The sequence below is a fragment of the Burkholderia gladioli genome (assembly GCF_000959725.1).
Classification (GTDB): Bacteria; Pseudomonadota; Gammaproteobacteria; order Burkholderiales; family Burkholderiaceae; genus Burkholderia; species Burkholderia gladioli.
On record NZ_CP009322.1, the window covers coordinates 2,694,518 to 3,151,772 of the forward strand.

At 66.7% G+C, this 457,255-nt stretch carries 395 protein-coding genes, 11 pseudogenes and 2 riboswitches (2 of these 408 cut by a window edge); of the genes and pseudogenes, 213 read left to right on the forward strand and 193 right to left on the reverse strand.

Translation table 11 applies throughout. The features are described 5' to 3' along the window. The 6 genes and pseudogenes from BM43_RS11850 to BM43_RS38715 all read right to left on the reverse strand — a co-directional run. A protein-coding gene (locus BM43_RS11850) for an SDR family NAD(P)-dependent oxidoreductase (RefSeq protein ID WP_052710568.1) crosses the window boundary here: on the reverse strand, positions 1–1,146 show its start. 8,607 nt of this gene lie to the left of the window's left edge; 1,146 of the gene's 9,753 nt are visible here — the first part of the coding sequence; it begins with the start codon at positions 1,144–1,146; its stop codon lies off the left edge, out of view. Beyond that, positions 1,139–3,136 (reverse strand): asparagine synthase (glutamine-hydrolyzing), encoded by a 1,998-nt coding sequence (gene asnB, locus BM43_RS11855; RefSeq protein WP_036055452.1) that lies wholly within the window; start codon positions 3,134–3,136, stop codon positions 1,139–1,141. Before asnB ends, BM43_RS11850 begins: the two co-directional genes overlap by 8 nt. A gap of 94 nt (positions 3,137–3,230) precedes the next feature. Then, a complete protein-coding gene (locus tag BM43_RS11860) occupies positions 3,231–3,473 on the reverse strand; it encodes a phosphopantetheine-binding protein (protein ID WP_036055451.1) in 243 nt (80 codons plus the stop codon). Between the two features lie 41 nt (positions 3,474–3,514). After that, entirely contained in the window at positions 3,515–6,874 is a 3,360-nt protein-coding gene (gene fabD, locus BM43_RS11865) for an ACP S-malonyltransferase (RefSeq protein WP_042287093.1), read from the reverse strand. Positions 6,875–6,949: 75 nt separating this feature from the next. After that, complete coding sequence (locus BM43_RS11870; RefSeq protein WP_036055450.1) at positions 6,950–7,651, reverse strand: histidine phosphatase family protein; 702 nt, start codon at positions 7,649–7,651, stop codon at positions 6,950–6,952. A gap of 967 nt (positions 7,652–8,618) precedes the next feature. After that, positions 8,619–9,232 (reverse strand): annotated as a pseudogene (locus tag BM43_RS38715) (IS5 family transposase); the annotation flags it as partial. 164 nt (positions 9,233–9,396) lie between these two features. On the opposite strand from BM43_RS38715, the gene BM43_RS11875 reads away from it, so the two are divergent. Continuing rightward, entirely contained in the window at positions 9,397–10,116 is a 720-nt protein-coding gene (locus BM43_RS11875; RefSeq protein WP_036055449.1) for a YceH family protein, read from the forward strand. 162 nt (positions 10,117–10,278) lie between these two features. Here the strand turns inward: BM43_RS11875 and BM43_RS11880 are convergent, their stop codons facing one another. Further along, positions 10,279–11,427 carry an MFS transporter gene (locus tag BM43_RS11880; RefSeq protein WP_230676464.1) on the reverse strand — a complete coding sequence of 383 codons (1,149 nt, stop codon included), beginning with the start codon at positions 11,425–11,427 and terminating at the stop codon, positions 10,279–10,281. A gap of 826 nt (positions 11,428–12,253) precedes the next feature. Here BM43_RS11880 and BM43_RS41705 point away from each other — a divergent pair. From BM43_RS41705 to BM43_RS11890, 3 genes are all read left to right on the forward strand, one after another. Then, entirely contained in the window at positions 12,254–12,391 is a 138-nt protein-coding gene (locus BM43_RS41705) for a hypothetical protein (protein WP_164720584.1), read from the forward strand. Positions 12,392–12,710: 319 nt separating this feature from the next. Next, on the forward strand, positions 12,711–14,921 hold the full coding sequence (locus tag BM43_RS11885) for a TonB-dependent siderophore receptor (protein ID WP_036055447.1): 2,211 nt from the start codon (positions 12,711–12,713) through the stop codon (positions 14,919–14,921). Positions 14,922–15,401: 480 nt separating this feature from the next. Further along, on the forward strand, positions 15,402–18,026 hold the full coding sequence (locus BM43_RS11890; RefSeq protein ID WP_036055446.1) for a GH92 family glycosyl hydrolase: 2,625 nt from the start codon (positions 15,402–15,404) through the stop codon (positions 18,024–18,026). 114 nt (positions 18,027–18,140) lie between these two features. On the opposite strand, the gene BM43_RS11895 is transcribed toward BM43_RS11890, so the two are convergent. The 7 genes from BM43_RS11895 to BM43_RS11925 all read right to left on the reverse strand — a co-directional run bounded on the left by BM43_RS11895 (position 18,141) and on the right by BM43_RS11925 (position 25,734). After that, complete coding sequence (locus BM43_RS11895; RefSeq protein ID WP_036040204.1) at positions 18,141–19,334, reverse strand: hypothetical protein; 1,194 nt, start codon at positions 19,332–19,334, stop codon at positions 18,141–18,143. A 114-nt stretch (positions 19,335–19,448) separates the two neighbouring features. Next, entirely contained in the window at positions 19,449–20,786 is a 1,338-nt protein-coding gene (locus tag BM43_RS11900) for an ATP-grasp domain-containing protein (RefSeq protein WP_036055445.1), read from the reverse strand. An 89-nt stretch (positions 20,787–20,875) separates the two neighbouring features. Further along, complete coding sequence (locus tag BM43_RS11905) at positions 20,876–21,640, reverse strand: SDR family NAD(P)-dependent oxidoreductase (RefSeq protein WP_157693249.1); 765 nt, start codon at positions 21,638–21,640, stop codon at positions 20,876–20,878. Continuing rightward, positions 21,612–22,523, reverse strand: a complete 912-nt coding sequence (locus tag BM43_RS11910) for a DapH/DapD/GlmU-related protein (protein WP_036040199.1) — start codon at positions 22,521–22,523, stop codon at positions 21,612–21,614. Before BM43_RS11910 ends, BM43_RS11905 begins: the two co-directional genes overlap by 29 nt. After that, positions 22,520–23,506: a phytanoyl-CoA dioxygenase family protein gene (locus tag BM43_RS11915; RefSeq protein ID WP_124083571.1), complete on the reverse strand. Its 987-nt coding sequence runs from the start codon at positions 23,504–23,506 to the stop codon at positions 22,520–22,522. The genes BM43_RS11910 and BM43_RS11915 overlap by 4 nt, the downstream gene beginning before the upstream one ends. A gap of 24 nt (positions 23,507–23,530) precedes the next feature. After that, positions 23,531–24,697 carry an NAD/NADP octopine/nopaline dehydrogenase family protein gene (locus BM43_RS11920; RefSeq protein WP_036040194.1) on the reverse strand — a complete coding sequence of 389 codons (1,167 nt, stop codon included), beginning with the start codon at positions 24,695–24,697 and terminating at the stop codon, positions 23,531–23,533. Positions 24,698–24,816: 119 nt separating this feature from the next. Then, on the reverse strand, positions 24,817–25,734 hold the full coding sequence (locus BM43_RS11925; RefSeq protein ID WP_036040192.1) for a TauD/TfdA family dioxygenase: 918 nt from the start codon (positions 25,732–25,734) through the stop codon (positions 24,817–24,819). Between the two features lie 565 nt (positions 25,735–26,299). On the opposite strand from BM43_RS11925, the pseudogene BM43_RS42670 reads away from it, so the two are divergent. The 3 genes and pseudogenes from BM43_RS42670 to BM43_RS11935 form a co-directional block, all read left to right on the forward strand. After that, positions 26,300–26,434 (forward strand): annotated as a pseudogene (locus BM43_RS42670) (LysR family transcriptional regulator); the annotation flags it as partial. 75 nt (positions 26,435–26,509) lie between these two features. Beyond that, on the forward strand, positions 26,510–27,223 hold the full coding sequence (locus BM43_RS11930; protein ID WP_230676400.1) for a LysR substrate-binding domain-containing protein: 714 nt from the start codon (positions 26,510–26,512) through the stop codon (positions 27,221–27,223). 94 nt (positions 27,224–27,317) lie between these two features. Continuing rightward, a complete protein-coding gene (locus BM43_RS11935; protein ID WP_036040190.1) occupies positions 27,318–28,574 on the forward strand; it encodes an MFS transporter in 1,257 nt (418 codons plus the stop codon). A gap of 57 nt (positions 28,575–28,631) precedes the next feature. On the opposite strand, the gene BM43_RS11940 is transcribed toward BM43_RS11935, so the two are convergent. The 5 genes from BM43_RS11940 to BM43_RS11960 form a co-directional block, all read right to left on the reverse strand. Further along, positions 28,632–29,549 carry an ABC transporter ATP-binding protein gene (locus BM43_RS11940; protein ID WP_036057126.1) on the reverse strand — a complete coding sequence of 306 codons (918 nt, stop codon included), beginning with the start codon at positions 29,547–29,549 and terminating at the stop codon, positions 28,632–28,634. 66 nt (positions 29,550–29,615) lie between these two features. After that, the gene (locus BM43_RS11945) at positions 29,616–30,617 is read right to left on the reverse strand and encodes an ABC transporter permease (protein WP_042286225.1); all 1,002 of its coding nucleotides are present in this window, start codon (positions 30,615–30,617) and stop codon (positions 29,616–29,618) included. A gap of 86 nt (positions 30,618–30,703) precedes the next feature. Further along, a complete protein-coding gene (uca, locus tag BM43_RS11950; protein ID WP_036055443.1) occupies positions 30,704–34,324 on the reverse strand; it encodes an urea carboxylase in 3,621 nt (1,206 codons plus the stop codon). Continuing rightward, positions 34,321–34,977, reverse strand: a complete 657-nt coding sequence (locus BM43_RS11955; protein WP_013691315.1) for an urea amidolyase associated protein UAAP2 — start codon at positions 34,975–34,977, stop codon at positions 34,321–34,323. The genes uca and BM43_RS11955 overlap by 4 nt, the downstream gene beginning before the upstream one ends. A gap of 11 nt (positions 34,978–34,988) precedes the next feature. Continuing rightward, the gene (locus BM43_RS11960; protein WP_036055442.1) at positions 34,989–35,735 is read right to left on the reverse strand and encodes an urea amidolyase associated protein UAAP1; all 747 of its coding nucleotides are present in this window, start codon (positions 35,733–35,735) and stop codon (positions 34,989–34,991) included. Positions 35,736–35,788: 53 nt separating this feature from the next. Next, positions 35,789–35,914, reverse strand: a riboswitch (guanidine-I (ykkC/yxkD leader). A gap of 403 nt (positions 35,915–36,317) precedes the next feature. Here BM43_RS11960 and BM43_RS42485 point away from each other — a divergent pair. Together BM43_RS42485 and BM43_RS11965 are read left to right on the forward strand one after the other, a co-directional pair. Next, complete coding sequence (locus BM43_RS42485) at positions 36,318–36,443, forward strand: hypothetical protein (protein WP_255222523.1); 126 nt, start codon at positions 36,318–36,320, stop codon at positions 36,441–36,443. A 66-nt stretch (positions 36,444–36,509) separates the two neighbouring features. Continuing rightward, positions 36,510–36,632, forward strand: a riboswitch (guanidine-I (ykkC/yxkD leader). A gap of 140 nt (positions 36,633–36,772) precedes the next feature. Continuing rightward, positions 36,773–37,849, forward strand: a complete 1,077-nt coding sequence (locus BM43_RS11965; protein WP_042286226.1) for an ABC transporter substrate-binding protein — start codon at positions 36,773–36,775, stop codon at positions 37,847–37,849. Positions 37,850–37,936: 87 nt separating this feature from the next. Here the strand turns inward: BM43_RS11965 and BM43_RS11970 are convergent, their stop codons facing one another. Continuing rightward, positions 37,937–38,917, reverse strand: coding sequence for a LysR substrate-binding domain-containing protein (locus tag BM43_RS11970; RefSeq protein ID WP_230676399.1), 981 nt, complete (start codon positions 38,915–38,917; stop codon positions 37,937–37,939). 969 nt (positions 38,918–39,886) lie between these two features. Next, positions 39,887–40,828, reverse strand: a complete 942-nt coding sequence (locus tag BM43_RS11975; RefSeq protein WP_254227054.1) for a fatty acid desaturase family protein — start codon at positions 40,826–40,828, stop codon at positions 39,887–39,889. A 433-nt stretch (positions 40,829–41,261) separates the two neighbouring features. Between BM43_RS11975 and BM43_RS11980 the strand changes: the two genes are divergently transcribed. Continuing rightward, entirely contained in the window at positions 41,262–41,477 is a 216-nt protein-coding gene (locus BM43_RS11980; RefSeq protein WP_036055440.1) for a hypothetical protein, read from the forward strand. A 43-nt stretch (positions 41,478–41,520) separates the two neighbouring features. Here the strand turns inward: BM43_RS11980 and BM43_RS11985 are convergent, their stop codons facing one another. The 3 genes from BM43_RS11985 to BM43_RS11995 all read right to left on the reverse strand — a co-directional run bounded on the left by BM43_RS11985 (position 41,521) and on the right by BM43_RS11995 (position 44,782). After that, positions 41,521–42,363 carry a DMT family transporter gene (locus BM43_RS11985; RefSeq protein ID WP_036055439.1) on the reverse strand — a complete coding sequence of 281 codons (843 nt, stop codon included), beginning with the start codon at positions 42,361–42,363 and terminating at the stop codon, positions 41,521–41,523. Between the two features lie 132 nt (positions 42,364–42,495). Continuing rightward, positions 42,496–43,419, reverse strand: a complete 924-nt coding sequence (locus BM43_RS11990) for an amidohydrolase family protein (protein WP_036055438.1) — start codon at positions 43,417–43,419, stop codon at positions 42,496–42,498. Positions 43,420–43,483: 64 nt separating this feature from the next. Beyond that, on the reverse strand, positions 43,484–44,782 hold the full coding sequence (locus tag BM43_RS11995) for an MFS transporter (RefSeq protein ID WP_025101077.1): 1,299 nt from the start codon (positions 44,780–44,782) through the stop codon (positions 43,484–43,486). A 139-nt stretch (positions 44,783–44,921) separates the two neighbouring features. On the opposite strand from BM43_RS11995, the gene BM43_RS12000 reads away from it, so the two are divergent. The 7 genes from BM43_RS12000 to BM43_RS12030 all read left to right on the forward strand — a co-directional run bounded on the left by BM43_RS12000 (position 44,922) and on the right by BM43_RS12030 (position 52,752). Then, entirely contained in the window at positions 44,922–45,863 is a 942-nt protein-coding gene (locus BM43_RS12000) for a LysR family transcriptional regulator (protein ID WP_036035852.1), read from the forward strand. Positions 45,864–45,937: 74 nt separating this feature from the next. Next, positions 45,938–46,792, forward strand: coding sequence for a lysozyme inhibitor LprI family protein (locus tag BM43_RS12005; RefSeq protein ID WP_042286227.1), 855 nt, complete (start codon positions 45,938–45,940; stop codon positions 46,790–46,792). A 100-nt stretch (positions 46,793–46,892) separates the two neighbouring features. Further along, positions 46,893–47,426: a DUF4142 domain-containing protein gene (locus tag BM43_RS12010; protein ID WP_036055437.1), complete on the forward strand. Its 534-nt coding sequence runs from the start codon at positions 46,893–46,895 to the stop codon at positions 47,424–47,426. A 388-nt stretch (positions 47,427–47,814) separates the two neighbouring features. Beyond that, the gene (locus tag BM43_RS12015) at positions 47,815–48,216 is read left to right on the forward strand and encodes a hypothetical protein (RefSeq protein ID WP_025101081.1); all 402 of its coding nucleotides are present in this window, start codon (positions 47,815–47,817) and stop codon (positions 48,214–48,216) included. Positions 48,217–48,292: 76 nt separating this feature from the next. Beyond that, on the forward strand, positions 48,293–50,608 hold the full coding sequence (gene bamA / locus BM43_RS12020; protein ID WP_172535058.1) for an outer membrane protein assembly factor BamA: 2,316 nt from the start codon (positions 48,293–48,295) through the stop codon (positions 50,606–50,608). Positions 50,609–50,722: 114 nt separating this feature from the next. Next, the gene (locus BM43_RS12025) at positions 50,723–51,766 is read left to right on the forward strand and encodes a lysozyme inhibitor LprI family protein (protein ID WP_036055436.1); all 1,044 of its coding nucleotides are present in this window, start codon (positions 50,723–50,725) and stop codon (positions 51,764–51,766) included. Positions 51,767–51,891: 125 nt separating this feature from the next. Continuing rightward, positions 51,892–52,752 carry a hypothetical protein gene (locus tag BM43_RS12030; protein WP_036055435.1) on the forward strand — a complete coding sequence of 287 codons (861 nt, stop codon included), beginning with the start codon at positions 51,892–51,894 and terminating at the stop codon, positions 52,750–52,752. A 434-nt stretch (positions 52,753–53,186) separates the two neighbouring features. On the opposite strand, the gene BM43_RS12035 is transcribed toward BM43_RS12030, so the two are convergent. Both BM43_RS12035 and BM43_RS12040 read right to left on the reverse strand, forming a co-directional pair. Beyond that, positions 53,187–53,522 (reverse strand): hypothetical protein, encoded by a 336-nt coding sequence (locus tag BM43_RS12035; RefSeq protein WP_036055434.1) that lies wholly within the window; start codon positions 53,520–53,522, stop codon positions 53,187–53,189. A 297-nt stretch (positions 53,523–53,819) separates the two neighbouring features. Beyond that, a complete protein-coding gene (locus tag BM43_RS12040) occupies positions 53,820–54,596 on the reverse strand; it encodes an SDR family oxidoreductase (protein WP_036055433.1) in 777 nt (258 codons plus the stop codon). Positions 54,597–54,809: 213 nt separating this feature from the next. On the opposite strand from BM43_RS12040, the gene BM43_RS12045 reads away from it, so the two are divergent. Beyond that, on the forward strand, positions 54,810–55,043 hold the full coding sequence (locus BM43_RS12045; RefSeq protein ID WP_025101610.1) for a hypothetical protein: 234 nt from the start codon (positions 54,810–54,812) through the stop codon (positions 55,041–55,043). A 260-nt stretch (positions 55,044–55,303) separates the two neighbouring features. On the opposite strand, the gene BM43_RS12050 is transcribed toward BM43_RS12045, so the two are convergent. Next, on the reverse strand, positions 55,304–56,455 hold the full coding sequence (locus tag BM43_RS12050; RefSeq protein WP_080941769.1) for a GGDEF domain-containing protein: 1,152 nt from the start codon (positions 56,453–56,455) through the stop codon (positions 55,304–55,306). A 501-nt stretch (positions 56,456–56,956) separates the two neighbouring features. Between BM43_RS12050 and BM43_RS12055 the strand changes: the two genes are divergently transcribed. Beyond that, positions 56,957–57,490, forward strand: coding sequence for an RrF2 family transcriptional regulator (locus BM43_RS12055; RefSeq protein WP_013691333.1), 534 nt, complete (start codon positions 56,957–56,959; stop codon positions 57,488–57,490). Positions 57,491–57,598: 108 nt separating this feature from the next. Here BM43_RS12055 and BM43_RS12060 read toward each other — a convergent pair whose 3' ends face one another. Continuing rightward, complete coding sequence (locus tag BM43_RS12060) at positions 57,599–58,810, reverse strand: NAD(P)/FAD-dependent oxidoreductase (protein WP_036055431.1); 1,212 nt, start codon at positions 58,808–58,810, stop codon at positions 57,599–57,601. Between the two features lie 275 nt (positions 58,811–59,085). Between BM43_RS12060 and pdxR (BM43_RS12065) the strand changes: the two genes are divergently transcribed. After that, the gene (gene pdxR, locus BM43_RS12065; RefSeq protein WP_036055430.1) at positions 59,086–60,558 is read left to right on the forward strand and encodes a MocR-like pyridoxine biosynthesis transcription factor PdxR; all 1,473 of its coding nucleotides are present in this window, start codon (positions 59,086–59,088) and stop codon (positions 60,556–60,558) included. A 26-nt stretch (positions 60,559–60,584) separates the two neighbouring features. Here pdxR (BM43_RS12065) and BM43_RS12070 read toward each other — a convergent pair whose 3' ends face one another. The 3 genes and pseudogenes from BM43_RS12070 to BM43_RS12080 form a co-directional block, all read right to left on the reverse strand. Then, entirely contained in the window at positions 60,585–61,253 is a 669-nt protein-coding gene (locus BM43_RS12070) for an FMN-dependent NADH-azoreductase (RefSeq protein WP_036055429.1), read from the reverse strand. Continuing rightward, positions 61,253–61,708, reverse strand: coding sequence for a GNAT family N-acetyltransferase (locus BM43_RS12075; RefSeq protein WP_036055428.1), 456 nt, complete (start codon positions 61,706–61,708; stop codon positions 61,253–61,255). The genes BM43_RS12070 and BM43_RS12075 overlap by 1 nt, the downstream gene beginning before the upstream one ends. A gap of 69 nt (positions 61,709–61,777) precedes the next feature. After that, positions 61,778–62,694, reverse strand: a pseudogene (locus BM43_RS12080) (LysR family transcriptional regulator). A gap of 435 nt (positions 62,695–63,129) precedes the next feature. Between BM43_RS12080 and BM43_RS12085 the strand changes: the two are divergent. Then, entirely contained in the window at positions 63,130–63,924 is a 795-nt protein-coding gene (locus BM43_RS12085; protein WP_025101618.1) for a polysaccharide lyase family 7 protein, read from the forward strand. Positions 63,925–63,972: 48 nt separating this feature from the next. On the opposite strand, the gene BM43_RS12090 is transcribed toward BM43_RS12085, so the two are convergent. Further along, on the reverse strand, positions 63,973–65,094 hold the full coding sequence (locus BM43_RS12090) for a hypothetical protein (RefSeq protein WP_036055427.1): 1,122 nt from the start codon (positions 65,092–65,094) through the stop codon (positions 63,973–63,975). A 421-nt stretch (positions 65,095–65,515) separates the two neighbouring features. Here BM43_RS12090 and BM43_RS12095 point away from each other — a divergent pair, with 421 nt between their 5' ends. The 12 genes from BM43_RS12095 to BM43_RS12145 all read left to right on the forward strand — a co-directional run bounded on the left by BM43_RS12095 (position 65,516) and on the right by BM43_RS12145 (position 80,076). Next, positions 65,516–65,815 carry a YXWGXW repeat-containing protein gene (locus BM43_RS12095; protein WP_036055426.1) on the forward strand — a complete coding sequence of 100 codons (300 nt, stop codon included), beginning with the start codon at positions 65,516–65,518 and terminating at the stop codon, positions 65,813–65,815. 203 nt (positions 65,816–66,018) lie between these two features. Beyond that, positions 66,019–66,807: an RNA polymerase sigma factor gene (locus BM43_RS12100; protein WP_080742240.1), complete on the forward strand. Its 789-nt coding sequence runs from the start codon at positions 66,019–66,021 to the stop codon at positions 66,805–66,807. Further along, positions 66,807–67,226: a hypothetical protein gene (locus tag BM43_RS12105; protein WP_036055425.1), complete on the forward strand. Its 420-nt coding sequence runs from the start codon at positions 66,807–66,809 to the stop codon at positions 67,224–67,226. Before BM43_RS12100 ends, BM43_RS12105 begins: the two co-directional genes overlap by 1 nt. Next, positions 67,223–67,708 carry a periplasmic heavy metal sensor gene (locus tag BM43_RS12110; protein ID WP_013691343.1) on the forward strand — a complete coding sequence of 162 codons (486 nt, stop codon included), beginning with the start codon at positions 67,223–67,225 and terminating at the stop codon, positions 67,706–67,708. The genes BM43_RS12105 and BM43_RS12110 overlap by 4 nt, the downstream gene beginning before the upstream one ends. Positions 67,709–68,252: 544 nt before the next feature. Then, positions 68,253–71,138: a GH92 family glycosyl hydrolase gene (locus BM43_RS12115; RefSeq protein ID WP_088555586.1), complete on the forward strand. Its 2,886-nt coding sequence runs from the start codon at positions 68,253–68,255 to the stop codon at positions 71,136–71,138. Between the two features lie 413 nt (positions 71,139–71,551). Then, on the forward strand, positions 71,552–73,762 hold the full coding sequence (locus BM43_RS12120) for a glycoside hydrolase family 3 C-terminal domain-containing protein (RefSeq protein ID WP_036055423.1): 2,211 nt from the start codon (positions 71,552–71,554) through the stop codon (positions 73,760–73,762). 280 nt (positions 73,763–74,042) lie between these two features. Next, the gene (locus tag BM43_RS12125; protein WP_013691346.1) at positions 74,043–74,372 is read left to right on the forward strand and encodes an H-NS histone family protein; all 330 of its coding nucleotides are present in this window, start codon (positions 74,043–74,045) and stop codon (positions 74,370–74,372) included. Positions 74,373–74,550: 178 nt separating this feature from the next. After that, positions 74,551–76,041: a DUF1800 domain-containing protein gene (locus tag BM43_RS12130; RefSeq protein ID WP_036055422.1), complete on the forward strand. Its 1,491-nt coding sequence runs from the start codon at positions 74,551–74,553 to the stop codon at positions 76,039–76,041. A gap of 2 nt (positions 76,042–76,043) precedes the next feature. After that, positions 76,044–77,195 carry a DUF1501 domain-containing protein gene (locus BM43_RS12135; RefSeq protein WP_036055421.1) on the forward strand — a complete coding sequence of 384 codons (1,152 nt, stop codon included), beginning with the start codon at positions 76,044–76,046 and terminating at the stop codon, positions 77,193–77,195. Positions 77,196–77,271: 76 nt separating this feature from the next. Next, positions 77,272–77,493 (forward strand): YXWGXW repeat-containing protein, encoded by a 222-nt coding sequence (locus BM43_RS38720; protein WP_013691349.1) that lies wholly within the window; start codon positions 77,272–77,274, stop codon positions 77,491–77,493. Between the two features lie 117 nt (positions 77,494–77,610). Next, the gene (locus tag BM43_RS12140) at positions 77,611–78,243 is read left to right on the forward strand and encodes an NAD(P)H-binding protein (RefSeq protein ID WP_013691350.1); all 633 of its coding nucleotides are present in this window, start codon (positions 77,611–77,613) and stop codon (positions 78,241–78,243) included. Positions 78,244–78,519: 276 nt separating this feature from the next. Further along, positions 78,520–80,076 carry an FAD-dependent monooxygenase gene (locus BM43_RS12145; protein ID WP_036057120.1) on the forward strand — a complete coding sequence of 519 codons (1,557 nt, stop codon included), beginning with the start codon at positions 78,520–78,522 and terminating at the stop codon, positions 80,074–80,076. Positions 80,077–80,112: 36 nt separating this feature from the next. Here BM43_RS12145 and BM43_RS12150 read toward each other — a convergent pair whose 3' ends face one another. Next, the gene (locus tag BM43_RS12150) at positions 80,113–80,928 is read right to left on the reverse strand and encodes an SDR family NAD(P)-dependent oxidoreductase (RefSeq protein ID WP_036055420.1); all 816 of its coding nucleotides are present in this window, start codon (positions 80,926–80,928) and stop codon (positions 80,113–80,115) included. Positions 80,929–80,979: 51 nt separating this feature from the next. Here BM43_RS12150 and BM43_RS12155 point away from each other — a divergent pair, with 51 nt between their 5' ends. The 7 genes from BM43_RS12155 to BM43_RS12180 all read left to right on the forward strand — a co-directional run bounded on the left by BM43_RS12155 (position 80,980) and on the right by BM43_RS12180 (position 88,176). Continuing rightward, on the forward strand, positions 80,980–81,369 hold the full coding sequence (locus BM43_RS12155; RefSeq protein WP_036055419.1) for a winged helix-turn-helix transcriptional regulator: 390 nt from the start codon (positions 80,980–80,982) through the stop codon (positions 81,367–81,369). 105 nt (positions 81,370–81,474) lie between these two features. Then, positions 81,475–82,292, forward strand: a protein-coding gene (locus BM43_RS38725; RefSeq protein ID WP_088555423.1) for an IS5 family transposase whose coding sequence is annotated in 2 segments (ribosomal slippage) — positions 81,475–81,823 and positions 81,823–82,292 — 819 coding nt in all. Because the reading frame shifts where the segments join, the coding sequence is not laid out codon by codon here. Between the two features lie 389 nt (positions 82,293–82,681). Next, positions 82,682–84,298, forward strand: coding sequence for a peptide ABC transporter substrate-binding protein (locus BM43_RS12160; RefSeq protein WP_036055418.1), 1,617 nt, complete (start codon positions 82,682–82,684; stop codon positions 84,296–84,298). Positions 84,299–84,311: 13 nt separating this feature from the next. Beyond that, on the forward strand, positions 84,312–85,250 hold the full coding sequence (locus BM43_RS12165; protein ID WP_036055417.1) for an ABC transporter permease subunit: 939 nt from the start codon (positions 84,312–84,314) through the stop codon (positions 85,248–85,250). Between the two features lie 13 nt (positions 85,251–85,263). Further along, a complete protein-coding gene (locus tag BM43_RS12170; RefSeq protein ID WP_013691354.1) occupies positions 85,264–86,163 on the forward strand; it encodes an ABC transporter permease in 900 nt (299 codons plus the stop codon). A gap of 1 nt (position 86,164) precedes the next feature. Continuing rightward, entirely contained in the window at positions 86,165–87,154 is a 990-nt protein-coding gene (locus BM43_RS12175) for an ABC transporter ATP-binding protein (RefSeq protein ID WP_036055416.1), read from the forward strand. Beyond that, positions 87,151–88,176, forward strand: a complete 1,026-nt coding sequence (locus BM43_RS12180) for an ABC transporter ATP-binding protein (protein WP_013691356.1) — start codon at positions 87,151–87,153, stop codon at positions 88,174–88,176. Before BM43_RS12175 ends, BM43_RS12180 begins: the two co-directional genes overlap by 4 nt. A gap of 37 nt (positions 88,177–88,213) precedes the next feature. Here the strand turns inward: BM43_RS12180 and BM43_RS12185 are convergent, their stop codons facing one another. Next, a complete protein-coding gene (locus BM43_RS12185; RefSeq protein WP_036055415.1) occupies positions 88,214–88,570 on the reverse strand; it encodes an antibiotic biosynthesis monooxygenase family protein in 357 nt (118 codons plus the stop codon). A 493-nt stretch (positions 88,571–89,063) separates the two neighbouring features. On the opposite strand from BM43_RS12185, the pseudogene BM43_RS12190 reads away from it, so the two are divergent. Continuing rightward, positions 89,064–89,327 (forward strand): annotated as a pseudogene (locus BM43_RS12190) (SDR family oxidoreductase); the annotation flags it as partial. A gap of 70 nt (positions 89,328–89,397) precedes the next feature. Here the strand turns inward: BM43_RS12190 and tnpC are convergent. From tnpC to BM43_RS12205, 3 genes are read right to left on the reverse strand one after another with little or no spacing between them, the layout of a single operon-like run. Then, positions 89,398–90,978, reverse strand: a complete 1,581-nt coding sequence (gene tnpC, locus BM43_RS12195; RefSeq protein ID WP_036047877.1) for an IS66 family transposase — start codon at positions 90,976–90,978, stop codon at positions 89,398–89,400. 32 nt (positions 90,979–91,010) lie between these two features. Then, on the reverse strand, positions 91,011–91,364 hold the full coding sequence (gene tnpB / locus BM43_RS12200; RefSeq protein WP_036047875.1) for an IS66 family insertion sequence element accessory protein TnpB: 354 nt from the start codon (positions 91,362–91,364) through the stop codon (positions 91,011–91,013). Further along, positions 91,340–91,822 carry a transposase gene (locus BM43_RS12205; protein ID WP_036047873.1) on the reverse strand — a complete coding sequence of 161 codons (483 nt, stop codon included), beginning with the start codon at positions 91,820–91,822 and terminating at the stop codon, positions 91,340–91,342. The genes tnpB and BM43_RS12205 overlap by 25 nt, the downstream gene beginning before the upstream one ends. A gap of 85 nt (positions 91,823–91,907) precedes the next feature. On the opposite strand from BM43_RS12205, the gene BM43_RS12210 reads away from it, so the two are divergent. Further along, positions 91,908–92,408, forward strand: a complete 501-nt coding sequence (locus BM43_RS12210) for an SDR family oxidoreductase (RefSeq protein ID WP_255222547.1) — start codon at positions 91,908–91,910, stop codon at positions 92,406–92,408. A gap of 124 nt (positions 92,409–92,532) precedes the next feature. Here BM43_RS12210 and BM43_RS12215 read toward each other — a convergent pair whose 3' ends face one another. Both BM43_RS12215 and BM43_RS12220 read right to left on the reverse strand, forming a co-directional pair. Then, entirely contained in the window at positions 92,533–93,450 is a 918-nt protein-coding gene (locus BM43_RS12215; RefSeq protein ID WP_036055413.1) for a LysR family transcriptional regulator, read from the reverse strand. 205 nt (positions 93,451–93,655) lie between these two features. Continuing rightward, complete coding sequence (locus BM43_RS12220) at positions 93,656–94,219, reverse strand: GlcG/HbpS family heme-binding protein (protein WP_198399551.1); 564 nt, start codon at positions 94,217–94,219, stop codon at positions 93,656–93,658. 408 nt (positions 94,220–94,627) lie between these two features. Here BM43_RS12220 and BM43_RS12225 point away from each other — a divergent pair, with 408 nt between their 5' ends. The 8 genes from BM43_RS12225 to BM43_RS12260 all read left to right on the forward strand — a co-directional run bounded on the left by BM43_RS12225 (position 94,628) and on the right by BM43_RS12260 (position 103,397). Continuing rightward, positions 94,628–95,113, forward strand: a complete 486-nt coding sequence (locus BM43_RS12225) for a MaoC/PaaZ C-terminal domain-containing protein (RefSeq protein WP_230676396.1) — start codon at positions 94,628–94,630, stop codon at positions 95,111–95,113. Positions 95,114–95,284: 171 nt separating this feature from the next. Next, positions 95,285–95,905: a TetR/AcrR family transcriptional regulator gene (locus tag BM43_RS12230; protein WP_036055410.1), complete on the forward strand. Its 621-nt coding sequence runs from the start codon at positions 95,285–95,287 to the stop codon at positions 95,903–95,905. 217 nt (positions 95,906–96,122) lie between these two features. After that, the gene (locus BM43_RS12235) at positions 96,123–97,727 is read left to right on the forward strand and encodes an acyl CoA:acetate/3-ketoacid CoA transferase (RefSeq protein WP_036055409.1); all 1,605 of its coding nucleotides are present in this window, start codon (positions 96,123–96,125) and stop codon (positions 97,725–97,727) included. Further along, positions 97,724–98,548 (forward strand): shikimate dehydrogenase family protein, encoded by an 825-nt coding sequence (locus tag BM43_RS12240; RefSeq protein WP_036055408.1) that lies wholly within the window; start codon positions 97,724–97,726, stop codon positions 98,546–98,548. Before BM43_RS12235 ends, BM43_RS12240 begins: the two co-directional genes overlap by 4 nt. 66 nt (positions 98,549–98,614) lie before the next feature. Continuing rightward, positions 98,615–99,808 carry a dihydrodipicolinate synthase family protein gene (locus tag BM43_RS12245; RefSeq protein WP_036055407.1) on the forward strand — a complete coding sequence of 398 codons (1,194 nt, stop codon included), beginning with the start codon at positions 98,615–98,617 and terminating at the stop codon, positions 99,806–99,808. Further along, positions 99,801–100,652 (forward strand): sugar phosphate isomerase/epimerase family protein, encoded by an 852-nt coding sequence (locus BM43_RS12250; protein ID WP_036055406.1) that lies wholly within the window; start codon positions 99,801–99,803, stop codon positions 100,650–100,652. Before BM43_RS12245 ends, BM43_RS12250 begins: the two co-directional genes overlap by 8 nt. A 59-nt stretch (positions 100,653–100,711) precedes the next feature. Then, on the forward strand, positions 100,712–101,983 hold the full coding sequence (locus tag BM43_RS12255) for an MFS transporter (RefSeq protein WP_013691363.1): 1,272 nt from the start codon (positions 100,712–100,714) through the stop codon (positions 101,981–101,983). A gap of 223 nt (positions 101,984–102,206) precedes the next feature. Beyond that, a complete protein-coding gene (locus BM43_RS12260; protein WP_036055405.1) occupies positions 102,207–103,397 on the forward strand; it encodes a porin in 1,191 nt (396 codons plus the stop codon). A gap of 336 nt (positions 103,398–103,733) precedes the next feature. Here BM43_RS12260 and BM43_RS41875 read toward each other — a convergent pair whose 3' ends face one another. Then, positions 103,734–103,949: a LysR family transcriptional regulator gene (locus BM43_RS41875; protein ID WP_080742305.1), complete on the reverse strand. Its 216-nt coding sequence runs from the start codon at positions 103,947–103,949 to the stop codon at positions 103,734–103,736. Between the two features lie 219 nt (positions 103,950–104,168). On the opposite strand from BM43_RS41875, the gene BM43_RS12265 reads away from it, so the two are divergent. The 12 genes and pseudogenes from BM43_RS12265 to BM43_RS12280 all read left to right on the forward strand — a co-directional run bounded on the left by BM43_RS12265 (position 104,169) and on the right by BM43_RS12280 (position 117,123). Continuing rightward, the gene (locus BM43_RS12265) at positions 104,169–105,338 is read left to right on the forward strand and encodes an MFS transporter (protein WP_052409309.1); all 1,170 of its coding nucleotides are present in this window, start codon (positions 104,169–104,171) and stop codon (positions 105,336–105,338) included. A 238-nt stretch (positions 105,339–105,576) separates the two neighbouring features. Next, complete coding sequence (locus BM43_RS12270) at positions 105,577–108,084, forward strand: type VI secretion system Vgr family protein (RefSeq protein ID WP_036055403.1); 2,508 nt, start codon at positions 105,577–105,579, stop codon at positions 108,082–108,084. A gap of 52 nt (positions 108,085–108,136) precedes the next feature. Then, on the forward strand, positions 108,137–110,827 hold the full coding sequence (locus BM43_RS12275) for a glucosaminidase domain-containing protein (RefSeq protein ID WP_036055402.1): 2,691 nt from the start codon (positions 108,137–108,139) through the stop codon (positions 110,825–110,827). Next, on the forward strand, positions 110,824–111,243 hold the full coding sequence (locus BM43_RS38735; RefSeq protein WP_080742306.1) for a hypothetical protein: 420 nt from the start codon (positions 110,824–110,826) through the stop codon (positions 111,241–111,243). The genes BM43_RS12275 and BM43_RS38735 overlap by 4 nt, the downstream gene beginning before the upstream one ends. Positions 111,244–111,773: 530 nt before the next feature. Next, positions 111,774–112,591, forward strand: a protein-coding gene (locus BM43_RS38745; RefSeq protein ID WP_088555423.1) for an IS5 family transposase whose coding sequence is annotated in 2 segments (ribosomal slippage) — positions 111,774–112,122 and positions 112,122–112,591 — 819 coding nt in all. Because the reading frame shifts where the segments join, the coding sequence is not laid out codon by codon here. Positions 112,592–112,780: 189 nt separating this feature from the next. Then, positions 112,781–113,029, forward strand: a pseudogene (locus BM43_RS42225) (PAAR domain-containing protein). Between the two features lie 54 nt (positions 113,030–113,083). Beyond that, positions 113,084–113,614: a hypothetical protein gene (locus BM43_RS38755; protein WP_198399569.1), complete on the forward strand. Its 531-nt coding sequence runs from the start codon at positions 113,084–113,086 to the stop codon at positions 113,612–113,614. A 15-nt stretch (positions 113,615–113,629) separates the two neighbouring features. Beyond that, positions 113,630–113,866: a PAAR domain-containing protein gene (locus BM43_RS38760; RefSeq protein WP_370448964.1), complete on the forward strand. Its 237-nt coding sequence runs from the start codon at positions 113,630–113,632 to the stop codon at positions 113,864–113,866. Positions 113,867–114,000: 134 nt separating this feature from the next. Further along, a complete protein-coding gene (locus BM43_RS41515; protein WP_162184476.1) occupies positions 114,001–114,189 on the forward strand; it encodes a hypothetical protein in 189 nt (62 codons plus the stop codon). A gap of 20 nt (positions 114,190–114,209) precedes the next feature. After that, complete coding sequence (locus BM43_RS38765) at positions 114,210–114,872, forward strand: hypothetical protein (protein WP_080742089.1); 663 nt, start codon at positions 114,210–114,212, stop codon at positions 114,870–114,872. Positions 114,873–114,884: 12 nt separating this feature from the next. Then, positions 114,885–115,127, forward strand: a pseudogene (locus tag BM43_RS38770) (PAAR domain-containing protein); the annotation flags it as partial. A 442-nt stretch (positions 115,128–115,569) separates the two neighbouring features. After that, positions 115,570–117,123, forward strand: a complete 1,554-nt coding sequence (locus BM43_RS12280) for an amidase (RefSeq protein WP_230676395.1) — start codon at positions 115,570–115,572, stop codon at positions 117,121–117,123. 91 nt (positions 117,124–117,214) lie between these two features. Here BM43_RS12280 and BM43_RS12285 read toward each other — a convergent pair whose 3' ends face one another. From BM43_RS12285 to BM43_RS12295, 3 genes are all read right to left on the reverse strand, one after another. Beyond that, positions 117,215–118,624, reverse strand: coding sequence for an amidase (locus BM43_RS12285; protein ID WP_036055401.1), 1,410 nt, complete (start codon positions 118,622–118,624; stop codon positions 117,215–117,217). Positions 118,625–119,102: 478 nt separating this feature from the next. Continuing rightward, a complete protein-coding gene (locus BM43_RS12290; RefSeq protein ID WP_036055400.1) occupies positions 119,103–119,732 on the reverse strand; it encodes a cysteine hydrolase family protein in 630 nt (209 codons plus the stop codon). 216 nt (positions 119,733–119,948) lie between these two features. Next, complete coding sequence (locus BM43_RS12295) at positions 119,949–121,001, reverse strand: alpha/beta fold hydrolase (protein WP_036055399.1); 1,053 nt, start codon at positions 120,999–121,001, stop codon at positions 119,949–119,951. Between the two features lie 248 nt (positions 121,002–121,249). Here BM43_RS12295 and BM43_RS12300 point away from each other — a divergent pair, with 248 nt between their 5' ends. The 5 genes from BM43_RS12300 (at position 121,250) to BM43_RS40340 (ending at position 125,352) form a co-directional block, all read left to right on the forward strand. Further along, positions 121,250–121,828: a TetR/AcrR family transcriptional regulator gene (locus BM43_RS12300; RefSeq protein WP_036055398.1), complete on the forward strand. Its 579-nt coding sequence runs from the start codon at positions 121,250–121,252 to the stop codon at positions 121,826–121,828. A gap of 313 nt (positions 121,829–122,141) precedes the next feature. Next, positions 122,142–122,315, forward strand: coding sequence for a hypothetical protein (locus tag BM43_RS41335; RefSeq protein WP_155296516.1), 174 nt, complete (start codon positions 122,142–122,144; stop codon positions 122,313–122,315). 80 nt (positions 122,316–122,395) lie between these two features. After that, the gene (locus tag BM43_RS40330) at positions 122,396–123,265 is read left to right on the forward strand and encodes a T6SS immunity protein Tli4 family protein (RefSeq protein ID WP_126241678.1); all 870 of its coding nucleotides are present in this window, start codon (positions 122,396–122,398) and stop codon (positions 123,263–123,265) included. Between the two features lie 405 nt (positions 123,266–123,670). After that, positions 123,671–124,444 carry a T6SS immunity protein Tli4 family protein gene (locus BM43_RS40335; RefSeq protein ID WP_126241679.1) on the forward strand — a complete coding sequence of 258 codons (774 nt, stop codon included), beginning with the start codon at positions 123,671–123,673 and terminating at the stop codon, positions 124,442–124,444. Positions 124,445–124,539: 95 nt separating this feature from the next. Next, positions 124,540–125,352, forward strand: a complete 813-nt coding sequence (locus BM43_RS40340; RefSeq protein WP_144417650.1) for a CBS domain-containing protein — start codon at positions 124,540–124,542, stop codon at positions 125,350–125,352. A gap of 343 nt (positions 125,353–125,695) precedes the next feature. Here the strand turns inward: BM43_RS40340 and BM43_RS42675 are convergent, their stop codons facing one another. Beyond that, complete coding sequence (locus BM43_RS42675; protein WP_080742084.1) at positions 125,696–126,670, reverse strand: bifunctional GNAT family N-acetyltransferase/NUDIX hydrolase; 975 nt, start codon at positions 126,668–126,670, stop codon at positions 125,696–125,698. 426 nt (positions 126,671–127,096) lie between these two features. Between BM43_RS42675 and BM43_RS38780 the strand changes: the two genes are divergently transcribed. Continuing rightward, entirely contained in the window at positions 127,097–127,444 is a 348-nt protein-coding gene (locus BM43_RS38780; RefSeq protein ID WP_080742083.1) for a SymE family type I addiction module toxin, read from the forward strand. Between the two features lie 139 nt (positions 127,445–127,583). Here BM43_RS38780 and BM43_RS12315 read toward each other — a convergent pair whose 3' ends face one another. Then, positions 127,584–127,982, reverse strand: coding sequence for an FKBP-type peptidyl-prolyl cis-trans isomerase (locus BM43_RS12315; RefSeq protein WP_013691373.1), 399 nt, complete (start codon positions 127,980–127,982; stop codon positions 127,584–127,586). Positions 127,983–128,340: 358 nt separating this feature from the next. Here BM43_RS12315 and BM43_RS12320 point away from each other — a divergent pair, with 358 nt between their 5' ends. Further along, positions 128,341–129,714, forward strand: coding sequence for a sigma-54-dependent transcriptional regulator (locus tag BM43_RS12320; RefSeq protein ID WP_036055396.1), 1,374 nt, complete (start codon positions 128,341–128,343; stop codon positions 129,712–129,714). Positions 129,715–129,753: 39 nt separating this feature from the next. Here the strand turns inward: BM43_RS12320 and BM43_RS12325 are convergent, their stop codons facing one another. From BM43_RS12325 to BM43_RS37500, 6 genes are all read right to left on the reverse strand, one after another. Further along, entirely contained in the window at positions 129,754–132,186 is a 2,433-nt protein-coding gene (locus BM43_RS12325) for a hybrid sensor histidine kinase/response regulator (protein ID WP_088555584.1), read from the reverse strand. A 12-nt stretch (positions 132,187–132,198) separates the two neighbouring features. Continuing rightward, positions 132,199–133,326: a hybrid sensor histidine kinase/response regulator gene (locus tag BM43_RS12330; RefSeq protein WP_080742082.1), complete on the reverse strand. Its 1,128-nt coding sequence runs from the start codon at positions 133,324–133,326 to the stop codon at positions 132,199–132,201. Then, positions 133,326–133,946 carry a chemotaxis protein CheB gene (locus BM43_RS12335; protein WP_036055395.1) on the reverse strand — a complete coding sequence of 207 codons (621 nt, stop codon included), beginning with the start codon at positions 133,944–133,946 and terminating at the stop codon, positions 133,326–133,328. The genes BM43_RS12330 and BM43_RS12335 overlap by 1 nt, the downstream gene beginning before the upstream one ends. Before the next feature lie 5 nt (positions 133,947–133,951). Then, positions 133,952–134,806 carry a CheR family methyltransferase gene (locus tag BM43_RS12340; protein WP_017919732.1) on the reverse strand — a complete coding sequence of 285 codons (855 nt, stop codon included), beginning with the start codon at positions 134,804–134,806 and terminating at the stop codon, positions 133,952–133,954. A gap of 16 nt (positions 134,807–134,822) precedes the next feature. After that, a complete protein-coding gene (locus BM43_RS12345) occupies positions 134,823–138,341 on the reverse strand; it encodes a response regulator (RefSeq protein ID WP_036055394.1) in 3,519 nt (1,172 codons plus the stop codon). A gap of 206 nt (positions 138,342–138,547) precedes the next feature. Then, positions 138,548–139,141 carry a DUF892 family protein gene (locus BM43_RS37500; RefSeq protein ID WP_158380923.1) on the reverse strand — a complete coding sequence of 198 codons (594 nt, stop codon included), beginning with the start codon at positions 139,139–139,141 and terminating at the stop codon, positions 138,548–138,550. Between the two features lie 166 nt (positions 139,142–139,307). Between BM43_RS37500 and BM43_RS37505 the strand changes: the two genes are divergently transcribed. From BM43_RS37505 to BM43_RS12375, 5 genes are all read left to right on the forward strand, one after another. Then, positions 139,308–140,021: a hypothetical protein gene (locus BM43_RS37505; protein ID WP_144417651.1), complete on the forward strand. Its 714-nt coding sequence runs from the start codon at positions 139,308–139,310 to the stop codon at positions 140,019–140,021. Positions 140,022–140,205: 184 nt separating this feature from the next. Further along, positions 140,206–142,461 carry a glycogen debranching protein GlgX gene (glgX, locus tag BM43_RS12360; protein WP_230676394.1) on the forward strand — a complete coding sequence of 752 codons (2,256 nt, stop codon included), beginning with the start codon at positions 140,206–140,208 and terminating at the stop codon, positions 142,459–142,461. A 107-nt stretch (positions 142,462–142,568) separates the two neighbouring features. Further along, the gene (locus tag BM43_RS12365; protein WP_036055393.1) at positions 142,569–143,465 is read left to right on the forward strand and encodes a LysR family transcriptional regulator; all 897 of its coding nucleotides are present in this window, start codon (positions 142,569–142,571) and stop codon (positions 143,463–143,465) included. A 104-nt stretch (positions 143,466–143,569) separates the two neighbouring features. Next, complete coding sequence (locus BM43_RS12370; protein WP_036057112.1) at positions 143,570–144,202, forward strand: LysE family translocator; 633 nt, start codon at positions 143,570–143,572, stop codon at positions 144,200–144,202. A 5-nt stretch (positions 144,203–144,207) separates the two neighbouring features. Then, positions 144,208–144,777 carry a nucleotidyltransferase family protein gene (locus BM43_RS12375; protein ID WP_036032496.1) on the forward strand — a complete coding sequence of 190 codons (570 nt, stop codon included), beginning with the start codon at positions 144,208–144,210 and terminating at the stop codon, positions 144,775–144,777. 22 nt (positions 144,778–144,799) lie between these two features. On the opposite strand, the gene BM43_RS12380 is transcribed toward BM43_RS12375, so the two are convergent. From BM43_RS12380 to BM43_RS12390, 3 genes are all read right to left on the reverse strand, one after another. Further along, complete coding sequence (locus tag BM43_RS12380) at positions 144,800–145,366, reverse strand: GNAT family N-acetyltransferase (RefSeq protein WP_036055392.1); 567 nt, start codon at positions 145,364–145,366, stop codon at positions 144,800–144,802. 131 nt (positions 145,367–145,497) lie between these two features. Further along, a complete protein-coding gene (locus tag BM43_RS12385) occupies positions 145,498–146,367 on the reverse strand; it encodes a type 1 glutamine amidotransferase domain-containing protein (protein ID WP_036055391.1) in 870 nt (289 codons plus the stop codon). A gap of 30 nt (positions 146,368–146,397) precedes the next feature. After that, positions 146,398–147,207, reverse strand: coding sequence for an SDR family NAD(P)-dependent oxidoreductase (locus BM43_RS12390; protein WP_036055390.1), 810 nt, complete (start codon positions 147,205–147,207; stop codon positions 146,398–146,400). Positions 147,208–147,466: 259 nt separating this feature from the next. Here BM43_RS12390 and BM43_RS12395 point away from each other — a divergent pair, with 259 nt between their 5' ends. After that, the gene (locus tag BM43_RS12395; protein ID WP_036055389.1) at positions 147,467–148,414 is read left to right on the forward strand and encodes a GlxA family transcriptional regulator; all 948 of its coding nucleotides are present in this window, start codon (positions 147,467–147,469) and stop codon (positions 148,412–148,414) included. A gap of 127 nt (positions 148,415–148,541) precedes the next feature. Here the strand turns inward: BM43_RS12395 and BM43_RS12400 are convergent, their stop codons facing one another. Next, positions 148,542–148,937 (reverse strand): tautomerase family protein, encoded by a 396-nt coding sequence (locus BM43_RS12400; protein WP_036032485.1) that lies wholly within the window; start codon positions 148,935–148,937, stop codon positions 148,542–148,544. A 467-nt stretch (positions 148,938–149,404) separates the two neighbouring features. Between BM43_RS12400 and BM43_RS12410 the strand changes: the two genes are divergently transcribed. Then, positions 149,405–150,292 carry a LysR substrate-binding domain-containing protein gene (locus BM43_RS12410; protein WP_036055388.1) on the forward strand — a complete coding sequence of 296 codons (888 nt, stop codon included), beginning with the start codon at positions 149,405–149,407 and terminating at the stop codon, positions 150,290–150,292. A 57-nt stretch (positions 150,293–150,349) separates the two neighbouring features. On the opposite strand, the gene BM43_RS12415 is transcribed toward BM43_RS12410, so the two are convergent. After that, complete coding sequence (locus BM43_RS12415; protein ID WP_036032480.1) at positions 150,350–151,051, reverse strand: SDR family NAD(P)-dependent oxidoreductase; 702 nt, start codon at positions 151,049–151,051, stop codon at positions 150,350–150,352. A gap of 294 nt (positions 151,052–151,345) precedes the next feature. On the opposite strand from BM43_RS12415, the gene BM43_RS12420 reads away from it, so the two are divergent. Together BM43_RS12420 and BM43_RS12425 are read left to right on the forward strand one after the other, a co-directional pair. Then, positions 151,346–151,978, forward strand: a complete 633-nt coding sequence (locus BM43_RS12420; RefSeq protein ID WP_036055387.1) for a glutathione S-transferase family protein — start codon at positions 151,346–151,348, stop codon at positions 151,976–151,978. Beyond that, a complete protein-coding gene (locus BM43_RS12425) occupies positions 151,975–152,610 on the forward strand; it encodes a cupin domain-containing protein (protein WP_036055386.1) in 636 nt (211 codons plus the stop codon). The genes BM43_RS12420 and BM43_RS12425 overlap by 4 nt, the downstream gene beginning before the upstream one ends. On the opposite strand, the gene BM43_RS12430 is transcribed toward BM43_RS12425, so the two are convergent. Further along, positions 152,601–153,506: a LysR family transcriptional regulator gene (locus tag BM43_RS12430; protein WP_013691389.1), complete on the reverse strand. Its 906-nt coding sequence runs from the start codon at positions 153,504–153,506 to the stop codon at positions 152,601–152,603. The genes BM43_RS12425 and BM43_RS12430 overlap by 10 nt on opposite strands. Positions 153,507–153,759: 253 nt before the next feature. On the opposite strand from BM43_RS12430, the gene lepB reads away from it, so the two are divergent. Genes lepB through BM43_RS12445 form a run of 3 tightly spaced genes read left to right on the forward strand, consistent with a single transcriptional unit; the run spans position 153,760 to position 155,689 of the window. Continuing rightward, a complete protein-coding gene (gene lepB, locus BM43_RS12435; protein WP_013691394.1) occupies positions 153,760–154,446 on the forward strand; it encodes a signal peptidase I in 687 nt (228 codons plus the stop codon). Further along, positions 154,430–155,089, forward strand: a complete 660-nt coding sequence (locus BM43_RS12440) for a hypothetical protein (RefSeq protein ID WP_036055385.1) — start codon at positions 154,430–154,432, stop codon at positions 155,087–155,089. The genes lepB and BM43_RS12440 overlap by 17 nt, the downstream gene beginning before the upstream one ends. Further along, positions 155,090–155,689, forward strand: a complete 600-nt coding sequence (locus BM43_RS12445; RefSeq protein WP_042285037.1) for a GNAT family N-acetyltransferase — start codon at positions 155,090–155,092, stop codon at positions 155,687–155,689. It begins immediately after the preceding gene. On the opposite strand, the gene BM43_RS12450 is transcribed toward BM43_RS12445, so the two are convergent. Next, on the reverse strand, positions 155,628–156,632 hold the full coding sequence (locus BM43_RS12450) for a LysR family transcriptional regulator (protein WP_080742080.1): 1,005 nt from the start codon (positions 156,630–156,632) through the stop codon (positions 155,628–155,630). The genes BM43_RS12445 and BM43_RS12450 overlap by 62 nt on opposite strands. A gap of 129 nt (positions 156,633–156,761) precedes the next feature. Here BM43_RS12450 and BM43_RS12455 point away from each other — a divergent pair, with 129 nt between their 5' ends. Genes BM43_RS12455 through BM43_RS12465 form a run of 3 tightly spaced genes read left to right on the forward strand, consistent with a single transcriptional unit; the run spans position 156,762 to position 159,449 of the window. Continuing rightward, positions 156,762–158,150, forward strand: coding sequence for an MFS transporter (locus BM43_RS12455; protein ID WP_036055384.1), 1,389 nt, complete (start codon positions 156,762–156,764; stop codon positions 158,148–158,150). 55 nt (positions 158,151–158,205) lie between these two features. Beyond that, positions 158,206–158,667, forward strand: a complete 462-nt coding sequence (locus BM43_RS12460; RefSeq protein ID WP_036032466.1) for a YaiI/YqxD family protein — start codon at positions 158,206–158,208, stop codon at positions 158,665–158,667. Next, entirely contained in the window at positions 158,667–159,449 is a 783-nt protein-coding gene (locus BM43_RS12465; RefSeq protein ID WP_172535083.1) for an AAA family ATPase, read from the forward strand. Before BM43_RS12460 ends, BM43_RS12465 begins: the two co-directional genes overlap by 1 nt. 25 nt (positions 159,450–159,474) lie before the next feature. Here the strand turns inward: BM43_RS12465 and BM43_RS12470 are convergent, their stop codons facing one another. Next, on the reverse strand, positions 159,475–160,236 hold the full coding sequence (locus tag BM43_RS12470) for a hypothetical protein (RefSeq protein ID WP_036055382.1): 762 nt from the start codon (positions 160,234–160,236) through the stop codon (positions 159,475–159,477). Positions 160,237–160,432: 196 nt separating this feature from the next. Here BM43_RS12470 and BM43_RS12475 point away from each other — a divergent pair, with 196 nt between their 5' ends. The 5 genes from BM43_RS12475 to BM43_RS12490 are packed head-to-tail and all read left to right on the forward strand — an operon-like array spanning position 160,433 to position 163,009. Next, positions 160,433–160,849 (forward strand): PAAR domain-containing protein, encoded by a 417-nt coding sequence (locus BM43_RS12475; protein ID WP_036055381.1) that lies wholly within the window; start codon positions 160,433–160,435, stop codon positions 160,847–160,849. Continuing rightward, positions 160,798–161,355: a DUF4123 domain-containing protein gene (locus tag BM43_RS12480; RefSeq protein WP_080742079.1), complete on the forward strand. Its 558-nt coding sequence runs from the start codon at positions 160,798–160,800 to the stop codon at positions 161,353–161,355. Before BM43_RS12475 ends, BM43_RS12480 begins: the two co-directional genes overlap by 52 nt. Further along, entirely contained in the window at positions 161,339–161,797 is a 459-nt protein-coding gene (locus BM43_RS38785) for a hypothetical protein (RefSeq protein WP_080742078.1), read from the forward strand. Before BM43_RS12480 ends, BM43_RS38785 begins: the two co-directional genes overlap by 17 nt. Further along, entirely contained in the window at positions 161,733–162,284 is a 552-nt protein-coding gene (locus tag BM43_RS12485; protein ID WP_227742692.1) for a restriction endonuclease fold toxin 5 domain-containing protein, read from the forward strand. Before BM43_RS38785 ends, BM43_RS12485 begins: the two co-directional genes overlap by 65 nt. 8 nt (positions 162,285–162,292) lie before the next feature. Further along, the gene (locus BM43_RS12490) at positions 162,293–163,009 is read left to right on the forward strand and encodes an immunity 52 family protein (RefSeq protein WP_036055379.1); all 717 of its coding nucleotides are present in this window, start codon (positions 162,293–162,295) and stop codon (positions 163,007–163,009) included. Positions 163,010–163,044: 35 nt separating this feature from the next. On the opposite strand, the gene BM43_RS12495 is transcribed toward BM43_RS12490, so the two are convergent. Both BM43_RS12495 and BM43_RS12500 read right to left on the reverse strand, forming a co-directional pair. Then, a complete protein-coding gene (locus tag BM43_RS12495; protein WP_036055378.1) occupies positions 163,045–163,527 on the reverse strand; it encodes a GNAT family N-acetyltransferase in 483 nt (160 codons plus the stop codon). 67 nt (positions 163,528–163,594) lie between these two features. Beyond that, positions 163,595–164,566 carry an AraC family transcriptional regulator gene (locus BM43_RS12500; protein WP_036055377.1) on the reverse strand — a complete coding sequence of 324 codons (972 nt, stop codon included), beginning with the start codon at positions 164,564–164,566 and terminating at the stop codon, positions 163,595–163,597. A gap of 94 nt (positions 164,567–164,660) precedes the next feature. Here BM43_RS12500 and BM43_RS12505 point away from each other — a divergent pair, with 94 nt between their 5' ends. Then, positions 164,661–165,494 carry an oxidoreductase gene (locus tag BM43_RS12505; RefSeq protein WP_036055376.1) on the forward strand — a complete coding sequence of 278 codons (834 nt, stop codon included), beginning with the start codon at positions 164,661–164,663 and terminating at the stop codon, positions 165,492–165,494. 38 nt (positions 165,495–165,532) lie between these two features. On the opposite strand, the gene BM43_RS12510 is transcribed toward BM43_RS12505, so the two are convergent. Further along, positions 165,533–165,901: a cupin domain-containing protein gene (locus BM43_RS12510; RefSeq protein WP_051078686.1), complete on the reverse strand. Its 369-nt coding sequence runs from the start codon at positions 165,899–165,901 to the stop codon at positions 165,533–165,535. A gap of 44 nt (positions 165,902–165,945) precedes the next feature. Continuing rightward, positions 165,946–167,112: a class C beta-lactamase gene (gene ampC / locus BM43_RS12515; protein ID WP_370448967.1), complete on the reverse strand. Its 1,167-nt coding sequence runs from the start codon at positions 167,110–167,112 to the stop codon at positions 165,946–165,948. 131 nt (positions 167,113–167,243) lie between these two features. Here ampC and gcvA point away from each other — a divergent pair, with 131 nt between their 5' ends. Then, a complete protein-coding gene (gcvA, locus tag BM43_RS12520) occupies positions 167,244–168,125 on the forward strand; it encodes a LysR family transcriptional regulator (RefSeq protein WP_013691410.1) in 882 nt (293 codons plus the stop codon). Positions 168,126–168,146: 21 nt separating this feature from the next. On the opposite strand, the gene BM43_RS12525 is transcribed toward gcvA, so the two are convergent. Beyond that, on the reverse strand, positions 168,147–169,034 hold the full coding sequence (locus BM43_RS12525) for an NmrA family NAD(P)-binding protein (protein ID WP_036055374.1): 888 nt from the start codon (positions 169,032–169,034) through the stop codon (positions 168,147–168,149). Positions 169,035–169,209: 175 nt separating this feature from the next. Here BM43_RS12525 and BM43_RS12530 point away from each other — a divergent pair, with 175 nt between their 5' ends. The 3 genes from BM43_RS12530 (at position 169,210) to BM43_RS12540 (ending at position 172,153) form a co-directional block, all read left to right on the forward strand. Beyond that, entirely contained in the window at positions 169,210–170,088 is an 879-nt protein-coding gene (locus BM43_RS12530; protein WP_036057105.1) for an AraC family transcriptional regulator, read from the forward strand. A 107-nt stretch (positions 170,089–170,195) separates the two neighbouring features. Then, the gene (locus BM43_RS12535) at positions 170,196–171,413 is read left to right on the forward strand and encodes an alpha-hydroxy acid oxidase (protein ID WP_036055373.1); all 1,218 of its coding nucleotides are present in this window, start codon (positions 170,196–170,198) and stop codon (positions 171,411–171,413) included. Then, the gene (locus BM43_RS12540) at positions 171,410–172,153 is read left to right on the forward strand and encodes an IclR family transcriptional regulator (RefSeq protein ID WP_036055372.1); all 744 of its coding nucleotides are present in this window, start codon (positions 171,410–171,412) and stop codon (positions 172,151–172,153) included. Before BM43_RS12535 ends, BM43_RS12540 begins: the two co-directional genes overlap by 4 nt. Before the next feature lie 2 nt (positions 172,154–172,155). Here the strand turns inward: BM43_RS12540 and BM43_RS12545 are convergent, their stop codons facing one another. Next, entirely contained in the window at positions 172,156–172,869 is a 714-nt protein-coding gene (locus BM43_RS12545; RefSeq protein WP_017918003.1) for an IclR family transcriptional regulator, read from the reverse strand. A 169-nt stretch (positions 172,870–173,038) separates the two neighbouring features. Between BM43_RS12545 and BM43_RS12550 the strand changes: the two genes are divergently transcribed. The 11 genes from BM43_RS12550 (at position 173,039) to BM43_RS12600 (ending at position 185,054) form a co-directional block, all read left to right on the forward strand. Further along, the gene (locus tag BM43_RS12550) at positions 173,039–173,737 is read left to right on the forward strand and encodes an RraA family protein (RefSeq protein ID WP_036055371.1); all 699 of its coding nucleotides are present in this window, start codon (positions 173,039–173,041) and stop codon (positions 173,735–173,737) included. After that, on the forward strand, positions 173,737–174,684 hold the full coding sequence (locus BM43_RS12555) for a hydroxyacid dehydrogenase (protein WP_036055370.1): 948 nt from the start codon (positions 173,737–173,739) through the stop codon (positions 174,682–174,684). The genes BM43_RS12550 and BM43_RS12555 overlap by 1 nt, the downstream gene beginning before the upstream one ends. 19 nt (positions 174,685–174,703) lie before the next feature. Then, positions 174,704–175,627, forward strand: coding sequence for an SMP-30/gluconolactonase/LRE family protein (locus BM43_RS12560; RefSeq protein ID WP_036055369.1), 924 nt, complete (start codon positions 174,704–174,706; stop codon positions 175,625–175,627). 89 nt (positions 175,628–175,716) lie between these two features. Continuing rightward, a complete protein-coding gene (locus tag BM43_RS12565; RefSeq protein WP_036055368.1) occupies positions 175,717–177,138 on the forward strand; it encodes an MFS transporter in 1,422 nt (473 codons plus the stop codon). A gap of 56 nt (positions 177,139–177,194) precedes the next feature. Continuing rightward, positions 177,195–178,334: a porin gene (locus BM43_RS12570; protein WP_042285029.1), complete on the forward strand. Its 1,140-nt coding sequence runs from the start codon at positions 177,195–177,197 to the stop codon at positions 178,332–178,334. 13 nt (positions 178,335–178,347) lie between these two features. Beyond that, entirely contained in the window at positions 178,348–179,394 is a 1,047-nt protein-coding gene (locus tag BM43_RS12575) for an amidohydrolase family protein (protein ID WP_036055367.1), read from the forward strand. Next, positions 179,391–180,677, forward strand: coding sequence for an MFS transporter (locus BM43_RS12580; protein WP_036055366.1), 1,287 nt, complete (start codon positions 179,391–179,393; stop codon positions 180,675–180,677). Before BM43_RS12575 ends, BM43_RS12580 begins: the two co-directional genes overlap by 4 nt. Beyond that, on the forward strand, positions 180,674–181,894 hold the full coding sequence (locus BM43_RS12585) for an MFS transporter (RefSeq protein WP_036055365.1): 1,221 nt from the start codon (positions 180,674–180,676) through the stop codon (positions 181,892–181,894). The genes BM43_RS12580 and BM43_RS12585 overlap by 4 nt, the downstream gene beginning before the upstream one ends. Before the next feature lie 18 nt (positions 181,895–181,912). Next, entirely contained in the window at positions 181,913–183,244 is a 1,332-nt protein-coding gene (locus BM43_RS12590) for an MFS transporter (protein WP_036055364.1), read from the forward strand. Between the two features lie 2 nt (positions 183,245–183,246). Further along, positions 183,247–184,179, forward strand: coding sequence for an amidohydrolase family protein (locus BM43_RS12595; protein ID WP_036055363.1), 933 nt, complete (start codon positions 183,247–183,249; stop codon positions 184,177–184,179). Positions 184,180–184,364: 185 nt separating this feature from the next. After that, positions 184,365–185,054 carry an isochorismatase family protein gene (locus BM43_RS12600; RefSeq protein ID WP_144417652.1) on the forward strand — a complete coding sequence of 230 codons (690 nt, stop codon included), beginning with the start codon at positions 184,365–184,367 and terminating at the stop codon, positions 185,052–185,054. 30 nt (positions 185,055–185,084) lie between these two features. Here BM43_RS12600 and BM43_RS12605 read toward each other — a convergent pair whose 3' ends face one another. Beyond that, on the reverse strand, positions 185,085–186,221 hold the full coding sequence (locus BM43_RS12605) for an FAD-dependent oxidoreductase (RefSeq protein ID WP_036055362.1): 1,137 nt from the start codon (positions 186,219–186,221) through the stop codon (positions 185,085–185,087). 105 nt (positions 186,222–186,326) lie between these two features. On the opposite strand from BM43_RS12605, the gene BM43_RS12610 reads away from it, so the two are divergent. Then, complete coding sequence (locus tag BM43_RS12610) at positions 186,327–187,007, forward strand: TetR/AcrR family transcriptional regulator (RefSeq protein ID WP_036055361.1); 681 nt, start codon at positions 186,327–186,329, stop codon at positions 187,005–187,007. A 72-nt stretch (positions 187,008–187,079) separates the two neighbouring features. Here the strand turns inward: BM43_RS12610 and BM43_RS12615 are convergent, their stop codons facing one another. Together BM43_RS12615 and BM43_RS12620 are read right to left on the reverse strand one after the other, a co-directional pair. Next, positions 187,080–188,438, reverse strand: a complete 1,359-nt coding sequence (locus BM43_RS12615) for an MFS transporter (protein WP_036055360.1) — start codon at positions 188,436–188,438, stop codon at positions 187,080–187,082. A 268-nt stretch (positions 188,439–188,706) separates the two neighbouring features. After that, positions 188,707–189,765 carry an SDR family oxidoreductase gene (locus tag BM43_RS12620; protein ID WP_036055359.1) on the reverse strand — a complete coding sequence of 353 codons (1,059 nt, stop codon included), beginning with the start codon at positions 189,763–189,765 and terminating at the stop codon, positions 188,707–188,709. 61 nt (positions 189,766–189,826) lie between these two features. Here BM43_RS12620 and BM43_RS12625 point away from each other — a divergent pair, with 61 nt between their 5' ends. Continuing rightward, positions 189,827–190,843 (forward strand): AraC family transcriptional regulator, encoded by a 1,017-nt coding sequence (locus tag BM43_RS12625; RefSeq protein WP_036055358.1) that lies wholly within the window; start codon positions 189,827–189,829, stop codon positions 190,841–190,843. 412 nt (positions 190,844–191,255) lie between these two features. Beyond that, on the forward strand, positions 191,256–191,489 hold the full coding sequence (locus BM43_RS12630; protein WP_014724550.1) for a hypothetical protein: 234 nt from the start codon (positions 191,256–191,258) through the stop codon (positions 191,487–191,489). A 31-nt stretch (positions 191,490–191,520) separates the two neighbouring features. Here BM43_RS12630 and BM43_RS38790 read toward each other — a convergent pair whose 3' ends face one another. Both BM43_RS38790 and BM43_RS40345 read right to left on the reverse strand, forming a co-directional pair. Continuing rightward, positions 191,521–192,321 (reverse strand): phosphodiesterase, encoded by an 801-nt coding sequence (locus tag BM43_RS38790; RefSeq protein ID WP_014724549.1) that lies wholly within the window; start codon positions 192,319–192,321, stop codon positions 191,521–191,523. A gap of 337 nt (positions 192,322–192,658) precedes the next feature. Continuing rightward, positions 192,659–193,138, reverse strand: coding sequence for a hypothetical protein (locus BM43_RS40345; RefSeq protein ID WP_144417653.1), 480 nt, complete (start codon positions 193,136–193,138; stop codon positions 192,659–192,661). A gap of 229 nt (positions 193,139–193,367) precedes the next feature. Here BM43_RS40345 and BM43_RS12635 point away from each other — a divergent pair, with 229 nt between their 5' ends. After that, complete coding sequence (locus tag BM43_RS12635; RefSeq protein WP_036055357.1) at positions 193,368–194,072, forward strand: hypothetical protein; 705 nt, start codon at positions 193,368–193,370, stop codon at positions 194,070–194,072. An 83-nt stretch (positions 194,073–194,155) separates the two neighbouring features. Here BM43_RS12635 and BM43_RS12640 read toward each other — a convergent pair whose 3' ends face one another. Continuing rightward, on the reverse strand, positions 194,156–194,467 hold the full coding sequence (locus BM43_RS12640; protein WP_036032839.1) for a tautomerase family protein: 312 nt from the start codon (positions 194,465–194,467) through the stop codon (positions 194,156–194,158). 50 nt (positions 194,468–194,517) lie between these two features. Beyond that, on the reverse strand, positions 194,518–195,225 hold the full coding sequence (locus BM43_RS12645; RefSeq protein ID WP_080742077.1) for an SDR family NAD(P)-dependent oxidoreductase: 708 nt from the start codon (positions 195,223–195,225) through the stop codon (positions 194,518–194,520). Positions 195,226–195,331: 106 nt separating this feature from the next. On the opposite strand from BM43_RS12645, the gene BM43_RS12650 reads away from it, so the two are divergent. The 7 genes from BM43_RS12650 to BM43_RS12675 all read left to right on the forward strand — a co-directional run bounded on the left by BM43_RS12650 (position 195,332) and on the right by BM43_RS12675 (position 203,716). Then, entirely contained in the window at positions 195,332–196,228 is an 897-nt protein-coding gene (locus tag BM43_RS12650) for a LysR family transcriptional regulator (RefSeq protein ID WP_036055355.1), read from the forward strand. A 183-nt stretch (positions 196,229–196,411) separates the two neighbouring features. Further along, positions 196,412–197,341 (forward strand): phosphotransferase enzyme family protein, encoded by a 930-nt coding sequence (locus BM43_RS38795; RefSeq protein WP_080742076.1) that lies wholly within the window; start codon positions 196,412–196,414, stop codon positions 197,339–197,341. 223 nt (positions 197,342–197,564) lie between these two features. Beyond that, positions 197,565–198,005 carry an NUDIX domain-containing protein gene (locus BM43_RS38800; protein WP_080742075.1) on the forward strand — a complete coding sequence of 147 codons (441 nt, stop codon included), beginning with the start codon at positions 197,565–197,567 and terminating at the stop codon, positions 198,003–198,005. 440 nt (positions 198,006–198,445) lie between these two features. Then, the gene (locus BM43_RS12660; protein ID WP_036057100.1) at positions 198,446–201,643 is read left to right on the forward strand and encodes an EAL domain-containing protein; all 3,198 of its coding nucleotides are present in this window, start codon (positions 198,446–198,448) and stop codon (positions 201,641–201,643) included. Positions 201,644–201,873: 230 nt separating this feature from the next. Further along, on the forward strand, positions 201,874–202,461 hold the full coding sequence (locus BM43_RS12665) for a TIGR00645 family protein (protein ID WP_230676393.1): 588 nt from the start codon (positions 201,874–201,876) through the stop codon (positions 202,459–202,461). A gap of 128 nt (positions 202,462–202,589) precedes the next feature. Continuing rightward, a complete protein-coding gene (locus BM43_RS12670) occupies positions 202,590–203,150 on the forward strand; it encodes a helix-turn-helix domain-containing protein (protein ID WP_036055352.1) in 561 nt (186 codons plus the stop codon). 11 nt (positions 203,151–203,161) lie between these two features. Next, entirely contained in the window at positions 203,162–203,716 is a 555-nt protein-coding gene (locus BM43_RS12675) for a GNAT family N-acetyltransferase (RefSeq protein WP_042285019.1), read from the forward strand. Between the two features lie 28 nt (positions 203,717–203,744). On the opposite strand, the gene BM43_RS12680 is transcribed toward BM43_RS12675, so the two are convergent. From BM43_RS12680 to BM43_RS12690, 3 genes are all read right to left on the reverse strand, one after another. Continuing rightward, positions 203,745–204,374 (reverse strand): VC0807 family protein, encoded by a 630-nt coding sequence (locus BM43_RS12680; RefSeq protein WP_025097407.1) that lies wholly within the window; start codon positions 204,372–204,374, stop codon positions 203,745–203,747. Positions 204,375–204,494: 120 nt separating this feature from the next. Then, positions 204,495–205,238: a CbtA family protein gene (locus tag BM43_RS12685; RefSeq protein WP_036055351.1), complete on the reverse strand. Its 744-nt coding sequence runs from the start codon at positions 205,236–205,238 to the stop codon at positions 204,495–204,497. A 10-nt stretch (positions 205,239–205,248) separates the two neighbouring features. Next, a complete protein-coding gene (locus tag BM43_RS12690; RefSeq protein ID WP_017918960.1) occupies positions 205,249–205,458 on the reverse strand; it encodes a CbtB domain-containing protein in 210 nt (69 codons plus the stop codon). Between the two features lie 237 nt (positions 205,459–205,695). On the opposite strand from BM43_RS12690, the gene BM43_RS12695 reads away from it, so the two are divergent. After that, positions 205,696–206,286: a histidine phosphatase family protein gene (locus BM43_RS12695; RefSeq protein WP_036057095.1), complete on the forward strand. Its 591-nt coding sequence runs from the start codon at positions 205,696–205,698 to the stop codon at positions 206,284–206,286. 46 nt (positions 206,287–206,332) lie between these two features. Here the strand turns inward: BM43_RS12695 and BM43_RS12700 are convergent, their stop codons facing one another. Then, positions 206,333–206,815 carry an Lrp/AsnC family transcriptional regulator gene (locus BM43_RS12700; RefSeq protein ID WP_013691463.1) on the reverse strand — a complete coding sequence of 161 codons (483 nt, stop codon included), beginning with the start codon at positions 206,813–206,815 and terminating at the stop codon, positions 206,333–206,335. Positions 206,816–206,997: 182 nt separating this feature from the next. On the opposite strand from BM43_RS12700, the gene BM43_RS12705 reads away from it, so the two are divergent. Then, the gene (locus tag BM43_RS12705; RefSeq protein WP_013691464.1) at positions 206,998–208,290 is read left to right on the forward strand and encodes a cystathionine gamma-synthase family protein; all 1,293 of its coding nucleotides are present in this window, start codon (positions 206,998–207,000) and stop codon (positions 208,288–208,290) included. A 120-nt stretch (positions 208,291–208,410) separates the two neighbouring features. On the opposite strand, the gene BM43_RS12710 is transcribed toward BM43_RS12705, so the two are convergent. The 3 genes from BM43_RS12710 to phnX are packed head-to-tail and all read right to left on the reverse strand — an operon-like array spanning position 208,411 to position 211,866. After that, the gene (locus BM43_RS12710; protein WP_036055350.1) at positions 208,411–209,865 is read right to left on the reverse strand and encodes an MFS transporter; all 1,455 of its coding nucleotides are present in this window, start codon (positions 209,863–209,865) and stop codon (positions 208,411–208,413) included. A 16-nt stretch (positions 209,866–209,881) separates the two neighbouring features. Continuing rightward, positions 209,882–211,012, reverse strand: a complete 1,131-nt coding sequence (gene psrA, locus BM43_RS12715; protein ID WP_036055349.1) for an iron-containing alcohol dehydrogenase PsrA — start codon at positions 211,010–211,012, stop codon at positions 209,882–209,884. Beyond that, complete coding sequence (phnX, locus tag BM43_RS12720; RefSeq protein WP_036055348.1) at positions 211,009–211,866, reverse strand: phosphonoacetaldehyde hydrolase; 858 nt, start codon at positions 211,864–211,866, stop codon at positions 211,009–211,011. The genes psrA and phnX overlap by 4 nt, the downstream gene beginning before the upstream one ends. Before the next feature lie 260 nt (positions 211,867–212,126). Between phnX and BM43_RS12725 the strand changes: the two genes are divergently transcribed. Both BM43_RS12725 and BM43_RS12730 read left to right on the forward strand, forming a co-directional pair. Continuing rightward, positions 212,127–213,035, forward strand: coding sequence for a LysR substrate-binding domain-containing protein (locus BM43_RS12725; RefSeq protein ID WP_036055347.1), 909 nt, complete (start codon positions 212,127–212,129; stop codon positions 213,033–213,035). A gap of 401 nt (positions 213,036–213,436) precedes the next feature. Beyond that, positions 213,437–216,085 carry a GH92 family glycosyl hydrolase gene (locus BM43_RS12730; protein WP_036055346.1) on the forward strand — a complete coding sequence of 883 codons (2,649 nt, stop codon included), beginning with the start codon at positions 213,437–213,439 and terminating at the stop codon, positions 216,083–216,085. Between the two features lie 57 nt (positions 216,086–216,142). Here the strand turns inward: BM43_RS12730 and BM43_RS12735 are convergent, their stop codons facing one another. Then, the gene (locus tag BM43_RS12735; protein ID WP_036055345.1) at positions 216,143–219,025 is read right to left on the reverse strand and encodes a glycoside hydrolase family 2 protein; all 2,883 of its coding nucleotides are present in this window, start codon (positions 219,023–219,025) and stop codon (positions 216,143–216,145) included. Positions 219,026–219,529: 504 nt separating this feature from the next. Between BM43_RS12735 and BM43_RS12740 the strand changes: the two genes are divergently transcribed. Next, entirely contained in the window at positions 219,530–220,462 is a 933-nt protein-coding gene (locus tag BM43_RS12740) for a haloacid dehalogenase type II (protein ID WP_230676392.1), read from the forward strand. Positions 220,463–220,499: 37 nt separating this feature from the next. Here the strand turns inward: BM43_RS12740 and BM43_RS12745 are convergent, their stop codons facing one another. Continuing rightward, the gene (locus tag BM43_RS12745) at positions 220,500–221,399 is read right to left on the reverse strand and encodes a DMT family transporter (RefSeq protein WP_017918952.1); all 900 of its coding nucleotides are present in this window, start codon (positions 221,397–221,399) and stop codon (positions 220,500–220,502) included. Between the two features lie 150 nt (positions 221,400–221,549). Between BM43_RS12745 and BM43_RS12750 the strand changes: the two genes are divergently transcribed. Next, the gene (locus BM43_RS12750) at positions 221,550–222,506 is read left to right on the forward strand and encodes a helix-turn-helix domain-containing protein (RefSeq protein WP_036055344.1); all 957 of its coding nucleotides are present in this window, start codon (positions 221,550–221,552) and stop codon (positions 222,504–222,506) included. A gap of 240 nt (positions 222,507–222,746) precedes the next feature. Beyond that, positions 222,747–223,379 (forward strand): trimeric intracellular cation channel family protein, encoded by a 633-nt coding sequence (locus BM43_RS12755; protein ID WP_036055343.1) that lies wholly within the window; start codon positions 222,747–222,749, stop codon positions 223,377–223,379. Between the two features lie 34 nt (positions 223,380–223,413). Here the strand turns inward: BM43_RS12755 and BM43_RS12760 are convergent, their stop codons facing one another. From BM43_RS12760 to BM43_RS42690, 8 genes and pseudogenes are all read right to left on the reverse strand, one after another. Next, on the reverse strand, positions 223,414–224,484 hold the full coding sequence (locus BM43_RS12760) for a DNA alkylation repair protein (RefSeq protein WP_036055342.1): 1,071 nt from the start codon (positions 224,482–224,484) through the stop codon (positions 223,414–223,416). A 131-nt stretch (positions 224,485–224,615) separates the two neighbouring features. Continuing rightward, positions 224,616–225,320 (reverse strand): helix-turn-helix transcriptional regulator, encoded by a 705-nt coding sequence (locus BM43_RS12765; RefSeq protein WP_036055341.1) that lies wholly within the window; start codon positions 225,318–225,320, stop codon positions 224,616–224,618. A 141-nt stretch (positions 225,321–225,461) separates the two neighbouring features. Next, positions 225,462–226,544, reverse strand: a complete 1,083-nt coding sequence (locus BM43_RS12770) for a DUF6708 domain-containing protein (protein ID WP_036055340.1) — start codon at positions 226,542–226,544, stop codon at positions 225,462–225,464. A gap of 3 nt (positions 226,545–226,547) precedes the next feature. After that, entirely contained in the window at positions 226,548–229,184 is a 2,637-nt protein-coding gene (locus BM43_RS12775; RefSeq protein ID WP_036055339.1) for a T6SS effector BTH_I2691 family protein, read from the reverse strand. Further along, on the reverse strand, positions 229,171–230,343 hold the full coding sequence (locus BM43_RS12780; RefSeq protein ID WP_036055338.1) for a histidine kinase: 1,173 nt from the start codon (positions 230,341–230,343) through the stop codon (positions 229,171–229,173). Before BM43_RS12780 ends, BM43_RS12775 begins: the two co-directional genes overlap by 14 nt. Before the next feature lie 334 nt (positions 230,344–230,677). Next, positions 230,678–231,887, reverse strand: a pseudogene (pdxR, locus tag BM43_RS42680) (MocR-like pyridoxine biosynthesis transcription factor PdxR); the annotation flags it as partial. Further along, positions 231,865–232,185, reverse strand: coding sequence for a hypothetical protein (locus tag BM43_RS42685; RefSeq protein ID WP_370448950.1), 321 nt, complete (start codon positions 232,183–232,185; stop codon positions 231,865–231,867). The pseudogene pdxR (BM43_RS42680) and the gene BM43_RS42685, both read right to left, overlap by 23 nt. A gap of 94 nt (positions 232,186–232,279) precedes the next feature. Then, a pseudogene (locus tag BM43_RS42690) lies at positions 232,280–232,567 on the reverse strand (GntR family transcriptional regulator); the annotation flags it as partial. 135 nt (positions 232,568–232,702) lie between these two features. On the opposite strand from BM43_RS42690, the gene BM43_RS12790 reads away from it, so the two are divergent. Next, on the forward strand, positions 232,703–233,344 hold the full coding sequence (locus BM43_RS12790; RefSeq protein ID WP_036055336.1) for an FMN-binding negative transcriptional regulator: 642 nt from the start codon (positions 232,703–232,705) through the stop codon (positions 233,342–233,344). Positions 233,345–233,598: 254 nt separating this feature from the next. Then, entirely contained in the window at positions 233,599–234,801 is a 1,203-nt protein-coding gene (fabV, locus tag BM43_RS12795) for an enoyl-ACP reductase FabV (RefSeq protein WP_036055335.1), read from the forward strand. 173 nt (positions 234,802–234,974) lie between these two features. On the opposite strand, the gene BM43_RS12800 is transcribed toward fabV, so the two are convergent. Both BM43_RS12800 and BM43_RS12805 read right to left on the reverse strand, forming a co-directional pair. Beyond that, positions 234,975–237,074 carry a catalase gene (locus BM43_RS12800; RefSeq protein ID WP_036055334.1) on the reverse strand — a complete coding sequence of 700 codons (2,100 nt, stop codon included), beginning with the start codon at positions 237,072–237,074 and terminating at the stop codon, positions 234,975–234,977. Positions 237,075–237,447: 373 nt separating this feature from the next. Further along, positions 237,448–238,056 (reverse strand): alpha/beta fold hydrolase, encoded by a 609-nt coding sequence (locus BM43_RS12805; RefSeq protein WP_036055333.1) that lies wholly within the window; start codon positions 238,054–238,056, stop codon positions 237,448–237,450. A gap of 77 nt (positions 238,057–238,133) precedes the next feature. Here BM43_RS12805 and BM43_RS12810 point away from each other — a divergent pair, with 77 nt between their 5' ends. After that, positions 238,134–238,949: a hypothetical protein gene (locus BM43_RS12810; RefSeq protein WP_036055332.1), complete on the forward strand. Its 816-nt coding sequence runs from the start codon at positions 238,134–238,136 to the stop codon at positions 238,947–238,949. A gap of 47 nt (positions 238,950–238,996) precedes the next feature. On the opposite strand, the gene BM43_RS12815 is transcribed toward BM43_RS12810, so the two are convergent. Then, entirely contained in the window at positions 238,997–239,605 is a 609-nt protein-coding gene (locus BM43_RS12815; RefSeq protein WP_036055331.1) for a hypothetical protein, read from the reverse strand. Between the two features lie 437 nt (positions 239,606–240,042). On the opposite strand from BM43_RS12815, the gene BM43_RS12820 reads away from it, so the two are divergent. The 6 genes from BM43_RS12820 (at position 240,043) to BM43_RS12845 (ending at position 248,199) form a co-directional block, all read left to right on the forward strand. Beyond that, positions 240,043–241,047, forward strand: coding sequence for a sugar ABC transporter substrate-binding protein (locus tag BM43_RS12820; protein ID WP_036055330.1), 1,005 nt, complete (start codon positions 240,043–240,045; stop codon positions 241,045–241,047). Next, positions 241,044–242,597, forward strand: coding sequence for a sugar ABC transporter ATP-binding protein (locus BM43_RS12825; RefSeq protein ID WP_036055329.1), 1,554 nt, complete (start codon positions 241,044–241,046; stop codon positions 242,595–242,597). The genes BM43_RS12820 and BM43_RS12825 overlap by 4 nt, the downstream gene beginning before the upstream one ends. Next, on the forward strand, positions 242,594–243,649 hold the full coding sequence (locus BM43_RS12830) for an ABC transporter permease (RefSeq protein WP_036030446.1): 1,056 nt from the start codon (positions 242,594–242,596) through the stop codon (positions 243,647–243,649). Before BM43_RS12825 ends, BM43_RS12830 begins: the two co-directional genes overlap by 4 nt. Further along, complete coding sequence (locus BM43_RS12835) at positions 243,642–244,622, forward strand: ABC transporter permease (RefSeq protein ID WP_036055328.1); 981 nt, start codon at positions 243,642–243,644, stop codon at positions 244,620–244,622. Before BM43_RS12830 ends, BM43_RS12835 begins: the two co-directional genes overlap by 8 nt. A 41-nt stretch (positions 244,623–244,663) precedes the next feature. Next, positions 244,664–245,947 (forward strand): acyl-CoA dehydrogenase family protein, encoded by a 1,284-nt coding sequence (locus BM43_RS12840; RefSeq protein WP_036055327.1) that lies wholly within the window; start codon positions 244,664–244,666, stop codon positions 245,945–245,947. A gap of 302 nt (positions 245,948–246,249) precedes the next feature. Continuing rightward, positions 246,250–248,199 carry a sensor histidine kinase gene (locus BM43_RS12845; protein ID WP_042286974.1) on the forward strand — a complete coding sequence of 650 codons (1,950 nt, stop codon included), beginning with the start codon at positions 246,250–246,252 and terminating at the stop codon, positions 248,197–248,199. Positions 248,200–248,687: 488 nt separating this feature from the next. On the opposite strand, the gene BM43_RS12850 is transcribed toward BM43_RS12845, so the two are convergent. Next, positions 248,688–249,413 (reverse strand): SDR family oxidoreductase, encoded by a 726-nt coding sequence (locus tag BM43_RS12850; protein WP_036055326.1) that lies wholly within the window; start codon positions 249,411–249,413, stop codon positions 248,688–248,690. 81 nt (positions 249,414–249,494) lie between these two features. Between BM43_RS12850 and BM43_RS12855 the strand changes: the two genes are divergently transcribed. Beyond that, positions 249,495–250,103, forward strand: a complete 609-nt coding sequence (locus BM43_RS12855) for a TetR/AcrR family transcriptional regulator (protein WP_080742292.1) — start codon at positions 249,495–249,497, stop codon at positions 250,101–250,103. Positions 250,104–250,543: 440 nt separating this feature from the next. Here BM43_RS12855 and BM43_RS12860 read toward each other — a convergent pair whose 3' ends face one another. The 6 genes and pseudogenes from BM43_RS12860 to BM43_RS40355 all read right to left on the reverse strand — a co-directional run. Continuing rightward, positions 250,544–252,208 carry an ABC-F family ATP-binding cassette domain-containing protein gene (locus BM43_RS12860; protein WP_036055324.1) on the reverse strand — a complete coding sequence of 555 codons (1,665 nt, stop codon included), beginning with the start codon at positions 252,206–252,208 and terminating at the stop codon, positions 250,544–250,546. Positions 252,209–252,460: 252 nt separating this feature from the next. Continuing rightward, complete coding sequence (locus BM43_RS12865; protein ID WP_036055323.1) at positions 252,461–253,258, reverse strand: IS5 family transposase; 798 nt, start codon at positions 253,256–253,258, stop codon at positions 252,461–252,463. A 132-nt stretch (positions 253,259–253,390) separates the two neighbouring features. Continuing rightward, the gene (locus tag BM43_RS38805; protein ID WP_080742293.1) at positions 253,391–254,650 is read right to left on the reverse strand and encodes a hypothetical protein; all 1,260 of its coding nucleotides are present in this window, start codon (positions 254,648–254,650) and stop codon (positions 253,391–253,393) included. Positions 254,651–255,652: 1,002 nt separating this feature from the next. After that, positions 255,653–256,027 (reverse strand): DUF5594 family protein, encoded by a 375-nt coding sequence (locus tag BM43_RS38810; RefSeq protein ID WP_080742294.1) that lies wholly within the window; start codon positions 256,025–256,027, stop codon positions 255,653–255,655. Between the two features lie 262 nt (positions 256,028–256,289). Then, positions 256,290–256,745, reverse strand: a complete 456-nt coding sequence (locus BM43_RS12870; RefSeq protein WP_036055322.1) for an antitoxin Xre/MbcA/ParS toxin-binding domain-containing protein — start codon at positions 256,743–256,745, stop codon at positions 256,290–256,292. A gap of 71 nt (positions 256,746–256,816) precedes the next feature. After that, positions 256,817–256,965, reverse strand: a pseudogene (locus tag BM43_RS40355) (IS481 family transposase); the annotation flags it as partial. A gap of 3 nt (positions 256,966–256,968) precedes the next feature. On the opposite strand from BM43_RS40355, the pseudogene BM43_RS42230 reads away from it, so the two are divergent. Further along, a pseudogene (locus BM43_RS42230) lies at positions 256,969–257,205 on the forward strand (hypothetical protein); the annotation flags it as partial. Between the two features lie 3 nt (positions 257,206–257,208). Here BM43_RS42230 and BM43_RS40360 read toward each other — a convergent pair. The 3 genes from BM43_RS40360 to BM43_RS12875 form a co-directional block, all read right to left on the reverse strand. Continuing rightward, on the reverse strand, positions 257,209–258,000 hold the full coding sequence (locus BM43_RS40360) for a hypothetical protein (RefSeq protein WP_127913884.1): 792 nt from the start codon (positions 257,998–258,000) through the stop codon (positions 257,209–257,211). 473 nt (positions 258,001–258,473) lie between these two features. Beyond that, positions 258,474–258,827: a Pycsar system effector family protein gene (locus BM43_RS42810; RefSeq protein WP_483073559.1), complete on the reverse strand. Its 354-nt coding sequence runs from the start codon at positions 258,825–258,827 to the stop codon at positions 258,474–258,476. Between the two features lie 199 nt (positions 258,828–259,026). Further along, positions 259,027–259,983, reverse strand: coding sequence for a hypothetical protein (locus tag BM43_RS12875; protein ID WP_036055321.1), 957 nt, complete (start codon positions 259,981–259,983; stop codon positions 259,027–259,029). Positions 259,984–260,148: 165 nt separating this feature from the next. Here BM43_RS12875 and BM43_RS12880 point away from each other — a divergent pair, with 165 nt between their 5' ends. From BM43_RS12880 to BM43_RS38830, 4 genes are all read left to right on the forward strand, one after another. Continuing rightward, entirely contained in the window at positions 260,149–260,739 is a 591-nt protein-coding gene (locus BM43_RS12880; protein WP_036055320.1) for a hypothetical protein, read from the forward strand. After that, positions 260,736–261,128 (forward strand): hypothetical protein, encoded by a 393-nt coding sequence (locus BM43_RS37510; RefSeq protein ID WP_036055319.1) that lies wholly within the window; start codon positions 260,736–260,738, stop codon positions 261,126–261,128. The genes BM43_RS12880 and BM43_RS37510 overlap by 4 nt, the downstream gene beginning before the upstream one ends. Continuing rightward, complete coding sequence (locus BM43_RS12885) at positions 261,125–261,958, forward strand: ImmA/IrrE family metallo-endopeptidase (protein WP_036055318.1); 834 nt, start codon at positions 261,125–261,127, stop codon at positions 261,956–261,958. Before BM43_RS37510 ends, BM43_RS12885 begins: the two co-directional genes overlap by 4 nt. 661 nt (positions 261,959–262,619) lie before the next feature. Beyond that, positions 262,620–264,599: a TIGR02391 family protein gene (locus BM43_RS38830; RefSeq protein ID WP_080742296.1), complete on the forward strand. Its 1,980-nt coding sequence runs from the start codon at positions 262,620–262,622 to the stop codon at positions 264,597–264,599. A 253-nt stretch (positions 264,600–264,852) separates the two neighbouring features. Here the strand turns inward: BM43_RS38830 and BM43_RS12890 are convergent, their stop codons facing one another. From BM43_RS12890 to BM43_RS40370, 8 genes are all read right to left on the reverse strand, one after another. Beyond that, a complete protein-coding gene (locus BM43_RS12890) occupies positions 264,853–265,338 on the reverse strand; it encodes an antitoxin Xre/MbcA/ParS toxin-binding domain-containing protein (protein ID WP_172535076.1) in 486 nt (161 codons plus the stop codon). A gap of 136 nt (positions 265,339–265,474) precedes the next feature. After that, complete coding sequence (locus BM43_RS40365) at positions 265,475–265,657, reverse strand: hypothetical protein (protein ID WP_144417655.1); 183 nt, start codon at positions 265,655–265,657, stop codon at positions 265,475–265,477. Positions 265,658–265,898: 241 nt separating this feature from the next. Then, the gene (locus BM43_RS38835) at positions 265,899–266,882 is read right to left on the reverse strand and encodes a TniQ family protein (RefSeq protein ID WP_080742297.1); all 984 of its coding nucleotides are present in this window, start codon (positions 266,880–266,882) and stop codon (positions 265,899–265,901) included. 69 nt (positions 266,883–266,951) lie between these two features. Continuing rightward, positions 266,952–267,769 (reverse strand): IS5 family transposase gene (locus BM43_RS38840; protein WP_088555423.1). Its coding sequence is split into 2 segments (ribosomal slippage): positions 266,952–267,421 and positions 267,421–267,769, totalling 819 coding nucleotides; the frame shifts between segments, so codons are not numbered across the junction. A gap of 31 nt (positions 267,770–267,800) precedes the next feature. After that, positions 267,801–268,703, reverse strand: a complete 903-nt coding sequence (locus BM43_RS38845) for a TniB family NTP-binding protein (RefSeq protein WP_045577453.1) — start codon at positions 268,701–268,703, stop codon at positions 267,801–267,803. Beyond that, entirely contained in the window at positions 268,700–270,673 is a 1,974-nt protein-coding gene (locus BM43_RS12905) for a DDE-type integrase/transposase/recombinase (RefSeq protein ID WP_045577454.1), read from the reverse strand. Before BM43_RS12905 ends, BM43_RS38845 begins: the two co-directional genes overlap by 4 nt. Next, the gene (locus BM43_RS12910; RefSeq protein WP_042286995.1) at positions 270,654–271,289 is read right to left on the reverse strand and encodes a TnsA endonuclease N-terminal domain-containing protein; all 636 of its coding nucleotides are present in this window, start codon (positions 271,287–271,289) and stop codon (positions 270,654–270,656) included. The genes BM43_RS12905 and BM43_RS12910 overlap by 20 nt, the downstream gene beginning before the upstream one ends. A 385-nt stretch (positions 271,290–271,674) precedes the next feature. Further along, on the reverse strand, positions 271,675–271,902 hold the full coding sequence (locus tag BM43_RS40370; RefSeq protein ID WP_123863851.1) for a helix-turn-helix transcriptional regulator: 228 nt from the start codon (positions 271,900–271,902) through the stop codon (positions 271,675–271,677). Positions 271,903–271,965: 63 nt separating this feature from the next. Here BM43_RS40370 and BM43_RS40375 point away from each other — a divergent pair, with 63 nt between their 5' ends. After that, positions 271,966–273,165: a helix-turn-helix domain-containing protein gene (locus BM43_RS40375; protein ID WP_144417656.1), complete on the forward strand. Its 1,200-nt coding sequence runs from the start codon at positions 271,966–271,968 to the stop codon at positions 273,163–273,165. Positions 273,166–273,290: 125 nt separating this feature from the next. Here BM43_RS40375 and BM43_RS12915 read toward each other — a convergent pair whose 3' ends face one another. Both BM43_RS12915 and BM43_RS12920 read right to left on the reverse strand, forming a co-directional pair. Further along, positions 273,291–275,039 (reverse strand): hypothetical protein, encoded by a 1,749-nt coding sequence (locus tag BM43_RS12915; protein WP_035983573.1) that lies wholly within the window; start codon positions 275,037–275,039, stop codon positions 273,291–273,293. A gap of 32 nt (positions 275,040–275,071) precedes the next feature. After that, positions 275,072–276,697, reverse strand: a complete 1,626-nt coding sequence (locus BM43_RS12920; RefSeq protein WP_230676391.1) for a hypothetical protein — start codon at positions 276,695–276,697, stop codon at positions 275,072–275,074. 889 nt (positions 276,698–277,586) lie between these two features. Between BM43_RS12920 and BM43_RS12925 the strand changes: the two genes are divergently transcribed. After that, positions 277,587–277,805, forward strand: coding sequence for a ParD-like family protein (locus BM43_RS12925; RefSeq protein ID WP_013691499.1), 219 nt, complete (start codon positions 277,587–277,589; stop codon positions 277,803–277,805). After that, positions 277,805–278,635, forward strand: coding sequence for a type I methionyl aminopeptidase (gene map, locus BM43_RS12930; RefSeq protein WP_013691500.1), 831 nt, complete (start codon positions 277,805–277,807; stop codon positions 278,633–278,635). The genes BM43_RS12925 and map overlap by 1 nt, the downstream gene beginning before the upstream one ends. Before the next feature lie 85 nt (positions 278,636–278,720). On the opposite strand, the gene BM43_RS12935 is transcribed toward map, so the two are convergent. From BM43_RS12935 to BM43_RS12945, 3 genes are all read right to left on the reverse strand, one after another. Next, positions 278,721–279,227, reverse strand: a complete 507-nt coding sequence (locus BM43_RS12935; RefSeq protein ID WP_036055314.1) for a GNAT family N-acetyltransferase — start codon at positions 279,225–279,227, stop codon at positions 278,721–278,723. Between the two features lie 168 nt (positions 279,228–279,395). After that, positions 279,396–280,718 (reverse strand): MFS transporter, encoded by a 1,323-nt coding sequence (locus tag BM43_RS12940; RefSeq protein ID WP_036055313.1) that lies wholly within the window; start codon positions 280,716–280,718, stop codon positions 279,396–279,398. 98 nt (positions 280,719–280,816) lie between these two features. After that, positions 280,817–282,016 carry a M20 aminoacylase family protein gene (locus BM43_RS12945; protein ID WP_036055312.1) on the reverse strand — a complete coding sequence of 400 codons (1,200 nt, stop codon included), beginning with the start codon at positions 282,014–282,016 and terminating at the stop codon, positions 280,817–280,819. A gap of 265 nt (positions 282,017–282,281) precedes the next feature. Here BM43_RS12945 and copM point away from each other — a divergent pair, with 265 nt between their 5' ends. Both copM and BM43_RS12955 read left to right on the forward strand, forming a co-directional pair. Further along, positions 282,282–282,686: a CopM family metallochaperone gene (gene copM, locus BM43_RS12950; protein WP_036030391.1), complete on the forward strand. Its 405-nt coding sequence runs from the start codon at positions 282,282–282,284 to the stop codon at positions 282,684–282,686. Positions 282,687–282,843: 157 nt separating this feature from the next. After that, entirely contained in the window at positions 282,844–283,839 is a 996-nt protein-coding gene (locus BM43_RS12955; RefSeq protein ID WP_036055311.1) for a malate dehydrogenase, read from the forward strand. A gap of 191 nt (positions 283,840–284,030) precedes the next feature. On the opposite strand, the gene BM43_RS12960 is transcribed toward BM43_RS12955, so the two are convergent. Further along, positions 284,031–284,312, reverse strand: coding sequence for a DUF1427 family protein (locus BM43_RS12960; RefSeq protein WP_036055310.1), 282 nt, complete (start codon positions 284,310–284,312; stop codon positions 284,031–284,033). A 284-nt stretch (positions 284,313–284,596) separates the two neighbouring features. Between BM43_RS12960 and BM43_RS12965 the strand changes: the two genes are divergently transcribed. Then, the gene (locus BM43_RS12965; RefSeq protein WP_025100739.1) at positions 284,597–285,283 is read left to right on the forward strand and encodes a hydrolase; all 687 of its coding nucleotides are present in this window, start codon (positions 284,597–284,599) and stop codon (positions 285,281–285,283) included. 57 nt (positions 285,284–285,340) lie between these two features. On the opposite strand, the gene BM43_RS12970 is transcribed toward BM43_RS12965, so the two are convergent. Continuing rightward, positions 285,341–286,264 carry a LysR family transcriptional regulator gene (locus BM43_RS12970; RefSeq protein ID WP_025100738.1) on the reverse strand — a complete coding sequence of 308 codons (924 nt, stop codon included), beginning with the start codon at positions 286,262–286,264 and terminating at the stop codon, positions 285,341–285,343. 141 nt (positions 286,265–286,405) lie between these two features. On the opposite strand from BM43_RS12970, the gene BM43_RS12975 reads away from it, so the two are divergent. From BM43_RS12975 to BM43_RS13005, 7 genes are all read left to right on the forward strand, one after another. Next, the gene (locus BM43_RS12975) at positions 286,406–286,573 is read left to right on the forward strand and encodes a DUF1427 family protein (protein ID WP_013691509.1); all 168 of its coding nucleotides are present in this window, start codon (positions 286,406–286,408) and stop codon (positions 286,571–286,573) included. Positions 286,574–286,608: 35 nt separating this feature from the next. Next, the gene (locus BM43_RS12980; protein WP_036055309.1) at positions 286,609–288,498 is read left to right on the forward strand and encodes an amidohydrolase; all 1,890 of its coding nucleotides are present in this window, start codon (positions 286,609–286,611) and stop codon (positions 288,496–288,498) included. Between the two features lies 1 nt (position 288,499). Continuing rightward, positions 288,500–288,946, forward strand: a complete 447-nt coding sequence (locus tag BM43_RS12985) for a DoxX family protein (protein ID WP_036055308.1) — start codon at positions 288,500–288,502, stop codon at positions 288,944–288,946. 69 nt (positions 288,947–289,015) lie between these two features. Further along, the gene (locus BM43_RS12990) at positions 289,016–289,951 is read left to right on the forward strand and encodes a VOC family protein (RefSeq protein ID WP_036055307.1); all 936 of its coding nucleotides are present in this window, start codon (positions 289,016–289,018) and stop codon (positions 289,949–289,951) included. Next, positions 289,948–290,640 (forward strand): YoaK family protein, encoded by a 693-nt coding sequence (locus tag BM43_RS12995; RefSeq protein WP_036055306.1) that lies wholly within the window; start codon positions 289,948–289,950, stop codon positions 290,638–290,640. The genes BM43_RS12990 and BM43_RS12995 overlap by 4 nt, the downstream gene beginning before the upstream one ends. Positions 290,641–290,695: 55 nt before the next feature. Next, positions 290,696–292,225, forward strand: a complete 1,530-nt coding sequence (locus BM43_RS13000; RefSeq protein ID WP_230676390.1) for an alginate export family protein — start codon at positions 290,696–290,698, stop codon at positions 292,223–292,225. Positions 292,226–292,569: 344 nt separating this feature from the next. Further along, complete coding sequence (locus BM43_RS13005) at positions 292,570–293,667, forward strand: catalase family peroxidase (RefSeq protein WP_036055304.1); 1,098 nt, start codon at positions 292,570–292,572, stop codon at positions 293,665–293,667. 37 nt (positions 293,668–293,704) lie between these two features. Here BM43_RS13005 and BM43_RS13010 read toward each other — a convergent pair whose 3' ends face one another. The 4 genes from BM43_RS13010 to BM43_RS13025 all read right to left on the reverse strand — a co-directional run bounded on the left by BM43_RS13010 (position 293,705) and on the right by BM43_RS13025 (position 296,964). Then, on the reverse strand, positions 293,705–294,997 hold the full coding sequence (locus BM43_RS13010) for an ATP-binding protein (protein ID WP_036055303.1): 1,293 nt from the start codon (positions 294,995–294,997) through the stop codon (positions 293,705–293,707). After that, a complete protein-coding gene (locus BM43_RS13015; protein WP_042286789.1) occupies positions 294,994–295,761 on the reverse strand; it encodes a response regulator in 768 nt (255 codons plus the stop codon). Before BM43_RS13015 ends, BM43_RS13010 begins: the two co-directional genes overlap by 4 nt. Then, positions 295,758–296,030: an EF-hand domain-containing protein gene (locus tag BM43_RS13020; protein WP_036055302.1), complete on the reverse strand. Its 273-nt coding sequence runs from the start codon at positions 296,028–296,030 to the stop codon at positions 295,758–295,760. The genes BM43_RS13015 and BM43_RS13020 overlap by 4 nt, the downstream gene beginning before the upstream one ends. A gap of 100 nt (positions 296,031–296,130) precedes the next feature. After that, positions 296,131–296,964 carry a MipA/OmpV family protein gene (locus tag BM43_RS13025; protein ID WP_036055301.1) on the reverse strand — a complete coding sequence of 278 codons (834 nt, stop codon included), beginning with the start codon at positions 296,962–296,964 and terminating at the stop codon, positions 296,131–296,133. Positions 296,965–297,310: 346 nt separating this feature from the next. Between BM43_RS13025 and BM43_RS13030 the strand changes: the two genes are divergently transcribed. Beyond that, the gene (locus BM43_RS13030; protein ID WP_036055300.1) at positions 297,311–297,622 is read left to right on the forward strand and encodes a hypothetical protein; all 312 of its coding nucleotides are present in this window, start codon (positions 297,311–297,313) and stop codon (positions 297,620–297,622) included. Between the two features lie 148 nt (positions 297,623–297,770). On the opposite strand, the gene BM43_RS13035 is transcribed toward BM43_RS13030, so the two are convergent. The 3 genes from BM43_RS13035 to BM43_RS13045 all read right to left on the reverse strand — a co-directional run bounded on the left by BM43_RS13035 (position 297,771) and on the right by BM43_RS13045 (position 300,097). Then, positions 297,771–298,079, reverse strand: coding sequence for a hypothetical protein (locus BM43_RS13035; protein WP_036055299.1), 309 nt, complete (start codon positions 298,077–298,079; stop codon positions 297,771–297,773). Positions 298,080–298,224: 145 nt separating this feature from the next. Further along, positions 298,225–299,436 (reverse strand): cytochrome P450, encoded by a 1,212-nt coding sequence (locus tag BM43_RS13040; protein ID WP_036055298.1) that lies wholly within the window; start codon positions 299,434–299,436, stop codon positions 298,225–298,227. Positions 299,437–299,503: 67 nt separating this feature from the next. Further along, positions 299,504–300,097 (reverse strand): TetR/AcrR family transcriptional regulator, encoded by a 594-nt coding sequence (locus tag BM43_RS13045; RefSeq protein WP_017920934.1) that lies wholly within the window; start codon positions 300,095–300,097, stop codon positions 299,504–299,506. Between the two features lie 130 nt (positions 300,098–300,227). On the opposite strand from BM43_RS13045, the pseudogene BM43_RS42235 reads away from it, so the two are divergent. Further along, positions 300,228–300,520, forward strand: a pseudogene (locus tag BM43_RS42235) (MFS transporter); the annotation flags it as partial. A gap of 236 nt (positions 300,521–300,756) precedes the next feature. Here BM43_RS42235 and BM43_RS13055 read toward each other — a convergent pair. The 3 genes from BM43_RS13055 to dld all read right to left on the reverse strand — a co-directional run bounded on the left by BM43_RS13055 (position 300,757) and on the right by dld (position 306,468). Further along, positions 300,757–304,059: an efflux RND transporter permease subunit gene (locus tag BM43_RS13055; RefSeq protein ID WP_036055296.1), complete on the reverse strand. Its 3,303-nt coding sequence runs from the start codon at positions 304,057–304,059 to the stop codon at positions 300,757–300,759. Continuing rightward, positions 304,056–304,367, reverse strand: coding sequence for a hypothetical protein (locus tag BM43_RS40380; RefSeq protein ID WP_144417657.1), 312 nt, complete (start codon positions 304,365–304,367; stop codon positions 304,056–304,058). The genes BM43_RS13055 and BM43_RS40380 overlap by 4 nt, the downstream gene beginning before the upstream one ends. Before the next feature lie 340 nt (positions 304,368–304,707). Then, complete coding sequence (dld, locus tag BM43_RS13065; protein ID WP_036055295.1) at positions 304,708–306,468, reverse strand: D-lactate dehydrogenase; 1,761 nt, start codon at positions 306,466–306,468, stop codon at positions 304,708–304,710. A 115-nt stretch (positions 306,469–306,583) separates the two neighbouring features. Here dld and BM43_RS13070 point away from each other — a divergent pair, with 115 nt between their 5' ends. Next, positions 306,584–307,495 (forward strand): LysR family transcriptional regulator, encoded by a 912-nt coding sequence (locus BM43_RS13070; protein WP_036028787.1) that lies wholly within the window; start codon positions 306,584–306,586, stop codon positions 307,493–307,495. A 9-nt stretch (positions 307,496–307,504) separates the two neighbouring features. On the opposite strand, the gene BM43_RS13075 is transcribed toward BM43_RS13070, so the two are convergent. Both BM43_RS13075 and BM43_RS13080 read right to left on the reverse strand, forming a co-directional pair. Then, positions 307,505–307,966, reverse strand: coding sequence for a carboxymuconolactone decarboxylase family protein (locus tag BM43_RS13075; protein ID WP_013691526.1), 462 nt, complete (start codon positions 307,964–307,966; stop codon positions 307,505–307,507). A 9-nt stretch (positions 307,967–307,975) separates the two neighbouring features. Beyond that, positions 307,976–308,419 carry a cupin domain-containing protein gene (locus BM43_RS13080; RefSeq protein WP_025099194.1) on the reverse strand — a complete coding sequence of 148 codons (444 nt, stop codon included), beginning with the start codon at positions 308,417–308,419 and terminating at the stop codon, positions 307,976–307,978. Between the two features lie 223 nt (positions 308,420–308,642). Here BM43_RS13080 and BM43_RS13085 point away from each other — a divergent pair, with 223 nt between their 5' ends. Continuing rightward, positions 308,643–309,959, forward strand: coding sequence for a serine hydrolase domain-containing protein (locus tag BM43_RS13085; protein ID WP_036055293.1), 1,317 nt, complete (start codon positions 308,643–308,645; stop codon positions 309,957–309,959). Positions 309,960–310,057: 98 nt separating this feature from the next. On the opposite strand, the gene BM43_RS13090 is transcribed toward BM43_RS13085, so the two are convergent. Next, positions 310,058–310,525: a hypothetical protein gene (locus tag BM43_RS13090; RefSeq protein WP_036055292.1), complete on the reverse strand. Its 468-nt coding sequence runs from the start codon at positions 310,523–310,525 to the stop codon at positions 310,058–310,060. Positions 310,526–310,890: 365 nt separating this feature from the next. On the opposite strand from BM43_RS13090, the gene BM43_RS13095 reads away from it, so the two are divergent. Further along, positions 310,891–311,553, forward strand: a complete 663-nt coding sequence (locus BM43_RS13095) for a flavin reductase family protein (RefSeq protein ID WP_025099191.1) — start codon at positions 310,891–310,893, stop codon at positions 311,551–311,553. Positions 311,554–311,646: 93 nt separating this feature from the next. On the opposite strand, the gene BM43_RS13100 is transcribed toward BM43_RS13095, so the two are convergent. Both BM43_RS13100 and BM43_RS13105 read right to left on the reverse strand, forming a co-directional pair. Next, entirely contained in the window at positions 311,647–313,197 is a 1,551-nt protein-coding gene (locus BM43_RS13100) for a heavy metal sensor histidine kinase (RefSeq protein ID WP_042286810.1), read from the reverse strand. Beyond that, positions 313,194–313,874, reverse strand: a complete 681-nt coding sequence (locus tag BM43_RS13105) for a heavy metal response regulator transcription factor (protein WP_013691532.1) — start codon at positions 313,872–313,874, stop codon at positions 313,194–313,196. Before BM43_RS13105 ends, BM43_RS13100 begins: the two co-directional genes overlap by 4 nt. A 262-nt stretch (positions 313,875–314,136) precedes the next feature. Between BM43_RS13105 and BM43_RS13110 the strand changes: the two genes are divergently transcribed. Further along, complete coding sequence (locus BM43_RS13110; protein WP_052409303.1) at positions 314,137–314,499, forward strand: DUF4148 domain-containing protein; 363 nt, start codon at positions 314,137–314,139, stop codon at positions 314,497–314,499. An 11-nt stretch (positions 314,500–314,510) separates the two neighbouring features. Then, the gene (locus BM43_RS13115; RefSeq protein ID WP_036055291.1) at positions 314,511–315,074 is read left to right on the forward strand and encodes a c-type cytochrome; all 564 of its coding nucleotides are present in this window, start codon (positions 314,511–314,513) and stop codon (positions 315,072–315,074) included. Positions 315,075–315,082: 8 nt separating this feature from the next. Here BM43_RS13115 and BM43_RS13120 read toward each other — a convergent pair whose 3' ends face one another. From BM43_RS13120 to BM43_RS13140, 7 genes are all read right to left on the reverse strand, one after another. Then, a complete protein-coding gene (locus BM43_RS13120) occupies positions 315,083–316,192 on the reverse strand; it encodes a porin (RefSeq protein WP_036055290.1) in 1,110 nt (369 codons plus the stop codon). Between the two features lie 343 nt (positions 316,193–316,535). Beyond that, complete coding sequence (locus BM43_RS13125) at positions 316,536–317,306, reverse strand: substrate-binding domain-containing protein (RefSeq protein WP_232484027.1); 771 nt, start codon at positions 317,304–317,306, stop codon at positions 316,536–316,538. Next, the gene (locus BM43_RS42240; RefSeq protein WP_232484026.1) at positions 317,303–317,467 is read right to left on the reverse strand and encodes a LysR family transcriptional regulator; all 165 of its coding nucleotides are present in this window, start codon (positions 317,465–317,467) and stop codon (positions 317,303–317,305) included. Before BM43_RS42240 ends, BM43_RS13125 begins: the two co-directional genes overlap by 4 nt. Positions 317,468–317,578: 111 nt before the next feature. After that, complete coding sequence (locus BM43_RS42490) at positions 317,579–317,701, reverse strand: hypothetical protein (protein WP_017920521.1); 123 nt, start codon at positions 317,699–317,701, stop codon at positions 317,579–317,581. Between the two features lie 105 nt (positions 317,702–317,806). Further along, a complete protein-coding gene (locus BM43_RS13130; protein ID WP_036055289.1) occupies positions 317,807–318,757 on the reverse strand; it encodes a DUF979 domain-containing protein in 951 nt (316 codons plus the stop codon). Next, complete coding sequence (locus BM43_RS13135; protein ID WP_036055288.1) at positions 318,754–319,500, reverse strand: DUF969 domain-containing protein; 747 nt, start codon at positions 319,498–319,500, stop codon at positions 318,754–318,756. The genes BM43_RS13130 and BM43_RS13135 overlap by 4 nt, the downstream gene beginning before the upstream one ends. A gap of 130 nt (positions 319,501–319,630) precedes the next feature. Continuing rightward, a complete protein-coding gene (locus tag BM43_RS13140) occupies positions 319,631–323,290 on the reverse strand; it encodes a hydantoinase B/oxoprolinase family protein (protein ID WP_036055287.1) in 3,660 nt (1,219 codons plus the stop codon). 684 nt (positions 323,291–323,974) lie between these two features. Between BM43_RS13140 and bcsD the strand changes: the two genes are divergently transcribed. The 7 genes from bcsD to BM43_RS13175 all read left to right on the forward strand — a co-directional run bounded on the left by bcsD (position 323,975) and on the right by BM43_RS13175 (position 337,540). Beyond that, positions 323,975–324,430 (forward strand): cellulose biosynthesis protein BcsD, encoded by a 456-nt coding sequence (bcsD, locus tag BM43_RS13145; RefSeq protein WP_013691540.1) that lies wholly within the window; start codon positions 323,975–323,977, stop codon positions 324,428–324,430. Between the two features lie 70 nt (positions 324,431–324,500). After that, positions 324,501–325,580, forward strand: coding sequence for a cellulose biosynthesis protein BcsP (gene bcsP / locus BM43_RS37515; protein WP_052710569.1), 1,080 nt, complete (start codon positions 324,501–324,503; stop codon positions 325,578–325,580). Next, complete coding sequence (gene bcsQ / locus BM43_RS13155) at positions 325,577–326,368, forward strand: cellulose biosynthesis protein BcsQ (RefSeq protein WP_036055286.1); 792 nt, start codon at positions 325,577–325,579, stop codon at positions 326,366–326,368. Before bcsP ends, bcsQ begins: the two co-directional genes overlap by 4 nt. Beyond that, a complete protein-coding gene (bcsA, locus tag BM43_RS13160; protein ID WP_036055285.1) occupies positions 326,365–328,647 on the forward strand; it encodes a UDP-forming cellulose synthase catalytic subunit in 2,283 nt (760 codons plus the stop codon). Before bcsQ ends, bcsA begins: the two co-directional genes overlap by 4 nt. A gap of 43 nt (positions 328,648–328,690) precedes the next feature. Further along, positions 328,691–331,390, forward strand: coding sequence for a cellulose biosynthesis cyclic di-GMP-binding regulatory protein BcsB (bcsB, locus tag BM43_RS13165; RefSeq protein WP_036055284.1), 2,700 nt, complete (start codon positions 328,691–328,693; stop codon positions 331,388–331,390). Between the two features lie 106 nt (positions 331,391–331,496). After that, positions 331,497–332,639, forward strand: coding sequence for a cellulose synthase complex periplasmic endoglucanase BcsZ (gene bcsZ, locus BM43_RS13170; protein ID WP_370448949.1), 1,143 nt, complete (start codon positions 331,497–331,499; stop codon positions 332,637–332,639). After that, positions 332,630–337,540 carry a cellulose biosynthesis protein BcsC gene (locus tag BM43_RS13175; protein ID WP_042284633.1) on the forward strand — a complete coding sequence of 1,637 codons (4,911 nt, stop codon included), beginning with the start codon at positions 332,630–332,632 and terminating at the stop codon, positions 337,538–337,540. The genes bcsZ and BM43_RS13175 overlap by 10 nt, the downstream gene beginning before the upstream one ends. A gap of 15 nt (positions 337,541–337,555) precedes the next feature. Here the strand turns inward: BM43_RS13175 and BM43_RS13180 are convergent, their stop codons facing one another. Further along, positions 337,556–338,503: a LysR family transcriptional regulator gene (locus tag BM43_RS13180; protein ID WP_036055282.1), complete on the reverse strand. Its 948-nt coding sequence runs from the start codon at positions 338,501–338,503 to the stop codon at positions 337,556–337,558. A 135-nt stretch (positions 338,504–338,638) separates the two neighbouring features. Between BM43_RS13180 and BM43_RS13185 the strand changes: the two genes are divergently transcribed. Next, positions 338,639–339,847, forward strand: a complete 1,209-nt coding sequence (locus BM43_RS13185; RefSeq protein WP_042284637.1) for an L-dopachrome tautomerase-related protein — start codon at positions 338,639–338,641, stop codon at positions 339,845–339,847. 42 nt (positions 339,848–339,889) lie between these two features. On the opposite strand, the gene BM43_RS13190 is transcribed toward BM43_RS13185, so the two are convergent. The 4 genes from BM43_RS13190 to BM43_RS13205 form a co-directional block, all read right to left on the reverse strand. Beyond that, positions 339,890–341,125, reverse strand: a complete 1,236-nt coding sequence (locus tag BM43_RS13190; protein ID WP_036055280.1) for an MFS transporter — start codon at positions 341,123–341,125, stop codon at positions 339,890–339,892. 382 nt (positions 341,126–341,507) lie between these two features. Beyond that, positions 341,508–342,638, reverse strand: coding sequence for a branched-chain amino acid ABC transporter substrate-binding protein (locus BM43_RS13195; protein WP_036057083.1), 1,131 nt, complete (start codon positions 342,636–342,638; stop codon positions 341,508–341,510). Positions 342,639–342,661: 23 nt separating this feature from the next. Then, positions 342,662–343,765, reverse strand: a complete 1,104-nt coding sequence (locus BM43_RS13200; RefSeq protein WP_036055279.1) for an ornithine cyclodeaminase — start codon at positions 343,763–343,765, stop codon at positions 342,662–342,664. 95 nt (positions 343,766–343,860) lie between these two features. After that, a complete protein-coding gene (locus tag BM43_RS13205) occupies positions 343,861–344,898 on the reverse strand; it encodes a histone deacetylase family protein (protein ID WP_036055278.1) in 1,038 nt (345 codons plus the stop codon). A 117-nt stretch (positions 344,899–345,015) separates the two neighbouring features. Between BM43_RS13205 and BM43_RS13210 the strand changes: the two genes are divergently transcribed. The 3 genes from BM43_RS13210 (at position 345,016) to BM43_RS41340 (ending at position 346,538) form a co-directional block, all read left to right on the forward strand. Beyond that, positions 345,016–345,504 carry an Lrp/AsnC family transcriptional regulator gene (locus tag BM43_RS13210; RefSeq protein ID WP_017918479.1) on the forward strand — a complete coding sequence of 163 codons (489 nt, stop codon included), beginning with the start codon at positions 345,016–345,018 and terminating at the stop codon, positions 345,502–345,504. A gap of 65 nt (positions 345,505–345,569) precedes the next feature. Then, entirely contained in the window at positions 345,570–346,115 is a 546-nt protein-coding gene (locus BM43_RS13215; RefSeq protein ID WP_036055277.1) for an ureidoglycolate lyase, read from the forward strand. Positions 346,116–346,157: 42 nt separating this feature from the next. Further along, a complete protein-coding gene (locus BM43_RS41340; protein ID WP_052409136.1) occupies positions 346,158–346,538 on the forward strand; it encodes a helix-turn-helix domain-containing protein in 381 nt (126 codons plus the stop codon). A 34-nt stretch (positions 346,539–346,572) separates the two neighbouring features. Here the strand turns inward: BM43_RS41340 and BM43_RS13225 are convergent, their stop codons facing one another. The 3 genes from BM43_RS13225 to BM43_RS13235 all read right to left on the reverse strand — a co-directional run bounded on the left by BM43_RS13225 (position 346,573) and on the right by BM43_RS13235 (position 348,213). Then, positions 346,573–346,953, reverse strand: coding sequence for a hypothetical protein (locus BM43_RS13225; protein ID WP_238541404.1), 381 nt, complete (start codon positions 346,951–346,953; stop codon positions 346,573–346,575). A 221-nt stretch (positions 346,954–347,174) separates the two neighbouring features. Beyond that, positions 347,175–347,474: an AzlD family protein gene (locus BM43_RS13230; protein ID WP_036055276.1), complete on the reverse strand. Its 300-nt coding sequence runs from the start codon at positions 347,472–347,474 to the stop codon at positions 347,175–347,177. After that, positions 347,467–348,213: an AzlC family ABC transporter permease gene (locus tag BM43_RS13235; RefSeq protein WP_036055275.1), complete on the reverse strand. Its 747-nt coding sequence runs from the start codon at positions 348,211–348,213 to the stop codon at positions 347,467–347,469. The genes BM43_RS13230 and BM43_RS13235 overlap by 8 nt, the downstream gene beginning before the upstream one ends. A 115-nt stretch (positions 348,214–348,328) precedes the next feature. Between BM43_RS13235 and BM43_RS13240 the strand changes: the two genes are divergently transcribed. Then, complete coding sequence (locus BM43_RS13240) at positions 348,329–348,799, forward strand: Lrp/AsnC family transcriptional regulator (protein ID WP_036055274.1); 471 nt, start codon at positions 348,329–348,331, stop codon at positions 348,797–348,799. A gap of 39 nt (positions 348,800–348,838) precedes the next feature. Here BM43_RS13240 and tam read toward each other — a convergent pair whose 3' ends face one another. Further along, positions 348,839–349,618: a trans-aconitate 2-methyltransferase gene (tam, locus tag BM43_RS13245; RefSeq protein WP_036055273.1), complete on the reverse strand. Its 780-nt coding sequence runs from the start codon at positions 349,616–349,618 to the stop codon at positions 348,839–348,841. A 258-nt stretch (positions 349,619–349,876) separates the two neighbouring features. On the opposite strand from tam, the gene BM43_RS13250 reads away from it, so the two are divergent. After that, entirely contained in the window at positions 349,877–350,776 is a 900-nt protein-coding gene (locus BM43_RS13250) for a LysR family transcriptional regulator (protein WP_025099341.1), read from the forward strand. 77 nt (positions 350,777–350,853) lie between these two features. On the opposite strand, the gene BM43_RS13255 is transcribed toward BM43_RS13250, so the two are convergent. Continuing rightward, positions 350,854–352,506: an NRAMP family divalent metal transporter gene (locus BM43_RS13255; RefSeq protein WP_036055272.1), complete on the reverse strand. Its 1,653-nt coding sequence runs from the start codon at positions 352,504–352,506 to the stop codon at positions 350,854–350,856. 1,030 nt (positions 352,507–353,536) lie between these two features. Between BM43_RS13255 and BM43_RS13260 the strand changes: the two genes are divergently transcribed. Then, positions 353,537–353,758: a hypothetical protein gene (locus BM43_RS13260; protein ID WP_036055271.1), complete on the forward strand. Its 222-nt coding sequence runs from the start codon at positions 353,537–353,539 to the stop codon at positions 353,756–353,758. A gap of 191 nt (positions 353,759–353,949) precedes the next feature. Further along, positions 353,950–355,338, forward strand: coding sequence for a carbohydrate porin (locus BM43_RS13265; RefSeq protein WP_167547492.1), 1,389 nt, complete (start codon positions 353,950–353,952; stop codon positions 355,336–355,338). A gap of 37 nt (positions 355,339–355,375) precedes the next feature. Here BM43_RS13265 and BM43_RS13270 read toward each other — a convergent pair whose 3' ends face one another. The 3 genes from BM43_RS13270 to BM43_RS40390 form a co-directional block, all read right to left on the reverse strand. Next, entirely contained in the window at positions 355,376–356,551 is a 1,176-nt protein-coding gene (locus BM43_RS13270) for a GDSL-type esterase/lipase family protein (RefSeq protein ID WP_036055269.1), read from the reverse strand. 133 nt (positions 356,552–356,684) lie between these two features. Continuing rightward, positions 356,685–358,823 (reverse strand): catalase/peroxidase HPI, encoded by a 2,139-nt coding sequence (gene katG, locus BM43_RS13275; RefSeq protein ID WP_036055268.1) that lies wholly within the window; start codon positions 358,821–358,823, stop codon positions 356,685–356,687. After that, on the reverse strand, positions 358,813–359,118 hold the full coding sequence (locus BM43_RS40390) for a hypothetical protein (RefSeq protein WP_133167981.1): 306 nt from the start codon (positions 359,116–359,118) through the stop codon (positions 358,813–358,815). The genes katG and BM43_RS40390 overlap by 11 nt, the downstream gene beginning before the upstream one ends. 257 nt (positions 359,119–359,375) lie before the next feature. Between BM43_RS40390 and BM43_RS13280 the strand changes: the two genes are divergently transcribed. The 3 genes from BM43_RS13280 to BM43_RS13290 all read left to right on the forward strand — a co-directional run bounded on the left by BM43_RS13280 (position 359,376) and on the right by BM43_RS13290 (position 362,696). Beyond that, positions 359,376–360,296, forward strand: a complete 921-nt coding sequence (locus BM43_RS13280) for a LysR family transcriptional regulator (RefSeq protein WP_036028691.1) — start codon at positions 359,376–359,378, stop codon at positions 360,294–360,296. A 301-nt stretch (positions 360,297–360,597) separates the two neighbouring features. Continuing rightward, positions 360,598–361,380, forward strand: a complete 783-nt coding sequence (locus BM43_RS13285; protein WP_013691573.1) for an ABC transporter substrate-binding protein — start codon at positions 360,598–360,600, stop codon at positions 361,378–361,380. A gap of 200 nt (positions 361,381–361,580) precedes the next feature. Beyond that, a complete protein-coding gene (locus tag BM43_RS13290) occupies positions 361,581–362,696 on the forward strand; it encodes a succinylglutamate desuccinylase/aspartoacylase family protein (protein ID WP_036055267.1) in 1,116 nt (371 codons plus the stop codon). Between the two features lie 176 nt (positions 362,697–362,872). On the opposite strand, the gene BM43_RS13295 is transcribed toward BM43_RS13290, so the two are convergent. Then, entirely contained in the window at positions 362,873–363,622 is a 750-nt protein-coding gene (locus tag BM43_RS13295) for a MetQ/NlpA family ABC transporter substrate-binding protein (RefSeq protein ID WP_042284660.1), read from the reverse strand. Between the two features lie 370 nt (positions 363,623–363,992). Between BM43_RS13295 and BM43_RS13300 the strand changes: the two genes are divergently transcribed. From BM43_RS13300 to BM43_RS13325, 6 genes are all read left to right on the forward strand, one after another. Further along, entirely contained in the window at positions 363,993–365,150 is a 1,158-nt protein-coding gene (locus BM43_RS13300; RefSeq protein WP_036028684.1) for a porin, read from the forward strand. Positions 365,151–365,355: 205 nt separating this feature from the next. Continuing rightward, the gene (locus BM43_RS13305) at positions 365,356–365,616 is read left to right on the forward strand and encodes a DUF2866 domain-containing protein (protein WP_013691577.1); all 261 of its coding nucleotides are present in this window, start codon (positions 365,356–365,358) and stop codon (positions 365,614–365,616) included. Positions 365,617–365,740: 124 nt separating this feature from the next. Then, complete coding sequence (locus tag BM43_RS13310; protein WP_036055266.1) at positions 365,741–366,142, forward strand: DUF6232 family protein; 402 nt, start codon at positions 365,741–365,743, stop codon at positions 366,140–366,142. Positions 366,143–366,555: 413 nt separating this feature from the next. After that, positions 366,556–366,780 (forward strand): hypothetical protein, encoded by a 225-nt coding sequence (locus tag BM43_RS13315; RefSeq protein WP_036055265.1) that lies wholly within the window; start codon positions 366,556–366,558, stop codon positions 366,778–366,780. Next, positions 366,780–367,868, forward strand: a complete 1,089-nt coding sequence (locus BM43_RS13320; protein ID WP_036055264.1) for a FecCD family ABC transporter permease — start codon at positions 366,780–366,782, stop codon at positions 367,866–367,868. Before BM43_RS13315 ends, BM43_RS13320 begins: the two co-directional genes overlap by 1 nt. A gap of 23 nt (positions 367,869–367,891) precedes the next feature. Continuing rightward, on the forward strand, positions 367,892–368,719 hold the full coding sequence (locus BM43_RS13325) for a heme ABC transporter ATP-binding protein (protein WP_036055263.1): 828 nt from the start codon (positions 367,892–367,894) through the stop codon (positions 368,717–368,719). A 93-nt stretch (positions 368,720–368,812) separates the two neighbouring features. Here BM43_RS13325 and ltaE read toward each other — a convergent pair whose 3' ends face one another. The 4 genes from ltaE to BM43_RS13345 all read right to left on the reverse strand — a co-directional run bounded on the left by ltaE (position 368,813) and on the right by BM43_RS13345 (position 372,403). Further along, positions 368,813–369,829 carry a low-specificity L-threonine aldolase gene (gene ltaE, locus BM43_RS13330; RefSeq protein WP_036055262.1) on the reverse strand — a complete coding sequence of 339 codons (1,017 nt, stop codon included), beginning with the start codon at positions 369,827–369,829 and terminating at the stop codon, positions 368,813–368,815. A 167-nt stretch (positions 369,830–369,996) separates the two neighbouring features. Beyond that, positions 369,997–370,455 (reverse strand): MarR family winged helix-turn-helix transcriptional regulator, encoded by a 459-nt coding sequence (locus BM43_RS13335; RefSeq protein WP_230676389.1) that lies wholly within the window; start codon positions 370,453–370,455, stop codon positions 369,997–369,999. A gap of 968 nt (positions 370,456–371,423) precedes the next feature. Further along, positions 371,424–372,020, reverse strand: a complete 597-nt coding sequence (locus BM43_RS13340; protein ID WP_036055261.1) for a YMGG-like glycine zipper-containing protein — start codon at positions 372,018–372,020, stop codon at positions 371,424–371,426. Between the two features lie 14 nt (positions 372,021–372,034). After that, positions 372,035–372,403: a hypothetical protein gene (locus BM43_RS13345; RefSeq protein WP_013691584.1), complete on the reverse strand. Its 369-nt coding sequence runs from the start codon at positions 372,401–372,403 to the stop codon at positions 372,035–372,037. Positions 372,404–372,985: 582 nt separating this feature from the next. On the opposite strand from BM43_RS13345, the gene BM43_RS13350 reads away from it, so the two are divergent. Genes BM43_RS13350 through BM43_RS13360 form a run of 3 tightly spaced genes read left to right on the forward strand, consistent with a single transcriptional unit; the run spans position 372,986 to position 375,607 of the window. Further along, entirely contained in the window at positions 372,986–374,410 is a 1,425-nt protein-coding gene (locus BM43_RS13350; protein ID WP_013691585.1) for a cytochrome ubiquinol oxidase subunit I, read from the forward strand. Between the two features lie 38 nt (positions 374,411–374,448). Beyond that, positions 374,449–375,456, forward strand: a complete 1,008-nt coding sequence (gene cydB, locus BM43_RS13355) for a cytochrome d ubiquinol oxidase subunit II (protein ID WP_013691586.1) — start codon at positions 374,449–374,451, stop codon at positions 375,454–375,456. Next, entirely contained in the window at positions 375,428–375,607 is a 180-nt protein-coding gene (locus BM43_RS13360) for a hypothetical protein (RefSeq protein WP_036055260.1), read from the forward strand. Before cydB ends, BM43_RS13360 begins: the two co-directional genes overlap by 29 nt. Before the next feature lie 37 nt (positions 375,608–375,644). Here BM43_RS13360 and BM43_RS13365 read toward each other — a convergent pair whose 3' ends face one another. From BM43_RS13365 to BM43_RS13390, 6 genes are all read right to left on the reverse strand, one after another. After that, the gene (locus BM43_RS13365; RefSeq protein ID WP_036055259.1) at positions 375,645–376,568 is read right to left on the reverse strand and encodes a LysR family transcriptional regulator; all 924 of its coding nucleotides are present in this window, start codon (positions 376,566–376,568) and stop codon (positions 375,645–375,647) included. 187 nt (positions 376,569–376,755) lie between these two features. After that, positions 376,756–377,466, reverse strand: a complete 711-nt coding sequence (locus tag BM43_RS13370) for an SDR family oxidoreductase (protein WP_029950627.1) — start codon at positions 377,464–377,466, stop codon at positions 376,756–376,758. A gap of 67 nt (positions 377,467–377,533) precedes the next feature. Further along, on the reverse strand, positions 377,534–378,112 hold the full coding sequence (locus tag BM43_RS13375) for an ester cyclase (protein WP_080742042.1): 579 nt from the start codon (positions 378,110–378,112) through the stop codon (positions 377,534–377,536). 54 nt (positions 378,113–378,166) lie between these two features. Further along, on the reverse strand, positions 378,167–379,267 hold the full coding sequence (locus tag BM43_RS13380) for an alkene reductase (protein ID WP_036055258.1): 1,101 nt from the start codon (positions 379,265–379,267) through the stop codon (positions 378,167–378,169). A 75-nt stretch (positions 379,268–379,342) separates the two neighbouring features. Next, entirely contained in the window at positions 379,343–379,729 is a 387-nt protein-coding gene (locus BM43_RS13385; protein WP_036055257.1) for a VOC family protein, read from the reverse strand. 278 nt (positions 379,730–380,007) lie between these two features. Continuing rightward, positions 380,008–381,078: a phytoene/squalene synthase family protein gene (locus BM43_RS13390; RefSeq protein ID WP_036055256.1), complete on the reverse strand. Its 1,071-nt coding sequence runs from the start codon at positions 381,076–381,078 to the stop codon at positions 380,008–380,010. 298 nt (positions 381,079–381,376) lie between these two features. On the opposite strand from BM43_RS13390, the gene BM43_RS13395 reads away from it, so the two are divergent. Next, positions 381,377–381,664 (forward strand): hypothetical protein, encoded by a 288-nt coding sequence (locus BM43_RS13395; RefSeq protein ID WP_025099366.1) that lies wholly within the window; start codon positions 381,377–381,379, stop codon positions 381,662–381,664. Between the two features lie 144 nt (positions 381,665–381,808). On the opposite strand, the gene BM43_RS13400 is transcribed toward BM43_RS13395, so the two are convergent. Next, entirely contained in the window at positions 381,809–382,345 is a 537-nt protein-coding gene (locus BM43_RS13400; protein ID WP_036028655.1) for a carboxymuconolactone decarboxylase family protein, read from the reverse strand. 217 nt (positions 382,346–382,562) lie between these two features. Between BM43_RS13400 and soxR the strand changes: the two genes are divergently transcribed. Continuing rightward, a complete protein-coding gene (gene soxR / locus BM43_RS13405; protein WP_036055255.1) occupies positions 382,563–383,078 on the forward strand; it encodes a redox-sensitive transcriptional activator SoxR in 516 nt (171 codons plus the stop codon). A gap of 2 nt (positions 383,079–383,080) precedes the next feature. On the opposite strand, the gene BM43_RS13410 is transcribed toward soxR, so the two are convergent. Continuing rightward, positions 383,081–384,013 carry a LysR family transcriptional regulator gene (locus BM43_RS13410; RefSeq protein ID WP_036028921.1) on the reverse strand — a complete coding sequence of 311 codons (933 nt, stop codon included), beginning with the start codon at positions 384,011–384,013 and terminating at the stop codon, positions 383,081–383,083. A 206-nt stretch (positions 384,014–384,219) separates the two neighbouring features. Here BM43_RS13410 and BM43_RS13415 point away from each other — a divergent pair, with 206 nt between their 5' ends. The 3 genes from BM43_RS13415 (at position 384,220) to BM43_RS13425 (ending at position 387,156) form a co-directional block, all read left to right on the forward strand. Continuing rightward, complete coding sequence (locus BM43_RS13415) at positions 384,220–385,434, forward strand: YbfB/YjiJ family MFS transporter (protein ID WP_036055254.1); 1,215 nt, start codon at positions 384,220–384,222, stop codon at positions 385,432–385,434. A 33-nt stretch (positions 385,435–385,467) separates the two neighbouring features. Then, the gene (locus tag BM43_RS13420; protein WP_036055253.1) at positions 385,468–386,778 is read left to right on the forward strand and encodes an MFS transporter; all 1,311 of its coding nucleotides are present in this window, start codon (positions 385,468–385,470) and stop codon (positions 386,776–386,778) included. Between the two features lie 159 nt (positions 386,779–386,937). Further along, on the forward strand, positions 386,938–387,156 hold the full coding sequence (locus tag BM43_RS13425; RefSeq protein WP_013691600.1) for a hypothetical protein: 219 nt from the start codon (positions 386,938–386,940) through the stop codon (positions 387,154–387,156). A 133-nt stretch (positions 387,157–387,289) separates the two neighbouring features. Here the strand turns inward: BM43_RS13425 and BM43_RS13430 are convergent, their stop codons facing one another. Further along, positions 387,290–391,303 carry a DUF748 domain-containing protein gene (locus BM43_RS13430; RefSeq protein ID WP_036055252.1) on the reverse strand — a complete coding sequence of 1,338 codons (4,014 nt, stop codon included), beginning with the start codon at positions 391,301–391,303 and terminating at the stop codon, positions 387,290–387,292. A gap of 365 nt (positions 391,304–391,668) precedes the next feature. After that, complete coding sequence (locus tag BM43_RS13435; protein ID WP_036055251.1) at positions 391,669–393,129, reverse strand: DUF1254 domain-containing protein; 1,461 nt, start codon at positions 393,127–393,129, stop codon at positions 391,669–391,671. 393 nt (positions 393,130–393,522) lie between these two features. On the opposite strand from BM43_RS13435, the gene BM43_RS13440 reads away from it, so the two are divergent. Further along, positions 393,523–393,876, forward strand: a complete 354-nt coding sequence (locus BM43_RS13440; RefSeq protein WP_025099378.1) for a DOPA 4,5-dioxygenase family protein — start codon at positions 393,523–393,525, stop codon at positions 393,874–393,876. 234 nt (positions 393,877–394,110) lie between these two features. Here the strand turns inward: BM43_RS13440 and BM43_RS40395 are convergent, their stop codons facing one another. Next, the gene (locus tag BM43_RS40395; RefSeq protein WP_124083588.1) at positions 394,111–394,311 is read right to left on the reverse strand and encodes a hypothetical protein; all 201 of its coding nucleotides are present in this window, start codon (positions 394,309–394,311) and stop codon (positions 394,111–394,113) included. On the opposite strand from BM43_RS40395, the gene BM43_RS13445 reads away from it, so the two are divergent. Further along, on the forward strand, positions 394,305–396,179 hold the full coding sequence (locus tag BM43_RS13445; protein WP_052409137.1) for an alkaline phosphatase family protein: 1,875 nt from the start codon (positions 394,305–394,307) through the stop codon (positions 396,177–396,179). The genes BM43_RS40395 and BM43_RS13445 overlap by 7 nt on opposite strands. Before the next feature lie 220 nt (positions 396,180–396,399). After that, complete coding sequence (locus tag BM43_RS13450; protein ID WP_080742043.1) at positions 396,400–399,795, forward strand: heavy metal translocating P-type ATPase; 3,396 nt, start codon at positions 396,400–396,402, stop codon at positions 399,793–399,795. On the opposite strand, the gene BM43_RS13455 is transcribed toward BM43_RS13450, so the two are convergent. From BM43_RS13455 to BM43_RS13465, 3 genes are read right to left on the reverse strand one after another with little or no spacing between them, the layout of a single operon-like run. After that, positions 399,792–400,250 (reverse strand): hypothetical protein, encoded by a 459-nt coding sequence (locus tag BM43_RS13455; RefSeq protein ID WP_144417659.1) that lies wholly within the window; start codon positions 400,248–400,250, stop codon positions 399,792–399,794. The genes BM43_RS13450 and BM43_RS13455 overlap by 4 nt on opposite strands. Positions 400,251–400,260: 10 nt before the next feature. Then, the gene (locus BM43_RS13460) at positions 400,261–400,800 is read right to left on the reverse strand and encodes a hypothetical protein (RefSeq protein WP_144417660.1); all 540 of its coding nucleotides are present in this window, start codon (positions 400,798–400,800) and stop codon (positions 400,261–400,263) included. Between the two features lie 23 nt (positions 400,801–400,823). Beyond that, positions 400,824–401,432, reverse strand: coding sequence for a trimeric intracellular cation channel family protein (locus BM43_RS13465; RefSeq protein WP_013691606.1), 609 nt, complete (start codon positions 401,430–401,432; stop codon positions 400,824–400,826). Between the two features lie 199 nt (positions 401,433–401,631). On the opposite strand from BM43_RS13465, the gene BM43_RS13470 reads away from it, so the two are divergent. Next, positions 401,632–402,549: an HTH-type transcriptional regulator ArgP gene (locus BM43_RS13470; protein ID WP_036055248.1), complete on the forward strand. Its 918-nt coding sequence runs from the start codon at positions 401,632–401,634 to the stop codon at positions 402,547–402,549. Positions 402,550–402,835: 286 nt separating this feature from the next. Here BM43_RS13470 and BM43_RS41715 read toward each other — a convergent pair whose 3' ends face one another. From BM43_RS41715 to BM43_RS13480, 3 genes are all read right to left on the reverse strand, one after another. Then, a complete protein-coding gene (locus tag BM43_RS41715) occupies positions 402,836–402,991 on the reverse strand; it encodes a hypothetical protein (RefSeq protein ID WP_013691608.1) in 156 nt (51 codons plus the stop codon). A gap of 239 nt (positions 402,992–403,230) precedes the next feature. Beyond that, complete coding sequence (locus BM43_RS37520; protein ID WP_052710570.1) at positions 403,231–404,445, reverse strand: hypothetical protein; 1,215 nt, start codon at positions 404,443–404,445, stop codon at positions 403,231–403,233. A 190-nt stretch (positions 404,446–404,635) separates the two neighbouring features. After that, on the reverse strand, positions 404,636–405,331 hold the full coding sequence (locus BM43_RS13480) for an MgtC/SapB family protein (RefSeq protein ID WP_036028634.1): 696 nt from the start codon (positions 405,329–405,331) through the stop codon (positions 404,636–404,638). A 129-nt stretch (positions 405,332–405,460) separates the two neighbouring features. Between BM43_RS13480 and BM43_RS13485 the strand changes: the two genes are divergently transcribed. Further along, a complete protein-coding gene (locus BM43_RS13485) occupies positions 405,461–406,570 on the forward strand; it encodes an AGE family epimerase/isomerase (protein WP_036057073.1) in 1,110 nt (369 codons plus the stop codon). Between the two features lie 250 nt (positions 406,571–406,820). Beyond that, a complete protein-coding gene (locus tag BM43_RS13490) occupies positions 406,821–407,267 on the forward strand; it encodes a PaaI family thioesterase (RefSeq protein ID WP_013691612.1) in 447 nt (148 codons plus the stop codon). Between the two features lie 71 nt (positions 407,268–407,338). On the opposite strand, the gene BM43_RS13495 is transcribed toward BM43_RS13490, so the two are convergent. The 5 genes from BM43_RS13495 to prpB all read right to left on the reverse strand — a co-directional run bounded on the left by BM43_RS13495 (position 407,339) and on the right by prpB (position 414,574). After that, on the reverse strand, positions 407,339–408,439 hold the full coding sequence (locus BM43_RS13495) for a CaiB/BaiF CoA transferase family protein (protein ID WP_036055247.1): 1,101 nt from the start codon (positions 408,437–408,439) through the stop codon (positions 407,339–407,341). Positions 408,440–408,479: 40 nt separating this feature from the next. After that, a complete protein-coding gene (gene prpF, locus BM43_RS13500; protein WP_036055246.1) occupies positions 408,480–409,670 on the reverse strand; it encodes a 2-methylaconitate cis-trans isomerase PrpF in 1,191 nt (396 codons plus the stop codon). Between the two features lie 137 nt (positions 409,671–409,807). After that, entirely contained in the window at positions 409,808–412,402 is a 2,595-nt protein-coding gene (gene acnD, locus BM43_RS13505) for a Fe/S-dependent 2-methylisocitrate dehydratase AcnD (protein ID WP_036057072.1), read from the reverse strand. Between the two features lie 66 nt (positions 412,403–412,468). Then, positions 412,469–413,638 (reverse strand): bifunctional 2-methylcitrate synthase/citrate synthase, encoded by a 1,170-nt coding sequence (gene prpC, locus BM43_RS41895; protein WP_013691616.1) that lies wholly within the window; start codon positions 413,636–413,638, stop codon positions 412,469–412,471. 42 nt (positions 413,639–413,680) lie between these two features. Then, the gene (prpB, locus tag BM43_RS13515; RefSeq protein WP_013691617.1) at positions 413,681–414,574 is read right to left on the reverse strand and encodes a methylisocitrate lyase; all 894 of its coding nucleotides are present in this window, start codon (positions 414,572–414,574) and stop codon (positions 413,681–413,683) included. A gap of 212 nt (positions 414,575–414,786) precedes the next feature. Here prpB and prpR point away from each other — a divergent pair, with 212 nt between their 5' ends. The 6 genes from prpR (at position 414,787) to BM43_RS13545 (ending at position 424,977) form a co-directional block, all read left to right on the forward strand. Next, positions 414,787–416,823 carry a propionate catabolism operon regulatory protein PrpR gene (prpR, locus tag BM43_RS13520; RefSeq protein WP_036055245.1) on the forward strand — a complete coding sequence of 679 codons (2,037 nt, stop codon included), beginning with the start codon at positions 414,787–414,789 and terminating at the stop codon, positions 416,821–416,823. Positions 416,824–416,970: 147 nt separating this feature from the next. Continuing rightward, positions 416,971–417,267, forward strand: a complete 297-nt coding sequence (locus BM43_RS13525; protein WP_017922015.1) for a DUF4148 domain-containing protein — start codon at positions 416,971–416,973, stop codon at positions 417,265–417,267. 85 nt (positions 417,268–417,352) lie between these two features. Further along, positions 417,353–417,916, forward strand: a complete 564-nt coding sequence (gene ahpC / locus BM43_RS13530; RefSeq protein ID WP_013691620.1) for an alkyl hydroperoxide reductase subunit C — start codon at positions 417,353–417,355, stop codon at positions 417,914–417,916. A gap of 106 nt (positions 417,917–418,022) precedes the next feature. Continuing rightward, positions 418,023–419,621, forward strand: a complete 1,599-nt coding sequence (gene ahpF / locus BM43_RS13535) for an alkyl hydroperoxide reductase subunit F (protein WP_036055244.1) — start codon at positions 418,023–418,025, stop codon at positions 419,619–419,621. A 538-nt stretch (positions 419,622–420,159) separates the two neighbouring features. After that, entirely contained in the window at positions 420,160–422,352 is a 2,193-nt protein-coding gene (locus BM43_RS13540; RefSeq protein ID WP_036055243.1) for a S46 family peptidase, read from the forward strand. 402 nt (positions 422,353–422,754) lie between these two features. Then, complete coding sequence (locus tag BM43_RS13545; protein WP_036055242.1) at positions 422,755–424,977, forward strand: TonB-dependent receptor; 2,223 nt, start codon at positions 422,755–422,757, stop codon at positions 424,975–424,977. Positions 424,978–425,133: 156 nt separating this feature from the next. Here the strand turns inward: BM43_RS13545 and BM43_RS13550 are convergent, their stop codons facing one another. From BM43_RS13550 to BM43_RS13560, 3 genes are all read right to left on the reverse strand, one after another. Next, positions 425,134–428,019, reverse strand: coding sequence for a putative bifunctional diguanylate cyclase/phosphodiesterase (locus BM43_RS13550; protein WP_230676388.1), 2,886 nt, complete (start codon positions 428,017–428,019; stop codon positions 425,134–425,136). A gap of 244 nt (positions 428,020–428,263) precedes the next feature. Continuing rightward, complete coding sequence (locus BM43_RS13555) at positions 428,264–428,860, reverse strand: N-acyl amino acid synthase FeeM domain-containing protein (RefSeq protein ID WP_230676387.1); 597 nt, start codon at positions 428,858–428,860, stop codon at positions 428,264–428,266. A 562-nt stretch (positions 428,861–429,422) separates the two neighbouring features. After that, positions 429,423–430,271 (reverse strand): ureidoglycolate lyase, encoded by an 849-nt coding sequence (locus BM43_RS13560; protein ID WP_036055240.1) that lies wholly within the window; start codon positions 430,269–430,271, stop codon positions 429,423–429,425. A 552-nt stretch (positions 430,272–430,823) separates the two neighbouring features. On the opposite strand from BM43_RS13560, the gene BM43_RS13565 reads away from it, so the two are divergent. Together BM43_RS13565 and BM43_RS13570 are read left to right on the forward strand one after the other, a co-directional pair. After that, the gene (locus BM43_RS13565) at positions 430,824–431,648 is read left to right on the forward strand and encodes an IclR family transcriptional regulator (RefSeq protein WP_036055239.1); all 825 of its coding nucleotides are present in this window, start codon (positions 430,824–430,826) and stop codon (positions 431,646–431,648) included. Positions 431,649–431,805: 157 nt separating this feature from the next. Beyond that, entirely contained in the window at positions 431,806–432,357 is a 552-nt protein-coding gene (locus tag BM43_RS13570; protein ID WP_036055238.1) for a hypothetical protein, read from the forward strand. Positions 432,358–432,565: 208 nt separating this feature from the next. On the opposite strand, the gene BM43_RS13575 is transcribed toward BM43_RS13570, so the two are convergent. The 4 genes from BM43_RS13575 to BM43_RS13590 form a co-directional block, all read right to left on the reverse strand. Next, entirely contained in the window at positions 432,566–434,932 is a 2,367-nt protein-coding gene (locus BM43_RS13575) for a bifunctional acetate--CoA ligase family protein/GNAT family N-acetyltransferase (protein WP_036055237.1), read from the reverse strand. A 532-nt stretch (positions 434,933–435,464) separates the two neighbouring features. Continuing rightward, complete coding sequence (locus tag BM43_RS13580) at positions 435,465–435,755, reverse strand: H-NS histone family protein (protein WP_036055236.1); 291 nt, start codon at positions 435,753–435,755, stop codon at positions 435,465–435,467. 102 nt (positions 435,756–435,857) lie between these two features. Next, on the reverse strand, positions 435,858–436,145 hold the full coding sequence (locus BM43_RS42250; protein ID WP_013691631.1) for a hypothetical protein: 288 nt from the start codon (positions 436,143–436,145) through the stop codon (positions 435,858–435,860). A gap of 634 nt (positions 436,146–436,779) precedes the next feature. Further along, positions 436,780–438,327 carry a sigma-54 interaction domain-containing protein gene (locus tag BM43_RS13590; RefSeq protein WP_036055235.1) on the reverse strand — a complete coding sequence of 516 codons (1,548 nt, stop codon included), beginning with the start codon at positions 438,325–438,327 and terminating at the stop codon, positions 436,780–436,782. A 325-nt stretch (positions 438,328–438,652) separates the two neighbouring features. On the opposite strand from BM43_RS13590, the gene BM43_RS13595 reads away from it, so the two are divergent. The 3 genes from BM43_RS13595 to BM43_RS13605 all read left to right on the forward strand — a co-directional run bounded on the left by BM43_RS13595 (position 438,653) and on the right by BM43_RS13605 (position 441,824). Next, the gene (locus tag BM43_RS13595; protein ID WP_013691633.1) at positions 438,653–440,056 is read left to right on the forward strand and encodes a GntP family permease; all 1,404 of its coding nucleotides are present in this window, start codon (positions 438,653–438,655) and stop codon (positions 440,054–440,056) included. Positions 440,057–440,385: 329 nt separating this feature from the next. After that, on the forward strand, positions 440,386–440,655 hold the full coding sequence (locus BM43_RS13600; RefSeq protein ID WP_025098459.1) for a hypothetical protein: 270 nt from the start codon (positions 440,386–440,388) through the stop codon (positions 440,653–440,655). 179 nt (positions 440,656–440,834) lie between these two features. After that, on the forward strand, positions 440,835–441,824 hold the full coding sequence (locus BM43_RS13605; RefSeq protein ID WP_036055234.1) for a DedA family protein/thiosulfate sulfurtransferase GlpE: 990 nt from the start codon (positions 440,835–440,837) through the stop codon (positions 441,822–441,824). A gap of 40 nt (positions 441,825–441,864) precedes the next feature. Here the strand turns inward: BM43_RS13605 and BM43_RS13610 are convergent, their stop codons facing one another. Continuing rightward, complete coding sequence (locus tag BM43_RS13610; RefSeq protein ID WP_036055233.1) at positions 441,865–443,331, reverse strand: OprD family outer membrane porin; 1,467 nt, start codon at positions 443,329–443,331, stop codon at positions 441,865–441,867. 320 nt (positions 443,332–443,651) lie between these two features. After that, the gene (locus BM43_RS13615; protein ID WP_036055232.1) at positions 443,652–444,233 is read right to left on the reverse strand and encodes a helix-turn-helix domain-containing protein; all 582 of its coding nucleotides are present in this window, start codon (positions 444,231–444,233) and stop codon (positions 443,652–443,654) included. A 650-nt stretch (positions 444,234–444,883) separates the two neighbouring features. Between BM43_RS13615 and BM43_RS13620 the strand changes: the two genes are divergently transcribed. Together BM43_RS13620 and BM43_RS13625 are read left to right on the forward strand one after the other, a co-directional pair. Beyond that, positions 444,884–446,410, forward strand: a complete 1,527-nt coding sequence (locus BM43_RS13620) for a peptide MFS transporter (RefSeq protein ID WP_036055231.1) — start codon at positions 444,884–444,886, stop codon at positions 446,408–446,410. A gap of 102 nt (positions 446,411–446,512) precedes the next feature. Continuing rightward, positions 446,513–446,713 carry a hypothetical protein gene (locus BM43_RS13625; RefSeq protein WP_013691640.1) on the forward strand — a complete coding sequence of 67 codons (201 nt, stop codon included), beginning with the start codon at positions 446,513–446,515 and terminating at the stop codon, positions 446,711–446,713. Positions 446,714–446,816: 103 nt separating this feature from the next. Here BM43_RS13625 and BM43_RS13630 read toward each other — a convergent pair whose 3' ends face one another. From BM43_RS13630 to BM43_RS13640, 3 genes are all read right to left on the reverse strand, one after another. Further along, a complete protein-coding gene (locus BM43_RS13630; RefSeq protein ID WP_036055230.1) occupies positions 446,817–447,938 on the reverse strand; it encodes an OpgC domain-containing protein in 1,122 nt (373 codons plus the stop codon). A 383-nt stretch (positions 447,939–448,321) separates the two neighbouring features. Continuing rightward, positions 448,322–449,221: an EamA family transporter RarD gene (rarD, locus tag BM43_RS13635; RefSeq protein ID WP_036055229.1), complete on the reverse strand. Its 900-nt coding sequence runs from the start codon at positions 449,219–449,221 to the stop codon at positions 448,322–448,324. A gap of 28 nt (positions 449,222–449,249) precedes the next feature. Next, positions 449,250–449,546: an acylphosphatase gene (locus tag BM43_RS13640; protein WP_013691643.1), complete on the reverse strand. Its 297-nt coding sequence runs from the start codon at positions 449,544–449,546 to the stop codon at positions 449,250–449,252. A 154-nt stretch (positions 449,547–449,700) separates the two neighbouring features. Here BM43_RS13640 and hpnA point away from each other — a divergent pair, with 154 nt between their 5' ends. Beyond that, positions 449,701–450,711 (forward strand): hopanoid-associated sugar epimerase, encoded by a 1,011-nt coding sequence (gene hpnA / locus BM43_RS13645; protein ID WP_036055228.1) that lies wholly within the window; start codon positions 449,701–449,703, stop codon positions 450,709–450,711. A 575-nt stretch (positions 450,712–451,286) separates the two neighbouring features. After that, on the forward strand, positions 451,287–452,459 hold the full coding sequence (locus tag BM43_RS42695; protein WP_445979249.1) for a hypothetical protein: 1,173 nt from the start codon (positions 451,287–451,289) through the stop codon (positions 452,457–452,459). A 96-nt stretch (positions 452,460–452,555) separates the two neighbouring features. Here BM43_RS42695 and BM43_RS13655 read toward each other — a convergent pair whose 3' ends face one another. After that, positions 452,556–453,734 (reverse strand): glycosyltransferase, encoded by a 1,179-nt coding sequence (locus tag BM43_RS13655; protein WP_013691646.1) that lies wholly within the window; start codon positions 453,732–453,734, stop codon positions 452,556–452,558. Positions 453,735–454,102: 368 nt separating this feature from the next. Here BM43_RS13655 and ispH point away from each other — a divergent pair, with 368 nt between their 5' ends. After that, positions 454,103–455,044 carry a 4-hydroxy-3-methylbut-2-enyl diphosphate reductase gene (gene ispH, locus BM43_RS13660; RefSeq protein WP_036028579.1) on the forward strand — a complete coding sequence of 314 codons (942 nt, stop codon included), beginning with the start codon at positions 454,103–454,105 and terminating at the stop codon, positions 455,042–455,044. A gap of 10 nt (positions 455,045–455,054) precedes the next feature. Continuing rightward, positions 455,055–456,215, forward strand: a complete 1,161-nt coding sequence (hpnH, locus tag BM43_RS13665; RefSeq protein WP_013691648.1) for an adenosyl-hopene transferase HpnH — start codon at positions 455,055–455,057, stop codon at positions 456,213–456,215. Between the two features lie 103 nt (positions 456,216–456,318). On the opposite strand, the gene BM43_RS13670 is transcribed toward hpnH, so the two are convergent. Further along, positions 456,319–457,255: the 3' portion of an MFS transporter gene (locus tag BM43_RS13670; RefSeq protein ID WP_036055226.1), read on the reverse strand. It continues 392 nt past the right edge of the window; 937 of the gene's 1,329 nt are visible here — the last part of the coding sequence; its start codon lies off the right edge, out of view; its stop codon occupies positions 456,319–456,321.

Here is a 457,255-nt window from a genome sequence, read left to right on the forward strand (position 1 = left end):
CGGCACCGGCTCCGAGCCGGCTTCCCGGTGCATGTCGCGAAACGCTTCCTTGAGGCCCAGCACTTCCACCGGATCGCCGACCGGCGTGCCCGGACCGTGCGCCTCGATGTAGCTGACGCTGTCCGGCGCGATGCCGGCGCGGGTGTAGACCTCGCGGATCAGGCGCGCCTGCGCCTTGGCGTTGGTCACCGTCAGCGAGGTGGTGCGCCCGCCGTGGTTGGTGCCGATCCCCTTGATCACCGCATACACCGAATCGCCGTCCGCCAGCGCGCGCTGCAGCGGCTTGAGCAGCAGCATCGCGCCGCCTTCGCCGCGCACGTAGCCGTCCGCCTCGTGGTCGAACGCCTGGCTGCGGCCGCGCTTCGAGAGCATGCCGTTCTTGCCGAACGCGATGAAGTGGTTCACCGACCAGGCGAGATTCACGCCGCCGGCCAGCGCCGTGTCGCATTCGCCGTTGCGGATCGCTCGCACGGCCTGATAGACCGACACCAGCGAGCTCGCGCAGGCGGTGTCGTTGACGATGCTCGGACCGGCCAGATCGTAGTAGTGCGAAACGCGATTGGCGATGATCGAATAGGCGGTGCCGGTGGGGAAATACGCATCCACCTTCTGCCCGGTCTTCTCGAACAGCTCGGCGTAGTCCCAGTGGCAGACGCCCATGTACACGCCGGTGTTGGTGCCAGCGAGCTGGCCCGGCCGATAGCCGGCGTCCTCGATCGCCTTCCAGGCCAGCTCCATCGCGAAGCGCTGCTGGGGGTCCATGTACTGCGCCTCGCGCGGCGAGATGTTGAAGAACTCCGCGTCGAAGCAGTCGGCATGCTCGATGAAGCCGCCCCAGATGCTGTTGGTCTTGTCCTCTTCCTTGCGCGGATCGCCGTAGTAGACGTTCTTGTCCCAGCGCTGCGGAGACACTTCGCTGATCAGCGAGCGTTGCGCCGCCAGCTCGGTCCAGAAGTCGTCGAGCGTCTCGGCGCGCGGCAGACGCAGCGCGAGGCCGATGATCGCGATGTCGTCGGGCTGCGGGGCCGGCCCTGCCGAGGCCGCTTCGGCGAGCGGCTGCGCGGCGGTGGCATGCTCGGCTGCATGGGCGTCGACCGGGGCCGGCGCCGAATCGGCCGGGCTGCGCTTGCGGAGAAACTCAAACATGTTCCACTCCCGAACAGATTGCGCTGCGGCGATCGACGACCCGGGACAGCACCCGGTCGACCCGATCCAGCGGCATGGGCGGCAGACCCTCGCGCCTTACGTACTGGCGATGCAGCATGGCGGTGGACAGCAGATAGATGAAGGTCTGGTTCTCGCGCGTGCTGATTCTGCCGGGCTCGCTGTCGAAGATCTTGCGGGTGAGCGCCTGCGCGAACCGGGCGTCCAGGTGAGGCACCTTCTTCAGCTCGTTCTCCGAGAGCAGCAGCTCGAGGTAGTCGGCGCGGTGATCGACGAACGCGGCGCTGTCGGGTGCGCGATACGGATGCTTCGACTTGGTGGTGATCGACCGCGGGATCACCGACTCGAACGCCTTCTTGACCAGGTACTTCTCGTTGCTGCCGTCGTCGAACCGCAGGTTGACGGCGGCCGACAGCGCGACCACCTCGGGATCGAGGAACGGGCAGCGGTTCTCGACGCTGTTGGCCATGCTCATGCGTTCGCCCTGCGTGGACAGCAGATAACCCGGCAGCAGCGTCTTGAATTCGAGCCATTGCGCCTTCTCGACCGGGCTCAGGCCCGCGAAGTGCGGATCCTCGGCGGTATAGGCGAGCAGTTCGGCGAACGGGTCGGCATCGCTATCGCGCTTGAGCAGGCGGTTGGCGAAGCGCCCGTTCTGGAAGCGGATCTCGTGCGAGAAGAGGCCCGGCAGGCGCTCCTCGCTGAACTGCTGGAACAGGCCGAGCAGGCGCGTGGACTCGTCGGCGCCGAAGTGGCGCAGATACGGATACATGCGCGAGAGCTGGCGCTTGCGCTCGGCGTTGTCGTACGCGTTCCAGTTGCTGCGCAGCAGCGTTTCCTTGAACAGGTCGTAGCCGAGAAACGCCTCGTCGGCGCCCTCGCCGCTCAGCACCACTTTGATGCCCCTGTCTCGCACCGCGCGCGAGAGCAGGAACATCGGCACGAACGCGGTGCGGAACGCCGGGATTTCGGCGTGATAGACCGCCTCCGGGAACGCCTGCACGATGTCGGCGTGGCCGATCGTGATCGCCGAGTGCCGTGTGCCGAGGAAGCGGCTGACCTCGTGCTGATGCTCCGATTCGTCGAAATACTTGTCCTCGAACGCCACCGAGAAGGTGTGCAGCGGATGATCGGACATGCCGCCCGCGAGCTGGGTGACCACCGTCGAATCGAGGCCGCCGCTCAGGTACACGCCCACCTCGACGTCGCTGCGCATGCGCAGGCGCACGCTCTCGGTGAGCGCGTGGCGCACCTGCTCGATCGCCTCCGCCTCCGAGCCCACCTCGTGGCGCGGCACGAAATCGAGCTGCTCGTAACGGCCCTCGTGCAGCTCACCATGTCGCACCCGCAGGAAGCCGGCCATCGGCAGTTGGCGGATGCCGCGAAAGCCGGTCTGGTGCGGCAACGGCGTCCACTGCGCGAAGATCGACGAGAGCTGCCCGACGTCCGGCTCGAACGAGAAGCCGTCGATTGCCAGGAACGCCTTCATCTCGGAGGCGAACATCAGCATGCCGTCATGCTCGGCGACGAACAGCGGGCGCTTGCCGAAGCGGTCGCGCGCGAGGAACAGGCTGTGTTCCTGGGTATCGTAGATGGCGAAGCCGAACGCGCCGTTGAAACGCCGCAGACAGCCCTCCCCCCACTGCAGCCAGGCCTGCAGCATCACCTCGGTATCCGACTGGGTGTGGAACACCCGGCCCTGCGCCTGCAGCTCGGTGCGCAGCTCGCGGTAGTTGTACAGCTCGCCGTTGAAACAGATCCAGTAGCGGCCGGACGCGTCGCCGAGCGGCTGGGTACCGGACGCGAGATCGATGATGCTCAGCCGCACCGTGCCCATCGCCACGTGGTCGTCCACGAAGTAGCCGACCTCGTCCGGGCCGCGATGATGGATTCGCGCCAGCATCGGCTTGATGAAATCAGCATTCGGAAGCGCCCCTGGGCGCATGGAGATGAATCCGGCGATGCCGCACATAGAATCGGTTCCTTGGCGAATTTTGGGCAAGCAGGCTCCCGCCCCCTTTCGCGAAGGGGGTTGGCGGGAAGCGGTTCGTGAGGGTGTGGTGCGGCTAGGCGAGCGCGACCTTGTCGCGCACGGATTCGACCAGGCTGTCGAAGCTCGTGAGGATCTGCGTGAGCATCTCCTCCTCGGTGTACTTGATGCTGAATTCGCGCTCGATGAAATGGATCAGTTGCACGTAGCCGAACGAGTCGATCACGCCGGCCTTGAAGAGATCGGTGTGCTCGTCGATGTCGGTGCCGAACTGGACGAGGAAGGTGGCTTCGATGAACTCGCGAATCTGGTTTTCCATGGAGATTTCCGGTGAAGAGAAGAGGAAACGATCGGTCCGGTTCAGACGACGGCCTCGGTCTCCGGAGCCGGAGCGGTGGCGGCCTGCCGGAGCAGTTGGGTGAAACGGGTGTTGAGCAGCGCGGCGGTGGACTCCATCAGCCGCACGCCGATCTCGTCGACGTGGCGGTTGCGCCAGCTCTCGAGCGGGGTGCCCTTCACCAGGCGGTTGAAGCCGCCGAGCGCGGGGCCGCAGTGGATCTGGAAGTCCACCTTGCCGCCCGACTCGCCCGCCAGCGCAAGCCGGTTGCTGTAGGCGAAATACCATTTGAAGACGAGCGCCATCTTCTTCTTCGGCGCCTGGTCGGCCGCGGCGATGATCTCGGCCGGATAGTGCTTGCGGCACTCTTCGTAGACCGCCTCGAAGCTGCGCTGGAAGTACTTGTCCTGGATCATGCGGGCCGTCTTCGCGTCGATCTGCTCGAGCGAATCCACGCTGCGGTAGACGTCGTAGAGCTTGTTGGCGCGCGCGGGAAAGAACACGCCGCGCTTGAGCACCTGCACGCGCGCTCCGATCTCGAACATGTCGCCGGCCGGCGCGTAGTCGGTGTCCTGTACCTCCACGTCCTGCAGCATGTCCTTCACCAGATCGCTGGTGCCGGCCTCGACGGTGCATTGGTTGATCGAGCCGGTGAGGATGAAGTCCGCGCCGAGAATGAAGGCGGAGGCCGCCGCCTCGGGCGTGCCGATGCCGCCGGCGCTGCCGATACGGATCGGCTTGGCGTAGCCGTGAGCGGCCATCGCCTCGTCGCGCTGCGCGATGATCACCGGTAGCAGCGCGGCGGCAACGCCGGAATCGGTATGGCCGCCGGAATCGGCTTCCACGCAGATATCGTCGGCCATCGGCAGCTCGCGCGCCCAGGCAGCCTGCTGCGCGGTGATCGCGCCGCTCTGCAACAGCTTGTCGACGATCGCGGCGGGCGCGGGCTTCAGGAAGCCCGCCGCCACCTCGGGCCGCGAGAGCTTGGCCATGATGCGGTTGCGCGCGACCGGCCGGCCGTCGGAGCCGGCCTGCAGGCCGCGCAGGCGATACAGCACGAGACCCGGCGAGACCTGCATGTAAGCCGAGGCCTCGACGTTGCGCACACCGTGCTCGAGCAGCAGCGCCACCATGGCTTCCTCGCGCGAGCCGTTCAACAGGTTCATGCCGAACGTCGCGTCGGGCCCGAGCGCAGCGCGGATCTCGAGGATCGCGCGCTCGACGTCGGCGGGCCGCAGCCCCCCCGTGCCGAAGAACGCCAGCATGCCGGCGCGCGCCATGCGCACCACCATCGCGACCGAGGCGATGCCGTGCACCATCGCGCCGCCCACGTAGGCGTACTTGAGCTTGTAGTCGGAACGGAACGCCGCGCTGCCGAGGCTGGTGGCATGGATCTGCGGGACCGCGGCACGACCGCCCGCGGCGGGAGCCGGGGCCGAGGCCGGGGATGCAGACCTGGCTGGAGCCTGAACGGCCCGCGACGCTGGCTCGGCATGCGCTGTCGGCTCGGCATGCGCTGTCGGGGCGGCCTCAACGAGCGGCGTGGCCTCGCTGCGGATCTTCGTCACCAGGTTGGTCAGCACGCGTCCGTGGCCGAGCTCGCGGAATGTCTCGACGCCCTGCCCCCACATGTAACGCACCGAATCCACCCAATTTACCGAATGCGTGATCTGAGTGGCCAGCAGCCGCTTTGCCTCGCCCGGCCCATAGGGCCGCGCGGTGACGTTCGAGATCACCGGGATGCGCGGCGCCGCCAGCTCGAAGCCCGCGAGGAATCGCTCGAACTCGCGCTGCGCGTCGAGCATCAGGCGCGAGTGGAACGCACCGCTTACCGCCAGCTGGATCACGCCACGGCAACCCGGCGCCTGTTCGAGCACCGGCTTGATCGCCAGCACCGCGTCGCGCGGACCGGAGATCACGATCTGCGAGGGCGTGTTCAGGTTCGCGATGTCGATCTCCTGTCCGCCGTTCGCGTCGAGCAGCACGCGCAGTGTCACCGCATCGAGTCCGAGTACCGCCGACATGGCACCCGCCGTCGCCTGCGACATCAGCGTGGCGCGCTTCTGCACCAGCCGCAAGCCGGTCTCGAAGTCCACCACGCCGGCCGCGAACAGCGCCGCATACTCGCCGAGGCTGTGACCTGCGACGAAGGCAGGCGGCACCGCCTCCTGCTCGCTCGCATCGAGATACGACAGCGCGTTGACCACGTACAGCGCCGGTTGCGTGTAGAGCGTCTGATCGAGCTGGCCGTTCGGATCCTCAAGGCACAGCGAGGCAATCGAGTAACCGAGGATGCGATCGGCACTGGCTACCCGCTCCGGGTACTTCTCGAACAGTGCCGCGCCCATGCCCTTTTTCTGCGCGCCCTGACCAGGAAAAACGAATGCGTACATGTTCTTTGGATCTCCAACGGTGGTGGCCCGGGCGTCGGAACGCGGCGCGAGCGCGTGCAGGCCGTCCAGCTCGCCGGCGAACGGCGACAGAAGGGCGCGGATTGAATGGGGATGCCCGGCGGGCAACAGGCGTTTGAGCAAGCCCGACAGCGTCGCGCCGGGCCCGACGTCGATGAACTCGACGCCGCCCGGTTCGGCGCTCAGCAAGGCGGCCACCGCCTCGCGGAACAGGATTGGACGGCGGCCGATCTGCCAGAAATAGTCCTTGTCCGGCGCGGCGGTGAGCTGGTCGCCGAGCAGGCACGAGATCAGCGGAATGCGCGGCGCGGCCAAGGTTTGTGGTGCGGTGTCGAGCAGCGCCGGCAGGCACGGATCCATTGCCGACGAGTGGAAGCCGTGCGAGATCGGCAGCATCAGGCAGACCACCTGCTGCGCCTGCAGGTGCGCATGCACGCGCTTCAGTGCCTCGCGCTCGCCCGACAGCACGAAGTGCTGATCATGGTTCACGCCGGCCAGCGCGCTGTTGCGATGAAGCACCGGGTCGCGCTCATAGCGTGCGGGGTCGTCGAGCACCGCGAGCATCGCGCCCGGGCCGCAATGCTGCTCGGCGAGCTGCGCCTTGTGCAGCAGGATGCGCAGCACCTGCTCGGGCGACCCGACGCCCGCCAGGGCGGCAGCGACGTATTCGCCGAGGCTGGTGCCGAGCAGGTAGTCGGGCTCGATGCCACGTGCGAGCAGGGTCTGCGCAAGCGAGTACTGCAGCATGAACAACGCGGGATGCGTGTGCAGCGTTCGATCGAACGGCGTGGTGCGCTTGACGTTTTCGCCGTAGAGAACGGCCAGGAGCGAGAATCCGGCCGCCTCGCCGACCACTGCGTCGAGCGCTTCCATCGAGCGGCGGAAAACAGGCTCCGCCGCATGGAGATCGATCCCCATGTGGTAGTACTGCGAGCCCTGGCCAGACATCAGAAACACGGTCTTTCGCTGCATGATCGGACCTGACGAACGAGTGACACGCATCCACCGCGCGGCTGCAGACACAATGCGCCGTGCGGAGGTGCCGGATTACCGATAAGTGAGGAAGCGCCCGTCCGACGTATCGAGATGGGCAATGCAATTCAGGTAGCCAAGCTTGAAGTGCCCGTCGTCGTCGACCATCAGACGCGTGAGCCCAGCGTTTTGGAGGCTCCAGGTCAAATCGAAGATGCGCTCGTCGGGAATGCCGAGCAAGCGCTGGCAGATCGCGCCGATCACGCCGCCCGACGTGAATACCATCACGGGCTGCGTCGCGCCGTGGCGCGCCGGCAGGCCCCTGAGGGTGGCCCAGCATCGATCGGCGAATGCCGACCATGATTGCGTGTACTCGCCGTCGAACTTCCCTGACACCCAGCGGGCCGCCGCGTCGGCGAACATCCGCTGAAACGCGCGCGGCGGATCGTCCTGCTGCGCGACGTGGGCCGACAAGGCCCGCAGATCCTGGAATTGCGGCGTGGCCTGCAACAGGATCTCGGTGTGATCGTATTCATCGAAGCCGGCATCGACCCCGTACTCCGTCTCGAGCACCGGGCCCCATGCTTCGGCGCACGCCAGCGCGCTTTGCAGATGACGTCGATGGCTGCCGCCCACGAGCACCGGCCGTTGCGGTTGCAACGAGTTCAGCCGCTCGCCGAGCAGCGTGCACTGACGGGTGCCGACATCCGTCAGGCGATCGTAATCGTCGGAGCCGAAAGAGGCTTGTCCATGTCTTGCCAGATAAAGACTTTGCATGCATTCGATCCGACTATCAAATGGAATACTTCGTTAATTGATGAATCGCATTATAGGTCAAACAATTAATTCAATTCAACATAACACAAAGGCAACTAAATGAAATCAATTTGACTTTCAATTTAATATTATTTTGTCGATGTGGAACCGTTTCCCCGATCCATCCCTTCCAAACAGCACCACAGTCATACTGCGACGCACGATAAGCCAAGCCAAGCAAGGACAAGGGAATTGTCAAGCGATGGGTCGGTCTCGCTGCATCGCAACCGCGGGCGCCCATCGGACGATTTTCTCAAGAATAATCAAACGAAGCGATATCAAAATCATGGCAGGGACGAATCGATAAAATTATGAAAATTCTATTTTCTATTGAAAGTATTTTCATGTTTTTGAAAGAATTTCGAGTCATTTTTTTACGACAGAATTTCGAAATCTGATATTCGATGCCGCGCATTATTTCGAAATTGAGCCTGAGCCAGGAAATGGTCCGGCTCGAACGTAGAGGAATTCGGCAGGATGTGTCCGACTGGACAGGAAGGCCATGCCACGAAGACGTGGACAGCCCAAAACACGCCAGACAACCCCGAGCCTCACGCCGCGTCGCGGCTACGCGGCGAGAACTGGCCGACGAACGGCCGCCAGGCCGTGGAAACCTCTCGATCTGGTTGCGCCCGATCCAGCGCACGGCGGGCTGTGGATCCGCCAGGAACTGCTTCAGGTATTCCGCCGCGTCGAGCGTGTTCAGCGAGGACAGGGGTTTGCGCTTCGCGACGATCGTCCACGGCAGCCACGGCTCGGCCTCGCGGCGGTACGTGCGGCGTGTGGCTTCGCAGCGCGCGCATCGGATCTCGATCCAGGCGCGCCTCGCCTGCAGGCGAGAGCGACGGCGTCAGCATCGAGCGCACGTACAGGTGCGCGAGCGCCTCGGTCGACGCCTAGAACGACGGATCGAGTTCCTCGATCACGTGATAGGTGTTGATATGTCGCGCTCGTGAAGGATGCATCGATATTTATCGTGGTCGTAACCACGGTCGGCGTAGACGCGGCCAGGACGGCTCAGCGGCCGTCCAAGCACGCCGCCGATCGGCCCGATGACCTCGATCAGCGGAACCAGTTGGGTGACGTCGTTGCGATTGGCGCCGGTCAGGATTGCCGCGACCGGCGTTCCGTCGGCGTCGGTTGCGATGTGGTGCCTCGAACCGGGGCGCGCTCGATCGGTGGGGTTCGGGCCAGTTTTTCGCCCGCCCCAAGAATCGACGATGAGTCGACGACCACGCGGCAGAAGTCGATCTTCCCGGCCGCTCGCAGTTTCGCCAGCAGCACGGCGTGCAGTCGATCCCACACGCCGGCTTGCTGCCAATCGCGCAGCCTGCGCCAACAACTTACGCCTGAGCCACATCCCATTTCGGACGGTAAATCGCGCCAACGAATGTCCGTCTTCAGCACAAATAGGATGCCCGTCAAGGCCGCACGGTCCGCTATTGGCTTGCGACCGGGATACTTGACGCGGCGCGGCTGTGACGGAGGTAGCAGTGGTTCGATCAGTGCCCAAAGTTCGTCATCAATGATTGGCTTACCCATCTCCTTGGCCCGTCTGTCACGACGGCCACGGTTAACAGGATGCTGAAAAAGTTAACAGCCCTTGGGCTCTTTTTGAAACCATATCTTAGTGGAACCCCCGCGAGCGTATATCATCGCGGCAACGCTTTCATCCGCCTTCCTTCGATTCCCATCCCTCCCGCACGATGAACACGTCCAACGACACTCCCGCCCCGCGCACCCTGCGTGCGCTCACCGCCCTCGAAGCCCGCATCGTCGGCGTGCTGATCGAGAAGCAGCACACCGTGCCCGATACCTACCCGCTCTCGCTGAACGCGCTGACGGCCGGCTGCAACCAGAAGACCGCGCGCGTGCCCGTGATGAACGCGAGCGAGGCCGAGGTGCTCAGCGCGATCGAGGAGCTGAAGCTGGTCAGCCTGGTGTTCGAGGGCAGCAGCAGCCGCGTGCCGCGCTTCGAGCACAACCTGAACCGCGTGCTCGGCATCCCGAGCCAGGCCGTCGCGCTGCTGACCGTGCTGCTGCTGCGCGGCCCGCAGACGCCGGCCGAGCTGCGCCTGAATTCGGCGCGCCTGCACGGCTTCGCCGACGTGTCGTCGGTGGAGGGTTTCCTGGAGGAACTCGCCGAGCGCGCCACGCCGCTGGTCGTCAAGCTGCCGCGCGCGCCCGGCGCGCGCGAAAGCCGCTGGATGCACCTGCTTTGCGGGGAAGTGGACGTCGGCGCGTATGCCGCGCCGCGCGCGGTCAGCGAGGGCGGCGCCGTGGAGGGGTTGTCGACGGCCGAGTTCGAGGCCCTGCGCGAGGATCACGACCGGCTCGCCGAGGAAGTCGCGCGGCTGCGCGCGCTGGTCGAGCGGATGGCCGGCGAACTCGGCATCGACGCCGGCTCGCCCGAGGCGGATGCCTGAGGGGGGCGATTGGCGCTTGAGGTGCTTGACGCTTGAGGCGCTTGACGCCAGAGGTGGTAGACGCCTGAGGTGCTGGCCGCCTGAAGCGCCCGATGCTTGAGCCAGCGAATACCTGAAGCGCTGAATGCCTGAAGCACCGGCGCCGAACGACGGACGCGCGACTCAGTCGAGCGCGCGTCCCTTCAGCTCCGGAATCAGCACCAGCGTGGCGACGATGTCGAGCACATAGAGCGCGGCCAGCGCCGCGATCGCCACCGTGAACGAATAGCGCGCCGCCAGCGCGCCCACCGCCAGCGGCCCGAAGCCGCCGATCGCGCGGCCCAGGTTCCACAGCACGTTCTGCGCGGTGGCGCGCGCGGCGGTCGGATAGGCTTCCGACATCAGCGTGCCGTAGCCGCCCACCATGCCGTTCACGAACATCCCCATCAGCGCGCCGGCCCACAGCATCACGGCCGGGTCGCTCAGCCGCGCATAGACGCAGACCATCACCACCGCGCCCGCCTGGTAGAGCAGGAAGGTCGGCTTGCGGCCGATGCGGTCGGCCAGTTGCCCGAAGGCCCAGACGCCCGCCATCATGCCGAGCACCGTCACCGCGGTCCACATGCCCGACTTCGTCAGCGAGAACCCCAGCCGCTTCGACAGGAAGGTCGGCAACCAGATCATGATCCCGTAGTAGCCGAAGTTCTGCACCGCGCAGAGGATCACGATGCCGAGGCTGGTGCGTGCCGTGCGCGCATCGGCAAACAGCATGCGCAAACGCGCGCCGAAGCCCGGCGCCCGCCCCGGCTGCCGCGTGCGCACGAAGGGCTCGGGCTCGTGCAGGCGATTGCGCAACTGCCAGGCCACCAGCGCCGGCAGCATGCCGACCGCGAACATGCCGCGCCAGCCGATCCATTGCAGCAGGGTGGGCGTGAGCAGCGCGGCCAGCAGCACCCCGCATTGCCAGCCCAGGGCGACATAGGACGACACGCGCGCCCGCTTGTCGGCCGGCCAGGCCTCGGCGGCCAACGCCATGCCGATGCCGAATTCGCCGCCCAGCCCGACGCCGGCGATGGTGCGATAGATCAGCAGGTCGGCGAAACCCTGGGCCAGCGCGCACAAGCCGGTGAATACCGCGAACAGAGCGATGGTCCAGGTCAGCACGCGCACGCGGCCATGACGGTCGGCCAGCGCGCCGAAGATCAGGCCGCCCGCCACCGCGCCCACCAGGGTCCAGGTCACCAGCGCGCCGGCCTGGCCGGCGTCGAGTTTCAGCGCGGCCGAGATCGCCGGCAGCATGAAGCCGAGGATCAGCAGGTCGAAGCCGTCCATCGCGTAGCCGATCGCCGAGCCGGCGAGCGCCTTCCAGGCATAGCGCGAGACGGGCTCCGGCGAGGCGGTGGAGGCGACGGCGCCGCGGGCGGCAGGTGAGGGATTCGGTGGCATGGCTGGTCTGGCGAAGAGGGAGCCGCGGCGCAAGGGAGCGGCCGCCGGGCCCGGTGAAGGCCGCCGACGGCCGGGTGCTTCCGGCGGCGGCCCGAAGCATACCGCGTCGGCGCGGGCGGCTGCACGGCGCGCCGCCCGCGCCGTCGGCGAACCTCGCCAGCATGCCCTGCACAAAAATCCACAGGAAGCCCGGCCGGCCGGGCTTGACGCGGCTTCGCCGGGCTCTCTAGAATCGCGAATCCTCACTTTCGGAGCCGACGTCTTGGACGCCAGCAGTTGTCGACCTTCCCACGACATGTCCGCCTGATCGACCGACGCCAGCCCCGTCTCACGCTGCCGTTCGCCGACCAGGCAAACGGTGCGCGCGGCAGTATCCGCAGTCCCCTCCTCGTGCATCGCTGAAGCGCCGGAACGCGCCACGCCCTCCTTGCGTGCGCGATCCGGTCCCGCCGTCCGGCGGCCCGTGCCAGCGCGCGCCCTTTCCAGGGCAGGCGCCGGCGCCGCCCACCGCGATGGCCAACCGACCAGGAGCCCGCCATGAACAGCGACAGTTGCCCCAGTTGCCCCTTATGCCGCAAGACCCTTTACCCATCTGGGCGCGGCGAGCATCCGGCCGTCTGACCCGGCATCCCCGGGATCGCCATCAGGCGGCGGCAGAGGCCCGCGCCCGCTGAAGCGGCGAGACCGAGCGTCCGCCGCACGGAGCCTCATCATGAATTTCGGCCTTCTGCTGTCGCAACTCCCGCACGTCGACGAATCGCGCACGCATTACGAAGCGATGCTCGACCTCGACGACCGCAAGCCGCTGCTGGTGCGCTGCTTGCAGCGCATCCGGGCGATCTTCGCCTGACCGGCCCGGCGTTGCCGGCGCGCCCCGCCCCCAAGGACGGGCGCGCCGGCAACAGGCTGGACCGGCACCCGAACCCCTGTCGGGCCCCACGAACCGCCCCACCCACGCTTTTCTCCCCGCCGTCTCCAATCTCCTCGCGGCCGCAGCCCAGCCTTGTCGCACGGGCCCGCGCACTCGCTTCCCCCGATTCCGTTGCGGCCTCGCGCACGCCGACCGTCACTATTTCAAGATTGATAACCATTCTCATTACCGTTACTATCCGCATCCGGCCATGCGTGCGATCGCACCATGCCGACCGACCCACCGCGATTTCGACACGATGCCAACCAATAGACCATCCCGGCGCCGCATGGCGGCGCGCCAGCCGCTGCACGCGACCGCCCTGACGCTCGCGCTCGCGGGCGCCGCCCACACGTCGGCCGCCTCGGCCGCCGACGCCAGCGGCACGGCCGCGCCCGCCGCGCCGGCGATTGCCGCGAGCAGCGCCGCGCCGGCCACCGAAGCCGCGGCGGCCCACACGCTGCCGACCGTCAGCGTGCGCGGCGCGGCCGCCGCCGAGCCGACCGTCGGCTACCAGCCGCGCACCACCTCGATCACCGGCTTCCCGAACCAGTCGGTGATGAAGGTGCCGCAGGCGGTGGCGGTGGTCAGCAGCACGGTGATCGAGGACCAGCACGCGCGCTCGCTCGACGACGTGCTCTCCAACGTCAGCGGCATCGTGCAGACCAATACGCTGGGCGGCACGCGCGACGCCTTCATCAAGCGCGGCTTCGGCAACAACGACGACGGCTCGATCCTGGTGGACGGCATGCGCTCGCCGGTGCTGCACAACTACCTGGCCGCGATCGACCGCGTCGAGGTGTTGAAGGGGCCGACCTCGCTGCTGTACGGCGTGCAGGAGCCGGGCGGCGTGATCAACCTGATCACGCGCAAGCCGGAGGACGAATACAGCGGCTCGATCTCGGCCTCGAAGACCAACCACGGCGGCGCCGGCGGCAGCTTCGACCTGACCGGCCCGATCGGCGGGGTGGGCCAAGTGGCGGGCGGCACGCTGGCCTTCCGCCTGACCGGCGAGGACAACACCAGCCAGTACTGGCGCAGCTTCGGCCGCGAACGCGACTCGCTGATCGCGCCGGCGCTGTCCTGGCACGACGCGCGCACCTCGATCGAGATCCGCTACCAGTACGCCGACTACACCACGCCCTTTGATCGCGGCACGGTGCTGGTCAACGGCCGGCTCGACGATGCGCTGGCCTCGCGCCGCTACGAGGAAGCCTGGGCGCAGAGCAGCGGCATCCAGGAGATGTTCCAGGCCAAGGTCGAGCACCAGCTCAGCGACAACTGGCGCGTGCGCGCCGCCTACAGCTGGGGCCGCGATCGCTACGGCCAGTACATCACGCGCGCCACCGCCTTCAACAGCGCCACCGGCGCGCTCACGCGCACCGCCGATGCCAACCTCGGCCGCAACGATTCGAACCAGATCGCCTCGATCGGCCTGCTCGGCAACCTGACGCTGGGCGGCATCCGCAACGATCTCTACTTCGGTACGGAGTACGAACGTCGCCGCGAATTCCGCGGCGACACGATCCGAGGTATCGCCACCAAGGGCTTCACGATCTTCGATCCGGTCTATGGCCTGCTGCCGCCGGGCGTGGTGCCGAGCGCCACGCAGAGCGACAACCTGTGGAAGACCCACACCTACTCGTTCATGGCGCAGGACAACGTGCACCTGAGCGAGCGGCTCACCGCGGTGGCCGGGATCCGCCTGGAGAACTGGCAGCAGTTCGCGGGACAGGGCCGCCCCTTCGTGGTGGCCGACGATTCGCACGGCCATGTCTGGCTGCCCACGCTGGGCCTGGTCTACGCGCTCACGCCGGGCCTGTCGGCCTATGTGAACACCAGCCGCTCCTTCGTGCCGAACTCCTCGGTGGACGGCCTCGCGCCGCTGCCGCCCACCACCGGCCGCTCGGTGGAGACGGGCCTGAAGTTCGAGCTGAACCACAGCGTGACGGGCACGCTGGCGCTCTACCAGATCGACAAGCGCAACGTGGCGGTGACCGTCAACGGCGTCTCGCAGACGATCGGCGCGGCGCGCTCGCGCGGTGTCGAGCTCGACCTGGCCGGCCAGATCACGCGCCACTGGAGCGTGATCGGCAGCTACGCCTACACCGACGCGATCGACCGCCAGGCCAACGTGCCGCTGGTCAACGCGGCGCGCCATACCGGCAGCCTGTTCGCGGTCTACGACACCAGCATCGCCTCGCTGCCGGGCCAATGGCGCTTCGGCGCCGGCGCGCACTTCGTCGGCCGCCGCGCGGGCGATACCGCCAACAGCTTCACGCTGCCCGGTTATGCGCTGGTGGATGCGTTCGCCGCCTACGAGACCAGGATCGGCAAGTTCCCGACCAAGGTCCAGCTCAACGTCAACAACCTGTTCAACAAGGTCTACTACCCGTCGAGCAACAGCAACCTGATCATCGCCGTGGGCGAGCCGCGCCTCGTCACCTTGACCACCACCGTGTCGTTCTGATCGCACCGGGCCCGCCCGGGCCCGGCCACTGACTCCCCTCGCTCATCAATGCGGCATCGTTCGATGCCGCCCCTTTCCATTTCCGATTCAATTTCCCCAGGCAATTTCCACCGCATTTCCGGAAATGAACTTCGGCCAGCAGGAAGCGGCATTTCCAATCGCTCTCGAAAACCGGGATATTGCATCGCATCCCGATCACAACGGGGGCAATTGGAGGAAGGCTTCCCCGGCAAGCGATAGCGAAATTATTTCCATTTCCAATTCAATCTCGGGTCAGAATTACAGCTTATCCACCGCATCGATCGAGATTTTATAAACAGCCATTTTGTTTACCTAAATTTCGAAAAAATCAGGGAATTTTCCAATTAGCCGCTAAAGCCGCTCCCGAGGCACACTCCACGTGATTCCAAAGAGCGCGAGCGTCACGCGTCGCATCGCGCCTCGACACGCACAAGAATCGATAACACCTGGAGGCAAAGCATGCGCAAAACCCTGACACTCGCGGCGGCGATAGGCATCGCCCTGCTCGCCGGCTGCAACGGCGACCTCGATTCCTCACCCGCCTCGGTGGCCAGCCAGAGCCGGCCGACCAGCATCGGCGGCCCGTCCGGCGAAGCCGGCGCCACCACGCCGGCCGACAACGGCGCGCGGCAGGTCGCGCGCACCGACATCGCCGGCCTGACGAAATTCGTCAACGTCTTCATCGGCACCGGCGCGCCCGATGCCGGCGGCCTCTATCCCGGCAACCTGAATCCGGCCGCGCAGACGCCGTTCGGCATGGTCAGCTTCGGCCCCGACACGCCGGGCAGCGGGCAACCCTGGGGCAACGGCTCGGGCGGCTACTACTACCAGGACAAGACCATCAACTTCTTCAGCCTCACGCACCTGAACGGCCCCGGCTGTCGCGGCCAGGGCGCGGTGGCGATGATCCCGGGCGGGGGCACGCTGAACTTCTCGCACAGCGACGAAAGCGCCTCGCCCGGCTACTACCGCGTCAAGACCGGCAACGGCATCGTCAACGAATTCACCGCCACCACGCGCACCGGCATGGCGCGCCTCACCTTCCCGGCCGGCACCACGCCCAAGCTGGTGGTCAACGCACGGCTCAGCAACGGCATGAAGTCCGGCGTCTCGACCTCGCTCGTCAACATCGCGGCGGACACGCAGGCCAATACCGTCTCGGGCCAGACCGTGGTGGGCGCGTTCTGCGGCGGCACCTGGTACAAGCCCGTGTATTTCTACATGGCCTTCGACGCGCCGCTCGACGCCAGGACCACCAGCACCGCCAACGGCGTGACCACCGCCGGCTTCGCGGCGAAGCCGGGCAGCGCGACGGTGGTGCAGGTGAAGATCGGCATCTCCTCGGTCAGCGTCGCGAACGCCAAGCTGAACCTGCAGACGGAAAACCCGGGCTGGTCCTTCGACACGGTCAGGTCCGACCAGGATGCCGTCTGGAACCACCGGCTCAACACCATCCAGCTCGACCTCGCGCAAGGCGGCACGATCGATGCGCTGGGCAGCAAGGCGAGCGCGGCGCGCAACTACGTCACGCAGTTCTACACGGCGCTCTACCACACCATGGCCGGGCCGACCGTCTACAGCGACGTGAACGGCGAATACCGCAGCATGCGCCAGGGCAATCTCAACGCGCCGGGCAACACGGCGCCGGCGCGCGACGTGGCCAACGTCGCGCAATATCCGGTGCCGGGCAACCCGAACGCCTATCGCACGCATTATTCGGGCTTCTCGCTGTGGGACACCTATCGCTCGGAAACGCAGTTGCAGGCGCTGCTGTTCCCCGGTGAAACCAGCGACATGATGCAGTCGCTGGTGGCCGACGCGAAGCAATGCGGAGCCTTTCCGCACTGGGTGGACGGCTCGGACGACACCAAGCCGATGGAAGGCGACCACGCGCCCAACGTGATCGCGGCCGCCTATGCCTTCGGCGCGCGCGGTTTCGATATCGGCACGGCGCGCGGCTACATGCTGCAATCGGCCTTCGGCACCGGCGGGCCCGGCAGCGCCTTCGTCGAGGGCGCCTGCAACAACATGGCGGCGGTGGACGACACGGTGGGCGTGAGCAGCATCGGCAGCTTCTACCAGAAGAACGGCTATGTCTCGACCAACGCGGCGGCCAGCCATCACGCGGGCTCGATGACGCTGGAGCTGACCGCCACCGACGAATCGGTCGCCAACTTCCTGGCCGCGCTGGGCCGCGCCGAGGACGCCAGCAGCGTGGCCACCCTGCATGGCCGCGCGCGCAACTGGACCCACATCTTCAACGCCAGCATCCCGCCGGGCCAGAACTACAACGGCGGCGAAACCAGGGGGCTGGTGCCGAAGGACGCCAGCGGCAACTGGGTCTACAGCGGCCTGGACAACGGCGGCTTCCACGAATCGACCGAACCCAACTACACCTGGACCATCGGCCACGACTACACGGAGCTGATCAATCGCCTGGGCGGCAAGCAGGCCGCCATCGCGCGCCTGAACACCTTGTTCGGCCTGAGCCAGAGCGACCCGTTCAACGGCCCGCTGCCGAGCGCCGCCACGCTCAACAGCGGCCAGGACGGCACCACGCTCTACATCGGCAACGAGCCCTCGCTGCAGACACCCTGGGCCTACAACTGGACCGGCAAGCCGCAGCTCACGCAGTTCGTGATCCCGCTGGTGATGAACAAGACCTTCTTCAACACGCCCGGCGGGCTGCCCGGCAACGACGACCTCGGCGCGACCTCGGGCTTCTATCTGTGGGCGAGCCTGGGCCTCTATCCGGTGGTGCCGTCCGCGCCGGGGCTGGCGATGTCCACGCCGCAGTTCAAGGGCATGACGGTCTGGCTCGACGACGGCCGCAAGAAGCTGCGCATCGAGGCCGACGACGAGGCGCTGGTCAACAACAAGCCCTACATCAAGTCGGTGGAGCTGAACGGCAAGACCTACCAGGGCTCGTGGCTGCCGATCGCGGCGATCGCCGACGGCGGCACGCTGCGCTACACGCTGTCGTCGACGCCGACCGACTGGGCCAGCGATCCGTCGCTGGCGCCGCCCTCGGGCCCGGCCGCCGACTACACCAAGGCGGTGGCGGTGGCGCAGCCGGCGCGCTGAGCGTCGATCGCCGCCCAGACATGAAACCGCGGACATCGCCTTGCCGAGGCTGGGCATGGAGAGAGATCGGTTGCCTGTCACGGGTGGCGCAGGCGGCGGCCCGCGAAGCACCGATCACTTGCGTCGACGATACAAGACAGCCTGGTCCGACGACGACTTGGGGCGGACCAGCACGACCGCGGCGGCGAGACCGACCGACGCCAGAGCGGCCACGGCCGAGGCGGACTCCAATCCAGCTCGCTGCGCGACGAAGCCCAGTACCGGCGCGCACAGCAGCAGGGCCGCCTGCATGCTGCCGGTCCTCACCGGGACGAGCGTGCTGGCCGCTGAGGCATGAGCATCGGCGATCATGAGGCTGCTGACCGCGGTGTAGCAGACCTGAAACACGAACAGATAGGCGCCGTAGATCAGAAGGCATGCCGCGGGATCACGCACGAGTGGCGTCGCCATCATCAGGGCCGCGGAAATGATGTCGAGCGTCACGTAGGCCCGTTGGTCATATTTTTTCAGAACCGGCATCGCGAATGAGGTGAACCATGCCCCTACCGTCACGGCAACGGTATTCACCAGCACCACGATCGCAACGCCGTTGACACCGAGATGGAGGTAGTCGACCGCGAGCGGCGTGCGAGCCGCGTGATGATAGGCCTGCAGGGGCGCGGTGCTCAGCAGGAGAAACAACAAGGGCAGGCTCGGCGCGAGTAACCGGTATCCGTTGCTGCCCCTCCCGCCTGACGGTGGCGATTGGAATCCCTCCACCCTGACGCCGGGCCGCCAAGTCAGAGCGAGGCAGGCGCCAGTCGCGGATGTGCAAGCCGCCAACAAGCTGATAACCGGGAAATCGATGCGATCCAAGATCAGCCAGCCGAGCACCGCGGAAACCATCGAACCGGCCAGCCGGCTTGCCTCGGCCGCACTGATTTCCCTGCGAACCGCCCCGGGCTCGGCCACGCACTTGATATACAGCGTCGCCGCGGTGTTCGCAAGCGCCCCGAAAAAACCACGCACGCACAACAGGCTCAGCGAAAGCGAGGCATGGGAATCGAATAACGCCGCAGCGCCCCCCAAGACGCCGGCCCCCGACAATTCACAAAATACATATAGCTGTCGAAGTGCGAATCTCGACAGGATCCACCGTGAACACGGAATCGTCAGCAAGGCTGGAAGCCAGACGGTCGCGAAGGCGACCGACGCAAGCGTTGCAGACCGATACTTGATGAAAAGCGCGGGCGACAGCGCCAACAGCACGATAGCCTGGCCGAGCATGCCGACGGCCAACGCCAGATAGACATTGACGAGTCTGTTCATTGCATTCGATGAAGGTGCGAAACGTGGCGGGAGCCGATACACCTTGTGGTGCGACCCGGCCTGTCGAATTCCGGGGCGAATCGCCTGATACGCGGCCGGCGGCGACTGTTCGCCTCAAGCAAGATGGCGGAGCTCGCCTTGATGCATTGCCGCCGGCGCGGACAAGTACGGGAGAGCGGATCGGGTCACGGGAGCGGCGTCCAGCGTCTCGACGCCGATCGATCCGGCGACATGGCGGGCAATTTCCACGACGATCGTTTCCGCGCGGCGGCCATCGTCCGCCGCTGCCTGCAAACGTGCGAGCACCATTGGTGCGGTAATGGCCTGCCCCGGCACGACATAGCAATCGCAACGCGTCAGCGCGTCGCTCAGCGGGGCCGGCAACGCGGTGCTGAAATCGGGCGCCACGACGCCGCCTTCGACCGTCTTCAGCGCGAACGAACTGACGGAGCGCGCCGGGTCGATTTCCGGGACGGCAACGGGGTTGCCGAGCACCAGGTCGATCAGCATGTCGTGAATGAATTTACCGCTCAGGGAGTCGTAGAGAAACGGCAGCATGCCGCCCATCAGGCGCGCGTTCGCCTCCACCAGGACGGGACCGGCGGGCGTGACCATCATCTCAAGATGAAAGATCCCGAGATCGAGGCCGATGGCCTCGAGTACGCGCCGGGCATAGGCGAAGCAGGACTGTCGTTCGAGCACCGATACATCTGCGGGAAGGAAACTGCCCAATTCGATGGCTTCGTTGGCGGCCGCCTGAATCCGGCCCGAGATCATGAATTCGTAGTATTCGTCCCGCCGTCGTCCGATTTCCACGGAAACCAGCGTACCCGACAGGTAGTCCTCGATCATGAAGCCGCGATCGATGTATCCACGCAGCGATGCCGGCAAACCCAGCCATTCGCTCCTCAGGTCGTCCGCGATCGACGCGAGATCGTCTTGCAAATCGACGACGCGAACCAGGCTGCTGAACACGCCGCTGATCGGCTTGATGACGAACGGGCGTGGCGTGGTCGAGGCCTGCTCCAGCATCGCCTCGAGACTCCCCACCGCCCGGCAACGCGCCGTCGCCAGGCCGGCCCGCTCCAAGGCCGCGCGTGTCTCGTTCTTGTGACGCGCGACATGCACCGCTTCGATCGGCGCGAACGGCACGCCGATCGAAGCAGCGGCAAGGGCGGCGGCCTCGATCGATCGTTCGAAGACACAGAAGATCGCCTCCACCGGATCCCGCTCATGGATGCCCTCGACGATTCGAGCAATCTCCCTCGGATCGCGGCTGCCGCCCGTATCCGCGATCCTGTCGAGCGCGGCCAGGATGTCCCGCGCCTGCGCATCGGTGTGAAAGAAATCATCGTCGCAGCGCAGAAAAGTGATGCGGTGACCACGTTTCAATAATCGACCGAGCAGGCGGATGCCGGCGAAGTTGGCGTCGATGACGAGGCAATGGGCCATTTTCTTCGAGATCTCCGGGTTGAGCGAGGCGAGCGTATGGCACGAACACGGCCAGCCGCCGAGCTTGCATATTCGTTGAGAACACCGAACTACTGGAACGTCGCGCCGCCGCCCGCCTCGACGGTCAATTCGCGTATTCTCACCCGCGGGTTCGACGAAACGAGCCAGGCAATCAGAGACGATATGTCCTGCGGCTGCAGCAAGTCTTCCGGCTTTTTTTCGCACCCGCCCGCCGTCGCCATCGGCGTGTTGATCCAGCCGGGGCAAATGGACGTCACGCGCACGCCCGAATCGAGATACTTGGCGTAGACCGCATCGAAAAATCGGATCGCCGCCGCTTTCGACGCGCCATAGATGCCTTTGTCCGAGAAGCCCACCAGGCCGGCTCGCGAGGCAATATTGATGATGTAGCCTCGGTTCGCGTTTTCCATCATGGCGATGATGCCGCGCGCCAACTGGATCGGCGCCAATGCGTTCAATGCCATCGCCTCGTCCAGTTCCGCATCGGTGAAGCGATCGGTCCTGGTACTGGTCATACCCGCGGCGGAGATGAAGACCTCCGGCACCCCCAGGGTCGCGATTCGAGCCAGCAGGCCTCGAATCGCCTCCCGGTCCTTCAGGTCGGCCGCCAGCGCGATGCAGGGCATGGCGCGCGGCAGCGCCTCGATCTCGCCGACAAGCGCGGCAAGCCTGTCCGGGTCGCGGCCCACCACGATCGTCGCGTAACCGATATCGGCAAGCGCCTTGGCACAGCAGCGCCCCACCCCGCCGCTTGCGCCGGTGATCAATGCCAGGCGCGGCGGACATGCCGGCGCTGGCGACAATTCATTCGTCGCTGGTGTGAAGAACGGCATTGATCCCTCCCCAGCCGCCCTTGCCGGTCGGGAGCACCTCGACCACGCCGGTCTGGCTATTGCGCCTGAACAGCAAGCCATCGCGGCCAGACAGGTTGCGCGCGTAGTCGACGGTGCCATCCGGGAGCCGCACCTTCGTGCCGGCCGTGACGTACAGTCCGGCTTCCACGATGCAGTTGTCGCCCAGGGAGATGCCGATACCGGCGTTCGCGCCCAGCAGCGAGCCGCGGCCGATGGCATTGGTTCGCTTCCCGCCGCCGGAAAGGGTGCCCATGATCGACGAGCCCGCGCCCACATCGCTGCCCTCGCCGACCGTCACGCCCGGCGTCACCCGTCCCTCGATCATCGATTTGCCGAGCGTACCGGCATTGAAATTGATGAACCCTTCGTGCATCACGGTGGTGCCCTCGGCCAGATGTGCGCCGAGGCGAACGCGATCGGCGTCGCCGATGCGCACCCCCGCCGGGATGACGTAGTCCACCATGCGAGGGAACTTGTCCACCGACAACACGATCAGGTGATGGTATTCGGCCGCCACCAGGCTGCGCAGCTTAGCGACCCACTGCGGGAACACCGGCCCCGACGTGGTCCATGCCACGATGGGTAGCTTTTCGAAGAGACCGTCGAGCCGCATGCTGTTGGGCTTCATCACACCGGCCGACAGCAGATGCAAACGCAGATAGGCATCCTCGGTGCTCCGAATCGCGTCGTTCACGACATCGACCTCGATCTCGAACGACTCGTTTCGAACCAGCCCGTATTTCTGCGCCAGACATCCACGACGCGCGTCTTCGTCATCAGGGTAGTCGGCATCGACGGTCTTGCCGCTCGCAACATCGACATATCGCTGGCCGCGCCTTTTGACGATTGCCTCACTGCTCATGCTGTTTTCTCCGCTGGTTCAGGTACGTTGATGACCGTCGCGCCGGTCAAATCGAAACGCTCGCCTTCGCTGAGCCCTTGCGTCATCCGCTCCACCAGACGCGCGTCGTCGCCACCGGCCTTGGAGGCGTTGGTTGCAGCGAATCGCGCATCCGCCTCGATGAAGCGCAATACAAATGCCCGGCGGGTCGCCATCACCCCCGGCAGCAATGCATTGCTGCGGTGGAACACATTTTTGTCGAAGAGGATGGCATCGCCAGGCGCGAGCGAGAAGGATACGCCTTCGCTGTCGAACAGGTTTTTCGCGAATCCCGAGATATAGATGGAATCGCTGAACAAATGCGGGAACTTGCTCTGTATGTACGGAAAGAGCTTCTTGAATTTCTTTTGCTCGTCATTCCGGTACTTGGGGCCGAGCAGCGTTTTGTACAAGGCGGGAATCTTGTAGCGCCCCTCGACCAGCGAGCGGGTGACGGTAGCCTGGAGATTGAAGAACTCGCTGCCGGAAAACGACGACGTGGACAGCAGCGTCAGTCCGCCATCCTGGACGTCAGGATCGATCGGATCCAGGGTGATCCAGATGGAGAAGGCTCGATCCTTCGGAAAGATATATTTGAAACTGGTGATGTCGAGATGCCAGTCGAAGCCCCCCAGTTCCGCATCCGTCTCGAAGATGACCCCGTCGGTAAACACGCTGTCGCGATACCCGAGCGATCCGATCAGGGCGGCGAAGGTGCGCTGGCCGAGGAAGCCGTGGATGGCGGGGTCGTCGATAGCAGTATTGTAGGTGTTCTTCTTGATCGTATCGAAAGTGGTGCCGTTTGCCGTTCCCGCTATCACGCGCTTCAGGTGCTCGATCATCTCGTTTGAAATCAGGTTCCTGATCGCACAGAACCCATGCTGCCTGAAAAAGACGGCATCGGCTTCAGGGGCGCAATCATGGGATTCGACTCGATCCCCGAGATAGGCATTTTCCAGTGACATGCGTGCCTCCAGTTGAATATACGCTCAGGCCGTCAACAGTTCGACAAGCTCGCGTTTGGAGAAGTCGAGCCTGTCGAGCTGGTGTCTGTAGCCGCTGAAGGACTCGATGTCCAGGTTCAAGGCCCGTACTTTCCGGACGATGTCCGCCGCATGTCTGCGCGTCGCCGGCAAGTCGATATCGGCTTTGCTCGCCAGCCATTCGATCGTGAGCAGCGCCGGGATATCTTCCTGCAACACGCGCCCCTCCTTGAGATCGACGATCGATTCCGCCGACCGGGAACGATAGATCGACTTGGTGTCCTGCATCGTTTCGAGGAAACTTTGCCGTGCCTTCAGGCCATATTGCTCCTCGAGCATCGAGGTGAACAGCCGGGTCCTGGCGCCATACTGGCCCGCCAATGCCACCCTCTCCTGGTCGAGTTCGCCCAACCTTTGGGCGTTGCCGGCGTGCACGCCCTCGCCGTAATGCAGGTACTGCAGCCCCTGTTCGGTCTTCTCCAGGTTGCGATCGTCCAGCGCGACGCCTAGATGAATGATGTACCCCAATGGATCGAACTGCAGATCGAGCGCGCGAACCACGTCGAAGCGGTGCCAATCCGCTCCGACCGTCGGCCCGGTGAACGCTCGTCTGAGCAGCGCCAGCGCCTCCTCGGAACGGTTGCCCGCCAGGGCGACGTTGGTTTTTTTCTTTCTCTTGAATTCGATCTTGTCCAGGATGTAACGCGTCCCGTAGAAACTATCCTCGACCAGCACCATCGAGGCGTGGCGCAGATTCCGGTCCGACCGATGGCGTGACAGCAGCGAAATCAGCCCGCCTTGCCCGCCCCGCACGAACACGAGATTGAGGGGCAGGCCGCCGGCGTTGCGACCCAGCCATTCGAACACCTGTTCTCGCAGCGGTAGGATGTCGGGCACCGTCACGATCACCAATGCGGCGCCATCCAGCAGCGCGGCGGCGTGGTCGTCGATCGCATGAACCTGCTCGGCGGGAAAATCGCTGGACTCCCGCTCGCCGGATATGATGTTTTCAAGGCGAATCCGGTGTGCGTCGTTCCGGTGGAAAAACGGATGATTGCTTCCACGCAGCAACACGAGGTGCGGGGTGAACTGCGTTTCGGCGCGGCGCCGATGGAGATCCACGGCCAGAGTCAACCCCACATGCCCGCCGCCAACGATAACGATCTTGTCCATGCTGATTGCCGTCCTTGCTCTGCAGTTGAAAAACGGATGAGAAAAGGAAGTCGCGCCATGCCCCTGGATCCCGGCCCCGCGTCGTGGGTCGGCCGCGAGAGGCCGCCACGGACGCCCCGTCACAGCCGAAGCGAAATCATGGTGTTGCCGTGCTGATGCCTCGCCATGTCCCGAGTGATGACGTACGAGCGAAACAGGAGCCGATCGAAATCTTCGTCTTCGAAGAGATCGCGGCCGTGCAGGGCATAGTCGTTGGGGATCAGGAGCGCCTCGCCCTTGCGGATGATGTGGCCGTTTTTTCGTCCAGCGACCAGCGCAAGCTCCGTGACGCGCTTCAATGCGGCCTCTGCTTCCCGAGAGGTGTCTTCGTCGAGCCCTGCAATCGGGCGAATATTGTCGAAGCTCATGCGAATCCTCAGTCGGTCTGCCGGATCACGGTCAAGGATGCTGATCCGTCTGATTTGCTCGCAGGGCCACCGCAATTTGCCGCCGGCTCGTATTTCATAAATGTCGCGATGCAGTAAGCCCAATTCCCGCTCCGTCAGCGAAGCCGCGATTTCCGTGGCCTCGGCCAGCAGGGTTTTCGGAACCTTGCCCTCAGCGGTGTGAGCGACCAGCGCCAGCGCTGCCGGCCTGCAACGGTCGGACGCAAAGGTGAGGTCGTTGTGCATCGTCAGCAACTCCAGCCCACTGCTGGACTCGTGCGATAGCGAGGTCGGACGGATGTCCGTGATGTAACTCTGGTTGTACTCGGAATATCCTGCGCATTTCCCGATTGCCTCGCCAATTGCCAGAACCAGGATTTTTGAATCCTCGACGTCGGAGAATGCGGGCAGGTTCGTGATCAGCAGCGGCCGCGGCGCATCCCAGAAAATATCGCCCAATCGAACCGGGAACTCATTCTCGTATACTGCCAACCGCGCCAAATAGCGGCTTTGTATTTGTCCCGGACAGTCCCGGCGCACCTTGAGAACCAGCGACTTCAATTCATCAGACTGAGGATTCGAAAGATGGATCGTTTTCAAGACTTCGCTCATTTGAGTGCCTCGGTTTTGAAGGCGATATCGCTTGTCGACTCCGTCCGATCAGGACGGGTTGCCCGATGTCAGCCGGCCCGGCACGGCCGGACGCACGGCGAGCCGCCAGCCGACGAGTGGACCGCGTCAGTGCCTGGAATGCTGATGTCGATTCGCCCCGAGACGCGGCGAATCGGGAAGTAAGGGGCGCAATTCCAACATGTCGGCCGCTCGTTTTCGAGGGTGTGGCTCAGGGAATACCTGAAAGTGATGTGAATGCCATGGTCGCATCGCCTCGTCATGTGGCCATTATGGAATCCGCATATTGAAATATGCGAGATAGATTGCATTTCTCTTTCAGCGTCGCTGATTCACGCACAAATTCATGCTAATGGCGTTGCTGCTGGCGGGAAAGCGAAAAATACGCTACCGTGGTGGCGCGTTTAAGTATCCATGTCGATTCCTCGACAATGAAGTCACCGCTGAAAACAGCAAGCTTTAATCCATCCCGGCTCGACAAAAACAGCCTTGTTGTTATCGCATCAGAATTGTCAATCCATCGACCACCACGGGTGATTCGACCGATATGAGACTGCCTTCCTTGCGAAATCTTCAGGTATTCGAAGCAGCCGCCAGACATCAGAGCTTTCGCGAGGCCGCCGATGCGTTGTTTCTGACGCACGGCGCCGTCGGCAAGCAGATCAAGGCGCTCGAAACCGAGTTGGGGGTGGAACTCTTTGCCCGCATAGGACGACGTGTCGTATTGACCAGTCATGGACGGCGCCTGCTGATTGCGATGTCCGAGGCGCTCGAGCGGATCAGCGAGACGGTCGGCGAGTTGCAACAGGAGTCACGGCATCCGGCGGACCGCCTGCCGGTAACAGTCGTGCCGTCGTTCGCGACACGCTGGCTGTTGCCAAGGTTGAAGGATTTTCACGAGCGTCATCCCGAAGTCACAGTGGAATTGGTCCCGACCGTGGCGACGCTCGATCTGTCGGCCAAGCATATTCCGCTCGGCATCAGGATGGGGCAGGGAAGCTGGAGCGGCCTCGAAGCGGAGCGTCTGACGACCGAGGAGCTGTTTCCCGTCGCCGCGCCAGACGGCATCGAGGGCTTCGCTACCTTGCCCGGCTCCGTCCACGACATGCTTAGCTATCCGCTTCTGAATCCCTACGACGAGTGGGAACGATGGTTCAAACGTGCCGGCATCAAGACGCCGGTGTGCGCGCGCGGACCGACCTATCAAGACGCCTCGCAGTTGCTACGGGCGGCCGAGGAACGCAAGGGCGTCGCGCTCGGCAGGAGATGGCTGGCCATGGACGCGATTCGGGAAGGACGGCTGGTACGCTTGCAGGGACCGGCAATGCCAACGACCCATGCCTATTTCCTGGTGCGTCCCAAGGCACATCCGTTGCCGGCCGCGGCCCAGGCTTTCGTCTCCTGGATCAGGCATCAAATACTGCAGTGTCAGGTCGAATTTCCCGAGTCCGAATCCTCATCGAGCAGTTGACGCCCTCCCCAAGACGCCTTGCCGCGAGTTCTGGGTTGCGCCAGGCGACAAGGCAAGCGCAGCGGCATTGGCACGACCAACCTGGGCAGAAGTCATGAAAGCATTCGCATGGTTGCAAATGTTGTCGTTAAGGGAACGACGCGCGCTGTATGCCGGATTCGGCGGCTATGCGGTCGACGCATTCGACTTCATGATCTATCCGTTCCTGATTCCAACACTGATTTCAAGCTTGGGCATGTCGCAAGGCGAGGCCGGGATGATCGCGACCGGCTCCCTCGTCTCGTCCGCGCTGGGCGGTTGGTTGGCTGGCATACTCGCCGACCGCTACGGTCGCGTGTTCATCCTGCAATGGACCATCGCCACGTTCGCGGTATTCACCTGTCTTTCCGGATTCGCGCAGTCGTTCTGGCAGCTTCTTGCCACGCGCACGCTGCAAGGCCTGGGTTTCGGCGGAGAATGGTCGGTCGTGACGATCATGATGGCGGAAACCATCCGAATTCCCGAGCTTCGGGCGCGCGCGGTCGGTACCGTGCAGAGCAGCTGGTCGCTCGGCTGGGCCGTCGCCGCCTTGGTGTATTGGGCATCGTTTACGCTGCTGCCGGAATCGCTGGCATGGCGCGCATGCTTCGGCGTCGGCATCATTCCCGCGCTATGGATCGTCTATATTCGCCGCCATGTCGCCGAGCCCGACATCTACCTGGAGACGCGGCGCAAGACGCCGCCGGGCATGCATTTCGTGCGGATCTTCAGTCGCGCGCAGCTGCCCAGGACGGTTCTAGGCAGCCTGCTGTGCAGCGGCATGCTGGGGGGCTATTTCGCGATCACCATGTGGTTGCCGACGTACCTGAAGACCTTCCGGCATCTTTCTGTCTTCAATACCGGGGGCTACCTGATCGTGCTGATCGTGGGCTCGTTCGTCGGCTATCTTGTCGGTGCCTCGCTGTCCGACCGGATCGGGCGGCGCGCCTCGTTCATCGCGTTCGCATTGGGTTCGTTCGCCCTGGCGATGACATACACGATGCTGCCCGTGACCAACACCATGATGCTCTTGCTCGGCTTCCCGCTGGGCATCGCCATGCAGGGAATCTTCGCGGGCATCGGCGCATACCTTTCGGAACTCTACCCGGGAGCCATTCGCGGTTCCGGACAGGGCTTCTGCTACAACTTCGGCCGTGGCACGGGTTCGCTGTTTCCCGTCACGGTTGGGATGCTGTCGCGGCATCTTTCCCTCGTCAGCGCCATCGGGCTGGTGGCCGGAAGCGCGTATTTGCTGGTGATCGTCTCCGCCCTGCTGCTGCCTGAAACCCGCGGCAAATCCTTCGCGGATCCAGAACCGCTCATACCCGAGTGATATGCGGCCCGGCGGGTTGCCGGGATGACGGCGGCGCTCGAACCGCTCACTCGACGCTCATTCCACGTTATCGGCCACGTCGGTCAGCCGGATCAGATGCGGCCGGACCTCGTCCTCGGCCGCCGCCTCGCCGGCCGGCTCGGGCGGATGGATCAACGCCTCGAGCCGCGCCTTGGTGGCGAGGAACTCCGGCGTATTCATCTGCCCCGCGCCGCGCGGGCGCGGCACCGGCACCTCGATCAGCTCCTGCACCGCACCCGGGTTCGCCTTGAGCACCAGGATCCGGTCCGCCAGCAGGATCGCCTCGTCCAGATCGTGGGTGATGAACAGGATCGTGATGTCGATGTTGCGCCAGATGTCGAGCAGGTGCGACTGCATCTTCGCGCGCGTCTGCGCATCCAGCGCGCCGAAGGGCTCGTCCATCAGCAGGATGCGCGGCCGGTTCGCCAGCGCCCGCGCGATCGCCACGCGCTGCTTCATGCCGCCCGAGAGCTGGTGCGGATAGACCTCGGCGAACTTCGTCAGTCCCACCAGATCGAGCCATTGCAGCGCCTCGCGCTCGGCCTCGCCGCGGCTGCTGCCGTTCATGCGCAGTCCGAACATCACGTTCTTCTTCACGCTCAGCCAGGGAAACAGCGTATAGCCCTGGAACACCATGCCGCGATCCGCGCCGGGGCCATGCACCGGCTTGCCGTCGAGCAGCACCTCGCCGCTGGTCTGCGTATCGAGCCCGGCCAGGATCCGGATCAGGGTGGACTTGCCGCAGCCCGACGGCCCGATCACGCAGACGAACTCGCGCCGGTGCGTGCGAAAGCGGATGCCGTCGAGCGCGACGCACTCGCCCTGCGGGCTGCGGTAGCGCTTGCCGAGGTCGTTGACCTCGAGGATCACCTCGCGCGCCTTGAGCTTGTCGAAACGCTCGCGCACGGCATCGGACTGGATCAGGTAGGACGGAACGGCTTGGGGGTTCTGCATGGTCGCCTCGGCATCTGGCAGGGTCGGTCGGTCGATCGGATTCATCGGGCAAGGCACGCGCTCGCCTCAGGCGCGCTGCGCGCGGTCCCACGGAAACAGCTTGCGGCCCAGCAGGCCGAGCACGATGTCGGTGCCCAGGCCGATGATCCCGATCATCAGGATCGCCGCGTAGACATTGTCGAAATGCTGGTAGCGCGCCTGCTGGCTGATGTACCAGGTGATGCCCGAGCTGGTGCCCACCAGCTCCGCGACGATCAGGTAGGTCCAGGCCCAGCCCAGCAGGATGCGCTGGTCGCGATAGAGGTCGGGCAGGATGCCGGGGATCGCCACGTGCGCGACCAGCCCCGGCTTCTTCGCGCCCAGCGTCATGGCCGCCTCGAACAACGCGTAGTCGAGCTTGCGCGTGGTGTTGGCGACGATCAGCACCTGCTGGAAGAAGGTGCCGATCACGATGATGGCGATCTTCGGCGCGTCGTAGATGCCGAGCACCGCCACCATCAGCGCGCCGAAGGCGGGCGCGGGCAGGTAGCGGAAGAACTCGAGGAAGGGTTCGTTCAGGCGCGCCACCGCGCCGAACACGCCGCACAGGATGCCGATCGGCACGCCCAGCGCCGAGGAGATCACGAAGCCCCAGAAGATCACCTGGATGCTGTGCCAGAGGCTCTGGTGCAGCCACACGCCCTCGCGCGAGGCCGGCGGCGTCGTGAAGGCCGTGTAGAAGGCGCGCAGCACCTCGTGCGGCGCCGGCAGGTAGACCGGGTTCGCGCGAATGCCGGCCGGCGGCGCGGCATGCGCCTCGCGCGCGTGGGCGAGTTCGTCGTCGAACACGGCGCGATCGACGCGCATGCCGGGCTGGAAATAATCGACGCTGCCGGGGTTGGTGATCAGCATCTGCGGATGCCAGACGAAGGGCACGTAGCTGATCACGCACCACACCAGCAGCGGCAGCAGGAAGGAGCCCAGGCCTAGCGTCCAGCGGGCGTGGGGGGACAGCTCGCGACGCACCGAGAGCCAGTCGGTGCGAGGGGCGCGATTGCTGCGGTCGGTACGTCGGGGGACGGTGTTCATTCCGTTCTCCAGGTTGACCGCGCCGCCTTCCCGGGCGGCGCGGTACGTTGATCGGGCAGCGGATTCGGGCACGGCGGCCAGCGCCTTCAGGCGCTCACCGCCTCGCCGGTGCGGATCACCATCAGGCGCTGCCCCGCCGCCACCGGCGCGCCCACCGCGCAATCGATCGTGTCGATCACGCCCGCCTCAGCGGCCTGCACCGTCACCTCCATCTTCATCGATTCGAGGATCGCGATCGGCTCGCCCTCGGCCACCGTCGCGCCCACCTCCACCAGCAGCTTCCAGACCGAGCCCGAGACGTCGGCCGTCACCGCGCGGCGGGCCGGGTCCAGCGCGTCGGCCGCCGCCGGGTTCGTGCTCCCCTCCCCGCCGCCGGCCGAGGTTTCGTCGACGTAATCGGCCTGGCCCGTCAGCCGCCAGCGTTCGCGCTCGGCATCGAAGGCGGCCTGCTGGCGCGTCTTGAAGGCGGCGATCGAATCGGCCTGGTCGCGCAGGAAGCGCCGGTATTCGCCAAGATCGAAGCTCGATGGCTCGATGCGCAGGCTCGCGCGGCCCGCCGTGAAATCCTCGCGCAAGGCGGCCAGCTCGGCCTCGCTGACCTCATAAAAGCGGATCTCGTCGAAGAAGCGCAGCAGCCAGGGCTTGCCGGGCTCGAACTCGCGCGTGCTGCGATAGCGGTTCCACATCTGCACGGTGCGCCCGACGAACTGGTAGCCGCCCGGCCCTTCCATGCCGTAGACGCACAGATACGCCCCGCCGATGCCGACCGCGTTTTCCGGCGTCCAGGTGCGCGCCGGGTTGTACTTGGTGGTCACCAGCCGGTGGCGCGGATCGAGCGGCGTGGCCACCGGCGCGCCGAGGTAGACGTCGCCGAGCCCCATCACGAGATAGCGCGCGTCGAACACGATGCGCTTGACGTCCTCGATCGAATCGAGCCCGTTGATGCGGCGGATGAATTCGATATTGCTGGGGCACCAGGGCGCGTCGGGGCGCACCGACTGCATGTAGCGCTCGATCGCGATGCGCGTCGAGGGATCGTCCCAGGACAGCGGCAGGTGCACGATGCGGTTCGGCACGCGCGCCTCGGCGTCGTCGGGCAGTTCGTGCTCGGCGCGGCGCAGGTGGTCGAGCAGCCGCGCGATCGGCAGCCGATCGGGATCGACATGGACCTGCAGCGAGCGGATCCCCGGCGTGAGATCGACGATGCCGGGCAGCGGATGCGCTTGCAGCCAGCCCATCAGCGCATGCACGCGAAAACGCAGCTCGAGGTCGAGCACGGGCGGGCCGTATTCGATCAGCACGTTGCTGTCGCCGGAGCGGCGGTAGACCACGCCGATGCCGCGCCCGGCATCCGGATCGCGCAGCAGCACGCAATCGGGCGCCGTGAGCGGCTTGGTTGCGCGTGCATCGATCTCGGCGGCGGCGGTTTCTTCCGCGACGGGAACGGCAGTGCGCGCGGCCGGCGCGAAACGCACCGTATCGCCGGGCCGCAGTTGCCCGAGCTTCCACAGCTCGTCGCGCACCACCGTCACCGGGCACACGAAGCCGCCCAGGCTCGGGCCGTCCGGGCCGAGGATCACCGGCATGTCGCCGGTGAAATCGACCGCGCCGATCGCATAGGCGTTGTCGTGGATGTTGGAGGGATGCAGCCCGGCCTCGCCGCCGTCGCTGCGGGCCCAGCGCGGCTTCGGCCCGACCAGGCGCACGCCCGTGCGGCTCGAGTTGTAGTGCACCACCCAGGCCGTGTCGTAGAGCATCGCGATATCGTCGGGCGTGAAGAAGTCGGGCGCGCCGTGCGGCCCGTCGAGCACGCCCAGCGTCCAGGCCTGGGTCAGTTGCGGCCGCTCGTGCTCGGCCAGCATCGCGCCGGCCTCGCCGCGCCCGGCGCCGGCGTCGAGATGCAGCACGTCGCCCTTGCGCAGCGCGCGCCCCGCATGGCCGCCGAACTGGCCCAGCGTGAAGGTCGCCTTGCTGCCCAGGTAGTCGGGCACCTGCAGGCCGCCCTTCACGGCCAGGCAGGCGCGCACGCCGGGCCCCGTCACGCCGCCGAGCTTGAGCACGGCGCCGGGCGCGGCGCGTCGGACCTGCCAGGCCGGCACCGGCTCGCCGTCGAGGGTGGCCGCGAACGCGGCGCCGCCGAGCACGAACAGCGTCGCGCAGTTGAAGCGCAGCGTCGCGCCGACCATCGTGAATTCGAGCCCGGCCGCCTCGGCGGGGTTGCCGAGCAGGCGGTTGGCCAGGTCGAAGGAACGGTCGTCCATCGGGCCCGAGGGCGGCACGCCGATATTCCAGTAGCCAGTGCGGCCCGGCGTCTGCTGCACGGTGGTCTGGATGCCGCCGTCGAGCACGTCGACGGTATGCGGCGCGAACACGAAGCGCGACAGGAAGGCGGTGGTCTGCGCGGCGCGCGCGAACGTGTCCGAGCCGACGATCGCGCGCAGGTAGTCGAGATTGGTCTCGATGCCGTACAGCGTGGTGCTCGCCAGCGCCTCGCGCAGCTTCGCGAGCGCGGCCTCGCGCGTGTCGCCCGCCACGATCAGCTTGGCCAGCAGCGGATCGTAATGGGCGCTGACCTCGGTGCCGGCCTCGACCCAGCTCTCCACGCGCGCCCCGGCCGGGAACTCGACATGCGTGAGCAGGCCCGCGCTGGGCTGGAAGCGCTTGTTCGGATCCTCGGCGTAGAGCCGCACCTGGATGCTCGCACCGCGCGGCAAGGCATTGGCTGCCAGCGCGGCGAGCGGCGGCAGGTCGCCCTCGGCCTCGAGGATCATCCACTCCACCAGGTCGGTGCCGGTCACCTCCTCGGTCACGCAGTGCTCGACCTGCAGGCGCGTATTCACCTCCAGGAAATAGAAGCGGCGCGCCTCGGCGTCGAACACGTATTCGACGGTGCCGGCCGAGGCGTAATCCACCGCCTTCGCGAGCCGCACCGCGCCGGCATGCAGCCCGGCGCGCTCGGCCTCGCTCAGGCCCGGCGCCGGGGTTTCCTCGATCACCTTCTGGTTGCGCCGCTGCACCGAGCAGTCGCGTTCGCCGAGCGCGATCACCTCGCCGCGCCCGTCGCCGAAGATCTGCACCTCGATATGGCGCGCGGCCTCGACGTACTTCTCGACGAACACGCCGGCGTTCGCGAAGTTCGCCGCGCCCAGCCGCGCGACGGTCTCGAAGGCGGCGGCCAGTTGCCCGGCATCGCGGCACAGCGACATGCCGATCCCGCCGCCGCCGGCCGTGCTCTTGAGCATCACCGGATAACCGATCCGTCCGGCGGCTTCCAGCGCGGCCGCCGCGTCGGCCAGCAAGCCGGTGCCCGGCAGCAGCGGCACACCCTGCTCGCGCGCGATCTCGCGGGCACTGTGCTTGAGCCCGAAGGCGCGCATCTGCGCGGCGCGCGGCCCGATGAAGCGCAGCCCGGCCGCCTCGCAGGCCTCGGCGAATGCCGGGTTCTCGGACAGGAAGCCGTAGCCGGGATGGATCGCCTGCGCGCCGGTCTCGCGCGCGGCGGCCAGGATCGCCTCCATCCTCAGGTAGCTGTCGGCGGCGCCGGCGGGGCCGATGCAGACCGCCTGGTCGGCCAGGCCGACATGCGGCGCGTGCCGGTCGGCTTCGGAATAGACCGCCACCGAGGCGATGCCCAGCCGCCTGAGCGTGCGGATCACGCGGCAGGCGATCTCGCCGCGATTGGCGACCAGCACCTTGGCGAATCTCATCGCGCCTCCCAGATCGTCAGCCGCACCGGCGTGGGGTTGTAGCCGTTGCAGGGGTTGTTGAGCTGCGGGCAGTTCGAGATCAGCACCGTGAGGTCCTGCTCGGCGCGCATCTCCACGTACTTGCCGGGCGCGGAGATGCCGTCCTCGAAGCTCAGGCCGCCCTCCGGCGTCACCGGCACGTTCATGAAGAAGTTGACGTTGCCCACCAGGTCGCGCTTGGACAGGCGCGTGCCGACCCCGCAGCTGCAATGCGTGATGGCCTTCAGGAAGGAGTCGCGGCAGTTGTGCATGTGGCGCTTCTCCAGCGCGTAGCGCACGGTATTGCTCTCGGCCGCGCAGGCGCCACCCAGCGTGTCGTGGCGCCCGCAGGTATCGGCCACGATGGTCGCCAGCGGGCGGCCGAGGTTCGACATCAGCACGCTGCCGGCGCCGAGGTAGATCCGTCGCTGCGCGCGGATCGTGTCCTGCGCGCTGTAGCGCTCGGCCGGATCGTGGCTGCTGTAGAACAGCGTGTCGACGGCCTGGTTGCCTTCCAGGTCGAGGATGCGCAGCACCTGCCCCTGCTTGAGCTCGTGCAGCCAGGGCTCGCCCGAGGGCAGCGTGTGGTCGTAGCTCGCGTCGCGCGGATCGAGACGGCTTTCGATGATCGTCATGGCGGCGCTCCTCAGGCGAACAGGCGGTCGGTGTTGATGAAGGCGCGGCCGTTCTCCGGGCGCGAGTTACGGCAGAGGTCGTCGGCGCCGGCCGCGCCGTCGGCCGGATAGGCGCGGTAGGCGATCAGCTTCACCGGGCGGGGCGCGTAGGTGGAAGACGGGTCGAGCGGATGCGGAGCGGTCGAGAAGGCGGCCAGCGTGTTCATCTCGAAGCGCAGGTCGAAGGCGCTGCCGGGCGCCGAGTGAGCGGCCACGAACTCGAGCTCGCCGTCGGCGCCGCTGGCCAGCCGGCTGAAGAAATTCACGTTGGCGGCCAGGTCGCGCAGGCCGAGCCCGTGCTTGGCGAGTTCGAGCACCAGGCTGTCGCGGCCGTTGCGGATCATCGCGTTGCGCTGCTGCTGGTATTGCGTGCTGCCGTACTTGGCGGCGAACAGCGCGGCGTCGCCCACCCCGCCGAGCGGATCGTGCCAGCCGAGCGTGTCGGCCGTGATCGAGGCGATCACGCGGCCCATGTCGGTATGCAGCGCATGGCCGGCCGTCAGATGGGCGGTGTGCTGCGCCTTGAGCGTGTCGGCCATGTTGTAGCGCTCGAGCAGGTCTTCCTGGCGATGGAACACGGCGGCCAGGTTCGCGCCGCCTTCGAGATCGACGATGCGCAGCGCCAGGCCGCGCCGCAGGCAGCCCGACCAGTGGGTGCCGGCCGGGATCAGCGTTTCCCACAGCACGTGCGGGATCGGCGGGAGGGATTGGGAAGTCATCGAGGCTCCTGGGATCGGATGGGATGGCATGAGAGGGCGATGACGTCATCGCGACCTCCCGGGCTTTTATCCCTCCGTGGAGCCTCGCCGCGACCTCGGACGAGGCCGTCGGCAAGACCGGAACGCTCTCGGACCAGGCATCGCGCTCAAGCGCGACCGGAACCCTAGCGATCCTGAAGATGATGCAAATCGCTTCGCACCTCTCGGTTCGCTATCAAGCGATTTGCGTGCCAGTGACGGGGAAGCGTTGGCGGCGCGGCGGGTTGGAGCGGCGGCGAAGCGCGGCGGCGCTGGCGCGCGGGGGTTTTCGCGCAGCTTGGGTGCCATCGCCTGGACGGCATCGGCGCGAACGGCGCCGCGCCCTCGCATCGTGCATGCGCCGGGGCCCGCGCACCACGGCCATGCGCGACGCGCACCGCCGGCGCGCATCGCGAGGGCCGCGCGAGACGGCATATACAAGCTGGCGCGCCATCGCGCCCAGCTTGCTTTCAAGCGCCTTGCGCGTGCCTGAGCAAGCCTCGAATCGCGCGATGGCACGGCCATTGCACGGCCTCTCGCATCGCCATCCCCCAGGAGACCGGAATGAAGACCATGCTGGCATTGCGCAACGCGCTGGCCCTGCTGTTTGCCGCGCGCTTCATCGAATTGCAGCGCGCCGCGCGCCGCGAAACGATGGCTCGCGTCGCCCCCGAGGACGGCGCCCGCTGAATCGCGCCGCCCGTCGCTGGCATGCTTTTCGCTCGACCAGCGATCGAGAGGTGCGGCGAAGTCGCATCTTAGGGGTGCTAGGGTTCCGGTCGCGCGCGAGCGCGATGCCTGGTCCGAGAGCAGCCCGGCACGGGCCGGCGCGCGATGCGCGGGACACGTGCTACACGGCGGGACAAAAGCCCGGGAGAGCAGCGTAGCGATCGCTACCGCGCCTCTCCGTGGCCGTTTTTTCGTTCCGCACCGATTCCGGAGATCCGGCCACGCCAGCGGCCCGCGCAATGCGCGGGCCGGTTCGACGTCACGCCATCCCAGATACGCCGGAGTTCACGATGAACCGCTTTGCCTCTGCCCTGCGCCGCCTGCTGGCCGCCTGCTCCTCCCGTCCCGCCCCGCTCGTCCCACCCGTCCGGTCCGCCGCTCCCGCGCGCCGCGCGCTGCATGCCTTCGCGCTGGCCGGCGCGCTGTCCGCCCTTTGCGCCGCGCCGCTCGCGCACGCGGCGCCGCCGCTGAAGATCGGCTATAGCGACTGGCCGGGCTGGGTCGCGTTCCAGGTCGCGCTCGACAAGGGCTGGTTCAAGGATGCGGGAGTGGACGTCGATTTCGAGTGGTTCGACTATTCGGCCTCGCTCGACGCCTTCTCGGCCGGCAAGCTCGACGCGGTGACGGTCACCAACGGCGACGCGCTGGTGACCGGCGCCTCGGGCGCGAAGAACACCATGATCCTGCTGACCGATTACTCGGCCGGCAACGACATGATCATCGCCAAGCCGCCGCTGCGCAGCGTCGAGCAGTTGAAGGGCAGGAAGATCGGCGTCGAGCTGGGCCTGGTGGACCACCTGCTGGTCGAGACCGCGCTGCAGAAGCACGGCATGAAGGACGGCGACGTCACCCTGGTCAACGCCAAGACCAACGAGCTGCCGCAGGTGCTGGGCTCGGCGCCCGATATCGCGGCGGTGGCGGCCTGGCAGCCGAACGCGGGCGAGGCGCTCAAGCGCGTGCCGGGCGCGCGGCCGATCTTCACCTCGGCCGATGCGCCGGGCCTGATCTACGATGCGCTGTCGGTCTCGCCCACCAGCCTCGCGGCGCGCCGCGCCGACTGGGCCAAGGTGATCCGGGTCTGGTATCGCTGCGTGGCCTATATCGCCGATCCGAAGACCCAGGCCGATGCGGTGAAGATCATGGCCGCGCGTGTCGGACTCACGCCGGAGCAGTACCTGCCGCTCCTGAAGGGTACCCACCTGCTGGACGCGGCCGCCGCGAAGCAGGCCTTCCACAAGGGCACGGGGCTGGATTCGATCTACGGCTCGACCGCCAATGCCGATCGCTTCAACGTGCGCAACGCGGTCTACAAGCAGGCGCAGGATGTGCCGACCTATATCGACCCGTCGCTGGTGAACGCGAACTGAGCGTGAACGCGGCGCCGTCCGGGCCTGACGCCGACCTGATGCGGGCGGCGACATGGCGCCGGCATGAAACGAGGCTGGCGGCGCGCCTCAGCGCACGCTGCGCAGCCTCGGCGTGCCGCCTTCTCCGAACATCAGCGCCTCGGCCTGGTTGAGGCTCGGCAGGCCGTGCCGCTCGGTCTCGCCGACCAGCCAGTCCACCAGCGCGGTCGCATCGGCGCTGCTGCTCGCCTCGCCGTTATTGACCAGCACGTAGCTGCCCGAGGGCACCGTGCAGTCGCCGAACAGCTCTATCAGGCGCCCTTGCCGGATCAGCCCGTCGATCAGCGGCCGGCGGCCGATGGCGATGCCGTGGCCGTCCACGGCAGCCTGCACCAGTTGATCGTACTGGCTGAAGGTCAGGCCGCCGGCCGGCTTCATGCGCGGCACGCCGAGCGCCTTCAGCAAGGTGTTCCACGCATACCAGGGCCACTCGCCGCGCGCATCGTGCATGTGCAGCAGCACGTGCCGCCCGAGGTCGGCCGGGGTGCGAATCGCCATGCCCTGCGCACTGGCCAGCCCCGGGCTGCAGACCGCCACCACGCGCTCGCGGAACAGCACGCGCGCATCCGGCACCAGCATGTTGGGCCCAATGTATCGGACTGCGAAATCAAGCCGCTTGCGCCGCAGATCCTCGATCTCGCTGGTGGCCGACACCCGCACGTCGATGTCGGGATGTTGCATGCGAAACGACCCGAGACGCGGAATCAGCCACAGCGCCGCGAACGATACCGTGGTGGACAGCGAGATGGCCCGCTGCGCGACGCCCTCCGACAAGGCATCGATGGCATGTTCGATGTCCGACAGGGCCATCGCGATGGTGCCGTACAGCGAGCGCCCTTCCTCGGTCAGCGTGAGGGCGCGGATATGCCGATGGAACAGCTCGATCTGCAGGCGCTCCTCGAGCGCCTTGACCTGCCGGCTCACGGCCGATTGCGTGACATTCAGTTCCTGGCCGGCCTTGGTGAAGCTCAGATGCCGCGCCGCGCACTCGAAACCTCTCAGAAAATCGAGCGACGGCAGATTCTGCAAACGTTTTGGACTCGTCATACCGCGACCTCTCACATCGATGCGCCGCGTGTGGCCCTCGGCGCGTGCGGCCCACCTTGGACCGCGCTCTCATTATTTCCGTCGTCGCTGTCGCGATGCGGATGTTATTTCGGAGTGCGACATACTGACTCCGCCCGTCGATTCGAAGGCCTCATTTTCAAGCCGAATTATGACGCCCTCATTTCCTGAACGTAATCTACCAGAATTTCCAAAAGCGAACGAGTCAATTCTGGATGACAAAATGAGTTATGTTTTTGTAAAAACAAAAAACGAAACAGTCAAATCCAGACGTTTGAATTCGAGAATGGAAAATTCACCGACAAAGGCTTGTCGCAAACCCTTTCCAGAGCTCGCGCGGAATGCCCATATTCCACGACAGGAAAGACAAATATCTCGAACCTAGATAATCTTCAGCAAATACATAAATACATTTCGCCAACGATTAAATTTCAATCCACAAACAAAATCGGTTATTCATTCCGGCGTGCCGGCAGCAATCAGCAAGATCATTCAGGAAATAGATAATCACGCCGCGATTAATAGATCGCCTGCTATAAAACACCACCGCCGACCAGGGAAATTCAACTGCCCAATGGAAAATTTAATTGCTTCCTGGAAGTCTGTAAACGACGGCATGCCGCGTATCGTCTGAAGCCGGTTCGCGCGGAAAACCCGCGGCACCGTCCGCCGCGTGGGCATTCCCCGCGCAAGCGCTGCCGGCAAAGCACGCGCGCGTCGGAGGTAGCCTCCGTTTTCGACACGGGCCGTCGCTCGCGGGGATCACGTCCGGATGATGGCTCCGTCACGTCATGACGCAATGACCGCCCGGCAACGAGGTGGGCATGGGAAGAGAGACAGGCGCGGACATGCCGCGCCAGGTCGAAATGGCGGGGATCCAGATGAGGAATGCAGAACGATCGCGGCGCCGCCCCGTGACGGCTCGCGCCAGGCTCAGGCCGAGGCGCGGGCCGTCTCGCCTTCGCCGGGCATCGTGTCGCCCCCGGCCGTGTCGCCGCCGCTATCGGGCGGTGCGAGCCGGCCGCGCAGCAGCGCGCCGTAGAAATCGCGATAGCTGCGATGGTAGTAGCGGATGCGCGGCGCGATCACGCCGTGCAGGTCGTGCAGGCGCTCGATCGGCAGGCCCGGCATCATGTGATGCTCGACATGGTAGTTGTTGCCGTTGGTGAACCAGGTCATGAAGGCATTGCTGGCGATGGTGCGCGTATTGCGGCACGGGTCGGTGCTGTCGAGCTCGCAGCGGTAGTGCTCGGGCATCTCGACCAGCGCATGCACGGGCGAGGCCGCCGCCAGCGAGGCCAGCCAGATCCACGCCGCGAGCCACGAATGCAGCAGCGCCGAGACGAGGCACAGCGCGGCGATCACGGCCAGCATGATCGCGTGGTCGCGGCGGATCGCCTTCGAAACCGCCGGATTCTCGTTGAAGCTCGCGCCCGGCATCCACAGCCTGCCGAAGTTGCGCAGCACCTGCAGGTAGTGCGGCGCCATCGACAGCCGCCAGATCCACCGGCCGAGGCCGACGAGCGGATGCGAACCATATTGGTCGCCGTAGTCGAAGTACTCGCGGTTCTCCGGCGTGCCGAGCAGCCGATGATGGCGCAGATGGCTGTCCTGATAGGCGTGGAAGGACACCAGCATCGGCAAGCCCACCAGCACGCCGAACAGCGTGTTCAGGCGCCGGCTGCGAAAGCCCTGCTGATGCAGCGCCTGGTGCTGCAGTTCGACGCCGTGCGCGAACATCAGGCCGATCGTCGTCACGCCGATCGCCTGGCATGGCCACCAGGTCGACAGCGCGAACCAGACGCCGTGCGCGATCAGCATCAGATAGACGGCAAGCTTCAGGCCGAAGGACACGCCGCTCGGGCGGCTCTTCATTTCTGCCAGCGCCTGCGCGCGCGAGGCAAACGGGGAAAGGACGGACACGACATGCTCCTGGACCGGTTCGAACCTGCACGCACCGCCCGGCTCGCGTGGTGCCGAGCGGCCATGCGGCGAGCGCGGTGGTTCGTGCACCGGCCTGCATTGTTGTCGAGGCCCGTCGCGCGAACAAACGATTTTTCCGAACGCAATGCATGAGGCTCAGGCATGGATGGTTCGCCCGGGCAGACATGACGGGCCCGCTCGGCATGGATGCGCGGCACGCATGCATAGGCTGCGGAGATAGCGTTTGCCGTGCAGGCGGGCTTGCGACAAGAATCGATTCCGTTGCGGCCGGCCCAGGGCCAGGGCCTCCACGGCGTCGCCGAATCACGACAAGTGCCGGCGCCCCGAACCGACCGGCCGTCCCTCATCACAGGACATCCCTTCGATGCCGAAGCTCCCGATTCCCTCGTGCGCCATCCACCACGCCGACGCGCAACCGTATCTGGATCCGCGCGACGGCGGCACCTTGGCCGCGCTGCCCGAGGCCGGCGTGCTGGTCAGCCTGCGCGGCATCACCTACGTGGTGGAATTGCCGGCCCGCGAACATGCCAAAGCCTCCTTATGGCGAACCCTCGCGGGATGGCGGGACCGCGCCGAATGAGCGGCATCGGCGATGCCTGCCGCATCGGCGATGCGCGGCCGCGCTAACGGCTGCTGCGCCCGCGCAGCGCCACCGCCGCGACGCCGGCGATCGCCATCAGCCCGCCGCCGAGTGTCGCCAGCCCCGGCCGCTCGCCCGTCATGAAGATCGACAAGCCCATCGCCGCGGCCGGCACCAGGTAGAGGAAGTGGGTGGCGCGCGCCGGTCCGAAATGGCTCAGCGCGAAGGTCCAGCTCGCGTAGCCGAGCGCGGCCGGGAAGATGCCCAGCAGCAGCACCGCGCCGGCCAGCAGCGTGTAGGCCGTGCAGGCGAGCGGGCCATACACGGGAATCAGTCGGCGCTGCAGCACGAAGTAGACGGCCGCGCCGGCGGCGGCCAGCAGGATCAGCGTGGTGCCGCTGCCCAGCGCCAGGCCGCCGGGCTGGCCGCTCGCGATCAGGCCGATGCCGGCGAAGCTGAACAGCGAGCCGGCCCAGCCTTGGCGATTGAGTTTCTCGCGCAGGAACAGCGTCGAGAGGATCGCGGTGACGATCGGCGAGGTGCTCATGATGAAGGCGGCCGCGCCGGGCGCGACGCTCAGCTCGGCGGTGTTCAGCAAGGCGTTGTAGCCGGCGATGCCGAGCAGCCCCGACAGCGCGAAGGCCATCGCATCGCGCGCGGTCGGCCGGCGCGGGCGGCGCCAGGCCAGCCAGCCGAGCACCAGCACCGCGGCGGTCGCGAAACGCGCCGCCGCCAGTTGCATCGGCGAGAGTTCGTGCAGGCCGATGCGGATGAACGGAAACGCGGACGCCCACGAGAGCACCGTGAAGGCGACCGCGCCGGCCGCGCGCGCCGTGCCTCGCGGCCCGGCGGATGGCGACTGTGATTGCGACTGGATGGTGCTCATGCTGGCTCGCTCCCCACGAAAGGCATCCTGCTTCGATGAGGGGCGATTGTGTGCCGGGGTCGATGCGCGGGTAAGCCGGGAAGCCGGCGATTCAGAATCCGCGAAGCGCGGACAATCGCCGGCCCGGCAGGGTCAGAAGCGGAACAGCTCGCGCGCGGAATCGACCAGGATGGCGCGCCGCTGCGCCTCGTCGGGGACCCACTGCCGCAAGGCGCGCGCGGCCGACGGATAGTCGACCAGGTGGCGATGCTCCGTGTGCGGCCAGTCGCTGCCCCAGACCAGCCGCTGCGGGCTGAAGGCGGCCAGCAGGTGGGCGGCCAGCACCGTGCCCGCTGCCGCGCCGTCGCCGGCCGCCGCGCCGGCATTCGCGCTCGCCTTCGTCTCCACGCTGCGATAGGCCGCCGACAGCTTGACCCAGACACGGCCGCTGTCGGCGCGCCGGAGCAGCGCGCGGAAACCCGGGTCGCGCGCGCCGGCAGCCGGATCGGGCCGGCCGAAATGATCGACCACCACGGTGCAGCGCTGCGCCAGCAGCGCATCGAGCAGCACCGGCAGGTCGGCCGCGCCGCGATGGATCTCGATGTGCCAGCCCAGCGCGTTCAGCCTCGCGAGCAAACGCGGCCACGGCCCCTGCTCCAGGTCGGGCAGCGGCAGCCCGATCAGGTTCAGCCGCGCGCCGACGATGCCGCTGGCCGCGAGCGCCGCCAGTTGCGCCTCGTCGATCGCGGGATCGACCACGGCCACGCCGCGAAAGCGTTGCGGATAACGACGCGCGACGGCGGCCAGCCAGCCGTTGTCGGTGCCGAGGAAGCTCGGCTGCACCAGCACGCCTTGCGAGAGCCCATGCGCCGACAGATGCGCCACATAGGCATCGAGCGTCGCGTCGTAGTCGGGCGCGTGGCGCCTCTGCGCGGCCAGCGGCAGGCCACGCACGAACAGGTGGGCATGGCTGTCGATGCCGGCCACGGCGGGCGCGGCGGCCGCCAGCCAGGCCGCGCCGGCGGCGCTCAGGCCCGACTCGGCATGCATCGCGCGATCGTCAAGCGTGGTGCTCATGATGGGAAGGACGGGAGACATCGATGAAGAAGGAAGAACCGGCGGCACGCTTCGACCATGCCGCTCAGCCGCGCGACGCGCTCGGCGCGCGGCCGTCGTCGGCGCGGCCCGGCTGGTTCGCGGCGAGCGGCGCCGCGATCCGGCGGCCGCGCGTCTCGGGCAGCATCAGCGCGGCGATCACCACCAGCCCGTAGGCGATGCCGGCGTCGATGCCGAGCGCCGTGCCCAGCGACATCGAGCTGCTCATATGGCCGATCAGCACCGGGAAGCCGGCCGAGACGATGCGCCCGAAGTTGTAGCAGAAGCCCACGCCGGTGCCGCGCACGCCTTGCGGGTAGAGCTCGTTGAACAGCGCGCCGAGGGTGGCCGGGATGCCGGCCGAGACCAGCCCGAGCGGGAAGCTCAGCACCAGCATGGTGGTGTCGCCGATGGGCAGGAAGGTGTAGAGATTGACCATCACCGCGCAGCCGATCGCGAACACGATCACGGTCCAGCGCCGGCCGATGCGGTCCTGCAACCAGGCGCTGACGAAGCAGCCGACGATGAAGGCGACGATCACCACGGCCAGGTAGCCGCCGGTGCCGAGCACCGACAGGTGGCGCTCGGTCTTCAGGTAGGTGGGCAGCCAGGTGGTGATCGCGTAGTAGCCGCCGTGCGCGCCCAGGCCGATCAGGCCGCCGACCGCCGTGGTGCGCAACACCGAGGGCGCGAAGATGCCGGCGGCCATCGCCAGCACGCCCTGGCGCTCGCCGTTCGCGTCGACCGGCAGCGGCTCGCGCGGCGGCTCCACCACGTTGCGGCGCAGGTAGAGCACCAGCAGCGCCGGCAGCAGGCCGACCGCGAACAGCAGGCGCCAGGCCCAATCCTGCGGCACCAGCGAGAAGATCGCCGTGTAGACCAGCACCGCGCCGCCCCAGCCGAAGCCCCAGGCGCTCTGCACGATGCCCATCGCCTTGCCGCGGTGCTTCGCGTTGATGGTCTCGCTGAGCAGCACCGCGCCGGCGGTCCATTCGCCGCCGAAGCCGATGCCCTGCAGCGCCTTCAGCGCCAGCAATTGCTCGAAGTTCTGCGCGAAGGCGCTCAGGAAGGTGAACAGCGAGAACCAGATCACGGTGATCTGCAGCGCGCGCACGCGGCCGACGCGATCCGACAACACGCCGGCCAGCAGCCCGCCCAGCGCGCCCGCCACCAGCGTGGCGCCGCCGATCAGCCCGGCCTGCGCCTTGGAGATGCCCCAGACCGTCAGCAAGGTGGGGATCACCAGCGAGAAGATCTGCGTATCGGCGGCGTCGATCGCCCAGCCCGCGAAGCAGCCCCACAGGGTTCGTTTCTCGACGGGGGTGATGTCCCGGTACCAGCGCATGATCGTCTCCTCTTGCGCGCAGCCTGGCGCGCGGCGCGCCGGCTGATGCGCCGGCGGCAATTGATTGATAGCACGCATTCTGGCGGGATGCGCCTGGCTCGCATACTATGGAAACGTTGATCTTTCATTGCATCGTGTTATGGAATCCGCTCGCATCCTCAAGTATTTCCTGGCCGTGGCCGACGCCGGCAGCGTGACCGGCGCGGCCGAGCGGCTGGGCCTGGCGCAGCCGGCGCTGAGCCAGGCCATCACGCGGCTCGAGCGCGAACTCGGCGTCAAGCTGTTCTCGCGCACGCGGCGCGGCGCGGCGCTGACCGCCGCCGGCGAGGCGATCGTCGACGACATCCGCCTGAGCGTGGCGCGCATCGAGGCCGCCGAGGCGCGCGCACGCGATATTGGCGCGCAACGCGGCGGGCGGCTCGCGATCGGCTTCGTCTCGGCGGCGCTGTTCGAGGTGCTGCCGCGCGCGATCGCGGCGCTGCGCGCCGAGGTGCCGAACGTGGAGCTGGCGCTGCGCGAGATGAGCAATGCCGAGCAGGCCGCCGCGCTGGAATCGGGGGAGATCGACATCGGCCTGCTGCATACGCCGGTGGTGGTGCGCGGGCGCATGCACGAGAAGCTGATCGCGCGCGAGAGGCTGCACGCGGTGGTGCACGAGACGCACGCGCTCGGCGCCGACGGCCGGCTCGCGCTGGCCGACCTGGCGCGCATCGGCCTGGTGTGGTTCCCGCAAGGGCAGTTGCCGGTGGTGCGCGCCGGTATCCTCAGCGCGTTCCGCAAGGCCGGCTGCGAGGCCAATATCGTGCAGGACGCGAACCGCTCGCTGACGGTGCTCGCCTGCGTCGCGGCCGGCTGCGGCGCCTCGCTGCTGCCGGCTTCGGTGCAGGCGCTGCGCTTCTCCGGCGTGCGCGTGTGCGAGGTGCGCGACGGCGATGCGCTGCCCTTCTTCGAGCTGAGCGCGGTGTGGCCGAACCGTTCGCGGCCGACGCTGGCCGATCGCTTCGCCGCGCTGCTCGATCGCGATGCCGGCAAGCCGGCCGCGGGCGGCAAGGCGCAGCCTGCGCGGCGCCGTGCAGGTTGATGCCGACGTCGATGTCGTGGATTGCCGATACGACATCGACAGCAAACAGAACCAGACAACCAGGAGATCACGCCATGCCACGTCCTTCCCCGCTCGCGCTCGCCCTGCTCGCCGCCGCGCTGCTCGCGGCGCCGGCCGCGCATGCCATCGACTGCCGCAAGGCGGCCAGCCCGATCGAGCGGACGATCTGCGCGGACCGGCGGCTGCAGGCTGCCGACGCGGCGATGGGCGCCGCCTACGCGGCCACGCTGAAGGCCGCCGGCGACGAAGGGATCCGCGCGATGCTGGTGGCCAGCCAGCGGCGCTGGCTGCTGCGCCGCGATGCGCAGCTCGGCCATCTCGACGCCGTCGATGATGGCCAGGGCCCGCCCGACGAAGCCGCCCGGCGCGAGATCGTGCTGAAGGCGATCCGGGATCGCACGCGGGTGCTCTCGCAGGCCGGCATGCACAACCCCTATCAGCGGCGCCTGGTCGAGGTCGCGCTGGCGCAACGCGCCTTCGAGGCACGCTACACGGGCGGCCCGTTCGCCGGCTACCAGACATCCTGCGATTTCCTCCCGCAAGCAGGCAGCTATAGCTACGGCTGCTTCGGCACGCAGCGTTTCCAGCATCACGACCGGGTCTGCTCGGTCAACCAGGATTGGGCCAGCGGCAGCGTTTCCGAACGGCGCGAGGTCGGGCGCGTGGTCAACGGCAGGCTGACGGCCGTGGCGAGTTGCTCGATCGGCGGCGGCGAAGCCGGGCAGGCCTGTCCCGACGACGATGCCAAGGGCACGGCGGCGCGCTGGCCGGCGCAGCTCGACGCCGAGGCGACCCGCAACGAAGCGCCGCCGGTGCCGCCCGCGCCCCTGCTCGATGCCGATGTCGGTGAGATCGACCAGGGCTGGCTGGCGGCCTGCCTGGGGGATGCCACTTATCCGCCGCGTTGAGGGCGGGAATAAAACAGACGAAAGCCGTGTTGTCTCGTGACGGCCCCGGCCTTCGTCCGGGCGCCGAAGCTCCCCGAACCGTCACGAGTAGAGGTCATCCATGCATCGTCGCTCCCTGGTTTCCCTGTGTTGCAGCGCCGCCGTCGCGCTGCTGACGTCAAGCCTCGCCCCGCTCGCCGCGCACGCGGCCGGCGGCGCGACGTCCGACGCCGACCGCGCCTTCGTCGCGATGGTCTCGCAAGGCGGCATGTTCGAGGTCGAGGCCGGCAAGGTCGCGGCCCGGCAAGGCGCGCGGCAGGACATCGTCGACCTCGGCAGCACCGAGGCGCACGATCACCAACTGGTGGGCGCCAAGCTGCTGGCCGCCGCGAACGCGGCCGGCATCCAAGTCGATACGCAACTGAACGCGGCCTTCACGCAGCGCCTCGACAAGCTGCGCGGCCTGTCGGGCCCCGCCTTCGACGATGCCTTCATCGCCGAGATGAAGACCATCCACGCGGCCGACGGCGCGGCCTTCGCCAAGGAGGCGCGCGACGGCGGCGATCCCGGCCTGCGCGCCTTCGCGGCCGAAACGGTGCGGATCGTGAAGCGCCACCAGGGCGCCCTGCACGCGCTGCCGCCGGAAAACGGCTGATTCCCCGCGCGCGTCGCGGCCCTCCCGCCTCCAGCGGTAACGCGCCGCAAGAATCGGGAAACATGCCGTTTCGAGAAGGCCGACGATCCTTTCGCTTTCCGAACGATTGGCCTTCGCGAACGACGCGCGCCGTCTCCCGCTCACCCATGCAGCGATCCGAAATGCGGCGCGCGCCGCTCATCCATCCGCCGGCTCGGGCAGCTTCCGCGCGAGCGCCCCATCCCTTGCACGACGAGCCCGGCGCGAGCAATCGATACCGGCGCCGCGCCCTCCTCCCTCTGCCTCGATCCCGTCAGCAGCCGGAAAGAAACATGCAGTAAACGGCAGGTAACCCGTCGACTCACGCGCAACGCGATACTCGCTTCCGTTTTCCCACCGGATCGCGACGATGGCACCGCCCCAGGCTTCCTATTCGATCGATGCGCTGCACGGCTTCGAGCTGACCGAAGACGGGCAGTACCTGATGCTCAACAGCAACCAGCCCGATCGCATCGCCCTGCACTGCTCGGTGATGCATGAACTGCTGGCGGCGCTGTCGAATGCGATCGGCTCGTCCGAGCGCATCCGCCACAAGCAGCGCGGCGTCAAGTTCGTGATGCCCTGCGAGGCCTGGACGGTGGGACGCGACGCCGGTGGCGCGCCGGACCTGATCCTGTCGTTCCGCCTGCCCGGCGGCGCCGAGCTGTCGTTCCAGGTCGGCCGCGCGCTGGCCGGCCAGATGGCCGACGTGCTGGCGCTGGCGAGCGGCCCCGCCGCGGCCCTGCCGCGCGCGGCCGGCTCGCTGCAATAAACCCGCGTCCTCGACAAGCCCGCGTCCTCGGTCGCGAACCCGCTATTCCCGGCTCCTCCGCCTCTTCCTCATCCGCATGAATGCACGCTCCCTGTCGTCACGCCGCCTGCGCTACCTGACGTTCGCCGGCCTTGGCGTGACGTCCGTCACCGCCTGCGCGGCCGATCCGTTCACCATCTCCGACATCCGGATCGAGGGCCTGCAACGCATCGAGCCCGGCTCGGTGTTCGCCTACCTGCCGATGAAGCAGGGCGACACCTACAACGACGACCTGGCCTCCGAAGCGATCCGCAAGCTCTACGCGACGGGCTTCTTCAACGACGTGAAGGTGGCCACCGAGGGCACGGTGGTGATCGTGCAGGTGCAGGAGCGCCCGGCGATCTCGTCGATCGACTTCAGCGGCATCAAGGAATTCGACAAGGACAACCTGACCAAGGCGCTGAGCTCGGTCGGCCTGGCGCGCGGCCGGTACTACGACAAGTCGCTGGTGGACAAGGCCGAGCAGGAGCTCAAGCGCCAGTACCTCACGCGCGGCTACTACGCGGCCGAGGTCACCACCAACATCACGCCGGTGGACGCCAACCGCGTGTCGATCCTGTTCTCGGTGGCCGAAGGCCCGAGCGCGAAGATCCGCCAGGTCAACTTCATCGGCAACCACACCTTCAAGACCAGCACCCTGCTCGACGAGATGCAGCTGTCGACGCCGAACTGGTTCTCCTGGTACACCAAGAACGACCTCTACTCGAAGGAGAAGCTCACGGGCGACCTGGAGAACGTGCGCTCGTACTACCTCGACCGCGGCTACCTCGAGTTCAATTTCGACTCGACCCAGGTGTCGATCTCGCCCGACAAGAAGGACATGTACCTGACCATCACGGTGCATGAGGGCCAGCCCTACACGATCTCGAAGGTCCAGCTCGCGGGCAACCTGCTGGACCGCCAGGCCGAGCTGCAGAAGCTGGTGAAGATCAAGGCCGGCGAGCGGTTCTCGGCCGCCAAGCTGCAGGCCACCACCAAGGCGGTGGTCGACAAGCTCGGCGAATACGGCTACGCGTTCGCGACTGTCAATGCCCAGCCCGAGATTGACCAGGTCACGCACAAGGTGGGCCTGACGCTGGTGGTCGATCCTGGCCATCGCGTCTACGTGCGGCACATCAACATCACCGGCAACTCGCGCACGCGCGACGAGGTGGTGCGCCGCGAGATGCGCCAGATGGAAAGCGCCTGGTTCGATTCGGGGCGCCTCGCGCTGTCGAAGGACCGCATCAACCGGCTCGGCTACTTCACCGACGTCGACATCTCGACGGTGCCGGTGGAAGGCACCACCGACCAGGTCGACGTCAACGTGAAGGTGACCGAGAAGCCGACCGGCTCGATCTCGCTGGGGGTGGGCTACGGCTCCGGCGAAGGCCCGATCATCTCGGCCAGCGTCTCGCAGGACAACGTGTTCGGCTCGGGCACCAGCCTCTCGGTGACGGTCAACACGGCCACCACCTATCGCACGCTGGCAGTCGAGCAGGTGGACCCGTACTTCACGATCGACGGCATCCGGCGCATCACCGACGTCTACTACCGCACCAGCGAGCCGCTCTACTACTCGAGCACCACCGACACCAGCTTCCGCGTGATCACCTACGGCGCCTCGATGAAGTTCGGCATCCCGTTCTCGGAAACCGACACGGTGTTCTTCGGCATCGGCCTCGAGCAGAACCGGCTCGACGTGGACTCGACCACGCCGCAGAGCTATATCGACTACGTGAACTCGTTCGGCCGCGTCTCGAACAACGTGCCGGCCACGGTGGGCTGGTCGCGCGACAACCGCGACAGCACGCTGATCCCGAGCCGCGGCTACTTCCTGCAGGCGAACGCCGAGTACGGCACGCCGATCGCGGCCACCACCTACGTGAAGAGCGACCTGCAAGCGCAGTACTACTACTCGTTCGCGCGCGGCTTCATCCTCGGCCTGAACTTCCAGGGCGGCTACGGCAAGGGCCTGGAAGGCAAGCCCTACCCGATCTTCAAGAACTACTACGCGGGCGGGATCGGCTCGGTGCGCGGCTACGAATCGAGTTCGCTGGGCCCGCGCGACGCCACCACCAACGACCCGATCGGCGGCTCGAAGATGGTGGTCGGCAATATCGAGCTGACCGTGCCGCTGCCCGGCACCGGCTACGACCGCACGCTGCGCGTGTTCACCTTCGTCGACGGCGGCAACGTGTGGGGCTCGGAAGGCAACAGCATCGGCGCAAACGGGCTGCGCTACAGCTACGGCGCCGGCCTCGAATGGATCTCGCCGATCGGCCCGCTCAAGATCGACCTCGGCTTCCCGGTCGTCAAGCACACCGGCGACCAGTACCAGAAGTTCCAGTTCCAGATCGGTACGTCGTTTTAAGGAAACGATCGTCCCGATCCGTCTCCCCCGCGCGCGCCGCTTCGCGTAGGATATCCGGCGGTCCGCGCGCGGATCCGCGGCGCCGGCCTGCGCCGCCGACATCATGGAGACCGTATGAACACCTCGACTGACCGGGCCGCCTCGATCGGCAAGCTGCTGGTCGCCACGCTCGCCATCCTCTCCAGCGCCGCCCAGGCGGCGGGCTTCGACTGCGCGAAGGCGAGTTCGCCGACCGAGCAACGCATCTGCGCCGACGCGCAGTTGTCGAAGCAGGACGAGACGCTGCAGGCGCTCTATGCGCAAGTGCCGGCCTCGCCCGACTGGCGCGCGGACCAGCGCGCCTGGCTGGCCCGGCGCGACGCATGTGGCGACGACGCCTGCCTGCGCAACCTCTACGCCGACCGCATCGTGGTGCTGCGCCATGCGCGCACGCCGTTCCACTGGGGCACGCGCTGGCAGCGCGTCGACGCGGGCGGCCACGACGGCGCGCAGCTCGACATCACGCAGGTCAACGAGCGGCAGTTCTCGTTCAGCTTCGATGCGGTGGCCGGCGTGAATTCCGGCGCGCTATCCGAGACGGCGCGCTTTTCCGCGCCCGACACGGCCAGCTATGTCGGCGACGCGAAGATGGATACCCAAGGCTGCGTGCTGACCTTCCGGCGCGTGCTGAACCGGCTCGAGGTCGAACAGCAGGGCGGTGCCTTCGCCTGCGGCGCCGGCGTGGGCGTCTCCTACGGCGGCGATTACGTCGCTGCCGCGCGCGACCCGAACGCCGAGCCGAGCCTGCTCTCGCTCGGCGTGGCGAGCACGCCTGCGCAGGACGCGGCGCTGCGCAAGCTGCTCGGACGCGACTACCGGACCATGGTGGCGACGGCCAGCGTAGTCGACACGCAGGCCGACAATCTCGACGGCAATGGCGCGCGCGTGGTCGGGATGTTCGTGCAGGGCGTCGCCTGCGATACCAAGTCCGTATTGATGAGCGACGCTCACGGGCACCTCTGGGCGGGCGTCTGGGAAGCGGGCGCGGTCTCGGCGCCGGCGCAACTGCGCTACTACACCAATGTCGCCGCCGACAAGCAGCGGCTGCCCAAGACGATCGCCGCGGTCAACGCCGAGACCTGCCCCGGCGAGCCCGTCACGGTCCGGATGATGCCCTGAGGCGAAACGGGCCCGGGATGACGCTTCGCCTGCATGCCCGCCATGGCGCCTCGCGCCAAGCCGCGAACCGTCGTGACGGGGGCCGGCATGCTAGATTGGCAGGCACCGCCTCTCACGACATCGCCATGCCGATTCCCGACCGGTTCGCCGCCCGCCGCCACCCGCGCCGCGCCACTGTTGCCGCCCTCGCCACCTTGCTGCTGACGCTGGCAGCCTGCGCGCCGTCGCAGCCGCCCGGCGCGGCCGCGTCCACGCCGGCCACGCCGCTGTCGGGCGCCGCCCCGCTCACGCTCGAACGCGCCAAGTCCGACGCCTTCGTCGCGCAATACGGCATCGAGCCCGATTCGCCGAAGGCGGCCATCATCGCGCGCTGGCGCGAGAAGATGCTGACCGATCCCGACATCGTGCGCGCCTTCGGCATGGGCGACGGCGGCCAGGCCGGGCGCTCGCTCGCCGAGCGGCGCCCCGAGTTCTTCAGCGAGGGGTCGCTGCGCGTCTCGCAGTCGGACCGCTCGACCTTCATCTCGATCGGCGCGCGCGTGCTGGACGCGGCGCCGCCCGATTGCGGCGGCGAGAAGAGCATGAGCGCCGTGATCGTGCGCTACCTGTCGCTGGCCAGGCTGTCCGACCAGGACATCGACGACTACTTCCGGATCACCTACGAATCGCTGAAGCGCTCGGCGCAGCAGACGCCGCTGGCCACCGTCAACGAGCCGCAACGCGAGCAGGGACGCAACGCGCTGTCGGCGGCGATCGCCGAACGGCTCAAGGGCGACCCGGACGCGGCGCGCTCGCTGGCCGCCGCGGTGGCCGACCCGGCCGCCGTCACGCCGGAGATCTGGTGCAGCAACATGCGCACCATGGAGCACGCGGTGCTGAGCATTCCGCAGCCGCAGCGCGACTGGCTGCTGATCTCGATCCAGACCGACGCGCTGGCCAGGCGCAGCGCCAACCTGCCGGTGCCGCGCCCGCCGTCGGCGCCCTGAACGAGCGCGCCAGGGCGCGCCTGCACGCCGGTCGATTGCTTCCCGGCCCGCAACAGTCGAGGCAAGCGGGCGCGATCGACATCATCAGGTTGCATGCGCAAACAAGCGCTTCCGCATGCGCCGGGCGCATCGCACCGAATTAGCCATCTTTGACAGTTCGAGGATGGGCTCCACTAAAACCAGCGCAAGCGTTTGCGCAAACGCTTGCCGAAAAATAATCAAGCCCGGCATCTCGCATTAACGGCAGGGAGTCGACATTCATTAATGGCCGGGCACTGGAATTTACGATCGGCGATGGTTTTTTCAGGCCGTTCATGCGATTATTCCGCGGCGACGTTATCCATACGTCGCACGGAAATACCGCTGGCCCGTAATCCGGCGGCATTATCCAGTGCCTTGACGATCCGCGCCGCACGGCGCGGATCTTTTTCCGCTCAGCGGCGCAGTTGCCGTGCGCTCGCGAAACGATGGCGCCGCTCGCCGTCCTGCACGCTGTCGACGCCGATCCGGTAGGCACGCCGCGCGTACTCGCGATGCCGGGCCAGCTCGGCCACCAGGCTGCTGGTGTACACGTCGAGCAGCCTGGCGCTGCCGTCGGCCGCCTCCCCCTCGCTGCCGACGCTGCGACCGATCATCATGCCGATCCCGCAATAACCGTCGATGCTGCCCGTCATCCGCTCGTTCGGACAGTGCCGGTCGAAATCCGCCTTCAATCTTTTCAAGCGAAGATCCCTGATCGTATCGACGATCAGCCATTTGATGAATTTCACGTTGGCCTCGATGTTCTAATTGTGTCCCGACAAAATGCTCGGTTTAGCGCCAGCGAGTGAGCTCATATCCCCGTGAAATGCCGAATGGCGTCGTTCGCATCGCGCGCGCCGGCGATTCTAAATCATAAATTCGGAATCGGGATTAATCGCAAATCGATACCGCCGCATTCGCGACTATTTCCCATTATTTAATTCCCGCCAGGAGACAATCAGGCGATTGTTCCGGCATTACGCGAAATCGGCGAGGTTGTGGCGAGGCCGGAACGGCCTCGCCGAGGCGGGTGATATCGAGCCGGCCTAGCCGCGGCCGACGAAGGGCATCTGGCTGGCCATCACCGTCATGTTCAGCACGTTCGCCGTGAGCGGCAGGCTCGCTATGTAGCCGACCGCGTCGGCCACGTGCGAGACGTCGAACATCGGCTCGGTGGCGATGCTGCCGTTGGCCTGCAGCACGCCGCGCTGCATCCGCTCGGAGAGTTCGGTCAGCGCGTTGCCGATGTCGATCTGGCAGCCGACGATGCCGAACTGGCGGCCGTCCAGCGCGATGCTCTTGGTCAGGCCCAGCACCGCGTGCTTGCTGGCCGTGTAGGGCGAGGTGAAGGGGCGCGGCGTGTGCGCCGAGATCGAGCCGTTGTTGATGATGCGGCCGCCGCGCGGCGTCTGCCGGCGCATCAGTGCGAAGGCGCCGCGCGCGCAGAGGAATACGCCGGTCACGTTGGTGTCGATCACGTCGCGCCACTGCTCGACGCTCAACTCGTCCATCGGCACCGCCGGGGCGTTCACGCCGGCATTGTTGAACAGCAGGTCGAGGCGGCCGTAGGTCCGCTCGATGGTCGCGTAGAGCTCGTCGACGCTGGCCGCGTCGCGCACGTCGACCGTCACCGCGAGCGCTTCGCGGCCGTCGGCCCTGGCCTCCTCGACCAAGGCGGCCAACGGCTCGGCGCGCCGCCCCGCGGCCACCACCGTGAAGCCGTCGGCCAGCAGCCGCCTGGCCGCGGCGCGGCCGATCCCGCTGCCGGCACCCGTCACGAGTGCGATGCGCGGCGCGGCCGCGGTGCTTGCTGTCGATTCCATCCTGAAGTCTCCTGTGGCTGTCGCGAACGAGGGCGGCGCGGCCGGGACGGCACGCGCCGCTCAGCGCCAGTGTAGGCAAGTCCGGCCGCGCGTGGGTGCAAGGCGCGACCGGCGGCGGGCGCACCGCGAAGGTGCTAGCATGGCGCAAGCCGCTGCCGGCTTGCGCCGCGGGCTTTCGATACGCTTGCACATCGCAGGGAACCAGGAGGAGTTATGTCTATCGACTATCGTGGGTTTCGCGTGACCACGGACGTCTCGCCGGACGATACCGGCATGCAGTGGCGCTACAGCGCGAAGATCGACCCCGTCGACGACAGCTATCGCGACGCGAAGCTGCCGCCCGTCGAGGGCACGGTATCGCGGCTGAAGATCGACGTGCTGATGGTGATGAGCATGGTCGAGCAACTCGCCAAGGACATGATCGAGGAGTGGCACAAGAAGCAGTGAGCCGGCGCGCGCCGCTCGCATCCTGACCGGCTCGCCGGAGCCGGAAGCCGCCGCGGTCCTCGACGGTCATGCAGTTCCGCGCGACGTGTCCCGCGTCGCGCATCACCGGTTCGGCTCCCGACGCGGCAGCGTCGCGCGAGACGATCCGGCGCCCTCCCCGCCTCGCTTTCCATTCCCGCCGCTGCCACACCATCCGCAGGCTTCATTTACCGGCTTCATTCGCCGACCGACCGGACGGCCGGGACGTGACGCGCCTGGACTCAGCGACGCCCGCCCTCGCCCGGCGCGGCGCTCGCGCCTTGGCCGACCAGCGCCGAATGGGCGAGGCGGATCGCGTCGTGGCCTGCCTGCTTGGCCTCGTAGAGCGCGAGATCGGCCCGCACGTAGAGACGCTCGAAGGTGTCGCCGCCCTCGGCCGAGGCGATGCCGCCGCTGATCGTGTAGCGGTATTCGCCGCCCGGCGTCATCACCGCGCGCGCGGCCGCCGCGACGCGCAGGCGCTCGCCGGCCTGCCAGGCGTCACGTGCCGAGGTACCCGGCAGCAACACCCCGAAGGTTTCGCCGCCGAGCCGGCCGAGCACGGTCTCGGCGCGCAGTTGCGCCGAGGCGAGCTGGGCGAAGTCGCGCAGCAAGGCATCGCCGCCGTCGCGGCCCGCGACCTGGTTGGCCCGTTCGAGATGATCGAGTTCGATCAGCAGCAGCGCGACGGGACGGCCGCCGCGCTGACGCGCCAGCCGCTCGCGCACCAGCGCCTCGAAGCGGTCGCGCTCCGGCAGGCCCGTCAGCGGATCGCCATGAGCCGGGCCGGCGGGGCGCGCCAGCAGCGCATCCTGCGCCAGCAGCACGGCGGCCAGCGGCAGCAGTGCCAGCGCGATGCCGCCCAGCGGCGACGCCGCGGCCAGCAGGGGAAACACCGGCACGGCCGCCTGGGCGCAGGAGCCGAAGCCGACCAGCAAGGCCAGCGCCGCCACCCCGCGCGACGACCAGGCGGCGGTGCCCGATGCCGGCCGACGCACCATGCCGAGCGCGATCAGGACACCGAACGCAAGGGCATAGATGCCCGCCGCCAAGCTGCCGAGCATGCCGCCGTGGCGCATGAGCTGGCTGGCCGCCAATACCAGGCCGAGCACCGCCAGCGCGCCGCCGAGCAGGGCCCAGGACGGCCGCCGCCCGCCGAAGCGCAGGCAACCGGCCAGGAAACAGGCCAGCGAGGCGGCCGCGACGAAGCTGGCCGGCGCGCCGGCCAGCGCGCCCGACCAGGACAGCCAGGACGCGATCGCAGCCAGCGCGGCGGCGGCGCTCCATTCGCGCAGGCCGGGCAAGGCGGCGCGCAGCAAGGAGACCAGCAGGACGAGTGCAGCCAGCGCGATCGAGGCGCCGAGCATGATGAGGCAGGGAGAGGATTCGGTCATGCGCGGGTCAGCGGTCCTGCCCGGCGGTGAGGGTCGGCAGACTGGCCGTCATGCCTGAAGGCGGTTCGCCGCCCTCGATACGAACTGCGATGCTCGAGCCGGCCAACGGCCGGCAGGATGGTTAAAGCGCCCCGGACATCCATGTCAATCTCTCACTCTGTTGTCGACGGATCGTCCGCATGCGAGATGCATAGGTACAGATCGATCCGGAGCCGCCGCGCCGGGCGGCACGACTGGCATCGCGCGCCCGCTCGGTCGGGCATGGACAGCCAGGCCTGGTGCCGCTCGCCTGCCTGCCCGATACCACGTCGCCATGACGGCGACCGACTCGCTGTGATTGTAGGGGGGGATTCGCGCCGAAATGTATCGAGCTTGAAAACTTTATCAATCTTTCACTTGCGCACCGGGCTCTTCCGGTGCTTGGCACGTCGTGCGGTGCACCGGTTGCACAGGCTCCCGAAGCACGCTACCCTAACTCCGATTATTCAAGTCGGAGTGGCAATGGCACACATCAGTACAGGCGTCGAATACGGGCTGCATTGCCTGCTCTACCTGGCCGAGCCGGCCTCCGGCATGCGCGAGGCGAGCGTGCGCGACCTCGCCGAGCTGCAGGGCGTGCCGCTCGATTTTCTCGCCAAGCTGTTCACCAAGCTGCACAAGGCGGGGCTGGTGATCGCCACCGAAGGCGCGAAGGGCGGCTTCGCGCTGGCGCGGCCGGCCGACCAGATCTCGGTGCTCGACGTGGTCAGCGCGATCGACGGCGACAAGTCCCTGTTCGAATGTCGCGAGGTGCGCGAGCGTTGCGCCGTGTTCGAAGGGACCAAGCCGGCCTGGGCGACCAGCGGCGTCTGCGCGATCCATTCGGTGATGCAGCAGGCGGAGAAGAAGATGCGCGAGTCGCTGGCCTCGCAGTCGCTCGCCGATATTGCTGAGCGCTTCTCATCGAAGGCGCCGCGCAGTTTCGGGCCGCAGGTGGTGAAGTGGTTCGAGGATCGCGCCGCGAGCCGGCGCCGCGAACGCGGCGCGGCGGGCTGAACGAGGCAAGCCGAACGCAGCCGGCATCGCCGGCTGCCGACATGACAAGAGGGGCGGCCCGCCGGGCCGCCCCTTCTCGTTGATGCCGCGCTCGCTCAGGCCACCACCTCATGCCACCACGATACGCAGCGGATCGGCCGCCGCCAGCGCCTCGGCACGATCGGCCGCGGGCGGATAGATCCACTCCGAGTTGATCTGCCGCTTGAGCGTCTTCGCCTGCGCACCCTCCAGCTTCACCACGCGGTCCCAGCCCTCCGTATAGACGGCGCCCCACGGCCCGAGGTCGAGGCAGGTCACGTACTTCGGCTGGCTATAGGGCAGCGGCGCCTGGCCGAGCAGGTCGGCGGCCGCGTTGTGGCCGGCCGAACGGCCCAGGTTCATGGCGTGCTGGCAGGACATCTTGGCGTGATTGCCGGCATCGTCGGTCGCGGCATAGGCGCAATCGCCCGTCGCGAACACGTCCTCCACGCCGATCACCTTCAGGTTGCGATCGACGAACAGGCGGCCGAAGCCATCGCGCTCGCCGGGAATCTGCGCGGTCAACGCGCTGGCCCGCGCGCCGGCGGTCCAGATCACGGTGGCAGCCTCGATCCGCTCGCCGTTGGCCAGCGTCACGCCGCCGGCATCCACCGCGGCCACGCCCGAGCCGAGCTTCCAGCTCACGCCGAGTTCGCCCAGTGCCTGCGTGATGACGGGGCGCGGGCCCGGGCCCAGGTCGGCGCCGAGTTCGTCGTTGCCATCGACCAGGATCACCCGCACCTCGGCATCGGCACCCAGCGTCTCGCGCAGGCGCGCCGGCATTTCGGCGGCGGTCTCGATGCCGGTGAAACCGGCGCCCGCGATCACCACCGTGGCGCGCGCGGCGCCGGCCGGCAACTGGCCGAGCGTCTTCAGGTGCGCCTCCAGCTTCACGGCCTCCTCGAGCTGGTCGACGTTGAACGCGTGCGCGTCGAGCCCCTCGATCGCGGGCCGGAACAGCCGGCTGCCGGCCGCCAGCACCAGGCGGTCGTAGCCGATCTCCCGGCGCGCCGCGCCGGCCTGGGTGCCGATCACCGCGACCTTGCGATTCGCCACGTCGATGGTTTCCACATGGCCGGCAACGAAGCGCACGCCAACGGCATCGAACAAGGCCTGCAGCGGCGCCTTCATCGCGCCCGGGTCCGCCTCGTAGAGGCGCGGGCGCACATGCAGCTCGGGCGCCGGCGCCACCAGGGCAATCTCGACGTCGTCGCGGCCGAGCTGATCGAGCAAGCGCGCCGACGCCAGCGCGCTCCACATACCGGCAAAGCCGGCGCCGATGACAAGAATGCGTTTCGACACTTTTCTCTCTCCTGGACAGGTCACGATTTCGGGCGGCACGCTCGCCGCACGTCGAATAACTCGGATTCTATTTGTCGTAGTTCGTAGATGCAAGTGTGGAATCCGCAACAAATCGTCTCGATTTCCAGCTTGCGCGATGGCGATCGATCTCGTATCTTATGTGCGACTCTATTTATCCAAGTTACATGCCTGAAGCCCGTCCTCCAGCGCCGGACGCTCAGTTTTCCTGATCAGCCGGCGCCCTCGAAGACCAGACTCATGCCCTCCTGCCGCCGATGAGCCAACGCGACCGCGACCTGAAACTCGACATCGACCGCGGCCTGCGCCTGCCGGTCTATCTGCAGATCTGCGAGCGCTTCAAGCACGCGATCGGCGCCGGCCATCTGCGGCCCGGCGATCGCGTGCCGGCCGTGCGCGGCCTGGCCACCGAGCTGAACACGGCGCGCGGCACGGTCGAGATGGCCTATCGGATCCTGGTCGACGAGGGTTATCTGCAGGTGCGCGGCGCGGCCGGCACCTATGTGTCGCCATCGCTGCCGCCGGCCGCCTTGCGCCAGGCCGCGCGCGGCGCGAAGGCGCCGGCACGGGACAAGCCGGCGGCGGCACCGGCCGCAACCGATGCGTTCCGCGAGCATGGCGGCGCCCCGCTGCCGCTGCAGCCGGGCCTGCCCGCGCTCGACGCCTTCCCGCGCAAGGTCTGGAATCGCCTGGTCGCCTATCGCCTGCGGCGCGCCGAGCCGGCCGCGCACGCCTACCCGGCGCCGCTCGGCCATGCGCCGTTGCGCGAGAAGATCGCCAGCTATCTCGGTGTGTCGCGCGGGGTGGCCTGCACGCCCGAGCAGGTGTTCGTCACCAGCGGCTATCGCGCCACGCTCGAGCTGGTGCTGCGCGCGCTCGCCTCGCCGGGCGATCGCGTCTGGTACGAGGACCCCGGCTACCTGCTGGCGCGGCGCTTCCTGGTGGATGCGGGCGTCTCGCTGGTGCCGGTGCCGGTGGATGCGGAAGGGCTCGACGTGGAGCGCGGCATCGCGCTCGATCCGCAAGCGCGCTTCGCGGTGGTCACGCCCTCGCACCAGAGCCCGCTCGGCGTGACGCTTTCGCTGGCGCGCCGCATCGCCCTGCTCGACTGGGCCTCGCGCTCGGGAAGCTGGATCATCGAGGACGACTACGACAGCGAATTCCGCTACACGGGCCGCCCGCTGCCGGCGCTGAAGAGCCTCGACCGCCACGATCGCGTGATCTATTGCGGCACCTTCAGCAAGGTGATGGTGCCGGGCCTGCGGCTCGCCTACGTGGTGGTGCCCGAGCGCGCCATCGCGCGCATGCGGCGGATCTGCCAGAGCATGAATGCGGGCTCGCCCTATCTATTGCAGGCGGGCGTGGCCGACTTCATCGCGCAAGGACATTTCGCGCGCCACCTGAAGCGCATGCGCGCACTGTATGCCGAGCGGCGCGAGTTCATGGCCGAGGCGCTGCGCGAGGCTTTCGGCGCGCGCCTGCGGGTCGAGCTGCCGGCCGGCGGCATGCACCTCGCGGTGGGCTTCGAGGCGTCGGCCGAGCTCGACGATCTCGTCTTCGCGGCGCAGGCGCGCGAAGCCGGGCTCGGCATCAGCGCGCTGTCGGAGTGGTATGCGAATGGACGCGCCAAGCCGGCGCGACGCGGCTTCGTGCTCGGCTTCGCCAACGTGGCGAGCCGCGACGAGGCACGCGGCCTGGCGCGATTGCTGCTGGCGATCTACGAGCGCTGAACGAACGCGCACACGGCGCGCTCCGCTCAGGCGTCCGTCGCCTCGCCCAGGCTCGCGGGCCTGGCCGCTTCGGCCGGCGGCGCCGCGCAGAAGGGCACGCAGCGGCGCAGCGCGGCGCGTTCGCGCGCCAGCTCCGCCTGTACCACCGCGTCGCCCATCACCAGCCCTTGCAGCAGGAAGAAACGCAGGTCGTGCAGGCCGATCGAGCCCAGGGCGTAGCGCAGGTAAGGCGTGAGGAAATCGGCCTGCCGTGCATTCGGCCCGCTATGCACGCCGCCCGAACCGACGATCACGAAGCTCGGCCGATCGCGCATCAGGCCGACCTTGCCCTCGGGCGTCGAACGGAACGTGCGGTTGATGCGCAGCACGTAGTCGATCCACAGCTTCAGCGCGGCCGGCACCGTGAAGTTGTGCATCGGCGTGTTGATGAGCAGGCAATCGGTGGCCTCGATCTCGCCGATCAGCGTTTCCGACAGCGCGAAGGCCGCGGAATCGGCGTCGCGCGAAGTGACCGCCTTCGCATAGATGCTGCCGACCGGCGGCAAGGGCGCCGCCACCAGGTCGCGCTCGATCAGCAGGAATTCGCGGCCCGCGGCCGTCTCGCGATAACGCAACACGTCGACCGCCTCGCGCGCGAGCCGATAACCATGGCTGGCCTCGCGATGCGGGCTCGCATTCAGCAGCAGCACGTTCATCAGGCAGCCTCCCCGGCCAGGTTCAACGGTTCGACGAAATGCAGGCCGCGCGCGAGCAGGCCGTTGCGGAAATAGAAGCGCTGCGCGAGCGCCATGTGCAGGCCGGTATCGAGCACCAAACGCGCGCAGCCGCTGTCGCGCGCGATGCCGCGCACGGCATCGAGCAGGCGCGCGCCGACGCGATGGCCCTGCCGCTCGGGATCGACCACCAGGTCGTCGACATAGACGAAACGTCCGTACAGCAGGTTGGTCTGGTGACGATAGCCGGCCAGGCCCAGCAGTCGTTCGCCGTCGAAGGCGGCCAGCAGGCGATAGGTCTCGCCGCGCTGCCGTTCGAGTTGCGCGACGAAGGCATCCGCGTCGGCCAGGTGCGGGCGCAGCACGCGCATCAGCGTGAAGGCCGTGCTCAGTTCGGCCGGCGTGTCGAGATGCCGGAATGCAATATCAGGGCTCATGCGGGCTCCATCGATCAGTCATGCGCCACGATAGCGCCGCGCGCGCGCGCGCCATAGAGCCATGAATCGTCAAGACGACCGGGCCATCGGCGGCGGCGGGCCGGCATCGGGATCGCAGGCGGCCGCCAGCGCACGGTCGATCTCGTCGACGAACTTCTGGATCACCGGGTGCCGGCCATGACGCGGCTTCTGCACGATGCCGAGCTCGCGGTGGAAGGTGCGATCGCCCAGGCCGAAGGCCTTCACGCCGCCCGGCCACAGCCGCTCGTCGACATTGCGCGGCACCAGCGCGAGGCCGGCGCCGCTCGACACGAGCTGGGCGATGCAGTGGAAATCGACCACCTCGATCGCGTCGTCGACGCGAATGCCTCGCGCGCGAGGAACTGGTCGACGAGCTGCCCGGCGAAGGTATGACGCGCGCAGCGAATGAAGGGGGCCTGCCCGATCGCCTCGCGCCACGAATCGGCCTCGATGCGTTCGGGCGCCAGCAGCACGAACGGCTCGAGCGCGATGCGCCGCCATTCGATCGCCTCGGGCAGGGTGAAGTTGGGGCGGCTCATCACGGCCAGGTCGATCTCGCCCGCATCGATCTGGCTGACCAGGGCCAGGCCGCCGCCGGTGACGATCTCCACGCGCCAGGCCGGGAAGGCCTCGCGAAACAGCGTGACCGGCCCCGCGATCAGGCGCCCCTGCGCCGAGGCCACCGCGCCGATGCGCAGCGTGCCGGTGTTCTCGGCCACGCTGGGCTCGCGCAGCAGGCGCGCATGCAGGGCCATCATCTCGGCGGCCAGCCCCAGCGCCTCCTGCCCGGCCTTGGTCAGGTGCGGCGTGCGCCCGGAACGATCGAACAGCGCCACGCCGAGCTGCTCCTCGATGCGCTGGATCTGCGAGCTGACCGCCGACTGCGTGATGCCGATGCGCGCCGCCGCCGCCGAGAAGGTGCCGTGCTTGGCCACCGCCAGGAATGTCTTCAATTCGCGCAGCATCGCCGGGTATCGATTCCGTCCATATGACCCATAGAATTCTATCGTTTTACATTGAATATCGATAGCGGTAGGCTGCGATTCAGATCGGCGGCACGGTTTAACCGGTTGATATACAGGATCGGATTCCGTGAAAACCCCGATTATAAAAATCAGACATTTTCATTAGCCATTCCGGCCGCGCCGCCCGCGTTGCGCGGTGCAGCAAGGCGTTTCGAGAGCCGTGTTCGTGTCGTTCCCCGCAGTTCGCAGCAAGTCGTTCCTTATTTATCGAATCACCCAATAACATCAACTCTGCAAACCGGCATCACGGCGCGCATTGCCAAAAATCGCAATGCGCGCCGATAACAAAATCAAAATACAACAACCATTCCGAAATAGACCATTTTGCCCGCCGCCATTTCAATTCCATCGAAGATGAGCAAAGGAGATACGGAGATGCAAAAGAACATCGTGATCGGCGCGGTACTGGCGCTGGGCGCCAGCCTGGGTTCCGCGTATGCCCTCGCCGCCTCGACCGAGATCCTCGCCGACGACGCGGCCGTCGTCGCGGCGGCCAACCTGAATCCCTCGGTGCCGCCCGGATCGAACTTCAACCTCAAGCCCTGGACCCTGCAGTTGCCGATCGGCGCCTCGGGCAGCGTCACCCAGGTGAACGGCGACAGCCTCGCGGCCGGCTTCACCAACCAGTTCTATTTCTATACGGACAAGTCGGACGGCGCGATGGTGATGATGGACCCGACGCGCGGCTGGACCACCTCGGGCTCGCAGCACCCGCGCACTGAGCTGCGCGAGGCGAAGATCTGGCCGACCTCGGGCACCAACCGGCTCAACGCCACGCTGACCGTGGTGCAGGTGCCGAAGACCACCGCCGTGGCGCAGATCTTCCAGGGCACCGGGCCGAGCAAGCCGCTCTGCGAGTTGCAGGTGACCTCCGCCGGCAAGGTGCAGCTGCTGCTCGAGGACACCAACCAGGGCGGCCAATCGCATACCTACCAGATCGCGACCGTGACGATCGGCCAGTCCTTCACCTACGAGATGAGCCTGTCGGGCACCACGGTGGGCGTGAAGGTGAACGGTACTTCGAAGTCCTTCACGATGGACTCGAGCTTCAACGGCGAGAGCTTCTACTTCAAGGCGGGCAATTACGATCAGTCGGCCACCTCGGGCACGCCGCTGACCACGCCGGGCACGGTGGTGAAGTTCTACGCGCTGACGCTCACGCACAGCTGAGCCATGCCGTGCGCGCCCGGCACGCGCGAGGCGTGACGGGCGCCGGGTTCAGAACGCCGGCACCGGGTTGTGGCCCGAGGACAGCACGTACTTGCCGTCGCGCAGCCGGTAGACGGCGGTCTGGTGGATCAGGCGCAGGCCGCCGTCGTCGCCCGAGGCGATCGTCTCGGCGCCGTCGAAGTGGATCTGCATCTCGCTCGTGCCGTCCTCGGCGGTGACGAGCGAGAGCTTGCCGTCGACCTCGAAGCAGGCCGGCGGCGAACCCGCATCGTTCGACACCACCACGTCGGTTTCGCTGGCGGCCGTGCCGTGCGCCGGGCTCGCCGCCTTCAGCGTGGCCTCGCAATCGCCGCTCGCGCCGAGGTTGTTGCCGTCCACCGGCACCGTGCTCGCGTAGGTCGCGATGCGGCCCGGCGCGACGCCGTAAACCGAAGCCCAGGTCCCGCAGAAACCCTGCCAGCATCCGCCGCCCGTGACGATCAGGCCGAACTCGCCGGCGCCGATCCGCGTCACGCTGGTGTCACCCAGGGAGCCGGCCACGCCGAGATAGTCGACGCCGTCCACGCGCTTGTCCAGCATCCAGCCCGAGGCATCGCGCCGGAAGAAATAGGCGCCGAGCCAGGCGCCGGCCGCGTAGCCGTCGTCGCGCACGCCGGTGTCGTCGATGCCCACGCCTTCGGTCAGCATCACCGCATGCGTGTCGTCGAGCCGGATCACCTCGCGCGGCGTGATCTCGATGCGGCTCGCTACCGTCTTCGTCGACGCGCTGCCGGCGGTACGCCGGATCCGTCCCGAATCGTCGCGCTCGGGCAGCGGGACCTCGACCGCCTGCGCGGCGGGATCGCTGCCTTCATGCCAGTTGGGGAATACCACGCGCATCAGGTCGCCGCGCTTGAGGCCCTGCGAGAACGAGGCCGTGGTGCCCGACGAATCCGAAGCGGCCAGCGCGCCCGAAGCGAGCGCGGCGGCCGAAGCCGGCATCGAAGCCGCGGCCGGCACGGCCGACGACGCACTCGATGCGCCCGAGGCAGCCGCCTGGTTCGCGTCGTGCCGGTTGCAGGCGCCCAGCAGCAGCGAGGCCGCGCCGAGCAGCGCATACGAAGCCGCGCGCCGCGCCGCCGCGGCCCAGGCCGCCAGGCGAGCCGGACGCGAAACGGCCCGCGGCGGCATGGCCGGCGTGGACGCAAACGGGCGGTTCGGGCGAGTCGGGCAAGCGGCGATCATGGGCGGGGCAGATGGGTGGACAGGTCGAGGCAAGGCGCTTCGAGGCGCCGCTGGGAGGGCTCGCACAGCGCGCGGATGTTACCAGATATTTCGGACCGGTCCGACCAATAGGCGGCTCGCTTGCGCGCTGGCGAGGCCGCCGCGGATCGTCCCGAAACGCTTGCGCATCAAGGCTTTACGCGACGGCGGCAGCGCGTCGTCACGGGGCCGCCGCGCATGCCGGCCACCGGCTCGGCGCGCCATTTCCCGACGATTTCGCGCCGGCGCCGAACGCTCGCGTCCAACCGCAGCGACGGATTTTCCTCGCCGCCCCGTTTAACCCTGGACGGCGCGAATCTGCGCCTCGCAACCCAGGGAGAAAAACCAAATGGCACGTCTGTTCCATCCGGCGCGCCTCGCCGCCGCCCTCTGTCTCACGCTCGCCACCAGCGCCTTCGCGCAGGCCGTGATCGTCGCGCCGATCGCCCCGCCGCCGCCGCGCGTCGAGGTGGTGCCGGCCCCGCGCACCGGCTACGTCTGGGATCACGGCCGCTGGCGCTGGGATCACGGCGGCTATGTCTGGGTGCCGGGCCACTGGCAACCGGTACGCGTCGGCTATCACTGGGTGCCCGGCCACTGGGTCGCGCACGGCCCGAACTGGCACTGGGTGCCGGGCCATTGGGCCTGAGCGTCCCTGCCCATCCAATCGCCAGGGAGTCCTAGCCAATGAAACTGCTCGTCGTTCTCGCGCTCGCCGCCAGCCTGCTGTCCGCCTGCGTGGTGGTGCCCGCGCGGCCGGTCCATGTGCGCCCGGCCGCCGTCGTCGTATATTGATCGCGCGTGCCGCGCGCGGCCCCTTCGCCGGGGCCGGCGCGGTGCCGCCCGTTCGTCATGAGCGGACCCGCCGTCACGATGCCCGCGCTGCCGCGCCCGCCCCGCCGCCCGTCGCCTTCGCCGGCCGCGCGCGGCGCGGCCGATGCGACGCGTGCCGCGCCGACGCGGTCCGAACCTGTCGCCGTCCTGCAGGGAGTCGATGCCCTTGAAGCCATTCCGGCGTGCCCCGCGGCGCGCCCTTCCGCCGCCGCGGCCACGCGAACGGCCGCCGAACCGGGAGCGCGCGACGTGAGCGAACGCGATCCCGACGCGGAACTCGTCGAGCGGGTCGGCCGGCGCGATCCCGGCGCCGCGCGCGCGCTGGTGGCGCGCAAGCTGCCGCGCCTGCTCGCGCTCGCCACGCGCCTGCTGGGCGACCGCATGGAAGCCGAGGACGTGGCGCAGGAAGCCTTCATCCGGATCTGGAAACAGGCGCCGCGCTGGAAGTCCGGCGAGGCGCGCTTCGATACCTGGCTGCACCGCGTGGCGCTCAACCTTTGTTATGACCGGCTGCGCGGACGTCGCGAGGAGCCGGCCGAGGAACTGCCCGAGCAGATGGACCCGCAACCGCTCGGCGAGCAACGGCTCGAGGCGCTCGAGCGCGACGCGCGCGTGCGCCGGGCGCTGGACGCGCTGCCGGCCCGGCAGCGGGAAGCGCTCGTGCTCCATTACTATCAGGAATTGTCGAACATCGAGGCGGCCGGCCTGATGGGCATCACGGTGGACGCGCTGGAGAGCCTGCTCTCGCGCGCCCGGCGCAATCTGCGCGCGCAACTGGCCGGCGACGGCCGCAGCGAGGAAATCTGATGACACCCGAACGATTCCGCAACATCGTCGAGGCCTATGGCGCGGACCCGCGCCGCTGGCCCGACGCCGAACGCGACGCCGCGCGCGACTGGGCGGCCGCCCATCGCGAGCAGGCCGGCGCGCTGCTGGCCGAGGCCGCCGAGCTCGACGGCTGGCTCGGCGCCCATGCCGTCGCGCCGGCCAGCCACGCGCTGGTGGAGCGGATCCTCGCCACCGCGCCCGCCGCGCGCCGGCCCTGGACGCGCGGCCGGCTGTGGTGGTCGGGCGCGGCGGTGCTCGGCATCGGCGCGGCCGGCGCCCTGGCCGGTGCCTTCGCCACCTCGGCCGCGCTGCTGTCGAGCGTGCCGTCATATGTACACGAGAGCACCTACCTGACCACCACCTTCGGCGGCTCGCCCGACGACTGGAGCGGCGAATGAACGGCCGCACCGGAACCATCGTACTGGTCGTCTCGGTGGTACTGAACGTGTTCCTGCTCGGCGCGATCGCCGGCGGCGCCTATCAATGGTTCTCCCGCCATCATGCCGGCGGCGCGCCCGCCGCCAGGACCGCGCTGCGCTTCGCCGCCGAGGGCCTGCCGCCGGAGCGGCAGCAGCAATTCGCCGAGGCGCTGAAGGCAGCCCGACGCGACGGCCGCGTCTATGTGCGCGAGGCCCGCGAGGGCCGCCGCGACGTGCTCGACCTGCTGGCCATGCCCCAGCTCGATCGCTCGGCCGTGGACGAGGCGCTCGCGCGCACGCGCGATGCCGACCTGCGCCTGCGCGCCCAGGTGGAGAGCAACGTGGTCGATTTCGCCGAAACGCTGTCGCCCGACGAACGCCAGCGTTTCGTCGACGGCTTGCGGCACAGCGGGCAATGGCGCTCGGGAGCGGCACGCGCGCCGATCCCGCCGCGTCAGTGACGTGAAGGTAAGGGATGCGCGGCGCGGCACGCCGCGCATCCCGTGCGAAGCCTCTTCGCCCGGCTGCCGACAATCCCGCCTCGACGGACCGTTCCGTCCTCCCACCTGGCCCGATGTGCATGCGCAGCAGCACGCTCGTGCCGTCGCGCGAATCCCTCCTCTCCGCCCTGTGACCATCACGCGAATCGCGCGCCAATTACCCGCGTTCTGATGCGATCGCGATGGCTCGCGCCACGCGTTTTTCCCTCCATCGATTCCACGGCTCTCACGATGCGGTGCCGCAAATTTCGCAGTGTTTTTCCGCGTCCCAGGCATTGAGCACCACGGCGCCGCGTTTCGTCACGTTGCGCATCGTTTAGTAAATCTAAGAAAAATATTACAACTGTGTTTATTCGATTGACGGCGGATTCGTCCGAATCCTAGTCTTACGACGCAGCAAGACAGTAAGACCGTGTAACGAAGCAGGAGTCGCGACGAGCCGGCGGTTCGATCGTTCGAATCGTCGATACGCAAGAAGCAAAGAAGAATGGAGAGAGAGACGATCATGAATCGATTCACGACGCTCGCAGCCACACTGGCCGTGGCCTGCGCAGTGAGCGCGTGTGGGGGAGACGACGGCGGCAGCGGTGGCGCCGCCTCGATACTGGCGGCGCGTCCGTCAGCCTCCGCGGCCGACACGACCAACCTCGACGACAACCGCAGCCTGTCCCTGACCCAGTACGTCGATCCGCTGATCGGCACGCTGGCCAGCAATTCGCCGAACCCCGTGCCGGCCGGGCAGGCCGGCAGTGTCGAGCCGGCCGCCGGCCTGCCTTCGGGCATGGTGCAGTGGGCGCCCGACACCAACACCACGCCGGCGCCGAACGACAGCAAGGAGCCGGGCTCGCCGGCCGGCTACTACTACGACATCAACTCGATCCAGGGCTTCAGCGTGACGCACATGCCGGGTGCCGGCTGCGGCGGCAACAACGGCGAATTCCCGGTGATGCCCACCACCGACTTCACCCAGCTGGTACCCACCTTCAGTCATGCGAACGAAACGGCCAAGCCGGGCTACTACTCGGTGCTGCTCGATTCGCAGATCAAGGTGGAGCTGACCGCCACCCTGCGCACCGGCTTCGGCCAGTTCACCTACCCGGCCGGCAAGCCCGCGCTGCTGGTGCTGGACGCCACGCGCACCAACACCAAGACCTCCACCACCGGCTCGATCACGCAGGTGTCCGACAGCGTGATCTCGGGCAGCACGGTGGGCGGCGGCTTCTGCGGCAACTCGGTGCCGGTGCCGGTCTACTTCTATGCGGCCTTCGACCGGCCCTTCACCTCGGCCGCGATCTCGCACGGCGTGGCCCAGCTCGGCTTCCGCTCGGGCCTGACGGTGAAGATGAAGATCGGCATCTCCTACGTCAGCGTCGCCAACGCGAAGGCCAACCTCGACGCGGAAAATCGCGGCTGGGACTTCGACGGTGTGCGCACGCAGGCCGACAGCACCTGGAACGACCGCCTCAACGCGATCCGCGTGGCGGGCGGCACCGCCGACGCGAAGAAGAAGTTCTACACGGCGCTCTATCACGCGCTGTGGGCGCCCAGCATCTTCAGCGACGTGAACGGCCAGTACATCGGCTTCGACAATACCGTGCACCAGGTCGCCAAGGGCCAGCAGGCACAGTATTCGTCGTTCTCGGGCTGGGACATCTACCGCTCGCTGATCCAATTGAAGTCGATCCTCGACCCGTCGGAAACCAGCGACATGATCCAGTCGCTCGTCAACGACGCGGACCAGTGCGGCGCGATCCCGCATTGGGTCAACGACAACGTCGAGGACGGCGTGATGCCGGGCGATGCCGGTTCGCTGATCGTCTCCAGCGCCTATGCCTTCGGCGCGCGGCGCTTCGATACGCAATCGGCCCTGCAGCACATGGTGAAGATGGCGAACATCCCCGGCACCGCCTGCAACAACGTCACCACCAACGGCGGCCGCGCCAGCTACCTGCAGACCGGCTACATCACCAGCGGCGAGTGGGGGCAGGCTTCGTCGACGCTCGAATACTCGAGCAGCGACTTCGCGATCTCGCGCTTCGCCGGCGAACTGGGCGACACCGCCACGCAGCGCATGCTGCTGGGCCGCTCGGCCTACTGGCAGAACCTGCTCAACACCTCGCTCACGCCGCCGCTGATCGCGGGCCGCCAGTCGAACGGCGCCTGGATCCCGGAAACGCCGAGCAGCGGCGACAACTACGTGGAGGGCAATGCCGAGCAGTACACCTGGATGGTGCCGTACAACGCGGCGGGCCTGTTCGCGCAGCTCGGCGGCAACAGCACGGTGACGTCCCGGCTCGACCAGTTCTTCACGGTGCTCAACGCCGGCCTGAGCCTGCCCAATTTCTACATGGGCAACGAGCCGACCTTCGAGGTGCCCTGGCTCTATAACTGGGCGGCGCAGCCTTCGGGCACGCAGCGCGTGGTGCAGCAGATCATGGCCACCGCGTTCGGCACCGGCCCCGACGGCCTGCCGGGCAACGACGACCTCGGCGCCGTGTCGGGCTGGTATGTGTGGGGGGCGCTCGGCCTGTACCCGCAGATCCCGGGCGTGGCGGGCCTGGCGATCGGCAGCCCGCAGTTCCCGCAGATCGACGTGCGGCTCGGCAACGGCCGCACCTGGCGGATCCGCGCGGCGGGCGCGCCGAACTCGAGCTACGTGCGTTCGCTGTCGATCGACGGCCGTGCCCACGACACCGCCTGGGTCGCCTACGACGACATCGCCAACGGCGCCACCCTGCACTTCTCGATGGGCAGCTCGCCCTCGCAATGGGGCAGCCAGAAGCAGCCGCCGTCGTTTGGCGTGCCGGTGGCGATCAACGCGGCCGACAGCTACAACAACCGCGGCTTCAGCGCGGACGGCGCGACCAACAGCGACGGCCAGGGCGCGGACTTCGACGGCAGCCTGTTCAGCTACTCGCTCAATGCGCTGGCGGCGGCGGGCGTGCAGCCGGGCAAGCCGTTCGCGGTGGCCGGCGCCAGCGTGGCGGTGGCGGGCGGCCCGCTCACGCTCGACAACACCGTCACCGTCGGGCAGACCGTGATGCTGCCGCCGGGCTCGGTGGGCACCGGCGTGGTGGTGCTCGGCTCGGCCAACAACGGCCCGAGCAACGGCACAGCGCAGCTGAACTTCGCGGACGGCTCGAGCCAGGCGGTCACGCTGAGCTTCGACGACTGGACCCTGAACGGCGGCGGCGCGAGCCCCCGCTCGACGGTGGCCGTCACGATGGCCTATCGCAACTCGGCCAGCGGCCAGCAGGACAACGTGAAGACCTACATCTTCGCGCAGAAGATTCCGGTGCCGCTGGGCAAGGTGGTGACCAGCATCACGCTGCCGCGCCAGGTCAGCGCCGGCAAGATGCACGTGTTCGGGATCGGCATGACGAACTCGTGATGACGGCATGACCCGGCAAGGCCCCGCATCGTCGATGGCGATGCGGGGCCTTCTCACCTCCCCCTCCGCGAAACTTTCCCCTCCGCGCATATCCCGCGCCCCGCCTTGTTTTTCGGCACTTCTTACACTTCTTTTTCGATACCTCTCGGGAAGCTTTTCCGCTCGAAAAAGAGACGACATCGGTACCACGAAGAAAGATCCGAGGATTGAGGGAAAACACCGATGCTGTAGTCGGACTACATTCCTACTATCGAAGCCGGTGGAGGTTTCCTACATCACACTGGCCACGTCGATTCTCCACTCCGTCGCGACGGTGCGCACCGTCGCGGCACACGCGGACCGCGTTCCGCGTTGCATCCGTTGTCGCTTCCTGCATCAGAGACACCCAACCAGAACCAAACGGAGAGAGAGACATGCAGGTCAGACTCTGGTCGGCCGCCGCCGTGGCGGCGTTCGCGTTCGCCGGTGCCCATGCGGCCGGCGCCCCCGACATCATCAACTTCCCGCCCACGCCGTCGAGCCTCGACGTGGTCGGTTCGATCGCCGCGCAAATCCGGGCCGACGCGCTCCTGCGCAAGATGACGCTCGATGAAAAACTGCAGCTGATTCATTCGCAGTACGAGATGAGCGCGGTGCCCGGCGGCGGCGCCGGTTATATCCAGGGCGTGCCGCGCCTGGGCATCCCCGACCTGAACATGGCCGATTCCTCGACCGGCTCGGGCAGCACCTCGCAACCCAGCACCACCTTCCCGGCCACCATCGCGGTGGCCGCCAGCTGGGACCGCCAGCTCTCCAATGCCTATGGCCGGCAGGTCGCGCAGCAGTTGCGCGCGCAAGGATTCGGCATGGGCCTGGGCGGCGGCACCAACCTCGCGCGCGAGCCGCGCGGCGGGCGCCTGTTCGAGTATCTCGGCGAGGATCCGCAGCTCGCCGGCGACCTGCTGGCCGAGCGCACCGACGGCACGCAGCGCGAAAAAGTGATCGCAACCATCAAGCATTACGCCGGCAACGAGCAGGAACACGGCCGGCAGGGCGGCAACACGCAGATCGACGAGCGCACGCTGCGCGAGATCTACCTGCTGCCCTTCGAGATCGCCGCCAAGCGCGCGCGTCCCGGCAGCGTGATGTGCTCGTACAACCGCCTGAACGGCGACTACGCCTGCGAGAACACCTACCTGCTGTCCACCGTGCTGAAGAACGACTGGGGCTTCGAAGGCCAGGTCCAGTCCGACTGGGGCGCGGCGCACAGCACGGCGAAGTCGATCAACGCCGGGCTCGACGAGGAAGAGGACGTCGGCGCCACCGTCTACCTGACGCCGGCCGCCGTCAAGCAGGCGATCGCGAACGGCTCGGTGTCCACCGTGCGGCTCGACGACATGGTGCGGCGCAAGCTCTACACCATGATCCGGCTCGGTCTGGTCGATCATCCCGCCAAGAGCGGCACGGTCGATTTCGCGGCCGGCAACGCCTTCGCGCAGAAGGCCGCCGAGCAGTCGATGGTGCTGCTGAAGAACGAGGGCAACCAGTTGCCGCTGGTCGCCTCGGCGCTCAAGCGGATCGCCGTGATCGGCGGCCATGCCGACGCGGCGGTACTCTCGGGCGGCGGCTCGGGCAACACGCGCGACCCGGTGACGGGCTCGTTCGCCGGCTGCGGCGGCCTGCAGTTCGGCAGCTCGACGGGCTGCGGCTGGTGGCACAACCCCTGGCTCAAGCTCGATACGCCGATCGTCGCCGCGATCCAGCAGCTCGCGCCGGGCGCGCAGGTCAGCTTCGCCGGCAACAGCGACCAGCAACAACCGTTCCGCGCCTACACGCAGCAGGAGATCGACTCGGCCGCGGCGCTCGCCAAGCAGTCCGACGTGGCGATCGTGGTGGTCGCGCAGCCGGCCGGCGAGGACTTCGGCGACCTGCAGAGCCTTTCGCTCGCCAATCCGTCGAACCAGGATGCGCTGGTCTCGGCGGTGGCGGCCGCCAACCCGCGCACGGTGGTGGTGGTCGAGAGCGGCAACCCGGTGCTGATGCCGTGGAAGGACAATGTCTCGGCGATCGTCGAGGCCTGGTTCCCGGGCGACGGCGGCGGCAAGGCGATCGCCAACCTGCTGTTCGGCCAGGTCAATCCGTCCGGCAAGCTGCCGGTGACCTTCCCGGCGCGCGACCAGGACACGCCGACCTGGGGCAGCAACGGCAGCTTCGATCCGAATCCCGTCTACAGCGAGAAGCTCGACATGGGCTATCGCTGGTATGACGCGAAGAACATCGACCCGATGTTCGAATTCGGCTTCGGGCTCTCGTACACGCAATTCGCGTACTCGGGCCTGTCGGTGCTGCGCCTGCCGGGCAACCTGCTCGACGTGAGCTTCACGGTCCGCAACAGCGGCCGCGTGGCCGGCGCCGAGATTCCGCAGGTCTACCTGGGCGTGCCGTACAAGGACGAGCCGCCGCGCCGCCTGGTCGGCTGGGACAAGGTTCGCCTGAATCCGGGCGAGTCGCGCCGCGTCAATGTGATCGTCACGCCGCGCATGCAGAGCGTGTGGGACGAGGCGCAGGGCAAGTGGCGCTATGTGCCGGGCAGCAGCGTGTATGTGGGCGCGTCGTCACGCGATATCCGACTGCAACAGCGCTGATCGGACGCACCGGGCGGCGGCGGGCGACGCCGTCCGGGCCTCGAAATACCGGCGGGGCGGGCCTTCTGGCCCGCCCCGCGGTTTTTTATCGGCGCATTCACCGCGCTGCTCGGGAATTCGTGTCACGCAACGGCTCATCCCGCCGGGTGCAATAAATCCCTTGCTTCGGGTAATCGCATGTAATTAAATGCCTCGAATGAATCAGGCAGATTGCCGGTATATGTGAAAATGTGCCCCGAGCCTAGTAATATGGCGCCCTATCGACACTCGCCCACCCACAATGAGCAATAACCTCAACGTTCTCGAAGAGCAGCTGCGTGAACTCGACCGCCAGATCGCCGAGGCCAAGACCGAAGGCAAGCGTGGCCTGCTTTCGACTCTCAAGGATCAGGTAGAGCAATACGGCATTACCGAAGACGAATTGCTGCGTGCGGCCGGTTTCCGCGAGCCGGCGAAAATGCGTCGCGCCGCGCCCGCCAAATACTACGACCCGTCCTCGGGTAATTCGTGGTCGGGCCGCGGCCCGCGCCCGAAGTGGCTGCAAGGCAAGGAACTCGACGATTACCTGATCGACCGCGCGCCGAAACCCTGGTGGCCGGGCGAGGACTGATCGCCGGGCCCGCGGCGCGCGAGCTGCCCACGCCGGCGCCCTGCTGGCCATCGCGCGTCGGCCGTTGATGTAGACCGGGTGGTCTCCCACAGGCCGCCCGAAAAAATTTTCACCCGACGCGACGGATTTCGCGGCGTGCTCCGTTTAACGGAGACCATCCACGCCGGCAGGACTCCGTATGAACGTTCCGCCCCGCTTCACCGCCGCCGCGATCGCGCTGAACCGCTTCGGCCTCGGCGCGCGCGCCGACGACAGCGCCCCCGCCGATCCGCAAGCCTGGCTGCTCGACCAGTTCGCGCGTTATGAAGCGCGCCCGGCGGCCTGGGCCGAGACGCCAGGCGCGGTCGCGCTGGCGACACGCTTCGGCGAGCAGCGCAACGAATTTCGCGCCGCCAGTGCCGCCGAGGCCGCTTCCATGCCGCCCGCGCCATCACCGGCCGCCAGGCTAGCGGCGGCCTCGTCGGCCACACCCGGCGCGACGCAAAACCCCGCGCAGGCAGCACGCCAGGCCCTCAACCAGATGATTCGCCGCGAGGGCGTGGCGGTCTATCGCGATGCCGTCGATGCGCGCGTCGAGAGCGCGCTGAGCACGCCGACGCCCTTCGTCGAACGGCTGGTGCACTTCTGGGCCAATCATTTCGCGGTGTCGGTGGACAAGGGGCAGGTGGCCGGGCTGGCCGGCGCCTTCGAGCTGGAGGCGATCCGCCCGCACGTGCTCGGCCGTTTCGAGGACCTGCTGGTGGCGGCCGAGCAGCATCCCGCCATGCAGCTGTTCCTGGACCAGACGCGCTCGGTCGGCCCCGACAGCCGCGCCGCCATGCGCGCCGACGCGCGCGACCCGGCCCACAAGCGCGGACTCAACGAAAACCTCGCGCGCGAGATCATGGAACTGCACACGCTCGGCGTGCGCAGCGGCTACACCCAGGCCGACGTCACCGAATTCGCGCGCGCGCTGACCGGCTGGAGCGTGGCCGGCGTGCGCGGCCCGCAGCCCAACGACGCGCCGCCGGGCAGCTTCGTGTTCCGCCCGGCGCTGCACGAGCCCGGCACGCGCACCGTGCTCGGCCGCCGCTACGATCAGGATGGCGAAGCACAGGCGCTCGCGATCCTCGGCGACCTCGCCCGCGCGCCCGCCACGGGGCGCCACCTGGCCTTCCAACTGGCCCGTCATTTCGTTGCCGACGATCCGCCCGCCGCGCTGACCGAGCGGCTCGCGCAAGCCTTCGAGCGCAGCGGCGGCGACCTGCCGACCGTCTATCGCGCGCTGGTCGAGGCGCCCGAGGCCTGGTCGCCGCGCGCCGCCAAGTTCAAGACGCCCTGGGACTGGACGCTCTCCTCGCTGCGCGGGCTCGGCTGGACCTCGCTCGACGGCCTCAAGGCCGCCCCGCTGCTGACCCAGCTCGGCCAACCCGTGTGGCGCCCCGGCTCGCCCGCCGGCTACGACGATATCGCCGCGAGCTGGGCCGCGCCCGACGCGCTGGTGCGCCGCGTCGAGGTCGCGCAGCGCCTGGCCGCGCGCACCGGCGATCGCGTCGACGCGCGCCAGCTCGGCAACACGCTGTTCGACGGCACGCTGGGCGAAACCACCGCCACCGCCGTGTCGCGCGCCGAAAGTTCCACCACCGCGCTGGCGCTGCTGCTCGTCTCGCCCGACTTCCAACGGAGGTAAACATGCTGCCTTCCCGCCGCCGATTCCTCGGCACCGTCGCCGCCGGTGCCGGCACCCTGCTGATCGCGCCGCGGCTCGCGTTCGCCAACGTCGCCAGCGATCGCCGCTTCGTGTTCGTGATCCAGCGCGGCGCGGCCGACGGACTCAATATCCTGGCGCCCTACGCCGAGCCCGACTACGCCCGGCTGCGCGGCGAGCTCGCGATCGACCCCGCCAAGGCCACGCGCCTGGACGGCAGCTTCGCGCTGCATCCCTCGCTGGTGCAGACGGCGCGGATGTATCAGGGCGGCCAGGCGCTGTTCGTCCACGCGATTGCCTCGCCCTATCGCGACCGCTCGCATTTCGACGGCCAGAACGTGCTGGAGACGGGCGGCCTGTCGCCCTACCAGGTCAAGGACGGCTGGCTGAACCGGCTCGTTGCGATGCTGCCGACCACGCGCGAGAACGCGATCGCGCTGGCGCCCACCGTGCCCGCCGCGCTGCGCGGGCCGGCCCGCGTGACCTCCTATGCTCCCTCGGGCCTGCCCGGCGCGCCGGACGATCTGCTCACGCGTGTCTCCGCGCTCTACGAGCAGGACGCGCAGCTCGGGCCTTTATGGACCTCGGCGATGCAGGCACGCGGCCTGGCGCACGACGCCGGCGCGCGGCAGGACCCGGCCAGCGTCGGCAAGCTGGCGGCGAGCTTCCTCGCGCGCGACGACGGCCCGCGCATCGCCATGATCGAGACCGGCGGCTGGGACACGCACAGCGCGCAGAACGCGCGCCTCGCCAACGTGCTGAAGGGGCTGGACGCGATGCTGGCCTCGCTGCGCGACGGGCTGGGCCCGGTCTGGAACGACACCACCGTGCTGGTGGCCACCGAGTTCGGCCGCACCGCCGCCGCCAACGGCACCGGCGGCACCGATCACGGCCAGGGCTCGGTGGCGATGCTGCTCGGCGGCGCCGTGGCCGGCGGCCGCGTGATCGCCGACTGGCCCGGCCTGCGCCAGGCCGATCTCTACGAAGGCCGCGACCTCAAGCCGACCGCCTCGCTCGACGCGCTGATCGCCGGCGCCGCCGCCGAGACGCTGCGCCTCGATCCGCAACGCGCCACCGCGGCGCTGTTCGAGCGCCCGGCCGCGAGCCGACCGATGACGGGCCTGGTTCACGCCTGAAGCGCCCACTCCGTGCCGGCCGGCAAGCCGGCGTTTCAAGAACAGATTCGATAACAGTCCCGGGAGGACATGCATCATGACGATCCGATCCAAAACCGTCGCCGCCTTCACCGCCAGCCTGTGCGCGGCCCTGCTTTCGGCCTGCGTGGTCGAGCCCGTTCGGCCGCCCCAGCCGGAACCGCGCGTGGAGGTGATACCGGCCGCGCCGGCGCCCGGTTATCACTGGGTGAAGGGGCATTACCGCTGGGAAGGCAATCACTGGGAATGGGTCCCGGGACATTGGAAGGCCGTTTACTGATCGCCTGGTCGTTCACGCTTCATGGAGAAACGGCGACGCGCCTCGGGGGCGTCGCCGTTTTATTGAGCGATACTGATCGCCACCGGCGCGAACGCTGGCTTGAAAGGAGACGGGAAGATGAAGCTGTTGCTGCTGGGTGCCACCGGCCTGGTGGGAAGCCGGGCCTTGAAGCTCGCGCTCGATAGCCGCGCGTTCTCCCAAGTCGTCGCCCCGACGCGAACGCCGCTGCCGCCCAACGCAAAACTGCTGAACCCGGTCGTGGCCCGCCTCGACGACTGGGTGCCGGCGCTGGCATCGCAGCAGTTCGATGCCGTCGTCTGCGCGCTGGGCACCACCCAGGCCAAGGCCGGCTCGAATGCCGCCTTCATTCATGTGGACTACCAACTGCCGCTGGTCTTCGCCAAGGCCGCGCATGCCGCGGGCGTCCCGGCCTTCGCGATCGTCACGGCGATGGGCGCGTCGGCGAGCTCCCGATTCTTCTATCCGAGAACCAAGGGCGAGGTGGAACGCGATATCCAGGCGATCGGCTTTCGCTCGCTGACGATCTGCCGGCCCAGCCTGATCGACGGGCCGCGCAACGAGAGCCGGCAAGCGGAAGGCGCGGCGCTGAAGCTGGTCCGACTCCTGGCGCCCGTGCTGCCGAGGAAATGGCGCGTGAATCCCGCCGATTCCATCGCCGCCGCGTTGCTCGACGCGGTGCTCGCCGCGCAACCGGGTTGCCGCTGGATCCATTCGCGGGACATGAACTGAAGAACTGAAATTCCGGCGCCATCGCTTCGGCTCCCTGACTATCGCGCGCCGGCAGGCCATTGCGCCGCGCCCGCCACGATGATATAAAGCCGTGTCGGAAAAGGCAGACTTGGTTTGGTAAGCCCAAGTCCTTTCGGTAACGAAAGCTCTGGTCTTTGGCCTCGTGCATGAGATCCCCGCGACGAACATGGAACGCCGTCCAGGCTTCCTCCCGTTCGTCCGTGTGGCGCTCAGCCTGAGAAACGCTCCGGTCGAACCTCGACAATGGAGCCGTTCATGCACGATCACCCCCTCGATTCTCATGATGTCGTCATCGCGGGCGCGGGCCCCGTCGGGCTGTTTCTCGCCTGCGAACTGCGCCTGTTCAAGCTTTCCGTGCTGGTGCTGGAGCGCGCGCGAGCCCCGCAAGCGCCGCTGAAACGCCTGCCGTTCGGGCTGCGCGGCCTGTCGGTCGCCACGCTCGAAGCCTTCCATCGGCGAGGCCTGCTAGACGAGCTGCTGGCCGCGCAACAGGCGCGCGACGCGTCGGACAAGCCCGCCCCGGCTCCGCATTGGGCCGGCAAGTCGCACCAGCCCGGCGGCCACTTCGCCGGCATCCAGTTCCATCACGACGCGATCGACGGCTCGCGCTGGCCGTATCGGCTGCCGAGCCCGGCCGGCGAAGGCATGGCCGTCGAACTGGAGATGCTGGAGACCGTGCTGGCTCGGCGGGCCGTCGCGATGGGCGCCGAGATCCGGCGCGGCCACGAAGTCGATCGCCTGCTCGCCGGCAAGGACAGCGTGAGCGTTCGCGCTGGCGGCGAGAGTTTTCGCGGGCGCTGGCTGGTCGGTTGCGATGGCGGGCGCAGCACGGTTCGCAAGCTGGCCGGCATCGCCTTCGCCGGCACCGATCCCGAGTTCACCGGCTATTCGGTCGAAGCGGAGCTGCGCGATCCCCGAGCGCTGCGCCCCGGGCGGCATTACACGCCCCATGGCATGTACACCTTCACGCCGCCCGGCACCATCGCGATGGTGGACTTCGACGGCGGCGCTTGCCATCGAGGCCAACCGATCACGCTCGAGCATGCGCAAACCGTGCTGCGCCGCGTATCGGGTATCGACGTCGAACTGACTCGCCTGCTGCTCGCCAGCACCTGGACCGATCGCGCCTACCAGGCACGCACGTATCGCCAGGGGCGCGTTCTGCTTGCCGGCGATGCCGCGCATATTCACTCGCCGCTGGGCGGGCAGGGACTCAATCTCGGCATCGGCGATGCGATGAACCTGGCGTGGAAGCTGGCCTCGACGATGCGCGGCGGCACACCCGAAGCGATGCTCGATAGCTATCAAGCGGAGCGGCATCCGGTGGGCGCAGGCATTCTCGACTGGTCGCGCGCGCAGGTGGCCTTGATGCGGCCGACGGCAAGCACGCGCGCCCTGGCGGCCATCATGCGCGACCTGGCGGCGACGGATGACGGCGCCGCGTACCTTGCCGAGCGCGTATGGGGTTTATCGTTGCGCTACCCGCTTGGCGATGGACACCCCTTGATGGGATGCAGCCTGCCGGAGTTCGAACTGGGCGACGGGACGCTGGCCGGTAGCCTGCTGCGCGACGGCAAGGGCTTGTTCCTCGATTTCGAGCGCGATCCGCAACGGCTGGCCGAGGTGCGTCGCTGGCAAGGGCGCGTGGCCTGTGTCGCGAGCGAAGCGAGGGATTCGCTGGGGCTGCGCGCGGTACTGGTACGGCCTGACGGGTTCGTTGCATGGGCAACCGACTCGCCGTCGGACGCAGCGGGACTTTCACAATCCCTCGGCCAGTGGTTCGGCGAGCCAGGCGATACAGACGACCTGTGAACGCCATGGCTGCCCGGCACGGAAGCCACGGCAAGCTCACAAGCCAGGCGACAAGCCGCCATCGATACGCAGGTTGACGCCGGTGATATAGCTCGCCAGCGGGCTCGCGAGGAAGGCGACGGCATTCGCGATCTCCTCCAGGCTGCCGACGCGGCCCACCGGCACCTGCGCGAACATCGGCAGCACGGCCCGCTCGACCTCCTCCCAAGGCGCGTCGCGGCCAGCCACGCCGCGCTCCGCGGCGACCTCGCGAAAACGCCGATCGAGACTCGCGCTGTGTATCGTGCCCGGCGATACCGCGTTGACGGTGATCCCGTGCGCCGCCACCGCCTTGGCCATCGACACCGTCATCGTGTTCATTGCCGCCTTGCAGGCCGAATAATCGGGCGCGGTGGCGGGCGGCATGATGGCCGCGAGACTCGAGATATTGATCACGCGGCCCCATCGCGAGCGCTGCATGCCGGGCAGCAGACGCGTCGTGACGCGAACGGCGGCCAGCACGTTGCGATCATAGGCGGATGCCCAGGAATCGGGCCTCGTCTCCGCCCAAGTTTCCTTCGCGCCGCCCGATCCGCCCGCGTTGTTGACCACGATATCGATCGATCCCGCGAGCCTTCGCGCATCGTCGACCAGGCGCTCGACCTCGGCCTCGCGCGTCAGGTCGCCGAGCACGACATGGGCGCGCCCGCCTCGCCGGACGATGTCGTCGGCCACCGCGCCGGCCTGGGCCGCGTCACGGCCATGCACCACCACCAGCGCGCCTTCCTGCGCGAGCTTCCTGGCGATCGCCTCGCCGATTCCCTTGCTGCTCCCGGTCACCAGGGCACGCTTTCCCTGCAGTTGCAAATCCATTGCGCCTCGCTCATTCTGGATTGTCGAATGTCGTCAGCGTAGAGAGGAACGATGGACCCAACCAGTACGCACTTTCATGTGCCTATCCCGCAGGATCAGCGCGATGCCTGCCTGGGGCCGGACGGCTCGGTCGCGCACGTGAGCCGCGTGATACGGATGATCCAGGGACGCTGGAAACTGCCGATCCTGTTCAGGCTCTATGCCGACCCGGCGCTGCGCACCTTGCGGATGAAACGCGACCTGCCCGGCATTTCGCAAAAGATGCTGACCCAGCATCTTCGCGAATTGGCGCACGACGGCCTGATCGAGCGAATCGATTTCGCAGAAAAACCCTTGCGGGTCGAATATCGTCTGACTGAAATGGGGCAGGCCCTGCTGCCGGTGCTGATCGCCGCGCGCAGTTTCTCGACGCGCTATTCGGAGCCGGACCGAGCCCGATGATCCGTCCCGGTGTTCCTTAGAGACGGTTTCAAAAAGGGCCCGAGGGGCTGTTAACTTTCGCGGCGAGCTGTTAACCTCAGGCATCGGAACAACCGAGACGAGGAGATGGGCAAGCCAATCATCGACGACGAGTTGTGGACACTGATCGAGCCGTTACTGCCGCCATCCAAGCCACGGCGCAAGAAGAACCCGGGCCGCCTGCCGGTTTCGAATCGCGCCGCGCTGACCGGCATCTTGTTCGTTCTCAAGACCGGACTGCGCTGGCGCGATCTGCCTGCCGAGATGGGTTGCGGCTCGGGCGTGACATGTTGGCGACGGCTACGCGATTGGCAGGCTGCCGGTGTGTGGGACCGTTTGCACGAGCTGCTGCTCGCGAAGCTGCGCGCAGCAGACCAAATCGACTTCTCGCGAGCCGCTGTCGATTCATCATCGATTCGCGCAGTTGGGGCGGGCCAAAAACTGGGCCAAACCCAACCGATCGCGCGCGACCCGGTTCCAAGCACCACATCGTCACCGACGCCAACGGCACGCCGCTTGCCGCGATCCTGACCGGCGCGAACGTCAACGATGTCACGCAATTGCTGCCGCTGATTGACGCGATTGCGCCGATTCGCGGACTGCGAGGCCACCCGCTGCAAAGACCGCGTGTGGTCTACGCCGATCGAGGATACGACTCCGAGCGACATCGACGAGCGTTGCGCAATCGCGGTATTGAGCCGGTGATCGCCAGGCGCCGTACCGAACACGGCAGCGGCCTTGGCAAATATCGCTGGGTCGTTGAACGCACGCATGCTTGGCTGCATCACTTCCGTCGCCTCCGTATTCGTTTCGAGCGACGTGCGGACATTCACGGCGCGTTCCTCAAACTCGGTTGCTGCCTGATCTGCTGGAATACCCTTCGGCGCGTCGAGCAGCCTTTATGAAACCGTCTCTTATCACGCTCGCTGCAATCAAAATGAAAACCCGGCGATTCACATCGATAACGCAGCCGGAACAGACGTCCCCGTCCATATCAATCTAATTTAGTTACTTTTCATCAAACATTTTTTGACGCCCTGATTTCGGTCTGCTATGGTTCCTTCCACTGTAAGCATGCGGCGTCCCATGCCGTGGCCGGCAACGCTATAGAGAGCGGCCTCGGCGCGGGTAATCCCTGATATCGACGGGATTTCCGCCCGGAGAATGACCAGGATTACTAATATGAAAGACAAGCATCATGGGCCCCTTCTTTCGTCTCATTCGTAAATATCCCCGGCGTCGCACGCGGTAAATCCGCCTCCGCTCCCCTCGTTCCCTCTGTCAATCGCACACGATGAAACATACGCATGCCATGGCGGCCGTGCTGGCCGCGCTCGCCCTCACCGCGGCCTCCACCGCGTCTGCCGTCAACGTCCCGGCGAACGTCACGCTGGCCGCGCAGCAGGACATCACGCGCCAGGTGCCGGCCGAGGTCGAGTCGCTCGATCCCGCCCATATCGAATCCTGGACCGGCAACACCATCGGCCTGGACCTGTTCGAGGGCCTGGCCCGGATCGACGCCGACGGCAAGCTGGTGCCGGGCGTCGCGCAATCGTGGGAGCACCCGTCGCCCGATACCTGGGTGTTCAAGCTGCGTCACGACGCGAAGTGGAGCAATGGCCAGCCGGTGACCGCGGCAGATTTCGTCTATGCCTGGCAGCGCGTGGTGGACCCGAAGACGGGCTCGAAATACACCATCCTGGTGGAGTTCATCAAGAACGCGAAGGCCGTGATCGCCGGCAAGCAGCCGCCCTCGGCGCTGGCCGTGCGCGCGGTGGACCCGTACACGCTCGAGGTGAAGACCGAGAACCCGGTGGCCTTCTTCCCGGAACTGACCGCGATGGCTCCGCTGGTGCCGGTCAACAAGGATGACGTGACCAAGTTCGGCGACGCCTGGACGCGTCCGCAGAACATCGTCAGCAACGGCGCCTACAAGCTGGTGGACTGGCAGCCGAACAACCGCATCCTCGCGACCAAGAACGACAAGTACTGGAATACCGGCAAGGTGGTGATCAAGAACGTCACCTATCTGCCGATCGAAAGCGACGATACGGCAATGCGCATGTATCAATCCGGCCAGATCGACTACACCTATTCGATCCCCGCTGGCGTGTTCAACCAAGTCAGCAAGCAGTTCGGCAAGGAGTTGCGCCCGGGCCTGCAGCTCGCGACCTACTACTTCTACATGAAGAACAGCGACGCGGCCTTCAAGGACAAACGCGTGCGCCAGGCGCTGTCGATGGTGCTCGATCGCGACATCCTCACCTCCAAGCTCACGCAGGCCGGCGAAGTGCCGATGTACGGCCTGATGCCGAACGGCACCAAGGGCGTGCAGCCGTTCAAGCCCGACTGGGCCGCCTGGCCGATGGCCAAGCGCGTCGACTACGCGAAGAACCTGCTCAAGCAGGCCGGTTATTCCGATGCCAACCCGCTGAGCTTCACGCTGACCTACAACACCAGCGACCTGCACAAGAAGGTGGCCCTGTTCGCCGCCTCGGAATGGCGCACCAAGCTGGGCGTGACCGCCAAGCTCGAAAACGTCGAATTCAAGGTGCTGATGAAGCTGCGCCACGACGGCAAGGTAGCGATGGCGCGCGACGGCTGGTTCGCCGACTACAACGACGCGATGACCTTCTTCGACCTGATCCGTTGCGGCAGCGCGCAGAACACGGTGGGCTACTGCAATCCGAAGGTCGACCAACTGATCGACCAGGCCAACCAGAAGCTCGACGACAAGGAACGCACCGCGCTGCTGACGCAGGCGCACGACCTGGCGATGAACGACTACCCGATGCTGCCGCTGTTCCAGTATTCGGCGGACCGCCTCGTCAAGTCCTATGTCGGCGGCTACTCGCTGAACAACGTGATCGACATGCGTGCCTCGCAAGACATGTATCTGATCAAGCACTGAGGCGGAACGCATCATGCTGGCCTACGCACTGCGACGCACGCTCTGGGCGATCCCGACGATCCTCGCCGTGATCACCGTCTGCTACCTGCTGCTGCACTTCACGCCGGGCGGGCCGTTCGACAGCGAGAAGCAGCTGTCGGCGGCCACCATCGCGAACCTGAACGCGAAGTACCACCTCGACGCGCCGCTGTGGAAGCAGTACCTGCTGTACCTGAACTCGCTGCTGCATGGCGACCTCGGGCCTTCGTTCCGCTACGTCGACTGGTCCGTCAACGACCTGGTGCGCAAGGCCCTGCCGGTCAGCCTCGGGGTGGGCGGCGTCTCGATCCCGATCGCGATCGTGCTCGGCGTGCTGCTCGGCACCGTCGCCGCGGTGCGCCGCGACAGCCTGATCGATCGCTTCGTGATGCTGATCGGCAACTTCGGCAACGTGATCCCGCCGTTCGTGCTGGGTCCGGTGCTGGTGCTGATCTTCGCGATCGCCTTGAAGACCTCCGAGGGCCATGGCTGGCTGCCCGCGGGCGGCTGGGGCGACGGCGGCTGGCAGTATCGCGTGCTGCCGATCCTGCTGCTCACGCTGATCAACGTCTCGCTGCTGGCGCGCGTGATGCGCGGCTCGATGATCGAGACGCTGTCGAGCAACTACATCCGTACCGCGCGCGCCAAGGGCCTGCCGGGACGCACCATCGTGCTGCGCCACGCGCTCAAGCCGGCGCTGATGCCGGTGGTGTCGCTGTTCGGCACGGTCTGCATCTCCTCCATCACCGCCGCGGTGGTCACCGAATCGGTGTTCGCCCTGCCCGGGCTCGGGCAACTGGTCGTGAACGGCGCGATCAACCGCGACTACACGCTGGTGCTCGGCCTGGTGGTGCTGACCACGGTCTGCGCGGTGCTGTTCAACCTGCTGGTCGACCTCGCCTATGCGTGGCTCGACCCGCGCATCCGCTATTGAGAGGGGCGCAACCATGACGCCTGCCGCAACTCCCGCCGAAGCCAAGCCGGCCGACGCGCCGGTGCGCTCGCGCACGCCGCTCGAACTGGCGGCCGCGCGCTTCGTGCGCAACCGCGCCGCCATGTTCAGCCTGGCGCTGCTGATCCTGATCGCGCTGGCCTGCTTCGTCGGCCCGCTGCTGCTGCCCAACGATCCCACCGCCAGCGACTGGTCCTCGATCAGCCTGCCGCCCACGCTAGCCGGCATGCACTGGTTGGGCACCGACGAACTCGGCCGTGACCTGCTCGCACGCACCCTGGTGGGCGGGCGCGTCTCGCTCGAGGTCGGGCTGCTGGGCACCCTGGTGTCCGGCCTGTTCGGCGTGGCCTGGGGCGCCATCGCCGGCTTCGCGGGCGGCCGCACCGATTCCGTGATGATGCGCATCGTCGACATGATGTACGCGATCCCCTACCTGCTGATCGCGATCCTGATGATGACGCTGTTCGGCCGCTCCTTCATCCTGGTGGTGCTGACCATCAGCGCCTTCTCCTGGCTCGACATGGCGCGCGTGGTGCGCGGCCAGACGCTGTCGCTGCGCACCCGTGAATTCGTCGACGCCTCGCGCGCGATCGGCGTGACGCCCGGCACCATCGTGCGCCGCCATATCGTGCCGAACCTGCTTGGCGTGGTGGTGGTGTACGCAACCGTCAGCGTGCCCGGCATCATCCTCACCGAATCGGTGCTGTCCTTCCTCGGGCTGGGCGTGCAGGAACCGATGACGAGCTGGGGCATGCTGATCCAGGACGGCGCGCAGAAGCTCGACGGCATGCCCTGGCTGCTGCTGGCGCCCGCCGTGCTGCTTTGCGTGACGCTCTACTGCGTGAACTTCCTCGGGGATGGTTTGCGCGACGCACTCGATCCGAAGGACCGCTGACATGGCGCTATTGGAAGTCAACAATCTCGGGGTCCGCTTCACGCGCCGCGACGGCCCGCCGGTGGATGCCGTCTCGGGCGTGTCGTTCTCGCTGGAAGCCGGCAAGACGCTCGGCATCGTCGGCGAATCCGGCTCGGGCAAGAGCCAGACCGTGATGGCCCTGCTGGGCCTCCTGGCCGGCAACGGCTCGACCAGCGGCGAGGCGCGCTACCGCGACGCCGACCTGCTCGGCATGAACACGCGCCAGCTCAACGAGATCCGCGGCAACCGGATCGGCATGATCTTCCAGGACCCGATGACCTCGCTCAATCCGTTCCTGACGATCGAGCGGCAGATGACGGAAACCCTGCAGCTGCACCGGAAGATCTCGCGCAAGGATGCCACGCGCCGCGCGATCGAGGCGCTCGAGTCGGTGCGCATTCCCGACGCGGCACGCCGCATCCGCATGTACCCGCACGAGTTCTCGGGCGGCATGCGCCAGCGCGTGATGATCGCGATGACCCTGCTCTCCGAGCCGGAGATCCTGATCGCCGACGAACCCACCACCGCGCTCGACGTGACGGTGCAGGCGCAGATCATCGAGCTGCTGCGCGAGCTGAACCGCGAGCGCGGCACCTCGATCGTGCTGATCACGCACGACATGGGCGTGGTGGCCGGCCTCGCCGATGACGTGATGGTGATGTACGCGGGCCGCACGGTCGAGTACGCGAGCGCCGAGGCGATCTTCGCCGCGCCCTCGCATCCCTACACGATCGGCCTGCTCAACGCCCTGCCCCGCCTCGACGCGCCCGACGACGCGCCGCTCATCGCGATCCCCGGCAACCCGCCGATGCCCGGCCTGGGCAGCGACGGCTGCGCGTTCGCCAAGCGCTGCGGCTACGCCTTGGCGCACTGTCGCGAGGATCGCCCCGAGCTGACGGTCTATTCGGAAGCCGGCGCGGTGCGCGCCTGCCATCGGCCCATTGCGGAAATCACGGGAGGCCTGCGATGAGCACCGCCGAACTCGCTTCAACGAATGCCGCGACGGCCGATACGCTGCTGGCCGTGCGCGATCTCAAGGTGCATTTTCGCGTGCCGCTCGGTGGGTATCCGTGGTCGGGCAAGGGAACGCTGCGCGCGGTCGATGGCGTGTCGTTCGACGTGCGCCGCGGGGAGACGGTTGGTCTGGTCGGGGAGTCGGGCTGCGGGAAGTCGACGCTCGCGCGTGCGCTGATCGGGCTGGTGCCGGTGACCGAGGGCAGCGTGCAGTGGCGCGGCGAGACGATGGTGTCGGGCTCGCGCCGCGATACGCGCACCATGCGCCGCGAGATGCAGATGATCTTCCAGGATCCGCTCGCCTCGCTCGACCCGCGCATGACGATCGAGCAGGTAGTAGCCGAGCCGCTGGTGACGCATCAGCCGGGGCTCGGGCGGGAGGAGATCCGGCTGCGCGTGCGGACCATGCTCGAGCGCGTGGGCTTGAATGCGCATCATCTGATGCGCTATCCGCATGAGTTCTCGGGTGGACAATGTCAACGTATCGGCATCGCGCGTGCGTTGATCGGCGAACCGCGGCTGGTGATCTGCGATGAGCCGGTGTCGGCGCTGGATGTGTCGATTCAGGCGCAGATCGTGAACCTGCTGCGCGACCTGCAGCGGGAGCTTTCGCTGTCCTACCTGTTCGTGGCGCATGACCTGGCGGTGGTGAAGGCGATCAGCCAGCGAGTGCTGGTGATGTACCTCGGGCGCGTGATGGAGTTCGGGGCTCGGCATGATGTGTATGGCGTGCCTCAGCATCCTTATACGAAGGCGCTGCTGGCGGCGGCGCCGACGCCGGATCCGGCACGCGAGCGCGCGCGGCGGCCCTTGCTGCTTTCCGGCGAGATGCCCTCGCCGATGAATCCGCCTTCGGGTTGTGCGTTTCGAACGCGGTGTCCGGATGCGATCGAGGCTTGCGCGCAGGACAGACCGCTGCCGGAAGTGCGGGGTGGGTCGGCGGCGCGGGTGGCTTGTATTCGGGCGGGTGTGGCCTGAGGCTCAACGACATGCGGGATGAGCGCGGTATCGTCGCTCAGGTCCCGCTCGATTCGCCCACTTGCGGCCCCGTGCCTCGCGCTGCCAGCGGATGCGCGAGCTTGCTGTCACCGTAAGTGCGGATCACCTCGGAAACGATCACCTGATAGCCGTCCAGCCAGTTCGCCTGGACGGCTTTCGCCTCAAGATGCGCCGGGTTTTTCATCAAAACCTGCAGCGCTTCCAGCGACTCCCAGTAATACACATTGGACGTCAGGCCCGTGGCGGCGTTCTCCCATGTCTCCTCCCCCAGATAACCCGGAATCGTTTTCGCGGCGTCCGCGATCGCTTTGTCGAGGCGGTGGAAGGTGTCGTCGAACTGCCCGGCGGCGAAGATGAAGGTGGAGGAGTACATGGGGTGGGTTTAGGTTGAAGGCGGAAGAATGAAACTGGGCCGTTCGTGCCAGTTCGGCTGACGTCGAGCTCTTCTCGTCATGCCCTCGGCTCTCTTGCCGGCATTATCGCCGACTCGGCCTCGGCAATTCCGACTATCCGGTTGCTCGAATTCGCGCGACCGCCGCCCCTTCCCCGGCCGCTTCCCCACGTTCGCACAACCCGCCGCGCGCGCCGCATGCCGCCATCGGCCATCGGCCATCGTCAGCTATGCGAATTGATCGTCACCCCGGCCAATGACGCGTCACCCGATATTTCTTCGAATTCCGACGAGATGTTGCGCGAATTCAGTCGATTCCGCCATCCAGCGACTACGTGCATGATTCGAATCAGGCGAGGTGTGCGTCGAAGAACTGACGATCGACAACGCTCAAAGGTCTACGACATGCCTTCCATTCAATGACATTCGACAGTCATCACTGGATGACCGGAATATTTTTTACTGGATGACGAAAATGAAGCTCAAGAACAAGGTGGCCTTCGTAACCGGCGGCACGTCGGGCATCGGCCTGGAAACCGCGAAACTCTTCCAGGCCGAAGGCGCCAATGTGGTGCTGGTTGGCTCGAATGAAGAACGCCTGGCCGCCGCAGGCAAGGAGCTCAACGGGACGGCCCTGCTGGTTCGTGCCGATATCCGCAAGGTGGCGGACATCGCGCACGCGGTTGAACAGACGCGGACGAAATTCGGCCATATCGACGTGGTGTTCGCCGTACGCGGTCCATCAACGACGTCTCTCAGAGCGTTGGTGGCGGCGTAGCTTGGTAGGAGAAGCGGAACCTGGCTTCTAATCAGCGCAGTTCGACAGGCATGTTCCAGGGCAGCAGCGCGTCATAGTCTTCGACGCCCTCCGCCAACGGCAGACGCTGAAACAGCCAGGTGAGATAACGATAAGGATCGATGCCGTTGGCCTTGCAGGTCTCGACCAGCGAGTAGAGGTTTGCGCTTGCGTTCGCACCGTCGACAGTGTCGGAGAACAGCCATCCGCGGCGTCCGACGCAGAATGGACGGATTGCATTTTCGCAAGGGTTGTTGCTGATCGGCCAGTCGCCGTTCTCGACATAGCGAATGAGTTTGGGCCACTGCTCGCGCAGGTAAGTCAGCCCCTTGCCGAGCAGGCTCTTCGGGACGACGCCGGCGGACTGCTCGAGCATCAGTTCATGGATCGCGTCGAGCACGCGCGCACTGTATCGTCGTCGCAATCGCTGTCGTCGTTCGGTCCCCCACGTCTCGCTGCGAGACTCTGCGGCGAACAGCTTGCCGATCAGCCTGATGAAGCGTGTCGCGAGCAGGTCGGGCGTACGCGCGGCCTTCGGCACGCCATCTTCGGCCTTGATGAAGTACCGTCTCACATGAACCCAGCATCCCAGATGCACGAGCTCGTGACGCCGAGCGATGTCATTGTAGGGCTCATAGCCGTCGGTCATCAGGACCGCGCCCTTGCGGATGCCGGTGAACAGTTTTTCGCCCAGTTTTGTGCCGCGACCTGGCGTATAGGTGAAGCAACGAACGGGCGCGCCCGAGCCGCTCATTTGCGCCCAGAGATAGCTCTTCGTCTGAGGGCGGCGGCCTTCTTCCTTCAGCACCTGGAGCGTCGTCTCGTCGCAGTAGATCACTTCAGCGTCGAGCAATGCGTCGCGCATCAGGTTGATGACGGGCTGCGCAGCGAGACCGACGCGGACCATGCTGGCGGCGATCGTGTTCGACGAGATATCGCCGCCGAAGCGACGCAGCAAGCCGGCCTGGCGATAGATCGGCATACCGAACTGGTACTTGCCGGCGGCGATCCACGCGAGCGCCGACTCGCTCAACAGTCCGCGCGGGATGATGCGCGGCGGCGCCGGCGTGACCTTGATGCCCAGATCGCAGCACGGACACACGTACTTGACGCGCTGATGCTGGATCACGCGAAGCTGCTCGGGGATCACCGTGAGTTGCTCGCTGATCTCCACACCAAACACGACGAGCGCGTGCCCGTCGTTTTCGCAGAAGCGTTCGGCTTCGGGCAATTCGTGCCGTACGATGTCACGCGGCAGGTTGGGATCGAGCGGCTTGCGATGGCCGCGCTTCTTGCGCGTGTGGGCAGCGACCGTCGTATCAGACGTGTCTTCCGTCGCGGGTGTTGCGGTCGCGCCCAGCGCTTCGGCCTCGTTGAACAGGCCAAGTTGATCGGAGTCTCGTGCTTCGCTCTTCGCGCCGAACAGCTCGCGCCGGTAGGAACGCAGCCGTTCTTCGGCAAGGTCACGTTCGGCCGTGACCAATCGTACCGCGCTGCGCAGCTCGTCGCGCTCCTGCCGAAGTGCGGCGTGCTCCTCACGCATCGCGAGCAGCGCAGTCAGTTCATCGGCAGAGATCGTGACGTTGATCGGCATGCCGGATTAGACCGGCATGCGGGTCTACCCGTTCAGCTCACACGAAGATATTCATGCGTCGGATGTTGCCGAATCGCCGTAATATCGTCACCATCGAGCAGCGCGTGCAGCAGGTCCGGCGTCATCGTCACGACGGCGGTCTTCCTGTCGGGCCAGATGAAGTGGCTCGTCTCGAGTCGTTTCATGAGCAGCCAGAAACCGCTACCGTCCCAGCCCAGGATCTTGATGCGGTCGCGACGCCGGTTGCCGAAGATGTAAAGCGACGAGTCCATCGGATTCAGGCGCATGGACTGTTCGACGAGGATCGACAGGCTGTTCATGCCGTACCGGAAATCGACCGGATCGCGGTGCAGATAAACCTTCAGGGTGTCGTCGAACCGGAACACGGCAGCCTCCCCAGGATCTGGACCAGCGTCGTCAGTTCGTCCAGCGTTGCGATAGCTCCGCCGAGCTCAAGCTCGACACCGTTGGCCAGCCTCACCTGCAACGCGAGGTTCATCGTCGGAGGTGATGGCGGGGGCGATATCGGAGGAGGTGTCGCAACGACAGGGACGAAGGCCGGTTGCGGCCGGTCGATCGCTCGTGACCGGACCGACGGCATGTCGATCGACACGCCGTCGACGGCCATCGGGCTACGCTCTTGCTGCCTCTGCTGGTACTTTGCAACCCACTTGCGCAGCTGGTTCGGATTGACGTCATGCTCGATTGCCATGCGGGCGATCGACACCCCCGGCTTCAGGCACTGCTCGACAAGTTCCTTCAATGCGCCTTCGTCGTACTCACGCCGGCCGTCGCGCTTCATGCCGATCACCAGGCGGCTCTTGAGGTCATTCGTCTCATTCATCTATGTCAGTGTGCAGGTGTCCACGTGGACACCTAGCTTCTGACCTTTACTTCGGCTTGGAAAGACGTCGTTAACGGATCGCATACTGTTCGCCAACGCCGGCGCAAGCACGGTCGCCCCGTTCGAAGCGATAACGGAGGAGTATGTCGCGGACAACCTCTCCCTCAACTTCACCGGTACCTTCTTCACCATTCAGAAGACGGCTCCGATCATCGCCAAAGGCGGCAGCATTATCGTCACGACCTCGTTCCTCAATACGATCGGATTTCCGGGCTTGTCGATTCTCGCCGCCACCAAGGCCGCGACTCGCTCACTCGTGCGCACCCTCGGCGCGGAACTGGCGCCTCGCGGCATCCGCGTCAATGCCGTGAGCCCCGGCGCGATCGCGACGCCGTTCTACAGCAAGATCGGCTTGCCTGACGATGCTCTTTCCCAAGTCGCCGGCGACGTCACGCAGAAAATTGCCCTCAAGCGCTTCGGAGAACCGATTGAACTGGCGAAGACCGCGTTGTACCTGGCAAGCGATGATTCGTCATACACCACGGGCACCGAGCTGGTTGTCGATGGCGGGCTGACCCAGTTCTGACGCGCCTTGCCGGCGACACGATGAACGCATCCAGGTTGCAGCGACGCTGCAACCGAATCCAGCCTGCCGCCTGCCTGATCCACGAACGGCAGGCTGCTTCCGATTGATGGATTGGTCTGCCGGATCATGCCGACTTGGTGAATCGGGAGAAGGACTCCCTGAGTCTGGGCGTCACGAAATCGAGAAAGCGCCGTAGCTTCAGGGGCATGACGCTGCGGAAGACGTGCACGAGTTGTATCGGGACGGGATCGACCTCGAACGCGTCCAGAATGATTTCCAATTCCCCGGCGTCGATGGCCTCCGCGACGTGATAGTGCAGCAACTGTGTGAATCCGAACCCGCGAACGGCGGCATCCACCGCGGAATCCGCGGACGATACCTGGAGCCGAGGCGAAATCGGGACAGTGACCAAGAGCCCCGTATCCGGATATCGGAATGTCCAGTCCGGCGACAGCATCGGGCCGTTGTACATCACGCAGGGCAGCCTTGCGAGCTCGGCCGGCGTTCGGGGCACGCCACGTTCCCTCAGCAAGGCCGGGCTGGCACAGACCACCGTTCGAAATGCGCCAATCCGCGTCGCAATCATGTTGCTGTCGGGCAGGCGGCCGATACGAACCGCGACGTCGACATGCGTATCGACCAAATCGACATTGCGATCCGATTGAGTCAATTTCACGTCGATCTCCGGAAACAGCGCCAGGAAATTCATGATTTCAGGCAGCACGTAAAGCCGCCCAAGCCGCACCGGTGTGGTAATGGCCAGTTCTCCGCGCGGCGCCGTGAATTCGCCCGTCGCCTCACGCTCCTGTTCACTCACCAGATCCAGGATCTGCCGCGCCGTCACCGCATAAGCGAGCCCCGCATCCGTCAGACTCAACTTGCGCGTCGTTCGCATGAGCAAGCGCGTACCTAATTGCTCCTCGAGATCCGTGACTTTACGCGTCAGCGTGGCCACCGGCACGTTCATCATTCTTCCGGCAGCAGAAAAACTGCCGGTTTCGATAGTGGCGAGCAACATCGCCATAGCTTCCAACCTATCCATGGCGCCTGAACAGCCTCCGAAAACGAAAAAAATATTGTAATGGATCCATCGCGATAACGATGGGTATTTCCCAACGCAGAAGAATGAGCAATTCAGCTTCGAGGCATCGACATGAAAATGGGGGCGCACACCGCCTGGAGTTCGGCGGGTTCGCCCCCTGGTTCAACTCATGCGATCGATATTTCGCATTGAATGCCGATGATTTTCAAGGCATCAATTCACTTTCGATCCTCTTCACACCTGCCATCGCGCACTCCTCGTCCTTGTCGCCGCCGGGAGATCCCCCAACGCCAATCGCGGCGATGGTTTCATCCCGCAGCTTGATTGCCACACCACCCGGCAAGGCCGTGACATTCGGGGTCGATGCCAGCGATTGCGCGCCAATCGGCGGATACTTCGCGAGAACATCCCAAAACTGGCTGGTGCGATCGAAGTGGAAAATCGGCCCCATCGACACCGCCGTGTAGGCCTTGCGATAGGAAGAGTCCTTGGTGTGGATGACGGCATGATCGCCGCGCAGCACGACCTCAGGCGTTCCGGCCACGTCCACCACCGTCGCCGTGACGGCGTATCCTTTTGCCGTGCAGGCGCGGACTGCCTCGAGCGCGCCGTCGAGTGCGATATTCATCGGCAATGTATAACCACTAATCGACACCTGGGCAACGGCCGGTGATTCGACAAACAGAGTACCAACGGCCAGGAGCGCGACTGCGGCGACCGTATATTTATTTTCCGACATGTTTTCTCCAAGAATAATTACGCGTCCCATCGGATAATTCTCCGATGGGCTTCACGATATAAACCAGACGATTTATTGCACTCTCTCAGACAAGCAATTTTTATTATCAATCTGAATCACGGTCGATCGTCGGGCAGCGGCTACGCCTCGGATCAGTCTTGTCGTGGCCGATTATGCCGCGTGACCCGGTTCCAATGAATTCGTCAAATCCGAGATACATATCCTCGAAAAATGAGGAGATCGGGCCGGCCTCGCCTCCGTGCGGAGCGGGCCGGCGCCATCCGGAACACGCTAGCGATCCGGCGGGGCAAGGTGAGTCAGCGGCAATCAAGGCCCGACGCTACCGCGGGACCACCGGCATCAGCCTGCCGCAGCCCCAATATTTCCTTACTAGTAAATAAGGTATGATCGCATCTCACAACGAACAGGGTGAGAGTGATGGACATGACAAACCAGTCGGAAGACCAGAAACCAGCGCGCGTGCTGGTGCCCGGCGAATATGGCTTCAACGACCTGCAGATCGACGACACGTACCAGACCAGCGGCGTGACCGTCACCGAAGCGCATGTGGTGGGATTCGCCGGCCTGTCCGGCGACCTGTTCGACGTCCACATGGATGACGAATTCGCGCAGGCAGCGGGTTTCCCGGGCCGGATAGCGCACGGGCTGCTGGGCTTGTCCCTCGCCGACGGCCTGAAAACGCGCTGCCCCGTCCGGCTCAAGGGAATCGCGACGCTGAGCTGGAACTGGTCGTTCCGCGCCCCCTTGCTCATCGGCGACCGGATCCATGTCGAGGTGCGAATTCATGCGAAACGCAACACCAAACGCAGCGATCGCGGCATCGTGACACTCGCCATGAAAGTCGTGAACATGCGCAAGGAAGTCGTGCAGGAAGGCGAAACGCTCCTGCTCGTGCAGGTGTGATCGGTGCCGCGTCGCGCGCCTGGATGCGGTAGCATGCTGCGCGTGAACTCTGATCGGAAGGGGCGGCAGTCAAAGATGGTAAACAGCACGGAAAGCGAACTCGGCGGCGGAACGCAAACAGCAACGCGGAAAAAGCGGGCTGCCAGGGCGCCTGCCGCTGCACGCTCCGACATGCGCGAAAAGATCAAGCAGGTGGCGACGGAACTGCTGATCAGCCGCGGTTTCAACGGCACCAGCTACGGCGATATCGCCACCCGGCTCGGTGTGACGACCACCAATATCCACTACCACTTCGGCAACAAGCAGGCGCTGGTGGACGAGGTCGTGGCCGACTACGTGGCCGAGGCACGAGGGCGGCACCTGCGCATCTGGCTCGACCAGACCACCACCTTGCAGGAGAAGCTGCAAAAGGTGGTCGAGTACAACTTCGAGCGCTACCGGCAGTTCAACCCGACCGATCACGGCACTCAGTCCTGGAGCCTGATCGGCAGGTTGCGGCTCGAGAGCGACGTGCTGAGCGAGAGTGCGCGCGACATGCTCGCATCGTTCACCTCCTCGATTCATGAAGGGATCCGGCTCGCCGTGGACACGGCCTGGCACAACGGCGAACTGCGAGACGACACGCCGCGAGAGGATCTCGCCTTCCTGCTGATCAACATCGTGAACAGCTCGTCCGTGTTCACGCATGGCACCGGCGGCTTCGACAAATTGAAGCTGTTCTTCGATGCCTTCTCCCGCGTGATGTTGTCCGCCTACGCGCCGGACCCGAAAGCACGCCGTCGAAGCAAGTAATCCCGACGAGCATTCGACGCGCCTCCCGCGCGTCGGTGCTTACCGCTTCCCCGCCCTTCCCCGCCTCCCCGATATTCCTTCGCGTCGTCCGACGCGTGTCCACCTGCGTCCGCCTGTTTTCGCCTATCGAGCAGGGTAAACACCGCCCCTTCCGTAAATTGACTTACTAGTAAATAAGTCATAAGCTCGCTCCACTTACTTTTCTGGTGGAGCAGCGATGCAGGTATTGACAGCCGATCAGGCAACAGCCTTGATCCATGACGGCGATACGATCGTTATCGGCGGTTCGGGGTCGGGACATGCCATCCCGGAAGCGCTGATCGAGGCGGTGGAGCGGCGCTTCCTGGCCACGGCGGCACCGCGTTCGATCACGTCGCTGCACCCGGTTGGACTGGGAGATCGCTCGCATCGCGGCATTTCGCATTTTGCGCACCCTGGCCTGCTCAAGCGCGTGGTGTGCGGCACCGTGGTCGACGCGCCGGCGGTTGCCGACATGGCCAACCGCAATGAAATCGAAGCCTACACGCTGCCGCAAGGCGCGCTTTCGCAACTGATGCGGGAAATCGCTGCGGGGCGCCCGGGGCTGCTGACCCACGTCGGACTGCATACCTTCGTCGACCCGCGCATCAGCGGCGGCAAGCAGAGCACGCGCTGCACCGACGACCTGGTCGAGCTGGTGGAACTCAAGGGGCGCGAATGGCTGTTCTACAAGCCGTTCGATATCGACGTGGCCTTCCTGCGCGGCACCACCGCCGATCAGGACGGCAATATCTCGATGGAAGACGAGGCCGTGTTCGGCGAGATGCTGTCGATGGCGCAAGCCACGCGACGTTGCGGCGGGATCGTGATCGTGCAGGTCAAGCGTCTCGCGCAGCGCGGCACCCTGCCGGGCAAGACCGTCAAGATTCCGGGCATGCTGGTGGACGTGGTAGTGGTCGAGCCGGACCAGCACCAGACCTACCAGACGCGTCACGACCCGGCTTTCGCGGGCCAACTGCGCATTCCGCTCGGCTCGTTCCCGACCCTGCCCCTGGACGAGCGGAAGATCGTCGCGCGACGCTGCGCGATGGAACTGGAAGCGGATGCGATCTGCAACGTGGGCTCGGGCATCTGCACGGGCATCGGCATCGTGGCCGCCGAGGAGAACATCCTCGAGCACATCGTGCTGACCAACGAGCAGGGCCTGATCGGCGGCGCACCGGCCAACGGCCTGGACGCCGGCGCCTCCCGCAACTACTGGGCGATGATCGATCAGCCCTACCAATTCGATTTCTACGACGGCGGCGGCCTCGATCTCGCCTTCCTCTCGGCGGTCGAGGTGGATGCGCAAGGCAGCGTGAATATCAGCCGGTTCGCCAACCGGGTGATCGGCATCGGCGGCTTCGTCAATATCAGCCAGAATGCCCGCAAGATGGTGTTCGGCGGCACATTTACCGCGGGCGGCCTGCAGATCGCCACCGGCGACGGCCAACTCGCCATCGTGACCGAGGGCAAGCATCGCAAGTTCGTCGAGAAGCTCGAACAGGTTTCCTATAGTGGTCCATATGGACGCGAGCGCGGCCAGACCACGCTGTTCGTCACTGAGCGGGCGGTGTTCCGCTCCTCGTCGGACGGGCTGGAGCTGATCGAGATTGCACCGGGCATCGATCTGGAACGCGACATCCTGAGCCAGATGGGATTCCGCCCGCTGATTTCCCCGGCGCTGCGGACGATGGACGAGCGCATCTTCAGGGCGGAGCCGATGGGAATCGCGAAGAATCTGGCGGGCAAGACGCGGGCGCCGCATCCGAGGCTCGCGGCCAGCAACGGGGCCGCGGCATGACGACCGTCCAGGGCATCCCCGGCCCGCTGTCCGGCAGCACGCGGGTCTATGCCATTGTCGGCGATCCGATCGCCCAGGTTGCATCGCCGCGCTTATTCAACACCGCCTTTCGCGAGCGCAGCGCCGATGCCGTGCTGGTGCCCTTGCATGTGGCGCCCGACGCGCTGCGGGAAGTGATCGACAGCTTCCGTGCGATCCGGAATTTCGACGGGCTGGTGGTGACCGTGCCGCACAAGATCGCGGCCACCGAGTGGGTCGACGAGCTGGGCCCCCAGGCCCGGCTCACCGGCGCGCTCAACACGATCCGGAAAACCGAGGATGGCCGATTGATCGGCGAAAACTTCGACGGGGAAGGCTTCATCCGGGGTTTGGCCTCGCGAGGACAGACGCTGACGGGACGTCGCGTGCTGGTCATCGGCGCGGGCGGAGCAGGTTGCGCGGTCGCGCACGCCGTCGCCGCGGCGGGCGCCGATGCGATCGGCGTGTTCGATATCGACACGCGACGTTGCCGGGCCCTGGTGGACGGCATCAAGACCCACCGGCCTGGCCTCGACGTTTTCGAGGCCAAGCCGGATGCACAGGGCTTCGACGTGATCGTCAACTGCACGTCGATCGGCATGCGCCCCGACGATCCGTTGCCGCTCGACATCACGCACCTGGCCGGAGGCGCGCTGGTCGCCGACATCATCCTGAAGCCGGTGATGACACCGCTGCTGCTGGCGGCGAGCGAGCGAGGCTGCGCCATCCACCAGGGCCCCGCCATGCTGGAAGGCCAGATCGACGCCGTCCTTGATTTCTTTGCCGTTCGTGCACAAACCTGACAAGGGCCGACGACAAGACGGGCACTGTCAATTCCCTGCACGCCAGACATTCGTTGAGAGAGACCGATGAGCATTACCTTGAAGCTCCCAGCCGGCGACGGCACCCTGCAGCCGTATCGACTGCGCGAAGCCACCCCGTTCACGGCGCACCAGGTACGCCCGCAAACCGCGCGAATCGCCTATTCGGCCGCGCACGTGGTGGCCGATCCGTTCGTCAGTCACGATCCCTCGACGCAGAACGCGATCGACTGGGAAGCGACGATGGCCTACCGGGAATACCTGTGGTCGCTCGGCCTCGGCGTCGCCGAAGCGATGGACACCGCCCAGCGCGGCATGGGAATGGACTGGCCCAGCTCGCTGGAACTGATCAAGCGTTCGCTGGAAGTGGCCAGGCACACGCCGGGCGCGCTGATCGCATCCGGATGCGGCACCGACCAGCTCGCGCCGGAGGACGCGCGCAGCTTGGACGACGTGATTCGCGCGTACGAGGAACAGATGGAGGCGATCGAAGCGCTGGGCGGAACGTTGATCGTCATGGCGAGCCGCGCGCTGGCGCGGGTAGCGAAATCGCCATCGGACTACGAACGCGTCTACGATCGCATCCTGAGCCAGGCACGGCAGCCGGTCGTGCTGCACTGGCTGGGCGATATGTTCGACCCCGCGCTGACAGGTTACTGGGGCACCGCGGATCTGGACGATGCGATGGATACCGCCCTCGGCATCATCGCCGCCCATGCCGGCAAGGTCGACGGGATCAAGATCTCGCTGCTCGACAAGCAGAAGGAAATCGCCATGCGCCGCCGTCTGCCGGAAGGCGTTCGGATGTACACGGGGGACGATTTCAACTATCCCGAGCTGATCGCCGGAGACGGGATCGGCGCATCGGAGAACCATCGGCAAAGCCACGCGCTGCTTGGCATCTTCGACGCCATTGCGCCGGCCGCGGCCGTCGCGCTCGGAGAATTGGCCGCGGGGCATATCGAGCGCTATCACGAGATCCTGCAACCGACGGTTCCGCTGGCACGGCACATCTTCGGCGCGCCCACGCGCTTCTACAAGACGGGCGTGGTCTTCATGGCCTGGCTCAATGGCCATCAGCCGCACTTCACCATGGTGGGGGGCCAGCAAAGCGCTCGCTCGCTGCAGCATTTCGTGGAGCTGTTCCGGCTGGCGGACGCGGCAGGCCTGCTCGAGCGTCCCGAGCTCGCCGCCACGCGCATGAAAACCTTGCTGGCGATGAACGGAGTGTGGGATGCGTGATCTGTCCCAGGATCACCGCTGGCTGTCCATCAATACGGCCACGGTCCGGCAATGGCCGCTCGATCGAATCATCGAGGAATGCGGCCGGCGCCAGATCCGCGCGATCTCGCCCTGGCGCGATCAGGTCGCGGCGGTGGGAAGCGCAAGCGTGGCCCGGCTTCTGCGGGACACCGGCATCGTGTTGTCCGGCTACTGCCGTGGCGGCATGTTCCCGGCATCGACGGCGCTCGGGCGGCAGCAGGCGATCGACGACAACCGCCGCGCCATCGACGAGGCGCGCGAGTTGAATGCGCCGTGCCTGGTGCTGGTGGTCGGCGGTTTGCCGGCCGGGTCGGCAAGCAAGGATATCGGCGCCGCGCGCGAACAGGTTCGCGACGGCATCGAGCAGGTTCTCGACTACGCGCGCAGCGTTCACATGCCGCTGGCGATCGAGCCGCTGCATCCGATGTACGCGGCCGATCGCGCGTGCGTGAATACGCTGGAGCAGGCCCTGGATCTCTGCGACGAACTGGATCCGGAAAAAACCGGCGCGCTGGGTGTCGCGGTGGATGTCTATCACGTGTGGTGGGATCCGAAGCTGAAGGCGCAGATCGATCGCGCGGGTCGCGCTCGCCTGCTGGCCTTTCACGTCTGCGACTGGCTGGTGCCCACGCGCGACCTGCTCAACGATCGGGGCATGATGGGCGATGGCGTGATCGACATCCCGACGATCCGAACCTGGGTTGAAGCAACGGGATACGAAGGTTTCAACGAGGTCGAAATCTTCTCGAGTGAAAACTGGGGTAAGCGCGACGGCGGCGACGTTCTCGACATCTGCATCGAACGTCACGCCAGCGCAATATGAGCAGTCAAACAGGCAGTGCCGAGGCCAGATAGAGCCAAGGGATATAACGGAGGAGAAACATGATTGAATCGGCAAAAGCACAAGCCGGGGCGGATCCCGGGCGGCGGTGGTATCGCGAGATCAGCCTCGGCCAATGGGGCGTATTGATCGGCGTGTGGTGCGTCTGGGCGCTGGACGCCTTCGATTTCCTGCTGGTCACCTTCGTGCTGACGGACATCGCCAAGGCATTCAGCGTGGCGCCCAGCACGGCTTCGCTGTTGATCCTGGCCACCTTCGGCGTGCGATGGCTGGGGGGGTTGATGTTCGGCAGCCTGAGCGATCGCATCGGTCGCAAGATTCCGCTGCTGATCGCGCTGGCATGGTTCACGGTAGGTGGCGCGCTGACCGGCATCGCGTGGAGCTTCGCATCGATACTCGTGTTCCGCCTGTTGCTCGGCTTCGGGATGGCGCCGATCTTCGCGCTGGGTTCCACCATCATCGCGGAAACCTGGCCGGAAAAGCATCGCGCGATCGGCATCGGCATGCTCGACGCCGGCTGGGGTATCGGCGCGATCCTGGCTGCGATCGTCTATGGCCTGGTCTATCCGCATTTCGGATGGCGCGTGCTGTTCTTCGTCGGCATCGTTCCCAGCGCCATCCTGGGCTGGCTGCTGTATCGCTATCTGCCCGAATCCCCGATGTGGCAACGCAGCCAGCAGCAGGCCAAGGCGGGCGGCCGCTGGCCCGCGTTCCGCCTGTTCGCGGAGCATCCCTGGCTGGTGCTGGTACTCGCCCTGATGCTGATCTTCCTGCAGTTCGCCGCCTGGCCGCTGCAAGGGCTGCTGCCCACCTTCCTGAAGGGGCTCAACTTCAGTGCCGCGACGATCAGTTGGCTGACCAGCGCCTCGGCGGTGGGGCAGATCTTCGGGTTTTCCGCGTCGGGTTTCGTCGTGGAATATCTCGGGCGCAAGAAAGGCCTGGCCTTGCTGTTGATTCTGGGCAGCGCGAGCGTCTATGCCTTGGTCAGTTCGGTGAACGTCATGCCGCTGGCCGTTGTCTTCGCGTTTTTCTCGGGCTTCTTTATTGTCGGCGCGGGCGGCTGCTACGCAACGATCATCGCGGAAAACCTGCCCGGCAACGTGCGCGGTTCCGGCGTCGGCTTCATCTACAACATCGGCGTGTTCGGCGGCGGTATCGCGCCCTACGTCGTGCTGTCGTCGATCCGCACTCTCCATCTCGACATGGCGGTCGGCATATGGGTCTTCACCTTGATCGGTGTCCTGCTGGGGCTCGCGATCATCTTCGGTTTCGTGAAAGAGACAAAAGGCGTGTCGCTATTGCATGTCGACTGACCATTCGGCTTCGATTCGCAAATCTGTAGTCGAACCCGGATTTAAATAAGCAATCCCAAACGGCCTGATATGGCCGCCCGCTTGACGTGCGCGAATTGCCCGGCCGGTTTCCAGACCGGGCAAGCGTCGACGCACGCCCGTGCGAGCGGTATTCAGGCCGTGGCTCGAATCGTTGAGAACGCACGGGGCGGCCTCACGACAATGAAAATACATGGAGGTGACAATGAAACGAACTTATGTCGCGTTATGCGGCACAACCCTGTTGTGCGCATCGCATGCCTATGCCCAGAGCTCCGTGGCGCTCTACGGCATTATCGACGAGGGCGTGCAATTCATCAGCAACAACAAGAACGTGGTGAATGGCCACAATGTCGGCGGGCGGCAGTTCAATCTCGACTCGACCAACGGCATCAACGGCAGCCGATGGGGGCTGAGGGGCAGCGAGGATCTCGGCGGCGGGCTGGCGGCGATCTTCACGCTCGAATCCGGCGTGAACCTGAACAATGGCCAGCTCGGGCAAGGCGGCGCCGAGTTCGGCCGACAGGCATTCGTGGGCCTGTCCAGCAGCCGCTTCGGTGCCGTGACACTCGGCCGGCAATATGACTCGGTCTTCTACTTCGTGCAGCCCGTCTCGACGATGGGCTACTACGGCAGCGCGCTGTTCTCGCATCCCGGCGACCTCGACAACCTGAACAATTCGCTGCGGCTCAACAACACGATCCGTTACACCAGCCCGAAGTATCGCGGATTCAGCTTCGGTGGCGAATGGAGCCTCGGCGGCCAGCCCGGCAACATCACCGGCGGCAGCGGATACAACGCCGGCCTCACCTACGCCAATGGACCGATCACGATCGCCGCCGCCTACGAGTACTTCAAGAACCCGACCGGAACGGCAGGCAGTACCGGCTTCTTCACGGGCAACCCCAATGGCGCGACACAGCTCAGCGGCGTGCTCAATAGCGGTTATGCGAGCGCGTCCTCGTATCAGGTGGTCACCGGCGGGGCCACCTATCAGATCGGCAACATGCTGATCGGCGCCGCGTATTCGAACGTCGCGTATGGCAACATCACCGCGCTCGGCGGCAATACCGCGAAATTCAATACCGGCGAGATCGGCATCAAATACAAGTTCTCGCCCACGTTTTATGCGGGTATCGGCTACGAGTACACCAAGGGCAGCGCCGTCGGCAACGGTGCCGGCGGCTCGGTGGGGAACCAGCACTTCAACCAATTGGGCTTGATCGCCGACTACTTCGTCTCCAAGCGAACGGATTTCTACGCCGGGGCGACCTTGCAGAAAGCGTCCGGCATCTCGTCGACGGGCGCCGCCGCGGTGGCGAACATCGGCAACCTGGGGGATTCCTCCAATACGCGCCAGGCTTATGTGCGTTTCGCAATCCGTACGCGCTTTTAATCGGATTCGGGCGGTTTGCTTGATGGCTCCCGGCGACGACCGGCTGCGACCGGCAACGGCGTGCCGGGAAGATGGGCCTGTATGCCAGGCATGACCTCGCGTCATCCGCATCCTGACGCCACCGCGCTTTTTTCCTCGCGCGTCGCTTCCTAAACTGTCCTTGCATCGCGTCGGTTCGCCTCCCGGCAAACCGACGCGATGCCGCCCGCGCGCCGCCATCGGCGCGCAGCGACGAATCGAGCCCGCCCTGCCCCGCCTCCCTCCGGAGCGGGCCAGCGCCGGGCCGCATCTCGCCACGACAGGAGGATTCCCGCATGAACCGACGCCGCACGCTCCTCAAGACCGCCGCCGCGCTGCCCCTGGCCGCCACGCTGCTCGATGCGAACCGTGCATCCGCGCAAACGGCCGCAGCGCTTCGCCAATCGCGAAACTTGTTCGGCTGATCGCCGACGAAGTCACGCCGAGCGCTTCCGACGCGCGCACGAAGCTGCCGGTCTCGACGATCGCCGCCAGCACGCCGGCGCCGTTCAGCAGCCGCGCATCGAATGCCATCGAAATCTCCTTGCCTGAGTGGAAGACTGGCACGGGCCGTCGATCATCCCGGCACGGCCGATCCGGCGCTTGACTGCGCATTCTGATGTCAAGGCTACGCCATCGAGCCTGACTTTTTGTCATCACGGCGATGACGCGCGAGACCTGCCATGATCCGCGGACGACGCCTACACTGCGCCGCCCGCGTGCTCACGCGCGGCGTTCATGGAGACGACATCGATGCAGCAGCAACAGCCGGTTGTCCGGCAACTGATTCCCTTCTCGGTCGTGGCCTTCCTCGGCTTTCTCGCGGTCGGGCTGCCGTTGCCGACCTTCTCGCTCTATGTGCCCGGCACGCTGCATTTCGGTACCGTCGCGGTGGGCGTGATCGTTGGCTTGCAGTCGGCGGCCACGCTGCTGACACGCCAGTTCGCCGGCCGGCTGGCCGATGCGAAAGGCAGCAAGACTACCGCGTTGCTCGGGTTGGCGGGCGCGTCGGTGGCTGGGTGGATTTACTGTGCTTCAGCGCTTGCGGGGGCGACGCATGCGTTGATCGCGATTGCATTGCTGTGCCTCGCGCGCTTGGTGCTGGGGCTGGCCGAGAGTTTCTTCATCACGGCGCTGGCGGCGTGGAGCATCGCTCGCGTTGGCACGCGCTACGCGGGGCAGGCGATGGCCTGGTCCGGCATCGCGATGTATGCCGCGCTGGCGGCCGGCGCGCCGATCGGGCTGGCGATTCATCATGCCGGCGGTTTCGGGATGGTGGGGCTGGCCGCAGCGCTGACGCCGCTGGCGGGGCTCGCGATCGCCGCCGGTTGGCATCCCGATCCGGTGGCGGCTGCCGCGCGGCGTGCTTCGTTCCTGGCGATGCTGAGGTTGATCTGGGCGCCGGGGCTAGGGATGGCGCTCGCCTCCGCCGGCGCGGCGACCATTGGAGGTTTTCTGGCGCTGCGTTATGGCGTTGAGTCATGGCCGCATGCGGGGCTGGGGCTGACTGCTTTCGGTTGCGCTTATATCGTCGTGCGGCTGCTGTTCGGTGGTTTGCCGGATCGCTTTGGCGGGTATCGCACGGGGTTCGTGTCGTTGCTGGTCGAGGCTGTCGGCCTGCTTACCATCGCGTGGGCGAACGGGCCGTCGATCGCCTTCGTCGGCGCCTGTTTGATGGGGCTCGGTTATTCGCTGGTGTTTCCGTCGTTCGGGGTCGAGGCGATGCGGCGCGTGTCTGGCGACAATCGCGGGCTCGCGATCGGGGCTTACCTGGCGTGCTTCGATCTGGGGCTGGCCGTTGGTGGACCGGGCGCGGGGGTCGTGGCGCAGGGGTTTGGCGTGCCGGGGGCGTTTGTCGCGGCGGCGCTGGCGGCGCTGGTATCGCTGGGGGTGCTGTGCGTGGATTGGTCGCGTCGGGGATGATGCGGAAGATCAGTCGCTCACGCTGCGGCTAATCCTAGAATGAAAAATCCGGCACGAAAAAGCACTAGGCATCGTGCGTGGGTCGATTCAAACCGTGTGGTTGCGCTTTGAGAGGAGCTACGCCACCGGCATTGCGCCATGAGCCGCTGTCTCGGCGGCTTAGGCCAATGCCAATAATATTGCGACCGGTTTTGCCCGAGATTGCTCATCTCCGGTCCAACAGATTCGGAGTTTCCTCATGGCTATCAAGGCCTTGGAACAGTTGCTCGGAGCCCGTTACACCCAGTACGAACGGCTCGTCAAACTCGACACGCCAATCGGCAAGGACGCGCTCGTTCCACTGTACGTAAAGTTTAAGGCGCGGCTCGGACGAAATTTCGAGGTGGTTGTCGACGCCTTGTCGACGAGCGGGAACTCGATTCAATTCAAGACGCTGCTGATGCAGCCGGTCACGCTCTGGATTCAGCAAACCGACGGAAACTATCTGCCCATCCACGGCTACGTGCAGCGCGCTCGCCGTCTTGGTAGCGATGGCTCGGTTTCCTATTTCCAGGTCCACTTCTCATCCTGGCTGAGTTTCCTCAAGCTGAGCAGCGATCGACGCGACTGGCAAGAAGCAAACGGCTCACAGATTCTGAGCGACGTGTTCGACAAGCATCCCCAGGCGAACGGGCAGTACAAGCTCGAGCTGCGCGCCGCGATGCGCTCGTATTCGCACCGCGTGCAGTGGGAAACCGACTGGAAATTCGTCCATCGCTGCATGGAGGAGGTCGGCGTGTTCCCGCGATTCGATTTCGCGCAGGATGGGAAATCGCACCAAGTCGTCATCATGGATGATCTGTATTGCGGCCCGTCGCTTCCCGGCGGTGACATGAAATTCAGCCACTCGAGCATGAACGAGGAGTTCGACGGCCTGACTCAGCTCGGGGAGCAGCAGGACGTACAGAGCGAGTCCCTCACGCTCGGCGCGGCCGACTACAAACGTCCTAATGCCGATCAACGGATCAGCACGCCGGCGGCCGATCTGGACGAGTTGCCCGGGCAGGGAGAGGACTACCTCTACACGGGCTCGCAGGCATGGTCGAATAGTGGCATGGGCGAGCAACAGGCGCGCATCCGCACGGAAGAATGGGCGTCCCGCGCGAAACGCTATTTCGCCGTCGGCAGCCCGCGCTATGCCCTGCCCGGCTACTGGTTCAAGCTGACCGGCCATCCCATTCTGGACAAGCTGCCGCCGAAAGATCGCGAGTTGTCCATCATCGCCAGTGACTGGCTGATTCAGAACAATATCCCCGGCATCGACGCGTTGACGCGGTTTCCTCGCAGCCTGCGCAACGAGGTCGAACAGGCGCGCGCGGCCGGCGCTGGCGCCGCCGTCAGGCACGGCGACGGCGGTGTTGGCTTTATCCAGGTTGAAATCGAGGCACAGCGCCGCCGCACGCCTTTCCGCAGCCCTTTCGAGCACCAGAAGCCGGAGATGCATCTCCAGACAGCCATCGTCGTGACAGACAGCGATGATGAGATCCTGACGGACGAAGGCAATCGGGTCCGCGTTCGGACGACGAACAGTCGAAACCACCCGAAGCTGAAATCGACGAATTGGATTCGCGCTGCCATGCCGGACGCGGGTGCGAAGCGCGGCGGCTACTTCCCGCTGCGCAAGGACGATCAGGTGCTGCTGGGATTCGTGAACGGCGACTGCGACCGGCCGGTCATCATCTCGCGATTACACGGTGGATCGACGATGCCGGTGTGGAACACGCATGGCCTGCTGTCGGGCTTCCGATCCCGGGAGTATGGCGGCGACGGCTTTAACCAGCTCGTCATGGACGATGCCACGGGTCAAAACCGCGTTCACCTCTACACCACGAGCTATCACTCCCATCTTCACCTCGGTCATCTTGTCGACCATTCGGACAACACCCGTGGCGCGTTCCTCGGTAACGGCTTCGATTTGAAGTCCAACGCGTACGGCGCCGTGCGTGCCGAACAGGGGCTCTATGTATCGACGCAACCGGCAAGCGACCAACCGCTGAATGTGACTGCCGCAACAGAATCGCTGGCACGTGTGGAAGCCGTGTTCGAAACCGCCTCAAGCGCAAGCGAGACGAATCGCGCCGAGAGCCTGCAAGCCGGGCAGAAAGCGCTGAAGTCCTTCACGGACGGGACGCAGAAGACGATCGCTGGCACGGCGGGTGGCGGCCGAACGGCCGGCGGCGGCACCGGGAACGCCAACGGCTTTTCGAGGCCGGTCATGCTGCTGTCGAGCCCCGAGGGCATTGCGACGTCCACGCAGCAGTCAGTGCATCTCACCGCGACGCAACAGGTCAATACGGCGGCCGGCGAGAATATCAATCTGGCGGCGGGAAAATCCCTGCTCGCCAGCGTGCTCGATAAGGTCAGCGTGTTCGCCCAGAATCTCGGTATCAAGATCTTTGCGGCGAAGGGACCAGTAGATATCCAGGCGCAGGGCGGCCCGCTGTCGGTCGTTGGCCTGGAAGATGTGAAGATCGAGAGCGCAAACGGTCGGCTGGTGCTGACCGCTGCGAACGAGGTATGGATTGGTGCCGGCGGCTCGTACATCAGCATCAAGGGCGGTGTCATCGAGAATGTGACGACGGGCCAGATCCTGGAAAAGTGCACCACGTGGAACAAGCTTGGCGCGGCGAGCGGGACGATCCGCGACAAGCTGCAGGCCACGCCGATCGCCAGCGAGGGCGGACGCGGCACGCCGTTCTCGGGCTGAACGTATTGCACCGCCCCTCACGATAAGAAATGAACGAGAGATTCCGATCGCCATGAGCCAGCGCCATTCATCCGGGAACCCTACCCCGCCCGCCAAACCGTCGAACCCACCTTCCACATCGAGCGCACCCGCGCCCGAACCGTACAAGCCGCTCGCCTGGGCCTTTCCCTTCGCCTCTGTCGACAAGAGCGGCGGGAGCGCCCCGATGACCTATATGAAGGCGTTGGCCGCTGCCGAGGACGGCTTCTATCCGCTGGGCGCGAATGGCATGTGGCACGGCGGCGTCCATTTCGACCAAAACACCGCCAAACACCTCAAACAGGACGCGGGAATTCGCGTGATCGCCGACGGCGAGGTGGTGGCGTACCGGCTGGACAGCAAATATCCGGAGCAGGACTACCCGGATGGCCGCCATGCCCTGTACGCCACGGGCTTCGTGTTGGTGCGGCATAAGCTGCAATTACCTCCGCCGCCCCCGCCTAAGCCCGATGCAAGCCAACAGGCCGCTGGCCAGCCGGCATCCAGTCAGCCCCGGCCAGGCGAAACGCTGACCTTCTTCAGCCTCTACATGCACCTGATGGACTGGAACACCTACCAGTCCGCAGCAGCACAGGCCAAAGTTGCGCAAGTCGACGCTGCAAAGTTGAATATGGCGCCCATGCCGTATTGGGAGGGAGAGCGGTTCTATCGAGTGGGCGACAAGGCGAACGACTCGCAAGACGTTGCCAAGCCGAAAACCCCCGCCTCGCCGCCGCGCGACTTGATCGGCGAATTCATCCAGAGCGATTTCAAGACAGTCCCTGAACCCGATGCCCCCGACGACGACACGGCGAGCCTGCCGCCACCGGTCAAAGGCATCCGGATTCGCGAATTTCCAAACGGCAAGATCATCGGGATGATGCCGAAAGGATCCGAATTGACGGTATCGGACACCGACGAGATCGCCAAGGCGAAGCCCGGCTGGGCGAAGATCAAGACCATCAAGTCGGGCACGCCGGCGGCTGCCGTGGTGGGTCGCACCCCTTCTCCACATGCGCCATATGGCTACGTCTATGCCAAGGAGTTGGACGCGGTCGTGAACCCGCAGCCGCTGGATTCGGTCGTCGTGTTGAAGCAGCCATATCCCGTCAAGGCAGGCGAGGTCATCGGCCAACTGGGCCACTACCTGCGCTACACCGAGGCCAAGCTGCTGCCGGCGAAACCAACCCGGCCTCTTCTTCACCTGGAGGTGTTCGCCGGGCCCGAACTCGCGACGTTCATTCAGAAAAGTCGAGCTCGTGCGAAGGAATTGCCGGCCGCGAAGACGTTCCTGGAGATCTCGCCCGGGGCACACCTGGTCGACGAGCTGGCCGAGCCCGATCAGAAGCTGCAGCCGGGCGTGAAGCTCGTCCCCCTCGACGCCAATGCCAAAGGCAAATGGGTCAAGGTGCAACCGAAGACGGCCGCGCCGGTTCATGGCGGCCGTCACGCGAAACCCACGTACACGGATTCGGGTACGCCGGTATGGGTTGAAGGATCGCTCGCCAATACAACAACGTCGGAGATCGTTCCAGGCTGGAAGGATTTCCCACTGAACCTCTCCAATGCGAAAGGCCCCGGTGCCGACTTTCGCGACGTGTTCCGACGCATCGACCTGGATAAGGCTGGCACGAACAGCACGGTGAAGGACGACAAGGGCCGCGCGTGGTTCCTCGTGACGATCGGTGCCAAGGACGGCAGCGCACGGCAGGGATGGGTCTGTGAGCAAGATCATCCGCTCGTGCGGATGTGCGGACCGTGGGACTGGCCGGGCTTCGAATTGATCGACAACAGCAGCATCATGCCGGTCGATATGCTCAAGCGTTACATCCATGTCACCGAGTTGTACCTGGCCGATGAAAGCAAGACCGAGTTCGAGGCGAGCGCGGCGACGGTCAATGCCGGCCCGCTGATCACGAACCTCGAGAAAGCGATCGACACGGACCACGATGGGAAGGTCACCGCGCTCGAGCTGAAGCACGCGTTGGAGACGCCGTGGATGGCTGAGGCGCTATCGCATCTGGTGGTACGGTGCGAAAGCGAATGGGGCGGTGGCCTGGGCAAATGGGAGGCGCTGTCGCCATTGATGAAGAAGTTGCTGTGGCTGTGGAAGACGGAGATTGAACGGATTGGGAAGTTGCAGTGGTGGGAGCAGGTGTCTGGTGTGGAGGGGTTTCCGAAGGAACCGAGCCCTTGGCATTTTCATCCGATAGGCCTTGTCGGGAATTTCAAGTCGGTGAGGCCTGCGGTAATCGGAACGAGGTCGTTTCCTGCAGAGGTCAACGAGGCAGCACAAGCAGCGCAAGCGAAGTGGCGTATTCCCGCCTCTATATCCCTTGCACAGTGGGCGTTGGAAAGCGGTTTCGGGCACCATTTACCATCAGGCAGCAATAATCCATTCGGCATTAAAGCGAACAAGCAGGATCTAGCGAGCGGAAACTACGTCAACGCCATGACATCCGAATTCGTTAACGGAAAGGAGGTTCGCCTTCCCCAGCCGTTCAGGAAATTTCCGAATTTGATCGAGGCATTTGATTTTCACGGACAACTACTAGCAACCGGCCGGGCATATGCCGAGGCACGCGCCCAAATACCAGACGCTCACAAGTTTGCAAAGGCCCTTGACCACCATTATGCAACCGACCCGAACTATAGCAAAAAATTGATCAATAATTACATCGATCCATACAATCTCACGCAATACGATCTAGAGGAAAAAACATGATCACACAATCCAATTTTTTTAGACAAACAACGTCAATAAGTCTGTTAATTTTTATGACAGCTTACGCTGAAATATGCCTAGCATCCGCCTCAGTTAATTGTGAAACATTGAACTATACCGCCTCAAAGAACGGAGACTATATCGCCGGCGAAGAGGCTGGCAGAACCGTTATTGGCCGCGGACGCCTCCAATTTTATTCAGCACCAGATTATTCTTGCGAAGTGAAAGGAATTTTTATACTACCGAACGAATCTGTCGAAGCTTATACCAGCTATCGCGGATTTACATCAGTCGCATATTTAAATTCAAGACAATCGAAGCCGGTCTTGGGTTGGGTGCAAAGTAGCCGCCTTGCTCCTAATGGGCTAGGCATCGCGCCGGTTCAGAAAACACCTACTGAATCTAAAGAGCAATGAATTTAGTTCGCGCGGGCGACAACACCGACCACTGCAGATCGACCGCAATGGTGATTACAGTGCTTGAGGAAATCGACAGGAGCCGTTAGAAAAATGAAGTGTAAAAATTCATTATTTGTCATCGCTCCGGGCATGCTGCTTGAGCTTACGTCGCCCATCGCTACCGCTTGGGCCGAAACGCCACCGACGATGACATTTAGCAAAGTGGAAATTGCTTACCCCAGCGACGAATGCTCGTTCAAATATTCCCCCGTTGATTTTTTGCGACAACCGGCACATCAAAGAATACAATTCAGCGCTCAAAAATAAACCGGCTAATTTTAATTCCGACTACATCCTTCTTCCAATTAAAGAATGGGACGACGAGAGGTCATTGGTCGCGATCGATAAAAGAAGCGGGGTCGTCTATCCGGTACCGATAGATTCCTACTTCGACACTCCTAAGAGACGGTTTCAAAAAGGGCCCGAGGGGCTGTTAACTTTCGCGGCGAGCTGTTAACCTCAGGCATCGGAACAACCGAGACGAGGAGATGGGCAAGCCAATCATCGACGACGAGTTGTGGACACTGATCGAGCCGTTACTGCCGCCATCCAAGCCACGGCGCAAGAAGAACCCGGGCCGCCTGCCGGTTTCGAATCGCGCCGCGCTGACCGGCATCTTGTTCGTTCTCAAGACCGGACTGCGCTGGCGCGATCTGCCTGCCGAGATGGGTTGCGGCTCGGGCGTGACATGTTGGCGACGGCTACGCGATTGGCAGGCTGCCGGTGTGTGGGACCGTTTGCACGAGCTGCTGCTCGCGAAGCTGCGCGCAGCAGACCAAATCGACTTCTCGCGAGCCGCTGTCGATTCATCATCGATTCGCGCAGTTGGGGCGGGCCAAAAACTGGGCCAAACCCAACCGATCGCGCGCGACCCGGTTCCAAGCACCACATCGTCACCGACGCCAACGGCACGCCGCTTGCCGCGATCCTGACCGGCGCGAACGTCAACGATGTCACGCAATTGCTGCCGCTGATTGACGCGATTGCGCCGATTCGCGGACTGCGAGGCCACCCGCTGCAAAGACCGCGTGTGGTCTACGCCGATCGAGGATACGACTCCGAGCGACATCGACGAGCGTTGCGCAATCGCGGTATTGAGCCGGTGATCGCCAGGCGCCGTACCGAACACGGCAGCGGCCTTGGCAAATATCGCTGGGTCGTTGAACGCACGCATGCTTGGCTGCATCACTTCCGTCGCCTCCGTATTCGTTTCGAGCGACGTGCGGACATTCACGGCGCGTTCCTCAAACTCGGTTGCTGCCTGATCTGCTGGAATACCCTTCGGCGCGTCGAGCAGCCTTTATGAAACCGTCTCTAAGGAAGTGGGCACCTCGGCACAACATGCAAAACTTAATTTCTCAAAGGAAAGCAACGAAGTCTGTATATATGGCTCAATTCTAGTTTACAGAGCCAATGAAACCGGAAAATTTTGCTTCCGCCTGGAAGGGAACAAATTCGTGGGCCATCACACCACTTACATGGGCCACGATACGCCGTGATGAACTTAATTCACGTCGGTAATGACACCGACCATGGCGGCAAGATGGAAACCGGGTCGCAGATGATGTAATAGGACGGCGGGTATGTCGCCCGCAAGGGAAATCGCGTTTCCTGTCTGAGGCATCCAAATGTGTCGCCAAATGTCATCGAAGAGTGCGACATGTCGTTGACCGATGCGCCCCCCTTCGCGCAGCATGTCGTCTGCTGTCGAGCGGCGTTTAGTAGCACCCGTCCCCTGGCATAAAAACGAGCATGAAGTCCAACCGAAATTCACAGCGCAAGGCAAACCAAAATTGAAATGACACTTCAAGCGACTATACTCGCGATTCTCACAATCGCATCTCCCTGCCTCTTCGCAAAGACGCAAACGCAAGACAACACAAGCAATCATCAATATATTTCGGCAAAAATTTTATACGCAACATCTGCGTTAACAAATTGCTCATTCCAATATAGCCCGATCGATTTTTGCGATGCCAAGCATGTTGAAGCATACCAGGATGCGATCAAGAATAATTCTCCCAATTTTAACGGCCACTACATTCTTCTAACCTATCCAGAGTTCAAAAATTATCACCAGCGAACAGTCGTAGCCATCGACACGCAAACCGGTGTGGTCTATCCGCTTCCTATCGATGCGTTTTCTGGCTATATGCGTGGTCGGCGCATCGCCAAAGACGATGGCAAAATCACCTACTCATTAGACAGCAACAAAGTTTGTATCAGCGGAGCAATATTGGTATACCGAGCATTTGAAGAGGGTAATTTTTGCTTCGATTTCGTCGGCGATAAATTTGTCGGACATCATACCGAATATATGTACCCTTAACGCCTCGGTACGAGGATTAATCTAATCCGCGTCGGCGACGACACCGACCACGGCGGCAAAGTGGAAACCGGCTCGCAGACGATGCAATACGACGGCCGGTGCGTCGCCCGCAGGGGAGACCTCGTTTCCTGCCCGAAGCATCCCGAGGTGTCACCCAATCTCATCGAAGAGGGCGACACGTCGTTGACAGACGCAGGCGTGCCGATCGCGCGACATGCGGGCGCCGTCTCTCGTCGAGCCTCATCTAGCTGAACCACTCTCGGGCCAGCGCGACCGGGCCCACGGCACTGACTCAATCCGGCACGATCCGCAGTTGCTGGACGGCCTGCTGCATTGAAGGACGGCCTGCTGCATTGAAGGACGACGAGGGCCGCGCGTGATTCCTCATGACGATCGGTGCAAAGGACGGCAGCGCACGGCAGGGATGGGTCTGTGAGCAAGATCATCCGCTCGTGCGGATGTGCGGGCCGTGGAACTGGCCGGGATTCGAATTGATCGACAACAGCAACATCATGCCGGTCGACAATGATTCTATCCAAGTCATTTTTTTTGAAGGACTGGCTTGGCCGTGTTGACGACTACTTCAGACAAAACCATGAACAGATTGATACGCACTTTTATTGGACTGTGCCTTCTTCCTGGATCCGAGGCGGCGATTGCGCAAGCGCCTCAAACTGAGGCGAGTCCACTTCTTGGCGAATGGCGGTATGCATCTGCGCAACACGAAGGCAAAAAGTCTTATTCCACCTTTGTCATTAAATTACATAAATCTTCAGGCAATCAAATTACAGGGAGTTACTGCTTTATCACCGAGGAAGGACAAAGAATTGATTGCGACACGGAAGGGATCAACAATTTGAATGGAACAATATCGCCTGACGGGTTACGCGCGACGATCAACTTCTTCTCGTTCTTTGGTTCAAAAAATGGAATCTCAGATATTTCAATAAATAACAGAGAATTGCATTGGAAGGTCACAAGAAATCCAGACGGCGATTTCTTTTACGGCCCACTCGACGTTTACCTGACCAGGGATAGCAAAGCATCCGATAATAGGCAGGTAACCGCAAATCGAGCCTACCTGTACGCGGAGCCAACCAGCAAAGGCAAAACAAAATTCTACATAATAAAAGGGGACATGGTTGAATTATTAAAAATCGCTGACAACCTCAAGTTCTGGAGAGTTAGATATACCGCGAAAGACGGGAGGATTATAGAGCGCTGGATTGAGTGCGGCACAGTCAACGCATGTCCGTAGCCCGGCGCGAAAATGATCAATTTGATTCGGGTAGGCAACGACACCGACCACGACGACAAGGTGGAAACCGGGTCGGCGACGATGCGGTACGACGGCCGCCAGGTCGCTCGCCAAGGGGATCTCGTATGTTGTCCAAGGCATCCAGACGTGTCGCCCAACGTCGTAGAGGAAGGCGACACGTCTTTGACGGATACCGGCGTACCGATCGTTCGGCATGGGCATCACGCAACATGCAGGTGCCGTCTCTTGTCGACGCCTTCACTTCCACCCGCGATCCAGCGAACGTGCCTTGCAGCACCGCCGCGTACGGCTTCGCCACGAAGGCCCGCCACGCGTCCACCGACCATGGCTCGATACGCGTAACGGGGCTGCCGGCGAATCGGACCTTGAGCATCGAGGCCTGAAAAGTCATCGCTCGGCGGTTGCCACACCAGAACATGCCGACGGAGCACATGAGAACCCCACTCACAAAACTACCAACTGTTAGTTAGCTATGGCGTAACCTACGCATGTGCGTGGTCGACCAGCCGCGAAACAGGCGACGTTTGCCACATACGTATCGATACCGAAAACGTTGGCCAATGCTTCATCAACCGGGTTCTGGACATACACGTGCCCATGCGCGCTCGAACTTGCGGACAAGGCGCTCCGAATCATCCATGGACAGGCCCACTGCACCTCTGTCGAAGGAAAACTGATGACTGTTACACGCCGGGATGTTCTTGCGACCGTCGGCGCGGTCGCCGCGATGCTCACCACTTCCAGGAGCGCTATCGCCCAATCCACCACCGAGGCCCCTGCAGGTCCCTCCCCCCATCCGGAAAGCCTGCCCGTTCAGAAGACCGATTCTCCGTTGCACTACAAGGATGCCTCGGAGCTGGCCGCCTTGATTGGATCGAAGCAGGTCTCACCAGTCGAGGTCATGAAGGCGCATCTTGATCGGATCGAATCCGTGAATCCGAAGTTGAATGCGATCGTGACATTGCTCGGCGAGCAGGCACTGAAGAACGCAAAGCTTGCGGAAGCCGCCGTGATGAACGGCTCCACCCTGGGTCCGCTTCATGGCGTGCCCTTTACCGCCAAGGATGCAATCGACACCGCCGGCGTTCCAACGCAACGCGGCTCGAAGCTCTACCAGGGGCGCATCCCCACCGAGGACGCGACAGGTGTCTCGCGCCTGAAGGCGGCCGGCGCAATCCTGATGGCGAAAACCAATCTGCCCGAGTTTTCCTTCGGTATCGAAACCGACAATCTGCTGACCGGGAGAACCAATAACCCGTGGAATCTCGCTCACACGCCCGGCGGGTCGAGCGGTGGAGAAGCGGCCGCGATTGCGGCGGGAATGTCACCGCTCGGCTTTGGCAGCGACGTCGGTATTTCGATCCGAGGACCAGCCGCGCATACCGGCATTCTCGGATTCAAACCAACGCTCGGACGCATTCCGACCACCGGACACTGGCCACAAGCCCCGCGACGTTGCTGGCATGTCGGCCCCTTGGCACGTAGCGTCCGAGACATCGCCCTGTCGTACTCGGTCCTTGCGGGACCAGATGGTATCGATGGATATGGCGAAGGTCCGTTGGACATGAATGCAGACGCACAGCGTCAATCCACTCGCCCGTTGCGTATCGGCTGGCTGGCGGAGCGCGGGTTTGGTCCGATAGCGCCCGACGTCGTCGCGACAGTCAAGGCGGCCGCCCGCGCGCTGCAAGACAAAGGCTGCGTTGTCGAAGAGGTTCGACTCCCAGCGCTCGAGCAAATGAACAGCCTGGAAATCTACTCCAGGTTCACCATTCCGGAGAGGCAAGCGTATTTCGCGCGGTTCGTCGGAGACCGCCAGTCGCTACTGTCCAAAAGCATTGCCACCTACCTCGAGGCACCCAATCCGTCACTCGTGGAATACGTCGCCGCCGAACAGGCCACGGAGCGTTACAAGGACATATTCGCCGGCTTCTTCGAGAACTACGACGCCTTCCTCTGCCCGGTAACGCCGATTCACGCCCCGTTGCATGGCCTCTCCGAGTATGTGATCAACGGCGTGACCGTACCGGCCTGGCACATGTTGACCGCCACGGCCCCGTTCAATCTGTCGGGACTGCCTGCGCTGTCGATGCGCTTCGGAACCAGCGACGACAACATGCCGATCGCAGTCCAACTGGTTTCGCGTTGGTATGCCGAGCGCACGATCCTTCGGATGGCTTCGATACTTGAATCGGTGAGTCCCGTGCGGAATTTGCATCCGCAAATCTGACGAGCTTCAAAACACGCGTGGCGCGAAAAGATTCGCGCCACGTTCTTGCTATCCCCTATTCCCGACGAAGGGATAGGGGATCCAGGATCGATTAGAGCTTCGACACGTCGGGATGGAGGCCACGCACCGGGCTGACCGCTTCGAGCAGCGAAGCGAGATGCAGCAGGGTCGATTCCGCCATCCACGGCGCGACGATCTGCACCCCGATCGGCAGCCCGTCGCTGCTGGTGCCGAAGCGCAGCGTCATACCGGGAAGGCCGGTCACGTTCAGCGGCGCGGTCGGATCCATGACGTGCAGCGCAGATACCGCTTGACCGTTGATGTCGAGATCGGAATCGTGCCCGTGGCCCGCCACCGGCAACACCGGGCAAATCAGGGCGTCGTACTTCTGGAAGTACTCGGAAAAGCCGTCGCGCAATTGTTCCGACTTCTGCTCCGCGTCGACGAAATCGGCGATCGAGGTTTCCGGCGCATCGTAGATGCCCTGGACGTGCTTGAAGATTTTTTCCTCGTGTCCAGCCGTGATCTGCTTGAAGGCGGGCTTGGTTTCCATCAACTGGATCTTCCAGAGCAGCTCCAGCGCGTTGATCTGCGTAAGCACCGGAATGCTCACCGGCTCCACCGCGATGCCGAGGCTCTTCAGCGCTTCGGCCGAAGCTTGCACGGTTGCCGCGACTTCGGCGTCCACCGGTGCAAATTCGTCGACCAGCCAGCCCACCCGCAGCGGACGGCCCGGCTTGGCGCTCACGCCGGTATCAACGCTGAGCGGAGCCGTCGAATAGCCGTCCAGGCCGTCGGGGCCGGCCAGCAGCGAATAGGCCAGGGCAACGTCGCGAACGGTCCGGGCGATCGGGCCGAGGTGCCAATAGCGACGCGGCAGGCGCGGCCAGACACCGGTCATCGGAATCCGCCCGTGCGTTGCCTTCAGGCCGACGAGGCCGGTCAGTGCCGCCGGGCCGCGTACCGAGATTGCGATGTCGGTGGCCAGACCGAGCGGCGACATCAGCGCCGCGATGGCCGCGGATTCGCCACCGCTCGAGCCGCCAGGCGTGCGCTCCAGGTTCCACGGGTTAAGGGTGCGTCCCGACAGCAGGTTGTCGGTTTCGATCCAGAACGAAAATTCCGGATGGTTGGTTTTCGCGAGCAGGATGCCGCCGGCCTGCTTCATGCGTGCGATGCCCGTGGCATCCGTGTCCGGAACGCGGCCCTTGAAGATCGGAGAGGCACGCTGCGTCATCACGCCGGCGGTGTCGATCGAGTCCTTCGCCGTGAAGGGCACGCCGTGCAGCGGCCCCAGTGCTTCACCATTCATCACCGCTTGCTCGGCCGCGCGCGCGGCGTCGAGCGCGCCATCGGCGAGCGTGACGATGGCATTGAGCTTGGGATCGACGGCTTCGATGCGGTCGAGATGCGCTTTCACGACCTCCACCGGAGAAACTTCCTTGTTGCGAATCAGTTCAGCGAGACGGGTTGCGTCTTGGGAGATGAGTTCGATGCTCATGGCAAGCCTTCAAAAGGGTCGGGACGTGGACAACAAAGCAGGCTCACTAACTACCTAACGTTTGTTAGCCTGAACATTAAGCGTTGCGGTGTGTGTCGTCAAGAATTTTTTGCTGACCAAGTTGGATGGCAATACCGACGGGCGAGACGATCACCATGAGCTCAAGCATCACTCGAGCACGCCCGGGTCCTCGCACAAAGACAGGCGCGTAATCGATATCGCGAATGGATATTTCAGTAGGAATACCGACGATCGATGCAGATGGAAGACGAGGCCCGGCTCATTCGCTCGAAACGTTGCCGGGGAAACCCGAAATGTCGGGCAAGTCGACGCACTCAGTGGTCGTGAAGCGTGCGGGACACAGATGATTGCTGTTTTCGAGCGACTTGCGAAATGTCTCGGCCGGAATACCGCTACCCCGCAACAAAGCGCGAGGCAGGCCGCGCAATCGCAGCCCGCCTTGTGGCACACGCCTGCTTTACATCTTTCCGTGCGCGCGGAGGTTGGAGTAGTAGATGTTGTCGCTCGCGACGGGCGTCGGGTGCTTCAGGTTTTCCACCCACTCGTCGGTGGACATGGTGGCCGCGTAGGTAGACTCCATGATGACGGTGATGATCCGATGCATCTCCTCCGCGCTCGCGTGGCCCGCCTTGTTCCGGTACGACAGCGAGCCGGCCGCGTCGGGTAGGAACTCGACTCGGTAACCCCTGTGCATGGCGTCGCGCATGGTAGCGTCGTTGCAGTTCTGCGTCATGTAGCCGATCACCGTCAAGGTGTCGATCTCGCGTTCGTTCAGCCAGTCCTCGAAACCGGCACCGGAAAATGCGCTCGGCAGCACCTTGGTCACGGCGCGATCGTGGCGGCGCTCGGCGACCACCGGGTGCAACTGCGCACCGGCGCTGCCCGCCGCGAAAATCGGCGCATCGGCGGGTAGCACGTGCTGTATCAGCACGACCGGGATCTGGTGCGCATTGGCGGCGTCGATCGCCTGAGCGATCTTCGGCAAGGACGACGAAACCGGCGGATATTCGATCAGGAAACCGCCGTCAATGTATTCGTTCTGCACGTCGATGACGATCAAGGCGCGACGCGGTACTGGCTGGGACATGTTGCTGACTCCGGAAAAAGACCGTCCAGGGACGGCCGTCAAGCTTGAGGACAAGGCAAGGGTGTGAGCGATTTCGACGGTTCGTGCGGACGGCGGCCCGGGATCGCGGCTGGGGAATCTCGGCAACGCCGGCGGCCGGCTTCGCACGCGCCGGCGTGGTAGCCACGTCGCCGGGCGACGGCAACCGACAGGCACGGCCAGCCGCGGCCTGGCAGGCTAGAGCTTCACGACCTGCAAGACAGCATCGGCAAATGCCGCGGGCGCTTCCTGCGGCAGGTTGTGGCCGATGCCGCCGGTGACGTCACGGTGCTGGTACTTACCCGTGAACTGCTTCGCATAGGCGGCCGGCGGCTGATGCGGCGCGCCGTTCGCGTCGCCTTCCAGCGTGATGGTGGGCACCGCGATCGGCGGCGCCAGGGCCAGCCGCCGTTCCAAGTCGTCGAACTGCGATTCGCCCTGGACCAACCCCAGCCGCCAACGGTAGTTGTGGATGACGATCGAGACATGGTCGGGATTGTCGAAGGACTGCGCCGTCCTCAGGAACGTCGCGTCGTCGAACCTGAACCGAGGCGAGGCGTTGCGCCAGACCAGCTTGTTGAATTCGTCGCGATGCTCGGCGTAACCTTCGACACCACGTTCGGTGGCGAAGTAATACTGGAACCAGGCCTGCAGTTCGGCTTGCGGCGGCAGCGGCTTGCGATTGGCCTGCTGGCTGCCAATCAGGTAACCGCTAGCCGACACCAGCGCTCGGCAACGTTCGGGCCAAACCGCAGCGATGATGTTCGCCGCGCGGCCGCCCCAATCGAAGCCAGCGAGCACCGCGCGGTCAATCCTCAGCGCTTCCATCAGCGAAATGACATCGGCGGCGAACACCGCCTGCTGGCCGTTGCGCGGCGTGTCCGCGGAGACGATGCGGGTCGATCCGTATCCCCTGAGATACGGCACGATCACTCGGTGACCAGCGGCAGCCAGGATCGGCGCCACCTCGCTGAAACTGTGGATGTCGTGCGGCCATCCATGCAGAAGGATCACGACGGGGCCGTTTTCCGGGCCCGCTTCGGCGTAACCGATGTTGAGCCGGCCGGCGTCGACCTGGCGGATCGGGCCAAACGAGGCCGACGCGGCCGGCGTCGCCGCTCGCGGCGAGGTGGTGTAACGCGACGCGGCCCGCGCCGAGGCCGCGCCGGCCAGATCGAGCAGGCTCAACGCGGCCAGGGCCGACGTGCTGTTCAACAGGCGGCGGCGCCCGATGTCGAATGGATGGGACATGTCTAAACAACCCCAATGTAAAAAGGTGATGTCATCAAGGGCTCCCCGACGGTTTCCTGCATCCCTCGCACCTGATTGCAGGCAGTGGACAAGGTCACATCAGACGAAAGATCTCGGACGTTATGGCGTACCTTCGACGGAAATCGATGGCAGCAGGATCGAGCCAGGCAGCAATACTACCTAACGTTTGTTAGATTAAATGCTAGAAGCTATACTGCGGCTCGTCAACACCTTTTATCGGCGAGTCCATGAAAAACCAGGCAGGCGTGAATTCCAGCGAGAAGATCCTGGTGACCGCTACCAGGATGGCGCAGGCACACGGCTACGGCGGCCTGAACATACGCAATCTGGCCGAAGAGGTCGGGATCAAGGCGGCGAGCCTCTACCATCATTTCCCGGGCAAGGCCGAACTGGCGGCCGCGGTGGCACGGCGCTACCGGGAAGACGCGGCCTTGACGCTCGACACGCTCTGGAGCGAGGCGAAAGATCCACTCGAACGGCTGCGCAGGTATCCCGCCGAGACGTTTCGCAAGTCGCTCGAGAACGGCAACCGCATGTGTCTGGCGAGCTTCATGACCGCCGAGTACGACGACCTGCCCGACATCGTGAAGAAGGAAGCCCAGGCGTTCGCGGACGTCAACATCGAATGGCTGAAAAAGGCCCTACTGGATGCGGACTTGGTGGGTCCACGAGAAGCAAAACGGCAGGCACGCGCGATCTTTGCCGCGGTGGCCGGTGCGCAACTGGTCGCGCGCGGTCGCTCGGACCTGCCATTGTTCGACGCGTTGATCGATGGTTACCGTGCGTGCGGGCTTTTGCCGAAGTGAGCGTGGGCAGCGGGCTTCCGTTAGCCGGAAGCGGTCGATCTGGTGCGCTGGCTATATGGTCGTGGCGCAGGGGTTGGCGTGCCGGGGGCGTTTGTCGCGGCGGCGCTGGCGGCGTTGATGTCGCTGGGGGTAGCGTGATGCGATCCTATAGAGATTTAGGGCCGGACGCAGTTTTCGCAGATGGCTTGATGTAAAGCGTTGCGAAACAACGTTATGTTTTGTCAAAATCCACGTCGATCACGCACCGATCCTGATAGCAGATCTACGCGATCGATTTTCCATCAGCGAGGCGGAATCGCAAGGCGATGGTACCGTGCCGCATGAATCTGGCCTGGCGCCTGGTAAGCGCGGCGGTGCGATCGAGCAGTTCGCATTTGAGGGTTTCGATCACCAAAGTGCGTATCTTCCGGAGATGAGCAACGTGATGGCTGTCACAAAATATGCAATCGCGAAGATTGCTCAAAAGGCAGACTGGGGTGACGCTTGATAGCTAACGCATACATCAAGGTCATTTGCACAATTGCTCTTGTCCAACTTGCTGCCTGCAATCGACATCAGGATTTAAGCATGAGCCATCTACCCCAGCCAGCGGCGGAATCAATGCATACTGTTTGCGTCGGCCGTTACACAATCGATCTCCCGAAATCCGCAACCGATCTTCAAATCGGACAGAAGATCAATGGAATTCAGATCGACGTGCAGTATCCCGCCAATGCAGAACTACAGCAGCATAAAGTTGCCGAAGACGCGCAAGCTGATACTGACAAAGCCCCATCGAAGTTGACCAGCTTACCTGCCAACGCCCCCGAAACTTCAATTTTCCAGATTTCGGACGACACGCAAAATCTACATACGGTTCGCGGTTACATTTTAAAGAAAGACATACTGTACTCATTCAACGTCCAAGTTTTATCCGATTCAGTTGCTGGCGCAAAAATCGCCATTTCGAAGTTAATGCAAGCCATTCTGCCTCGCGAAAACTTTGATATCCCGAAGGGAGCTGGGATTTGCATTGAGCGCGGATTCATCCCCGGGGATCGAGAGAGCGGAGAGTCAGTAAGCATGGTGGTTAATTTGCCGGAAGTCGATAGTCGATTTGGAGTCAATTTCGATACCGGCAGCCGTGGCACCAAAGAGAACATCATCTCTCGCATGTCGAATCTCCCCCTGCCGCTTGCGAATTTTGTCTCCAGTTCATCAACGATTCTGCGCAGCGAGTCAAGGGAAATCGCCGGCCGCAAAGGTGACGAATATGATCTGATCGACAAGTCATCGAAAGCAGCTTCGTTTGAATGGGCAGCCATGCCCGAGGAAGATGGCGCGCATGAGCCAGGCATTGATGCGACGCTCTTCTCTAATGAGGCAGTGCAAGATGAAAAGATCGACTCACTCCTTGGCACATGGGATGTCATATTGCATTCGCTCAAGCGTCGTTGATTTTCTCGATTTGCTTCAAAAGCTACCGTTGAGTGATTCGAGGCCGGTGTCATGCGTCTCGACACGAAGCCTCAGACGTCGAGGGTGAATTTCTACCGGAGCAACGCCCGCGACTCTTGATGGCTTCGATCAGAGCGTGTATTTACCGGAGACAAGCAACATGATGCCAGTCACGAAATATGCAGTCACCAAGTTTGCACAGAAAGTGGATTGGGTAGATGCATGAAAGTGGCCTCTACGTTCGCCACATGCCTTGTCGCCGTCGCGCTCGCAACGCTGGCAGGGTGCAATCATCAACAGGATGCGAACACGTCTAGTTCGCTCAGGCCGACATCCGAATCCATGCGCACCGTGTGTGTGGGGCGCTATACCGTAGACTTTCCTCGGTCCGCTGACCATTTCAAGATGGCACAGTCGGTCAATGGCATTCGTATCGATGCTCGGTCGCCGTCGAACGCTCAACAAATGCACGAAGCGATTCTCCAAGCGGCTCCCGTAGCCGCAAGCATGGCAACGGGCCCACTGAGCAGTCCACCGATCGACATGCCAGATGGGGGAGTTTTTCAGTTGTCGAACGATGGCGAGGATCTCCACACAATGCGAGCGTACATCCTCAAGCAAGACGTGGCGTTCTCATTTTCCGTGCAGGTTTTGAGTGATTCCGTCGCTGGAGCAAAGGTGGCCATAGCGAAATTGATGCAATCCGTGCGACCTCGCCACAATCTGGAAACCCCGACCGAGCCAGGTTTCTGCATCGACAACGGATTCATCCCTGGCGCTCCTTCGGATCTGGAATCTGTCTATCTGATCGGTGACTTGCCAGAATCCAAAAGCGGATTTGGCGTAGGCACCGACACGGCTAGTCGTGGCACGCAAAAAAATATCATCGAGCGCCTGTCTAGCCTTCCGCCCGCCCTCGCGAACCTCGTGTCGAGTTCATCAAAGACATTACGTAGTCGTTCCCGGAACGTGGCCGGCCGCGATGGGGATGAGCATGACGTCGTTGACAGATCTGCCAACACCGCGTCGTGCGAATGGACTGCCATGCCTGGCGAAGATCGTGCACGGGATCCATGGATTGACATTAAGCTGGATTCCGATGGACCTGTCTCGGAAAGTGAGCAAAACCAGCTACTTGTCGTGTGGGATGAAATCTTAAACTCGCTTAAACGGCGTTGATTGTCACACTAGCCGCCCGTGCTTATCCTTATAATTATTGCCTTAGCAGACTTACAATCCTGTATCAACGATTTTAATTTAAAGCGAGATTATCGATGGCAAGAGCGCAAGTGCCGCTGCGTCCGCTTAGCGCAGGTGAGCGAGTGTATTACCGCGACGAACTGCGAGCCGCCCGATACGCCGCGCTTGCTGATTCTGAGAGCTTTACGGAAATTTGCTTTGTCATTGAAGCGCTCGGATTGCGCTTGCTTGGTAGACAAGACGCAATGAGGGAATACAAGGAGCGGATTGGGATGTGCGCGCAGATATCGCCACTATTTAAAGATTTGCCGCAGTTATTTCCGGCGACCTTCAAGACATTCGACGCCCTATATCGGACAGTCAGACAGGCACGTAACGACGCAATGCATACCGGAGCCTACGCCCGGCACGCAACCGAAGCAGCAATTGAACTGTGCATTGGACTTGAAGAGGCCTTAATGATGAACAGCAAACTTGAAGTAGGCGACGTAATGGTCAAGTCGCCAATCACGGTTGATCCGTGGCAACCCGTGGCGCACGCAAGACAGTTGATGCTCATGCACTCTTTCTCGTTTTTACCCGTGAATCTCGGCAACAGTTGGCACCTCATATCGGAACTCGGCCTCGCACGATATCTGAACGTCAGCGTTAATCAGAAGGCGCAGCGTCTGGGAAAGTCGATCGCCGATGCTAATTCAGAGGGAATGGAACTGAAGGACGTCCGACCCGAAGCGATTCTCCGCGCTACGGACTCCATCGACAAGGCGCTAGCCGGAGTGCCGCGACAGGACGGCCCAACCCTCTGGCTTGTCGTTGAGACCCATCGAGTCGACGGGAAAGAACAAACGCTCCTCGCGGGCGTGTTGTCTCCGTTCGAGCTTATGTAACCAGAGATCGCGGATCGTTCGCGTCGCGCCTCGTCATGGCGACCGAGCTGTGCGCTCATGAAGATCCAAGAGCGCCGAGTTGACTAGCTCGTGGCATTCACGACGCTGTTCAGGCGTCTTCGCGATTGTCGATCTATACAATGCTGCTCGCTGCCGCCCTCGAGACCAGACCGTTGGCGGTCAAAATCAGTCGTTCGCGTTCGAGCGAACTCAACGGCGGGTTATGACACATAGAACGGTCGCGCGAATGTACGTCCGTGCACGGCGACGGACGACCGGGCCTGGCCTAAAGCCGTACAGCGCAACCGGCGGCTTTCGACCCATTCCGGTCGTCTGGTTTGCTTCATATCGGACGTTCAGCGCCGAAAACTCCGGCGTTATCGAGCATCTGAATTAGTTCTTCAGGATAGACGGTCTCGGTGGTGCTCAACAGTTCCTCTCGGCTCCACCATTGATGATCCGCCATCACTTCCTTCTCTTCCGCGGTCCAACTGTCACGTGAAATGGATTCGGTGTCGGTATCGACGACGAAATACTGCTCGACGGCGAACACGTGCTCACCGTCCGGCAACTGCAAGAACAATTCGCGTCGTCCCACTGGCTGTGATACCCGCGCCTTGCGAATGCCCGTTTCTTCGCGAAGCTCGCGTATCGCCGCGTCTGCAAACGTCTCGTCACGCTCGACACCGCCGCCCGGCGTTGCCCAATAGGCCGTACCAGCGAGCGCGCCAGTCTTGTGGACGAAACGGAATAACAACACGCGCCGCTTTGGAGTGGTTATTAGAAGCCTGGCCGATGGCCGCTCGCGCAACGGATTTGCAGCTTTCTCGTAGAGTGACCATATATAGCCGCCAGCTTTTGGCTCGGCGTACTGCCCTACGCGGATGAACCCAAGCGATTCGTAGTAAGCGCACAGCATTGCGTTGTGGACGGCGCAGTCGAGTCGAATAAAACGCCGATTCAAGGCGCTAATTTTGTTACCGCACCAATCAAGCATAAATCTGCCGAGCCCACGTCCGTTAAAACCCTTCCGAACCGAAAGGCCATGGACATAACCGGCGATCGGTTCTTGAGGCCCCCAATGCTTGTCCTCATCTAGAACGAATGAAAACGTTGCGACTGGAGTGCCCTCCAGTTCAACTAAATACACATCCTTTTGAGAGACATTGTTTCGTACCCAGTTTTCCGAAAATCCGTCCCCGTCCTTCCCCCACGCATAGTCACGGTACGCGACCTTCTTCGCATGCGCATCGTTTCGAATCTGTGTAAGCACAGGTACGTCATCTGCCGTTGCGCGGCGGATGCTTTTCGAGGCCATCGCTCATATCTCCGTTGAGAAGCTAACAACGCCTTGTAAGGTGAACTGCACTCGAACCTAAGATGCGAGATTTTCAACGATTTACATGCTGTCGTCGACCGTCCGTTCATGGCCGGTTGCTGCCATTGCTCAGAATAATAACCACATGCATTGGTAACTCATTACGCCATCGATTGGACTACCCAGCCCACCGGTATGCGCCGCCATTCCCAGCTCCCCCGCCCTATCCCAAACGGCCAGTCCCAACCTCCCCGCCCCCAACCCGCGCTACTCTATCCCTACGTTATCGCGCAGGCGCGAGCCTTCACCGGCATACAAAACATGCCACCTTCTCTCGCTCAAACCCGCCGCGTAAACGAGCGCGGCCCACGAGTGCTGACACACCCATAGGCCGCTAACCACCACTAACTCACATGGGAGTTAACAATGGCTGAAAAGAATCATAACGCACCATACAGTTTCCCCGACCGCTCCGTAACCATTCGGGAGTCTTGGCGCTACCTCGGCGAATTCGACCCAAAGAAAGACAGAACCGAAATGACCACGTTCCCTTGGATGCGACTTGCCGGCTACTGGCTGGAAGATGCCGGTTTCATCCCTGGGCATCGCGCGCGCATCAAGGTGACGATGGGCCAATTGATCATCACGCCGATCGACGAATCGGAGGTTGACATCACTCGACATGGAATCCTTAGCCTCGCCCAGACAACGGGAGTTCGCCGCCGGATGAAGCCACGGAAAAAATCGCGTGGGACGGCACGCCAATCGGAATAACCGGCGGGCGCCAATCTGCGCGAAGCGCAGCATCAACCGCCCAGCATGCGCCCCCTCGAGCCAGCATCCCATACACAAAAAAGCCCGGCCAAGGCCGGGCTCCTGCACCACATATCCTGAGTGAGTGACTGAGCGAGCGTTACTGCCCAATCCCCAGCAGCTCCACCTCGAACGTCAGTTGGCTATTCGGCGGAATCACCCCAACACTGCGATCGCCATAAGCCGTTGCCGCCGGGCAGGTCAGCTTGGCCTTGCCGCCCACCTTCATCTTCTGCACGCCTTGCGTCCAGCACGGGATCACGCCGCCGAGCGGGAAGGTTGCCGGACCGCCGTGCTTGGCCGAGTTGTCGAACTCCGTGCCGTTGGCGAGCGTGCCGACGTAGTTGACGCGCACCACGTCGCTGGCGGTCGGCTGCGCGCCGGTGCCCGCCTTGAGGGTTTCGACGACCACGCCCGAGGGCAGCTTCTCGACGACGTTGGCGGCAAACGCGGACACGGCGAAGGACGATGCAGCGAGCAGAGCGATCAGTGATTTCATTCGATATCCCATGGTTGAAAGGCGCGCCCATTATATCGGCAGCGCGTGACGGTCTCGCCGATCCGGCGACCGACGCGCGGCAGGCCCGGCTCTTGCTTGAATCGTCCGCCCAAGCGCGGGGATGCAGATGCCGGCTCGCCGCGCAGCCGTGGAAACGGCGTCGAGGCGGAACGGATTACAAGCGCGCTGTATGATTGCGCGCTTTTTACATGCTCGGGAATCGGCGTGCCTCCGATACCCTCACCCCCCTCGATCCAGCGTCGAAGGTTTTAACAGCCACACCGCAGTTCCGGCATATCGCCACCCGCAGCACAACCCGGCCTGCGCCACGGCCTATTGATCCACCCCTGGAGTATTCGTGTCCTACGTACTGGTTGTCGAAGACGACGCGGATTCCCGCGACATGCTCGCCGCCCTGGCGCAATCGCAGCAATTGCGCTGCGAAACCACGGCGACGCTCGCGGAAGCCCGCCGCCTGATCGCGGGCAATCCCCCCGACCTGATCCTGTGCGATCTGGTGCTTCCCGACGGCAACGGCATGGATCTGTTCAAGGATCTTCCGAAGGGCACGCACTGCGAGATGGTCCTGATGACGGGCCATGCGAGCCTGGAAACCGCGATCGACGCGCTGCGCCGCGGCGCGAGCGACTACCTCGTCAAGCCGGTCAACATGCAGCGGCTCACGCGCATCCTCTCGCGCCTGCCGCGCGTGAGCGCCCTGCGCGCGGAAATCGACTCGCTGCGCCAGGAGCTCCAGCAGCTCGGCCGCTTCGGGCGCATGCTCGGCACCTCGCCGCCCATGCAGACCTTGTACGACGCGATCAACCGCGTCGCCAGGACCAGCGCCTCGGTGCTGCTCAAGGGCGAATCGGGCACGGGCAAGGAACTCGCCGCGGGCACCATCCACGACCTGAGCCTGCGCCGCACCGGCCCGTTTCTCGCCATCAACTGCGGGGCGATCGCCGCGAACCTGGTGGAGAGCGAGATGTTCGGCCACGACCGGGGCAGCTTCACGGGCGCCGATCGTCAGCACAAGGGCTTCTTCGAACGCGCCCACGGCGGCACGCTGTTCCTCGACGAGATCACCGAGATGCCGATGGAATCGCAGGTCAAGCTGCTGCGCGTGCTGGAAACGGGGCGCGTGACGCGGCTCGGCGGCTTGCGGGAGTTCGACGTGGACGTGCGCATCGTGGCGGCCACCAACCTCGATCCCGAGGCCGCGATCGCCAACGGCAGGCTGCGCGCCGATCTCTATCACCGCGTGAACGTGTTCCCGATCACCTTGCCGCCGCTGCGCGAGCGCGGCGACGACATCGCCATGCTGGCCCGCGCGTTTCTCGAGCAACTGAACGAGCAGGCCGGCAGCGAGATGCGTTTCGCGCCGGCCGCCCTGGCCGCGCTCGCCAATTTCAAATGGCCGGGCAACGTGCGCGAGCTGCGCAACTTCGTGCAGCGCGCCCGCATCTTCAGCGACGGCGAGCTGATCGAGACGCTGCCGCCGCCGATCACGGTCGAGGTGGCCGGCAACGAAGCCGAGTTCGGCGATTCGGTATCGGTCGAGCTCGGCGCCCCGCTGGACGAGCTCGATCGCCAGATGATCCTCGGCACGCTCGCCAAATGCGGCGGCGTGAAGACCCATGCCGCCGAGGTGCTCGACATCAGCCTCAAGACGCTCTACAACCGTCTCGCGCTGTTCGAGGACGGCGTGGCGAGCGACGACCAGATGGCCTGAGCGGGGAAGCGGCGCACCGCACTCACGCGGCGTGCCGGGTCACGCCGTCGGCTGCGCCCGCGATATCTTCTGCACGGCGCCGAACAGCTGATCCGCATCGAAGGGCTTCTGCAAGGCGGTCCAGGCAAAGGCCAGGTCCGCCGCCTTGGAAACCACGTGGCCGGACGCGAAGATCACGCGCAGGTGCGGATGGGCATGCACCGCCTGCCTCGCCAGCTCCATGCCGTCGATATCCGGCAAGGCCAGGTCCGTCAGGAGAATGTCGCAGGCCTCGCTGTCCAGCACCGCCAAGGCCCGGCGCGCATCCTCCGCGCGCAGCACGACGTGGCCGCCCATTTCCAGCAGCATCGCCGTCGCCTCCAGCGAATCCGCGTCGTCATCCACCACCAGCACCCGCCGGCCCACGACCTCGCCGCATGCCGGCGCGTCCTGCGGCTGCGGGCTGCTCGGCGTCGCCTCGCCGGACATGGCGGCCACGGCGGGCAGCGCGGGGGGCTCGCCGCTCACGGCGAGCATCTGGCGCAGCTTGGTCGCGAGTTGCTGGCGGCTATAAGGCTTGCTCAGCAACTCCACCCCGGGGTCGAGCCGCCCGCCATGCACGATCGCATTGCGCGTGTAGCCCGAGGTGAACAGGATCTTCAGGTTCGGCAGCAACTGCTTGGCCTGGCGCGCCATCTCCGGGCTGCGCAAGGGCCCGGGCATCACCACGTCGGTAAACAGCAGGTCGATATGCGCGCCGCTGCGGATCACGGCCAGCGCCTGCAGCGCGTCGTTGGCCTTCAGCACCTCGTAGCCCAGGCCCGTCAGCGTGTCGATCACGGTCGACTGCACGGAAGGATCGTCCTCCACCACCAGCACCGTCTCGCTACCCTGATGAATCGCGCCGGGCCTCGTGCGCGGCGCGCCGACGGGCATCCCGGCCGACCTCGGGAAATAGGCCTTCACCGTGGTGCCGTAGCCCACCTCGCTGTAGATGCGGATATGGCCGCCGCTCTGCTTGACGAAGCCATAGGCCATGCTCAGGCCGAGCCCCGTGCCAGCGCCTTCAGACTTGGTGCTGAAGAACGGATCGAAGGCGCGGGCCAGGATCTCGGCGGGCATGCCCACGCCGTTGTCGGTGACGGCCAGCATCACGTACTGCCCCGGCGGCACGTCCGATTCGGCCGCCACGTAACGCTCGTCGAGCGCCTCGTTCTCCAGCTCGAGCGTCAGCTTCCCGCCTTCGGGCATCGCCTCGCGGGCATTCACCGCGAGATTGAGCACGGCGTTCTCGAACTGATGCGGGTCGATCATGGTGTGCCAGAGCCCCGGCGCCACCAGCGTCTCGATGTCGATCGACTGGCCGAGCGTGCGCCTGAGCAGGTCGTCCATGTCGCGCAGTTGCCGCTCCAGGTTCACGACCACCGGCTGCAGCGCCTGCTGCCGCCCGAAGGCCAGCAGGTGCGTGGCCAGCCGGGAGCCGCGCTCGGTCGCGTCGATCGCCTTCTGCAGGCGCTCGATGGTCCAGGGGTCGCTTTCGTGGCGGCTCGTCAGCAGATCCAGGTTGCCGCGCAGCACCTGCAGCACGTTGTTGAAATCATGGGCGACGCCGCCGGTGAGCCGCCCCAGCGCTTCCATCTTCTGCGCCTGGAACAGCGCCACCCGCGCCTGCTCCAGTTGTTCGGCCGCCTGCTGGCGTTCGGTGATGTCGCGCGTCACCTTCGCGAAGCCGGCGAGTTCGCCCTCGTGCCGGATCGCGTCGATCACCACATGCGCGAAGAAGCGGCTGCCGTCCCGCCGGACCCGCCATCCCTCGGCCTCGAAGCGCCCGTTCCTGCGTGCCGTTTCCAGCGCGTTCTCGGGAACCCCGGCGGCCACGTCCTCCTCGGTATAGAAGCGCGAGAAATGCGAGCCGATGATCTGCTCGGACGCGTAACCCTTGATGCGCTCGGCACCCGGGTTCCAGCTGACGACATGGCCATCGGGGGAAAGCATGAAGATCGCGTAGTCCACCACGCCCTGCACCAGGATCCGGAACTGGCGCTCGCTTTCCAGCGCCGCATCCTGGGCGGCCTTCCTGTCGCTGATGTCGCTCAGTACCTTGACGAAGCCGAGCAGGGCGTCGCCGGGACCACGCAAGGCCGTCACGACGGCATCGGCCCAGAATGGCGCGCCGCCCTTGCGCACGCGCCATCCCTGTTCGGCATGGCGGCCGTGCGCGGCCGCGGCGGCCAGCGTCTGCGCGGGCGCGCCGGCGGCACAGGCCTTCTCCGGATAGAACGAGGAAAAATCCTGGCCGATGATTTCCGTGCCCTGGTAGCCGCAGGCGCGCTCGGCGCCGCGATTCCAGGTCAGGATGCGCCCCTGCGGCGACAGCAGGCAGATCGCATGGTCCTCGGTATCCCCAATCCATCCGCTTTGCCAGTCCCCCATCGGACCGGCCATCTGGTTCATCGCACTGTTCATGATCTGTCTAGCTTGCGTCACGTCCATCAATCCATCGGCTTACCCGCGCGATGCCGTCTCGTCACGTTCGTCCGAGCGCGGCAGCTCGATACGGAACGTGGTGTGATCCGCCTCGTCCGTCACCACCTTCACCGTGCCGCGATGCATCTGGGCGATCTTCTCGACGATGTGCAGCCCCAGCCCCAGGCCGGCCCGGCGCGGCGTGTCGGCCGCGCCGGGCCCGAAGGCCTCGAACAGATGCGGCACGACGTTCTCGGCAATCACGCCGCGATTGCGGACCTTGACCGACACCCGGTTCACCGCCTCGCCATCGACCTCCACCGTCACCACGCTGTCCGGCGCGCCATGCTGCAGGGCATTGCTGACGAGATTCGAAATCGCCTGCCATAGCAGGTCGCCATCCCAGTTGCCGGCGCCGTCGCCGCGCTCGACGATCTCGACGCGGTCACCGCCGTCGCCGCCGCGGAACTCGTCCGCGATCGAGCGGCACAGCGTGCCGAGCTGCACCGCCTCGCGCTGCAACTGAAGCCTGCCGCCCTGCAGGCGCGCGAGATTCAGCAACTGATGGACCATCCGCGCCATGCGCTGCGAACTGCTCTTGATGCGGTTCGCCACCTTCACCGTCTGCGGGCCGTTCGGCTCGCGCAGCAGGTACTCCGCCGAGGACAGCACCGCGCCGAGCGGCGTGCGCAGGTCGTGCCCGAGCACCGCCATCAGCATCTCGTTGGCCGCGAGCAGCGCGCGCGAAGTCTGCAACTCCTCGGCCAGCAGCCGCTTGTGGCGTTCGAGCTGCACGAAGACATCCACCTTCGCCTGCAGGATCTGCGGATTGACGGGCTTGTAGAGGAAGTCCACCGCGCCCGCCTCGTAGCCGCGGAAGGTGCGCGAGGCTTCCTCGGTGGTGGCGGTCAGGAAGATGATCGGCACATGGGCGGTGCGCGAGCTGCCGCGCATCAGCGAGGCGAGCTCGAAGCCGTTCATGTCCGGCATGTTGACGTCCAGCAGCGCCAGCGCCACCTCGTGCACCAGCAACAGCTCCAGCGCCGCGGTTCCCGATTGCGCCACCAGCAGGTTGACGCCATCCCGGGCCAGCAATGCCTGCAAGGCCGTGATGTTGTGGGCGATGTCGTCGACGATGAGAATGTTGACAGAAGCCATGGTCTGCATCAGGAGTAAGCGGAAAAGGCGGCCAGCCGGCCGGCCATGGTGAGCGGAGAAAGAATCTCATCCGCCGCGCCGCGCGCGATGGCCGCCAGCGGCATGGCCGACGCTTCGGCCGTGGCCGGGTCCTGCACCCAGGCGGTGCCGCCCGCGGCACGGATGCGGGCCAGCCCCGCCGCGCCGTCGTCGTTGGCACCCGACAACAGCACGCCCAGCAGGCGGCGGCGAAAACAATGAGCCGCCGATTCGAACAGCACATCGATCGACGGACGGGAAAAGGCCACGCGGGCATCCACCGACAGCGCCACCGTCAGGTCGTCGGCAACCAGCAGATGATAATCGGGCGGCGCCACGTAAACGTGACCGGCGGCCAGCGGCTCGCCGGCATCGGGCTCCTGCACCGGGAGCAGGCAATACCGCGCGAGCGCCTGGGCCAGATGGCTCGGCGCATCGGTGGGCAGGTGCACCACCACCATCACGATCGCGGGAAACGCGGCGGGCAGCGCGCCGAGCAGGATGGCCAGCACTTCGATGCCGCCGGCCGACGCGCCGATCGCGACCGCCTCGTAGGACGGCCGGGCGGGAGCAGGCAGCGCGCCGGGTGGAGACGAAGCAGGTAACGACATGGCCGTCAGCGTTTCCGGTAGATGCGTTCACGCCGGCTGAAATCCTCGAAGGCCGGATGCTGGCCCGAGAAACGCAGGCTCTCCTTGATCCCCAGGCCCAGGAAACCTCGCCGCACCAGGGTCCGCTCGAACAGGGCCAGCGCGCGCTCCCGCAGCTCGCGCTCGAAGTAGATCAGCACGTTGCGGCACGACACCAGATGCGCCTCGAGGAACACCTCGTCGGTCGCGAGGCTGTGGTCGGCGAACACCACCCGCTCGCGCAACCGGGACGCGATGCGTGCCCCACCGTAAGCGGCATGGTAGTAATCCGACAAGGACCGCTTGCCGCCCGCCTCCAGATAGTTCCGGGAGAAGCCCGGAATGCGGTCGGCGGCATAGATGCCGGCTTCGGCACGCGCCAGCGCGTCGGGATTGATGTCCGTCGCGTAGAACATCGTGCGATCCGTCAGCCCTTCCTCGTCGAACAGGATCTTCAGCGACCAGAGTTCCTCGCCATTGCTGCATCCCGCCACCCACACCTTGATGGAAGGATAGGTGCCGAGCACCGGCAGCACCTGCTCGCGCAGCGCCTGGAAATAAGCGGGATCCCGAAACATCTCGCTGACCTGCACCGTCAGGTACTGGAACAGGCGCGTGAACTCGTCCTCGTGGCGGAGAATGCGGTCCTGCAGTTGCGACAGCGTCGGATGGCCGAATTCCACCAGCGCCTGCGTCAGGCGCCGGCGCAGCGAGGGCAGCGAGTAGTGGCGAAAATCGTGCTGGTATTTCAGGTAGATCGCATCGAGCAGCAGCTTGAGCTCGATGTCGAAGTTATCCATGCGCAGCGCTTCGACGTCGTCGTCACCGTATTGCGATTCCATGCCGGCGGTCTCCATCCTAGCGCTGCCGCAGCCAGACACGACACAGCGACACCAGCTTGTCGATATCGATCGGCTTCGAAATGTAGTCGTCCGCGCCCGCCTCGATGCAGCGGATGCGGTCGTGCTCCATCGCCTTCGCGGTCAGCGCGATGATCGGCAGCCGCATGAAGCGCGCGTCTTTCCGGATCGCCGCCGTCGCGGCCAGGCCGTCCATCTCCGGCATCATCACGTCCATCAGGATCAGGTCGATCTTGTGCCCCTGTTCGAGCAGCTCCAGCGCCTCGCGCCCGTTGCGCGCGATGAACAGCTTGGCGCCGAGCGGCTCGATCACGTGCGAGAGCGCGAAGATGTTGCGTGCATCGTCTTCCGCCAGCAGGATCGAGCAGCCCTCGAAGATGTCGTCGCGCTGGCGCACGGTGCGCAGCATGCGCTGCTGTTCCGGCGCGAGGGTGGACTCGACGCTGTGCAGGAACAGCGTGACCTCGTCCAGCAGGCGCTCGGGCGAGCGGGCGCCCTTGATGATGATCGACTTGGAATAGCGCCGCAAGCGGTGCTCCTCGTCGGCCGACAGCGCGCGGCCCGTGTAGACGATCACCGGCAGCAGCGCGCGCGCCGGATCGGCGGCCAGCGTTTCGAGCAGGTCGTAGCCGGTGCCGTCAGGCAGCGCGAGATCCGTCACCACGCAATCGAAATCGACCAGGTTGAGGTTCTCCAGGGCGCTAGCCAGGGTGTCCACCGCCACGATCTCGGTGGTCTCGTTGGTGAGCAGGTCGCGGATGCCCTCGCGCATCGCCGTGTCGTCCTCGATCACCAGCACGCGCTTGAGACGATGCTGCAGGCGCCCCTCGATGCGCCGGATCGCGTCCTCCAGCGTCGCGCGCGCGGCAGGCTTGAGCGTGTATCCGGCCGCACCCAGGTGCAGGGCCTTCGCGATATGGTCGGTGGCGGCCACGATATGGATCGGGATATGGCGCGTGAGCGGATCGCTCTTCAGCCATTCGAGCACGGTGAGCCCGGAGCGATCGGGCAGCCCGACGTCGAGCAGGACCGCCGTGGGCTGCATGTCGCGCACCAGCGCGACGCCGGAGCTGCCGTCGGCCGCGTGCACGAAGTCGAAGTCGAGTTCGTGCACCAGATCGCGCAGGATGCCCGCGAATACCAGGTCGTCCTCGATGGCGAGGATCAGGCGGCCCGGGCGATGCCGGTTGTCGCGATCGTCGGCGATGGGCTTCGCGAGCATCGCGCCATGACCGCCCTGGCCGCCCTGACCGCCGCCATTCGCCTGGGCGACGGGGTTCGCGACGTCGGTGGCGCGCAGCGCCTCGCGCGCGTCCTGCGGCGCGGTCAAGACGTCGGCCTGCTGCGCGGCGCGCGCCGGGTCCAGCGCGGCGGCCGGCATGGCCAGGTCGAGCGGCAGGCGCAGCGTGAACACGCTGCCCGCGCCGGGTTCGCTCACCACGTCGATGCGCCCGCCCAGCAGCTCCGCGAACTTGCGCGAGATCGACAGGCCCAGGCCGCTGCCGCCGTAATGGCGGCTGGTCGAGCCGTCGGCCTGCTGGAACGCCTCGAAGATCATCTCGAGCTTGTCCGCGGCGATGCCGATCCCCGAATCGCGAACCTCGAAGCGGATCTCGCCCGCGCCATCCACCGAGATGCCCAGGGCGACCTCGCCGCGCTCGGTGAACTTCAGCGCATTGGAGAGGAGGTTGCGCAGGATCTGCACCAGCCGCTGATGATCGGTCACGATCGTGCCGGGCGTGCCGGGCGCACGCGTGATGGTCAGCGTCAGCGCCTTGCCCTCGGCGATCGGCGAGAACATTTCCCGCATCGACCGCATGACGGTATCCAGCACGACCGTCTCCGGCTCCATCACGATGTGCCCGGCCTCGACCTTCGACAAATCGAGGATGTCGTTGATCAGGTTCAGCAGGTCGCTGTTCGAGCTGTGGATCGTCTGCGCGTAGTGGACCTGCTCGTCGGTCAGGTTGCCGCCGCGGTTTTCCTGCAGCAGGCGGGCCAGGATCAGCGAGCTGTTCAGCGGCGTGCGCAGCTCGTGGGACATGTTGGCCAGGAACTCGGACTTGTAGCGGCTGGTCTGTTCGAGCCGCGCCGCGTTGGCCGAAAGCGATTGCTGGGCACTCACCAGTTCCGCCTTCTGCCGCTCCAGGCGCTGCGCGTATTCCTCGAGCTGCGCATTGGTCTGCTCGAGTTCGGCCTGGTGGGATTGCAGCCGCGCCTGCGAATCGATCAGCGCGCGCCCCCGCTCCTCCAGCCCCTCGTTGGCGACACGCAGTTCCTCCTGCTGGACCTGCATTTCCTCGTTGAGCTGCTGCGCCTCGGCCAGGGTTTCCTGCAGGCGCTCGCGATATTGCGCGGCGGCGATGAAGCCGCCCGCGCTGTTCGCGATCAGCTCCAGCAGTTCGAGATCGCGGTCCTCGACGTCGCGCATGAAGGCCAGCTCGATGACGCCGTTCACCACGTCGTCATTGACCACCGGCAGCACCACGAGATTGCGCGGCACCCCGCTGCCCAGCCCGGACGTCACCGTGAGGTAGGTGGCGGGGATGTCCTTCAGCACGGCCGTGCGCCGTGACGAGGCGGCCTGGCCGACCAGGCCCTCCGAATCCCGGAAGCTGCCGCCGCTCGCCTGCTCGTGGCTGAAGCCGTGCGTCGCCACCCGGCGCAGGTCGCCGGCCGCGGCATCGCGCACGTACAGGGCGGAAACCAGCGCGTCGAGATAGTTGGCGAGGAAATCGAGCGTGGCCTGCCCCACCGAGGCCAGGCTGCTCTGCCCGACCATCTTCTCGGCCAGCAGGCGCTGGCCGGAGCGCACCCAGACCTGCCGCTTCAGCACCTCGGTATGTTCGAGCTCCTGCCGCAGCGCGTCGTCGTAGGTGCCGGAGAGTTCCAGCAGCTCGCGGCGGCCGCGCCAGGCGAGCACACCGCTCACCAGCAGGCTGAACAGCAGGAAGGTGCCGACCACCACCGCCGTCAGGCTGCGCGCGGCGGCGCTGCGCTGCTGGCGCAAGGCCAGCTCGATATCCAGGAAGGAGGTGAATTCGCGGCGCGTCTCGTCGAATTCGCGCTGCCCCTTGCCAGCCTGGATCGCGCCGCTGTAGTCGGCGCCCTTGCGCCGCAGCTCGATGACCTCGTCGACCGAGCGGTTCCACAGCGCATGGATCGCCTGGATACGCTTGAGCGTCTCGACCTGGGGGGGATTGTCCTGCACCAGCTTCACCAGGGAATCGAGCTCGGACTGGAACTGGCGCTCGCCGACCTCGTACTGGGACAGGAAGCGCTCATCCCCCGTGATGAAAAAGCCCCGGCTCGACGACTGGCGCTCGACGGCCAGCCGCATCATCTCGTTGGCGTCGCCGATGACTCGCTCGGAATGCTCCACCCAGCTCATGGTCGAGACCAGGTACACCACCAGGCCGATGAACACCGCGACATTCACCAGGCCCATCACGAGCGGGAGCGCGATGTTGCGCTGAATGATCCTGCGGAAGGAACGCTGGTCGATAGCGTCGGTCATGTATGCCTTTTCATCGATTCACCCCATTCGAATCGGCTTTCAAGCCGATTTCGTCCCCGTGTGGCGCAGACTGGTCAATCCGGCCGGCACACGTCGTCCCACAAGAGGTCGAACTGTACAGGCCTCGACCGATCCGCGAAACAATCACCGCGATAGCGGCGGATTTCCCTTCGGGCGAGTTGTTTATTCGAAAACGTATTCGCGTGCTACTGGATCCGCATCGGCATTTCATCCGACATCGGTGCCACCCTCCGCGCGATGGCGGCATCGTTCATCGCGTCGTCAGGGGCGCCGCCCAGGGCCGCGAGCCCGCCGGCGATCGGGCCGATCTCCCCGTCGGCAGCCGTTTGCGGCTCCGGTTCGCCTTCTCCCTGGCCCCCCCCTGGCTGGTCGAGCCAGCGCAGCACGTCCGAACGGCCCGCCAGACTGGCCAGCATGCGCGCATCGGTGAGCATTTCCTGCTCGCCGCGCATCACCCGCCGCGCCATGATGCGCATCCCGGCGTCCAGCACCTCGCCGGGCCGGGCCGCCTCGATCAGCTCCGCGATTTCCTCGGCCAGGCCTTCCATGGCCAGGCATTTGGTCGAATTCAAGTCGATCGCGCACTGCGCGGCCAGCAACTCGATGAGCGCCAGGCGCCGCAGCGTCGCCTCGCGGCGGGCTTGCAGGCAGGTGGCGAGCGCCGGATCGGCGGCCAGCCGCGAGAGCGTCGAAAACAGCCTGGCCGCCTGCTTTTCGGCGTGGTGAAACTTCGACAAGGTGCGCAATAAAAGTAGGTCGATGGTTCTGATGGGCGCCATGATGAGCTCGTTGGTTAAACGGCGACGCATACTTAAAGCAATCGTCGTGCCACCTGGTTTCGCGCCCGTCGGACCAGGGCGCGCGAACCGTCCGCCCCTGCCCTCGCACCCTCGATGGAAATCGGCATCGCCCGGACAAGCCCTTCCCACCTGGCACGGATCTCGCATGTATCACGCATCCTATGTTTCGGCGTGCACCGAAACACTACCAATTACCCCCCGGCTGCTCGCACGAAAACGCGGGCTGCGGATAGCGATGACTTTGCAGTTTTTGCCAAAAACCGGAATAACGATGAACAATTTTCAACACGAAGGCTCGGCCGGCGGCGGCCGATGCGGCATCGGCGCCGAGCGGCTGCCGCTTCGCGGCGACCTCGGCAAGATCGCAGCGCCCTTTGTCGGATCGGTTTACTCGGGATCGGATATGAACGAAAAGCATGGTGAAGGCGGCCTGTTCGGCCTGGCGCAAGTCCTGGGCGGCGCGCCTTCGGAACGTCAGGCAGCCGGCGGCAACCCGGGATCGCTCGCCAGGCCGTTCGAATGCCTGGGCCGGACCTGGATCGTGCATCGCGCCAGCGCGGCGAACCTCGGCGACATGCCGCGCTACGACATCGTCGACATGGAAACGGGCCGCAGCCAGGGCCAGGTCGCCGCGCCGACCCTCGCGGCCGCGCGGATCCTGGCGATCAGCTCGATGACGATGATGCCGATGCCCACCGCGAGCGAGCTGATCCGGCCGCGCCCGGCCGCCGGCAAGGCGAACGGGGCCGAGCGCCGCAACGATCCCTACCCGCCGCGCCTGCCGGCGCTCGACGCGGCCGCGGCTTGCGAACGCCCGCTGGCCGACGGCGGCATGCCGGGCGCGCACGGCACGGCCTGATCCGCTCGACGCGGCAGCGCCCGGGCCGCGAGCACGGTAACCGCGTTCGGTGCCGTGCTCTTGTATTTCCTACACGGCGCGCCGACGGAATCGGCCAAGCCGGCGCCGCACGGCGCGACGATCGCGTCGATGCCATTCGCGGCCCGGTTTTTGCTCGGCTCCTGCACCCTTCAGGAGCCTTGCCATGTCCACCGCGTTCGATACCCCGCAGTCCACCACCGCTGAACGAGCGACGCCGCCCGCTTCCCGTGAGGGCCGCTTCGCCCGCGCCATCCAGGAAGGACAGCCCTTCCCGCTCGGCGCGACGTGGAACGGGCAAGGCGTGAATTTCGCGCTGTTCTCCGCCCACGCCACCAAGGTGGAGCTTTGCCTGTTCGACGATGACGGCAAGACCGAACTGGAACGCATCGAGCTGCCGGAATACACCGACGAGGTGTTCCATGTGTTCGTGCCGGGCCTGGCGCCGGGCGCCGTCTATGGCTACCGCGTGCACGGCCCCTACGAGCCCGAACGCGGCCATCGCTTCAATCCCAACAAGCTGCTGCTCGATCCCTATGCGAAGGCGCATGTCGGCGAGCTGGTCTGGTGCCCCGAGATCTTCGGCTACACGCTCGATTCGCCCGACGGCGACCTGTCCTTCGACGAACGCGACAGCGCGCCCTTCGTGCCGAAATGCAAGGTGGTCGACTCGACCTTCTCGTGGACCCATCCCGATCGCAATGCCCTGGCGCCCGATCGCGTGATCGTCTACGAGGCGCACGTGCGCGGTTTCACGAAGATGCACCCGGAGGTGCCCGAGGCGGCACGCGGCACCTTCGCCGGCTTCGCGCACGAGCAGGTGATCGACTACCTGAAGGGGCTCGGCGTCACCACGGTCGAGCTGCTGCCGGTCCACACCTTCGTCAACGACAGCCAACTGCTCGACAAGGGCCTGACGAACTACTGGGGCTACAACACGATCGGTTTCTTCGCCGCCGATCCGCGCTATTTCGTCAACGGGAAGGCCTCGCTGGCCGAATTCAAGGAGATGGTGGACCGCTACCATCACGCCGGCCTCGAGGTGATCCTCGACGTGGTGTACAACCACACGGCGGAAGGCAACGAGCTCGGGCCGACGCTATCGTTCAAGGGGATCGACAACGCCTCCTACTACCGCCTGATGCCCGAGCAGCCGCGCTACTACATCAACGACACCGGCACCGGGAACACCTTCAACCTGTCCTGCCCGCGCGTGCTGCAGATGGTCACCGACAGCCTGCGCTACTGGGTGGCGGAAATGAAGGTGGACGGCTTCCGGTTCGACCTCGCCACCATCCTCGGCCGCGAGCCGCATGGCTTCGACGAGGGCGGCGGCTTCCTCGACGCCTGCCGCCAGGATCCGCTGCTAGCCAGCGTGCGCCTGATCGCCGAGCCCTGGGATTGCGGGCCCGGCGGTTACCAGGTCGGCGGGTTCCCGCCGGGCTGGTCGGAATGGAACGACACCTTCCGCGACACGGTGCGCGCCTTCTGGAAAGGCGACGAGGCGATGGCGCCCGAGCTTGCCCGGCGGATCACCGCCTCCGGCGACAAGTTCAACCACCGCGGGCGGCGCCCCTGGGCCAGCGTGAACTTCATCGCCGCGCACGACGGTTTCACGCTGAACGACCTGGTCTCGTACAACGACAAGCACAACGAGGCCAACGGCGAGGACAACCGCGACGGCCACTCGGACAACCGCTCCTGGAACATGGGCGTGGAAGGCCCCACCGACGATCCGGACATCCGCGAGCAGCGCGAGCGCCAGAAGCGCAACATGCTGGCGACGCTGCTGCTTTCGCAGGGCACGCCGATGCTGCTGGGCGGCGACGAGTTCGGCCGCAGCCAGCGCGGCAACAACAACGCCTATTGCCAGGACAACGAGATCAGTTGGGTCGACTGGGCCGGCATCGACGAGGACGGCCGTGCGCTGGCCGACTTCGTGCGCAAGCTGACCACCTTGCGCCAGCGCCTGCCGGTGCTGCGTCGCGGGCGCTTCCTGACCGGCGAGCACAACCCGGCGCTGGACGTGACGGATGCGCGCTGGCTCTCTCCGGCGGGCGAGGACCTCACGCAGGCGCAATGGGACGACGCCTCGATGCGCTGCTTCGGGCTGGTGATCGACGGGCGCGCCCAGGCCAGCGGCATCGTGCGGGCCGCGTCGGACGCCACCTTGCTGCTGGTGTTCAATGCGCATTTCGACGTGGTGGACTTCACCCTGCCCGAGATCCCGGAAGGCGAGCACTGGACCTGCCTGCTCGACACCAACGTGCCCGTGCGCGATGCCCTGCCCGAGCTGCGCAGCGGCGATGTCTACCAGGTGACGGGCCGCTCGCTGCTGCTGTTCGCGCTCGAGGCGCCGAGCGCCGCGACGCAGCGCGTGTTCGATCGTCTGGAGACGGCGCTGACCGACAGCACCGAGTAAGGCCGGCTGATCGGCCGGAAAGGCACGCCAGGGAACGGGGTTCCATATAATTCATGACGTTTCGACTCGTCATGAACGAGCTGCATGCCCGGCTCGAAGGAACCCCGATGACACTTGCCCAGTTGCAGGCGCTTGCCGCCGTGGTCGAGCTCGGCTCGCTGACGGCCGCCGCCGATCGGCTCAATCGCAGCCAATCCGCCATCAGCCATGCCTTGACCGAGCTGGAGGAGATCACCGAGGTCAAGCTGCTGGCGCGCGACCGGCAGCCGGTGGTATTGACCGCCGCCGGCGAACGCCTGTGGCCCTATGTGCGCAACGTCGTGCGCGAGGCGCAGACGCTGCGCCAGCAGTTCAGCCTGTCGCGCGGCCGGCTGGAAGGACGGCTGGTGGTGGCCTCGCTGCCGAGCGTCTCGCTGGCCTTCGTCGTGCCGGCGCTCGAGGCGCTCAAGGCGATGCACCCGGAAGTCACGGCGGTGCTGCTGGAAGGCACCGACAGCGAGGTGGAAGGCTGGATCGAGGACGGCACGGCCGACCTCGGCGTGGTGGCCGGCGACAAGACCTTTCCCCACAATCTGCCCTTGCTCGACGAGGATTTCGTCGCGGTCGCGGCACCCGGCGCGTTTCCGGGCCGTCGGAGCATCTCGCCCCGGCAGTTGTCCGCGCAGCCCTTCATCTACTCGAAGGCCGGTTGCGGCCCGCTGATCGCGGATTACTTCGCCAGGCACGATGCCGCGCTGCAGGCCGCCTTCAACGTCGTCGAGATGCGCACCATCCTGTCGATGGCCGAGGCCGGCATGGGCGTGTCGATCGTGCCGCGCATCACGCTGAGCTACACGCCGTTCAGCGGGCAGGTGCTGGAGCTGTCGCCGAAGCTGCAGCGCTCCGTGCGGCTGTCGTGGCACGCAGGCGGCAACGCGGTCGGCGATGAATTCCTCAGGCTGGTTGGCGAACAAGGCGACAAGGCCGCCAAGGCGATCCGGGCACGAGCGAAAAAGACCAGGTAAGGCGCCATGAACGGCGTTCATGGGGGGCTTGCAGTCAATTCATGCCGCTCGATGCCGGGATGCAATATATTGCAGGCACCCTCGCCACTTCGAAGGAACCCATCGTGCCGGCCCTGCCTACCTTGCTCGCCTTCGGGCTCGTGTCGCTCGGCATGGTCCTGACGCCGGGCCCGAACATGATCTACCTGATTTCGCGCTCGATCTGCCAGGGCCGCCGCGCCGGCCTGCTCTCGCTCGGCGGCATCGCGCTCGGTTTCGTGTTCTACATGGTGTGCGCGGCCTTCGGGATCACCGCCCTGGTGTTGACCGTGCCTTACGCGTATAACGCCTTGCGCATCGGCGGCGCGCTCTACCTGCTCTATCTCGCCTGGCAGGCGCTCAAGCCGGGCGGGCGCTCGGCGTTCCAGATCCGGCGATTGCCGCGCGACAGCCGCCGCAAACTCTTCGTGATGGGCTTCGTCACCAACCTCGCGAATCCGAAGATCGCCGTGATGTACCTGTCGCTGCTGCCGCAGTTCATTTCGCCGGGGCACGGCAGCGTGCTGGCGCAATCGCTGGTGCTCGGCGGCGTGCAGATCGCGGTCAGCCTCGGCGTCAATGCGCTGATCGCCTGCATGGCGGGGTCGATCGCGGCGTTTCTCGCCGGGCGGCCGGTTTGGGCAGCAGTGCAGCGCTGGTTGATGGGGACGGTGCTGGCCGGGTTGGCGGTGCGCATCGCGATGGATTCACGGCGTTAGTCGAGATGAGCCAACCACGCGAAGATGATCTCGTACGAGCCGTACGAGAGAATCAATGGAACCAACTGATCCTGGAGCGAGCGCCGCAACTCGGCATCGACGACTGGTGGCTCACGGCCGGATGCATTGCGCAATCGGTCTGGAACCTGGCTGCCAAGCGCGCTATCCATCTCGGCATCCGCGACTACGATCTGTTCTATTACGATCCCGATACCTCCTGGGAAGCCGAAGATGCGATCATCGCCTCGGCGGCAAGATTGTTTGCCGACCTTCCAGTGGAAGTCCAGATCCGCAATCAGGCTCGCGTTCCGATCTGGTATCGGGAGAAATTCGGCATTCCGTTTGGCGATGTCACCAGGGCCGCGGACGGCATCGATCGATTTCCCTGTGCGACGGTCGCCATCGGCGTGCGGGTTCGGGACGGAGGTTGCGAAATCCATGCTCCGTTTGGTCTTGGCGACTTGTTCGACGGGCGCCTGAAGCCGAACCGGGCCCTGCCCATAGCGCATGTGTACGCAGAGAAAACGGCGCGCTGGCAACTGGAATGGCCGCATCTGTCATGCGAGCCCTGGTAGCGTTGCGACTCGATGGCATGAACTACGCGAGTCGCGAATAGATCCGCGAGTTCCGCAGCGAGCCGTCAGGTGCAACCCGTTCGTGACGCAGGATTCCTTCGAGATCCATGCCGACTCGCTCGCACAATCGCCAGCTTCGCAAGTTGAGATCGTCGGTCACTGCCTCGACGCGATTAGCCGCGAGGCTCGAAAAGACGAACGCCAGGACCGCCCTCACGGCTTCGCTCATCAAGCCCTTTCCGCCAAAGGAAGTTCGTCCCCACCAGCCGATTTCGAAGCCCCTCGACGACCAACGGGGCCGATGCAGGCCGCCGCAGCCGATCAAGGTATCGGTATCACGGAGCAGAAACAACAAGGGGAAATCTCGGCGCATGGCAAAGTTGGCCGCCCCATTTCTTGCGTAAGCCTCGGAGGCTTCCAGCGATGGCGCTTCGAGTGCCCACGGCAAATAGGCCGGGAATTCGCGCAGCATCTCGAGCGATTCGATCGTTGCCTCGAAAACCTTCCCGCCGTCGCCTACGCGAGGCGCTCGAATGATCAAGTGCTCGCTCTCGATCGCATCGGGCAAGTCAATGAGGATGGGATTCATGGTCGAAGTATAGATGCGCCGTTCCGCCCCCTCAATTCTCGCGCTCCCGCCGACCTTTCAAAGCGATACCGCAATCGTCCAAACACGAGGGAGGCCGGACATCCCCGTCCAGCCTCCCTCCCCTCACACGCTCAGCGCACCCGCGCGTTCAACTTCTCCACCAGCACATCGCCGAACTCCGGCGCCGACATCGGCTGCTGCCCCGTGATCAGTTCGCGATCGACCACCACGTTGCTATGCCAGTTCGCCACCGAGTCGACATGCGCGCCGGCTTCGGCCAGGGCATTCACCGGGTAGAACTGCACATTGCCGCCCAGCCCGTTCGGCCCTTCGAGCGCCTGTTCCTCGCCGGTCGAGAACACCGTCAGGCGATAACCGGCATACGGCCAGCCGCTCGCCAGGGCATTGGCCTTGCCGTCGTTGGCGATCATCGACTGCACGAAGGCATGCGGATCATGCAGCGCGGCGAGCAGCACGATCGGCCCGTGGCAGATGATGCCGGTGGGACGGCCGCTGTCATGGAAGCTCAGCAGGATCTTGCCGAGGTTGCGGTCTTCCAGCAGGTCCACCATCGGGGCATGGCCGCCGGGGATGAACAGGCCGACATAGCCGCCGGCGCCTTCGGCCACCACCGAGGCCAGCGTCTTCGGGTGCTTGAGCTGCTCGATGCCTTGCGCGTACTTCAGCGCATCGGCGCGCGCCGCGTCGTCGCCGCCGAAGAACATCTTGTTGTTCGAATTCGCGTCCATCACCGGCATGTCGCCCTTGGGATTGGCGATCACCGGCTCGTAGCCCGCCTCAACCAGCTTGCGGTAGGGCACCACGAATTCGTTGAGGTAGTAGCCGGTCTGGTACTTCTTGCCGTCGCGCAGATCGAGTTGATGGGCACTCGACATCACCACCAGCACCTTGCCGCGCGACTGCGCGGAAGCGCCAAGGGGAACGGCGAAGGTGGTGGCCGCCGTCAGCAAGGCAGCACCGATCTTGAACAGGTTCTTCATGGTAGGACTCCTTCAGGAAAGGGAAACGATTCAGGCACCGGCCTTGGCGTCCAGCACGTAGCGCGGCGCGGCCTTGGCATTGGCGAACTGCGGCGCCAGCGCGCGGCGGTCCGCTTCCCAGCGCGTCCAGCCCTCGCCGTCGTGCAGGGTCGGGATGGTCACCAGTTCGCCCGCGTCGAGCCCGACCAGGGCGGCATCCACCAGGTCCTCGGCCGTCATGGTGCTGGCCGCTTCCTTCTGCTTCGCGTAGCCGGCCACGTCCCAGAACTCGGTCGCGGTCGCGGCGGGCAGCACCGACTGCACGCGCACGCCCTTGCCGGCCAGGTCACGCTGCAACGCGTGGCCGAAGCTCAGCACATAGGATTTCGAGGCGCTGTAAACGCCGTTCAGCATTTCCACGGCAATCCCCACCACCGAACTGATGTTCACGATGGTGCCGGCGCCGCGCGCCACGAAGGCCGGCGCCACCGCATAGGTCAGCCGCGTGAGCGCGGTGATGTTCAGCTTGATCATGTCCTCCATGGCGTCGACATCGCCATTCAGGATCGAGGCGACCGAGCCGACGCCCGCGTTGTTCACCAGCATCGTGATGCCGGCGTTCTCGCGCAGCACGCTCTCGACCTTCGCCAGCGAGGCACGGTCGTTGAGATCGGCGACCAGCGGCGTAACCGAGCGGCCCGTTTCGGCCACCAGGCGACTGGCGAGCGCGTCCAGGCGATCCTGGTTGCGCGCCACCAGGATCAGGTCGTAGCCGCGCTTGGCCAGGCGGTCCGCGTAGATGGCGCCGATGCCGGCCGAGGCGCCCGTGATCAATGCGATTCCTTTCGTCGAGGCAGTCATGTCTTTTCCTTTCGTTGGGGTGATCCGGCTGGGTGCCGGTTCGTGAAGGGAATTCTGGTCGTGACCGCGGCCATCCTCAATGTCGTATATGCAATGATTTAGGACATGACTGGCAGAGAAGCCGGCGTGGACGGCAGGAACGCCGAATGACAGGAAATGGAAAGGAAAACGACGGAAAGTAGCGCGACGGGCCCCGCGCTCGATCATGTCCGCATCGTGCTAGATTCAACGAATCCGGACATTCGCCCTGCCAAACGCCATGCATTCCGTCGGTCTCGTCGTCTACCCCAATTTCCAGTCGCTGGCGCTCGCCGTGGCCAGCGTGTTCGAGTACGCGAACCTGCTGCACGGCGACGAGGTCTATCGCTTCCGCATCGTCTCGGAGCACGGCGGCCTGGTGGCGTCCTCGCAGGGTTTCTCGGTGCAGAGCGAGCCGCTCGCCGAGGCGGGCTACGACACGCTGATCGTCGCCGGCGACAACGAATGCCGGCTTCCCTCGGCCGCGCTGCTCGACTACACGCGCCGCGCGCCGCAGCACTCGCGGCGGGTGGCCTCGATCTGCACGGGCGCCTTCGTGCTGGCCGAAGCCGGCCTGCTGGAAGGCAAGCGCGTGACCACGCACTGGCTCCATGCACGCAACTTCAAGAAGCAGTATCCGGGGGTCCAGCTCGACGAGGACCGCATCTTCGTGGTGGACGGGCAGATCTGGACCTCGGCCGGCATGAGCGCGGGCGTCGATCTCGCGCTCGCCATCGTGGAGAGCGATCTCGGCCTGGAGACGGCGCGCGGCGTGGCCCGCAAGCTGGTGCTGTACCAGCGGCGCGGCGGCGGGCAATCGCAGTTCTCGGCCCTGCTCGAACTGGATGCGCGATCCGATCGGGTCCAGATGGCGCTTGCCTATGCGCAGGAAAACCTCGCCGCCGATTTGTCCGTGGAGCGGCTGGCGGAAGCCGCCCACTTGAGCCCGCGCCAGTTCAGCCGCGTGTTCCGCGAGGAAACCGGGCAATCGCCTGCCAAGGCGGTCGAGCGGCTGCGCGTGGAGGCCGCGCGCCTGATGATGGAAACCACCCGCCATCCGATCGAGGTCATCGCGCGCGAAACCGGCTTCGGCGATCGGGAGCGGATGCGCCAGGCCTTCCTGCGCGCCTTCGGCCAGGCACCGCAGACCATCCAGCGAGCCGCGGGCAACGCGCCGCTCACGGCTTGAATGCCGCCCAACTGATCGTGGCCGGCATGAGTTTCTCGGCGGTCGACCTCAGCGAGGTGCCGACTGGGCGCCGGGACTGCCGTTAGGCAAGGTCACACGCCGTGGCAGACCGCGCGAATCCGCCGGCTCACTGCTCGCCAGGCGTCCAATCGGGGCTGTAGCCGCCGAGCGCCGGGTGGTACATCTCGTCGCCGGAATGTTGGGTGAACTCGACATTGAGCCGGTCCTCGCGCAGGCCGAGGATGTCGATGCAATGCGCGCACAGCGCCTTGGCCACCGCCATGCGCTGCTCCGGCGGCCGGCCCTTGCGGATGTCGAGCATCATCACGGCCACCGGCACGGGCGCCTCGCCGGCCTCGGCGATGCGCCAGACGCCGCCGGCCCCCAGTTCGCGGATCGCCACGCTGATGCGCCGGATATCCACCTCCATCATGCGGGCATAGGTCTGGCTCATCTCGGCGGCGAGCCGCTGCTTCTGCTCCACCGAGTAATGGTCGTTCACGTCGAGTTGCAGATAGGGCATGGGTTCGAGCCTCCAGAAAAAGATGTCGCTCCGGCACGGCGCCGGTGCCAGCATCCGATTCTCGCACCTGGCCCGGCACGTCCTCCATGTCGGATTCGCAAGGATTCGAGACATGCCGCGCCGCCCATGCACGCCCCGGCGCGCGATCGAACGGGGCCAGGCGGGCGGCTCGGATGCGTCCCAGGCGGATGACGGTCGCGTCTGAAAATCGCGGCGCGAATCCTCGCGCCAACCACCTCGATCGACCCTTGATCGACCCGCGAGAGCCTCTCTGACAGCCCGCGCCGCAAGCCCGCCGCCGATGCACGCCCACCCCGCGAAGCCGCCACGGCGCGACGCCGCGAGGCTCGGGTTTACACTGCCTGCCGCTGCTCCCGCTTTTCTGCCATAAAGCTCCGCCAGCCCGTGTTTTCCGGCGCGGACATCGCCCGGACGGGCCGACGCGAGACGACAGAAAGGAATGAATCATGCGGCGGATGCCTTCGCTGATTGCACTGCGTTTTTTCGAGGAGACCGCCCGTCATCTGAGCTTCAACCGTGCCGCCACCTCGCTGTGCGTCACCCAGGGCGCCGTGAGCCGGCAGATCCGCCTGCTGGAGGACAGCGTCGGCGCGCGCCTGTTCGAGCGCGACCACAAGGGCGTCAAGCTGACCGCCGCCGGCATGCTGCTGCTGCCCTTCATCGAGCAGGCCTTCGACACCATCGAGCGCGGCGTGCTCGAGATCACCGCCGTGCAGCCCGGCCGCAAGCGCCGGCTGACCGTCTCGGTGCCGCCCACCTTCGCCACCCAATGGTTCTCGCCGCGCCTGGGCACGCTGTTCGAGACGCTGCCCGAGGTCGACCTGTCGATCCGCACCGAGCCCGGCGACGATTGCCATTGCCATATCCGCTTCGGCCGCGCGGCGCGCGCCGACATGCTCTCGGAGCGGCTGATGATGGAGCGCCACGCGCTGGTGGGCGCGCCGCGCTACGCCGGGCTGCCGCTCGATTCGCTGTTCGGCCGGGTGCCCTCGCTGCACGTGCTGCACGAGGGCAAGCGCCTCACGCTGTGGGCCGACTGGTGCGCCCAGGCCGGCGTGCCGGTGGCGCGGATCGGCGACGGCATCGAATTCTCCACGCTCGAACAGGCGATCCACGCGGCGCGCAAGGGCGCCGGGCTGGCGGTGGTCGACCTGGGCATGATCGAGGAGGAGATCGCCGAGGGCAGCCTGGTGCCGCTCTCGCCGGTCGAGGCGATCGGCCCTTACGGCTACTGGCTCGACATCGCGCCCGAGCGGCTCGACGACGAGCACGTCGGAGCCTTCGTCGCGTGGCTGCGCGGGCAGGCGGCAGTCAGCCAGGCCGCCCAGGCCTGACCAGCGCGCGGCGCGAGCCGCCGCGCCGCCTCCGCCATCACGCCATCCCGCCCGAGCTCAGAACTTCTCGGTCCAGGGCCGCACCTCGATCTCCCAGGACCAGGCGCTGCGATGCTGGCGCAGCAGGTCCGCGTAGACGCGCGCGATCGCGTCGGGGTCGAGCGTGCTGTCGGGCGCGTCGGCCGGATCGGGGCGCTGCGCCGAGCGCACCATGCCGTCCACCACGATATGCGCGACGTGGATGCCCTTGGGCGTCAGCTCGCGCGCCGCGCTCTGCGCCAGCCCGCGCAGCGCGAACTTGCCCATCGCGAACGGCGCCGACAGCGCGAAGCCCTTCACCCCGGCGGTGGCGCCGGTCAGCAGGATCGCGCCCTTGCCGGCCGGCAGCATGCGCCGCGCCGCCTGCTGCACGGCATGGAAGGCGCCCATCGCCGAGACGGCCAGCGCCTGCTCCACCTGGGCCGCGTCGAGTTCGGCGATCGGCCCGCGCAGGCGCCCGCTGGCGTTGTAGACGACGATCTCGGGCGCGCCGATGCGCGCCTCGGCCTGCTCGAACAGCCGTTCGACCTGGGCCGCGTCGCTGGCGTCGACCGGCAGCGCGATCGCGCCGGTTTCGGCGGCCAGCGGCGCGAGCCGCTCGGGATGCCGCGAGGCGATCGCGACCTGCAGGCCGGCCTCGCGCAGCAGCCGCGCCAGCGAGGCGCTGATGCCGGGGCCCGTGCCGATGATGAGGGCATTGCGATAGGGGATGTCGCTCATGGTGTCACCGTGGATGGAGTGTCGAGGGCGCCGGCGCGATCGGAACGCATCGCTGGCCCGCCCGCCTGGGCGGCGCCGCCTGCCGGCCGTCCGCCGAGCATAGTGGATCGCGCCGCCGGCTGCAGGCGGCCCCGCCGGCCGGGCCGCGCCCGGCGGCGGCCAGGCGGCATTGTTCGCGAATCGCGGATACTCAGTCGCCTTCCGGCTCGTTTATTGGGCCCCGGACCTTGTCGAGAATGGCTTCAACGGTCGAGCGACCGCCAGACCATCCAGCCAACCGATCAAGGACATCCCATGCAACTGCACAGCTTCCATCTTTCCGGCCACTCGCATCGCGTTCGCCTGCTCCTCTCGCTGCTCGGCGTCGAGCACGAGGTCCACGAGGTCGACCTGCGCCAGCGCCAGCAGAAATCGCCCGACTACCTGCGCATCAACCCGCTCGGCCAGGTGCCGGCGCTGGTCGACGGCGAGCAGGTGATCGTCGATTCGACCGCGATCCTGGTCTACCTGGCCCGCAAGCACGGCCCGTCCTGGCTGCCCGCGGACGCGACCGGCGCGGCACGCGTGCAGCGCTGGCTGTCGGCGGCTTCGGGCGAGGTGGCGCACGGCCTCGCGGCGGCCCGCGCGATCCAGTTGTTCAAGCTGCCGCGCGATCCCGCCGAGGCGATCGCCAAGGGCGAGGCCTTCCTCGCCGCGCTCGATCGGGAGCTGGCAGGCAGCGACTGGCTCGCCGGCAACGCGCCAACCATCGCCGATGTCGCGATCTACGCCTACGTGGCGCGTGCCGGCGAAGGCAAGGTGGATCGTTCGAACTGCCGGAACGTGACGCGCTGGCTGGAGCGGGTCGAGGCGCTGCCGGGCTTCGTGCCCTTCGTGCGCTCGCCGATCGGCTTCGACGCACCGACGTCGGATCAGGAGGCGGTATGAACACGGGCTTGATCGAACGCGCGCGCATCGAGCTCGATGCCGCGCCGGGAAAGGAAGGGGCGATCGTCCAGTTGAGCGAGGCGAGCGCCACGCGCAGCAGCAGCGTGGTCGATCTCGCGCCTTCGCAGCGCCTCGAACTCGATGGCGGCTCGCGACACGACCTCTATCTGCTGCGCGGCAGCGCCGATCTGTCTGGCGAGCCGCTCGCCAGGGACGATTTCGTCACGCACGCGGGCGAGGCGCTCACGCTGCGCGCCGGTCCGCAAGGCGCGCGAGTGCTGGTCTATCGCGAAGCCGGCGCCGCGCCCGGCGGCACCGCGATCGAGCGCGCCGCGCAGCGGCAATGGCTTGCGGGCCGCCACCCGCACATGCAGGTGGTGCCGCTGCCGAGCGAGGGGCATCGCCTGAGCCTGGTGGCCTGGGAGCCCGGCGCGCGCACGCGCGATCACACGCATCCCCAGGGCGAGGAGATCTTCGTGCTGAGCGGCACGCTGCGCGATGGCGAGCAACGGCTCACGGCCGGCACCTGGATGCGCCTGCATCCCGGCACGCATCACGAGCCCTTCGCCGACGAGCCGGCCGTGATCCTGCTGCGCCATGGCCATCTGCTGGCGCAGCCGGATCAGCCCTGAGCGAGATGCGCCTTGAGACGGTCGATCAGCGCGCGGACCTTCGGGGGCGTGTGCCGGCCCGGCGGCAGCAGCGCGTGCATCGCCATCGCCGGGCCGGCCCAATCGGCATGGACACGCACCAGCCGGCCCGCGGCGATGTCGCCATGCACCGTGAAATCGGGCAGCCAGGCCAGCCCGGCGCCTTCGGCCGCGGCGGCGCGGCAGGCGTACATGGTGTCGGCCAGCAGGCCCGGCGCGAAATCGAGCACCAGGGTTTCGCCGCCGGCCTTGCGCAACTGGCAGCGCAAGGGATGCGCCAGCACCGAGAGCCCGACGAAGGGCAGCCCCGCCGCCTCGGCGACGTCGCCCGGCAGGCGATGCCGCGCGAGCCAGGCGGGGCTCGCCACCAGCCACTTTTCATACTTGCCGACGGTTACCGCGCGCAGGCTCGAATCGGCCAGCTCGCCGAGCCGGATCGCCACGTCGACGCCCTCGGCCAGCATGTCGATGAAGCGATCGCCCGACACCATCTCGATGCGCAGCTCCGGATGTGCTTCGCGCATCGCCGCCAGCACCGGCGCGAGCACGATCGCGCTGAACTCGACCGAGGCCGCCACGCGCAAGGTGCCGCGCAGCGTCTCGGCGGCCGGGTTGACGGAGGACACGGCCTCGTCGGCCAGCTCGGCCAGGCGCCGCGCTGCCTCGAAGAAGGAAGCGCCGGCCTCGGTCACGTGGATGCGCCGCGTGGTGCGCGCGATCAGGGTGGTGCCGAGCTCGTCCTCGAGCCGCTGCACGTGCTTGCCGACCGCGGTCTTGCCGATGCCGAGCCGCTCGGCCGCGCGCGTGAGCGAGCCGGTCTCGACCACCGCGATGTAGATCAGGAGTTGCTCGAAGCTCAGCTTGCGTAGATCGGTCATGGCGCGGCGGTCGGTGAGGACGGGCGACGGCGCGCGAGGCGGCGCCGTCTGGGTCGGAGGGAAGCGCGATGCGCCGGATTATATCGGCGCGCGCGCCATGCGAGGCGGGCGGGACGCGCCGAAGAAGACGCGGGGGAAGGTGCCGAAAAGCACGCCGCGCGGGCCGCCCGCGACGGGCTCCGCGCCCGCCGGCCGGCGCTTCGGGTATAGTCCGCATACACGAAACACGGGCCGCCCGGCGGCTTACAGCAAGATGCGCACGATTGTCAGGTTGTGGAAAGCCAACAAGGGCTTCATCGCCTTCCTGTTCCTGATGGTGATCTTCCGCAGCGCGGTGGCCGACTGGAACGTGGTGCCCAGCGGCTCGATGCTGCCGACCATCCGGATCGGCGACCGGATCCTGGTCGACAAGATGGCCTACGACATCCGCATCCCCTTCACCCACGTGCGCCTCGCGCGGCTGCACGAGCCGCAGCGCGGCGACATCGTCACGATCGACTCGGCGGCGGCGCACGAGTTGCTGGTCAAGCGCCTGATCGGCCTGCCCGGCGACACGGTGGCGATGCACGACAACGTGCTGACCATCAACGGCAAGCGCGCCGACTACCGCCCGATCGGCAGCAACCTGCTGCGCAGCGATGCCGATTCGCCGGGCGAGTACCTGGCCGAGCGGATCGGCGGCGCGCCGCACACGGTGCGCCTCTCGCCCGAGGCGCCGAGCCCGCGCGAATCCTTCGGCCCGATCGTGGTGCCGCCGGGCCAGTACCTGATGCTCGGCGACAATCGCGACAACAGCGCCGACTCGCGCTACTTCGGCTTCTTCCCGCGCGACGAGATCATGGGCCGCGCGCGCCGCGTGGCCTTCTCGCTGGACCCGAGCCGCGATTACCTGCCTCGCCTCGATCGCTTCGGCCGCCGCCTCGATGCGCCGCTGGGCTGAGCCGCGCCGCCGGCGCGCGGCATGGGCGGGACTCGCCGCGGCCACCACGCTGTTCAGCGCGGCGGCCCGGGCCGCCTGCGATACGGCGCCCTCGCGCTGCCCCGACAATCCCGAACTGCCGGCTGCCGTACAGAAGCTGGTCCCCGCCGGCTATGAAGTGCTCGATCACCTGGCCGGCTCGCTGACCGACGCGGGACGCACCGACTATCTGGTGGTGGTGCACCGGATCCCCGATACCGAAGCACGCCCTTCCGCGCGTCCGCTGCTGCTGATCACGCAGGGCGCCGATGGCCGCTACACGCTGGCGGCCCGCAATGATTTCGTGGTGATGCGCGCCGACCAGGGCGGCGTATCGGGCGACCCCTACCTCGATCTGGACGACAACGGCCTCGCGATCAAGAACCGCTATTTCTCGGTCCAGAACGGCGTGGCCGCCGGGCCGAACCACTGGAGCGACAACATCACGTTCCACTACGATGCGGCTCGGCGCGGCTGGCTGTTCCACCAGGAAATCGTCCACAGCAGCGAGCCGAATCCCGATCCCCGCCCCGACGCCGACGCGCTGCTGCCCGACCAGGCCAGCGTGATCAAGGCCGATCGCCAACGGCCCGTGAGCTTCGACGCGTGGCGCCCGAAGCATTGAATGATTGAATCCGCGATGACCGACACGCCCACCCTGAGCGGCCAGCTCGTCGAGCTGCGCCCCCTGGGCTCCGTCGGTGCGGAGCAACTGCTGGCGGCCGCCGCGGACGGCGAACTCTGGAACCTGAAGGTCACCAACGTGCCCGGGCCGGACACGGTCGAGGCCTATCTGGCGAAGGCCTTCGAGGGCGAGCGTGCCGGTACCGTGATGCCGTTCGCGATCGTCCATCGCGAGACCGGCCGCGTGGTGGGCAGCACGCGCTTCTGGAAGATCGACCGCGCCAACCGCAAGCTCGAGATCGGCCATACCTGGCTCGGTGCCTCGATGCAGCGCTCCGGCGCCAACACCGAATGCAAGTATCTGCTGCTGGTGCATGCCTTCGAGGTGCTCGGCTGCGTGCGCGTGCAGTTCACCACCGACGTGCTCAACGAAAAGTCGCGCGCCGCGATCCTGCGCATCGGCGCCACGCAGGAAGGCATCGTGCGCCACGAGCGCATCATGCCGGACGGGCGCAAGCGCGACTCGGTGCGCTTCAGCATCATCGACGACGAGTGGCCCGCGACCCGCCAGCATCTGGAGCGGTTGCTGGCGAAGGCTTGAGACTCGCGCGCCGATACACCGATTCCAGCGTGGCGACCGCATCGGCGCCGAAGCGCTCGACGATGAAATCGATGAAGCTGCGCAGCTTCGGCGAGATCCGCCGCTCCGGCAGGTAGAGCAGGTTCAGCGCGCGCTCGGGCGCGGGGTAATCGGGCAGCACTTCCACCAGGCGCTTGGCGCGGATATCGTCGCCGACCAGCACGGACGGCAGCATGGCGATCCCCAGCCCGCCCAGCACGGCGCGCCGCAGCGCCTCCGAATTGTCGATCCGCAGCCGGCCCTCGATCGGTACGCGCGACGGCCCGTCAGGCCCGTCCAGCAGCCACTCGGCCTTGGCCGCGTACCATTCCGAGCGCGGCGGATAGGCATAGCTCAGGCATTGATGCGCCGCCAGGTCCGCCGGCGTCGACGGCTCGCCGTGCGCCTTCAGGTAGGCCTTCGAGGCGCACAGCATCAGCCGGTACGATGCCAGCGGCCGCGCCACCACATCCTCGCTGCCCGGCGCGCCGACGCGGATCGCCGCCTCGAAGCCGTCGTCGATCAGGTTGGTCAGCGCATCGGTGGCGACCACGTCGAGCCTGACCTCGGGATAACGCGCGTAATAGTCGGCCAGCGACGGAATCAGGCACTCGTTGCTGAACACCACCGGCGCGGTCACGCGCAGCCGCCCGCGCGGCGTCGCCAGATGGTCGAGCGCGAGGCGCTCCGAATCGTCGACCAGGCCGAGGATCTCGATGCAGCGCTCGTAATAGGCCTGGCCGAACGCGCTGAGCTGCTGCTTGCGCGTGGTGCGATGGAGCAGCCGCGTGCCGAGCCGCGCCTCCAGCGCCTGCAGGTGGTTGCCGACCATGGTCGGCGACAGGTCGCAGGCGAGCGCGGCCGCGCTGAGGCTGCCGCTCTCGACCACGCGCACGAAGACGGTCATCGCTTTGAGTAGGTCCATTGCGCAATATTAGTGGATTCTCTTGCAAGGGTTCGCCTGTTTATCCAGTTTTTATTAGGGAATACAGTGGGAGCCAAACCCTGTGGATCAACCGATCCGACCTGGCACGCTCACCCCGGATTCCGTCTCATGCCCGCTTCCCCGCATCGCTCGCCGCGCCTGGCGCTGCTCGCCACCAGCCTCGGTTTCGTCATCGTCTGCATCGATGTCACGGTGGTGAACGTCGCGCTGGCGCGCCTGCGCGACGCCCTGTCGATCGACGCGGCCGGGCTCGAATGGATCGTCAACGCCTATACGCTGGCCTTCGCGAGCCTGCTGCTCAGCGCCGGCGCGCTGGCCGACCGCTTCGGCGCGCGCCGCGTGTTCGTGGCCGGCTTCGCCGTGTTCACCTGCGCCTCGATCGGCTGCGGGGTGGCCAACGGGCCGGCCCTGCTGATCGCCTCGCGCGTGCTGCAGGGCGTGGGCGCCGCGCTGTGCGTGCCGCCCTCGCTGGCCCTGCTAGGCGCGGCCTTCCCCGACGCGCGGGCACGCGCCCGCGCCGTCAGCATCTGGGCCGGCACGGCGGCGCTCGCGCTCGGCGCGGGCCCGCTGGTGGGCGGCCTGCTGGTCGATCGTTTCGGATGGCAGAGCATCTTCCTGATCAACGTGCCGGTCGGCATCGTCGGGATCTGGCTGACGCTGGCGCATGCCCCGGAAACGCCGCGCCACGCGGCGCGGCGGCTGGATCTTGCAGGGCAGGCGCTGGCGATCGTGGCGCTGGCGGCGCTGACCTACGCGGTGATCGCCGCGGGCCGCGCGGGCTGGGGCAGCGCGGAGGTGCTGGGGAGCTTCGCGCTCGCGCTGCTGGCCGCGCTCGCATTCGTGACGGTGGAACGGCGTCATCCGCAGCCGCTCCTGCCGATGACGCTGTTCCGGGTTCCCGTCGTCAACGTCAGCGCCCTGACGGGCCTGTCGCTGAACTTCGGCTATTACGGCCTGATGTTCGCGATGAGCCTGTACTTCCAGAACGTGCGCCACGACACGCCGCTGCAGGCCGGGCTGGCGTTCCTGCCGATGACGGCCCTGGTGGCGGTCGCCAACATCGTGTCCGGCTCGCTGACCGCGCGCTTCGGATATCGCCTGCCGATGCTCGCCGGCCAGATGCTGGCCGCGGCCGGTTATCTGGCGCTGATGCTGCTGCATCGCGACAGCGGCACGCTCGCGGTGTCGCTGCCGTTGCTGGCGGTCGGCGTCGGCGTCGCGCTGGCGGTGCCGTCGATCAATACGGCCTTGCTGGCCCATGTCGAGCCGACCACGATCGGCATCGCCTCGGGTTTGCTGAATACCGCGCGCCAGGTTGGCGGCGTGTTGGGCGTGGGGCTATTCGGGGCGCTGGCGGGAGTCGCCTCGCGCGACATGGTCGGCGGGCTGCACGCGGCCGTCGCGATGGCCGCCGCGGCGAGCCTGGCGAGCGTCGCGCTCGGCCTGTTCGGGCTGAAGGCGATGGCACGGCCGGCGGTCTGCACCGAATCGGCCTGAGGCCGGAGCCGCGCTCGCAGTAAACTGGCAGTTTTCCTCCCTTCGGAATCCTGTCATGCAGATGCTCGTCGACGCCGACGCCTGCCCGGTCGTCGTCAAGGAGATGCTGTTTCGTGCCGCGCAGCGCCTCGAAATCAGCCTCACCCTGGTCGCCAACCAGTTCCTGCGCACGCCGCCCTCGCGCTTCATCAAGGCCCTGCAGGTGCCGGCCGGCTTCGACGTGGCCGACCAGCGCATCGTCGAGCTGGCCGAGGCCGGCGACCTGATCATCACGGCCGACATCCCGCTGGCCGCCGCCGCGCTCGACAAGGGCGCGCAGGTGCTCGACCCGCGCGGCAACTGGTTCAGCCGCGAGAACATCCAGGAGCGCCTGACCATGCGCGACGTGATGGACCAGTTGCGCAGCTCGGGCGTCGAGACGGGCGGGCCGCCGCCCTATTCCGCGCAGGACAGCAAGGCCTTCGCGCGGCAATTGGATCGTTTCCTGGCCAAGCATGGGCCGGGGGCGAAGCCGTGATCCTCTCCTCCCGGTTCGTCTCGCGCATCGACCTGAAACCGGCTCCGGACAACGATACCTCCCGGTATCCCTTCAATCTTCCGGCCGTGCGCTCGCTCGATGCATTGGAACTGCACCCGAAGATCACTTACTTCGTCGGGGAGAACGGCTCGGGGAAATCGACCCTGCTCGAGGCCCTGGCCGTTTCGCTCGGCTACAACGCGGAAGGGGGCAGCCAGTCGCTGCACTTCCAGACGCGCGACACGCACTCGCCCCTGCACGAGCGCCTTCGGGTCTCCAAGGGGCTCCGCCGCCCGCGAACCGGCTACTTCCTGCGTGCCGAGAGCTTCTACAACGTGGCCAGCACGCTCGACGAAATGGAGGAGGATCCCTACACGGCAGGCGTGCTGGCTTCGTATGGCGGCCGCTCCCTGCACATGCAGTCGCATGGCGAATCGTTCCTCGCCCTGGTGATGCAGCGTTTCGGCCCCGAAGGGCTATACCTGCTCGACGAACCGGAGGCGGCGCTTTCCCCGCAACGGCAGCTGACCCTGCTCGCGCGCCTGCACCAATTGATCGAGGAGAAATCGCAGTTCGTCATCGCGACACACTCGCCGATCCTGATGGCGTATCCCGATGCCTGGATCTATGCCTTCGGCGAGGACGGAATCCGGCGCGTTGCCTACGAGGAGACGGAGCACTACCAGGTCACGCGCGACTTCCTGGCAAATCCCCGGCGCATGCTCGACATCCTGATGAGCGATCCCGACGCCACGCAGCACACGAGCGACGAGACGCCATAGCGGCGGCATCCGTGCACGGCGATGGTCAGGGCTCGACCGGCACCTCGCGGTCGTCGCCCATGCCGTGATAACCGCCCTCGAAGATGATGGTCACGTGGCGCGGATTGTTCGCGGCATAGACGTTGGAATAGATCGACGTCGCCACCGTGCCCGCGCCGCATTCCAGCTTCAGTTCCTTGTCCGTCTGTCCGCTTCGGAGATTGACGAGGCGCAGGCGCGCCATCGACAAGGGGCACGCGCTGGACGATTCGTAGATCCCCAGCAGCAGGTGCTTGCCGGTGTGATGCCACATCGGAATCTCGACCGTGCCCGATACGCTCGGCGTTTTGTCGGAACGGGTGTCGTCGAGCGTACCGACCTGGTGCAGCGTGATCGGCAGCACGTGCTTGCCGTCGCGCCACTCGCCGGCGGCGCCGTTGTCACTCGGCTTCAGCGAAATCGGGCAAGGGACGGGATGCGCCAGTGAGGCCACCGGGACCTTGGGAGAATCGCCGAAGGATGCCGGCGCCACGGCTTCGCATAGCTGCATGCTGCCGTCGGCCTGGCGCTTGCCTTGCAAGGGGATGGAGAGGCGATGGGCGTCGTAGTAGTAGCTGCCGTCGACCTGCGATCGACGAGGCTCGTCGTGGTTCAGTTCGGCATAGGTCTGCAGCGATAGATGGATCGGCAGGCTGCCGATCGTGCCGGTGTAGTTCCGGACTTCGTACCAGCCGCCGGCGTGGGCGGTGGACGCGGCCAGCGAGGCTGCGCAGAGGATGGCGTGGAGGAGATGGCGGAAGGGTTTCATCGGCTATCCGTGATTACGCACGATCGGGCGTCGTGTGGATTGTCGGTGATTTGAGCGGCAGAGTGAAACGATTCTTCATGATCGACCGGCGCCCGCTTCCGAAATAAGAGATGCACCGAGCATGATCGCCGACAGATTCTCTCCGGGGTGATGGAGGTACATTCCGTACCCGAGCACCGAGCAAAGGGAGGATCAATTGGCTAGACGAGCGATCATTTGCGCTGGCGACACGACAACGCATGGCGGCTGCGTCCTCGAGGGCGAGCCGTCCGTGACCATCCAGGGAAAACCTGTCGCCGGCGTCGGACACAAGGTGAGTTGTCCGCAATGCCAAGGCGTTTTCCCGATACTTCCGATACCACGCCGATATCCCCACGGAATCCACGGGCGAGATACCGCCGTCGAGGGAATGCGAACCGCATGCGGCGCCGTCCTCATTGCCTCGCAGTCGACCAATACGATCGACGATGACGGCGAGGCTGACGCGTACATCGATGGGCACGACAACATCGTTGCCGCTGCGGCAGCCTTCCCGTCTTCGCCTCCGACGCTGTGCAAGGCATGCATGACGACAGCGGCAAGGAACGCGATGACGATGATCGTTCGGGGTTGATCATGTCGCCGAGCATCGAAGCCTATTTCGCCAGGCGCCGGCAACACACGGTGCCGGTGCGGCTGTATGCGCTGTTCGACGGCGTGCTCTATCAAGACCAGAACGGCACTGTCCCTGACAGAACGGCGGCGTGCCTCGCCTTGCTCGACGATACGCCCGACGAATCGGTGGCCAATGCCGGCCCCTGGCTGGTCGATTGCGAAGCGACATCCATGTCGGTGAGCACAGCGCTTTCGTCCTTGGCGGCCAGTTCGTTTGGCGTGTCCTGGTTGATCAGCGCGTATCCGATGACGGCATTGGCGGATCATCTTCGGGCGAATCTGGATGTCGAGTTGCCCGATGGTCAGCTTGCGCTGCTTCGTTTCCATGACGCTCGGCTCATGCCATCGATTGCCTCGGTGATGACTCCCGTGCAGCGACTTGCATTCTTCGTGACGGTATTCGACTGGCTCGTTGAATGCGACGGCCATCTGATCGAGATAGCGCGCAATGCTCACCCTATCTAGCGAGCAGCTCGCGGCAATGGCACGTATCGATGCGAAAAATTACATCGAACGCATCCGGCATGCACTCGTCACGGAAAACGCTCCGTTGGCTGCGGACCACACGCTGTCAGACCGGCTATGGCGCGCGTATATCGCGGCGCAGGAAATCGGCATCTCGACGGATGAAAACGTCGCGGCATTCCTTCGCCTCGAGGCGTTTTCACCCGGCTTCTATCAAAGACTGGCGACGCAACGCTGGCTAAAGCGGCCGGGCCGCCATCCAGACGAGCGCTTTCATGACTACCTGCGCGTAATCAGGTGGCACGTCAATCATCCCGACTATCTCAGAGGAAATCACAATGGCCGGAATGGCAGTACCTCTCATCGAAGGCGCCGCAATGGAATTTGGGCCGCTCTTGATGCGTATTGGCGCGGCGCTGTTGGGCGGAGCAGGAACCGCTAGCCTGTCCGGCGACGCAACGGACGACGATATCGAGGCAAGGGCATCGGCACATGCTGTCCCGCGCACGGCAGAGCGTTGCGAACGCTGTCCACCCGAGTCCGGCTTGGCTGTCAAACGCTTCCACTCGATGAACGCGGCACCGCGCGAATACCAGGCGCGCGTTACCGGACGGCCTTATAGCGTCGCCGAAGGCTGGAGCGAGGAGTGGGCGTGGCTGAATATCGACTTCGACGGCTTCGTGCCGGGTCGATGCTTGTTGCAGGAAGCGAAGGGCAACTACGATCAGTTTCTCGATGGCTCTATCCCTGCAGCCTATAAATTCTTCAAGGGATTCGAATCGATGGAGGCGGCAGCGGAAAAACAGGCCAGCCTTGTTCGTGCCAAGCCGCCAACCCGCCTGATGTGGTATTTCCAGACACCTCTCGCACAGAGTCGCATGATGCTCACCTTGCGGCACCTTGGCATACCGTCAATCGTCCACCCTTGAGGCAGCCCATGAACATCATCGCCAGCTTTCGCGATCCGTCACTCCTGGCAGACGACTTCGCGGGCATGCTTGCGCGAATTTCACCTATCGCCGCAAAACTTGCCACCTACGACGCATCCCTTCGCGCAGAGAACTGGCGCCTGAAAGGAGACACGCTGGAAGAAGCGATGCTCTACCAGGTTTACGACGCCAATGGCGAGGCGACACCCGCTGCCCTGGCGGTGCTTCGCGAGGCATTTCGCGGTGAGCACGCCTTCACCTATGCCGCTTTATGGGATGGAAACAGGGATGCCAGCAAGGGCGCCTCGATTTCCTGCCACATAGCCGACAAAACCATTCCCGATAGGCTGTCGATCACTATTCGCGGGCCAGCGTGGCAAGACTATCGGGCGGTTGCGGATCTCGTCGCGAAAATCGTCGAGGTTTTCGGGCCGCTGCTCGTCGACGTGTCCGATGAGAAATACGTACTCAAGCAAGTTTTCGATGACAAACCCGGCGTCGGCTGGATGCTCTACTTGCCGCACCGAATCACCACGCAACAGGTTCCCGAAGCAAGGGCACTCATCCCCATCCCATCCGCCGGCCGCAAGCAAACCGGCACGATCATCGTCAGCGTCGTGGATGAAGCGTTCTCAGCCGACAATCCCGAGCATGTCGAGATCGCGAACCGCATGGAGATTCGACTCGTCGACCACGACCTGCTGCCGACTTATCTCAGCTTATAAGCGCTCTCACCGTGCCCCGATCGACGACGCAAACCTCACGCCGACACAGCCAACGCGCGAATCTCATCCCCCTCGAGCCGATATCGAACCCACTCGCTTTGCGGTTTGGCGCCGAGCGCCTTGTAGAAAACGATAGCCGGCTCGTTCCAGTCCAGCACGCTCCATTCGAAGCGCCCGCAGCCCTTCTCGATCGCAATCCCTGCGAGATGCTGCAGCATCCGCTTGCCGGCGCCATGGCCACGCGCGTCGGGCGAAATATACAGATCCTCCAGGTACAGCCCCGCCTTCGCCTGCCAAGTCGAATACGAGAAGAAATACACGGCGAAGCCGATCGCCTTGCCATCGAGCTCGCAGATCAACGCCTTCGCGGGCGATTGCGGACCGAACAGCGACGTCTCGATGCTCTCGACAGTCGCCTCGACCTTGTCTTGCGCCTTTTCATAAATGGCGAGTTCGGTGATGAAGCGCAGGATGAGTGCCGCGTCGTCGACGCGGGCGGTTCGGATATTCAGCGACATGAGATCGGGTTCCAGACAGGCAATGAAGTCACAAGCCAAGGATGGTAGTCGATACCGTCGCGTCGACTCAATGCGACGACACATAAACCGCGCCCTCGAACGGCTCGGGGACCGCGAAGCTCTCGCGCATCCGTCGCGTTTCGGCAGCCGGCGTGGCACCGAACAGCCGTTTGAACTCGCGGCTGAACTGGGAAGCACTCGTGTAGCCCACCGCGTGCCCCGCCGCTTCGGCGGTCAGGTCCTGGCGCACCATCAGCAGGCGCGCCTGGTGCAAGCGCGTGGACTTCAGGTACTGCATCGGAGAAACCTGCGTGATCGCCTTGAAGTGGCTGTGAAAACTCGGCGTGCTCATGCCGGCCTCGCCAGCCAGTTGCGCGACGTCCAGCGGCTGCGCATAAGCGGCGTGGATCAGGCGCAGCGAGCGCCCGATCCGGCCGAACTGCCCGCGCATCGCCAGCGCCTCGCGCATCGACGCGCCTTGCGCCCCCGTCAGCACCCGGAAATACAGCTCGCGCAACAGGCCCGGCCCCAGCACCGCCGCTTCGAGCGGACGATGCATCGCCTCCAGGAAACGCAGCACGGAAGCCTGCATGGCCTCGTCCATCGGCGTCGACATCATGCTCTGCGGGGCGCGCACCGGCTCGGCCGTGCCTTCGCGATCGATCTGTGCCGCCAGTTCCGCGGCCACCGTGAAATCGAGGTGCAGGTAGAGCGCGAGCAAGGGGCGCTCCGGCGTCGCCTCGGTTTCCATGCTGAACGGCACCGGCACGGAAACGGCCAGGTAATGCTGCTCGTCATACAGATACAACTGCTCGCCGAAGTAACCGCGCTTGCGCCCCTGGCAGACGATCACGATGCCCGGGTCGTACAGCACCGGCGTGCGTGACAGCGCCCGGTTCGAACGCAGGATGCGCACGCTCGGCAAGGCGGTGAGGTTGTAGCCCTCGTCGGGAGCCAGGTCCCGCAGCAAGGCAATCATGCGTTTGCGGTCGCTGGCGGAAAGCTCCGTATGTTCAGCTGGGTTGCGTGTCGCGCTCATAGTTTTAGGCAATAAAAATAGCGGAATCCGGCTTATCCGGCGCCGCTCACCAGACTAGTATGCATGTTCCTATCGACATTCGGGAGTCCCTTCGATGGCATCCAGCAAAATTCTGCTCATCACCGGCGTCAGCAGCGGATTCGGCCGCGCGCTCGCGCGGGAAGCCCTGGCGGCGGGCCACACGGTGGTCGGCACGGTCAGGAGCGACGAGGCCAGGCGCGATTTCGAGTCGCTGTCGCCGGGCGCAGCCGTCGCGCGCGTGCTCGACGTGACCGACTTCGACGCCATCGACGGCGTCGTCGCCGAGATCGAGGCGAAGGTCGGCCCGATCGACGTGCTGGTCAACAACGCCGGCTATGGACACGAAGGCGTGATGGAGGAGTCGCCGCTGTCGGACCTGCGCCGGCAGTTCGACGTGAACGTGTTCGGCGCGGTGGCGATGATGAAGGCGGTGTTGCCATTCATGCGCGTGCGTCGCCATGGCCACATCGTGAACATCACCTCGATGGGCGGCTATATCACCATGCCGGGCATCACCTACTACTGCGGCAGCAAGTTCGCGCTGGAGGGCATTTCGGAGGCGCTCGGCAAGGAAGTGCACGCCTTGGGCATCGCCGTGACCGCCGTTGCTCCGGGCTCGTTCCGCACCGACTGGGCCGGCCGCTCGATGGCGCGCACGCCGCGCTCGATCGCCGACTACGACGCGATCTTCGATCCGATCCGCCAGGCGCGCGAGGAAAAGAGCGGCAAGCAGCTGGGCGACCCGGTCAAGGCGGCGCGCGCGATGCTGGTGGCGATCGACGCCGAGCAGCCGCCGGCGCATCTGCTGCTGGGCAGCGATGCGCTCGGCTTGGTGCGTAGCAAGTTGTCGGCGATGGAAGAGGAGATCGGTGCCTGGGAAGGCGTGACGGTCTCGACCGATGGTTGAAGACAAGCGAAGCGCGCGAACCATCGCGCGCTTCGCCTTCAATCCGGCGCCGGGAGATTGAAGGGCTTGCCCGGCGTATGCACCCAGGCCGCGACGACCTTTGCTCCTGTCGGGCCGGCCGTCGTCACGTGCACGACATCGGCCGGCAGTTGGAAGGTTTCGCCGGCGCGCAATCGCCTGGGCGGCTGCCCATCGACACGCACCGTCACCTCGCCCTCGAGCACGTAGCAGAGCTCCGGTCCGCTCGCCTTGTGACGCGGCTTGCTCGCGTTGGGCGGGAACACGGCCACGCCCATTCCCATCTCGCGATCGGTGTCCGGCACGGGAACGCGTTGCAGGACGACCGTTTCCCGGGCCTCCGGAGGCGCCGCGTCGGCCGCCTGCAACATCACCAGCGCCGCGAGCATCGACACGCCGTGGCGGATGTGCCTCGTCGTTGCGCTTCGCATGATTACTGCCCCGCTCCATCGAGCGCGGTCAGGATCCGGTAGGCGGCGGCGACGCGGTCCTCGATCGGATAGCTGCGATTCGCGAGGATCACGATGCCCATCCGCTTGGCGGGCACGAATGCGACGTAGCTCGAGAAGCCGTTGGTGGAGCCCGTCTTGTTGATCCAGACATCATCCCGCGGCGCCTCGGGCGGACGGATTTCCGTCACCTTCATGCCCTTGAAGAGCATCGCCGGGCCGTTGCCGATCAGCAGCGTCTTCAGCGCGACCGGATAGGGATACTGCTCCCAGATCAGGTCCTGCGTCATGGGCCCGGCCTGGAAGTAGCCGGTATGCGTCTGCGTCACCGCGCGTTGCAGCGACGCTTCGAGCGGGATCAGCTTCATGTTGCCCTGCATGAAGTGCAGCAGGTCGCCGGCCGTCGACTTGACGCCATAGGCCTCCCGTCCCACCACCTCCATCTTCATGCGGATCGGCTTGCCCGCCGCCGTATAACCTTGCGCGTAATCGGCCTCGCGCGCGGCCGGCACGTCGATGAAGGTGTTCTTCAGGCCCAGGCCCGGAAACAACCGCCCTTCCATCAGGCTGGTGGAATCCTGCTGCAGGCGGTTCGCGGTCAGGATGCCCAGGGTCCCGATGCTGATGTTCGAGTAGGTGCGAAAGGTGCCCGGTGCATGAGCGGCATGCCAGTGCTTCAGGTAGCTGATCAGTTCGGCTTCGTCGCGGACGTCGTCAGGCACCTGGAGAGGCAGGCCGCCCACCGTATGCGCGCCGAGATCGAGCAGGCGCACCTTGCCGAAATCGCTGCCGCGCAGCGGCGGCAGGTAGGTTTCCACCTTGTCGCTGAGCGACAGTTGCTTGTCGACCTCGGCCAGCGATGCCAGCGTGGCCGTGAAAGTCTTGGATACCGAGCCGAGCTCGAACAGCGTCGCGTTCGTGACGGGCCGGCCGCTTTCCTTCGACGCCACGCCGTAGTTGAAGACGTGCGCCTTGCCGTCCACCACCACGCCCACCGCCATGCCCGGGATCTGCTTCTCCGTCATAAGCGGACGTATGGTCTCGTCCACCACGGCCTGGACGCGATCGGCGGCCGCGAAGGCCGTGTCGGCGATACCGAGCATCGCGCCCGCGGCGCAGAACAGAACCGCCTGGGTCATGGCGGGCATCATCTTGCTGAACTTCATCGTGTGGCGTCCTTATCGAAAGCTGGGCTTGAAGAGCCGCCACTATCGCGGTTTCGGGGCCAGGCGACAAACGATGATAAATTGTCCATTGCCCTAGAAAAACTTATGACATCCTCATGCGCCCCAATTTGCCCCTGAACGCGCTGCGCGCCTTCGAATCCTCGTCGCGGCACCTGAGCTTCACGCGCGCCGCGCAGGAACTGAACGTCACCCAGGCCGCCGTCAGCCAGCAGGTTCGCGCGCTGGAGGAACGGCTCGGCGTCAGCCTCTTCAAGCGCCTGCCGCGCGGGCTGGCGGTAACCGACGAAGGGCTCGCGCTGCGCCCCGTGCTCAGCGATGCCTTCGACCGCATCGAATCCGTGCTGCGGCAGTTCGAGGGTGGACACTTCCACGAGGTGCTGACGGTGGGCGCCGTTGGCACCTTCGCGGTGGGATGGCTGATGCCTCGGCTCCGGTCCTTCCACGCGCTGCATCCCTTCGTCGAACTGCGCCTGATGACGAACAACAACCTGGTCGACCTGGCCGCCGAAGGCCTCGATTGCGCGATCCGCTTCGGCGACGGCAACTGGCCCGGCACGCGCGCGCAGAAGCTGTTCGACGCGCCGCTCTCGCTGCTGTGCGCGCCGGACATCGCGCAGCGCCTGCGGGTGCCCGCCGATCTCGTCGGGGAAACGCTGCTGCGCTCCTATCGCGCCGACGACTGGATGAACTGGTTCGCGAAGGCGGGGCTCGCGCCGATGCCGGCGCGAGGTGCCGTGTTCGACTCGTCGCGGTTGATGGTCGAGGCGGCAACGCAAGGCGCCGGCGTGGCGCTCGCGCCCGCCTCGATGTTCGCGCGAGACCTCGCCACGGGGCGCCTGGTGCGGCCGTTCGATATCGAGGTGCAGGCGGGCAGCTACTGGCTCATCGGGCAGAAGGGGAAGCCGGCCACGCCGGCCATGCAGTTGTTCAACCAGTGGATCGTGAAGCAGGCCGAGGAGGAAGGCACGGCCGCATGAGGGCAAGCCGAGGTGCTAGCGTCATCGCCCATTGGCCGAAGCCACCATCGCGGCGATCGCCGTATCCAGCGACGTGGTGCCGAATGCGCGCTCGCCGGCATCCACCTCGACGTCGATGTGTCCCGCGTTGTGCGCATCGAACAGGTCGATGATCAGTTGCGCATGCTGCTCGCTCGCACCGCCCTGGGCGAGGGCCGACGCCCATTGATCCCGAGGCAGCGCGAGCGCCTTGACGGGGCGGCCGCTGGCCTTCTCGATCGACTGCGCGACATCGTTCGCGGTGACGCGTGCCGGCCCCTCGACGCTCACGATGCGCGTTGCCGCGGCGCTCGGCCCATCGCGCAGTAGGCGCGCCGAAACCACGCCGACATCGCCCGCCGAGATGGTCGGGAAGCGCTTGTCGACGGGATCGTGGAAACTCGGCAGCACGCCGCTCGACAAGGCCACCGGCAACACGCGCGCCCAGTTCTGCATATGCTCCGCCGAGCGCAACAGCGTGAGCTTCGGCGACACCTCGCGCAAGGCCGCTTCCAGATGATGGAACAGCTTCGTGATGCCGGTATCGGCGTCGAGCTCGGCGCCGTAATCGGACAAGGCCAGCACGTGCAGATGGCGATGCGCGGCAAGCACGCGCGCGGCGACGTCGATGGTCTTGCGCATCGTGTCGGCTGGCTGCGCATCGTCCCGTGGCAGCGGAACCAGCACCTGAACGGCCTGCGCGCCGTCCAGCGCACGATCGAGCGCTGACTGATCGTGCAGATCGGCGAACACTACCTCGCAGCCGATGCTCGCCAGCGCGGCACCTTGCACCGCATCGCGCACCACGGCCCGCACCGGCAGCGATGCCTGTCGCAATGCCGTCGCCGTGGTTTGTCCGACCTTTCCCGCCGCGCCAAGGATCACGTACATCGTTCGACTCCTGTTTCATTGGGGAGGAATCGAGCGTATCGCGGCATCACGGGCGATTCGCGCAGGAACGGATGGTGATCAGCAGGAATGGATGACGGCCGCCCGGCGCGGCGGCAGGCGCGCCGCCGGGGATCGATGCATAATGCGCGAAACCGTGGCTGCCGAGGTGCGAACCGTGAATGCGATCAACCCTGCCGAGAGATTCCAGGCCGGTGCGCGCGAGCGCCTGCTGTCGAGCGACCGGCTCGGCTGGTCGGGCTTCGGCGCCGAGCTGGTGGGCATCGGCGCGGGCGTGCATCGCGTACCGGCGGCGGCCGAGCATCGCGTCGGCATGCATATCGGCGCGCCGGTGACCGCGCATTGCCGCTGCGACGGCCGCCGGTCGTCGCGCATCCAGAGCCAGGGCGACGTCGACGTGATTCCGGCCGGCCTCGACGGCCAATGGGCCGACGATGCAAGCTGCACGATCCTGCGGATCGCCTTCACCGATGAATTCGCGCAACGCACGCTGTCGCGTCTCGATCGACGCGGCGCCGTCGCGCGGATCACGCCGCGTTTTCAGTGGCGCGATCCGCGTTTCCAGCATCTCGCCTGGGCCTTGCGCGCGGAACTCGAAGCGCCGTTTGCATCCGACGCGCTTTATGCGGAAAGCCTGGGCGTGGCGATGATCATCCGGCTCGCGGATGGAGATGAGGACTCAGCTTCGCGATCGACCAAGCCGGCCTTGAGTCGAAGCGCGGCGATGCGCGTGGTCGACTATATCGATGCGCATCTCGACCGGAGCCTGACGCTCGCCGAGCTGGCCGAGGTCGCGGGGCTCAGCGTGCCGCATTTCAAGTTGCTGTTCCGGCGGACCTTCGGGACACCGGTGCATCAGTTTGTGGTGGAGAAGCGCGTCGAACGCGCGAAGCGGCTGCTCCTGCAGGGTGGACTGCCGGTCAGCCAGGTCGCGCTCGATTGCGGCTTCGCGCATGCGAGCCATATGGCGCACTGGATGAAGCGCATGCTGGGGGTGACGCCGAGGGAGGTAGAACAAAGCGAGCGGAGGAAATAACACCGCGGCACCGATACCGTGGCTTCGCTGCAACTCGTGCACTCCGTCCCGCATCCCGGTAGTTACCCCATGACATGCAAGAATCATAATGCCGTTATGATTCTTGCATGAACACCGTAAACCGAACACCCGCCCGGCAACCGCACAAGGCGCTGGCGAGATATCTGTCGCTCGACGACTTCGAGCTTGCAGCAAAGCGGCATCTCCCCCGCCCCATATTTGGCTATATCGCCGGCGCCGCCGAGCGCAACGCATCGCTCGACGACAACCAACGCGTGTATGCCGAGTACCGGTTCATCACGCGCGTGTTGCGCGACGTATCCAAGCGCTCACAGTCGACGACACTGTTCGGCCATACCTGGTCGGCGCCGTTCGGCATCGCGCCGATGGGCATCTCGGCGCTGTCCGCCTACCGCGGCGATCTCGTCCTGGCGCAGGCAGCCCGACGCGCCGATATCCCGATGATCATGAGCGGCTCGTCGCTGATTCCCCTGGAAACGGTGGCACGCGCCGCGCCACGGACCTGGTTCCAGGCCTATCTGCCTGGAGAAGCCGACAAGATCCATGCCCTCGTGGAGCGAGTCGAGCGCGCAGGCTACGAAACGCTGGTATTGACGGTCGATACCGCCGTGCTCGCGAATCGCGAGAACAACGTCCGCGCCGGGTTCTCGACACCGCTCAAGCCGAGCCTGCGTCTTGCCATGGAGGGCATCACGCACCCGCGCTGGTTGTTCGGCACGGCGCTGAAAACGCTGGTCAGGCACGGCATGCCGCATTTCGAAAATTCCTATGCCACGCGCGGCGCTCCGATCTTCTCGCGCCGTGTGGCACGCGATTTCGGTGCGAAAGATCATCTGAACTGGGAGCATGTCGAGCAGATTCGACGGCAGTGGAAAGGCAGACTGATCATCAAGGGGCTGCTTGCCGCCGACGATGCGAGCATGGCGAGCGATCGCGGCGTGGACGGCGTCATCGTGTCGAACCACGGCGGGCGCCAACTCGACGGGGCCGTGGCGCCGCTGCGGGTGCTGCCGGAAATCGCGGCGGCGGTCAGGGGACGCATTCCGGTCATGATCGACGGCGGCATCCGGCGCGGCACCGACGTGCTGAAGGCGCTCGCGCTGGGTGCCGATTTCGTATTCGTCGGACGCCCCTTCAACTACGCGGCGGCGGTCGCCGGAGAACCCGGCGTCGATCACGCCATTGCCATACTTCGCGCCGAAGTGCAGCGCAACCTCGGGCTGCTCGGCCTCAACGCCCTCGATGAGCTCGGTCCGCACATGTTGTTGAAAGAAAGCGCCACAGATCATGGACCTCTCGCATGAAACACGAAGACGAACCCGTTGATCGTTCGGTAGCCGCCGTCGACCGGACGCTGCTGCTGCTCGAAGCCTTCCTGGGCCAACCCGGCACGCGCTCGCTCGGCGAGCTCGAAGCGCGAACCGGTCTGTTCAAGAGCGTGATCCTGCGCTACATGCTGTCGCTGGAGGCCAGGGGCTTCGTCCACAAAGAGGCGAGCGGCGCCTACCGACTCGGCATCAAGGCATCGCAGCTCGGCAAGGCATTCGATGGCGGCATCGATCTGGTCGACACGCTGGCGCCCATCGTCGATCGGCTGATGCGAAAGACCGGACATAGCGCGTCGGTCTACGTACGCGACGGCGACTCGCGTGTGTGCCTCGTACGCGCCGAGCCCGATCGCGTCGTGCGCGTCGCGATCCGGGCAGGCACCCGGCGCCCGATCGACAAAACCGCCTCGGGGCAGACATTCAAGCGCTTCGGCACACTCACGGCCGCGGCGCTGGGAGAGAACGGCCTGGACAACGTGAGCGTATCGGCAGGCGTCGGCGACCCGCTGCTGGCCTCGATGTCGATGCCGCTGTTCGGCGCCGGCAATGGCTTCGTGGGCGTGCTCACGCTGTCGGGCGTGATCGGCGATTTCGATGTGGACGATCGTGGATTGCGATCGACGCTCCATGCGGAAGCGTCGATCGCCAGTACGCAGTTGGGCGCGGTCGTGCCGAGGACGAAACCCGCGCCGCGCCGCCGGCCCGCATCGAAGTGAACTCAGCCGCGAGCGTACATCTGCTCGCAGAAGGCCAGGCTCGCACCGAGCTTCCTGGACAGATCCGATGCCGCGCGCAATTGCGGCTCGATCAGTTCGCCGGTTTCGTGCGCCGCGTTCAGACGCGACGCGGGACCGGACAAGGTGAGCGCCGCCATGAAGCGATCGCCGGCACCGAACACGGGCGTCGCGAACGCGGCGGTGTGCGTATCGCGAGCGCCTGATGTGAACCACGGAAACGACGGCAGCGTGTCGTAGATCGGCTCGCCGACGCCCCAGAAGCGGATCACATGGCTGATCGCGGTGTCGTCCAGCGGCAATGCCGTGCCCGGAAGCCGGGTTTCACGCAGCCCCTCGGAGGGTTCGGCACGAAAAAGACAAAGCCGTTGCCCGTTGTCGAGCACATAGTAGGACGCGCTTTCGCGTGTCTGCGCCGCAAGCGCGTGCAACGCCGGTTCGACGATCGTCGAAAGATGGAACGATTGCTCGTAGAGCTTGCCCAGGTACAGCAGTCGGGCGCCGAGGGCATACTCGCCCGACTCGGCTCGTACCACGTAACCCATTCGTTCCAATGAATTCATCAACCGGTACACGGTTGTCTTGTGCATGCCCGAGGCCTGCGCAAGCGCGGCCAGCGCGAGCTTTTCCTTCCCCGGCCTGAAACAGTCGAGCAGCGACAGCGCTTTCTCGACCGCGGCAACTCCATCGTTTCCCATTGCTCCGAACTCCCCGATCACGGCGACCCGAAATTGTACATCGTACAACGCCGTTTCGTGCAGTAAAGGGGTAAACCTGAATGGCTCGCCTTGAATCATCGACGTTATAGTCATTTCACTCTGTACACATATGTTGTACATCGTACAACGCCTTAGCAAAGGATTCTTCATGAGCGCGCTTCCCACCGGACACACTTCCATCAACCGCCACATCGAACGCGTGTCGCCCGAGCTCGTGGCCGCGGCCGGCAAGTTTCAGGCAGCGATCCTGGCCGACGTCGCCGGCCGTCGCGGCACGATCAATGGCCGGGTCAAGGCAATGTCGCCGACGATGAAGGTGGCGGGGCCGGCCATCACGGTCGAGGTGCGTCCCGGCGACAATCTCGCGATCCATGCCGCGCTCGCGGTCGCCCAGCCCGGCGACGTCATCGTGGTCGATGGCAAGGGCGACCAGAGTTGCGCCCTGATTGGCGAAATCATGGCGTCGCAGGCAAAGGCGAGTGGCCTGGCGGGCTTCGTCATCGACGCCGCGGTGCGTGATTCGCACGAACTGGCGACGTGGGACTTTCCGGTGTTCTCGGTCGGCACGAACCCCTGCGGCCCGACCAAAAGCGTTGCCGGCCGCCTCAATTTCCCGATCTCGGTCGGAGGCGCCGCGGTCAACCCGGGCGATCTGATCGTCGGCGACGCGGACGGCGTAGTCGTGATTCCGCGCGACGACGTCGCCCGCATCGTCGATCTCGCCGCGAAAAAGCTGGCAAGCGAAACCGCCCGCCTCGCCGGCATCGCGAAGGGTGAACTGCGCCCGACGTGGATCGAGAAGGAACTGCGCGCCGCGGGCATGCTGGCGGAAGGAGAGGCGCTGTAATGCAAGCCGTCGTGAACAAACCCGTGGTCCTGGTCACCGCCGCCGATCTCGCGCCCGAGGCGCTCGACATGCTGTCGCCCTTCGAGGTGGTGTTTGCCGGCAAGCAGCCGACCGAAGACGACATCGTCGCGCTCTGCACACGTCATGATCCGGTCGCGATCATCGTTCGCTACGGCAAGGTCAATGCGCGGATCATGGACGCCGCCGGCAGTCTCCAGGTGATCTCGAAGCATGGCAGCGGCATCGACGTGATCGACCAGCCAGCGGCGGCCGAGCGCGGCATCGCGGTTCGCGCCGCGACGGGTGCCAATGCCGCGGCGGTCGCGGAACATGCCTGGGCGCTGATCCTCGCATGCGCGAAAGCGGTACCGCAGCTCGATGCGCGGATGCGCTCGGGTCATTGGGACAAGTCGATCCACAAGTCGATCGAATTGAACGACCGCACACTCGGCCTCGTCGGGCTTGGCGCCATCGGGCGCCGCGTGGCGGCGGCGGGCATCGCGTTCGGCATGAAGGTCCTTGCCTTCGATCCCTATGCCAAGGAAGCCCCGGCCGGCGTGACGCTCGTCGCGCTCGACGAGCTCTACGCCGCATCGGATGTCGTATCCCTGCACTGCCCGCTCACCGACGACAATCGCAAGATGCTCGATGCGGCGGCATTCGCGCGTTTCAAGCAAGGGGCGATTCTGGTCAACACGGCGCGCGGCGGCCTGATCGACGAAGCGGCACTCGTCGATGCGCTCGCAAGCGGCCGGCTGCGAGCGGCGGGGCTCGACAGCTTCGCGATCGAACCGAAGCCGCATCCCCATCCGTTCGACGACATCGCGAACCTGATCCTGTCGCCTCACATCGGCGGCGTCAGCGACGCGGCGTATGTGAACATGGGCACGGCCGCGGCAGCCAACGTGATCGCCGTGCTGGAAGCTCACGCGGGCAAGGCCGCCTGACCTACGCGAGGAAACGAGCATGTTTTTCCTGAACGCGTCCGAAGTGCGCGAAACCGAAGTCTTCACGCGAATGCCCGATGCGTTCCGCAAGCCCGAGGTACAAACCGACTGGGCACGCGCCAATCGCGGCGGACTGCCCACCGACTCGTTCCTCGAAGGCCCGGTGTGGGACCCGGCGGGCCATCTGTTCGTGACCGACATCCCGCACGGCCGCATCTTCCGCATCTCGGCCAACGGCGAGTGGGAACTGGTCGTGCAATACGAGGGCGAGCCCAACGGCATGAAGCGCTACGACGACGCGCATCTGCTGATCACCGACTATCGCAACGGCCTGATGCTGCTCGATATCGAGCGCGGCGCGGTGCGGCCGTTTCTCGAGCGCCGCAATTCCGAGCGCTTTCGCGGCGTCAACGACCTCAGCTTCGACTCGCGCGGCAACCTGTATTTCACGGACCAGGGGCAATCGGGCCTGCATGATCCGACCGGGCGCGTCTATCGCCTCTCGCCGGACGGCAAGCTCGACATGCTGCTCGGCAATTGTCCGAGCCCGAACGGCCTGGTGCTGTCGCCCGACGAGAAGGTGCTGTTCGTGGGCATGACGCGCGGCAACAGCGTGTGGCGCGTACCGCTGCAAGCGGATGGATCGGTGAGCAAGGTCGGCCAGTTCTTCACCTCGTACGGGCCGAGCGGCCCCGACGGACTGACGGTCGACAACGACGGGCGGATTCTCGTGGCCAATCCCGGGCTCGGATATGTCTGGGTGCTGAATCATCGTGGCGAGCCGGTCGAGGTCCTGACCAATTCCGCAGGCACGTCGCTGACCAACCTGTGTTTCGGCGGCGAGGACATGAAGACGCTCTACATGACCGAATCCGTGTCGGGCACCGTGCTCAAAACGCGGATGAAAACCGCCGGGCCGCTGCCACACCGCGCCAGGCAATAGACAACGGCAGGCAGGAAAGCCGCGAATTCCGCGGCGCTTCCCGACCGTCATCGACACACCGCGCCGCAGAGCGCGGCGGAGGAGCAAACATGGAAAGCAATCCGGCGCTGCGCGCCGATCCGCAAGCACATCACACCCAGGGCAGCAGAGACGCACGCGAATCGACCGCGTCGTCGGCTCGCGCCATGTCCGAGGACGATTACGCGGCCAGCGAACGCACGCTCGCGAAAGCGTTCCGACGCATCCTGCCGTTCATCTTCGCGTGCTACGTCGTGAGCTATCTCGATCGCACGAACGTCGGCTTTGCCGCGCTGACGATGAACCAGGACCTCGGCCTGAGCGCCGAGCAATTCGGGCTCGGTGCCGGCCTGTTCTTCATCGGCTATTTCCTCTTCGAGATCCCGAGCAACCTGATCATGCAAAAGGTCGGCGCTCGCATCTGGATCGCGCGGATCATGATCACATGGGGGCTGTTCTCGATGGCGACCGCCTTCGTGGTCGGTCCCAAGAGCTTCGCCGCGGCGCGCTTTCTGCTCGGCCTCGCCGAGGCCGGCTTCACGCCGGGCATCTACCTGTATTTCACCCACTGGTTTCCAGGGAAGTGGCGAGCGAAGGTGACCGCCGCGTTCCTGGTCGGCATTCCGGTTGCCAACATGATCGGCTCGCCGATCTCGGGCGCGCTGTTGCAACTCGGCGGCGCGCACGGCCTGCGCAGCTGGCAATGGCTGCTGATGATCGAAGGCCTGCCGGCGGTGCTGCTCGGTATCGCATGCCTGTTCATGCTGTCCGACCGGCCGGCGAAGGCGTCCTGGCTCAGCGACGACGAAAAGCGTTCGCTGGAAAAACGCCTGGCGCTGGAACAAGGCGATATCGGCGCCAAGCATGGCAACAAGCTGAAGGACGCACTGACCAACTGGCGGGTTTTCGTGCTCGCGCTGATTAACTTTTGCGGAATCGTCGGATCGGTCGGCGTCGGCATGTGGATGCCGCAGATCATCAAGCAGTTCGGCGTCAGCCATACGACGGTGGGCTGGCTGACCGCGATTCCCTATGCGGTCGGCGCCGTGGTGATGCTGCTGTGGGCGAGGCTCGCGCGCCGTTCGACGAACTGCATTCCCTATGTGGCCGGCGCGCTGGTGGTCGCGGCGCTGGCGTTGTGCCTGTCCGGTTTCACCGACGTGCCCGCGCTCAAGCTGGCCGCGTTGTGCTTCACGGTGAGCGGCATCCTCGCATTCCAGGCGACCTATTGGGCGATCCCGTCCGGCTTCCTGACCGGTCGTGCCGCCGCGGGCGGCCTCGCCTTGATCGTGTCGGTCGGCAATCTAGGCGGCTTCGTGGGGCCGTCGATGATCGGCGCGCTCAAGCAGATGTCCGGCGGCTTCACGTGGCCCCTGATCGCGATCGCGGCGATCATGCTGGCCGGCGCATTGATCACCGCGTGGCTCGGGGATCCGGGCGCCAACGCGGGCGAATCCACCGATGCACCCGAACCGGCCTCGTCCGGCAGGTAAGCAGGCTTTCAAGCAGCACCATTCCTATAAGTCAATGAATCGTGTTTGGAGACACCATGCCGTTGAAAATTCGTAATACTAAAAAAATATTCCCTCGCACGGCTCTGCTCGCCGCCACCAGCGCAAGCCTGATGGCCGGGTCCGCGCATGCGCAGAGCAGTGTCACGCTGTACGGCATCGTGGATGCCGGGATCGAACATATCAACAACACGCCGACCGGTGGCAGCCTGACCCGCGAGGCATCGGGCAATCTGTCGGGCTCGCGCTGGGGGCTGCGCGGCGTCGAAGACCTCGGAAACGGCATGAAGGCGATCTTCAATCTCGAGGACGGCTTCAACATCAACGACGGCACGACTTCACAGAGCACCAAGGGACTCGGCACGAACGCGGCCACCACGCAACGGCTGTTCGGGCGCCAGGCGTGGGTCGGACTCCGCTATTCGGGCCAGCAGTTGAGCCTCGGCCGTCAAAACGCACTGCTCTACGATGTCTCGGTGCCGTTCGATCCGATGGGCGCATCGTCGCGCTATTCGATCCTGTCCGTCGACTACGCCATGGCCGCGCGAATCGACAACTCGATAAAGTACGTCGGCACCTTCGGCCCCGTCACCGTGGCCGCCATGTACAGCACGCGCTACGACGCCGGTTATGGCAGCGAGGTGCCTGGCGCGCAACTCACGGGACGTTTCTTCAGTGGCGAGCTGACCTACGCGAGCGGGCCATTCGCCGCGACCGCCGTCTACGAGCAGCGCAACAGCAATACGGTCGCGACCAACACGGCCAGCGAGCGGCGCGCCTATGCAGCCGCGACCTATACGTTCGGCCAGATCAAGGGCTTCGCCGGGTATCGCTGGCTGCGAGACAGCAACGCGTTTCAACCCGTCAACCCGATCGTCGTGCAAGGCGGCCAGGCCAGCACCGCGAACCTGTACTACGCAGGCCTGCAGTACTACGTGACGCCCGCGTTCCAGTTGACCGCGTCCGGCTACTATCAGGACGTGCACGGCACCAACGCCGATCCATGGCTCGCTGTCCTGATGGCGGACTACGCCTTGTCCAAGCGCACCGACCTGTATGCGGTCGCTGGCTACGCCCGCAACAAGGGCAACTCCGCGCTCGGCGTGAACGGCTACGGCACGGTAGCTCCCGGCTACAACCAGACCGGGATCACGATCGGCATGCGCTCGAAGTTCTGACGCGGAGCCCATCATGCAGATCGTCCACGCCCCGCATCTGCCGATCCGAGCCGACTGGCTCGCATCGCGCGAAGAAGCGATCCTCGAACCCGACCTGCCTATCGTCGACGCCCATCACCATCTATGGGACAGGCAGTCGGGCCGCTACCTCGCCCACGAATTCCGCGACGATCTCGCCAGCGGACATCGAATCGTCTCGACCGTGTATGTTCAGTGCCGATCGATGCTGCGAGCGACGGGGCCTGAAGCGCTGAAACCTGTCGGCGAGGTCGAGTTCGCCACGGGCGTGGCCGCGATGTTCGCCAGCGGCGCATACGGGACAACGCAGGCATGCGACGCCATCGTCGGTGGAGCGGACCTCACGCTTGCCTCGGAGGTGGCGGCGGTGCTCGAGACGATGCTCGAGGTATCCGGCGGACGGCTGCGCGGGATCCGCAATCCCCTCGCGTGGCACGAGGATCCGACGGTCAGCTCGAGCCCGGTGACGCCGCCGCGCGACCGCATGGCGAATCCGGCTTTCGTACGCGGCGTGCAGGCGCTCGGACGCTACGGACTAACGCTCGATGCCTGGGTCTATCACACGCAGCTCGACGCCTTGTTCGAACTGGCGAAGGCCGCCCCGGCGGTGACGATCGTCATCGATCATTTCGGCGGCCCGCTCGGCGTCGGATCTCACGCCCGGCAGCCGGACGAAACCCATCGCGCCTGGGCACAGGCCCTGCGAAAGCTCGCGTCGCTGCCGAATACGCGGATAAAACTCGGTGGCGCCGGCATGCCCGTCTTCGGCTTCGATTTCGCGGCACAGACGTGCGCTCCGTCATCGGAAACGCTCGCGACTGCCTGGCGTCCCTATTTCGACACCTGCATCGAACTGTTCGGCGTCGAGCGCTGCATGTTCGAAAGCAACTTCCCGGTCGACAAGGGCATGTTCAGCTACCACGTAGTGTGGAACGCGTTCAAGCGACTGGCACACACCATGTCTGCCGCCGAGAAGGCAGCGCTTTTCAGCGGCACGGCCGCATCGACGTACCGCCTGCAAATTCCGGGAGACAAACCATGAAGACAGGCGCAACCCTGCCGTCGAAAGTCACCATCGAACGTGAGAACGACGGCACCCGCTATCGCGACATCACGCGTGCCGAGCGCCGCTCGCTGACGCTGGCTGGCCTCGGCTGGACCTTCGAAAGCTACGACTCGTTCCTGCTGTCGCTGCTGCTGCCGACGCTCGCCTTGCAATTCGGCTTGAGCAAGGCGCAACTCGGCCTCTTCACCAGCATCACGGCCGCCGGCCAGATACTGGGCGGCATCCTGTTCGGCTATGTGTCCGACCGGATCGGGCGCGTACGCACCGCGCTGCTGTGTATCGGCATCTATTCCCTGTTTTCCGGCTTGCTCGCATTGGCGCCCAACGAGCAGACGTTCGCCGCGCTGCGCTTTTGCGGCGCGCTCGGCATGGGCGGCACCTGGACCGCGGGTGCCGCGCTGATCGCGGAAACCTGGCATGCCAATCGTCGCGGCAAAGGCGGCGCGCTGATGCAGATGGGCCTGCCGATCGGCGCGATCCTCGCGATCACGATCGCGGGCATCGTCAGCGATATGAATGGCGGGCTGGGGGGCCATGGCTGGCGCCTGCTGTTCCTGATCGGTGCGCTGCCGTTCTTCCTGTTGTTCTGGGTCGCACGCAAGACGCCCGAATCGCCGATCTGGCTCAAGCGCCACGAGCAGGCGAAGCGCACCTCGGCAAAGCTCGCCGACTCTCGCGACGGCGTGCTGAACGTGCGTGGCCTCGTGACGGCATTCCTGTTCATCTTCTTCCTGCAATACCTGTATTGGGGTGTATTCACCTGGACGCCGACGTTTCTCGTCGCGGTCAAGCACCTCGATTTCGTGCATAGCCTGAAGTTCGTGCTGTCGCTGCAGTTCGGTGCCATCACCGGGTTCCTGCTGTTTTCGGCCCTGGTCGACCGGCTCGGGCGACGCCCGATGTTCATCGCATACCTGCTGGTCGGCGCAGCCGCGGTGTTCGTCTACATCCTGTCGGCCAACACCTTGCTGCTGATGGTGGCGATATTCTTCACGGGCTTCAGCGTCAACGGCATCTTCGCGGGCGCCGGGCCATTCCTGGCGGAAATCATCGGCGATACCGCCTCGCGCGGCTTCCTCATGGGCCTGGCGTACAACGGCGGCCGGCTGGGCGGCTTCATCGCGCCCTTGATCATCGGTGCGCTGGCCTCGACATCCGGCGGCTTCGTGCTCGGCCTTTCCACGACGATCTTCGCGTTCATCGCCGCTGCGATCGTGGTGCTTTTCGCGCCGGAAACGCGCGGGAAAGCGCTTTCATGACGGCAAGCCTGACCAACCGACTCTTTCCGGCACTCGCGGAGGCCTCGCTGCGGCGCTACCTGAGCGGGCAGATTGCATCGGTACTCGGCAGTTGGACACAGAACGTCACGCTCAATCTGCTCGTCTATCACCTGTCGGGTTCCGCCGCGATCCTCGCGCTGCTCAATTTCCTGCTCTACGGCCCCCAGTTGATCGTGGCGCCCGTGGCAGGATCGCGGATCCGGTCGGAAAACGCGCGGCGCGTCACGCTGTGCGTACTGATGACCTCGCTCGTGCTGACCGCAAGCCTGTTCGTGCTGTCGTTCGCCGGCATGCTCGGTGTCAAGCTGATTCTCGCGCATGCGCTCGCGATCGGCATTTCCAGCGCGATCGAGGTGCCGGCGCGCCAGGTGCTGCTGCTGTCGAGCCTGCGCGACGCCAGTCTCACGTCGAATGCCGTCGCGATGAACACGATGGTCTACAACGTCGGCCGCATGGTCGGCCCCACCATCGCCGGCTTCGTCTACCCCGCCTTCGGCGAGCGCATGTCGTTCGCGATCTACATGGCGGCGCTGGGCTTCATGGCAGCCTGCGTCCGCTCGATCCGATTGAGCTCGGACGTGCCGGCGAAGCAGGCCAGCGGCCTGCGCGACGCGGTCGATTACGTGATGGCGGACGCATTTTCCGCGCGCTACCTGCCGATCCTCGCCTGTATCGGGCTGTTCGCGGGCAGCTACCAGACGCTCGTGCCGCTGCTCGCCGATCGCGCCTATCACGATGCCGCGTACTTCACCGGCCTGTTCTTCGCATGCGCGGGAGCGGGCTCGCTATCGGCGGCGGTGCTGCTCTCGTCGGCGCTCGGGCCACGGGCTTCGGCACGTTTCATCGCCTGGTCGCCATGGACTGCAGTCGCGGCGCTGCTCGTCCTGGCCGTGATCACCAACGCCGTCGCATCGGGGCCGGCTTTCTATGCGCTCGGATTCAGCCTCACCTTTGCCGCGACCTCGACCAACGCCACCATCCAGCGCCGCTGCCCCGAGCACGTGCGAGGCGGGCTCGTCGGCATGTACGGCATGGCCTACAACGGCACGATGCCGTTCGGCTATTTGTTGGTCGGCACCGCGTCGGAGGCGCTGGGCGTGCGCAATACCTTCTGCGCGATGGCCGCGGTGCTGGGCGCCGGCGTGCTGTCGATCACGCTGCTGCAAACATTCAGAAAACAGCGCTCCGGCGCTTGAGAACACAGGAGACAGGACATGGAAGTGGAATTGACGGACGACGCGTTGCTCGAGCGTCAAACGATGCGCAAGGTGATCTGGCGATTGCTGCCGTTCCTGATGATCTGCTACCTGATGGCGTTCATCGATCGCGGCAACGTCGGCATGGCATCGCTCCAGATGAATCACGACCTCGGCATGTCGGCCAAGGCATTCGGCTTTGGCGCAAGCCTCTTTTTCGTTTCGTATTTCATCTGCGAAGTGCCGAGCAATCTTGCACTCGAAAAGTACGGCGCACGACGCTGGCTCGCGCGGATCATGATCACCTGGGGCATCGTATCGGCGTCGACGGCCTTGGTGCAGAACGCCACGACCTTCTACATCCTGCGTTTCATGCTCGGCGCGGCGGAAGCGGGTTTCGCGCCGGGCGTGCTGCTGTACCTGTCCTACTGGGTGCCGAAGAAATATCGCGCCCGCGCCGTCGCGACGTTCATGGTATCGATCCCCGCCGCGAGCTTCATCGGCTCCCCGATCTCCGCGCTGCTGCTGCAGATGGACGGCATCGCCGGTTTGCGCGGCTGGCATTGGCTGTTCGTGATCGAGGGGCTGCCGACCGTCCTGCTGGGCCTCGCCTGCCTGTTCATGCTCACCGACAAGCCTGCCGAAGCGACCTGGCTTAGCAAGGAGGAGCGCCGCTGGCTGCTCGGCGCGCTCGCTTCGGAACACAAGGCACCGAAAAAAATCGCGGCGATGCCCATCACCCGTCTGTTCCGCAATCGCTATGTGTTGTGCCTCGCACTCGTCGACACCTGCGCGTCGGCGGCGGGCAGTACCTTGTCGGTATGGCAACCGCAGTTGCTGAAATCGTATGGACTCACCGTGTTGCAGACCGGTCTGCTCAACGCGATTCCCTACGCGCTCGCTTCCGTGCTGATGATCTACTGGGGACGCCGCTCGGATCGACTCGCCGAACATCGCTGGCATACCGTCGTGCCGATGCTGCTGATCGGCCTCGGCCTGTTCGCGACCTCGTTCACCGGCTCGCTCGCGCCGACCGTTCTCATGCTGTGCGCCGTGCTGGTTGGCGCCTATGCATTCAAGGGACCATTCTGGACACTCGCCACCGACATGCTGTCGAACAGCACGGTGGCCGCCGGCCTCGCCACGGTCAATGCCATCGCGAATCTGCTGGGCGGTGGCCTGATGGTGAACGTATATGGCTGGGTGAAGCAGGCAACCGGCAGCTACTCGCTCGCGCTGATGCCGCTGGCGATCCTCACGCTCGTCAGCGTGGCGACGCTGCTGCTGCTCACGCGCAACGGCCCCACCGGACGAGCACCGGTGCTCGACAACAACGCGGAGGCAATCTGACGATGTCGCGAATGAATCGACGTGAATTCATGTGTGGAGCGAGTAGCTTGCTGGCGGCAGCCGCCCTGCCCTCGCTTGCCCATGCACAGCAGGACTGGACGAGCGGAAGCAAGCCACCGGCATTCATGCTGCCCGCGGGGGCGATCGACTGCCATATGCATATCTACGACGATCGCTTTCCGGCGGCGCCCGGCACGACGCTGCGTCCGCCGAACGCGTCCGTCGAGCAATATCGCCATGTGCAGAAACGCCTGGGCGTGCAGCGCAACGTCGTCGTCACGCCATCGACTTACGGCACCGACAATCGTGTGACGCTCGACGCGATAGCGCAGTTCGGAAAGAACGCACGCGGTGTCGCCGTCATCGACACATCGATCACCGACGATGCATTGCGCACGCTGGACGCGGGCGGCATTCGCGCGATCCGCTTTAATCTGAGCTATCCAGGCGCGACCACGCTCGACATGCTCGCGCCACTCGCCAAGCGCATCACACCGCTGGGCTGGCATATCGAGCTGGTGATCCAGGGCAAGCGTCTTCCGGAAATCGAATCTCATTTGACGGCCCTGCCGTGCCCGCTCGTACTCGATCACATCGCGCATGTTCCGCAGCCGGATGGCATGGCATCGGAGGGCTTTCGCGTGGCGCGGAGGCTGGTCGACAAGGGCAATACATGGATTACGCTGTCCGGGCCGTACGTCGATACGAAAAGCGGAGCGCCCTTGTTCGGCGATGTCGCGGCCGTGGCGAAGGCTTTTATCGATATGGCGCCGGAACGCATGTTGTGGGGCACCGACTGGCCGCATCCGACCGAGAAAGGCACAAAACCCGACGATGCGAACCTGGTCGATGTCATCGCCGGGTGGCTCGGGCGCGCCGATCGGCAGGAAATGGCGTTCGTGACGAACCCCGAAAAGCTCTATCGCTTCGAGTGAGCCTCGCCATTCACGGCACGACGATATCCCGCTGTCCCCGAAGGCGGAAGCCGAGGCGAGGCGCAGGCGGGCAAGCGTGGGCGACCGGCCATCGGAAGGCGCCGCGGCCGTCACCTGACGGGCATGTCATCTGTTTGAATGCTTGTGCCGGTAGACTTTCCTGCTCCGGGGGCGACCGCGCGTCGGTGGCCCCCCAGCGCGTCGCGGAATATCCGTCCCACGAAACAGGAGAGCCCATGCATGGCGTCCGACATATCTTGTGCGCACTAGCCCTTTCGCTGCCCTTCTGCGGCGCGGCGCAAGCCGACATCATCGATTCGTGGAAGTCGGTTCCGACGCCCCCGCCGCCGGCGCTGAAGTCGGTTTCCGTCACCGATCCCGCTCACACCGCGCTCCTGCTGCTCGATTTCGACGTCAGCACCTGCAACGGGAAGGAGCGTCCCGATTGCGCCGCCTCGCTGCCGGCCGTCGCCAGCCTGCTGGAGAAAGCGCGCCACGCGAACCTGATGACCGTCTATACGCTCACCAGCACCGGCACGCTCGCCGCGGTACCACCGGCCATTGCCGCCAAGGGCGACGAGAAGGTCGTGCAGTCCGGCGTGGACAAATTCCTCAACACCGATCTCGAGGCCGCCCTGAAAGCGAAGGGGATTCAGACCGTGATCATCGCCGGCACGGTGGCGCACGGCGCCGTGCTGTTTACCGCGAGCGAGGCGGCGCTGCGCGGCTTCAAGGTCGTGGTGGCGGTGGACGGCATGTCGAGCAAGGAATCGTTCGGAGAACTCTCGACGGCCTGGGTCCTGGCCAATGCGCCGGCCAATGTGAGCAAGAACATCACGCTGTCGCGCTCGGGCATGATCGGGTTTCCTCAATGAGCGGCATAAGGCGGAACCCCGAAGCCTGACTCATTCGGCCTGCTGATTATCGGTAAAGAAATCCACCAGGCTCCAGGGCGCCTCGGCGCCAAGGCAGACCTCGGTGAGCATCGGTTCCGCCTGCTCCGCCTCGGCCGCGCTGCGCGGGAACAGCTCCCGTTCATACGCCGCCAGCGCCGCCTCGATATCGTCCGGGCTCGCGGCAATCGCCTGCGCCAGCAGCGCGCCATCGAACATCGCCAGGTTCGCGCCCTCGCCCGAAGGGATCATCAGATGCGCCGCGTCGCCCAGCAGGGTCACGCCCGGCACGCGATTCCAACGATGCGCGCTCGGCAGCGAATACAGCGGCCGTGCCACGGGCGCCGAATCACCTGCCGTGATCAGGGCCGTCAACGCCGGCGCCCAGCCCTCGAATTCGCCGGCAACAGCAGCCCGCGCCGCCGCCGAATCGGAGAAATCGATCGCATCGATCCACTCGCGAGGTTTGTTCAAGGCCACATAGGCATGCAACACCCCCGCCGGTTCGCGATGCGCGAAGATGCCCCGGCCCGGTGCCAGCGCGAACAGCGCGCCGCCGCCCACGGCTTCCGCGCTCGCCGGATGGCGCGCATCGCTATCAAGCAGGTAGGTTTCGACGAAGCTCGTGCCCGTGTACTCCGGCTTCGCGTCCGACAACAACGCCCGCACCCTGGACCACGCGCCGTCGGCACCCACCAGCAGGTCACAGCTCGCCTCCGTGCCGTTGACGAAGCGCATCCGATGCCGGCCGCCGCCAATCGACGCCACCTCGCTCAGCTTGTGCCCCCATCTCACCGCGCCTTCCGGCAACGACTCCAGCAGGATCCGTCGCAACTCGCCGCGCAGCACTTCCGGGCGCCCGCCCGTGCCGTCATCGGCTTGTTCGTACAGCAGCACGCCATCCTTGTCGAACACGCGCGAGGCCTGCCCGCCGGGATGGATCAGCGCCGCAAAGGCCTCATATAGCCCCGCCGCACGAAGCGCGACCTGCCCGTTGTGCTCGTGGATATCGAGCATGCCGCCCTGCTTGCGCGCCTCGGCCGATACATCGGCCTCGTAAACCGTCGCGGCGATGCCGTGGACATGCAGCACCCGCGCCAGCACCAGGCCGCCCAGCCCCGCCCCGATGATTGCGATGGAAGTCGTCATCCTGACCCTCGTTGATTCGCGACAACAGGTTCATCATGAACCGTCGCATGGAACATCATTCCATGGCAATATTGGAACAACATTCCATAGAGGTCAAGATCCGGCATGGCCACCCAGTCACGCAGCCCGCAGCGACGCGAATCCTCGCTGTCGCGAGAACAGATCATCGAGGCGTCGATCGAGATCCTCGACAACGCCGGGGAAAGCGGCCTGACCTTCCGCGCGCTGTCGCAGCGCCTGGCCACCGGGCCAGGCGCGATCTACTGGCACGTCGACAACAAGCACGACCTGCTGAGCGCCGCCTGCGATGCCATCCTGGCCGGCGCGATGGCGCCGCCCTCGCGCCGCGTCTCGCCGAAAACGGCGATCCGTGCGCTCGCGCTGAGCCTGTTCGACACGATCGACGCGCATCCTTGGATCGGCTCCGCGCTCAACCGCGTGCCGGGCCAGTTGCCGATGGTTCGCATGCTGGAGCGCATCGGCCAGCAGGTTCGAGCGCTGGAGGTGCCCGAACGCGCGCTGTGGAGCACCGTCCATGCGCTGCTGAGCTACATCCTCGGCGTGAGCGCGCAGAACGCGGCGAACGCACGGATCGCGCAGGAGCTGGACGTCGAGCGCGCCAGCTTCCTCGACGAGATCGCCACCGCCTGGTCCGAGCTGGATCCCGAAACCTTCCCCTTCACCCGCAGCCTGGCCAACCAAATGCGCACGCACGACGACCGCGAGGATTTCCTGGCCGGCATCGACCTGATCCTCGCCGGCATCGAGACGAAACGGGCACGCTGAGCCTTTCCCCGAAGCCATGCAAAAAGGCCTGCTCATCGAGCAGGCCTTGGTCCTTGCATGCGCAAGCAGGCATCAGTGCCCGAGCGATTCGATCTTCTCGCCGCCCGGCGCCGCCTGTTGCGGCCGCACGCTCTGCTTGACCAACAACGCGACGCAGGACATCAGCCCCGCCACCGCGATGGTCGCGAACACGTTCGCGAACGAGACGTGCCGCGCGGCCAGCTCCGCCACCAGGAACGAGCCGGCGATGCCGCCGAAGCGCCCGATCCCGAGCATCCAGGCCACGCCGGTGCCGCGCCCGGCGGTCGGGTAGAAGGCCGCGGCCAGCGCCGGCAGCGAGGACTGCGCAGTGTTCATCAGCACGCCGGCCAGGAACACGATCAGCACCAGCGCGCCGACATTGCCGGCCGCCTGCCCGATGAAGTAGACGCTCACGGCCGTCAGCGCGTAGCAGACGGCCACCACGCGATTCGCGTTGAAGCGGTCCATCAGCACGCCGCTGAGCACGGCGCCCACGCCGCCGAGCGGGAACAGCGCCGAGATCAGCGTGGCCGTCTTCGGCGCGAGCCCGGCATCCTTGAGCAGGATCGGCATCCAGTTGATCGAGGCGTAGAAGATCACCAGGCCCATGAAATAGGCGATCCACAGCATCACCGAGCCGACGATGTACTGGCGCGACAGCACCACCGCCGCGCCCTTGCCGCCGGTCTGCGGCGCCGTCTCCGTCATCACGAAGGAGCCGGCCTGCATCGCCGTGGCCGAGACGCGTGCCAGCGTCTCGCGAATCCGCTCGAGCGGCTTGCCGGTCGCCACCATGAAGCGCACCGATTCCGGCATCTGCGCCAGCAGCGCGACCACCAGCACCAGCGGCGCGATCCCGCCCAGCATCAGCACGCTGCGCCAGCCGAACTGCGGGATCATCCAGGCCGCCAGGAAACCGCCGAACGCGGCGCCCAGCGGGAAGCCGCAGAACATCAGGTTGATCACGGTGGCGCGGCGCTTGTCGGGGCAGAACTCGCCCATCATGGTGACCGCGTTCGGCATCGCCGCGCCCAGGCCGACGCCCGTCACGAAGCGCAGCGTGGTCAGCTCGCCGATGCTCGACGAGAACGCCGAGCCCAGGCAGGCCACGCCGAACAGCAGCACCGAGCCGATCAGCAGCGCGCGCCGCCCGAGCCGGTCCGACAGCGGCCCCGAAGCCAGCGCCCCGCAGGCCAGGCCGAACAGCGCCGCGCTCAGCACCGGCGCCAGATCAGGCTTGCTCAGGTGCCACTCCGACAGCAGCGATGGGGCGATGAAGCCGATCGCCGCGGTATCGAAACCATCCAGCAGCACGATCACGAAGCACATCAGGAAGATGAGCCATTGGAACGCGCCGAACGGCTGTTCGTTGATGAACGTCTGCACGTTCACGACGGGGCTACGGCTCATCGCAAGTCTCCTGCGGCGGTGGGCGGACTGCGCCGCCTCGGTCACGTTGATCGGTTCGACATGGCGGTAAATTCGCCTGACGAACAATGGTTCCAAAGTTGAACACTGTAGTGTTGCAACGCAAGATCGGTCAACGCGGGGTACTACCAATGCCAATCGTCATCATGCAGAAAGCCCCTTGTCGGCTTCGGCCGGCAAGGGGCTGTTGCGATGGCTTCGCGAGGGTCGAGGCGCCCGCTGGCGCCGGGCTTTACCGACCCGCGATCGCTCAGTTGTCGATCAACCTCAGCCGAATCAGGCTTTCGGCACTGGCGACGATCGCCTCCTCCTGCGAGCGCGGCGCCCAGCCCAGCAGGCGGATGGCCTTCTCGCTGGTGACGTTCATGTCCACGCCGAGCAGCGGGATCAGTCCCTTCATGGCAGGATTGCCGAGCACCACCTCGTCGGGCAGCAGCGCCGTCGGCACCTTGCTGGCGGCCTCGCCCAGCCGTTCGCGCAGCACCTTGGCGACATCGGCCATCCACAGGCTCGCGCCGCCGGTGGCCAGGAAGCGCTCGCCCTTGGCGGCCGGCTCGGTCATGGCCAGCAGGTGCAGGCTGGCGACGTCGCGCGCGTCGACGAAACCCGAGTTGATCCGCAGATAACCGGGCTGCCCGCTCAGCAGGTGCCGGATCAGGTGGATCGAGTGCGAATAGTCGGCGCCCAGCACCGGGCCCAGCACGGCCACCGGATTGACGGCCGACAGCTCGAGGCCGCCGCCTTCGCGCGCAATGAAATCCCAGGCGGCGCGTTCGGCCAGCGTCTTCGACTTCTGGTACGGCGCGATATGGCCGTCCACGTCGCTCCAGTCGGTTTCGTCGAAGGGGCGGCGGTGATCGGCACCGTGCCCGGCGCCGATCGCGCCGAATGCCGAGGTCAGCACCACGCGGCACACGCCCTGGTCGCGAGCGGCGCGCAGCACGCGCAGGTTGCCCTCGACGGCGGGACGGATCCAGGCCTGCTCGTCCTCGTTGGCGTATTCGCCCGAGGGCGTCGGCGAGGCGCCGTGCATCACGTAGGCGCAGCCGCTGGCGGCTTCGTCCCAGCCCGCGTCGTTCGCCAGGTCGGCCACCACGAAGGAGAGCCGATCGCCGGCCTCGACGCCGCCCGCCGCGAGCTGCCGGCGCACTTCCGCCTCGCGCGACAGCGAGCGGACCGTGGTGCGCACGCGATAACCCTGTTCCAGCAAGGCCAGCATGCAATGCTGGGCGATGAAGCCGGTGCCGCCGGTGACCAGTACCAGATCCTTGTTCGTGTCCGGCTGCGGAATTTCCTGATTCGACGACATGACAGCGCCTTCCCTCGATAACGATGAGCCGCCAGCTTAAGGCGCCGCCTCCGGACGGAGAATGCTTGAAAGTGCGCTTTACTTGCGTGATAGTGCGGACATGACTTCAGATCCTCTCTCCGACATCCTCAAGCTGGCCAAGGCGGAATCGCTCGTCACGGGCGGTTTCTCGGCCGGCGCCCCTTGGGCGATCCGGTTTCCGGCGCCTGCCTCGATCAAGTTCTTCGCCGTGGTGCGCGGGCATTGCTGGGCCTGCTTCGAGGGTGAGAGCGAAGCCCTTTACTTCGAATCGGGAGATGTGGGGCTGTTGTCGGCGCGGCGCTCCTTCGTGCTGTCCAGCGAGCCGTCGTTGAAGCCGGTCGATGCGATGAGCCTGTTTTCCGGCGCCGGCAAATCGACGGCGGTGATCGGCGACGGCCAGGATTTCGCGCATATCGGCGGGCATGTGCTGCTCGATCCCGAGGGCGGGCGGCTGCTTACCAGTGTGCTTCCGCCGTGGATCCGTATCCAGGCGGCGGCGCCGCAGGCTGCTGCTTTCAGGCAGTTGCTCGCGCAGCTCGTCGAGGAACGTTCGGATCCGCTGCCGGGTACGCAGCTCGCCTCGGCGCATCTGGCTCAGTTGTTGTTCATCCAGATCCTGCGTGCGCATATGGCGAATGAGGAAGCGCTGCCGGCCAGCTGGTTTCGTGTGATGTGCGATCGGCGGATTGCGCCTGCGCTGACGCTGATGCATGGCGAGCCGGCGCGTAACTGGCGGCTCGATGAATTGGCCGAGGCCTGCGCGATGTCTCGTACCACGTTTGCGCTGCGCTTTCGGACGGCGGCGGGGGTGGCGCCGTTGAGTTATCTGGCCGATTGGCGTATTCGTCTGGCGGAGCGGGCCTTGCGGGAAAGTAGCAGTTCGGTGGCGCAGATTGCGGAATCGGTTGGGTATACCTCCGAGAGCGCGTTTAGTAACGCGTTCAAAAAGGCGACTGGGCAGTCGCCTAGGGGGTATCGGGGGGGCGTGCGGCCTGCTGGTGCGGCTGATAGGGCGGAAGGGGTGGTTGGCGAGCTCGAGGCGGTAAAAACTGAGTAAGAGGCAGGCACGCGTGGGAAGTCGGAGTATCTGCAACCGGGTACGCAGACAATCAACGACTTACGTCCACTCCCATCACTGGTATCCAGGCAAGACCCCGTCAGAGTTCATGCGAATGGCCTACTGCCGCGCGGAAGTAGCGGCATAGCGTTGGATGCGATTGGCTGTAGCCGACCCGGAGCGGCCCTTCAGATTTATCCAAAGCGGCCGATCGTTGTGACCTGCGGCGGGATTTTGTAGCCACGCTCGATGAGTATCTTGGCTTCGGCGCGACTGCGAAATCATTCCCGATTAAATCGCTTCTCCCGCAGCGTGCCGTTGGAATCTTCAACGGAGTCGTTCTGCCAAGGGCGGCAAGAACGGACACAGCGTGTACGATCCGGTCTTCAAGAAACCATCCAAGGAGAGAGGAGTGAATCCGGAACAGGCCCGAACCGAAGAAACCCAGGCGATGGAGCGCATGGTGGCCGCCACGCTGCGCGTGCAGAGTACGTTCGCCTCGATGCAGAAGCAGTTTCCGCCGCAAGGCAGCGGGGAGCCTTCGCCATTCGCGCTGCAAACCTTTGATGCCGCTCTGCAGGAACTTGAAGACGCACAGGCCGCGTTCGATGCGCTGCTGAACGATCTGATCGACGGTAACCGCTAAAGGCTACGCCCTTATTACTTGACGAGGGCGCTTACGCGAAGGGGAACGGGCCTTCGAAATGCCCCACGTAACACAAGTGGGAGACTGCTGACTGACCGCGACCTGTCCAGCGATGCAGCATGTATGCAGGTGGTTCGAGAAAAGAAGCGGGCTGCGCGTCCGCTTCAACGCGCAGCGCAATCTGGGTGGTCGTGCTCGGGCAGGTGAGTACCGGAACGCTCCCAAGACGCGTCTGCATTGACCGGTGGACGTGCCCGGCAAGAATGCGATCTACATTGCTATGCCGCGCAAGAACCCTGGCAAATGCATCCGCATTTCGCAACCCGTAGATGTCCAGATAAGGAATACCGGTCATGAACGGTGGATGGTGCATGACGATAACCACGGTTCGACTGCGATGCTCGGTAAGTTCACTGTCGAGCCACGCCAAGGTTTCGGCGTCCAGTTCGCCGTGATGTAGTCCAGGAACGGAGGTGTCCAACGCCACGAGGCGTAGTTCGCCCACGTCTAGCGCGAATGAGAGTGCACCCTCGTTCGGAAGCCACGCGTGATCCGAAAACGCGGCTCGCAAATTGCCACGGTCGTCATGATTACCCGGCAGAACCACGAACGGTCGCCTCAACTCGACAAGCAATTCGCGAAGTTTTTGATACTCGTCTTCGGTGCCCTCGTCCGTAAGGTCGCCTGAGATGACAATCAGGTCTGGCTCAGGTCGAATGCGGTTCAGCGAATCGACGGCTGCCGAAAACATGACATTTGAATCCACAGCGTCTTGATATAGAACACCGTGAGGCCGAACATGAATATCCGAAAGTTGTGCGATGACCGTCATCCAGCGCTCCGTTGAATTTGACCTGCCGGTACAAGGATCACGGAGATTTTGGGCTAGACAAAATTCGCCCATCGACAGAACCTTTCTGTGGCAACGATCTTGCTCCACGCGCTTCCAATTGTGCGTCCGGGTGGCTGATTCGGGATGACAAGCAGGCGCTGGGTGGTGAAGCACGAAAGACCGCTTATGGCCGAGCACGGCCGGCCGCCACTCAGCAACGCGCGACCGTCGCAGATCGACCCGAAGCGATCGTTCGACATAGCCCGAAGCCGACATTCAACGGCCATGACGATACTTGGAGGCAGCCCGCCTTACCAGGGTGATTTCCTCTCACTCTTCAAGTCGCCGCAATCTCTACAGTAATTTCCGGTTCGGACGGAGATGCAACATCAACGACGTGATTCAGGCAATACGCAGCCCAATGCCTGTAAGGGCCTGGATGGTCATCGCAGGCCCATGACGCCTTGCGCATGTAGCTGAGATATTCCGAGCGAACGTATTCCCTGAAAAGTTTCCCTGACCCGTCGGAGGTCTCGGGCTCCCCCGACGCGTAGCTCTCGTTGACAACAGAGTACGCAATGTAGCTAGACCAGCGGATATCAAATATGAGACATCCAGGCAGATGCTCGATCGCGCGCGCTCCCTTAAGTATGTCGGTCAATTCAGGGGGTGAATCAAAGCCGAGCTTTGCCGAGTCGACGGCACCACCTTCGGTTGCCTCCAGAAGGACAAGTCGTAACGTCCCGTCGTCCAACTCGCCGATACCTCTGAGATAGAGATATCGACAGTCCAAAAAAATATCTGTCAATTTTGACATAGTGTTCGGAGCTCCCGGCGAGAAGCGGGTCGATTGTTAACGTGGTGTCGACTGTGGGACTGTTCGTTCCTGGCCGGAAGCCAACAAATGCCGCAGGCTGCTCTCAACCCGTTTCTGCCCGTCCACCAACCGCAATCAAAAGCCCCTCGCTACCCGATTTCCACCAACGCCACCCCACTAAATCGCTACAATCGCGACCTCCCCCCTTCGACAGCATCGAATTCGAAACATGCTGACCTCCTATTTCTGGAGTGGCGACGCCATCCGCAGTCGACGCGTCAGTGACATCGTTCTATCAGGCACGGTTGACGTGCCTGTTCCCTCCGCACGCGTGCTTGCGGATTGGGAGAGAGAGACATCGTCGCGGCTCGTACTGGAACCTGGGGATGTCGAGGCAATGCCTTTGGCGCGAACGCAGGCGCGCTGGCCGGACTACAAGCGCTGCGTGCAGGCAATGTCCGACTGGACATGCGCAATGGGACTACCCACCGTGCTTGCTTCCAGCGACGTAGCCCTCATGGCGTGTCGTGGCGCGCGGTACCACCATGACGGTGCGCAATATGGCGGTGCGGCCTTCTGCAATCTCTTCCTGAGCGAGGACCGCGGGCTGGACTTGCATTTTCCCTCCACGGGCCACCGTATTCCCCTGACCCGGGGAACAGCCGTGATATTCGATACGGGCCAGCCTCATGGCGTCATCCAGCGCCACAGTAGCGGCTTTAACGCGGTCGATTTCGCGCCGGACCAGGATTACATCCAGATATTCCTGACTTGGGAGCTTCCCATCGAAGACGCCCAGGTTGGGCAAGCGCTCGAGGTCGTCTTCGACGTTGCCCCAGCGACCGCGCTGCACCTGGATGAGGAGCAAGTCTGGTCGAACGGCGCACCCGCTGCTGTGTGCCCGGAATCTGGTCGCTGGCACCGGATTGACTAATTGCTCGGGTCACATCTCGGCGTTACCGTCGCATGCTCAACAGACTTCTGTTCAGCACGATAGCCGGCCAAGCGAAAAAGTCGTCACTTGACCGAACAGACCGCCGGCACGACGATTTCTTCACCCCCGTTGCGTCGACCGGTTGAATCCGCAATGTCCATCTGACGATCCCGAGCGCGTTGCTCGCGGTAGTCGGACAGCGGCAACCCGCCCTGTCCGAAATCATCGATCTCGTGTTCGTGGAAAACAACGGTCGTATCTTCATGCGGCTTGCCCATGACGGTAAACAGCAGGTCGGCGATACCCTTGTACACGGCGGCTTTCTGCTCGCGGGTCGTGCGCTCCGCACCAGGACTGGTACCCTCGCGCGTCACCAGGATGTTCACGATCGGCATATGGTTCTCCGGAAAGAAGGGAGGCGCTCGTTACGCGCCTCCCGTGCAGGTCAACGCCCGGCGATCAGTCCGCCGTCGACGTGAAGAATTTCGCCGGTCGAGAAGGCGGCGTCCTCGAGGTAGAGCACCGCTCGCACGATATCCTCGACCTCACCCAGCTTGTTCATGGGATGGAAGGCGGCCAGCTTCTCCACCATGCTCGGATCGTGCATGGGAGTGCGGATGACGCCCGGCGCCACCGCGTTCACGCGGATGCCGCGCGTGGCATATTCGATCGCCATGCTCTTGGTGGCGGAATTCATCCCGCCCTTCGTCAGCATCGCGATGAATGCGGGGGAAAGCGAGCTGGCGAATTCCGCCGTCGAGGCCGTGATTTGGACGACATGTCCGCTGCCCTGCTTCAACATCACCGGAATGACCTGCTGGGTGGTGAAGAAAAAACCGTCGAGGTTGGTCCTCAGCTTGAGCCGGTAATCTTCCTCGGTATAGTCGGTGAATGCCTTGCCGATAAAGATGCCGGCGTTGTTCACCAGCGTGTCGATGCGGCCAAATTTGTCCAGGGCTGCCGCGACCACGCGCTTGCCTGTCTCCGGGTCACCGATGTCGCCCGCGACGGTCACGACATCCGGATCGGTCGAGGGCTGAATCGAGCGCGACGTGGCGACGACGCCATAGCCACGGGCGCGAAAACCGTTGACGATGCCCTCGCCCATTCCCTGCGAAGCGCCGGTGACAATGGCTACCTTCTTTTGACTCATGATCTTTCTCCTGGCTGTTGATTGAACCCGGATGCCCTTGCATCTCGTGGTATGGCAAGCAGGTTATCGCTGGACTTCGGGAAAGAGGAGTCGCTATCCTTGCGCAATGACTGATAGAAAACGCACAGAATTCGACTGGCAGGACATGCGGATTTTCCTGGCGCTGGGGCGCTATGGAAGCCTGTCCGCCACGGCACGCGCACTGCGCGTCAATCATGCGACGGTGGCCCGCCGTGTCCAGTCGCTCGAGGAGAGCGTGGGTCGCAAACTGGTCGAGCGCAGGCCGGAGGGATACGTGCTGACGCCGGCCGGAAAAGACGCCTTGCAGGTGGCAGCGGAAATGGAATCCGCGGCGCAGACGATGCGGCATTCAGGGGCAGGCGAAGACGACGGCAGCCTTCGAGGCCTGGTGCGCATCAATGCGCCGCCCGCGCTGTCGCAGGGCTTCCTCCTTGCGCGCCTCACCCAGCTCACCGAGTCCCATCCCGGTATCGACATCGATCTCGCGACCAACCTTCGTTCGGTCAGCCTCGACCGTCACAAGGCGGATATCGCCGTGCGCGTGGGCAGCCTCGTCGACGCGGACCTCATCGCCAAGCCACTCGGCAGCATGGCATTCGGCTTCTATGGCGCGACATCGCAGTGCGAACGGATCGAGCGCGGAGAACCGCCGGTGTTCGTGAGTTTCAACGAGGAAAGCGCCGACATGCCGGGCACGAGCTGGCTGAGGCAACAATTCCCACACGCTCGTGTTTCGCTTCGCGCCGAGAATCACATCCTGCAAGCCATTGCGGCGCGCGACGGCGCGGGGTTGGCCCTGCTCCCCCACTACCTGGGCCGATGCCTACCCGGACTGAGCCTGTGCGCGCTGGGACCAACGCCTCCTGCGCGAGATATGTGGCTGCTCATACGCAGGCAGGACCGGAACGTGCCGACGCTACGCGTGGTGATGCAGCACCTGATCGATGCCTTCAAGGAAAGCGAAGCGCTTTTCGATGCATGAGGGTTCGATGCATCGGGCCTGCGGAGCGTTGTTGGCCAAGGCTCAGGAAGCGGCTCGGGTGGTTGTTTGCTTTCGATCCGGAGTGGTCTGTCGGCTCGCCCTAAAAGCAATCGTTGACGATATGGAGAGTTTTACGAAAAAAAAGTAACCTTCCGAGATCCGCCTACCCACGTCACGTGCGAAATGGATCTAGCTCGCCTTTCCCATCTATTCGGCCACCATATCGACGGGGCTGTCTTGGTGCAAGATGGTATCAACAAGATCTACCGCATCGAGAAGAGCGGCGCTCAGCCGCGTTATTTGCGGCTCTTTCGGCGGAGTGGCCGATCGCGAGAGGAGATTGATTTTGAACTTCATCTCCTCCACCAGCTTCCTGACATGGTCGGGGTGGCGGTGGCAAGACCGCTCCCGAACGTAGACGGCGCCCTTCTCTCGGAAGTGCTCGACGAAGATGAAACGCGTCTGGCTTGCATGTTCGAGGCGGCGGAAGGGCGGGTACCCAAGTCGGATGTAAGCGACATGAAGCAGCTGGGGCAAGCGCTAGCCATTCTCCATGAGGCCGCTCGTCGAGTTTCTTTGCCCTTTTCAAGACCAATGGATCCTTCCGCAACCATTCGGGATTCCGTCAGATCTTTGGAGAAAATCGGGGCAACGGGTCTGGCTATCGCACAGCAGATTGAACGGGAATGCGCCCATCTGCCATCCATGTTGACTCGTTCCACCTTGCCGTTCGGGCCCTGCCATGGCGATGTATGGGCAGGCAATGTACGAATGCTCGACGAGAAAGTTACTTTTTTCGACTTCGATGAATGTGGGTTCGGCCCCTACGTAATGGACCTTGCGACGCCTGCATGGCACCTTATCGTTCAGAAGAGATCGGAGGCAGGAACGCTTTGGAACGCGTTTCTTGGTGGCTATGAAAGTCAGCGTCAATTACACGATGCCGAAAAAGAAGTCCTGCCCTGCGCCATCATGCTTCGGCATATTAGCTCCCTACTATCCCTGGCGCGCTTCTGCACCTTACCCGAGGCGCTCTGGATTGATACGGCCGAGAGAACCCATTCGATTATCTCGGGATTCAAGGGTGCCAATCCGAAATTCGGCTTCCTATAGGAAAATTCATGACGCGACAGCATATTCAAAGCAGAGCTTGTTGGCGAGTTGGTTGCACGCCCGACATATCCGTTTGGCTATGGCGCAACCGGCATTCCGCGAAAATCTCCGGGCAACTGATGGCATCAACCCCATCTCGGGCGGCGAGCCGAACTGGATCAAAGCGTAAGGATTCCGTCGTCGCAACGCCCGGACGACAATTAGCGCCTTGAGGGAGGAGTCGATGCGAGCACCGTTTCAGGTTCTTGCCATCCCGTATCGTATCGGGAACAAAGGAATTACATTCGCTGCTCTCAAGCGTTCAGACGACGGCCATTGGCAAGGTGTGGCTGGAGGTGGAGAAGTCGGCGAAACGCCGTTGCAGGCAGCAATCAGGGAGTGCCGGGAAGAAGTCGGCCTTGGGTCGCGAAACACGGTGCGACGCCTGAAAAGTCAGGCCTCGATTCCTGTTGCGCATTTCACCGATCGCGAACACTGGCCGGCTGACGTTTTTGTCATTCCCGAGTATTGCTTCGGCTTGAATTGCACCGGCAAGGACCTTGTCCTTTCACGCGAGCATGTGGATGTGCGTTGGGGGACGTACCGATCGATCAATACCCTACTTCGTTGGGACTCGAACAAGACGGCTCTCTGGGAGCTCAACTGTCGTTTCGGCAATACATAGCTCCATGCCTATTCAATGGCAAACCGTTCCACCTTGGAAATTGGCAGCATGTTGAGGCTCATGGTCGAGAGTAAAGATACGTGCTCAAGATTGCGGTGACCTGCCCAACGAGCTAGCGACGCCGCAAACCTGTTTCACTTGCATGCCGGCATCGCGAGACGAATGGGCCGCGACTGTCGGGGCCACGCCACCAAGGTCGATTCAACACAACCGCGTCGCACTTCGGCGCTTCCCCCTCAGCGCCACGGCGGTGCAAATGCACCATACCGAAGCATCCCCGCACCGCCGGGGCGATTCCACACTCGCGCGCTAAAGCCCCCACGCGACGCTGCCGTTAGCCAGGGAGCGAGCGCGCGCGGACTCCGCGATGACGCTTCCAGACAACGCCGCCTTCCCGTATGAAGCTCGGCGGCAACCTTGGTGTCATCCTGGCGCATGCGATGCAACACAACCTGTTCTTTCGACTGCTCGGGCGCTTGCGGGTCGGCCGCAAGCTGCTGCTGATCTACCTGCTCGACCTGAGCGCGGTCGTCTATATCAGCGGCATCCTGATCCACGAGAAATACATGTCCATCGATTTCTCGCAAAAGGAGATCGTCGGCAACGCCTACCTGACCAGTGTGCGCGAGGCGCTGGTGCAAGTCGCCACGCTCAGCGCCGACGGGCACCTCGGCGTGCGCGAGATCGCGCGCACCGAAGCCGCGCTGTCCGCCGCCGAGCAGCAGTACGGCGCGGGGCTGCAAAGCGGCGAGCTGAACGCGCGCCTGCGCGCCGCGCTCGACGCGCTTGCCCATGCGTCGCCGGTGAATCGCGCCGGGGTCCTGCGCGACGCGTTCACGGCCTGCCGCGATCTGATCACGCGGGTAGGCAACCAGTCGAACCTGATCCTCGACCCCGATCTCGACAGCTATTACTCGATGTCGCTGTCCGTGCTGCGCTACCCCGCGCTGCTCGATGCGGTGGACGGCATCGGCCAGCGCCTGCGCGCAGGCACCGACGATACCCGGAGCCGGCGCGAGTTGAGCACCCGTTATCTCGTGCTCGAAGGCCAGCTCGACGCCGTCGCGCAGGGACTGCGCTCCGATTTCGCCGAGGCGGGCGCCGCCAACTCCGGCGTGCAGCGAACGCTCTCCGCGCCGACCGGCCAGTTGCTCGCGGCGATCGAGGCCTATCGCGACGCCGCGCGCCTGGTGGTGGCGGCGGGCGGCGCCGACGCCGCCGCGCGCGCGGCCGCCGACGCGGCCCAGCAGGCGCTGGTGGCCCGCGCGGGCGACGCCTGGCGCGCCACCGGCGCCGAACTCGACACACTGCTGCACTCACGCGTGAGCGCGCTGTTCTCACGCATGTGGCTGCACCTCGGCACCGCGCTGTTCCTGCTCTGCGGCATTCTCTCGATGGTCTACCTGGTGGCCCAGCAGATCTCGCGGCCGCTGCGCCAGCTCGCGCGCGTGATGGACACCGTGCGCCGCACGGGCGACCACGGCCAGCGTGCCACGTGGCACAGCCAGGACGAAATCGGCCAGCTCGTCAGCGGGTTCAACGACATGCTCGCGCAGCTCGATCACGAACGCGACGTGCAGAAGGAACTCGCCGCCAGCGCGCGCGCCGCGCAGGCACAGCACGCGCTGGTGGAGGCCACGCCGGTACCGATGATGGTCACCGCGGTACCCGGCCACGAGGTGCTGCACGCCAACCATCCGGCACTCTACTGGCTCAACGGCTGCACCTCGGACCCGTGGGCCTTGGGGCTCGATTCGGCGGTGCGCGCGCGCTTCTTCCAGCAGCTCTCCGACCGCGATGCCGTCGACCAGTTCGAGGTGCGCTGGAGGGCGAGCGAGGAACCCACCTGGGCCATGCTCTCGGCGCGCCGCCTCGAATTCCAGGGACGCGACGCGGTACTCACCGCGTTCACGCCGATCAACCAGATCAAGCTGATGGAGCAGCGCCTCGAACTGTGGGCGAAGGTGTTCGAGGCCTCGTCGGAGGCAATCCTGATCCTCGACAGCGAGCGTCGCCTGCTGACCGCGAACGCCTCGTTCTATCGCGCCACCGGCTATCGCGCCGAGAAGATCAGCGGCACGCTGCCCAACTTCGTCCTGGCAAGCGGAAGCGACCAGCCGCTGATGTCCCGGCTCGCGGCGCTGGTGGACATCTCGAGCGTCTGGAACGGCGAGGCCGTGGTGCGCCGGCGCGCGGGCGGCGACTATCCGGCCTGGCTCATGATCAGCGCCGTGCGCGACAAGCACGGCGCGGTTTCCCATTACATCTGCACGCTGATCGATATCACCGACCGCAAGAAGAGCGAGGCGCGCATCCGGTTCCTCGCCGAACACGACGTGCTCACCGAGCTGCCCAACCGCGCGCTGTTCACCAGGCGGCTCGGTACGGCTATCGAGCAGGCGCGGCACAACGACAGCCGCGTGGCAGTGCTGTTCATCGATCTCGACCGCTTCAAGGACATCAACGACACGTTCGGCCATCACGCCGGCGACGGGCTGCTGCGCTCGGTCTCGCAACGCTTGCTGCAGTCGGTGCGTGCGGGCGACACCGTGAGCCGGCTCGGCGGCGACGAATTCACGGTTCTGCTCGGCGGCGCGGGCAGCGCGGCCGACGTGGCGCATCTGCTCGACGAACGGCTGCTGCCGCTCATGCAGGAGCCGCACCAGATCGGCGGCATGACGTTGCAAGTGGCGTGCAGCATCGGCATCGCGCTGTATCCGGATCACGGCGAGGACATCGAGACGCTGATGCAGAACGCCGATGCCGCGATGTACCGCGCGAAATCGGGCGGCCGCAATCTCGTCAAGTTCTTCTCGCCCGAGATGGCCGAAAGCGTGCGCCACCGTCTCGAACTCGAAACCCATCTGCGCACCTCGGTGGAGCGCCGCGAGCTGTGGCTCGAATACCAGCCCTGCGTGCAGGCCGCGACGGACCAGTTGCTGAGCGTGGAGGCGCTGCTGCGCTGGAAGCACCCGCATCTGGGCATGGTGCCGCCCTCGCAATTCATTCCGATCGCAGAGGAAACGCGCCTCATCGTGCCGATCGGAGCCTGGGTGATCGACGAAGCGTGCCGCCAGATCGCGCGCTGGCGCGCCGCGGGCCTGCCCGAGATCCGCGTGTCGATCAACCTCTCGGTGGTGCAGTTGCGCGACGACGCGCAACTGGTCGACAAGCTGCGCGAGGGTCTGACGGCCCACGACGTCAAGCCGGACAGCCTCGAACTCGAAATCACCGAAACCGTGCTGATGGAGAGCGTCGATCACTATCTCGACACCGTCAACGAGATCCGCGCGCTGGGCGTGAAGCTCTCGCTCGATGATTTCGGCACCGGCTATTCGAGCCTCAGCTATCTGCATCGCTTCCCGCTCGACCGGCTCAAGATCGACCGCGCGTTCGTGAACGGCAGGCTCGATGCGCTCGCCGATCTCGCCGTGATCCGCGCCATCGTCGAACTCGGCCACGAGCTGGGATTGCGCGTGGTGGCCGAGGGCGTCGAGCAGGCGCACGAGGCGAACGCGCTCAAGCGCATCGGCTGCGACGAACTGCAGGGCTTCTACTATGCCAGGCCGATGTCGAACGAAGCACTCGAGCAATGGCTCAGGACGCGCGCCGCGCCGCGCGTGAGCGAAGCGGTCTGAGCGGGTGGCGCGATGGGGCAGCAGACCTGAAAAAGCCTCGCGCGACGCGGGCAACCCGCGGAACGACCATGCCGGCCTCGCGTGGATTTTTCCGGGAAGCGGGAATCATCTCGGTTAGACTGGAAACGCTTTGTACCTCGTAACAGCTTCGATTTTCCAGTGTATTCGCCAGTGCATGAACTTGGGGCCGCAAGGTGGGCGAGCGATGCCGCGTGCGCCACGATGGGCCGATGGAACGGAAAACGCCGGAGCACTCGGCATGGAGGAACATGATGCGACCAACGGAAAAAACTGAAGGCCACGCTTCCAATTTCGCCGAGCGCTTATTTGAACATGGCCTGTTTGCAAGTCGTTGGGTACTGGCGCCGATCTATGCGGGTTTAGCCTTCGGCATGATCATGCTATTGGTCAAGTTTTGCCAGGAGTTCTGGCATCTCGCCACGACCGTGCTGGATAGCGAAGTGGAAGACGTCATTCTCGGCGTGCTGTCGCTCGTCGATCTGTCCTTGATGGCGAACCTGTTGCTCATGATTATCTTCGGCGGCTACCAGAATTTCGTGTCCAGATTGAAGCTCGGTGGTCACGAAGATACCCCCGAGTGGATCGGGCATGTGGGATTCACCGATATCAAGTTGAAGCTGATGGCATCGATCGTCGCGATATCGGCCATCGAGGTACTGAGGGGATTTCTGTCGCTCGACAGGGTCGGCCTTCAAACCATCGTATGGGGTATCGCCGTGCACATGACATTCGTGGTGTCCGCGATCTTGCTCGCCGGGATGGACTGGATCACCGCGAAAACCCGGGCAATCAAGTAAGCGAGTACCGCAGCGAACTGTCCGTGGCACCTGCCATCGGCAAGCGGCTGGCGCTCTCCGGTATTGACAGACTATTTTCGCCTATCTAGTTTACTGGACATGACATCCAATAAACTGGAATAGTTGCGATGAACGTCCACGATCGAATCGCCGAACGCCTGCGCGCCCTGCGCGATGCCCGCGGCTGGTCGCTCGAAACACTGGCCGAGCACAGCGGCGTGAGCCGCTCGAACATTTCCCTGATCGAACGCGGCCAGAGCAGCCCGACCGCCGTCGTGCTCGACAAGCTCGCCACCGCGCTGGCCGTGCCCCTCTCCTCGCTATTCGGCGAAAGCGGCGAGAGCGAAGCCCCCTCGCCGATCGCCCGCGCCGCCGATCAACCGCTATGGACCGACCCCGCCTCGGGCTACCAACGCCGCCAACTCTCGCCGGCGCTGCGCTCGCCGATCCAGCTCGTCGAGGTGCATTTCCCACCCGGCGCACGCGTCCATTTCGACACCAGCGCGCGCGACGCCGACATCCACCAGCAGATCTGGCTGCTCGAAGGCGTGATGGAGATCACCGCCGGCACCACCGCCTGTCGGCTCGAAGCCGGCGACTGCGTGGCGATGCGGCTCGACAGCCCGATGCAATTCCACAACCCCACGCGCCGGCCCGCCCGCTATTTGGTGGCACTGAGCACGCGCTGATCCGAGCCATCATGACCTCGCAAACCACGCCCATCCAAGCCCCCCGCATCCGCCGCCTCGACGCCGACGAGGCCCGCGCGAAGATTCCCGAACTCGCCGAGGTGCTGATCGATTGCGTCGAAGGCGGCGCCTCGGTCAGCTTCATGCTGCCGATCGCGCGCGACACCGCACTACGCTTCTGGCAAGACGTCGCCGACGAGGTCGCGCTCGCGCGGCGCGTGCTGCTGGTGGCCGAGGATGCAGCCGGCATCACGATCGGCACCGTGCAGATGATCACCGCGCAACCGGAAAACCAGCCGCATCGCGCCGATATCGCGAAGATGCTGGTGCACCGGCGCGCGCGCCGGCAAGGCGTGGGCGAGGCCTTGATGAAGGCCGTCGAGGCAATCGCGTCAGAGGAAGGAAAGACCGTGCTGGTACTCGATACCGTCACGGGAGGCGCCGCGGAGCGGCTCTATCGCCGCGCGGGCTGGCAGCGCGTGGGCGACGTGCCCGGCTTCGCGCTGATGCCGGATGGCGCCTTGTGCGGCACCACCTTCTATTACCGGCACGTCGCCGCGAGCTAAGCGCGCATTGGGCTGAACGACCCAACGCTCAAAGCGTGGCCTCGCCCACCTGCACGCGGCCGCGCAACCGCTTGCGCAGCCAGAAGGTCCAGACCATCAAGCCGCCGAAGGTCACATAGCTGAGGATCGGCGTAACCACCAAGGTGCGCTCGATCGGCCAGTTCCAGGCGCACCAGCTACGCACGCTGCACTCGATCACCAGCCCGAGCCCCCACATCAGCGTGATGAGACGCAGGGCCGAACGCACCGAGGCGCTGTCCTCCCACAAACGCTCGAAGCGTTCCACGCCGCCCTCGCCTTGGCGCGCCACGGTCGCGCGCGTCAGGTAGTAGGTGATCGGCCGCTTGAACACCAGCGACACCAGGAACACCACGCCGATCGTGCCCGACACGAAGGACTCGCGCACCAGCAGCAGGCGCGGGCTGCCGCCGCCGGCCATCAAGGCGATCGACAGCGCGATGCCGAGCAGCGCGATGGCGGAGAGCGCATCCACGCGCCGCGTCCTGGCGAATTCGACGATGCCCCACAGCAGCGGCGGCACGGCCGAGGCATACAGCGCGCCCGATTCTCCCCAGCTCGGCAGGGCGAGCCGGTATACCACCCACGGCAGCACGAAATTGACGGCCAGCTCGGCGACGAAGGCAACGCGGATCTTCACGGGAGGGGAACCTCGCGGATAAAACAGGGCGGGGTCAGTATAAAGGCGAACGGCCACCGAGGTGGCCGTTGCATCGCCGGTGCCGCGCCGGGGCGGCGAGGCGGATATCGCGCGCGGCGCCTACAGCGCGATCGGCGCGTTGCCGCGACGCGGCGCGGCAACCAGCCCGCTGCGCTCGACCAGCGCGCCGAACAGCAGGCCGATGGTGGCCCACAGAATCGCCTGCATGCCGATCGCGGCGACGCGGAACTTCCATAGCACCACGGCCGGGAACGCTGCCGGCACCTCGTTGATGGTGGGCAGCGCGAACTGCACGGCGGCGAGGATCGCGATATAGAGCAGCCCCGCCACGATCGAGGCATTCCACTGCCCCATGCGCGCGGCCAGCGAGCGCCGGAAGTTCAGCGAGAACACGCCGACAGCGATCGAGATCGCGATCATCAGGAAGAACAGCCCGGTGCGATAGCCGATGGTGTCCGGGTCGCCCACCGAGGGCGGGTTCGCCGGGTACTTGAGGTTCGGCACGATCACCAGCGAGACGAAGGCGGCCGCCGCGAGGCAGGCCGACAGCGTGCGCGGCTGGCGGCTGCCGATGCGGCCGTGCACGAAGGCGAAGCTCAGCGCGAACAGCCCGCCGAGCGCGGCGCCATAGACGATCACGCCGGTGCCCAGGCCAAGTCCGGCCTGCGTCGGGCGGCTGACGAGTTCCGGCTCGGGCGCCTCGCCCTTGGCCGCATCGATCTTTTCCTCGAAGGCGATGGCCTGATCGACCTGCGGCTCGCCGGCAAAACGGGCGAAGCCGAACACGAAGATCCCCGCGGCGATGCCGGCCAGCATCCCGCGTACCAACAGTTTTCCGACCATGGAGCCCCCGTCAGTGGCAGGGGAAGCCGAGCAGGTGGCGCGCGTCGTGCACGAACTCATGCACGTACATGCCCGGCACGATCGAGGTCGCGCCTTGCTCGGCGCCGACGAAGTACAGCGCCAGCAGCATCAGCAGGCCGCCGAACACGATCCACGGCATCAGCTCGCGGACGGGGATGGGCGCCGGCACGGCAACCGGCTTGAGGGTGGCTTCGGACATATTCGACTCTCCAGGGGATGACGCGCCCCGCTCGACAATGACTGTCAACGGAATGAAAGGATGCTCCATGTGCAGGTCTGGCTTCCGGGAAGGCCGGCTCCCCGGTTACAGTGGCGCGACCGCGCCGGCTTCGCACCGGCTTCCGCACATCGCAACGGCTGGATTCTACGCAAGATGGGCGGTGAACGGAAATCGCGCGCCGCCATGCCGGAGCGCCTCGCCGAACACAATGAAACGATGACGCTCACCGTCCGACTGATCTCTCACGCCGCGAATGCCGAACTGCGCGCCGGCAGCTTCCCCGACGACGCGCCGCTCGACGCACGCGGCCTGGCCGAAGCGGCACGCGCCGCCTCGCATTGGCGCTGGCCGCGCGAAGCCCGCGCGCTCAGTTCGCCGGCGCTGCGGGCGCGGCAGACCGCCGAGGCGCTCGGCCTGGATGCCGAGCCCGAACCCGCCCTCTCCGACCTCGATGCGGGCCGCTGGCGCGGCAGAAAATTGATGGCGATAGCGAACGAGGCGCCGGAACAGCTCGAAGCCTGGATCACCGATCCGGCCGCCGCGCCGCCCGGCGGAGAATCGCATCTCGAGGTGCTGCGGCGCGTCAGCGCCTGGCTCGATGCGCTGCCGGCGAGCGGCAGTTTCGTCGCCGTCACGCACGCGGCCGTGCTGCGCGCCGCGCTCGCGCATGCGCTCGGCATCTCGCCCGAAGCGATGCTGCGTATCGATATCGCGCCGCTCAGCGGGATCGAATTGAAGCGTTCGCCGCGCGGCTGGATCGTGCGTCTCGACGACAAGCTGCCTTCGATCGCAGCGCAACACGATTGAAGCCGCGCGCGCCGCTACCAGAACACCATGCGCTTCGGCGCCATGGTCAACGCAAGGGCAGCTTCACCGAGGATTTCAGCTCGCGCATCGACACGGTGCTGAGCATTTCCTTCACACCGGGCAGTGTGCGCAGGCGGTCGAGCACGAATTCGGAATAGGTATCGAAATCCTCGGCGAGGATCTGCAGCAGGTAGTCGTGCGCGCCGGTGGTGTTGTGGCAGGCGATCACCTCGGGCATCGCCATCACGCCGGCCTCGAAGGCGCGGCAGACCTTCTGCGTGTGGTTGTCGAGCGAGATATTGACGAAGGCCACCACGCCGAAGCCGAGCATGCGGCGGTCCAGCATGGCCTGGTAGCCGCGGATCATGCCGCTCGACTCGAGCCGCTTCAGGCGCTTCCAGCAAGGCGAGGGCGATAGCGAAACCTGCTCCGCGATCTCGGCATTACTGAGTCGCCCGTTCTCCTGAACAATCTGAAGTATTTTCATGTCGGTCGCATCAATCTCGACGCTGCGACTGCCTTTATTCATCGATTGGCCTTTCGGGAAAGATCGTTCCAAATTATAGGATTTGCGGGAACGAAAAGGAACGAATATTCTGGCCGGGCAACTCTACACTGAGCGCAACTCCGCCGTCGCCCGACGCGGTTTGCGCGGTGACGCACGCGTTCGGGCGACGGCGTTCTCTCATTCAAAAGACGAGGGCTCTCACCATGACCTATTCGAACTATCACAAGAAGGATCTCAACGGACGCCCCCTGCATCCCGAGACCCAGATGATGTCGTATGGCTACGATCCCTTCCTCTCCGAGGGTGCCGTCAAGCCGCCGGTGTTCCTGACCTCCACCTTCGCCTTCAAGTCCGCCGAGGACGGCGCCGAATTCTTCGACATCGTCTCGGGCCGCAAGCCGCTGCCCGAAGGCGAGGCGGCCGGCCTCGTCTACAGCCGCTTCAACCACCCGAACCTCGAGATCGTCGAGGATCGCCTGGCCCTGCTCGACGGCTCGGAAGCCGCAGCCGTCACCTCCAGCGGCATGTCGGCGATCTCCACCGTGTTCCTCGCCTTCCTGCGCCCGGGCGACCAGATCGTGCAATCGGTGCCGCTCTATGGCGGCACGGAAACGCTGATCTCGAAGATCTTCCCCGAATGGGGCATCGGCACCGAGGCGATCGAGAACGGCCTGTCCCCGCAGTCGATCCGCGACGCGCTCGAGACCGCCGCCAAGAAGGGCCCGGTGCGCCTGGTCTACATCGAGACGCCGGCCAACCCGACCAACTCGATCATCGACCTCGACGGCATGGTGGCCGAGATCGACGCCTTCGAGCAGCGTCACGGCTATCGCCCGATCTCGGTCTGCGACAACACCCTGCTCGGCCCGATCTTCCAGAAGCCGGCCGCGCATCGCGTCGATCTCTCGGTCTATTCGCTGACCAAGTACGTGGGCGGCCACAGCGACCTGGTGGCCGGCGGCGTGACAGGCAGCAAGGCGATGATCACCAAGGTGCGCTCGATTCGCGGCGCGTTCGGCTCGCAGCTCGATCCGCATTCCTCGTGGATGCTGCTGCGCTCGATGGAAACCGTGGTGCTGCGCATGACCCAGGCCACCCAGACGGCCAGCCGCGTGGCGCGCTGGCTGGTGGACAATCCGCACCAGAAGGTCGAGGTGTTCCACCCGGAAACCATCCTCGACGACGCCTACCAGGCGGTCTACAAGCGCCATTGCACGGGTGCCGGCTCGACCTTCGCCTTCGTGCTGAACGGCGGCCGCGCGCAGGCCTTCCGCTTCATCAACGCGCTGCGCCTGTTCAAGTCGGCAGTCAGCCTGGGCGGCTCGGAATCGCTGGTCTGCCATCCCGCCTCGACCACCCATTCGGGCGTGTCGGCCGCGGCACGCGAGAAGGCCGGCGTCAGCGAAGGCCTGATCCGCATCTCGATCGGCCTCGAACACGGCGACGACCTGATCGCCGATCTCGAGAACGCCTTCATCGCCTGCGCGAAGGCCTGAGCGCATGAGGTGGAGGCACGCGGCGCGATAGAGCGCGTCGCGCAAAAACGAAAACGGCGCGAACCGCATCGGGCGGGGCGAGCCGGAACCGGCCGCCCCGCCCTTTTCATTGCGCCATGCTCATTGCGCGGTCGCCGCGCGCGGGGTCCAGCCGGCCTGGTGGGCCGTGCCGTTGTCGGCGCTGCCTTCCTCGAGCGAAACGTTGCGCGTCTCGCGGCCGTTCACGAACCAGAGCAGCGCGGCCAGCGGGCCGGGCAAGGCCAGCAGCAGCAGCCCGATCAGCGCGGCCGAGGGCGTGCCGGTGGCCGCGTAGACGTTGGTCAGCATCAGCGGCGCCACCATCGCGCCGACCCTGCCCACCGCCACCGAGACACCGAGGCCCGTGGCGCGGATTCGCGTCGGCAGCACTTCCGAGGACACCACGTAGCCCGAGATGTAGGCCCAGGTCACGCCGAACTGGATCAGGCAGTAGCCGGCCACCATGCCCGGCAGCGCGTGCATCATGTAGATCAGCACGATCGCCGCCACCGTGAAGCTGTAGCTGACCAGCAGCGAGGTGCGCCGCCCCCAGGCTTCCACCAGCACCGAGGCGGTCAGCCCGCCGACCAGCGCGGCCGCGTTGCCGTAGACGTAGTAGAGCGGCATGTCGCCGGCCGGCACCTTCATGTACGGCAGGATCACCAGCGCCATCAGCGAGAGCACGCCATACACCACGGCGGCCTGCGAGAAGTTCAGCGCGCTGGCCAGGCCGCAGCGCAGCCGGTAGGCGCCGAACAGCTCGCGCACGTTACGCCAGAAGGCCGGCTGCGAGGGCGTGAACAGCGCCGGCTCGTAGCGCTTGCGGGCCAGTTCGCGATTGGCCTCGCTCACGCCGGGGCGCTCGGCGCTGCCGGCGATCGCGGCGACGATCGCCTCGGCCTCGGCGAGGCGGCCTTGCTGCAGCAGCCAGCGCGGCGATTCGGGAATCACGCGGCGGATCCAGAAGAACAGCAGCGCCATGGTGGTGCCGAGCCCGAAGCCGACGCGCCAGGCCACGTCGGCCGGCAGGTTATTCAGCACGAAGTAGGAGATCGCGGCCGACAGCAGCGCGCCCACCGGGAAGCCCGACAGGATCAGCGAATCGGTCTTGCCGCGATGGCGGCGCGGGATGAACTCGCCCATCGTCGCGGTCACCGCCGAATACTCGCCACCCACCGCCAGCGCCGTCATGGCGCGGAAGAACAGGAAGGACTCGTAGTTCCAGGAGAAGATCGTCAGCACGCTGAAGCAGGCGTACCAGAGCAGGGTGGCGAGGAACAGGCGCTTGCGGCCGAATCGGTCGGCCAGGTAGCCGAACGCGATCGCGCCCACCAGCATGCCGAACACCCAGATCGTCACGGCCAGCGAGCCTTGCGCCGAGCTCAGGTGCCACTGGCTCTTCAGCACGCCGAACACGCTGCCGATGATGTTGGTCTCGAACGAGTCGAGCGCCCAGCCGACGCCGAGCGCGGCGACCAGCAGCGTGTGGAACCAGGTCCACGGCATATTGTCCAGACGCGACAGCGCATCGGTCCGCACGGGTTGAGACGAGGTCATGAAGTTCTCCTGACGATCACGGCGAGGGCACGCTCAGTGCCACGTCCGGGAAATCGAATTGGGGAAAGCGCGCGGGCGCGCCGATGAAATTGCGGCCGCGCGCACCCTCGAAGGCGCTTGCGACGATGTCCTGCCATTCGTCCTGCTCGATGCCGTAGGCCGCGGGTTCGCAGCGCACGCCGAGCGATTCCAGGAACTGCTCCAGCACGCGCGGGGCGGCCTCGAGGCTGCCGAACACCTCGGCCAGCGCGCGATCGCAGGCCGCATCGGCGCCGATCGCCGAGCGCATCACCGCCGGCAGGCAGAACGAGCAGGCCATGCCGTGCGCCACGCCGTGATGCAGCGTGATCGCATACGAGATGTTGTGGGCCAGCGCGGTGCGCGTGTTCGAGAAGGCCAGGCCCGCGCGCAGCGCGCCGAGCGCCATTGCCGAGCGCGCGTGGAGGTCGCCGGGCGCGGCCATCACGCGCGGCAGCGCCTGCAGGATCTCGCGCGCGGCATCCACGGCCAGGCCGCGCGTGACCGGGTTCGCATTGCGGTTCCAGATGCTCTCCAGCGCGTGCGACAGCGCATCGAGCCCGCTGGCCAGCGTCGGCGCGGGCGGCAGCCCGATCACCAGGCGCGGATCGACCAGCACCGTCTCGGGGTAGAGATCGTCGCGCGCCAGCGAGAGCTTGCGGTCGTGCTCGGGGTCCCACACGGTCGCCCAGGAGGTCACTTCGCTGCCGGTGCCCGAGGTGGTCGGGATCGCGACGATCGGCAGGGCCCGCTCGGCGCGGCGCGTCCTGCCGTCGGCGATCCAGGCCAGCACCGGCTCCAGCCGGCCGTGCTCGGCCGCCAGCACCTTCGCGGTATCCATCACCGAGCCGCCGCCGAGCGCCACCAGCACCTCGGGCATGGCCGGCAGCGCGGCCAGCGCCGCGCAGGCCTCGCGCAGCATCGTCACCGAGGGGTTGACCTCGACCGAATCGATGCGCAGCAGCGCCGGGCCGGCGATCGCCTCGATGCGCGCGCAGGGCGCGAGAAAGGCCGAGTCGGGATAGGTGACGATCGCGTAGGCGCGGCCCGCCAGCACCTCGCCGATGGCGTCCAGCGCGTCGACGCCGAAGCGCACGCGCACCGGGTTGTGGAATTGCCAGTCGCTCACGCCGTTTCTCCGGCAGCCAGGCGTTCGCCGATCGAGTCGATCACGGCCGGCAGGTCGGCAATGCTGTCGATCACGTAGTGCGCGCCGGTGCGGGCGATGCGCTCGCGCGCCGGCGCCACGCGCGCATCGCGCGCGGCCGCGTCGAGCGCCTGCCACTCGGCCAGCGAGAGGCCCACCTCGTTGCCGCTGGCGACGATGCCCACAGTCCACATGCCCGCGGCCAGGCCCGATTCGAGGCCGGTGGGGCTGTCGTCGACCACCACGCAGCTGCGCACGTCGGGCGCGCCGAGCGCCAGCGCATTGGCCAGGCACATGTCGGGATAGGGACGGCCGCGCGCCACGTCGCTGACCGTGCAGCAGTGGTCGGGACGATAGCCGTGGCGCTCGGCCAGAGGCTGCAGGTGTTGCATGACCTCGCGCGGATAACCGGTGGTACTGCCGATGCGGATGCCGCGCGCGCGCAGCGTGGCGATGGTGTCGAGCGCGCCGGGGATCAGGTCGCTGTAGCGCTCGACGTTGCGTTCGTCGGCAATCAGGAAGTGCGCGTAGAGCGTGTCGATATCGGCATCGGTCGAGGCGGCGCCGCGCGCGGCGCGCCAGCGCGCCTGCACCTCGACGTCTTCCAGGATCAACTCGATGTGTTCGCGCTTGGCGGCGCCCATCGGCGCGCGCGCCTCGGCTTCGCTGATCGGCACGCCGGCCGCTTCGAACACCTCACGAAATGCATGGACGGGCGCGAGACAGCCGAAATCGAGCACCGTGCCGGCCCAGTCGAAGATCGCGGTGGTAACGGGGCCGCGATAGGCGCGCTGGGCGCGGTGGGCGGCATCGAGGGGGGCGGATCGCTGCAGCATGGCTGGGCTCCGGGAAAAGTGGATCACGGACGCCAGCATAGTTTTGCAACATGACCGGTCTATGATCGAACTACCCGGTCAAATCGAATCGATCCATCGAAAAAATCGTTGAATCATCGTTCGACCCTTGACCACCCAGGCGGGACGGGGCTTGCGGGCCGATCGACCCATCTTCACAGGAAAAGCCGCTTTTTAAGGGCCGATTCGACAGGATCGATCGGCCCGCGCCCGCCCTTGCCAGCTCATCTCATGCGCAACCCATGACCCTGACCCAGATTCGTGCCTTCCTCGCCGTGGTCCAGCATGGCGGCTTCACCGCGGCGGCCCGCGCGCTCGCCACCAGCCAGACCACCATCACCTCGCAAGTCCAGGCGCTCGAACAGGAACATGGCGTGCAGTTGTTCCATCGCCGCGGACGGCGTGTCGAGCTGTCGACGGTCGGCCTCGACTTCCTGCCGCTCGCTCGCCAGATCAACGGCCTGGAGAACGACGCGCGCTCGCTGCTGCACGACAGCGGAGAGCTCACGCGCGGCGTGCTGCGGATCGGCGCGGTCAGCCCGTTCCACGTGACCGAGATCATCGAGGCCTTCCATACCGCGCATCCGCACATGCAGCTATCCGTCACGCTCGGCAATTCGGAGAGCGTGCTCAACGACCTGGACGACTACGCCTGCGACGTCGGCGTGATCGCGCGCTCGTTCAGCGACGAGCGCTACGAGATGGCGCCCTATGCGAGCTACCCGGTGATCGCCTTCGTCGGCGCGGCGCATCCGTTCGCGGCGCGCGAATCGATCACGCTGGCCGAACTGGCCACCGTGCCCTTGCTGATGCGCGAAGCCGGCTCGACCACGCGGCGCGCGCTGGAGGACGCGCTCGGCGCGATCGGCGCCGCGCCGCGCATCGCCATGGAGATCGGCAGCCGCGAAGCGCTGCGCGAGGCCGTCGCGCGCGGGCTCGGCGTCGGCACGGTCTCGCTGTCCGAATACGTGCCCGACGAGGCCCGGCTGCGGCCGGTGAGAATCGAGGGCGACCCGGTCAACACGCACATCCATGTGTGCTGCCTGCGCGAGCGGCGCGAGAGCCGGTTGGTGGCGGCGTTCTTCGAGGCGATGAAACAATGCCGGCCCGGCTCCGGCGGCAAGCTGCCGATCGCGGCACATGCCGAATGAATCGCAACGAAAAACAGTTAAATCAATTACATCAAAAACAGAATTCAATCGATAAAATGTTTAGATAAACACAATAAAAATTCGGAATACTCCGAGTAGTTCACCGCTTGTCTCTCTGGCACGCTGTCGATAGATGTCCTCGCCTCTGATTGACATCCGCGTTCGATAAATCAGGCCGGAAAAATTCGATAAACAGCCAATCCGTGCGGCAATTCTTTCCTGAAGGGAATCCGCACGGCTGGGGGAGCCTTTGCTCCGGCCAAACCCATGCGGCATCCTCGTCATGCGAACCAATACTACGGATTCCTACCATTCATCCGCACTCGCGCGCCTGACGACATGCAATAAGAATCCGGGCCATGCGCCCTCGACAAGCAGTTGATACAGAGACGGAGCAGACGATGAAACTACGAAACATGCTTGGCATCGGTGTCGCGGTGGTATTGGCCGGTTGCGGCGGCGACAACGGCGACGCGGGCGGCATCGGCGTGGCGCGTTCAGGCGCGGGGGCCGCCGACACCAACAGCAGCAACAGCACGCAGACAAGCGGCAGCAACACGCCGGCCGATACGGTGGACACCGCCCAGTTGCTGCGCAGCGTCGATCCCATCATCGGCACGGCCAATCTCGACATCAAGGCGAACTGGAGCAGCGGCATTCGCGGGCACGGCCACACCTATCCCGGCGCGACCGTGCCGTTCGGCATGGTCCAGCTCGGCCCCGACACGACGGGCGGCCCGAGCGCCCTGCCCTGGGACTGGGACCGCACCTCGGGCTACCAATACGACGATCCGTACATCACCGGCTTCACGCATACGCACCTGTCGGGCGCCGGCATCGGCTCGGGCGGCGAGGTGCGCTTCCTGCCGACGCTCGCGCCGGTCGACGCGGCCACGCTGGCCAGCATCAAGGGCAGCTCGGTCACCTACAACGCGCGCTTCAGCCACGCCGACGAAAGCGCCAGCCCCGGCTACTACCGCGTGCGCATGGCGCCCGAAGGTACCGGCAAGACGCCCTGGAACGTGAAGGGCGCGGTCATCCTCGCCGAGCTGACGGCTACCGCCCATGCCGGCGTGCATCGCTACAGCTACTTCCCGAGCGCATCGACGCAGAAACGCGCCATGATCGTCAGCATCGCCAGCCCGATCGGCGGGACGCTCGCGAGCGGCAAGATCCAGGTGATCGACGAGCGCACCATCGCCGGCTGGCAGATCACCAACAACTGGGCCAACAACAAGCCGACCTATTTCATCGCGCGCTTTTCGCAGCCCTTCGACAAGCAGGTGAATTTCAGCGCCGACGGCAGCACCGCCTACCTGAGCTTCGGCACGGCCACTACGGGCGACGCGCCGCTGACCGTGAACGTCGGCATCTCGCCGTCGAGCGTGGCCGACGCCACCGCCAACCTCGCCGCCGACGTGGGCGCCAAGCCCTTCGACGAGGTGAAGGCCGGCGCCGAACAGACCTGGGCCGCCGCGCTCGGCCGGATCCGCATCAAGGGCGGCACCGACGACCAGCGCACCATGTTCTACACCTCGCTCTATCACGCGATGCTCGGGCCGACGCTGTACAACAATGCCGACGGCAGCTATGTCGGCATGGATTCGAGCAACGACGGCAGCAGCTCGCCGCCCACCACCAGCAAGCATGCGGCGCCGGGCTTCGATTATTCCTCCTCGTTCTCGCTGTGGGATACGTTCCGCGCGCAATCGCCGTTGATGACCCTGGTGCAGCCGGAGCGCGTCGACGGCTGGGTCAAGTCGCTGCTCACGCAGTTCAAGCAGAACGGCAAGGGCGAGTTGCCGGTCTGGCCGCTCGCGCAGACCGAAACCTTCACGATGGCGGGCCACCCGGCGATTCCGCTGATCGCCGACGCCTACCTGAAGCACCTCACCAGCGCGAGCACCGACGACATCTGGACCGCCCTCACCACCACCCAGGGCGCCAGCGCCCATGGCTTCGACCAGTACCGCAGCAAGGGCTACGTCTACTCGGGCGACAACGCCTCGGTCTCCACCACCCAGGACTATGCCTTCGACGACTGGGCCACGGCCCGCGTCGGCCAGGCCGCCGGCAAGGGCGATTCGGCCTGGCAGCCCTACCTGACGCGCAGCGGCAACTACCGCAACGTCTACAACCCGGCCAGATACAACGGCTGGATCTTCGCGGTGCCCAAGAGCGGCTCGGGCAACTGGTCGAGCAATTTCGACCCGGCCGCGGCCGAGAAGACCGATTACTCGGAAGCCAACTCGTGGATCGACACCTGGAACGTCTTCCACGACTTCCCCGGACTGATCTCTGTGCTCGGCGGCAAGGCCAGCTTCAGCGCGCAGCTCGACCAGGCCTTCAACCCGAAGAACCCGCTCGGCTACCTCAACGGCCAGGGCTTTCCGGACCTGACCGGCCGCATCGGCCAGTACGTCGCCGGCAACGAGCCGGCCAACCAGATGCCCTATCTCTACGACGTGGCCGGCACGCCGTCGAAGACGCAGGATCTCGTGCGCACGGTGATGGACGAGCTGTACTCGCTCACGCTCACCGCGCGCGATCGCGGCGAACTGAGCAGCAGCAGCCTGAAGACCGCGCAGGACGATCCGCGCCGCGTTCGCGCCTCGGGCATCCCCGGCAACGACGACTTCGGCCAGCTCTCGGCCTGGTACGTGCTGTCAGCGATGGGAATCTATTCGCTCAACCCGGTGGGCGGCGTCTATTACTTCGGTACGCCGCTGTTCGAGGAAGCCAGCATCGACATCCCGAGCGCGAGCGGCGGCGCGAACGGCAGCGCGCTAAGCTTCCAGGGATCGCGCAAGTTCAGCATCACGGCGCACACGACGAACGGCGCGCCGCCCTCCTCGACCAATCGCTACGTGCAGTCGGTCACGCTGAACGGCACGCCGCTGCATCGGCCCTACATCACGCATGAGGAGATGGCGGCCGGCGGCAAGCTCGATTTCGTGATGGGCTCGACGCCGAACGATGCCTGGATCGCACAATGGGATGGCCGCGATCCGAACACGGCATTCGCGCCGCCGCCGGCCTCGCGGCACTGAGTCGGTGAAACGCACAGGCGGGCCCGGGACAACCGGGCCCGCCTGTTTTTTATTGCCTCAGCACTTGCCGAACGTGGCCACGGCCGGCGCGACGTCGAGCGCCGCGTCGTTGAAGATCACCGGCACGCCGCCCAGGCTCAGCCTCGACCTGGCGCGGTCGAGCTTCCAGCCGTCGACACGCAGCGCCGCCGACGATATCGGCCTTCCCTTCGCATGCGGGACGTCGATCACGACGCGCCGCCTCGCGCCCGGCAGCAGGTTCAGGTAGTTGTCGCTGTAGAAGGCCGGCAGGATGCGCTCGCCGCTGGCGCGGTCGAACAGTTGCAGATGCGTCATCAGCGCGATGCTGCCGCCGATGTTCGCCACCTCGACCGTGATGCGCGTGCTCGTTTCGTCCGGCTCGTCGGACGAGGCCTGGATCGAGACCGCAGCCGGCGTGATCGTGTCGAGCGTCACGTAGCTGCTGTCCGCGCCGCTCTTCTCGTACCAGTAGAGATTCTCGGCAAGCGTCGTGCCGCCGGCATCGCGCAGGATCAGCGCGACCAGGCACACGGACGAGGCAGCGCCCGCGATCAGGGTCCGTAGGTTCGCCACCACCTGATACGAAGTCGGCGCCACGCCCGCGATGCTCGGCGTGGCGACGCCGACCAGCGAGCTGTCGAGGTTGTAGACGCGTGCCTCGAGGCTGCCGCCCACCGGCTTCGCCGTGTGGTTGGCGATCGTCAGGTCGAAGCTATTCGCGTCGAGGATCGCGTTCACGCGGCGGCAGCCGTGCCGGACCGCGAAGAAGGACGAATGCTGCTCGAGATCGTGGCTGTACATCTGCCAGACGAAGCTGGGCTGGGCCGGATTCGTCATCCACATGATCACGCCGGTGGCGGGCGAGGTGATCGCGCCCGCCGCCGGGCCGATCATCACGGCCGCATTCGCCTCGTAGATCGAGCGGATGCATTCGTAGTTCATCATCTGCGCCTTGCGCACGAAGTCGGCGAGATTGCGGATCTCGCCGTAGCGGAATGCGGTCGCCGCGATATAGCCCGCGCCGCCCTGCTTATTGCCGACCTGCGGGTAGGTGGCGCCGTTGCCGTTCATGTCGCGATCGGCCCAGTGATCGTCGGGGCATTCCCACGACGAAGGCGGCAGCATCGATTTCACGAACTCGAGCGTCGGGATCGAATGCGAGCCCACCTCGTTGTGGAAGGCCGTGGCGGTCCTGCCGTAGCTGCGCGTGAAGGCCGATTTGGGCGTGGTCCAGTTGTAGGGCCCGCCCGAGGAATAGCCGTTGACGGCACCCGCGCCGGTATCGCCCGCCGAGCTCGTCAGGCACAGCCGCTTCGGGTCGAGCTCCTTCACCAGCGCATCGAGCCCGCTGACCAGCGCGGCGGGCGGCGAGCCCTCGTTGCCGCCGCACCAGAGCAGGATCGACGGATGGTTGCGGAAATGCACGATCACATCGCGGATATTGTCGAGATCGCGCGGCAGGTTGGCCGGGCCCGCGCCGTTCGCCTCGGTCGAATAGAAGAAGTCCTGCCAGACGAGGATGCCGTAGGCATCGCAGGCATCGAAGAAATCGCGGCTCGTGCTCTGGCCGTTCCAGTTGCGGATCAGGTTCAGGTTGGCGTCGCGATGCAGGCGCACCTGGTTGAACAGACGCTCGCGCGGAATCCGCTTGAGCGCCTCGTCGAGGCCCCAGTTGCCGCCCATCACCAGGATCGGCAGCTTGTTGACGCTGATGCTCAGCTGCTTGCCCTGGCCGATGTCGCGCGAGTAGTCGATGCGGCGCAGGCCGATATTCACGCTGCGCGTGTCCGATACCTGGCCCAGCAGCTCGATCGACACCGAGACCGCGTACAGGTTCGGCTCGCCATAACCGTTCGGCCACCAGAGCTTCGGGTTCGACAAGGCCAGCTCGGGAACCTCGGCCGGCGTGAGCGTGATCGTGCTCGGCTGGTCCGCGGCGGGAATCGAGATGGCGCGGCGGAACGCGATGTGTTCGCCGATGCGCCCCGTCACCGTGGCCGCGACCGTGGCGCCCGAGCGATTGTCGAGCGAGAGGTCGAGCTGCAGTTGCGCGCTGCCCAGGTCGTCGGAGAGCGTGCTGTCCACGCGCAGGTCGGCGATGCGAATCGCGCCGGTGCTGAACCAGGATACCGGCTGCCAGATGCCGAGGTTGCGATCGGGAATCGTCGGCAACCAGTCCCAGCCGGCCGAGCAGAAGAAGCTCGGGCCGTTCTTCAGCGTGATGCCGGTCGGCCCGCCGTTGCGGCCGCCGCGCGTCACGCCGCTGCCATAGCTCGGCTCGAGCGGGCCTTCCGAGAAGTCGAGCTTGATCGCGCGCACCGCCAGCCATGCCTCGCCGCCGGCCGGCGCGACCAGGCGCGTGACGTCGAAATAGCCGTGCCTGAAAGCACCCGCCAGCGTGCCGACCTGGCTGCCGTTGAGCCAGATCTCGGCGCGGTAGTTGACGCCATCCAGCCGCAACCACAAGTGCTGGCCCGCGCGCAGCGGCGGTGTCGCGAAGCGCGTGCGATACCAGTAATCGGTGTCCTTCAGCGTATCGGGAATCGTGTCGGTCACGATCCGGCCGTGGAACGGATCGGGATACTTGCCGTTGGCGAGCATGCTGTCGAGGGCGGTGCCGGGCACCGTTGCCACGGACATGCCGGCCGGCCCTTGCGGGCTCGAGAGCTGCGCGCCGCCGAGCGCGGGCTGCTCGGACGCGGCGATGAAGGTCCATTGACCGCTGATCTCGCGCGAGGCGGCGAGATTGTCGAGCGGCGTGGCGGGTGGTGTGCCAGGCGGCGTGTCGGGGACGCCGCGATGATCGTCGGCGACGGGAGCGACGGGGTCGGTGCCGTCACCATTGCAGCCGGGCAGGCAGGCGCTCGCCACCAGGGCCGAGCTGTAACCGAGGAATTTTCGACGCGGTGCCGATGGCATGTCGTTCTCCAGTCTGGGGGGTGGAACTCACGAATTGCTGGCGCAAGACGGCCCGGTTCCCTCGCTGAATCGCGATTGACGAGTTGTTTAGGTATTTTGATGAAACAGCATGGTAAACGCGGCCAGGATCAGTATTGTTTTGCGAAGCAGTCACGCACACCTGCGTTAACCCTCGGCGCATGCAGTTTAGTTTTCGGGGCTTCGCTGTTTTGTGTCGAATCGGCGGGATTGGATTGAATTCGATTCGTGGAAATTGGCAATCGATCGAGGATTCTTGGCTTCGCCTTTGTATTCGCATGTATCCCCGACAGCTCCCGATACTTGCGAATACAAAAGTGCCGTCTCGCGACACAAACGCCATACGTTCCGGTACTCCAATGACGATGCCTGATCGGTAGTTGCCGCGGCTTCCGCCAAGGTGGCCCCCGGTCGCCCTGGCGGAGTTTCGGTCAATTGGTTGTATCTACAACACCGTGGAACGCATCCCTCAAAGGTCCTTGCCACATGAACACACGACGTAGTCAGCCTTTCCCCCGCCTGCAAGCGGCACATGCCTCCAACACGGCAGACCGGGCCGCGCAGACGGGTTCCGGCGGCGGCGATGCCGTCCGGCTCTCCCGGCGCGGCCTGCTCGTGGCGGGTGTCGCCGCCGCCTTGACGCCGAGCGCGTCGGTCCTGGCCCAGTCGATGCCGGCGGCCGACATGCCTGTCACCAGCGCGCCCGCCGGACGGAACGGCATCAAGGCGCTGGTGTTCGACGTCTATGGCACCTGCACCGACTATTGGAGCAGCGTCGTCGAGGAGGGCCGCGCGCTGAGCAAGGCGCGAGGGCTGGAAATCGACTGGCCCGCCATCGCCACCGAATGGTCGGGGCTGATGCTGGCCGGATTCAAGGCGATTTTCGATGGCCAGCGCCCGTGGCAAAGCCTGGCCGCATTGCGGCTCGACGCGCTGGAAAGCACGCTTCGACGGCGTGGCCTGGACAGCGCGTTGCAGGCGGATCTCGAGAACCTGAACGACATCTGGCAGCGATTGCGCACCTGGCAGGATGTCATCCCCGGTTTGCGGCGCCTGCATCAGCCCTATCTGCTCGCCACCCTGTCGAACGCGGACATGGCCGACATGGCGATGCTGGCGCGCGTGCGCGATTTCCGCTGGGATCTGGTCATGACGGCCGAACTGGCCAGGGCCGTCAAGCCGGCGCCCAAGGTGTACCAGATGGCGCCGACCTATCTCGGCCTGAAACCCGAGGAAATCATGATGGTGGCCTGCCACAAACCCGATCTCCTCGGCGCGCACGGGCAAGGTTTGCGCACCGCCTTCATTCGCCGACCGCTGGAAGCAGGCCCCGGCGGCAAGGTCGATACGCAGCCCGACCCTCGCTTCGACCTGGTGGCCGACAGCTTCACCGAATTGGCGGACTTGCTCGGGGCCTAGCTGGTTGAATGGTGCGCGGTGGAGCCACCGCGCCCCCTCACGCCAGCCCGCGCCGCCGCAGGAACAGCTTGCGTCCCAGATCGAAGGCCACCAGGTTCCCCGCCACCACCAGCACCAGCCCGATCACCGCCAGCGTCGACCAGCGATAGCCCTCGAACAGCGTCGACGCGCTCAGCGCCACGAACGGGAACAGCACCGTGCAGTAAGCCGCGCGCTCCGGCCCGATCCGGCCGACCAGCATCAGGTAGGAGGTGAAGCCGATCACCGAGCCCGGCAGCGCCAGGTAGGCCAGCGCGCCGAGATAGCGCGGCGTCATCTCGGGCACGAAGGACAGCCCCGCCACGGCCGAGCCGAGCGTGAGCACCGCGGCGCCGATCAGCATCGCCCAGCTGTTGGTGGTGAGCGGGTGCAGCCCCATCGCCTGCATCCGGCTCGACAGCAGGCTGCCGGTGGAGAAGCACATGGTGCCCGCGAAGGCGATCACCAGGCCGCGCCAGGTGGCCGCGTCGCCGAGATGCCCCGCCATCTGCTGGTAGAACAGGCAGCCGATGCCGAGCAGGCCCAGCAGCGCGCCGGCGATCGCGGTGGGCTGCAGCGGCCGGCCCAGGAAGATCCGGCCGTTGATCGCGTTCAGCAGCGGCGCGATCGAGAACACCACGGCCACCAGCCCGCTCGGCACCACGCGCTCGGCGTAGTAGAAGCACAGAAAGTTCAGACAAAACAGCGCCACGCCCTGCGCGACCAGGAAGCGCCAGGCCTCGCGCGGCGGCCGGATCGGCCGGCGCAGCACGCGCAGCAGCAGGAACAGCACGGCCGCGGCGATCCAGAAGCGCAAGGCGATCGAGATGGGCGGCGGCACGCTGTCGAGCTGCCATTTGATGGCGATCCAGGTGGTGCCCCAGATCAGCACGGTGACGGCATAAAGCAGAAGATTCATGAGACGCGCGGCAGGAAAAAGGTGAGGGAGCGGGAATCGGTCGATCCCCGGCAGCTACTGTGCCGCCGCCCATGTCCGGCCACTTGTCCGAAATTGCGGTCTTTCCGTTACGGCCCGGCGCAGCCGCGCGCGCGCCCCTATACTGCGCACATGAGCTCCCTCCGCCCATCCGCCCCGATTCTCGTCGAACCGCCCGCGTCCGCCTCCGAACTGGCCGGCGCGGCCGATCTGCCGTTCGGCCTGCAGTCGGTCTGCCGCACGCTGGCCGAGGCGGACGCCCGGCTCGAGCGCTTCGCCTGGCTGGGCGACCACCTCGCGATCGCCGAATGGACGCGCGAGACCGAGATCGCCGAAACCGTCTACGAGCAGCCCGGCCATCACACGCTGTCGTGCTACCTGGCGGGCGGTTATCGCACCGAACGGCAGCGGGTGCCCGGCTACGGCGCGCCGAGCCGGCTCTGCGCGCTGCCCGGCGACCACGAATCGCGCTGGTGGGTGCGCGGCCAGATGCATTTCATGCATCTCTACTTCCTGCCCGAGCACTTCGCGCGCCGCGCCGTGCGCGAACTGGACCGCGAGCCGCGCGAGCTGGAACTGGCCGATCGCACCTACTTCGAGGATCCGCGCATCGCCGAGCTGTGCCGCTCGCTGCTGCTGGAAAGCTGGGACGACGTCGACGGCCGGCTGCGCGCCAACGAAACCGCCCACGAGGTGCTGAGCCGGCTGCTGCGCGAGCAAAGCGTGGTGCGCAGCGGCGTGCCGCGTACCGGCGGGCTGTCGCCGACGGTGCGCCGGCGTGTGCGCGATTATGTGGACGCGAGCCTCGGGCAGTCGATCACGCTCGGCGAGCTGGCCGATCTCGCCGCGCTGTCGGAATACCATTTCGCGCGCATGTTCCGGGTCTCGTTCGGCGCGCCGCCACATGCCTGGATCGCCGAGCAGCGGCTGGCCCGCGCCCGCGAGCTGCTGCGCGGCACCGCGCTGCCGCTCGCGCAGGTCGCCGAGCAGTGCGGCTACGCGAATGCCGCGCATTTCAGCCATCGCTTCCGCGACGCGCACGGCGTGGCGCCCACCGTGTTCCGCAAGGCCCTGCTGGGCGGCGCCTGAGCGCCTGAGCGCCTGAGCCCCTGCACGGCTGGGCTGGCGCCCGCGCCGGGCGTCGACGGTTGCAGTTTTCGAGCATCTGCCTATCATCGTTACCTCGCTCAAGCTCCGATCGACGATGATTTTCCCGTTCCCCCTCCCGACCAGCGCCATCGCGCTGCCCTCACCGCGCCCGCTCGGCCGCTCCGACGGACTGCCGGCGGCTTGCCAAACCAGCCGCCGCGCTCCCTCGGAGCCGCGCGCATGAACGGCCACGTCGCCTACACGCTGCTGGACCTGACGGGCACCTTCGCGTTCGCGATCAGCGGCGCCGTGGCGGCCCGCCAGCGGCGCCTCGACCTGTTCGGCGTGGCCTTCGTCACCTTCATCGTCGCCTGCGGCGGCGGCATCGTGCGCGACGTCTGCATCGGCGCCGTGCCGCCGGCCGGCCTCTCGAACTGGAGCTACCTGGTGGTGTCGCTGGTCGCCGCGGCGCTGACCATCGCCGCCTACCAGAAGGTCCGGCGGCTGCGTTATCCGGTGCTGCTGTTCGATGCGATCGGGCTCGGCATGTTCTCCGTGGCCGGCGCGCAGAAGGCGCTGGCCTACAGCGGGAGCGCCGAGGTCGCGATCCTGCTGGGCATGTTCAGCGCGGTGGGCGGCGGCGTGATCCGCGACGTGCTGCTGTCGCGCGTGCCGGCCATCCTGCAGCGCGAGATCTACGCGCTGGCCGCCCTGTTCGGCGCGACCGTCGAGGTCGTCTCGCTGCGCACCAACTGGCTGCCGACGCTCGCGCCCTGGCTCGCGATCGGCTCCTGCGTGGCGATCCGGCTGTCCTCGCTGTACTTCGGCTGGCGGCTGCCGGTGTTCGGCTCGCGGCAGACCGACGGCCGCTGAAGGCCGCCCCCGGCGCCGGGCCGCCCGGCTCGACTCAGCAGGCGAGGTCGAAATGCGCCTGCGCCACCACCGCGCCGTTCACGATCAGCTCGACGCCATGGCGCCCCGCGTAATGCGTGCGCGTCGTGAAATCGCGGATCCGCTGGCTGCGCACGATATCGATGCGCTGCCCCGGCGCCAGCGTCAGCTCCCTGAGCTTGAAGACCTTGTGCGCGGTGCTGCCGTTCTTCTTCACGTAGCCGATCCGGTAATCGACCACCAGCCGCTGCACGTCCTGCGCCGTGGACACAAGCTCGGCGGCCAGCGTGACCGTCTCGCCGAGTTCGATGCGCGCCGGCGTCACCGCGAACGGCACCGCCTCGATCCGCGCCGCGCCGCTCGCGCCGAGCAGCGCCAGCGCCCGCGCGTCGCCGCGCTTGACCAGCGTGCGCAGCGCATGCCGGACGATCCAGCGCGTGCCGGCATCGGCGCCGCCCCATGCGGCGGCACGTTCCAGCACCCAATCCGGATGCAGCTTGGTGACGTCGTTCAGGTGGTTGGCCACCGAGCGGCGCACGTAGTCGCTCGGGTCGGCGCACAGATTGTCGAGGATCGGCGCGGCCAGCGCGGGATCGGCCTCGATCTCGCGCAGCCGGAACGACCAGGGCAGGCGCGGCCGGCTGCCTTCGCTGGCCAGCCGGCGCACGGCTTGGTCCTCGTGCCGGGACCAGTCGCGCAGCGTGGCCAGCGCGCGTCGCGGATCGTCGCGCAGGAATTCGCGCACCGCGAATTCCGAGCTGCCGAAGCGCGTGAAGAAGGCCAGCGCCGCCATCGAGCGATCGAAGTCGTGACGGCCGAACTGGCCGACGTAGTCGGGCGCGACCAGCGACAGGAAGCCGCCGCCCAGGTGCGGCGCGGCCTCGGCCAGCAGCGTCAGCACAGTGTCGTAGCCGCCCGGCAGCGCTTGCGCGCCGGCCTCGATCGCGAGGCTGGCGCGACGCACGCGCGCCATCAGCGACAGCTCGTCGAGGCCATCGAGCGCGACCGCCAGGAAGCGCCGCGTATCGAAGCTGCGCTCGATCAGTTTCAGCGTGGAGAGCAGCGAACGGAATTGCCGTTCGCCCATCGAGTCCTTGAGAAGGACCGGGGAATCGAGGGAATCAGGAGAATCGGGAGCCTGGGTGGACATGGCGCGGTGGCCGCGCGGAGAACCGCGCGCGCGTGATCGGAAAGCCGGTAGCTTCGCCGATCGCGCTGTCAGTTTTTGTCAGGAGACTGCAGGGACAGCGCCAGTTGCGCATGCAGCCCGCGCATCAGGGCCGCGCGCCGCGCCGGGTAGCGGTCGAGCTCGGTGGCGGCCTGGATCCGGTCGGTGCGGAAGGTGCGGAAGGCCTCGCGCAGTTCGCACCAGGCGGCCAGCACGCGCGCATTGTCCATGAAGCCGATCTGGACCGGCCAGACAATGCGATGCGACTGGCTGCCGGCCACGTCCACATAGACGATCTCGAGCCGCCGCTCGGCACGGATCGCCGCGCGCAGCCGGCCCAGTTCGACCACGTTGGCGGGAAACGAGGGCGCGGGTGGCCCCGGCATGGCGAGCGGCGCGTCGAGGGTCGCGCCGGCATCGGGCGGCAGCACCGCGGCGATCTTGGCCAGCGCGGCCGCCGCGGCCGTCTTCAGAATCTCGTCGCCGCGCTGGTCGACATAGTGGAGCCCCAGCACGATCGCCTCGATCTCCTCGCGCGCGAACATCAGCGGCGGCAGGAAATGGCCGGCGCGCAGCAGGTAGCCGACGCCGGCACTGCCCTCGATCGGGGCGCCCTGCGCGATCAGTTCGGCGATGTCGCGATAGACGGTGCGCTCCGACACGGCCAGCTCGGTGGCGAGCTGCGCCGCCGTGACCGGGCGGCGCCTGGCGCGCAGCAGTTCCAGCAGGTTGAGCAGACGTCCCGAACGTGACATGGCGGGCTCCCGGTGGCGTGTATGTCGCGTTGCCGGTTGGCGGCCGGCAACGTGCCCGCGATTGTAAGGGCTCGGGGCAGGAGAGGGAGGCTGGTTAGTTGCTTTTGGTGGGAAATGCGGGTTGGTGGCCGGGTTCGTTTCTCACGATGTCGCGCGCTGGGCGGCAAGTGCTCGGGACGGGTTATCCAACCAGGCATCGGCGTGTTTTTCTCCATCCGGCTCGCCGGCCCAATCCCGTACCCGCGCGTGATCGTCGTCAGGGTAGTCGCCACGCTTCTGAGCCAGTATCGTTTCGGCCCAGCCGATTGGCGTTCCTTGTCGCGGTTCCGCGTAGGGATCGTCAGGGGCGATGATGGACAGGTTCGCGATCTCGTCGGGCCAGATCGGCGCGCGGCAGGTGGCGTTCGAGATCATTCGCATCAAGGTGAAGAAGAGGACGGGCGGCATCACCAGCAAGCGCATGAACGCCGGCACGTTCATGCCGAAGTCGTATAGCGAGAAGAGGAAGGATTCGCGAGGTGTTTCATGCCGAGTGTGGAACAGCATGGGTTTGGGCAGGTCCCGCGGGCCCTCGTTCATGTAGCGGCACCAATAGTTCCATTGCGCCAGCGCCAGACGGGCTTCCGTTTTTTGCCACTCGCGACCGATGGAGAATGCCCGCGTGACCTTGCCTTGCTCGTCTACCGTGTAGTGGCGGATGTGATAGTACGTGCCGTATGGCGTGATCTCGCGATGAAGGCAGAAGATCGATTCCTCCGTCCAGGGTGCTTCCCAGACGATATCGCCTTGCCCTGGCTTCGAGAAAAACCGGCGACGCCGGATCGCGTAGATCTTGCGGGTCGCGCGGTGAAGGCGGATGGGACGGTAACGCAGGCCAAAGAACAGGTTGGGGCCGAGATACCAGACAGTCGGGCCAAAAAGCAACAAGGGCAGAAACGAAAGCAATATTTCAACCATGCCGCCCCATGGATAACGAATGAAGGTCAGCCAATAAATATATGGACCCATACCCAGCGACAAAAAAGCCATGAGCACACCCATGACGACCCATTGCTTATCCAGAAGAATTGGATCGATCACGTCCATGAATTTCGAATTAATACTGAATGTCGACCCCAAATCCTTGATTTCAGGCCCAACTGATTGATTAATCGAGAGCCGATGCACCTGATCCCACGCTGGAATAGCACCACCGGCACCTTTCCTGAACAGTCGCTCGTCCATGCCTTAGCGCTCCACGGCGAAATTGAAGGCCTTCAACTCCTCATCCAACGAGCGATAAGCTGGCGTTTTACTGAACTTGCAACGCGCCACCCATTCAACGATTGCGGTCGATTCCACATGAACAACCACGACGCCGATGGCAATCGAAACCACCAGAATCGGCCACAGCGGAGGCAACCATGCACCAATGAGCGGAATTGATGAAACAGCCGGAGAGAGCGCAATGTACATACCAAGAATGCCACTCGAAAGATAAAGGGCCGCCACATTCTTCTCGTGATTCCTCAAGGCTCCCGGTGCCTTTCCAAACAAATCCACGCCCGAGACGAAAACACCCGCGAGCGCACCGACCCATCGCCCGGCATGCGCCGCCACTCCCGCTGTCTTCCTGTTGAACCACGCCCAATGCTTCATGATGAAATCCGAAAGCGGATGAACGGGCGCCTTGATGAACGTCTCCGAAACCGTCTCGACGATATTGCCCAGGATGGCAACCACCGAGCCGGTCAGCTTCAGCAGCGTTTCGTCGTAGTTGAAGCGATCGCTCTCATTGAAATCCGCATACGCAAACCGCAACGCAACGAGCTGAAAAATCGCGGTGGCGACGCCCTGGTGAAACTCGACCGGCGACGATGCTCCGAGCCATTTGCGCGTCATGTCCACGCCAGGCAGCTTGATGGCCTTGACTTCACTCGCCTCCAGCTTGCCCGCCCTCACCCACGCATCGGTATCGATCGCATAGGCAAACACGGCGAGATCGGAAGGCGGTGCCGCCTTGAAGACCTCACGACGGATATTGGCGGCGGCGGCCTGCTGCGCCAGGCGGTCGCCGTCCAGCTTCAAGCCCAGCGCCTCCCCCTGCTTGAGCACCCAGGTGCGCATTTCGATCGGCGTGAGACCCGCGGCCTTGATCGATACGCCCGCGTGCATCGACAGCCGGATCGTCACGAAGCCGGCAGCCACGCCCCTCGCCCCTTTCGCCAGCACATCGACGATCGTGTTCGCCGTGGTCACAACCAGCCGGTCCCGCAGATTTCCAGCCGTTCCGAACTGCTCGATATTCTCGATGGACGCCTTGTAGAGGTTCAGGATGTTCTCGTACTGAATATCCGAGCCGCGCACCTGGCCATCGGCGGCCGCCATCAGCGTTTCCTGATTGAACAGGAGCGCGCGCACGTACAGGTTGCGAGTATCCGAGGCCTGGCCGTTCAACCAGTCATCCAGCACCTTCCGGCATGCTTGCGTACCGGCAGCCGCCCCGATCGATTGCGCACACGATTCGCTGTATGCGTACCCGCTGCGCAAATCCCGCATATCGTGATTACCCGTCATCCAATCGGCGAGCAAGCTGCACTTGAGCCACTCGGCATGTGCCTGCACGAGAGCCGACCACCCGGGCTTGAACGCATCGAGCGCGCGGGGATACTCATCCTTCCGAAAACGCTCAAGCGCCTGCGTGTCGATCACGCTCACGGGCTTTCCGTCGCGGCCGATCAACGGCTTGCCGTCCGGCCCCATCCTGGCGCATGCCGCGGCCCATGCCTCGTCGGCCGCTTCCAGCTCGGCGGTCGGGATATCGTCGATTTTCCGTTGCTCGGCCCTGGCGGCCCTACCGGCGCTGCCGGTCGCGATCCACCTGCGCACGAAGCGATAGAGCCCGGCCAGGTCCGCCGCCGGCTCTCCCGGCGCGCGGACCACGGCATTGAGAGCATTGGCATCGGCGATACGTTTCGATATGCCGTAGCCAAGCCCGGCACTGGCCTTCGCATTGGCCCGAATGCCCACCTCGGCACGCTCCAGGAGTTGCGCCGACACGTACTTCCAGTAAATCCCCGTGTCGAAACCGTTGTGCGAATCAGGGATGGTCAACTCGGCAAGATCATTCGCGATGCCGACGGGATCGTTGACGGCAATCACGAAACCCTGCTTCAGCGGCGATTCGGCCATTACCTTGGCGATGCGCGCATCCGCATGGGTTTGACGCAGACGGATGTCGTCATTGGGTGCGCAATTGCTGAAATTGAAGGCTTCCGCCATGGCGCGATGGTCCATCGCGAAATGCGAGATCCCGCTACGCACCGCCTCGAATTCCCCCGTATGGGCAGCGCCGCCGGCGATCATCGCCGACACATCGATGCACTGCATATGCAGCTTGCGCCAAGCGATATCCTCGATCTTCTTGAAGACCATATCCCGAGTCCAACGCACATTGGACCATCCGATCCAGAGCTTCGTGGCCTCGTCGTCGCCAGGCGTGTGCTGGATGCTCACGCAGAGGCCGTAGGATTGCGGATAGTCGTCACCGAGCGGACAGAGATTCGCGGTCAGGTTGTATTTGGCGCTGTTGCCGGGCGGCGGCGCGATGCCCGGCGGAAATTTCCATAACGCGCCGTCGCCCGTCACCATGTAGGCACGCAGAAGCTTGCGCTTTTCGTCGTAGGTATAGAGGTACCCCCCTCGCAGCGAACGCAAGGTGTATCGCGCCGTCGCGACGTCCTGCGGCGCGCGATCGTCGACTCGAAAATTTCCGGACAAGGCGGGGACCTTTGCCGCGCCGCGAGGGCAGGCGATCGCATAACGAACGGGATAGATGAGCAGCGAGTCACGATCGCAGATCGGGCAGCCCTTACGTATCGACATGGCGTGCCCCTCGTGCCGGGTTGTGCGACGGCGCATCGGATTCGCCGCTTGAGGCCGGAGCGCCGCCCCACGGCGCCAAGGGTTCCCGCACCTCGAACACGCCTTCCAGGTAGTCGGCGTAGCGATCTCGCAGATAAGCAAGCGAGGCGGCCCGGTCGACCTGCAAGTCGAACTTGTCCAGGAAGAACTGCAGGCGGGAACGGTTCTCGTCGAGGATCTGCGCCCAGGTCTTCACCTGGATCGTCACGTTCGCCTTCGCGTAGATCAGGCCGGTATCGTCCTGGGCGAGTGCCTCGGCATAAGGCGCCAGTTCGTCGCCGATCACCCAGAAATTCCAGTTCACCTTCACCATCGAAAAGCGAGGGTCGCGCATCACGCTGAAGGCATAGGCCTGGATCTGCGTGATCTCCTCCGAGCCGATCTTCACCCGCGGCGCCTTCAGCTCGACGATCAGATGCGACAGGCCATTCGCGCGATGCGACCGGGTCGCCTTCGACAGCATCAGGTCGACGATGCCGCGCGTGCGCGAGACATGCTTCACCGGCGCGTCGATGACGAGATCGCGGCCCAGCCATTTCCGGTGCTCCGCCAGCACGGCCGTCAGCGATTGATCGTCGACCGACAGGCTGTACTCCTCGCCGAACAGCCAGCAGTTCTCCGCGACGATGCGATGCAGTTGCGTGCGCTCCTTCAAGCGCCGTTTCGGTTCGGGATCGAACAACAGCACTTCGAGCCCCGCGATGAAACGCAGGCGCTCGGAGACGACCCGGGTCGCGCCGACGATCGACGACAGCGGGGTATCGCGCAGCAGATGGGCGAGCTCGTCGCGCTGCGGCTTCGGCAGGCGCAGCACCTCGTCGAGGATGAGCTGCAGCGACTCGGGGCTGGTCTGGATCGCCTGCCTCAGCATGCGAAGCTGGAACGCCTTGCTGCGGCGCTGGATCGCGTCGAAGCCGGGGAGATGGCGGGCGACATGCACCGCCACGATGTCGAACACCTGCCGCTCGATCTGCTCGATCGAGGTGCCCGGCGGCTCCGGAAACGGATAGACCTGCTCGGCCTTCCATTCCTCCACCACGGCCCGCGCCTGCGCGGCCGCCTGGTCGAGGCCCTGGAATGCCTGCGGCCGGGTGCCGGCCGGATCATGCTGCGTCGTCATGCGATGCTCCCGAAATGCGACCGGCGCTGGCCGCCGGCCTGGGTGGATCAGGAATGGCATCGTCGCGTCGCCTGGAATCGGTGCCGCGCGCCCGAGCCGGTGCCGCGCGGCGGACCTGGGGCCGGGACGATTCCTTGTCGCGAACAGGAAGATGGGGTTGCCGGACGAATGCCGGCATCGAGATGAACCGGGCAAGCCGGATCGCAACGATGCACCGGGTTGAAACCGAACCGGCAGCGTAACGAACCTGAAAAGAGATAGCCTTGCCAACGATCAAGCGGGAAACCTATGGTCCGCGACCTCGACGCGCATGATGAAGCGCGCGGTGCCGGGCCTACTTCGCGGCGGCCACGATCACCGCCGCCAACCGCCGCGCCGCCGCCTCCATCACCGCCTCGTCATAACCGCCGAAGCCGAGCACCAGCCCGGCTCGCGCCGTGCCCGGCGCGTACATCGGCGACACCGGCCGCACCGCGACGCCCGCCTCCAGCGCGGCGGCCGCCACGCGGCGATCGTCGACGCCCGGCGCGAGCCAGAGCACCAGGTGCATGCCCTGGTCGCTCGGCTCGCGCCAGGCCAGTTCCGGCGGCAAGGCCGCGTCGAGCGTGGCGATCAGCCGGGCGCGGCTAGCCGCATAGACGCCGCGCACGCGCCGGATGTGCCGGTCGAGATGGCCCTCGCCGATGAAGGCGGCCAGCACGTGCTGGTCGGCCTCGGGCGGATGGCGGTCCATCAGCACGCGCGCGCCGCGAAACGCGGCTACCAGCTCCGGCGGCACGATCGCGTAGCCGAGCCGCAGCGAGGGAAACAGGATCTTGCTGAAGGTGCCGAGATAGACCACGCGCCGCGGGTCCAGCCCCTGCAGCGCCGGGAACGGATGGCCGGCATAGCGCAGCTCGCTGTCGTAATCGTCCTCGACGATCCAAGCGTCGCGCGCGCGGGCCCAGTCGAGCAGCGCGTCGCGGCGCGCCACGCTCAAGGGCATGCCGAGCGGGTACTGGTGCGAGGGCGTGACGAAGGCGGCGCGCGCCTCGGGCGCCAGGCGCAGCCCGGCATCGACGTCGAGCCCTTCGGCGTCGACCGGCACGCGCACGATGGCCTCGCGACGCCCGGTGCTCTCGAGGATCGCGGTGATGCCGCGATAGGCCGGGTTCTCGACCCAGGCGCGCTCGCCCTCGCCGAGCAGCACCTGGGTGGCCAGGTAGAGCCCCTGCTGGGTGCCGCTGGTGACGATCACCTGGGCGGCCTCGCAACGCACCGAGCGCGCGCGGCGCACGTAAGCGGCGATCGCCTCGCGCAAGGCGTCCACGCCGCGCGTGTCGCCGTAGCCCGACGGCGCGGCCGGGCCGCGAGCGCGCAGCCGGTTGCCGAGCCGCCGCCAGGCCGCATCGGGCAGCGTCGCGCCGCCCGGCACCGAGACCGCGAACGGGATCGGCGGCAAGGGCTCGAAATCGGCGGCGATCGCGGCGTACATGGCCGCCGGGCCGGGCAGGCGGCTCGGCCCGGCTGGATTTTCGCCGGTCACGCTCGCCGCGTGGCGGCGCGAGTTGCCGGCTTTGGCGCTCTTGGCGCTCTTGGCGGTTTCGGTGGCTTCGGTGGCTTCGGTGGCTTCGGTGGCTTCGGTGGCTTCGGCAGTTCCGGCAGTTCCGGCAGTTCCGGCAGTTCCAGCAGTTCCAGCAGTTCCAGCGGTTCCAGCGGTTCCAGCGGTTCCAGCGGTTCCAGCGGTTCCAGCGGTTCCAGCGGTTCCAGCGGTTCCAGCGGTTCCAGCGGTTCCAGCAGTTCCAACAGTTCCAACAGTTCCAACAGTTCCAACAGTTCCAACAGTTCCAACAGTTCCAACAACTCCACCAACTCCACCAACCGCGCCTGCCCGCCCCAGCCGCGATACCGGCTCGGCATCCCGCCCCGGCCGCGCCTCCCCGGGATGCAATCCCATCGCCGCGACAGGCAGGCTCAGCGCCGGCGCCACCCAGGTGCCGGTGCGCCCACGCGAGACCAGGAAGCCCTCGGCGACTAGTTGCTCGAAGGCCTCGATCACGGTGCCGCGCGCGAGGCCGAGCGCCGCCGCGAGCTGGCGCGTGGCCGGCAGCGGTTCGCCGGGCAGCAGGCCACCGCGCCGGATCGCGTCGCGCAAGGCCTGCGCGAGCTGGCGGCTCAGTTGGCCGGCCGCGCGGTCTAGCGGGCCGAGCGCGGGAACGGCAGGCGACCGGGCGGTACGAGCCATCGATTCTGGTCCATTGAAATGACGGGAAACTGGCTCTTTATCTTGAGCCAGTCAGCTAGCAGAATACGCGAATTCGACTACCGGGCGCCGCGCCAGCCAACCGGCGCGCCGCCGCCCGCCCCACCCGGAGCCGCCATGTACCTGCCCGACCATTTCAACGAAGCCCGCCCCGAGGTGTTGCACGCGCTGATCGCCGCCCACCCGTTCGGCACGCTGGTCACGCACGGCGCCGACGGGCTCGACGCGAACCACCTCCCGTTCGAGCTCGATCCGGCGGCCGGCGGCCTGGGCGTGCTGCATGCCCACGTGGCGCGCGCCAACCCGGTCTGGCGGCAGGTCGCGAACGGCGACCCGGTGCTGGTGATGTTCCGCGCGATGGACGCCTACATCTCGCCGAACTGGTACCCGAGCAAGCACGAGGCGCACCGGCAGGTGCCGACCTGGAACTACGCGGTCGCGCACGCGCACGGCCGGATCACGGTGCGCGACGACGAACGCTATGTGCGCGGCGTGGTGGCAAAGCTGACGCGCCGCCACGAGGCCACGCAGCCGGTGCCCTGGAAGATGGGCGATGCGCCGGCCGACTATCTCGACGAGATGCTGAAGGCCATCGTCGGCATCGAGATCGAGATCACGCGCTTCGAAGGCAAGCTCAAGCTGGGCCAGAACAAGGCGGCGCGCGACGTGCAGGGCGCGGCCGAGGGCCTGCGCGGGCAGGGGCGGCATGACATCGCCGAGGCCATGCTGGCGGGCGGGCTGGGCGAGCCGAAGGCCTGAGAGCGCAAGAGCGCCCGAACTCGCGAACCCCTCGATTACAAAATGAACAAGCCGCCGGTGCCAAGCCGGCGCGGCGGCGTGCCGGATATCCGGCGCCTGGGAAATACATATCGACGGCCGCCCGGCCGTCGCGCCCGCCGCGGCCAGGGTCGGATGCCCCGCCCCGCAATCGTTCGCGCCCCGCGGGGCTTCCATTACAATGCACGGCGTTTCCGTCCGTCGAACTTCGACGCTTACTGTATTCAGGGGCTTTCATGATCATCAAACCGCGCGTGCGTGGCTTCATCTGCGTGACCACTCATCCTGTCGGCTGTGAAGCGAACGTCAAGGAACAGATCGACTACGTCGTCAAGCAAGGCCCGATCGCCAACGGTCCCAAGAAGGTGCTGGTGATCGGCTCGTCGACCGGCTACGGCCTCGCCGCGCGCATCTCGGCCGCCTTCGGCTCGCAGGCCGACACGCTGGGCGTGTGCTTCGAGCGCCCCGGCAGCGAGACCAAGCCCGGCACGGCCGGCTGGTACAACAGCGCCGCCTTCGAGAAGTTCGCCAAGGCCGAGGGCCGCTACGCCCGGACCATCAACGGCGACGCCTTCTCCGACGAGGTCAAGCGCGTCACCATCGACACCATCAAGGCCGATCTCGGCCAGGTCGACCTGGTGGTCTACAGCCTGGCCTCGCCGCGCCGCACGCATCCGAAGACGGGCGTGGTGCACAACTCCACGCTCAAGCCGATCGGCAAGAGCGTGGCCTTCCGCGGCCTCGACACCGACAAGGAAGTGATCAAGGACACCGTCCTGGAGCCGGCCTCGCAGGAAGAGATCGACAACACCGTGGCGGTGATGGGCGGCGAGGACTGGCGGATGTGGATCGACGCGCTGAACCAGGCCGGCGTGCTGGCCCCGGGCGCCAAGACCACCGCCTTCACCTACCTCGGCGAGCAGATCACCCACGACATCTACTGGAACGGCTCGATCGGCGCGGCCAAGAAGGATCTCGACAAGACCGTGATCGGCCTGCGCGAGACGCTTTCCGCCACCGGCGGCGACGCGCGCGTGGCGGTGCTCAAGGCGGTCGTCACGCAAGCCAGCTCGGCGATCCCGATGATGCCGCTGTACCTCTCCCTGCTGTTCAAGGTGATGAAGGAAGCCGGCACGCACGAAGGCTGCATCGAGCAGGTCTATGGGCTGCTGCACGACACGATGTACGGCTCGACGCCGCATATCGACGAGGACGGCCGCCTGCGCGCCGACTACAAGGAACTCGATCCGCAGGTGCAGGGCAAGGTGCAGGCGCTGTGGAACCAGGTCACCAACGAGAACCTCTACGAGCTGACCGATTTCGCCGGCTACAAGCACGAGTTCCTGCGCCTGTTCGGCTTCGAGATCGCCGGTGTCGACTACGACGCCGACGTCAATCCCGACGTGGCGATCCCGGGGCTGATCTCGGTCGGCCTGTAACGGTCACGCCAGGATCGGGCGCGCGGGCCGTCCAGGCCGCGCGCACCGCATCGCGGGCCGGTCGCGAAGGCGTGCATCGCACGCGCCTCGCGACCGGCCCGTTTCCTTTGCACGCTGGGGCTCGAGCCGAGGCCGGCACCCGGCCTCGGGGCCAGGCGCCGGCTTGCCCGCGCTCAGGCCAGCGTGCGCAGCTTCGGTTCGCGATCGAAGAAGCGCTGCCCCGCCGCCTTCACGAAGGCATCGCCGAGCCCCGTCACGCCCGCGTCGGCCTGCACGCCGGCCCGATCCAGCAGAGGCTGCGCGCCGGGTGTATGCCCGATCGCCTTCAGGTGCGCATAGGCGTCGAGCACGAAGGCGATCGCCGCCGAATCGGCCGCCAGCCGCTCGGCCGCGTCCTTCGCCAGCACCAGCGCCACCGCGTCGACCAGCACCGAGGGCGAGCCGGCCAGTTGCCCGTCGGCCGTCAGCGTGCCGCCCTTCACGGCGATGCCGCCGACCTTCGGCGCGATCAGCATCGCGCGGCCGCCGGCCTTCTCGATCGCGGCCACCAACTTGTCGATCTCCGCCTTGTCCGAACCCTCGTCGAACAGGATGCCGATCTTGCGGCCCTGCACGGTGTGCTTCGCGTTGCCGACGATCGACAGCGCCGGCGACGGCTTCATGTCGATCGGCTCGCGCGCGGGCGGCGCGGCCGGCGGTAGCGCGATCGCGAGGCCGTCGGCGACGCGCTGCGCGAGCGACTCGTCGACGTTGCGCAGCCTCGACACCATGCGCGAGCGCACCGCCTCGAGCGACACCTTCGACAGCTCGAACACGAAGGCCGAGGCCAGGTGCGCCTGCTCGATCGGCTGCAGCGAGCGGAAAAAGAGCCGCGCCTGGCTGTAGTGGTCGGCGAACAGCTCGGCACGCACGCGCAGCTTCTCCGAGGGATCGTTGCGCTCGGCATTGGCCTCGAAGGTGGTGAAGCCCTCGGCCGGCGCCTCGCGCGGCCCGCCCGGCTCGCCCGCGTCGGCCAGCGAGTTCGGCTCGTAGTTCGCGCGGCCTTCCGGCACCTGCGTCTGCATCATCCCGTCGCGCTGCATGTTGTGGAACGGGCAGCGTGGCGCGTTGATCGGGATCTGGTGGAAGTTGGTGGTGCCCAGCCGCGACTTCTGCGTATCGAGATAGCTGAACAGGCGCCCCTGCAGCAGCGGGTCGTTGGTGAAATCGACGCCCGGCACCACGTTCGAGGGCAGGAAGGCGGCCTGCTCGGTCTCGGCGAAGAAGTTTTTCGCGTTGGCGTTCAGCGTGAGCCGGCCGATCGGCTCGACCGGGATCTCCTCCTCGGGGATCAGCTTGGTGGCGTCGAGCACGTCGTAGGGCTGCTTCGCGGCCCAGGCCTCGTCGAACACCTGGATGCCGAGGTCCCATTCGGGAAAATCGCCGGCCTCGATCGCCTCGAACAGGTCGCGGCGATGATAGTCCGGGTCCGCGCCGGCGATCTTCACCGCCTCGTCCCAGACGGTCGACTGCACGCCGAGCACCGGCTTCCAGTGGAACTTCACGTACTTGCCCTGGCCCTTCGCGTTGACGAAGCGGAAGGTATGCACGCCGAAGCCCTGCATCATGCGCAGCGAGCGCGGGATCGCGCGATCCGACATCGCCCACATCAGCATGTGGGTGCTTTCGGGCATCAGGCTCGCGAAATCCCAGAACGTGTCGTGCGCGGAAGCCGCCTGCGGGTAACCGCGATCGGCCTCCATCTTCACGCTGTGGATCAGGTCGGGGAACTTGATCGCGTCCTGGATGAAGAACACCGGGATGTTGTTGCCGACCAGGTCCCAGTTGCCCTCCTGCGTATAGAACTTGACGGCGAAGCCGCGCACGTCGCGCGGCGTGTCGACCGAGCCCGCGCCGCCGGCCACGGTCGAGAAGCGCACGAACACCGGCACCTCGTCGCCGACCTTCTGGAACAGGCTGGCGCGCGTGAGCTCGGGAATCGCCCTGGTGCAGCGGAACACGCCGTGCGCGCCGCTGCCGCGCGCGTGCACGATGCGCTCGGGAATCCGTTCGTGGTCGAAGTGGAAGATCTTCTCGCGCAGCACGAAGTCTTCCAGCAGCGTCGGACCGCGTTCGCCGGCGCGCAGGCTGTTCTGGTTGTCCGAAACGGGGATGCCGAAATTGGTGGTCAGCACCTCGGGATCGTGCTTGCCCTGCCCCGTGTGCTGTTGATGCGTTTCGCCGCCCTTGCCGATGACGGTGCCGGCATCCTGGGGCGTTTTCGATTTGGCCATGTGTTTCCTCCGCGGCGGGTTGTGGGGTTGGGGCCTGCGATGCGCGCCAAGGCACGAGGCCGCGAGGCGGCGAACATGGCGGGGCGCGATCGGGCCGGAATCGCATCGGGCGCGGCGGCGTGCAAAAACTACACGGCCGTGCCCGACAGGGACCGGCGGCGGCGCCCGCCTCGCCATGCCGGCGCGGGCGGCGCGGCAAGGCTTGGCGAGGCGCGGCGGCACATCGGTGCCGCACGCGCCGCGAGTCGTCGGCAAGGCAGGCGCAAGATGCGAACCCGGCGCTGAGGGAAGGAGGAATCGATGGCGCCGTGCCGGGCACGAGCCCGGCACGAGGCGGAGGAGCGGCGAAGATGCGGAGGGGATGCGGCGGCGTTCAGCGCCGCAGATGAGCGTCGACCAGCGGCGCCAGCGAGGCCGCATGAACGCGGGCCAGATCGTGCCGGCCGCCGGGCACCACGTGCAGGGTCGAATCGGGCAGCAGGCCGTGCAGCCGCTCGCCGACGGCGACGGGGCTGTAAGGATCGTCGTCGCCCCAGATCAGCAGGGACGGCTGCGCGACGGCCGGCAAGCGCTCGCCGAGCTCACCCCGGCTGGCGACGAACCAGTCCGGCAGATGCCCGTTGTTCGCGAGGAAATCGGCGCGCCAATCCCGCGCGCCCAGGGCGGCCATGTCGAGGCCGCCCGAGCTCACGCACAGCACCAGGTGCGTGACCCGCTCGGGCCGGGCGAGCGCGGCGCGCACCGCCAGCACGCCGCCCATCGATTGCGCGATCAGCGCGGTGGGGCCCTCGATGCGTGCCAGCACGCGCTCCAGCAAGTCGTCGATATCGTGGATCGACGGATCGGCGGGCTCGCCGCCAAAGCCGGGATAGGCGAGGATCTCGCGCCTGGCCGTGGCTTCGAGGCGATCGGCCAGCGGCCGCCAGAAGCCGGTATCGCCCGAGGCGCCCGGCAGGAACAACAGGGTGGAGGGGATCGGCATGGCTCTCTCGTTGGCTGGTGGTGATGTTTCGATCCGGAACCGCGCGCGGGTATCATCCAGCTTTACCCGCTCCCGCCATGCTCGCGCTCAAGCTGACGCTCGTCCCGCTGTTCCTGCTCGTGGTCTCGATGTCCGGCACCTGGTGGGGGCCGTCGATCGCCGGCTGGCTGGCCGGGCTGCCGGTGGTGGCCGGCCCGATCCTGTTCCTGCTGGTTCTCGAGCACGGCCCGGCGTTCGGCGCGCAGGCGGCCCTGCTGTCGCTGGCCGCCATTCTGGCATCCGAGGCCTTCAATTTCACCTATGCCTGGACCTGCCGCGCCCGCGCCTGGCCGATCGCGCTGGGCGCCGGCCTGCTGGTCTGGGCGATGGCGGCCGCGGCGCTGGCGCGGCTGCCCGGCACGCCGCTCGCGGCGGCCCTCGCGGCGCTGGCCGCGATCGCCTTCGGGCAGGCCTTCCTGCCGCGTGGCGCGGCCGGCGCGGCGAACCTGCCGCTCGCCCGCCGCGACCTGGCCGGCCGCATGCTGGCCGGCGCGCTGCTCACGCTCGCCGTCACCGCGCTGTCGAATCGCGCGGGCCCGGCATGGAGCGGGCTGCTCGCCGTGTTTCCGCTGCTCGGCAGCGTGCTGGCCGTCTCCTCGCATCGCGCGCATGGCGCCGGTTTCGCGATCGCCCTGCTGCGCGGGATGGTGCTGGGACGCTTCTCCTTCGTCGCCTTCTGCCTGGCGCTGGCGTATGCGCTGCCGCATTGGCCGATCCCGCTCGCCTTCGGCACCGCCTGCGCGACGGCCATGCTGGTGCAATGGGCCACGCGGCGCCTGGCTCGCGCGGCGAGCGAGCGCGGCAACCATGCCGCCGGGCCGAACCTGGCGGCCGAAGCCGCGCCGCCACGCTAGGCCCATCGATTCGCTACGAATGCCGCGCTTCGAAGCGAATCACCCCATCAATGCGCCACGCCGCTCAGCGTGCCGAGATGCCGTTCACGGTCAAAGGCCTCGTTCACGTCGCAATACCTGCCGGTCGACTGTGTGCGCTTGACCAGCTTGAAGTACAGCGGCGGCCAGCCGATCGTGCCGTCGTCGTTGCGCGTCAGCACGTAGTCGCTGAAGCGCACCGTCTCCGAAGCCGCGTAGTTGTCGCCCATCTCGCGCGTCGCCACGATCAGCCGCATCGGCTGCCCCGCCGCCGCCTTCAGCAGGCGGAAATCCTGCAGCAGGCAGTCCGCGCCGCCGTTCACGGTCAGCGTGTCGATTTCGTCGTCGTCGGCGCCCTTGGCCCCGGGCTTGCCCGGCGCGCCGTACAGCGGCACCAGGTTCCACTGGCCGCCATTGGCCTTGTCGACGAAGTGGAAGCTGATCATGTCGAAGCCATGCGCGTTGTAGTTCTCGCGCCAGCTGCGTATCACGTAGCCGTCGTTGCCGTCGAACGAGACGCGCGTCATGCCGTTGGCGACCGGCACCACCCGCGACAGCTCTCGGCCGGCCAGCGCCAGGCCGGCGCCCGCGCCGATCACGACGAGCACCACGATGCCGGCGATCCAGCGTTTCTTCATGCGAAGTCCTGAACAGCTCGAGGTGCGCCACGCGCCCTGCGGCCGGCGCTCGCGCATCGAGAAAAAATGGGAAGCGCGGAGCTTGCAGGCGGCCGCCGGCCTTGTCAATCGAGGCCGGCGATAGGCGTCGCGAAACGCAACGATCATCCCCATTGCATCGAATCGCATCGACAATCCACCCCGCGTCAGATGCAACGCGCGGGAAACCGGCAAAGCACTTCAGGCCGGCGCTCATAACCAAAGCGCAAATCGATGGTTTCGCGAGGCCGGGGCCGCCGATTAGATTGCTGCTGATCCGGCTCGTTCGCAGCCGGTTCCGACGTTCTACCGACCTGACTCGTGCCTCGATGACGCTCCGCTCCCGCCTCCGCCCCACTCGCTCCGTTCGTGCCCCTCGTGTCACCCGCCGCCGCTTCCGCGTCGATTTCGCCGCCCGCTTGTCGTCAATCGCCGCGGCCGCCGTGCTGGCGGTGCCGCTGGCCCTGCCGGCGCCGTCCGCGCAAGCCCAGGCCGCGCCCGACAACGCGCCGGTGCCCTCGCTGAAGGGCAAGCGGATCGGCATCACGGCCGCCGGCACCGATCATTACTGGGACCTGAAGGCCTACCAGGGCGCCATCGACGAGATCAAGCGCCTCGGCGGCACGCCGATCGCGCTCGACGCGGGCCGCAACGACAACCGCCAGATCGCCCAGATCCAGACGCTGATCGCGCAGAAGCCCGACGCGATCATCGAGCAGCTCGGCACCGCCTCGGTGCTCGAACCCTGGCTGCAGAAGATCCGCCAGGCCGGCATCCCGCTGTTCACGATCGACACCGCCTCGCCGGCCAGCATCAACGACACCACCTCGGACAACTTCTTCATCGGCGAGCAACTGGCGCTGAAGCTGGTCAACGACATCCACGGCGAGGGCAACATCCTGGTGTTCAACGGCTTCTACGGCGTGCCGGTCTGCGCAATCCGCTACGACCAGCTGAAGGCGGTGCTGAAGTACTACCCGAAGGTCCACATCATCGAGCCCGAGCTGCGCGACGTGATCCCGAACACGGTGCAGAACGCCTATGCGCAGGTCAGCCAGTTGCTGACCAAGTACCCGAAGGGGCAGATCTCGGCGATCTGGTCGGCCTGGGACGTGCCGCAGGTGGGCGCCACGCAGGCCGTGGACGCCGCGCATCGCAGCGAGATCCGCACCTACGCGGTGGACGGCAGCCCCGACGTGGTGGCGCTGGTCAAGGATCCGAAGTCGAGCGCCGGCGCGGTGGTGGCGCAGCAGCCGGCGTTGATCGGCAAGACCGCCGCCGACAACGTGGCGCGCTACCTGGCGGGCGACCGCTCGCTGCCGCCCTATACCTACGTGCCCTCGCTGCTGGTGACCAAGGACAATGCCGGCTCGCTGCAGCAGGCGCTCGGCCAAGCCCAGCCCGTTGCGGCCGCAACGAAATGAGCGGGCCGGCCAGCACGCCGCCCGCGCTGGCGCTGCGCGGCATCGTCAAGCGCTTCGACGGCGTGCCGGCCCTGCGCGGCGCCTCGCTGACGGTGCCGCGCGGCACCGTGCATGGCCTGATCGGCCAGAACGGCGCGGGCAAGTCCACCCTGATCAAGATCCTGGCCGGCATCCATGAGGCCGATGCGGGAAGCATCGAGGTGGACGGGCTCGCGCGACGCGGCGCGGCCGGGATCGGCTTCATCCACCAGGAACGCCTGCTGGCGCCGACGCTGACGGTGGCCGAGGCGCTGTGGCTGGGCCGCGAACCGGCCTTCGGGCCGCGCGCGGCCGGCTCGCTGCGCCTGCTAGACCGGCGCCGGATGCGGCGCGCGGCGCTCGACGCGCTCGATGCGCATTTCGGCGTGACGCTGCCGCCCGATCGGCTGATCGGCGAACTGAGCGTGGCCGAGCAGCAACTGGTGCAGATCACGCGCGTGCTGGTGGAGCAGCCGGCCATCCTGGTGTTCGACGAGCCCACCGCCGCGCTGGTGAGCCGCGAGGTGGAGCGCCTGCTGCGCACCATCGAGCATCTGCGCGAGCGCGGCCAGACCATTCTCTATGTCTCGCACTACCTCAACGAGATCGCCCAGGTTTGCGACGGCGTGACGGTGCTGCGCGACGGCGCCGACGTGGCCCACTTCGATGCGCGCGCAAGCTCGGTGGAGACCATGGTGGCCGCGATGATCGGCGAGGATGCGCCGTCGGGCGCGCAGGCCGCGCCGCGCGCGATCGGCCCCGCGCGCCTGCGCGTGCAGGCATGGTCGGCGCCGGGCCGCTTCGAGGACGTGTCGTTCTCGGTGGGCCGCGGGGAAATCGTCGGCGTGACGGGCCTGCTCGGCTCGGGCGGCAAGCCGCTGGTGCGCAGCCTGTTCGGGCTCGAACGCGGCGTGAGCGGCAGCCTCGCGCTCGACGGCCGCGCGCTGCGCCTGCGCTCGCCGCGCGACGCGGTGCGCCAGGGCATCGCCTTCGTGCCGGAGGACCGCCGCGCGCACGGCGTGGCGCCCGCGTTGTCGGTGCGCGAGAACATCTCGCTGGCCAGCCTCGGGCGCGTGAGTCGCTTCGGCCTGATGGCCCGCGCGCGGGAAACCGGCATCGTGGCGGGCCTGATCGAGGCGCTCGCGATCCGCGCGCCCGGCAGCGACGCCCCGGTACGCCAGCTCTCGGGCGGCAACCAGCAGAAGGTCGCGCTCGCCAAGTGGCTGAGCCGCGCCTCGCATGTCTATCTGCTCGACGAGCCGACCATCGGCGTCGACATCGGCGCGAAGCACGAGATCTACCGGCTGCTGGAGCGCCTCGCGCGCGAGGGCGCCAGCGTGCTGCTGTTCTCGAGCGACCTGATCGAGCTGCTCGGCATCACCGACCGCGTGCTGGTGATGGCGCGCGGCCGCCTGGTTCGCGAACTCGTCACGCGCGACACCAACCGCCACGAACTGCTCGCCTGGGCCACCGGCGCGCGCGGCGGCGATGCCTTCGAGCGCAGCCAGGCACGCAGCGAGGTGGCGGCATGAGCAAGGTCCTCGACGCCCGGCCCGACGCGGCCGCCAGCGGCGACGCGCCGGCCACGCCGCGCCCGGGCCGCCGCCTGCCGCTGCCCGGCGCGCAATGGTGGCTGCGCAGCGGCGCGGCGCTCGCCTTCGCCGCCGTGCTGGCGGTGTTCGCGCTCAGCTCGCCGCTGTTCCTGACACTCGCCAATCTCGCCAACGTGGTCCAGCAATCGGCCGTGGTCGGCCTGCTCGGCTTCGGCCTGACGGTGGTGCTGATCGGCGGCGGCGCGGACCCGATCCGCGGCGGCCTCGACCTGTCGGTGGCCGCCAACCTCGGCTTGTGCGCCGCCGTGTACGCCGTCTCGCTGCGCGCCGGCATCTCGCCCGGCCTGGCGCTCGCGCTGACGCTGGCGGCCGGCGCGGCGGTCGGCGCGCTCAATGCCTTCGCGGTGATCGTGCTGCGCATCTACCCGCTGCTCGCCACGCTCACCACCATGAACCTGTGCGCCGGCTTCGAGCTGGTGCTCACGCAGAACACCTCGGTGCCGGCCAGCTCGCCGCTGCTCGCCTTCCTGCTCGGCGACGGCATCGCCGGCGTGCCCACCCTCGCGCTCGCGCTGCTGGCGGCGGCCGCCGTGTTCGCGCTGCTGATCCATCGCACGCCCTTCGGGCTGCGCCTGCACGCGGTGGGTGCGCATCCCGAGGCGGCCCGCGCGGCTGGCCTGCGCGTGAACCGCGCGATCGCGGCCAGCTACGTGCTGAGCGGGCTGGCGGCGGCGCTGGCCGCGCTCGCCAACCTCGCCCTGCTGAGCGGCAGCTCGCCCGGCGCCGGCGACAACCTGCTGACCGTGGTGGCCGCGGCCCTGCTCGGCGTGGTGTTCTCGCGCCGCCTGGTACCGACCATTCCCGGCACGCTGCTGGCGGTGCTGTTCATCGGCGTGATCGGCAACGGCTTCCAGCTCGACAACGTGTCGAGCTACTGGGTCAACGGCGTGGAAGGCGTGTTGATCCTGTTCGTGGTCGCGACCACCGCGATCGTGCGCCGCCGTCATGCCGGGAGCCGAGCCCATGACTGAAGCCCGCCCGTCCACCCTCGCGCGCCTCGGCTCGCCGCGGCGCTTCACCCTGGTCGGCGCGCTGCTGGCCGTGATCCTGTTCTTCGCCGTGTTCGCGCCCGGCTTCGCGCGGCCCGGCAACCTGGCCGACGTGCTGCTCAACAACTTCGCGCTGCTCGCGATCGCCGCGCTCGGCATGACCCTCGCGCTGTCGCTGGGCGCCGTCGACCTCTCGCTGGGCAGCGCGATCGACCTGGCCAGCCTCGCCTTCGTGCTGCTGTGCGCCCATCACGTCGGCGTGCCGCTGGCGCTGGCCGGCGGCCTGGCGGCGGCCGCGGCGGTGGGCCTGTTCAACAGCCTGCTGATCGCGCGGATCGGCATCGCGCCCTTCCTAGCCACGCTCGGCACGCTGTTCATCGGCCAGACGGTCCAGCAGCTCGCCACCGACGGCGGCCAGCCCGTCTACCTGCTGAACCTGGCCCTGCCGCCGCTGTTCGGCGCGCTCGCGCACGGCCGGCTCGGCGGCGTGCCGGTGCCGCTCCTGATCGTGGCGGCGCTGGCGCTGGCCGTGCATGCCGCGCTGGCCTGGTCGAGCTTCGGCCGCGCCGCCGTCGCCTTCGGCGTGCAGCCCGGCGTGGCCCGCCATTCGGGGCTGCCGGTGGCGGCCATCGTCACGGCCGGCTTCGTGGCCAGCGCGCTGGTCTATGGCGTGGTCGGGCTGCTGCTGTCGTCCACCGTCAAGGCCTATGTGCCGCTGTCCGGCAACGGCTTCCTGCTCAACGCGATCGGCGCCACCTTCATCGGCACCACGCTGTCGCCGGCGCGCCGGCCGAGCGTGCCGGGCACCCTGCTCGGCGTGCTGCTGCTGAGCCTGGTCGCCAACGGCCTGCTGCTGATCGGCTGGAATTTCTACTGGCAGCAGGTCGCCACCGGCGCGCTGATCCTGGCGGTGCTCGCGATCAGCTTCGCCGGGCGCCGTGGTGCGGTGGCCTGAGCGCTCCCGTTTTTCCCGACTCCGACCCAGGTTTTTCCTCCATGTCCCAAGATCGCGCTTCCGCCCTGCCTTCCGATCTCGCCGCAGCCACCGCCTGGGGCGAGCCGCCCCGCGACGCCTACGCGGGCCTGGTGGCCCCGTTCCGCCCGCTGTTCGCGCGTATCCGCGAGCAGGCGGTCGCCAGCGAGCTCGAGCGCCGCCTGCCCTTCGAGACCATCGACTGGCTGCGCGACGCCGGCTTCACCGCCGTGCGCGTGCCGCGCGAATACGGCGGCCTCGGGCTCGGCCTGCCTGAATTCTTCGAGCTGCTGATCGAGCTGTCCGAAGCCGATTCGAACCCGACCCAGGCGCTGCGCGCGCATTTCGGCTTCGTCGAGCATGTGCTCGGCAGCCCCGCCGCGCGGCGCGACACCTGGCTCACGCGGCTCGCGAAGGGCGATATCGTCGGCGGCGCGTGGTCCGAGAGCGGCGACGCGAAGCAGTCGCAGTTCGGCACGCGCCTCACGCGCGGCGAGCACGGCTGGCGCCTGGACGGCACCAAGTTCTACACCACCGGCTCGCTGTTCGCCGACTGGATCCATGTCGGCGCGACCGACCCGAACGACGCCTATGTCAGCGTCACCATCGACCGCCGCGCGAGCGGCGTGGAGGTGATCGACGACTGGGACGGCATGGGGCAGCGCCTCACCGCCAGCGGCACCAGCCGTTTCGTGGCGGTGCCCGTCGACGAGCGCGAGATCGTCGAGCGCGCGCCCTTCGATTACTCGGAAGCGTTCTATCAACTGGTGCACCTGGCCACGCTGGCCGGCATCGCCCGCGCGGCCGTCAACGACGCGGCGGCGCAGGTGGCCGCGCGCCGCCGCAGCTACAGCCATGCGCCGGCCGCGCGGCCCGCCGACGACGCGCAGGTGCTGCAAGTAATCGGCCGCGCCCGCTCGCAAGCCTGGGCGGCGGCGGCGGCCGTGGCGCAGTCGGCCCGCGCGCTCGAGCGCGCCACGCAGGCCGCGGCTGCCTCTACCCGGCCCGCGCAGGCCAGGCTCGACGGAGCGACCGCGAACCCGGGTGCGACCGCCATCGCCGAGGCCGAGCTCGAGATCTGGCAGGCCCAGGCGGTGGTCATCGAACTCGTGCTCGACGCCACCGGCAGCGTGTTCGACGCGCTCGGCGCCTCGGCGACGCTGCGCGGCAACGGCCTGGACCGCTACTGGCGCAATGCGCGCACCATCGCCTCGCACAACCCGCGCATCTACCGCGAACGCATCGTCGGCGATTTCGCCGTGAACGGCACGCTGCCGCAAGGGCAGTGGCGCATCGGCATCGCCTGAACCCTCGGCAGCCCGAAGCCAGGACGCCCGGCAAACCAGCCGGGCGCGGCGACACCTCGGGCTGATTGCGCAGCACCCGCTGCCGGCATCCCCGCCGGCCACGGCTCACCGCCCCGCTTCGCGAAGCCGGCGTCGCCTCGCGCGCCCCGCACTGCTCGCATCTTCCCGCTTTCGGCGCTCCCGGATTCCGCTAATATCGGCGCACAACTGGCCGCCCGGCCGGCTAGCCCACCGGCCCCGCGTCCGGATCACGGGTCCGGCACCGGCGCGGTCGCCCGGATCCACTGTATGGGTAATGCGCCATGCGCCGATTTTTCTCCCTGAACCCGCTGCCCAGGCCGGGCCTGCGCCAGCTGACGATCCAGCAGAGGATGCGCATCGGCCTCACCCTGGTGGTAGCGATGCTGGCGCTGCTGTGCGGCACGATCCTTGCGAACAGCTACGCGCGCTACCGCCAGGGCAACGCGGACCTGCGCGCCTTCGAGCTGGTGCGCATCGCGATGGTGGCCGCCAACCGGGTCTCGGCCGAACGCGGGCCGACCAACGACCAGCTCGCCCACCTGCGCGGCGACGACGCCGTCGAGCGGCGCAACCTCGCCGAGGCACGCGAGCGCTCCGACGCGGCCCTGGCCGCATTCCGCGACGGCCTGGCCCATGCCTCGAATCTCGGGCCGACCGACCCCGAAGGCCTGCGCGGCGCGCTCGACCTGATCATCGCGCGGCTGGCGGCGGCACGCCGGGAGGTGGACGCGCTGGCCGCGCAACCGAGCGCCGCGCGCACCGAGCGGCAGATCGAGCAACTACAGGTGCGCCTGTTCGGCATCGTCGACGCGCTCGCGCCGCTGATCGACGACCTGTCCACCCACGCCACGCTAGGCAACCCCGACGTGGCCGGCGCGCTGCTGCTCGCGCGCCTGCTCGGCGACCTGCGCGAATACTCCGGCCGGCTCGGCTCGCTGTTCATCGCGCCGATGTTCCTGAGGCAGCCGCTCGATCCCGAGCGGCTCTCGCAGATCATGCTGATGCGCGGGCGCATCGAGCAGTTGCGCTCGCTGATCGCCGGGGCGGTGGTGCCGCAGCTCGCCAACCCGGCGATCGCGGTCGACTTCATGCGCCTGAACAGCGCGCTCGACAACGGCATCGTGCCGCTGGTCGACCAGACCTTCACCGAGGGCCGCGACGGCCGCTATTCGACCAGCGCCGCCGACTTCTCGCGGCGCATCGTGCCGATGTTCCAGCCCGCCGAGCAATTGCGCGATCGCGTGATCGAGTCGGCGCAGGCGCGCGCCACCGCCTACCGCAACCTGGCGCGCCTGCGCGTGGCGATCTCGATCGTCGCCACCCTGCTCAGCCTCGCGATCCTGTATGTGCTGGTGCGCAGCACGCGCCGCGCCCTGCTGATCCCGCTGGACCACCTGCGCCGGCGCATCATCGCCTTGAGCGAGGGCGACGTCTCGCCGATCACCGTGCCGGCCGGCGCGAGCCTGGAAATCCGGCATGTCAGCGAGGCACTCGACACCTTGCGCCGCGCCTATGTCCGCCGCAACGTGCTGGAGCGGCAGCGCGACGACATGCTGACGCTGTTCTCGCACGACATGCGCGCGCCGCTCACCTCGGTGATCGTGCTCGTCAACCAGCCCGACGAGGCGCCGGGCGCCTGCCCGCCCGATTGCGTGCCGCGCGAGCGGCTCGCGCGCATCGACAAGCTCGCGCGCCACACGCTGGCGATGGCCGACGGCTTCGCGCAGATGTCGCGCGCCGAGGCCGGCGAATACGAGCCGGTGCTGGTCAACCTCGCCGACCTGATGAACGAGGCGCGCGACGCGGTCTGGCCGCTCGCGCGCGAGAAGGCAATCGTGATCGACGACGTGGCGCGCCGCGAGGATGCGCTGGTGCGCGGCGACCCGGCGCTGCTCTCGCGCGCGCTGATCAACCTGCTCGCCAATGCCGTCAAGTACAGCGAGGCGCACACGCGCGTCGAATGCTCGGTCGAATTGAGCGAGGACCGCGCCACCGTGCGCTGCGTGATCCGCGACCACGGCTACGGCATCGACATCGCCGACCAGGCGCGGCTGTTCGAGCGCTACCGACGCTTCCGCCTCGACGGCCAGCCGGAGACCAAGGGCGTCGGGCTCGGGATGGCCTTCGTGAAGGCGGTGATGGAGCGCCACGCCGGCGAGATCCGCGTGCGCAGCGCGGCCTGGCAGGGCACCACGGTGACGCTGGCGCTGCCGGCGGCCGACGGGGCTTGAGGTTGGTTGCGGCGCGGCGTGGTCAAGCCGCGGCGGCGATGCCGGCTGTAAGCGCTCGAAAACTTGCTTTCGATGAGCGCATTACGACCCACTGCGATCCAGCGCTTGGATGCTGTAGACGTCCGCTGCCGATCCACTCCGGCCGGTCGACCCGACGCGACAAAGCGAGCGGCTTTCAAGGTACTACGGACGTTCGTGCAGTCGCATTGGAAGACGGGAGGCCTGAGCGGCCATTGCCGGTAGGTGGAGCCAATGCCAGCTAACGGCTTGACAACGGGGACCGATTCTACGCAGGTTTTTAGCGGTCGCGACCAACGTGAATTGACAGGGCATTGTCAAAGGCGAATCAATTCGTTACCCGGGCATCGCCCCCGGCTCTTCCAGACGGACCGTGACTGCCGACGGTCAATCCGCAAAGCCGTGTAAAACAATTCTCAAGCATCCCCGTTCGGGACAGTCCGGGTCACTTCTCGTCTGAGAACCGACGCTCAAGGCACAAACCCTTGGAGCAACTCATCCATCCAGGGGTATAGATCTTCGCTTTTCATGCTCAGCCGAGACTTGAGTTCCTTCGCTGAATCGTCTGCCAGGATCTCGATCAGGCCTTCTGCGATACCGTCGTAGGCCTTGTCGACGACGCTCGCTGCACTCACCTTCGGAACATCCCATCGCGTCGTCATTGGCGTGTCCACCATGCCAACAAAGAGTCCTAGCACATGCGTTCCCTGACTTTTCAACGCCACGCGTAATGAATTGGTCGCCGACCACATCGCAGCTTTCGATGCTGCGTAGCCGGTGGGCACACTAATCCACGCAGCTGCAGAGATGATATTCAGCAGCGTGCCGCCGCCGTTAGCGGCGAGCACCGGTGCGAAGGCATTCGAGACAGCAAGCGTTCCGAAGAAATTCGTCTCGAAGATGCGTCTCAATTCATCTGTGGGTCCTATGATGCTGTCTCCCGCTGGCGCGATGCCCGCGTTGTTAATCAACAGATCAACGTCGGGTGCAGCTTCCAAGGCGCTAGCAATGTCCTCTGCCTTCGTAATGTCCAGCGGGATCGCCTGGACCTTCACATCAACCCATAGTTTCGGGCTTCGCGCTGCGGCATAAACCTTCTTGGCGCCGCGCGCGAGCGCTTGCTCCACAAACTGCTCACCAAGGCCGCCGTTCGCACCTGTGATCAGCACCGTCCTGCCGCTGAGAGACTGCTTCATGTATTCTCCTGGCTAAACGGGGATCTTCCCCGGTAAATGCAATATACGGGGATACCCCCCACTTTGTCAAAGAGAGATGTCATGTCTGGTGTCAGCAATCGTTCCAATAAAGCGCCTCGCGCAATGCGTGCCGATGCCCAACGCAATCGCGATGCGATTCTTGCGGCGGCCCGAGAGACGTTTGAGTCGGAGGGCGTATTGGCGTCGCTGGACGGCATCGCCGTGAGGGCGGGCGTCGGCAACGCAACGCTTTATCGAAATTTCCCAACTCGAGACGACTTACTCGCTGCGGTCATGGAAATCAACATCGCGATGGGGCTAGCAGAAAGTGAGGCGCTGTCGCGTTCGCGCGATCCGCGCGACGCGCTTGCCGAATGGATGCTGCGACTGACGTGGCAGTTGCGAATCTGGCACGACTTGCCCTATTGCATCGCATCTGCAAGGAGTGATCCGGCATCGTCGATGAACCCGGCAAACATACAACTGATCGAGGCGACCCGCAGGCTTCTCGACAGGGCGATAGCGGCAGGGGCGGCGGTGAACACGGTGACCGCGGAAGATCTCTTCGAACTTGTCACGACCTTGTCATGGGGCGTGGATCGCTTCGGCGACGACGAGCAAGCCGCACGCAGGCGGGTGGCCCTCGCAACCGCGGGCATTTTCACGACGCACGCTACTCCAGTTGGTTAGCGAACATCGAACGCGCGATCAGAGTTCAGAAGATCGCGCTCGCGGCAGCTTTGATTAACCGAACATGGGACAAACGTTGCCATCTCCCTGATCTGGGGCACGGGCGAGGATTTCGTCTGCTATCGGCAGTCAAACCGCACGCTCGATGAGCGAACATTTGATGGCCAGTTCAAGCCGAGGACATGACGTACATCATCGGTGGTCGACTGGCCGTTGGCGGTCAGCCAGTGTTGACATGAAAATCGACCATCCAACAAAGACACACTCTGTAGGGGGAGACAGCAAGTTCAACTGTGCGCCGATTATCTGGCTGGTGAATGGTGACTATCGATCACTGAACGGCCCACAAATTGATAACTAGGCAAACGCAGCAAGGGCGGCACCGCTTGTCGGTGCCTTGTCCTCGCGCGCCGCTGCCGTACGAGCGGCATCACCCACATTCACTGCAGGCTGGCCTGCTCGCGCATGCGACGGGCCTCGTCGCGCAGGAACTGCTGGTAATCGTCCAGATCGCCGTCGAAGGGCTCCACGCCCCCCTTGGTCACGAGCCAGAACTCGTCGCACACCGCGCGCAGCAGCGACCGGTCGTGGCTGACCAGCATCACGGTGCCCTCGAACTCATTGAGCGCCATGCCCAGCGCCTCGCGGGTGGCCAGATCGAGGTGGTTGGTCGGCTCGTCGAGCAGCAGCAGGTTGGGGCGCTGCCACACGATCATGCACAGCACGAGCCTCGCCTTTTCCCCGCCGCTCATCGTGCCGACCTGCTGATGGACCATGTCGCCGCTGAAATTGAAGCTGCCGAGGAAAGTGCGCAGCGATTGTTCCGTGCCGCTCTGGCCGGGCGCGCGCATGTGCGCCGGCGTGTCCTTGGCCAGGCGGATCATGTGTTCGATCGGCGTATCGAGAGGACGCAGCACGTCGAGTTCCTGCTGGGCGAAGTAGCCGATGTTCAGGCCCTTGCCTTCGCTGATCTCGCCCGCGATCGGGGCCAGCGCGTGGGCCACCGTTTTCACCAGCGTGGACTTGCCCTGCCCGTTGGCACCGAGGATGCCGATGCGCTGCCCGGCCAGCACGGAACGATTGATGCCTCGCACGATGACGGTCGGCGGCGTACCCGGCGCCGCGTCGTCCGGCGCGGGGTAACCGAAGCTCGCGTCCAGCATCGACAGCAGCGGGTTCGGCACGTTGAGCGGCTCCTTGAACTCGAAGCTGAACTCCGCGTCGGCCAGCACCGGCGCGATCTTCTCCATGCGTTCGAGCGCCTTGACCCGGCTCTGCGCCTGCTTCGCCTTCGAGGCCTTGGCCTTGAAGCGATCGATGAACTTCTGCAGGTGGGCGATCTTGTCCGCCTGCCTCGCCATCGCGGCCTGCTGCAGGACCAACTGCTCGGCGCGCATGTCCTCGAACTTGCTGTAGTTGCCGCCGTAGCGCACCAGCTTCGCGTTGTCGACGTGCACGGTCACCTGCGTCACCGCATCGAGGAATTCGCGATCGTGGCTGATCACCACCAGGGTTCCCTGGTAGCGCTTGAGCCACGCTTCCAGCCAGACCAAGGCGTCGAGATCCAGGTGATTGGTCGGCTCGTCGAGCAGCAGCAGGTCCGACGGGCACATCAGGGCACGCGCCAATTGGAGCCGCATGCGCCAGCCGCCGGAGAAACTGTTGACCGGCTGGTCGAGCTGCGCCTCACGGAAGCCAAGACCGAGAATCAGCGCCTGCGCCCGCGAGGGAGCGTCATGCGCACCGGCGTCGTGCAGGGCCATGTAAGCCTCCGCCATGCGCATGCCGTCGTCGCTGGCTTCCGCGGCGGCCACCTCGGCCTGCGCGGCCAGCAGCACGGTGTCGCCCTCGATCACGAAGTCGGTCGCGCTCTGCTCGGTCTCGGGCATATCCTGCGCGACCTGGCCCATCTTCCACGCGGCGGGAATCGAAAACTCGCCGCCGTCTTCATGCAGCGTGCCGTTGAGAAGGCCGAAGAAGGACGACTTGCCGGCGCCATTGCGGCCGACCAGGCCGATTTTTTCCCCCGGCGTGAAGACGACGGATGCGCGGTCGAGCACGACATTGACGCCGCGGCGCAGGGTGACATTACGGATGGAGATCATGAGGAGCGACTTCGGAGAGGACAGGCATCATAGCCGACCGGCGGGCAAGCCTGCCCGATGCGGCGCCGCAGTCGACCCGTGTAGGCTTTCAAAATAGGTGTCTTTATCACCCTGGAAAAATCAAGGACGTGGACACCTTTTTTGAGACACCGCATGCCTGTCGTCTCAGAAAAGATGTCCGTGGCCCCGAAAATTCTCAGAAAAGTCGTCCCCGAGAATGTCACGACCTCGCCTAGAGCGTGTTATGCACTTTCAAAAATACTGGACAGCGCGAGCGAGCATCAACGAGACAAAGACGACGAAGTGCAGGCCAGCCAGCGTTTCAGGTAGACGCTCGTAATCACGCGCTAGCCTGCGAAAGCGATTGAGCCAGCCGAAGCTGCGTTCGACTACCCAGCGTCGCGGCAAAAGCACGAAGCCTTTCTTCGCCTCGGGTAGTTTGATGACCTGCAGCTCGATGCCCTCAGCGCTCGCGGCCGCTGCCGCATCCTTGCCGGTGTAGCCTTGGTCCGCGAAAGCGAGTTTCACCGTTTTGCCCGTCGCTTGCTGGACTTGTTGCGCCAGTTCCTGAACCTGAGCACGCTCTTGCTCGTCGGCTGGCGTGATGTAGACGGCCAATAGATGACCCAATGTGTCGACAGCAATATGCGTTTTGCTGCCACGCTTGCGTTTGTAGCCATCGTATCCTGCGCGCGGACCGCTTTCGCATGTGGACTGAAGCGTTCGCCCATCGAGAATGACCGCACTGGGCTGGCCCTGACGCGCTTGCGCGACGCGAATGATCGAGCGCAGATCGTCGGTCATCGCTTCAAAACACCCGGTGCGAAGCCATCGCTGTGTTTGCTGATAAACGGCTTCCCACGGCGGGAAATTGGTCGGCAGTAACCGCCACGGCGCGCCTGCGCGGGCCTGCCAGCGCAGCGCGTTGTACAGCTCTCGCAGTTCATATTGCCGCTGCGGGGCGTCCTCTTTCATCAAGGTCAGATAGGGGGCCACGAAGCCCCATTCTTCATCCGTTACATCGCTTGGGTAAGGGCGGCGTTTTTCCATCCCGCTTCGACCCAGGTGAGCTAGAAAAGTGCATAACACGCTCTAGGCTGATGACAACGATCACACCAATAGTCTACACACTACCGCATAGCGAAGGAATTTTCGCTCTCACTTAGAAAGTTAAATAAGGCGCTATTTACTTGCAATCATCAAAAGTTCTTTTTCCAAAGTCTCAACGACTGTAGAAAAATTGGCTCTCACACTACTTCGGGCCGCTTCTCTGGTAGCAATCGCATCTTCCGAGAAATATTTTCTGACAGCAGAGGCACCATTCTCGTCATCAGTTGCGATCAACTTGAACGCATCACCATCAAAAAATGGCATTGGATTAAATTCGCCGACCTTAAAGGCACATGCCTTAAGTGAATAGAGATCCATAACCTCAATAAATCCACGATCAAAAGTCAATAGCGCAGGAAAGAAATACCTTGCCTGCTTAACTGGATTAAATGTAATGGACTGCTCCATTTGTCGAACATGCCACATATCCCAAGCCATGTTGCGCAGCAGCTCCAGAATATCCTTCTTTGATTTTTTCTGAATTCTCCCAAAGAACTTGAGGTCTTGGCCTCGTGTGAAATATGCGCGGGCAACTGCGACCTCTCGCACGCTGATTGCCGCAAGCCCAGAATGACAAAACTCCATGAAGGCAGACATTTTCTCGCAGATGCCTGCGCCCGGGGATTTCAATTGAATCGCCGCCATCTTGATTAAGCATGCGTACATGTATTGATGCCGAAACTTAATTCTCTTCATTCCGGAATCATCGCTGATATCCATGTACATCTTCGACAACAGATGCTGGGCTGACGTTGTCAACTCTTGTTCAGTCAGCGTTGATTGAACTTCGCCTTTCGATTTGAGCCATTTTGCATCAATCGTGCGTAAAATTTCGTAGGCTTTGAGATTTTCGAAAATCTCATCAGCCGATTTTCCATCGGCAAGATTAGGTAGATTTTCGGTGAAATAGGGGATTGGATCAACATTAACCTCGGGACTTGCAATGAACTCAAAAACCTCTAAAAAGTCTGCCGGAATCCCTCCGCCACGCTTGCCCGCCATATGAGGAACAAGGTAGCTCATTGCATTGGTATCGAGGGAAATTGAGTAATCAATCGGATAGGTTGATTGTCCCGACTCCATTTCCAAGGCCGTATCCGGGTCTAGCACAAGAACGCGATCGGTTTTGAATAGACTACGGACGGCGGCACCTGCGGCAAACGTTCGATTTACCGCAAAACCAGGTTTTCCACCCTTATCCGACGCAAATACGAATTTGTAATTCTTGAGAAGTGGGGCTGCAAGATGATACAGTCTAAATGCTTCACCGGTGTTGTCCGAGTTGCAGATACGCGCAACAATTTGCTCAATATTGATATCTCGAAAATCCATCTCCCCTCCGTGAATAGTGCCGAAAATATTTGAGCCTTGCAATTACCTACGTAGGCAATTGGTCTTTGACCAAAAGTCAGTGGTAATGCCCCGTTTTCCACGGCAAGCAGAAGTAGAAACTAAGCGGCCATGGCCAGCCGCTGCTTTGGCGTAAAATCACTCATCGCCATACCGGGCGCTCATGATTGTAAGTCCACATCCAGTCGACCACTGCTAAATTAACTCCGGGCTCCAAATCCGAGTGCTACTGAAAGCGAGAGAACGTCGCCCGCACACCATGCTCAAAGCTCAGAATACGCAAGCATTCACACCCAGCAGGTGTTGATGCGCAGCGATACACTCCGAGCAAATGCGCTCGTTGGCGCCAACAAGGATTGCATTGGGTTCGACTCAGTGGCCACCCAAGCTGATCTGCGTGGGCTTCGTCCCGCTACCATGTCTAGACACTCGGCTAGCCTGGGGAGGTCAGAAACGGGCATAATTTCGGCATCGCGGGAGAAAGTTATGACACGAAAGCTTTACGGCATCGAGTTGAAGCCCCGGGGAGAGCCCGTCCGCCCTGTTCCCATTGATTTATCGGGACCAGAAGGAGAGCGTATTGTTCGAAGCGCTGTCAAGCGAGTGCTTGAGACGCACAAGGACGTCATCAAGGCACTTGCCAAACGATGAGTTCATGTCTTCCGATATCTGCTAAGACGGTACAGATATTCTCACAACGAGATCCTTCGGACTGGACCTGACTTGTCGGATGACTTGGGTAAAGCGTCGCGCTACTCAAGGGCGGAGGGACCTTGCGACGACCTTCATTCCGACGACATCGACGGTTTTGTGAGTTGCGACGACTGACGGAAGAGCCGCTCTCACGCGGCCCTTCTCTTCTGGGCTCGACGTGCGCATGCTGCAGCACCAGCCTTGAAGGTTGACAGCTTACATAGAGGCAAGCACGGGTGCATTATATATTGCTCGCCGCGCTGCGTTATGGTCCATCCGTTCAGCCGCCGATTAAACATCGAAATGGTCGAGATACAAGCGCTCAAGCGGCCCATGCTGTGTTCTGGAGCCGAAATCTATAGGGCGTTCTTGCATCCATCCCTGCATCTTGCCCGGAAGTGATTCTAAATAAGCGTCGAAATTATCTGGGTTCGCAAGCAGTTCTTTTATAGCTCTCTCATGCCACGTTAGATGCACATTCAGTAAGTAGGGAAATCCGGTATCGCCTTCACGACTTTTCGCTCCGATTCGAACCCAGGACGGGTGCCCGCTCTCATGCTGCACGACGTCGGCAGTGACTTGCTGGGCATGATAGAGGCTACTGATTTTTTCCGCGATTCGTATTGCAAATTCGTCTTCAAATCTGTGCCAGTCGTTCGCATTCATCTAAACCCCCAAGGCTCGTCTGAGGGATAAGTATCGCACGAGGCCCAGTTACGGCACATAGCACAAAGTCTTTACGTGTGTTCCAACAGAAGGCCAACTTGCATCCTACCGCCCGATTGTCGATGACTCACGGACCGCGGTCGAACGTCTGGTTCCGGCCGCTTGACGACACATACATTACCGGCGGCCCCCGGGGTCGTTTTATCTGTCTGGCGCTGGCCCCCTTGGCTGTCGCTGTAGTTGCTGATACGCCAGAGATCCATCAGGCGAAGATGCCCTCGTCGATCTGTATGAGGGCATCTTCGACGAGTCGCGCGCCGTGCTCGGTTGCTGCCAGTTCGAGCGCCGTTTTACCGGCGAATCGGGTTTGCTGGCCACGCAGCCAGATCATCGCCTTTTCCTGATTACCGAAAATGGCTTGCGCCTGCGCCAAGATCTTCACGAGGCGGATCGCCTTGTCGGACTCGGTTTTGGACAGGCGCTCGCCGTGCTGCCGGCGATATGAAAGAGTGCTGCGAGGAATGATGAAGATGAGTTCTTTGTCTTTCAGACCGTACGCGTCAAGGCGGTCAAGCACATCGATGCCTACCCGCTGTTCTGCAAGCACGGCGAGATCCCTGCTCGAGCGAACAGGTGCCTGGAGCAGGTCGCAAAGCAAGGAAAATTCGGCCGCGCGTGGATGAGCTTTTCCGCTAGGATGGAACTCAACGATCGACATGACTGCATCCTCATTAACCGTAGAAGTCGCGATCCGATCTGACAGTTACCCGTTCCGACGGTGCATGACTGTCAGATCAGATTCAGATGGCTCACTTTTCACGCCAAACCTCCTTGCCCGCGATGAGCGTCTGCAAAGGCGTGCGACCGCAGCACATCTTACCCTGATGGGTTCGCTCGCCGTTGTAATACGCAAGCCAAGTATCGAGATCGGCCTGTAGTCGCCCGTGCTGCCGGCGGCCTCGGAGGGACGCGAGATCGTGACGAACTACCGCGCGATAGGTTTCACGCTCGGACGGCACCCGCTCGAGCTGCTGCGCGATCGCCTGCGAGCTGACTAGCTGCTGCCGGCGCGCGAGCTCGCGCAGTTGCGCAACGGACAGTTCGCGCGGGCCTGCGGGATCGTGACGGTATGCCAGCGCCCAGGCACGGCCAAAGGCGTGCTGTTTATCACGCTCGAGTAGCTACTTGGATTTCTCGGGACCATGACACTCTTGCCTAGTTGTAATCAACCGGTCCCCTACCAGCACCCCAGTCGACACAAAATCTCGATCAAGATGCACAGTCGGCCGGTTGCCAACCGCAGGGCAGCCGCCATCAGCGGTGTACTCCATAGCAAATAGCGTCTGGTTAAGGATTATTCCCGTAGCCTGTGCGTCTGATATCGATTCTGGCGCCGCGACGATCACCGTAGCGATACCGAGTAATGCCGCCGGGGTAAACAGTTCAATAACGTCTCGCAAGTAGCGCCCTTGAAGCACCGGGTCACCACGGCGACCGAAGCGCACTCGTCGCCACCAAATGAATATCCTGTCCGTCTTCTCCTCCGGAATGAATTTTAACCACTCTCGCACGGATCTCAACAAGAGCGACGGCAGGTTGATCAAAATAAGTATTGCGCCACACACGGCCAGAAAAATTGCAGCGCATCGGACAAAATTCAGGACTACATACCAGGATGACAGAAGACCAACAAAACTCGGGAAGTACTTCGCATCTGCATGTGTCAAAAGTCGCGTCGTACGTATTGCTTGCGATGTTCCGATCGCCAAACATACCGCAGTCGACATCGCATATAACGTTTTGCCGAGCACCTTTCCCCATGACCACTTCGCGATCCGGGAAAGTATCAGATGTGCATGCCGAAGAGCAGCAATCGATGTCACCACACCGACGCAGAATATCTCATATGTGGAACCGATCCAGGGCATCCAGTGCAGGGTAGTAAGTATCAGACGAGCAATCATGTACATCATGACAGCTCCGTACAAGACCGGGACGTCGGGAGGAAGCTTGCGCAGCGGCCGTAGCGCTTTCATAATACGCATTACCCGCCTTAACATCATCCTGCGAAAAGGTGGCAGGAATCGCCGCCACTCCAAAAATAGCCCCCACAACATGAAACCGAAAAAGGAGGCTCCTATAAGCTTAGCTCCCCAACCATAGCTGACCACCCTTGTCGCCAACGTCAACCCCAAAAGCACAACTACAAGCCGCACCCCCGGATGTCGGAATACCCCGCCTACTGCATTAATCCAATATTTCATATACCCCTCTATTATTGCGATATTTATGCAGACATCCAATGTATCGCGACATTCAAAGCGCAATCGCCTTATCGCGTCGATCTATACTCAAGAAAGGCGAAATTGGAGAGAGTCCACTTGGAGGGCACGGTAATCAACATAACCAGAACAATGCCAAACGAGGGCAACTGCACGCGGACAAGTCAGTTGATACCTCTGCCAAGCAGGCGAAACTTCGAAGCTGCAATCGTTGCGAGCACTTGAGCCTGCGCCGAGAGGTCTGTATTCACGTCCTCCGCGGTCATTGACACGAGGTAAGTTGTGTAGCCATCGCGGCCACCGGCATGCGAGGCGACATCGCAAAAAAAATAGCAGAGGGTTTCTCGTATGGCGCGCGGGCGGCTGGCGTTTGCAGCTTGAGCGCGCGGCGGGGTACGCGTACTGGCCTGCGACCAATGTCGAGAGCACCGAAAGCAGCGAGACTGCGAGCAAGCCCCACCAGGCCCAGTCGTGCTCGCGCTTATCGGAAAGGTCGACGGGCTTGAAGCCGAGGCCACCGATGTAGGCCGTGCAACACGACAGTACGACCGCGATTTTCGAGTTCGTCGCGTTGATGTACCCGTCAAAGCGTTTGATGATTTCGAGCAGTAGCTTCTGTTGCTCCTCGTGTGTTCGCGTCCCTGCCATCATTCCCTCGACAATCTGCCAAATCTTGCTCGAGCAGCGCGGCACGAACGGCCGCGACGCGCTGCCACCCTACTGCTTGTTTCCGTTACGCCGGGTCTGCCGCGGGGCTCCCAGCACTGCGCCCAGGGCATCAAACCAGTTGCGGTCGTGAATCAGGCGCCCTTGATGCGCAGACACAGACAGGATTTGCGCCTTCGTCAACTGCGAGACGATTTCCCAGTTCGCGTGGGCGAGAATGTAGGTGGCGTTGTTCGTGAACCGGCTTTCCAGGATGCACAGGCCCTTGCTCGGGAAACCGAACACGACGTAATCGTCAAAGCCACCCAGACCGATGGCGACGAATTCCGGCGCGTACTTGCCCACTTCCTTGAAGCGCGATGCAACGACCTCGCGGCTCTTGCCACGGCTCTTGTCGATGACAGTTTCGAGCGACGACCATGCGGATTTCCACGGGTTCTTGCCAGGCGGCAGAAGCTTCCAGTTGAGGCGGCGCACTGGCACCTTGACCGACGGGCTCATCGACGTGTCGAGCACCTCGAACGAGCCGAACTGCTCGAACAACATATTGGCTGTGTTCGTCGCAACAACGGTCTGTTCATCCGTGTGTTTGAACGGACCGGCGACGATGCAATGCGCACCGTCAGGGTCGGCCGAGATAACAACCTCGATGGAGTACGGCGGAACGTTCGTACGCGGATAACGGTAGTACGGAACATCCTTGACCTCGGTCACCTCGACCTCACGGTCGCCGTGGCGCTGCGTATAAGTCCAGCTGATTTGACGATACGCAACCTCTTTGTCCTGATCGCGATGAACGATGTCGAAGCCGTTAGCGTTGCGGCGGCTCGCCGCGCCGCGAGCCGGCGGCAACAGGCGTTCGCCGATGACCAGCGGACGCGAAAAGCCCAGCGCCGCCAGACGAGCGGCATGCTCGGGGCGCACGCGCACGCCGAGGTAATATTTACCGCCCTCCGGCAGATGCGACAGGTAACGATTGATGTCGCGCGTCTTGCGTTCTACTATCATCGAATTTGTCCTCGCTCATCTGGAGCGGCGAAGTGCCAAATGCTTCGCCCACACCTTGTAAGACTCTCCAGAACGACCGCACGGACGTCTCAACAAAAATTTTCTTCGGCAGCGTCCGTAGAGCGCGCCAGGAGAGTCTTCACCGTTAAGGGGAGTTCGGGAGCTATGAGAGAAGCCCTCGACACTGACGACCGCCTGAGTCCGGCGGAGGTCAAGCAGGAACTGGAAAATATGTCGCCGGCCGATTGGGTCCGCGTCGAACGGATTGCCAGGCGTGCGTTCGCTGGTGTCGGTGCCGATTCGCACGAGGACCTGCTGCAGGACGCTTGTGCAAAGCTTCTTGGCGGAGAGCGGGTCTGGCATCGGGGATATCCGGCCGTACCGGCTATCGCATCGGTCCTGGACAGCATGGCCAGTAACGCTCGCAAGCGCGAAGCGAACGGTCCAATCGACGGGCACACCGTTGTGGAAAGCACCGACGTCATGGATTCGACCGACCTGCTTATCCGTAACGTCGAGCCAGTTCAGACACTCACCCCCGAGGTCGCGACATCCGATGCCGAGCAAGCCACTCGCGTCGAGATGCTGCTCGCAGAGGATGCGGAAGCAGCGTTGGTCGCCTGGGAATGGGCTACAGGAAGACGCGGCAAAGAAGCCGCAGAAGCGCTACAAATGGACAAGAATCAGTATGAGGCCGCCCGTAAGCGGTTGGTCCGGAAACTCGAAACTATGGAAGACGAAAGGAGGAACGGATGAGCGCATCGCGCAAGCCACAGTTCTCGTCGCGCTTTCTCGAGTCATACACGTACGAGCTGATGTCGATGTCCGACGAGGAAATACTCGAAGGTGAGGATATCGAGGCCGTCAAGCAGCGCGCTTCCAACCGCATCGCAGCAGCGAATCAAGCCGCTGGACGCAAACGAATGGCAGCAGCTAAAGCGGCTCGTCAGCAGAGACAACATGAGCCCGACGTTCCGGCTTCTGCTGTGTCGTTAGATGACGTTAAGGCCTACATACGCGAAGCAGCGAACGACGGTCAGGTCACCCTCGCCGCTCGTCAACTCAGCGAAATGTCCGAAACCGACGCTCGACGGCTCTACGCTCAGCTCAAGCAACTTCGAGATGGACAGGGAGAAAACAATTGACTCCCGGCCAGCGCGCGGAAGCACTGATATCCGAATTTGGCATCTCGTCCCCATCGGAACTGGACGTCGAAGCCATCGCCTACGACGCGGGCATGCATGTTCGTTATGAACAGATTGATGGTTGCGAGGCGACCCTCGTAGGGGTCAAGAACCAGGCAATCGCGACTATCAGGCCGTCAGGCAATCGCGGGCGAGAAAGGTTTTCCCTCGCGCATGAACTTGGGCATTGGAATATGCATCGCGGGAGGTCGTTTCGCTGCCGCGTCGATGACCAGAGTACAAACTTGGCGTCCGACGCGTCACTGGAGAAGGAAGCGGACAGCTATGCCGCGCATCTGTTGATGCCACGCCACCTATTCGACCCTGCCGTACGCTCAGGAGCAAAAATCCCGACGTTCAAGCACATCGGGGACGTAGCTCAAGCGTTCGACGTCAGCATCGCAGCTGCCATCATCCGGATGGCCGAAGTCGATTCATTGCCTTTAATCGTCGCCTGCTACGACAGAGCAGGGATACGCTGGCGCGCGTTCGCCCCTCATGTTCCACGGCGCTGGCGCTTGGTACAAACGCTCGATGAAGACAGCTTTGCGTACGACATCGTAAATGGAGACAAATCAACGCATTGCTCTGGGAAGCAGGAAGCGCAAGCGTGGTTTTCGAACGATGGGGCGGAAAACTACGAAATCCATGAGAGTTCTATGCCAGGTTACTTAGGTGAAGTACTGGTGATGCTGTACGTCGGCGATGCGGATATGTTCGAGTCACCCTACGAGCGGGAACCAGAAGGCCGCTATCAAGAAATTCCAAGTTTTGCAAGGCGTTCGCGCTAATCGATAAACGGGACGCTCAAGTTCGAGGCGGCGGCGACATCGGATGTAGTCAAGTGTTCGGTCGAAATCGCGCCAAATACGAATTAATCACATCTTCGCTGACATCAGTTGTAGAAGTTCAGACTTGATCTGACAGTAACGCCTTGCCAAGATGTAGGGTTATCCGTTTTGATAGAGGTGCGAATCTTCATCAAAACAGCGCGTAAACGCCAAGGAGTAACCCCGTGAGTAGTCTCAACCAAAACGTCATCCGCCACAAGATCGGTCTGCTGAATCTGGTGTAGAAGCCCGTTAATTCGTAAGCGGCTCAGCCTGGCCGTTTCCCCGTTCGCGCGCGTGGGACATGATGGTGATGACGTGGTGGAGTCCGTGTAGATCAAGTGTATAAGGCTGGACTAGACCAAGCAGACAGCGTCAGATTGTCTGACTCAGTTTGGCCAGATGGAGCCGTTCGAGCAGAGCCGTCGTCCGTCCGCTTGGGAACGGTAGGCGTCGTCAATTGTCTTGGAATGCTTTGCTGTCGCATAATGCAAGAACCGCGGCGCGCCCAAGGGTGAATCTCGCTTCGTTGGTAGGCTATTCAAGAGGAATTGGAGGCTAATGTTTCCGATCCTTATGAAAAAATTCCAGTCCAAATTCGACACTAAAAACGATCACTAATATGAGCGACATTGAATGGGGCAACGTCTGGCCGACGATCGATCCGGCGATTCAGTCTCAAGCAAAAGATATAGCCGAATCCGGAAAATTTGATGACGCGATCCTTGCATCGCTTCGCTACGTCGAAAGTGCGATTCAAAGCCGCATCAGTTCGACAAGCATCGGCCAAGCTTTGCTAAACGAGGCATTTGATGGCTCGATACCTAAAATTCAGATTGGCGCCCCGCGCGACACTGAATGGGTTAAGTCGATTTTCTCCGGTGCATTCGGATTTGTCAGAAACGACCGGGCACACAAGGACGTGCCTGCATTTCCTTGTAGCTCAGTTAGCGAGTGCAGTGCGTTTCTCCAGTTCGCAAGCTTCCTGTTACGTCTACTCGACCGAGACAAATCACTGCTTCCAAATGTTGTCAGCGTCGAAGTTGTCGCGCTTACTGATCGTATGACGGTGACATTTCACGGCGGACAATTGACTCGGATAGACAAGGTAGTTAGCTCGGGACAAGCCTTTCCAGCAACGCTGCAGCGCGTCGATATGGCGGAGTTCGAACTCTCTGCGGGTTTTGTTGGGAACCTTGACGTGTTCTCCGGTTATGAAAAAGTACATTCGGTTCATGTTGATGGACGGCCGGCTGCCGGCGGCGCTGACAACATCTACGAGGTCACTGAATCAAATATTCCTTTGTACAGCGATGCGAGCGGAAAAGTACGGCGATCTGATTGCACTGGCCTGATGGTTGAAGCGAATGAGGGTGGCAAAGTGTTCGCGCGGATACAACCGACGCGAGGGACATACAGGAAGGGACAATACATCTCGCACGGTCCGTTTGAGTTTGATCGGCCAGCGATCGGGAAAACGTGGTTTCGCTCGACCAGTGGTGAAATTTTGCCAGCGTGGGATAGTTCTGCGCTGGCCGCACCGAATGTTCTCGGAGAACGCGGGACCAGCGTAATAAGCAACCTTAGCATTCTCCCGAGCGTCGTTTCGCTGACGGTCGGTGAGATTCGGACGTTAACCGTGCGCGCCATCGAAACGGACGGTCCTGTGCGAAGGAACGTTTCTGCTAACAGAGGCGCATGGAGTAGCCAAAATGAACAGGTGGCACACGTCGCAGGAGGTGTCGTGCGCGGGAAATCCCTAGGGCAGACCAAGTTGGATTACGTCCAGCATGGGTTTAAGAGTTCGATTGATCTAAGAGTTGAGGACCATATCCGCGGCGATAAGGTTATTTATTTTGAAAGCCAGTATCGCGCCCAATCCATTCGTTTCGACAGCGCTGATGATTTGTATTTTTGCGACCAGTCAAGTTCGCTTTTTAAGCTAAAGCGAGCAGGTGGCGTCGAAACTGTGCTACGAATCCCCAAACCCAACCTGGCGCCATTTGGCGTCGATTGCATCGCACTCCATGCATCTGACGGAATTTACGCAAATAATGTACACCAAGGCGGCGCATTTTATTTTCCCCGCAACGGTCTCCGCTTTGAGCCCGGGGTCGAAATCGGTCGCGACATAGAGGGCACCAAGAAGGGAATGGTGACGACAAGTGCGGGAGATCTCTTCGCCGTCGTTATGCAGTCGCGTGGCGGGTGCGTCCTTCACGTTAGTCCAGACGGAGCTGAAACCACATTTGCAACCCGAGGAAGCGCTCACGTTATTGGTATCGGTCCTGACGCTCGGCTATACATCCCCCCACACGTCGGCGGATGTATTGACGTTTACGAGCAAGGCGGACGTTTGATCGAAACTATCGGGCTCGCCGTCGAGGGGGCTGTTGGTGATCTCACGGTAGCAGCCGATGGAACACTATACGTGGCGATATTTAACCCGGGCCAACTACTTAAGCTAACTCCTTCGCCTCTAGGTTTTCAGCAATCAATAATCGCGACGGATCTGGGAAATCCGACAGGCGTATCGCTAGACTCGCAGGGCCGCATTTACGTTAGCGACTTTTCATCGGGTCGAATTTATCTCGTGTACTAGAGAAAAATTGGGGGCTCAGGCGGAATTGATTTTGATCGAGAATCGTGTTGAAGTCGTTTCGCCAAGAAAGGAAAAACGGACGGTGGCATTTACGTCCTCAAAGGCGCGAATGGGTCGATCACGGCCTTTGATAAGGTGTAGAAGTTCAGACTTGATCTGACAGTCATGCACTGTCGGAACGGGTAACTGTCAGATCGGGTCGCGACTTCTACAGCTTACCGCCTTCCCTACTGCTTTGCTAGACGAAAGGGCTTCATACACCTAACGCAAATACAGCGCGATTGAGTAGATTGCGCACCCGATCGTAACCGGGTTGAACATCCATTACCTCGATCGGCTTCAGGCCATCGAGTTCGGAATGTGCTCGGGTCATCCATTGCGCAGCCAGATCCCGAGCCCCAAACACCTCAGTCGCGTGGTCAAGGACATAGAGCACTCGCGCAACGCGATCTGACTCGACTAAGGACAAACGGTCCCCATTCGTCATCTTCCGTCGGATAGTCGAGGTCGATAAACTCAATGCTCTGAGGAATTCTTGAACAGAGATATCCAGCAGTTCTTTCGCCACACGCTCGACTATCGCGGCATCGAAGCCCTCAACAATGGTACGGCGTTGAGACAGCGGTGCCATTCGGCGGAAGGTGTCGATATCGACAGTGCTCGCGCCAAGCCCGTCCGAGCCCGTGATCATTGCGGTGACACGCTTGCCTAGCTGGCGGCCGGGAAGTGATGCCCTCATGATGAAATTCCAAAAAATTTAAACGGACGTTTTTGTTTTAACGCATTGTCAAACGATAGTCAAATAATCATTAAATTGAAAATGTCGTGTGCTGGCTTGCTGGAATCGCCATACTCCTATACTCAACAATCCATATTTATACAGAATCTACATACGACAATGAACACAGCATTTTCTCATTCCAAATGGATTCCCCAGCCATCTGCTCGCTGACCTGCCGCTCAAAAAGCGCCACGAAATCGCCGGCCGAGCGGACAAGTCCCTGGAGAAAGTCGCCAAGCAGGGTAAATTCGGCCACGCGTGGACGAGCACTTTCCATAGAACAAAACTCATCTTTCGACGTGACTATATCCTCTTTAAATTTTTCGACTTCTCATAGAATTTTTCCATAAATCGAGCAGCCCGCAGTATCCGACTTTCGATATGGTCTAACCACTCTGCTACCAGCGATCTCCTACGCTTGTCGCTTGCTCCGCCAACGCTTCTTGCCAGCAAACGTCACAATCGCAGCTGGATGTGGGCTGCCACCGGATGGTCGTCCGGGATATCGGGCGAACGAATTATCTCTGGATCTTGCCGAACGGCTTTGTTGCATTCTTTCGTTGCGCACTGGAGATGAACGCACGATGAATGAAACCGAATGTCGGCTCAGGTAGTTCAGTAAACAGCCGATAAGATAGGCGTCCGAGATAGTCGCTGTGGTAGGTGCATGGCGGCATCTGAACCAGTGGATCACGCACTTTGCTTATTGCGGACTGTAGCCCGTATGGCCAGTCCCTCACCAAGCAGCCTGCACGTTCTACGCGCCACGCGACGTCACGAACTCTCTTTGAACGAGATGCTGGATAGCGTGACCAGCCGCCTGCAGCCTCAAGCGTGCAAAAGAACGAAATCACCCTGAGCAAGTCGTCAAGATCCAGCTTGTTAAACTCGTCGCATACGTCTTCGCAGCGAGGAGGTGTCTCGCGAAGGAAATGCAACTGCCAGCGGCGACACACAAGTCTGGCGACTCGCATTTCTTCGTCCGATACGCGTACGCCATCTCCACCAAGGTCGAAGCCGCATTGACATAGATGGAGTCGCGGTCGCAACGCGTCTATGGCTCGCTCGCATGCCGGGCATTGATCAAGTATTCGCACTTGGTGATATGGACAAGCAGTGACGAACGTGAATGCATGTACGCCAGGCAGGTATCCGAACTTGCGAATACACATCGGGCACACTCGCTCGCAAGTGCCGACAAGCAAGTGGTGCTGCCCCACATTGGCCCCGTAATACGTGTAGCGCCGTCTCGGTCCTGCACCGCGCTCCCTGACGCCAAACTCGCGCGGACAAAGAGCGCCGATTAGCTCAGGATCCTGGCGACAAACTCTTGCCAACGACACGACTTCATTTGGCAGGCGGGGAAATGTGCTTGCGATGCCGGCAACACGCAGAACAAATCCCGGCCCGGGTAGTGCGTTTGCTTCTGCAGTTCGTAGCAGCATGGAAGAAAGCGACTCCCCCGGATAGGTTTTAACACCGATCAGCAGCGCCTGGCTCATCAGAGCACCTCCGAGAACGGCTCACCTGCCTGTGTCAAAGGAATGCCGTTGAATTTCTTAGAGACGGTTTCATAAAGGCTGCTCGACGCGCCGAAGGGTATTCCAGCAGATCAGGCAGCAACCGAGTTTGAGGAACGCGCCGTGAATGTCCGCACGTCGCTCGAAACGAATACGGAGGCGACGGAAGTGATGCAGCCAAGCATGCGTGCGTTCAACGACCCAGCGATATTTGCCAAGGCCGCTGCCGTGTTCGGTACGGCGCCTGGCGATCACCGGCTCAATACCGCGATTGCGCAACGCTCGTCGATGTCGCTCGGAGTCGTATCCTCGATCGGCGTAGACCACACGCGGTCTTTGCAGCGGGTGGCCTCGCAGTCCGCGAATCGGCGCAATCGCGTCAATCAGCGGCAGCAATTGCGTGACATCGTTGACGTTCGCGCCGGTCAGGATCGCGGCAAGCGGCGTGCCGTTGGCGTCGGTGACGATGTGGTGCTTGGAACCGGGTCGCGCGCGATCGGTTGGGTTTGGCCCAGTTTTTGGCCCGCCCCAACTGCGCGAATCGATGATGAATCGACAGCGGCTCGCGAGAAGTCGATTTGGTCTGCTGCGCGCAGCTTCGCGAGCAGCAGCTCGTGCAAACGGTCCCACACACCGGCAGCCTGCCAATCGCGTAGCCGTCGCCAACATGTCACGCCCGAGCCGCAACCCATCTCGGCAGGCAGATCGCGCCAGCGCAGTCCGGTCTTGAGAACGAACAAGATGCCGGTCAGCGCGGCGCGATTCGAAACCGGCAGGCGGCCCGGGTTCTTCTTGCGCCGTGGCTTGGATGGCGGCAGTAACGGCTCGATCAGTGTCCACAACTCGTCGTCGATGATTGGCTTGCCCATCTCCTCGTCTCGGTTGTTCCGATGCCTGAGGTTAACAGCTCGCCGCGAAAGTTAACAGCCCCTCGGGCCCTTTTTGAAACCGTCTCTTATGGAACGGATCCCGGCTCGGGACTGCTTCATCCCAGATGTATACGTGAAATGCCTTTGCAAAATCCGGGATGTCTATGAAGCGAGCCTTGCGCGATGCCGCAATTCGGTAGGCGCCACCAATGATCTTGCACATGTAATCAACAAGCCCACCTGTTGCAAAATGCAACTGCTGTATAAACCCAATTTGATCGAGATTTGCACAGGGCAGCGGCATATCAGTCATCAGTGCCTTTGCGACTCCCACAAAGGTACCGATGTCTGGCTTGTTGGCCGTCGAGAAAGGCCTCAACCTCACGACTCTTGAGAAGCGCCGGCGTAGCTGCTGATTGACTTCGAGCACCCGCAACAGCGAGGGAAGTCCTGCCAAGACAACTGATACCTGCAAGCGATTGAGCAAACCCTTAAGCCAATCCGAAACTTCCAGCAACCGGCGTTTGGCTCCATCGGCAAAGTGTTGAAATTCATCGAGAAAGATGAGTTCCACACCGCATGCCTCAACAAGCGTCACAATGCATTCGGTCAAGCGCGCCCCTGTCGAGCCAGGAGGAATCGCCGCGCCCATAGCGAGCAGAATCGCCTCTGCAAGCGACTTCACAGTAGGTGCCGATGGCACCTCCACATATAGTGTTGGAATTACACGTCTTATCAGTTCTTCATGCGCTGGGAATTGATCCCGATAACCCTTCAGTACAGTTGATTTTCCGCTGCCACTCGGCCCCACCAAGGCAAGTCCTGACATTTCGCCAGACTCTCGCTGCCATCCATGCAGTTCCTCGATAGCGGATTGGGCCGCGACAAAGTCAGGATGATCGACAATGTTGTTTCGAACGTTGAAATTAATCATCGCTTGCTCCTTGACTGGCTTGTCGAGCGCTTCGAAACAGAGAACGCAGGAATATCCTTGATGCCATCAGTATGGGTATCAGCGAACGTGTCTTCGACTGAAATTCCGGGCGATGCAACGACGGGCGTGGAATGCCGTCCCAGAAGGGTTGATTTGCTCGAATGTCCCTCGAGCCTTGCTGCCCTACGGCGATCCGACATCCGATGGCTGCGATATAGTTCATCGATGTGGTTGCTTAGCGCGATCCGTGCATGACGAAGAGAGTCGGTGTCGACCACTTTGGCGTCCCGTCTCAGTTTATCTACCAGCTCCGCGTGCATGTCACGTGTGAGTCCAGTCGCGTATTGCAGATCCGTACAAACCACTTCGATGTACTCTTTCCGTGCCGGGTCGAATATCTGCACGGCGTCGACTCTCTCGAAAAAATATCGGACACGTAGCTTCTCGCCTTCAGGCAAACGAAGCCGGAGTGCTTGCAAACCAGGGTTGTTGTATGAGAGGTGCTCGAAGGTGACGCCTCGATTCGTTACGACGCAATGCGCCGTACCGGCGAACGCAATCTCAAGCGCGTTCGGATCTTCCGCCATGTAGATGTGATGTTCTCGGCAGCTTTCCTGCCACACCATATTTGGTGTACGTTTCCCTAAGCCTCGCTGGGGCGCATGCTGATAGACCTCGGCGATCCATCGAACAACAAGTTTGGTCAGATCTTCTAGAGTGACGCAAGCGAGGTCTGCTGAGTTGTAATCGCCACGCTCTGTTGTGCTCGACCACGTCGTCCCCGGAATATTGTGAAAGAGCTGCTCAGCCACCGTTCGCATAAAGCGCTCGACCCGCCCTTTGTGCCACGGGGATCGGCTTGGGCAATACGCCAGTTCAATGCCGAGATCTGCACAGCCGTGCCGCAGTCCGGTTCCGTGGAATTCCATGCCGTTGTCAGCGACGATGAGGGAAGGCACGCCTCGCGCGGGCCAGTCGATATGCTCAAGACCAAGCTGTTGCAGCAGCGCCCCTTTGCCCAGCATTCCCATGCGAATTGCAGCACCAACCTCTTCCTGACCCGGTACGCGAGCGCTGATCTGAAATCCCATGACCATGCGGGAGTGCGCGTCAATCACGACCGTCAATATTGGGCGCACGATGACGATTCGGCGCTTTGGACAGACGCAGAGAAGATTGACTGGGGTATGGTCGATTTCCCATCGCTCATTTATGTGTTGCGTCCGGAGCGATCCATACACGGGGCGGTATTTCCTCTTCGCAGCCAGACGCCCCTCGCGGGCAACAGTGACCATGTACCAGTCCAATGTGTGTACATGGCGATAGAGCGTCGCGCGGCTGATTACAGGTAGAGGCTCCGGTAGAAGGTGGTTTTTCTCCTCGATGGCTGTAACAACCCTGTCGTACAGGGATGCCACAGTTGGCCGCTGCTGATTGAGATAGTGCGTCTCTATAACGTCTTCAACCAGATTCAATAGCGCTCCGTCGAGTACACTGGTTCTTCCCTTGCGCTCGTGACGCGGAATAACATCCACGACATCTTCGGCGATGCGGTATCGCCGTTTCCAGCGGCAGAAGCTGCGGTAGCTTGGTGGCGCCTTCACACCTAGATTGGCAGCGACGCGCGCGAGAACAACTTCCGTGTATGGTTGGCCGGTGCAGCCTTCGGTTGCAACTGCCCGAAGATATGCCAAGCGCATCTGCGCCTGCTGCACATCTTTCTCCTTGTAAGTTGACGCGTCACGCCGTGAAACTTCAATCACGGGCGCGACTGCCTCAGCGATACTGTCGCGGTCGAGTTCCCACGAGGCTGATGCGTGACGTGCCCAAAGTTCGGCCTCGAAAATACGCAGCGGCTCTCCGTCATCCGATTCCAGAAGAATCCGGCCGTCTGCCAGACGTCGCTGCACGGTCCAGCGAATAGAACCTTCCACGAAGACGATCGCGGGTTTAAGCAAAAATCTGCGCATGTCGCATCTCCGGTGGGTCAACGAAAAGTTCGGCCGTCGACAGGAAGGGCAAGTCGAGGTCAATGCCGGCGGCGCCGTTTGCAAGCCAAGTGAGTGCGCGGGTTTTCGTGCGTGCGAGATGGATCAGTCCGCCGAACGTACGAGGCTGCATCCGGGCGACCAGATCGCGAGCCTCGTCAGCTTCGTTGCGACCAATCCGGCCACGCCAGGGGCGAAGCAACCGGAGGGTGTCGCGACGGATGCCGGCTCCGGTAATCCTCTCGTCCCAGACATAAAGAGGAAACCCTCGTTCGGCGAGGCCGGCTCGCGCCAAAGCCAGACGATTTGCGACCGACGGACGACGCGCTTCCCGTGCCGGCTTGGCCTCGATGAATACGATCGAGCCGTCGCGCAACGTCACCTCATAATCGGGCGTGTAGCTGAACGGCTGGGAAATCGTGCCCAGCTGAAACTGCCGATCCTGGGCGTCACGGTAATGCGTGACTTCCGGGGAAAACTCCAGGAGGAGGGCGGCCCCTTCCTCTCCCCAGCTGTGCCACGGTACAGACGGGGGGCTCTTGATCGACGGTATGAAGCCCCGGAAAGAAGTACCGCTTCGTGTGATTTTTGAAGGCATGACATCGTCTCCGGCGCCCAGGCTGGGCGCGTGGAAAGGGGCGTCTCGGACCGTATGGGCGAGCGCCGACCGCGCGATTCGAAAAATCGCGCACCGTGGAGACGAACGGGATTGACTCGACCGGGGAAGCGGCTATACTGAGGTTTCCACACCGTTGTATAGTCGCGCTCCGCGCGATCGAGGAAGCCAGTCCATCTCAGATGTGATTGGCTTTTTCACTTTATGGCATCGATTTTCTCCTAGTCGTACTGTCGGACTAGCTGGCGACAGAAAAGGACTTCATGCGGCAAATCCCATCAGTGGGTTCGCGGGATAGCGAGTTTCGAGGGATTTCCAGACAGATACACGCGGTCTCCGACTACCGATCGTTCCGATAAATTCGGTTCTATCGCTGCTGCCCCTGTTGATGAGGCGACGTTAGCATTACGCTGGCTGGCGCCTGGGGTTCCACCAATGTGCCCATCCAAGCCGCAATATCTTGCGGTCGCCAGAAGCGCTGGCGTCCAATTCGAAGGCATGCCGGTGTCTCGCCTTTCAGATACATCGAGTCAAATTTCCGGCGCGAGATCCGCAGGATCGCTGCAAATTCGTTTGCGGTGACCAAGGCTTCCATGAATGACTCCTGCAATGCATGTTGATGCATTCTCAATGGGGGGCAAAATTTTTGCCAGACGCAATGAAAACAGCAAATGCAACGCTTCGGAAACGCCCAGAGCCAAAGTGGGCTGGGCTTTGGCCGAGATGGGACTCTCTTTTTCAGGCTGCTGTATCTGGCTGGAAAGACCTTGAAGATGCAGTTCTGCTGGGCGATGATGGACTGAGCAAAGGTTGGATAACCCAAGACGGATTACAGGCGCGTATTCGCTGGAATCACTATGTCGCGCGGCTTCCTTTCGTCCCGTTGGCTGCAGATGAGGTCGCCGTGTCGTACAGCCGTCGGTGGCCGGTTACGGCAAACCAGATAGATAGGCTTGCCGCCACGTGGCTGCGGGCTTCGCTCGTGGACGCGATAGGAAGCGAGACGTTTCGTAGCGGCGTCCAATTTCTTCTTGATTCCATCGCTCTTGATCAGGCGGAATCCGACGAAGCGATCCGAAGCCCAGTTAAGCTGTTAAAGCTCGCCTATGCGCAGTTACTGAAGTTACCCAGACGATCTGACGATGGTTTTCGGCTGGCAGCATTCTGGTTGGTTTTGATCGGCTGCGCAGTTGATCGCTTACCATATCCCGACTGCAAGCTTTGCTTCAGGCATGCGCCACACGGCCACCAATACTGCCTCGCGCACTCACAGGCGAGAGCATTCCAGGGGACAAAGGCACAAAAGGCTCGCCGATACTACCTCGGCAGAAAAACGGCGCGAGAGCTCGGCTGGGACCGAAGAAGGCCTATCATCCAGGCTCACGCCGAGTTGGAAATACCGAACCTCATCGCGCGGCATCTGTGGGGGACTTTGCCACGCGGAGAGGTGGACCTGTTCAAACGTATCCGAAAACAACTCGCCGGCTCGCCGAATGTTCGGCAGTTGCTTGATGGGCCGATTCCGCTAGGAAACGTGGCCCTTGATGCCCTGCTGCGCAACAAACTTGATCCCCTAGAGTTGTTGCCACAAGCGTGGCCCGAGAAGGTTGCACTGGCAGAACGCTGGCTTTCGTGCGAGTTACGCCAAGCTCCCGGCGTGCGAGGCCGATCACGGGCCTTAAGTGCAAAAATTCAGCGAGCTGAACGGCTCGCTTCCAGCGGCATGTCGATTGGGCAGATTGCGAAAGTACTAGGCTGTTCGACGGCAACAATTAGAAGTTGGCGCGCCCGCGGACAAGCACAACGGCTCTCGCAAATACTCTCGTACCAGAGCCAGTCAAAATCGTCTGTTCGCTAAGCAACAGGGCGAGGTTTACGGCGGCTCCGCCGCTCGGCACTCCAAGAAAGGCTGCCAGCCTGTCCATGCAATGCTTTTCACCGGAGACATCCGAACATCAAGAAGATAGGAAGGCGATGTTGGGACTAGCGGTCCAGTGCGCCTCTCAGCGTCGTGTTGAGTGCCTCGAACGCGCGGATGACGGAGTCGAACACGAAGTCAAGCGCCTTTCCGTAACCCTGGCCGAGGCCACCCGTGTCGAACCCCATGGCTTGCAGCGGACCGACGTTTCCACCGAGCTCGTGCGCGTCGGCGATGCGCAGATCGTTGTTCAGAAATAGCGGCGCGAGCCGCTCGTTCTTGTCTTTCCAGCCCGTGGGCTCCTCGGCGCTCCGAAGGGCCGTGACATCCTTTTGCTCGCCCTCGAGGCGCTCGACGAGATTGAGCACTCCCTGAAGAAGCTTGGCGCTTGCCAGGCCGTCTACCTCCTTCGCAGGGCAACCGGCTGCTTTCAGCAGGCGCTTCAGATGCGCGGCGGAGATGCTTTGCCAAGTCTCGTGCAGAACCTTGCACCTGCTCAGAAAGGCCTGCTGCGACATCTCCAATGGGGCGACTTGCGCGAGGCGGCTCAGCTGGGGATATCGATGCCACCAGTTGGTCGTGATCTCGCCGCGAGAGAACTTCAGCACATCGTCGACATTCGCCCCCACCCCGACCGTCGCTCCGAGTTGTACGACGTTGTCGGCGAGGTCAAGCAATTGCTCGACGAGACGCGCAGTCTTGGACGCGATGTGCTCCTCTGCGTGGTCCACTGCCTCGACTCGCCAAGGTGCCACTGCATGCTGGTTGGCGTGCAGGATTTCCCGGTCGGGCTTGGGTTTGTAGAGCTCGCGGATGGGAACTCGAATCAGGTTGCGTCCGATGCGCTCGCACCCAGAGAATGCCCACTGGCCACCGTAGGACGGGTTGCACGAGCCTCGCCGACCCGGCATGGAGTCGAAGTGCTCGTTCTGCTCGTATCTCTCAAGGAACCGGTCGTCCAGGTAGACGATGCTTCCATGCAGCTGAGCGTTCGCCCAAGCATGCGTCACCGGATTTTCGATTCCGGGCCAGGCGAGCCCGTCAGCCCCTCGCTCGGGAGTTTGCTCACAGCTTAGGGCGACAACTGTCGCCCAGACCTGGAGGAGGAGACGCCCCTCGTTCTCACGCAGATCAATCTGATACCAACCGCCTTCTGGCTCCGCGAGGAAGTGGTCCTGGCCGTTCATGAGCTCGCGCAACTCGGGGCCGTCGGCAAGGCTCGCCTGATAGTAGAACGCGCGCGCGCCTACGGCACCGCGTATCCAGAGGTACCTTCTGAGGTACTCGCTGCGCATGCTCCAGCTGACGTTTCTCGATGACTCGAAGTGGTACTGGGCCGAGATCTCACCCTGCGCGACTTCGAAAACCGGCAGGCTGAGATCGTCGTAGACAAGGCGCTGCTGTTCGTTGCCCACGCACCGAGCGCTGAGTCCGAGCGCCATCCAGACCTTTTCGGCCAAGTTGAAACTGAACCTGGAGCCGTCGCCCCAGGCGGCCACAATGTAGTCGTAGCTGGAAACGGAAGGGTCGAACTTGTTCGAGGAACCCTTGGCACCCACGACCGGCACGGAGCTAGCCACGAGCCCTTCGCCGGCTTCATCCAGCACGCCGAGCCCTTCGGCCTCATCCTCCGGCACCACGGCGGTGAGCATGTGCACGCATTCCAGACCAAGCCTCGGAGTTTCCTCCTCGAACATCGATGCCACCTCGACGGGTTGATCTGGGTCGAGGCCGATTGGACGTAGAAGGGCCCGAAGCTTGGCCGGAAGTAGGCGCGCGGGGATCGGAAATTCGGCGAGATAGTTGATTGGCATTCGAGATGTCGCTAGAGGGTCGGCGTCCGCGACTAGGAATTGGAGCTGTCGACGACGTCGTCGGGCGCGTCATCTTCTGCCGTCGGTGCGCCGAGCAACGGCGTCGTGATTTCGAAATCCGACGGGTTGCGGGTCGAGAGTCGGGACGAGGGCGGAATGGCCAGACGCCGAGGCGGCCGCTTGGCGACGCGTTCGATCTCACTCAGGGGGTGTGCCTGGAAATGCTGGCGGAACGTCTTCTTGAGGGCGGTACTGTTAGTACTAGCAACCAAGCGCCCCAGTTCGTCACCTTCGACAACCCGAAAGTCGTAGCGCCTCACGCGCGCCGCTTCGTCCGCGATTAGCCCACGGGCCCGCTCCGACAGTACGCCGCTGGTCCAGTACTCGAAGACTTGCCTGCACTCGCGCCACTGCCAAGTGGCCTGAGGTGAACGTCGCATCACTGGGATACGCTCTTTTAGCCAGACCTCGACCATCTCGTCAGGGACGGTGCCGCCGGGCTTGTAGCCCTTGCACTCGATGAATCGGACGGACTGGTTGGCGTGATAGACCAGAACGTCGACCTCGGCCTGGCCGCCGGCGTCATCCTTGAGAATCTCGTTGAGGTCGATCGACGTGTGCGGGTCACGCTGACGCACGAGGTCAGCGACGATGTACTCGAATAGAGCGCCTCGCAGGTTGGTGGCAGCGCCCTCGATGTGGCTGAGCTTGTCGAAGACAGCCGCGACCCTATCGAACGAGTCCGGGCGCAGGTATGCGTCCTTGAGGATGTCGGTCAGCTCTCGAAGAGCCTTGGCGACCTCGAGCCCAAACAGGCTCGTCGTGGTCGCCGGAACGACACCGCTCTCCCTCGCAAGCGCGAAGGCCTCCGGCGTGTAGCCATCCGCTACAAAGACCTGCATGCAGCGGCCCACCTTCGCAAGCGCCCGCAGCGAGGTGCATTTATTGATGAACGGCTGGAGCTCGTGTGCGGCGACGTTGACCCCGAGCAGCACGTCGCAGACGAGATAGCCAGGCTTTTTCTTGTTGGCGGCCTTGTCCCACTGCGTGAGCGGGCCAAGGTAGGAGGCGCCGGTCAGATCCCAGTTGAAGGTGCCCACCCGCGGCTGACCACCGTCCGTGGCACGGAGTGCCACGGTGTTGTAGCTCACGAGCGCCAGGTTCCGGGCCCAGTCCTTGACGGCGCTGAGTAGCACAGCCTCTGTGTTCAGGCGTGCGCGCAGACGGTTGAGCTCCCACGGCGTTGCCTCGACAGTCTGAGCCAGCTCGATGCATTCACCGATCCCCGGGGCGTCGAAGCACGTCACCAATTGAGCACTCTTGAGGCGGTCAAGGACGCCTTGGGCCGGGATGTGGCCCTTCTGGGCGATGGGGGCGCCACACGCGATAAGAAAGTGCCTGACCGGCATGACGCCGCCACGGGCCATGAGGGCGGCAAGACCGCCGCCGTACGACGCGCTGTGCTGTAGAAGGCGCTTGACGAGCTCGTGCCAGAACTCCGGCGAGGCGTAGTCGCTCTGCAGGTAGACGAAGCGCGCCCCTCGAGGGAACACAAGGTGGGCGAGCTTCTTGATCTCCGTCGAGCGCGAGACGCGCTGCCGGGCCGTCGCAGGCGCCACACCTTCCTTGACCAAAGCGGCGACAAGCTCCGTGCTCAAGCATGGTCGGAGGGTCTGGAGCAGGCAAGTAAGCGAGTCAGCCATGGGATGCGAGTGCCTACGATGTCACACTGCGCTATTTATAACACTTAACTACGTGGTCTTTCCTAAAACGCAAGTCCCAGCGAGAGCCCGTGGAAACATGGGGTCTGGCGGAGTGATCAAACGGCCTGCTCCGCCAATGATGTCACAGTGGTGGTTTCGTGGGTCGGCAGGGAAGGCCCGGGAATGCGCTTGGTCGATCTCGTCAGGACAGCTCACGTCATGCGCATGCGAGCCTGAGCATACGGGCCTGCCGCCGCTTGGAGCGCAGAGTCCTTTTCGATGCAGAGTGCCGCCAGCGCGCGCACAGAAGGATCGGCGCCAACCGTTAAATTCCCAAATTCCCTCCGTTTCGAAAGTCCGGTTTTGAGCGTCGAGATCGATCATGCGAATTTCGCCTTTGGGTCGCGTGCCGCCGGTTGCGGCGGGCACGAGGCAGCGCCAAGCGACATGAAAAACGTGAGTCGGCATCCGACCAGTTTCTGACATTTGATATATCGCGTAGTCAGACATTGGATCGACCGTTACCCTTCGGGAGGCCACCTAAGCCGCAGTGCGACCGAACGTCATCCCAAAAAAGCCCGGCTATGCCGGGCATTTGTACTAGTCGCATCAGAAGATACTGGCGGAGTAAACGCGTTACCCTCGGCCCCGTGAGCTGCTAGTTCGTAGAGACTTTCACATCAACAGAGGAGACAGCACCGAGGATGACCGCGGTTCTCACAAACGTCCTCACGGACAACTTTGTGAGAATTCGGCCATCTATTCTGAGAAACAACAACCCGTGGCAGCCCGGTTTATTTCTGCTAATATGCGAAACAGCTACATTTCATATAAATAGGGCAACATGGGAATCATCAAAATCTCCGAGTCGATGCACGACTCCCTGCGCCGCACCAGTGGCGCGCTGAGCCGCTCGATCAATGCGCAGGCCGAGCACTGGCTGCGCGTGGGCATGCTGGCCGAACTGAATCCGACGCTGAGCTACGGCGAGATCTGCCAGATGCTGCTGCGCGCGGAGGTCCAGCAGGCGCCCGACGAAACTTCACTGCCGCAGGTGGCGTGATGGCGCGCGCTCCGAAAATCACGCTCCGCTCGAAGGCGGAAATCGCGCAATCGCGCGTGGCGGGCAAGCTCGCGGCCGAGGTGCTGCAGATGATCGGCGAGCACGTGAAGCCCGGCGTCACCACCGACGAACTCGATACGCTGTGCCGCGAGTACATCGTCAACGTGCAGAAGGCGACGCCCGCCAACATCGGCTATCACGGCTTCCCGAAGACGATCTGCGCCTCGGTCAACCATGTGGTCTGCCACGGCATCCCCTCGGCGCACGTGCTCGAGGACGGCGACATCATCAATATCGACGTCGCGGTGATCAAGGACGGCTGGTTCGGCGACACGAGCCGCATGTACTACGTCGGCGAACCCGCGCCCGCCGCCCGGCACCTGGTGGACACCACCTACGAGGCGATGCGCGCCGGGATCCTCGCCGTCAGGCCGGGCGCGACGCTCGGCGATGTCGGCCATGCCATCCAGAGCGTGGCGCATGCGGCCGGCTACAGCGTGGTGCGCGAGTATTGCGGGCACGGCATCGGCACCGTCTATCACGACGAGCCGCAGGTGCTCCATTACGGCCGGCCCGGCATCGGGCTCAAGCTGGTGCCGGGCATGATCTTCACCATCGAGCCGATGCTCAATGCCGGCAAGGCGGAAACCAAGCAGCTCTCGGACGGCTGGACCGTCGTGACGCGCGACCGCTCGCTGTCGGCGCAATGGGAGCACATGGTGGTCGTGACCGAGCACGGTTTCGAGGTGCTGACGCCCTGGCCGGAAGGCACCGGCAGCTACGCGTCGATCGGCGCGGCGCAGGGTTCGGAATCGGCTTCGGCGGCCTGATTCTGGCGGCGGCTGCCGCATCGAGCATCAGCGGCAAGGCAAGGGCCGCCGCGCGCCTATCATGGCGCGCGGCGGCCTCGACGTTTCAGGCGGCCGGATCCGGCTCGCCGAGCCAGCGGTACATCACGAGGCAGTCGACCAGGCCGAGCCTGGCATGGCGATAGGCGCGCGGCAGCGTGCCCACCACCTCGAATCCCATCTTCTTCCACAGCGCGACGGCAACCTCGTTGGTCGCGACCACCGAATTGAATTGCATCGCCAGGAAGCCTGCCTCGCGCGCCACCTGCAGCGAGTGCTCGCACATGCGCTGCGCGACGCCCTTGCCGCGCGCGGCGGGCGCCACCATGTAGCCGCAATTGCAGACGTGATTGCCTGGGCCGGCGGCGTTCGGCTTCAGGTAGTAGGAGCCGAGCAGCTCGCCGTCCTGCTCGGCGACGAAGGTGTGGAGCGGCAGGTCGACCCAGAGCGCGCGCGCCGCCTCCCTGGTGATGGCCGGGTCGTAGGCGTAGGTTTCCTGCGCGGCGGCGATGGCCTGGAAGGTCGGCCAGAAGCGGTCGAAATCGTCGGGGGTGAGGGGGCGGAGGGTGATCATCGGCGGCTCGGTAACGGGCAGGCGAATGATTCTAGCTTGATGCCGGAGCGAGATCGCCCGTGCGGCACGAGATCGCCGTTGAAGCCATCGATCCAGCGGCCTGCAAGGCTGGAATCATGACATTCGGTCCGCTTTCGATGAAACACGATGCGCCCCCCGCACCCTACTTCAACCCGCCTCGCCCTCGTCCTTCGCCGTCTCCCTGAGCTGCGACACCGCCACCAGCGACAGCAGCACGCAAACCGCCACGTACCAGGCCGGCGCGAGCCGGTTGCCGGTCACGCGCACCAACCAGGTGGCGACCAACTGCGCCGTGCCGCCGAAGATCGTGACCGCCAGCGCATAGGCGATCGAAATGCCCGTCGCGCGGATCCGGCGCGGGAACGATTCGCACATCAGCGCGAACTCCGAGGCCGAGCCCATCGAGAAGAACAGCAGCATCAGCGAGGTCAGCGGCATCACCACCGACAGCGTCGGATAGCGATTCATCAGCATGAAGGCCGGAAACAGCAGCAGCACCAGCGTGCCGCGCCCGACGAAGATCGGCAGCTTGCGGCTGCCCACCTTGTCGGAGAGCCAGCCGAACACCGGGCACATCACCAGGATCACGCAGCTCGACGCCACGCCGACGAACATCGACAGCTTCATCGGCAGGCCCAGCGTGTGGATCGCATAGGTCGGCATGTAGAACGTCAGGATGTAGGTGGAGACCGTGCCGCCCATCACCGTCAGCGTGATCAGCAGCACCGTGCGCGCGTGTTGCGCGAACAGCTCGCGCAACACGCCGCCGTCGATCGCGTGCGAGGCCGCGCCGGGCTCCTCGGCGAGCCGGCGGCGCAGCAGCATGCCGACCGGCGCGATCGACAGGCCGACCACGAAGGGAATGCGCCAGCCCCAGCTCTCCAGCGCGTCCTTGGTCAGCACATTCGACAGCAACGCCGCGAGCCCGGAGCCCATCAAGGCCGCGCCGCCTTGCGTGGCAAGCTGCCAGCTCGCGCGGAAACCGCGCTTCGCCCGATCGCCCTGTTCCAGCAGGGTGGAGGTGGCCGCGCCGAATTCGCCGCCTTGCGAAAAGCCCTGCAGCAACCGCGCGAACACGATGATGAGCGGCGCGAACACGCCGATCTGCGCGTAGGTGGGCGCGATCGCGATCAAGCCCGTGCCGATCGCCATCAGCATGATGGTGAGGTTCAGCGCCGCCTTGCGGCCGCGCCGGTCGGCATAGACGCCGAGCAGCACGCTGCCGAGCGGCCGCGTGAAGAAGCCGGCCGCGAAGGTCGCCACCGACAGCAGCAGCGAGGTGGTCGCGTCGCCGGCCGGGAAATACAGCTTGCCGATCAGGACCGCGAAGAATCCATACACGGTGAAATCGAAGAACTCGAGCCAGTTGCCGATCACGGCCGCCACCACGGCGCCGCGCGCGGACAGCCGGGCGGGCGCGGCGGCGTCCGGTGTTTCGTCGATGCGAAGCGTCAGTTGCTCGTCGCGCATGCGGCTTCTCCCTTGCTTGATGGTTGGAAACGGGCTCGATGGATCACGCGGGGCGATGCGTCGCCGCGCTCGCGGCGACGCAGGGCGCCGGCGCAATCTCAGCGCGACAGATAACGCTCGACGAGCCGCGTCCAGAAGGCCGCGCCGATCGGCAGGTTGTGATCGTTGAAGTCGTAATGCGGGTTGTGGACCATGCAGCCGTCCTCGCCCACGCCGTTGCCGAGCCGCACGAAGGAACCCGGGCGCTGCTGCAGCATGTAGGCGAAATCCTCGCTGCCCATCAGCGGGTCGGTCTGCTCGACGACGTTGGCCTCGCCCACCAGTTCCTTGGCGACCTGCGCCGCGAAATCGGTTTCCTCGTCCGAGTTGACCACCACGGGATAACCGTCGACATAGTCGACGGTGGCCTTGGCGCCATAGCTGGCCGCCTGCGCCTCGGCGATCTCGGTGATCCGGCGTTTCAGTTGCGCGCGCACCGTTTCGCTGAACGAACGCACGCTCAGCTCGAGCCGCGCGCGCTGCGGGATCACGTTGTTGACGGTGCCCGCGTGCATGGTGCCGATGGTGACCACCGCGGCTTGCGAGGGATCGAGGTTGCGCGAGACGATGGTCTGCAGGGCCATCACGATGCTGGCCGCGACCACCACCGTGTCGACCGCCAGGTGCGGGCGCGCCGCGTGGCCGCCCACGCCCTCGATCTCGATCACGGCGCGATCGCCCGCTGCCATGAACGGCCCGCGCCGCATCAGGAACTTGCCCGGCTCCGCGCCGGGATGGTTGTGCATGCCGAACACGGCGTCGCAGGGGAAGCGTTCGAACAGGCCGTCGGCGATCATGCGCTGGGCGCCGCTGTCCACGCCCTTTTCCTCGGCCGGCTGGAAGTACAGGTGCACCGTGCCCGAGAAGTTGCGGGTGCGCGCCAGATGGCGGGCGGCGCCGAGCAGCATGGTGGTATGGCCGTCGTGGCCGCAGGCGTGCATCTTGCCGTGCGTCTCGCTCGCGTAGGGCAGGCCGGTGGCTTCCAGGATCGGCAGCGCGTCCATGTCGGCGCGGATGCCGATCCGGCGCCGGCCCTCGCCCACCGTCAGCGTGCCGACCACGCCCGTCTCGCCCACCCCGCGCGTGACCTGCCAGCCCCAGCTTTCGAGCTTGTCGGCGACCAGCGCCGCCGTCGCCACCTCCTCGAAGGCCAGTTCGGGATGGCGGTGGATGTGGTGGCGGATGTCGAGCAGGTCGGGAACGTCGTCGGCGAGATCGGGGATTTCGGTGTAGCGGGCGGCGGTGGCGGTGGCGGTCATCAGGGGCTCCGGGGCGCGGTGCGCCGGGTGGGGGTCGATGGCGCGCACTATAGCCAGCCAAATCCCGCTGTATAAGATGCGGGATTTTTCACCGTGATTAGTAAAAGTTATCGCTCCTTCCAGCGAATCACGATGGCCTTCATTCCTCCTTGACCTTCCCACCATGGCAAGCTTGACGATATCCCCCGTGACGAGCCCCGCGGGCACACAACCTGCGCGCCGGCCTCGCACACTTCGCCATTCCCCAGTCAAAGTGAGAAGCCAGATGACATTCCGACATGCACTCCGCTCCATCCTGCCGCTCGCGGCAGCCGTCTCCCTGCTGGGCGCGCCGGCTTTCGCCAGCGCGCAACAAGGCGCCGCTCCCGCCATGCAAGGCATGCAGGGCATGAAGATGTCCGCGCCGAACGACGGCGCGGCCGGCTCCACCGCCGCCTTCCAGGGCGCCGACCAGAAGATGATGCAGGGCATGAGCGCGCCGCCCTACACGGGCGACGCCGACAAGGATTTCGTCGCCCACATGATTCCGCATCACCAGGGCGCGATCGACATGGCCGAGGTGGAACTGCGCTACGGCAAGGATCCCGCGATGAAGAAGCTCGCGGCCGGGATCGTCGCCGCCCAGCGCACCGAGATCCGCACCATGAAGCAGTGGCAGCAGGCGCATTGAGCACCCTCGCGCCATGCCACAAAGGCATGGCGCGAATCGTTTTTCCGTATTGGCGCGCATGAGCCGCCTCTGGGATGCTTGAGCCATACGAAACGGCGCCCGCCAGCAGTGACACACGCGGCGGGCGCCGGCCCCAAGCCCACCCAAGGAGCGCACCATGCCCAACCTCCCCGTCAAACGCGTCGCCGTGACCGGCGCGGCCGGCCAGATCGCTTATTCGCTGCTGTTTCGCATCGCCAACGGCGACCTGCTCGGCAAGCAGCAGCCCGTGATCCTCCAGTTGCTGGAACTGCCCCAGGCGATGGCCGCCCTGCGCGGCGTGGTGATGGAGCTGGAGGATTGCGCCTTCCCGCTGCTGGCCGGCATCGAGATCAGCGACGATCCGCGCCAGGCCTTCCGCGATGCCGACTACGCGCTGCTGGTCGGCTCGCGCCCGCGCGGCAAGGGCATGGAGCGGCGCGACCTGCTGGCCGCCAACGCCGCGATCTTCCGCACCCAGGGCGAGGCGCTCAACGAGGTCGCGCAGCGCTCGGTCAAGGCGCTGGTGGTGGGCAATCCCGCCAACACCAACGCCTGGGTCGCGCGCCGCTTCGCCCCGGACCTGCCGCCCGACGCCATCACCGCGATGATCCGGCTCGACCACAATCGCGCCGCCTCGCAGCTCGCGGCGCGCTGCGGCGTCGAGGTCGGCGCGATCACGCAACTGGCCGTCTGGGGCAATCACTCGCCCACCATGTATGCCGATTACCGGCACGCGCTCGCCGACGGCCAGCCGCTGCCGGCCAGGATCGACGACGAAGCCTGGATCCGCGAGGTCTTCATCCCCGAGGTGGCGCGCCGCGGCACCGCCATCATCGAGGCGCGCGGCGCCTCGTCGGCCGCTTCGGCCGCGAACGCGGCGATCGACCAGATGCGCGACTGGGTGCTGGGCAGCGACGGCCGCTGGGTCTCGATGAGCATCGTCTCGAGCGGCGAATACGGCATCCCGGCCGGGCTCGTCTACGGCATGCCGGTGACCTGCGAGGCAGGCAGCTACCGCGTGGTGAACGGCATCGAGATCGACGCCTTCGCGCGCGAGCGCATCGACGCCTCGGCCCGCGAGCTGATGGACGAAATGACGGCCGTGCGCGAGATCCTCGGCCCCGGCGCCTGATTCGGGCGGCCCGGCGGGAGCCTCGAGTCGGAAAGGATCGCCGCCGAGCAACGCATGCCGCAAGTCAGCCTAACGCGAGACGCGTTCGCGAGCTGCGTGCCGACCTGCTGTGAATTTCTAGGAAAGCTTGCGGGCGCAACGATCTCGGCCTCGCGCCGCGCATCGCCGCCGCCCCCGCTGCCCTCGTTGCATCACGACGGCTCGCGCCGCGTCGCGCCGCCGCCCGCGCCCGGGCCCGGGCCGCCCGGCAAGGCGCCGAACATGTGCTGGTTGCACTTCGCCTCGCGCCACGCGGCCGACAGACGATGCCCCGCCAGGATCCGCCGCGCCACCGGCAGGATCTGCTCCCCCGCCAACATCCCCAGCAGCCCCAGCAGCGCGATCACGGGCGGCGCCGGCGAAGCCACGCCGATTGCGCCATACACCACGCCGGCCAGCAGGCCGGCAAGCAGGGACAACACATAAGCCTTCATCGGACCGCTCCTTTTCACGAGATGCCGGCGCTCGCCGTGGCACGGCCGGACGTCCGCAAGACTAGCCGGTTCGCATCAAGAAAAAAAGCGTGGAGCGGCACTTTCGAGGGGCGGTTTTTGGAATCGAAGCCATTCCGTTTTTTGGATTTCTTGGCGCCGCGATTGCGTGTCAAATGATTGCCGCCGGATCGTGCCCCGTTCCGGCGCCCTGCCACGTGCACGGTTTCTCCGGTCGCGCCATCCGGCTGCGCCGCTCTCCTCTCCCAATCGAAGGACGCCACGTCATGAGCGATTCGAAGCTTGAAGTTCTCACGCCGCAAAACAGCCAACTGATCATCATCGACCAGCAGCCGCAAATGGCCTTCGGCGTCCAGTCGATCGACCGCCAGACGCTGAAGAACAACGTCGTCGCGCTGGCCAAGGCCGCCAAGGTCTTCAAGGTGCCCACCACCATCACCACCGTCGAGAGCGAAAGCTTCTCCGGCTACACCTATCCCGAGCTGCTCGACGTGTTCCCGGGCCAGCAAGTGCTCGAACGCACCTCGATGAACTCCTGGGACGACCAGAAGGTGCGCGACGCGCTGGCCGCGAACGGCCGCAAGAAGGTGGTCGTGTCGGGGCTGTGGACCGAGGTCTGCAACACCACCTTCGCGCTGTGCGCGATGCTCGAAGGCGGCTACGAGATCTACATGGTCGCGGACGCATCGGGCGGCACCTCGCAGGATGCGCACGACTACGCGATGCAGCGGATGATCCAGGCCGGCGTGATCCCCGTCACCTGGCAGCAGGTGATGCTCGAATGGCAACGCGACTGGGCGCGCCGCGACAGCTACGACGCCGTGATGGCGATCGCCAAGGAGCACTCGGGCGCCTACGGCCTCGGCGTCGACTACGCCTACACGATGGTGCACAAGGCCGCGCAGCGCACGGCCGGACAGCACGAGATCCTCGCGGCGGTGCCGGCGAAATAAGCCCGGGGCCGGTCGGGCAGGCCTCACGCGATTCGCACGCGGCCTGCCGGCATCGGCTCATTGCTCGGACAGCGCCCACGGCGCATGCGCCAGGTGTTCGACGAGGAAATCGAGCAGCACCGTGACGCGCGCGGCACGCAGCATGCCGGGCGGCGTCACCAGGTTGACGTTGATATCGGCGATGCGCCAGTCGCACATGACGCGCTCCAGCGCGCCGCTCTTCAGCGCATCCCAGACCAGGAACTCCGGCTGCAGGGCGAGGCCCTGCCCGGCCAGCAGCGCGGGCAGGATCACGTCGGCGTTGTTGGTGCGCATGCGGCCGCGCACCGGCACGGCGAACTCCTGGTCGGAATCGACATGCCGGAAGCGCCAGTAATCGGGCGAGGGCAGGTTGGTGTAGATCATGCTGACGTGCCGATCGAGATCGCGCGGATGCTCGGGGCGGCCATGCCGCTCCAGGTACTCGGGCGAGGCGACCAGCGGGCGATGCACCGCGCAGAGGCGTCGCGCGCGCAGCGAGGAATCGCTGAGATCGGCGATGCGGATCGCGACGTCGCAGCCGCTGGAAACGATGTCGATGATCTGGTCGGTCAGCACGAGGTCGACGTCGACGCCGGGATAGCGCTCGAGAAAGGCCGGCAGCAGCGGCGAGAGATGGCGCAGCCCGAACGACATCGGCGCGTTCAGGCGCACCGTGCCGTGAGGCTCCAGCGCCTGCGCCGAGGCTTCGTTCTCGATCATCTCGGCATCGGCGAGCAACTGGACCGCGCGATCGCGCAGCAGCTCGCCGGTAGGCGTGAGCGAGAGCTTGCGCGAGGTGCGGTACAGCAGCATGGTGCCGAGGCGCTGCTCGAGGCGCGCGATCGCCTTCGAGACGGTCGGTTGCGAGATGCCCAGCAGGTTGGCGGTCTTCGCGAACGAACCGGTCTCGACGACACGCGCGAAGATGGCCCAGGCTTCGAGATCAGGAAGAGCTTGCATGTGCGGGTGGGGAGTGAAGGTCCCGCGCGCCTGGTTCGACGCTAAGGATAGTTAAACGATGTGTACCCGTCGATCGCGTGATCGGCGACGCGGATCCGGACACGACGCTCCGGATTCTAATTCGATCGAGAGGCTGAGCGCATGAAATCTTATTGGGTATCGCTCGCGGCGGGCGCATTGATCGGCGTGATCTACAGCGCGATCCGCGTGCGCTCGCCGGCGCCGCCGCTGATCGCCCTGGTCGGCCTGCTCGGCATGCTGATCGGCGCGCAGGCCGTGCCCTCGCTGCGGCTGTGGCTCGGCTTCTAGCCCACCTTCCCACTCAAACCCGAAAGGAAACGCTCGTGAATGCAAGCGACAAGCAACCCGACCTGATCCTGCACAACGGCAAGATCACCACGCTCGATCGCGCCAGGCCCGTCGTCAGCGCGGTGGCGATCGCCGACGGCAGCTTCATCGCGGTCGGCGACGACGCCGAGGTCATGCCGCTGGCCGGCGACGCCACGCGCGTGATCGACCTGCAGGGCCGCCCGGTGCTGCCGGGCCTGATCGACAACCACCTGCACCTGATCCGCGGCGGCCTCAACTACAACATGGAGCTGCGCTGGGACGGCGTGCCTTCGCTGGCGCTCGCCATGGAGATGCTCAAGCAGCAGGTGGCGGTCACGCCCGCGCCGCAATGGGTGCGCGTGGTGGGCGGCTTCACCGAGCACCAGTTCGTCGAGAAGCGCCTGCCGACCATCGAGGAACTGAACGCGGCGGCGCCCGATACGCCGGTGTTCATCCTCCACCTCTACGATCGCGCGCTGCTGAACGCGGCCGCGCTGCGCGTGGTCGGCTATACCAGGGACACGCCCGAGCCGCCGGGCGGGACCATCCTGCGCGACGCGGCCGGCAATCCCACCGGCCTGCTGCTGGCCAACCCCAACGCGACCATCCTCTACGCGACGCTGGCCAAGGGCCCCAAGCTGCCCGAGGAATACCAGGCCAACTCGACGCGCCACTTCATGCGCGAGCTGAACCGCCTGGGCGTGACGGGCGCGATCGACGCCGGCGGCGGCTCGCAGAACTACCCCGACGACTACGAGGTGATCCGCAAGCTGCACGACGCCGGCCAGATGACGGTGCGCATCGCCTACAACCTGTTCACGCAGAAGCCCAAGGCCGAGAAGGAGGACTTCGTGAACTGGACCCAGTCCGTCACCTATCACGACGGCAGCGACTACTTCCGCCACAACGGCGCGGGCGAGATGCTGGTGTTCTCGGCGGCCGACTTCGAGGACTTCCGCGTGGCGCGCCCCGAGCTGCCGCCCGAGATGGAGGGCGAACTGGAAGGCGTGGTGCGCGTGCTGGCGCAGAACCGCTGGCCGTGGCGTCTGCATGCCACCTACGACGAAACCATCAGCCGCGCGCTCGACGTGTTCGAGAAGGTCGACCGCGATATTCCGCTGGACGGCATCCACTGGTTCTTCGATCACGCCGAAACCATCTCGGAGCGCTCGATGGACCGCATCGCCGCGCTCGGCGGCGGGGTGGCCGTGCAGCACCGGATGGCCTACCAGGGCGAATACTTCGTCGAGCGCTACGGCGCCCAGGCCGCCGAGGCCACGCCGCCGGTGGCGAAGATGCTGGAGAAGGGCCTCAAGGTTTCGGCCGGCACCGATGCCACGCGCGTGGCCTCCTACAACCCGTGGATCTCGCTGGCCTGGCTGGTGACCGGCAAGACGGTGGGCGGCATGCGCCTCTACCCGCGGCACAGCCTGCTCGATCGCGAGACCGCGCTGCGCATGTGGTCCGAGTACGTGACCTGGTTCTCGAACGAGGAAGGGCGCAAGGGGCGCATCGCGGTGGGCCAGCTCGCCGACCTGATGGTGCCCGACCGCGACTTCTTCGGCTGCGCCGAGGACGACATCGCCGGCACCACCGCGTTGCTGACCGTGGTGGGCGGGCGCATCGTCTGGGGCGCCGGGCCGTTCTCGCAACACGACGCGCCGATCCCGCCCGCCATGCCCGACTGGTCGCCCGCCCGCAGCTACGGCGGCTACGGCGGCTGGGGCGCGACGCAACGCGAAGGCGCGCCGCTGCAACGCGCCGCGGCCGCCGCGCTGTGCGCCTGCGACAGCGCCTGCACGCTGCACGGCCACGCGCATGCCAGCGCCTGGAACAAGTCGCTGCCGACCTCGGACGCCAAGGGCTTCTGGGGCGCCTTCGGCTGCTCCTGCTGGGCGATCTGAGATGGCCGCCCCGCTGCTCGCCGGCAATCCGGCATGGGTGCGCGCCCTGCTCGCGCCGGCCTGGGTCGCGCCGCTGCTGCGGCTCGCGCTGGTCTCCGCCTACCTGGTCGGCGGCGTCGACAAGCTGCTGCACTTCGATGCCGCCATCGCCGAGCAGGCGCATTTCGGCCTGCATCCGCCCGCGCTGTGGGCCGCGCTCGCGATCGTGGTGGAGATCGGCGGCTCGCTGTGCGTGATCGCGCGGCGCCTGACCTGGCTCGGCGCCGGCGGCCTGGCGGCACTGACCCTGGTCGCGATGCTGGTGGCCAACGATTTCTGGAACCTCGCCGGCGCCGCGCGCTTCATGGCGCTCAACAGCTTCTTCGAGCACCTGGGCCTGATCGCGGCACTGGCGCTCGCCACCCTGCTCAGCGATAGTCGCGATACGGCCGGCCACGGCCGAGCCTGATTCGCCGCCCACCATCCATCGATGTCCCGCGGCACTGCGAAATAAACCAAACGACAAGGAACACCGTTCATGAACCCGATTCGCTCCACCCTGCTGGCCCTGATGATCGCGGCCGGCACCGCCGGCGCCTTCACCGCGCCGGCCGCCTTCGCCAAGGCCTCCTTCGCGAAGACGCCGGCCACGTCCGCCGCCCCGTCGCTCGCCGTCGGCCCGCAGTACGACACCACCCACGTCTATGTCGCGCCCGAGGACTTCGACCGCTTCACCGACAGCTTCGTGGCCACCTTCGGCGGCAGCAAGTCCAAACAGGGCGTGTTCCAGGTCACGCCCACGCCGAGCCAGACCATGTCGCAACTGGTGTTCACGCCGGCCGGCACGATCTCGGTGTTCGGCTTCAAGACGCCGGTGCCCTGGCCGTTCGGTGCCGAGCGCACCGGCTACCTGGTGAGCGACATGGACGCGGCCGTGAAGTCGGCGCGCGCGCACGGCGCCGACGTGATCGTCGACACCTTCCCCGATCCGATCGGCCGCGATGCGGTGGTGACCTGGCCCGGCGGCGTCAACATGCAGCTCTACTGGCACAACCAGGCGCCCAGCTACGAGGCGCTGCAGACGGTGCCCGAGAACCGCGTCTACGTCTCGGCCCAGAGCGCCGGCAAGCTGATCCGCGACTTCCTGGCCTTCTCGCACGGCAAGCTGGTATCCGACGTGCGCAAGGCCCCCGGCGTGGAAATCGGCCGACCCGGCGACACCTACCGCCGCGTGCGCCTCGAATCGGGATTCGGCAAGATGACCGTGCTGGTCACCGATGGCCACCTGCCCTACCCGTTCGGGCACGAGATGACCGGCTACGAAGTGTCCGACCTGGCCGCGACGCTGAAGAAGGCCGAGGCGGCCGGCGTCAAGACGCTGGTCGCGCCGTTCAGCTCGGACGGCCGTGAAGCCGCGATCGTGCAGTTCCCGGGCGGCTACGTCGCCGAGATCCACGCCAGCGCCGCGCAATGAAGCACGAGGACACGCTGCTGGCCGCGGTTGCCGGCTTCGTCGACACGCTCAGCTTCGTCGCGCTGTTCGGCCTGTTCACCGCCCACGTGACCGGCAACTTCGTGCTGATCGGCGCGGGCGCGGCCGGCTCCGGCCAGGGCCTGCTGCTGAAGCTGGCGGTGTTCCCCGCCTTCGTGGCGGGCGTGGCCGGCAGCAGCCTGCTGGTGCGTGCCCTGCCCGTGCATCACGCGCGCCAGGGCGCGCGCCTGCTGCATGCCGCCCAGGCCGTGCTGATGTTCGGCTTCTGCCTGGCCGGCGTGGCCGCCTCGCCGGTGGGCGGGCCCGACGACCTGGCGGCGGTGGCCGCCGGCATGCTCGGCGCCTTCGCGATGGGCGTGCAGAACGCGCATCCGCGCCTGGTGGCGCGACCCGGCGTGCCCAACACGGTGATGACGGGCAACGTCACGCAGGCGATCCTCGACGCGGTGGATCTGCTGTCGCCGCATCTGGACAGCGCCGCGCGCGCCGCCGTGCGTGCGCGCTTCGCGAAGATGCTGCCAGCCATCGCCGCGTTCGCGGCCGGCGCCGTGGCCGGCGCGCTCGGCTGGCGGCAGTTCGGCTTCTGGGCCCTGCTCGCGCCCACGCTGGCGCTGGCCTGGCTGGCGATCTTCACCGATACGCGCGAACCCGCCGCCGCCGGGCGTGCGTGACATCGCCCGCCGCGCCGCGCGACCGCGCGGGCGCGGTGCTTCCATCGTTTCCACGATGGCATCCGCCAATCATCACGAGGGGATCATGAGCTCGACCACGCCACGCGCGCGTCGCATCGAACGAGCCGCCGGCATCGCGGCGATCGCGGGCCTGCTGCTGACGGGTGCCGGCACGGCCGCCGCCGCCGAGGCCGCGGACGAAACCGGCGGCGAATCCAAGGCGGCGGCCTCGGCACAAACACCGGCCCAGGCGCCCACCGCAGCCTGCAAGGCACGACGTCCCGTGCCGGGCTTCAATCGCTGGCAGGAAAACTGGGGCGCGCTCGCCGATCCCTGCCTGACGCGCAAGCCGCTCGACGCGCTCAAGTACATTCCGCTGTCGGGCGATCCGAGCTGGTATCTCTCGCTCGGCGCGAACCTGCGAGAGCGCTTCGAATTCAACGACGCGCCCTTGTTCGGGCTCGGCAGCGGCCGCGCCGACGGCTACGTGATCCAGCGCGCGCAAGTCCATGCCGATGCGCGTTTCGGCGAGCACGTGCAGGCCTTCGTGCAGCTCGAGGATGCGCGCCCATTCGGCAAGGATTCGGTGTCGCCCGTCGACAAGAATCCGCTCGACCTTGAGCAGGCCTTCGTCGCCTACGTCGGCCAGCTCGGCGCCGGCACCGTGAAGGCGCGCATCGGCCGCCAGGAGATGGCCTTCGACCTGCAGCGCTTCATCGCCGTGCGCGACGGCCCCAACGTGCGGCAGGCCTTCGACGCGCTGTGGGGCGACTACGAGATCGGCCAATGGCGCTTCATCGGCTATCTCACGCGGCCGGTGCAGTATCGCGATCTCGACAGCTTCGACGACACCTCGAACCGCCACCTGAAGTTCAGCGGCCTGCGCGTCGAGCGCAGCAGCTTCGGCCCCGGCGACCTGTCGGCCTACTGGTCGCGCTACGAGCGCGACGGCGCGCGCTTCCTCGATGCCGCCGGCAACGAGCGGCGCGACGTGTTCGACATGCGCTACGCCGGCAAGCGCGCGCCGTTCGACTGGGACGTGGAAGCGATGGGGCAGACCGGACACGTGGGCGCGGCCAGCATCGGCGCCTGGGCCTTCGGCGCGCTGGGCGGCTATACCTTCGCCTCGCTGCCCGGCACGCCACGCCTCGGCCTGCAGGTGGACGGCGCCTCCGGCGACAGCCATCCCGGCAACGGCCACGTCGGCACCTTCAACCCGCTGTTCCCGAACGGCTACTACTTCACGCTGGCCGGCTACACGGGCTACAGCAACCTGATCCACGTGAAGCCTTCGCTGACGTTCAAGCTCGCGCCGACACTCACGCTGATGACGGCGCTCGGCTTCCAGTGGCGCGAGACCGCCGCCGATGCCGTCTACGGCCAGGGCATGGCGGTGGTGCCGGGCACGGCGGGCCACGGCAGCCGCTGGACCGGCATGTATGCGCAGTTGCGCGCCGACTGGCTGGTCAGCGATAACGTGGCGCTGGCGCTGGAAGCCGTGCATTTCAACGTCGGGGATTCGCTGCGGGCGCTCGGCGCGCGCAATGCCGATTATGTCGGCGTCGAGGCCAAGTTCGGCTGGTGAGGCCTGTCGGCGGTCAGCTTCACGAGGCAGAAAATTTCTTCGGCATCGCCGTTTTTAGGAGTCTTCCGATTGTTCGGGGCGGCGCGCCGGATCACTATCCATACCGGTCACGCGCATGGTGACCGGCCTCTCTTCTCCGCCCGCCCAGTCGGGCGGATTTTTTTGCCGAGCCGGGCTCACCTGTTTCGCGACGGACGACCGGTACCCCGCGCGCGTCACCCCGCAACATCCCAACACATGCCATTACAAAATTCCGCGCCGGATTCGCGCCGCCCACCGGAATAAGCCCTCGCCAAGTCTGTTCACCCCGATGTCACCCCCCCCACATCGACAGGATCGAGAACATGACCGACAAGACTTCCGAATCGAGCCGCCGCGCCTTCCTTTCCGCCGCCACGCGCCTGACCGTGGCCGGCGCCGTCGCGCCGATGGTGGGCTTGCCCGTCGCCGCGCAGGCGGCAACGGCCGCATCGGCCACGGCGGGCGATGCCGCCCACCCCGCCGTCGGCAACGAATACGGCGAAGCCGATGCGCAGCACGCGCTCGACTCGCTGGAGAGCGCCTACGGCGTGCACCCGGCCAAGCGCCGCAACCACACCAAGGGCGTGGGCGTACTCGGCCAGTTCGTCGGCAGCCCGGCGGCGGCCGAGCTGTCGCGTTCGCTGCTGTTCAGCGGCGAGACCATCGAGGTGGTGGGCCGCTTCTCGCTGGCCGGCGGCGACCCCGACGCGGCCGACACCGAGCGCAGCACGCGCGGCGTCGGCCTGCAGTTCCGCCTGCCCGGCGGCGCCCTGCAGCACATGACGATGCTGCATACGCCGATGTTCTTCGCCACCATGCCGAAGACCTTCATCGACAAGTTCTTCGCGCTGACGCCCGATCCCGCCACCGGCAAGCCCGACCATGCCGTGTTCAAGCACTTCCTCGCCACCCATCCCGACCACGCCGCGCAGGCGCATTTCCTCGGCACCGTGAATCCGCCCTGGAGCTACGCGAACTGCGCGTTCTACGGCATCCACACCTTCCGCTTCGTGGATCGCGCGGGCAAGGTGACGATGGTGCGCTGGCGCTTCGTGCCGCGCGACGGCGAGCGCTCGCTGACCGATTCGCAGATGAAGGACGCGCCGCGCGATTTCCTGGAACCGCGCCTGATGGAACGGCTCCAGCGCGGCCCGGCGCTGTGGGACATGATCGTCTCGATCGGCGAGCCGGGCGATCCGGTGATCAACCCCACCCTGCTGTGGCCGAAGGAGCGCCGCGAGATCCACGCCGGCACGCTGACGCTGTCGAGCGCGATGCAGCAGGAGCAGGCACCGAGCTACGGCATCAACTTCGATCCGCTGGTGATGGCCGACGGCATCGAGGCGACCGACGACCCGATCCTGCAATTCCGCTCGTCTTCCTACGGATTGTCGTATTCGCGTCGACTTCGCAAGATCTGAGCCGGCGCATCCCGGGCGCGTGCCTCGGCCCTGCGCCTCAGTCGCGCGCCGCCGGCAGGCGCAGCGTGGCCGCCAGCCCGCCGCCCTCGCGCAGGCTCAGGTCGAGCCGGCCGCCATGCTGGCGCGCGATGCGCTCGGCGATCGCCAGCCCCAACCCCGAGCCGGGCGGGCGATCGGGATCGTCGCCGCGCCGGAACGGCCGCTTGAGCAGGGGCAGCTGGTCGGCCGGCACGCCGGGCCCGCCGTCCTGCACGCTGATCAGCACCGCGCCGGGCTCGGCCCAACTGCGCACCGCGAGGCCGAGCTTGCCGTGTATCACCGCGTTGTGCATCAGGTTCATCAGTAGCCGCTGCATGCCGGTCGGGCGATACGCATGCGGCGGCAGCGGCGCGAGCGACAGCGCGAAGCCGTAACCCAGCCCGACATAGTCGGCCGCGAGCTGCCCGGCCAGCGCGTTGAGATCACCGGGCACGGCCGCCTCGCTGTCCCAGCCGCGCGCGTAGTCGATGAACTGCTCGACGATCGCGTCGATCTCGGCCACGAAGCGCTCGGCGCTCGCCGAGGGCGCCTCGAAGGCCTCGGGCGCGGCGATCGCCATGCGCAGCTTGGTCAGCGGCGTGCGGATGTCGTGCGAGACGCCGGCCAGCAACTCGGCGCGCGTGGCGTCGAGCTCTGCCAGCGAGGCCACCATCCGGTTGAAGGTCTCGGCCACGGTGGCCAGCTCGCGCGGCCCGTCCACCGGCACCGGCGCGGGCCAGGCGCCGCGCTCCACCGCCTTGGCCGCGCGCGCGAGCCGGCTCAGCCTGCCCGCCATGTGCCGCTGCATGAACCAGGCGCCCAGCGCCGGGAACACCGCCAGGGCAAGCAGCTCGGCGATCAAGCCCAAGGGCAGGGAGAGGCCCAGGCCCGTGCTCAACGGGATCACCACCCATTCGGGCTGCCCGTCGATGCGCATCCGAACCCAGATGAAACGGCCCGTGCCGCGCTGCCAGCGGATCTGCGTGTCGGGCGGCAGATTGCGCCTGAGGTGCCGCAGGAAACGCGTCGGCATGTAGCCGTGTGTGCGATCGACCGAATCCGGCGGCGGCATCGCCGGCTCGTCGCCGTTGATCGCGAGCAGCTCGCGGCGGCGCGCCTCGGGCGGCAGCGCGGTCAGCAGTTGCGCCACCATGCGCGTCTGTGAGGCCACCAGCGCGGCGGCCTCGTCGATGCGCGGATTCTGGATGAAGGCGAAGAAAACCGCGAAGGTCGACAGCATGCTGGCCAGCACCACGGCGCTCAGCAACAGCAGATGGCGGCCCAGCAGCGAGCGCGGCCAGGGCATCCTCATGCGTCGAGCTCCGCGATCAGCATGTAGCCCACGCCCCATACGGTGCGGATGTGGCGCGGCGCGGCCGCGTCGGCCTCGAGGATCTGGCGCACCCGCAACACCTGCACGTCGACGCTGCGCTGTGCCGCGTCATGGTGCGGCCCGCGCGCGCGCTCGATCAGGTTGGCGCGGCTCACCGGGCGGTTCGGCGTCTGCGCCAGCGCGCAGAGCAGGCGCATTTCCGCCTGGCCGATCTCCACCCGCGTGTCGTCGCGATACAGCAGTCGCTGGCCGACCTCCAGCCGGAACGGCCCGAAGCGCAGCGCGACCGACTCGCGCTCCTGCGGCACGCCGGCGATCGCATCGCGCTGGCGCAGCAGCATCTGCCGGCGCCGCAGCATGGCGCGCACGCGCGCCAGCAACTCTCCCGGCACGAAGGGTTTCGCCAGGTAGTCGTCGGCGCCGAGTTCGAGGCCGATCACGCGGTCGGCGGGATCGCCGCGCGCGGTCAGCATCAGGATCGGCAGCGTCTCGCCCCGCGCGCGCAGCCGGCGGCAGATCGACAGGCCGTCCTCGCCCGGCATCATCACGTCGAGGATCAGCAGGTCGTAGGGATGGCGCTCCAGGAACACCTCCAGTTGCGGGCCACTCTTGGCGGTGCGCACCTCGAAGCCATGCGAGACCAGGAAGCGTTCGAGCATGTTGCGAATCTCGGCCTCGTCGTCGAGCACGATGATGCGCCCGGGCGCGAGGCCCGGCGCGCTCGCGGCCTGCTGCGCGCTCATGGTGCCGGGCGGGCGCGGCGCGCGGCCAGGAAGCGCTCGATGTCGTCGAGCGTCAGGTAGCCCTTGTGAGCGGCGTCGATCTCCGCGAAATGCTGCGCCACGCGCGGCATGCCGGCCTGCGCCTCGGCCGGCGTGAGCTTGCCGTCGTGATCGGTGTCGGCGGCGGCGAAGCGCGCCTGCAACTGCTGCAGCCCCGCGCCCTGCGCGAAAGCGGCGGAGACGGCCAGCGAGATCGCCAGCAAAGTGGCGAGCCGGATATGTCGTGTCATCGGATGGTCCTTCAGGGGGATGCCCCTGGCGCGGCAGCGCATCATGCATCGACGCCCTCGCCGCGCCAAGTATGGCTCAGTCAAAAACCGACGCTCGGGTTCAGAAGCGATAGCCCACGCCCAGCGTGCCGAACACGCTGGTGCGCCGCTCCACGATCGGGCTGTCGGCCGCGTCGCCGAGCAGGGTGCCGACGCCCGCCGAGGCGCGCAGCGACCAGTGAGCATCGAAGCGGTGCTCGTAGGCGAGCCTCAGGTCGACGTTCGAGAAGCCCGACGAGGCCGAGTACACGGGCAGGTGCGCGAGACTGCCGGCCGCCTGCGTGCCGTCGATGCCGAAATCGGTCTGCGCGGCCGAGCCGTTCGACCAGACCGCGTCGGTGGAAATCGTCACGCGGTCGTGCGGCAGCGCGAGCAAGGCATAGGACGCGCCGAGCGTGACCTGGTTGCCGTAGCCGCTGCGCGCCGATTGCAGGAATTTCACGTTCAACCCGAGCCGGTCGGCCTGCCAGTGCACGAAGGCGCCGTACTGGAACGAATTCTTCAGGTCGCCCGTGCCGTTCAGGATGGTCGCGTCGTCCTGCTTGCGGCCGATCGAGAAGCCGATCAGCGGGCCCACGCTCAGGTGCGGGCCGAGCGCCCAGGCCGCGCCGCCGTCGAGCCCCTCGGTGAAGAAGGTGAGCCGCGGTATCGCGCCGCTCGGCAGCACCACCGAGGGCAGCGGCAGCACGCGGTAGGCCGAGGCGCCGGCGTAGCGCGGCGTCGCCACCACGTCGAGATTGAGGCTGGCGCCGGGCGCCAGCTGGGCGTGCGCGGCGGAGCCGGCGGCCAGGCCGGCCAGGGCCAGCAGCCCCAGCGCCACACGGCTGGCATGACGGGCGCGACCGGAAGCACGACGGCGCGGGACGGAAGACGGAATCGAACGGAAAGCAGGCATGGGGGGATCGATCGGGAACGAAAGGCTGCTGGCGAAAGGCACGGTGCCGGCCGGCGGCCAACGCCGGAGTCGGCGGCGCCCGGCACCGCGGCGGCGTCGACGCGGCGCCCGCCGGGGCTGGCTGCCCGCACGACGCCGTTCGATCGACGCCGCCACTGTAGGCGGCCGTTTTCCGCAAAGCTGTTGCGAATTCATGTCAAACCATGTCGAGCCCCTGGCGCCGCGCCCGGCCGGCGCCTGACATGGGTTGACATCGATTGCCGACAGATTGTCATCGGCGCCCTGGCTAGGCTTCGTCCCGGGCTCGTCATCGCGGGCTCGCTTCTTCCGTTCCCGAGGATTCCCGATGAAACAGCGTTCCCTGTTCCTGGCCGCCGCCCTGTCGACGGCCCTGCTCGCCCCGCCGGCCTTTGCCGGCGTATTCGTCGGCGTCGGCGTCGGCGTGCCGGTGGTGCCCGTGGTGCCCGTGGTGCCGGTCTATGTGCCGCCGCCCGTCTATGTCTCGCCGCCGGTGGTGGTGGCCGCGCCGGCGGTACGCGTGCCGCCCCCGATGGTGCTCGCGCCGGTGGTCGTGCCGCGCACCTACGTGGCGCCGGCCTACCCGGTGGCGAGGGTGCGCGCCGCCTACTGGCCGCACGGCGTGGTGGTGGTGCACTGAAGCCGGCCGGCGAGCCCTTGTCGATCCCAGCGAGTGGTGCTTGAGGCGGGCGCGCGATCCAGCGCGCCCGCCGTCTTTTTCAGCCCGCGCCGCCTTCGCGCGGCTCGCGCCATCGACATGGGCCTCCGCCAGGCAGGCCCATTCGAGATCACCAACCGGCTTCGCGGCGCACCTTGCCGAAATGACGCGACAGGTAGATGCCGAGCAGCAGCGCGCCCAGCGCCATCGCCGCGCAGTCGGGATTCAGGCCGAGGCTGATCGGAAAGCGCTCGAAGCGCAACAGGCCGACCGCGAGATTGAAGGCGCCCCACAGGAAATTGACCAGCGGCGAGGACAGGCCGACGCCGCGCGGAGTCGCGAACGGCGTTGGAAACGGCCGCCCCTGCAGGCCCGCCACCAGGTGCGGGATGCAGTTGCAGAGGAAGGCGCCGGCCAGGAAGGAAGTCAGCAGATGCATGGTGGAATCCATGAAACGGGAACGACGGGGGTTGGGAAAGGCAAGCCGATCGATTCGGATGCCTGATGAAACAAAACGCGCGCGACGCAGGTGCGCCGGATGGCCGGATCGGCGCCCGAAGACGCGCTCCGGCTTCATGACTGGCTCAACGCAGCGTCACGGGCAGGCTGCGCAGGCCGCGGAAGGAGATGGTGGCGGTGCGCTCCGCGTCCTGCTCGTGCACCTCGAAATCGGGAAAACGCTCGGCCAGGGCACCGAACACGATCTGCGCCTCGATGCGGGCCAGCACCGCGCCCAGGCAGGTATGGATGCCATGGCCGAACGACATCATGCGCGTGCCGGTGCGGCCGATGTCGAGCCGGTCCGGCTCGGCGTATTGGCGCTCGTCGCGGTTGGCGGCGCCGAGCAGCAGGTGCACGTACTGGCCCTTGGGGATCGTCATGCCGTCCAGCTCGACGTCCTCGCGCGCCTCGCGCCCGGTCACCTGCACCGGCGCATCGAAGCGCAGCAGCTCGCTGACCAGCGTCGGCGCCAGCGAGGGCTCGGCCACGAAGCGCCGCCATTGCTCGCGCTCGCCCGCCAGCGCGAGCAGGCCGTTGCCGAGCAGGTGCGTGGTGGTGGCATGGCCCGCCGCGAGCAGCAGGATCAGGTTCGAGATCAGCTCGCCCTCGTCGAGCCGGTCGCCGGCTTCCTCGGCCGCCACCAGGTCGCTGAGCATGTCGTCCTCGGGCACCGCGCGGCGCGCCGCGATCAGCTCGGCGAAATACTGGCGGAATTCGGCGATGCCGCGCTGCGCCTGCCCGACTTCCTCGACCGTCAACGGCCGGCCGCTGATGATGCTGCCGAAGGCCAGCGACCAGGCATGCAGCCGCTCGCGTCCCCCGGTCGGCACGCCGAGCACCAGCGCGATCGCCATCACCGGCAGCGGCACCGCGAACTCGCCGATGAAATCGGCGCGGCGGCCCGCGCAGGCGTCGAGCAACTGGTGCGTCAGCGCCTCGATGCGCGGCCGGAACGCGTCGAGCCGGCGCGGCGTGAAGGCCTTCGCGAACAGCTTGCGCAGGCGCGTGTGGTCGGGCGGATCGAGAAACAGCATCTGCTCGCCGAGCGTCCTGCCGATCTCGCGTTCGACGGGATCGTCGCTTTCGCTCATGCCGAGCCGCGCCGCCGAGAAGGCGGGATTCTCGAGCACCGCGGCCACCTCGGCATGGCGCGCGACCAGCAGGCTGCCGACATGGGGATCGCGGCAGATCGGCCGCGCATCGCGCAGGCGGCGATACCAGGGATAGGGATCGGCGCGCTGCGCCGGCTCCATCAACTGGTACATCGAGAACGGGGACACCTCGGAATCGCGCATCGCGCCTCCTGGATCAAGGGGAACGGGCCGGATCGGCGGATCGGGCCGGTGAATCGTGAACGGCGCTTCAGGCCGCGCCGCCTGGCGATCGCGCGGCCGGAGCGCGCCTCGCATAGGGCTCCAGCATGCGCAGGAAGGCCTCGACCATCCACTCGAAACTCTCGTCGCGGCTGACCGGGTTGTTCAGCGCGCCGTTCGTCTCCAGCGAGACGAAGCCGTGCACCAGGCTGCGCAGGCAGCGGAACACGTGCACCTGCTGCGGGCCCTCGAAGGCGTAATCGTGCAGCGAGGCCGTCAGCGTCTGCACCAGGCGTTCGACCGCCTCGCGCCGCTCCGGATCCTCGCGGTCGGTGGTGGCCAGCATGGCCGAGTAGACGCCGGGATTGTTACGCGCGAACTGGCGATAGCCGTTCAGCAGCGCACGGATCGCGGCCGGCCCCGACTTGCCGGCGGTGAGCCGCGCCACGCCCTGCTCGAGTTCGCGCAGGCCATGCAGCGCGAGCAGGCGGCGCACCGCGCCGAGCCCGTCGACATGCGTGTAGAGCGAGGGCGGCCGGATGCCGAGCGCGGCGGCCAGTTCGCCGATCGAGAGCGACTCGAGGCCATCACGGTTGGCCAGCGAGACAGCTTCGGTGCGGATGCGGTCGAGATCGACTTTCATGAAGGCGGGAAGGCAGGATCCGAATTGGCTTCGCATTTTGCCTAATTCGATTAGGATCTGTCAACGCGCGATGCCGGGTTCGATCCAGGGCGTCCCGTCCCCGGTTTCTCGACTCCTCGACTCGATCCCCATGTTCCATTCCCTGCGCATGCCCAACTACCGACGCTGGGCCGGCGGCGCCCTGGTGTCGAACATCGGCACCTGGATGCAGCGCACCGCGCAGGACTGGCTGGTGCTGACCGGGCTCAGCCACCACAGCGCCCGCGCGGCCGGCATCGTGATGGCCCTGCAGTTCGCGCCGCAGATCCTGCTGATCGCGCTGAGCGGCTTCGCCGCCGACCGCCTCGACCGGGGCGCCGGCTGCTGCTCCTCACCCAGGGTCTGCTCGGCGTGCTCGCGCTGGCGCTGGGCCTGCTCACGCTGGGCGACACGCCGCTGGTCGGCTGGGTGGCGGATCACCTGGCGCCGCGCCGGCCGCTCGGGGTGGACGCGCTGGGAGTTTGGCGGGCGCGGCTTGCTGGCCGCTGTTGAAAGACGGGCCGCGGACGGGTTCGCCGGCCCTGGCGGCAAGGCGGACGACGCGACACACGCCGACACGGCGCGCGAAACACGTCAGGCAGCCGGCGCCAGCCTCATCGCCCGCGTCCCGCCGCCCCGCCTCAGGCCCCCGCCGCCGGCGGCAGCCCCGCGCGCCGCGCGCGGCGCCGCTCCGAGCGCAGCCGCAGCCGGTCCATGTAGAGATAGACCACCGGCGTGGTGTAGAGCGTCAGCACCTGCGAGACGATCAGCCCGCCGGCCAGCGTGATGCCGAGCGGCGCGCGCAGCTCGGCGCCGTCGCCATGGCCGAACACCAGCGGCAGGGTGCCGAACAGCGCGGCCATGGTGGTCATCAGGATCGGCCGGAAGCGCAGCCGGCAGGCCTCGTGGATCGCCTCGAACGAGGACTTGCCCTCGCGCGCGGCCACCACCGCGTAGTCGATCATCAGGATCGCGTTCTTCTTGACGATGCCGATCAGCAGGAAGATGCCGATCAACCCGATGATGTCGAACTCGGTGCCCGAGATCAGCAGCGCCAGCAGCGCGCCCACGCCAGCCGAAGGCAGGGTCGAGAGGATCGTGATCGGGTGGATGTAGCTCTCGTAGAGGATGCCGAGCACGATGTAGATCGCCGCCAGCGCCGCGATGATCAGCAGCAGCTGGTCGCGCAGCGCCTTCTCGAACTCCTCGGCGGTGCCCGAGAAACCGGCGTTGATGCTGGCCGGCACGCCGATCTCCCGCATGGTCTGGTAGATCACCGTGCGCGCGTCGGACAAGGCCTTGCCGGGCGGCAGGTTGAAGGAGATCGTCACGGCCACGAAGGGGCCTTCGTGGTTGATCGCGATCGGCGTGGTGCCGGGCCCGAAGCTGGCGATCGCCGAGAGCGGGATCATGGTCGACTTCGAGGTGGACACCGCCTCGCCCGAGGAGGTGCCGGCCTTGCCGGTGGCCGCGATCGAATTGAGCGCCGCGTTGCGCGCCGAATCGGTGGAAACCGCCTGCGCCGTACTCGCGCTCGACTTGGCACCGCCCGCGCCGCCCCCGCCAGCCACGAAGGTGCCGGCCGCGGCATTGGTCTGCGCCACGCCGCTGGCGCTACCGCCGGTGGTGCTGATCCACACCTGCTTGAGCATCTCCGGGTCCTGCCAGTATTTCGGCGCCAGCTCCATCACCACGTGGTACTGGTTCAGCGGGTTGTAGATGGTCGAGACCTGGCGCTGCCCGAAGGCGTCGTACAGCGTGTTGTCGATCTGCAGCGGCGTGATGCCCAGGCGCGCGGCGGTGGCACGGTCGATATGGACCATCGCCTCCAGGCCGCCCTGCTGCTGGTCGGAGTTGACGTCGGTGAGCTGCGGCTTCTTCTTGAGCGCCGCGGCCAGCTTGTCGCCCCACTTGTAGAGTTCCTCGGGCGAGTCGCCGTACAGCGAGAACTGGTATTGCGCGTTGGTCTGCCGCCCGCCGCCCCCGCCCAGGTCCTGCGCGGCCTGCAGGAAGGTCTGCGCACCCGACACGCGTTCGAGCTGCGGGCGCAGGTGCTCGATGATCTGGTCGGCGCTGAGCTTGCGGTCCTGCTTGTCCTTCAGCGTCACGAACATGAAGCCGGCATTGGTGGTGCGCCCGCCGCGAAAGCCCGCGATGCTCAGCACGTTCGGGTCCGACTGGATGATCTTCATCATCTCAGCGAACTTGAGCTGCATGGCCTGGAACGAGGTGGACTGGTCCACCTGGATGCCGCCGATCAGCACGCCGGTGTCCTGCTGCGGGAAGAAGCCCTTGGGCACCACCACGAACAGCGCCATGTTGAGCCCCACCGTCGCGATCAGCGACAGCAGCGTGATGCGCCGGTGCCGCAGTGCCCACTGCAAGGTGCGGTCGTAGCCGGATTGCAGGCGCTCGAAGCCGCGCTCCAGCCAGCGCGACAGGCGCCCTTCCTTTCGATGGCTGCCGGCCTCGGGCAGCAGGCGCGCGCACATCATCGGCGTGAGCGTGAGCGAGACCACCAGCGACACGGCGATCGCCAGCGACAGCGTCATCGCGAACTCGCGGAACAGCCGCCCGATCAGCCCCGTCATCAGCAGGATCGGCAGGAACACGGCGATCAGCGAGAGGCTGATCGACACCACCGTGAAGCCCACCTCGCGCGCGCCGTCGAGCGCGGCCTGCATGCGCGGCTTGCCGTTCTCGATATGGCGCATGATGTTCTCCAGCACCACCACCGCGTCGTCGACCACGAAGCCGGTGGCCACGATCAGCGCCATCAGCGAGAGGTTGTCGATCGAGAAGCCCAGCACGTACATCGCGCCGAAAGTGCCGATGATCGAGACCGGCACCGCGGCGGTCGGGATCAGCGTGGCGCGCCAGTTGCGCAGGAACACGAACACCACCATCACCACCAGCGCGACCGCCACCACCAGCGTGTGCTCGGTATCGGCCAGCGAGGAGCGGATCGTCACCGAGCGGTCCAGCACCGAGCCGAGGTCGACGTCGGGCGGCAGCGCGGCGGACAGCCTGGGCAGCGCGGCCTTGACGCGGTCGACCGCGTCGATGATGTTGGCGCCCGGCGAACGATAGAGGATCACCAGCACGGCGCGCTTGCCGTTGGCCAGGCCCAGGTTGCGCAGGTCCTCGACCGAGTCGATCACGCTGCCCACGTCGGTGAGCCGCACCGCCGCGTTGTTGCGGTAGGCCACCACCAGGTCGCGATACTGCGAGGCCTGCGAGGCCTGGTCGTTGGTGTAGAGCTGGTAGCGGTTCGGCCCGACCTCGATCATGCCCTTCGGGCTGTTGGCGTTGGCCGAGGCGAGCGCCGCGCGCACGTCCTCCAGGCCGATGCCGTAATGGAACAGCGCATGCGGCTCGAGCTCGACGCGCACCGCGGGGCTTGCCGCGCCGAACACGTCCACCTCGCCGATCCCCTCGATCTGCGAAAGCGCCTGCTGCAGCACGGTGGAGGCCGCGTCGTAGACGCGCGAGGGCGGCGCGGTGTCCGAGGTGACCGACAGCACCATGATCGGGGTGTCGGCCAGGTTGACCTTCTGGAAGGTGGGATTGCTCTTGAGGCTGGCGGGCAGGTCGGCGCGCGCCGCGTTGATGGCTGCCTGCACGTCGCGCGCGGCGCCGTTCAGGTCGCGTTCGAGCACGAACTGCAGGCTGATCAGCGCATTGCCGAGCGAGCTGGTCGAGGTCATCTGGGTGACCCCGGCGATCGAGCCCAGGTGCCGCTCCAGCGGGCTGGTCACGCTGGTGGAGACGGTGGCCGGGCTCGCGCCGGGCAGGTTGGCGAACACCGAGATGGTCGGGAAGTCGACGCGCGGCAGCGGCGAGACCGGCAGCTTGACGAAGGCGAACAGGCCCGACAGCGCGATGCCGAGCGCGAGCAGGGTGGTGGCGACCGGCCGGCGGATGAAGAAGCGCGAAAAGTTCATGCGGGCCTGGATTCAGCGCGGCGCGCGCGGCGGCAAGCGGTTCGACAGGCGGGATGCGCGACGGCGGCGACGCGCTCGGGCGCCCGCAGGACGCGGCCGGCCACGGCGGCACGACGCGCGACTTCCGGCAAGGCACGGCCGATCGCGAAGGCAGCGCAGGCGGCCGCGCGCATGGCCCCGGCGGCCCTCTGGCCGGTCGCGGCCACGATCAGGCGCGACCGGCGCCGGCCATACATGGCGAGCGGATGCGAGCCGCCCACCGGGAAATGTCGTCTGTGCATGATTCGCCGCGTCTTGTCGTTTCGCATACCGGCGGCCGGCTTCGCATGCGCGCGCCCGGCAACCGTTGCCTCTCGGATGGATCGTGATGCGCGCGGTCACCCACCGCTGGCGCATCCGGCCGCTCGCGCGCCGCCGGCCCGCCGACGGCGCCGGCGGTTCGCGCGGCGCTGGCCTCGCGACGCGCCTGCCGGCGGATCGGGCGTTCGACAGCCGGGCCGCGGAAAGATTCCGGCGGCGCGCGATCCGGTCGGCACGCTGGGAACGGCGGCCGGGTCGGCCACGTCGCCCGCTATTGTAATGATCTGGCGGCGACGGGTTGGTGAATCGACAGGTGTCTTGCAGCGTCTTGCAAGCTCTTTTGTTTTGTTACGGCAGCGCCGCCTCGTGGCGCGCCTCGGGCTCGCGATAATTGGCGAATTTCGACATCTGGCCGATCCCCGGATTGAAACAATTGCAGGGGTCCAGCTCGCGATAGAACTCGGCCAGCGCCGGCTTGGCGCGATACAGGTGGCCGACGTTGTGCTCGGCCGGATATTCGGCGCCGCGCGCGTCGAGCAGGCTCCACATGCGATGCTCCAGATCGAGGCAGTCGCGGCCCTTGCGAACGATGTAGTCCTGATGGAATACATGGCAGAGGAAATGGCCGTAGTAGAGCTTGATCGAGATATCGTCGTCGATCTCCCTGGGCAGCGTCTCGACCCAGTCGCGATCGTTGCGGCGCAGCGCGATGTCGAGCGCGACGATGTCCTCCACTTCCTTCGCATGAATCGCGCGATAGCGGACCGCCGCGCCGGCCGCCGCGAAACGGTGCAGGAAGGCCTTGGCGCCCTCTTGCTCGGTGCATTCGAAGAACTCGCCGCCGGCCTTGGCGAAATAGGCGCCCAGACGCTCGCGCGCGGCGTCCACGCTGCCCGCCGGCACCTTCAGCATCAGGTGGTGCTCGAAGCGCTCGCGATAGGCCTTCATGCGCGCCGGCAGGTGGCTCGGGAACAGGCGGCTGGCCGCCTGCAGCAGGCGATCGCTCAGATGCGCGGGCAGCAAGCGCAGCCGAGCGGCGATCGCGTCGAAGCGGCTCTTCAGGCCGAACAGCGCCGGCAGGCGCGAGGTGCCCAGATAGTGGATCGCGAGGAAGGTGTCCTTGCCGTAGGTTTCGGCGATGTCGAAGGCGTCGCGATGCAGGTACTCGCCCGAGATCGGCAGTTGCGGCAGCTCGCGCAGCGCAATGCGGCGGATCTCGCTCAGCTCGGCGGGATCGTTGGTGCCGATATAGAACACCTTCGCGCCCTGCTCGACGGGGAAGGTGTCGAGCCGCACCGCGAACACCATCAGCTTGCCGGCCGAGCCGGAAGCCTCGTGCAGCCGGCGCGGATCGGCGTTGTAGCGGGCCGGCGTATCGGCGTCGATCTCGCGCACTTCCTCGGCGTAATGATGGTCGGAGGCGGCGCCCGCGTCGTGGCGGATCTCGGCCTCGCTGAAATCGCGGCGCTCGATGCGGTCGAGCACCGTGAGCGGATCGGTGCCCAGCTCGATGCCGAGATGGTTCACCAGCTGCAGCCGGCCGCCCGCATCGACGCGCGCGAACACCGCCATCTCCGTGTAGGCGGGGCCGCGCTGCACCAGCGCGCCGCCCGAGTTGTTGCAGACGCCGCCGAACACCGAGGCGCCGATGCAACTGGAGCCGATCACCGAATGCGGCTCGCGGCCCAGCGGCTTGAGCGTCTGCTCGAGCTGGTCGAGCGTCGCGCCGGGCAGGCAGACCACCTGGCGGCCCTCGTCGATCAGGTGCACCGTCTTCATGCGCGTGGTGCTGACGATCACGATATCGCGATCGTAATCGTCGCCGTCGGGCGTCGAGCCCCCGGTCAGCCCCGTGTTCGAGGCCTGGGTGATGACGATCACGCCGGCCGCCACGCAGGCCTCCAGCACCTTCCACTGCTCGACCAGCGAGCCGGGCCGCACCACCGCCAGCGCGCGTCCCGAGCCGAAGCGGTAGCCGGTGCGATAGCGGCGCGTGGCGGCCTCGCCGGTCAGCACCTGGCCGCCGCCGACGATGCCGCGCAGCGCCGCCAGCAGCGTCTCGCCGCCTGGCTTGCGCAGGTCCGAACCGGTTACGGGTGCTGCCGTCATGATGTTCTCCGTGTCTGGGAGGCCGTGCGATGCGCCTGGCCGATGAAGGAAAGCTTAGAATCGCCTCCATCATTAGTCCAATATCTCGATAACGCGATTTGGAGACGAAATCGATATGGAATTCCGCCAGCTCCGCTACTTCCTGGCTGTCGCCGAGCACCTGCATTTCACCGAGGCGGCGGCCTCGCTCGGCATCGCGCAGCCGCCGCTGAGCCAGCAGATCCTCAAGCTCGAGCGCGAGATCGGCACGCGCCTGTTCGTGCGCCATCCACGCCGCGTCGAGCTGACCGAGGCCGGGCGCCTGCTGCACGAGCGCGCGCGGCGCATCGTCGAGGATGCCGAGCGCGCGCTGGTGGAGACGCGCAACGCCGGGCGCGGCGAGACCGGGCGGCTGTCGCTCGGCTTCGCCGGCTCAACGGTGTTCCATCCGGCGATCGCGCTGACCATGCAGCGCTTTCGCCACGCCTACCCGCGCGTGCAGGTGGCCTGCGAGGAGAGCAATAGCGTGGCGCTGCTGGAGAAGGTGGCGGCGGGCCGGATCGACGCCGCGATGGTGCGCATGCCGCTGCAATGCGGCGAGCTGATCGTCGAGCCGCTGGCCGACGAGGAGATGATCGCGGTGCTGCCGAACGGACACCGGCTGGGGCGCCGCAAGCGCGTCGCGCTGGCCGACCTGGCCGCCGATCCGCTGATCATCTTTCCGCGCGGGATCGGCCCGAATCTCTACGACTCGATCCTCGGCGCCTGCCATGCCGCGGGATTCTCGCCGGCGATCAGCATGGAATCGCCGCAGATCTCCTCGGCCGGCAATCTCGTGTCGGCGGGCTTCGGGGTGGCGGTGGTGCCGGCCTCGATGCGGCAGGTGCAGGTGGACGGCGTGAGCTTCCACGAGCTGCAGGGGCGGCCGCTGGCCACCGGCATCGCGCTGATCCATCGGCCGCGCGAGGCCTCGCCGACGGTGCGCAATTTCGTGAAGATATTGCGGCGCTATCGGCTTGCCGCGCGCGACGCCGCGGACGAGGCATGAGGACCCGGCTCAGCGCGCCGCGTCGACCACCGCCTGCGGCACGGCGCGGAAGCTGATCGCGAGCCGGTTGTAGGCATTCATCAGACCGATCGCGATGGTCAAATCCGACAGTTCCTGCTCGCCGAACACGGCGCGCGCGGCCTCGAACGCGCTATCGGGCACGCCCGTTTCCGATACGCGGGTGACGCTCTCGGCCCAGGCCAGCGCCGCGCGTTCGCGCTCGTCGAACAACGCGCCGGCTTCTTGCCACACCGGCACCAGCACCACGCGTTCGAGCTTGTCGCCCTTCTTCAGCAGATCGCGCGTGTGCATGTCGATGCAGTAGGCGCAGCCGTTGATCTGGCTGACGCGCAGGTAGACGAGGTCGACCAGGCGCTCCTCCAGCCCGCATTGAAGAATGTGCGCGTACACGCCGCCGAGGGCCTTGGTGCCGGCCGCAGAGGCCTTGCGGTAATCGAGACGTTGGGACATTCGAGACTCCTATCGATCGTTGATGGTGAGGGGGGCATCGCCGCTGTCGACCACGAACACGGCCAGCAGCCTGGCCGGCTCGCTCGCGCTGGCGTTGCGGCTGACCTGGTGGTGGGCGCCGGGCATTTCGTAGAAGGATTCGCCCGGGCCGTAGACGCGTTCGGGCTGGCCGTCGACCTGGCTGGCGATATGGCCCGACACCACGTAGGCGTAGATGAAGGCCGAATGCGCGTGATGATGCGGGCGCGAGGCGCCGCCGGGCGGGTAGTCGACCTCGACGGCCGTCAGCGACTTGCCGGGCAGGTTCGGCAGCGCGTGCGAGAAATTCGGCTTGACGGTTTCGGCGGGCGCGCCGGCGGCCGAGCCGCTTTCGGCGGTGGCGGCGTTGGCCGGGCCCGCCAGCGCGGCGCCCAGGGCCAGCAGCGCGGACATCAGGATGGGGGTGGTTTTCACGGGGTTCTCCTTGAACTCGGGGCCCATTCTGCGGCGGCCGAAGGTCAAGAAAAAGAACCAAAAACGCACTATTCGACTGTACCGTCCACGCCCGAGCGCCGGCCCCGATTGCTGAGCGCCGCGCACCAGTCTGCTGCCGCGCAGGCCATGTTCACGCACCGCCCCGCTTCGCCAGAATGCGCATCGACATCCCTACCCGATCCGCATTCGACACGGAGCCCCCATGAGCACACGAATCCCCCGCCGACAATGGCTGAAAGGCGCCTCGGGCCTGCTGGCCGCCGCGAGCCTGGGCCGGTTGGCCAACCGCGAGGCGAGCGCCGCCGAAGTAAGCGCCGCCGCGCCGCTCGACACTCGCTCGCTGGGCGCCTCGCCGCGCGCGGCGCTCGACGCCTGCCTGCAAAAAGCCGTCGACGACGGCACGCTCAAGAGCGTGGTGGCGATGGCCGCCACCGAGCGCGGGCTCGCCTACCAGGGCGCGCGCGGCCCGGCCAACGCGGCCGGCGAGCCGATCGGCGCCGATACGGTGTTCTGGATGCTGTCGATGACCAAGGCGATCACCGCCACCGCCTGCATGCAGCTGATCGAGCAGGGCCGGCTCGCGCTCGACCAGCCCGCCGCCGAGATCCTGCCGCAACTGAAGGCGCCGCAGGTGCTGGAGGGCTTCGACGCGGCCGGCCAGCCCAGGCTGCGCCCGGCGCGCCGCGCGATCACGGTGCGCCACCTGCTCACGCATACCTCGGGCTACACCTACAGCATCTGGAGCGAGGCGCTGGGCCGCTACGAACAGGTCACGGGCATGCCCGACATCGGCTACTCGCTGAACGGCGCCTTCGCGGCCCCGCTCGAATTCGAGCCCGGCGAGCGCTGGCAATACGGCATCAGCATGGATTGGGTGGGCAAGCTGGTGGAGGCGGTGACCGACCAGTCGCTGGAAGTGGCGTTCCGCGAGCGGATCTTCGCGCCGCTCGGCATGCGCGATACGGGCTTCCTGATCGGCAGCGCGCAGAAGCGTCGCGTCGCCACCCTGCATCGGCGCCAGGCCGATGGCTCGCTGACGCCGGAACCCTTCGAGACCAACCAGCGGCCCGAGTTCTTCATGGGCGGCGGCGGGCTGTTCAGCACCCCGCGCGACTACCTCGTCTTCCTGCAGATGCTGCTGAACGGCGGCGCCTGGCGCGGCGAGCGGCTGCTGCGGCCCGACACTGTGGCGAGCATGTTCCGCAACCAGATCGGCGATCTTCAGGTTCGCGAAATGAAGACGGCCCAGCCGGCCTGGTCGAACAGCTTCGACCAGTTCCCCGGCGCGACGCACAAGTGGGGGCTGTCCTTCGATCTCAACAGCGAGCCGGGGCCGCACGGGCGCGGCGCCGGCTCGGGTAGCTGGGCCGGGCTGCTGAACACCTACTTCTGGATCGATCCCGTCAAGCGCGTGACGGGGGCGCTGTTCACGCAGATGCTGCCGTTCTACGACGCGCGCGTGGTCGATCTTTACGGGCGCTTCGAGCGCGGGCTCTACGACGGGCTGGGCCGGGCCTGAGCCGCGCCGCTCGCGCGACACAGTGGCGGCGGCCGTGGCTCGGGCAGCGGCATCCTCGAAGCCCGATCCGCCTATGTCACCCGAGCCGCGTGCGTCGCTCAGGTCCCATTCGCGCCGCCGTTCGCGACGGGCCGCTCGCGCGACAGCCCCTCGGAGAATACCTTCAGTGCTTCGAGCAAGGGCATCAGCGCCTGCCACAGCGCCTCGTCGTGCAGCAGCCGATACGCGCCCGTCACGCCGGGCGCCGTGTCGTGATGCGCGGCCGGCTGCCAGCTCGTGACATGCCGGATCGCATCGCCGGCGGCCAGCGCGGTGCGCTCCAGTTGCTCGGGCGGGATGCGCGACAGGGCGGTCAGCAGCACGAGCAGGTTCTGCATGCCGTTCTGCACCACCGGCTGGTCGAGGCCGGACAGCATGCCGGCGACATGGCTATTCGTATCGACGAAGTCGTGCGCGACGCGCAGGAAGCCATGCTGGTGAAGGCTGTCGAGCAGATGGCCGAGCGCATCGTGCGCGGCCGGCCGGGCTGCCGGGGAAGAGGAATCGGGATTGGCGGGATCGGCCATCGTTGCATCTCCGCAGGTAGGCCGCCTCGCATGGCGAGCGCGGCGCACGGGTGGGCGGCGACGTCGGGCCGCTGGCTGGGAAGACCGAGAAACACTGCGTGCCGGGCCGCGGACGCCGATCGACCTCGCATCCTCGCATGGAGTCGTGCCGCGATGCAGGGGCGCCGAACGCGGCTCGCGTCGACGCACCCGCACGCGAGGCCGGGCTCGCCTGGCACGAAGCATCTGGCGTGCCCGCGAGCGCGAAGCTGGCTTGCCGGATCGGGGCGCGTTTCATGCCCGATTGCACGGCAAGAACCGGAGCGCGCCGGGCGGCGCCGCCCGGCATCCTGGGAACCGTCAACCACCCACCCAGGAAACCCGTCATGCACGTCACCGCCCATCCCTCGATCCTCTACTTCGGCACGCCCGTCGCCCTGCTCGCTACCGTGAACGCCGACGGCAGCCACAACCTCGCGCCGATGTCCTCGGTGTTCTGGCTCGGCTGGCGCTGCTTCCTCGGCCTGCAGGGCAGCTCGAAGACCACCGAGAACCTGCGCCGCACGCGGCAGTTGGTGGTCAACCTGCCCTCGCCGGAACTGGTCGGCGCGGTCGACCGGCTGGCCCGCACCACCGGCTCGAACCCTGTGCCGCAGGACAAGCTGGAGCGCGGCTATCGCCACGAGCAGGACAAGTTCGGCGTGGCCGGGCTGACGGCCCTGCCTGCCGAGACGGTGCTCGCGCCGCGCGTGGCCGAATGCCCGGTGCAACTGGAAGCCGTGCTGGAGGACGAGCACGCCTACGACGCGGAAGGCCCGATGTCCGGTTTCATCGCGATCCTGGAAGCGCGCATCACGCGCGTGCACGTGGACCGCGCGATCCTGATGGACGGCCACCCGAACCGTATCGATCCCGACAAGTGGCGCCCGCTGATCATGAGCTTCCAGGAGTATTACGGGCTCGGGCCGAAGCTGCATCCCTCGCGGCTCGGCGAGATTCCCGAGGAGCTGTATCGCACGCCGGACTTCGAGCGCGCGGTCGAGGCCTGAGCGGACGAGCCGCGCGCGCCGGCGCCGGCGCCGATGCGCATCGCGTTGGCGCGCGGGCCTCGATCGCCTCGCGCCTCGCGCGGCCTTGTCGACTCAGCCCGCGCTCTCGCGCGGAAACGTCAGCACGAAGCGCGTGCCGCCGGCATCGCTCTCGGCATACACGGTGCCGCCATGCAGCTCCATCACCGAACGCACGATCGCCAGGCCCAGCCCGGCCACGCCGCCGGTACCGGGCGCCTGGCGGCTGCGTGCCGGATCGGCGCGATAGAAGCGGTCGAAGATGCGCTCCAGCAGCTCGGGCGCGATCGGCTCGCCGGGGTTGGTCACGCTGATGGTCAGCGCCTCGGCGCTCTCGCTCGCGGCCAGCCGGATCTCGCCGCCGCGCGGCGTGTAGCGCAGCGCATTGGCCAGCAGGTTGCCGATCGCGCGGCGGAACAGCTCCAGCTCGGCACTCAGCCGCCCGCCGCCTTCCACCCGCAGTTGCAGGCCGGCCTCGTCGGCGAGGCCCTCGAAATAACCGGCGATGCGCAGCAGTTCCTCACGCACCTCGAAGTCGCGCCGATGCGTGACGAAGCCGGGATGCTCGGCGCGCGCGAGGAACAGCACGTTCTCGATCATGCGCGACAGGCGCTCGTATTCCTCCAGGTTCGATTCCAGCAGCGCCTCGTATTCGGTCGCCGTGCGCGGCCGGCCGAGCGCCACCTCGGTGGCGCCGCGCATGTTGTTGAGCGGCGTGCGCAGGTCGTGGGCCAGGTCGGCGCTGAACTGCGAGAGCTGGCGAAAGCCCCGTTGCAGGCGCGCCAGCATCGCGTTGACGGCCTCGACCAGCGGCGCCAGCTCGCGCGGCACGCGCCCCGCGTCGAGCCGCGTATCGAGCCGATCGACCGTGATGCGGCCGGTATCGGCCACCACCCCGCGCAGCGGCCGCAGCGACAGGCGGATCAGGGCATAACCAACCAGCATCGAGAGCGCCGCGCCCACCCCGCCGGCCAGCCACAGCGTGTCGCGATAGCGGTCCAGCAGCGCGCGGCCGTCGCGCAGGTTGCGGGCGAGCACCAGCGCCACGCGCGTGCCGTCGCGCAGCCGCGCGTCGACCACCATGCCGTGCACCGGCATCCCGCCGCGCGTGGCCCAGGCGACGATCTGCGTGCCGACGATGCGCGCGGCCGGGTCCACATGCGGAGTGCCGCGCGGCACGATCGCGGCCAGCCCAAGCGCGTCGGGGCCGGGCCCTGCCTCGGCGCCGCTCGCCGCCTTCGGCGCCGGCTCGTCCTCGCCGGCATCCAGCTCGCGCGCATCGGGCCGCTGCGCGGCGGCGGCCGGATCGCCCGGCAAGGTGATCGCGAGATTGCGCGAGGCCAGCAGTTCCCCGTCCTCGGCGGCGGCCGCGAAGGACAGTGCGTTGTTGCCGAACACCACGCTGCTCAGGCGCTCGGCATGCGCGCGCACGTCCCCGGCCGAGGCCAGTTCCTCGGCCAGGCGCCGCGCATGGCGCGCGGCCAGCACCACGTCGAGGTCGCTCTGCTCGCTGACCTGCCGGTCCAGTTGCAGGTACACGTAGCTGCCGACCAGCGCGAACACGGCCAGCGTCATCGCGCCGAAGGCGACAGCGAGCGCGGCCGTCAGCGAACGCGCTCGCATCAGGGCGCCTCGTCCTTCAGTTCGAGCACGTAGCCGACGCCGCGCACGGTATGCACCAGCTTGACGGGAAACTCGTCGTCGATCTTCACGCGCAGCCGGCGGATCGCCACGTCCACCACGTTGGTATCGCTGTCGAAGTTCATGTCCCAGACGTAGGAGGCGATCTGCGTGCGGCTCAGCACCTCGCCCTGGCGCCGGGCCAGCAGGTGCAGCAGCGCGAACTCGCGCGGCGTCAGCTCGATGCGGGTCGCGCCGCGCCGCACGCGGCGGCGCAGCACGTCGATCTCCAGGTCGCCGATCGCGATCCATTCCGATTCGCGCGGCGGCCCGCGGCGCGCCAGGGTGCGCACCCGGGCCAGCAGCTCGACGAAGGCGAAGGGCTTGACGAGGTAGTCGTCGGCGCCGAGTTCGAGCCCGCGCACGCGGTCCTCGACATCGTCGCGCGCGGTCAGGAACAGCACCGGCGTGGCCTTGCTCGCGCGCAGCCGCTGCAGCACCGCCCAGCCGTCGAGCACGGGCAGCATCACGTCGAGCACGATCACGTCGTAGGGCTCCTCCTCGGCGAGCAGCAGCCCGTCGGCGCCGTCGGTGGCCAGGTCCACGCTCATGCCCGATTCCTCGAGCCCCTTCTTCAGATAGGCGCCCGTCTTCGGCTCGTCTTCGACTACCAGGATTCGCACCGCGCGCTCCCACCAGGTTGATACGCGCCGATGGTACCGGGATTCGCGCCGTCCGTGCCGGCCACGCGCGCGGATGACGAAAATGTAATCGGCGCGGGCCGGCAGCGCCCCGTGCGAGCGGCCCGGCGCGGCACAGATGACAAATCGGTAATGAACGCGTCAGCATCGCGCGACGCCCGCGCGGCCAGAATCGCCTTCATCGGCCCGCCGTCTCCCCACGACGCCGCAGCCGCCTCGCCCATGGTGGGCGAGCAAGGAGCCCATGATGCGATTCCCGATCCGGGCGGCACGCGCCGCCTCGCTGCTGGCGGCCTGCCTGGCCTGCTATTCGCAGGCCGGCCACGCGCAAACGAGCCGCGCCCAGGTGCGGGCCGAGCTGGTGCGCATCGAGCAGGCCGGCTTCGATCCGCTGCGCGAGCCGCTAGAATTCCCGGCCGACATCCAGGCCGCCGAGGCGCGGCTGGCGGCCGGCGGTGCGACGGCAGTCGCCGCGACGCCAGCGCTGCCGGCACTGGCGAACGCCGCCGGCGGCCATGCCTCGACGACGCCCCGCGTGACGAGCGTAGCAAGCGCAACGCATGACGGCGGCGTCGAGAACGGCGACGCACCGGCCCTCTCCCACTGAGCACCGCGCCCATGTCCACTTCCCGCTTCCCGCTCAAGACCGTCTGCCTGACGCTGGCGGCCACCGCACTGGCCGGCGCGGCCGGCGCGCTCGGCCTCATCTATTCCGGCTACTACGACGTCTCCGCCATCCCGCCTCACAACCCGCTGGTCGCCTGGGCGCTTCACAGCACCTACGAACACTCGCTGCACCGCCATGCGCAAGGCATCGTCGCCCCGCCCGACCTGATGAGCGAGGCGAACCTGGCCGCCGGCGCGCGGCGCTACGCGGCCACCTGCGTGGCCTGCCACGGCGCGCCGGGGCAGCCGCCCGGGCCGATCGCGCAAGGCATCCTGCCGGCCGCGCCGCTGCTGCTGGCCGCCACGCGCCGCAACAAGCCGCCCCTGATGTTCTGGACCATCCGCAACGGCGTGCGCATGACGGCCATGCCGGCCTTCGGCAAGAGCTTCGACGACCACGAGATCTGGCAACTGGCGGCCTTCCTGAACCACGCTCGCGGCATCTCGGCCGGCGATTACGCGAAGCTGGTGGCGGCCGGTGGGCCGCCCGCGCCCGCGCCGGCCGTCGCGCCCTGAGCCCTGCGTCAGAACACCGTGCGCAGGCTCAGGCTCGCCCCGAAGTTGTTGGCCTTGCCGGCGAAGTTCAGCGGCCCGTTCGGATCGTTGACCGAGGCGCCGGACAGATGGCTGTGGTCCACCTCGAGATAGACGTCGGTGCGCTTGCTGAGCAGGTAGTCGACGATGCCGTAGACGGTCTGCGTCGTGCCGCTGCGGCCGGGCGCGACATTGTTCGCGTGATCGTAGGCATAGGAGCCGATCACGCGCCATTGCGGCGCGAGCTGCCAGGACGCGCCGACCCGCACGAACGCGTCGTTGCGCGCGCTGCCCTGCGGGCCCGACGCGGTGGTGGCATTGCCGACGATGCTGGTATTGGCCAACGGCCCGCCGCTATTGGCCGCCGCCACGTTGAAACCGGCGTCGCGGCGCGCGTCGATGCCGTACAGGTAGAGCGCGAGCGGCCCCCAGGCATAGGTGCCGCCGAGCGAGCCGACCAGCAGCTTGTGGCCACCGCCGTCCTTCGACTGCGCGCCGGCGATGCCGAGCTTGCCGCCGCCGAAGCGATAGATCAGCGAGGCGGTGCTGGTGCTGCCCGACACGGCGCTGCCGGGCTGGCCGCCGAAGGCATGCTGCACCTGCAGCGTGACCGGCCCGAAATCCTTCTCGTATTGCAGCGTGTTGTCGAAGCGGATGCCCACCAGGAACAGCGACCAGTCGGTCGCGTTGACGTTGCCGCCGCCGATCGGGTCGAAGTTGAAGGCATAGAAGTTGTAGATGCCGCCATACTGGCGCCCCAGCTTGACGGTGCCGAAGCGATCGCTCTGCAGGCCGACCCAGGCGAAGCGCCCGAACAGCTGCCCTTGCTGGTCGGACTTGCCGTTGGCGATATTGAAGCCCGATTCGAGCTGGAAGATCGCGCGCGTGCCGCCGCCCAGTTCCTCCACGCCCTTCAGGCCGAAGCGGTTGCCGTTGACGGCGCCTTCGTTGATGCCGACCGTATTGCCGGCGGCCGAGCTCTGGAAGCGTATCGCCTCGTCGATCAGGCCATAGAGGGTGACGCTCGATTGCGCATGCGCGAGCCCGCAGGCGAGCGCCAGCCCGATACCAATGCCGATATCGCCGATGATCTTCTTCATTCGTTTTCCTGATTGATTTCGATTCGCCAGGCCGCGCGCATCGATCTTCCCCGCGGCTTTCGCCAACCGGCGGCGCATCGCGCGAGGCCATGCGCCGCCGGCAACCCCTGCTCCGTATCGAACGCGCGCCGTGGCTCGCAGTCCGCGATTCACGGCTTGCGCGGCAACGATCTCCGGGCAGGGCTGATTCTGTTATGGCCGATTCGGCAGGTCGAACTTGAAAATTAAATCGCGCGCATAAGGATTTCGAATACCGCGGGCGCGGTGCGCGACAGGCGAACGCAAGCGCGCGACACCATCACGGCCTCGCGCGCGGAAGACACGAAAAGGAAGGAAACGCCGCCTAGACGATGATGCGCGCGGCATCCTCGCCGAGCCGCGCGCCGTACTTGCGCACGGTCTCCACGGCGATCTCGACCAGCCGCTCGGTCCATTCGGAGCCGGTGCGCCAGGCGATCACGAAGGGCAGCGGCGGCGGCACCTCGATGCCGTCGAGCCGGCGCAGCGTGCCCTTCTCGAGCGGCACCGGCACCAGCGCGGGCGGCATCGCGGCCACCCCGAAGCCGGCCTGGGTGAGCTGGATCATCGCGGCCACCGAGTTCACGCAGCTCACGCGCGCCTCGCCGATGCCGTAGGACTGCATCAGCCGCAGCAGGTCCTGGTGCGGGCGCGAGTGGCGCGAATAGGTGATCAGCCGCTCGGCGCCGAGCCGGCGCAACGCCGAGGTGGGCGTGTCCTCGGGCTGCAGGCCCATCACGCGCGAGTTGGCCGCCGCGATCCACACCACCGACAGCTCCAGCACCTCGATGCTGCGGATCGTCTCGTCGCGCAGCATGTCGGTCTGGATCACCATGTCGAGCATGCCGCGCCGCAACTGCTCGTTGAGGTTGAGCGCGGTATCCGAGGTCACCTCGATATCGAGGTTCGGATAATGCGCCATCACGTCGGCGACGAAATCGACGAACCAGGAATGGATCGCGCTGTCCATCGCGCCGATCCGGATCGTGCCGTAGGCGAACTTCTCGCCCTGCAGCGATTCGTAGAGCTGGGTCATCGACTGGCTGACCTGCTCGGCGTGGCGCAGCACGCGCTCGCCCTCGCGCGTGAGCGTCACGCCCTTGGGGTCGCGCTTGAGCAGCTTGGCGCCCAGTTCCTGCCGAGCACCGAGATGCGGCTCGAGATGGCGGCCTGCGTCGAATGCAGCTTTTCCGCCGCGAGGCTGAAACTGCGCAGCTTCGCGACCCAGATGAAGGTCTCCAGGAACTTCAGGTTCACGTACGTCTCCTTCGCTGCCGGCGGCGCGGTGGGGTGCGCCGCCGGGTCCGTCCCAGCATATACCTCGGAAAAAACCCGCTGAACAGCGGCGACATCCCCACCCGCCGCGCTTCACTCGATCGCCTGCGCGATCGCGGCGATCAGATTGCCACCCTGCGCGACGATCGTGTCGCGATAGGACTCGAACATCGCGTCGCTCAGCTTCGCGTCGTCGCCGGTCGTGAAATGCGTCATGACCGGCGTCGCCGGCCAAGCGGCCAGATCATGGGAAGCGCGCCCGCTCGTCGGATTCGACGGCGGGCGTCGGGAGAGGAAAAGGGATGGAGCGACGCGCGGCGCTTACATCAGCAAATACAGCAGGAAGATATTGACCACCAGCAGGCACAGCGCGGTCGGCGCCTGGGCGCGGATCACGCCGTACTTGTCGCGCAGTTCGAGCAGCGCGGCCGGCACGATGTTGAAGTTGGCGGCCATCGGCGTGAGCAGGGTGCCGCAATAACCCGAGAACATGCCGATCGCGGCCAGCGGCGCCGGGTTGGCATGGAACACGCCGATCAGCACCGGCACGCCGATGCCGCCCGTCATCACCGGGAAGGCCGCGAAGCCGTTGCCCATGATCGCCGCGAACAGCGCCATGCCGATGCAGTACACGGCCACCGCCAGCAAGCGCGCGTCGAGGCTGATATAGGCGGTGCTCAGGTGCGCGATGGCCTTGCCCACGCCGGCATCGGCGAACACCAGGCCCAGCATGCCGAGCATCTGCGGCAGCACCACCGCCCACGACACCGCGTCGATCAGCCGGCGCGCCTCCAGCACGCCCTGCTTCGGACCATCGCCGGTGAGCCGGCAGGCGAAGCCGAAGGCGATCACGCAGCCGATCCCGAACGAGACCAGGGTCGCGTTCTTCGGATCGAGCACGGCGGTGCCGCCGAACACCAGGTGCGGCGCCAGCAGGGTGCCGATCACGGTCACCAGCGGAATCGTCAGGGCCGGCAGGAACAGGCGGTTGCCCAGACGCATCGCGTTCGCGCGCCGCGTCGCCTCGTCGGGCACCTTGGGTTTGGCGCCCACCACGCCGCCGAAGCCGGCCACCAGCGCCATCGCCACCACCAGCGCGCCGACCACCTCGGGCGGCAGCCGGTCGCCGGCCAGGAACACGATGCCGTAGACGATCCAGAAAGCGCCGGCCAGGAAGCGCCTGGGATGCGCGCGATCGCTGACGATCACGCCGCCGATCACGATCAGCAGCAGGCCCAGCAGCCAGAAGAACCAGTCGAGCGTGACGATCATGCCTGTTCTCCCTGCGCGCGCGCATCGTCGCTCGGCTCGCGGGCAGAGGCGGGCAAGGCCGCGGCCTCGCGCGCCAGCCAGCCGTCGAGGCGCCAGAGCCGGAAGCCGTGGATCAGGAAGGCCGAGATCGCGGTCGGGATGCCGTACAGCGCGACGTGCATCGGCTCGACGACCACGCCCGCCTCCTTCAGGAAGGTGACCATCAGCACGATCGCGCCGAAGGCCACGAACACGTCCTCGCCGAAGAACAGGCCGATGTTGTCGGCCGAGGCCGCGAAGGCGCGCAGCCGCTCGCGCACCGCCTCGCCGAAGCGGCCGAAGCGCGATCGCGCGGCGCCTTCGGCCATCGGCGCGACCAGCGGGCGGACCATCTGCGGATGGCCGCCGAGCCCGGTCAGGCCCACCGCGGCGGTCAGCTCGCGCACCAGCAGGTAGGCCACCAGCAGGCGCCCCGGCGTGGCCGCGCGGATGTTGCCGATCCAGATCTGGGCCCGCTCGCGCAGGCCGTGCCGCTCCAGCAGGCCGATCACCGCCAGCGGCAGCAGGGTGATCAGTGCGATCACACGGGTCTTGACGAAACCCGCGCCGATCGCGGCCAGCACGTGCTGGAGCGGGAAATGCGCGGCCAGGCCGGTGACGATCGCCGCCACCATCACGATCAGCATCGGGTTGAAACGCAGGACGAAGCCCGCCACGATCAGCACGACGCCGATCAGCGGGTACAGGTTCACGGTTGACTGCATGGAAGGATCTCCTGTTGCCGGGAAAGAGAACGGCCCCGCCGCGCGGACGGGACCGCCTTGCCTGCGCACGTGCGCCGCCTGAGCCGCGGCTGCCGTGCGCCTGTTGGTTTGTCGCTGTTCACGTTCGGCGTCATGCCGACTCCGCGTGGCCGTAACCGCCGCCTCCCGGCGTCTCGATCACGAACACGTCGCCCGCGTGGACGGTGGTCGTGTGCGTCGCGCCGAACTGCTCGACGGCGCCGCCGGCACGCTCGATCCAGTTGCGCCCGACGCTGCCGGGCGCCCCGCCCGCCAGCCCGAACGGCGGCACGCGGCGGCGGTTGGCGAGGATGTTGGCGCTCAGGCTGCGCAGGAAGCGGATCCGCCGCACCGCGCCGTCGCCGCCCGCCTGCCGCCCCGCGCCGCCGCTGCCGGCGCGGATCGCATGCTGCTCGACCAGCACCGGGAAGCGCCACTCGATCACCTCCGGGTCGGTCATCCGCGAATTCGTCATGTGCGTCTGTACCGCCGAGGTGCCCGGATGCGTGCCGCCCGCGCCCGAACCGCCGGCGATGGTCTCGTAGTACTGCTGGGCATCGTCGCCGAACGTGAAGTTGTTCATCGTACCCTGAGAACCCGCCAGCACCGCAAGCGCGCCATAAAGCGCGTCGGTCACCGACTGCGAGACCTCGACATTGCCGGCCACCACCGCGGCCGGGTAGGCCGGGTTGAGCATCGAGCCGTGCGGGATCACGATCTCGATGGGCCGCAGCACACCCTCGTTCATGGGAATCGCGTCGGTCAGCAAGGTGCGGAACACGTAGAGCACGGCCGCCTTGCAGATCGAGCGCGGCGCGTTGAAGTTGCTGCCGCGCTGCGCGCTGGTGCCGGTGAAGTCGACGCGCGCGGCACGCCGCTCGCGGTCGATCGTGACGCGCACGCGGATCACCGCGCCGTCGTCCATCTCGTAGGCGAACTCGCCGTCCGACAGGGACAGCAGCGCGGCGCGCACCGCCTCCTCGGCATTGGCCTGCACGTGGCCCATGTAGGCCAGCACCACCTCGGCGCCGTAGCGCCCCGCCACCCGCAGCAGCTCGCTCGCGCCGCATTCGCAGGCGGCGATCTGGGCGGTCAGGTCGGCGATGTTCTGGTCGATGTTGCGGCTCGGCCAGGGGCCGGCGGCGAACAGCGCGCGCACCTCGTCCTCCAGGAAGCGGCCCGCCGCGACGATGCGCACGTTGTCGAGCAGCACGCCCTCTTCCTCGATGGTGGTGCTGTCGGGCGGCATCGAGCCCGGCGTGATGCCGCCGACGTCGCCGTGATGGCCGCGCGCGGCCACGTAGAACAGCAGCTCGCCCGCCGCGCCGTGCACCGGCATCACCACCGTGATGTCGGGCAGGTGGGTACCGCCGTTGTAGGGCACGTTGAGCATGAACACGTCGCCGCGCCCGAGGCTCGCGCCGTGCTCGCAGATCACGCTCTGCACGCTGTCGCTCATCGAGCCCAGATGCACGGGGATATGCGGCGCGTTCGCGATCAGCCCGCCCTCGCGATCGAAAATCGCGCAGGAGAAGTCGAGCCGCTCCTTCATGTTGACCGAGTACGAGGTCTTCTCCAGCGTCACGCCCATCTGCTGCGCGATCGACATGAACAGGTTGTTGAAGATCTCCAGGTGCACCGGGTCGCGCGCGGTGGTGATCGCGTGCGCCGCGCCGGCCGCCTCGACGCGGTCCAGGCGCAGCGTGCCGTCCTCCAGCACGCAGGCGGTCCAGCCCTCGGCCAGCACGATGGTCGAGATTTCCTCGGTGATCAGCGCGGGGCCGGCCAGGCTCGCGCCGATCGCGAGATCGCGGCGCGCATGCAGCGGCACCGTCAGCGCGCGTGCGCCGGCGAACAAGGTGGCCTCGCTGCCGGCCGCGGCCGCCGGGTTGGCCTTGCGCGGCGCGGCGCCGTGCAGGGTGGGCGGCTCGCTCAGGCCGATCGCCTCCACCACCACCGATTCGACCACCAGCGGCTTGTCGTGCATCGCGAAGCCGTAGCGCTTGCGGTGCAGCGCCTCGAAGGCGGCGGCCATCTCCGGCGCCTCGCCGAACGGCACCTCCAGCGTCGAATCGGTATCGCGATACTTGAGGCGCGCCGCGCGGGTGGCCCGCAGCGCCTCGCGCGGCACGCGCTGCGCCAGGATCGCCTCGACCGCCTCGCCCTCGAGCCGCGCGAACACGGCCGCCAGCGCAGCGGGCGTGCCGGCCTCGAGCGGCGCTTCGACGGCATGCTCGCGCAGCACGCGCAGGTCGGCCAGGCCCATGCCGAAGGCCGACAGCACGCCCGCGAAGGGGTGCAGCACGATGCGCCGCATGCCGAGCTGGTCGGCCACCGCGCAGGCGTGCTGGCCGCCCGCGCCGCCGAAGGCGCACAGCGCGTAGTCGGCCAGGTCGTGGCCGCGCTCGACCGAGATGGTCTTGATGGCCTGCGCCATGTTGTCGACGGCCACCGCCAGGAAACCTTCGGCCACCGCCTCGCCGCTCATCGCGCGGCCGGTCTCGCGCTCGATGCGGCGCGCCAGTTCGGCAAATTTGGCGCGCACGATCGTCACGTCGAGCGGCAGGTCGCCCCGGCTGCCGAACACATGCGGGAAGTGCGCCGGCTGCACGCGGCCCAGCATCACGTTGCAGTCGGTCACGGTCAGCGGGCCGCCGTTGCGATACGAGGCGGGGCCCGGGTAGGCGCCGGCCGATTCGGGGCCGACCTTGAAGCGGCCGTGCTCGAAGCTGCAGATCGAGCCGCCGCCGGCCGCCACGGTGTGGATGTCCATCATCGGCGCGCGCACGCGCACGCCGGCCACGCGCGTCTCGAACACGCGCTCGTAGGCGCCGTCGTAATGCGCCACGTCGGTGGAGGTGCCGCCCATGTCGAAGCCGATCACGCGGCGCTCGCCGGCCGCCTCGCTGGTGCGCACCGCGCCGACGATGCCGCCGGCCGGCCCCGACAGGATCGCGTCCTTGCCCTGGAAGCGCGCGGCGTCCACCAGCCCGCCGCTGGACTGCATGAACATCAGGCGCACCTCGCCGGTGTGCTCGGTGACGCGGTTCACGTAGTCGCGCAGCACCGGCGACAGGTAGGCGTCCACCACCGTGGTGTCGCCGCGCCCGACCAGCTTCATCAGCGGGCTGACCTGGTGGCTCACCGAGATCTGCGCGAAGCCGCATTCGCGGGCCAGCTCGGCCACCCGCAGCTCGTGGGCCGGGAACCGGTAGCCGTGCATCAGCACGATCGCGATCGCCTCGATGCCGGCCTCGCGCGCCGAGCGCAGCGCGCGACGCGCGGCGTCCTCGTCGAGCGCGCGCAGCACGCGGCCCTGCGCGTCGACGCGCTCCTCGATCTCGGCCACCCGCTCGTACATCTGCGCCGGCAGCTCGATATGGCGCGCGAAGATGTCGGGGCGCTCCTGGTAGCCGATCCGCAACTGGTCGGCGAATCCGGCCGTGATCGCCAGCAGGGTGCGCGCGCCCTTGCGTTCGAGCAGCGCATTGGTGGCCACCGTGGTGCCCATCTTGATCACCTCGATGCGCTCGCGCGGCAGCGGCTCGCCGGGACCGACGCCGATCAGCTCGCGGATCCCCTGCACCACCGCGTCGCGATAGCGCTCGGGGTTGTCCGACAGCAGCTTGTGGGTGAGCAGCCGGCCGTCGGGCCGGCGCGCGACAATGTCGGTGAAGGTGCCGCCGCGATCGACCCAGAACTGCCAGCGGCCGTCGTCGACGGGCTCGGCTTGCGACGAGGGGACCTGCGCGGATTGCTGCATGACTTCCATGACTTCATCTCCGAGGGCTGCCGGCCGGCGGGCGGGCGCGGCATGCCGTGTTGTGCTGGCCGGATTGTCGGCGCGGCATCGGAAGCGAGTCGATGAAGAAAAATAAATCCGCCGTATAACGAAATGCTATTCGCGGCGATAATCGCGCCCGGACGCGGATCCGCGCCGACCGCGAAACGCCCCGGCGCGCGGCGCCTGTACCGACTGGTCCGTCGTCGGGGCCGACCGGTCATACCACCGGGGGGCAGGTTCGCGACACGCCGCGTTGCATGCGAAGCGGGCGCCATCGATTGTCGACAATCGGCATTGCCTCGCTGAACGTCCGTTTTTTACCGCTCGTCTTGAAGCGGCGGAAGGAAGTTTCCATTCCTGTAACAAACGGTGGCCGATCCTGCGCGATGATGGCCTCGCTCGCACCAGTGCCGGTGCGGCCGTGGCTCGGACCCGGTCTCGAACAGTCGACGCGGAGTGCCCATCGCGCGCTGTAATGACTTTGTCATCTCGATGCATCAACCACGGAATTACCGGAAAAATTCACCGGGAAATTCGACTCGTCATTGACGGAGTTTGCTAATGGATTTGATGCAAGCGATACTTAAAAACTTTGCCGTTTGTGCCTGCTAGTTTTGGAGCCGGGTACTCACGCGCCCGGATTTCTTCAGATTTATCGTGCGAGCGCCGTTCATGCCGACTGCCGTTGATTTCCTGCTCGAGCAGAATCTTTCCTCCCAATGGCGTGGTTTCCTGCGCGCGTTGGCCGAGGAATTCGAATCGCAACTGAGCCCCGACGAACTGCGTCACTTAATGTTTCGCGTCGGATGCCGTTATGCGGGGGAGCACGCGCTCGCCCCCTGCGAATCCACCGCCGATCTCGAGCATGCCCTGAACCTGCACTGGGCCTCGGTCCGCTGGGGATACGTGGAATTGTCGGACCAGGGCAGCCACCTGCGCATCGTCCACTGCGGCGCGCCGATCACGGCCTTCGGCAACGGCGCCCTGGCCTGGATGCCGGCCTTCCTGCAAGGCAGCTACCAGACCTGGCTCGACGCGATGGGGGCAAGCCAGCTCACGGTCGTGCAATCGGGCAGCGAGGACGACGGGTTCGCCGTCGAATTCCTGCTGACCTCCGACACGGTCTGACCCCCGCCGCAGCGCGTAGCCCGCCAACAGCCGGGCCGCTCGCGGCCGGCTCACTGGATTCACGAAACACATGAACACCTCGCGCGATGTCAAAGCCCTCTTCGACCGGTTCGGCGGAGATGCAAGCAGTTACCAGGAAATCCGGATGGAGAACGAAGCCCTCGATGCGCGGCGCCGCTGGCCGCTGCTCGGCATGATCGATCCGCGCCAGGCCGAGCTGGCGGCCGCCTCCGGCCAGCCCGACGAGGCGCGCGCGGCGGCATCGCCGGCCGAGGCGGGCGCGCGCGGCAAGGCCGCCACGCAGAATCGCACCCACGCGGTGTTGCGCAGCACCGCGCCGCTGTTCACGCGCTCGCCGCGCCGCGACGTGCCGCCCGCGATCGCGCCGCAGCCGGCGCCCGCCGCGCCCGAGGGTTCGACCTACCGCTTCACGCCGGCGCCCGACGCGGCCGCGATGGCCGCCGAGCCGGCCGAACTCGCCGCGCCGGCTGTCGCGCTTGCTGCCGCAGCAGCCGGCGCCGACACCGCCGCTAGCGAGCCCGCCTCGCCCGCCGCCACGCTGCTCGCGCCGCTGCAGGCCTCGCTGGCGCCGCGCGATGCCGCCTCGGTGCCGCCCTCGGCGGTGGCACCGGCGGTCGTCGCGCCGGCCGCGGCCGCGCCCGCGGGCTTTGCCCCGGCCCCGTCGCCGGCGCCCGCCGCAACCGTGACCGCAACCGCCGCCCCTGCCACGATCCCGACGCCGCCCGCCGCGCAACCTGCGGCGGCGCCGATGCCGCTGTCGCGCGCGGCGGCCCAGATCGCGCCGCGCCTCGCCCAGCCGCGCACGGCCGAACCGCCGCGCCGCGCGATGGCGCGCGGCATCTTCACCGCGCCGATCGGCGCCGCCACGCGGCTGCCCTCGCGCGACCCGCTCGGCCGCGCGCCGGTGCCGCTCCAGCCGGCCCCGGCCCTGAAGAAGCTGGCCGGCGGCGCGCTGGCCCGGCCGGGCCAGCCGCAACGTGCCGGCGCCGCCGAGGCCGACGGCGAACGGCTCGACTCGTTGTTCACGCGCCTGCGCCACGGCGGCAGCGCGCCGGCCCCGGCCGCGCCGAAATCCGCCGCCGAGGCGCCGCGCCGCCCGTGGTTCCTGCGTGGAGCGCCGCGTTCATGAAGGTCGTCAGTGTCGTGTCGGCGAAGGGCGGGGTCGGCAAGACCACGCTCGCCGCCAACCTCGCCTCGGTGATCGCCTCGCAGGGCCGCCACGTGGTGGCGATCGACCTCGATCCGCAGAACTCGCTGCGCCTGTACTTCGGCGTGCCGCTCGACAGCGTCGACGGCCTGTCGCGCGCGGGGCTGGCCGGCTCGCTCTGGCAGGGCGCGATGGTCGACGGCGACGACGGCGTGACGGTGCTCGCGTTCGGCGCGCTGGTGGAGCAGGAGCAGCACCTGTTCGAGCGGCGCCTCGACGACGATCCGGGCTGGCTCGCGCGCGGCATCGCCGACCTGCGCCTGGGCGAGGACGACATCGTCATCATCGACACCCCGCCCGGCTCCTCGGCCTTCACGCGCGCCGCGCTGACGGCCGCGCATTTCGCGGTCAACGTGGTGTTCGCCGACGCCGCCTCCTACGCGGCGATCCCGCAGATGCAGCGCATGATCGACGCCTACGCGGCCTCGCGGCCCGAGTTCATCGGCGAGGGCTACGTGGTCAACCAGATCGACCAGTCGCGCCAGCTCAACAAGGACGTGCTGCGGGTGCTGCGCGACATGCTCGGCAAGCACATGTTTCCCGGCGTGATCCACGACGACGAGGGCGTCAGCGAATCGCTGGCCTGCAACACCACCATCGTGCGCTACGACCCGGTCAGCCAGGTCTCGGCCGACCTGCGCGCCTGCGCGGCCTGGCTGCTGGATGCGCTCGGCAGCGACGAGCCCGCCGAGGAAGGAAACGCCGCATGAAATCCACCCGTCACGCCACGGCGCAGGCCGCGCCGCGCGCCGCCGTGTCCGCCGCCGGCGCCGGCACCCAGGGCGCGCCGGCCGCGAACGCCGGCCCGCCAGCCAAGCCGGGCAAGCCCGGCAAGCCGCCCCGGCGCGGCGGCTCGCGCCTCGAACGCTTCGCCGACGCGCGCCTGTTCGGCAGCCTGCCGGTGATCGTGCTGCTCTCGCTGTTCTCGGCCGGCGCGCTGTTCTTCGTCTTCACGGTACCGCTGTCCAACGGCCAGCAACTGATCTTCGCGGCCTGCTGCTTCGCGGCCGCGCTGCTGTTCCGCCGCATCGAAGGCCATTACGCCACGCTGGTGATGATGATGCTGTCGGTGATCGCCACCGGCCGCTACATGGTCTGGCGCCTGACCGAGACCACCTACTGGTCGCATCCGCTCGACGCGGCCTGGGGCCTGCTGCTGGTGGCCGCCGAGGTGTACGCGGCGCTGATCCTGCTGCTCGGCTATTTCCAGACCGCCTGGCCGCTCAAGCGCAAGCCGCGCCCGCTGCCGGCCTCGCGCGCCGACTGGCCCACCGTCGACGTGTTCATCCCCACCTACAACGAGCCGCTGTCGGTGGTGAAGCCCACCATCTACGCCGCGCTCGCGCTCGACTACCCGCCCGAGAAGCTGACCATCCACGTGCTCGACGACGGCCGCCGCCCCGAGTTCAAGGCCTTCTGCGAGGAAGTGGGCGTGAACTGGACGATCCGCGCCCACAACCGCCACGCCAAGGCCGGCAACATCAACGAGGCGCTGAAGATCACCCACGGCGAGTTCTTCGCGGTGTTCGACTGCGATCACATCCCGACCCGCTCGTTCCTGCAGATCTGCCTGGGCTGGTTCCTGCACGACAAGAAGCTGTCGATGCTGCAGACGCCCCACCACTTCTTCTCGGCCGACCCGTTCGAGCGCAATCTCGGCACCTTCCGCAAGGTGCCCAACGAGGGCGAGCTGTTCTACGGGCTGGTGCAGGACGGCAACGACCTGTGGAACGCCACCTTCTTCTGCGGCTCCTGCGCGGTGCTGCGCCGCTCGATGGTGGAGGAGATCGGCGGCATCGCGGTGGAGACCGTCACCGAGGACGCCCACACGGCGCTCAAGCTGCACCGGCTCGGCTACACCACCGCCTACCTGGCGATCCCGATGGCCGCGGGCCTGGCCACCGAGAGCCTGTCCGGCCACATCGGCCAGCGCATCCGCTGGGCGCGCGGCATGACGCAGATCTTCCGCATCGACAATCCGCTGATGGGCCGCGGCCTGTCGCTCGCGCAGCGGATCTGCTACCTGAACGGGATGATGCACTTCTTCTACGGCATCCCGCGCCTGGTGTTCCTGACCGCGCCGCTCTCGTTCCTGTTCTTCGGGGCCCACGTGATCCAGGCCTCGGCGGTGACCATCGCGCTGTTCGCGATGCCCCACATGCTGCACGCCAACGCCACCAACTCTCGCATGCAGAGCCAGTTCCGCCATTCGTTCTGGGCCGAGGTCTACGAATCGGTGCTGGCCTCCTACATCACGCCGCCCACCCTGCTGGCCCTAATCAATCCGAAGCTCGGCAAGTTCAACGTGACGGCCAAGGGCGGCATGATCGAGCAGAAGTATTTCGACTGGGCCATCTCGCGGCCCTACCTGCTGTTGCTGATCCTGAACCTGCTCGGCTTCCTGATCGGCCTCTGGCACATCCACACGCACTGGAGCGTGCGCAGCGAGGTGTACACCACCATCCTCAACCTCGGCTGGACCACCTACAACATGCTGATCCTGGGCGCCAGCGTGGCCGCCGCGGCCGAGCAGAAGCAGGTGCGCGCGGTGCACCGGGTGGCGATGAAGATGCCGGTGATGCTGCGCTTCGGCACCGGCCGCACGCTCGCCTGCGAGACCATCGACTACTCCGAGGGCGGCGTGGGCGTGGCCCTGCCGCAGAACATCTCGGTGCCGCTGCACGAGCGCGTGACGGTCTCGCTGTTCCGCGGCGACGAGGAATACGCGTTCCGCGCGATCGTCAGCTTCTCGGCGCCGGGCCGTGCCGGCCTGCGCTTCGTCGAGATGACCAAGGACCAGGAATTCAATTTCGTGAAGACCACCTTCGCGCGCGCCGACGCGTGGACCGGCTGGGCCGAGGGCAGGAAGCCCGACGCGCCGCTGCGTGCGCTCGGCAGCGTGCTGTCGGCCGGCGCACGCGGCATCTGGAATCTCTTCGAACACCTCTATGCGGACTTGCGCACCTGGAAACGGCGCTCGGGCCGCTGAACCGGATCACGGACTGCGACGGCAGATGAAGAAAGGAATCGCCATGACACGCCCTCGAGCGGGCGAGGGCGGCAGCGCGCGCGTTGCGGCCTCGCATGACGGCGCGCGCGCGCCGCATTTCGGCCGGGACCCGGCCGCGCACACGGCCGGCCATCGCGCCGACGAGCACGCGCGGAAGCGGGCCGGCAACGCGGCCTGCGCCACGGAGCAGAACGAAGCGGCGCCCCATATCGCCGCCGACGAGCCGCGCGCGCCTGCCGCCCGCGGCCGCGCCGGGAATCACGCGCGGCTGCCGCGCCTGGCCCGCGCCCTGGCCGCCGGGCTCGCCTTCCAGTTGACGCTGGCGCCGTTCGCGAGCGCCCAGGCCGCATCGGCCGGCGCGGCTGCCACGTCGAGCACGGTGCCCGGCGGCGGCCACGCCGCGAGCGACGGTGCGCTCTCGGCCGGCTCGGTCGGCGCGCCGAGCGCGGCACGCCAGTTCGATCCGCGCGCCGGCAGCCAGCCGGCCTTCGCGCTGGTCGCGCCGCCGTTGCCGCCGGAGCAGCAGAAGCTGCTCGGCATGCGCCCGCCGACCACCGCCAACCCCGGCACCCTGGTGCCGGGCGGGCGCCGCCAGACGCTCAGCTTCGCCGATCTCGGCGCGCTCGACCCGCTGCAGTTGCGCGGCACCGACGGCCAGAACGGCGTGCCCTTCTCGGTACGCAACGACGAGGTGGTGACCGCCGCCACCCTGCACCTGATCTACAGCTACTCGCCGGCCCTGCTGCCCGACATGTCGCAGCTCAAGGTGCTGATCAACGGCGAGGTGGCCGCCACCCTGCCGGTGCCGCAGGCGCAGGCCGGCACCACGGTGGCGCGCGACGTGCCGCTCGATCCGCGCTTCATCACCGAGTTCAACCACCTCAACGTCCAGCTGGTGGGCCATTACACGCGGCGCTGCGAGGATCCGGCCAACTCCACGCTGTGGGCCACCGTCAGCAACGCCAGCTCGCTGGACCTCAGCTACGCCTCGCTGCCGGTCAAGCCGGAGCTGGGCGCGCTGCCCGCGCCCTTCTTCGACCGCCGCGACGTGCGCCGCCTCGAGCTGCCCTTCGTGTTCGCCGACAAGCCCGACCCGGCCACGCTGGAGGCGGCCGGCACGCTGGCCTCGTGGTTCGGCTCGCTGGCGGGCTATCGCGGCGCGCTGTTCCCGGCCCAGGTCGGCAGCCTGCCGCTGGCCGGCAACGCGGTGCTGTTCGCGCTGGCCGATTCGCATCCGGCCGGCCTCGCGCTGCCCGCCATCAGCGGCCCGACCATCGCGGTGATGGCGCGCGACGACAACGCGCGCGGCTCGCTGCTGCTGGTGCTGGGCCGCAACGGCGACGAGCTGAAGACCGCCGCCGCCGCGCTGGCGCTGGGCCAGAACGTGCTGTCGGGCACCAGCACCACCATCACCCAGCTGGTCACGCTCAAGCCGCGCCAGCCCTACGACGCGCCGAACTGGCTGCCGACCGCGCGCCCGGTGCGGCTCGGCGAGCTGGCCGACTCGCGCGCGCTGTCGGTGAAGGGCTACGACGCCGGCGCGATCTCGCTGACCATGCGCGTGCCGCCCGACCTGTTCATGTGGAACACCAACGGCGCCTCGCTCGACCTGCGCTACCGCTACTCGGTGCGCCCGCGCCCGGATCGCTCCTCGCTGAACATCAGCGTCAACAACCGCTTCGTGCGCTCGCTGCAGATCCCGGCGGTCGACCCCTCGCGCTTCAGCATCGCGCGCTTCCTGGGACGCCTGGGCGCCGAGTCGGGCGATACCGGCAGCGCGCGCCACATCGTGCAGATCCCGCCGCTGCTGCTGACCCCGCACTCGCAGCTGAACCTGCAGTACTACTACGACATCCCGAACACCGGCGACTGCGCCGGCGCGCTGCTGCCGAACGTGGAAGGCACGATCGATCCCGACTCGACCCTGGACCTCTCGCCGTTCCCGCACTACATGGCGCTGCCCGATCTGGCCGCGTTCGCCAACAGCGGCTTCCCGTTCACGCGCCTGGCCGATCTCTCGCAGACCGCCGCGATCCTGCCCGACGAAGCCACCCCTGGCGACTACAGCCTGTTCCTGCTGGCGATGGGCCGGATGGGCGAATCGACCGGCTACCCGGTGACCGGCGTGACGGTGGCCGGCCCCGGCCAGGTCGACAGCCTCGCCGACAAGGACCTGCTGATGATCGGCGGCCCGGGGCGCCAGCCGCTGCTGCAGCGCTGGGCCAAGTCGATGCCGTTCTCCAGCGACGGCGAGACCAGCCGCTTCACGCTGTCCGACCTCGGCCCGCGTATCGCCAACTGGTGGCACGGCCCGCACGGCATCGAGCGCACCCCGGCGCGCGCCGATCTCTCGCTGGTCAGCAACGGCGACAGCGCGCTGATCACCGGCTTCGAATCGCCGCTGCACGCCGGCCGCAGCGTGGTCGCGCTGATCAGCTCGCCGGGCGAATCGGAAGCCGAGCTCACCTCGGCCCTGCTCGACGCCGACGTGCTGCCGCAGGTGCAGGGCGCGATGGACGTGGTGCACGGCCGCTCGGTGACGGTCACCACCAACGGCGACAGCTACTACCTCGGCACGCTGCCGCCCTTCGAGTACCTGCGCTGGGCGCTGTCCTCGCATCCGCTGCTGCTGGTGCTGGGCGGCGTGCTCGCGGCGATCGCGATGGCCGCCCTGTTGTACCGCGCACTGCGCCGTATCGCGGCGCGCCGCCTGCAGGATTGATGCGATGAACCGTTCCGTTCCTCACGGGGGCCTGCGCGCCCTCGTCGCCAAGGCCTCGCTGGCGGCCGCGATGCTGGCCTCGGCCTGCGCCGGCCTGGCGAACGTCATGCCTGCCCACGCCGCCACGGCACGCGCCACGGCACGCGCCGCGGCGAACGCCGCGCCGATCGTCGCCGCGCCGCGTTGCGGCGAATGGCCCGCCTATCGCGCCTTCCTCGCGCACATCGTGCAGCCCGACGGCCGCGTGTTCGACGCCAGCACGCCGGCCCAGCAGTCGACCTCGGAAGGCCAGTCCTACGGCCTGTTCTTCGCGCTGGCGGCCAACGATCGCGACAGCTTCGGGCGCATCCTGGCATGGACCCGCGCCAACCTGGCCGGCGGCCATTTCGACGCCAAGGACGCGCGCCTGCCCGCCTGGCTGTGGGGCCGCAGAGCCGACGGCAGCTGGGGCGTGCTCGATCCGAATTCGGCCGCCGATGCCGACCTGTGGATCGCCTACGACCTGCTGGAAGCCGGGCGGCTCTGGCACGTGCCCGACTACAGCGCGCTGGGCGCGGCGCTGGCCGCGCAGATTGCCCGCCGCGAGGTGGTCGAGCTGGCCGGGCTCGGCCCGATGCTGCTGCCGGGCCCGCAGGGTTTCGTCGAGGGCGACGTGACGCGCCTGAACCCGAGCTACCTGCCGCTGCCGGTGCTGCGTGCGCTGGGCGGCGAACTGGGCGGCCCGTGGAACGCCATCGCCAGGAACGGCCTGCGGCTGGTGGCCGGCGCCTCGCCGCGCGGCTTCGCGCCCGACTGGGCGGCCTGGCGCGCCGGGCAGGTGGTGGTCGATCCGCGCACGGGCGACCTCGGCAGCTACGACGCGATCCGCACCTACCTGTGGGCCGGCCTCGCGAATCCCGCCGATCCGCTGGCCCGTCCCTGGCTCGACGCGCTGCGCGGGATGGCCGCGCAGGTCGCGCAAAGCGGCGTGCCGCCCGAGAAGGTGGCGGTGGCCACCGGCGTGGGCAGCGGCGAGGGCCCGCTCAGCTACTGGGGCGCGCTCGCGCCGTACTTCGCCGCGCTCGGCGACGCGCGCGGCCTGGCGCTGGCGCGTGCCCGCCTGGCCGCGCTCGATGCCGACGCGCCGGGCCGCGAACCCGTCTATTACGACCGCGTGCTCGGCCTGTTCGGCGGGGGTGCCGTGGAGGGTCGCTACCGCTTCGACGCGGGCGGCCGGTTGCTGCCCGCATGGAGTGAGGCATGTCGATGAAGTTCTTCCCCGCCCGGCGCCGGGCCTCGCTCGCCGCCGCCCTGGCGCTGGCCGGCGCGCTCGCGCTCGGCCACGCGCCGCATGCCCTGGCCGCCGGCTCCGACGCGCTGCAGGCGCTGATCGACCAGGGCAAGTACTGGCAGGCGCATGGCCGCAGCGACCTGGCCGAGCAGGCCTGGAAGAAGGTGCTCGGGATCGACGCGAAGCAGCCCGACGCGCTGCTCGGCATGGGTTTCGTGATGGCCGACCGCAAGGACGGCGGCCAGTCCGCGGCCTATCTGGACCGGCTGCGCCAGGTCGCGCCGAACTATCCCGGCATCGACGAGCTGGGCCGGCGGCTGGGCCAGTCCTCGCCGCGCGACCAGACCGTCAACGACGCGCGGCGCCTGGCCCAGTCGGGCCACAGCGCCTCGGCGGTGGAGCAGTACCAGAAGGCGATGGAAGGCGCGCCCGCCACGCCCGAGCTGCGCCTCGAGTATTACCAGGCGCTCGCCGCCACGCCCAACGGCTGGGACGAGGCGCGCAAGGGCCTCGAGGCACTGGCGCGCGACAACCCCGACGACCCGCGCTACGCGCTGGCCTATGCGCAGCACCTGACCTATCGCGATGTCACGCGCCGCGACGGCATCGCGCGCCTGCAGCAGCTCACCGGCGACGCGAAGTTCGGCCGGCAGGCCCGCGAGAGCTGGCGGCAGGCGCTGCTGTGGCTGGCCGCGCGGCCTTCCGACCAGCCGATGTTCGACGCCTACTTCAAGCTCGCGCCGAACGACCCGGCGGTGAAGGCGCGCTACGACGCGATGGTGCTGCAGGAAAAGGCCAGCGACGCGCGCAGCGCGCAGCAGGTGGCCGACAGCGCGCGCGGGCGCGCCATCGGCGACGGCTTCGCGGCGCTCGACCGCAACGACCTCGCCACCGCGCGCGCGCGCTTCGACGCCGTGCTCGCCGGCGCGCCGAACGACACCGACGCGCTGGGCGGCCTGGGCATCGTCGAGCTGAAGCAGGAACATTTCCGCGAGGCCCGCAACGATCTCGAGCGCGCCTCGCGCGGCGGCGACCCGTCGCGCTGGCGCGAGGCGCTGAAGAGCGCCGGCTACTGGAGCGACACGAGCGACGCGCTGGTCGCGCAGAATCGCGGCGACGTGGCGAAGGCCAAGTCGCTGTTCGAGCACGCGATCGCGACCGATCCGTCCGAGCCGGCCGCCCAGCTGATGCTCGGCGAGCTGCTGCTGGCCAACCACGACCCGCGCGGCGCCGAGCAGGCCTACCGGATGGCGCTGCGCCGCCAGGCCGACAACCCCGACGCGATCCGCGGCCTGGTGGGCGCGCTGGCCGCCCAGGGGCGCGGCGACGAGGCGCTGCAGTTCGCCAATCAGCTCACCGCCGAGCAGCAGGCCAAGGCCGGCGGCCTGGACCGGCTGCGCGGCACCGCCGAGGCCGCCCAGGCGCGCGCCGCCGAGGCGCAGGGCGACCTGGGCCGCGCGCGCAGCCTGTTCGAGGATGCCCTGGTCGGCAGTCCCGACGATCCCTGGCTGCGTCTGGACCTGGCGCGCATCTACGTGCGCCAGGGCGCGGTGGCCTCGGCGCGCAGCATGATGGACGGCCTGCTCGCCGCGCATCCCGACATGCCCGACGCGCTCTACGCGGGCGCGCTGCTGGCCGAGCAGACCCACGACTACGGCGACGGCCTGCGCATGCTGGACCGCGTCGCGCCCGCCCAGCGCACCGCCGCGATGGGCGAGCTGCAGCGCCGCCTGTGGCTGGCCCAGCAATCCGAACTGGCCGGGCAGATGGCCCGGCGCGGCCAGAACGCCCAGGCGCTGGCGATGCTGCGCGCGGCCGAGCCGGTGGCGCAGGCGGACCCGGCGATGATGGGCCAGCTGGCCGGCGGCTACCTGGCGGCCGGCGATCCGGCGCACGCCATGCAACTGGTGCAGGGCGCGATGGCGGCCGCGCCGGCCGACCTCGGCCTGCGCCTGCAATACGCCAACTTGCTGCTGGCCAATCACCAGGACGGCCTGCTCGGCGACGAGATGCGCCGCCTGCAGGCCACGCCGATGAGCGCCGCGCAGCACGCCGAGTTCGATCGCATCAACCTCGCCATCGTGGTGCGCCGCGCCGACCTGGTACGCCAGAGCGGCGACCTGGCCGGCGCCTACGCGGTGATGGCGCCCTGGCTCGCGGCGATGCCCGAGGACCCCGACCTGCAGGGCGCGCTGGCGCGGCTCTATACCTCGGCGGGCGACCCGGCCAATGCGCTGACCTGCTATCGCATCGCGCTCCGGCGCAACCCTGGCGATGCCGGCCTGCGGCTGGCCGCGCTCTACGCGGCCTCGGGCGCGCGCGCCTGGAGCGAGGCCGAGCAGCTCGCGCAGGCGGCTCTCGCCGCCGCGCCCGACGATCCCGTCACGCTGGCCGCGGTGGGCCGCATGTACCGCGCCGAAGGCAAGCTGCCGCTGGCCGCGCAATACCTGAAGCGCTCGCTGGTGGCGAGCTCGACGCCGGTCGGCACGCGCGCGGCGACCGTCACGCTGCCGGGCGGGCTGCCCGTGCCGCGCGGCTGGGAGGCGCTGAGCCGGCCGATCGGCGCGAATCCGCTGCCCGGCACCAATCCGTTCGAGGGCAAGACCGCCGTCGACGTGGCGCGCGACCCCGATGCGCCCAGCGGCAGCGCCGTGAATTTCTTCGCGCCGGCCGGCCCGGCGCGCCCCTCCTCGTTCACTCCTTCGTCATCCGTTCCGACCGTGCCTGCCTACCTGCCCCCGGCGCAACCCGCGCCCTACGTCGCGCCCGCCCCGGCGTCGCGCCCGCGCGCGAGCGTCGATACGGGCAGCGGTTATGGTCCCGACGGTTATGGCGGCGGCGAATCGGGCGGTCCGGCGCGGCCGCTCCAGCCCTATGCGCAGTACGCGCCCGAGGCACCGAACGCGGCAGCGGCGCCGGCTTATGCACAGGGAGGGTATGCGCAGCAGGGCTATGCATCGCAACCGTATGCGCCGCAACCGGCTTATGCACAGCCGCAGGGCTATTCGCAGCAAGCCTATGCGCAGCCGCAAGGCTATCCGCAGCAAGGCTATGCGCCGCAGCCGTATCCGCAGCAGGGATATGCCCCGCAGGGCTATGCGCAGCAGCAGCCGTATCCGCAGCAAGCCGGCTACGCGCCCCAGGCTTATCCGCAGCAGGGCTACGCGCCGCAAGGCTATGCCCAGCAGCCGCAGCAAGGCTACGCGCCGCCGGCCCCGGCCTACACGCAGCAGCCCTACGGCACCACGCCCTGGCCCATGTCGCCGGCCGCGCAGGCGGCTTCGTCCGGTTATGCGCCCGGTTATGACGCGTCGGCCCGTCCGCAGCCGGCACGACGCGGCACCGCGCGCAAGAACACCACGCGCGCCGCCGCGCAACCGGTCTACGCACAGCAGCAGCCCTATTACGGCCAGGCTCCGTATCCGCAGCAGCAAGCCTATGCGCCGCAGCCCTATGCACCGGGCGCCTATCCGCCACCGGCCTACCAGCCGCAGCCCTATACGCCGCAGCCGCCCTATCCGCAGCAGCAGGCAGGCGCCTACGCGGCACCCGCCTACATCCCGCCGCCGCCCGCCGGCTACGCGCAGCCCTACGCGGCGGCGGCCGTGGCCGCGAACGGCGCGGGCGGCGTGCCGCCGGCGGCAGCCAACCCGCAGACGCTCGGCGTGGCCGACGAACTGGCAGCGATCAACCGCGACGAGGCCAGCACCGTGTCGAGCGGCCTGGTGTTCCGCAATCGCGCCGGCGAGGAAGGCCTGTCGAGCCTGACCGACATCGAGGCGCCGATCGAAGGCCGCATCAAGGCCGGCAACGGCCACGTGGTGGTGACGGCGACGCCCGTCACGCTCGACGCCGGCTCGGCCACCAACGACGTGCAGACCCACGCGCGCTTCGGCGCGGGCCTGGCCAACAACCTCGCGCGCAGCGGCACCAGCTTCGGCTCGCAGACCGATACCGGCGTGGGCCTGTCGATCGGCTACGAGACGCCTTCGCTGAAGGCCAGCGTGGGCACCACGCCGGTCGGCTTCCGCTACCAGAACGTGATCGGCGACTTGCGCTACACCGGCCAGGCCAGCGACAAGGTCTCGTATTCGCTGGCGGTCACGCGCCAGGCGGTGACCGACAGCCTGGCCTCCTATGCCGGCGCGCACGACCTGAGCACAGGCCTGGACTGGGGCGGGGTGGTGAAGAGCGGCGCGCGCTCGGCGCTGGCCTGGGACGACGGCACCAACGGCCTCTACGTGAACGGCGAGCTGATGTACTACAACGGCCACCACGTGCGCAGCAACATCGAGGGCAAGGTGGGCGGCGGCTTCTACACGCGGCTCTACAAGGACGCGCAGCAGACGCTGACGGCCGGCATCAACGGCACCTGGATGAGCTTCGCGCGCAACCAGTCGTACTTCACCTACGGCCAGGGCGGCTACTTCAGCCCGCAGCAGTACGTGATCCTGAACATCCCGCTCGAATACGCGGGCCGCAACGGGCCCTTTTCCTACGACGTGAAGGGCTCGATCGGCATGCAGCACTATCGCCAGAACTCGGTGCCCTACTTCCCGCTCGACGCGGGCCTGCAGGGCAGCGCGGCGGCCAACATGAACGCGGCGGTGGCCAATTCGACCACCTCCCTGGTGCTCGACCAGAACGCGATCTACCCGGGCCAGAGCAAGACCGGCGTGGCCTATTCGCTGTTCGCCAGCGGCGAGTACCAGCTCGCCCCGCAGCTCGCGGTGGGCGCGATGGCCTCCTACGGCAACGCCTACCAGTATCGCGAGTGGCTGGGGGCCGTCTACCTGCGCTACAGCTTCACCTCGCAGACGGGCACGCCGATCTTCCCGCCCAGGACGCTCAAGTCGCCCTTCCTGGCCGACCTGCAATAAGGCGCGCGGCGGCGCTCAGGGCGCGCGCCGCGCCGGCTCCTGGTAGCCGACGTGGGCGCGCTGCGCCTCGGCCATCGGCGCGATGCGCTCGCGCAGCATCGCGTGCAGGTAGCGCACCGCGGGCGAGAACTGCCGGCGATGCGGGCAGACCAGGTTGAGCGGCGCGGGTTCGCCGGGCTGGTTCGGCACCAGCACCTCCAGGCGGCCGGCCCGCACGTCGTGATGCACGTCGAGCCAGGACTTGTAGGCCACGCCGAAGCCGTCGACGGCCCAGCGGCGCGCCAGGTCGGCGTCGTCGCAATGCAGGCCGCCGCCCACCGCCACCAGCCGCCGCCCCTCGCCCTCCGGAAACACCCAGCGGTCGTAGACGCGCCCGCCGCGCACGAACAGCAGGCAGCGATGCGCGCCCAGCTCGTCGAGCGAGGCGGGCCGGCCATGCCGCGCGAGATAGTCGGGCGAGGCCACCAGCACGCGCCGGTTGTGCTCGGCCAGCGGCAGCGCGACGAAGCTGCCGTGCTCGGCCACGCCGTAGCGCAGCGCCACGTCGACGGGATCGCGGAACACGTCGGCCAGCTCGTCCGACAGCGACAGCTTCAGCACCAGCCCCGGATGCGCCTCGCGAAACTCGCCGAGCCAGCGCGGCAGCAGGTTGCGCCCGAGGTCGGACGGCGCCGAGATGCGCAGGCTGCCGCGCAGCACCTGGCGCTCGCCGTGCAGGCGGTCGCGGCCCTCGCTGAGCGTGGCGAGCACCTCCTGCGCATAGGGCAGGTACTGCTCGCCCTCGGCGGTCAGCTTCAGGCTGCGCGTCGAGCGCGCGAACAGGCGGATGTCGAGTTCGCGCTCGAGCCGCTGGATCGCCGCGCTGACCTGCCCCGGCAGCAGCCCGGCCTCGCGCGCCGCGTTCGAGAAGCTGCCCAGCGCCGCGGTGCGCACGAACAGGCCAAGGTCGTCGATCCGGATCATTTTCATTACCACAGTGAAAGTGCTGCCCGATTTTCCCCATTTTTGAGGAAAGCGGCACGACGGACAATGCGTTCCGTCTTGCTTCGCTGCTTCAAGCATCCCTCGATTTCGACCAGGAGAACCCTCGTGCCAGCCATGCCTTCGACCTTCCCCCGCCTGCGCCACGGCCTGGGCGCCCTCGCATTCGCCTGCGCGACCGCGTTCGGCGCGCTGCCGGCCGCGGCGCTTGCGGCGACTCCCGCGGCGCCGGCAGCCGCCTCGCTGGCCGTCGAGCGCAGCTACGGCGCGCTCGAGACGGTCGCCACCTTCCACGACGCGATGCCGACCGGCGTGACCGTCACCGAGACCGGCCGCATCTTCGTCAACTACCCGCGCTGGGGCGACGAGGTGCCATTCACGGTCGGCGAGCTGAAGGACGGCAAGGTGGTGCCCTACCCCGACGCCGAGATCAATCGCGCCGATCCGCATCGCCCCGCCGACAGCTTCCTCAGCGTGCAGAGCGTGGTGGCCGACGGCCAGGGCCGGCTGTGGGTGCTCGACACGGCCGCGCCGAATTTCGCGAACCCGCTGGCCGGCGGCGCGAAGCTGGTCGCGATCGACCTGAAGACCAATCGCATCGTGAAGACCATCGTGTTCCCGGCCGAGGTGATGCGCGCGCGCACCTACGTGAACGACGTGCGCTTCGACTTCCGCGTCGGCCGTGCCGGGGTGGCCTATGTGACGGATTCCTCGTTGAGCGGCACGGGCGGCATCATCGTGGTCGATCTCGCCAGCGGCAGCGCGCTGCGCCGTCTCACGGGCGACCCTTCGACCTCGGCCGATCCGACATTCTCGCCGGTGTTCGACGGCGAGACCATGAAGCTGCGCCAGGCCGACGGCAGCAGCACGCCGCTGGCGATCGCCTCGGACGGCATCGCCCTGTCGCCCGACGGCAAGACGCTCTACTACTGCGCGCTGTCGAGCCGGCGCCTGTACGCGGTGCCCACCGCGCTGCTGCGCGATCCCGCCGCGAGCGAGGCGCAGGTCGCGGCGGCGGTGGTCGATCTCGGGGAAAAGGGCGCCTCGGACGGGCTGGCCGTCGATGCGAACGGCGTGATCTACGCGGGCGACTACGAGCACGATTCGATCCGCAAGCTCGCGCCCGGCGGCGAGTGGACCACCATCGTGCACGATCCGCGCGTGCTGTGGCCCGACACGCTGTCGGTCGGCCCGGACGGCTACCTGTACTTCACGGCCAACCAGTTGGCGCGGCAGCCCGGCTTCCATGGCGGCCAGGACCAGCGGCGGAAGCCCTACGTGCTGTTCCGCACGCGCATCGGCGCGGGGCCGGCGCCCACGCGCTGAAGCCCGCGCAGGGGGCGCGCCGTGGCCGGCGCGCCCCTTGTCTCACATCGGCTGGGCCGGATGATGCTCGGGATGCCGGCGCATGTCGACCACCGCCCAGTGATGCACGGCCAGCCCGCAGATCGCCAGCAGCGCGCCGACCCAGCCCGTCGAGGACCAGCCCATGCCGGCGTCGATGGCGAGGCCGCCGAGCCAGGCGCCCAGCGCGTTGGCGATATTGAAGGCGGAATGGTTGAGCGCGGCGGCCAGTGTCTGCGCGTCGCCGGCCACGTCCATCAGGCGCGTCTGCAGGATCGCGCCGAGCGCCATCACGGTGCCCACCAGCAGCACGTTGATCGAACCCGCCACCGCGTAGTGCGCGGTGAACCAGAACGCGCCGGTGACCAGCACGGTCCAGACCAGCACGTAGCGCGCGGTGCGATCGAGCGCGCGATCGGCGAAGCGCGCGCCGAGCAGGTTGCCGGCCACCGTGCCGATCCCGAACAGCGCCAGCACGATCGGCACCGCGGCCACCGGCAGGCGGGCGAGCTCGGTCATGGTGGGCTTGACGTAGCTGAACACCGAGAACAGCCCGCCGAAGCCGATCGCGCCGGTGGCGAGCGTGAGCAGCACCTGCTTGCGCCGCAGCGCGCCCAGCTCGCGCAGCGGGTTGGCGGCCGCGTCGCCGGGCATGAAGGGCACCCAGCAGCGCACCAGCACGGCGGTCAGCGCGCCGATCGCGCCGACGATCGCGAAGGCCGCGCGCCAGCCCAGCCATTCGCCGATCGCCGCCACCAGCGGCACGCCGAGCAGGGTCGCGATGGTCAGCCCGAGGAACACGCTGGCCACCGCCTGCGCGCGCTTCTCGCGCGGCACCAGCCCGGCCGCCACCAGCGCCGCGACGCCGAAATAGGTGCCGTGCGGCAGCCCGCTCAGGAAGCGGGCCGCGGCCACGCCGGCGAAACCCGGCACGATCGCGCTGGCGAGATTGCCGAGCGCGAAGAACAGCATCAGCGCGATCAGCAGCGAGCGGCGCGGCCAGCGCGCGCCGAGCACGGCGAACACCGGCGCGCCGATCACCACGCCGAGCGCGTAGATGCTGATCAGGTAGCCGGCGCTCGGGATCGACACGCCCAGGTCGCTGGCCGCGTTGGGCAGCAGGCCCATGATCACGAATTCGCCGGTACCGATACCAAAACCGCCCACGCCCAGCGCGAACAGGGCGCGACGCGTGTGCCGCGGGGAAAGCTCGGCGGAAACGGAAATGACGTCGCCGGCGACGTCGGAACTGCCAGACATAGGGAATCCAGGACTGAAACTCGGGGTTGAAGAAGGACGCGCGGGCGGGACGGACACGCCGGGGCGCAGCGATGCGCGAGGTCGGCACTGTACACGAGGCGGGTGAGATCCACGTGTCAGGCGGCCCGGCTCGAAGGGAGGACGCGCGCCAGGCGCACGGGGCTCGCGGCGGCTGCACCTTGCCGGTGCAGCGACGGCGGCGGTGCGCCCCCGACGTTTGGTTCATCGAGCGTCACACTTTGCCAGCGGCGTGGCGGGGAAGGAAATGCTTTTTATCGATGGATCAATCTGTGGGATCGATCAATCGGAAGCGGCACGTCGGATCGCACCGATTCACGGCATGCGCGCCGCCCGGATCGATCCCGCGCGGCGCGCATTCCACCTACAGCTTCACCACGTCGAGCAGCACCTTCCTGCCGTCGCGATAGGTGAACATCGAGATCGCGCCGTGCCTGAGATCGCCCTGCGCGGTGAAGCTGGTCTCGCCGATCACGCCGTGATGATCGGTGGCCGGCATCGCCGCCAGCACCTTGGCGGGATCGGTCGAGTTGGCGCGCTTCATGGCGGCGACGATGATCTGCACGGCATCGTACGAGAACGGTGCATACACCTGCATCGGCTGGTGATAGCGCGCCTCGTACTTGCGCGCGAACTCGGCGCCGCCCGGCATCTTCTCCAGCGCCATGCCGGCCACCGAGCAGACGATGTTGTCGGCCGCCGGCCCGGCCAGCTTGATCACGTCGGTCGAGCACACGCCGTCGCCGCTCAGGATCTTGCCGCGCAGGCCGAGCTGGCGAGCCTGGCGCGTGAACGGCCCGCCCGTCGCGTCCATCCCGCCGTACATCACGGCATCGGGATTCTCGCCCTTGATGCGGGTGAGGATCGCGCGGAAGTCGACGGCCTTGTCGTTGGTCGCGTCGCGCGAGAGCACCTTGATGCCGGCCGCCCGCGCGGCCTTCGCGAACGAATCGGCGAGGCCCTGGCCGTAGGCGGTCGCGTCGTCGACGATCGCCACCGTCTTCACGCCCATCGCCCTGGCCGCGTAGCTGGCGATCGCCGGCCCCTGCTGCGCGTCGGTGGCCACCACCCGGTAGGTGGTGCTGAAACCCTGCTGCGTGTAGCTGGGATTGGTGGCGGCCTGCGAGATCTGCACCACGCCGGCTTCCTTGTAGATGCGCGAGGCAGGGATCGAAGTGCCGGAGTTCAGGTGGCCGACCACGCCGACCACCTTGTCGTCGGCGAGCTTCTGCGCGACCTGGGTGGCGGTGCGCGGGTCGCCCGCGTCGTCCTGCGCATCGAGCTGCAGCGTCACGCGCCGGCCCGCGATGGTGAGGCCGCTCGCATTGATCTCGTCGATCGCGAGCCGCGCGCCGTTCTCGCTGTCCTTGCCGAGGTGGGCCATGCCGCCCGTGAGCGGCGCGACGTGGCCGATCCTCACCACGTCGTCGGCCTGGGCGGCGCCGGCCGCGCACGACAGGGCCGCGACGGCCAGGGTGGTTCTCAGGTATGGCATCTTGTTGTCTCCCATCGGGCTGGTCATTGTCGGGTGATCGCCTCGGGGCGCGCCGCCGACGCCGTCCAGTTCGCGGCATGGTGCTCGCGCACGACGTCGCCGGCCTGTATCGATGCGCTCGCGTGGCCATACAGATCCTTCGGATTGCGCAGGGCCGGCACCAGCTCGAGATCGGTGCCGATGCCGCGCTCGCGCGTGGCCGCGTGCAGGTAGCGCAGCGCCGAGAAATCCTCCAGCGCGAAGCCGACCGAGTCGAACACCGTCACCTGCGCCTCGGACTCGCGCCCCTTCTGCTCGCCGGACACGATGCGATGGAACTCGATCACCGGAAAGTCGGCCTCGAGCCGCTGGATGTCGCCTTCGACGCGCGTCTGCGGCTCGTACTCGACCACCACGCGCGCGCGGCGCAGCAGCTCGGGATCGAGCTCGGTCTTGCCGGGGCAATCGCCGCCGACCGCGTTGACGTGCATGCCGGCCTCGAGCATGTCGGCGCTCAGGATGGTGGCCTTGGTCTTGTCGGCGGTCACGGTGGTGACGATGTCGGCGCCGCGCACGGCCTCGGCGGTCGAGCCGCAGCGCACGATGCGCAGGCGCCGGAACGGCGCGAGGTTCGCGACCAGCTTGTCGGTGGCGGCCGCGTCGACATCGAACACGCGCAGCTCCTCGATGCCGAGCAGCTCGTGGAAGGCGATCGCCTGGAATTCGGCCTGCGCGCCGTTGCCGACCAGCGCCATCGACACCGAATCGGGCCGTGCCAGGAAGCGCGCGAACAGCGCCGAGGTGGCGGCGGTGCGCACCGCCGTGGTCAGCGTCATCTCGCTCAACAGCAGCGGATAACCGGTGGCGACCTCGGCCAGCACGCCGAAGGCCATCACGGTCGGCAGCTCGGCGCGCGTGTTCCCCGGATGGCCGTTCACGTACTTGAACGAGTAGTGGCGCGCGTCGGCGGTCGGCATCAGCTCGATCACGCCCTCGCTCGAATGGCTGGCGAGCCGCGCGGTCTTCTCGAAGCTGTGCCAGCGGCGGTAGTCCTGCTCGATATAGCTGGCCATCGAGCCCAGCACGCGCGCGATGCCCGCGTCCTGGATCAGTGCTGCAACAGCGGCGACGTCGAGATATCGCGTCATGGTTCCTGCTCCTCCTGGTTGGCGGCTGCCGGGGCGCGCCCGCGCGAGCGGCGCGCGCTTCATGGGGCGGGCCCGCGTTCCGGGCCCGGGGCACGTCAGGCGCGCGCCTCGAAACCCAGCAGCACGTTGACGGCATTGATGCCGATTTCGTCGACCATGTAGCCGCCTTCCATCACGAACAGGGTCGGGATGCCGAGGCGCGCGATGATCCCGCCCACGCGCGGATAGTCGGCGCTGCGCAGGCGGAAATGGCTGATCGGGTCGTGTTCGAAGGTATCCACGCCGAGCGACACCACCAGCAGCTCGGGCGCGTGCCGCGCGATTCGCTCGCCGGCCTGCTGCAGCGCCGTCGCGAAACCGTCGATGGCGGTACCCCTGGGCAGCGGCAGGTTCAGGTTGAAGCCCTCGCCGGCGCCGCTGCCGCACTCGTCGGCGTAGCCCGAGAAGTACGGGAAGGACACCGAAGGATCGCCATGGATCGAGGCGAACAGCACGTCGTCGCGGGCATAGAAGATGTCCTGCGTGCCGTTGCCGTGATGGAAATCGATATCGAGGATCGCCACGCGTTTCGCGCCGCGCGTGATGGCGCGTTGCGCGGCGATCGCCGCGTTGTTGAGGTAGCAGTAGCCGCCCATGGTTTCGTGGCCGGCATGATGGCCGGGTGGGCGGCACAGCGCGAAGGCCGAGCGCGCGCCTTCGCCGTCGAGCAGCGTGTCGACGCCGGTCAGCGCGCTGTTCGCGCTCGAGCGAACAGCCTCCCAGGTGCCGGCGTTGATGGGCGAGCCGGCATCGATCGAGAAGAAGCCGAGCTGGCCGTCGATGAAGGCCGGCATGCGCGCCGAGGGCAGGCCGCGTACCGGCCACACCAGCGGCAGGGCCTGGCAGTCGCGGCCGGTGGCGAGCCAGTCGCGCCAGGCGCGGGACAGGAAATCGACGTAGCGCGCGCTGTGGGCGCCCACGTAGCTCGACGGATCGTAGTCGCGCGGCGCGATCACGTCGCCGAGCGAGGTGGCGTTGACGCGCGCCAGCACCGTCTCGGCGCGCATGGGTTTCTCGAAGGATTCGGTGATCGCGCCGTCCTTCAGTTCGACGCCGCGGTGCAGGCCGTGGGCGCTGCTGTAGATGGTGAGCATGGAGGCAACCGGGTGAAAAGGCTGCGAAACAGTCTACGCATCCGGCACCGCAATGATTTTGCTTTCGCTTGCGCGGAAGTCTACACTTCTGGAAAAAACGCCTACCTAGCGACCACCATGAGCACAAATCGCCCAAAAACCGAAATGGATGCCGTCGATCGTTCCATGCTGCGTCTGCTGCAGGACGATGGCGCGCTGTCGAACGCCGCGCTCGGCGAGCAACTCGCGCTGAGCGTCACGCCTTGCTGGCGGCGCCGCAAGCTGCTGGAGGACCAGGGCGTGATCACCGGCTACCAGGCCAATATCGATCGCCGCGCGGTCGGCCTGAACCTGCTGGCCTTCGTGCACGTGCGCTTCCACATTCACTCGGACAACACCGCCGACGATTTCGAGGCGGTGATCCGCAGCCGGCCCGAGGTGCTGTCCTGCCACAAGATCACCGGCGATGCCGACTACCTGCTGCAGGTGGTGGCGGCCGACCTGGACGCCTACGGCGAATTCGTCGAGCGCGTGCTGCGCCGCCAGGCCGGCATCGCCTCGATCCAGTCGAGCCTGGCGCTGCGCGAGGTGAAGTTCTCGTCGCGGCTGCCGATTCCGGAGGCTTGAAGGGCGCGTCGTCAACCCCGGGCTTCGCGCGAACTCACCCCTTCCTTTCGATCCTGGACCCTCTCATGCCCAGCTCCGCCGCCCAGCCGCGCCCGATCCACGTCGAAACGCTCGACGCCGCCCGCTTCGAACCCTATGGCTGGAAACTCGGCAAGCCGGTGCGCGCGAACGGCGACGCGCCGGCCTTCCTGAGCCCGGCTTCCGATTTCTGGCACGAGCATCTGTTCGATGCCGGCGCCGGCGGCCAGCCCGAGATCCTGTGGGTGAGCTATCGCAATCGCGAGATGCGGATCGCCTCGCTGGAACTGCATCGCGTGACGCAGCAGGCGATCGTGCCGCTCACCGCTCCCGTGGTGCACGTGGTGGCGCGCTCCGACGCGAGCGGCGCGCCCGATCCGGCCACCCTGCGCGCCTTCGAGATCCCGGTCGGCGAAGGCGTCTGCATGGCGCCCGGCACCTGGCACGCCACGCGCGTGCGCGTGCGCGAGGCGAGCTGCCTGATGCTGACGCGCGCCTCCACCACGCTCGACCTGATCGCGCATCTGAGCGCCGGGCAGCCGGCCGCCGAAAGCGAGATTCGCGCGATCGAGCCCTTGCTCGTCACGCTGTAGCTGCCGGGCTGACGCCCGGCAGCCGAGCGCGGTGCCTTACTTATGGCGCCGCGCGAACGACACCGGATACGCGGCGGAACGCGCCGTAATCATCGGGAAGAGACCAGCGAGGGCGGCCTCGCGCCGGGTGCCGATTTCGCGGCCGACCTGGCGCGCGCGATGAGCGCGGCCGATTCGCTCGGCGCCAGCACCGAGGCGGTGCCGGTCGAGGACGGCGTGATGGTGCGCAACTACAGTTGCCCGCTGGGCGGCGCGACGCGCAGCGCGCCCTGCGTCTGCAAGGCGCTGGCCGCCTTCTTCTCGGAGGCGACCGGCAACCCGGTGACGCAATGCTGCCTGCGCGGGGATCGGCTGATCTGCCAGTACCTGGTGCAGGTCAAGCCGGAACGCAAGGGCGCCACGCGGCGCAAGCGCGGCGCCTGAGCCGGCGCACCCGAAGCCGCCGGGTACGAGATGCTCACTTCCCCTTGTCGTGCTCGGCCAGCCCGATCGCCTTGTAGTCGTAGGTCGGGTAGAACTCGGTGCGATACGCGCCCCAGGCGGTGTCCTCGAGCACGCGGTTCACCTCGCGCACGCGCGAGGCCGGCAGGCGCAGCGTGATCACCTGCCCGATCCCCATCGCCACGTACCAGCTCACGACCTCCACGCCCGGCGGCGGAAACGCCTTGTAGAAACCCTGCTTCGCCAGTTGCGCGTTCAGCTCGCTGAGCGGGCGCGACTGGTCGTGCTTGAGGAAGATGGTCAGCAGGACCGCGTTGTCGGGCGTGGCGACCTGGCTGCCGACGGGCGGCGTGCCCGAGGGCTGGGCATGGCCGGCGGCGGGAAGCAGCGCCGCCATGGCGGCGGCGCCGAGGGCAAGCAGACGGATGCGGCGATTCAATCCTGCAATAAACGGCATGTTCTCGCTCCTGGGTCGAAACGGGCCGCGCGGGATACGCGGCCCGGGCGTCAGCCGGGCGAGCGTACACCCGATCGCTGTCATGAACCTGGCGCGTGGATGCCGGGGCGGTCACCCGCGGCGCGCGGCCGGTACGGCCCGAACGCGCCGCGCAAGCGCCGTCAGCCCATCAGGTGCCGCAGCAAACCGGCGCTGGCGATGCCGATCAGCACCGTCGGCAGCAGGGACAAGCGCATCGAGGCGAGCAAGGTGATGGCCAGCGCCAGCAGGTCGGCCGGGTCGCGCGCCACGAAGGCGGGCGCGATCACCGAAATCAGCACGCAGCCGGGCACGTTCTCCATCACGGCGCGCAGGCGCGGCCCCGGCGTGCGATCGCGCAGCGCCACGTAGCCGAGGATGCGCGTCAGGTAGGTGGAGGCCGCCATCAGCACGATGGTGAGCAGGGTGGGCCAGTCAAGCATCGCGCGCCTCCATGCGCCAGGCCGCGATCGAGGCGGCCACCAGGCCCGCGCAGGCGCCGGCCGGCACGTACCAGGCCGCGCCCGGCGCCAGCCGGTAGACCACCGCCGCCGCCACCAGGCTGGCCAGCCAGGGATGGCAGGCGCGCACGCCCTTCCACATGCCGCGCAGCAGCACCAGGAAGACGGCCGTGAAGGCCATGTCGAAGCCGTAGCGCTCGACATCGCCGAGCACCGGGCCGAGGCCGGCACCCAGCGCCGTGAACGACACCCAGGTGCCCCACAGGCACAGCGCGATGCCCGCGTAATAGCGCATGCTGACGCGATCCGAGCGACGCGCGCCGGCATCGGCCAGCGCCATCGCCCAGCTTTCGTCGCACATCAGGAACAGCGCAGCGAGCGAGCGCGGCAGCGGCACGTGGCGCAGCAGCGGCGCCAGCGCCGCGCCCATCAGGATATGGCGCGCGTTGACCAGGAACGACATCGCGACGATCAGCGCGATATGCGGCGGCGAGGTCCACAGCCGCACGGCCGCGAACTCGGAACCGCCACCGAAATTCATGCCCGCCATCAGCGGCACCTCGAGCACGCTCAGGCCCTTCTGCGCCGCCTGCGCGCCGAGCACCAGCGCGAACGGAATGAAACCCATCATCACCGGCACCGCGGCCCGCATCCCGCGGGCAAATTCCGACGCGGCCACCGGCCCCTTCAATACAGCATCCGACGTAAGCAAACGACTCATCACTACCTCCTTGCGGGGTAGCATTCTCCGCCAAACGCCATGAAATCGGGTTGCGTAGTTGCCAGATAAACCCAATAATTTGGCACTGGATGCCAATGAATACGGAGATACTGGAATGAAAGGCCAATTCAAGCTCGATGCCATCGACCGGCGCATCCTGCAGGCGCTGCAGCGCGACGGGCGCATGCAGAACATCCGCCTGGCCGACGAGGTCGGGCTGTCGCCCTCGCCCTGCCTGCGGCGCGTGCGGCTGCTGGAGGAGGCCGGCGTGATCGAGAAGTACGTGGCGGTGGTGGATGCCTCGAAGGTCGGCAAGGCGCTCAGCGTGTTCGTGCGCGTCTGGCTCAAGGCGCAGGATTCGGACACGGTCGACCGTTTCGCCGACGCGGTGCGACTGCTGCCCGACGTGGTGGAGTGCCACCTGATGGCGGGCGACTGCGATTTCCTGCTGCGCGTGGTAGTGGCCGACCTGGAGGAATACCGGCGCTTCCAGGCCGAGCACCTGACGCGGATCCCCGGCGTGCAGAGCGTCAAGACCGAGATCCCGACGCAGAAGATCAAGCTGACCTCGGAAATCCCGATGTGAGCGCGAGCGCGGGCGGCCGCGCTCGGGGGCCTGGTCGTTTCAGCGCGTCGCGACGATGAACAGGCGCGGGAACGGCAGCAGCACGGTGCCGTCCTCGTAGATGCGATAGGCATCCGCGATCGCCTCGCGATAACGGACCAGGAAGGCAGCCTGTTCCCGCTCGTCGAGCCGCGCCAGGAAGGGCCGCAGCGCGCTGCCCTTGAACCACTCGACCACCGCGTCGGCGCCGCCCTCGAGCTGGTGGTGATAGACGGTGCGCCAGACGTCGACACGCGCGGCCAGCGGCCGGAGCAGCGAGAAGTACCAATCCGCGCCGAAGCGCATGGTGCGTTCGGCGCCGCCCAGCTTCGCGGCCCAGGGGCCGTCGGCGGCCACCTCGCGCATGATGCGATGCGCGGGCTCGTCGAGGTTGTCCGGCATCTGCACCGCCAGCACGCCGCCCTCGGCGAGCTTGCCGAGCAGCTTCGGGAACAGCACCGGGTGATCGGGCACCCACTGCAGCACCGCGTTGGCGAGGATCAGGTCGAATGGCCCCGGCGCGTCCCAGGAGGAAATGTCGACCTGCTCGAAGTTCAGCCGGGGCAGGCGCTGGCGCGCCGAGGCCAGCATGTCGGCCGAGCTGTCGAGGCCGCTCACCCGCGCTTGCGGAAAACGCGCGGCCAGCATCTCGGTGGAGTTGCCGGGGCCGCAGCCGATGTCGACCGCCTCGCGCACCGCGATGTCGGGCACCGCGAACAGCAGGTCGCGTACCGGGCGCGTGCGTTCGTCCTCGAACTTCCGGTATTGCGATGCGTAGTGTTGGTCGTGCCTGGTGCTCATGATCGGCTCCTGTCTCGGTGGATGGGAAGGATCGGCAAGCGGGCGGAGCATGCGGCAACGGCGCGAACGAGGGGCTTCCGGCAGCATGATCGCCCTGTCTCGCGAACGCCTTCGCCATCTCGCCTCGGCCGCGCCCCGCCGGGTTCGCCGGATTCGCCGGATTCGATGGGCTGCAGTATAGTCGCGGCAAATCGGGCCGCGCATGCCCTGCGCGGCCACAATATTCATGACTGCCTGTCCTCAATCGCCGGAGCGCCCATGATCGGTCTCGACCTGCTCGCCTCGTTCGCCGCCGCGGCCCGTCACGCCAGTTTCGCGGCCGCCGCGCGCGAGCTGGGGCTCTCGCCGTCGACCATCGCCAAGAACATCGCGCGGCTCGAGGCGAGGCTCGGCGTGCGCCTGTTCCATCGCACCACGCGGCAGGTCACGCTCTCCAAGGAAGGCGAGGAAATCCACGCGCGCTGCCGGCTGATCCTGGAAGAAGTCGAGTCGCTGGAGACCGCCGCCATCGAGGCGCGCGGCGAAGTGCGCGGCACGCTGCGCATCGACATGCCGCTCAGCTACGGCAAGCAGGTGGTGATGCCGGTGCTCAGGCAACTGAACGCGCGGCATCCTGCCTTGACGATCGACGCGCGCTTTTCCGATCGCACGGTGGACGTCGTCAAGGACGGGCTCGACGCCGCGATCCGGATCGGCCCGCTGGCCGATTCGAGCCTGGTGGGCCGGCAGTTCGACGCGCAATACTTCTGCACCTACGCGAGCCCGGCCTATCTCGAACAGCACGGCGAGCCGGCCTCGCCCGACGAGCTCGGCGAACACACCTGCCTGCTGTTTCGCGTGCCTTCGACAGGCCGCGAGCGCGCCTGGCATTTCCGCAGCGGCCGCCGCGAGCGTTCACTCACGCCCGACAGCCGCATGTATCTCGGCGACGGCGAGGCCCTGATCGAGGCGGCCGTCGCCGGGCTCGGGCTGGTGCAGACGCCGCGCTACCTGGCCACCCGGGCGCTCGAGAACGGCGAGTTGGTCGAGGTGCTCAAGCGCCATCGCGCGCCGCCGCTGCCGATCTCGCTGGTCTATCCCAGCCAGCGCCACGTGCCGCTGCGCGTGCGCGTGCTGCTCGACGCGCTGCTGGCGAGCCGCCGCGCCGTGCGCGCCTGATCGCGGCACGGCGCTGAAACAGGAAACGGCCGGCGCGCCCGCCAGGGTCGCGCCGGCCGCCTCGCATCGGCACGCGGTCAGTTCAGCGCCGAGCGCACGATCTCATAGCCGATCATCGCCACCGCCACCACCAGGTAGCCGCGCAGCACCGCCATCCACAGCTTGCTCTCCATCGGCATCGAGGGCGCGGGCAGTTGCTCGATCGGCGCCATGCGCCAGACGCGCTTCTCCTCGTCGCTCCAGCGCGGCGCGCCGATCGCGCGCAGCGGGAAGCGGCTGTTGCGATAGAACAGCGTGCAGACGAAGCCGACCACGCCGAGCGCGCTGCCGCCCGCGAGGATGTCGACGATGGTCTCGCCGCTGATGTCGGGGAACACGGTGGCGGCGGTCAGCACGATCGACAGCATCACCAGCACCCACACGACCGCGCCGGTGAACAGGTTCAGCCACTTGCCGTTGCACCAGGGGCCGAGCACCGAGCGATCGTTGCAGAGCAGCAGCAGGAACACCGTCGCGCTGGGCAGCAGCACGCCGGCCAGCGCCTGCACGGCATTGGTCAGGAAGCCGAGGAAGGCGTCGCTCGACACCAGGGTGACGGTGGCGGCCAGCGCGATCAGGCCGGCGTAGGCGACATAGAACCACTTCGCCTGGTGCACCGGGCGATGCAGCGAGTGGCGCACGCCGAACACGTCGCCGACCGCGTAGGCGGTGGCCAGCGAGACGGCCGCCGCGCCGATCACGCAGGCATCGAGCAGCGCGATCGCGAACACCGTGGCCGGGTAGCTGCCCACGTACTTGTCGAGCGCGGCGAGCACGGCGCCCGCATCGGTGAAGTTGCCGAACTCGGGCTTGCCGGCGTACATCGCCGCGCAGAAGCTGATCATCGCCACCGCGCCGATCATCACCAGGCCGATGCCGAGCCAGAGATCGAGCTTCTCGTAGCGGCTGAAGGCCGGCGTGATGCGCTTGTCGACCACGTAGCTCTGCTGGAAGAACAACTGCCAGGGCGCCACCGTGGTGCCGACGATGCCGATCACCAGCAGCATCACGTCGGCCAGCTTCGAATGCGCGGGCCAGCCCGGCACCAGGAAGTCGTGCAGCATCCGCGAGGCGGGCGGGTGCACCGCGTGCAGCACCGGCACCAGCAGCAGGCTGCCGGCCACCAGCACCAGCGCGAAACGCTCGAAGCGCCGGAAGCTGCCGGTGCAGACCGCCGCGATGGTGATCAGCGCCGCGCCGATCACGCCCGGCACCTTCGGCAGACCGAAATAATGCAGCGCGAAGGTGACGCCGATGAACTCGGTGACGATGGTCAGCGCGTTGAGCACGAACAGGTCGATCGCGCTGAACGCTCCCCAGAAGCGGCCGAAGCGCGCGAAGATCAGGCGTGCATGGCCCACGCCGGTCACCGCGCCCAGCCGCGCCACCATCTCCTGGTTCACGTAGAGCACGGGGATCAGCAGCATCAGCGTCCAGAGCAGGGTGGTGCCGTAGTTCTGGCCAGCCTGCGTGTAGGTGCCGAACGCGCCGGCATCGTTGTCGCCAACCATCACGATCAGGCCGGGGCCGAGGATCGCCAGCAGGGTGCGCCAGCGCGCGAGCCAGCCCTTGCGCGGCGCGGTGTCGTGCCGCTCGATGGTGCCGAGCGCGCCGCGGATGTCGCCCAGATGGGCCTCGTCGAGGACCGCGTGGTCGGCCTGCGTCGGCGGGAATTGCGAGGAAGTGGACATGTGGTGTCTCGTCGAAAGGACGCGACGACGCGGGCCGCATGCCGGGAATGCACGCCGCCTCGGGAGGTCGCGAAAACGATGGATCGATGGGCGACGAAAACGGCATGCCCCGCACACGATGACGGATGCGGATACGCAAGGCGGCAAGCCGCGGCGGGCTGTCGTTTCGGTCGTCGGATGGGCCGGCGCTGGCACGCGCCGGCCGGCGCCGGATCACGGGGATCGGCGCGGCTCGTCGTGGATCACTGTGCTGCGGGATATCGGCATGAAGCGGCGCGCGATATCGAACCCTCCCTTCGTATCGGCATCGATACGGGCGTGTTGATCCATACGGCCCGGGACGTCGCGAACGCAGGCATCCGGAAACGGACGTGCGTCGGCAACGGCTCGAGGCCGCACCAATGAGGGTGCACGGGAAGCAAGGGGAACTTCGGCGCGCACCGTCCTGCCTGCTGGCGGGACGGCGGCGAGATGGGAATCAGCGCGTGGAGTCCCGCCGGTCAGGCGGAAAGAGAGATCGGAGATCGACTACTGCTACTGTCCAAGATGGATGACCTTCAGTCGGAAAACGGGCGAATTCTGCGCGGTCGGATTCGAGGCGTCAACCGTCTTTCGCAGGATTTTTATTACGCCCGTCTTACGCGCTTCGTGCCGCCGTCGAGGCGTGAAGCCGCCGCCGCGCGGCGCGCCGCCGACGATTCGAATATCCCCTGCACTGCGAAGCATTTTTTTGTTGCGCCGCGTGACGGACGCGGCATAGAATCCGCCCTGTCTCGAACCCAAGCCGATTCATCATGGAACCCCAGCCTAGTAGCGACAGTCGTTCGCCGGCCCTGCCCGGCGACCCCAGGACCAATACGCGCTAGCGCCTGCCTTTCCCGTAGCCGCTGCCCGTATTGACGGTGCAGCGCGCCTCCCCGGCCCGATCACGGCCGCCCCAGCACGCTCCCCTGCCTCGAACACCCGATGCGGCCCGCCCGCCTCGGCCATGGATCGCTTTCGCCCGACGCGGGCGAAGCGGAGGTGCATCATGTACGTGCAGCAATTCCTTTTCGTTTCGCATTCCTACTTTACCAATCGCGACGACGCGCTCGGCGGCTACCTGCCGCCCGCCGCCGATCCGCGAGCCTATGCTGCCCCGGCCCCGGCCCCGGCGCCGCGCCGTCATCAAGCCGTATCGGAGCCGGTGCAGGATTCCCGCCAGGCGGGCAGACAGGACCGCACCGCACCCGACGCGCCGCGGCGCGACTGAATCCCGCGTTTCGCGCCTCGCGGGCGCCGCAGCCGATTCATGCCCGCGATGTGCGGCGTCCCCTCGTCGTCGACAACCACACTCCCTGCAAGCCGATGAAAACACTCGTCCTCAAGCAGTTGCCCACGCGTTCGCCGCGCGCATCCAAGTCCTTCGCTTCGGCCACGCCCTGCCAGCCTCGGCCTTTCGCGATGCTCGCCGTCACCGTCTCGATCCTCGCCGCCGCGTCGGCGCATGCGCAGGAGACGCCCGCCGCCGCGCCGGGCGGCGACGACGCATCGCCTACGGGCCTCTGGCAACGCGCCGCCCTGTTCGGCGACATGGGCGGGCTGCGCCCCGTGCTCGACACGCTCGGCATCACGCTGGCGCTGCAGGAAACCAGCGAATACTTCCGCAACGTCAGCGGCGGCACGCAGCGGATCGGCGCCTACGACGGCCTCACGCAAGGCACCCTCAGCGTCGATACCGGCAAGCTGTTCGGCCTGGCCGGCGGCACCTTCAATGTCAGCGCGCTGCAAATCCACGGCAGCAACCTCAGCACGCGCGCGCTGGGCGCCCAACAAGCCGTCAGCGGCGTGGAGGCGAACGCGGGCACGCGGCTCTGGGAGCTCTGGTATGGGCAGCAGTTCGCGGGCGGCGCGGCCGACCTGCGCATCGGCCAGCAGAGTCTCGACCAGGAATTCATGCTGAGCCAGTACGCGAGCAGCTTCGCCAACGCCACCTTCGGCTGGCCGGTGCTGCCCTCGGTCGACATGCCCGGTGGCGGCCCCGCCTATCCGCTCTCCTCGCTCGGCGCGCGCCTGAAGCTCAAGCCGAGCCCGGCGATCACGGTGCTGGCCGGCGTGTTCGACGGCTACCCGGGCGGCAGCGCGCAGAACGATGCGCAGCAAGGCAATGCACACGGCACGCGCTTCAACCTGCATGACGGCGCGCTATGGATCGGCGAGCTGCAATACGCGCTCAACCAGGCGCAGGGCGAGGCGCCCGACGCCAGGCCGAGTGGCTTGCCCGGCACCTACCGGCTCGGCTTCTGGTATCTCTCGGGACGTTTCGACGATCCGCGCCAGGACAGCAGCGGCCTGCCGCTCGACTCGCCGGCCTCGAACGGCATCGCGCGAACCCATCGCGGCAACTACGGCGCCTACGCGGTGGCGGACCAGATGGTGTGGCGCTCGACCGGCAACGCGGCGCGCTCGCTCGGCGTGTTCACGCGCGTGATGGGCGCGCCCGACGATCGCAATTCGGTGAGTTTCTCGGCACAGGCCGGCATCGCGTTGAAGGCGCCGTTCGACGGCCGCGACAACGACACGGCGGGCCTCGCGATCGGCTACACCAACGCCACGCTGAACGTGGACGCCGCGGCCGGCGCGGCGCTCGGCATCGCCGGCGCGAAGCGCATCAACGAGACGGTGTTCGAGGCGACCTACCAGTACCAGGTCGCGCCATGGTGGATGCTGCAGGGCGACCTGCAATACATCGTGCGGCCCAGCGGCGGTTATTACCTGCCCGCGAACGGCGGCTCGGCGCGCAGGATCGGCAACGAGGTGGTGGCGGGCTTGCGCACCGTGGTGAACTTCTGAGTCGGGTCGTCGCCGGCGAGCCGCCGGCGATTCGCGCTCAGCGGAATGCGCCGCCGCCCTCGAAGGCGCGAGCCACGAAGCGCTCGGCGATACGCCGATGCGCCTCCGCATCGGGATGTAGCCGGTCCGGCAAGGGCAGCTCGGCCTCGTCCTCGGCGCCGTACAGCGCGAGGCCATCGAGATAGTGCAGGTTCGGATCCGTGGCCGCGCGCTGCGCCACGATCCGCTGCAAGGCCTCGCGAATGACTTCGAGCGTCAGCTTGCCGGCCGCGCGCTCGCCCGGCTCGCCGGTGGCGCGAAACAGCACTTTGCCGCTCGCCAGTGCCTCCAGATCGAACGCGCCGGGGCCCGGCGTGCGCTCGTGGATCTCGCAATGGATCGGCGAAACCACCAGCAGCGGCGTATCGGGATGACCATCGCGGATCGTGTCGAGAAAGCCGTGCACGGCCGGCGCGAACGCGCGCTGGCGCATCAGGTCGGCGTTGACGAGGTTGATGCCGAGTTTCAGGCTGATCAGGTCGGCGCGCGTGTCGCGAATGGTGCGTGCCACGAAGGGATCGAGCAGCGCGCTGCCGCCGAAACCGAGATTGAGCAGGCTGACGCCGGCCCGCGCGGCGGCCAGCGCCGGCCAGATCGTCGAGGGGCTCGCCGCGTTCGAGCCCTGGCTGATCGAGCTGCCGTGATGCAGCCAGACGCGCCGGCCGTCGTTGCCGACCGGTTCGAGGGCGGCGTCGCTGCGCAGCGCCACCAGCAGCGTGGCCTCGTTGTGCGGCAGCCAGAGCTCGACGCGCTTGTCGTGCGTGGGCAGGCCGGCGAAGCGCAGCGTGGCGGCCGCGCCGGGTTCGTGGCTGGCCGCGCCCGTGCCGAGCGAGATCACCACGGTGTCGCCGCCCTCGGCGCTGGCCTGCGCGACCCGCGCGCCGTCCACCAGCAGGTCGTAGACGCCGGGCGGCCGGGCCGGCACGCCGGCATAGCGATAGCGCGTCGGCAGCGTATCGAGTTCGATCACGCTGGCGCGGGTGCGGAACACGAGGCGCACGCCCGAGGGCTGCGCCTCGACCATCGCGAACTGCGCGTCGAGCCCGCGCGAGCGCGCCCAGGCCGGCAGGCGATGGACCAGCACGCCGCGCGCGGTGGTCTCGAGTTCGAGCGCGCCCTGCACCAGGGCGTCGGTGATCGGCGTCGCGATCGGCAGGATTTCGGCATTCGTCATCTGGTGGCTCCATCGATGGCGGCCAGGCGGCGCCAAAAGAAAACGGCCGATCTTGCGATCGGCCGTCCTCGGCTTCGATCCGGGCCAGTCGGCCCGGCGGATCATACGCTCACTTCACGCTCGCGAGACCGGATCAGCCCAGATCGAAACGATCCAGGTTCATCACCTTGGTCCAGGCCGCGACGAAGTCCTCGACGAACTTGCGCTTCGCGTCGCCGCTCGCGTACACCTCGGCCAGCGCCCGCAGCACCGCATTGGAGCCGAATACCAGGTCCGCGCGGGTGCCGGTGTACTTCACCTCGCCGCTCGCGCGGTCGCGCCCTTCGTACACTTCGGCGCTCGCATCGGCAGCCTTCCACTCGGTACCCATGTCCAGCAGGTTCACGAAGAAATCGTTGCTCAGCACGCCGACGCGATCGGTGAACACGCCGTGCTGGCTGCCGTCGAAGTTGGCGCCAAGCACGCGCAGGCCACCGACCAGCACGGTCAATTCCGGCGCCGTCAGGGTCAGCAGCTGCGCCTTGTCGACCAGCAGCGCCTCGGTCGACGGGCCACCTTCCACACGACGATAGTTGCGGAAGCCGTCGGCAACCGGCTCGAGCACCGACACGGATTCGACATCGGTCTGATCCTGACGCGCATCGACGCGACCCGGTGCGAACGGAACGTCGATCTTCACGCCCGCGGCGGCCGCGGCCTGCTCGACGCCAACCACGCCAGCCAGCACGATCACGTCGGCCAGCGATGCCTTGCCCGACGCGGCCTGGATGGCCTGCAGCTTGGGCAGCACGTCGACGGCGGCCTTGTTGACCGCCCAGTCCTTCTGCGGCGCCAGGGCAAGCCGGGCGCCATTGGCGCCGCCGCGCTTGTCGCCGCCGCGGAAGGTCGAGGCCGAGGCCCATGCGACCGACACCAGCTCACCGACCGACAGCCCCGACGCGGCGATCTTTTCCTTCAGATCGGCGATATCAGCGGCGCTCGGCTGGTGCGTGGCAGCCGGCAGCGGGTCTTGCCACAGCAGGTCTTCCTTCGGGATTTCCGGGCCGAGGTAGCGTGCCTTCGGGCCCATGTCGCGGTGGGTCAGCTTGAACCATGCACGCGCGAAGGCTTCGTTGAACGCCTGCGGATCACCCAGGAAACGACGCGAGATCTTTTCGAATTCCGGGTCGTAGCGCAGCGTGAGATCGGTCACCAGCATCGTCGGCTTGCGCTTCTTCGACGGATCGAACGGGTCGGGAATCAGGTCCGGCGCATCCTTCGCCTCGAACTGAATGGCACCCGCCGGGCTGCGCGTCTGCACCCATTCGTACTTGAACAGGTTCTCGAAGAAGTAGTTGCTCCACTGCGTCGGCGTCTGCGTCCAGACCACCTCGAGGCCGGAGGTGATGGCGTCGGCGCCCGCGCCGCTGCCGAAGCTGCTGGTCCAGCCCAGGCCCTGCGTTTCGAGCGAGGCAGCTTCCGGATCGGCACCGACGTGGTCCGCCGAGCCCGCGCCGTGCGTCTTGCCGAGCGTGTGGCCGCCGGCGATGAGCGCGACGATTTCCTCGTCGTTCATCGCCATGTTGCCGAAGGTCGCGCGGATCGCCGGCGCCGCGGAAGCCGGATCGCCGCTGGCGTTCGGACCTTCCGGGTTCACGTAGATCAGGCCCATTTCGGTCGCGGACAGCGGATTGTCCTTGAGCGTTTCCGGATTGCGGTGCGACAGCCAGGCCTTCTCGTCACCCCAGTTCACGTCCAGGTCCGGCTCCCACACGTCTTCGCGGCCTGCCGCGAAACCGAAGGTGCGGAAACCCGAATTTTCCAGCGCGACATTGCCCGCCAGGATGATCAGGTCGGCCCACGAGATTTTCTGGCCGTACTTCTGCTTGACCGGCCACAGCAGACGACGCGCCTTGTCCAGGCTGACGTTGTCGGGCCACGAGTTCAGCGGTGCGAAACGTTGCTGGCCGCGCCCCGCGCCGCCGCGGCCGTCGACCATGCGGTAGGTGCCAGCGCTGTGCCAGGCCATGCGGATGAACAGGCCCGCGTAGCTGCCCCAGTCGGCCGGCCACCATGCCTGCGAGTCGGTCAGGACCTTCTTCAGGTCGGCCTTGAGCGCGCTGTAGTCCAGTTGCTTGAATTCCTTGCGATAGTCGAAACTCTCGCCAAGCGGATTGGAACGATTGGAATGCTGATTCAGCAGATCGACGCGCAGCTGCTTGGGCCACCAATCGCGATTGGTGGTGCCGCCGCCGGCCGAGTGGTTGAACGGACACTTCGCCTCATTCGACATCTGTATTCTCCTTGTTCGCTAACGCTTGCCCGGCTCGTGGGGGAGGAGGAGCCGGGAATGCCAGGTGCTCGTCAATCATCGTGCTGGTGAATACTAAACGCTGCATTTGCCAAGCGGAAATTGGATTATTTGATCGACGGGAATCGAAAAAACTAACACCCGGCATCTGGGACCCTGCAACCCGCACGTGCCGCGCAGCGTAGCCGCGCTTCATGTCGAAACGATGAGCGTCGAGGTTTTGCGGCAATGCATCAAGGCACGATCGATGGTGCAACGAAGCACGGACGTGCAGCATGACGGATCCGGCGAAATCGTGCCGCGAGGCGGGCGCGCCTGCCCGGCATTGCATTGCGAGGGGCAACAATCGCCGCAACAATGACGGCGCCGCGCGCCGCGATCATTGCTCGCCTCGATGCCCTGGCCGGCCGATCCGTCGCCGCTCGGATCGCCTCGCGTTGCGCTTGCCGCACGGCAATATGTTCCCGCGCGCAACCAAATCGCGGCGCGATGCGCCATGATGCTCGCATGATGTCTTCACTCCGGACCGCCTCGATGACCCGTATTCGCAATCCTCTTAATCTCGCGCAGTTGCAGGCCTTCGTGGCCGCCGCGCATCATCGCAGCCTGCGCGCCGCCGCGCGCGAGCTCGGCGTCACCCAGCCGGCGATCACGCACACGATCCGCGAGATCGAGCACGCGCTGAACGCCGAGCTGATGGTGCGCAGCGTGCGCGGCGTCGAGCTGACCGCCTGCGGCCATGCCCTGCTGCCGCGCGCCGAGCAGTTGCTCGGCGACATGCGCCGCGCGGTGGAGGCGGTCGAGCAGGTGAAGGGCGAAATGTCGGGGCGGGTGGCGGTCGCCACCATGCCCTCGATCGCGCTGACCGCGCTGCCGCGCGCGGTGCAGAAATTCCGAGCCACCATGCCGAGCGTGCAGTTGCACCTGGCCGAGCTGTCGGTGCCCGAGGCCATGACGCAGCTCGGCAACGGCACGCTCGACCTGGCCGCGATCCATCACATCCCGGCGCTCGATCGCGAATTCGTGCAAACGCCGCTGCTGTCGACTGAATTCGTGATCGTGATGCGCGCCGGCCATCCGCTCGCCAAGGCACGCAGCCTCGCCGAGCTGCTCGACGCCGAATGGATCGTGACGGTGGACGCCGAGGATTTTCCGCACAGCGTCATGATGGCGATGTTCACCACCCACGGGCTGCCGCTGCCCCGCCGCCTGCTGCGCGCGCCCTCCTCGTTCTCGGTCACGCTCGGCCTGGTATCGCGCTCGGACGTGATCGGCTGCTTCACCAAGCCGCTGGCCGAGATGGTCGCGCCGCTGGGAATCCGCATCGCCGCCATCGAGGAGACGCTGCCGAACTACGAACTGTCGATCCTGTCGCGCCGCGACCTGCTGCCGACGCCGGCCGTCACGCAGTTCATCGCCTGCCTGAAGCAGGCGGCGGCCGATACGCTGGGCTGAAGGCCGAAATACGAGCCATGCACTCGCGCGGTGCACGCGCTCGCGCCCAAACCGGTTTCGGCATCAATTACCGAAAGGTTTCTTACATTCTTCCGAAAAGCTCAACAAAACCCGCCCCTCGTGGGCGCGTCCCGCTATCCGGGCTTCCACTAGGCACCCGCTCGGCTTTTTGTCTTGATAATGTTCCGCGAACGCTCGTCCGCATCGGGCGGGCGTTTCCAGTCAGCCCGGCAGCAGCCGCACCGGGCGGAGCGCAATGCGGCACGACCGCGCGCAAACCACCGTACAACGAGGAGTCATAGTGAAAAAAGTTCTGGCGGCCCTGACGGTTGCCCTGCTTGCCGTGTCGGCAGGCGGCGCCTACGCAAAAGACTGGTCGACGGTCCGCTTCGGCGTCGACGCGAGCTACCCGCCGTTCGAATCGAAGGGCGCGGACGGCAAGCTGGTCGGCTTCGACATCGACCTGGGCAACGAAATCTGCCGCCGCATCGCCGCGAAGTGCGTGTGGGTCGAGAACGACTTCGACGGGATGATCCCGGCGCTGAAGGCCCGCAAGTTCGACGGCGTGCTGTCGTCGATGTCGATGACGCCGCAGCGCGCCGAACAGATCGCCTTCTCGGCCAAGCTGTTCAACACGCCGACGCGCCTGGTCGCCAAGGACGGCGCCAAGCTGCTGCCGACCGCCGATTCGCTCAAGGGCAAGACGGTGGGCGTGGAGCAGGGCACGATCCAGGAAACCTACGCGAAGACCTACTGGGCGCCCAAGGGCGTGACGGTGGTGCCTTACCAGAACCAGGACCAGGTCTACGCCGACCTGCTGTCGGGCCGCCTCGACGCCACGCTGCAGGATGCCGTGCAGGCCGAGATCGGCTTCCTGAAGACGCCGCGCGGCAAGGGCTACGCGTTCGCCGGTGGCGACATCGACGATCCGAAGACGCTCGGCGAAGGCGCCGGCGTGGGCCTGCGCAAGGAAGACACCGACCTGAAGGCGAAGATCGACGGCGCGATCGCCGCGATGCGCAAGGACGGCACGTACGACAAGATCGCCAAGAAGTACTTCGATTTCGACGTCTACGGCAAGTAAATCCCGCCGCGACGCGGCAGCCGACGGGCCCTTCGGGGCCCGTTGTCATTGGTGCGGCAGGTGCCCGCGCGAGCGAGCGCCCGGGCCGCCCGGCCGGGATCGTCCGCCCGACGCCCCCGCTTGCCGCGCGCAACGTACAATCGTCGTTTCCCCGTTCCTGACGACTCCGCTCGGCGGCCAAGGCCGCCCGCCCCCCGATCATGCAAACGCTGACCCATCCGCTGATTTCCCCCGCGCTCGGCACCGAACGCCACATCACCAGCTTCCATTACGGTCCGCGCAGCGGGAAGAAGGTCTATATCCAGTCGTCGCTGCATGCCGACGAACTGCCCGGCATGCTCGTCGCGACCCTGCTGCGCCGCCATTTCGCCGCGCTCGAGGCGGCCGGCCGACTGCGCGACGAAATCGTGGTGGTGCCGGTGCCGAACCCGATCGGCCTGTCCCAGCACGTGTTCGGCGACCATCTCGGCCGCTTCGAGCTGAACACCATGCAGAACTTCAACCGCAACTTCCACGACCTGGCCGCGCTGGTGATGCCGCGCATCGAGGGCCGGCTGGGCAAGGACGCGGCGCAGAACCTGCTGGCCGTGCGCGCGGCGGTGCGCGAGGCGCTCGACGAGCAGAAGCCGCGCACCGAGCTCGAATCGCAGCGGCTCGCGCTGCAGCGCCTGTCGTTCGACGCCGACGTGGTGCTCGACCTGCATTGCGACAACGACGCCGTGATGCATCTCTACACGAACCCCGATCTGTGGGAGGACGTCGAGCCGCTGGCGCGCTACCTGGACGCCCAGGCCTCGCTGCTCGCGCTCAATTCGGTCGGCAACCCGTTCGACGAGGTCCACAGCTTCTGCTGGTCGGAGTTGCGCGAGCGCTTCGGCAACCGCTTCCCGATCCCGAACGGCGCGATCTCGGTGACGGTCGAGCTGCGCAGCGAGCGCGACGTGTCCTACGAATTCGCCGAGCGCGACGCGCAGGCGATCGTCGATTACCTGACCCTGCGCGGCTCGATCGACGGCACGCCGCCACCGCTGCCGCCGCTGGCCCATCCCGCCACCCCGCTGGCCGGCACCGAGCCGCTGGTGGCGCCGGTATCGGGCGTGCTGGTGTTCCGCACGCCGGTGGGCATCGTGGTGGAGCCGGGCCAGGAGATCGCCGATATCGTCGATCCGCTGACCGACCGGGTGGTCACGCTGAAGGCCAGCGTGCGCGGCGTGCTCTACGCGCGCCAGGTGGTGCGCTTCGCCACCGCCGGCATGGAAGTGGCGCGGATCGCCGGCAATACGCCGTTCCGCAGCGGCTCGCTGCTGTCGGCCTGAGCTCCGGCGGCCTCCCGCGCCCGGGTTTGCCGCCATCCTCGGCGGCTGCGATGCAAAACGGCCGGCAACGCGTCGCTACGCGCTGCCGGCCGTCATGACCCACGGTCGATCCTCCCCGTCGCGGCCCGTCACTCGGGCCGCTTCCCCCTGCCGGCCTTGCCCGGCAAGCCAGCCGCTCAGAACGCCGGCACGATCGCGCCGTTGAACTTCGCGTCGATGAACTTGCGCACGTCGTCCGATTCGTAGGCCGCCACCAGCTTCTTCACCCAGGGCTTGTCGCGATCCTGCGCGCGCACCGCGATCAGGTTCGCGTAGGGGCCCTTGAGATCCTCGATCGCGATCGCATCCTTGACCGGCGTGAGGCCCGCCTTGACGGCGTAGTCGGTATTGATCGAGGCGGCGTCCAGGTCGGGCAGCGCGCGCGGCAACTGGGCCGAATCGAGCTCGACGATGCGGATCTTCTTCGGGTTCTCGGCCACGTCGAGCGGCGTGGCGTTCACGCCGTTGCTGCCGACGCCCGGTTTCAGCTTGATGACGCCGTACTTCTGCAGCAGCAGCAAGGCGCGGTTGCCGTTCGAGGGATCGTTCTGGATACCGACCTTGGCGCCCACCGGCAGGTCCTTCAGCGACTTGATCTTCCGTGAATAGAAGCCCATCGGCGCGGTATAGGTCAGCCCGACGCTGACGATCCTGTAGCCGCGCTGCTTGATCTGGCTGTCGAGGAAGGGCTGGTGCTGGAAGCCGTTGGCGTCGAGATCGCCCGAGTCGAGCGCCGCGTTCGGCTGCACGTAATCGTTGAATTCGATCACCTTGATCGGCAATCCGTCGTGAGCGGCCACTTTCGCCACTTCCGTCCAGATCTGCGCGTCCGGTCCGCTCATGGTGCCGATCCGCAGCGGCGTGCCATCCGCCCGGGCCACCGACATCAGCGCGACCGACAAGGTCCCGCCGACCACGGCAAGACGCGAAACCTGCGCGAACCACCCCGAAAAACGCCGCATTGCAATCCCCTCTTCTGTCATGAACGAGCGGCGCATGCTCGCATGACCGGCCGGTCGGTCCAACCAAGCATTGCTGATGGGCATCGATGCTGTTGCGCGAAAAGCAAACGCGGAATCGTCATATCGATTGCGGGCGCAACCGTCATATCGTCTGCTGTGGTGCGGGCGCTACATTCTGAACTATGACAATCACTGTCACATTCATTACCTGCCCCGCCGATAAAGTGCGGTCCGTTCCTTCCAAACGCCTTCAAGAGCGCGGAACCGCACAACCTTATTTCGCTCGGAGATTGCCTTGAACAAGAAACTGTTGACCATCGCCGTGCTCGCCGCCACGGCCAGCGCTGCCCACGCACAAAGCAGCGTCACGCTGTACGGGATCATCGACGCCGGTATCAGCTACGTTAACCACAGCAAGAACGCCGCCGGCGGTTCGAGCAAGCTGTTCAAGTACGACGACGGCGTTGCCCAGGGCAGCCGTTGGGGCCTGCGCGGCACGGAAGACCTCGGTGGTGGCCTGAAGGCGATCTTCGTGCTCGAAAACGGCTTCAACAGCGGCAACGGCACGCTGGGCCAGGGCGGCGCGCTGTTCGGCCGTCAAGCCTACGTCGGCCTGAGCCAGACGCAATACGGCACGGTCACGTTCGGCCGCCAGTACTCGTTCTCGACCGACATCCTCGGTTCGAACTACTCGACGGGTGGCAACACGGTCGTCGGCAACTACGCTTACCACGTCAACGACATCGACCAACTGACCTCGAGCCGCATCAACAACTCGGTCAAGTATCAGAGCGCGAACTACTACGGCTTCACGTTCGGCGCCTTGTACGGCTTCTCGAACCAGGCTGGCGCGTTCGCCGGCGCGAACTCGACGACGGTCGGCACGACCACCACGGCGGGCTCGTCGCGTGCCTACAGCTTCGGCGTGAACTACGCGAACGGTCCGGCATCGATCGGCGCGGCCTACACGGACATCCGCTTCCCGGGCCAAGCAACGCCGTCGTTCTCGACGACGATCGCCAACATCGGCACGGGCACGGTGCGTGACCTGCGCACGTTCGGCGTCGGCGGCCGCTACATCTGGGGCCCGGCAACGGCATGGCTGCTGTGGACGAACACGCAGTTCGACGCGATCAACCTGGCCGGCACCAAGTACAACGCGTACGAAGCGGGCCTGAAGTACGCGCTGACGCCGGCTCTGTCGGGCGCCGTCGGCTACACGTACTCGAACGCCACGCAAGGCGGCAACTCGTACCACTGGAACCAGGTCAACGGCACGGTCGACTACGCGCTGTCCAAGCGCACCGACGTGTATGCCCTGGCTGTCTACCAGCAGGCTTCGGGCCACGGCGTGCAAGCGCAGATCGGCTCGAGCACCAGCTACTTCAACACGTCGGGCACGGGTTCGAAGAACCAGATCGCTGCTCGCGTCGGCATCCGCCACAAGTTCTAAGCAAGCGCTTCACTCGCGAAGACACTACGGCAGAAACGCCTCGCCATTCGGCGGGGCGTTTTTTTTCGGCTTTTAAGTTTCATTTAATTCTGGATTGAGAGCATCCTCTCACCCCCCCTGTTGGCCGCCTGAGCATCGGCGGCTTTTTTTTTGATCGTATGCCGGGCGGCAGCCGCCACCGGACGAGACAGGACCGGAGGAAACGATGATCGAAGATATTGTTTTCAGCCATCTCCCCATGATTCTGACGCGCGAGCACGCGTTCCCGGTCCAGAGCTGCCGCGTCTCGGTGGCCATGCAACGTCCCTGGGGCCGACCTTATCGGCTGGTCGAGTGGACCATGCACCTCGACGCTCCAGCGCGACGCCGCATCGTCCCCGCCGAAAGCACCGACGAGCAGATCGCCGAGGCGGTCGCCTCGCACGTGCCGGGCCGGCTCTACGAGGACGGCGCCTCGCTGTTCTGACGCGCCGTTCGCGGCGGCGCGGCATTCAGGTTTCCTGATCGTCGTCATCCCGCCAGCCGGCCGTCACGGGCAGGCGCGGCGGGAATTCTGCTACCCTCCCCGTTTTCCGCTACGCATCTCATCCATGGAAAACGCATTCAACGAACGTGGCGTCAGCGTGACCCGCAACGGCCTGTCCTGCGCCGGGCTGGTGTTCCCGCTGCGCGAGATTCGCGACCTGAACGTGGTCACCGTCAACAAGAACGCGGTCGTGCCGATCCTGATCTCGCTGATCGGCGTGGCCGCGATCGCGGCCGGCGCGGTCTATGCCGTCAGCGGCGGCATCGTGGTCGGCGCGATGCTGGCCGTGGTCGGCTACCTGACCTGGATCACCCAGGACGTCACCTACCGGCTGATGGTGGATACCGCCGAGGGCAAGCGCGAGGCCGTGGTCAGCGTCGAGCGCGAGTTCGTCGAACGGGTCGCCCAGGTGGTGCGCGACGCCAAGGCCGCGCAGCCGGCCGCCACGGCGGCGGCTGCGAAATAGGCCGGGACGTCGGGCCCGCGGGCTCGATTGGCCGCGTGAGCGGTTTGGTTTTGCCTTTGCATGGCCCGGAGCGATCCGGGCCATGCGTTGTTTACGCCCGCTTATCTTCGTTTATGCCCGGCATTTTCCCCATCCGTCCTTGCCGGCTGGACGGCAACGGGGACGACGGGCTGGCGCCAGGCAGCGCCCCGGCTCGAAGTGGTTCGTCGCAATCGACCGTTAGTTGCTTGTTGGATCGATCAACCCGTGCTTTTGCCCATGAAATACGGCTCCCCGGCGTTGTACTGATAATCAGTCTCATCTAAGATCGCAGCTTTACGACTGTCTTTCGCCGGCCCGGCAGGTCGGCGGCACGCCAGCCAGGTGGATCTGCCACCGAGCCAGCCAAGCTCGACGCCTCAACGGGAGATCCCATGCACCGACATCCGCTGTTCCGCCGACTGCGCCGCGTGGCGCCGGCCGGCGCCTTCGACCTCCAGCAGCCCGGCACCGCCGCGGCGAACCCCGCTTCCGGCTCCGCCTTCGCGGTCGACGCGTATCAGGATCCGCTCGAGGCCGGCGGCGCCTCGTCCAGCGCGACCGCCGGCCAGGGGCGCGATGCCTCGGCCGCTGCCGTCACCGATCCGACCACCACCTGATGTCCGGCCTCTCCACGCTCGCCGGCAGCGGACCGGCCGCTCACGCCGGCACCTCGGCGATCGCGCGGCGTCGCACGATCGCGCGCGCGATGCTGGCCGCCACCGCCATCGCGCTGCTGCTCGCGATGCTGGCCGCCTGCTGCATCGGCGCCTACCGCCTGACGCCCGCGCAGTTGCTGGCCGCGCTGTTCGCGCCCGATGCCTCGCTGCAGCAGGCGCGCGCGGTCCTGCTCGAGATCCGCGCGCCGCGCGTGGTGCTCGCGGCCCTGGTCGGCATCGGTTTCGGCGCGGCCGGCGCGGCGATGCAGGCGCTGTTCCGCAATCCGCTCGCGGATCCTGGCCTGGTCGGCGTATCGAGCGGCGCAGCCCTTGGCGCGGCCGGCCTGATCGTGCTCGGCCCGATGCTTGCGTCCACAACCATTCCGGCCGGCTGGCTGCCGCTGGCCGCGTTCGCCGGCGCGCTGGCGGTGGCCGCCCTGGTCTATCGGCTCGCCGCCACGCGCGGCCGGCTCGCGCTGCCGCTGCTGTTGCTGGCCGGCATCGCGATCAATGCACTGGCCGGCGCGGCGATCGGCCTGCTCACCTATATCGCCAGCGATGCGCAACTGCGCTCGCTGACCTTCTGGAGCCTCGGCAGCGTGGGCGGCGCGCAATGGTCGACGCTGGCGGCGGTAGCGCCCTTGGCGCTGGCCGGCACCGCCTGGCTCGCACGCGAACGCGATGCGCTCAACGCCCTGCAGCTCGGCGAGGCGGAAGCCCTGCACCTGGGCGTGCCGGTGCAGCGCGTCAAGCGCGGCGTGCTGATCGCCACCGCGCTCGGCATCGGCGCGCTGGTTTCCTGCACCGGCGTGATCGGCTTCATCGGCCTGGTCGCGCCGCATTGCGTGCGGCTCGTCTGCGGGCCCGACCAGCGCGTGGTGATGCCGGGCGCGGCCCTGCTCGGCGCGCTGCTGGTGGTGGTGGCCGACCTGGTCGCGCGCACCGTGGTCGCGCCCGTCGAGATTCCGCTCGGCATCCTGACCGCGCTGATCGGCGCGCCGTTCTTTCTCGCGCTGCTGCGCAAGAGCCGCGACGCGCTCGGCGGCTGACGCGGCGCACTTCGAGTCCTCCCATGCTGATCGCCGATCGCCTCTCCATCGCCCGCGGCCGCACCGAAGTGCTGCGCGGGTTATCGCTGCGGCTCGTGCCGGGCGCCGTGACCGCCTTACTGGGCCGCAACGGCGCCGGCAAGAGCACCTTGCTCAAGGCCCTGGCCGGTGAATTCCACGGCGCGGGCGCCGCGCGCCAGGTGCGCCTGGGCGGGCGCGTGACGCTGAACGGCGAAGCGCTCGAGCATCTCGGCGCCGCCGCGCTGGCGCGCCTGCGCGCGGTGCTGCCGCAAGCCGCGCAGCCGGCCTTTCCCTTCGTCGCCGACGAACTGGTGATGCTCGGGCGTTATCCGCATACGCGACGCGCCGGCACGATCGCCGCGCGCGACCACGAAATCGTGCGCGAGTCGCTGGTGCTGGCCGGCGCCGGCGCACTGGCCGGCCGCGACGTGACGACCCTGTCGGGCGGCGAGCTTGCGCGCGTGCAATTCGCGCGCGTGCTCGCGCAGCTCTGGCCCGAGCACGACGTGCGGGACGCCAGCGCGGCGCCGCGCTATCTGCTGCTGGACGAGCCGACCGCGGCGCTCGACCTCGCGCACCAGCACCATCTGCTCGGCACGGTGCGCGAGTTGGCGCGCGACTGGCGGCTCGGCGTGCTGACGATCGTCCACGATCCGAACCTGGCCGCGCGCCATGCCGATCGCGTCGCGCTGCTGGCCGACGGCGAGGTGTTGGCCGAAGGCACCCCGGCCGAGGTGATGCGGCCGGCGCTGATCGAGCGCTGTTTCGGTTTCGCGGTGAAGATGGTCGAGACGGGCGACGGGGCGCCGCCGGTGATGGTGCCGGCCTGAGGGGCCGGTGGAGGCGAATAGGAAGCGGGATCGGGAAAGCGGCAGGGCAACGCAACGGCCCGCGCATCGCGCACGGGCCGCGAAGCGCATCGCTCAGCCGCGCCCCTTCTGCGCGAAGTACGCGCCCACCGCCTCGACGAAGGTATCGATATCATCGCCCGACACGTCGCGATGCGTGACGAAGCGCGAGGCATAGAGCATCTGCGTGAGAATCCCGCGTGCCTTCAGCCAGGCTTCGAGCGGCGCACAGTCGGCCTCGGGGAATTGCGCGAACACCATGTTGGTGGCCTGCGAGAGCACCTTCACCTGCTCGATGCGCGCCAGGCCCTCGCCCAGGCGCGCGGCGTTCGCATGATCCTCGGCGAGGCTCTCGACATGATGGTCGAGCGCGTACAGACAGGCTGCCGCCAGCACGCCCGACTGGCGCATCCCGCCGCCGAGCACCTTGCGCCAGCGCGCGGCGCTATCCAGCAGCGCGCGGCTGCCCACCAGCACCGAGCCGACCGGCGCGCCGAGCCCCTTCGAGAAACAGATCGAGATGGTGTCGAACGGCGCGCACAGCGCCGCGAGCGGCTTGCCGCTCGCCACCGCCGCATTGCACACGCGCGCGCCGTCCAGGTGGGTGGCCAGGCCCTTGCCGCGCGCCAGCGCGGTGGCTTCGTCGACATAACCGGCCGGCAGCACCTTGCCGCCGATGGTGTTCTCGAGCGCGAGCAGGCGCGTGCGCGCGAAGTGGTTGTCGATGGGCTTGATCGCGGCGGCGATCCGCTCGAGCGGCAGCGTGCCGTCGGCGGCATTGTCGATCGGTTGCGGCTGGATGCTGCCGAGCACCGCCGCGCCGCCGCCTTCGTATTTGTAGGTATGAGCCTGCTGGCCGACCAGGTATTCGTCGCCGCGCCCGCAATGGGCCATCAGCGCCGCGAGATTGCTCTGCGTGCCGCTCGGAAAGAACAGGCCGGCTTCCTTGCCGGCCCGCTCGGCCACCGCGGCCTGCAATCGTGCGACGGTCGGATCATCGCCCCAGACGTCGTCGCCGAGTTCGGCGGCAGTCATCGCGGCCAGCATCGGCTGGCTCGGGCGAGTCACGGTATCGCTACGTAGATCGATCATCGGGGCGTCCTCGGAGAAGCGCCGGCATCGCCGACGCGTGAACCTGGAAAAAATCCGAGTGTACGCAATTCACTGCGCGCTTGCGTGCCGGGGCATGAAAACGGGCAGTGAACCCCGAACCAATACAGACCGGTATCCCTTGCAGTGAGACCGCCGATCGCGAACGATCAGGCGTTTTCCTCGCAACAGACATGCAGGTCGCGGCACGTGCCATCGGCCTGCACCGCGCGTTCGAGATTCGCGTTGACGCGGCATAGCAGGGTGGCGAGCTGCGCGCGCTCGTCCTCGCTGAAGCCGTCGAGCGCGATGCGCCCGGCCTCGTCGAGCACGGCCTTGCCCTCGGGCAGCTTGCGCATCGCATCCTCGGTCAGGGAGATCAGGCGACTGCGCTTGTCGTCCGGGTCGGGCACGCGACATACCAGGCCGTCGCGCTCCATGCGATTGAGCAACTGCGCCATGCTCGGCTGCTCGACCTGCATGCGCCGGGCAAGCTCGGCCTGCGACAAGGCACCGGAAACCTTCAGAAGGCCCAGCACCGGGACCTGGCTGAGCGCGAAACCGAGTTCGCGCAAGGGCCTGTCGACGACGCGCGTATAGAGCCGCGTGGTGAGGCCTACCAGTTTCAATGGAGGTGTCGATGAATCTTCCATCTCGCGGAGCATCTCTCGGAAATTAGTTGATTAAAAATGGTAATCGATCGTCCCGGCTTTTCCCATATACGACTGTAAATAACCCTTACCCAAACCGTGAAATGTGTGAAACGGGGATTAGCCGCTGCCGCCAAAAATGCCGGCCGATTCGAACCGTGCCACGCCGTCCCTCGCACGATCGCAGTGCATCCGCCCGCACTGGAGGTGCACCGATTCGAAACGTCGGGCCTCGCAGCGCATCGACGCCGCACGATACCGTGAGCGGACGCACGGCACGTTCCCGCCTGCGTATACCCGCAATATCGACACGTGCCCCTTACGCTAAAGCTCCTCATTTGCAGACAACTTGAGCTTGATCAAAGTATTGACATGCGAACCCTCGGGGTCGGAGTCAACCCATGCTTCGAAAACATTGCATATGCATGGTTTATCCCGAGGTTTATTGGGTTCGTGGCCATCCGCATGCGCTCACGACTGCCCAGGCTTCAGCGGAAATTGGCAAGTCGGCGGGATGGATGATGGCGAAAAATGCGAATGGGTTGCAATATCAGTTGCGCGCACAACTGATATTCCTGGAAAGAAGACATAAACCATACATGCGTTCCGAAATTCGACACGATAGGTCGCGGGACCTTGCGAAGGCCTCTCGCCGAAATCTCGAAGTTTGTGATTACTAGCGTGAGAAGCTAATGCCGGCACGATAAAAGACCGGATTACGAAGGATTACCGAGGGGAGATGAAGAGACGGGGAAATGCGTGGAAGCGCTCGGACGAGGTGCCTCGTCGAGGGTATCGTCGCTTGTCGTGGTCGGAGGAAAGCGCGTGACGATGCGAGATGCGTCACCTCGCAGGATGCCGTCGAACCCGCCGCAGCGATTCGACGCGATGTGATGCGATGCGCGACGCGCATGCATCACATCATGCCGGGTCATGCGACAGGTCAATCAATCCGGTGGCGGCATGTCGGGCGGCGGAGGCGGCGTATATCCGCGATTGCCGCCATAAGCACCGCCCTGGTAGCCCGCGTTCGGCGGCGGTGCGCCATACGCGCCGCCGCCATAGCCACCGCCGTTGCCACCATAGGCCCCGCCGCGCACGCGGCCCGGCACCGGCACGCGATCGCCGGCCGCGTACATGCATTGCATGTACGCGTAGTCGTAGCGACGCTGCACGTCATAAGCCGAGCCCTGCGCGGTGCCCATGCCGACCACGCTGCCCGCCAGCAAGCCGGCACCCGCGCCGACCGCCGCGCCGCGTCCGCCGTTGAAGGCTGCGCCGGCCGCCGCGCCGAGCGCGGTGCCGATCGCCGCGCTGCCGACCGCGCTCGCGGTGGCCGCCTGGTTGGCCGACACGCCGCCGACCTGGTTGGCGGCGTACTGACGGCAGTTGCCGTCGTCGACCTGGAACTGGTCGAAGCTCTTGCCGGTGCCGGGCAAGGCCATCACGCTGGGTCCGGGCGGCATCACCGCGCAGGCGCTCAGCAAGCCGACGCCGGCCGCGGCGAACGCCCAGCGCCCGCCATTGCGAATTTCGAATCTCATGGCTCGCCTCGTCATCATTGCGGCGGCCGGGCCGGCACTTCACGCCAGCCCGACGAGCAGGTCTTCACATAGGGGTAGTAGCGACGCGAGGCGTTGCAGTAATACCAATAACCCGGCTGCAGCGGCGGCGCGCCGGCCTCGGGCGGCGGCGGCGCCGGTTCGGGCTGGCCCTGCTCGACATACTCGGGCGGCGGCGCCGGCTCGACCGGCACCGCGACCAGCGGCGGCGGCGCGTAGTAGATGGGCGGCGGCCCCCAATACGGCCCCCAGCCGGGACCCCAGCCTGGGCCGATGAACACCCCCACCCGCGCCGCATGGGCGGCACTCGTGGCAGTCACGGCGGCGATCGCCGCGACGCCGAGCACGATCTTCAGTTTGCTCACTTCACGCTCCGGGATACACGGGACACTGGCCCCGCGATTGTCGATACCCGAGACGCTACTCGCGCGTGCCGCGACTTCAATTACGAGTCTGCGCAAGGATTTTGCCGGTCGTTACAAGCGTGTCGAGATGATGGCGGAATGGTCTTTCATCGTTCGATCCGCATTACCCGGTAACGCGCGGAAATATTTGGGAAGGCGGCCTGGCACGCCACCTCGGCGGCTTCGTCAGCGCAGTGGAAGCGATACGACAGGCAAGCGAAAATACGCGCCCGATGCCGCGCTGTCGCAACCTCGCGCCTTGCCGCCGCCCGGATATAGCGGTTGATTGCCGCAGGTGCGGCACGCCACCGCACCCAAGACCTCGCCGACCGGCCGCCATTTTTTTGATGCTTATCAAAGCGTTATCTCGATATTGATCGAGAGCAGGAAAACCGCGCGCACAAAGTGCGACGAGTTGGCACATTTCACCGAGGAATCGCGATCCCGATACTGCCCACATCCCCGATGCCGAGATGTATCGCGCGGCGAAGGGAGGGCCGCCCGGCACCCGCCCGCGGCCGTCGCACGATCGGTCACACGCTCATGGAAACCGCCCTGTCTGCCCTGGATCTGGCCCGCCTGCAGTTCGCCTTCACGGTCTCGTTCCACATCGTCTTCCCCGCCCTCAGCATCGGCCTCGCGAGCTTCATCGCGGTACTCGAGTATCGATGGCTGAAGACCGGCGAGCCGCACTACAAGACGCTCTGCCTCTACTGGTCGAAGATCTTCGCGGTGGCCTTCGGGATGGGCGTGGTGTCGGGCGTGGTGATGAGCTACGAGTTCGGCACCAACTGGGGCGGCTTCTCGAGCTTCGCCGGCGCCGTCACCGGCCCGCTGCTGATGTACGAGGTGATGACCGCCTTCTTCCTCGAGGCCGGCTTCCTCGGCATCATGCTGTTCGGCTGGAACCGCGTGAGCCCGCGCGCCCATTTCGGCGCGACCCTGATGGTGGCGATCGGCACGCTGATCTCGACCTTCTGGATCCTCGCCTCCAACAGCTGGATGCAGACCCCGCAGGGTTTCGAGATCGTCGACGGCCGCGTGGTGCCGACCGACTGGCTCAAGATCATCTTCAATCCCTCGTTCCCGTACCGGCTCGCCCACATGGCGATCGCGGCCTTCATCGTCGCCGCGCTGGTGGTGGCCGCCACGGGCGCCTGGCACCTGCTCAAGGGCCGCCGCGACAAGACCGTCACCACCATGTTCTCGATGGCGCTGGGCCTGCTGCTGATCCTCGCGCCGATCCAGGCGGTGGTCGGCGACCAGCACGGTATCAACACGCTCAAGTACCAGCCGGCCAAGATCGCCGCGATCGAGGGCCTGTGGGAAACCGAGCAGGGCGGCACCGCGCTGAACCTGTTCGGCATCCCCGACATGCAGGCCGAAACCACCCATTACGCGCTCAAGGTGCCGCACCTCGGCAGCCTGATCCTCACGCACAGCTGGGACGGCGAGATCCGCGGCCTGAAGAGCTTCCCGGCCGAGGACCGGCCGAACTCGACCCTGGTGTTCTGGACCTTCCGCGTGATGGTCGGCCTGGGCTTCGCGATGATCGGCCTGGCACTGGCCGGCTGGCTGCTGCGCCGCCGCGGCCGCCTCTACGAGGCGCGCTGGTTCCACAAGCTCGCGCTGGTGATGGGGCCGACCGGCTTCATCACGCTGCTGGCCGGCTGGATCACCACCGAGGCCGGCCGTCAGCCCTGGGTCGTGTACGGCGTGATGCGCACCGCCAACGCCGCCTCGCCGCTGACCACGCAGCAGGTCGGGCTGTCGCTGCTGACCTTCATCTGCGTCTACTTCCTGGTGTTCGGCACCGGCATCTACTACCTGCTGAAGCTGATCAATGCCGGCCCGGCGCTGCCGGATGCGCCGCAAGGCCCGCACGGCGACGATGGCGGCAAGCGCCACGGCGAGCAATCGGGCCGCCGCCCGCTGTCCGCGCCCGAGCAGATGATCGACGCGGCCTGAACGCCTCGGCCACGACAGAACACGCACAAGGAACCATCATGGACATCACCGTCATCTGGGCAGCGATCATCGCGCTCGGCCTCTTCATGTACGTGGTGCTCGACGGCTTCGACCTCGGCATCGGCATCGTCTTCCCCTTCTTTCCCGACGAACGCGAGCGCGACCTGATGATGAACACCGTCGCGCCGGTCTGGGACGGCAACGAGACCTGGCTGGTGCTGGGCGGCGCCGGGCTGTTCGCGGCCTTCCCCGTCGTCTACTCGACGGTCTTGTCGGGGCTCTACCTGCCGCTGATCTTCATGCTGGTCTGCCTGATCTTCCGCGGCGTGTCCTTCGAGCTGCGCGCCAAGGCGCGCCGCACCAAGCATCTGTGGGACCTGGCCTTCATCGGCGGCTCGGCCGGCGCGACCTTCTTCCAGGGCATCGCGCTGGGCGCCTACCTGCAGGGCATCCCGGTGCGCGACGGCCAGTTCGCGGGCGACCCGTTCGGCTGGCTCAGCGCCTTCTCGCTGCTGACCGGGCTGGGCCTGGTGGCCACCTACGCGCTGCTCGGCTGCTGCTGGCTGGTGGCGAAGACCGAGGGCGACCTGCAACGCCGCCTGCATCGCGTGGTGCTGCCGCTGACCCTGGTGCTGCTGGCCTTGATCGGCATCGTCAGCCTGTGGACGCCGCTGCAGGAGCCCGCCGTGGCGCAGCGCTGGTTCGGCTCGGGCCTGTTCGTCTACCTGATGCCGGTGCCGTTCCTGGTGGTGGCCTGCGGGGCCTGGATGGTTCGCGCGGTGCGCCAGCGCCGTGATACGCTGCCCTTCGTGCTCGCGCTGGCGATCGTCGCGCTCGGCTACATCGGCCTGCTGGTGAGCCTGTTCCCCTATGCGATCCCGCGCAGCGTCACGATCTGGCAGGCGGCCGCGCCGCATTCGAGCCAGGTCTTCACCCTGGTCGGCGCGGCCGTGATCATCCCGATCATCATCGCCTACACGACCTTGGGCTACTGGGTATTCCGGGGCAAGATCCGCCATGAAGACCAGCACTACTACCACCACTGAAAAACGCGCCGCCGCAGCCGGCGGCAAGCGCCGCCTGCCGGGCTGGCTGTGGTTCGTCCTGCTCTGGATGGGCGGCGTGGCCGGCGCGGTCGCGCTCGGCTACGCCTTCAAGATCTTCATGAACCTCACGCTGTTCGCCGTCACCAGGTAGGCCCGGGCGCTTCGGCGCCGACGTGGCGGCGCGCCGCTCAACGCAGGAACGGCGCGATCTCCTCGGCGGCCTCGCCGAATCGTTCCTGCAGGAAGTCGAGCAACGCGCGCACCCGCGGCGCCAGGTACTGGCTGCGCTGGAACAGCGCGTGCACCGTCATCTCGGGGCAGCGCCACTCGGGCAGCAGCATCACCAGCCGCCCCGCGCGCAGGTCCGCGCCCACGTCCCAGATCGACTTCATCACCACGCCGCGTCCCTCGATCGCCCATTCCCGCGCCAGCGCGCCGTCGTTGGTCTGCCGGGCGCGCGCCAGCGGCGCGCTCACCTGCACCGTCTCGCCCTCGCGCGAGAACTTCCACTGGTTCGCCACCCCGGCCGAGGAACTGAGCAGCACGAAACGATGCTCGCCGAGTTCCTCGGGATGGCGCGGCGCGCCATGCGCGGCCAGGTAGGCGGGCGAGGCGCACAGCACGCGGCGGTTGTCGGCCAGGCGCTTGGCGACCATGCCGCTGTCGGCCGGCACGCCGAAGCGGATCGCCAGGTCGATGTCGTCGTGCAGCAGGTTCGACAGCGAATCGGCCAGCACCAGGCTCAGCGCCACCTGCGGATGCAGGTCGTTGAATTCGTCGAGCCAGCGGCGCAGCACCACGCGGCCGAAATCCGAGGTCGCCGACACGCGCAGCGCGCCGCCGATCGAGGCGCGCCCGAGCTGCAGCGCGCTGCGCGCGTCGTCGAGCGTCTGCAGCGCGTGCTGGCAATGCGCGAGATAGAGCCGCCCCTCGTCGGTCAGGCGCAGCTTGCGCGTCGAGCGCTCGAACAACTGCGTGCTCAGTGCCCCTTCGAGCTTGATCAGCCGCGCGCTGGCCGCCGCCGGCGAGAGGCCGAGCTTGCGGCCGGCCGCCGACAGGCTGCCGAGGTTCGCGGCTTCCACGAAGAGACGGATGTCGCCGAGGTTGTCCATGCTGGCGGGTCGCGTGATGGCGGGAGCGTGATCGGGCCGGGCACGGCAGCGCCCGGGCGGCGCCGCGCAGCGCTTCGGCGCGGCAGGGGCATGGTAACGCGAGGCGCGCGCCACACGAACGGGCGCGCGGGAGAAATCGGGCGGGCCTCGCATTCATGCGCGGCCCGCCCTTCGCCCTTGCCTCGCCTCAGGCGATCGCGCCGCCGCCGTCGACCAGCACGGTCGAGCCGGTCGCATAAGGCGTCGCGGCGAGATAGACGATCGCGTTCGCGACATCTTCCGGCTGACCCACGCGCCGCGCCGGCAGGCGCGCCGCCGCGCCCGCGTACATCTTCTCGCGCGCGGCCTCGTCGAGCTTCGACCATAGCGGCGTCGCGATCATCCCCGGCGAGACGGTATTGACGCGAACCGGTGACAGTTCCAACGCGAGGCCACGCGCCAGCGCCTCTAGCGCGGCATTGATCGCCCCCTGCAGCACCGACGCGCTGCTCGGCCTCACGCTGAGGAAACCCGAAACCAGCGTGAGCGAGCCGCCCTCGCGGATCCGCGCCGCCCGCGCGACGCGATAGGCGCCCCAGAACTTGCTGTCCATCGCGGCCTGCGCGTCCTTCAGTTCGAGACCGCGCACCGGGCCGGTGGCCGTCTGCGCCGCCGACACCACCACATGGTCGAACTCGCCCGCCGCATCGAGGAAGGCGCGCACGCTCGCCTCGTCGGTGATGTCCATCACGCCGGTGCGCACGCCCTGGCCGATCCGCGCCGCGCTGGCGGCCAGCTTGCCGCTGTCGCGCGAGACGATGGTCACCGTCGCGCCGCGTTCGACGAAGGCGCGCGCCGCCGCCTCGCCGATGCCCGAGCTGCCGCCCACCACCAGTACCTGCTTGCCGTCGAAATTCATGATGCCTTCCTCCCTTCGATGATTGCCGATGGACGCCCGCCCGGGCGCCCTTGCGATGCGCCCTGGTTCAGGGCTTCACGACGCCCAGTTGCCGCAGGAACGTCAGGTTGTCCTCCAGATGCCAGTTCTCGGCGATCCGGCCATCGCGGATCCGGTAGATGTCGGTGGCGACGAAGTCGACCGGCTGGCCCTTGCCCTGCACGCCCTGGAAGCTGCCGCTGAAGTGTCCGCGAAAGCGCAGGTGCGTGATCACGCGGTCGCCGGCCACGATCATCTGCTCGACCTCGGCATGCACGTCGGGCACCGCGGCATGAAATCCCTTCGAGGCCGCCAGCGGCCCGGCCAGGCCTTGCGGCCGGCCCGGCGGCAAGGTGCGGTCCATGAAGTCGGGGGCAAGCGCCTCGCGTGCCTGTGCCTCGTCGCCGGTGGTCCAGAACGTGTCGTAGAGCCGGGCCGCGCGAATCTGCGCGGCCAGTTGTTGCGGCGGCAGGCTATGGTCGACGATCAACTGCTTCGGCTGCACCAGTTGATCGTCGCCGTTCGGTGCGGCGATGGCCGGCGACGCGAAGATCGCCATCAACGCCAGGGCCGCGGCTGCCAGCCCCGTACTTGCTTGTATCGATCGGGTTTTCATCTTGACCTCCATCCTTGTTCATCGCTCGTGAAATGCGCGCGTCGTGATTCGAGAGCCACGCGCCGCTCAGCGGGCCAGCGCCGGGTAGTCGCTGTAGCCGCGCTCGTCGCCGCCGAACAGCGTGGCCCCGTCGAAATCGGCCAGCGGCAGGCCTTCGGCGAGCCGTCGCGGCAGGTCCGGATTGGCGACGAACTTGCGACCGAACGCGATGAAATCGGCATAACCGTTCGCCAGCACCCAGTTGGCGCGCTCGAGGTCGTACTTGCCCGCCACGATGATCGGCCGCGCGAAGCGCTCGCGGATCTCGCGGCGGAAGCTTTCGGTGAATTGCGGGGCATCGTCCCAGTCGGCCTCGACCAGGTGCAGGTAGGCGATGCCGCGCGCCTGCAGCCAGGCCGCCGCGTCGAGGATGGTCGGCAGGATGTCGGGGCAGGCCATGCCGCGCGCGGTCAGGAACGGCGCGAGGCGGATCGCGGTGCGCTCGGCGCCCACTTCCGCGGCCACCGCGTCGACCACCTCCTGCAGGAAGCGCAGGCGGTCCTCGCGCGAGCCGCCGTATTCGTCCTCGCGTCGGTTCGAGGTGGTGCGCAGGAACTGATCGACCAGGTAGCCGTTCGCGCCGTGGATCTCGACGCCGTCGAAGCCGGCCTCGATCGCCCTGCGCGCGGCCTGGCGGAAGTCCTGCACGATCTGCCGGATCTCCTCATGGCGCAGCTCGCGCGGCGTCGGGCAGTCCACCATCGCGCCGATGCCGGTGGCCGGATCGACCTTCCAGATCTGGCCGTCGAAGGGCACCGCCGAGGGCGCCACCGGCAGTTCGCCGCCGTGGAAATCGGGATGCGACATGCGCCCGACGTGCCACAGCTGCAGGAAGATGCGGCCGCCCTCGGCATGCACGGCATCGGTCACCAGGCGCCAGCCTTCGCGCTGCGCATCGCTGTGGATGCCGGGCGTGAACGAATACCCCTTGCCCTGCGGCGTGATCTGGCTGGCCTCGGTCACGATCAGCGCCGCCGAGGCGCGCTGCGCGTAGTAGCGCGCATTCATCGCGTTCGGGATGTCGCCGGGCTGGGTGCTGCGGGCACGCGTCATCGGCGCCATCACGATGCGGTGGGCGGTGTCTCGACCGGCCAGTCTGGCGGGATTGAAAAGTTCTGCAGTGCTCATGATCGATGTGTTCCTGGCGAGAAGTGGATCGGTTTGGATTCGGGTTTGGGAAGACGGCAGCGGCCTGCGCGGGGCTCAATACGCGGCCGGGCCCAGCGCGGTGACGAATTCGAAGGCGACGCCGGGCGCGAGCGCCACGAACAACTGCAACTCGTTCGACAGCGGCACTTCGCTGAGCTGGTAGCCGATGCCGCGATGGTCCAGGCGTTCGACCAGGGCATGCCATTCGTCGCGATCCTCGATGCGCAGCGCGACATGATCGATGCGCGGCACGCTGCGCGCGGCCGTGGCCGCCACGGTGGCGCGCACCACGTGGATCACCGGGCGGCCGGCGGCATAGAACCAGCCGCCATCCACCGCGAACGGCGGACGCGCGCCGCGCGTCAGGCCGACCACCTCGGCCAGGAAGCGGCAGGTGCTGTCGAGCTGGTCGGTGACGATGGTCGCGTGATCGAGTTGCATGATTCGCCCTGGGCGGTGAAGAACTGGTGCCCATTCTGAATACGGCGGTCGATATTGATAATTAGGCCGACGCTTGAAGTATTTTCAAATTTTTTGGAAAGATCGCGGAAACCGAGCAAGCGACGGGCGACGCAAGGGAAAGGCGGGGGGTAGGAGCGAGGCTTCAGGCGAATGCCGAAGCGCTCGAGATCAAGACAGGCGAGGATGCAGGGCGCAGGGCGCGCCGCTGTTCGACGATATCGCGGCTGGCCGGCTCACCGCGCCGGCCGCGCCCCGTCTCAACGGTGACGCGCGACCACGGCGGCGTCGAGCACCCGCTCGATATCACCGAGCAGGCGATCGAACCAGCGACGCAGCGAGCCATTCGAGAGCGAACGCGGGATCGACCACGCCACCGCCTTGTAGACCTCGTTGCGACGCACCTTCGAGGCGCGGCCCGGCTCGATCCAGTTCGGGTTCGACACTAGCAGCCGCAAGGTCATCAAGCCGATCACGATCGGCCAGATGCAGGCCAGCCGCAGCCGCATCGCGCGCGGCGGGATCGCGAAGGTGTAGTCGATGCCGGCACGGTAATGCGCCAGCGCGACGCGCACCAGGTCGAACATCACCGGACGCGCGAGCTGCGAGGCATCCTGGCCGAGCAGGTCGCCGGGCGCGATGCGCCCGCGCGCGAGGCGATCGGCGGGCAGGTAGCAACGGCCGATCCGCAGGTCCTTGGCCGCATCGCGCAGCACGTTGGTGAGCTGCAGCGCCTTGCCGAAGCGGATCCCGAGCGCCTTCATCTCGTCGGCATCGCGCTTCACCACGCCGGGCTCGTGCAGGAAGGTCATGGTGGTCCAGAACTCGCCGACGCAGCCGGCCACCATGTAGGTGTAGCGATCGAGCGCGGCATCGTCGGGCAACGCGACCAGTTGCCCCGAGGTTTCGTCCGGGAACGTGACCAGGTCGAATTCCATGCCCTCGCTCAGCGTCGTGACGATGCCGCGCACGGCCGCGCGATCGGCGTCGTCGAGCTGCACCAGGATCCCGAGCGCCGGGCCCAGCGACTCGAGCAGCACCTTCTCGTCGGAATCGGTCTGCTGGCCCGCCACCTCGGCGGCGATGCTGCGCAGCGCGGCCTCGTCGGGCCGGCCATTGACCTGCGCGCGCAGCGACAGCAGCCATTCGAGGCGTCGCGCCGGCGGCAGCAGCGAAGTGTCGGCGATCGTGTCGGCCGCGCGGGCCAGCAGATAGGCCAGGCCGATCGGATCGCGCATGCCGACGGGCAGCACGGCGAGCGTCAGGTAGAACGAGCGCGATACCCCTTTCAGCAGGGGGCCGAGCAGGAACGCGCGGGAAGCTTGGGTCATGCGATATGGGATCAGTCGTGAATTCCGGGCTGCCGCATTGTAGCCGGCAATGCGGCCGGGGCTGTGGCGGGAGGGCGTTGGCGGTTTATGCGCAAAAAGTTTTATTTTTTTAGTGTGTCCGAAAAAGTACTACAAATTTCGGACAAACCACCAGTCATCCGATTTGCCGGTACCGGACACGCGCGCAACAAAAAAGCGCCCCACTGCGCATAAATACGAGCAAGCCACGACCTATCGCTCCGCTCCCCCACCGCGATGCGTACAATCGCACCCATTTGAACCCAAGGTGGTGCCGACGATGGCAATGAAGAAGACGGATCTGGAAAAGAACAAGGCGCTGAAGCTGACGCAATCGATGAAGGCATCGAGCTCGCAGCGCTTCGGCAAGGGCGCGACCGACACGGCCGCGCTCGACCGGCGCGAGCGCCGTCGCATCGAGCAGGCGCAAGGCCTGGTGCCGTTCGCCTGCAAGCTCAATGTCGAGTTGGTTGCGGACCTGCAGAAGCAGGCGGCCGATCATCCCGAAGGCATGACCGGCCTGTTGACCGAGCTGCTGACGGCCGGCCTCGCGCAACGCGCGCAATAAGGCCGAAGCCGGCGGCCCGCAGCCAGCCTGGCTGCCGGGCACCGGCCCCTTGCGGGCCCGCGCGAGTCACCCCTCGCGCCTCGGCCCCGGCCTTCCGATACGCGGCACGGCCCTTTCGGCCAGGCTCGCCGCGCTTACCTCCCCTCACGCCACCGCCGGAAAATCCAGCGTCGTGTCGTTGGCGCGATTCACGAGGTTGGTGAACGTGATCGACGCGATCGCGAGGCTGACCTCGATCACCTGACGTTCCGTGAAGCCGGCCGCGATGAAGTGGTCGAGCTGCTCGGCCGGCACCGTGCCGCGCGTGCTCACCACGCTGCGCACATAGGTCACCAGCGCGTCGCGCTTCACATCGCCGGTCGGCTCGCCGGCGCGGATCTGGCGCATCGCTTCCGGCGACAGCCCGGCGAACTTGCCGGCCAGCGTATGGGCGGCAATACAGTAGTCACAGCCGGCGTTCTCGCTGACGGCGAGCTTGATCGTCTCGATCTCGGCCTTGCTCAGCGTGCCGCCGGCCAGGATCGCGTCGATGCCGAGCATGGCGGCCAGCGCTTCGGGATGGTGGGTGCCGATCGTCGCGTAGGCGTTCGGCACCTTGCCGACGGCCTTGCGGATCTTCGTGAACAGTTCGGCGGTGCTGCCGGTTGCATCGGCGACGGCGAGGGTGGACAGACGGGACATGGTGCGCTCCTGGTTTCAGTGGGTCGTCACGGCTGTGACGGTGAAGCCAGTTTAGGCGCGCCAGGCGAGTTGATTAATGCTCGCATCTCGCATATTCATGCTCGTTCGTCTCATTTCATCCACCGTCACGCCGTATCAGCATCTCGAGGACTAGAGTGGCGGACAGCCTGAAAGCTCAAGTGAACTTGAAGAAAACGGAAATTTTCGGGAGGCTCGAATGACCGTCCAACGCAAGACCCCGGACCCGCTGATGCCGATCAGCGAGGTGGCCAAACGCAGCGGCGTGGCCGCCTCGGCGCTGCGTTTCTACGAATCGCGCGGGCTGATCGAATCGGTGCGGCAGGGCAGCAGCCGGCGCTCGTTCCCGCGCTCCTCGCTGCGCCGCATCGCCTTCATCGTGTTCGCGCAGCGCATCGGCTATTCCCTGGACGAGATCGCCGGGCAACTGGCCAGCCTGCCCACCGCCAAGCTGCCGGCCAATCGCGACTGGCAGCGGCTCTCGGCAGGATGGAAGCAGCGCGTGAGGGACAAGATCGAGGAGCTGGAACGGCTCGATATCGACCTGGACCACTGCATCGGCTGCGGGTGCCTGTCGCTCAAGCGCTGCAAGCTGACCAACCCCAACGACCGGGCCGCGCGCTCGGGGCCCGGCGCGCGGCGCTGGCTCGGCGATCCGCCGCCGGAGGATCTGCCGCCGGTAGTCGCCGCGGATGCCGAACGCGGCGAGAACTGAATTCAGGCCGCGACCGTCGGCTCCTGCGCGCCGCGCCGCCCGCGCACCGGCACGCCCGTGCTCGACTGCCGGTAGACGCGTCTGGCCAGCTCCAGGAAGGCCGTCATCGCGCTCGACACATAGCTGTCCTCACGACGCACGAACAGCGTCTCGACCATCGCCAGCTCGCGCGGCAGGCGGTGGATGGCGACGTCGCCGGCGGTCACCGCGTCGGCCACCACGCCCTTGGGCAGCAGGGTGATGCCGACGCCGGCCGACACGCAGTTGACGATCGCGTCGAGCGAGCCGAATTCGAGCGGCCTGGCCACCACGATCCCCAATCCCGCGAGAAACGCGTCGAGCCGCTGGCGATACGAGCAGCCGAACTGGAACACCACCGTCTTCAGGTCGCGCGCGCCGGGCAGGTCCTTCAAGGTGCGGATCGCCGGGCTGGTCACCAGCACCAGTTCCTCGGTGAACACCGGCTCGACATGCAGGGCCGGATGCCGGATCGGCCCGGCCACGAAGGCGCCGTCGAGCCGATAGTCGATCACGTCCTGCATCAGCCCGGCGGTGGTGCCGGCGCTCACCACCAGCCGCACGTCGGGCCAGGTGCGCGCGTATTCGGTCAGCAGCGGCGACAGGCGCAGCGCCATGGTGGTTTCGAGCGTGCCCAGCGTGAGCGTGCCGGTCGGCTCGCCGCTGTCGGTGGCCGCGGCGCGCGCCTCCGACACCAGTTGCGAGATGCGGCCGACGAAGGGCAGCATGCGCTGCGCGGCCGGCGTGATGGTCACGCCGCGCGCGTGACGCTGGAACAGCGCCACGCCGAGTTCGTCCTCGAGCGCGCGGATCCGCGCGGTCACGTTCGACTGCACCGTGTGCAGCTCCGCCGCCGCCTTGTTCATGCTGCCATGGCGGGCGACGGCTTCGAAGGTCTTCAGGTCGGCTATGTCCATGATCGTCAGGAGTACGCGTGAAAACGTGCAGGCGCCGCGCGGGCTATCGATGAACCGATTGTAGCGAGGCGGCCCGCGCGCCGGGTAACGGGAAATCAGCATAACAGCTATCTCGATTCCAGATATCCCTTATCTCGACAAATCAGTTCTGAGGATCGGTGATCGCGCGTACGCTGCGGCTATCGAATCGAGTGAAGGGAACGCATATGGAACGCGCCGTCGACTCCCACGCTCACGCGAGGCGCGAGACGCGCGGCGTGAGCCTCGGGCGGGCCACCCTGTCCGGCTTCAGCGCCAGCCTGGTCGGCATCGGCCTGGCGCGCTTCGCCTATACGCCGCTGCTGCCGGCGATCGTCAACGCGCACTGGTTCGCGCCCTCGCTGGCCGCCTATCTCGGCGCGGCCAACCTGGCGGGCTACCTGGGCGGCGCGCTGGCGGGCCGCGCGCTGGCCGCCCGGGCCGGCGTCACGCTGACGCTGCGCACCATGATGCTGCTGGCCACCCTCGCCTTCGTGGCCTGCGCCTGGCCGCTGTCCTTCAGCTGGTTCTTCGCCTGGCGTTTCCTGGCCGGCATCGCCGGCGGCGCGCTGATGGTGCTGGCCGCCCCGACCGTGCTCGCGCACGTGCCGGCCTCGCGCCGCGGCCTGGCCGGCGGCGTGATCTTCATGGGCGTGGGCGTAGGCGTGGTGGCCTCGGGCACGGTCGTGCCGCTGCTGCTGCAGCGCAGCCTGCAGGACACCTGGCTCGGGCTGGCCCTGCTCTCGCTGGTGCTGACCGCGCTGGCCTGGCACGGCTGGCCGCGCGAGACCGCGCCGCGCGCCGCCGCGCCCGCGAGGCATCGCCGCACGAGCACGCCGCGCCCGCTGCGCGCGCTCTACGCCGAATACGCGCTGAACGCGGCCGGCTGGGTGCCGCACATGATCTTCCTGGTCGACTACGTCACGCGCGGCCTCGGCCAGAGCCTGCAGGTGGGCGCCGAATACTGGGTGCTGTTCGGCGTCGGCGCCACGCTGGGGCCGGTGCTGGCCGGCGCGCTGGCCGACCGGATCGGCTTCGGCCACGCGCTGCGCCTGGCCTTCGTGCTCGAGATCGGCGGCGTGGCGATTCCCGCGCTCGGGCTCGGGCCGTTCTGGCTGATGCTGTCGAGCGTGGTGGTCGGCGCCTTCGTCACGGGCACCGTGCCGCTGGTGCTGGGGCGCCTGCACGAGCTGCTCGCCCATCATCCCTCGCAGCAGGACCCGGCATGGCGCACCGCCACGGTCGGCTTCGCGCTGTGCCAGGCGCTCGCCGCCTACGGCCTGTCCTACGTGTTCTCGCAAAACGGCGGCGACTACCGCATGCTGTTCGCGATCGGCACCGCGGCGATGGTGCTGGCGCTCGCGATCGACCTCGTCGCCGGCATCCAGGCCCGCAAGGCCTGAACCCCGCACGGCTCATCCAAGGAAGACGCCACCATGTCCCGCCCCGCCGCCGCTCCCGAGCTCGCCATCCCGCCCGCTTCCACCCAGCCGCCCGAGGCGAGCGCCTACGTCGAGCGCAACGCCGCCTACTGGCGCCGCAACCTCGCCGTCTGCGTGTTCGGCTCGTTCACCACCCTGGTGAGCCTGAGCATGCTGCTGCCCTTCCTGCCGCTCTATGTCGAGCAGCTCGGCGTGCATTCGCCGGCCGGCATCGTGCAGTGGTCGGGCGTGGCCTTCGGCGCGACCTTCTTCGGCACGGCGATCACCGCGCCGCTGTGGGGGCGCCTGGCCGACCGATACGGCCGCAAGCCGATGCTGGTGCGTGCCGCGCTCGGCATGGCGGTGGTGATGTCGCTGATCGGCATCGCGCACAGCGTCGCGCAACTGGTGGCGCTGCGCCTCGCGGCCGGCCTGATCGGCGGCTACGCCTCGGCCTCGATCGTGATGGTCGGCACGCAGGCACCGCGCGAGCGCGCCGGCTGGGCGCTCGGTGTGCTGTCCACCGGCGCGCTGGCCGGCAACCTGGTGGGGCCGCTGGTGGGCGGCTTCCTGCCGGGCCTGGTCGGCATTCGCGGCACCTTCTTCGTAGGCGGCGCGATGATCGCGGTGGCCGCGGCGGCCACCATCGGCCTGGTGCGCGAGGATTTCGACCGGCGCATCGACGCGCGCCGCGACAGCGCGGGTGCCACGAAGGCCGGCCGGGCCGCCATGCCGCGCGCCGCCGGCCGCGCCGCGCTCGGCGCGCTGCTGCTGACCGCCATGATGGTGCTGCTCGCCAACATGTCGATCGAGCCGATCATTACCGTCTACATCGGCCAGCTCGGCGTGGCGCATGCCGCGCTGGCGCGCACCGCCGGCATCGTGATGGCCGCCTCGGCCTTCGGCAGCATGCTGACCGCGCCGCGCCTGGGCGCCCTGGCGGATCGCATCGGCGGCTGGCCGGTGATCATCGGTTGCCTGCTGGTGACGGGCCTGGTGATGCTGCCGCAGGCCTTCGTCACGCACTGGTGGCAGCTCGCCGTGCTGCGCGGCGCGATGGGCATGTCGCTGGCCGGCCTGCTGCCGGCGATCGCCAAGCTGGTGCGCCATTCGGTCGAGGAACACCGCTCCGGCAGCGTGCTCGGCTACCTGCAGTCGGCGCAGTTCTCGGGGCAGGTGGTGGGGCCGCTGATCGGCGGGCAGATCGGCGCGCATGTCGGGCTGCATGCGGTGTTCTTCGTCACCAGCGCGCTGCTGGTGCTGTGCGCGGCGCTGAATGCCTGGATCCACTTCCGGGGCCGGATCGCGGGTTCGGTGGGACGCTGAGGCAGGCTGCGGCGGCGTTCGGCGACATCGCTCCGGATCGGCGCAAATCGCGCGCCCCGCCCGGCATTGCTGCGTCGCACGAATTATTTTTTTCGGGCTTGGCGCGGGACTATTGACGTGCGATAACCGGGTTATCCCTTAGTCACCCGGAGCAAGACGATGGCCACGCTCGAGGCATTCCGCTCGGTGCTCGACGACGCGCACACGCCGGAAATCATCCGCAACCACATCATCGATTCGCTGCAGTACGCGCTGCGCAACTACGGCCAGGTGTTCACCACCAAGGAAGTGGAATGGCTCAGCACCTGGGACGATCCGCGCATTCCGCTGGCAGCGCGCAAGGAGATCGCCAAGCGCGAGCCGGCGCACGCCGACTGAAGCACTGGGGCTGAAGCATTGAAGCAGCGAGTCGGCCGTGCCGCGCGCACGAGCCGGCCCGCGCATCGGCCGCGGACTGCGCCGCCGATGCGCCACGAGGGCCCGCGCCGTCCATCGGCGCGGGCCCTCGCGTTCATTTGAGCCCGAAGTCGACGCGCGTGGTCGCGCCCTTGTCCTCGATGCCCTTGGCGTCGAGCCTGGGCGCCACGATGAACATCCGGCTCGCATCCACCTTGCCGTCCAGGTACTGGCGCACCGCCTGCGCGCGCTGCTGGGCAAGCTCGCGCAGGGCCGCGTCGTCGGCCGGCGCGTGCGCCTCGAGCGCGGCCTTCATGTCCGCGTCGGGCAGCGTCTTCTGCATGCCGATCAGGTTGCGCGGCTTCTTGAAGTCGGCCGCCTTGTAGGCCTTGGTCAGGTACTTCGTGTATTCCTCCGGCGTGACCTTGACCGTCATCGGGTCGATGCTCTCGCCCTGCCCCACCACGTCCTTGAGCTTCTGCTGGCGCACCAGGCGCTCGACATAGGCATCGCGCAGGCCCGGCGCGTCGCGCGCGGGATCGACGCGGCCCGTCAGGTCGAGGCGGATCGAGGGCTTCTCGGCCAGCATCTTCGAGATGGTGTCGAGCTTCTGCTTCGAGGCGTCGGAGAGCGTGGCCACGCCCGGCGCGAATTCGACGTAGCCGAGCTCCTCGCCGTTGCCGCCGAAGGCGCTGGCGATCAGCGAGAACGGCGCCGTCACCGCCTTCTTCAACAGGTTCAGCACGGCATGCCAGATCAGCCCGCCGATGCTGAACTCGGGGTTCGACAGCGAGCCCGACACGGGGATGTTCACGTCGATCTCGCCGCGCGAGTTCTTCAGCAGCGAGATCGCCAGGCGCACCGGCAGCTTGGTGGCCGTGTCGTTGTCGATGTGGTCGCCGAAGGTGAGCTGGTCGATGAAGATGTGGTTGTTGGCGCTGAGCTGGTCGTCGGCGAGTTGGTAGTGCAGGTCGACGTTGAGCTTGCCCTTGGTGATCGGGTAGCCGGCGTACTTCGCCGAGTACGGCGTCAGGTTGGTCAGCTCGATGCCGTGCGCCGAGGCCGTCAGGTCCAGCGCCGGCTTGGCGATCAGCGGATTGACCGAACCCTTGATCGAGATCGGGCCGTTGCCGGCCAGGCTGGCCGCGATGTCGACCGGCGCGCTGGTCTGCGAATCGGTGCCGAACGCGCCCACCGTGCCCTTGATCGCCACCAGGTCGGCCGTGTAGTTCGGGCGGATGAAGTTGTCGGTATAGGTGACGCGGCCGTCCTGCAGCACCAGTTCGCCAAAGCGCATCCGCACCGGCTGGCTCGGCGCCGGCGCGGCCTTCACCACCACGCTCGGCACCGAGGCCGGCAGCGGCGCGGCGGCGCCCGAGGCGGCGTTGGCCGAGGCCAGCGTGCCGGCCACGCTGGAGGCGGCCGAGGCAGGGCTGGCCGCGGCGGTCGCGGTGGTCGCCGAAGCGCCCGAGGCCGGATGCGCGCTCGCCGCCGCGACGGCCGCGGCCGTCGGCGACAAGGGCACCGGTTCGGCGCCGCTGGCGTCGCGCGTCAGCGATTGCGCCGGGCCGCTCTGCCTGGCCACCACGTCGTTGAGGTTCAGGCGCCCCTGCGCGTCGAGCAGCACGCGGCCGTAGAAGCCGGAGAAGGTCACGCGCGAAGCGTCGACATCGGTGCCGCGCTCGCTGTCGTAGTTCGCCTTCAGGTTCGACAGCGCCAGCGAACGCCAGCCCGCGAACGGGTCCGAGCTGGCCTTGTCGAGCATCCGCACGTCCACCACGGCGAGATCGCCGCGATACGAGGCCTTGGTCGCCGCCTTCGCCTGCGACACCGCCAGGTTGCCCTTCGCGTTGAGCAGCGCGCTGGCGATGGTGGCATTGAGCGCGCCGCCGAAATACGGCTCGAAGGCGGCCGCATCGAGCCGGTTGCCGTCGATGCGCAGCTTCGCGTCGAGCGGCGTGGCCGTCACCTCGCCCGCCACCGCGAAACTGCCCTTGCGGTTCAGCGTGGTGCGCAGCGAAACCGGCAGCGGCTTGGACAGATCGTCGGTGAGCGGCCCGACCTTCACGTCGAGCGGCGCGAACGCCAGCTTCACGGGGCGCGGGGTGGACAGGTCGGTGAAGCTGGCCTTGGCGCCGGCCAGGCTCAGCTCGCCGATCCGGTAATGCCAGGGCGCGGTGGTCTTGCCGTTGGCCGGCTTTGCGGCCGGTTTCGCGGCCGGTCTGGCGGCGGTTTTCTCCGCCGGCTCGCGACGCGCGCCGCGCGCGGATGCCGCCGGCTCGGCCAGCGCGGCCAGGTCGATCTCGCCGTTCTTCAGGCGCGCCGCGTCGACGTCCAGGCCGTTGATGGCCACGCTCGCCACCTCGGCCGTGCGCGCGCCGAGATCGATGCGCGAGAGCTTCACGTCGGCCTTCGAGAAGGCCAGCACCGGCGCCTTCGCATAAGGCGCGCCGATCTTCAGCGCATCGAGCGTCAGGCTGCTGGGGCCGACATTGGCCGCCAGCTCCGGCTTCGACCAATCCGCGAAGGCGTCGATCGAGGCGCCGAGCCTGCCGTCGAGCAGCTTCGCCGAGCTCGCCCCGGCCAGGTACGGCGCGATCGCCGGCAGCGCGAAGCCGTCGATGCCCAGATGGCCGCCCACCTGCTGCTGGGCCAGGCTGACGGCGCCGGCCGCGTTCAGCGCGCCGCCCTGGGCGAGCTGGGTCGAGATCCAGAACTTGGCTGGCTGCCGGCCCTGCAGCGTGAAGCCGGACAGCGTGGTCTTCAGCTTGGCGAGCGTGAGATCGGCGGCGGGGGCCACCGAGGCGTCGCTGATGTGGATGGTGCCGTCGTCGATCGCGAGGCGGGCGATCGTCAGGTCGAGCGGTTGCGGCTTCGCGTCCTCGGCGGCGGGCTTGGCCTGGGCCTGCGTGCTTGCGCTCGCGCCGCTCGCCGCGCCTGCCGGTGCCGACGCGGCTGCCGTGACGGCCGCCGGCGACGAGGCCGCGGCGGGCGCCGCCTTCGCGACGTTCCCGGCCTTCGCGTCGTTCGCCGCATTCGTCGCGCCGCCCTGGGCCGCTGCCAGCTTCTGCACGTTCAGCACGCCGGCCGCATCGCGCGTGAGCGTGAGCACCGGCGCGTCGACGCGGATCTCGTCGAAATGCAGCACCTGCCGCAGCGGTTCGAGCGAGCCCGCCGCCACATGCACGGCGCGCGCCGCGAACAGCGGATGGTTCGCCGCGTCGCTGAGATTCGCGTCGGCCAGGTCGACCGTGCCCGACACGCGCAGCGCGGGCGTCTCGCCGTCGATCGAGAAGCGCAGCACCAGGTCGCTCGACAGCCTGCCGGAACTCATCTGGACCGGCAGCCTGGCCGGCGCGTAGGACAGCAGCTTGGGCACGTCGAGCCCGTCGAACTTCAGGTTGATCTCCGATTCGCGCGTCTGCGAGAAGGGCTTGGTCTTGCCGGTGATCGCGATCGGGCTGCCGTCGAGGCGCAGCTTCAGGGTCGGCTGCACGAAGATGTCGGTCTTCGAGGGCAGGGTGGCGACGAAGGGCACGCCGAGCGCCCATTGATCGACCACGTGCCGGGCGCCGAGCAGGCGATCGTCGAAGTCGATCCGGCCGTCGGTGACCTGGATGTTCGACACCGAGAAGCGCGTCGGCCCGGAGGACGAGGGCTGCGACGGCTTCGAGAACTTCTCGATCAGGTCGGTGAAATTGAAGCGCTGCGCGTCGTAGCGGACGATGTGGAAGCGCGGCGCGTCGATGCGCACCTCGTCGACGATCGGCGCGCCGCGCAGCAGCGAGCTCCAGGCCGGCCGCACGGTCAGCTTGCCGATGTCGACGAAGGGGCCTTGCCCGCCGCGCTCGCCGATATGGACGCCGTCGGCCTCGAGCCGCAGCGTGTAGGGGTTCAGCGCGATCCGCGCGATCGTGGCGGGGCGGTCGAGCTGGCGGCTCAACTGCTGCTCGGCGATATGGCGGATCAGCGGCGGCGCCGCGAAGAAACCGAGCAGGCCGAACACGACCAGGAAAATGAGGATGCCGAGCGCGACGCGCCTGGTGCGGCGCGACCGGGCCACGTCGCCGAGCCGCTTGCCGACGGACGGACGGGAGTTCTCAGGTTGATTTTTCTGGATGCTGGCCATGCTGAGGTGCCGTTGAGAGGACGACGAACGTCGTCTGCAAAATCGGGACGGAAAGCCCGGCTTTCCGAAGTATAGGCGCTCGGCGGGCATGGGCGATGTCGCCTCGTAGGCGATCGCCAGCCGCGACGACGCATCTCGCGATGGTGCTGCCGGGCGGCCTGCCCGTCGCACCTTCAAAGCGGGTCGATGCTCGCCAGTCGTGGATTATACGGAAAGCGTCTGCTCACTTTTCATGACAGGGCGAAGCGCTTGCCCGATTCATTCCAACCAGTCGGCAATACACCCCGCCCCAAACGAAAACGGCGCCCGAAGGCGCCGTCTGATTGCTTCGATAGCAACCGCTCACTTATGCATTAGCCGCCCATTTACTGGCGCACCAGCGGCGGCGGCTGCCAAGAGCCGTCGGTCGCCTCCGGTTTGGGCGCATAGAGACGCAGCGCCAACTGGAAATCGGCGCGCGGCGCGGGCAGCCAGTTGGCCGCGCGGGCGCGGCCCGGCGAGCTGGCCGATACGACGATGTCGACCGAGCCGTCGCGATTGCGCTGCAGCCGGTCGAGGCTGCCGATCGCGCGCCGGCCACGGCCCGGATCGGGCAGCGCGCCGTCCGCCGTATAAGGCGTGAGCGACCAGAACGCACGCACCGGCGGCAGTTCGCGCGCCGCGAAATGCAGCACGTAGCGGCGCCCGCCGTTCAGCGCCTCGCCATCGCCGTCGACGGCCACGATCGCCACCGTGTCGTCGTCGCGCGTGCCGGCGCCGAAATGCGTCGCCGCCGCGTAGGCGCGCAGCGTGTAGTCCTGCCCGTAGCGGCCGGCATCGCCGCCGAGCCAGCGCCAGCCGTCCGCCGCGAACAGGTTCGACGGCGGCGTGCTCAGCCGTGCACGCGCATCCTCCACCCCGCGCGCGGCGGCGGCGAGCCGCTCGCCGCTCCAGTCGGGCTCGACGCCGGCCTTCACGCCGATCTCGTCGAGCACCTGGTCGACGTGCGGATCGGGCTGCGGCGGCGGATTGTCGGGCAAGGCGCTGGCGAAGCGCGAGAAGAAGGCCTTGGCATCGAGCGCGGCGACGCGGGCAGCGGCGCTTGCCGAGGTGGCCGCGCCGTTGTCCGCGTTCGCGTCGGCCGCGGCAGCCCCCGCCGCGGCCGCGCCGCGCGCCGGACGCGCGCTCCAGGCCGACAAGGGCACCAGCCGAACCGCGCGCTGCCAGCGCCGCGCCTCGGCCAGCTCGCGCCCGGCGCCGCCGCTGCGCACGCGCACGCCGAGCCAGGCGTGGCGCGCCGGCAGGTCGACGCGCTTAACGCCGGCCGGCAGCGTGCCCTGGAAGCCCGGCCCGACCAGCGCAATCGTTTGCGCCCGGCTGCTTCCATTACGCGGATTGGCCTCGGCGCCCGTCGACCAGACCACGTTGGTCCACATGTCGAGCACACGCGCGTCGAGGTAACGGCCGCGCGTATCGGGCAGGGAAAGGATCAGCGGTTCGGTGCCGACATCGAGCCAGCCGCTCGCGTCGAGCGTGTCGATGCCCGGCAGCGGCGGATTGATGGCGCCGGCGGGCGGCAACGAAGCGTCGATGCGCAGCGTGTTGGCGGGCGCCTGGCCGGGACCGGCGGCGCCAGGATCGGTGGCGGCCTGGCGCGCCACCTCCATCATCACCAGCGGGTAGGCATACAGGTAGGAGTCGGCGACCTCGCTGCGCATCCAGCCCGTCTTGCGGGCGACGACATCGGGCGGCTGCTGCGGCGACGCGCAGCCGGCCAGCAGGACGAACACGGCGGCCGTCGCGCCGAAGGTCAGCCGGGCGACGGGAAGTTGGCGAAAGATTGTCATTGGTGTTGGCGCGCGGCGCAGCCTGGCTGCGCATGTTGAGCGGCAGCCGGACGCGCGGGTCTTCCTCGTAGCGTGTGACGGGCTGCATTCGATTCCTCGAACGGCGTGCATCGTACCGCGCGCGTCGGAACAAAAACAGTGGGCATGCACACCTCTCGATGCCGGAAACCACATTGAATCCTCATGCGCAGCAATACGGCAAAATATTGCGTCATTGTTGAGTTATTCACATGCGTGAGATTCGCCACGATGGGGCCGGATCCAGCACCCCGTCTCGATCCGGAACCTTTTCCACAGGACACCTCGCCGGGCAACCGGCGCCATGCCACGCAAGCCCCGGCCGAAATCGCGCACAATGATCGCTCGCCCTTCCCGACATCCCGTTCTCCCTTCATGACCCTACTCGACCCCGCCAGCATCGATAGCTGGCACGCTCACGTCTACTTCGACGCCGACAGCCGCGACGCCGCGTGGGCACTGCGCCAGGTGATCGACGAGCAGCTCGGCGCTCGCGTGCAGCTCGGCCGTTTCCACGAACGCCCGGTCGGCCCGCATCCGATGTGGTCGTACCAGCTCGCCTTCGACGGCAGCCAGCTCACGCCCGTGCTCGGCTGGCTCGCGCTCAACCACGGCGCACTCGACGTGTTCGTCCATCCGAACACCGGCGATGCGCTGCGCGACCATCGCGATTGCGCGGTGTGGATCGGCCGCTCGCATCAACTGCGTCTCGAGGCGCTGTTCGGCTAGCCGGCCCTGCCTCCTGCCGCTCGTCGTTCGGGTGATCGCATCGCTCGATGCATCTCCCGAATGATTCAACCTGGAGTTTCGAATTACCGGCAATTGATCGCCGATGAGATTCAATCCGAATTTCCTGAAATCGGCAATCGATTCGCATTATTGCTTCCGCGAAATGAACGACATATTTAATTAAGCATTTCGCCAAGCCACACCCCGCCTCTTCCGCCGAATTTCCCCGTGAAATCATCGATTTTTGTCGCTTGATGACATAAATCCGTCGAATTCCATCAGCCCCGCGGCTTTTTGATTTTTCATGCTGCGTGGGCGAGATCGCGTTGCCATTTTCGTTTCATCTTTCGCGGTTATCGTGCTGGGCGCCGTCGACTGGCCGGGCGGCGCCATCGTGCCTGTCACCCCATAAACAAACGAGGCATCCAATGACATCGAACAAACGCCGCGATTTTCTGAAACTGGGAACCCACACGCTGGCCGCCGCCGGCATGGCGTCGGTCCTGCCCCCCGCGATCCGTAACGCGCTCGCCCAGACCACGCCGCCGGGAAAGCTCGCCGACATCGAGCACGTGATCATCTTCATGCAGGAGAACCGCTCGTTCGACCATTACTTCGGCATGCTGCCGGGCGTGCGCGGCCTCTCCGATCCGCATCCGGCGCCGCTGCCGAGCGGCCAGACGATCTGGTACCAGCCGAACAACGGCACGGGCAGCTACGCCGCGCGCAATCCCTCGGGCAAGCTGGTGGCCAACGTGATGCCCTATCCGCTCAATCCCGGCACCGGCAGCCCCGTCAATTACCAGGGCGTCAATCTCAATCACGACTGGAAGGGCTCGCAAAGCACCTGGGCCAACTGGAACGCCTGGATCCAGAAGAAGGGCTACAGGAGCATGGGCTACCTGAAGCCCGCCGACCTGCCCTTCTACTACGCGCTCGCCAATGCCTTCACGGTCTGCGACGCCTATCACTGCTCACTGTTCGGCCCGACCAACCCGAACCGCCGCTACCTGTGGACCGGCACCTCGGGCGCCGGCACGATCACCAATTCGTCCTGGACGCACTACATCGTCGAGAACGACGACCTGTGGGAGAGCAACGTCACCTCGGATCCGGCCAACGACAGGGGCCAGCAGAACGGCTGGGACTGGAAGACCTATGCCGACGTGCTCGAGGACAACCAGGTGAACTGGAAGGTGTACCAGGGCTACGGCAACTACGGCGACAACGCGCTGGCCTACTTCAACCCGTTCCGGCGCGGCGGCGATGCCGACAAGATCGCGCGGGCGCGCAGCTACGGCGGCAAGTCCGGCGACAACGACGCGCAATCGGCCAACGGCCTGATCGCCGCGCTGCAGGCCGACCTGGCGGCCAAGGACGCGAACGGCAAGAGCAGCTTCCCGGCCGTCTCGTGGATCGTCGCGCCCTATACCTATTGCGAGCACCCGACCGCGCTCTCGAGCGACGGCGAATCCTTCGCCGAGCGCGTGATCAACACGGTGATCGGCAGCAAGGACGTGTGGAGCAAGTGCGCGATCTTCATCACCTATGACGAGAACGACGGCTACTTCGACCACGTGCCGCCGCCGATCCCGCCGCTCGACGGCTACGGCAAGCACAACCTGCAGACCGCCGCCGGCACGCCGATCGATCTCGGCGACGAAACCTACCAGTCGACCCCGATCGGGCTCGGGCCGCGCGTGCCGATGATGGTGGTGTCGCCGTGGAGCAAGGGCGGGCGCGTGTCCTCACGACTCTCGGACCACACCTCGGTGATCCGCTTCCTAGAGACCTGGCTCACCGCGCGCGGTTATCCCGCCGGCAAGGTGCAATGCCCGAACATCTCGGCCTGGCGCCGCGCCGTGTGCGGCGATCTCACCGAGACGCTGAACCTGGCGGCGCCTGTCAACACGCCGAGCGACTCGGACGTGCTGCACTGGTCGATCACCGAGCCGAGCAACGGGCCGAACTCGAGCTACGCGCCCTATCCGTATTCGGACGGCGATACCTTCTCGCCGGGCGTGCCCGCCAAGTCGCGCGGCGCCTGCCCGCTGCCTTACCAGGCCGCGGTCACGGCCCGCAAGTCCGGCACCTCGATCGCGCTGAGCTTCGACAATACGAAATCCAGCGCCGCCGCCACCTTCATCGTCTATGTGAACGCCCTGAGTTCGGCGCAGAAGGTGTTCCACTACTCGGTGGCGGCCGGCACCACGCTCGATGATTCACTGGTGCTGAGCGCGAGCGACAGCCAGTGCCAGGTGTTCGGGCCCCCGTCGCCGGGCGGGTATTTCTGGAAGTTCTGACGGCACCCGGGGCAACCCGGTGATGGGTAGCGGCCCGCTCTGGCGGGCCGTTTCGCTGTGGGCGGCCGTCACCCGGTCTTCGGGGCGGGATCGCTTGCACCCCGAAACGTCGTCGGTCGCGCAAGGTCGAAATCATCGTCGAGAAAGCGCTTGACCTTCCCATGATGGGAAGCTTGATACTGCGTCCATTGTCGGCTTCGGCCGCTTCCGACCGGTAAACATGATGAACGACCTGTCCCATCCCATTACGCCCGAGACCACCGAGCTGGACGTCGAGGGCATGACTTGCGGCGGCTGTGCCCGCCGTGTCGAAACCGCGCTGGCCCAGTTGCCCGGCGTGATCTCCGCCCATGTCGACCTCGCCGGCAAGACCGCCAGCGTCAGCGCCGCGCCTGAAGTGGGGGCCGCGAGCCTGGTCGAGGCCGTCGAACGCGCCGGTTATCGCGCCCAGGCGCGGGCTCGCGGGATTGAATCGGCTGTCGCGCTGCGTGTGACGGGCATGACCTGCGGCGGCTGCGCGCGGCGCGTCGAGAAGGCGCTGGCCGCCGTGCCCGGCGTCGCGCAGGCAAAGGTCGACCTGGCCGCCACGCGGGCCGAGGTGGAATTCGCCGCCGATGCCCAGGTGGATGCGCAGGCCCTGGTCGCGGCGGTTGCCGCGGCGGGTTATCAGGCCGAGCGTATCGAGGGCGACGCGGTGGACTTGGCGGCACCTGCCGGGCCGGCTCCGCAGCCAGCAGCTCCGCCGGTCGCGGTCAGCTTCGTGCCGATGCCGAAGCCGAAATCGCGTGCGAAGCCGGCGGCAAGCGATGCGCATCACGCGGAACCGGCGGCGATCGAGCAGGCTCCCGCACCGACCGCGGCTTCGGCTGCGGCTCCGATCGAACTCGATATCGCCGGGATGACCTGTGCGTCGTGCTCGAATCGCGTCGAGAAGGCGCTGGCCCAGGTGCCGGGCGTCTCGCGCGCCAGCGTCAATCTCGCCACCGAACGCGCCAGCGTCCGCGCCGAAGCTTCCGTTTCCGCCGCGCAGCTGATCGCGGCCGTCGAAAAGGCCGGTTATCGCGCCACGCCGCTCAGCGCCGGCGCCAGTGACATCGAGAGCGCGCCGGCGCCGGCAGCCCCGGCAAGGCAGCCGATCGAACTCGAGATCGGCGGCATGACCTGCGCTTCCTGCTCGGGCCGCGTCGAGAAGGCACTGGCGCAGGTGCCGGGCGTCTCGCGCGCCAGCGTGAATCTTGCCACCGAGCGCGCCAGCATCAGCGTCGAGGATTCCGTTTCGGCCGCGCAACTCGTCGCCGCCGTCGAGAAAGCCGGCTATCGCGCCACGCCGCTGGTCGTCGACGAACCCGTTCCCGCTCAATCCCCCGACGCGCCGGCCATCGAACTCGAGATCGGTGGCATGACCTGCGCTTCCTGCTCAGGCCGCGTCGAGAAGGCGCTCGCCCAGGTGCCGGGCGTCTCGAGCGCCAGCGTCAATCTCGCCACCGAACGCGCCAGCATCAGCGCCGAAGCCGCCGTGTCGGTCGCGCAACTGGTGGCCGCCGTCGAGAAAGCCGGCTATCGCGCCACGCCCGCTGCCGGCTCGGCCGGCCCGATCGGCACGGCAGCCCCTGCCGCCACCTCCCCCACCGCCCCGCGCCCGAGCGCCGAATCGCGCAAGGCCGCCGAGGCGCGCCGCGATCTCCTGCTGCTGATCGGCTCGGCCGTGCTGACCCTGCCGCTGGTCGCGCCGATGTTAGCCGCGCCCTTCGGCCTGTCGTTCATGTTGCCCGCGCCGCTCGAATTCGTGCTGGCCGCGATCGTGCAATTCGGTTTCGGCGCGCGCTTCTACCGCGCCGCCTGGCACGCGCTGCGCGCGCGCGCCGGCAACATGGACCTGCTGGTCGCGCTCGGCACCTCGGCCGCGTTCGGCCTGAGCGTCTGGCAGATGCTGCGCGCGCCGGAGCAGGCCGGGCACCTCTACTTCGAGGCGGCCGCCGTGATCGTCACCCTGGTGCGCTTCGGCAAATGGCTCGAGGCGCGCGCCAAGCGCCAGACCACCGACGCGATCCGCGCGCTCAACGCGCTGCGCCCCGATCGCGCGCGCATCGTCGAACAGGGCGTGGAACGCGAGGTGCCGCTGGCCCAGGTGCGGGTCGGCTCGATCGTCGCGGTGCGGCCGGGCGAACGCTTCCCGGTGGACGGCAGGATCGCCGCCGGCGCCTCGCACGTCGACGAATCGCTGATCACCGGCGAGAGCCTGCCGGTGGCGAAAGCGCCCGGCGATCGCGTCACGGCCGGCTCGATCAATGCCGAAGGCGCGCTCAGCGTCGAGACCACCGCGATCGGCGCCGAAACCACGCTGGCCCGCATCATCCGCCTGGTCGAATCGGCCCAGGCCGAGAAGGCGCCGATCCAGCGCCTGGTCGATCGCGTCAGCGCCGTGTTCGTGCCGGCCGTGCTCACGCTCGCGGTGCTGACCTTCGCCGGCTGGATGCTGGCCGGCGCGCCGGCCGAAATCGCCATCCTCAACGCGGTGGCGGTGCTGGTGATCGCCTGCCCCTGCGCGCTCGGGCTCGCCACGCCGGCCGCGATCATGGCCGGCACCGGCGTGGCCGCGCGCCACGGCGTGCTGATCCAGGATGCGCTGGCGCTCGAACTCGCGCAGCGCACCGCCGTGGTCGCCTTCGACAAGACCGGCACGCTGACCGAAGGCAAGCCCTCGGTCACCGCCTTCGAGCCGATCGGCACGACGCGCGAGACGGCCATGGCCATCGCCGCCGCGATCCAGCGGCACAGCGAGCATCCGCTGGCCCGCGCGATCGTCGCGGCCCACCACGGCGAAGCGCATGGCGAGGCGCGCGCGCCTCAGGCGAGCGACGCGAAGGCGGTGGCCGGACGCGGCGTGGAAGCGCGTATCGACGGCACGCGCCATGCGATCGGCAGCGCGCGCTGGCTCGACGAACTCGCGATCGAGGTGCCGGCCGCCGCGCGCCAGCGTGCCGCCGAACTCGAGGCGGCCGGCAATACCGTGTCCTGGCTGATGCGGCTCGACGCGCCGGCGGCGGTGCTGGCCCTGATCGCCTTCGGCGACACCGTGAAGCCGAGCGCGCGCGAGGCGATTTCCCGGCTGCATGCGCTGGGCATCCGCACCGCGCTGGTGACGGGCGACAACCAGGGCAGCGCGACGGCCGTCGCGCGCGAACTGGGCATCGACGAAGTCCACGCCCAGGTCCTGCCCGACGACAAGGCACGCGTGATCGCGCAGTTGAAGGCCTCGACCCAGGGCGTGGTGGCGATGGTCGGCGACGGCATCAACGACGCGCCGGCGCTGGCCGCCGCCGATATCGGCATCGCCATGGCGACCGGCACCGACGTGGCGATGCACACCGCCGGCATCACGCTGATGCGCGGCGACCCGGCCCTGGTGGCGGCGGCCATCGACATCTCGCGCCGCACCTATCGCAAGATCCGGCAGAACCTGTTCTGGGCCTTCGTCTACAACGTGGTGGGCGTGCCGCTGGCCGCCTTCGGGCTGCTCAATCCGATGATCGCCGGCGCGGCGATGGCCTTCTCCAGCGTCAGCGTGGTGACCAATGCGCTGCTGCTGAAGATGTGGAAGGGCGAGGCGCGCTAGGCTCGGCGGCTGCGGGCGGAATCGGGCGGAATCGGCGAGGGCAGTTGCGCGTCGAGGCAGGCAATCGCGGCCAGCAGGGCGTCGAGGTAGAGCGGCATCGGCACGCGTTCGAGCAGGCCGTCGAAGCACCGCAACACGGGTGCGACGGCGGCCTTTTCGCTTGCCTGCAGGGTTGCGGCCGGCTCGGGCGATGCCGTGCATTCGAGGCGGTCGAGGCAGGCCAGCAAGGCATTCTCGGCCGCGCGAAAGCCTTGCGCATCGGCCACGCCGATGAATTCACGCAGGCGATACGCGGTATGAACCACGCCCAGCAGGGTCGCCACGCTCTCCCGCGAGCCGGCCCCGATGCAGAGCGCGTCGAGCGCCAGGTAATACTTCAGCTGGACGTCGCGCGCTTGCCGCGCCGGCATCAAGGACGGCGACGGAACCGCCTTCCTGCCTCGCCTCGCGCTCATGAACGCCCCCTCACTGACGCGACCACAGCGGAAACCCGCTTTCCATCGATTCCAGCACGGCCCGGTTGATCTCCAGATAAGCCTCGCCATAGTCATAGGCGTCGCGGCTGCGCTCGGCCGAGATCGTCCTCCGGCTGCTCGGGAAGAACACGAAGATCCGGTCGCGCACCAGCTTCATGCCGATCCGGAAGCGATGGATCGAGGTGCTTCCCGCGCCGCCGTCGATCCGCAAGGCCAGCTCCAGTTCGAACCAGACCATGCCGTGCTCGTCGAGGCCGACGGCTTCGCCTGCCCCGCCGCCGCGCGTCGACGCTTCACGCGGCGCCGCCGACAGGACCTGCGCCAGCCGCACATGCTCGCGCAAGGAGCCATCGTCGGCTTCATAGGTGGAGCGCGGCGCGTCGATGAAGTCGGCATAACCCTCGACGAACAAGGGAAGCTGCCGCCGGATCTCCCTGCCGCTCGCGATCGCCCGTTCCTCGCTGCGTGCCTGCGCCTCGCAGAGATCCCGGTAGCTCAGCATGCCGGCTTGCCCGTCGCCTGGTTCCATCGTCGCGCTCGTCGCCATCCGCCTCAATCCCGCACCGAGGTATCGAAGGCCTTCATCCGCCAGCCGTATTTCAGCGAGAGCATGCGCGTCGCGAAGCCGGCGAGCAGCGCCGCGACCGTCGCGATTTCGATCGGCATCCCGACTTTCTGCATCACGATGTAAAGCGTGGCCGTGAGCGCCGCCACGCTGGCATACAGCTCCTCGCGCAGGACCAGGGGCACCTCGTTGCACAGCAGGTCGCGCAGCATGCCGCCGCATACGCCGGTGATCACGCCCGACAACACGATGACGATGGCATTGCCGCTGACGCTCGCGGCCACGTCGCTGCCAATGATCGAGAAGGCCGCCAGGCCCAGCGCGTCGACCATCAGGAACACCGCGCGCAGCTTCGCCAGGTGGCGCACCATCCACGAACACAGCGTGGCCGCGCCAAAGGTGACGAGCAGGTAGCCCGGCTGCTCGATCCACACCAGCGGGTAGTGGCCGAGGATCACGTCGCGCACCGTGCCGCCGCCCAGCGCCGTGACCGAGCCGACGAAGGCCAGTCCGAAGCGGTCCATCCTGCGCTGCATGGCCATCATGGCGCCCGACATGGCTTCGGCGGTGATCGCGATGAGGTAGAGGATGTGCATGATGGTTTCAGACGATTCGATTCGAGGAAAAGGCCTGCGAATGCAGGGGTGCCGACGGATTTCAGCGATATCGCCTCGCTCGTGCCATGTCGCGGCGCGAATCGGAAACGACCAAGCCGGCATTGTCCCGATGCCGACTTGTCAGCGAAACCAAACTTAAGGAAACTTGCCGATGCTTAAAATTTTTCAGGATTGACGGATGGACATCGATCCCCGACAGGCAGCGGCTTTCCTCGCCGTGGTCGAGACCGGCAGCTTCGAGCAGGCCAGTCAGCGCCTGCACGTGACGGCCTCGGCCGTCACGCAGCGCGTGCGCGCCCTGGAAACCGCGCTGGGTGCCTCGCTGGTGCTGCGCACCCGGCCATGCCGCCCGACCTCCGCCGGCATGCGCCTGCTGCAATACCTGAGGCGCATCTCGCTGCTGCAGGCCGACCTCCAGGCCGATCTTGGCGCCGACCATCAATCGCCCGTGCCGGTGGCCATCGCCCTGAATTCGGACAGCCTCGGCACCTGGTTCCTGCCGGCCCTGTCGTCGATCCTCGCCGGCGACCGGCTGCTGTTCGAGATCGTGATGGAGGACCAGGACCACACTTTCGCCTTGCTGGAGAGCGGCATGACGATCGGCTGCGTCTCGACCGAGCCGAACCCGATGCGCGGCTGCAGCGCCACCGCGCTCGGCGCGATGCGCTACCGCCTGCTGGCCGCCGCCACCTTCGCGGCGCGCTGGTTCCCCCAGGGACTCAACCGCAAGGACGCGCGGCAGGTGCCGGTGGTCGCCTATTCGCGGCGGGACACGCTGTCCTCCTCGTTCCTGAAGAAGCGGCTCGGCCTGCCGGACGGCGCTTATCCCTGCCACTACGTGCCCGGCACGCACACGCATTTCCAGGCGGTCCAGCACGGGCTCGGTTATGCGATGGTTCCCGAGCTGCTGACGCTCGACCGGCCCTTGTCCGAAGCCGGGCTGGTCGATCTCGCGCCGGCGCATCCGCTCGACGTCGAGTTGTACTGGCATGCGTGGAAGGTCCAGTCGCCGAGCATGGCGTCGCTGTCGGCGCGCGTGATCAAGGCCGCGCGCAGCCTGCTGCGACACGAGGATCGAGGCATCGAATCGGAATGAGCGGATGGCGAAGCCGCTTGCGCGCATGCGCGACGAGCGTCGAGGCCGTCAGCGGGCAGCGGATCGGTGAAGAGGGATGCGTGGAATCAAGGCCGGCGGATGAGCCGAAACGGCCCGGGCCTGAAAGGGATCGAACGAGAGATCGAGCAGGGCGCTCGTGAGGCGGAATCCCGGTCCCGCGCCATCAGCGGCACTGGCGGGGTAAAACACACCCGGCAGCGCCGACGCAAGAATCAGGCGGCGGCGATGACGGGAGAAACAGCGATGAAACGAACAGCGGGGACGATCAGCGACGCAGCAGGCCGAAGCGCGACACCTGCGACTTGCGTTGACGCTCGGCTTCCGCATGGCGGGCGGCGTACGAATAGTCGCGGTCGAGCGGCAGGTGCGGCGAAACGAACAGATCGTCGATCTTTTGAAGCAGCGCAAAGATGAGGCTCATTTCCAGCTCCCAACGGACAGTGGTGATCAGGGTTTTCCCTAGGAACGAATATTAAGGGTTTTCCCTGAACAACGCTAGTGCAGCGCAGCATTCCGTGTCGAAAACGCGACGCGACACCTCGCCACACAGCATGGCGCCCCGATTTTCAACCGTTATTGCCCCATGAAACCCGCCATGAAAAAGGCCGGATCGTCGCGAGACGTCCGGCCTGGGCGCGCTTGCGAAGCAGCGTCGCGGGGCTAGCGCGCGCGGCGCTCCCGGCGCGCGGCAGCGGCAGCGGCCGGCTGCTGGCGCGAGGCCACCGCGAGGCGATTGGTCAGGCGCTGGACCTGGGCGCCGAGTTCGTCGGCACGCTGCTGGGCGGCGGCCAGATCGGCTTGCTGCGTTTCCTGCAGCGCCGTCAGGCGATCGACGCGCTGCTGCAGCCCCTGCAGTTCGGCCGCGTCGCGATGCGCACTCGACAGCGCCGCCGTCTGCAGGCCCAAGGCGACGATCACGATCACCAGCACCACCGCCAGGGCGAGCAGCAGCCGGTTGACGCGCCGCATCTCGCGATCGGCCTGGCGCCGCAGTTCGGCGCCCTCGGCCTGCGCCGCGCGCAGACGTTCGTTCAGCGGACGCAGTTGCGCCTCGATATCGATGGCCGGCGCGGCGACCGGATTCACAGCCAGATTCGCTGCCGGATTCGGCGCGGGATCGGCCGGCGAGCCGCTGGCGAACGAGGGCTCGCGCACCGGATCGACAGGCGATGCTACCGTCGCGCTCGCAGGCGGCGTGTCGCCGGCCTCGATTGCCGGTTCGGCGCTGCCCGCCGCCTGGCGCCGCCTCGAGGCCGGCGCGGATTCCGAACGCCGGCCGGCGGCGGCACGCTTCGCCCCGGCGACCTTCGGCGCGACAGCCGCCGTTTCCCCGCTGGAAGCGGCAGAGGCGGGCGCAGGCTGATCCGGTACCGCCACGTCGGCAGCCAGCCCGGCAACCGCGTCCTGCACGGCCTGCGCCACTTCGCTGGGATCCATTGCGGGCGCGGCTGCGGATTCGACCGCAGCTGGGTGCGGCGCGCCGCCCTGCGCCACGGCCGGCGCCTCGTGAACGGCCGGCTCGCCTTGCCGCACCTCGTCCGGCGCCGCGGCTTCCGGCAATTCCAAACCGTCGAAGAAGCTGCCTTGCCGCGTATCGGGCGCCGTCTCCTGGGCCGCGAACTCGGCGGCCTCGCCGATCGATGCCGTCGCCGCGCTCGGCTGGCGTACCTGCGTGCCGCGTCCACCGGCAGGCAAGCCGCCGAACAGGTCGGGCGTCTGCTCGTCCTGCGACTCACCGGCGGCCTCCGCCTCCCGTGCCCGGGCCTCGTCGTCGACGCGTACGGCGTTGCGCGCGGGGCGCTCGCCGCCGGCCGCGGCGGCGCTGCGCCGGCGCGTCGACTTGGTCGAACGGGGGGAACGGGGACGGGGAGGCATGCGGGATTCGGTCATGGATCGGTGGCTGCGCGCCCGATGTCCGGACGCTTCCGGCGCGAAGATCGCGCGGCGGAGGCGCCTTGCCCGGACAGTGGGCGAAGTTACCTGAGACGGAAAGCAGGCATTGTCGCATGCTCGCTGCCCGGCCCCGCTCCCTGTGCCGGGCAGGCCCGCGAGCGCCGTGCCCGCCTCACTCGGCGCCCGTCGCGCCCTCCTGCTCCTTGAACACCTGCACGCCCGGCAAATGCCGCAGCTGCGCCGAGATCCGCTGGTATTCAACCGGCGACACGCGCGCCAGCGAGATCGTCACGTCGTCGCATTCCGGGTTTTCCTCGCTCTGCTGCACGATGAACTGCTTCACGCGCGCGCTGTCGGCGCCAAGCGCCGCATGCAGCGAGGCGAAGGTCAGCGTGCCGCGCTCGACCAGCAGCGACATGTGTCGGCGCTGGCGCACGGTGATGTAGCGCTTCTCGAGCGGCTTGATGCCGGCCAGGATCACCAGCACGATCACGGTGGCCGCGATCGCCGCCACGTAGAGCCCGCCGCCCACCGCCAGGCCCACCGCCGCGACCGACCAGAGGCTGGCCGCCGTGGTCAGGCCGCGCACGATCTCGCCGCGCATCAGGATCGAGCCGGCGCCGAGGAAGCCGATGCCCGATACGACCTGCGCGGCGATCCGCGACGGATCGAGCACGATATCGGGCTTGCCGAGCACGTCGGCAAAGCCGAATGCGGAAACGATCATGATCAGCGCGGAGCCGACGCAGACCAGCATGTGGGTGCGCAGGCCGGCGGCCCAGGACAGGCGTTCGCGCTCGAAGCCGATGACGCTGCCGAGGGCGGCGGCCAGCACCAGCCGCGAGACGAGTTCGATGTTGTTGAGCATGCCTTCTCTCCTTCCTGTTATTGTGTCGGCGCGATACGGTCGCTGGCCGAATGACCGGAGATGGGGCCCCGCCGCCCCTTGCCCCTGGCCCTCGCCGTACCTTGATCGACCTACGAGTTCAGTTCCATGATGTCCGCTACCCGCCCCGCCACCGTCCAGGCCGCCGAACTGCGCCGGCATTTCGCGGAAATCGTGCTGCCGCTGTGGCGCGGCCCCGGTTTCGACACCGGCATCGGGCTTCCGTTCGAAGCCGTCGCGCCCGACACGCATGCGCCGCTGCCGGTCTCGCGCTTTCGCGCGATGGCCTGCGCGCGGCAGTTGTTCGTGTTCGCCGGAGCAGGCGAGTTGGCGCACGCGGACGCGCTGTTCGACGGATTGTGCCGTCATTTCCGCGATCCGCGCCACGACGGCTGGTTTTACAGCGTCGACGCGCAAGGCGCGCCGCTCGATCGCAACAAGGATCTCTACACCCACGCCTTCATCGTGTTCGCCTGCGCCGGCTACTTCGCCGCCTCCGGCAACCGTGACGCGCGCCGGCTCGCCGAGCACACCGCCGCGCTGATCGAGGACCGCTTCGCGCCGAGCGCGGGCGAGGCCTGCCTCGATGCCGCGCGCGCCGAGGATTTCTCGCCGCTCGACGGCGGCCCGCTGCAGAACCCGCTGATGCACCTGACCGAAGCCTGGCTCGCCGCCGGCGACGCGTTCGGCGACCGCGCCTTCGACGACGCGTTGCTGCGCACCGCCGGCGCGGTCGAGCGGCACTTCGTCGACGGCGCCACGGGCTGCGTCGCGGAGCTGCCGCTCGGCACGGCCGGCAACCGCTTCGAGCCGGGCCACCAGTTCGAGTGGTACTACCTGGTCAGCGCGGCCGGCCAGCGGCTCGCCGAGACGAGCCTGCCCGACGCGCTCGAACGCGCCTATGGGTTCGCCGAGCGGCATGGCGTCGATGCGGCGACGGGCGGCGTGTGCGCGGCCACCGACGCGAGCGGCGCCTGTCTCGACGCGACCCAGCGCATCTGGGCACAGACCGAATACCTGCGCGCGCTGGCCACGCGCGGCGCGCGACCCGGCTCGCCCGATCTCGCGCTGCAGATCGAGCGCTTCGCCGCCCGCTTCCTGCATCCGCGCGGCTGGTACGAGTGCAAGCGCGCGGACGGCGAGGTATCGCGCGCCGACCTGCCCTCCACCACGCCCTATCATCTGGCGACTGCCTACGCGGCCTTGCCCGGCGCGGCGTAACGACGGCGAACGGCGGCGGCACACGACAGAGGCAAGACGGCGCCGTTCACGCCGCCTTGCCCCGCCCGTTCGCAAGTCCCATGCCGCCGCCGGCGGCGCCGTCACGCTTTTCGCCTCGGTCACCGCGACCGTTTCAAGGCTTTCCTCGAATCTCCTTGCTTATCGACCGATCGCTTCCTAGAGTGGAGCGCAGGCAGCCGGCCCCCGTCGGCCGCGCGGGGCGCGACGCCCCACCAGCGAAGGAAGGTCGATGACGGATATCGTGGATCACGCGCGCGGCGCGCTCCTGGCCCAGCCGTTCAGCATGCTGCTCGGCACGGAACTCATGACGATGGGCGAGGACGAGGTGGAGCTGTGCCTGCCGATCCGCGACGAGCTCAGGCAACAGCACGGCTTCGTGCACGGCGGCGTGATCAGCTACCTCGCCGACAATGCGCTGACCTTCGCGGGCGCGCTCGCGCTGGGCCCGCGCGTGGTCACCGGCGAATACAAGATCAACTACCTGCGCCCGGCCATGAAGGGCCGCCTGCTGGCGCGCGCCAAGCTGCTGTATGGCGGCCGCAGCCAGGCGACCTGCCAGTGTCACGTGTTCGTGGTGGACGGCAAGGAGGAGCGGCTGGTGGCCGTCGCGCAGGGCACCATCAACCGGATCAGCGAGGCACGCGAGGCCGACACGGCGCAGGAATCGGCGGCCTGAGCCGAACTTGCGCGCCTCGCGACGAGGTGCAAGCATCTGGATGTCAAAAGGGACGCGAAAGCGTCCCTTTTTCATTCCTCATCCGAATTCGCGCGCGGCGTCGCTCGAGTCTCGCCCGCTCCGCCGCCATCGCCAAGCCAGGTGAAACGCGGCGCCACGCGCACGCGCAACGCGCCCTCTCCCGTGGGCGAATAAACCTCGCGCGCGACCAGGTGCGCGTGCCGCGCGGCCGCCTCGAAATCGAGCACCGGTGCCACGCAGGCATCGCTGCCCTCGAAACGCGCGCACCACGCGGCGGCCGGCTCGCCGGCGAAATGCGCGGCGAAGCGCGCCTTCAAGGCCGGCCAGGCGGCGCGCTCGTATTGCGCCTCGACCGTCACGCCGTCGAGCCCGAAGCGCTCCACGAACTGCCGGTAGAAGGCCGGCTCCAGCGCGGCCAGGCTGACATACGCGCCATCGGCGCAGCGATAGACGGCATAGAACGGCGCATCGTGGAACAGGCTAGCCGCATCGGGCGTGCCCAACTGGCCGCGCTCGCGCGCCCACAGCGCCAGCGCGCCGAGCATCGCCGCCACGTCGACGATCGCGCCGTCCACCACGCGCCCACGTCCGCTAGCGCGCGCCGCCAGCAGCGCGCTGACGATGCCGAAGGCCAGGCCCAGCGCGCCGCCCGCATCGCCGATCACGGTCGGCGGGATCACCGGCGGCTCGCCCGGCTTCACGGCCAGCGCGAGCACGCCCGTCAGCGCGACGTAGTTGAGATCGTGGCCGGCGCGCTCGGCGAGCGGCCCCTGCTGCCCCCAGCCCGTCATGCGCGCATAAACGAGCGAGGGCCGCCGCGCCGCGCAATCGAACGGCCCGAGCCCGAGCCGCTCCATCACGCCCGGCCGATAGCCCTCGATCAGCACGTCGGCGCGCGCGACGCGCGCCAGCATCGCCTCGCGCGAAGCCGGCGCCTTCAGGTCGCATTCGATCACGGTCTTGCGCTCGCGCAGCAGGTCGCCATCCTGCCCGCTCAAACCGGCCGGTCCGCCGACGCGCCCGCCCGGGCGCGCCACCAGCGTGACGCGCGCGCCCAGCGCCGCCAGCATCCAGCCGGCCAGCGGCGCCGGCCCGAGCCCCTCGAATTCCAGCACCTCGATGCCGTCGAGCGGCAAGCCCGCGTCGTTCATGCCCGTCTCCTCCTTCGATCGATCGAGGCCGCGGCGCGGCTCAGAACGCATCTCCCGGCACGCGCACCGCGCCTTCCATCAGCACGCGCGCGCTGCGGCTCATGATCGCCTTGGTGACCACCCATTCGCCGCCGGCCTGGCTGGCCTGCGCGCCGACGCGCAAGGTGCCCGAGGGATGCCCGAAGCGCACCGCCTCGCGCTCGCCGCCGCCGGCCGCGAGATTGACCAGGGTGCCCGGAATCGCGGCGGCGGTGCCGATCGCGACGGCCGCGGTGCCCATCATCGCGTGATGCAGCTTGCCCATCGACATCGCGCGCACCAGCAGGTCGACATCCCCGGCCGCCACCGGCTTGCCGCTGGAGGCCACATAATCGGCCGGCCGCGCCACGAAGGCGACCTTCGGCGTGTGCTGGCGCTGCGCGATCTCGTCGAGCGAGCGGATCAGGCCCATGCGCAGCGCGCCATAGGCGCGGATCGTCTCGAAGCGCTGCAGCGCGGCCTCGTCGCCGTTGATCGCGTCCTGCAGCTCGGTACCGGTATAGCCGATCGCCTCGGCCTCGACGAAGATGGTCGGGATCCCGGCGTTGATCATGGTGGCCTTCAGCGTGCCGATGCCGGGCACCTCCAGGTCGTCCACCAGGTTCCCGGTCGGGAACATCGCGCCGCCCGCGCCGTCCTCGTCGGCGGCCGGGTCCATGAACTCGAGCTGGACCTCGGCGGCCGGGAAGGTCACGCCGTCGAGTTCGAAATCGCCGGTCTCCTGCACCTCGCCGTCGCGGATCGGCACGTGCGCGACGATGGTCTTGCCGATATTCGCCTGCCAGATGCGCACCACCGCCACGCCGTTGTCGGGCACGCGCTCGCGCGCCACCAGCCCGCCCGCGATCGCGAACGGCCCGACCGCCGCGGACAGGTTTCCGCAGTTGCCGCTCCAGTCGATGAAGGCCTTGTCGATCGCGACCTGGCCGAACAGGTAGTCGACGTCGTGATCGGGCCGCGTGCTCTTCGAGACGATCACGGTCTTGCTGGTACTGGAGGTCGCGCCGCCCATTCCGTCGGTCTGCTTGCCATAGGGATCGGGGCTGCCGATCACGCGCATCAGCAGGGCGTCGCGCGCCGCTCCCGGCACGCGCGCGACTTCCGGCAGGTCCTCGAGCCGGAAGAACACGCCCTTGCTGGTGCCGCCGCGCAGGTAGGTGGCGGGAATCCGGATCTGGGGAACGTGTGCCATGGTGAATCTTCCTGAAAAAACGAAGGCGGCATGCTTGCCGCCCGGAAGCATCGCGGCGGCCGCCGCGATGCGCTGTGATGACTGCTCAGGCCGAGCTCATGCGATACCGATGCCGGCCGCGTGTCAGGCTCATGCCTTCACGCCGCCTGCGAGGATTCGAGGAAGTCCTGCGCGAAACGCTGCAGCACGCCGCCCGCCTCGTAGATCGACACCTCCTCGGCCGTGTCGAGCCGGCAGGTCACGGGCACCTGCAACTGCGTGCCGTTGCGGCGCCGGATCACCAGCGTGAGGTCGGCGCGCGGCTTGCGTTCGCCGATCACGTCGAAGGTCTCGGTGCCGTCGATGCCGAGCGTGAGCCGGTTCGCGTCGGGCTTGAACTCCAGCGGCAGCACGCCCATCCCGATCAGGTTGGTGCGGTGGATCCGCTCGAAGCCCTCGGCCACGATCGCCTCCACGCCGGCCAGCCGCACGCCCTTGGCGGCCCAGTCGCGCGAGGAACCCTGGCCGTAGTCGGCGCCCGCGATCACGATCAGCGGCTGCTTGCGCTCCATGTAGGTCTCGATCGCCTCCCACATCCGCACCACCTTGCCTTCCGGCTCGATGCGCGCGAGCGAGCCCTTCTTCACGGCGCCGTCCACCACCGCCATCTCGTTGACCAGCGTCGGGTTGGCGAAGGTGGCGCGCTGCGCGGTGAGGTGGTCGCCGCGGTGCGTCGCGTAGGAATTGAAGTCCTCCTCGGGCACGCCCATCTTCGCCAGGTATTCGCCGGCCGCGCTGTTGGCCAGGATCGCGTTCGAGGGCGAGAGATGATCGGTGGTGATGTTGTCGCCGAGCACCGCCAGCGCGCGCATCCCGGCGAGCGTGCGCTCGCCCGCCAGGGCGCCTTCCCAATACGGCGGGCGGCGGATGTAGGTGCTTTGTGCCCGCCAGTCGTAGAGCGGCGGCACGCTGGCGCCGGCCGTGGCGCTGCGCGCGAACATCGGCTCGTAGACGTGGCGGAACTGCTCCGGCTTGACGCTGGCGGCGACGATCGCGTCAATCTCGGCGTCGTCGGGCCAGATGTCGGCGAGCCGCACCGGCTGGCCCTGGTCGTCGATGCCGAGCACGTCCTTCTCGATGTCGAAGCGGATCGTGCCGGCGATCGCATAGGCCACCACCAGCGGCGGCGAGGCCAGGAAGGCCTGCTTCGCGTAGGGATGGATGCGGCCGTCGAAGTTGCGGTTGCCGGACAGCACGGCGGTCGCGTACAGGTCGCGATCGACGATCTCCTGCTGGATGTCGGGGTCGAGCGCGCCCGACATGCCGTTGCAGGTGGTGCAGGCGAACGCCACGATGCCGAAGCCGAGCGCTTCCAGCTCGGGCAGCAGGCCCGCTTCCTTCAAGTACAGCTCGACCGTCTTCGAGCCGGGCGCGAGCGAGCTCTTCACCCAGGGCTTGCGCGCGAGGCCGCGCGCGTTGGCGTTGCGCGCCAGCAGGCCCGCCGCGATCACGTTGCGCGGATTGCTGGTGTTGGTGCAACTGGTGATGGCCGCGATGATCACCGCGCCGTCGGGCATCTGCCCGGCGATGTCCTCGTGCGGCGCGGCGATGCCGCGCTCGGCCAGCTCGCGCGTCGGCAGCCGCTTGTGCGGGTTCGACGGGCCGGCCATGTTGCGCTCCACGCTCGACAGGTCGAAGCTCAGCGTGCGCTCGTATTGCGCGCCGGCGAGGCTGTCGGCCCACAGGCCGGCGGTCTTCGCGTAGGTCTCGACCAGCGCCACCTGCTCGTCGCTGCGGCCGGTCAGGCGCAGGTAGTCGAGCGTGCGGGCGTCGATGAAGAACATCGCGGCGGTCGCGCCGTATTCGGGCGCCATGTTCGAGATCGTGGCGCGATCGCCCAGCGTGAGGCTGGCCGCGCCGGCGCCGTGGAATTCGAGGTAGGCGCCCACCACCTTCTGCTTGCGCAGGAACTCGGTCAGCGCGAGCACGATGTCGGTGGCGGTGATGCCGGGCTGGCGCTGGCCGGTCAGCTCGACGCCGACGATGTCGGGCAGCCGCATCCAGGAGGCGCGGCCCAGCATCACGTTCTCGGCTTCCAGGCCGCCCACGCCGATCGCGATCACGCCCAGCGCGTCGACATGCGGCGTGTGGCTGTCGGTGCCCACGCAGGTATCGGGATAGGCCACGCCGTCCTGCGTGCCGATCACCGGCGACATCTTCTCCAGGTTGATCTGGTGCATGATGCCGTTGCCGGGCGGGATCACGTCGACGTTCTCGAAGGCCGTCTTGGTCCATTCGATGAAGTGGAAGCGGTCCTCGTTGCGGCGATCCTCGATCGCGCGGTTCTTGGCGAAGGCATCGGGATCGAAACCGCCGCATTCCACCGCCAGCGAGTGATCGACGATCAGTTGCACCGGCACCACCGGGTTGACCTTGGCGGGGTCGCCGCCGCCGTCGGCGATCGCGTCGCGCAGGCCGGCGAGATCGACCAGCGCGGTCTGGCCGAGGATGTCGTGGCACACCACGCGCGCCGGGTACCACGGGAAGTCGGCATCGCGGCGGCGCTCGATCAGCTGGCGCAGCGACGCGTCGAGCCGGTCGGGCTCGCAGCGGCGCACCAGGTTCTCGGCCAGCACGCGCGAGGTATAGGGCAGCGTGTCGTAGGCGCCGGGCGCGAGGGCCTCGACGGCGGCACGCGCGTCGAAATAGTCGAGCCCGGTGCCGGGCAGCGGTTTGCGATGGGCGGTATTCATGTTCTGGGGCATGCGGGGAAATTCACGGGCCAGGGCGGCGGGCGATGCCGGCCGCCCCGGGCGCGCTCAGCGCTTCTCGATCGAGACGAACTTCAGATCCTCGGGACCCGTGTAGTTCGCGCTCGGGCGGATGATCTTGTTGTCGATGCGCTGCTCGATGATGTGGGCGCTCCAGCCGGACGTGCGCGCGATCACGAACAGCGGCGTGAACATCGCGGTCGGCACGCCCATCATCCGGTAGGACACGGCGCTGAACCAGTCGAGGTTCGGGAACATCTTCTTGGCGTCCCACATCACCGATTCGAGGCGCTCGGCGATCTCGAACAGCTTGGTGTCGCCGGCATCCTTCGAGAGCTTGCGCGCGACTTCCTTGATCACCTTGTTGCGCGGATCCGAGATCGTGTAGACCGGGTGGCCGAAGCCGATCACCACTTCCTTGTTCTCGACGCGGCGGCGGATGTCGGCCTCGGCCTCGTCGGCGTCGCGATAGCGGCTCTGGATCTCGAACGCGACCTCGTTGGCGCCGCCGTGCTTCGGGCCGCGCAGCGCGCCGATCGCGCCGGTGATGGCCGAGTAGATGTCCGAGCCCGTGCCGGCGATCACGCGGCCGGTGAAGGTCGAGGCATTGAACTCGTGCTCGGCGTAGAGGATCAGCGAGATGTGCATCGCGTCGACCCATGCCTTGGAGGGCGCCTTGCCGTGCAGCAGGTGCAGGAAGTGGCCGCCGATCGAATCGTCGTCGGTCTCGGTCTCGATGCGCCGGCCGTTGTGCGACCAGTGATACCAGTACAGCAGCATCGAGCCCAGCGAGGCCATCAGGCGGTCGGCGATATCGCGCGCGCCGGGCAGGTTGTGGTCGTCCTTCTCCGGCAGCACGGTGCCGAGCACCGACACGCCGGTGCGCATCACGTCCATCGGATGCGCCGAGGCCGGCACCGCCTCGAGCGCCGTCTTCACCGCGGCGGGCAGCCCGCGCATGGCGCGCAGCTTGGCCTTGTAGGCGGCCAGCTCGGCCAGCGTGGGCAGCTTCTCGTGCACCAGCAGGTAGGCGATTTCCTCGAACTCGCAGGTTTCCGCGACGTCGAGGATGTCGTAGCCGCGATAGTGCAGGTCGTTGCCGGTGCGGCCCACCGTGCACAGCGCGGTGTTGCCCGCCGCCACGCCCGACAGCGCCACCGACTTCTTCGGCTTGAAGCCGCCCGCTGCGGCCGGCGCCGCGTCTTTCGTCTCGCTCATCGTGATGCTCTCCTGATGGTCTGGTTATCGGTTTGGGCCGGTTCAGCGCTTGCCCTGGCTGAACAGCTCGTCGAGCTTGTCCTCGTAGGCGTGATAGCCGAGGAATTCGTACAGCTCGGCGCGCGTCTGCATGGTCGGCACGGCGGCCTTCTGCGTGCCGTCGCGGCGCACCGTCTCGTAGAAGTTCAGCGCCGCCTTGTTCATCGCACGATACGCGCCGCAGCAGTAGAGCGCGATATCGACGTTCACGCCCTTCAGTTCCTCGGTGGTGAACATCGGCGTCGAGCCGAATTCGGTCAGGTTCGCCAGGATCGGCACCTTGACCGCTTGCTTGACGCGCTTGAAGTCGTCCAGCGTCTTCATCGCCTCGGGGAAGATCATGTCGGCGCCGGCCTCGACATAGGCCACCGCGCGCTCGATCGCCGCGTCCAGGCCCTCGGCGGCGGCCGCGTCGGTGCGCGCCATGATCACGAACTGGTCGTCGGTGCGCGCGTCGACGGCGGCCTTGATGCGGTCCACCATCTCGTCGATCGGCACGCATTCCTTGCCCGGGCGATGCCCGCAGCGCTTCTGCCCGACCTGGTCCTCCAGGTGCACCGCCGCCACGCCCGCCTTGATGAAGGAGCGGATGGTGCGCGCGATGTTGAAGGCGCCGCCCCAGCCGGTGTCGATGTCGACCAGCAGCGGCAGCTGGGTGGCGTTGGTGATGCGGTTCGCGTCGATCAGCACGTCGTCCATGGTGCTGATGCCGAGATCGGGAATGCCGAGCGAATTGGCGGCCACCCCGCCGCCCGAAAGGTAGACCGCCTTGAAACCGCTCGCCTCGGCCATCTTGGCCGCGTAAGCGGTGATCGCGCCGACCACCTGCAGCGGCGACTCGGCCGCCACGGCGGCGCGAAAGCGCGCGCCGGCGCTGGAAAGTTGGGAATTGCCCATCGACTGCCTCCTGACGATTGATCGTTGCCGCGCTGGATCTTGCAAGGACCGGGCCAGCCGCGCCGGGCGCCGCTAAGCTGCTGATTCGCAATCGAAACGCGATTCGGCGATGGCGTCAACTCGTTTCATTATGGAAACGCTCGATTCCACATTTGAAATTCGACTGCGATAATGCGTCGATCCTTTTAGCCCGCATCAGCCCGAATCCCGTCATGACGCCCTCCTCCGTTCCGTCCCTCAGGCCCCGCATCTGGGCGGTCGGCATCAGCCGGCTGCGTGCGCTGTTCCGCGATCTCGCCGACGAATACGAGGAGCGCGCCGACCTGCGCATCATCACGCGCGGCTACGACGAGGCGATCGCCGCGCTGGCCACGGCCGGCGCCGAGCGGCCCGACGCGATCGTGGCGGCCGGCTCGAACGGCATGTACCTGAAGACCCACGTCGAGGTGCCGGTGGTGCTGGTCGCGCCGACCGGCTACGACCTGCTGCACGCGCTGGCCCGCGCGCGACGCGACGCGACCTCGCCGGTGGCGCTGGTCAGTTACGGCGACACGCCGGCCGAGCTGCGCCGCTTCGCGGCCGCCTTCGGGCTCGACCTGGTGTTCGCCACCTACCAGTCGAGCCAGGAAGCCGAGGCGCGCGTGCGCGAGCTGCGCGACCGCGGCATCGAGACCGTGGTCGGGCCGGGGCTGGTGACCGACCTGGCCAGCAGCGCCGGCATGAACGCGGTGTTTCTCTACTCGCAGGCCTCGGTGCGCGCGGCGGTCGAGACCGCGCTCGAAGTCGCCCACGCCACGCACGCCGAGGCGCTGCGCCGCCAGCGCCTCGACAACCTGCTGCGCCACCTGCGCGACGGCGTGGTGGCGCTCGACGCGGGCGGCCGCGTGGAGGCCATCAACGAGCGGCTCGCGCTGGCGCTCGGCGTCGACGCGCAGGCCGCGGTGGGCCGCGCGCTCGACGAGCTGACGCCCGAGTTGGCCGCGCTGCGCGCCGCCGACGAGGGCGACACGCTGGCTACCGTGCGCGGGGTGCGCTACGTGGTCCATCGCGGGCCGCTGGAGGCCAGCGGCGCGGCCACCGGCAGCGTGCTGACCTTCCAGGAATCGCGCGCGGTCGAGCGACTCGACCGGACCTTGCGCTCGCAGCCGCATGCGCAGCGCTTCGCGGCGCGCTACCGGCTGGACGACGTGATCGGCGCATCGGCGCCGATGGCGCGCGTGCGCGAGCTCGCGCAGCGTTACGCCAAATCCGACGCGACCGTGCTGATCCTCGGCGAGAGCGGCACCGGCAAGGAGATGATCGCGCAGAGCCTGCATGCGCTGAGCGCGCGCCGCAAGTTCCCGTTCGTGGCGACCAACTGCGGCGCCTTCCCCGAGGCGCTGCTCGAGAGCGAGCTGTTCGGCTATGACGAGGGCGCCTTCACGGGCGCCAGGCGCGGCGGCAAGGCCGGGCTGTTCGAGGCCGCGCATCGCGGCACGCTGTTCCTCGACGAGATCGGCGAAATGCCGCTGTCGCTGCAGAGCCGCCTGCTGCGCGTGCTGCAGGAGCGCGAGGTGGTGCGGCTCGGGTCGACCGAGCCGATCCGCATCGACGTGCGGATCGTGGCGGCCACCCATCGCTCGCTGCTCGAGGCGGTGGAGGCCGGCAGCTTCCGCGCCGATCTCTACTACCGCCTCAACATCCTCAACATCGCCCTGCCGCCGCTGCGCGAGCGGCCGGCCGACATCGGCGCGCTGGCGGCCGAACTGCTGGCCCAGGCGGCGCGGCGCGAGCCGCGGCTGGCCGAGCGCGTGCGCGACGCCGCCGAGGCGGCCCGCGTGGTCGCGCCGGTGGTGGGCGTGCTGGCGCGCCATCGCTGGCCCGGCAACGTGCGCGAGCTGCAGAACGTGATCGAGCGGATCGCCGTCGAGCTGGTGGAGAGCGAGGGCGAGGCGCCGCTGTCGGTCGAGGCGCTGCGGGCGATCGCGCCAGAGCTGGGCATCGCGCGCGAAGGCGCGACGGGAAGCGAGGTCGCGGACGTCGACGAAGACGGAAGCGGCGTTCCAGACGGCGCCGGCATGGCCGGCGCGGCCGCGGCCCCCACGCTGTCCGAGCGGCGGCGCCGCGTCGAGGTCGACGAGATCCGCGCCGTGCTGGAGGCCTGCGGCGGCGACCGCGAACGCGCCTGCGCCGTGCTCGGCATCAGCAAGACCACGCTGTGGCGCAAGCTCGCCGCCGCCGAGGGCAAACCAGGCCGGCGTCGCGGCTGAGCCGGGGGCGGATCGGCGAGAGCGGGAGGGAGGGCCGGATCAATAGACAATGTCTATTGATCAGTTTTGAAATAAGTATTTCAACTATCCTCGGCAACTCTATAGCATTCACCTATCGATTTTTTACATCCATAGGTGAGTGCGCGTATGAAAACCTCTGCCCTGATCCTCGCTGCCGCCCTGTTCGCACCGGTCCTGGCCTCCGCCCAGACCAGCCAGCCGCTCACCCGCGCCGAAGTCCGCGCCGAGCTGGCGGCACTCGTCAAGGTCGGCTACCACCCCGGCGCCGGCAACAACCCGCATTATCCCGACCAGATCCAGGAAGCCCAGGCGCGTCTGCACGCCGCCCAAGGCGATTCCGGTTATGGCGCCAACCCGGCCGCCGGCGTGGAAAGCGGCGTGAAGCTGCCCGCCGCCACCGGCGATCTGTATCGCCATCGCTGATCGCGATGCCGGCCGGCGCCCGAGCGGGGCCGGCCGCCCAGCCATTGATTCACACCCCATTCAACGATTCCCAAGGACCTATTCGATGCCGATCATCAACAGCCAGATCAAGCCCTTCAATGCAACCGCCTACCACAACGGCGCCTTCGTGCCGGTGACCGAGGAAAGCCTCAAGGGCAAGTGGTCGGTGGTGGTGTTCTACCCGGCGGACTTCACCTTCGTGTGCCCGACCGAGCTGGGCGACCTGGCCGACCGCTACGCCGAATTCCAGAAGCTGGGCGTGGAGATCTACGGTGTGTCGACCGATACGCACTTCACGCACAAGGCCTGGCACGAAGCCTCGGAAACCATCGCCAAGATCCAGTACCCGATGGTCGGCGATCCGACCGCGCGCCTGGCACGCAACTTCGACGTGCTGATCGAGGAAGAAGGCATGGCGCTGCGCGGCACCTTCGTGATCAACCCGGAAGGCGAGATCAAGATCGCCGAGATCCACGACAACGGCATCGGCCGCGACGCGGGCGAGCTGCTGCGCAAGGTGCAGGCCGCGCAGTACGTGGCATCGCACCCGGGTGAAGTCTGCCCCGCCAAGTGGACGCCGGGCGCTGAAACGCTGACCCCGTCGCTGGACCTGATCGGCAAGATCTGAGGCCGCCCTTCAAGGCATCAAGAACGATTCGATACGGCGCACGCAAACGCCGTATCGAGCGCCCCGCGCCGGGGCACACGACAACCGACAAGACAAACCGAACATCATGCTCGAAGCCAATCTCAAGAACCAGTTGAAGTCGTACCTCGACAAGCTCACCCGCCCGATCGAACTCGTCGCCTCGCTCGACGACGGCGCGAAGTCGCAGGAGCTGATCGCGCTGCTGAAGGAGATCGGCGAGCTGTCGCCGCGCGTGGCCGTGATCGAACGCCGCGACGACGCCGAGCGCAAGCCCTCGTTCAGCATCGGCGAACCGGGCAAGGCTGCCGGGATCCGCTTTGCCGGCATCCCGATGGGCCATGAATTCACCTCGCTCGTGCTGGCGCTGCTGCAGGTCGGCGGCCACCCGCTCAAGCTCGACGAGGACACCATCGAACAGATTCGCAATCTCGACGGCGATTTTTCCTTCGAGACGTATTTCTCGCTGTCCTGCCAGAACTGCCCGGAAGTGGTCCAGGCGCTGAACGTGATGGCGCTGATCAACCCGCGCATCCGCCACGTGGCGATCGACGGCGCGCTGTTCCAGAACGAAGTCGAGGCACGCCAGATCATGGCGGTGCCGACCATGTTCCTGAACGGCGAGAGCTTCGGCCAGGGCCGTAGCAGCGTGAAGGAAATCCTCGCGAAGATCGACACGGGCGCCAGCGAGCGTGCCGCCAAGGCACTCGCCAACAAGGAAGTGTTCGACGTGCTGGTGGTGGGTGGTGGCCCGGCTGGCGCGGCGGCCGCGATCTACTCGGCACGCAAGGGCATTCGCACCGGCGTGGTGGCGGAGCGCTTCGGCGGGCAGGTGCTGGACACCATGGCGATCGAGAACTTCATCTCCGTCCAGGAAACCGAAGGACCGAAGTTCGCCGCCGCGCTGGAGCAGCACGTCAAGCAATACGACGTCGACGTGATGGACGTGCAGCGCGCCGCGGCGCTGGTCCCGGGCAAGGTCAACGAGATCCACCTGGAAAACGGCGCGGTGCTGAAGGCCAAGACCATCGTGCTGTCGACCGGCGCGCGCTGGCGCGAGCTGAACGTGCCGGGTGAACGCGAGTATCGCAACAAGGGCGTGGCCTACTGCCCGCATTGCGATGGCCCGCTGTTCAAGGGCAAGCGCGTGGCCGTGGTGGGCGGCGGCAACTCGGGTGTCGAGGCCGCGATCGACCTGGCCGGCATCGTGCGCGAAGTCACGCTGATCGAATTCGGCCAGACGCTGCGCGCCGACGAAGTGCTGCAGCGCAAGCTGCGCAGCCTCCCGAACGTGACGGTGGTGACCAGCGCGCAAACCAAGGAGCTGACGGGCGACGGCCAGAAGCTGAACGGCCTGATCTACCTCGAACGTGAAACGGGCGAAACCAAGCGCATCGACCTCGAAGGCGTGTTCGTGCAGATCGGCCTGGTGCCGAACACGGAATGGCTGAAGGGCACGATCGAGCTGTCGAAGCACGGCGAGATCGTGGTGGATGCGCGCGGCGCGACGTCGATTCCCGGCGTGTTCGCGGCCGGCGACGTGACCACGGTGCCCTACAAGCAGATCGTGATCGCGGTCGGCGAAGGCGCGAAGGCTTCGTTGTCGGCCTTCGACTACCTGATCCGCCAGGACGTCGAGGCACCCGCGACGGCAGCGGCACCGTTACGCGAAGCCGTCGAAGCGTGATCGCGGTTCGCAAGCACCCCCAAGCCGGCCGCGGCCGGCTCCCTGCAATACGCGTTGTTGTTCAAGGCATCCCCTCCTCCCCTCGCCGTCATGCCCCCTCATGCGGCGGGGGTTTTTTTTGCCTGTCTCACATAAAAGAACATTCCTAGCGGCTTCATTGATGATGAAATCAATCGGCATTTTATAATCGACATTTCAATATCGGCATGCATGCCGATGCCAGGCAAAGTCGCTCGCCGGCTTGATATGAACAACGCGATACAAGCACCTGAACGCCTTGCAATGCCTCTCGCATCTCACCCGTCACACCATTGCATGTCATCGCCAATTCATCGAGATCCGGAATTATTGCCAATACATTCATCACGCAAAGAACATTCTCAAGAAAATTCATTGGGCATTTTTATTTTCATTTCCCTACATCTTACAAAGATATAAAAATACCGCCTTCATTCCCCCCGGACTACAATCGCACGGCAGTCGCAATGCCGATTGAATAAAGCTGTCGATCACAGGCCGTCTCAATCCGAGGATCCGAATGCGTCTCAAACTGTTATGCACGGCGAGCGCGACGCTCGTCGCCGTCTCGTTGCTGGCCGGCGGCATCGCGCGCGCCGACGAAGGCATGTGGCAACCGTCCCAGCTGCCGTCCCTGGCTCCCCAGCTCAAGCAACGCGGGCTCGCGCTCGATCCTCGGCAACTCGCCTCGCTGAAATCCTGGCCGCTCGATGCCGTGGTCGGGCTGGGTTTCTGCACCGCCTCGTTCGTCTCGCCGGACGGCCTGATCGTCACCAACCACCATTGCGGCTACGGCGCGCTGCAATACAACTCGACGCCCGAGAAGAACCTGATCGAGAACGGATTCCTGGCCCGCGCCAAGGCCGACGAACTGCCCGCCGCGCCCACCCAGCGCGTCTACGTGACCGAGCAGGTGACCGACGTGACCGATCGCATCGAGGCGGCGGTTCCGCCCGGCAGCGACGGTTATGCGCGCTACGTCGCGATCGATCGCGAGAAGGACCGCCTGGTGCGCGAATGCACCACGCCGGGCTATCACTGCCAGGTGCAGACCTTCAGCGGCGGCTACGACTATCAACTGGTGCGCCAGAAGGAATTGCGCGACGTGCGGCTCGTCTACGCCCCGCCCGAGTCGATCGGCAAGTACGGCGGCGACATCGACAACTGGATGTGGCCGCGCCACACCGGCGACTTCAGCTTCCTGCGCGCCTACGTGGCACGCGACGGCAGCAGCGCGACCTACGCGAAGGACAACGTGCCCTATCGCCCCAAGCACTGGCTGACCGTGAATCCGCAAGGCGTGAAGGCCGGCGATTTCGTGATGGTGGCCGGCTACCCCGGCCGCACCAATCGCCACCTGCTGCCCGATGAACTGCGCAGCGCGATCGACTGGCAGTACCCGACGCTGATCCGCGCGCTCGGAGACATGAACCGCATCATCGACACGGCCGGCAAGCAGCGGCCGGCGGTGGCGGTGGCCTATGCCGACCAGGTGGCCGGCTTCAACAATTCGATCAAGTTCTACCAGGGCAACCGCGACGAACTGGCCAACGGCGATGCGCTGTCGACGCGCCGCGAGCAGGAGGCCGCGCTGCACCGCTGGCTCGCCGCGCAACCGGCCGGCGGCAAGCTCGACGCCCCCGCGCGGCTGGCCGACGTCGAGCGGCTGAACCGTCTGGTCGACGCGCGCATGGTCACGCGCGAGCGCGACCTGATCCTGCACCTGCTGCAGCAGACGCAGATGTACCGCGCCTCGTATCGGATCGTGCGGCTCGCCGACGAAAAGCAGAAGCCCGATGCCGAACGCGAGGACGGCTTCCGCCAGCGCGACGAGATCGACCTGCTCGGCCAGCAGAAGAGCATCGACCGCCGCTACGATCCGGCCGTCGACCGGCAGTTGCTGGTCTATGTGCTGCAGCGCTACGCGAAGCTGCCGGCCGACCAGCACATCGGCGCGCTTGATCGCTGGCTGGGCGGCGCGAACGACGCCGCGGCGCTTGCCGCCAAGGTCGACGCGCTCTACGCGGGCAGCCGGCTGACCGACCAGGCGACCCGCGTCGCGCTGATGTCGGCCACGCCCGCCGAACTCGCGGCGAGCCACGATAGCTGGATCGCGCTGACGCGCGCGCTGATGCCGGACCTGCTGGCCATCGAGCACGCGGACAAGGCCCAGGACGGCGACGAGGCCGCCGCGCGGGCCGGCTACATGAAGGCCCTGACCGCCTACAGCGAGGCACGCGGCCTGCCCGTCTACCACGACGCGAACCTGTCGCTGCGCGTGAGCTTCGGCACCGTGCAGGGCTATCGGCCGCGCGACGCGGTCGAGTACCTGCCGTTCACCACCACCGACGGCATCGTGCAGAAGAACACCGGCGTCGCGCCCTTCAACGCACCGGCCGCCGAACTCGCGGCGATCCGCGCGCATGCCTTCGACGGCTTCGCCGGCCCCGGCGCCGACGCGCTGCCCGTGAACTTCCTCGCCGATCTCGACATCGCCGGCGGCAATTCGGGCTCGCCCACGCTGGACCGCGACGGCAAGCTGGTCGGGCTGGTCTTCGACGGCGCCTGGGAAGGCGTCAGCGCGGGCTGGCTGTTCGATCCGGCCGTCACGCGCTCGATCCATGTCGACGTGCGCTACATGCTGTGGGTGATGCACCACCTCGACCACGCCGACAACCTGCTGCGCGAAATGAACGTCGCCGTGCCGAATTGAGGGCCGTCAGCGATGCGCCTGCGTTGCGCATCGCGGAATTCGTCATCCAACCCCATCAGATGGCGGCAGGGATCGCCTGCCTTGGCGATCCCTGCCGCGATCCGGCCCGCGCCCTGGCCGTTCGCCGCCGAGCCCTTGCCGCCGAGCCCCTCGCCACGGGCCTCCCGCCCTCGCCCCGCCTGCCGCGCACCACCCCGAAGCTTCGCTCCTGTCGTTACAGATAGACATGAGAATTACTTTCAAGATGACAATGATTCGCATTTAATTTATAGTCGCGTCTTCATAAAAAACGCCGTCCCGCCTTCGTCCGACTCGCAGGACCGATTGACGGAACGGCCGGCCCGCCCGGATTCCGAATGACGCCCTGGGACGGAGTTTTCTTCAATCCGTTTAGTGCGTCCTATGTCAAGCTTCCAAACGCCGTCCTGGCCCCTCTCGCCGATTTCCTGGGGCTGCCTCGCGCTCGCCGCCGCCTGCGCCTTTCCCGCCGTCGCCATCGCCCAGAGCGCGCCGTCCTCGTCCGATACGAGCACGGCGGGCAGCACGGCAGCGCGTCCCGCCGCGGCACTGCCGACCATCGCCGTGAAGGGCAAGGTCGAGGAGCTGCCGGGCGATCTCTCGCCGACCTTCGGCGGCGGCCAGGTGGCGCGCGGCGCCGACTACGGCGTGCTGGGCAAGCAGCGCAACATCGACGTGCCGTTCAGCATGACGACCTATACCTCGAAGCTGATCGAGGACCAGCAGGCCCGCACGCTGGCCGACGTGCTCGACAACGATCCGGCCGTGCGCAGCGCGTTCGGCTACGGCAACTTCTCGCAGGTGTTCATCATCCGCGGCTTCCAGCTCAACGGTGACGATGTCTCGCTGAACGGCCTGTACGGCGTCACGCCGCGCCAGTTGGTGGCCACCGACGCGGTCGAGCGGATCGACGTGCTGAAGGGCGCCAACGCGTTCCTGAGCGGCGCCTCGCCGACCGGCAGCGCGGTGGGCGGCGGCGTCAACATCCAGCTGAAGCGCGCCGACGACAAGCCGCTCACGCGCGTGACGCTCGACGGCAGCACCGGCGGCCAGGTGGGCGAGCACATCGACATCGGCCGGCGCTTCGGCAGCGAAGGCCAGTTCGGCATCCGCGTGAACCAGGCGACCAGCGGCGGCTCGACCGACATCGACGACGCGCATCACCGCGCCACCACCCAGGCGCTCGCGCTCGACTACCGCGGCGACAAGCTGCGCCTCTACGCCGACTTCCTGCACCAGCGCGAACGCGACGACCAGGGCCGCTCGGTGGTCTACGTGAGCGGCACCGGCGCGATTCCCGCGCCGCCCTCGGCCACCCACAACTACGCCCAGCCCTGGGCCTACAGCGACCTGGAGGACACGGTCGGCCAGCTGCGCGCCGAATACGACTTCTTCCCGGGCTGGACCGCCTACGTGGCGGGCGGCGCGCGTCATACGGACGAGAACGGCATCTATTCCTCGCCGACCTACAACGCCTCGACCGGCGCCGTCACCGCCTCGCGCATGACGGTTCCGCACAAGGAAGACGCGCAATCGGCCGAAGCCGGCGTGCGCGGGCGCTTCGCGACGGGCCCCGTCACGCACTTCGTGACCGCCGGCGCGGCCTACACGCGCCTGAACAGCCAGTCGGCCTACACGCTGTCGGGCACCTTCCCGACCACGCTCGACAATCCGCCGGCGGTGCCCTTCCCGGGCAACAACCTGTACTCGGGCGGCAACATGTCCGACCCGGGCACCACCGCGATGACCTGGACGCGCAGCGTGGCGGTGTCGGACACGCTCGGCCTGCTCAACGATCGCGTGCTGTTCACCATCGGCGCGCGCCGCCAGTCGATCGCGGTGACCAACTACGGCTACACCGGCGCGGTCAGCAGCGTCTACGACCAGTCGGTCACCACGCCGGTATTCGGCCTGGTGCTCAAGGCGACCGACAACTGGGCGTTCTACGCGAACCGCACGGAAGCCCTGACGCAGGGCGGCACGGCGCCGACCACCGCGCGCAACGTGGGCGAGGTGCTCGCCCCGTACCGCTCGAAGCAATATGAAGTGGGCACCAAGTACGACGCCGGCCGCTTCGGCGCCGCGCTCGCGCTGTTCCAGATCGAGAAGCCGATGGCCTACACCGATCCCAACACGCTGATCTACGGCGCCGACGGCACGCAGCGCCACCGCGGCGTGGAGGCCTCGATCAACGGCGAACCGGTCAAGGGCCTGCGCCTGATCGCCGGCGCCAGCTACATCGACGCGACGCTGGAGGGCACCTCGGGCGGCACGAGCGACGGCAACCGCCCGATCGGCGTGCCGAAGTTCACCTTCACCGCGAATGCCGAATACGACCTGCCGATGCTGCAGGGCGCGACGCTGACGGCGCGCTGGATCCACACCAGCTCGCAGTACCTGGATGTCGCCAACAAGCTGTCGATCCCGTCGTGGAACCGCTTCGACATCGGCGCGCGCTACAAGACCGAGCTGTTCAAGAAGGAAACCACCTTCCGCGTGATGGTCCGCAACGTCGCCAACAAGTCGTACTGGGCCTCGACCATCGGGGGTTACCTGAGCCAGGGCGAGCCGCGCTCGATCTGGCTGTCGATGACCACCGACTTCTGATCGCCGTGTCGTGACGGGGCCGCGCTCGCGGCCCCTGTCGACGCGACTCCGTCGTTCCCGCCTTGCCGGCGCACCGGCCCGGTTCGCGGGTCTCCTCCTCTGCCCGCTGCCGGCCGGCGCCGCACGCCGCTCATCCCGTTCCCGCCCGCCGTTTCCTCAACCCCGATCGCCCGCGCGCGCTTCGTCGTTCGCTTCCTCGCCCGCATCGGCACCGGCCGGCGCCGGCTCGGCCAGCACGCGCCGGATCGAGTCGAGCAGCACCAGGTCGAGGCAGGAATCGGCGGCCAGGATCCGCTCCGGCATCACCGGCCGGCCGACCGCGTAACCCTGCACGTAGTCGACGCCGATCGCACGCAGCGCCTCGAAGGTGCGCAGGTCCTCGACCCACTCGGCGATGGTGCGCATGCCGAGGTTGCGGGCCAGGTTGACCATCGACTCGACGATCGCGATATCGGCCGGGTGCTCGCACATGGTCTTGACGAACTCGCCGTCGATCTTCAGCGCGTCGGCCGACAGCGCCTTCAGGTACTTGAACGAGGTGTGGCCCGCGCCGAAATCGTCGAGCGCGATGCGGATCCCCATGTCGTGGGCCCGCGCGATGAAGTGCTGGCTGGTCTTCAGGTCGTGCAGCGCGACCGTCTCGGTGATCTCCAGGCACAGGTAATGGACGATCAAGGCATGCGCCTCCAGCCGCCGGAACAGCTCGGCGACGATGCGCTCGTCGTTGAGCGAGGCGCCGCTCAGGTTCACGCAGATGAAGCGCGTCTTCGTCAGCGCGGCCTGGTTGCGCTCGATCCACTCCAGCACCATCGACAGCACCCACAGATCGATCGCGCCGATGGTGCCCGAGCGCTCGAAGGCGTCGATGAAGTCGACCGCGCTGAGGATCGTGCCGTCGTCGCGCCGCAAGCGCAGCAGCACCTCGAAATCGAGCGACTCGGCCGCGTTCGTGACCGACATGATCGGCTGCATCGCCAGCACCAGGCCCTCGGGAATCGCATCCTCGCTGAGCGTGCCGATCAGCGCGATGTCGCGCGTGCGCCGCTCCAGGTCGAACGCGTCGCTGCGATAGACCACCACCTTGCCGTTGCCGTCGCGCTTGGATTCGCGGCAGGCCTGGTCGGCGTGCGCGACGATGTCCTGCACCGACATGTTCGGCAGGCACTCGACCACGCCGATCGAGGCCCGCACGCGGAACGCGCGGCTGCCGATCGGATAGGGCAGCGCGCTGACCGCGTGCTCCAGGCGCCGGCACAGCGCGGCGGCCTCGTCCACGTCCATCTCGGCGAACACGCAGACGAACTCGTCGCCGCCGATCCGGCCGATGGTGCCGCGTCCTTCCAGGCTCGCCGTCATGCGCACCACCAGTTGGCGCAGCACCTCGTCGCCGGCCGCGTGGCCGAACATGTCGTTGATCAGCTTGAAGCGGTCGAGGTCGACATAGGCCACCGACCACGACGGCCGCGTGCTGGTCAGCCCTTCCAGCACGCGCTCGATGCCGCGCCGGTTCAGCGCCCCGGTCAGCGAATCGTGCTCGGCCAGGAAGTGCAGCCGCGCGACCGCCTCGGCGCGCTCGGTCACCTCCTCGAGCGAGCCCTCGTAGGCGTTCTCGGAGAAGATCGCGCGCAGCGAATAACGGCGCCGGGCGGTGCCCGCGTCGGGCGAGCCGTTGATCTCGATGGCGCTTTCGCCACCGCGCAGCGCCAGGTCGCGCAGGCGGATCCAGGAGCCCTCGTCGAAGAAATCGGTCCAGTGGCGGCTGCGGTAGCTGTCGCGATCGAGCCCGAGCATCGCCAGCAGCGCCGGGTTGGCGCGCGTGAAGCGGCCCTCGCTGTCGAGCGTGAAGAGCCCCATCGGCGTGAGGTCGTAGGTGGTGCGCAACTCGGTTTCGGACTTGTGGCGCTGGGCGCGATCGGCGCGCATCTGCTCGGCGATCGCGAAGGCCGCCATCATGCTCGAGACCAGCGCCGTGACCACCGGGTTCAGGCCGCCGAACAGCATGCGCGTGCCGAGCGCGGCGGCGAACACCTCGGAGAGGATCGCGAACAGCACGAAGGACAGCGAGGCCACGTACCAGATCACGGTGCGCGAGCGCGCCCGCAGCAGCAGCGTGCCGAGCAGGTAGAGCAACAGCAGCATGCCGGCGCCGGCCAGCGCCCAGAGCGCCGGCACGAACTGGCGATAGGGCAGCACGAAGGACAGCAGCAGCAACAGCAGGCCGCCGAGCTGCACGGTCTTGAGCAGCCATTGCAGCGAGACCCGCGCGATCTCGCGGCGAAACAGCCGGCCGAACAGCGAAACCGTGACGATGTAGTAGATCGCGAAGCTCAGTTGCCGGACCAGGTCGATCCAGGCCGGCGACAGGGTGTGGCCGAGCCAGGCGTTGTCGAAGCCGAGCGCGTTGGCCGCCAGGCGCTGGTTGCCGACCAGCCAGACCGAGAACACCACGTAGGTCCACTCGCGGTTGATCATCGCGGTCACGAAGATGAAGATCGCCAGCGTCAACAGCCCGCCGCCGATCAGCGAGGCATTGCGCTCGAACTGCAGCCGCGCCGCCGTCAGCGCGCGGCCCGTCAGGCGGCTGGCCGTCACGTAGGCGGGGCCGCTGTAGAGGCCCCGGCAGAGGATCGGCGCGCCCGCGGCGGGCGGTTCGAGACGCAGCGCGAAACCGGCCGCGGCCAGTTGCATCGCGCCTTGCGGGCTGACGCGATCGGCCGCGCCGAGCGGCGCCAGCGTGCCGGCGTTCCAGCACGACAGCGATTTCGCGTGGCGCGACGCGAAGGCCAGGTAGTCGCGTGAATCGGCAGCCGGATTTACCGGCTGCGCGTCGAGCAGGATCCAGACCGGGTGCTCGGACAGGTGCGTGCCGAAGCGCCCCGTCACCGGCGCCTCGCGCAGCGCGCGCAGGGCCTCGGCCGGCGAGGCCCGGTCGCTGCCGTCGATGAAGGCGTGGAAATCGAGGGGAGTGGTCTCGATCGAGACATCGCCCGATGGCGATATCGTAAAGAACAGCGCGGTCGATATCGCCAGGATCGCGGGCACGAGATAGATCGAAAAGACATCGAACCAGCGGTCGAATGAGCGCCCGCCCGCCAGCTGTCCGAATCCAGATGCCCAAGCCGACAGCCGCATGTCTGTCATCCCCCGTTTGTCGCTTGCCAAAACGCATTCGATTCTAATCGGCCTTCATGCGCCGCGCTGTTATTAATTCTCATCAAGAAAGAATCGGAATCCATAGATGCTCCCGGCTGGGCAGTCGGGAGCATCGCGCCGCCTGAGCCGCCTCTCAGGCTTCGGGCACGCTCACGTCGATGTCGGGATGATGGGTGTCGAACACATAGCCGTACAGCGGGTGCCGCACCTCGGCCCAGCGCCGGCGCGCCGCGTCGACCCGCTTGGCGAGCACACGATGCGGCATGCCGCCGACATGCGCCATCGGGAAGAACTCGGGCCTGCCATGCACATCCTCGAACAGCATCGCCTGGTATTCGCGATCGAGCGGCGAGCGCGCGGTGATCACCATCCAGTCGATCGCGGCCGAGCGGCAATGGAGGAACAGCGCCTTGCAGAGCGCGACCTTGACGGCGCGGCCGATCATGCCGCCGCGCACCGCGAGCCGGGTCGCCTCGGCCAGCCGGCAGCCGTCCAGCCAGTCGGGCAGCGCCACCGAGCCTTCCAGCGGCAGCGGGCCGTGCCGGTTGGTCTGGATCGGCATGGTGCCGATCGCCTCGCGATCGAGCCGCGATTCGGCCAGCAGCAGCACCGTGTCGTCGCGCCGGTCGCCGGCCTCGATCGTCATGCCGGCCGCGAACTCGGGCGTGTGCCGGCCATAGGCCGCGCGGCGCATCGCCAGCACGCGTTCGAGGTCGGCCTCGTCGCGCACCGCGCGGATCGTGAACGGCAGTCGCTCGCTGCGAAGCGGCGCATCGTCGGCAATGGGAACGATCGGGGCGGGAAGAGGTATTTGAAGCGGTATCTGATGCGGTATTTGAAGCGATGCCTGAAGCGGCGCCTCGACGGCGAGAAGGGAGGGGGAAACGCGGTCCATGGTCAACTCCGTGGCGAATCATCGGGAATGACATCGCGAGAGATGCCCGCCTGTCGGGTCAACCGCGACGCGCGTCGAGATTCGCAGGAGTTCCGCAGCGAAATGTCACGAAAGCCTGGCCGGATTTCGCGCCCTTTTTTGCTCGATGGGGAGATGAAAATGGTGTCGAGATCGAACCGCGCTTCGACGCGATGACTGCCGCGCCTTTGCCGGTCGATTCGTGAATTTCGGGGGAGATATCGTGCTCGCCCACCTGGCCGCATTGAGGAGGAGTCCTGCTCGATTGCGGCGGCGCGGCACTGTCTGGACCTGGCGGATCGCCCGCGCCGCCGGATCCGATATCGGGGCCTCGACGCGGCCCGACATCGAAACCCGCCGGCGCGGGCGAGCGCGGAACTCAGTCGGCCGCGCGCGTGAGCTGGCGCTGCTCGCCGAGGCCGTCGATGCCCAGGCGCAGGGTCTGGCCCGGCTTCAGGTAGACCGGCGCGGGCTTCACGCCCATGCCGACGCCGGGGGGCGTGCCGGTCGAGATCACGTCGCCCGGCTGCAGGCTCATGCAACGCGACAGATAGGCGATCACCTCGGCCACGCCGAAGATCATGGTGCGCGTGCTGCCGTCCTGGTAGCGATGGCCGTCGACCTCGAGCCACAGCGAGAGCTGCTGCGGATCGGGCACCTCGTCGCGCGTGACCAGCCAGGGGCCGATCGGGCCGAAGCTGTCGAAACCCTTGCCCTTGTCCCACTGGCCGCCGCGCTCGATCTGCCATTCGCGCTCGGACACGTCGTTGATCACGCAGTAGCCGGCCACGTAGTCGAGCGCATCGGCTTCGTCGACATTCTTGCAGGGCCGCCCGATCACCACGCCCAGCTCGACCTCCCAGTCGGTCTTGAGCGAGTCGCGCGGGATCTCGATGCCGTCGTTCGGGCCGCACACGGCGCTGGTCCACTTGGCGAACACCACCGGCTCGCTCGGCACCGGCAGCCCCGATTCGGCGGCGTGATCGGCGTAGTTCAGGCCGATGCAGACGAACTTGCCGATCTGCCCGACGCAGGCGCCGATGCGCGGCTCGCCCGGCACCAGCGGCAGCGAGGCCGGATCGAGCGCGCGCAGGCGCGCCAGCGCGGCATCCGAGAGCGCCTCGCCGGCCAGGTCGGGGATCACCGCCGACAGGTCGCGAATCCGACCCCCGGCATCGAGCAGGCCGGGCTTTTCCTGGCCCACCGGGCCGTAACGCAGCAGTTTCATGACGAACTTCCTCTGGTTGGATCACATGGACGAAATCGGCGCGGGACGATTGTGCCTGCGCGGCCGCCGGCGCGCCTCGCGGCGGCGCCGGTCCCGGTCCCGGTCCGGTTGGCGATTTTTATCATCTGCGTGCGACGCCGGAATGATGGCTCACGGATACCCACTATTGCAGCGGCCGCCGAGGGCGCCGCCCCGGGACCGGTTTGCTCCGCCGGAGCCGCATCGTATGTTGTCAAACGACAACAGTTGCCGCCGAACCGCCGCCCGATCGGCCGCAACGCGCCGAACTGCCTGAAACGGCAAGGAAATCCGCCCCGCTCGCCGGGGCCGGGGCCAGGCCTCGGCGCACGTAAACATGCTTACTGTTCATTTCTTGACGTTTACTTTCCGGAAATAAACGGATCAACTGATGCACCCCGCCATTGTGCGATCGCACGGCGGAGCACGACAGGCCCGGTGCCGGGCGCCTGCGTGCCGATCCGCCCCGTAGCCACAACCGGGCGCAAGCCGTCCTCGCGACGCGGGCGCCCGACCATGCAACCACCACTCACGATGCCGACCACATCTGCCGCTCTCGCGAATTCCGCCACCTCCCCGTGCACGCCCGAGGAAGTCGAGCGCTATCGCGCACCGGCGCTCGACAAGGGACTCGATATCCTCGAACTGCTCGCGCAACGCAAGGAAGGCCTGACCCGCACCGAGATCACCAAGCAGCTCGGCCGCAACGCCAGCGAGATCTACCGCATGCTCGAGCGCCTGGTGGCACGCCAGTACGTGACGCGCTCCTCGTCCGGCGACCGCTACACGTTGAGCCTCAAGCTGTTCGCGCTGGCCCACCGCCATCCGCCGATGAACCGGCTGATCGACGAGGCGCTGCCGCCGATGCAGCGCTTCGCCGACACGGCCGGGCAATCCTGCCACCTGAGCGTCCACGACCGCGGCGGCCTGCTGGTGATCGCCCAGGTCGACGACCCGGGCGCCTGGGGCATCACGGTGCGGCTCGGCTCGCGCGTCGGGCTCACCGATACCGCCTCGGGACAATTGATGCTGGCGTTCCAGACGCCGGGCCAGCGCGAGCACATGCTCGGCGAGCACGCGAAACTCGCCGACGCGAACGGCCTCGACGAAGCCGCCTTCGAGGCAGCCGCCATCGGCGCGCGGCAGCAGGGTTGCCTGCGTCAGGCGTCTCGCCGGGCCCTGGGTGTTACCGATATCGCCGTTCCGGTGCTCGGGCCTTCGGGGCAGGCCATCGCGGTGCTGACCTGCCCTTACGTGCAGCGCGTCGACACGCGCTGCGCGCCGACGCTCGACGAAGCCACCGAGCTGCTGCGGCGAACCGCCGAAGGCCTGTCGATGGCCAGCCTGCAGGCAGCCTGAGCGCCGGCCGTGGCGCGCCACGAGCGAGGCGACGGCGGGCGCCGGACGCATCGCGCGAACGGCACCGCGGCACGCGCGCTGGATCGCATCGGCGCGCGACGCTAAAATAGCGGCCCTTTCGCAAACCGACGCCCGTCGATCCGGCGGCGCGCGCACGATGACCCTCATGGCCAAACTTCTGACCGATATCGAATTCCAGCGTTTTTCCGAACTTCAGCAGAAGCAGGCAAGCTTCACGATCACGCCCGAGGAGGCAGACGAGCTGCGCGACATCGTCGCGCGCGCCCAGAAGAAACGCGACGATCGCGCCGCCGCGATGCAGGCGATCGAAGCCTACATCGAGCAGTTCGACATCTCGCCCGACGAGCTGTTCTCGCCCGAGCAGATCGGCGACGCGGCGCGCACCTACGGCCTGATCTCGGCCAGCAAGAAGGAGCGCGTGCTGCCGCCCTCGATCACCTTCAACGGCAAGCCCTACCAGTGGACCAAGACGCTGCCCGACGAGGTGCGTGGCGCGCTGTTCGAGGCCTTCACGGCCGGCGAATCGGTCAAGCGCTTCATCGCGATGCCGAAGGACGTGGCGCGTTGCGCGCTGACGATCGCGCGGCTCGAGCGCGAAACCGGCGCCGTCTACGCGGAGGCGCTGCTCGAGGAACTGGCGCTGTCGCGCCCGCTGATCGACGACGCCTCGAACAAGCTCGCGGCCTGAATCTCCGCTTGAAAACAGACAGGGCCGCCGGCGTCATCAACGCCGACGGCCCTGCATCTCGCGATTCGCTTGCTACGCGACGGTGTCGTTCAATCTCGCCGCCTTCCCCGCCGCTCCCGTAAAACCTCACCTCCGCTCCCGCATCGGCTCACCTGTCGCCTCGCTGCGCGACGGCGAAGCCGCGCGCGACACGCCGCGTCAGCCGCGATCAATCCCGCAGCTTCAAGCGGAACGCGACCACGCCCGGCTCCTCGCCCGCGCTCACCGCGAAGCCCGAGGCACGCGCCAGGCCGATCATCGCGCCGTTCTCGCGCAAGGCCTCGCCGATCAGCCAGTGCGTGCCGCGCGAGCGCGCGTAGTCGATGATCTGCCCCATCAGCAGCCGCCCCAGCCCGCTGCCCTTCTGGTCAGGACGGATCGCGATCGCGAACTCGGCGGTTTCGTTGTCCGGATCGGCCACCGCGCGCACCACGCCCAGCGTCTGCCGCTGCCCGTCGTCATCGTCGGCGGTGGCGATCAGCGCCATCTCGCGGTCGTAGTCGATCTGCGTCATGCGCGCGACCTGCGAGTGATCGAAGCTGCGGATCGAGCCGAAGAAGCGCATGCGCAGATCGTCGGGCGTCATCGCGCCGAGCAGCGCCGTGTGCGCGGCCTCGTCCTCGGGGCGGATCGGCCGCACCGTCATGGTCCGGCCGCGCCATTCGAGCTGCTGCTCCAGGCGGCGCGGATACGGCATGATCGCGAGCCGTCCGCGCCCCGCCGCGAAACGCAGCCGCGCGTCGCGGATCGTCACGTGCCGGGGCAGCACCCGCAGCACCAGCGACAGGGCCACCAGCTCGCGCACCTCGCAGACCGCCTGCGACAGCGCCATCAGCGCCTCGAGCAGCGGCTCGGGCTCGGCGCGGCGCGAATAGGGCGAGCGGCGCACCACGGCGCGCGCCAGCACCGTGTTGAAAGGCGGCAGCCCATAGACCACCAGCGGCGCCGACACGCCGTCCGCCGCCGGCACCGAGTAACGGAATACCGGGCCGAAGTTCTGGTCGTCATGCATCTCGACCGTGACCTCGACGATGATGTCGCGCGCATCCGCGTCGGTCTGCACGCCCTGCAGCCCGAAATGCGCGAGCCAGGCGGCGGCCTGCGCGCCGTCGAGTTCGGCCGGGCCCCGCGCGAGCGCAGCGCGCGCTGCCTCCTGCGCTTGCACCACCGAGGGCGGCGGCTCGGGCGGCGAACCTTCGGGCGTCTGCATCAGCAGCTCGCGGCCAAGCCGGTAGTCGACCAGCCGCGCGTAGGCGCGCGCCAGGCGCTGCGGCGTGGTGTGCACGGGGATGCCGTGCGCGTGCAGCGCATCGCGCGTGGCCGCGTCGACGCCGCCGAAGAAGCAGGCGACGATGCCGCGCGAGGCGCTTCGCTGCGCCTCGATCAACTCGCGCGCCACGGCCTCGACGGGCGCGTTGTGCGAGGTGGCATGCACCACGAACAGCGTGCCCGCCGCGCCGTGCGCGCCGAGCGCTCGCACCGCGGCACCGAACGCCTCGGGCCGCGCGTCGTCACCGAGCAGCAGGGGGTTGCCCGCCTCGATGCCGCGCGGCAGCGGCAGCACCGCGGCCAGCGCCTCGGTGGCCGCGGCCGGCCACGGCGCCAAGCGCAGATCGCCAGCCGCGCCGAGCGCGTCGACGGCGAGCTTCGCCACGCCGGCATCGCTGGTGATCACGGTGGCTGCATTGCTGTTCGCGATGCGGCCGACACCGAGCGTCTCGACCTCGTCGAGCAGGTCGTCGAGCGCCTCGACGCGCACCATGCCAGCCCGCTGGAAGGCGGCCGTGTAGAGCGCGTCGCCCGGATCGGCGCGCCCGGTGCGCAGCGCCAGCACCGGCTTGTTGCGCGCCGCCGCCCGCGCCGCCGACATGAACTTGCGCGCCGATTTCACGCTGTCGAGTTCGAGCAGGATCGCGCGCGTGCCGGGATCGCTGGCCAGGTAGTCGAGCACGTCGCCCGCGTCGACGTCGGCCTCGTCGCCGAGCGCCACCGCGTGCGAGAAGCCGAGGCCGCGCGCGTGCGCCCAGCCGAGCGCGGCATTGGTGAGCGCGTTCGATTGCGAGACCCAGGCCACGCCGCCGGCATTCACGCGATAGGCCGGTGCGCCGAAATGCGCGTTCAGGTGCGGCGTGATCACGCCGAGGCTGCCGGGACCGACCACGCGCAGCAGGTGCGGCCGGGCCGCCTCCAGCGCGCGCTCGACCGAGGCGCGCTCGGCGGCCGTGCGTGCCTCGCCGACCAGGATCACGCCGCGCGCGCCCCGCGCGCCGAGCTGCTTGACGATGCCGGGCCAGGTGGCCGGCGGCGTGCAGACGATCGCCAGCGAAGGCGCCTCGGGCAGTTGCGAGACGCGCGCGAACACGCGTTGCCCATTCAGTTCGTCGTACTTGGGATTGACGGGCCAGGCGGGGCCGGCGAAGCCGCCGTCGAGCACGCGGCCCCAGACGATCGCGCCGATGCTGCCGGCGCGGCGGGACGCGCCCACCACCGCGACGGACTTCGGTCGAAACAAGGCATCGAGATTGCGGACGGTCACGGCGTCTCCTCAAGGCATGCCGCGTATGACGCGACGGTGAGCCGTAGCATAGGGGAAGGCCGGGGGCCTGCCTATAGCTCGGACGCCGGCCGGCGCGGCCCCTTGCGAGCCGGATCGAGGCCGCGCCGGGCGGGCCGCCGCGCGCCTTGCCTGATGCCTTGCCGGGCTCGCGCTCGCAAAGGTGAGGTTTTTCGGGAGCGAAGGTGAGACGGTTCGGGAGCGAGGGTGAGGAGATCCGGGAGCGGCCGCCATTCGCATGCCGATCGGCCATCCCGGCACCGCGAAACCGCGTTCGGCGCGACGACCGAATTGCCCCGGACTTGCCTGAGCCAAAACGCGAATTCGCTTCGAATTAAGGCCAAAGCCCTTATTTACCAGGGTATTTCACGGGGATTCAAGTTCAGGCGCCACTGGGAAACATAATTAGCAAAATGTTCCACACTCGCGCATTTTCCCCAAAACAAAACGGTGCGAACGACACGCAGTCGATTCGCACCGTTGCAGAAGGCGCCAAAGGTGAGACTTTCCGGGATCAGTCCTTGATCAGGAAACGGTTGCGATTCTTGCCCAGCCAGGCCGGGGCGCGGCCGCGGCCGCTCCAGGTCTCGCCCGTCTTCGGATTCAGGTATTTCGGCGGCAGCGGCTTTTTCGGTTTCGCGGCGACGCCGACGCTGCGGAAACCGAGCTCTTCGGGCGTGATGTCGTATTCCGCGATTTTCGCCTTGATATCGGCAATCGCGTCGGTGATGGCCTTTTCGCGCTCCTTGTCGATTTTCTGCTGCAGCTTCTCGAGCTGGGCCGTCAGTTGCCTATAGGTCGCCATATCGAATCCGACTCCTGAATGGTTATTTGGACAGTATAGAAATCAATTCAAGCGGGGTTCATTTTTTTTCGCGCGCCGCGCTCGTCCCGCAAACGACTCCGCTCAATTGGCGGGATTCGAGCGGCAGGCGAACAGCAGGCTGCGGGTGCCGTTGTTGACCGATTGCTGGATCGTGTCGAACTCGCCGCCGCAAATGCCGCGCGCATTCTGGAAGCAGGTATCCCAGGGGCCGCCTTCCGGACATTGCACCTGGGTGGTGGCGCGTCCATCCGGCGTAAACAACGGCGCGCCGCCACCGCATCCGGCGAGGCTCGCGAACAGGGCAATCGTCAATGCCAGTCGGACGGCAGGCTTGCGCGACGAACGCGCTTTCGCCAGTCGATATGTCATGGAGGGTTCCGGTCTGTATGCTTTTGGGACGACGCGAGTATGCCATGCCGCCCCGCTCGAAAGTCAATTCGAGTCGCGATAAAAACCGGCTTCGCCCGCTATACGGGAAATAGCCGGCCGGGTCGCGACATCACGAGGCGACGGCCATGCGCCGTCCACCCTTTCGGGATTGTTTCAGTCTCGATTCGACTCTGACCCACGCGTGCCGCCCGGGTTCAATCGGCGCTGGCCGGCGCGCCGCCGGCGACGGCGCGAGTCGCACCGGCCTTCGGTTCGCCGTCCCTCGCATCGCGGCTCGGCCGGCGAGCCCCGCCGCCGCTGGCGGCAGGGCGGAAGCTCGCGCGCGTCGCGCCAACTCGCGCATTCGGCAGTTCAACGAAGTATTCATATCGATATGTCCACCGACATTGCCGGGATGCTGCACTGCGATTGATTAATTTTCAATCGTAATTGTGTAGAAAATCTTATTCGTCTGACATACAGGTCCGTATCGGATTGTTATCGAAGCGTCAATAACACGCGGATATGACACATGCGGCGCAAGGAATGCCGGCAATGAGGAATATTCCGTAATCAGGATTGTCGCGCGCATCATTTCGCCTTATCGATAGCCGACGCGCCGCCGAGTCGATCTTCAGGCGTCGAGGCCGAGCGCGGCGATCTTCTTGTAGAGCGTCGCGCGGCCGATGCCGATCCGCGCGGCCGCCTCGGCGACGCGGCCGCCGCTGGCCGCCAGCGCCTCGCTCAAAAAGCGGCGCTCCCAGTCGGCGAAGGCCGCTGCATAGGAAACCGTTGCCGGCGCAACCATCGCGCTCGGCGCCCGATCGGCCAGGGCGGCATCCCCCGCATCAGATTCGCCGGCGTCGAGCGCGAAGGCACGCGCCTCGCGCATCCCGCCCGGCTCCTCCGGCAAACCGCCGCTCGCCGGCCCCGTCGCGCCAGCCGGCAGGGCGATGCCGACGAAGGGTGCCAGCACGCGCGCGTCGATCACCGCGCTGTCCGACAACATCAGCGCCCGCTCCAGCGTGTTGCGCAACTCGCGCACGTTGCCGGGCCAGGCATGCGCGGCGAGCAGGCGCAGCGCGTCGGCGGCCAGCGTGCAGTGCGCGGCATGGCCGTGTTGCGCGGCCAGCTCCTCGAGCATGGTGTAGACCAGCGCCTCGATATCGGAGGCGCGCTCGCGCAGCGGCGGCAGGTTCAGTGTGAGGACGTTCAGCCGGTAATAGAGATCGGCGCGGAAGCGCCCGGCGGCGACCAGCGCCGGCAGGTCGGCCGAGGTCGCCGCGATGATGCGCACGTCGGCGCGCACGATGCGGTTCGAGCCGACCGGCTCGAACTCCTTGTCCTGCAGCACGCGCAACAGCTTGCCCTGCAACGGCAGCGGCATGTCGCCGATCTCGTCGAGCAGCAGCGAGCCGCCGTCGGCCAGCTCGAACTTGCCGACCCGCCCCTTGCGATCCGCGCCGGTGTAGGCCCCCGGCGCGGCGCCGAAGAACTCGGTTTCCAGCAGCGCGTCGGGGATCGCGGCCACGTTGACGGTGACCAGCGGCCGGGCCGCGCGCGCCGAGGCGGCATGGATCGCGTGCGCGAGCAGCTCCTTGCCGGTACCGGTTTCGCCGAGCAGCAGCACCGGCGCGTCGACCAGCGCCGCGCGCCGCGCCTGGCGCTTGGTTTCCAGGCTGGCCGCGCTGGTGCCGACGAAGCTCGCGAAGGTGTACTTGGGGCGGCGCGCCTGCGCCAGCGAGCGCTGCGCGGCCAGCAGGTCCTGTTGCACCTGCATGTAGCGCGCGAACAGCGGCGTCAGCGTCTTCAGCTCGTCGAACAGCGCGAAGCCGATCGCGCCGACCGTCTCGCCGGCCTCGTCGACCAGCGGCAGGCGCGTGACCACCAGCGGTTCGCGGCCGGTCTCCATGATGTCGAGCAGGATCGGCCGCCCGGTGGCGACCACCTCGCGCATCAGGCTGTGCGGGATCACCGCCTCGCAGTCCAGCCCGATCGCCGTCCTCGGATCGGCGAAACCGAAACGCGCGGCATAACGCGAATTGATCCAGACCACGCGCGCGTCGCGATCGACGATCAGGGTGCCGGCGCTCGAATGCTCGAAGGTGCGGAACAGCGATTCGGCCGCGCGCGTGAGCACGTCGCCGTAACCCGCCGGCAGGTTCGACCAGTCGTTCATCATGGTGTCGTCGTCTCCGATTTATCTTCGGATAATTAAGCATCGTCTCCAAATCGAGACGGATTGTCTCACCAAAGAGATGCCCGCCAATAAAGGCCCGGCGGGCTTTTCCTCGGGTTTTGTCGGAATCGGGCGACAGGTCAACCGGCATTTCGTCTCGAAACCGGGACGGCTTGAGTAGAATCGATCGGCGGCGGCCGGCCAAGCTGGCGCCAGCCTGCCGGCGCCCAGTCGGCAAGGGCACTGGCACGGAAACTGCACCACTGCGGCGCCCCACGCACGGGCAACCGCATCGACAGAATCAGAATCAAACAATCAGGAGACTCACTTGTCCTTCATCATCGTCCTCGCCGCCCTGGCGTTCCTGATGTTCGCCGCCTATCGCGGCTACAGCGTGATCCTGTTCGCGCCCGTCGCCGCCCTCGGCGCCGTGCTGCTGACCGATCCCGCCGCCGTCGCCCCCGTCTTCTCCGGCATCTTCATGGACAAGATGGTCGGCTTCGTCAAACTCTATTTCCCGGTGTTCCTGCTCGGCGCCGTGTTCGGCAAGGTGATCGAGCTGTCGGGCTTCTCGGAGGCGATCGTCGCCGCCGCGATCCGCTACATCGGCCGCTCGCGCGCCAATGCGGTGATCGTCGCGGTCTGCGCGCTGCTCACCTATGGCGGCGTCTCGCTGTTCGTGGTGGTGTTCGCCGTCTACCCGTTCGCGGCCGAACTGTATCGCCAGAGCAATATCCCGAAGCGGCTGATGCCCGGCGCGATCGCGCTCGGCGCCTTCTCGTTCACGATGGATTCGCTGCCGGGCACGCCGCAGATCCAGAACATCATCCCGACCACCTTCTTCAAGACCACCGCCTGGGCCGCGCCGGCGCTCGGCACGATCGGCTCGGTGTTCATCATCATCGTCGGCCTGAGCTACCTGGAATGGCGCCGCCGCTCGGCGATGGCCAAGGGCGAGGGCTACGGCACCTCGCTGGTCAACGAGCCGGAGCGCGTCGAGACCAGCTCGCTGCCCAACCCGGTGCTGGCGATCGCGCCGCTGGTGCTGGTCGGCGTGGCGAACTTCGCGCTCACCAAGTGGATTCCGCAATGGTATGGCGACGCCAGCTACACGGTGCCGCCCGAGGTGCTGCCCGGCCTGCACGCGCCGATCGCCACGCCGATCAAGTCGCTGGTGGCGATCTGGTCGGTGGAGGCCGCGCTGCTGCTCGGCATCCTGCTGGTGGTGGTCACCGCCTTCAAGCGCGTCAGCGCGAAGTTCGCGAGCGGCACCAAGGTGGCGGTCGGCGGCGCCCTGCTGGCGGCCATGAACACCGCCTCCGAATACGGCTTCGGCGGCGTGATCGCGGCGCTGCCCGGCTTCCTGGTGGTGAGCGACGCGCTCAAGAGCATCCCGAATCCGCTGGTCAACGCGGCCGTGTCGGTCAGCTCGCTGGCGGGCATCACCGGCTCCGCCTCGGGCGGCATGAGCATCGCGCTGGCGGCCATGTCGGACCTGTTCATCAAGGGCGCGCAAGCCGCGCAGATCCCGATGGAAGTGCTGCATCGCGTGGTGGCGATGGCCAGCGGCGGCATGGATACGCTGCCGCACAACGGCGCGGTGATCACGCTGCTGGCGGTCACCGGCCTGACGCACCGCGAGTCGTATCGCGACATCTTCGCCGTCACGGTGATCAAGACGCTCGCGGTGTTCTTCGTGATCGGCGTCTACTACGCCACCGGGCTGGTCTGAGCACGGCGCCGGCGCAAGCTCGGCGACGATCGCCGCCGGGCAACATCCTGGTGCATTCGTCGCAAGGATGAGGGCCGCGAGCGCGGCCCGATCCCGCGCGGACCGCGCCTCGGGCAGCGCCGGATCCGCATCGATTTTCCGTCGCGCCGGCTCGCGCGCCGCGCCTCGTCGAAAGCGGCCCGTGTGAAGCCGATATGTCATACCAGCCGGCGCTTTCACGCCGTTGCACGGCTTGAAATTCTGGTTGCGAATGGCCGGTTCGCGTTACACTGCGTTCAAGCAGTTCGCAGCACGACATCTTCCATTGACACGATACGAGGACCTGTTCGATGCGCACTACCGGTGCTTCCGGGGCGATGACCCTCCTGACCGAACTGGATTCGGCCGACGGCCGCGAGCTGCGCTCGCTGCGTCTCGAGGCCACCGAGGACGGTAAAAGCGTGCTGCTGATCGAGGTCGACGAGCGCAAGCCCGGCATCCATCGTGAAGTGCGTTACGAAATCACGCCGGCCGAACTGATCGCCGCGATCCGTTCGCACGGCGCCGAGCTGCCCGGCGAATCCCACGGCGCGGGCAACTTCGCGCGCAGTCCCTCCTGAATTCCCCCGGCTTTTCCCCCGCCCTTCCCCCGATTTCCCGCATCCAACGGTGAGCAAGCGCCCCGCGCGCTGCTCACCGCTTCACGGCAGTCGAGAATTCGACTCTCCATTGACTTGAAAATGGTCGATAATCGGCGCATCTAGTCAGCCCCATCCCTCGTCGCCGCGTCCCATTCGCCATGCTGCATGACCTCGTCGCCCAGTACGGACCGCTGATCGTGTTCGTCAATGTGCTGGCTGCCGCGCTCGGCCTGCCCGTGCCCGCGATGCCGACGCTCGTGCTGTTCGGCGCGATGGCGACCATGCATCCCGACATGATCGGCATCCAGTTGGTGCCGGTGCTGCTGCTGTCGGTGCTGGCGGCGGTGCTCGGCGATTCGGCCTGGTACCTGGCCGGGCGCCGCTTCGGCGGACGCACCCTGAAGACGATCTGCCGGCTGTCGCTGTCGCGCGACAGTTGCGTGAAGAAAACCGAGCAGTTCTTCGGTCGCTGGGGCGTGCGCGTGCTTGCGATCGCGCGCTTCGTGCCGGGCCTGTCGCTGGTTTCGGTGCCGATGGCGGGTGCGCTGGGCACCAACTACCGCACCTTCATCGGCTATGACGCGCTCGGCGCGCTGCTGTGGGCGGCCGTCGGCCTGCTGATCGGCCTGCTGTTCGCCGCCCAGATCGACTGGCTGTTCTCCAGCGCGAGCCAGTTCGGCCAGGTGGCCCTGGTGCTGATCGGCGCCCTGCTGGTGCTCTACATGAGCATGCGCTGGAACCGCCGCCGCGCGCTGCTGCGCCAGCTCGCCAGCGCGCGCATCGACGTCGACGAACTCGACCGGCTGCTGCATGCCGACCCGGCGCGCCTGCCGGTGATCATCGACGTGCGCACCGTCGAGCATCGCCGCCTCGATCCGTTCTCGATCCCCGGCGCGCTGTTCTTCGACGAGCGCCATGTGCGCGAGCTCTCGCAGCGTTATCCGCTGTCGCAGAAGTTCGTGATCTACTGCTCCTGCCCGAACGAAGTGTCGGCCGCGCTGATGGCCAAGCGCCTCACCGACTTCGGCTTCACCGACGCGCTGGCGCTGCGCGGCGGGCTCGACGCCTGGCGCGATACCGGCCGCCAAGTGGAGGGTGCCACGCCCGTCGAGCCCTCGCCCGTCACGCCGGCGCCGAAGGCGGCCTGAGCCGCGCCGCCTTCGCTTTCCCTGCTGTTCCTTCCCGTTCTCAGAACACCGTCACCGGCAGGTTCACGACCAGGCGATATTCCTGGTTGGTGCTGTCGGAATAGTGCGCCGAGCCGACGTGCCACATCGCGATGAAGGTGATCTTCGTGTCCTTGAAGCGGCCGCTCTGGATCGTATAGGACGGAATGAAGCCGAACTCGTGATGGCGGCCCTGCACCGGCTGGCCGTCCTTCCAGTAGATGCCCGAATGCGAGGGATCGTTGGCGGCGCCCACCGAGCCGTCGGCGCCCCAGCCCGTCAGCCCCCAGACCATCGCCTTGAAGCCGGGCAGGCCACCGTCCTTGCCGTAGAACGTGTAGCGCAACTGCAGCGATTTTTCGTGCGGCGCGTTGTAGTCCACGTCCATCGAGTTGGTCAGGAAGATGCCGTTGGTTTCGTTCAGGTAGTCGAAGAACTGGTCGCCGAGCACCTGCTGGAAGCCCAGCAGCAGTTCGTGCGGGCCATGCTGCGCGGCCAACGACAGGCTGTAGGCGTTGTTGTTGATGTAGCCCTGGCGCGCATCGCCCGTGTCGTGCGTCGAGTAGACGTTGCCGAAGCCGGTCCACTTCACGCTGCTCGGCGAGCCGAAGCTCTGCCGCACCGACGCGTAATACTGGTTCCAGACGTTCTCGGCCTGGTTCGCGTAGAGCGCGACGCTGCCGGTCGGCAGGTAGTCCCAGGTGCCGCCCACGTAGCTGAGGCGGTCGATGCGGGTGCCGCCGTATTGCGAGGTCAGGTTGATCAGGGTCGAGCGGCCGCGCGCGTCTGTCTTGGTGAAGCTGCCGCCCTCCAGCATCACGTTCTTGAATTCGTTGCTGACGATGGTGGCGCCGAGGAAGGTCGGCGGCAGCGCGCGATTGTCGTGCGGCTCCATGAACGGGTTGTCGACGATCTGCAGACCATACTTGACCACCGTGTTCGAGATCCGCGCCTTCACGTCGTAGATGCCGGGATAGGCCCAGGCGAGCTGGTTCGAACCGCCGCCGCCCTTGGCGACGTGCACCATGTTGCCGGCGCCCGCGCCGCCGTCGAGCTTGAGCGCGGCATACACCGAGGCGTCCACGCCGAAGCCGATCGGCCCCTGCGTGTAGCCCGACTCGTAGTTGGCCATCAGCGCCTGGATCCAGGCGTGACGATGCGGGCCTTCCTTGGCGTCGAGCACGTCCGAGTAATTGCGGAACATCAGCTCGAGGTGGCTGTCCTTGATGAAGCCCTGCGACTTGGCCTGCGCCGAGAGATCGACGTTCGGCGTCGGCGAGGGCGCCTGGTTCGCCTCGGCATTGATCACCGCGTTGGGCGTGGTGGCCGGCTGCGCGGCATCGCGGGAAATGCCGGCCGGCACTTCGGGCGGCTCGTCCGCGAAGGCGGGCGCCGCGGAGACGCCGGCGATACCGGCGAGCACGGGCAGGGCAAGGGCGAAACGGCGGGTGGACGACGTGCGCGACGTCGTCGAGGTGGTCTGATTCATCGACTCGTTCTCTCTCAGATATGTCTGGCGTGCGCCGCCGCGCACCCGCGCCACCGCATCGCGCGATAGCACGTGGGGACCACGTGGAGAACGCGCGCGCGAACGACGTCCGCGCGGCCTCGGAAGAAACGCGGCGGACGTGATGAAACGGAACGGGGAAGAAGACGGCGCAGCGAACCGGGTTGCTGCGTTCTATTCGTTACGGCCAGGAAAACGGAATCGATCCGTCGTCGGGTTTGCCGTGCATGTTAGTGATCCTGATTTGTCTCCAAATGGGTAAGCCGTGCGGAGCGACGACGGATTACCCGGCCTGCGTAAAACTAGAACAATCGAGGTGTGCCCACCCAGACCACCACCGATTCGTGCTTCGCGGTGTTGACCCAGCTATGCGGCACGGTCGACAGGTAATGCGCGCTGTCACCGGCTTGCACGACAAACGTCTTGCCTTCCAGCGTCAGCGATACTTCTCCCTCGATCACGTAGACGAATTCCTCTCCCGCGTGAGTCGTGACTTCCGAGCGCTTCTGTCCCGGCGGCATGCGCACGAGAATCGCATCGAGCTGCCGGCCGGCCGAGACATTGGTCATCCGTGCGAACAGATTCGCCGAATCGGAGAAACTGAAGAATCGCAATTGATCGCCGCGGCACACCGAGCGTTCCTCGCTCGGGGTCTCGACGAAATACTGCACGTTCACGCCCAGCGCACGCGCGATGCCGGCCAGCGAGGTGAGCGACGGCGAAGCGAGACCGCGCTCGACCTGGGACAAAAACGGCTTGGAAATACCCGCGGCTCCGGCGGTTTCGTCGAGCGTGCGCTTCAAGCGCTGCCTGAGCGCCCGAATCTTTCCGCCCAATTCGACGGCCGCATTCTGGGCCTGCGTGTTTTCAGTGGAAGCAACCATAACAGGCCGAAATCTTATCGTCAAAAAAAGTTTGATGGAAAGTAACGAAGTTTGATTGATATAGCTTAATCTTCGTCTTCGTGACCGGTATCAACGACACGGCCTGCGCCCTGGCGCACCCCGCGCAACGCTGCTGCGACGCGTAATCTTGCCAGACTCGACACGGGAATTTGTGCACGATTCGTGGCTTATCCCGCCTCGAAGCCCTGCCGAGGTCGGTTTCACGTCGTTGAAAACGGATCATCCATCCCGCGGCTGCGGGAATACCCGAAGTGACGGATGGCGAGCGGCTCGTGAAAAATCCCGGCCGCCCGGCAAAGCGCGACGACCTCGTGCTTACACCGTTGTAATGGTCCTCGCGCGCAGTCCACCGATTGCCCGCCACCTTGTTCATGCGTCCCTATCCGGTCGCCCTGGTAGTCGTATTCGAAATGAAAGCTGTCATTGCCCTTACGCGATCGAATCGCGCATGCGCCGCCGCCTGCCTCGCGCGGCCGCCACGCAGGTGCCGCCGCCATCACGCGAGCACCGCGCCGCCCACCTGACCGATCCCCTCATGCCGACCGGCAGCCTTCCGGCGCCGCGTCATTCCGAGCTTGCCGCCGGCCTCGCGCGCGATGCGGCACAAAAAACGATATTCGAGGATAACGATGTCAGTCTCAACACCCGTATCAAAAACCCGCTCGTTCGCAACAGTCTTTCTGATCGAAATGTGGGAGCGCTTCGGCTATTACGGCATGGTCGCGCTGATGGTGCTGTTCATGGTCGAGAAGCTCGGCTTCGACGACAGCAGCGCCAACCTGATCTGGGGCGCGTTCGTCGCGCTGATCTACGCCTCGCCCTCGATCGGCGGCTGGATCGGCGACCACGTGCTCGGCTCGCGCCGCTCGATGGTGATCGGCGCGGTGGTGCTCGGCGTGGGCTACCTGATGCTCGCGATGCCCACCGACAATCTTCAGTTCCTCTACGCATCGCTGGGCGTGATGGTGGTCGGCAACGGCCTGTTCAAGGCCAATGCCGCGAACCTGGTGCGCCGCATCTACGAAGGCGACGACGCGCGCCTCGACAGCGCGTTCACCATCTACTACATGGCCGTCAACATCGGCTCGACGGTGTCGATGCTGGTCACGCCGTGGATCAAGGATCGCTGGGGCTGGCACCCGGCCTTCGCGGTCTGCTGCGCGGGCATGGCGGTCGGCGTGATCAACTACCTGCTGATGCATCGCACGCTGGCGCGCGTCGGCTCCAAGCCCGACGACCAGCCGGTGCGCTGGGGCCGGGCGGGCGCGGTCGCGCTGGGCGGCATCGCGCTGGCGCTGGTCACCACCTTCCTGCTCGGCCACAAGGCGCTGGCGGTGGCCGCGGTGTGGACCGCCGCGGTGGTGGTGCTGGGCATCTTCCTGTACATGATCGTCAAGGTGAACCGCTCGGAGCGCTCAGGCCTGATCGCGGCGCTGGTGCTGATCGCCCAGGTCATCCTGTTCTTCATCTTCTACCAGCAGATGTCGACCTCGCTGACCTTGTTCGCATTCCGTAACGTCGATCCGCGCTTCACGCTGTTCGGCACCACGCTGTTCAGCTGGAGCGCCGGCCAGTTCCAGGCGCTCAACCCGATCTGGATCATGCTGCTGAGCCCGGTGCTGGTGTGGATCTACAACTCGCTGGCCAATCGCGGCGTCAACGTGCCGGTGGCGGTCAAGTACATGCTCGGCTTCGCGGTGGTGGCGGCGGGCTTCTTCGTGTTCGCCGCGAGCGGCAGCTTCGCGGTGGACGGCCGCGTGTCGTCGTGGTTCATGGTGGGCGGCTACGGCCTCTACTCGCTCGGCGAGCTGCTGGTCAGCGGCCTGGGCCTGGCGATGATCGCGCGCTACGTGCCGGCCCGCATGGGCGGCTTCATGATGGGCGCCTACTTCGTGGCCACCGGCATCTCGCAGTACCTCGGCAGCGTGGTGGCGAACCTCGCCAAGATGCCTTCGCACGACCTGCCCGCCACGGCCTCGCTGCCGCTCTACGTGCACCTGTTCACGACGCTGGGCTGGGTGGCGGTGGGCGGCACCCTGGTGTCCTGCCTGCTGCTGCCGCTGATGGCCAAGCTCTCGCTCGCGCATCACAACGCATCGACCGAGCGCAAGAACGGCAACGACGCGCTGCAGGCGAGCGGCGCCGCGGCTCAGTAATATCCCTCGGCGCGCGGCTTGCGCGCCACAGTCGGCCGGCAGGCCGGCCGCGTGCGTCCTACACTGGAAGCAGCCCGCTGATGGGCCTTGCTGGAGAGTGAGATGAACAAGAGGACCACGCGGATCGTGCGCCTGCTCGCCGACATCCGCCGCGCGCAGCATTGCACCGCGCTACGCGCGGCGCGCGCGGCGGCCGAGGTGGACGCCGAACTCGCGCGCGCCGCCGATCCGGAGCCCGAGGACGAGGCTTCCCGCGACGACGACTCCCCCGACACGCCCTCCCGTATCCGCTCACCTTCGTAGCGATACGGCGAGCGCATCACGCTGGCGGCACATCAGCTGCCGGCGCCACGGCCCTCGCCACGGCGGGCCATGCCTGCCGCGTGCCACATGCGCGCGACGCCGTTCAGGCCGGCACGCGCCGCAGCCGCTGCCACCATCCTCCCGAACTCGCCAGCGTCAGCAGGCAGCCGAGCGCGATCGCGTCGGCCGCGAAGCCGATGCCGATCGGCGAGAAGTGCGGGCTCAGCGCAGCGCGATGCAGCAGCGAATCGAGCGTCAGCGAGATCGCCGTGCCCACCACGTAGCAGACCAGCCCGCGCTGCCCGACCGCCACCACCGGCTGCACCGCGCGCGCGAGCTTGCCGACCCAGCCCAGGCGCATCAGGTCGGCCATCAGCCAGGCGATCGCCAGGAAGCTGACCACCCGCGACCAGGCGAGGTCGCGCTTGAGCAGGCCCTCGGGCAGCGGCAGCCCGGAGAACAGCTTGTAGTAGGCGCACACGGCCACCACGCCGAGCGCGATGCCGGTCAGCACCGCGCCGCCCGGCCGCGCGGCCAGGCTGCGATAGACCGGCTGGCAGCGCACCAGCGCGCCGAGCACGAACATCAGCTGCCAGGCGAAGGGATTGAAGCTCCACTTGAACGAAGGCGTGTCGAGCAGCTCGGCACCGAGCCAGCGCGAGGCCAGCCAGGACGCGAGGCTGCCGGCGAACAGCCAGGCCGGCCAGCGCCGCGCGAGCGGCACGATGGCCGGCGTGGCCAGCGCGAACAGCACGTACATCGGCAGCACCGAGGCCAGGTAGGGCTGGCGCTGGAAGGTCAGCACCTCGACCAGGCCGGTGAGCGGCGTGGCCAGCATCACGCTGACGTCGTCGAGCGCGAGGTTCGGCGACTCGATGCCGAAGTGGTCGAGCACCGCCGAGACCACCAGCATCAGCGTGGTGGTGGCGAGAAAGGCGCGATAGATCTGCACCGCGCGCCGCAGGAAACGGCGCCGCGCCACGTCGGTGCCGTGCCGCTCCGACATCGCCACGAAGGCGCTGGCCGCCGCGAAACCGCCGAGGAACACGAACACCTCGGCCGCGTCGCAGAGCGCGTAGGAATGCAGCGTGATCTTCGAGATCATGCTGCCGCCGATGTGGTCGACCACGATCATCAGCAGCACGATGCCGCGGAAGAAATCGATTTCGATCAGGCGGCCGGAACGCGCGGGCGGCACCGGCGGGCGCGCATCGCTCAGCGCCATGATCGCGTACCGGGTCGGATCGGCGCGCGCGAGACGGCCGACGGCTCAGCGGCAAGGGAAACGAAAGACAGCGGGGACGGCGCGAGCGAATACGCGGCGATACACGTATGCCTGTATCGCGTGCGCAGGCGCGCCGGGGCGAAGACTGGACCGTTCATCGGAAGACCGCATACGAGAGTTCGACGGTCCAGAAAGTCTAATCGCCGCCTAGGGCATACCCTAAGTAACAAAGTGCAACGAATTCTTCCGATTGATGACTGTCGGCCTTGCCAGACAAGCGTCAGCGATCCGTCATCGTTTCCGTCGGAAGTTACGTTGGATAACGAATCAATCGACACGGCGCGCACGGAAATCGCTACGCGAATCGCAACGACGGCACCGCTTCAGTGGGCCCGCACGCGACGCATCACCAGGTAGCTATGCCAGGCCGTCAGCGCCACCGCCACCCAGATCGGCCCGTAGGTGCCGAGCTGTTGCGCGCTCAGCGATTCGCCGAGCAGCAGCACGGCCACCGCCACGATCAGCACCGGCTCGACGTAGCCGAGGATGCCGAACAGCGCCATCGGCAGCATCCGGCTCGCCTTCAGGTAGCAGCCCAGCGCGAGCGTCGAGAGCACGCCGAGGCCGGGCAGCAGCACGGCGGCCAGCAGCGTGTGGCCGGCCAGCGGCGTGCCGACCGTGGCCAGCGTGAGCAGCGCCACCGGCAGCAGCGCGATCATCTCGACCGCGAACAGCGTGAGCGGTTCGATGTCGATACGCCGGCGCAGCATGAAATAGGGCGGATAGCCGAGCGCGACCAGCAGCGTCGGCCAGGCGAAGGCGCGCGTGGCCCACACTTCGTGCAGCACGCCCAGCGCCGCGAAGGCGATCGCGCACCATTGCAGGAGGCTCAGCGATTCGCGATAGACGAAGCGGCCGACCAGCACCATGGTCAGCGGCAGGAGAAAGTAGCCGAGCGAGACCTCGAGCATGCGCCCGTGCAGCGGCGCCCACAGGAACAGCCACAGCTGCACGCCGAGCATCGCGGTGCCGGCCAGCACCATGAGCGCGATGCGGCGCTCGCCGAACAGGCGCCGCACGAAGCGGAGCAGCTCGCCGAAACGGCCGCGCATGGCCACCAGCGCGAGCGCGCCGGGCAAGGTCCAGACGATGCGCCAGGCGAAGATGTCGAGGCCGGTGAGCGGCGCCAGCAGCTTGGCGTACACCGACATCAAGGCGAACAAGGCGGAAGCCGCCACCGACAGCGTGAGGCCGCGCCGGGCTTCCGGGAAATCCTGAATCATGGGTCCTGCCGAATCGAAGACAGCGCGGTCAGTTCTGCTGGAAACGCTCGAAACGCTTGTCGGTCCGCCGCTCCTCGAACTCGACCTCGCTCACGCGCGCCGCCGGCGGCCCGTGCCGCAGCCAGGCCAGCATCCGGTCGATCTGCGCGGCGGGGCCCTGGATCATCGCCTCCACCGAGCCGTCCTCGAGATTGGCGACCCAGCCGCGCAGCTTCAGCGCGTGGGCCTCGCGCACGGTCGCATGGCGAAAGCCGACGCCCTGCACGACGCCACGCACCCGCACGTAGATCGTTTCCACCCGTTCGTCGAGATCCTTGCCGCTCATGTCGCTCCCCATCCAATTGCATCAAAGCCCCGCATTGTAGTCGTCCCGCATGGCATCCGCCGCGGGCCGGCGCGGCCGCGCAGCACGTACAATCGCGCATCACACGCACAACCGCCGCGCGCCGCCTGCCGGCCGCGCGGCCCAGAGGACTGGCATGACAGACACACAACGCGATCTCGTACTCGTCACCGGCGCGTCCGGCTTCGTCGGCTCCGCCGTCGCGCGCATCGCGCAGGCCAAGGGTTATGCCGTGCGCGTGCTGGTGCGCGCCTCGAGCCCGCGCACCAACCTCGCCGAACTCGACGCCGAGATCGTCACGGGCGACATGCGCGACGAGGCCTCGATGCGCGCCGCGCTGCGCGGGGTGCGCTACCTGCTGCACGTGGCCGCCGACTACCGGCTGTGGGCACCCGACCCGCTCGAGATCGAGCGCGCCAACCTGGAGGGCGCGGTGGCCACCATGCGCGCCGCGCTGGCCGAGGGCGTCGAGCGCATCGTGTACACCAGCAGCGTCGCCACGCTCAAGGTGACCGGCTCGGGCGCCTCGACCGACGAAACCTCGCCGCTCACCGCCGAGCAGGCGATCGGCGTCTACAAGCGCAGCAAGGTGCTGGCCGAGCGCGCGGTGGAGCGGATGATCGCCGAACACGGGCTGCCGGCCGTGATCGTCAATCCGTCCACGCCGATCGGCCCGCGCGACGTCAAGCCGACGCCGACCGGGCGCATCATCGTCGAGGCCGCCACCGGCAAGATCCCCGCCTTCGTCGATACCGGCCTGAACCTGGTCCATGTCGACGACGTCGCCCAGGGCCATTTCCTCGCGCTGGAGAAAGGCCGCGTCGGCGAGCGCTACATCCTCGGCGGCGAGAACCTGCCGCTGCAGCAGATGCTGGCCGACATCGCCGGCATGACCAACCGCAAGCCGCCCACCATCGCGCTGCCGCGCGCGCCGCTCTACCCGATCGCCTACGCGGCCGAGGCCATCGCCAAGTTCACCAAGCGCGAACCCTTCGTGACGGTGGACGGTCTGAAGATGTCGAAGAACAAGATGTACTTCACGTCGGCGAAGGCCGAACGCGAACTCGGTTACCGCGCTCGCCCGTATCGCGACGGGCTGCGCGATGCGCTCGACTGGTTCCGCGAGGCAGGCTACCTGAAGCGCTGACACGCGCCGAAGCGGCGTGCCGCGCGGCCCCGCGCGCACTTTGTTACACGTGCGGCTCGAAACGCGCACGATGCAACGGGTAAAATCGCGGGTCCTACGTAGAGAAGGCACGCATGAACCTGAACGACCAGATCGACGCGCTCGGTGCGGGCATCGATCAGCTCATCCAGACCGCGCGGACGACGGCAGACGCCGCCCGGACCGCCGGTGAGGAAGCGAGCGCCGCACGCGCCGCCGCAGACCAGATTTCCGCAGAACGCGCGGCCATCGACGCCGCCGCGGCCCAGGCCGCCGCCGATCGCGCGGCCACCGAAGCCCTCCATGAACAGATGCGCGCGGTGCAGGCTGCCGCCGAATCGGCCGCCGCCCAGGCGGTGATCGACAAGACCGCCGCCGAGGCACTGGCCGCCGAGCTGGCTCGCGATCGCGAGGCGGTCGAGCTGGCTGGCCGGCAGGCCGCCGAGGCGCGCGAAGCGGCCGACGCGGCGGCGAAGCAAGCCGCCGTCCAGCATGATGCCGACGCCGAGGCAGCGGCAAAGCAGGCTGCCGCCGATCGCGAAGCCGCCGAGGCTGCGCTGAAACAAGCCGCTGCCGAGCGCGAAGCGAGCGAAGTTGCCGCCAGGCAAGTCGCCGCTGACCGTGAGGCAGCCGAAGCCGCGCTCAAGCAGGCCGCCGCCGAGCGCGAGGCGAATGAAGCCGTCGCCAGGCAAGTAGCCACCGATCGCGAAGCCGCCGAGGCTGCGCTCAAGCAGGCCGCCGCCGAGCGCGAGGCGAATGAAGCCGCCGCCAGGCAAGTAGCCACCGATCGCGAAGCCGCCGAGGCCACGCTCAAGCAAGCCACCGCCGAACGCGAGGCGAGCGAAGCCGCCGCCAGGCAAGCGGCAGCGGATCGCGCGGCAGCCGCCGAACACGCATCGCGCCAGCCGGCTCAGGCCAATGCGCCGGCGGCGCTCGCGCAGCCCACGGCCATCGCCGGCCAATCGACCGAAGCCGCCGAAGCCGCGCAGCAGGCCCTCGAGCAAGCCGCGGCCGACCGCGAAGCAGCCGAAGCTTTGATGCAACAGGCCGCCGCCGACCTCGACGCGGCCGAAACGGCGCGTCGCCAGGCCAGCGCGGACCGCGAGGCCGCCACCGAAGCCGCCGAGCAGGCCGCGCGCGCCCACGAGGCGGTCGAGCTGCAGGCCGCCCAGCTGAAGACCGAACGCGCCGCGCTGGCCGACGCGAGCGAACAACTGGCGGCCGCGCAATCGGCCGCCACGCTCGCCGCGGCGGACAAGGCCGCGGCCGAGCGGCTCGCCGCCCAGGCCGCCTCCGACAAGGCCGCCGCGGAACAGGCCTTGCGCGAGGCCGAGCAGAAGGAAGCCGCGCTCGAGCAGGCAGCCGCCCAGGCTCCCGCCGAAAAGCCGGCAGGCGAAGCCACGGCAGCCGATACGAAGCTGGTGGTGGCCCGCCCCGCGCAGGATGCGCTGACGCTGGCGATCGGCGGACGCGAAATCCCCTTGACGCCGGTGCAGCTGAGCCAGTTGATCGAGGAACTCGCGCACGCGCGCGCCTCGATGACGCCCGAGCAGCCGAGCGGCCTGCCGACCGGCTGGCGCTTCGTGTCGACGCGCAATCCGATGATGGCGGTGCAGAAGCAGGCCAACGGCGACCGCCTGCTGGTGGCGCGGCATACCGGTTACGGCTGGGTGCCGTTCACCTTCTCGCCGGACACGGTGATCCAGATGTACATGCTGCTGACGCAGTAAGCGCCGCGCGCCGGAAAGCCAAACGGCACACGATCTCGCGATCGTGTGCCGTTTTTTATCCTGCCTTGCGCCGCGCGTCGGGCCCGGCGCAGGCGTTCAGCGCTCCACCGGCGCCTGCACGCGCGCCTTCCACTGGCCGCCCTTGCCGCGCCAGTAGCGCCAGGCCGAGGCGAAGGTCGCGCCGTTGTAGAACAGCGCCACCAGCGGCAGCGCCGGCGCCCACAGCAGCGAGCGCCGGTAGTAGGCCAGCATCGGCGCGTAGGCCGCGCTCATCGCCGCCCAGGCCAGCCACGCCGGCCAGGCCCGCGCGCCGTAGGCGAGCGCGGCCAGCGGCGGCAACAGGTAGATGATCGACATGCCCAGCAAGGTGCCGGCCAGCAGCAGCGGCGAGTAGCGCAGCTGCGTGAAGGCGGTGCGCGCGATCATGTTCCAGATATCGCGCCAGCTATCGTAGGGCCGCAGCGACACGCTGCGATCGGCCAGGTCCAGGCGGATCGGATGATGCCGGCCGCCGCGATGCTTGATCTGCGCGGCCAGGCTGCAGTCGTCGATCAGCGCGCCGCGGATCGACTCGATGCCGCCCGCCTCCTCCAGCGCCGCGCGCCGCACCAGCATGCAGCCGCCCGCCGCGCCGGCGGTCTTGCGGCGCGTGTTGTTGATCCACGAGAACGGATAGAGCTTGGCGAAGAAGAACACGAAGGCCGGGATCAGCGCCTTTTCCCAGAACGAGTCGCAGCGCAGCCGCACCATCAGCGAGACCAGGTCGCGGCCTTCGGCCTGGGCGCGCGTGACCAGTTGGGCCACCGCGTCGGCGGGATGGCCGATGTCGGCGTCGGTCAGCAGCAGGTAGTCGGCCGGCAGGCCCAGCGTGCGCACCGCAGCGATCCCCTGCGACTGCGCCCAGACCTTGCCCGACCAGCCCGGCGGCAGCGGCTGCGCGCCCAGCACCGTGAGCCGGTCGGCGCGCTGCGCGGCCAGCGCGGCCGCGCGCGCGGCGTCCGCCGTGCCGTCGGTGCTGTGGTCGTCGACCACGATCACATGGAAGGCACCCGCGTAATCCTGCCCGACCAGCGAGCTCACCGCCTCGCCGATCACGTCGACCTCGTTGCGCGCCGGCACCACCACCGCCACCGCCGGCCAGTCGCCCTCACCGCGCGCCGAGGCGGGCAGCGGCCCGGCCGGCGTGGCGCGCCAGAAGCCGCCGCGCGCGAACAGCAGCACGCACCAGATAATCAGGGACAGGCACGAAAGGCCAAATACGATCTGCAGCGTCATGCCCGCTCCCCGGCCGACTGCCCGCGCCCGAACCTGCCGCGGCACGGCGTGCAATACGGGGATACATCCTTGAATTCGACTTCCATCGGTCCGCCTGTGAGGCCCGCGCAGCCGCCTTCCGCCGCCGGGCGCGTTCAAAACCGCGTAGTGTAGCCGGGTTCCGGCGCAGGGGGCGGCGCGGCCGGATTTGGGCGCATTGCAACACCTTACGGGCCGGGGAAAGCACGAGATGGCCGATAGCGTTAAAATGCGCGATTAATTTTGGATGCCGGTAAATTCGAACCGGCATTGATAATCATCAAGTTGGGGCGATCGGGCCGGCTAGCCGGCCTTCTCGAACCCCGCGTTGTCGTCGGAGTTCGCCCTTTATGCGAGTTATTCTTGCCCAACCCCGGGGCTTCTGTGCGGGCGTGGTGCGAGCGATCGAGATTGTCGACCGCGCGCTGCTGCAGCACGGCGCGCCCGTCTACGTCAGGCACGAGATTGTTCACAATCGCCATGTCGTGGACAACCTGCGCAACAAGGGGGCGAAATTCGTCGAGGAACTCGACGAGGTGCCGCATGGCGCCGTCGCGATCTTCAGCGCGCACGGCGTCGCGCAGGCGGTGGAGAAGGATGCCGAGGCCCGCGGCCTCGACGTGCTCGACGCCACCTGCCCGCTGGTCACCAAGGTCCATGTGCAGGGCCGCCAGTACGTGTCGGCCGGCCGCCGCCTGATCCTGATCGGCCATGCCGGCCATCCGGAAGTCGAGGGCACGGTCGGGCAGATCCCGGGCGAGGTGATCCTGGTGCAGAGCGAGGCCGAGGTGGCCCGGCTCGAGTTGCCGATCGACACGCCGGTGGCCTACGTGACGCAGACCACGCTGTCGGTCGACGACACGCGCGGCATCATCGAGGCACTCACGCGCAAGTTCACCGACATCGTCGGCCCGGACACGCGCGACATCTGTTATGCCACCCAGAACCGCCAGGCCGCCGTGCGCGAGCTCAGCAGCCAGGTGGACGTGCTGGTGGTGGTCGGCGCGACCAACAGCTCGAACTCGAACCGCCTGCGCGAGATCGGCACCGAAAGCGGCGTGCCGAGCTACCTGGTGGCAGACGGTTCGGAAATCCGCGCCGAGTGGTTCGCGAATGCGCAGACGGTCGGCCTGACGGCCGGCGCGTCCGCACCCGAGGAAATGGTCGAGGACGTCATCGCCGCGCTTCGCGCGCTAGGCCCTGTCGAGGTCGTGACGATGGCGGGCCGCGAGGAAAAAGTCGAATTCAAGCTGCCGGCGAAGCTCACGCAAGCCGTAGCCCGCGAAGTTTAAGGAGGACATCTTGTCTATTCCGCTGCTCCAGCAAGTCCGTGTCGGCGCATACATCATGCGCAACCATCTGTCCGGCAACAAACGCTACCCGCTCGCGCTGATGCTCGAGCCGCTGTTCCGCTGCAACCTGGCCTGCAACGGCTGCGGCAAGATCGACTATCCGGATCCCATCCTGAACCAGCGCCTGTCGGTGCAGGAATGCCTGGAAGCCGTCGATGAAGCGAATGCGCCGATCGTCTCGATCGCCGGCGGCGAGCCGCTGCTGCACCGTGACATGCCGGAAATCGTCAAGGGCATCATGAAGCGCAAGAAGTTCGTGTATCTCTGCACGAACGCGCTGCTGATGGAAAAGAAGATGGACGAGTACGAGCCGAGCCCGTACTTCGTCTGGTCGGTCCACCTCGACGGCGATCGCGAGATGCACGATCACGCGGTGTCGCAGGAAGGCGTGTACGACAAGGCCGTCGCGGCCATCAAGGAAGCCAAGCGCCGCGGCTTCCGCGTCAACATCAACTGCACGCTGTTCAACGACGCGATCCCCGAGCGCGTCGCCAAGTTCTTCGACACACTCAAGCCGATCGGCGTGGACGGCATCACCGTCTCGCCGGGCTACGCCTACGAGCGCGCGCCGGACCAGCAGCACTTCCTGAACCGCGACAAGACCAAGAACCTGTTCCGCGAGATCTTCAAGCGCGGCGACGGCGGCAAGCGCTGGTCCTTCAGCCAGTCCTCGCTGTTCCTGGACTTCCTGGCCGGCAACCAGACCTACAAGTGCACGCCCTGGGGCAACCCGGCGCGCACCGTGTTCGGCTGGCAAAAGCCGTGCTACCTGGTCGGCGAAGGTTACGTGAAGACCTTCAAGGAACTGATGGAAACCACCGAGTGGGACAACTACGGCGTGGGCAACTACGAGAAGTGCGCGGACTGCATGGTCCACTGCGGCTTCGAGGCCACCGCCGTGGTCGACACCATCACGCATCCGCTGAAGGCCTTCGCGCTGAGCCGCAAGGGCATCAAGACGGAAGGCGCGTTCGCCCCGGACATCCCGATCGACAAGCAGCGCCCGGCCGAGTACGTGTTCTCGCGCCACGTCGAGATCAAGCTCGAGGAGATCAAGATCGCCGGCAAGGGCAAGCTGCAGAAGTCGGCGAAGGCCGCCAGCGCGGCCTGAGCCCGAGCGCTTCGCCCCGGCGAGGAATCGGCGACAGCATGACGAAGGGCGCCCCGGAGCAATCCGGGGCGCCCTTCGTGCTTGATGGCCTGGTGAAGGCGGATCAGCGCTCGCGCCGCCCCGCCGCGAGCGCGGCCGCGCCAGCCGCCGGCGCCGCCTGCCGCGACTGCCGGGCCAGCACCAGGGTGAGCACCGCCGACAGCGCGAGGCTCGCGCCCACCACGTAGAGGCCGGCCGCGTAACCGCCCGTCACGCCCTTGAGCCAGCCGATCGCGAACGGCCCAACGAAACCGCCGAGGTTGCCGATCGAGTTGATCATCGCGATCCCGGCCGCCGCGCCCGAGCCCGACAGGAACAGGCTCGGCATCGCCCACAGCGGCGCCTTGGCGGCGCTGATGCCGACATTGACCACCACCAGCGCGGCGATCACGCCGACGATGGTGCCCGAGCCGCCCGCGAACACGAAGCCGACGCAGGCCAGCGCGCAGGGAATCACCACGTGCCAGGTACGCTCGCCGCTGCGATCCGAATGGCGCGCCCAGAGGATCATCGCCACCACCGCGAGCACGCTCGGGATCGCGTTCAGCAAGCCGGTCTGCAGGCTGCCGAAGCCGTATTGGCGGATGATCAGCGGCGCCCACAGCCCGAGCGTGTAGAGCCCCGCCGAGGTGCCGAAGTAGATCAGCGCGAGCGCCAGCACGCGCGGGTCGCGCAGCGCGGCGATCGGGCCGATGGTGTGGCCCACGCGCGCCTGGCGCGCATCGGATTCGCCGCGGAGCTTGTCGATCAGCCAGGCGCGTTCCTCGTCGGCCAGCCAGCGCGCGTCGGCGGGCCGGTCGGTCAGCGCGCGCAGCACCACGAAGCCGAGGATCACCGCCGGCACCGCCTCGATCACGTAGAGCAGTTGCCAGTCGGCCAGGCCGAACATCGGCGGCAACTGCATGATCGCGCCCGACAGCGGCGAGCCGAGCGCCGTCGAGATCGGCGCGGCCGCCATGAACCAGGCCGCCGCGACCGCGCGCTGGCGCGTCGGGAACCAC

Excerpts from the sequence above, each read along its gene's own strand:
- asnB (WP_036055452.1), bottom strand. The coding sequence starts at position 3,136 with ATGTGCGGCATCGCCGGATTCATCTCCATGCGCCCAGGGGCGCTTCCG.
- BM43_RS11860 (WP_036055451.1), bottom strand. The coding sequence starts at position 3,473 with ATGGAAAACCAGATTCGCGAGTTCATCGAAGCCACCTTCCTCGTCCAG.
- fabD (WP_042287093.1), bottom strand. The coding sequence starts at position 6,874 with ATGCAGCGAAAGACCGTGTTTCTGATGTCTGGCCAGGGCTCGCAGTAC.
- BM43_RS11870 (WP_036055450.1), bottom strand. The coding sequence starts at position 7,651 with ATGCAAAGTCTTTATCTGGCAAGACATGGACAAGCCTCTTTCGGCTCC.
- BM43_RS11875 (WP_036055449.1), top strand. The coding sequence starts at position 9,397 with ATGAACACGTCCAACGACACTCCCGCCCCGCGCACCCTGCGTGCGCTC.
- BM43_RS11880 (WP_230676464.1), bottom strand. The coding sequence starts at position 11,427 with ATGGACGGCTTCGACCTGCTGATCCTCGGCTTCATGCTGCCGGCGATC.
- BM43_RS41705 (WP_164720584.1), top strand. The coding sequence starts at position 12,254 with ATGAATTTCGGCCTTCTGCTGTCGCAACTCCCGCACGTCGACGAATCG.
- BM43_RS11885 (WP_036055447.1), top strand. The coding sequence starts at position 12,711 with ATGCCAACCAATAGACCATCCCGGCGCCGCATGGCGGCGCGCCAGCCG.
- BM43_RS11890 (WP_036055446.1), top strand. The coding sequence starts at position 15,402 with ATGCGCAAAACCCTGACACTCGCGGCGGCGATAGGCATCGCCCTGCTC.
- BM43_RS11895 (WP_036040204.1), bottom strand. The coding sequence starts at position 19,334 with ATGAACAGACTCGTCAATGTCTATCTGGCGTTGGCCGTCGGCATGCTC.
- BM43_RS11900 (WP_036055445.1), bottom strand. The coding sequence starts at position 20,786 with ATGGCCCATTGCCTCGTCATCGACGCCAACTTCGCCGGCATCCGCCTG.
- BM43_RS11905 (WP_157693249.1), bottom strand. The coding sequence starts at position 21,640 with ATGCCGTTCTTCACACCAGCGACGAATGAATTGTCGCCAGCGCCGGCA.
- BM43_RS11910 (WP_036040199.1), bottom strand. The coding sequence starts at position 22,523 with ATGAGCAGTGAGGCAATCGTCAAAAGGCGCGGCCAGCGATATGTCGAT.
- BM43_RS11915 (WP_124083571.1), bottom strand. The coding sequence starts at position 23,506 with ATGTCACTGGAAAATGCCTATCTCGGGGATCGAGTCGAATCCCATGAT.
- BM43_RS11920 (WP_036040194.1), bottom strand. The coding sequence starts at position 24,697 with ATGGACAAGATCGTTATCGTTGGCGGCGGGCATGTGGGGTTGACTCTG.
- BM43_RS11925 (WP_036040192.1), bottom strand. The coding sequence starts at position 25,734 with ATGAGCGAAGTCTTGAAAACGATCCATCTTTCGAATCCTCAGTCTGAT.
- BM43_RS11930 (WP_230676400.1), top strand. The coding sequence starts at position 26,510 with ATGTCCGAGGCGCTCGAGCGGATCAGCGAGACGGTCGGCGAGTTGCAA.
- BM43_RS11935 (WP_036040190.1), top strand. The coding sequence starts at position 27,318 with ATGAAAGCATTCGCATGGTTGCAAATGTTGTCGTTAAGGGAACGACGC.
- BM43_RS11940 (WP_036057126.1), bottom strand. The coding sequence starts at position 29,549 with ATGCAGAACCCCCAAGCCGTTCCGTCCTACCTGATCCAGTCCGATGCC.
- BM43_RS11945 (WP_042286225.1), bottom strand. The coding sequence starts at position 30,617 with ATGAACACCGTCCCCCGACGTACCGACCGCAGCAATCGCGCCCCTCGC.
- uca (WP_036055443.1), bottom strand. The coding sequence starts at position 34,324 with ATGAGATTCGCCAAGGTGCTGGTCGCCAATCGCGGCGAGATCGCCTGC.
- BM43_RS11955 (WP_013691315.1), bottom strand. The coding sequence starts at position 34,977 with ATGACGATCATCGAAAGCCGTCTCGATCCGCGCGACGCGAGCTACGAC.
- BM43_RS11960 (WP_036055442.1), bottom strand. The coding sequence starts at position 35,735 with ATGACTTCCCAATCCCTCCCGCCGATCCCGCACGTGCTGTGGGAAACG.
- BM43_RS42485 (WP_255222523.1), top strand. The coding sequence starts at position 36,318 with ATGAAGACCATGCTGGCATTGCGCAACGCGCTGGCCCTGCTGTTTGCC.
- BM43_RS11965 (WP_042286226.1), top strand. The coding sequence starts at position 36,773 with ATGAACCGCTTTGCCTCTGCCCTGCGCCGCCTGCTGGCCGCCTGCTCC.
- BM43_RS11975 (WP_254227054.1), bottom strand. The coding sequence starts at position 40,828 with ATGAAGAGCCGCCCGAGCGGCGTGTCCTTCGGCCTGAAGCTTGCCGTC.
- BM43_RS11980 (WP_036055440.1), top strand. The coding sequence starts at position 41,262 with ATGCCGAAGCTCCCGATTCCCTCGTGCGCCATCCACCACGCCGACGCG.
- BM43_RS11985 (WP_036055439.1), bottom strand. The coding sequence starts at position 42,363 with ATGAGCACCATCCAGTCGCAATCACAGTCGCCATCCGCCGGGCCGCGA.
- BM43_RS11990 (WP_036055438.1), bottom strand. The coding sequence starts at position 43,419 with ATGAGCACCACGCTTGACGATCGCGCGATGCATGCCGAGTCGGGCCTG.
- BM43_RS11995 (WP_025101077.1), bottom strand. The coding sequence starts at position 44,782 with ATGCGCTGGTACCGGGACATCACCCCCGTCGAGAAACGAACCCTGTGG.
- BM43_RS12000 (WP_036035852.1), top strand. The coding sequence starts at position 44,922 with ATGGAATCCGCTCGCATCCTCAAGTATTTCCTGGCCGTGGCCGACGCC.
- BM43_RS12005 (WP_042286227.1), top strand. The coding sequence starts at position 45,938 with ATGCCACGTCCTTCCCCGCTCGCGCTCGCCCTGCTCGCCGCCGCGCTG.
- BM43_RS12010 (WP_036055437.1), top strand. The coding sequence starts at position 46,893 with ATGCATCGTCGCTCCCTGGTTTCCCTGTGTTGCAGCGCCGCCGTCGCG.
- BM43_RS12015 (WP_025101081.1), top strand. The coding sequence starts at position 47,815 with ATGGCACCGCCCCAGGCTTCCTATTCGATCGATGCGCTGCACGGCTTC.
- bamA (WP_172535058.1), top strand. The coding sequence starts at position 48,293 with ATGAATGCACGCTCCCTGTCGTCACGCCGCCTGCGCTACCTGACGTTC.
- BM43_RS12025 (WP_036055436.1), top strand. The coding sequence starts at position 50,723 with ATGAACACCTCGACTGACCGGGCCGCCTCGATCGGCAAGCTGCTGGTC.
- BM43_RS12030 (WP_036055435.1), top strand. The coding sequence starts at position 51,892 with ATGCCGATTCCCGACCGGTTCGCCGCCCGCCGCCACCCGCGCCGCGCC.
- BM43_RS12040 (WP_036055433.1), bottom strand. The coding sequence starts at position 54,596 with ATGGAATCGACAGCAAGCACCGCGGCCGCGCCGCGCATCGCACTCGTG.
- BM43_RS12045 (WP_025101610.1), top strand. The coding sequence starts at position 54,810 with ATGTCTATCGACTATCGTGGGTTTCGCGTGACCACGGACGTCTCGCCG.
- BM43_RS12050 (WP_080941769.1), bottom strand. The coding sequence starts at position 56,455 with ATGACCGAATCCTCTCCCTGCCTCATCATGCTCGGCGCCTCGATCGCG.
- BM43_RS12055 (WP_013691333.1), top strand. The coding sequence starts at position 56,957 with ATGGCACACATCAGTACAGGCGTCGAATACGGGCTGCATTGCCTGCTC.
- pdxR (WP_036055430.1), top strand. The coding sequence starts at position 59,086 with ATGAGCCAACGCGACCGCGACCTGAAACTCGACATCGACCGCGGCCTG.
- BM43_RS12070 (WP_036055429.1), bottom strand. The coding sequence starts at position 61,253 with ATGAACGTGCTGCTGCTGAATGCGAGCCCGCATCGCGAGGCCAGCCAT.
- BM43_RS12075 (WP_036055428.1), bottom strand. The coding sequence starts at position 61,708 with ATGAGCCCTGATATTGCATTCCGGCATCTCGACACGCCGGCCGAACTG.
- BM43_RS12085 (WP_025101618.1), top strand. The coding sequence starts at position 63,130 with ATGCAAAAGAACATCGTGATCGGCGCGGTACTGGCGCTGGGCGCCAGC.
- BM43_RS12090 (WP_036055427.1), bottom strand. The coding sequence starts at position 65,094 with ATGCCGCCGCGGGCCGTTTCGCGTCCGGCTCGCCTGGCGGCCTGGGCC.
- BM43_RS12095 (WP_036055426.1), top strand. The coding sequence starts at position 65,516 with ATGGCACGTCTGTTCCATCCGGCGCGCCTCGCCGCCGCCCTCTGTCTC.
- BM43_RS12100 (WP_080742240.1), top strand. The coding sequence starts at position 66,019 with ATGAGCGGACCCGCCGTCACGATGCCCGCGCTGCCGCGCCCGCCCCGC.
- BM43_RS12105 (WP_036055425.1), top strand. The coding sequence starts at position 66,807 with ATGACACCCGAACGATTCCGCAACATCGTCGAGGCCTATGGCGCGGAC.
- BM43_RS12110 (WP_013691343.1), top strand. The coding sequence starts at position 67,223 with ATGAACGGCCGCACCGGAACCATCGTACTGGTCGTCTCGGTGGTACTG.
- BM43_RS12115 (WP_088555586.1), top strand. The coding sequence starts at position 68,253 with ATGAATCGATTCACGACGCTCGCAGCCACACTGGCCGTGGCCTGCGCA.
- BM43_RS12120 (WP_036055423.1), top strand. The coding sequence starts at position 71,552 with ATGCAGGTCAGACTCTGGTCGGCCGCCGCCGTGGCGGCGTTCGCGTTC.
- BM43_RS12125 (WP_013691346.1), top strand. The coding sequence starts at position 74,043 with ATGAGCAATAACCTCAACGTTCTCGAAGAGCAGCTGCGTGAACTCGAC.
- BM43_RS12130 (WP_036055422.1), top strand. The coding sequence starts at position 74,551 with ATGAACGTTCCGCCCCGCTTCACCGCCGCCGCGATCGCGCTGAACCGC.
- BM43_RS12135 (WP_036055421.1), top strand. The coding sequence starts at position 76,044 with ATGCTGCCTTCCCGCCGCCGATTCCTCGGCACCGTCGCCGCCGGTGCC.
- BM43_RS38720 (WP_013691349.1), top strand. The coding sequence starts at position 77,272 with ATGACGATCCGATCCAAAACCGTCGCCGCCTTCACCGCCAGCCTGTGC.
- BM43_RS12140 (WP_013691350.1), top strand. The coding sequence starts at position 77,611 with ATGAAGCTGTTGCTGCTGGGTGCCACCGGCCTGGTGGGAAGCCGGGCC.
- BM43_RS12145 (WP_036057120.1), top strand. The coding sequence starts at position 78,520 with ATGCACGATCACCCCCTCGATTCTCATGATGTCGTCATCGCGGGCGCG.
- BM43_RS12150 (WP_036055420.1), bottom strand. The coding sequence starts at position 80,928 with ATGGATTTGCAACTGCAGGGAAAGCGTGCCCTGGTGACCGGGAGCAGC.
- BM43_RS12155 (WP_036055419.1), top strand. The coding sequence starts at position 80,980 with ATGGACCCAACCAGTACGCACTTTCATGTGCCTATCCCGCAGGATCAG.
- BM43_RS12160 (WP_036055418.1), top strand. The coding sequence starts at position 82,682 with ATGAAACATACGCATGCCATGGCGGCCGTGCTGGCCGCGCTCGCCCTC.
- BM43_RS12165 (WP_036055417.1), top strand. The coding sequence starts at position 84,312 with ATGCTGGCCTACGCACTGCGACGCACGCTCTGGGCGATCCCGACGATC.
- BM43_RS12170 (WP_013691354.1), top strand. The coding sequence starts at position 85,264 with ATGACGCCTGCCGCAACTCCCGCCGAAGCCAAGCCGGCCGACGCGCCG.
- BM43_RS12175 (WP_036055416.1), top strand. The coding sequence starts at position 86,165 with ATGGCGCTATTGGAAGTCAACAATCTCGGGGTCCGCTTCACGCGCCGC.
- BM43_RS12180 (WP_013691356.1), top strand. The coding sequence starts at position 87,151 with ATGAGCACCGCCGAACTCGCTTCAACGAATGCCGCGACGGCCGATACG.
- BM43_RS12185 (WP_036055415.1), bottom strand. The coding sequence starts at position 88,570 with ATGTACTCCTCCACCTTCATCTTCGCCGCCGGGCAGTTCGACGACACC.
- tnpC (WP_036047877.1), bottom strand. The coding sequence starts at position 90,978 with ATGCCGATCAACGTCACGATCTCTGCCGATGAACTGACTGCGCTGCTC.
- BM43_RS12205 (WP_036047873.1), bottom strand. The coding sequence starts at position 91,822 with ATGAATGAGACGAATGACCTCAAGAGCCGCCTGGTGATCGGCATGAAG.
- BM43_RS12215 (WP_036055413.1), bottom strand. The coding sequence starts at position 93,450 with ATGGATAGGTTGGAAGCTATGGCGATGTTGCTCGCCACTATCGAAACC.
- BM43_RS12220 (WP_198399551.1), bottom strand. The coding sequence starts at position 94,219 with ATGGGACGCGTAATTATTCTTGGAGAAAACATGTCGGAAAATAAATAT.
- BM43_RS12225 (WP_230676396.1), top strand. The coding sequence starts at position 94,628 with ATGGACATGACAAACCAGTCGGAAGACCAGAAACCAGCGCGCGTGCTG.
- BM43_RS12230 (WP_036055410.1), top strand. The coding sequence starts at position 95,285 with ATGCGCGAAAAGATCAAGCAGGTGGCGACGGAACTGCTGATCAGCCGC.
- BM43_RS12235 (WP_036055409.1), top strand. The coding sequence starts at position 96,123 with ATGCAGGTATTGACAGCCGATCAGGCAACAGCCTTGATCCATGACGGC.
- BM43_RS12240 (WP_036055408.1), top strand. The coding sequence starts at position 97,724 with ATGACGACCGTCCAGGGCATCCCCGGCCCGCTGTCCGGCAGCACGCGG.
- BM43_RS12245 (WP_036055407.1), top strand. The coding sequence starts at position 98,615 with ATGAGCATTACCTTGAAGCTCCCAGCCGGCGACGGCACCCTGCAGCCG.
- BM43_RS12250 (WP_036055406.1), top strand. The coding sequence starts at position 99,801 with ATGCGTGATCTGTCCCAGGATCACCGCTGGCTGTCCATCAATACGGCC.
- BM43_RS12255 (WP_013691363.1), top strand. The coding sequence starts at position 100,712 with ATGATTGAATCGGCAAAAGCACAAGCCGGGGCGGATCCCGGGCGGCGG.
- BM43_RS12260 (WP_036055405.1), top strand. The coding sequence starts at position 102,207 with ATGAAACGAACTTATGTCGCGTTATGCGGCACAACCCTGTTGTGCGCA.
- BM43_RS41875 (WP_080742305.1), bottom strand. The coding sequence starts at position 103,949 with ATGGCATTCGATGCGCGGCTGCTGAACGGCGCCGGCGTGCTGGCGGCG.
- BM43_RS12265 (WP_052409309.1), top strand. The coding sequence starts at position 104,169 with ATGCAGCAGCAACAGCCGGTTGTCCGGCAACTGATTCCCTTCTCGGTC.
- BM43_RS12270 (WP_036055403.1), top strand. The coding sequence starts at position 105,577 with ATGGCTATCAAGGCCTTGGAACAGTTGCTCGGAGCCCGTTACACCCAG.
- BM43_RS12275 (WP_036055402.1), top strand. The coding sequence starts at position 108,137 with ATGAGCCAGCGCCATTCATCCGGGAACCCTACCCCGCCCGCCAAACCG.
- BM43_RS38735 (WP_080742306.1), top strand. The coding sequence starts at position 110,824 with ATGATCACACAATCCAATTTTTTTAGACAAACAACGTCAATAAGTCTG.
- BM43_RS38755 (WP_198399569.1), top strand. The coding sequence starts at position 113,084 with ATGACACTTCAAGCGACTATACTCGCGATTCTCACAATCGCATCTCCC.
- BM43_RS41515 (WP_162184476.1), top strand. The coding sequence starts at position 114,001 with ATGACGATCGGTGCAAAGGACGGCAGCGCACGGCAGGGATGGGTCTGT.
- BM43_RS38765 (WP_080742089.1), top strand. The coding sequence starts at position 114,210 with ATGAACAGATTGATACGCACTTTTATTGGACTGTGCCTTCTTCCTGGA.
- BM43_RS12280 (WP_230676395.1), top strand. The coding sequence starts at position 115,570 with ATGACTGTTACACGCCGGGATGTTCTTGCGACCGTCGGCGCGGTCGCC.
- BM43_RS12285 (WP_036055401.1), bottom strand. The coding sequence starts at position 118,624 with ATGAGCATCGAACTCATCTCCCAAGACGCAACCCGTCTCGCTGAACTG.
- BM43_RS12290 (WP_036055400.1), bottom strand. The coding sequence starts at position 119,732 with ATGTCCCAGCCAGTACCGCGTCGCGCCTTGATCGTCATCGACGTGCAG.
- BM43_RS12295 (WP_036055399.1), bottom strand. The coding sequence starts at position 121,001 with ATGTCCCATCCATTCGACATCGGGCGCCGCCGCCTGTTGAACAGCACG.
- BM43_RS12300 (WP_036055398.1), top strand. The coding sequence starts at position 121,250 with ATGAAAAACCAGGCAGGCGTGAATTCCAGCGAGAAGATCCTGGTGACC.
- BM43_RS40330 (WP_126241678.1), top strand. The coding sequence starts at position 122,396 with ATGAGCCATCTACCCCAGCCAGCGGCGGAATCAATGCATACTGTTTGC.
- BM43_RS40335 (WP_126241679.1), top strand. The coding sequence starts at position 123,671 with ATGGCACAGTCGGTCAATGGCATTCGTATCGATGCTCGGTCGCCGTCG.
- BM43_RS40340 (WP_144417650.1), top strand. The coding sequence starts at position 124,540 with ATGGCAAGAGCGCAAGTGCCGCTGCGTCCGCTTAGCGCAGGTGAGCGA.
- BM43_RS42675 (WP_080742084.1), bottom strand. The coding sequence starts at position 126,670 with ATGGCCTCGAAAAGCATCCGCCGCGCAACGGCAGATGACGTACCTGTG.
- BM43_RS38780 (WP_080742083.1), top strand. The coding sequence starts at position 127,097 with ATGGCTGAAAAGAATCATAACGCACCATACAGTTTCCCCGACCGCTCC.
- BM43_RS12315 (WP_013691373.1), bottom strand. The coding sequence starts at position 127,982 with ATGAAATCACTGATCGCTCTGCTCGCTGCATCGTCCTTCGCCGTGTCC.
- BM43_RS12325 (WP_088555584.1), bottom strand. The coding sequence starts at position 132,186 with ATGGACGTGACGCAAGCTAGACAGATCATGAACAGTGCGATGAACCAG.
- BM43_RS12330 (WP_080742082.1), bottom strand. The coding sequence starts at position 133,326 with ATGCAGACCATGGCTTCTGTCAACATTCTCATCGTCGACGACATCGCC.
- BM43_RS12335 (WP_036055395.1), bottom strand. The coding sequence starts at position 133,946 with ATGTCGTTACCTGCTTCGTCTCCACCCGGCGCGCTGCCTGCTCCCGCC.
- BM43_RS12340 (WP_017919732.1), bottom strand. The coding sequence starts at position 134,806 with ATGGAATCGCAATACGGTGACGACGACGTCGAAGCGCTGCGCATGGAT.
- BM43_RS12345 (WP_036055394.1), bottom strand. The coding sequence starts at position 138,341 with ATGACCGACGCTATCGACCAGCGTTCCTTCCGCAGGATCATTCAGCGC.
- BM43_RS37500 (WP_158380923.1), bottom strand. The coding sequence starts at position 139,141 with ATGGCGCCCATCAGAACCATCGACCTACTTTTATTGCGCACCTTGTCG.
- BM43_RS37505 (WP_144417651.1), top strand. The coding sequence starts at position 139,308 with ATGTATCACGCATCCTATGTTTCGGCGTGCACCGAAACACTACCAATT.
- glgX (WP_230676394.1), top strand. The coding sequence starts at position 140,206 with ATGTCCACCGCGTTCGATACCCCGCAGTCCACCACCGCTGAACGAGCG.
- BM43_RS12365 (WP_036055393.1), top strand. The coding sequence starts at position 142,569 with ATGACACTTGCCCAGTTGCAGGCGCTTGCCGCCGTGGTCGAGCTCGGC.
- BM43_RS12375 (WP_036032496.1), top strand. The coding sequence starts at position 144,208 with ATGAGCCAACCACGCGAAGATGATCTCGTACGAGCCGTACGAGAGAAT.
- BM43_RS12380 (WP_036055392.1), bottom strand. The coding sequence starts at position 145,366 with ATGAATCCCATCCTCATTGACTTGCCCGATGCGATCGAGAGCGAGCAC.
- BM43_RS12385 (WP_036055391.1), bottom strand. The coding sequence starts at position 146,367 with ATGAAGAACCTGTTCAAGATCGGTGCTGCCTTGCTGACGGCGGCCACC.
- BM43_RS12390 (WP_036055390.1), bottom strand. The coding sequence starts at position 147,207 with ATGACTGCCTCGACGAAAGGAATCGCATTGATCACGGGCGCCTCGGCC.
- BM43_RS12395 (WP_036055389.1), top strand. The coding sequence starts at position 147,467 with ATGCATTCCGTCGGTCTCGTCGTCTACCCCAATTTCCAGTCGCTGGCG.
- BM43_RS12400 (WP_036032485.1), bottom strand. The coding sequence starts at position 148,937 with ATGCCCTATCTGCAACTCGACGTGAACGACCATTACTCGGTGGAGCAG.
- BM43_RS12410 (WP_036055388.1), top strand. The coding sequence starts at position 149,405 with ATGCGGCGGATGCCTTCGCTGATTGCACTGCGTTTTTTCGAGGAGACC.
- BM43_RS12415 (WP_036032480.1), bottom strand. The coding sequence starts at position 151,051 with ATGAGCGACATCCCCTATCGCAATGCCCTCATCATCGGCACGGGCCCC.
- BM43_RS12420 (WP_036055387.1), top strand. The coding sequence starts at position 151,346 with ATGCAACTGCACAGCTTCCATCTTTCCGGCCACTCGCATCGCGTTCGC.
- BM43_RS12425 (WP_036055386.1), top strand. The coding sequence starts at position 151,975 with ATGAACACGGGCTTGATCGAACGCGCGCGCATCGAGCTCGATGCCGCG.
- BM43_RS12430 (WP_013691389.1), bottom strand. The coding sequence starts at position 153,506 with ATGACCGATCTACGCAAGCTGAGCTTCGAGCAACTCCTGATCTACATC.
- lepB (WP_013691394.1), top strand. The coding sequence starts at position 153,760 with ATGCGCACGATTGTCAGGTTGTGGAAAGCCAACAAGGGCTTCATCGCC.
- BM43_RS12440 (WP_036055385.1), top strand. The coding sequence starts at position 154,430 with ATGCGCCGCTGGGCTGAGCCGCGCCGCCGGCGCGCGGCATGGGCGGGA.
- BM43_RS12445 (WP_042285037.1), top strand. The coding sequence starts at position 155,090 with ATGATTGAATCCGCGATGACCGACACGCCCACCCTGAGCGGCCAGCTC.
- BM43_RS12450 (WP_080742080.1), bottom strand. The coding sequence starts at position 156,632 with ATGGACCTACTCAAAGCGATGACCGTCTTCGTGCGCGTGGTCGAGAGC.
- BM43_RS12455 (WP_036055384.1), top strand. The coding sequence starts at position 156,762 with ATGCCCGCTTCCCCGCATCGCTCGCCGCGCCTGGCGCTGCTCGCCACC.
- BM43_RS12460 (WP_036032466.1), top strand. The coding sequence starts at position 158,206 with ATGCAGATGCTCGTCGACGCCGACGCCTGCCCGGTCGTCGTCAAGGAG.
- BM43_RS12470 (WP_036055382.1), bottom strand. The coding sequence starts at position 160,236 with ATGAAACCCTTCCGCCATCTCCTCCACGCCATCCTCTGCGCAGCCTCG.
- BM43_RS12480 (WP_080742079.1), top strand. The coding sequence starts at position 160,798 with ATGCATGACGACAGCGGCAAGGAACGCGATGACGATGATCGTTCGGGG.
- BM43_RS38785 (WP_080742078.1), top strand. The coding sequence starts at position 161,339 with ATGCTCACCCTATCTAGCGAGCAGCTCGCGGCAATGGCACGTATCGAT.
- BM43_RS12485 (WP_227742692.1), top strand. The coding sequence starts at position 161,733 with ATGGAATTTGGGCCGCTCTTGATGCGTATTGGCGCGGCGCTGTTGGGC.
- BM43_RS12490 (WP_036055379.1), top strand. The coding sequence starts at position 162,293 with ATGAACATCATCGCCAGCTTTCGCGATCCGTCACTCCTGGCAGACGAC.
- BM43_RS12495 (WP_036055378.1), bottom strand. The coding sequence starts at position 163,527 with ATGTCGCTGAATATCCGAACCGCCCGCGTCGACGACGCGGCACTCATC.
- BM43_RS12500 (WP_036055377.1), bottom strand. The coding sequence starts at position 164,566 with ATGAGCGCGACACGCAACCCAGCTGAACATACGGAGCTTTCCGCCAGC.
- BM43_RS12505 (WP_036055376.1), top strand. The coding sequence starts at position 164,661 with ATGGCATCCAGCAAAATTCTGCTCATCACCGGCGTCAGCAGCGGATTC.
- BM43_RS12510 (WP_051078686.1), bottom strand. The coding sequence starts at position 165,901 with ATGCTCGCGGCGCTGGTGATGTTGCAGGCGGCCGACGCGGCGCCTCCG.
- ampC (WP_370448967.1), bottom strand. The coding sequence starts at position 167,112 with ATGATGCCCGCCATGACCCAGGCGGTTCTGTTCTGCGCCGCGGGCGCG.
- gcvA (WP_013691410.1), top strand. The coding sequence starts at position 167,244 with ATGCGCCCCAATTTGCCCCTGAACGCGCTGCGCGCCTTCGAATCCTCG.
- BM43_RS12525 (WP_036055374.1), bottom strand. The coding sequence starts at position 169,034 with ATGTACGTGATCCTTGGCGCGGCGGGAAAGGTCGGACAAACCACGGCG.
- BM43_RS12535 (WP_036055373.1), top strand. The coding sequence starts at position 170,196 with ATGAACACCGTAAACCGAACACCCGCCCGGCAACCGCACAAGGCGCTG.
- BM43_RS12540 (WP_036055372.1), top strand. The coding sequence starts at position 171,410 with ATGAAACACGAAGACGAACCCGTTGATCGTTCGGTAGCCGCCGTCGAC.
- BM43_RS12545 (WP_017918003.1), bottom strand. The coding sequence starts at position 172,869 with ATGGGAAACGATGGAGTTGCCGCGGTCGAGAAAGCGCTGTCGCTGCTC.
- BM43_RS12550 (WP_036055371.1), top strand. The coding sequence starts at position 173,039 with ATGAGCGCGCTTCCCACCGGACACACTTCCATCAACCGCCACATCGAA.
- BM43_RS12555 (WP_036055370.1), top strand. The coding sequence starts at position 173,737 with ATGCAAGCCGTCGTGAACAAACCCGTGGTCCTGGTCACCGCCGCCGAT.
- BM43_RS12560 (WP_036055369.1), top strand. The coding sequence starts at position 174,704 with ATGTTTTTCCTGAACGCGTCCGAAGTGCGCGAAACCGAAGTCTTCACG.
- BM43_RS12565 (WP_036055368.1), top strand. The coding sequence starts at position 175,717 with ATGGAAAGCAATCCGGCGCTGCGCGCCGATCCGCAAGCACATCACACC.
- BM43_RS12570 (WP_042285029.1), top strand. The coding sequence starts at position 177,195 with ATGCCGTTGAAAATTCGTAATACTAAAAAAATATTCCCTCGCACGGCT.
- BM43_RS12575 (WP_036055367.1), top strand. The coding sequence starts at position 178,348 with ATGCAGATCGTCCACGCCCCGCATCTGCCGATCCGAGCCGACTGGCTC.
- BM43_RS12580 (WP_036055366.1), top strand. The coding sequence starts at position 179,391 with ATGAAGACAGGCGCAACCCTGCCGTCGAAAGTCACCATCGAACGTGAG.
- BM43_RS12585 (WP_036055365.1), top strand. The coding sequence starts at position 180,674 with ATGACGGCAAGCCTGACCAACCGACTCTTTCCGGCACTCGCGGAGGCC.
- BM43_RS12590 (WP_036055364.1), top strand. The coding sequence starts at position 181,913 with ATGGAAGTGGAATTGACGGACGACGCGTTGCTCGAGCGTCAAACGATG.
- BM43_RS12595 (WP_036055363.1), top strand. The coding sequence starts at position 183,247 with ATGTCGCGAATGAATCGACGTGAATTCATGTGTGGAGCGAGTAGCTTG.
- BM43_RS12605 (WP_036055362.1), bottom strand. The coding sequence starts at position 186,221 with ATGACGACTTCCATCGCAATCATCGGGGCGGGGCTGGGCGGCCTGGTG.
- BM43_RS12610 (WP_036055361.1), top strand. The coding sequence starts at position 186,327 with ATGGCCACCCAGTCACGCAGCCCGCAGCGACGCGAATCCTCGCTGTCG.
- BM43_RS12615 (WP_036055360.1), bottom strand. The coding sequence starts at position 188,438 with ATGAGCCGTAGCCCCGTCGTGAACGTGCAGACGTTCATCAACGAACAG.
- BM43_RS12620 (WP_036055359.1), bottom strand. The coding sequence starts at position 189,765 with ATGTCGTCGAATCAGGAAATTCCGCAGCCGGACACGAACAAGGATCTG.
- BM43_RS12625 (WP_036055358.1), top strand. The coding sequence starts at position 189,827 with ATGCTTGAAAGTGCGCTTTACTTGCGTGATAGTGCGGACATGACTTCA.
- BM43_RS38790 (WP_014724549.1), bottom strand. The coding sequence starts at position 192,321 with ATGACGGTCATCGCACAACTTTCGGATATTCATGTTCGGCCTCACGGT.
- BM43_RS40345 (WP_144417653.1), bottom strand. The coding sequence starts at position 193,138 with ATGTCAAAATTGACAGATATTTTTTTGGACTGTCGATATCTCTATCTC.
- BM43_RS12635 (WP_036055357.1), top strand. The coding sequence starts at position 193,368 with ATGCTGACCTCCTATTTCTGGAGTGGCGACGCCATCCGCAGTCGACGC.
- BM43_RS12640 (WP_036032839.1), bottom strand. The coding sequence starts at position 194,467 with ATGCCGATCGTGAACATCCTGGTGACGCGCGAGGGTACCAGTCCTGGT.
- BM43_RS12645 (WP_080742077.1), bottom strand. The coding sequence starts at position 195,225 with ATGAGTCAAAAGAAGGTAGCCATTGTCACCGGCGCTTCGCAGGGAATG.
- BM43_RS12650 (WP_036055355.1), top strand. The coding sequence starts at position 195,332 with ATGACTGATAGAAAACGCACAGAATTCGACTGGCAGGACATGCGGATT.
- BM43_RS38795 (WP_080742076.1), top strand. The coding sequence starts at position 196,412 with ATGGATCTAGCTCGCCTTTCCCATCTATTCGGCCACCATATCGACGGG.
- BM43_RS38800 (WP_080742075.1), top strand. The coding sequence starts at position 197,565 with ATGCGAGCACCGTTTCAGGTTCTTGCCATCCCGTATCGTATCGGGAAC.
- BM43_RS12660 (WP_036057100.1), top strand. The coding sequence starts at position 198,446 with ATGCAACACAACCTGTTCTTTCGACTGCTCGGGCGCTTGCGGGTCGGC.
- BM43_RS12665 (WP_230676393.1), top strand. The coding sequence starts at position 201,874 with ATGGAACGGAAAACGCCGGAGCACTCGGCATGGAGGAACATGATGCGA.
- BM43_RS12670 (WP_036055352.1), top strand. The coding sequence starts at position 202,590 with ATGAACGTCCACGATCGAATCGCCGAACGCCTGCGCGCCCTGCGCGAT.
- BM43_RS12675 (WP_042285019.1), top strand. The coding sequence starts at position 203,162 with ATGACCTCGCAAACCACGCCCATCCAAGCCCCCCGCATCCGCCGCCTC.
- BM43_RS12685 (WP_036055351.1), bottom strand. The coding sequence starts at position 205,238 with ATGGTCGGAAAACTGTTGGTACGCGGGATGCTGGCCGGCATCGCCGCG.
- BM43_RS12690 (WP_017918960.1), bottom strand. The coding sequence starts at position 205,458 with ATGTCCGAAGCCACCCTCAAGCCGGTTGCCGTGCCGGCGCCCATCCCC.
- BM43_RS12695 (WP_036057095.1), top strand. The coding sequence starts at position 205,696 with ATGACGCTCACCGTCCGACTGATCTCTCACGCCGCGAATGCCGAACTG.
- BM43_RS12700 (WP_013691463.1), bottom strand. The coding sequence starts at position 206,815 with ATGAATAAAGGCAGTCGCAGCGTCGAGATTGATGCGACCGACATGAAA.
- BM43_RS12705 (WP_013691464.1), top strand. The coding sequence starts at position 206,998 with ATGACCTATTCGAACTATCACAAGAAGGATCTCAACGGACGCCCCCTG.
- BM43_RS12710 (WP_036055350.1), bottom strand. The coding sequence starts at position 209,865 with ATGACCTCGTCTCAACCCGTGCGGACCGATGCGCTGTCGCGTCTGGAC.
- phnX (WP_036055348.1), bottom strand. The coding sequence starts at position 211,866 with ATGCTGCAGCGATCCGCCCCCCTCGATGCCGCCCACCGCGCCCAGCGC.
- BM43_RS12725 (WP_036055347.1), top strand. The coding sequence starts at position 212,127 with ATGACCCTGACCCAGATTCGTGCCTTCCTCGCCGTGGTCCAGCATGGC.
- BM43_RS12730 (WP_036055346.1), top strand. The coding sequence starts at position 213,437 with ATGAAACTACGAAACATGCTTGGCATCGGTGTCGCGGTGGTATTGGCC.
- BM43_RS12735 (WP_036055345.1), bottom strand. The coding sequence starts at position 219,025 with ATGCCATCGGCACCGCGTCGAAAATTCCTCGGTTACAGCTCGGCCCTG.
- BM43_RS12740 (WP_230676392.1), top strand. The coding sequence starts at position 219,530 with ATGAACACACGACGTAGTCAGCCTTTCCCCCGCCTGCAAGCGGCACAT.
- BM43_RS12745 (WP_017918952.1), bottom strand. The coding sequence starts at position 221,399 with ATGAATCTTCTGCTTTATGCCGTCACCGTGCTGATCTGGGGCACCACC.
- BM43_RS12750 (WP_036055344.1), top strand. The coding sequence starts at position 221,550 with ATGAGCTCCCTCCGCCCATCCGCCCCGATTCTCGTCGAACCGCCCGCG.
- BM43_RS12755 (WP_036055343.1), top strand. The coding sequence starts at position 222,747 with ATGAACGGCCACGTCGCCTACACGCTGCTGGACCTGACGGGCACCTTC.
- BM43_RS12760 (WP_036055342.1), bottom strand. The coding sequence starts at position 224,484 with ATGGGCGAACGGCAATTCCGTTCGCTGCTCTCCACGCTGAAACTGATC.
- BM43_RS12765 (WP_036055341.1), bottom strand. The coding sequence starts at position 225,320 with ATGTCACGTTCGGGACGTCTGCTCAACCTGCTGGAACTGCTGCGCGCC.
- BM43_RS12770 (WP_036055340.1), bottom strand. The coding sequence starts at position 226,544 with ATGGACGAGCGACTGTTCAGGAAAGGTGCCGGTGGTGCTATTCCAGCG.
- BM43_RS12775 (WP_036055339.1), bottom strand. The coding sequence starts at position 229,184 with ATGTCGATACGTAAGGGCTGCCCGATCTGCGATCGTGACTCGCTGCTC.
- BM43_RS12780 (WP_036055338.1), bottom strand. The coding sequence starts at position 230,343 with ATGACGACGCAGCATGATCCGGCCGGCACCCGGCCGCAGGCATTCCAG.
- BM43_RS12790 (WP_036055336.1), top strand. The coding sequence starts at position 232,703 with ATGTACCTGCCCGACCATTTCAACGAAGCCCGCCCCGAGGTGTTGCAC.
- fabV (WP_036055335.1), top strand. The coding sequence starts at position 233,599 with ATGATCATCAAACCGCGCGTGCGTGGCTTCATCTGCGTGACCACTCAT.
- BM43_RS12800 (WP_036055334.1), bottom strand. The coding sequence starts at position 237,074 with ATGGCCAAATCGAAAACGCCCCAGGATGCCGGCACCGTCATCGGCAAG.
- BM43_RS12805 (WP_036055333.1), bottom strand. The coding sequence starts at position 238,056 with ATGCCGATCCCCTCCACCCTGTTGTTCCTGCCGGGCGCCTCGGGCGAT.
- BM43_RS12810 (WP_036055332.1), top strand. The coding sequence starts at position 238,134 with ATGCTCGCGCTCAAGCTGACGCTCGTCCCGCTGTTCCTGCTCGTGGTC.
- BM43_RS12815 (WP_036055331.1), bottom strand. The coding sequence starts at position 239,605 with ATGAAGAAACGCTGGATCGCCGGCATCGTGGTGCTCGTCGTGATCGGC.
- BM43_RS12825 (WP_036055329.1), top strand. The coding sequence starts at position 241,044 with ATGAGCGGGCCGGCCAGCACGCCGCCCGCGCTGGCGCTGCGCGGCATC.
- BM43_RS12830 (WP_036030446.1), top strand. The coding sequence starts at position 242,594 with ATGAGCAAGGTCCTCGACGCCCGGCCCGACGCGGCCGCCAGCGGCGAC.
- BM43_RS12835 (WP_036055328.1), top strand. The coding sequence starts at position 243,642 with ATGACTGAAGCCCGCCCGTCCACCCTCGCGCGCCTCGGCTCGCCGCGG.
- BM43_RS12840 (WP_036055327.1), top strand. The coding sequence starts at position 244,664 with ATGTCCCAAGATCGCGCTTCCGCCCTGCCTTCCGATCTCGCCGCAGCC.
- BM43_RS12845 (WP_042286974.1), top strand. The coding sequence starts at position 246,250 with ATGCGCCGATTTTTCTCCCTGAACCCGCTGCCCAGGCCGGGCCTGCGC.
- BM43_RS12850 (WP_036055326.1), bottom strand. The coding sequence starts at position 249,413 with ATGAAGCAGTCTCTCAGCGGCAGGACGGTGCTGATCACAGGTGCGAAC.
- BM43_RS12855 (WP_080742292.1), top strand. The coding sequence starts at position 249,495 with ATGTCTGGTGTCAGCAATCGTTCCAATAAAGCGCCTCGCGCAATGCGT.
- BM43_RS12860 (WP_036055324.1), bottom strand. The coding sequence starts at position 252,208 with ATGATCTCCATCCGTAATGTCACCCTGCGCCGCGGCGTCAATGTCGTG.
- BM43_RS12865 (WP_036055323.1), bottom strand. The coding sequence starts at position 253,258 with ATGGAAAAACGCCGCCCTTACCCAAGCGATGTAACGGATGAAGAATGG.
- BM43_RS38805 (WP_080742293.1), bottom strand. The coding sequence starts at position 254,650 with ATGGATTTTCGAGATATCAATATTGAGCAAATTGTTGCGCGTATCTGC.
- BM43_RS38810 (WP_080742294.1), bottom strand. The coding sequence starts at position 256,027 with ATGAATGCGAACGACTGGCACAGATTTGAAGACGAATTTGCAATACGA.
- BM43_RS12870 (WP_036055322.1), bottom strand. The coding sequence starts at position 256,745 with ATGTCGATCGTTGAGTTCCATCCTAGCGGAAAAGCTCATCCACGCGCG.
- BM43_RS40360 (WP_127913884.1), bottom strand. The coding sequence starts at position 258,000 with ATGATGTACATGATTGCTCGTCTGATACTTACTACCCTGCACTGGATG.
- BM43_RS12875 (WP_036055321.1), bottom strand. The coding sequence starts at position 259,983 with ATGATAGTAGAACGCAAGACGCGCGACATCAATCGTTACCTGTCGCAT.
- BM43_RS12880 (WP_036055320.1), top strand. The coding sequence starts at position 260,149 with ATGAGAGAAGCCCTCGACACTGACGACCGCCTGAGTCCGGCGGAGGTC.
- BM43_RS37510 (WP_036055319.1), top strand. The coding sequence starts at position 260,736 with ATGAGCGCATCGCGCAAGCCACAGTTCTCGTCGCGCTTTCTCGAGTCA.
- BM43_RS38830 (WP_080742296.1), top strand. The coding sequence starts at position 262,620 with ATGAGCGACATTGAATGGGGCAACGTCTGGCCGACGATCGATCCGGCG.
- BM43_RS12890 (WP_172535076.1), bottom strand. The coding sequence starts at position 265,338 with ATGAGGGCATCACTTCCCGGCCGCCAGCTAGGCAAGCGTGTCACCGCA.
- BM43_RS40365 (WP_144417655.1), bottom strand. The coding sequence starts at position 265,657 with ATGGAAAGTGCTCGTCCACGCGTGGCCGAATTTACCCTGCTTGGCGAC.
- BM43_RS38835 (WP_080742297.1), bottom strand. The coding sequence starts at position 266,882 with ATGAGCCAGGCGCTGCTGATCGGTGTTAAAACCTATCCGGGGGAGTCG.
- BM43_RS38845 (WP_045577453.1), bottom strand. The coding sequence starts at position 268,703 with ATGATTAATTTCAACGTTCGAAACAACATTGTCGATCATCCTGACTTT.
- BM43_RS12905 (WP_045577454.1), bottom strand. The coding sequence starts at position 270,673 with ATGCGCAGATTTTTGCTTAAACCCGCGATCGTCTTCGTGGAAGGTTCT.
- BM43_RS12910 (WP_042286995.1), bottom strand. The coding sequence starts at position 271,289 with ATGCCTTCAAAAATCACACGAAGCGGTACTTCTTTCCGGGGCTTCATA.
- BM43_RS40370 (WP_123863851.1), bottom strand. The coding sequence starts at position 271,902 with ATGGAAGCCTTGGTCACCGCAAACGAATTTGCAGCGATCCTGCGGATC.
- BM43_RS40375 (WP_144417656.1), top strand. The coding sequence starts at position 271,966 with ATGAAAACAGCAAATGCAACGCTTCGGAAACGCCCAGAGCCAAAGTGG.
- BM43_RS12915 (WP_035983573.1), bottom strand. The coding sequence starts at position 275,039 with ATGCCAATCAACTATCTCGCCGAATTTCCGATCCCCGCGCGCCTACTT.
- BM43_RS12925 (WP_013691499.1), top strand. The coding sequence starts at position 277,587 with ATGGGAATCATCAAAATCTCCGAGTCGATGCACGACTCCCTGCGCCGC.
- map (WP_013691500.1), top strand. The coding sequence starts at position 277,805 with ATGGCGCGCGCTCCGAAAATCACGCTCCGCTCGAAGGCGGAAATCGCG.
- BM43_RS12935 (WP_036055314.1), bottom strand. The coding sequence starts at position 279,227 with ATGATCACCCTCCGCCCCCTCACCCCCGACGATTTCGACCGCTTCTGG.
- BM43_RS12940 (WP_036055313.1), bottom strand. The coding sequence starts at position 280,718 with ATGCGCGACGAGCAACTGACGCTTCGCATCGACGAAACACCGGACGCC.
- BM43_RS12945 (WP_036055312.1), bottom strand. The coding sequence starts at position 282,016 with ATGACCGCCACCGCCACCGCCGCCCGCTACACCGAAATCCCCGATCTC.
- copM (WP_036030391.1), top strand. The coding sequence starts at position 282,282 with ATGACATTCCGACATGCACTCCGCTCCATCCTGCCGCTCGCGGCAGCC.
- BM43_RS12955 (WP_036055311.1), top strand. The coding sequence starts at position 282,844 with ATGCCCAACCTCCCCGTCAAACGCGTCGCCGTGACCGGCGCGGCCGGC.
- BM43_RS12960 (WP_036055310.1), bottom strand. The coding sequence starts at position 284,312 with ATGAAGGCTTATGTGTTGTCCCTGCTTGCCGGCCTGCTGGCCGGCGTG.
- BM43_RS12965 (WP_025100739.1), top strand. The coding sequence starts at position 284,597 with ATGAGCGATTCGAAGCTTGAAGTTCTCACGCCGCAAAACAGCCAACTG.
- BM43_RS12970 (WP_025100738.1), bottom strand. The coding sequence starts at position 286,264 with ATGCAAGCTCTTCCTGATCTCGAAGCCTGGGCCATCTTCGCGCGTGTC.
- BM43_RS12975 (WP_013691509.1), top strand. The coding sequence starts at position 286,406 with ATGAAATCTTATTGGGTATCGCTCGCGGCGGGCGCATTGATCGGCGTG.
- BM43_RS12985 (WP_036055308.1), top strand. The coding sequence starts at position 288,500 with ATGGCCGCCCCGCTGCTCGCCGGCAATCCGGCATGGGTGCGCGCCCTG.
- BM43_RS12990 (WP_036055307.1), top strand. The coding sequence starts at position 289,016 with ATGAACCCGATTCGCTCCACCCTGCTGGCCCTGATGATCGCGGCCGGC.
- BM43_RS12995 (WP_036055306.1), top strand. The coding sequence starts at position 289,948 with ATGAAGCACGAGGACACGCTGCTGGCCGCGGTTGCCGGCTTCGTCGAC.
- BM43_RS13000 (WP_230676390.1), top strand. The coding sequence starts at position 290,696 with ATGGCATCCGCCAATCATCACGAGGGGATCATGAGCTCGACCACGCCA.
- BM43_RS13005 (WP_036055304.1), top strand. The coding sequence starts at position 292,570 with ATGACCGACAAGACTTCCGAATCGAGCCGCCGCGCCTTCCTTTCCGCC.
- BM43_RS13010 (WP_036055303.1), bottom strand. The coding sequence starts at position 294,997 with ATGAGGATGCCCTGGCCGCGCTCGCTGCTGGGCCGCCATCTGCTGTTG.
- BM43_RS13015 (WP_042286789.1), bottom strand. The coding sequence starts at position 295,761 with ATGAGCGCGCAGCAGGCCGCGAGCGCGCCGGGCCTCGCGCCCGGGCGC.
- BM43_RS13020 (WP_036055302.1), bottom strand. The coding sequence starts at position 296,030 with ATGACACGACATATCCGGCTCGCCACTTTGCTGGCGATCTCGCTGGCC.
- BM43_RS13025 (WP_036055301.1), bottom strand. The coding sequence starts at position 296,964 with ATGCCTGCTTTCCGTTCGATTCCGTCTTCCGTCCCGCGCCGTCGTGCT.
- BM43_RS13030 (WP_036055300.1), top strand. The coding sequence starts at position 297,311 with ATGAAACAGCGTTCCCTGTTCCTGGCCGCCGCCCTGTCGACGGCCCTG.
- BM43_RS13035 (WP_036055299.1), bottom strand. The coding sequence starts at position 298,079 with ATGCATCTGCTGACTTCCTTCCTGGCCGGCGCCTTCCTCTGCAACTGC.
- BM43_RS13040 (WP_036055298.1), bottom strand. The coding sequence starts at position 299,436 with ATGCGCGATTCCGAGGTGTCCCCGTTCTCGATGTACCAGTTGATGGAG.
- BM43_RS13045 (WP_017920934.1), bottom strand. The coding sequence starts at position 300,097 with ATGAAAGTCGATCTCGACCGCATCCGCACCGAAGCTGTCTCGCTGGCC.
- BM43_RS13055 (WP_036055296.1), bottom strand. The coding sequence starts at position 304,059 with ATGAACTTTTCGCGCTTCTTCATCCGCCGGCCGGTCGCCACCACCCTG.
- BM43_RS40380 (WP_144417657.1), bottom strand. The coding sequence starts at position 304,367 with ATGCGAAACGACAAGACGCGGCGAATCATGCACAGACGACATTTCCCG.
- dld (WP_036055295.1), bottom strand. The coding sequence starts at position 306,468 with ATGACGGCAGCACCCGTAACCGGTTCGGACCTGCGCAAGCCAGGCGGC.
- BM43_RS13070 (WP_036028787.1), top strand. The coding sequence starts at position 306,584 with ATGGAATTCCGCCAGCTCCGCTACTTCCTGGCTGTCGCCGAGCACCTG.
- BM43_RS13075 (WP_013691526.1), bottom strand. The coding sequence starts at position 307,966 with ATGTCCCAACGTCTCGATTACCGCAAGGCCTCTGCGGCCGGCACCAAG.
- BM43_RS13085 (WP_036055293.1), top strand. The coding sequence starts at position 308,643 with ATGAGCACACGAATCCCCCGCCGACAATGGCTGAAAGGCGCCTCGGGC.
- BM43_RS13090 (WP_036055292.1), bottom strand. The coding sequence starts at position 310,525 with ATGGCCGATCCCGCCAATCCCGATTCCTCTTCCCCGGCAGCCCGGCCG.
- BM43_RS13095 (WP_025099191.1), top strand. The coding sequence starts at position 310,891 with ATGCACGTCACCGCCCATCCCTCGATCCTCTACTTCGGCACGCCCGTC.
- BM43_RS13110 (WP_052409303.1), top strand. The coding sequence starts at position 314,137 with ATGATGCGATTCCCGATCCGGGCGGCACGCGCCGCCTCGCTGCTGGCG.
- BM43_RS13115 (WP_036055291.1), top strand. The coding sequence starts at position 314,511 with ATGTCCACTTCCCGCTTCCCGCTCAAGACCGTCTGCCTGACGCTGGCG.
- BM43_RS13120 (WP_036055290.1), bottom strand. The coding sequence starts at position 316,192 with ATGAAGAAGATCATCGGCGATATCGGCATTGGTATCGGGCTGGCGCTC.
- BM43_RS42490 (WP_017920521.1), bottom strand. The coding sequence starts at position 317,701 with ATGACGCATTTCACGACCGGCGACGACGCGAAGCTGAGCGACGCGATG.
- BM43_RS13130 (WP_036055289.1), bottom strand. The coding sequence starts at position 318,757 with ATGATCGTCACGCTCGACTGGTTCTTCTGGCTGCTGGGCCTGCTGCTG.
- BM43_RS13135 (WP_036055288.1), bottom strand. The coding sequence starts at position 319,500 with ATGCAGTCAACCGTGAACCTGTACCCGCTGATCGGCGTCGTGCTGATC.
- BM43_RS13140 (WP_036055287.1), bottom strand. The coding sequence starts at position 323,290 with ATGGAAGTCATGCAGCAATCCGCGCAGGTCCCCTCGTCGCAAGCCGAG.
- bcsD (WP_013691540.1), top strand. The coding sequence starts at position 323,975 with ATGCCGACTGCCGTTGATTTCCTGCTCGAGCAGAATCTTTCCTCCCAA.
- bcsP (WP_052710569.1), top strand. The coding sequence starts at position 324,501 with ATGAACACCTCGCGCGATGTCAAAGCCCTCTTCGACCGGTTCGGCGGA.
- bcsQ (WP_036055286.1), top strand. The coding sequence starts at position 325,577 with ATGAAGGTCGTCAGTGTCGTGTCGGCGAAGGGCGGGGTCGGCAAGACC.
- bcsA (WP_036055285.1), top strand. The coding sequence starts at position 326,365 with ATGAAATCCACCCGTCACGCCACGGCGCAGGCCGCGCCGCGCGCCGCC.
- bcsB (WP_036055284.1), top strand. The coding sequence starts at position 328,691 with ATGACACGCCCTCGAGCGGGCGAGGGCGGCAGCGCGCGCGTTGCGGCC.
- bcsZ (WP_370448949.1), top strand. The coding sequence starts at position 331,497 with ATGCCTGCCCACGCCGCCACGGCACGCGCCACGGCACGCGCCGCGGCG.
- BM43_RS13175 (WP_042284633.1), top strand. The coding sequence starts at position 332,630 with ATGTCGATGAAGTTCTTCCCCGCCCGGCGCCGGGCCTCGCTCGCCGCC.
- BM43_RS13180 (WP_036055282.1), bottom strand. The coding sequence starts at position 338,503 with ATGATCCGGATCGACGACCTTGGCCTGTTCGTGCGCACCGCGGCGCTG.
- BM43_RS13185 (WP_042284637.1), top strand. The coding sequence starts at position 338,639 with ATGCCTTCGACCTTCCCCCGCCTGCGCCACGGCCTGGGCGCCCTCGCA.
- BM43_RS13190 (WP_036055280.1), bottom strand. The coding sequence starts at position 341,125 with ATGTCTGGCAGTTCCGACGTCGCCGGCGACGTCATTTCCGTTTCCGCC.
- BM43_RS13195 (WP_036057083.1), bottom strand. The coding sequence starts at position 342,638 with ATGCCATACCTGAGAACCACCCTGGCCGTCGCGGCCCTGTCGTGCGCG.
- BM43_RS13200 (WP_036055279.1), bottom strand. The coding sequence starts at position 343,765 with ATGACGCGATATCTCGACGTCGCCGCTGTTGCAGCACTGATCCAGGAC.
- BM43_RS13205 (WP_036055278.1), bottom strand. The coding sequence starts at position 344,898 with ATGCTCACCATCTACAGCAGCGCCCACGGCCTGCACCGCGGCGTCGAA.
- BM43_RS13210 (WP_017918479.1), top strand. The coding sequence starts at position 345,016 with ATGAGCACAAATCGCCCAAAAACCGAAATGGATGCCGTCGATCGTTCC.
- BM43_RS13215 (WP_036055277.1), top strand. The coding sequence starts at position 345,570 with ATGCCCAGCTCCGCCGCCCAGCCGCGCCCGATCCACGTCGAAACGCTC.
- BM43_RS41340 (WP_052409136.1), top strand. The coding sequence starts at position 346,158 with ATGGCGCCGCGCGAACGACACCGGATACGCGGCGGAACGCGCCGTAAT.
- BM43_RS13225 (WP_238541404.1), bottom strand. The coding sequence starts at position 346,953 with ATGGCGGCGCTGCTTCCCGCCGCCGGCCATGCCCAGCCCTCGGGCACG.
- BM43_RS13230 (WP_036055276.1), bottom strand. The coding sequence starts at position 347,474 with ATGCTTGACTGGCCCACCCTGCTCACCATCGTGCTGATGGCGGCCTCC.
- BM43_RS13235 (WP_036055275.1), bottom strand. The coding sequence starts at position 348,213 with ATGAGTCGTTTGCTTACGTCGGATGCTGTATTGAAGGGGCCGGTGGCC.
- BM43_RS13240 (WP_036055274.1), top strand. The coding sequence starts at position 348,329 with ATGAAAGGCCAATTCAAGCTCGATGCCATCGACCGGCGCATCCTGCAG.
- tam (WP_036055273.1), bottom strand. The coding sequence starts at position 349,618 with ATGAGCACCAGGCACGACCAACACTACGCATCGCAATACCGGAAGTTC.
- BM43_RS13250 (WP_025099341.1), top strand. The coding sequence starts at position 349,877 with ATGATCGGTCTCGACCTGCTCGCCTCGTTCGCCGCCGCGGCCCGTCAC.
- BM43_RS13255 (WP_036055272.1), bottom strand. The coding sequence starts at position 352,506 with ATGTCCACTTCCTCGCAATTCCCGCCGACGCAGGCCGACCACGCGGTC.
- BM43_RS13260 (WP_036055271.1), top strand. The coding sequence starts at position 353,537 with ATGTACGTGCAGCAATTCCTTTTCGTTTCGCATTCCTACTTTACCAAT.
- BM43_RS13265 (WP_167547492.1), top strand. The coding sequence starts at position 353,950 with ATGCTCGCCGTCACCGTCTCGATCCTCGCCGCCGCGTCGGCGCATGCG.
- BM43_RS13270 (WP_036055269.1), bottom strand. The coding sequence starts at position 356,551 with ATGACGAATGCCGAAATCCTGCCGATCGCGACGCCGATCACCGACGCC.
- katG (WP_036055268.1), bottom strand. The coding sequence starts at position 358,823 with ATGTCGAATGAGGCGAAGTGTCCGTTCAACCACTCGGCCGGCGGCGGC.
- BM43_RS40390 (WP_133167981.1), bottom strand. The coding sequence starts at position 359,118 with ATGCTGCACGTCCGTGCTTCGTTGCACCATCGATCGTGCCTTGATGCA.
- BM43_RS13280 (WP_036028691.1), top strand. The coding sequence starts at position 359,376 with ATGACCCGTATTCGCAATCCTCTTAATCTCGCGCAGTTGCAGGCCTTC.
- BM43_RS13290 (WP_036055267.1), top strand. The coding sequence starts at position 361,581 with ATGCAAACGCTGACCCATCCGCTGATTTCCCCCGCGCTCGGCACCGAA.
- BM43_RS13295 (WP_042284660.1), bottom strand. The coding sequence starts at position 363,622 with ATGTCGGTGGCCCGGGCGGATGGCACGCCGCTGCGGATCGGCACCATG.
- BM43_RS13305 (WP_013691577.1), top strand. The coding sequence starts at position 365,356 with ATGATCGAAGATATTGTTTTCAGCCATCTCCCCATGATTCTGACGCGC.
- BM43_RS13310 (WP_036055266.1), top strand. The coding sequence starts at position 365,741 with ATGGAAAACGCATTCAACGAACGTGGCGTCAGCGTGACCCGCAACGGC.
- BM43_RS13315 (WP_036055265.1), top strand. The coding sequence starts at position 366,556 with ATGCACCGACATCCGCTGTTCCGCCGACTGCGCCGCGTGGCGCCGGCC.
- BM43_RS13320 (WP_036055264.1), top strand. The coding sequence starts at position 366,780 with ATGTCCGGCCTCTCCACGCTCGCCGGCAGCGGACCGGCCGCTCACGCC.
- BM43_RS13325 (WP_036055263.1), top strand. The coding sequence starts at position 367,892 with ATGCTGATCGCCGATCGCCTCTCCATCGCCCGCGGCCGCACCGAAGTG.
- ltaE (WP_036055262.1), bottom strand. The coding sequence starts at position 369,829 with ATGATCGATCTACGTAGCGATACCGTGACTCGCCCGAGCCAGCCGATG.
- BM43_RS13340 (WP_036055261.1), bottom strand. The coding sequence starts at position 372,020 with ATGAGATTCGAAATTCGCAATGGCGGGCGCTGGGCGTTCGCCGCGGCC.
- BM43_RS13350 (WP_013691585.1), top strand. The coding sequence starts at position 372,986 with ATGGAAACCGCCCTGTCTGCCCTGGATCTGGCCCGCCTGCAGTTCGCC.
- cydB (WP_013691586.1), top strand. The coding sequence starts at position 374,449 with ATGGACATCACCGTCATCTGGGCAGCGATCATCGCGCTCGGCCTCTTC.
- BM43_RS13360 (WP_036055260.1), top strand. The coding sequence starts at position 375,428 with ATGAAGACCAGCACTACTACCACCACTGAAAAACGCGCCGCCGCAGCC.
- BM43_RS13365 (WP_036055259.1), bottom strand. The coding sequence starts at position 376,568 with ATGGACAACCTCGGCGACATCCGTCTCTTCGTGGAAGCCGCGAACCTC.
- BM43_RS13370 (WP_029950627.1), bottom strand. The coding sequence starts at position 377,466 with ATGAATTTCGACGGCAAGCAGGTACTGGTGGTGGGCGGCAGCTCGGGC.
- BM43_RS13375 (WP_080742042.1), bottom strand. The coding sequence starts at position 378,112 with ATGGAGGTCAAGATGAAAACCCGATCGATACAAGCAAGTACGGGGCTG.
- BM43_RS13380 (WP_036055258.1), bottom strand. The coding sequence starts at position 379,267 with ATGAGCACTGCAGAACTTTTCAATCCCGCCAGACTGGCCGGTCGAGAC.
- BM43_RS13385 (WP_036055257.1), bottom strand. The coding sequence starts at position 379,729 with ATGCAACTCGATCACGCGACCATCGTCACCGACCAGCTCGACAGCACC.
- BM43_RS13390 (WP_036055256.1), bottom strand. The coding sequence starts at position 381,078 with ATGACCCAAGCTTCCCGCGCGTTCCTGCTCGGCCCCCTGCTGAAAGGG.
- BM43_RS13395 (WP_025099366.1), top strand. The coding sequence starts at position 381,377 with ATGGCAATGAAGAAGACGGATCTGGAAAAGAACAAGGCGCTGAAGCTG.
- BM43_RS13400 (WP_036028655.1), bottom strand. The coding sequence starts at position 382,345 with ATGTCCCGTCTGTCCACCCTCGCCGTCGCCGATGCAACCGGCAGCACC.
- soxR (WP_036055255.1), top strand. The coding sequence starts at position 382,563 with ATGACCGTCCAACGCAAGACCCCGGACCCGCTGATGCCGATCAGCGAG.
- BM43_RS13410 (WP_036028921.1), bottom strand. The coding sequence starts at position 384,013 with ATGGACATAGCCGACCTGAAGACCTTCGAAGCCGTCGCCCGCCATGGC.
- BM43_RS13415 (WP_036055254.1), top strand. The coding sequence starts at position 384,220 with ATGGAACGCGCCGTCGACTCCCACGCTCACGCGAGGCGCGAGACGCGC.
- BM43_RS13420 (WP_036055253.1), top strand. The coding sequence starts at position 385,468 with ATGTCCCGCCCCGCCGCCGCTCCCGAGCTCGCCATCCCGCCCGCTTCC.
- BM43_RS13425 (WP_013691600.1), top strand. The coding sequence starts at position 386,938 with ATGGCCACGCTCGAGGCATTCCGCTCGGTGCTCGACGACGCGCACACG.
- BM43_RS13430 (WP_036055252.1), bottom strand. The coding sequence starts at position 391,303 with ATGGCCAGCATCCAGAAAAATCAACCTGAGAACTCCCGTCCGTCCGTC.
- BM43_RS13435 (WP_036055251.1), bottom strand. The coding sequence starts at position 393,129 with ATGACAATCTTTCGCCAACTTCCCGTCGCCCGGCTGACCTTCGGCGCG.
- BM43_RS13440 (WP_025099378.1), top strand. The coding sequence starts at position 393,523 with ATGACCCTACTCGACCCCGCCAGCATCGATAGCTGGCACGCTCACGTC.
- BM43_RS13445 (WP_052409137.1), top strand. The coding sequence starts at position 394,305 with ATGACATCGAACAAACGCCGCGATTTTCTGAAACTGGGAACCCACACG.
- BM43_RS40395 (WP_124083588.1), bottom strand. The coding sequence starts at position 394,311 with ATGTCATTGGATGCCTCGTTTGTTTATGGGGTGACAGGCACGATGGCG.
- BM43_RS13450 (WP_080742043.1), top strand. The coding sequence starts at position 396,400 with ATGATGAACGACCTGTCCCATCCCATTACGCCCGAGACCACCGAGCTG.
- BM43_RS13455 (WP_144417659.1), bottom strand. The coding sequence starts at position 400,250 with ATGAGCGCGAGGCGAGGCAGGAAGGCGGTTCCGTCGCCGTCCTTGATG.
- BM43_RS13460 (WP_144417660.1), bottom strand. The coding sequence starts at position 400,800 with ATGGAACCAGGCGACGGGCAAGCCGGCATGCTGAGCTACCGGGATCTC.
- BM43_RS13465 (WP_013691606.1), bottom strand. The coding sequence starts at position 401,432 with ATGCACATCCTCTACCTCATCGCGATCACCGCCGAAGCCATGTCGGGC.
- BM43_RS13470 (WP_036055248.1), top strand. The coding sequence starts at position 401,632 with ATGGACATCGATCCCCGACAGGCAGCGGCTTTCCTCGCCGTGGTCGAG.
- BM43_RS41715 (WP_013691608.1), bottom strand. The coding sequence starts at position 402,991 with ATGAGCCTCATCTTTGCGCTGCTTCAAAAGATCGACGATCTGTTCGTT.
- BM43_RS37520 (WP_052710570.1), bottom strand. The coding sequence starts at position 404,445 with ATGCCTCCCCGTCCCCGTTCCCCCCGTTCGACCAAGTCGACGCGCCGG.
- BM43_RS13480 (WP_036028634.1), bottom strand. The coding sequence starts at position 405,331 with ATGCTCAACAACATCGAACTCGTCTCGCGGCTGGTGCTGGCCGCCGCC.
- BM43_RS13485 (WP_036057073.1), top strand. The coding sequence starts at position 405,461 with ATGTCCGCTACCCGCCCCGCCACCGTCCAGGCCGCCGAACTGCGCCGG.
- BM43_RS13490 (WP_013691612.1), top strand. The coding sequence starts at position 406,821 with ATGACGGATATCGTGGATCACGCGCGCGGCGCGCTCCTGGCCCAGCCG.
- BM43_RS13495 (WP_036055247.1), bottom strand. The coding sequence starts at position 408,439 with ATGAACGACGCGGGCTTGCCGCTCGACGGCATCGAGGTGCTGGAATTC.
- prpF (WP_036055246.1), bottom strand. The coding sequence starts at position 409,670 with ATGGCACACGTTCCCCAGATCCGGATTCCCGCCACCTACCTGCGCGGC.
- acnD (WP_036057072.1), bottom strand. The coding sequence starts at position 412,402 with ATGAATACCGCCCATCGCAAACCGCTGCCCGGCACCGGGCTCGACTAT.
- prpC (WP_013691616.1), bottom strand. The coding sequence starts at position 413,638 with ATGAGCGAGACGAAAGACGCGGCGCCGGCCGCAGCGGGCGGCTTCAAG.
- prpB (WP_013691617.1), bottom strand. The coding sequence starts at position 414,574 with ATGGGCAATTCCCAACTTTCCAGCGCCGGCGCGCGCTTTCGCGCCGCC.
- prpR (WP_036055245.1), top strand. The coding sequence starts at position 414,787 with ATGACGCCCTCCTCCGTTCCGTCCCTCAGGCCCCGCATCTGGGCGGTC.
- BM43_RS13525 (WP_017922015.1), top strand. The coding sequence starts at position 416,971 with ATGAAAACCTCTGCCCTGATCCTCGCTGCCGCCCTGTTCGCACCGGTC.
- ahpC (WP_013691620.1), top strand. The coding sequence starts at position 417,353 with ATGCCGATCATCAACAGCCAGATCAAGCCCTTCAATGCAACCGCCTAC.
- ahpF (WP_036055244.1), top strand. The coding sequence starts at position 418,023 with ATGCTCGAAGCCAATCTCAAGAACCAGTTGAAGTCGTACCTCGACAAG.
- BM43_RS13540 (WP_036055243.1), top strand. The coding sequence starts at position 420,160 with ATGCGTCTCAAACTGTTATGCACGGCGAGCGCGACGCTCGTCGCCGTC.
- BM43_RS13545 (WP_036055242.1), top strand. The coding sequence starts at position 422,755 with ATGTCAAGCTTCCAAACGCCGTCCTGGCCCCTCTCGCCGATTTCCTGG.
- BM43_RS13560 (WP_036055240.1), bottom strand. The coding sequence starts at position 430,271 with ATGAAACTGCTGCGTTACGGCCCGGTGGGCCAGGAAAAGCCCGGCCTG.
- BM43_RS13565 (WP_036055239.1), top strand. The coding sequence starts at position 430,824 with ATGCCGACCACATCTGCCGCTCTCGCGAATTCCGCCACCTCCCCGTGC.
- BM43_RS13570 (WP_036055238.1), top strand. The coding sequence starts at position 431,806 with ATGACCCTCATGGCCAAACTTCTGACCGATATCGAATTCCAGCGTTTT.
- BM43_RS13580 (WP_036055236.1), bottom strand. The coding sequence starts at position 435,755 with ATGGCGACCTATAGGCAACTGACGGCCCAGCTCGAGAAGCTGCAGCAG.
- BM43_RS42250 (WP_013691631.1), bottom strand. The coding sequence starts at position 436,145 with ATGACATATCGACTGGCGAAAGCGCGTTCGTCGCGCAAGCCTGCCGTC.
- BM43_RS13590 (WP_036055235.1), bottom strand. The coding sequence starts at position 438,327 with ATGATGAACGACTGGTCGAACCTGCCGGCGGGTTACGGCGACGTGCTC.
- BM43_RS13600 (WP_025098459.1), top strand. The coding sequence starts at position 440,386 with ATGCGCACTACCGGTGCTTCCGGGGCGATGACCCTCCTGACCGAACTG.
- BM43_RS13605 (WP_036055234.1), top strand. The coding sequence starts at position 440,835 with ATGCTGCATGACCTCGTCGCCCAGTACGGACCGCTGATCGTGTTCGTC.
- BM43_RS13610 (WP_036055233.1), bottom strand. The coding sequence starts at position 443,331 with ATGAATCAGACCACCTCGACGACGTCGCGCACGTCGTCCACCCGCCGT.
- BM43_RS13615 (WP_036055232.1), bottom strand. The coding sequence starts at position 444,233 with ATGGTTGCTTCCACTGAAAACACGCAGGCCCAGAATGCGGCCGTCGAA.
- BM43_RS13620 (WP_036055231.1), top strand. The coding sequence starts at position 444,884 with ATGTCAGTCTCAACACCCGTATCAAAAACCCGCTCGTTCGCAACAGTC.
- BM43_RS13625 (WP_013691640.1), top strand. The coding sequence starts at position 446,513 with ATGAACAAGAGGACCACGCGGATCGTGCGCCTGCTCGCCGACATCCGC.
- BM43_RS13630 (WP_036055230.1), bottom strand. The coding sequence starts at position 447,938 with ATGGCGCTGAGCGATGCGCGCCCGCCGGTGCCGCCCGCGCGTTCCGGC.
- rarD (WP_036055229.1), bottom strand. The coding sequence starts at position 449,221 with ATGATTCAGGATTTCCCGGAAGCCCGGCGCGGCCTCACGCTGTCGGTG.
- BM43_RS13640 (WP_013691643.1), bottom strand. The coding sequence starts at position 449,546 with ATGAGCGGCAAGGATCTCGACGAACGGGTGGAAACGATCTACGTGCGG.
- hpnA (WP_036055228.1), top strand. The coding sequence starts at position 449,701 with ATGACAGACACACAACGCGATCTCGTACTCGTCACCGGCGCGTCCGGC.
- BM43_RS13655 (WP_013691646.1), bottom strand. The coding sequence starts at position 453,734 with ATGACGCTGCAGATCGTATTTGGCCTTTCGTGCCTGTCCCTGATTATC.
- ispH (WP_036028579.1), top strand. The coding sequence starts at position 454,103 with ATGCGAGTTATTCTTGCCCAACCCCGGGGCTTCTGTGCGGGCGTGGTG.